Raw genomic sequence first — 442,076 nt, 5'->3', positions numbered from 1 at the left:
CGATCGGGGGATGCTTCAGACTTGAGTTCGGCTGGGTATTTCAGGTCGGTGTACTTCGCATCAACACCGCGGTCAGTCCCCTCTCCCTCTGGGCGGTCCGACGTTTCGGGAGGGCTAGGGTGAGGGGGCTTTTAGTTGCTGATCGCGAGAATGCTCGCCTGATACGACCCGACAAACACATCAAAATCCCCCACCTCGTTCTGCTCCAGCTCAGCCTGCGCTGCCAAAGAAGTACGCGCCAACTCCTCAAACTTCGCCTGCTCATCCGCCGCCAAAGGCTCGCTACGGAAAAACTCGGCATGCGCCTGGCTCTGACGCAGGGAGAACTGCGCAAAGCTTTCCTTGTGCTCGGCCATCGCCGCCAAAACTTGCGCAGACGGCGTCAGGGACGGGTCGCTGACCTTGGCCAGTTGCGCATCCAGCGCCTTGCTGTGGGCATCGCCGCCATGGCTCTGATCGAGCAGCGCTGCCAGTGGCGCGATTTGCTCCAGCAACTCGGCAGCCCAGGTCTTCATCTCCACCGATTCACCGTCACGCTGCAATTGCAGGCCCGGACGACGACCTTCCTTGACCACGCTGAGGAAGTTCGACGTCGCATTGCCGCACGAGGTGTTGGTCAGCAACGGGCTGTCGTTCAACGCGCAATACAGCAGGAACGCGTCGAGGAAGCGCGACTCGGTCAGGTCAATGCCCATCGGCAGGAACGGGTTGATGTCCAGGCAACGCACTTCAACGTACTGAATGCCACGCGCCACCAGCGCCTGAATCGGCCGTTCGCCGGTGTAGGTCACGCGTTTCGGGCGGATGTTGGAGTAGTACTCGTTTTCGATCTGCAGGATGTTGGTGTTGAGCTGCACCCACTCACCATCCTTGTGCGTGCCGACTTCGACGTACGGCGCGTACGGCGTGGCCACGGCTTTGCGCAGGCTGTCGGTGTAGCTCGCCAGATCGTTGTAGCACGGCGTCAGACCGGCCTGGGCGTTGCTCTGGTAACCGAGGTCGCTCATGCGCAGGCTGGTGGCGTACGGCAGATACAAGGTGTCCGGGTCGAGCTGTTCCAGCTGATGCGAACGACCACGCAGGAATCCGGCGTCGAGCGCTGGCGAGGCACCGAACAGGTACATCAGCAGCCAGCTGTAGCGACGGAAATTGCGGATCAGCGCGATGTAGGAAAACGACTGAAAATCGCGATCAGTGCCGACAAAGCCTTCGGTTTCGCGCAGCAACGGCCAGAGCTGTTCCGGCAGGGAGAAGTTGTAGTGAATTCCGGCAATGCACTGCATGGTTTTGCCGTAACGCAGGGCCAGGCCCTTGCGATAGACGTACTTGAGCTGACCGATGTTGGAGGTGCCGTAATAGGCGATCGGGATGTCTTCCTCGGCCGGCAACGGGCACGGCATTGATGGACTCCACAGGTACTCGTTGCCGAGTTTGCTGTAGGCAAAACGATGAATCTTGTCCAGGCTCGCCAGCGTATCGGCCGGATCCGGCAGGGCGGGCGTGATGAATTCCAGCAGCGACTCGGAGTAGTCGGTGGTGATTTGTTCGTTGGTCAGCGCGGAACCCAAGGCTTCGGGGTGCGGCGTTTGCGCCAGGCGACCTTCACTGGTCACGCGCAGGCATTCACGTTCGATACCGTGCAGGCACTGCTCGAGCAGAGAGAGGTTAGCGCGCTCGCCGAGCAGAGCCAGGCGGCGGTTGAGAAGTTCGCTCAATTTGGATTCCTTCACGCGTCAGTCGCCCCAATATGGGGGTGGGCAGGACGGTCTACAAGGGTGAAGTTGAAACTGGCGTTTTCGCCTGGTTTTTCTAGCCGGTCATCCACACACATACCCTGTAGGAGCTGCCGAAGGCTGCGATCTTTTGATTTTGTTTTTCAATAGCAAGATCAAAAGATCGCAGCCTTCGGCAGCTCCTACAGGATTCATTGCGCCGAAATTAACTCAAAATGATGACCGGTAGCTACAGGACAGCGAACGTGCCTTGTGCTTTTGCGACCAGTTTGTCGCCCTGCATCACGTCGGCTTCAACCACCAACGTGCGGCGGCCCGGGTGGATGACCCGCGCCGTGCACATGACCTCGCCGTCGGAAACGGCGCGGATATAGTTGATCTTGCACTCGATGGTCGCGCTCTGCTGATCGAAACCGTGGGTGCTGGAACAGGCCAGCCCCATGGCGATGTCGACCAGACTGAACAGCGCGCCACCGTGCAATTTGCCGCCGCGGTTGCGCAGTTCCGGTTCCAGCACCAGGGCGACTTGCGCCACCCCGGTTTCCAGGCTGTGCAGGCGGCAGCCCAACAGCTTGAAAAACGCGCTCTCGACGAGCCCGGCCGGAATCTCCATCAGCGTTTCTTCAACTGCTTGGCGTTGGCGAACAGCGAGGCCATCGCGTTGTTCACTGGCGCGGCGGTGGCGGTTTCCTTGCGTGGCGCGTTGTTCGAAGGCTGGCGTTGGGCCGAGCCCGGACGCGAGCCACGGGCACCGTCGATTTTCTCGCCCGGGGTGTCGCCCATGCGCATCGACAGGCCAACGCGTTTGCGCGGAATATCGACTTCCATGACCTTCACTTTCACCACGTCGCCGGCCTTCACCGCTTCACGTGGATCCTTGATGAATTTCTCCGAGAGCGCCGAGATGTGCACCAGACCGTCCTGATGCACACCGATGTCGACGAAGGCACCGAACGCAGTCACGTTGGTGACGACGCCTTCGAGGATCATCCCCAGTTGCAGGTCTTTCAGATCTTCGACGCCTTCCTGGAACTCGGCGGTCTTGAACTCCGGACGCGGGTCGCGGCCCGGTTTTTCCAGTTCCTGGATGATGTCGGTCACGGTCGGCAGACCGAAGGTCTCGTCGGTGAATTTCTTCGGATCCAGACGCTTGAGGAACCCGGCATCGCCGATCAGCGAGCGGATGTCGCGGTCGGTTTCAGCGGCAATGCGCTGTACCAGCGGATAGGCTTCCGGGTGAACGGCCGACGAATCCAGCGGGTTGTCGCCGTTCATCACGCGCAAGAAACCGGCAGCCTGTTCGAAGGTTTTTTCGCCCAGACGTGCGACTTTCTTCAGTGCTGCACGGGTTTTGAACGCGCCATGCTCGTCGCGGTGAGTAACGATGTTTTGCGCCAGGGTCGCGTTGAGGCCGGAGATGCGGGCCAGCAGCGCTACGGATGCTGTGTTCACATCAACGCCAACGGCGTTCACGCAGTCCTCGACCACAGCATCCAGACCACGCGCCAGTTTCAGCTGCGAAACGTCGTGCTGGTACTGGCCGACACCGATGGATTTCGGATCGATTTTCACCAGTTCAGCCAGGGGATCCTGCAAGCGGCGAGCGATGGACACCGCGCCCCGGATCGACACATCCAGATCCGGGAATTCCTTGGCCGCCAGTTCCGACGCCGAGTACACCGAAGCGCCGGCTTCAGAGACCATGACTTTGGTCATCTTCATCGCTGGATATTTTTTGATCAGTTCGATTGCCAGTTTGTCGGTCTCGCGGCTGGCGGTGCCGTTGCCGATGGCGATCAGGTCAACCGAATGCTTGGCGCACAGGGCGGCCAGAATGGCGATGGTCTGATCCCACTTGTTGTGCGGCACGTGCGGGTAAACCGTGGCGTGATCGAGCAGTTTGCCGGTCGAGTCGACCACAGCAACCTTGCAGCCAGTACGCAGGCCCGGGTCGAGACCCAGGGTTGCGCGCGGGCCAGCCGGGGCGGCCAGCAGCAAGTCGTGCAGGTTGTGGGCGAACACGTTGATTGCTTCGGTTTCGGCGCCGTCGCGCAGTTCGCCGAGCAGGTCGGTTTCCAGGTGCGTGTAGAGCTTGACCTTCCACGTCCAGCGCACCACTTCGCCGAGCCATTTGTCGGCCGGGCGGTTCTGGTTCTGGATGTTGAATTGCTGGCCGATCATGCCTTCGCATGGGTGCATGGTGCCCGGCAGCTCGTCGCCGACTTTCAGCGCGGAGCTGAGAATGCCTTCGTTGCGGCCACGGAAAATGGCAAGCGCGCGGTGCGACGGCATGCTTTTGAGCGGTTCGTCGTGTTCGAAGTAGTCGCGGAACTTGGCGCCTTCTTCTTCCTTGCCAGCGATGACGCGAGCACTGAGGGTCGCTTCCTGCTTCAGGTAGTTGCGCAGTTTTTCCAGCAGGCTGGCGTCTTCGGCGAAACGTTCCATGAGGATGTATTTCGCGCCTTCCAGCGCAGCTTTCACATCGGCCACGCCTTTTTCGGCGTCAACGAAGCGTGCGGCTTCGGTTTCCGGGGCCAGGTTCGGGTCGTTGAACAGGCCGTCGGCCAAGTCGCCGAGGCCGGCTTCCAGGGCGATCTGGCCCTTGGTGCGGCGCTTCTGCTTGTACGGCAGGTACAAGTCTTCGAGGCGGGTCTTGGTATCGGCAAGCTTGATGTCGCGCTCGAGAGCCGGGGTGAGTTTGCCTTGCTCTTCGATGCTGGCGAGGATGCTGATGCGCCGTTCGTCGAGTTCTCGCAGGTAGCGCAGACGTTCTTCCAGATGACGCAACTGGGTGTCATCGAGGCTGCCGGTGACTTCTTTCCGGTAACGGGCGATGAAGGGAACGGTAGAGCCTTCATCGAGTAGCGCGACGGCCGCTTCGACCTGTTGTGGGCGTACACCGAGTTCCTCGGCAATGCGGCTGTTGATGCTGTCCATAAAACCACCTGACATATTGTGAAAGCAGGCTCTCAGGCACGCAAATAAAGGCCCGGAGTCTGGTTGGGCGGCTAGAAAATTGCCGCTGCCTGGGTCAAAAGGCAGCCCATTGACCCGTGAAATCGAACAATTACTGCAAAATTCCGGGAAAAAGTGCCGGCCATTTACGGTAACGATTCAGACGTTGCCTGGCACAAAACGCCGCGCATTATAACCAGCGTTCTGTCATTCGGGGGCGTTGCAGTCTGTAGGCATAAACCCCGGTTTTCTGGCAGTGAAGGAAAAATCTGCTAACAATGCACACGGTGCGTATAACGGCAGCTACGCCATAATGCGCGCCGAGCTAAAAGGAGCATCCAATGAGCAGCACTGCACAAACTGCTGAAGGCGAAAAAATTCTCATCGTTGACGACGATCCGGGCCTTAGCAGCCTGCTGGAACGTTTTTTCGTCAGCAAGGGCTACCGCGCCCGTACCGTACCGAACACCGAACAGATGGATCGTCTGCTGTCGCGTGAAGTTTTCAATCTGGTCGTCCTCGACCTGATGCTGCCCGGCGAAGACGGTCTGACCGCTTGCCGCCGCTTGCGTGGCGCGAACAATCAGATCCCGATCATCATGCTCACCGCCAAAGGCGATGAGTTGAGCCGTATCAAGGGCCTGGAACTGGGCGCCGACGACTATCTGGCCAAGCCGTTCAACCCGGACGAGCTGATGGCCCGGGTCAAAGCCGTCCTGCGTCGTCAGGCTGCACCGGTGCCGGGCGCGCCGGGCAGCGAAGACGAAAACGTCACCTTTGGTGATTACGTGTTGTCGCTGGCCACTCGCGAACTGAAACGCGGCGACGAAGTGCACATGCTCACCACCGGTGAGTTTGCGGTACTCAAGGCCCTGGTGATGAACGCGCGTCAGCCGCTGACCCGCGACAAACTGATGAACCTGGCCCGTGGCCGCGAGTGGGATGCCCTCGAGCGTTCCATCGATGTGCAGATTTCCCGTCTGCGCCGCATGATCGAGCCGGATCCGTCAAAACCGCGCTATATCCAGACCGTCTGGGGCGTGGGCTACGTGTTCGTACCCGATGGTGCCGCCACCAAGTGATCGGTGATTTGTAGGAGCGGGTCTGCAGGTTTTGGTCGAATGGCCATGCCCGCAGACTCGCAATCCGCAATATGCGAGCATTGCTCGCTCCTGCAAGTGTGTAGCGGTTAAAGATGAAAACCCCCGTCTGGTTCCCCCAAAGCTTTTTCTCTCGCACCCTCTGGCTGGTGCTCATCGTCGTGCTGTTTTCCAAGGCGCTGACCCTGGTTTATCTGTTGATGAACGAAGACGTGCTGGTGGACCGCCAATACAGCCACGGCGTCGCCCTGACGCTGCGTGCCTATTGGGCGGCCGACGAAGAAAACCGCGCGAAGATCGCCGATGCTGCGACCCTGATCCGGGTGGTCGGTGCCGGTGTGCCGGAAGGCGAACAGCATTGGCCGTACAGCGAAATCTACCAGCGCCAGATGCAGGCGGAGCTTGGCGCCGACACCGAAGTGCGTTTGCGCATGCACTCACCGCCGGCGTTGTGGGTTCGTGCGCCGAGCCTGGGTGATGGCTGGCTGAAAGTGCCGCTGTATCCGCATCCGTTGCGTGGCCAGAAAATCTGGAACGTACTGGGTTGGTTCCTCGCCATCGGTTTGCTCTCGACCGCGTCGGCGTGGATTTTCGTCAGTCAGCTAAACCAGCCATTGAAGCGTCTGGTCTATGCCGCCCGGCAACTCGGCCAGGGCCGCAGTGTGCGTCTGCCGATCAGCGATACGCCGAGCGAGATGACCGAGGTTTACCGTGCCTTCAACCAGATGGCCGAAGACGTCGAGCAGGCCGGACGCGAGCGTGAGTTGATGCTGGCCGGCGTGTCCCATGACTTGCGCACACCGTTGACGCGCTTGCGATTATCGCTGGAGCTGATGGGCGACCACACCGATCTGACTGACGACATGGTGCGTGACATCGAGGACATGGACGCGATTCTCGACCAGTTCCTCGCGTTCATTCGTGATGGTCGTGACGAGTCGGTGGAAGAGGTCGATCTCAGCGATCTGGTGCGTGAAGTCGCCGCGCCGTACAACCAGAACGAAGAGAAAGTGCGCTTGCGCCTTGAGCCGATCCAGCCGTTTCCGCTGCGTCGGGTATCGATGAAACGCCTGCTCAACAACCTGATTGGCAACGCCTTGAACCATGCCGGCGGTAACGTTGAAGTCGCGGCGTATGTGTCCGGTGACGTCAGCGCGCCATATGTGGTGTTGAGCGTGATGGACCGGGGGGCGGGGATTGATCCTTCGGAGCTTGAGGCGATTTTCAACCCGTTTACCCGAGGCGATCGTGCGCGGGGCGGGAAGGGTACTGGCTTGGGTTTGGCGATCGTGAAGCGGATTGCTTCGATGCACGGCGGCAATGTTGAATTGCGTAACCGGTCCGGGGGAGGGCTGGAGGCGCGGGTGAGATTGCCGCTGGGGTTGATGTTACCAAGAGACGCCGTCTAACCCCCTAAAGCCCCTCATCGGAACGCCGCCCGCCCAGCCCTCTCCCGGAGGGAGAGGGAGCTGACCGAGGTGTCTGGGGTCATACGTCGACCTGAAAGACTGGGGCGATTGTGGATTCGGCACAGCAGGATCAGGTCGGCGTATCTCTTCTGCATCCCCCAATCAGTCCCCTCTCCCTTTGGGAGAGGGTTAGGGTGAGGGGTTTCTTGCTCTTCGCTCTAGCCCTTGCCTTTGGTGCGGGTCATATTCGGCCCGCCATTCTTCTCAAGATGCTCAATGATGATCCCCGCCACGTTCTTCCCTGTGGTGGTCTCGATCCCTTCCAGCCCCGGCGACGAGTTCACTTCCATCACCAACGGCCCGTGATTGGAGCGCAGGATATCCACACCCGCCACCGCCAAGCCCATGACTTTGGCGGCGCGCAATGCGGTCATGCGTTCTTCCGGGGTGATCTTGATCAGGCTGGCGCTGCCGCCGCGATGCAGATTTGAACGGAACTCGCCCGGTTTGGCCTGACGTTTCATGGCGGCGATGACTTTGTCGCCGACCACGAAGCAGCGAATATCCGCGCCGCCCGCTTCCTTGATGTATTCCTGAACCATGATGTTCTGCTTCAGGCCCATGAACGCCTCGATCACCGATTCGGCTGCCGTCGCGGTTTCGCACAACACCACACCGATGCCTTGGGTGCCTTCCAGCACTTTGATCACCAGCGGTGCGCCGTTGACCATGTCGATCAGGTCGGGAATGTCGTCGGGCGAGTGGGCAAACCCGGTCACCGGCAGACCAATGCCTCGACGCGACAGCAGTTGCAGCGAGCGCAATTTGTCTCGCGAACGGGCAATCGCCACCGATTCGTTGAGCGGGAACACCCCCATCATTTCGAACTGGCGCAACACCGCGCAGCCGTAGAACGTCACCGACGCGCCGATCCGCGGAATCACCGCATCAAAGCCTTCCAGCGGTTTGCCGCGATAGTGAATCTGCGGCTTGTGGCTGGCGATGTTCATGTAGGCGCGCAAAGTGTCGATCACTACCATTTCATGCCCGCGCTCGGTTCCGGCTTCGACCAGACGGCGGGTGGAATACAGACGCGGGTTCCGCGACAGCACAGCGATCTTCATGCAACACCTGTGGAGGAGGTAGATACCGGGAACACCGGCTTGTCTTGTACATATTTGATGCCCGGATTGACCACCAACTGGCCATCGATCAGGGCTTTGGAACCGAGCAACAGGCGATAACGCATGGACTTGCGGCAGGCGAGGGTGAACTCGACCGGCCAGACCCGATCACCGAGGGCCAGGGTGGTGCTGATCACGTAGCGCACCTGCGCATGACCGTTGGAGCTTTTAATGGTTTTGCGCGTCACCAGCGGTGCTTCACAACGCCGATGACGCAACTGCACCACCGTGCCCAGGTGCGCGGTGAAGCGCACCCACTTCTCGCCGTCGCGTTCGAACGGTTCGATGTCGGTGGCATGCAGGCTCGAGGTGCTGGCACCGGTGTCGATTTTCGCCCGCAGGCCCGCGACTCCCAAATCCGGAAGCGCCACCCACTCGCGCAGACCGACAACGGTCAAATGGTCAAATGTCTTCAATGGAAAAAACCAACGATTAACGCTTCCAGGCTTCAGGTGAAACCTGGGCCAACGCTTTGAATGCAGGTCTGGCGAACCAGTAGCCTTGCATCAGAAATATTCCACAGTCCGCCAGGAAGTCCCGTTCACCGGCGCTCTCGATGCCTTCGGCAATGACTGTAACGTCCAACTCCGCACAGATTGTGACAATCCCCCGGACGATCGCCTGACGAACACGGTCTTGATCGACATTGCGGATCAGCGCCATGTCGAGTTTGATCAGGTCCGGTTGGAAATCAGCCAGCAGATTGAGCCCCGAATAACCGGCACCGAAATCGTCGATGGCGGTCTTGAAGCCGAATTCGCGGTATTCACGCAGAATATTGGTCAAATGGCGATAGTTATCTACGTGCTCGCTTTCCAGCGTTTCGAAAATCAGTCGATTGATCGGGAAATTGTATTTTTTTGCCGCCTCCAACGTACTGCGAATGCATAACTCTGGACGATAGACGGCATTGGGCATGAAGTTGATCGACAAATGTGTCGGCATATTTAGATTAGCCGCGCCTTCGATGGCGCGGGTCCGGCAGAGCTGGTCGAAACGGTAGCGATTATCTTCTGTAACCTGATCCAACACGGTGAACGCGCCTTCACCGGCCACACCACGGACGAGCGCCTCGTGGGCAAAAACCGACTGATCGCGCAGATCGACGATCGGTTGGTAGGCGAAGGAAAACTCGAAGCCCAGCGGCTCGCTTTGCTGGCAGCCCTGGCAACCGGCCTTGGGTGAAGTTAATGAAGATGGGAATTTTGTCACTCGATCACTCCATGCCGATGAACCGGCCAAGATCACAGTTTATCTGGACGACCGAGTTCTTGCGCCCGACAGAATCGGTAGTACAGTTCCGACTACTGGCCGAACGAGGAATTCAAATGGCACAAAAAAGCGACGAGGACGACAAGGTCCGTCTCGACAAGTGGCTATGGGCTGCGCGTTTTTACAAAACCCGCGCGTTGGCCAAAGCGGCGATCGAGAGTGGCAAGGTGCATTGTCGAGGCGAGCGCTGCAAGCCTGGTAAAGAGCCACGTATTGGCGATGAGTTCGAAATTCGTATGGGGTTCGAAGTGCGTACGGTGAAGGTCGAGGCGTTGTCGATCGTGCGCCGCGGCGCACCGGAGGCGCAGACGTTGTACGCGGAGACCGAGGCGAGTATTGCCAAACGTGAAGCGGCTGCGGCAATGCGCAAGGCGGGCGCGCTGGGCGTTACCACGGATGGCAAACCGAGCAAAAAACAGCGGCGGGATTTGTTCAAGTTTCGAGGCGGCAGTAACGACGAATAATCGCGTTGTTGGTGCTGGCCTCTTCGCGAGCAAGCTCGCTCCCACAGGAGATTGCATTCCAATGTGGGAGCGAGCCTGCTCGCGAATCGAGGGCGCAGCCCTCGCCGAAGACAGCTCGGTATCAGGCGCTACGCACCACACTCATCCGCGCAACCAGCGGCAACTTGCCCAGTAACGCAAAGATCGGCGCCGTCACCTTCAGCCAGAAGTTCGAGGCGTGATAAGCAAACGGCGTGTAATAACCCCAGCCCAACGCCCACACCGCCAGCAACACGCCACCGATGTAATCGTCCTGACCCCAGTGCGCCCCCGCTACCAGCCGCGGCAACATGAACAACACTGCCAGGCCCCACACGGTCAAAAACTGTCCGACTGTGCGGCTGAACACGCCCATGAACAGTGCCCAGATCAGCAGCACCGAAGCATGGTCACCGGGAAAGCTCTGGCCGGAACGGTCCTTCAGCTCCCAGGTTTTTTCCAGATTCGGGAAGTAATCGCTGATGTGCACGGCGCCTTCCAGCACCATCGACGGACTGCTGTGCTGCCAATCCATGTAGTCGGCGAATTTGGAAAACAGTGCGCGAATCACCACCATCAACAACAGAATCGACAGAAACCCGAAAAAAGCCCGGCGCACATCAATCGCCTTGAACACCCAGTCGCCCTTGATCAGCAGCGTCAGCAGAATCAAGCCGACGACGATGTCGAACGGACGCAGACTTGCAATTGCCCAGATGTGGAGCCATATGGGGTTGCTGGCCAGTGGTGCATTGAGCGAGCGGAACAGCCACTCGTCGAAAATCACACACAGCGAGTTGCCCGTAGGCCATAACCAGAAAGCCAGTAGCGCTAATGGCACTACGTTGCACAGAACCAGCCGGCCGAGGTTCCACCTTGATTGGAACAAACCCGGATTGTTCATAAAATGCCTCCAATGGCTGAACAGTCAGCACCAAAAAGTGTGCCGAGAAGCGCAAATTTTCACGTCTTGTAACCATTTTGTCACCACATTCAGATACCCAGACCTATGACCGACCTACCGGATACCGATTTCACTCAACGCTTCATCTTCGATGACAGCGACACTCGCGGCGAACTGGTGGCGCTTGAGCGCAGCTACGCCGAGGTTCTTGCCAAGCACCCGTACCCGGAGCCGGTTGCGCAATTGCTGGGCGAGTTGATGGCGGCTGCCTCTTTGCTGGTTGGCACCCTGAAGTTCGACGGACTGCTGATTCTGCAGGCGCGTTCCGAAGGACCGATCCCGATGCTGATGATCGAGTGCTCCAGCGAGCGCGACATCCGTGGTCTGGCGCGTTATCACGCGGATCAGATCGCGCCGGACGCGACCCTCGCCGACCTTATGCCGAACGGCGTTCTGGCCTTGACCATCGACCCCACGGTTGGCCAGCGCTACCAGGGCATTGTCGATCTCGACGGCGAAACGTTGTCCGACTGTTTCACCAATTATTTCGTCATGTCGCAGCAGGTCGGCACGCGCTTCAAGCTCTACGCCGATGGCCGTCGCGCCCGTGGTCTGCTGCTCCAGCAATTGCCGGCGGACCGTTTGAAGGACGAAGAAGATCGCGCCGCCAGCTGGCAGCACATCACCGCACTGGCCAGCACGCTGACTGCCGATGAACTGCTCAGCCTGGACAACGAAACCGTCCTGCATCGCCTTTACCACGAAGAGCAGGTGCGTCTGTTCGATGTGCAGAATCTGCGCTTCCGTTGCAGTTGCTCGCGGGAACGCTCGGGCAATGCGCTGGTCAGTCTGGGTCTGGAAGATGCGCAAGCCTTGGTTGCCGAACAGGGTGGCACCGTCGAGATCGATTGCCAGTTCTGCAACGAGCGATACCTGTTCGATGCAGCCGATATCGCTCAATTATTCGCCGGTGCAGGTGTCGACACGCCATCCGATACCCGGCACTAAAACGGTTCAGCGCAGGTAAATTCACTGCTCAAACGCGCAATTACGCCGTTACGACGGGAGGGCCCTACTCTTTTTGGGCTTTTCTGGCATAATCCGGCCCACTTTTTTCGCGGTAGTAGTGCACGACTTTCTACTACAAAACGTTTGGAGCACACTCGGCCACTGGCCGACGGGGAACCTCATGACGCAAGCCAATAACGCCGTGTACACCGATCTGAGTGTTGATGATCTGGTAAAAGAAGCCCTGAATCGCGGTGAGGGCGAGCTTGCCGATACCGGCGCTCTGGTAGTCCGCACCGGTCATCGCACCGGCCGTTCGCCAGTCGATCGTTTCATCGTTGAAGAGCCTTCCACTCAGGCTGCTATCGCCTGGGGCCCGATCAACCGCAAGTTCCCGGCCGACAAGTTCGATGCCCTGTGGGACCGCGTAGAAGCATTCAACAACGCGCAAGAGCACTTCGTTTCCCACGTGCATGTAGGCGCGGCCGAAGATCACTACCTGGCCGTGAAAATGACCACCCAGACTGCCTGGCAGAATCTGTTCGGTCGTTGCCTGTTCATCAATCCGGCCCAGTACAACCCGGCTGGCCGTGAAGAGTGGCAAGTGCTCAATGTCGCCAACTTCGAGTGCGTGCCTGAGCGTGACGGCACCAACTCCGACGGTTGCGTGATCCTCAACTTCGCGCAGAAGAAAGTGCTGATCGCTGGCATGCGTTACGCCGGTGAAATGAAGAAAGCCATGTTCTCCGTGCAGAACTTCCTGCTGCCGGCTGCTGACGTGCTGCCAATGCACTGCGCTGCCAACATCGGCGAAGAAGGCGACGTGACCCTGTTCTTCGGTCTGTCTGGCACCGGTAAAACCACCCTGTCGGCCGACGAAAGCCGTTACCTGATCGGTGACGACGAACACGGCTGGGGCGAAGGCGTGGTGTTCAACATCGAAGGCGGTTGCTATGCCAAGTGCATCGATCTGTCCGAGAAGAACGAGCCGGTTATCTGGAAAGCCATCAAGCACGGCGCAGTACTGGAAAACGTCGTTATCGACGATGCCAAGCACGCCGACTACGCCGATGTCAGCCTTACCCAGAACAGCCGCGCCGCTTACCCGCTGGAGCACGTTGCCAAGCGTTCCGAGCACAACCTCGGTGGCGAGCCAAACGCGGTGATCTTCCTGACCTGCGACCTGACCGGCGTCCTGCCGCCAGTGTCGATCCTCAATGAAGAACAAGCGGCCTACCACTTCCTGTCCGGTTACACCGCTCTGGTGGGCTCGACTGAAATGGGTTCGGGCAGCGGCATCAAGTCGACCTTCTCCACCTGCTTCGGCGCACCGTTCTTCCCGCGCCCGGCCGGCGAATACGCAGAGCTGCTGATCAAGCGCATCCGCGGTTTCGGCTCCAAGGTTTACCTGGTCAACACAGGCTGGACTGGCGGCGGCTACGGCGTTGGCAAACGCTTCAACATCCCGACCACCCGTGCGGTGATCGCAGCGATCCAGAGCGGCGCGCTGATCGGTGCTGCCACCGAGCACCTCGACACCATCAACCTCGACGTGCCCCTGGCCGTACCGGGCGTTGAAACCAACCTGCTCAACCCACGCAACACCTGGGCTGACAAGGCTGCGTACGACGAGGCTGCCAAAGCATTGGCCGGTCTGTTCATCGAGAACTTCAAGAAGTTCGAAGTGAGCGACGCGATCAAGGCTGCTGGGCCGAAGTTATAAGATTGGTTTGGGGTGAATGAAAAAGCCGCCCTTTGGGGCGGCTTTTTTGTGGGCGTTTTTCCTGTTATGCGTCTTGTTTTAGCGTTTTCTTCAGTAACGAAGACAGTGAGTGAGTACAGTGGGAAGTTCTTGAGACGCTCTTCACTAACATTTGCGGCTTCGACAACATTTGTTTGTGACGTCGGAATTTTTCCTGCTTTTGGTACCCCGTGCGTTGGTTTACTCGCCGGACCTTTGCTAGCGGGATTCTTTGAATAGAGAAGACTTGCGTCTTGCTGGCGATAACCCGGTTCATCTGTTGCACCCAATCGAATCATGTCTTGCTCTAAAACTGCAGGCAATTAAGTGCCCGCAGCATACAGCGCATGCGTATATACGATCCAATCGGGTGACCAAGCCCGAGCCACTGATTGGTCAGCGACAGTCACGACTATAGGCTCACACCCTCAAGCCTCGATAGGCGACAAAGACTCTAATCCTGTAGGAACCGGACGAAGATTTTGCCGGACGTCGCTATCGTCTGATCATCACCTTTCAACGCAAATGCGCATACGCCGAAATATCCAGCACACTCGTCGCCAGCCCGGTCGCCGGCGAGTAAATCGCACCTTTCACCGTCGAGAACGGCACGCCTTTACTGCCCAGAGAAACATAGCGCTCACCTTTGTCCAGTTCGGTAAAGTAGGTGTAGGAAAGTTTGTGCATCAGTTTGTATTTCGCTTCGTCGCGAACGACGTTGGCGGTGAGCGTTTTCAGGTCGGCATCGCTCAGGTTAAGCGTTTTCGTCAGAGACACGCCCCAACGCTTGAGACATGTTTCGGCGAGATGGCGGACGATCCGGCCAGGATCGACGAGCGCTTTCATGTCGCTGCTGTTGGTCGGTACGCCGCCGCCGGCGGTAGCATTGCCGGCCAGGGTGGCGTGACGGCCGGCCATTGGATAGACAGAGGTTTTGGTGCCCGTGGCGGTTTGCGGGATCACGCAACTGAAGCCTTTGGAGCGCTCGTCGCGGGCGTAGAAACCGACGTATTCCTTGACGTTGCTGGCCAGCTTGACCCGCTCATCCTGAAAGTTGCCAATTCCCGGTACCGGATCAATGGCAAAAATGTTTACCGGGATGTTTTTCAGTGCGCTGTCCTTGAACATTGCGTTGGCCAACATATGGCAACTAATGCCGCCGCGGCTCCAGCCGACCAGATTAACCTTTGTCGGAATGATGCCGTCTTTACGGAAAGTCTTGATGATTTGTTCCTGTAACTTCTGCTGGGTAACGCTACGGTCGCCGTAGTTATATTTACGCCAGAACCAGGAACCTTTGATCTCTACATCTTCAATAGGAATACCGGCAGCCTTCAGGCGGTTGTATTCCGCCTCGGTCAGTTGCTGGCGCTGCCAGTCGCACTTGCCTTTGATGATGTTCATGGCGTGCATTACGTTTTCCTCCCAGCCTGTGCCAAACAGGGTGCCGGTCAGGCCGTATTCCTTGGTTTTGGTAAACAGGTCGTCGGCTTGCAAGTTGCCGCTGCCAGGGCCGTCGACCACGATAAACTCCGCAAACTCGTGGCCGGTATGATTCGAAGCGAGGGTCGAAACGATCTCGCCATCCCAGAAGTTCTCATGATTATTATCGAACTTGTTGGAGCCGGTGCCACAAAAAAAGATGGTTAAAACTGTCATGGTGTTGCCCTTGGTTAATGTAAGAGCAGCAACTTAGTGTTGATAAGGTTAATAAATAAAGCGATGTGTTGTTTCCAGGTTTGTAGTTTTGAAGTTTGTCTCGCTCAGGATGGTGTTTGTTTGGCAACTTCGAGCAAGTCGCAGCCATCTTTGATCAATAAATAAAGTGCGTTGACGATGTTGGGTATGTCTTTTACGTCAGATTGTTTGAAACACAAACAATAGAGCGTTTCCAGCAAATCACTGGCGGCGCGCAGACGCTGGTCTGCAGCATCGAGCAAGTCGCCGTGGCTGGCGTGCGTGTCGATGACCAATACAGGGTTTTCGCTGTAGCAAGTCTTGAGAGGGCGATAGCGGTTGATCATGGTGAGGCGGGTCCTTTGCAAAGGCGCTCGTTCGGGCCGACAGGGTATTTCAGCCGCGCCGGCCACTATAGGAGAGCGTTACGCAGCCGAACAAGACCGCCGAAGTGGACAGAATTCGTAGGGGTTTTTCCGTGGTGCGGGCATTTGCCCTACGCGTATTCAGGGGTTTTTTCAGGCAAAACCCCTACGCGAAAAATTTCCTACGGGTTTGTCAGGCGCTTCGCAGTAAACCTCTGTATGGTGCGCGCCAGAATCTGTGGGACGTTTCCAAACGTCCGATACACGCTTAAAGGGAATTAGGTATGCAATGGCTACGAATGGCCTCGATTGTGTTGCTGTGGGTCAGTGGTTGCCGCATGACGTTAGCGGCCGAAGCCGGCAACGTGCTGGTGCTCAATCATCTCGACCGCACCGGTTGGCCAGAAACGCTCGCCAGCCAGACGAATCTCGACACCGCCTCTCGCGCTGAAGTGTTGATGTTCGGCAAAGCCTTGCTGGCAAGCGAAGCGCTGGACGAGTCCGGGCTTGAGCAACGTTTGGGCGTCTCGCACGTTCAGCTCAAGTCAATCCGGCAAGTGCGCGACAATCTGTGGGATCGCTTGCTCGCGACCTATCGCCACGCCAGTCAGGACTGTGACGGGCAACCATTTTGTCCGCGGGTGCGCAGTGTTGCCGATCTGCGTCAGTTGTCGGCGGCATTTACCGGCGATATCAGTCCGGCGCATGCGTTGTGGGCGAGCAGAAGCCTGGATGTGCATGAGCGCGTGCTCGACGAGCAACTGCGGGTGGCCGTGCTGCAACCGTGAGTCTTGCGTCGGGTTGACCGGCCTCTTTGCGAGCAGGCTCGCTGCCACCAGGGTTAGTGGATCCGCTGTATCATTGCGAATCGATTTGGCCCTGACCTTTTCTCGACTCGCTGCGATCGCCCGCTAGGCTGTTGGCATTACAGCAGTCAACGGAGTGACAGCGAATGCACAACACCCTGGAACAGGTTTTTGGTTATCCACAGTTTCGGCCTGGGCAAGAGGCCGCGATCAGCGCTGTATTGGCCGGGCGTTCGGCGGCGGCGATTTTTCCAACAGGTTCCGGAAAATCGATTTGCTACCAATTGCCGGCGCTGTTGCTGCCGCACCTGACGCTGGTGGTTTCGCCATTGCTGGCGTTGATGCAGGACCAGTTGGCATTCCTGCAACGTCACGGAATCCCGGCGGGCAGCATCGATTCGGCACAGAGCCGCGAAGACGCCAATGACGCCATGGCTCGTGCCCGTTCGGGTGAGCTGAAGATCCTGATGATCTCTGTCGAGCGTTTGAAAAACGAGCGCTTCCGTAACTTTCTGCAGCAAGTACCGATCTCGTTGCTGGTGGTAGACGAGGCGCATTGCATCTCGGAGTGGGGCCACAATTTCCGCCCCGACTATCTCAAACTGCCGGACTATCAGCGCCAGTTCAACATCCCGCAGACCTTGCTGCTGACGGCCACCGCCACGCCGAAAGTGATCGCCGACATGCAGGCCAAATTCGCCATCGCCCCTGACGATGTGGTAACCACCGGTTTCTATCGGCCCAACCTCAATCTGCTGGTGGAACCGGTACGTGGCCAGGACAAGCGGCGGCGTCTGGTCGAGTGGATGACCGAGCGGCCGGGGCAACCAAGCATCGTCTACGTGACCTTGCAGAAAACCGCAGAGCATATCGCCGAACATCTCGAGCGCAACGGCATTCAGGCCGAGGCTTATCACGCAGGCCTTCCCCACGACAAACGCGAAGCGATCCAGAAACGCTTCATGGCCGGGCAATCCAATTGCATCGTCGCGACCATCGCTTTTGGCATGGGCATCGACAAAAGTGACATCCGCAATGTCGTGCACTTCGACCTGCCCAAATCCATCGAAAACTACAGCCAGGAAATCGGTCGCGCCGGGCGTGACGGGCAGCCGTCGGACTGTCTGGTGCTGGCCAATCGCGACAGCCTCAACGTGCTGGAAAACTTCGTTTACGGCGACACGCCGGAACGCGAAGGCATTCGCTATGTGCTCGACGAATTGAAAGCATCGGTGCCGGAAGGGCAGTGGGAGTTCTTGCTCGGACCGCTGGCGGATCAAAGCAATATTCGTTCGTTGCCGCTGAAGACATTGCTGGTGCAACTGGAACTGCACGGCTTGATTGCGCCGCGCTATGCGTATTACGCCGAGTACCGTTTCAAATACCTGCTGGAGCCTGAGGCAATCCTTGAGCGATTCGAGGGCGAGCGCAGGGCTTTCGTCGCGGCGCTCATCCAGACCTCGACCCGCGCACGCACCTGGGCCACGGTGAATTTCGACGCGATGTACGCGCAGTATTCGGCGGAGCGTAACCGGGTGGTGACGGCGCTGGATTACTTTCAGGAGAAGGGTTGGGTCGAGCTTGAAAGCAAGCAGATGACTGAGGTCTACAGCCTGCTCAATAGTGACTTTGACAGCGATGCCCTGAGCGCTGAGCTGCATGACTATTTCACCCGACATGAGCGGGCCGAAGTGGCGCGCATCCACGCGATGCTTGAAGTGTTCGCCAGCGAACGCTGTCTGGGTTATCGCCTGGCGGAGTATTTTGGTGATCACAATGCGCCCGAACAGTGTGGGCATTGTTCGGTGTGTCACGGGCAGGTTGCGCGGTTGCCGGCACCACCGGAGTTGCCAGCGCTTGTGGATAAAAACTTTGCGGCGTTGTGTGGCGATTTTATCCACAGGCATGAGCAGCACACCGGGGTCATCCCGACGGCGGAGCGGCTGACGCGGTTCTTGTGCGGCATCAGCGTGCCTTTGTTCACCAAACTCAAGGCGCGCGCTATTCCCGGGTTTGCTGCCTTGGAGGAATATCCCTACGCCGAAGTCCGCAGCTGGGCGCAAGAGCACCTCTGATCGCTGTAGGAGCTGCCGAAGGCTGCGATCTTTTGCTCTTGAAAAAATCACCATCAAAAGATCGCAGCCTTCGGCAGCTCCTACGTCAAGTGTCATCAAGGCGGGGGCTCCATCCATCCGCTGAATGTCGATCATCACGGTAATAAACTTCAAAAACCATGGCGGGCTGACTATGGTTGGGATCTGTCTTCGGATCGCCAACAAGAGAACAACATGAGCCAGACATCTTTCGATATTCAGCAGGCTGCCGTGATCGGTGCGGGCACCATGGGCCGTGGCATTGTCATGTGCCTGGCCAATGCCGGCGTGACGGTGCAGTGGGTAGATAACAACCCACAGATGCTTGAACAGGCACTCGCGACTGTCGCCGACACCTATGCACACAACGTGCGGCAGGGGCGGATTGATCAGGCCGAGGCTGATGCGCGCGTTGCCCGGGTCAGTGCGGCGGCGGATTACGCGGCGATTCGTAATGTCGATCTGGTGATCGAAGCGGTGTACGAGAATCTTGAGCTCAAGCAGAAAATCTTCCGCGAGCTGGATGGTTTGTTGAAGCCTGAAGCGCTGTTGGCGAGCAATACCTCAGCACTGGATATCGATGCGATTGCCGCGGCGACAAAGCGCCCGACTCAGGTGCTCGGCCTGCATTTCTTCAGCCCGGCGCACATCATGAAACTGCTGGAAATCGTCCGGGGTGCTCAGACTTCACCGGCCGCGCTGGAAGCGGCGCTGGCGCTGGGCAAACGCATGGGCAAAGTCAGCGTGGTATCCGGCAACTGCCACGGCTTTATCGGCAACCGCATGCTGCATCCGTATGTGCTGGAGGCGCGCAAGATGTTGCTTGAAGGCGCTTATCCACAGCAGGTCGATGCGGCGTTGCAGGGGTTCGGTTTCGCCATGGGGCCGTTCCGCATGTACGACGTGGTCGGCATCGATCTGGAATGGCGCGCGCGTGAGTTGGCCGGCAAGGGCCAGGATGCGCCAGAGGTGCAGGTGGATAACCGTCTGTGCGAAATGGGCCGTTTTGGGCAAAAGTCTGGCAACGGCTATTACCATTACGAGCCGGGCAGCCGTCAGGCTGAGCATGATCCTGAGGTCGATGCGCTGGTCTTGCAGGTCAGCGAAGGGTTGGGCTTCCAGCGTCGTGAGATCGGTGCGGAGGAGATTCTCGAGCGCTCCCTGCTGGCATTGGTCAACGAAGGCGCGAAGATTCTCCAGGAAGGCATTGCAGAGTCTGCGCATGACATTGATCTGGTATACCTGAACGGCTACGGCTTCCCGGCGGACAAGGGCGGGCCGATGGCCTGGGCGGATCAGCAAGGGCTGGTGGATATTCATCAGCGCTTGCTGGCGCTGGAGACGCGACAGGGCGATCAGTGGAAACCGGCGCGGTTGATTGGTGAGTTGGCGGCGCAAGGGAAGGGGTTTGCTCAAATGTGATGTCGCCGCCAGAATCGATCCCCCTCACCCCAGCCCTCCCGAAACGTCGGACCGCCCCCAAAGGGGGCGAGGGGAAAGGGAGCCGATCTGCGTAGGTTTCAACATTTGAGTCCGACTCGGAGGATCAGGTCGGTGTATTTCGAGAGAACACCTCGGTCAGTCCCCTCACCTCTGGGAGAGGGCTAGGGTGAGGGCAAGCGCCCTCACTGAAAAAACAAGAGAACCAGCCCAGCCATGTCCACCCCTCAACGCACCGACTACCCACACTTCCAGCCCATCACCACGCGCTGGCACGACAACGACGCCTACGGTCACGTCAACAACGTTACCTACTACAGCTTCTTCGACACGGCCGTGAACACTTACCTGATTCAGGTCGGTGGTCTGGATATTCATGACGGCGACGTGGTGGGTTTCGTGGTCAGTTCGGCCTGTGACTACTTCGCCTCGATCGCCTTTCCGGATCTGATCGAGATCGGTCTGCGGGTCGGCAAGCTGGGCAACAGTTCGGTGCAATACGAATTGGCGGTGTTCAAGGTCGGTGAAAACGAGGCCTGTGCGGCCGGGCGCTTCGTGCATGTATTCGTTGATCGGGCAAGCAATCAGCCGGTGCCGATCCCTGTCAGGTTACGCGAGGCGCTGGAACGCCTGGTGGTTTGAAAAAAACAAAAAAAATCGCAGCCCTCGGGCTGCGATTTTTATTCAAGCACTCGCCTTAGTGATGGCGATAGTACTTGTGGTGCTTGCGGTGGCCATAGGCATGACCGCGACCACGGTGATCATCGCGATAGTAGCGACGGTCACGACCGCGATCGTAATGACGATCGTCGTCATCGCTCTTGTTGCCCATGTAGTTACCCAGCGCGCCACCGGCGCCGCCACCTGCGGCGGAGCCGATCAGGCTGCCGGTGGTGCCGCCCATGCTGCGGCCAACCACGTTACCGCCGGCCGCGCCCAACGCACCACCGATGGCGGCTTCGCCACGGCTACGTTTGTCGGCGCCGACCGCACTACCACCCGCGCCGCCCAAGGCTGCGCCGATGGTGGAACCTGTATTGCCGCCTAAGGACTGACCGACGACCGAGCCAAGAACCCCGCCCAATGCGCCGCCCACACCTGCTTCGGTGGTGCCGCCTGCGGAAGCAAAACCACTGACCAGGCCAAGGGACAACAAGAGAATCGAGGAGAACTTCATAGATGAGCCTCAAAGGGATGACGGCGCCGATCCTGAGGCTGTGTAACAAGCGTGACAATCGAAATCCGACGAATAACACGACTTGTATACAATTTTGCAAGTTGCTGTTTTATCAGCGGAACTTAACCGTTTTTCGCCGGTCTTTAGCTACTTCGGACAGGCCGTTTTTGTGAAAAAACGGCCTTTTTTGTGGGCGTTGAAAAGAGACAAATGCAGAGAAGTTCGTTGCATCTAAAACCGCTATCGCGAGCAGGCTCACTCCTAAAGTGACTGCGTTCCTACAGGTAAAACACGATCAACTGTAGGATTGAGCCTGCTCGCGATGGCAATCGGACTGAAACCGAGTTAAGCCGACTTGGCCATGATCAACCCGGTTTCACTCGCCGCTTCCAGCCGAATCGCAATGAACTTCGACGTTGGCGTATGGCTGCCATCCCCGGTGCTCTCCAGCGGCACCAACGGATTCACTTCCGGGTAATAAGCCGCCGCTTGACCCGCTGGAATATCAAACGCCAGCAAGGTGAAGCCCTTCACCCGACGCTCACGACCATCGTCCCATATCGAAACAATGTCAGCCTTCTGCCCCGGACGGAAGCCCAGACGAATGATGTCGGCCTCATTGGCGAACAACACGTCACGCTGTCCCTTGACCCCGCGATAACGGTCGTCGAGACCATAAATCGTCGTGTTGTACTGATCGTGGGAACGCATCGATTGCAGGATCAGATCCGGCAGTTGTCCGGTCGCGCGGGTGCGTTCGTGCACCAGATCCTTGGGCAACATGTTCGCGCGGAAGTTGGCCCGGCCCGACGGCGTGTTCCACTTGCGTGCGCCGGCGCTGTTGCCGAGGTAGAAACCGCCCGGGTTTTTGATCTTCTCGTTGAACTCTTTGAAATTCGGAATGGTGTCGGCGATCAGTTCGCGAATGCGTCCGTAATCGGCCACCAGCCAGTTCCAGTCCACCGGTTTGCTGCCCAAAGTGGCGGCAGCGATGCCGGCGATGATCGACGGCTCCGAACGCATCTGGTTCGACAGTGGCTGCAACTGACCATTGGAGGCGTGAACCATGCTGAACGAGTCCTCGACGGTGACCGCTTGCGGGCCTTCGGTCTGGATGTCGATGTCGGTGCGACCGAGGCACGGCAGGATCAGCGCGTCTTTACCGTGGGCCAGGTGGCTGCGGTTGAGTTTGGTGCTGATCTGCACGGTCAGGTCGCAATTGCTCAGTGCGGCGAACGTACGCGGGCTGTCCGGCGTGGCTTGGGCGAAGTTGCCGCCCAGACCGATAAAGACTTTGGCGCGTCCCTCGGCCATCGCATGGATCGCCTCGACCACGTTATGGCCATTATGACGCGGTACTTTGAACTGGAAGCGTCGCTCCAGCGAATCGAGGAACGCCACCGGCGGACGCTCGTTGATGCCCATCGTGCGGTCGCCTTGCACGTTACTGTGGCCGCGCACCGGGCACAGACCTGCACCCGGTTTGCCGATGTTGCCGCGCAGCAGCATCAGGTTGGCGATTTCCTGAATGGTCGGCACCGAATGGCGATGCTGGGTGATGCCCATCGCCCAGCACATGATCACGTTCTTGCCTTTGGCGTACATGCGTGCGGCTTGTTCGATCTCGACCAGGGTCAGGCCCGATTGCGCGACGATCTGCTCCCACGGTGTGTCATCGACCACACCGAGATACTCCAGCACGTTGGCGCTGTGGGCATTGAGGAAGTCGTGATCGAACACGGCAGGTTCGCCGGCCTTCTGCGCGTCGCGCTCCCACTGCAGGAGAAACTTGGCCATGCCGCGCAGCAGCGCCATGTCGCCACCGAGGGCTGGACGGAAATACGCAGTGTTGGTCGGCTTGTCACCGTTGGTGAGCATTTCAATCGGGTGCTGCGGGTGCTGGAAACGTTCCAGGCCACGCTCTTTCAACGGGTTGATGCACACCACTTGCGCGCCGCGTTTCACCGCTTCACGCAGTGGTTCGAGCATGCGCGGGTGGTTGGTGCCCGGGTTCTGGCCCCAAACGAAGATCGCATCGGCATGTTCGAAATCGTCGAAGGTCACGGTGCCTTTGCCGACGCCGACACTTTGCGCCAATGCCACACCGCTGGCTTCGTGGCACATGTTCGAGCAGTCAGGAAAGTTGTTGGTGCCGTAAGCGCGCACGAACAGCTGATACAGGTACGCCGCCTCGTTGCTGGCGCGACCCGAGGTGTAGAACTCGGCCAGATCCGGGCTCGGCAGACTTTGCAGGTGCTTGGCGATCAGGGTGTAGGCGTCGTCCCAACTGATCGGCTTGTAGCGGTCGGTTTCGGCGTCGTAAACCATTGGCTCGGTCAGACGACCCTGATACTCCAGCCAGTAGTCGCTCTGCTCCAGCAACGAAGTGACGCTGTGCTTGGCGAAGAACTTGGCATCCACGCGGCGTTTGGTCGCTTCCCAGTTCACCGCTTTCGCGCCGTTCTCGCAGAACTTGACCATGCCGCTTTCCGGCGAATCACCCCACGCGCAGCCCGGGCAGTCGAATCCGCCGTTCTGGTTGGTCTTGAGCATCATGCGCAGGTTTTTCAGGGCGTTGTCGCTGGTCAACCAGGCCTGAGCCACACTGATCAGAGCACCCCAGCCGCCGGCGGCACCTTTGTAAGGCTTGTAACGCGGGACAGGTTTCTGGTCGGCTTGATGATGTTGGCTCACGCTTGATTCTCCATCGCGGGGCTGTACACCCGCGGCGCACTTTTCTGCGGCAGGTGGATGAGATTGAGGTTGTGTCGACGGGCCCATTGCACGGCAAGGCCGGTGGGTGCGGACAGGCTGACCAGGGTCTGGATGCCGGCACGCAAGACTTTCTGGATCAATTCGAGGCTGCAACGGCTGGTGACAATCGCCAGTCCGCCTGCTGTGGATATCTTTTGCCGGATGAGGCCGCCGATCAGTTTGTCGAGGGCGTTGTGTCGGCCGATGTCTTCGCGCCCAAGCAGCAATTCGCCGCTGGCATTCATGAACACCGCCGCGTGCACCGCGCCGCAGTGCTGACCTAAAGGTTGAAACGCGCCGATGCGCTGGCGCAAACCGTCCAGCCATTCAATCGGCGGCAACGGCGCGCCGGCCAAAACCTGGAGATCGGGCAGCGCCTGCTCAACGGCTTCAACGCCGCACAGTCCGCAACCACTGGTGCCCGCCAGTTGCCGGCGCTGTTGCTTGAGGTTCCAGAACGCGCGGTTGGCGATGGTCACTTGCGCGTATTGCGCAGACCCGGCGCCGGTCAGTTGCAGGTCGTAGATGTCTGTCGCGTCTTCGATGATGCCGCTGCCGAGGCTGAAGCCGACGATGAAGTCTTCAAGGTCGGTCGGTGTCACCAGCATCACTGCTTGGCTGATGCCGTTGTACGCGATCGCCAACGCGACTTCTTCGGCCAGCGCGGTGCTGGCCGATTCCTCACGGGGTAAATCGCTGTAACTGTAAGTCTGGCTGGCGGCTGGCGCGGGCGTTTCGAGTGCTGGCGCCGCGCAGGCTGGGCGCTTGGCGTTCATGGCATCACCGACGGATTGATCAACGTTAAGACTAGGCGCGGCAACTTGTCGCGTCTAATTGCTACTGTCGATCTATCGATAGATGCCGTCGATCAAGCGTCGCCTGGCGATTGCTGATACAGCGCAAAACAGGCCTCGGCCAGCGCCGAGCGTGGCGCTCCGCGACGCATGATCAGGCCCAGCGGGGCGAGGGTTTGAGCGTTTTCGATGGGTTGCAGGCGCAGGTGATCGGTGAGCTTTTCCAGGCCACCGTCGAGCGGCATGATCGCGCAGCAAAAACCGCCGTGCACGGCTTGTAACAATTGATGGACGGCATCGGTTTGCAGCAAGGGTTGCGGGGTCAGGCCGCGGCTGTGGAAGTTGTGGTCGATGGACTGGCGAAAGTGCATGCCGCTGGTGAGCATGCCCAGCGGCAGTTCGATCAGCGATTGCCAGCTCAACGGTGTGTCGCCAAACGTGAAAGTGCGCTGGTCGTAGAGCAGGCCCATGCGGGTTTCATTGAAGGCGAGGGATTCGAAGCGCTCGTTATCCAGACGATCCAGGTAGGACACGCCGAGATCGATGCGGTTGTTCGCCAAATGTTCGAGGATCTGTTCGGAACTCAGCGCCGACATTTCAAAGCGCAAATTCGGGTGGGCGCTGTGCAGGCGTTGCATCAACGGCAGTGGATCGAAACTCGACAGTGGTACCACGCCCAGTCGCAGCGTGCCGATCAGGTTGCCGCGACAGGCTGCCGCTTCTGCATGCAACCCGTCGTAAGCCGCCATCACCGAGCGTGCCCACGCCAGCACCCGCTCGCCCGGTGCGGTGAAGCCTTCGAAGCGCTGGCCACGGTTGACCAGCGGCAGGTCGAGTTCTTCTTCGAGGCTGCGCAGGCGCATCGACAGGGTTGGCTGGGTGATGTGGCAACGCGCGGCGGCCTGGCCGAAGTGGCGGGTTTCGTCGAGGGCGATGAGGAATTTCAGCTGCTTGATGTCCATCTTCGCTCCGGGTATTGGCGGGGTGGGCGATTCTAACTCGGCCGTGCCGGCAGGGTCATTGGTCGGCTTTGAACCGGGTTTGTCTGCGGTGGTCTAGGCTTGGACGACTGACCCTTTATTCCATGGAGAGAACCACGATGAGTCTTTTAAGTTTTGTAAAAGAAGCCGGTGAAAAGCTGCTCGATCTGCTGACCCCGGGTAACGCCAATGCCAGTGAGCAGTTGAAGGAACACATCAGCAAGGTCGGCCTGGGCAATCCGAATGTGCAGGCAACGGTAGACGGCGACAAAGTGACCGTTACCGGTGAAGTCGCGAGTCAGGAAGAGAAAGAAAAGATTTTGCTGGCGGTGGGCAATATTGCCGGGGTTGGCAGCGTGGATGATCAGATCACCGTGACCGGTCCGGTGGTGGCTGCAGCAAAATTTGTCGTGGTGAAAAAAGGCGACACCCTCAGCGCGATTTCCCTCGCTGTGTATGGCAACGCCAACCAGTACAACAAGATCTTCGAGGCCAACAAGCCGCTGCTGTCGCATCCGGACAAGATCTATCCGGGGCAGACGCTGCGTATTCCTGAGTAACACGTCGTAACGCCACTAGAAGCAGGCTCGCTCCCACATTGGATCGCATTCCAAATGTGGGAGCGAGCCTGCTCGCGAATGGGCCAACTCGGTATCAAAGCCCTGCAATCAAACTGCGGTAATCCTCAACCGCCGCAAACTCAGCCGTGTCCTTCGGCCCCTTGCGGCTGTCCGGCTCTTTCACCGCCAGCAAATGCGCGACCCCAAAATCCCGCGCACTGCGCAGAATCGGCAAGGTATCGTCGATGAACAGACTGCGCGCCGGATCAAAGCCGATGTCCGCCTGCAAGGCATCCCAAAACTGCGGGTTCTCCTTGGGATAACCATAATCGTGCGAGCTGATCAGCCGTTCGAAATACGGTGCCAGTTCAATCCGTTCAAGTTTCAGCGACAGTGAATCACGATGGGCATTGGTGATCATGATCACCCGTTTTCCTGCCCGTTTGATCGCCTCCAGAAACGTATCGGCATCCGGTCGCAGGGCGATCAGATGGGCGGTTTCCTGTTTCAGTTCGCGCACCGACAGCTTCAGTTCGGCACTCCAGAAATCCAGGCAGTACCACTGCAACTGGCCGGCGTGGCGCTCAAACAGCGGCTGCAATTCCATCTCCGCCATGGCTCGGCTGACCCCGTGCAGTTCCGCGTAGCGCTGGGGCAGGTGTTCCAGCCAGAAGTGGTTGTCGAAGTGCAGATCCAGCAGCGTGCCGTCCATGTCGAGCAGAACGGTATCGATGGCGGACCACGGTAATGAAGGCATGGCAACGTCTCGAACAGTAGAAAGATATCCGACATAAACAATCGGGAAAGCCGCGTTATAGTAGCGCGTTCACGCCAAGGAGCTTTGCATGCGCCAGAAACCCACCGTACTCGCCCGCGAGATCGTCGCCACCAGTCGCCTGTTCTGCGTTGAAGAACTCAAACTGCGGTTCTCCAATGGCGTGGAGCGCACATACGAGCGTTTGGTCGGCAAAGGTGCGGGCTATGGCGCGGTGATGATTGTGGCGATGCTGGACAGCGAGCACGCGGTGCTGGTCGAGGAATATTGCGGCGGCACTGATCAATATGAATTGTCCTTGCCCAAAGGTTTGATCGAGCCGGGCGAGGATGTATTGGCGGCGGCTGAGCGTGAGCTCAAGGAAGAAGCCGGTTTCGGTGCCCGACAACTGGAGCATCTGACCGAGCTGTCGCTGTCGCCCGGTTACATGAGCCAGAAGATCCAGGTGGTGCTGGCCACCGATCTGTACGAAGAGCGGCTGGAGGGTGACGAGCCTGAGCCGATGCGGGTCGACAAGGTCAACCTGCGTGATTTATCGGCGCTGGCGCAGAATCCGCAATTCTCCGAAGGGCGGGCGCTGGCGGCGTTGTACCTGACCCGTGACTTGCTGACGCAACGCGGATTCTTTCAGTCATGAGTGAGATGTCGATGAAGTTTCCCCATCCGTTGATGGCGCCAGTGGTCGAGCTGGCCTTGCAGGCGGGCGAAGCCATTTTGCCGTTCTGGCGTGCGGGCGTTGAAGTGATGGCCAAGTCCGATGACTCGCCGGTGACGGCAGCGGATCTGGCTGCACATCATCTGATCGTCGCCGGGCTGACGGCGTTGGATCCGAGCATTCCAGTGTTGTCCGAAGAGGACGCCAACATTGCGCAAAGCGTACGCGCCGGTTGGCAGCGCTGGTGGCTGGTGGACCCGCTGGACGGCACCAAGGAGTTCATCAGCGGCAGTGAAGAGTTCACGGTTAACATCGCGCTGATTGAAAACGGTCGGGTGGTGTTCGGTGTGGTGTCGATGCCGACCAACGGTCGTTACTACGTCGGAGGCGCCGGGCTCGGCGCCTGGCGTTGCGACCAGGGCGGCACGCCGATTGCGATTCAGGTGCGTGATGTACCGGGGCCGGGCGAAACGTTCACCGTTGTCGCCAGCCGTCGCCACTCCAGTCCTGAACAGGAGCGCTTGCTGGCCGGGTTGAGTGCGAGTCTGGGTGAACTGCAATTGGCGAATATCGGCAGTTCGTTGAAGTTTTGCCTGTTGGCTGAGGGGGCGGCGGATTGCTATCCGCGACTGGCGCCGACTTCGCAGTGGGACACGGCGGCGGCGCAGGGTGTGCTGGAAGGGGCGGGTGGTGAGGTGCTGGATCTGCGCGGGGAAGCGTTCTGTTATCCAGCGCGGGAATCGCTGTTGAACGAGTTCTTTTTGGCGCTGCCGGCGAAGGCGACCTGGCGTTCCAGATTGTTGGAGTTGGCTAGGGGTTAAGTGGGCTGATCCGTAATCCCCCTCACCCCAGCCCTCTCCCCCAGGAGAGGGCGCTGATCGAGTTGTCTTGCGTCATGCATCGACCTGAAAGATCGAGTCGATTATGGATTCAGCAAAGCGCTTTCAGGTCGATGCATTTCTGAAGCATCCCCCAATCAGTTCCCTCTTCCTCGGGGAGAGGGCTAGGGTGAGGGGGGTTGATCTTCAACGGTGCAAAACGTATTGCCCGGTAAATGTCACGGCGTCTTCTTCGCTGCCCTGATTGACGATGTGCGTGTGTAGCGTCAATCGCGCCCGTCCATAACGCTGATACATCGCCAGAAATTTCTTCCAGACCTTCGCATCAGGCACCGGGCAAATCGCTGTGGCATCGCCAGTAACTGGCAGCGGGTAACTGATCTGGCCCTCCTGAATCACGATGTGCCCGTCCTCGATCCCTTCTTCCTTCAGGCGCAAATGCAGCCAGCCCCAACCAGCGAGCACCGCGCCGCAGTAAAGACTGCCGCCGAACATGGTGCTCTTGTGATTGACGTTGCGATCCAGCGGCAAGTGCAGGCTTAGCTGTTGCTCACGCCAGTCGAGCACCTTGAGGCCCATGTCTCGGGTCAGGGGGATATCGTGATGCAGGACGGACTCCAGATAGCGACTGTCAGTGCTCATTCGTTTTCCTCGCCATGGCTGTTGTCGCCGAAGTTCAAGCCATGCTTGCGCAGTTTGTCGTGCAGGGTCTTGCGCGGGATGCCCAGGGCTTCGGCGAGGCTGCGCACCGAGCTGTGCGAGCGCGCCAGCTCTGCGGCGATCAGCGATTTTTCGAAATGTTCGACTTGCTCGCTGAGCCCGCCGTTGATGACCTCGACGGAGCTGACGCCGCTGCCTTCGACGCCACTGTTATCCAGCGCCAATTCCAGGCCAAGAGCGAAGCGCTCGGCGGCGTTTTGCAATTCGCGCACATTGCCTGGCCAGGCGTGGCGCAACAGCAGTGCGCGTTGTGCCGGTTGCAGCTCGTGTGGCGGCAAACCGTGGCGGGCACTGGCTTCGTCGGCGTAATGCTGGAACAGCATCAGCGCATCTTCGCCGCGTTCACGCAGCGGCGGAATGCGCAGTGGCGCGACGTTGAGACGGTAATACAAGTCGGCGCGGAAACGCCCCTGGTCGGCGGCCTGGCGCAGGTCTTCCTTGGTCGCGGCGATGACACGAATGTCCAGCGGGATCAGTTGATTGCCGCCCAGCCGTTCGACCACGCGCTCCTGCAGCATGCGCAGCAATTTCACCTGCACGTCCATGCTCATGCTTTCGATTTCATCGAGAAACAATGTGCCGCCATTGGCAAATTCGAATTTGCCGATCCGGCGTTTCTGCGCGCCGGTGAACGCACCGGGCTCGTGGCCGAACAGCTCGCTTTCCACCACTGACTCGGCCAGTGCACCGGCGTTGATCGCCACAAACGGACCGTTACGGCGACTGGATAAGTCGTGCAACGCGCGGGCGACCACTTCTTTGCCTGCGCCGGTCTCACCCAGGATCAGCACATCGGCCTTGGTTGCGGCCAGCGCGCCGATCTGTTCGCGCAGGCGCAGCATCGGTGTCGAATGGCCGACCAGCCGCGCGCTCAGTTCATTGCGGTCACTCAAGGCCAGACGCAGGCTGCGGTTATCCAAAACCAACCGACGCAGGGCCAGCGCACGACGCACGCTGTCGAGCAGTGCATCGCTGGCGAAGGGTTTTTCGAGAAAGTCATAAGCGCCGGCACGCATGGCCTGCACCGCCAGCGGCACGTCGCCGTGGCCGGTGATCAGCAGCACCGGTAACTCGGGATCCTGGGCATGCAACTCACTCAGCAACTCCAGGCCATCCATGCCCGGCATGCGGATGTCGCTGACCACTACACCTGGCCACTCACGCTCAAGTTGTGCGGCCAGACCCTTGGCCTCGGAGAGCGGCAATATTTTCAGGCCGGCCAGATCCAGTGTCTGGCCGAGGGCCTGACGCAGATGCGGATCGTCGTCGATCAACACCACCTGAATGCGATTGTCGATGGTCATGCACTTCGATCCTCGGACGGTTGCAAACTGACCCCGGGAGCACCGGCGCGCAGCCGCAGGGTAATCAGGGCGCCGCCTTGCTTGTGGTTGGCGAACGACAGTTCTCCCCCGAAGGCGCGCATCAGGGTTTCACAAATGGCCAGCCCCAGACCAAGGCCTTGCGTGCGCGTCTTGGTGGTGTAAAAGGGCTCGCTGGCGCGGCCGAGGGCTTCCATGCAGAACCCCGGGCCGTTATCGCGAATGTACAGATTGACGCCCTCGGTGGTGGATTCGGCACTCAGCCAGAGTTTGCGCGGCGGGCCTTTCTCGGTGAGCGCGTCGAGGGCATTGGCCAGCAGATTGCCGAGCACCTGGCGCAGGCGGGTTTCGCCAGCTTCGACCCACAGCGTGGCGGCAGGCAGGTCGCGAATCAGCTCGACTTCCATGCTGCGCCGACGTTTGGCCAGCAGCGCCAGGGCATCGTCCAGTGCCGGTTGCAGGGCAACGCTTTCCGGGGCGTGGCGATCGCGGCGGGCGAAGGCACGCAGGTGCGCGATGATCGAGGCCATGCGCCCGGTGAGTTCGCTGATCAACTTGAGATTGCCGCGCGCATCGTCGGTGCGCTGATGATCGAGCAATACTTCGGCGTTCTCGGCGTAACTGCGGATCGCGGCCAGCGGCTGATTGAGTTCGTGGCTGATGCTCGCGGACATGGTCCCCAGAGCCGACAGTTTGCCGGCCTGAACCAGATCATCCTGAGCGCGGACGAGTTCTTGCTGAGCCTGCTCGCGCTCCAGCACTTCCTGTTTCAGGCGGCGGTTGAGGCCTTCAAGATCGCTGGTGCGTTCGGCAACCCGGCCTTCCAGTTCGCGGCGCGCTTTGGCTTCAAACGCGATGCGTTCCAGATAATGGCGACGGCGCTGCATCATCAGGCCGAGTAACAGCATCACCACCAGCAACGCCGCGCCGCCAATGGCGACCACCGTGCGCACCGGGCGATCGATCAGAGTGCGCGGGGCGAGGATGCTGACGCTCCAACCGGTCTCGGCGATGTCGTGGGTCTGGATCAGCCACGCAGTGGGGCTGAGGTTCAGTGGCCGTGGTTCGCGGGTTGGATAAGGCTGGATCGCGGTGATGGCCGAGCGTTCGCTAGCGCTTAACACACGGGTCGAGCGAAAGCGCCATTCCGGGCGCGAGGTGAGAATGACCACACCGTTGTGGTCGGTCACCAGCAGTTGTTCCGGCGTTTTACCCCACAGGCTTTCGGTGTGGTCGAGGTCGACCTTGATCACCAGCACGCCAATGATCTTTTCGCCATTGCGCACGGCGGCGGCGAAGAAGTAACCGCGTTTGGCCGATGTGGTGCCGAGCCCGAAAAAGCGCCCGAGGCGTCCGGCCATGGCCTCACTGAAGTACGGACGGAAAGAGAAGTTACGGCCGACGAAACTGTCGTGTTTGTCCCAGTTCGATGCGGCCAGCGTTTGCCCGCTGGTGTCCATCAGGTACATGACTTCGGCGCCGGTCTGCGCGGCGATGTTCTTCAGCAGGCGATTGGCGTTGCCTTGGGTGACGCCGTCGTCTGGCGCGCCGAGTACTGCACGCAGGGCCGGCAGGTCGCCAAGGATCTGTGGCAGCACCTCGTAGCGGTGCAGGGTGCCCAGCAGGTTGGCAACGTAGAGGTCGAGGGTCTGGCGATTCTGCCCGGCCAGTTCGCTGCGGTAATAGCGCTCGGCCAGATGTTCCAGCGGCCATAGCAGCGGCGCCAGACACAGGGCCAGCAGGGCGAGACTGCGCCAGCGAGGCCTGCGAGGAAGGGATGGTTTCATAAGCATGCGCCTGTAGGGACAGGCGCATTATGCCTAGGCTCAGGCGAAGACGTCAGCGTCCTTGAACAGCGCAGCAGCCTGATCTTTGGCGGACAGCTTCGGTTCGTCGTCCAGTTGCCAGTCGATACCCAGATCCGGATCGTCCCAGCGAATGGCACGCTCGGCCGACGGCGTGTAGTAATCAGTGGTCTTGTAGAGGAATTCAGCGAATTCGCTCAGTACCACGAAACCGTGGGCGAAACCTTCCGGTACCCACAGTTGACGGTGGTTTTGCGCCGACAGGCGCACCGCCACCCATTTGCCGAAATGCGGCGAGCTGCGACGAATGTCCACGGCCACATCGAGCACTTCGCCGGCAGTCACGCGGACCAGTTTGCCCTGAGTGTTTTCGAGTTGGTAATGCAGGCCACGCAATACGCCTTTTTGCGAGCGCGAATGGTTGTCCTGCACGAACTGCGTATCCAGGCCGGTCGCGTCCTGGAACGCCTTGGCATTGAAACTCTCGTAGAAGAAACCGCGCTCGTCACCAAAAACCTTGGGTTCAATGATCAGAACACCGGGCAGATCGGTGGTGATTACATTCATGAGGATTTCCAGAGATAAGTGTGAATAGCCGACATTCTTGCGCAAAGTGCCGGAGGGCGCGAGTGTTCGAATGTAAATAGCGGCAACCCGTGCGAAGACGGTTAGGGGTTGCGCATCCTTTGAAGCAATGGCGATATAGGCGCCTAATAAAATTTCAGGGGTCGTTTCATGCCGCTCGCCACGTTGATTCATCGCGCCAGTTTGCCCAGCCCGCAGGTCTCCCCAGGGCAGGCGCTGCAATGGCTGGCAGAACATTACGGGCTCAGCGGCACGTTGCAGGCGCTTGGCAGCCAGCAGGACCTCAATTACCGCGTCGACACTGCCCGCGGGCGCTTTGTGCTGAAGATCTGCCGCGGCGATTACGCCCTGGTGGAACTGCAAGCGCAACACGCCGGGCTCCGATATCTGGCTGAGCACTCCGATGTGCCCGTGCCTGGGGTGATTGCGGCCAACAATGGTCAGGACCTGCTGTCGCTGGAAGCGGGCGGTGAAACAGTCCACGTACGCCTGCTCGATTACATCGAAGGCGAGCCGCTGACCGATCTCGATCATCTGGGCCAGGACGTGGTGGCCGGGTTTGGTCGTCTTTGCGGCGAGATGGATCTGGCACTGGCAGGTTTCGATCATCCGGGTCTTGAGCGCACGTTGCAGTGGGATGCTCGTCATGCCAGTGCGTTGATCAGCCATTTGTTGCCGGTGATCAAGGACGAACGGCAACGCTCGTTGATCGCCGATAGCGCCGAACAGGCCGAGCGTCGCTTGCGGCCATTGCTGGACAAGCTGCCGGTACAGGCGATTCACATGGACATAACCGACGACAACGCCGTTTGGGCACGTGATGCCCAACGCCATTGGCAACTGCAGGGTGTGATCGATTTCGGCGATCTGGTGCGCACCTGGCGTATCAGCGATCTGTCGGTCACCTGCGCGGCGTTGCTGCATCATGCCGGTGGCGATCCATTTGTCATCCTGCCGGCGGTGCAGGCTTATCACGCGGTCAACCCTCTGCAACACGAAGAATTGCAGGCTCTATGGCCATTGATCGTCGCACGGGCCGCGGTATTGGTGCTCAGTGGCGAGCAACAGGTCGGCATTGACCCGAACAATACGTACAGCCGCGACAACCTCAGCCATGAGTGGGAAATATTCCGCGTCGCTGCGTCGGTGCCCATGGCGCTGATGGAAGCGGCAATTCTCACTGCTGTCGGTCAGACCTTGCCTGCGATCAATGGCGAAGGTTTTGCGCCGCTGTTACCGAGTCTGGTCGGACGTGAGTTCGCGCTGATCGATCTCGGCGTACTGAGTCCGCATTTCGAGGCTGGCAACTGGGAGCAGGAGGGCATTGATCAGCGTCTGTTGACGGAAGCCGCAGCGGCACATGGTTTGGCGGCCAGTCGCTATGGTCAGTATCGGTTGTCACGTACCCGGCCCGACTGCGCCGATGAGCCGGAGACTTTTCCACTGCATGTCGAATTGCGCGTGCCTGGCGGCACCGCCGTGGAGGCGCCGTTTGCCGGTGTGCTGCATCTGGCGGCGGACGGCGCGTTGCAACTGGATGGGCCTGAGCTGAGCGTTTGTCTGCGCGGCGTGACGCCTTCGCTGCACAGTGGCGCAGCGCTGGTCAAAGGTCAGGTGCTGGGCGCAGTCAGCGGACCACTGATCATGCAATTGAGCCGAGGCGCGCAATTGCATGCGCCGCTGTTCTGCACGCCGTCCCGGGCGCCTGCGTGGCAGGCCTTGTGTCCTTCTCCGGCAGCTCTGCTGGGGCTGGCCTGTGATGCTGAACCGGAACTGGATGCGAAGGCCCTGCTGGAACGTCGCGACGCCAGCTTCGCCCGCACGCAAAAACATTATTACGTCGATCCGCCGCGCATCGAACGTGGCTGGCGCAATCACCTGATCGACATGCAGGGCCGTTCCTACCTCGACATGCTCAACAATGTCGCGGTGCTCGGTCACGGTCACCCGCGCATGGCCGCCGTCGCCGCCCGCCAATGGTCGTTGCTCAACACCAACTCGCGGTTCAACTATGCCGCCGTCGCCGAGTTCTCCGAGCGCTTGCTGAAGCTGGCGCCGGAGGGCATGGATCGGGTGTTCCTTGTCAACAGTGGCAGCGAGGCCAATGACTTGGCGATCCGCTTGGCCTGGGCTTATAGCGGTGGCCGCGACGTGGTCAGCGTGCTTGAGGCCTATCACGGCTGGACCGTCGGCGCCGATGCCGTCTCGACCTCGATTGCCGATAACCCGAAGGCGCTGGAAAGCCGCCCGGACTGGGTGCATCCAGTGACCGCGCCGAATATTTATCGCGGTCAATTCCGTGGCCTCGATTCCGCACCTGGCTACGTGCGCAGTGTTGAACATCAATTGCAAAAAATCGCCGAACAGCAACGCCAACTGGCGGGTTTCATCTGTGAACCGGTGTACGGCAATGCCGGTGGTATTTCCCTGCCACCGAATTATCTGAAACAGGTCTACGCGCTGGTGCGTGCACAGGGCGGCGTGTGCATTGCCGATGAAGTGCAGGTTGGCTACGGGCGCATGGGCAGGTTTTTCTGGGGATTCGAGGACCAGGGCGTGGTGCCGGACATCATCACCATGGCCAAAGGCATGGGCAACGGCCAACCGCTTGGCGCGGTGATCACGCGTCGGGAAATCGCCGAAGCGCTGGAGGCTGAAGGCTACTTCTTCTCCTCGGCGGGCGGCAGTCCGGTGAGCTGCCAGATCGGCATGGCGGTGCTCGACGTCATGGAGGAAGAAAAACTCTGGGAGAACGCGCAAGTGGTCGGTGGCCACTTCAAGGTGCGGCTCGAAGCGTTGATCGATAAACATCCGCTGGTGGGCGCGGTGCATGGTTCCGGCTTCTATCTGGGACTGGAATTGATCCGCAACCGCGAGACACTCGAACCGGCGAGCGAGGAAACCGCGCTGCTGTGTGATCGCCTGCGTGAACTGGGAATCTTCATGCAGCCGACCGGCGATGACCTGAACATACTGAAGATCAAGCCACCGATGGTGACGTCGCGGCGCAGCGTGGATTTCTTTGTCGATATGCTCGATCGAGTGCTGGAAGAAGGCCTGTAAATCCACCGGATCTTCTGTGGGAGCGAGCTTGCTCGCGAAAGCGGAGTGTCAGACCAGGATAGGCCGGTTGGTCTGACGCCTTCGCGAGCAAGCTCGCTCCCACACAGGATTTGTGCGCATAGTTCGATTTGTATCGGGTTAAATTAAGTCTTTTTAGACGGAATACATTTTTTACGATTTTAAATACGATATTTATCGGTTATAAAGTCGCCATCGCTTTGAAAGCCTTCGACGGTTCCCAGGAGTCCAGATCCCATGACCACTTTGAAAAGTACCCCACGCGATGACGGTTTCTACATGCCGGCCGAGTGGGCGCCGCAGACTCAAACCTGGATGATCTGGCCTGAACGCCCGGACAACTGGCGTCTGGGCGGCAAACCGGCGCAAGCCGCACACGCTGCCGTGGCCAAAGCCATCGCGCGTTTTGAACCGGTGACCGTGGCCGTGTCCGCCGGCCAATACGAAAACGCCCGCGCGCGCCTCGACGTGCCGAATATTCGCGTGGTCGAGATGTCCAGTGATGACGCCTGGGTACGCGACAGCGGCCCGACTTTCGTCATCAACAACAACGGTGAAGTGCGCGGTGTGAACTGGGACTTCAATGCCTGGGGCGGTTTTGACGGCGGTCTGTATTCGCCGTGGAACCGTGATTCGCAGGTTGGCGGCAAGATCCTCGAGGTCGAGCGCAGCCCGCGTTACCGCACTGAAGGTTTTGTGCTTGAGGGCGGTTCGATTCATGTCGATGGCGAAGGCACGCTGATCACCACCGAGGAATGCCTGCTCAACCGCAATCGCAACCCGCATCTGGGCCGCGAAGAAATCGAAGCGGTACTGAGCGCCAATCTGGCTGTGGATAAAATCATCTGGCTGCCCGATGGTTTATTCAACGACGAAACCGACGGTCATGTGGATAACTTCTGCTGCTACGTACGCCCGGGCGAAGTGCTGCTGGCGTGGACCGACGACCCGCAGGATCCGAACTACCCACGCTGCCAGGCCGCGATGAGCGTGCTGCAAAGCAGCACCGATGCCAAGGGGCGCCCGTTCACGGTGCACAAGATGCCGATTCCGGGGCCGCTGTACGCGACCGAAGAAGAGTGCGCCGGCGTCGATCCGGTCGACGGCACGCAGGAGCGTAATCCGTCCGTGCGTCTGGCCGGCTCCTACGTGAACTTTCTGATCGTCAACGGCGGCATCATCGCGCCAAGCTTCGACGATCCGATGGACGCCCCGGCCAAGGAAATTCTGCAGCAACTGTTCCCACAGCACGAAGTGGTGATGGTGCCGGGCCGCGAACTGTTACTGGGTGGCGGCAATATCCACTGCCTTACCCAGCAGCAACCCGCGCCGCACAAAGAGTGAGTTGAGTTGTAACAGCTTGAGTTGATTAACAAATCAGCCAGGCAATGATTAGCTCGCTATGCATCAGCTGAGGCCCGCAGTCCGACAGGACGGCGGGCTTCTTTGTATCCGCTTGTCGACAACTAAGAAATATTGGCATAGCTCTTGTATTCATCACCTGTGCACTAGGGAGGGGGAAGAACTACAACAGTTCTGTCATAAACCTTGGATAACGTAGCCGCTCAAGAACGGGGAGAGAGCGCTGAAATGAACGCCGAAGTGAACGTAGTCAGCGAGCGGACGTTGCATCCCATGGCCGTTAACGGCGAATCGCTCCAGATTGTCGCGCACTGGTTGAAGTCCAATGGAACGCGTCAGATCAGGGAACCTGATCCGCGCCGGATGATGATCGAGCGTTACCCCGCTGACCTGTTCAGCGAGGCCGAACTGGAAGCGTTATGGGCTGTGATGGAAGGATAAGAACAACAACAGGGATTGATGAAAGCGCTGCCGGAATGGCGGCGCTTTTTTATGCACGACTGTTTTGTGAACACCCATTCAATGTGGGAGCGAGCCTGCTCGCGAATGCGGTGGATCAGGTTACGACGATGTCGACTGACCTGACGATTTCGCGAGCAGGCTCGCTCCCACAGGGATTTGTGTGAAATCAGAAACTGTAGGTGCCGGTCATCACAACGCTGCGCGGCGCGCCTGGCTGGATCTGATATTGGCTGGTCGCCGACGCGAAGTACTCGCGATCGGTGATGTTGTTCAACGCTGCACGCAAATCCCAATCCTTCATGCGGTATCCCACCAGCGCATCCCAGCGGCCATAACCTGGCAACACGGTGGTGTTGGCATTGTCGGCATAACGCTGACCGACCAGGGTCAGACCGGTTTCGCCGTACCAGCCCATTTCCGGTTTCCAGGTCAGGAACAGGCTGCCGTTGCGTTTGGCGACGTTGTTGATGCGTTTGCCTTCCAGGCCGTTGTTGTCCTTCTCAATGGTTGCATCCTGTACGCCGATGCCACCGCGCATGTACCAGTTGCCGACGATGTTGCCGGTCGCGGTCAGCTCGATCCCGCGAGAGCGTTGCAGGCCCGACAATACGGTCAGGGTCGGGTCATTAGGATCGGTGGTGCGGCGGTTGTAGAGTTCCAGGTCATAGATCGCCAGCGTGGTGCTCAAGCGATCATCCAGCCAGTCGCTCTTCACGCCGATTTCTTTCTGCTTGGTCAACTCGGGGCTCAGGTCGTTGCTGTTGCCGGCCGCACCCGGAGTGATGCCGATCAGACCGCCGCCGACGGGTGAGAAGGTTTTCGACCACGAGGCGTAGAACGAGTGATTCTGCAGTGGCGTCCAGACCAGACCGACACGCGGGCTGGTGCTATGGCTGTCACGGTCTTCGGAGATGTTGCGCAGCTTGTTGGTCGATTCGATATCGAAGGTGTCGTAGCGCAGACCGCCGAGCAATTGCCATTGATCGTTCAGGCGCAGTTGATCCTGCACATACACCGCGCGGCTTTCGACTTCCGTGTGGCTGTTGCTGGAGACTTGCATGCTGCCGGTATGGCGCAGGTTGCGGTCGGGGCTGTAGAGGTCGAGCGACGGCACGGGACGTGCGCCAGGGGTTCTGCCGGTAGCGGCGTTATACAAGGTCGGATCGCGACGCTGGCTGCCGGTTTCAACGCCGGTGAGCAGGCGATGCTCAAGACCGAACGTATCGAAACTGCCTTCCAGTTCGAGGTTGTTGTAAATGTTGCGGGTGGTCAGATCCTGCTGCCAGTGCTGACGTGCGACCTTGTTGGTTTTGCTGTCGAAACCGGTCAGGTAAGTGTTATCGAAATCACTGTCGAGCTTGAACACACCGAGGGTCTGGCGCAGTTGCCAGTTGTCGTTGATTTCGTAAGTGAGTTTCGAGCGCAGCGACTGCGACTTGTCGTCGATAAAGTCGTGGTCGTTGCCATAAGTGGTGTCGCGACCGACATCCGCCGGACGCCCGTTGACGCCGGGAATGCCGCGATCCGGGGTGCGGTTGTAACGGCTGTATTCGTACTGCACCAGCCAGTTCAGATCCGGCGTCAATTGCCAGCTCATCGACGGTGCGAACAGTTGGCGATTGCCACTGACGCCGTCGCGAAAGCTGTTTTCATCCATGTTGCCCATGTTCAGGCGCAGGCTGAGGTTGTCGCTCGGGTCGGTGCTTAGGTCAGCGTAAAGGCTGCGCAAATCTTCGCTGCCACCTTGGGCCTCAATGGTCGAGCGGCGGCCGAATTCCGGCATCTTGCTGACGCGGTTAACGATCCCGCCCTGGCTGCCACGGCCATAAAGGACAGCTGCGGGGCCTTTGAGGACTTCGACGCGTTCGATGTTGTGCAAGTCGCGCTTGTATTGGCTGTCGTCGCGGATACCGTCCAGATAGAAATCGTTGCTCGCATCGAAGCCACGGATGCGCAGGCTGTCGAAGCGAGTGTCGGCGCTGCTGCTGACGTTGGGCATACCGCTCAAAGCGTCGCCGATATCGTTGGTGCCATAGCTGGCGACGTTCGAGGTTTTGATCGAGTCTATGGCTTGCGGCACGTAACGCACCGGGGTCGAGGTGCGGGTCGCGGTGTTGCTGACGTTTACGCGTGGATCATCGGCTTGCGCTTCGGCGCTGATCGCAGTGGCGGGAAGTTCGGTCGCGGAGTAGGCAAAACCGCTGGATAGAAAAGCAGAAAGCCCAAGAGTGACGGGCGTAAGACGGAACGGGGCAGGCATTGAAAAGCGCATCCGAAAGGGTAGGGGAATTCGAGCGCGCGAATGGTAATGCTTTGCATTTGCTTCCGTAATTTATTCTTGAGAAGTTCCCCAGGTTCATTGTTTCAATTTATGTCGAGATCGATACAAATCGCGTAGTCGGGCATTCGACCGGTTCAAGCAACAGACTGAAAGTCATTCTGGCGTTTTTCCGCAATGCCTCGGGGTTTAGTCTGCCGGCATCGAGTTTTTCAACTTTCTTGCCGGTATTTTTGATGATCCTTCACTACATTTACGATCCATTGTGCGGCTGGTGCTATGGCGCCAAACCGCTGGTTCAAGCGGCGCAGCAAGTAATGCCGGTCATCGCGCATGCGGGGGGCATGATGAGCGGTGCCAATCGCCAGAACGTTTCGGCGCAGCTGCGCAGTTATGTAATCCCGCATGATCGGCGCATCGCTGAATACACCGGGCAGCCTTTCGGCGAGGCCTACTTTGAAGGCTTGCTGCGCGATCACTCGGCGGTATTCGATTCGACGCCGCCGATTGCCGCCGTCATGGCGGCGGATCACATCGATGGGCGTGGTCTTGAATTGCTTGGGCATGTGCAGACGGCGCACTACCTGGAAGGGCGACGGATTGCTGATGAATCGGTATTGCAGGATCTCGCCGTGCGGATGGGTTACGCCGTCGAAAGCTTTCAGGCTGCGCTCAGTTCCGTGGATACCGAGCAGCATGTAAAAGCCAGTCGTGCGCTGTTGGCTCAACTGGGCGGACAAGGTTTCCCAACATTCGCGCTGGAAGACAACGGTCAGTTCACGCTGGTGGATATCAGTCCATGGCTGGGCAAACCGCAGGCGTTTGCCGACTGGTTGAACCAGGCGCTCACAGCCGAAGAAACCGGGGAAGGGGCTGTATTTTGTGGCACCGACGGCTGCGCTGATGTTCGCTGAAATCACTGGCTGACGGCATTTCCGGGCAAGCGGATATCGCAAAAATTACATTTCTTAGACGATTTTTACCTATTTAAAGACGATTCTTGAAATTGACACATTATTGAGGGCGCGGCTACGATTCGGCCCAACGCCTGTGGCCAACCGCCATGACTCAAAAAAATGAAAGGGCTCGCCAAAGTCTGGCTTTGGCGAGCCGTTTTATTTCGGGGTGAAAAGAAGAGTGCAAAAGCGCCGTTTCAGCCGTTCGACACAGCGCGTTTCAACCCGTAATAAGGAAAACAAAATGTTGAACAAGCGGATCAGTCTGATCGCATTGGGGATGTTGAGCGCCACTCAGGCCATGGCTAACGACCAGGCCGAATCCAAGGGTTTTGTTGAAGACAGCAGCCTCAAAGTGCTGCTGCGCAACGCCTACATCAATCGTGACTACAAAGACGGCAACGCCGACAAATCCGAATGGGGCCAAGCGGCCATCGGTACGTTCTCGTCCGGTTTCACTCAAGGCACCATCGGTGTCGGTGTTGACGCCTTCGGTCTGTACGCACTGAACCTGGAGCGTAGCGAAGATCGCAGCGGTGCTGGCGGTATCGACTTCTTCAAGCGTGGTGACAGCGGCAAGCCGGCCAACGACCTGTCCAAGGGCGGCGCGGCGGTCAAATTCCGTCTGTCCAGCACCACCCTGACTTACGGTGACCAGATGCCGGCGCTGCCGGTGCTGAACTACGACAATTCGCGACTGCTGCCGGAAAGCTACACCGGTACCTTGATCACTTCTAAAGAGATCAAAGGCCTGGAGCTGAACGCCGGTCGTTTCACCGCCGAGTCGCGCAAGAGCGCTGAAGGCCGTGACAGCGGTGGTCTGAAGTCGATCAACGTGTTGGGCGGTAGCTACCAGTTCACCGAACACTTCAAAGGCGCGCTGTACGCTTCCGACGTTGAAGACGTGTTGAAGAAGCAATACGTGAACGCCAACTACGTGTTCCCGATCGACAAGGATCAGTCCCTGACCCTGGACTTCAACGGCTACCGCACCAAGCTGGACAACTCCTATGTCCGCGAAAGCGGTGCTACCGGTGATGACAACAAGATCTGGAGCCTGGCAGCGACTTTCGCCACCGGCCCGCACTCGTTCACCGTGGCGCACCAGCGCTCTACCGGTGACAGCAACCTGGGCTATGCCTACGGCGGTTACCAGAAAGAACAAGGTCGTGTCGGCGACGGTGGCAACACCATCTACCTGGCCAACTCGTACTGGTCCGACTTCAACGCTGAAGACGAACGCAGCTGGCAGCTGGGCTACGGCCTGGACTTCGGCGCATTCGGCGTACCGGGCCTGAGCTACAACTTCGCTTACGTGCGTGGCGACAATATCACCACCTCCACCAGCGAAGGCGGTACCGAGCGCGAGATCTTCAACCAGTTCAAATACGTCGTGCAGTCTGGCCCGGCCAAAGACCTGAGCGTGAAACTGCGCAGCTCGATCCTGCGTGTTTCGCAGAAATCCAGCGAGTACAACGTCAGCGGTAACGAACTGCGTGTGTTCGTGGATTACCCGATCAACATCTTCTGATGATCGATCGAGTGTAAGAAACTTGAGAAAAACCCCGACTGGTTCGGGGTTTTTTTTCGACGGGTTTTCGATGAAAACCGGAAAAAACCCGTGTTTTTGTCATGTGAAAGTTGTTTTAAGGTGGCTGCAAACGCCGTTTCAAACAGGGCTTTAAATGCCTGAAATTCTTTCTCATGGACGCAAATTCTCCACCTAATAGATTAGGCCGCTCAATGCAGCGGAGAATTTGGTAATGATCGTTTTGAACAGAGAAGTGGGCGAATCGCTACGGCGCGACAAATATGTCAACGTCCAGGGTGGTGACTTCAATCTCTACGGTCATTTCGCCGACTTCGTCAGACTGACCAAAAGTTGGGAAAACATGGAGCCTGACAGTTACTACGGTCAGGCCGAAGCCGGCATGCGTTACCGTCGTTACAGCGACTTTGAGTACAACCCGAAAACCCGCGAGCTGACGCAACTTGAGCATCGCGCGTACGTACAATCGAAAGAGAACAACGCCTACGTTGGCGGCCTGGTACGACACTTCCAGGACTTCTCCGATGAAGTGATCACTTCACCGGTGATGCGCAGCCTGATCGACACCGATTTCGAAGTGTACAAAAGCGTGCTGCCGGAAGAGCTGCACGATGAAATCTGGCAATGCCAGATCCATCAGATCCGCATCGAGATCAAACCGGGCAAGCAACTGGAAATCACCCCGGAAGGGATTCACTGTGACGGTTACCCGTTCAGCGGTGTGCACTTCTGGGGCCGCAACAATGTCGAGGGTGCGGAGAGTCGTCTGTACGACATCCATGAGCATCAACTGGCGTCGACCACTTATCAGGAAATTCTCGACACCACCTACTTCCTTGATCGCGATATGCGCCACTACGTGACCCCGGCGCGTAATACGAACACCCATGCCATGGCGTACCGGCAGATTCTGGCGATTTCCTTCTCGCGGCCCGGGACCGCTTTCGACATTGTTCGCTAATCAGATCACCCCAATCGATGGCGTCGAGTGCTCGACGCCGGTGGTGCTGCGACGCGCCACGGCCAAGGACGCGCAGCGCATGGAGCGCTTCTTCCGCCAGTTCGACGAAGTGTCCTTCTGCGAATGGCAGGACGCCAAGTGCCTGCGCGGCGTGTTGATCCAGAAAACCACCACGTCGTATCTCGCCTTCGACATCGCTGGCGAAATCGTCGGTGCGGTACTGGGCGGCATGCTCGGCAGTCGCGGCACGATCAATCATCTGGCCGTCAGCCCGCGCTATCGCAGCCAGGGTGTCGGTCAACGACTGGTTGAAGCGGCGTCTTCCGACATGAAGCGGGTCGGTGTGTTACGGATGTTTCTGTTCGTCGACGATGCTAACCTCGCGGGCAAGCGTTTTTGGACTGCCCAGGGTTTTTGCGAGCCTCATGGCGAACGAACATTTGAGAGGGATCTATGAATGAAACGTCCGGCAGTGCGCCGTTGATGGTCAACCATCAGCCGTCGCGCACGTTTGCCGAAGCCAGCCCGGTGGTCGCCGGATATTTCACGGTGTCATTCGTGTTCGGGCTGATGGCCGTCAACGCGGGCCTGCCGATGTGGCTGCCGGTGGCGATGTGCTTGTTCGTGTATGCCGGCGCTTCGCAATTCGCCGCGTTGGCGCTGATCTCAAGTGGAGCGTCGCTGACCACCATCGTGTTGACCACGTTCCTGATCAACGCGCGACACATGCTGATGTCGGTGTACATGGCCAAAGCCCTGCGCGCGCTGGGTTTGAGCCGTATGGAGCGTTGGGCTTACGCCGGTGGCCTGACCGATGAATCCTTCGCTTTCCACAGTGTGAAACTCGGCACCGGCGCGCCGGTCAACGTGCGCTATCTGATCGGCTTCAACCTGTTCTGCCACACCTCATGGGTGCTCGGTGGTTTGCTCGGCGCGGTCTGCGCGCAATATGCCGCGCACCTGATCAAATATCAGCTTGATTACGCCCTCACCGCAATGATGCTCTACGTGCTGGTGTCGCTGTGCAACACCCGCAACAAGCTCATCGCTGCCGCCGCTGCCGTGCTGTGCATGGGCGCGTTGAGCCTGGTCGGCAGCTCGCCGTTCAATGTGTTTATCGCCACGTTTGTGGGCTGCGGAGTGGGTGTATGCCTGACCAAACGTTCCTGATTCTGGTGGTCGCGCTGATGATGGCCGTGACCTTCCTGCCGCGCGCCTTGCCCCTGCAAGTCAATACCGAGCACTGGCCGCCGTTTATCGCGCGGGCGCTGGAATACTTGCCGGTGGCGATCGTCGCTGCGATCAGCCTGACTCCCTTGTTGATCAAGGATCAGCACATACAGCTCGATCGCCCGGAATTCTATGCTGCGATTCCGACGTTGTTATGTGCGTATTTCAGCAAAAACCTCTTTCTCAGTGTGGCGGTTGGGACGGCTGCGTACATTGCGCTCGGCTCGTTCATGTAGTGGCAGATCGACGACATCATTCAACGCCTGGTTCGACAGCTCCGGATTGTTCACCGCCAGGCGCACTTCGAGGAAATCCTCGAAACCAGGGAAAATCGTCAGGCCGTTCTTCTGCGCGGCCTCACGCGAGACCATGCCGACCGCGTCCATCTGCGTGATCAACGACAACGTCAGCGTTTCACTGCACGAATAGACCATGCGCTGACCGTTCTCGTGATTGCCCAGCCCGGCGTCGAGAAAACGCAAAAAGCTGTGGGAATACGGACAATCTTCCGCAGGACGCACCTGAAACTTGTTGCCCAGCAACGTCAGCGGATCATTCTCCTGACCGCAATGTGCACCGACCACCTGCACCTGCACATCCGGCAAGACAATGCTCGGCAAACCCGGACGCTGCGGACCGATCAGCACCGCGAGGTCAAAGTCTTCGTTCTTCAGCTTGCTGAGATTTTCCATCGACTCGGCGTAGCTGAATTCCATCTGATAATCGGGAAACACCTCAATCAGGCGTCCGATCATTCGCCGGTTGAAGTCAGTCGACAACGTGTTGTTCAACGCAACCTTCAACGTGCGCTGCCCCGGCACTTTCAGCGCCTCGACCTTTTCTTCCATCTGTCGCGTGGCAATCAGCACTTTGTCCATATACGGCGTCAGCTCAGAGCCTTGCGGCGTCAGCGTCAGCCCTTTGTTGGAACGACGAAACAAGCGGAAACCGAACTGCTCTTCGACCTTGTTCAACTGCGCGGCCAACGCCTGCACAGTCAGGCACGAATGCTCGGCTGCGGCCGACAACGAGCCGGTCTGCACGATGCGCATGAGGTTGCGTAAGGTTCTGCTATCCATGGGTAATGCCCTCTAAAGTGGGCTGGGTATTGTTGGTTACGAGACTGCCGATCCGGCGGCCATATGCTGGGTATATTCCTGTACCTGAGCATAGTTGTCGCGGGTTTAGTAGCGAATCGATGTCCCCGCCGATGGCTGGAGGCTGACACAGGATCGGGGTTTTTGGTGACGTGGGGGTGATGAAGGTCAAAAAATACTGACTTCGAATAACAATTCCTGATGATTTTCGGCATCTGTTGTTCGAAACAATTTGCTTCATATCTGGATTAAAAGATCACAAGTATCCGTATCTGTACTAGGCTGAAACATGTCCTTTCATTAAGGGAGGCGAGCATGCCTACCTCATCCCCAGCCCTCACCCCACGCGAACAACTCGACGCCCCCGAAGCCGGCCGCGTCGCGCTGAAGTTCTTCTTCAACCTCATGGAGCGCTGGGGCTGCAGCGCCGAGCAGCAACGCACATTACTCGGCGGCGTTGGCAACACAACGTTCTACAAATACAAACACCTGCCGAACATACGTCTGCCTAACGACACCCTTGAGCGCATCTCTTATCTGATGGGCATTCACAAGGCGTTGAGCATCATCTTCAGCAACAGCCGCGAGCGTGCTTACACGTGGGTCAGTAGTCCGAACACGGCAGCGCCATTCAATGGCCAAACTGCGCTGGATTACATGCTGGCGGGTCGAGTGGTCGATATCGCCGATGTGCGTCGCTACCTCGACGGGGTGCGCGGTTGAAAGTACCCGAGATGGCTGATGTGGCGTGGCCGAGAGCCTATCGGATCGTCAACAGCAGCTTCCCGCCGATTGCGCTGTTCGAAGACGTGCTCGATCCCGAAGATCTGGAAATTGCCTACGCGATTGAAGCACTGACCAATGATCGCCTGATCGAACAGGCCGGCGTACTCGCCCGCGTGCGACCCGAAGATCGACTCTCCGGCCCCGGATCGACTCCGGTGATGGCTGCGTTTACTCATATTGGCAAACGCAGTCGTTTCTGCGATGGCACCTTCGGCGTTTACTACGCTGCGAGCAGCCAAGCCGCGGCCATCTCCGAAACCTGTTATCACCAGGAACGTTTTCTTGCGGCGACCCAGGAAGCGGACCTTGAATTGACCATGCGGACTTACGTTAATCGGGTGGTTAAACCGTTACACGACATTCGCCACGATCACCCCGAACTGCACAATCCGGATCCTGAGGCTTACGGGCCGTCTCAGCTATTCGCCCGGCAACTGCGCGAAACCGAGGCGTGGGGACTGCTCTACAACAGCGTTCGCCTGCCGGGCCATGAATGCGTTGCCGCGTTTCGACCTCCAGCGGTATCGATTCCGAAGCAGGGCAAGCATTTGCGGTATGTGTGGAGTGCGAGTCAGCAGAAAATTTCGTTTGTGCTTGAGATCAGTCAGGTCTGAAACGCAAAAGCCCTCGCATCGGCGAGGGCTTCACGTGGCTGATTACATCAACGGCTTGTCCGACGGCGCATCCATCACTTTCACTACATCATCGATCAGCGCTTTGCTTAACTCCTGCAGATACTGCGAGGCATAAGCGTGAAGATCAGGATCGCGCGAGACTGAAGTGTCCGCAGTGAGCAGTCGTGAAATGTGAAGCAAGTGCGAGGCGTGGGAAAGGGCGGCGATTACCGGTACACCACGGTTGGTGCGGAACATCGCTTGATTGGAGTGGAAGGAAAAGTGGGTGAGGCCGAGGGTTTTCAGATCTTGAGAATGGGTCATTTCGCTTCACCTGCAGTTCGAGAAGGGCTGCGTGAAGTGACGTGGCTTGCTGGCGGATCAATGACTTTCATTTGTGAACTCCCTGTATCAAATGAGAGCTGCCATTTCGTTCTCAGGCGAAAGGGTGGCAGCTATGCGCAGGCTGAGAAACCGGAGATACAGGAACCCGGCAGACCCGAAGGTCTCCCACGCACAGCCGCCATTGCACGTGAATGCGGGCAAAAAAAAACGCCGGCAATCGTGGGTTGGGGCGCTGTTGCGCCTGTATCTTACGCGGGTTCTCAGGCCCGGTCGCTGAATTGGCAGCGACGGGTTTGACGGTAGCTTGAGCTGGGTAGATGCGCAATCGTGGCCAGGTGGTGGCGGGGTGGATGCTCTAGGCTCTAAAACGTTAGATGCAACAGTTATGTTGCATATGCAGCAAATATGTTGCATGGTCGCTCTACCGAAACGGCGAGTGACGCACATGAAGTACAGCGAGTTTCGGCGATGGTTGAAAGCCCAAGGCGTTGAGTTTCAAAGCGGCAAGGGCAGTCACTTCAAGGTCTCTTTGAATGGCAAATCAACTGTGTTTCCCGACCACGGAGCCAAGGAAATGGGCGAAGGGCTGAGAAAATCGATAATCAAGCAGTTGGGCCTCAAGGATTGAGGCCTAGCTGTACCCGATGAGAGGAAGCGTAATGTTCGAATATGCGTTGGAAGTTCACGAAGAGCCTGGCTGCATCTGGTTATCCTGCGCAGAAATTCCAGAAATGCACGCCGCCGGCGATACCGTCGAGCAAGCGTTGGACAGCGCTATCGATGGGATCGAGACGGCACTTTCAATTTACGTTGATGATCGCCGGTTGATTCCGACCGGTCAGGCGGGAGAGCAGGAAAGTGGCGCTGTATTGCGTCTGCCTGCGCTGACTGCGGCGAAGATTGCGCTGTGGAATACGCTTTTGGAGTCTGGAGTGAGCAAAGCCGAACTGGCACGCCGGCTAGGTGTACAACGGCCGCAGGTGGATCGCTTGGTTGATTTTTTGCACCACTCGAAAATCGAGAATGTAGAGAGAGCACTGCAGCAGCTTGGGCGGCGAATCTCGATTTCGGTTGAAGCTGCCTGAGTCATTGCACGCTTAATCCCCCCCCCCCACAGCATTAACTGTGGGGAGGTTTTCGATAGTTCGTAAAAAGTGATATTAAGCGGAAATAATTAATCAAAATACCGGATTTCAGGGCAGTTAAGCGCGCTTCATTACTTGATGCTATTTGCAGTATTTTTCTTTGGATTGCAGAAAATAGTTTGTTGGGAGCTTATTGGTTGTAGTGAAAGTAGAAAAGCTTAAAGCTTATCCGGAGAGGCTAGTAAATAGGCATTCGGGGCGAGTTTTAAGTTTCATGGAAAATGTGTCGTGCACCTAGTTTTAGTTTGATGTTATTTTTATTTTCTGGTCTTTTAGTCTTGATAAAATCTTGGCGTAATCATTCTTGGTGCGCACAGGAATTGCCCCTAGATCTTCAACCATATGAATGGTTCCCTCTGAGTTAAGCCTAAGAGGGTTTTCTATTGTGTTTGGTACAACGGCAAAGAGTGGGCGATCTTGGCCTACGCAAAATCTAGCCTGAGAAAGCGAGCCGCTTTTTATCTTTGCTTCTACAATTATAGATCCAGCTGATAGACCGACTTGTATTCTGTTTCTAGGGACGAAATGGTGTTTTTTAGGAGGTGTCCCTACTGGATGCTCCGAAATCCAGGCGCCGCCAGATTCTAGTATATTAAAACCTAAATCTAAATTTGCGGCCGGATTAGCCTTTTCTAAACCGCCGGCTAGTACCGCAATAGTTTTTCCGCCGGCATCAAGTGCTCCTTGATGTGCAGCAGCATCAATACCTAAGGCGAGGCCACTTACGACAGTCCATCCGTTTTCACCCATGAATCTAGCGATACGTTTGGCGATTTCTTTTCCTGCGGGGGACGCTTCTCTAGCCCCAACGATCGCTACACCGGGTAGGTGTGAAAATATATCAAAGTTACCCCTTATAAATAATAAAGGAGGCGCATCAAGGATGGATTTTAGATATTTAGGATATTCATTTTCATTTATCGAGAGCATTTTTACATTGTGCGAAAGATTTTTATCGTATGTCCATTTGGCATCGTCCCAATCTTTTGCTGAGATGTTTAATAGATTGTTTGAATAGGAGCGGGCGAGGATAAAGTTAGCGTCGTTGTTATCAAGGCGGGAAGACAGTTCTTGAGTGGAAAAGCTGTCGAGTACTGCAGCTATTTTGCTTCCGGGGATACCGTTTTTTATTAGCGCTAATGCTAGAAGATGAGAGAATATATTGGTATGCATATTAATGATCCATATAGGTTTTGCCTAAGGCAATCATTACTACGCGCGCGGCTCCAGCTTCCAGTAGTAGTTGTTTGCAGGCCAATAAGCTGCTGCCTGTCGATGTGATGTCGTCAAATAAAAATACGGTTTCGCCTTGGACGATGGACGTGTCAGTAACAGCAATTGAATCTAGGTGGATCTGTTGGTTTCGGGGGCCACCAGTTGCTGCTTTAGCTACGGTTTTCGTGCGTCTTAATAAGTTTTCTGTTTTTTCGAAGCTACATTCATCCGAGATGTTCTTTATAATCTCTAATAAGCCAGGGGATACGTTGTTTTTCGAATGAGATGGAACAACGCTAGCTAAGCACGATTTTGAATCGATGAGGCGGGACAATCCAAAGGTTGGATTTGTCAATACTTTTGTAAAAAAGTTTACAGCAGGAGTGCGCCGATTTAGCTCAGAGTTTTTTAGATTGAGCAGCGTATTTGTGATTTTATCTATCCTCGGGTTATTTCCGCCGTCCCAAGGATGATAGTCATAAAGGGCCATGATCTCAGTAAAGCTGATTTCTTTATGTTTCTTCGTGTGTTGGCTAGGAAGCGCACTCATATCCATATGATGTCTCGGGAAGCATGGCGGGGAAAGTTCCTACGCCAACCATACCCGAATCCTACATCCTCAACCAACACCTGCGTTAGCTTCCACAGGTGCGTTGAACTGATACGTTTCCCACAAACAACAAAGCCCCTGCATTTCTGCAGGGGCTTCGTTTTGTATGGTGCCGGCACCAGGAGTCGAACCCGGGACCTACTGATTACAAGTCAGTTGCTCTACCAACTGAGCTATACCGGCGTGTGGGCGACGATTATAGCGACTGGATAATTTCTGTAAACCCCTGAATTCAGACTATTTTTGCATGTCTGCAAATCAGGCCCTGCGCAGCACATTTCGCAGCGTTTGCACGGCCTTCACAGTGCGGCTGTTTTGCAGGGCAAACAATTGCGCTTCGGCCTGTTCGGCGCGGTTCAGGGCGTCGGCGAGTTGTTGCGCGGTGTCGAGTTCGCCCGGGCTCAGTGGGTGGGCGAGGGCGTGGCCCTTGCAGAGCTGGAAGTTGTCGAGGTTGCACGGCGGGATGTCGAACGCGGGTTTGAGGTTGTGGTGTTCGTCGGCGAGGAACCAGGTGTTGAGGCCGTCGAACAGGATCGACTGGTAGCCGGCGTCGGTGACCAGGTATTCCCAGGTATGGTCGCGTTGCCATGGGGTTTCGATGACGATGATCCATGGGCGAAAGCGGCTGAAGTCCATGCCGCGCAGGACGGTTTCTTCGTGGCCTTCGACGTCGATTTTGAGGAAGTGGATCGGGCGGTCGGCGGCGTATTGCTCGCAGATCGAGGTCAGTGTGCGGGCTTCGACGGTGAGGCTGCGCACGTCCATGCCGAGGTCTTTGCGTTGTTGGGCGACGGCGGGGTCGGCGGTGGAGAGGCCGGTGCCGGGAATGCCGTAGAAGGTCATTTCGCCGGGCTGGTCGCTGGCGACGCACTGTACGGTCGCGTCGCGTGGTCGCGCTTGGCACAGTGCGTCGTAGTAATTTTGCATCGGTTCGACGTTGACGCCGTGCCAGCCGTGATCGTAGAAGGCTCTGGTGACCGAGTCGTGGCTCGGGTCGTTGGCGCCGACATCGATGTAGAAGCCGTGTTCGAACTGTTTGAGTGCGCGCCACAGGCGGACGTCTTCAAAATTCTGTGCGTAAGAAATGAACGTCACGGTCGCTTCCTGTCGGTCAGATTTTTCTTGTTTGAATGTGCGCTGCCGGCACGCTGTGACCCTGTATAGCAAGGGGGGCAAGCCGCTGCAATTATTCGCTGGGCGCTGCTGATTTTCGGCGGTTATGTCGTTTTGATTGGCGGCTTATGCACAACTGAGTGGCCCGACTACGCGCTTAGGCCGTTTTTTGTGGACGCGTTCTCATTTTGTTCGCAAATCCCTGTTTTATCGGTTTTTTCTTTATGTGAACAAAAAATGACCAGTGCTGTTTCAACGCCGAAACAGGCGTGGATATTGGATCCGAGTAAAAACCATCAACAGAGTTATCCACAGGCTGGCGGTGGTTTATTCGCGTTCGGCCAACAATAGGAAATTGCGTGGCGTCAGGGCTGATTCGCAAAAAGTGCCGAGACGTACGACGTATCCCTGTTCGGCGAGGAAAAGTGCCCGATCAAGGTTCAGCCAAAGCTCCACTGGTCGTCGGAATAATCCGCGCAGCAGTTCCAGGTTGCGCACTTCGGCCAATCGTTGCCATCCCGCCGCTTCCAGTGCCGTCCAATCCGGTGTGCCGACTGTGGATAACTCTTTGAGATCGGCCAGATCGCGGCAGTAATCGGCGAACGGTTTATCCAGCCAGGCGCTGGGCAACGAAGGTGTGGGCAAGTACTCATCGACGCCGCGCACTTGTCGTTGCAGCAGGTCGAAGGCGAGGCGACGGGCCATCGAGGCGTCGCGTTGGCGTCGGACGCGAGCACCGGCGGTGACGGTTTCGCTCATCGGTAACGCCAGATCTTCCAGCGAGAGCTGTAGGAGCGATTCTAATCCGACGCAGGACAAAGCCTGATATTCGCTTCTGCCAATACGGTTGTAGCAGCAAGGCGCGACCGCCATTTGCTGGCAACCTGTGGCGCTGGCCAGTTGCATTAACCGCACATGCAGATCGCCACACGCGTGGAGGGCGACGGGCGTGTGGTTCGCGCTCAATACCGCAGAGGCGTTCGTCGCCAGTACGTCCTGCTCCACATGCAAAGCATGCAAGTGATGACGCTGACTCAACGCCTGTCCGCTGGCGACCAACAGAGGATCGTATTCAACGCAAGTCAGTTGCTGCCCCGATCCCAACAAGCGCCGCCCCAAATGCCCCTTGCCCGAACACCAATCCAGCCAATGCGTCGGCTGCGAGGCAAAGGACAAGCGACGGGCAAACGCCTCGATCTGCTGCCACTTGCGCCCCGGTACATCGACATTCAACCGATGCCCCGCAGCTTCCAGCGTCTGCCCCGGCAACTCACCCACTGCGCTCAACTCAGCCGACAACGCCGCCAACGAAGCAAACGGCTCCGGCGCATCAGCAAGGTCAGCAGGTTGGTTGTGAGCGTTTTCCGCGTCTTCCAGCGACCGCCCGCGTAGCCACAAGGCCAGCTCCGGGTAGGACGCTTCCCAGGCAAGCGAAAGATGTGTGAACGGTCGAGGTTTCCACAGTGCCTGATGCTCAATCAAGAAAGCATCCAACGCCGTGAAGCGGGCGAGTAAGTCCTCGCCCGTCAGCACGTAGGAAGTATCAACGCCCTTGGCAGGCATCGACGCGCAGCCAGCGCTCCAACAGCTTGAAGCCGCGGACCAGCACGTAAGCCATCAGCAGATAGAACACACCTGCCGCGAAGAAGATCTCCACCGGCAGATAGGTGCGGGCGATGATCGTACGGGCCATCCCGGTCAGTTCCAGCAACGTCACGGTGCTGGCCAGCGCACTGGCCTTGAGCATCAGGATCACTTCGTTGCTGTAGGCCGGCAGACCGATGCGCGCGGCACGCGGCAGGATGATGTAGAACATCGCTTTCGGCTTGGACATGCCCAACGCACGCGCCGCTTCGATTTCCCCCGGCGGAATCGCCTGGATTGCGCCGCGCAGGATCTCGGCAATGTACGCCGCCGTGTGCAGGGTCATGGTCACCGTCGCGCACCAGAACGGATCGCGCAGGTACGGCCACAATGCGCTTTGACGCACAGCGTCGAATTGCGCGAGGCCGTAGTAAACCAGGAACAACTGAACCAGCAACGGCGTGCCACGGAAAAAGAAGATGTAGGCGTAAGGCAGCGAACGCACGTACCAGAGCTTGGAGGAGCGGGCGATGCCCAGCGGAATCGCCAGCAGCAGACCGGCAATCACGGCGATGGCGACCAGTTCCAGGGTCAGGGTCGCGCCCTGCGCCAGTTTCGGCAGCCACTTGATGATGACTTCCCAGTTCATTAAGCGCTCCTCGCAAAGCCGCGAGCGGCGCGTTTTTCCAGGAAGTGCATGCCGGTCATCGCCAGCACGGTCAGGCCCAGGTACATGATCGCGGCGACCATATAGAAGGTGAACGGTTGTTTCGATACGGTCACGCCGATCTGTGCGTGGCGCATGATTTCTTCCAGGCCAATCACCGAGACCAGCGCGGTGTCTTTCATCAGGATCATGAACAGATTGCCCAAGCCTGGCAGGGCAATACGCCACATCTGCGGCATGATCAACCGGGTGAAGATCCGCCATTTCGACAGGCCCAGGGCCTGGCCGGCCTCACGGTGGCCTTTGGGAATGGCGAGGATTGCACCACGGAACACTTCCGTGGCGTAGGCGCCGAAGCACAAGCCCAGGGCGATCACGCCAGCGGCGAAAGCGTTGAGTTGCAGGTCGGGGTTGCCGAAGAACTCACCGAGGGCGCGCATCAGGTTGACCGTACCGAAGTAGATCAACAGCACCCAGAGCAATTCCGGGACGCCACGCACCAGGGTCGAATAAGTGCCGCCAAGCCATTGCAGCGGCTTGTACGGGGAAGTCTTGGCCAAGGCGCCGAGCAGACCGAGCACCAGTCCCAGGCACAGGGCCGTGAGGGCCAGTTGGACGGTCATCAGCGCACCGGCAGCGAGCGCCGGGCCGAATCCGTAGAGGTCGATAATCATGGAATTCTGTTCAAATTGCGGCAGGCAAAGTCGGGAGCCGGCGCCGTTGCATCACGGCGCCAGTCCCACAGGTCAGGATCAGTAGATGCTGAACGGGAAGTACTTGTCGTTGATCTTCTTGTAGGTACCGTCAGCGACGATTTCCTTCAGGGCAGCGTTCAACTTCTCACGCAGGGGGTCGCCTTTACGCACAGCGATGCCGATCTTGTCGCTTTCGACAACCGGGTCGCCTTTGAACTCGTAGTTCTTGCCGGCGTCGCTTTTCAGCCAGTCATAGTTGGCGTACTTGTCGGCGAGGATCGCGTCGACACGACCGGAGGTCAGGTCGAGGTAGGCGTTTTCCTGGGTGTCGTAGAGGCTGACCTTGATGTCATCGGCGTAGGTGTCTTCCAGCCAGGTGCCGGCCAGGGTCGCACGCTGAGTACCGATGGTCTTGCCCTTGAGCGAGTCCTTGTCGGTTTTGAAGTCGACGTTTTTCGGGGCGATGAACTGCAGCTTGTTCGAGTAGTACGGGTCGGTGAAGTCGACCGCGCCTTTGCGCTCGTCGGTGATCGACAGCGAGGAGATCAGGAAGTCGAACTTCTTCGCGTTCAGGGCCGGAATGATGCCGTCCCAGTCGGAAGTGACCACGGTGCACTCGACCTTCATCTTCGCGCAGAGGGCGTCGCCGATGTCTTTGTCGAAGCCGACCACGTTGCCGCTGGCGTCTTTGTTGTTGAACGGCGGGTAGGCCGCTTCGATGCCCATCTTCAGGGTTTCAGCCATGGCACCGGCGCTGAACGCGAGGGTGACGGCGGCGGCCAGGAAGACCTTCTTGAAATTCTGCATGCATGTTGCTCCGTTAGCGGTTGCTGGACATGAATTGTTTGCAGCGCGCCGAAAGCGGGTTTTCGAACACCTGCTGAGGCGATCCTTGCTCTTCTATAAGGCCTTGGTGAAGGAACACCACTTCGCTGGAGACCTGACGGGCGAAGCCCATTTCGTGGGTCACGAGCAGCATGGTGCGGCCTTCTTCGGCCAGTGCGCGGATGACACTAAGTACTTCCTGAACCATTTCCGGGTCAAGCGCCGAGGTGGGCTCGTCGAACAGGATCACCTTCGGTTGCATCGCCAGCGTGCGGGCGATTGCCGCGCGTTGTTGCTGGCCACCGGACAATTGCGCCGGGTAAGCGTGGCGCTTGTCGGCGATACCGACCTTGGCCAGCAGCGCTTCGGCGACTTCGATCGCTTCAGCCTTGCTCTGGCCGAGCACGCGGCGCGGTGCCTCGATGATGTTGTCGAGGATGCTCATGTGCGGCCACAGATTAAAGTTTTGAAATACAAAACCAATCTCGGAGCGCAGGCGGTTGATCTGTTTGCCGTCGGCGGCAACCAGTTCGCCATTCTTGGCAGCCTTGAGCTTGAGTTCTTCACCGGCCACCAGGATCTGGCCCTGATGCGGGTTTTCCAGCAGGTTGATGCAACGCAGGAACGTGGACTTGCCGGAACCGGAGGAACCGAGGATCGAGATCACATCGCCGTCGCGGGCGGTCAGCGAGATGCCTTTGAGCACCTCAAGCTGTCCGTAGCGTTTGTGCAAGTTGCGGATTTCAAGCGCGGGCGTGGCCTCAGCCATGTGCGTTCCTCATATATGTTGCGCTCCAGCTGTTGGATGGCCGTCCTGGCGAGGCGGCCAAGCTAGCATAGCGTTTCAATGGCAGCCAACAGCGCTACGAGCGGTAAACGGGTGGCATGTGGCAGGTTGTCGCATCGGCGCAGCAGACTGTCGCCCCATCAACAACCGAACGGGTGTTTGATCATGTAAACCCGCGGGTGTCGCGTAAAAAAAGGCGCGATGTTGCCAGCTTTGGCGGGGTGTTGGAAGCGCTATCCGGCCGAACGTACACGATTCGCCCTTTTATTGTGCGCCCCACACTTTTTCAGTGTGTTTCTGGTGCGCGCATTCGTCCTGAAAGTGAGTCGCAGGGTAACGCTCTGGCGAATAGCCATTAATCTCAAGGACTTGCGATGACCGTCCGGTCGCGTGCAAGACCCCAGCCCAGAACGTTTTGAAATATTTTGGCGCAATTATTGCGTGCAGAATAAGGAACGCCCCGTTGGATTCTTTTTACGAGAAGGAAATACCAGACGGGCCGGACGCAATCGCTTTCCTCGCAAAGGTAGTTTCGATGAGCAGTACCCCAAGCTCCAATGGCCTCGAACAGGGGCTCAAACCGCGTCATGTGACCATGTTGTCGATCGCCGGTGTCATCGGCGCCGGTCTGTTCGTTGGCTCCGGCCACGCCATCGCTGCCGCCGGCCCTGCCGTGCTGTTGGCTTATGCCGCCGCCGGTACCCTGGTGGTGTTGGTGATGCGCATGCTCGGCGAAATGGCTGTTGCCTCGCCGGACACCGGTTCGTTCTCGACTTACGCCGACCGTGCCATCGGACACTGGGCTGGCTTCACCATTGGCTGGCTGTACTGGTGGTTCTGGGTATTGGTGATTCCACTGGAAGCCAATGCCGCCGCCACCATCCTGCACGCGTGGTTCCCGGGTGTGGATATCTGGGCCTTTGCCTTGGTCATCACCATGCTGCTGACCATCACCAATCTGTTCAGCGTAAAGAATTACGGCGAATTCGAATTCTGGTTTGCCCTGATCAAAGTGTTGGCGATCATTGGCTTCATCGCCCTCGGTCTGGCCGCGATTTTCGGCTTCCTGCCGAACAGCCAGGTCAGCGGCGTGTCGCACCTGTTCGACAGCGGCGGCTTCCTGCCAAACGGCATGGGCGCGGTGCTGGGTGCAATCCTGACCACCATGTTCTCCTTCATGGGTACCGAAATCGTCACTATTGCGGCTGCGGAATCGAAGAACCCGGGCAAGCAAATCTCCAAGGCCACCAACTCGGTGATCTGGCGGATCGGTTTGTTCTACCTCGTCTCGATCTTCATCGTTGTCGCCTTGGTGCCATGGAACGATCCTACGCTGGCCAACCTCGGTTCCTACCAGACCGTGCTTGAGCGCATGGGCATCCCGAATGCGAAAATGATTGTCGACATCGTGGTTCTGGTCGCGGTGACCAGCTGCCTGAACTCGGCGCTGTACACCTCGTCGCGCATGCTCTTTTCCCTCGGCAAGCGTGGCGATGCTCCGGCCATGTCGACCCGCACCAACAAAAGCGGCACGCCTTACTGGGCGGTCATGCTGTCGACTGGCGCGGCGTTCCTGTGCACCTTCGCCAACTACGTGGCACCGGCTGCGGTGTTCGAATTCCTCCTGGCGAGCTCCGGCGCCATCGCCCTGCTGGTGTACCTGGTGATCGCCTTTTCGCAACTGCGCATGCGTAAACAGCGTATGGCCCGTGGTGAGAAGATCGTCTTCAGCATGTGGCTGTTCCCGGGCCTGACCTACGCGGTGATCATTTTCATCATCGCGGCCCTGACCATCATGCTGTTCCAGGAAGCGCATCGCGTTGAGATCCTCGCGACTGGCCTGCTGAGTCTGATGGTGGTGGCGACCGGTCTGCTGGTGGCACGCCGACGTCGTCAGGAAAAGCTCAGTGTTGCCTTGGCACGGTAATTCAATCCGCTTTTCTGGACGTGAGGCCAGGCGACCGCGATCAGAGATGATCGCGGTCGTTTTCATTGGGCATTCCTCAAATCGATCCAGGCATGCTGTGATGGACACAGTGATGGCGAGATAGTAGCCTTCTCCGGAAATGTGTATCCCGGTGTTACGGGTGCATTGGAGTTTCAGGACACGGATTGTTCGTCACGCCCCCGCCTTGCAGCCAAAGCCGTCGACCCTTTCCAGCCTGCTCCTCATCGTGCGCGTCAGCCTCGGTGCATTTTCTGTTGCCGACTTTTCAAGAGCGGCACGCAGTAGAAGCTGAGTCGAATTAGCCCGGCCATTCAGCGACCCCCATCAGGGCATCAAGGAGAGACATGCATGGCGTTTACATCGGTTGTATTCAAAAACCCTAATACCGGTGCGATGAAAGAAGCGCCGATCGGCTTTTCGTGGACTGTGTTTTTCTTCAGTTTCCTGCCGCCGCTGTTCCGTGGTGACATCAAATGGGCCGCGATCATGTTTGTCCTGGCCTGCATGACCTTCGGCTTCAGCAATATCGTATTCATGTTCATCTACAACAAACTGTACGTACGTGACTTGATCGGCGCCGGTTACAAGGCTCAATCCATTGCCAGTGGCGACCTGAATTACGTCAGCTCGAAAATCGGTATGGAGATCCCGCGGCTGGAAGCAGCGGCAATCTGATAGCGAAAATCCGGCTTAAAAAAACGGGCGCAATCATCACTGATTGCGCCCGTTTTTTTTGCGCCCGGAATTAACGCCAGGCGTTATTCGGCTTTCGCTTCGCTGTCGTCTACCGATTTACTGTAAGTATCCAGCGCTATCCCGAAATCGGTGATGAACTGTGGCTCGCTCAGCCAGGCCTGGGCCTCTTCGATCGTTACGCCTTCGGCCCACATGCGGTAGTCGATCAACATGTCGGCGGCCAGGTGGGTGGCGGCCATGCCTTCGTTTTCAGCGTTTTCCATATCGAGCAGGTCAGGATGATCGACGATGATGAACGCCAGTTCCCGCAGTAGCGTCAGCAGCATTTCGTTGCGGCTGATGGCTTCGGCGTCGCGCATTTTGCTGAACATCGCCAGGGTGTATTCCGGGATCGGCTCGGCGAGGTGATCGAGGTCTTCGTCCTGCTCCAGCGGCTTGCGGCCGACCATACGGATTTGCTTGGCTTTGGCCTTGGCGCGCTTGGCGCGTTTCTGTTGCTTGTTCAGGGATGCCATGGGAACTCAGTTCTTCTGTTGGGTTTGCGCGGCGATCGCGTCGGACGCCGCCACATAGTCGGCCTGGAAGGCCGGGGATTCGATCCACGCCAGCGCGCCGGCCTCGTCGGTTTCCTGTGACCACTGACGATACTCGATCAGCGCGGCGAGGATGAAGTCCATCGCGCCCTCTTCGCCTTCCTGTTCATAGACCAGTTCCAGCAGCGGATCTTCGAGGAACGCAGTGCACAGGGCCTGCTGGCTGATCTTCTCGGCGTCGATCATCTTTTTGAACAGCTCGGTGAGGTCCACCGACTCAAAGTCGATACGATCATCGTTCGGGTCCAGCTCGACCGGGGCTTCGGCGCGTTTGGTGCGGTTCTGCTTGGCCTTGGCTTTGGCCCGGGTGGCGCGTTTTTGCTGCTTGTTGGCGGAGGCCATGATGTGTTCCGTCGTGCGTTGAGAGGCGCTCAGCTGCGCGGGACTTTCCGCCCGGGTGTGTCGGGGGCCAGTGTGCCGGTTTGCAGCCAGGTCAGAGCGATGGGCCATAGTGTGGCTTGGTATGCGCTGCGAAAAAAGCCGAAATGTCCGACTTGTTGTTCGCCAATGTCCTGTGGGGTGATGCGCAGGTGGGTTTTTCGCGCGATGCTGAAGTAGCCGAGCAGGCGTTCGATGGCGGCAATCGTGCCGTACGGATCATCACTGATGCTGATGGCCAGGGTCTGCGCGCTGACGTTGGCGAAGGGCAGGGCGCCGGCTCTTTTCAGCAATGCGCGACCGCTGGGGCGCCGTTCGTAACGCGCGGCAGGGGTGCTCCAGTCGCGCACGACGCCGATTGGCGTGTCCTCCAGCCAGCCGAAACGTTTGCCGGGAAAATAACCGCAGAGCAGCGTCATCAACGGCATCAGCAGATGCCATTTGCCGAACATCCGCCAGCGATGTTCGGGGGCGTAATCGCGCCAGTAGGCGAATTGTGCGCCGACAGTGACCAGCCGTCGGATATCTCGCCCGGACTCTGCCAACCCCGCCGCACAACCACCGAAACTGTGACCGACCACATCAATCGGCTGGCCGGGAAACGCCCGTTGCGCGCGTTTGAGCATCGCTTCGAAATCCAGGGCGCCCCAGTCTGTCCACGAAGCATCCAGCCCTCTGATTGAGCCGTGTCGTGATTCGCCAATGCCGCGATAGTCATAGGTGATCACGTCAAAGCCATTGGCGAACAGATATGCTGCGAATCGCGAGTAGTGACGGCAGCGCACAGATGTCGCCGCGTTGATGATGACCACCGGACGCTGGGTATCGTGCAGCGAATGGCACCAGGTGAAACCACCCAAGGCAAAACCGTCGGCGGCGGCTTCCTTGAAGGGTTTACCTTGCGCGTCCGTCAGAGTTGCTGATCTTGACGGCATATCCTGCATAGCGGGCGTGTCCTGACAACTCATCGCACTCGACCTTGACGGTTAAGCTGCCAACGATAGCCGCAGTGCCGCCCCGCAACAAACCGCAGAATTCATTCAGTGGATTCAGTCAGCAGGCGTTCCTCGATCAAGGCCTGTTCGCGATTGAGCTCTGCGCGTAATTCTTCCTCACTTGGCAAGATCGTTTTGTAGCTGCTGGCGAACAGTTGTTCGTTGCCCTTGAGCATCGAGTAGCGCGCCACCGACTCACTGCTCTCCGCGCAAAGAATGATCCCGACGGTCGGCTGGTCGCCCTCGCTGCGCTTGAGTTCGTCGTACATGCGCACATACATGTCCATTTGCCCGACATCGCGGGCGCTGAGCTTGCCGCGTTTAAGGTCAATGATCACAAAGCATTTGAGCAGGTAGTTGTAGAACACCAGATCGATGTACAGATCGACGCCGTCGGTACTGATGCGTTGTTGCCGAGCGACGAAGGAAAAGCCTTTACCCAGTTCAAGGAGAAAACCCTGCAGGTGGTCGATGAGGGCTTGTTCCAGACCACTTTCCCTGACCTTGCCCGCTGACGGCAGGCCGAGAAACTCGAGCATGACCGGGTCGCGAATGAACTCGCGCGGGCTGCATTTCAGCGCTTCGATATTGGTGGTGGCTTCTTCGATCACATCGGCTTTGTCTCGACTCATGAGCAGCCGCTCGTAGTAGAGCGTCAGAATCTGTTGATCGAGGGCGCGGCTTGACCAGTTCAGGTTGGCGCATTCATCCATATACCAATGGCGTGCTTTTTCGCTTTCGACCCGCAGTAGCCGGCGATAGTGGGTCCAGCTCAATTCAGGACGCAGTGCGTCTCGAATTGGAAATTTTTGATAAAACAGGCGCATCTTCCACAAATTGGTTTCATCAAAGCCTTTCCCGAACTGCCCAGTCAGATCCTTCGCCAGCAGGCCAATCAGCTGTTTGCCATAGCCAGCACGCTGGGCACCTTTCTGCTCAAATTCGACGATATGCCTGCCGATCTGCCAGCAGGTCTGCACTTGAATCGTATCAACCGCTCGCAGCACTTTTTGCCGCGCCTGACGAATCAATTCGCCTAGCTCCCCCAGCAATGAATCAATTTTCGGGTCTTGCGTATCAGCAGGTTTCAGCTGGTTCATCGGGACTTCCGCGTCATTGGGAACAGACGTAAAAGAATGCCAACCGTCGCCGTTTGCGTATGTCGGGACAGACGGCAAAGTTCGCAGGAAGCAGCGATGGGTGTTGCAGGACGTTGCCGATGAAAGACGCAGTTGACGGTATTGGTCTGTAGTCCATTTCGTACACCCTCCAACTTCCAATCAATCTAAAACCCGACCCGATATGCAAAATCTAACAGGCGTAACGGTTGGGCTCTGCCAGAGCCCGGGATGTTGGCAGCGGTGCGGCGCGCAATCTGGTATTTCATTGGGATGGCGAGCAATAGCGATATTGCAGTCACAGCGGTTCTGGACAGGGCCTTGCTGCCAGTCGATTACGCCAACACTCTCTGAATGCGGCCTTTGCTTATCGCTTTGTGCGCTTGCCTTTGGGTGTGGCCAATGGCTCCTGCACCTTGCAATAAATCCAAAGCCCGAACAGCCCCATCAGCACCATGAACACGGTGCCGATGCTTTGCTTGAGGAACTCTGCCTTGAACTGTCGAGGTTGCAGGGCCAGGGTGTAGGTGCTGCGAGGGCCGCGATTATTGGTGGTGATGGCGCCGGTGATCCAGCTGTCGACCAGCATCCAGATCGATGCGCCGATGGCGAAGGCAATCAGTACGGCAACGAGCAGGGTCAGCCAGTAAGTCACGCGGCTTGGCCGATACGGCGGCGGATGGGGCAGTGGCACGCGGGTTCGTTTCTGGTTCATTGCAGGATTAGCCCTCTTCCGCTAGGGAAGCACAGGTTCCTCGCGCGAGTCAGCCAGTTTCAACCGTACATTCGATGGTCCTGTGGCGAGGTGCGCGCATTCGGCTATCACTCGCAGTATCTGCATCACCGCCGGTGACAGGGTCGTACCCAGGCAGATGCGCAGGCCGGTGGATGGCTGCCCATCGGCGAAAAAGATCCCACTGCCGGCCACATGACAACCGCGCTCACCGGCCAGGCGTTCGAGTGCCGACATGTCCGTATGCGCGGGCAGCTTGATCCAGTGGATGAACCCTCCGCGCGGCGGCACGTAGACGGTTGCACAGGGGAAGTCGTTGCGTACAAGCGTTTCGACATGGTTCGTCAGCGACGACAATTGCGACCTCAGCCGTGCGCAATGCTCCTCCATGTAGCCGCGGCCTATGAATTCGTTCAGGACATTTTGCGCGAGGCTCGAAACTGCCAGATTGCGCGAGAACATTTGCGCAAGAATCGCCTCGCGGTATTTCCCGGCGACGCACCAGCCGACGCGGTAACCCGGCGCGACCGTTTTCGAAAATGATGAGCAGTAAATCGTCTGCCCGCTGCTGTCGTAGCTTTTGATCGCGCGCGGACGTTCTCCTTCAGGCACCAGATCAAAGAAAATATCATCTTCGATGATCGGCACATCCGCTTCGCGGGCAATCTGCGAAAGCCGTGCCCGGGTCTCATCGGGCATGATGAAGCCGCGGGGATTCTGCAGGGTGGGATTGAGAAAAATCACTGAGACTTTTTTCTGCTTCAGGGCTTCTTCGAGGTGATCGACGTCGATGCCCAGTGTGCCGTGGGTGCGAATCGGCAGGGCACGCATGCCCAGCCGTTCGATGGTCTGCAGGATGCCGTAGTAGGTTGGTGTTTCGATGGCCACTGTCGAGCCTTTCGTCGCGACGGCTTCGAGTGCCAGTTCAAGCGCGACGGTGTCGCCCGAGGTCACGAGGATATCGTCTGGCCCGCAAACGACACCGCGCGTCAGCATCAGCCCGGCAATGCGCCGACGTAAGGCTGGAAGGCCGGGCGGTGCCACCAGACCGGTCAGAGAGTTGTCGGCCTTGCCGGCCATCACCGAAAGGCATTTGTTCAATAGCACGTGCGGCGTCAGATCGCTGTGCAGCACCGCCGAACTCAATGACGCCGTGGTGCGCGAGGCTGCTTGGGAGAGCATCGCGACCACGGCATGGTTGACGTTGACAGTGACGCTGGAGAGGTCGAAACCGCTGGCCGGTTTGGCCCGACCGGCCGCGGAAACGAAATAGCCGACGCGCGCGATGGTGGAAACGTAGGCATCGGCTTCCAGGTCAGCCAACGCGCGCTGGACGGTGGTGATGCTGGTTTCGAACATTCGGGCCAGAGACCGGATCGACGGCAGCTTGGATTCGGCTGCCCATTCACCACTTTCGATCTGACGAATAATCCAGTCCTTGACGATTCGCCAGCGCTTGTCCGGTAGATCAAACCTGTCCATAAGTTCTCTTGGTCATTCCTGGAAACAATTCAGAGAAAATAGAGTAAAACCATCCCCGTTGCAGCAACAATGACGATGTTCAGCGCAACCAGGCCAAAAGCGAATCGAATCAGTCCGTTTTCTTCATGTCGGTTGGCACCTGCCAGCCCGGTGATCAGCGACAGAATCGATAAAGACCCAAGCGCACCATGCCCGGCCGCACTGTTGACCATCGCGGCCAGCCATGGGCCGTGCTCACTGGTCAATGCCGCAATCGACGGCATGACGAGGGTGTTGCCGCCCACGTTGGAGCCAGTGACATAACCGGCAATACCCGCCAGCAGTGCGATCGTCGGCGCCAGGGAAATTCCCGACAACGATTGCAGTGTGCGCTGTGCTTCGACCAGAAATCCGGCGTTGACCATCACCTGCGACAGCAGCAGAAACAGGAAAATCGTCGTGACCGGAAACTTTGCCCGGTTAAACAGTGCGCGCCATGGGAAGCCCGTCGCCGTGGCTTGCCTGACGGCCATCAGCAGAGTGACGATCAGCAGCGCCAGGCCAGGGGACGCCAAAGGCTTCCACGAAACATGCTCGCCTTTGACGATCCACAGTGCATCCCATCCCGACAGTACAAACAGCCCGCGCGAGGCGACAATAACGCCCAGCAAGGCCAGATACGGCCATGCCGCGCTCGGCCAGCGCACCAGCTTTTTGCGCTGCGCAAAGGAAATGCCCAGGCCGATGCAGGCAACGGCGAGGCCGGCCAGCACGCCGGAAACTTCCGGCCCGATCCACAGGTTGATGGAAAACAGCACGGCGATGAACAGCGCGGTGACCACCATCAGCCCGAGCCACGGTGCCACGGTGCGGATACCGGCTTGCCACAGAGCGATGGCGGCCAGGCAGAGGAACACCGGGGCGCTGATCAGAGCCGAATGGCTACCAAGTGTTTCCGCAGGCAAGTGCGCCAGCAACGCACCGATCACCGTCGCCAGGCCCAACGTGCCCCACGGCATGATGACCATCCCGGCGAGGGCGATTTTCATCCCCGACTGACGGGTGAACAGGCCCATCAACAGCGGCACTGTCGCAATCAGCGAGACGCCAAAACCGGTCATCGCTTCAAGCAGCGGCGCGAGGCCGAGGACGATGAAGATGACTTGTGCCGGCGGTGTCCAGCCGAGCTCCTTGACCCAGGCGCCGATGGCCTGAGGTGCACCGCCGCGTTCGACCAATATGACGAACGCCAGTCCCGGCACGATTACGCACGCGGTGCTGAGAAACAGGATCGTGGTGTCCTGGAAAATAGCCGTGGTGATTGCTGCCGACACCGGTCCGGCAGCCCCCAGTGCCCATAACAGGAACACCAGCGCCACGCCCGCCAGTGCGGCTTGTACCGGTGGCCGGCGGACGATGAGTATCAGCGCGATCACCAGACCGATCGGCGACAATTGCAACAAGAGCGAAGTCATACACAGTTTCCCTTAACTTAATCGTGAGTCTGCCCGCTGTACTCGGTCGCCCGCATGGACGCACGCTCACAAAAAGTCTGATACCACTCGGTCAGGCGCTGCTGCGCGGAAAAATCCGACAACTCGCGAAAGGCGATCCAGTCGAGTGCCGTCGCCAAGGCAATGTGGCCGATGGTGATCGGGCCATTGAGGTCGACGTGCTCTTCGATGAAGCGGTAGGCCTCTTTGAGTTTGTAGGCCTGGCCCTCGGCGTAGGCCGGATAGCGCAAGGCTTGCGGACGACGCTCGACTTCCCAGCGCAGCTTGATGCCGACATCGCACATGCCCTGCGCCAATGCCTGCAGACGCAACGCCTTGTAGCGCTCGGGGCCGTTTGGCGGGATGAATTTCGAACCTCGGCTCAGGTCGTCGAGGTATTCACAAATCACGATGGAGTCGAAGAGTGCCGTCTCGTCGGGGAGGATCAGCACCGGGACCTTGCCCAAGGGGTTGGCGTTGTAGATGACTGCGTTTGGCGAGGTCGGGCTGGTCTCGTGGTGAATTACCTCAAGGTCCGCAGCGATCCCGAGTTCATGAGCGAGCACCAGCACCTTGCGGGCGTAAGGCGAATGCGTCTGGTAGAAAAGTTTCATGCTGGGGTACCTGCCTCAAGGATTGCGGTGGCCGCGCGATGCGCGTCCATGAACAGACGCGAAGGCGCGCCGGCCGAGGTGACGTAGTGGTTGTAGTAGCAGGAGCCTTCGGCAAGCGGGCCGAGTACCCAGATGTTGCGTACCGGCTCACCCAGGCTCGACCTGGGATGGCAGGCAGCGTCGACATCAATGCCGTCGATGCCGGGTTCGTCGGTGCGCGGGCGGATGAAACCGAGGCGGGCCAGATCGCGTACCGGCGCACAATCGCTGTTGCTCACCCCGCTGCCCTGGACATAACCGGCGACCCGGCGGTAATGCGCAGTCGCAGGTTGCGTGCCTGGCTTGAGAAACGTCAGCAGACCGGCGTCACACAGTGCGAGCAGGTCTGCGTGACGCTCTTTCTGCGGGCCGGCGACGAGGCGGTTGATCGCCTTGTGCCAACGGCCATAGAACTGGCGGTGCGAGGCGTCGGTCAGCCCGTCGAAATCAACGGCTTGACGCAGCCGGTCACGCAGGTCGCGCCAGACTTCAATGGCTGCCTTGATTGCCGATTCACCGCGCCCGAGCCGCGCCTCGTGCAAGTCGGCTTCGAGCGCGTGATAGATCCACGAGTGATAGTTGTGCGGGGTCACGCTGTCGGGCAGCGCATGCCAGATCAGTGCTTGCGGATTGATCGACCCGACACTCTCTTCGTATTCACGCAGCCGCGCTTCGCAAGCGGCTATGCCCGCGCTTCCAGGGACGCTGACCTCCCTGAGGCGGTCGAGTAACTGGTGATGCTGTTCGGGTATTGCTTTGGCGTGCAGGACGGCGACAGCGGCGGCACGCATCTCCAGCAGCATGATCGGCAAAATGTCTTGCTCGAAATCCAGCTGGCGGTTCTTTGCATGCGCACGCAGGTCTTCGATGCGCGCACTCGTCAGCAGTACCGCCTGATGCCGGGCAAAATCGATCAGGCCGTTGGGTCGGGTGCGAAACGGCAGACCGTCGCGGGATTGAATGTAGATCACCGGCTCCTGGCCAGAAGGGTGATACACGTGACTGGCGTCTGCCATCGGCTTGTACTTGCCGCCCCTGCCAGCGGTCAGTGCCGCCAGTGTATCCATTGCGCCAAGCCCGAGGCCTTCGATCAGCACGGTTTCGCCGGGCTCGATGCTGGCGAGGCTGCCTGGCAACGGGTAGACGTCTTCGATGCGCTCAGGATCGGCCGGACGTACACGGCCTGTATGGCCGACTGTCAGGATCAGTCGATCGACGGTCGCCGACGTACCTGAGGCCGTGCGCAACACGTATTGATGGCCTTCAAGGGCCTCCACCGCCGTAACGGCCTGGTGATGCAAGTGCACAGTGACCCAGTGCGGCGCCGTCGCGAGAATTTGCTCGAAGGCGTCCGCCAGATAAGCGCCGAGCAAGTGCCTCGGCAGGAAATCCTGCGGCTCGACGTCTCGTCCCTCTTGGGCCAGCAGGCCACTCTCGGGATCGACCTTGATGCGCTGCTGCAGGCACCAGGCGAGGAAGTCCGGACCTGGCCGCTCTCGTGCATCCTGAAGATTTCCCAGCGCTGGCACATCGGGAAACACGCCCAGTTGTCCGGCAACGGTATTGAGCAGCAGGTAATCGGGTTGATCCGGCCAGTGCGCACCGCTGCCGAGTACATTGGGATCAAAAATGTCGATGATCAGCGGCTGATCCGGGCGCTCTTCGGCGAGGCTCAGCAGGCGTTCGAAAATCGACAGCCCGCGCGATCCACAGCCGACCAGGCCGATATGCAGAGGCGCCTTCACCATCTGCGCTCCTCCCCGAAAAAGGATGGAATCGCGACAGCCGAGCCTTCTTTGACCGCGATGTCATGAATCATCCGGCCAATCGCCAGATCGAGAATGCCCATGCCGAACGGCGAATAGATCAACGGTTTGTCACGAGCGACATGCAGGTCGCCGCGAATCAGCTGCGCAACGGTGCCGGTGACGAAATCACGGTGACCGTATTTCTGTTCAGCCAGGTGTGGCGAGGTGTTGGCTTTCAGGCAGTGGGTGATGTCATCGAAATAGTTGTAACTTTCCTCGATGATTTCCGCGCCGATATCCCGTAGCGAGATGTTCAGCACAATCTGGCCCGCGCGGAATGTGCCTTTGCCGTTGACGTAGGGTTCGCCGGCGCTGGTGGCGAAAACCACAACGTCAGCGCTCAGCGCCTCTTCCAGCGAAACCTGCTGTACATCCGGCAAACCGAGTTGTTCGCCGAATGTCGCCAGCGCCTGGGCTGATTCGGCGTTGAGATCGTGAATTTCCACGCGGTCGAACGACCAGTCATCGCTGAAGAACGTCTCGAGGATATTGCGTGCAATCACGCCGCCGCCAATGATCGAAAGCCGCGGCGCGCGCTTGTTCCGGCCGTTCAGCCACCAGGCTCCGAGCACTGCAGAAGCGGCGGTTCTGACGGCGCTGATCAGCGCACCTTCGAGCAGCGCGTACGGATATCCGGTGTCTGGATCATTGAGGATCAGCACCGCAGACGCGCGCGGGATACCTGACTTGATATTGTCCGGATAACTGGCGATCCACTTGATTCCGGAGACTGATTGATCGCCCTCGCCGTCGATGATTGCAGCCGGCAAGGCAATGATCCGGTTCGCCGGCTGCGCCGCAAAGCGCAGGAAATAACTGTCGGGGTTAACGGTTTCGCCACGTTCGTGGGTCAGGTACGTCTGGGCAACGATCTCGATGGCTTCCTGACGAAGCTCGTCGAGAATGTTTTTGATGGCTGCGCCAGGAATGACGTGGAATGGTCGAAGCGATGATTGTGTGGTCATGAGGGATTACGCCGAAAGTGCCAGAGCGATTTCTGGGAAGAGGGGGTGCAGTGCGGTAGCGCCGATGCGTTGGGTGACCCAGTCGTCGGAGTAGATGGTTTCGAGGTAGCGCTCACCCATGTCCGGTGAGATCGCCACCACCACATCGTCGGGGCGGATGTGGTGTGCCCATTGCTGAACACCGGCGAGGACCGTGCCGGTGGAGCCACCGAAAAGCAGGCCGTAACGTTGTGCCAGCCAACGGCAGACCTTGATCGTCTGCTCTTCCGGGATGGACAGGAAATCGTGGATGCCGGCAGGCTCGAAGATTTCCGGACGACGACTGGTGCCAAGCCCCGGAATATGGCGCGTACCGCCAGGCAAGCCGAATGTGACCGAGCCGACGGTGTCGACGGCGATGACTTTGGTGTGCGGGCGATGTTCGGCGAAGTAGTTCTTGCAGCCCATCAGCGTGCCGGTCGTGCCAGCGCCGACGAAGAGGTAGTCCACGTGGGGAAACTTGTGGGCAATCGACTTGGCTGTGGCCTGGTAGTGCGCCAGAGGGTTGATCGGGTTCTTGTATTGATTGAGCCAGATGTAGTCGGCGTTGTCGGCGACCAGTTGCTCGATCAGACGAATCCGCGAATTCAGGTACCCGCCGTTTTCGTCGCGCTGATCAACCATGAGCATCTCGGCACCGAGGGCGTGCATCAGCTTTCTGTTCGGCGCAGAAATATTCGGATCGATCACGCAGACGAACTTGTAGCCCTTGGCGGCGCACACCATGGCCAGCGCCACGCCGAGGTTGCCTGATGAAGATTCGATCAGACGGGTATTGCGGTTGATCAATCCGCGACCTTCCAGGTCGGTAATGATCGCATGAGCGGTTTTGAGCTTGATGGATCCGGCAGGATTCAGTCCTTCGATCTTCAATTGAATCCTTGCGCTGCAAAGATCCTCGATCTGCACATAACTATCTTCATTGATAAGTTGTTTGATCATACGTCGTCCGTTTCGCTCGTTTATGCCGGGCGCAATCAGTCGCCAGCATCAGTCCTGGGGTGTTTGAAAAGCAGTCGTTGCCGTTCGCCCGTTGGGGTGGTTTTTGGATTTTTTAGCTGGACGGGAGGTGACCTTGCGGTGGACGCCGATCTATTAAAAAAATCATGTTTTGCGTTCTGGTGTCGGGAAGACATCCAGAGGGTGGTGGCGCGCAAGGTAGAGCCAGAAATGGTTCGCCAGGGCTGAGCAAATACTGGCGATATTCCTGGCGCAGTGAGAGATACAGATTTTCGGTTTTTTCCAGTACACCCGATGGCGATGGGGTCTGAAGAGGAGAGGGCGTGGCGGGGGATTGGAGCGGATGATCAAATCGCAGGCATAAAAAAACCCTGAATCTTGCGATTCAGGGTTTTCGGTATTTGGTGCCCAGAGACGGAATCGAACCGCCGACACGGGGATTTTCAATCCCCTGCTCTACCGACTGAGCTATCTGGGCAACGGGGCGCATTAAAAGGGTTTTTCGGATTTACGTCAACGACTTTTTTAAAATTTCTTAAATTAATTCCGTCGCTTACGATCCGACCCCCGATTTTGCAGGGTTTACTCTGCAGGTGGAACGTAGCCTTCGGCTTGCGCGTATTCCTCGCCGGAGAAGTACTTGTCCATTTCGCCCTGAAGAAATTTGCGATCTTCGGCGTTCATCATGTTCAGACGCTTTTCGTTGATCAGCAGGGTCTGGTGTTTCTGCCAGTCGGCCCAGGCCTTGGCGGAGACGTGTTCGAAAATGTCCTGACCTTTGGCGCCCGGGTACGGAGGGCGTTCCAGGCCTGGCAGTTCTTCTTTGTACTTGCGGCACATTACGGTGCGGGTCATGGCGACTCTCCTGCATTCAAGACGGCGGCCGCGCGTTCGAGCAAGGTTTTGACCGGGGCGGCGAGGCCCAGGCGCGGCGGGGTGGCGAGGTTATACCAGAGCCAGTCGGCCTCGGCCACGTGATGGGCGGCCTCCTGTACCTGAACCAGCCAGGGTTCGATGGACAGCTGGAAATGGCTGAACGTGTGGACAAGACTCGGCAGCGCCTGCTGCTCGCCCATGGTCAGCGCGTGCTGATCGGCAAGATGCTGCAGGTCGCCGAGGTCGTCGAGTTCCGGCAGGCTCCACAAACCGCCCCACAAACCGCTGGAGGGGCGACGGTAAAGCAGAATCGCACCGTCGCCGTTGGCCAGCATCGGCATCAGCGTGCGTTTCTGCGGGATGGCTTTGCGCGGCTTGGGGATCGGGTAGCGCGTCTCCAGGCCGAGCATATGCGCCTCGCAACCACGCTCCAGCGGACACAGCAGGCAACTCGGCTTGCTGCGCGTGCAGAGCGTGGCGCCAAGATCCATCATCGCCTGGGTGTAGGCGTTGACCCGATCATGCGGCGTGAAGCGCTCTGCATTGGCCCACAGCTGTTTGGCGACCTTCGGCTCGCCGGGGTAGCCCTCTTGCGCAGTAAAGCGCGCCAAAACGCGTTTGACGTTGCCGTCGAGGATTGGCGCACGCAGGCCCATGCTGATGCTGGCGATGGCGCCGGCAGTGGACAGACCAATGCCCGGCAGATCCGTAAGCTTTTCGACGTCACGGGGAAACTCGCCGCCGTACTGGCTGACGACGATCTTCGCGGTCTTCTGCAAATTGCGCGCACGGGTGTAGTAACCCAGGCCGGTCCACAGGTGCAGCACTTCGTCTTCCGGCGCTTCGGCCAGCGCTTCGACCGTCGGCAGTGCGGCCATGAAGCGGTCGAAGTAATTGAGCACGGTGCTGACCTGAGTCTGCTGCAACATGATCTCCGACACCCACACCCGGTACGGGTTGATGTCCTGCTGCCAAGGCAAATCGTGGCGGCCGTGGCGGTCGAACCAATCCAGCACCGCCGTGGAAAACTGCTCCGCTCTCATCGCTTGAACAGCCCCTTCAATGCGTTTTTCAATTCCGGGCTGACCTTGTCACCGAGTTTCTCGTCGATTTTTTCACTGAGCTTGTCGCCGGCGAGTTTGGTCGCGACTTGACCGAGGCGATCATTGTCGACGCGGCAAGCCTTGGCGCCCAGCTCCAGTGGACCACGGCAGCGCAGCGGCCACTCGACGCCGACGAACTTATCGCCGACCTGACACGCCGGGTCGGGCATGGCGCTGGTGTCGCCTTCGACAATGATGCCGACGCGATAGTCCATGCCGAGCACGCGCAGGTCGATGTCGCCATCACCGTTGACGGTCATGCCGGGGATGCGCACTTTCAGGTCCGGGTTGCTGGCGATGCCGTTGCGGAAAGTCAGATTGCCTTTCAGCTCCTGGAACGGTGTGTCCTTGCCGCGAGGCTCGCCGCTGAGGGTTTTGCGGTTGAGCGTGGCGATGCCTTTGCACAGTTGCTGTTCAAGGTTGGCGTTGAGCAGCACGCCGTTGTTGATCACGAAACTGGCGTTGCCGTTGAGGGTGTCGATCAGCGCTTGCTGGCTATTGCCGCTGCTGGTCACGTTGCTGGTGAGGGTCACCAAGCCTTTGACCGGCGGGTTTTTGCCTTGGCTTTCGAGGATTTTTTCCGCAGGCACGCGGTTGAGCTTGGTCTGCAAATTCAGCACCGGTGCGCTTGGGCGCACGTCGAGGGTGCCTTTGGCCTCGAAACCGCCGTTGTACAGCTCACCGCTCAGGTTGGTCAGGGTCAGCAGGCCGCCCTGGCCGGTGGCTTTCAGTGCGGCGTTCTGGATCGGCAGCTTGTCGAGGGTCAACTGTCCGAAGGTCAGGTCGGCATCGACGTCAAGTTTGGCCAGGCGTTCAACCGGCAGCAGGCGTTCGGTGCTCCAGGCGGTTTTGCTCGGTTTGTCCGGCAGCGGTGTGGAGCCGGCGCCGGCCATCGCATCGGCTTCGGTGCTGGCCACTTCGGCCTGACGCACTTGCGTGGCATTCGCTGCTTTTTCCGACTTCGGCGGCAGGTAGCGGTCGACGTTGAACGTGTCAGCCTTGAGCACCGCACGCAGCGATTGTTTGGCGAAATCTTCGACGGCGATGCGACCGCTGAAGCTACTGTCGTCGAGTTTCAGGTTGATGTTGTCGAAGGCGATGCTGCTTGGCGTGGCGGCAACGCGGCTGACCAGTTCGACTTTGCTCAGGCTGCCTTCGCCCATGGCCGGGAGTTTCTGGCCGATGCTGTCGACGAACTTCGCCAGATCGAACTGGGCGATGGAGATGCCGCCGCTGATCTGCGGGGTTTTGTCGAGGTCGTTGGCTTTCAGTTCGCCCAAGGCACGCAACTGATTGGCAGAGATCTTGATACCGGTCCATTCGGCGATGTTTGCCGCTTTATCCAGCAATAATTGGCCTTGAGCCGAGAAGGTCATGGTCTTGCCTTGCAGCGGATCGCCTGCCAGTTCGCCGGAAAGCTTCATGTCTTCGAGCTTGTAGCGCTGCAGGGCGCGCTCGATGCGCAGCTCGCCTGTGAGCTCGGTGCGCACGCGCAGCACCGGCTGGTTGGTGCCGAGAAACGCGGTGGCTTTCACCGGAATATTGGTCGAATCGTGTACCGGGCCGGTGCTCAACTGGATGCTTTCGGCGCTGAACTGCTTGCCGGTCTGCTCGTCGTTGTATTCAACGCGGGCGTTGTTGACGGTCAGACTGTCGATGTCGAGGCGGATCGGCTGTGGCGGTTTTTCCACCGCAACAGGGGCTTCGCTGGCCGGTTGGCCCGGCGTAGCGGCTGGTGGCGTTGCACCCGCCGGGACGGGCACCTTGCCGATGTCTTCCCAGTTGCCATGACCGTCCTTGTCGCGGTTCAGGCGCAGGTTCAGGCCTTCGACGCGCACGTCGCTCATCTGCACCTCGCGGCGCAACAGCGGCAGCACGCGCACGGACAGGCCGAGCATCTGCAGATCGGCGAACGGTTCGGCAGGTTTGACCAGGGTGGCAACGCTGGCTTCGTGCAATTCCAGGCCGAGCCACGGGAACAGGCTCCAGCCGATATCGCCATTGAGCGTCAGCTCGATGTGGGCCTTGTCGCGGGCTATCTGGCGGATCTCGTCTTTGTAATCGTTGGGATCGAAGAGGTGGGTCAGGGCAAAACCTGCCGCCACAATGATCAGCAACAGCCCGAGAAGTACCAGACCCAGGATTTTGCCGAACGCTTTCATGGGCGAGTCCTTGTAGTTAGTCGAATTCGTAATTTAGCCGGGGAGTATAGCGCTGCAACGGCCCGGTTCGGTGTGGCGTCATGTCGTCAGGACTTCCAGCGGCACCTGTAACCGGGCGGCGATTGCCTGAGCTTCAAGGTGCCCGGCGGGTGCCCGCAGGCGCAGTTCTGCCCCCGCTTGCGACGCCATTTTCCTCGCTTGGTTCACCATCCGCTCGGCAACCCCACGGCGACGAGTAACTTTTCGTACACACAAATGGGACAGGTACCAGACGTCGCGGTGCCTTTGCAGGCGCGCGGCGCCGAGCAGACGGTCGTTGAAACGTCCGGCAATAAAACTCCCTTCCGCCAACGCACTTTCGATCAGATCGACGTCCCCGGAAAACGGCGAAAACAGCCATTCGGGTGCATCACGATAGATCTTCTGCAGATCCTGCTGATCCTGATAACTGGCGTCTTCAAGCGTTTGAACGATAACCGGCATGGTAACCCCGTAAAAAATGCACCCGGTGTAGGAGCTGCCGAAGGCTGCGATCTTTTGATCCTGTTTTTGCAAAACAACGTCAAAAGATCGCAGCCTTCGGCAGCTCCTACACAGGTGTAGAGATCAGATGACATGAAAAAGGTGATATCAGTTTGGTTTTTCTGTCACGTGCAAATGGTAACCTTCGCCCGTTCGTCCGTCCTTCTGCGACTTAACGTCGCGCCTTCAAGGAGCTTCACCTTAAAAAACGGTCATGCCTGCGTGCATAAGTCCGAGGGTGAACAGTGGCTGGCGAACCATACTAATAATTGGGGGATACACAATGAGCACGAGCATCACGGCGGACGGCCTCAAAGCCGATCAGCCCGCGTTCCTGTCCAAGGAACGCATCATCGCCAAACCCGGTTTCAACCGTTGGCTGGTTCCACCGGCCGCTCTGGCCATCCACCTGTGCATCGGCATGGCCTACGGCTTCTCGGTGTTCTGGTTGCCGCTGTCCAAGGCGCTGGGCGTTACTGCTCCAGTGGCTTGTGCACCGGACATGAGCTTCATCGCACAGGTATTTTCGTCGAACTGCGACTGGCCGATCTCGATGCTCGGCTGGATCTACACGCTGTTCTTCATCTTCCTCGGCTGCTCGGCAGCGATCTGGGGTGGCTGGCTGGAACACGCCGGGCCACGCAAGGCCGGCGTTGTATCAGCTCTGTGCTGGTGCGGCGGTCTGCTGATCTCGGCGCTGGGTATCTATACCCATCAGATCTGGCTGATGTGGATCGGCTCCGGCGTGATCGGTGGTATCGGTCTGGGGCTGGGCTATATCTCGCCCGTATCGACCCTGATCAAGTGGTTCCCGGACAAGCGCGGCATGGCCACCGGCATGGCAATCATGGGCTTCGGTGGCGGCGCAATGGTCGGTGCACCGCTGGCGACCGCACTGATGAGCCACTTCGGCTCGGCTGAAGGTGTTGGCGTCTGGCAGAGCTTCGTGGCCATGGCGGCGATCTACTTTGTGTTCATGATCGGTGGCGCACTGGCCTACCGCGTGCCGCCAACCGGCTGGAAACCGGAAGGCTGGACCGCTCCGGCGAAGAAAGCCGCGAACGCAATGATCACCAACCGCCACGTGCACGTGAATGTGGCGTGGAAAACCCCGCAATTCCGTCTGGTCTGGCTGGTGCTGTGCCTGAACGTTTCTGCCGGTATCGGCATCCTTGGCATGGCTTCGCCACTGCTGCAGGAAGTGTTCGGCGGCAAGCTGCTGGGTGTTGATGTGCCGTTCGGTCAACTGGACGCCGGGCAACTGGCTTCGATTGCCGCGATCGCTGCCGGTTTCACCGGTCTGCTGAGCCTGTTCAACATCGGTGGCCGCTTCTTCTGGGCCTCGTTCTCGGACTACCTGGGGCGCAAAAACACCTACTTCGTATTCTTCGCCCTGGGTTTTGCCTTGTACGCGCTGATTCCGAACATGGGTCATTTGGGCAACGTTGCACTGTTCGTGGCGGCGTTCTGCATCATTCTGTCGATGTACGGCGGCGGTTTTGCCACTGTTCCGGCGTACCTGGCTGACCTGTTCGGTACGCAGATGGTTGGTGCGATCCACGGTCGTCTGCTGACGGCTTGGGCTGCGGCTGGCGTGCTCGGCCCGGTGTTGGTGAACTACCTGCGTGAATATCAGCTGAGCATCGGCGTTGAACGCGCTGCCGCTTACGACATCACCTTGTACATCCTCGCCGGCCTGCTGGTGTTGGGCTTCCTGTGCAACCTGATGGTGCGTCCGGTGGCCGACAAGTACTTCATGACCGACGCTGAACTGGCGGCCGAACAGGCGCTGGGCCACGACAAGGGTGCTGACGCCAGCACCGTTCTGGAGTGGAAAGCCGCGCCGGGCAGCAAGCCGCTGGCGATCGCTGCGTGGCTAGTGGTGGGTATTCCGTTGGCATGGGGTGTGTGGGTGACCCTGCAGAAGACGGCAGTACTGTTTCACTAAGTTCGTTTCTGCCTGATCGTTCCCACGCTCTGCGTGGGAATGCCTCCCGTGACGCTCTGCGTCACATTCGAAGCGGACGCAGAGCGTCCGGGGCTGCACTCCCACGCAGAGCGTGGGAGCGATCATCGCCCTTTATGGCTTGTATGGACATGTCTACCCGCGACAGCCGGGGGTTCTATCCGTCAGCCATCTCACCTCTCGTGTTTCTGTTTCGGCCCCGCGTGCCTATAATGGCTGCCTTTTTCGCCCAATGATTTTGCGGAGCTGGTGATGGCCGAACGTAAGGCTTCTGTCGAGCGCGACACTCTGGAAACCCAGATCAAAGCCTCGATCAACCTTGATGGCACCGGAAAGGCCCGATTCGATATCGGTGTTCCTTTTCTTGAGCACATGCTGGATCAGATCGCCCGTCATGGGTTGATCGACCTGGATATTGAATGCAAGGGCGATCTGCATATCGACGACCACCATACGGTGGAAGACGTCGGTATCACCCTCGGCCAGGCATTTGCCAAAGCCATTGGCGACAAAAAAGGCATCCGTCGCTACGGTCATGCCTACGTGCCGCTCGATGAAGCGCTTTCGCGCGTGGTGATCGACTTCTCCGGTCGTCCAGGCCTGCAGATGCACGTGCCGTACACCCGCGCCACCGTCGGCGGCTTCGACGTTGACCTGTTCCAGGAATTCTTCCAGGGCTTCGTCAACCACGCACTGGTCAGCCTGCACATCGACAACCTGCGTGGCACCAACACCCACCACCAGATCGAAACCGTGTTCAAGGCTTTCGGCCGCGCGCTGCGCATGGCTGTCGAGCTGGATGAGCGCATGGCCGGACAGATGCCATCGACCAAAGGCGTTCTGTAATGCAGACGGTTGCAGTTATCGATTACGGCATGGGTAACCTGCACTCGGTGGCCAAGGCCCTTGAGCACGTCGGCGCCGGCAAGGTGCTGATCACCAGCGATGCTGCGGTGATTCGCGAAGCTGACCGCGTGGTGTTCCCCGGTGTTGGCGCGATTCGCGATTGCATGGCGGAGATCCGTCGCCTCGGTTTCGACTCGCTGGTGCGTGAAGTCAGTCAGGATCGTCCGTTTCTTGGCATCTGTGTCGGCATGCAAGCCTTGCTCGACACCAGCGAAGAGAACGATGGCGTCGATTGCATCGGCCTGTTCCCTGGCGCGGTGAAGTTCTTCGGCAAAGACCTGCATGAAGACGGCGAACACCTGAAAGTCCCGCACATGGGCTGGAACGAAGTGAAGCAGAAAGTCAGCCACCCGCTGTGGCATGACATTCCGGACATGGCGCGTTTCTACTTCGTGCACAGCTACTACATCGCTGCCGCCAACGCGCGGCAGGTGGTCGGTGGCGGTCATTACGGCGTCGATTTCGCTGCGGCGCTGGCCGATGGTTCGCGTTTCGCCGTGCAGTTCCATCCGGAGAAGAGCCATACCCATGGCCTGCAATTGCTGCAGAACTTCGCCGCGTGGGACGGTCGCTGGTAAATGGCTGCCAAGAAATCCAAACCGCCGATCCTGACCCTTACTCCCGAACAGGAGAACGAGGCCAATCGCAAGATTCAGCGGTTCATGGAAGACCGTTTCGAACTGGACCTGGGTTCGTTCGAAGCGGCGGAAATTCTTGAGCTGTTTACCCGCGAAATTGCTCCGCACTATTACAACAGGGCGATTTTCGATGTGCAGACCCACCTCAAAGAGCGGTTTGAAAGCATCGAAAGCGACCTGTGGGCGCTCGAGAAAAACTGATTTCCGAGCCAAGCTGAACATTCAAATTTGAAGGTTTGCCAGATGCTGATTATTCCCGCTATCGATCTTAAAGACGGTGCCTGTGTACGTCTGCGCCAGGGCCGCATGGAAGATTCCACAGTGTTCTCCGATGACCCGGTGAGCATGGCTGCCAAGTGGGTGGAGGGCGGTTGCCGCCGTCTGCATCTGGTCGATCTGAACGGTGCTTTCGAAGGCCAGCCAGTCAACGGCGAAGTGGTCACCGCGATCGCCAAGCGCTACCCGACCCTGCCGATCCAGATCGGTGGCGGCATCCGTTCGCTGGAAACCATCGAGCACTACGTCAAGGCTGGCGTGAGCTACGTGATCATCGGCACCAAAGCCGTGAAAGATCCTGCGTTCGTCGCTGAAGCCTGCCGCGCGTTCCCGGGCAAGATCATCGTCGGTCTGGACGCCAAAGACGGTTTCGTCGCCACCGATGGCTGGGCGGAAATCAGCACCGTGCAGGTCATCGACCTGGCCAAGCAGTTTGAAGCCGATGGCGTGTCCTCGATCGTTTATACCGACATCGCCAAAGACGGCATGATGCAGGGCTGCAACGTGCCGTTCACCGCTGCACTGGCTGCTGCCACGAAGATCCCGGTGATCGCGTCCGGCGGCATCCACAATCTGGGTGACATCAAATCGCTGCTCGACGCCAAGGCGCCGGGCATCATCGGCGCCATTACCGGCCGGGCGATCTACGAAGGCACCCTCGACGTCGCCGAAGCGCAAGCTTTCTGCGATTCGTACCAAGGCTGAGGACTGACCATGGCGCTGGCCAAACGCATCATCCCTTGCCTGGACGTGGACAACGGCCGGGTCGTCAAAGGTGTGAAGTTCGAAAACATCCGCGACGCCGGTGACCCGGTGGAAATCGCCCGTCGCTATGACGAGCAGGGTGCCGACGAGATTACCTTTCTCGACATCACCGCCAGCGTCGATGGCCGCGACACCACGCTGCATACCGTCGAGCGCATGGCCAGCCAGGTGTTCATCCCGCTGACCGTCGGCGGTGGCGTGCGTACCGTGCAGGACATTCGCAATCTGCTGAATGCGGGTGCGGACAAGGTGTCGATCAACACTGCGGCCGTGTTCAATCCGGAATTCGTTGGCGAAGCCGCGCAGCATTTCGGCTCGCAGTGCATCGTCGTCGCCATCGATGCCAAAAAGGTTTCCGGCCCGGGCGAAACCCCGCGCTGGGAAATCTTCACCCACGGCGGGCGCAAGCCAACCGGCCTCGACGCGGTCGAGTGGGCGAAGAAAATGGAAAGCCTCGGTGCCGGCGAGATCCTGCTGACCAGCATGGATCAGGACGGCATGAAAAACGGCTTCGACCTCGGCGTGACCCGCGCGATCAGTGATGCGCTGGGCATTCCGGTGATCGCTTCCGGTGGCGTTGGCAACTTGCAACACTTGGCTGACGGCATTCTCGAAGGCCACGCCAGTGCTGTATTGGCGGCGAGTATTTTCCACTTTGGCGAATACACCGTGCAGGAAGCCAAGGCCTATATGGCCAAACGCGGCATCGTGATGCGTTAAGCGTCAAAATCGATACAGGCCAGTGGACACCATGGCGCACCCAAGGCACTCTTGGGCACGCCATGGATTTCGGTAGCCCAACATGATCAAACGCCTGCTTCTAGTTCTCGCCAGCGCCTCGATGTTGCTCATCAACACGGCCCGAGCCGAAACCAGTCCCGACACCGATCTGGTGCTCCTCACCGAAAACTTCCCGCCGTACAACATGGCGAAGAACGGCAAAAATTTCGCCCAAGGCGAAAACATCAACGGCATCGCCACCGATATCGTTCGCGAGATGTTTCAGCGTGCCGGCATCACTTACAGCCTGACCCTGCGATTCCCTTGGGAGCGTGTCTACAAACTCGCACTGGAGAATCCCGGTTACGGCGCCTTCGTGATGGCGCGCCTGCCGGATCGCGAAAAACTCTTCAAATGGGTCGGCCCGATCGGCCCGGACGACTGGATCATGTTGGCCAGGGCCGACAGCAAGATCACTCTCGAAACCCTCAACGATGCACGCAAGTACAAGATCGGCGCCTACAAGGGCGATGCGATTGCCGAGACGTTGGCCAAGCAAGGCCTGAAGCCGCTGGTTGTCCTGCGTGATCAGGACAATGCGAAAAAGCTGGTCAACGGCCAGATCGAGCTGTGGGCCACCGGGGATCCTGCCGGGCGTTATCTGGCGCGGCAGGATGGAGTCACCGGTCTCAAGACCGTACTGCGTTTCAACAGCGCCGAGCTTTACCTGGCGCTGAACAAAGACGTATCTGACACCGTCGTTGCCAAGCTGCAGGCAGCGCTGGATCAGATGCGCAAGGACGGTGTTGTCGACGAAATCATGTCGCGCTATCTGTAGCGGTTGGTAGCTCCGACTCAGGGTATGCAGCGCCGACTGGCTCAGCTTTGCCATGGCCATCCTTGCGCTTCCGTTGGTACAGAAACACAAGGCCGGTGGGGCACATCAAGGGGCGTTATTTTTGAGCGCCTCCCATTCCCGGGTGTACTCCTTCAACTCTGAGCGCTGATGGTTGGTATCGACGGCGTAAACGCAGAGCTTTAAGGGGAAGTTGCTTTCCGGGCGTAGCCAATTGGATGTCACACGGCGATAACCCTGTGAATCTTCACAGCTGGTTGTTTCAACAGGGCCGGCTTTTACCTCATACCGGTCAATGCCCTCGTTCTTCCGTTCCGGCCACAGAATCATTGCTCTGTTTATTTCTGTATTGAAGGAAAAGTCCACTGTTGGGGAGGGGGTTGGGCCGGCAGCAATCAGATAGCTGGGGACAGTGACAGCGTTTCGATAAGTACCTTTGGGTAATATCTCGTTGGTACTGTCTGTGCCAAGAATACAAAGGTTATTAAGTCCGGTTTTCGGTCCCATTGGCACATTTAACTGAACAGGGGTGATGCCAGCGTTGATCGGTTGGCTGTAGTCTTTCGGATTTTCGCATTCGAGTGGGTCATAAGTGCGTTTGGTCCGGATAAAACGGGTGCTGGCGGTTACTTCAAAGTTCCATGTAGGGTAAACGTATTGATACTCTGGGGTTACTATGATTTTTGCATGCGTTGCCAGTTCGGAAGGTAGTTTGAAGGAGGCTACCGGGAATAACTCACACGCGTCCGGATTGGTATTGAGTTTTCCATCGCTAAAGCAATTGTTGAAAACCGAGGTTGGACTAGCGTAATTGCCACTCGGCATCTGGCCGTATCCCGGCAGCGGTGTCAGTTGCTTTGCCATCGTACCCAGCACGGCATAGACCTCGTTGCTCGTTCGGTCAATCACAGGGCTGCCCGAGCTTCCGGGTGCAGCATCTTTGCATTGGTTGCTGACACTATGTCGCCAAACCCAAGGCTTCTCGAAAATTGCCGAGGAAGGCCTGTGGGTGCAGGCAGAAATTCGTAATGGAACTCCGTTAGGGCCATGCACAATCAGAACGTCGCTATCTTCAGTCGGTGGTTGCTGGGCTAGTTTCAAGGGCTTGATGCCTTGTGTCAGGAGTTCGGCTTGTGACACGCCAAGCTCCAAAAGAGCCAGATCGACACCCTGAATGCTGCTCCAGGATACCTTTTTCAGAGGGAAGGTCTTGTGAGCATCAGGTGTGTCAATGAAATGGTTGAAGGTAATGGTGCCTTCGATGGGGTCGTCTGTTCGCATGACACCATTTTCTTTGGCCACGCAGTGTGCGCTAGTGAGTGCATAGGCGGGATCGGACGCTCGAGAGCTGTTTGTATCGATTAGGAAAGCGGTGCAAAAACCGTGAGCGGGGCTCTCGTACTTGCCGATTCCCGTCCAGTAGTTATAGGTGCCATCTTTGTTGTTCAGGTATTGCGAGGGTGAAAGGTTTTCAACCCCTCTGCCATAATCAATAGGATTGGAATTAGCAGGAAGTGAGAATGCAGCGAGTAATAAAAAGCTTGGATAGATGTTATTTAAATTCATGGCCAGTCCTTGGCTAATTACCTGAGTGTAGACTGGCGGAGAATAAATTAGTTTGGGTTTTTGTGGTTTTCTAAGGTGTTGCTATTTGTTGGGTGTGTAGGGGGTTTGTAAAGAAGTTCGTTCGTTAATAGACAGGTTAACGGTAAATGCCATTTGTCCCGTGTGCAGCCGTCGCCCTATTACTACGCACGCTGATCATCTGCTTGATGTCGATCCACTCGATGCCTTGAGCCTTCAGCTTCGGCAACTCTCGCTCCAGCACCGCCAACGTCTGCGGATACGGATGGCCGATCATCACCGCCGAGCCCTGCTTGTGCGCCAGGCTGATCGCCGTCTGCAACTGGGTGGAGATCGCCGCCTCGGTACGCTCGTCATCGAGAAAAACATCCCGCGAAACGCTCGCCAGATCGATCTTCTGCGCCTGCTGCGCCGCAACGGTTTGCGCACTGGTGCGGCTGTCGACGAAGAATTTGTGCCGGCGCTGCAATTCGCCCATCAACCACGCCATCGCCACCGGTTGCGCAGTCATGCGGCTGCCCATGTGGTTGTTGATGCCAGCGGTGTAGGGGACCATTTTGAACGCAGCGTCGAGGCGTTTTTGCAGCTCTTCGATCGGCAGTTCGGGGTGCCAGGCGTAGGGCCCGGTGGCCGGATCCATTGGCATGTGCAGGATGACGATCTTGCCGGCGCGATGCGCTTCGCGGGCAAATTCGGTAGCGTGCGGGGTGTCGGGCATGATCGCCGTGGTCACCGGGCCGGGCAGAGCCAGCACACGGCGATCCCGGGGCAGGTTCTGCCCCAGGTCATCGATGATCAGTGTCAGGTAGGCTTTGTGTGGCTTTGGGCTGACGGGCTCTGCGTGAGCAGCACCCGCCAGACAGCACAACAGAACGAAGACGAAACGCAAAGACATCCTCAACGGCCGGACGTGATGCTCAGGCCTTTGAGCAGGCTCAGGGCCTGGGCCAGTTGGTAATCGTCATCCTGCGGCATCGCTTTGGCCTTGGCGCTGGAACCGGTCGGTTTGTCTGCGCCGCCGTTGCCATTGCCCAAGTGACCTTGCAGATCGGCTTCCTTGAAGTAATCGCTGTCGGCCTCGCTGGTGATTTTGGCCTTGCGCACTTCGATGTCCGGGACGATGCCTTGCGCCTGAATCGAGCGGCCATTCGGCGTGAAGTACAGCGCGGTGGTGATCTTCAGCGCGCGGTCGTTGTTCAGCGGCAGAACGGTTTGCACCGAGCCTTTGCCGAAACTGGTGGTACCCATTACTACCGCGCGTTTCTGATCCTGCAGGGCACCGGCGACGATTTCCGACGCCGAGGCGCTGCCACCGTTGATCAGCACCACCATCGGCACCGCTTCGCTTTCGTCTTTGCCGGTGGCCGAGAAACGCAGCTCGGAGTTGGCGATCCGGCCTTTGGTGTAGACGATCAGGCCTTTGGTGATGAAGTGGTCAACCACTTCTACCGCTGCCTGCAGCACGCCACCCGGGTTGTTGCGCAGGTCGAGGATGATGCCGTTGAGTTTCTTGCCGTTGTCCTTGCGCAGCTTGGCCAGGGCTTTGGAAACTTCTTCGCCGGTCTTGACCTGGAACTGGGTGATGCGGATATACGCATAGCCGGTTTCCAGCAGTTGCGCCTTGACGCTCTTCACCTGAATCACGGCGCGTGCCAGGGTCACGTCGAACGGCGTGCCGCCGTCGCGCACCAGGGTCAGGGTGATTTTCTGGCCGATCTTGCCGCGCATCTTGTCGACGGCTTCGGTCATGGTCTGGCCGCGTGTTGGCGCACCGTTGATCTTGACGATGAAGTCGCCAGCCTGAATGCCGGCCTTCGACGCCGGGGTGTCATCGATTGGCGAGACCACTTTGATGAAGCCGTCTTCGGCGCCGACTTCGATACCCAGGCCGCCGAATTCACCGCTGGTACTTTCCTGCAGCTCGGTGAAGTCTTCCGGGCCGAGGTAGGCCGAGTGCGGGTCGAGGTTGCTGAGCATGCCCTTGATCGCGTTTTCCAGCAGGGTCTTGTCGTCCACCGGCTCGACGTAAGCGGCTTTGATCCGGTCCATGACCTCGGCAAAGGTGCGCAACTCTTCCAGCGGCAACGGCGCCTTGGAGGTCGCGGCAGTGCCTGCCGGAGCGACGGCCGGGGCCGGTTGAGCGGCAAACGCCAGAGGCGCGCCGATCACCAGGGCGATCGTCAGGGCCAGCGAGGTAAGGCGGGACAAATGCAGCATGTCGAACGAACTCCTGAATTAGGCGGTGCGCTTATCCTTGCGCACGGCACCATTGCGCCGGATCACTCGGGTGACCCTGCTGACGAATTGCGAAATACAGCGCTGATGTGTCTTGACCGCCACTGTTACCGACAGTGGAGATCGACTCACCGGCTTTAACCACGTCCCCAGCCGACTTGAGCAGCGTCTGGTTGTGACCGTAAAGACTCAAAAAACCGTTGCCGTGATCAAGGATCACCAACAGCCCGGCACCGCGCAACCAGTCGGCGAAGACCACGCGACCGCCGTGTACGGCGTGCACCTGGCTGCCGGCGGAGGCGCTGATCATCACCCCGTCCCACTTGGTGCGGGCGTCGTCACCACGGCTTTCGCCGAAGCGCGCCAGCAGTCGACCATCAACCGGCCAAGGAAGTTTTCCCCGCGTTGCAGCAAAAGGGCCACCGAAGGTCTCGCCGCTGCTGGAGACCAGCGCGCCGGGAGTGGATCTGGCGGGTTTTCGTGGGGCGTCGCTGTTTTCAGCCTGCGCCTCACGCAAGCGCTTTTTTTCCGCTTCCTGCTGGGCGATCAGCGCTTTCTGCCGCGCTTCTTCTGCCTCACGGGCCTGGCGGGCCAGGGTTTCCTCAATGGTTTTAAGGACTTTAGACAGGTCTGCCTGATCCTGCTCACGGGTGGCAAGTTTCTGGTCGCGGGCTTTCACATCATCGTTGAGTTTGGCGAGGACTTGCTGGCGTTCCTTGCGGACATTCTCCAGCTCGTCGCGCTGGGTATCGAGGTTGCTTTTCTGTACCAGCAACTGCGCCTGCTGGGCGGCAATGTCTTTTTCGACATTGGCCAATTGGCGCAGGGTTTCGTTGAAGTTCTTCAACTGCTCCAGGCGGGCCTGGCTCAGATAATCGTAATAAGTGAGGGTGCGGGCGAATTTCTCTGGATTCTGCTGGTTGAGCAGCAGCTTGAGGTATTCCTGCCGACCGTTCTGATAGGCCGCTCGGGCCTGAATGGCGATCAGTCGCTGCTGTTCAGTGCGCGCGCTCTGGAGTTTTTTTTTCTCTGCATCGAGTCGCTGTAGCTCGGATTCGCTCTTCTGCAGTTCTTTCTGCAGTGCATCGACCTGCTTCTGCAGCTTGCCCAGCTCGGTTTCAGTGCCCTTGAGCTGTTTCTGTACGCCGGATTTTTCTTCCTGGACTTTGCTCAACAGCTTTTTCAGCTCGGCAATGTCCTGACGCGTAGCGTCCAACTGCTGTTGGGTTTGCGCGCGCTCGTCAGCGAAGGCCGGTTGGAGCAGGCAGGTCAGAGCGAGGGCGATCAGGACGCGGAGCATAGAGGCGGGCGGCACCAGGGTAAGGGACGGCCTAGTATGCCCGCCCGAGGCTGCAAAAAAAACGCCCAATTGGGGCTGTGTGATAACTGGACCAAGCAATACACCGAATTCCATTTCGAAAACTCCATAAACCACTGTGGGAGCTGGCTTGCCAGCGATGACGTCTGCACATTCAACATAGATGTTGGCTGTCAGATTGCTATCGCTGGCAAGCCAGCTCCCACAGGGTTTTGCGGTGTTTTGGCGATTGGGGTCAGACCAGGATAGAGGTGCCGGTCATTTCCGCAGGTTTTTCCAGGCCCAGCAGTTTCAGCATGGTCGGCGCCACATCCGCCAGCACGCCGCCTTCACGGACCTTGAGGTCGCGCTTGCCGACATAAATGAACGGCACCGGCTCGGTGGTGTGCGCGGTGTGCGCTTGCCCGGTGGATTCATCGGCCATTTGCTCGACGTTGCCGTGGTCAGCGGTAATCAGCGCTTCACCGCCAACCTTTTCCAGTGCGTCAACAATGCGACCGACGCAGGTGTCGAGGCACTCAACGGCTTTCACCGCCGCGTCGAACACGCCGCTGTGGCCAACCATGTCACCGTTGGCGTAGTTGACCACGATCACGTCGTAACGCTGGTTTTCGATAGCCTCGACGATGCGGTCGGTTACCTCAGGCGCGCTCATTTCCGGCTGCAAGTCGTAGGTAGCGACTTTCGGCGACGGGATCAGGATGCGTTCTTCGCCCGGGAACGGTTCTTCGCGACCGCCGGAGAAAAAGAAGGTCACGTGCGCGTATTTCTCGGTTTCAGCGATGCGCAGCTGGGTTTTGCCGTTCTTCGCCAGATAGTCGCCGAGAACGTTTTCCAGGCTGCCCGCAGCGAATGCCGACGGAGCCGGAATGCTTGCGGCGTATTGGGTCAGCATGACGAAACCGGCCAGTTTCGGCTGGCGTGCGCGTTCGAAATCCTTGAAGTCGTCTTCGACGAACACGCGAGTCAGCTCGCGGGCACGGTCGGCGCGGAAGTTCATGAACACCACGGCGTCGCCGTCTTCGATTTTTACCGGCTCACCAATGGTCGTGGCTTTGACGAATTCGTCGCTCTCACCGCGCGCGTAAGCAGCGTCGAGACCTTCCTGAGCGGTGGCGGCGTTGAATTCGCTGTTGCCGTCGACGATCAGGTTGTACGCCTGAGCGACGCGATCCCAGCGGTTGTCACGGTCCATGGCGAAGTAACGGCCGATGATGCTGGCGATACGGCCCTTGCCGAGTGCCTGGAAAGTCGCGTCGAGAAGCTCGATCGACGACGCAGCGCTTTTCGGTGGGGTGTCGCGGCCATCGAGGAAGGCGTGCAGGTAGATTTTTTCGGCGCCACGCTTGAATGCCAGTTCGGCCATGGCGATCAGGTGATCCTGGTGGCTGTGCACGCCGCCATCGGAGAGCAGGCCCATGAAGTGCACGGCTTTGCCGGCAGCCACGGCTTTATCCACGGCAGCGCAGATGGTCGGGTTTTCGAAAAATTCGCCGTCGCGGATCGACTTGGTCACGCGGGTGAAGTCCTGATACACCACGCGACCGGCGCCGAGGTTCATGTGACCGACTTCGGAGTTGCCCATCTGGCCGTCCGGCAGGCCGACGTCCATGCCGCTGCCCGAGATCAAGCCGTTCGGCACGCTGGCCCAGAGGCGATCGAGAACAGGCTTCTTCGCCGCAAAAACGGCATTGGATTCAGGGCTGTCGCTGTGACCGAAGCCGTCGAGAATCATCAGGACCAAAGGTTTAGGCGTAGTCGTCATGGAATCCACTCGTGGCTAATAAAGAAGAGGGCGATGGAAAAGGGAGTTGGAGTTTAAAGCTAAGTTCCGACCGCGTCACCGCCGGACGGGGTTTGGCCGACCATAGTGGCTGTGTATACTGGCCGACATTTTAACGCCCTGGAACCTCCTTCGATGGTTGCTCACCTGATTGAATTTGCCACTAACCACTACATTCTTGTCGGTATCTTCGTCGTACTGCTGGCTCTGCTGCTGGCGCACACGATGCAGGGCGGCGGTAAAAGCCTGAGCACAGGCGAGCTGACCGCGTTGGTCAACAAAGATGCAGGCGTGGTGGTGGACATCCGTCCGGCCAAGGATTTCGCTGCTGGCCACATCGTTGGCGCGGTGAACATTCCCCAGGACAAACTGGCTGCGCGCACCGCCGAGCTGGAAAAGCACAAGGCCAAGACCATCATTCTGGTCGACGCCCTGGGCCAGACCGCCGGCACCCACGCCCGCGAACTGATGAAATCCGGCTTCACCGCCGCCAAGCTGTCCGGCGGGATCTCCAGCTGGAAAGGCGACAACCTGCCGCTGGTGAAGTGATATGAGCGAAGTCATCGTCTACTCCAGCGATTACTGCCCTTATTGCTCGCGAGCCAAGTACCTGCTCGAGAACAAAGGCGTGGCCTTCAAAGAGATCAAGGTCGATGGCAAGCCGCAGGTGCGCGCCGAAATGGCCCAGAAAGCCGGACGCACGTCCGTGCCGCAGATCTGGATCGGCAGCAAGCACATCGGCGGTTGTGATGATTTATTTGCCCTGGAGCGCGCCGGCAAGCTCGACGCGCTGCTCAAGGCCTGAACGGCTGCACCCACGTACAGCAATCCCTTAAAGACCCGAGATCAGAAAGGATCTGAGATGACTGACCAACAGAACACTGCAGCCAGCGAAGAAGAAACCGCACCGCAATTCTCCTTGCAGCGCATCTACGTACGCGACCTGTCCTTCGAAGCCCCGAAAAGCCCGGCGATCTTCCGCCAGCAGTGGGATCCGGCAGTCGCGCTGGATCTGAACACTCGTCAGAAAGCGCTGGAAGGCGATTTCTACGAAGTGGTGCTGACCCTGTCCGTTACCGTGAAAAACGGTGAAGAAGTGGCCTTCATCGCTGAAGTGCAGCAGGCCGGTATCTTCCTGATCAAGAACCTGGACGCGGCTTCGATGAGCCACACCCTGGGTGCGTTCTGCCCGAACATCCTGTTCCCGTACGCGCGCGAAACCCTGGACAGCCTGGTGACCCGTGGTTCGTTCCCGGCGCTGATGCTGGCTCCGGTGAACTTCGACGCCCTGTACGCGCAAGAGCTGCAGCGCATGCAGGAAAGCGGCGAGACGCCAACCGTTCAATAAACGGTCCTGGCTACAACGAAAAAAGCGCCGTAACAGGCGCTTTTTTCTTGGCTGATCGTTCCCACGCTCCGCGTGGGAATGCCTCTGGGGACGCTCCGCGTCCAGTGACGCGGAGCGTCACGGGCTGCATTCCCACGCAGAGCATGGGGAACGATCAGGTGTGTAGTTATTTGAAGTCGTTCTGGCGCCAGGCTTCGTAAACGGCGACCGCAACGGTGTTGGACAGGTTCAGGCTGCGGCAGCCTTCGCGCATCGGCAAACGCAGGCGCTGTTCCGCCGGCAGGGCATCGAGCACTTCTGGCGGCAGGCCACGACTTTCCGGGCCGAAGATGAACGCATCGCCCGGGACGAACGCGGCATCATGAAACGGTCGCGAGCCCTTGGTGGTGAACGCAAACACCCGAGGATTACCGATGCTCTCCAGGCAACTGGCCAAGTCGGCGTGACGTTGCAGCGTGGCATATTCGTGGTAGTCGAGACCGGCACGGCGCAAGCGCTTGTCGTCCATCTCGAAGCCCAGCGGTTCGATCAAATGCAGGTGGCAGCCGCTGTTGGCGCACAGCCTGATAACGTTGCCGGTATTCGGCGGAATTTCTGGTTGAAAAAGGATGACGTGAAACATGCACGGCTCCGAAGGTAAAGATGAGCGGCATTCTACGCCGCCTGTGGACAACCGTTCGAAACTATTGCCGCGAGTCATCGGTTCGCTGGCGATTGTCGGTTTGATGATCGGCTTGATGATCGGCCGCCTGACCACACCGGATCCGACCGTGCTGCAACAAGTCGAGGTGATGGATCAAGGGCTGGTGGTGTGGTTCAACAACGAACCCAAGCTGCACGGCGAAATTATTGACGGCACCGTGGCGCTGCTGTTTCAGGCCCAGGGATCGGCGCAGAAGGGCCAGCTCAAGCTCAATGGCAAAGACGTGAACTGGCGTACGCGAGCGAGTGATGGGGGGTTGTTGCTGACGGTGCTTGCAGCGCGACCGCTGCAAGGAGACTGGGCCGGCAGCAAAGTCGATGACCGCTGGCGGCTGGAGATCCATCTCCGTGAACAATAAAAGCGGGAGTCCCTGACCTGCCTGTATCAGGGTTCCCAAAACGGGGTGGACTTCGCGTATCGCGTCGGTCCGGTGTAAAGAGGGAACCCCCGGCCTGCCTGTACCAAGGATCCCAAAAGGGTGGACGCATCGCGTGGCGATCTGCGCCCGGTGTAAAGAGGGGAATCCCCGGCCTGCCTGTACCAAGGTCCCCGAAACGGGTGGTGAAACGAATCACCTGTGAGAGGTATTGCAGGGGGCGTGCCAGGTTTTATTTTTTTGAAACAAAAAAGCTGATGAGAAACGCGAAGGCCCCGGAATTCGGGGCTTTCATGTTTGTTGCAGGGTGAGCTTTTAATGTTTTGAGGCGATATTTGGAGAAACTCGCAGTGCCCGATCACGGGTCATCGTGCATTCATGCGGTGCACAGTGGCCTTAAAAACATCGCGAGGAGGCTCACTCCTACAGTAGGACGCATTCCAACTGTAGGAGTGAGCCTGCTCGCGATTGGATCTGACGTTCAGCGAAGAACTGGGGGCTTAACCCTCATCCCCCTCATCATCATCCCCACCATCAACCTTCATCCCCAATTCCTTGATCTTGCGCGTCAGGGTATTCCGCCCCCAGCCCAGCAACACCGCCGCATCACGCCGACGCCCGGCGGTGTGCTTCAACGCCGTCTCGATCATGATCCGCTCAAACGCCGGCACCGCACTGTCGAGCAAACTCGACTGACCACGCGCCAAGGCCTGGTCGGCCCACTGGCGCAGCGCCTGTTCCCAGTTGGTCACCGGTGCCGAATCTTGCGGCAGGTTGAGCAGTTCCGGTGGCAGGTCGCTGATGTGCACTTCGCGCCCGGACGCCATCACCGTGATCCAGCGGCAGGTGTTCTCCAACTGACGCACGTTGCCGCCCCACGGCAGGTTCTTCAGGTATTCCTCGGTCTCGCTTTTCAGCAGCTTCGGCTCCACCGCCAATTCCTGCGCGGCGCGGCTGAGGAAGTGCTTGGCCAGGGTCGGGATATCTTCACGACGATCCGACAGGCGCGGGATGTGGATGCGGATCACGTTGAGGCGGTGGAACAAGTCCTCACGGAATTTGCCGGCGTGCACCAGGGTTTCCAGATTCTGGTGCGTCGCGGCGATGATGCGCACGTCGACCTTGACCGGTACATGCCCGCCGACGCGATAGAACTCGCCATCCGCCAGAACCCGCAGCAGGCGCGTTTGCGTATCCGCCGGCATGTCGCCGATTTCATCGAGAAACAGCGTGCCGCCATCAGCCTGTTCGAAGCGGCCACGACGCAGGTTGGCTGCGCCGGTGAACGCACCTTTCTCATGGCCGAACAGCTCGGATTCCATCAGGTCCTTGGGAATCGCCGCCATGTTCAGCGCGATGAACGGCGAAGCCGCGCGCGGGCTGTGGCGGTGCAGGGCGTGGGCAACCAGCTCTTTACCGGTACCGGATTCGCCGTTGATCAGCACGGTGATGTTGGAGTGGCTCAAGCGGCCGATGGCGCGAAACACTTCCTGCATCGCCGGCGCTTCGCCGATGATTTCCGGGGTGCGGGTCAGGGCCGGTACGACTTCCAGGCCTTGCTGTTCTTGCGCGTGCTGATTGGCGCGCTTGACCAGCGACACCGCTTCATCAACGTCGAACGGCTTCGGCAAATACTCGAACGCACCGCCCTGATACGAGGCGACAGCGCTGTCCAGATCGGAGTGAGCGGTCATGATGATGACCGGCAACCTTGGATGCTGCTCGCGAATCCGCGCCAGAAGGTCCAGACCACTGGCACCCGGCATGCGGATATCGGAAATGATCACGTCAGGCTGCTGACGGGCCAGGCGACTCATCACGCCATCAGCGCTGTCGAAGCTCTGGGTGGTCATACCTTCCTGCTGCAAGGCCTTTTCCAGAACCCAACGGATAGAACGGTCGTCATCGACGATCCACACGGTTTCACTACGGCTCATGTCGATGTGGCTCCTTGTTCCAGTGGCAGAAAGATCGAGAAGGTGGTGTGGCCTGGATGGCTGTCACACTCGATCAGACCCTGGTGCTGGCTGATGATGTTCTGGGTAATGGCCAGACCGAGCCCGGTACCGTCCGGGCGTCCGCTGACCATGGGAAAGAAAATGGTTTCCTGAAGTTCCGCCGGGATCCCCGGGCCGTTGTCGATGATCTCGATCTTGGTCACCAGACGATGGCGGACGTGGCCGATGGTGAACTGGCGCATGGTCCGGGTGCGCAGGCTGATGCGGCCCAGACGCAGCTCGTTCTGGCTGCTGATCGCCTGCATCGCGTTGCGCACGATGTTCAACACCGCCTGAATCATTTGTTCGCGGTCGATCAAGACGTCGGGAATGCTCGGGTCGTAATCGCGCACCAAGGTGATGCAGCCCTGACTTTCGGCTTCGACCAGTTGGCAGACGCGCTCGAGCACTTCGTGGACGTTGCACATCGCCAGCGACGGCAGTTTGTTCGAACCGAGCATGCGGTCGACCAGATTGCGCAGGCGGTCGGCCTCTTCAATGATCACGTTGGTGTAATCGCGCAGGCTGTCTTCCGGAAGCTCGCGGGCCAGCAATTGCGCAGCGCCGCGGATGCCGCCCAGTGGATTCTTGATCTCGTGGGCGAGGCCGCGCACCAGCATTTTGCTGGTTTCCTGCTTGGACAGCTGCGCCTCTTCCTTGGTGATCCGCAGCAAGCGGTCACGCGGATGAACCTCAAGCAGGAGCATGGTCGCGCCATTGCTGAGGATTGGCGTCACCGCGTAATCCACGGTCAAGGTCTGGCCGGTGAGGGCGGTGAGCATCGCTTCGCGCTTGGTAAACGGATGCGCCTGTTCTACCGCCTGGCGCAGGGAATTCAGCGCCTCGGTGGATTCGGTGAACAGCTCGCTGATGAACTGCCCATGGCTACGCTGCCCGCTGATGGCGAGCAGCATCTCCGCCGCCGGGTTCATGTACTCAAGGCGCAATTCGGCGTCGAGCAGAATGGTGGCGGTGGTCAGATTGTCGAGCAGCAAACGGTGGATTGCGTCGCTAATAGTCATCGGAGCCTCTTTTGGGGGCGGAGCGTGCGCAAATAACAAGCGTCGGTATCGGGAAAATGCAAAAACCAAACCAAGGCTCTGAAAAGAAGCGTTCAACGCCTGAAACAGGCGTTTGACGCTCGTTTGAGTGGCAGGGTGCCAGCTCGAACGGGAAGTTTCGAACCAAAATGGGTTGTATTGTGGGTACGGTGCAATCTATTGCACCAATATAGTGCGCAAAGCTGAACGGCGTTAGAAGAAACGCAGGAAGGGGTTTTTCGGCTCAGGCGGTTTGTCTTTCAGTGGGCATTCCGGGCGTACGCCGTAATCGTCCTTGGTGCAGGGTTTGACCTGACGCTTCTGCGCAAGCGACATGCGCAGCATATGGAAGGGCTGGTTAGCCGTGCGTTCGACGGTACGGCCTTCGGTGTCAAGGATTTCCACGGAAAGGTTGTGGCTGCCACGATCGATATTGGTCAGCGGAAACACAGGACTGAGGCCGGGTTCGCCGGTGGCTTGGCCATCCAGCAACAGGCGATAACGGTGGCCGCGTTGCAGGCCGGGTTCGCTGGTAACGCTGACGATGATTTCGCCGGCGCTGCTGCGAATGGTTGCATCGGGTTCAGGCACCAGAATGCGCAGCATGTCGTAGTGGAAAGGCGGTTGTTCCACTGATTTTTTCGCCGTGGAGATCGGCGCAGCGGCGCTGGGATTGGCCGACATGCGATTGCTGGTCGCTATGGGAACGCGCTTGGCGTTGCTGCGCGGCTGATCGGTGTAGACGCGATTGCCCTGCGCATCGGTATAGGTGAAGACCTCGGCTGAAGCTTGCAGCGACATCAGCGCCGACAGGACGAACAACCACGCGCGGATCATGGCTTGTGCACCCGCTGCACGCTGAGGGCCACTGGCGGACTCTGCTGGATGATCGTCTGCCCGTCGATCACCTGCACCGCTAGACGATGTTCACCACGATCAACGTTCACCAGTTGCAGGATCGGCACGTTGCTCGGCTGACCGTAGGGTTCGTCATCCAGAACCAGTCTTAATTGATGCGGCGGCTGCAGGCGCGGCTTGATCAGCACTTGGACGGTGAAGGTGCCGTTATTGGCGCGCAGGGCTTCTTCGCTGGGCAGTCCGGCGAGTTCAAGAATGTCGTAGGCGTTGCGCGCAGGTTCACGGTTGTCGGTTTCGGGCGCAGGTGGTGCGCTGGGCGCCTGAGGCTCGACACGATTGAGCGGCGGCAATTCCACCGGTTGTGCCTGTACGCCCTCCGGCGAATGATCGCTGTAGACCGTGTTGCCATTGGCATCGGTGTACTTGTAGATCTGCGCGGCGGCGGGCAGGGCGATCAGCAGCAGAATGTAGAGAAAGGTGCGACCCATGAAATCGACCGGGATTGAAAGCGATGGGGTGCAGCATAGGACAGGTGCGGCGGTTGGCCCAACCCTGCACTCATCCAGAGATCATTCAGACACCACAATTCCCCTGTCGGAGTGAGCCTGCTCGCGATGGCGTCGTGTCAGTCAGTATTGCCTTCAATGATCCACCGCTATCGCGAGCGGGCTCACTCCTACAGGGGATCTCGGTCGGCCATAATCCAGGCAATAAAAAAGGCCTCCCGAAGGAGGCCTCTTTTTGTCACGCCGCGTAGCGCAGCGCTACCGGATCAGCAGCTGTAGTACAGCTCATATTCCAGTGGGTGTACGAAGGTGCGTACCTTGATTTCTTCTTCCGATTTCAGCGCGATGTAAGCGTCGATGAAGTCGTCGGAGAATACGCCGCCCTTGGTCAGGAACGCGCGGCCCTTGTCCAGCTCTTCCAGGGCTTCTTTCAGGCTGCCACAAACTTGTGGGATCTCTTTCGCCTCTTCCGGCGGCAGGTCGTACAGGTTTTTGTCAGCAGCGTCGCCTGGGTGGATCTTGTTCTGGATACCGTCCAGACCGGCCATCAGCAGTGCAGCGAAGGCCAGGTACGGGTTGGCAGCCGGATCCGGGAAGCGCGCTTCGATACGGCGGGCTTTCGGGCTCGACACGTAAGGAATACGGATCGAAGCGGAGCGGTTGCGAGCCGAGTAGGCCAGCATCACTGGAGCTTCGAAGCCTGGTACCAGACGCTTGTAGGAGTTGGTCGCCGGGTTGGTGAAGCCGTTCAGGGCCTTACCGTGTTTGATGATGCCGCCGATGAAGTACAGAGCGGTATCGGACAGACCGGCATAGCCTTCACCTGCGAAGGTGTTCTTGCCGTCTTTCCAGATCGACATGTGCACGTGCATGCCCGAACCGTTGTCGCCGTACAGTGGCTTCGGCATGAAGGTCGCGGTGCGGCCGTAAGCGTCAGCAACGTTGTGCACAACGTACTTCAGGGTTTGGGTTTCGTCGGCTTTCTTCACCAGGGTGTTGAACTTGACGCCGATTTCGTTCTGGCCGGCAGTCGCCACTTCGTGGTGGTGAACTTCGACGGTCAGGCCCATTTCTTCCAGTGCGTTGCACATGGAGGTACGGATTTCGTGGTCGTGGTCGAATGGTGGAACCGGGAAGTAGCCGCCTTTGACGCCTGGACGGTGACCCTTGTTGCCGCCTTCGATGTCCTGGTCGGACATCCACGAACCTTGCTCGGAGTAGATCTTGAACATCGAGCCGGAGATATCCGACTTGAATTTCACCGAGTCAAAGATGAAGAATTCTGGCTCTGGACCGGCGAACACAGTGTCACCGATACCGGTGGCTTTCAGGTGTTCTTCGGCGCGCTTGGCGATCGCACGTGGGTCGCGGTCGTAGCCTTGCATGCTCGAAGGTTCGATGATGTCGCACACCAGGATCAGGGTGGCGTCTTCGGTGAACGGGTCGAGAACGGCAGTTTCGTCAACCGGCATCAGGATCATGTCGGAGGCTTCGATGCCTTTCCAGCCAGCGATGGAGGAGCCGTCGAACATTTTGCCGACTTCGAAGAAGTCGTCGTCCAAAGCATCGCGAGCCGGCATGGTCACGTGGTGCTGAGTACCTTTGGTGTCCGTGAAGCGCAGATCAATCCACTTGACGTCATGATCTTTGATGAGTTGAACCGTCTTCGACATATGTCCTCCGGGTGGCTTCGGGCTTGGTAGTGGATGCCCTTGAATTTGGTTGATGCCGGCGCGAATACTCTGCCAAGGCAACCTGCCTCACAAGGGAGCAAATTGCATGCCAGTGCCCCAGCATGGGTTTTTTGCCCCAAATTCACGCTTATTAAGGTGCTACGCGTCTGAAAGCGGAAAATCTCGCCCTCTAATGTAGCGTTATAAATCGAAAATGACCCGTTTTGGTGCATGCAAAACCTTCTGCACATTAACTGGTTAAACCTTGAGCAATTTCCGCTATAATCCGCGCCCCCCTTTTTCGGCTGGCCGTTCGCGCGCTGTTTTCATGAAACTAATCGTAAAAGTCTTCCCCGAGATCACCATCAAAAGCCGACCTGTCCGGACGAAATTCATCCGCCAGTTGGCCAAGAACATCCGCACCGTGCTCCGCGACCTGGACCCGGCCGTGGTGGTGAACGGTGTGTGGGACAATCTCGAGCTGGAAACCCGCGTAACCGACGCCAAAGCCTTGAAAGAGATGGGCGAGCGCCTGACCTGCATGCCGGGCATCGCGCACTTCCTGCAGATCGACGAGTACCCGCTGGGTGACTTCGACGACATCACCGAGAAGTGCAAACAGCACTACGGCGATGCGCTGGCCGGGAAGATTTTTTCGGTGCGCTGCAAGCGTGCCGGCAAGCACACGTTCAGCTCGATGGACGTCGAAAAATACGTCGGCAGCAAGCTGCGCCGTGAGTGCGGTGCCGCCGGTATCGACCTGAAAGCGCCGCAAATCGAAGTTCGTATCGAAGTTCGCGACAAACGGTTGTTCGTGATCCACAGCCAGCACAACGGCATCGGCGGCTACCCGCTCGGCGCCCTGGAGCAGACGCTGGTATTGATGTCCGGCGGCTTTGACTCGACCGTTGCGGCCTACCAGATCATTCGTCGCGGCCTGATGACGCACTTCTGCTTTTTCAATCTGGGCGGTCGTGCCCACGAATTGGGCGTGATGGAAGTCGCGCATTTCATCTGGAAGAAGTACGGCAGCTCGCAACGCGTGCTATTTGTCAGTGTTCCGTTCGAAGAAGTGTTGGGCGAAATTCTCGGCAAAGTCGATAACAGTCATATGGGCGTCGTATTGAAGCGTATGATGTTGCGCGCGGCTTCCAACATCGCCGACCGCCTGCACATCGAGGCACTGGTCACCGGCGAGGCGATCTCCCAGGTGTCGAGCCAGACCCTGCCGAACCTGTCGGTGATCGACTGCGTGACCGACAAACTGGTCCTGCGTCCGCTGATCGTGGCGCACAAGCAGGACATCATCGACACGGCCAACGAGATCGGTACCGCCGATTTCGCCCGGCATATGCCGGAATACTGCGGGGTCATTTCGGTCAATCCGAAGACCGCCGCCAAACGCGGTCGCGTTGAGCACGAAGAGAAAGAATTCGACATGGCAGTCCTCGAGCGTGCGCTCGAAAACGCCAAACTGGTGCCGATCGATCGGGTAATCGACGAATTGGGCCAGGACGTACAGATTGAAGAAGTCAGCGAAGCACTGGCCGGCCAGATCGTGATCGACATCCGTCACCCGGATGCCGCCGAGGATGAGCCGCTGGAACTCGCTGGGGTAGAAGTACAGACGATGCCGTTCTACGCAGTGAACGCTCGTTTCAAGGAGCTGGATCCGACTCGCCAGTACCTGCTGTATTGCGACAAAGGCGTGATGAGTCGCCTGCATGCTCACCATTTGCTCAGTGAGGGGCATGCCAATGTGCGCGTTTATCGACCGAGCTAAGTGCCCGGGGCTGTTTGCCTGTGGCCTGCGTCACCGGCCCCCCGACACCGCCGTCAAGCTGTAACGGCCATGCCGGACACTACTGCTAATCGCTGCCAAGACTTGTCAGCAAACCGAATCCTCTGATCGAGATACACAAGTGATCGAAAATCTACGCAACATCGCCATCATTGCCCACGTTGACCATGGTAAAACCACCCTGGTAGACAAACTCCTGCGTCAATCCGGCACTCTGGAGCGCAACGAGCTCAACGACGAGCGCGTGATGGACTCCAACGACCAGGAAAAAGAGCGCGGTATTACCATTCTGGCGAAAAACACCGCCATCAACTGGAACGGCTACCACATCAACATCGTGGACACCCCGGGCCACGCCGACTTCGGCGGCGAAGTTGAACGCGTAATGTCGATGGTTGACTCCGTTCTGCTGCTGGTTGACGCTCAAGACGGCCCTATGCCGCAAACCCGTTTCGTGACCAAGAAGGCTTTCGAAGCCGGCCTGCGTCCAATCGTGGTGATCAACAAGGTTGACCGTCCAGGCGCGCGTCCGGACTGGGTTCTGGACCAGATCTTCGACCTGTTCGACAACCTCGGTGCTACCGAAGAACAACTGGACTTCCAGGTTGTTTACGCCTCGGCCCTGAACGGCATTGCCGGTCTGGATCACACCGCCATGGCGGAAGACATGACCCCGCTGTACCAAGCGGTAGTCGACCACGTTCCGCCTCCGGCTGTTGACCGTGATGGCGCGTTCCAGATGCAGATCTCCGCTCTGGACTACAACAGCTTCCTGGGTGTTATCGGCGTTGGCCGTATCGCTCGTGGCCGCGTCAAGCCGAACACTCCGGTTGTGGCGATCGGTGCCGACGGCAAGCGCCGTAACGGCCGTATCCTGAAACTGATGGGTCACCACGGTCTGCACCGCATCGACGTTGAAGAAGCTGCAGCAGGCGATATCGTTTGCATCAGCGGTATGGACTCGCTGTTCATCTCCGACACCCTGTGCCACCCGGACACTGTCGAGGCGATGAAGCCTCTGACCGTTGACGAGCCGACCGTTTCGATGACCTTCCAGGTAAACGACTCGCCATTCTGCGGTAAAGAAGGCAAGTTCGTGACGTCCCGTAACATCAAGGACCGTCTGGACAAAGAGCTTCTGTACAACGTTGCACTGCGCGTTGAAGAAGGCGACACCGCTGACAAGTTCAAGGTTTCCGGCCGTGGTGAGCTGCACCTCTCGGTACTGATCGAAACCATGCGTCGCGAAGGCTTCGAGCTGGCCCTGGGCCGTCCTGAAGTAATCATTCGTGAAGTGAACGGCGTTAAACAAGAACCGTTCGAAAACGTCACCATCGACATCCCTGAAGAAGCTCAGGGCAAGGTCATGGAAGAGATGGGTCTGCGTAAAGGCGACCTGAGCAACATGGTGCCGGATGGCAAGGGCCGTGTTCGTCTGGAATACAACATCCCTGCTCGCGGTCTGATCGGTTTCCGTAACCAGTTCCTGACCCTGACCAACGGTGCTGGCATCCTGACCTCGATCTTCGATCGTTACGACACCGTCAAGTCGGGCCACATGTCCGGCCGTCAGAACGGCGTTCTGGTTTCGGTTGAAACCGGCAAGGCACTGACCTACTCGCTGGAAACCCTGCAGGCTCGTGGCAAGCTGTTCGTAGAACACGGCCAGGAGATCTACAACGGTCAAATCGTTGGTCAGAACAGCCGCGACAACGACCTGGGTGTAAACCCGACCAAAGGCAAGAAGCTCGACAACATGCGTGCTTCGGGTAAAGACGAAACCATCGCTCTGGTACCACCTGTTCGCTTCACCCTGGAACAGGCTCTGGAATACATCCAGGAAGACGAGCTGTGCGAAGTCACTCCTAAGTCCATCCGTCTTCGCAAGAAGATTCTGGACGAAAGCGAGCGTACCCGCGCTGCCAAGAAAGCCAAGGCGTAATTTAGCCCGAGCTTGAAAAAACGCCCCCGGTCGCGAGACCGGGGGCGTTTTTGTTTGTCTGGGGGAAATGCAGGTTGGGTTTTGAAGATCAAAAGCCCCTCACCCTAGCCCTCTCCCAGAGGGAGAGGGGACCGAATGGGGGATATTCATGAGATGCACCGACTTGCAAGAATTCTACTGAATCCATAATCGACTGGGTGTTTCAGGTCGATGTATGGCGCCAGACACCTCGGTCGGCCCCCTCTCCCTCTGGGAGAGGGCTGGGGTGAGGGTTGGCTTTTAGAACTTCTCAATCGCGCGGAAATTCTGCTCGCGCACCACTTCCTTCGGCTTATAAGCGCAATACCCCGGACGCGGCCCGATCTTCGGGTGATTGCGGCAGGTATCCGGGCGCTTGTCATAAATGGTGCACAGGCGGCTCTTACGATCCAGGTAGTAGCAATCGTTGTTGCTCATGCGCTGCAGGGTGAAGATGCCGGACTTCTGATTGAAGCGCTCGACCAGGCCTTCCTTCTGCAAACGCTTGGCGATGTTCTTCGGCGGGTCACCCAGTTCGAACTCGTCGACCACACCGATGCGCACCAGATCCTTGATCTTCACCTCAACCGGCAGCGTGCAGCAGCTGGATATGCAGGAACCGCACATCGGGGCCGAATATTTCGCCCACGTATCGAGACGATCGATCTCGGCGGCGGCAATCAGGTTGGGCTTCATCATCGGGAGTTACCAGGCGTGTGTGCATCAGGGCGCGCGATCATACCGGGACTGGTGGATTTTTGAACAACCTTTCGCCAGATTTTTTCTTCATGCAGGCACATTGCCGGACAATTCGGCACGGCCCCTGCATTCATTAGCTCACTCGCCAAGGTAATGCCGGGCTATCTCACAGTCTCAGGAAATACTGCCGAACCAGAGCCCTCACCGTCGGTCAGACCGTCTAGGCTCAGACAATTCCCGCTCGCTCGAGGTCCTATTGATGACTCAAGAACCACTAGTTCGCGAAGCAGAGGTGGCCGCATTCCGCGACGCCGTCCTGACCAAACTCACCTACGCGGTGGGTAAAGACCCCGATCACGCGTTCGACCATGACTGGTTCGAAGCCATCGCCCTCGCGGCGCGTGATCACATGGTCGAGCACTGGATGGACCACACCCGGCAGATCTACCGCAAAGGTCAGAAACGGGTGTACTACCTCTCACTGGAATTTCTTATCGGCCGTTTGCTCTACGACAGCCTGAGCAATCTTGGCCTGCTCGATGTGGCCCGCGAAGCGCTGACTGAACTCGGTGTCGATCTGGAGCGCATCCGTCTGCTGGAACCTGACGCAGCGCTCGGCAACGGCGGCCTCGGGCGTCTGGCGGCGTGCTTCATGGAAAGCATGTCGACCCTCGGCATTGCAGGTCACGGCTACGGCATTCGTTATGAGCACGGCTTGTTCCGTCAGGCCATCGTCGACGGCTGGCAGCAGGAGCAGACCGAGCACTGGCTGGATTTCGGCAACCCGTGGGAATTCGAACGGCCAGAAGTGGTTTACACCATCGGCTTCGGCGGCAGCGTCGAGACGGTCACCGACGTTTCCGGCAAATCCAAACAAGTCTGGTCGCCGGCAGAAACCGTCCGCGCGATTGCCTACGACACGCCCGTGGTCGGCTGGCGCGGGGCGAGCGTCAACACTTTGCGCCTGTGGCGTGCCCGCGCCATGGAGGATTTGCATCTGGAACGCTTCAACGCCGGTGACCACTTGGGCGCCGTCGCCGAGGTTGCTCGCGCCGAAAGTATCTCCCGCGTGCTTTACCCGGCGGACAGCACCGAAGCAGGGCAAGAGCTGCGCCTGCGCCAGGAATACTTCTTTGTCGCTGCTTCCTTGCAGGATTTGCTGCGCCGTCACCGCAACATGCACACCTCGGTGCTGACGCTGGGCGATCACGCGGCGATCCAGCTCAACGACACCCACCCCTCGATTGCCGTGGCCGAGCTGATGCGCCAATTGGTCGATGTCTACGACGTGGCGTGGGATGCGGCTTGGCAAGTCACCGTCGACACGCTGTCGTACACCAACCACACGCTGCTGCCGGAAGCGCTGGAAACCTGGCCGGTGGGTTTGATGGAACGTATGTTGCCGCGCCACATGCAGATCATTTACCTGATCAACGCTCAGCACATCGATTCGCTGCGCGCCAAGGGCATTCACGATTTCGACGTGCTGCGCGCGGTGTCGCTGATCGAAGAAGACAACGGTCGCCGGGTGCGCATGGGCAACCTCGCTTTCCTCGGTTCGCACAGCGTCAATGGCGTGTCTGGCTTGCACACGCAACTGATGCGCAAAACCGTGTTCGCGGAGTTGCACAAGCTTTACCCCGAGCGGATCAATAACAAGACCAACGGGATTACTTTCCGCCGCTGGCTGTATCAGGCCAACTCTGAATTGACCTCGATGCTGGTCGACGCGCTCGGCCCGGATTTGCTCGATAACCCCGAAGAGCGTTTGCTCGATCTCGAGCCGTTCGCCGAGAAAGCCGCATTCCGCAAAGCTTTTGCCGAGCAACGGCTGCATAGCAAAAAAGCGCTGGCCTATCTGATTCATGAACGGTTGGGGATCGCGGTCAATCCGGCGGCGATGTTCGACGTGCAGGTCAAACGTATCCACGAATACAAACGCCAGTTGCTCAACCTGATGCACACCGTGGCGCTGTATCAGGCGATTCGCGCCGAGCCGGAAGTCGACTGGGTGCCACGGGTGAAAATCTTTGCCGGTAAAGCGGCGGCGAGTTATCACCAGGCCAAACTGATCATCAAACTGACCAACGATATCGCCCGGGTAGTGAACAACGACCCGACTGTTCGCGGCCTGCTGAAAGTGGTGTTCCTGCCCAACTACAACGTCAGTCTGGCGGAGAGCATCATTCCGGCAGCGGACTTGTCCGAGCAGATTTCCACCGCAGGTTTCGAGGCCTCAGGCACCAGTAACATGAAGTTCGGCCTCAACGGCGCACTGACCATCGGCACGCTGGATGGCGCCAACGTCGAGATGTGCGAACGCATCGGTGCCGAGCACATGTTCATTTTCGGCCTCAGCGCGCAGCAGGTGGAGGCGCGCAAACAGAACCACGAGTTCAGCGCGTTGCCGGATATCGCCGCGTCGCATCGTTTGAACGACGTGCTGCAAGCGATTCGCAGCGGGGTGTTCTCGCCGGATGACACCTCGCGCTACACCGGGTTGATCGATTCGCTGGTGGATTACGACCGCTTTCTGGTCTGCGCCGATTTCGACTCGTATTGGGAAGCGCAGAAACGCGTTGAAGCGCACTGGCATGACGCCAATAACTGGTGGCGTTCGGCGGTGCTCAACACGGCGCGGATGGGCTGGTTCTCCTCAGACCGGACGATTCGCGAGTACGCCACGGAGATCTGGAAAGCGCTGGAGTAACTTTCCACTCGGCTCGATATAATCGCGCGCCGGAAAAGATCGCAGCCTTCGGCAGCTCCTACACAGGTGTTCACATAACCCTGTAGGAGCTGCCGCAGGCTGCGATCTTTTTGGGTCAGGCTGCGCTAATCTTCCCGGATTAGCCTTCGCGCTTAGGGATATCGACCATGCAATGGATGTTCATGTTGATCGGGCTGGTGCTCGGCTGGCTGCTCGACGAGTCGTTCAGTGATGCGCTATTAGGCGCGTTGCTGGGGCTGGCAATCGGGCAGACGATCCGCATCGCGCGGCTCGGCTCGCAGGCGATGGAGCAGCAACGTCAACTTGAGCAGGCGAAGGTCGCTTTGCAGGGCGTCGAACAGCGTCTGTTTCTGCTCGAAGGCGCGCCCCTTCATGCTGCCCCTCCACCGAGTGCGGCGCCGGTTACCGACCCCGTCGTAGAACCAGTCAAAGCCGCCGAAGAAGCCCCGGCCCCCGAACTGGTCTGGGAACTGCCGCCCGAACTCGAACCGATTTCCGCCGTCGCCAGTGAAACCAGTCAACCGCTGCCCGCCGATGTCTGGCGCCTTGACGCCGTCACGCCCGAACCGCAAACACCTGCCGAACCTCGTGGCCCGAACCTCATCGAACGCGGCATCAGCGCCGCGCGTAACTGGCTGTTCGGCGGCAACACCGTGCTGCGCATTGGCGTGGTCTTGCTGTTTTTCGGTCTGGCGTTCCTGCTGCGCTACGCCACCGAAGGCATGGTCGTGCCGATCGAGGTACGTTACGCCGGTGTCGCGGCAGCCGCGTTGGGTCTGCTGGCGCTAGGCTGGTGGCTGCGCAAACGCAACAGCAATTACGCCTTGATGCTGCAAGGCACCGGGATTGCGGTGTTGTACCTGACGGTGTTTGCGGCGATGCGTTTGCATCCGTTGCTCGATCCGTCCGCCGCGTTGGGCTTGCTGGTCGCGGTGACGGTGTTTTCGGCGATTCTGGCGATCACCCAAGACTCGCTGGCGTTGGCTGCCGTCGCCGCACTGGGTGGATTCGCCGCACCGATCCTGACCTCGACCGGCGCCGGCAGCCACGTCGCACTGTTCAGTTATTTCGCTTTGCTCAATGCCGGCATTCTCGCTATCGCCTGGTTCAAGGCCTGGCGCTTGCTCAACCTGATCGGCTTTGTCGGCACCTTCGGCATCGGTTTCGCCTGGGGCCTGCGTTCGTATGCGCCGGAGCTGTTGTGGAGCACCGAGCCGTTCCTGATTCTGTTCTTCCTGATGTACCTCGCTATCGGCCTGTTGTTTGCCCGGCGCAAATTGCTCGATATGTCTGACGCGCCGGCAGACAGCGACCGTGATGCCTTGCTGCTCTGGTCGGCACGCAAGGGCGATTATGTCGACGGGACAATGCTGTTCGGTCCGCCAATCATTGGTTTCGGTTTGCAGTTTGCGCTGGTGCAGCATCTGGAGTTTGCCGCGGCGTTCAGTGCGCTGGCGCTGGGCATGATCTACATGGCGCTGGCCAAGGTGTTGATGGGCGGGCGCGCGGTGCTGCTGGGTGAAACCTGTCTGGCGCTCGGAGTGATTTTTGCCAGTCTGGCGATCCCGCTGGGGCTGGATGCGCGCTGGACATCGGCGGCATGGGCGGTGGAAGGCGCGGGGATTTTCTGGCTCGGCTTGCGTCAGCACCGACCGTTCGCCCGGGCGTTTGCATTGCTGCTACAACTGGGTTCCGCGTTGGCCTTTCTCAGTCAATTGCGCATTGGCGAAAGCAGTCTGCTCGACGGCGCCCCGCTGGGTGCGCTGATGCTCGGCATCGCGTTGCTGTTCAGTTTCTACCAATTGCGCAAGGCTTCGCCGCAACAGGCCTCGCCTTGGGAGCGTCAAGGCTTGCCGGTGCTGGCGTGTCTGGGCCTGACCTTCCTTTATCTGCTGGCGCCGCTGTTCTTCTTCGTTCAGGCCACGGCGATCAGTTGGGCACTGGCCGGGTTGGCGACGTTGTTTGTCGGCCTGCGAATTCAGTCGCGCACGTTCCTGTTCACCGCGTTTGCCGTGCAGTTACTCGGTGGCGCACTGTTCTTGTTGCGCCTGCAAGGCGCGGGGGAAGATTCGGCGGCGGTGTTCAGCGCCGGTTGGAGCGGCTTGCTGAGCGCTTCGCTGATCGGTCTGGCGTTGATCGCCGGCATGCTGTTGGCGGCACGCGATGAGATGGTGCGCGGTGATGTGCGTCTGCTGCGCGGGCTGTCGGTGGTGTTGCTGGCCGGGTTGGTGCTGATCAATCTGGCGGTGCTGTTCGTGCTGCCGTGGCAGACCGCGAGTGCGGTGTGGGCCGCGAGTGGTTTGCTGATTATCTGGCTGAGTCTGTACCTCAAGCAGCGTGTGAGTTTTGTTTTTGGTCTGCTATTGCAAGTGATTGGCGGCGCGGCATTCTTGCTGGCCGGTCCGGAACTGCTCGGGCCGCTGTCCAGCGAAGGGCTGAAGCCTTTGGCCCATGGCGGATTCTGGACGCCGCTAGTGCTGGGGCTGGCGGCAATGATCGGTGCGTGGCGCCTGCAACTGGGCAATCACGCCTCGGCATTCGATGCGTTGAGTTTGCAGCGCTTGTCCGAAGTATTGCTGGTGTGGGGCGCGGGTTGGTGGGCGCTGGCTTGGATTAGCGAAGTATTGCGTTTTGCTGCTCCGAATCTGCAAGGCACGTTGTTGCTCTTTGTTGCAGCCGTAAGCGTGGGGTTGTGGACTGTGTTGTCGCTACGTTTGAAATGGCCGGCGCTGGGCTTGCTTTGCACCTTGCTGATTCCGGCGGCGGCTCTTGTGCTGTTCGGCGCGTGGCATTCGCGTTATCACCCGGCAGCTGATTTTGGCTGGCTGGCATGGGCGGCGATATTCGCCGTGCATTTCTTCAGCTTGCGACGCTTGGCGCCGATGCTGCCTGCGCGCGCTTTGAGCACGGCGCACGTGCTCGGCTGCTGGTTGCTGATCGGCGTGCTGGCGCTGGAATTGCGCTACGGCTTGCTGCTGTTGTCCGAGCAATACAACGCCTGGCGTTGGCTGGGCTGGGCGATTCTGCCGAGCGTTTATCTGCTGCTGGCGGCAGCACCGCGCAATTGGCCGTGGCCGGTGGCGGCATTCCCTCGCGAATACCGCTTGTATGCCGCCGCGCCGTTGGCGGTGTTGATGCTCGCGTGGTTCTGGCTGGCGAATGGCGTCAGCGATGGCAATGCCGAGCCACTTCCTTACGTGCCGCTGATCAATCCATTAGAGCTGGGTTTGTTGTTCGCCTTGTTCGGCGTTTATGTGTGGTCGCGCAGTGCGGTGTCGCAACTGTCGATTCGTCAGGACTACGCCGATTACGCGACGCAGCTGATCGCCGGGGTTTCGCTGTTCGCCTTCTGCACCGCACTGGTCACCCGCGCGGCTCACCACTGGGCGGGGATCCCGTTCGAACTGGATACGCTGCTCGCCTCGATGCTGGTGCAGGCCGGGTTGTCCATTGTCTGGACGCTGATGGCGCTCGGCTTGATGATTGGCGGCCATCTGCGCCATCGTCGCGAAGTGTGGCTGATCGGCGCGGCGTTGATTGCGCTGGTGGTGGCCAAACTGATTTTTGTCGAACTGAGCAACCGTGGCGGCCTCGCCCGGATCGTCTCGTTTATCGGCGTCGGAGTGTTGCTGCTGGTGGTTGGCTATTTCGCGCCGCTGCCGCCCAAACGCGTCGACGCTGACCCGGCGGCGGACAAACCGGCCCCGGACACCGAAGGAGTTTCATCTTGAGTCGCATGCTTAATCTGGGTTGGTTGGCGCTGGGCGTGGTGATGGTGGCCGGTGCTCAGGAAAAACCGACGGACTTTGCCACGCAAGTGCCGCTGGCGGTGAGCGGCAACGGTCCGTGGTACCGCCTCGAATTGCCGCTGAGCGTGCAATTGCAGGCGCGCCAGACTGATCTCGGCGACTTGCGTGTGTTCAACGCCGCTGGCGAACCACAGGCCTATGCTCTGGCTCGTGAATCGGCGCAGACCCGCGACGACGGTCAGTTACATGAGGTGAAATGGTTCCCGCTGTACAACGCCGCTGACGCCAGCGAACGCGCGCCGAGTGTGCGTGTGCAAGCGACCACCAACGGCACATTGGTCGAGGTGCAGCCGTCCAGTCAGTTGGAGGCGGGAGAAGAGATTCTGCGCGGCTGGCTGTTGGATGCGAGTGCGATCAAGGCGCCGTTGCAGCAGTTGATCCTCGACTGGACCAGCGAGCGCGACGGTTTTCAGCGCTTCAGCATCGAGGCCAGTGACGACCTGCAACATTGGCAGCCATGGGGCGAAGGGCAGGTCGCACGGCTGACCTTTTCCGATGAGCGTATCGAGCAGCACGAAGTGACGTTGCCGGGGCAATCGGCGCGTTATGTACGGCTGTTGTGGGAGTCGCCGAACTCGGCACCGATCCTGACGGCGGCGCAACTGAAAAGCAGCGACCCGCGCGAATTGCCGCTGCCGTTGGTTTGGTCGCAGGCGCTGGCCGGCAGCAGCACCAAGGCCGGAGAATACACCTGGCAATTGCCGATGGGGCTGAATGTCGAGCGGGTGCAGGTTGAACTGAAACAGCCGAACAGTCTGGCGCCGGTGACGCTGGCCGGCCGTCGTGACAGCAGTTTGCCGTGGCAGGAGTTGAGCAGCGGTTTGCTCTATCGCCTGACGCAGAATGGCCAGGACGTGGTGCAGAACGAATTGCAGCTTTACGGGCAGACAGTGCAGCAGTTGAAGCTGACCGTGGATGAGCGCGGCGGTGGTCTCGGTGAGCAGGCGCCTAGCGTGAAGTACGCGGTGCGGGCGACGCAGGTGATTTTCCTTGCGCGGGGGGCGGGGCCGTACAGTTTGGCGTTGGGTAATCCGAGTGTGAAGACGGCGAATCTGCCGTTGGCGACGCTGATTCCGGATTTCAAACCGGAGAAACTGGCGGCGTTGGGTAAAGCTGTGGTGCAGGGTGAGGCGGTGGCTACGCAGACTTCGACGGCAACTATTGCTGCGGTGGCGGAGACCAATTGGAAGAAGATCGGGTTGTGGGCGGTGTTGTTGCTGAGTGTGGTTTTTCTCGGGGCGATGGCGTTTAGCTTGTTGCGCAAGCCGCCTGCCAATTCGTGAAAAGGCGGGTGCTGCGCACCCGATCGCGAGCAGGCTCACTCCTACAGGGGATCGCATTTCTTCAGTTGGAATACCGTCAACTGTAGGAGCGAGCCTGCTCGCGAAAGCGGCGTGTCAGCCAATACATATTCCGAACTGATCAATTAACCCCGAGCCACACCCGTCCGATTTCCAACTACGCTAAACCCGCTACCTGAACTCTCCACCCACATTCACGTCTCATGCAGGCAAATACACCCCAACGCACGTTACCGGGCGTCTTCGCTCGCTACGTTTTCAGACTCCCTGTAAACTGCGCGGGTTTTTAGCCCCCCATTCCACCGGAGCCGTCCATGTCCCGCGTTACCCTGAGTCGCTATTTGATTGAGCAGACCCGCAGCAACAACACTCCTGCCGATCTGCGTTTCCTGATCGAAGTGGTGGCGCGTGCCTGCAAGGAGATCAACCACGCCGTGTCCAAAGGCGCCCTGGGTGGTGTTCTGGGCAGCATGGGCACTGAAAACGTTCAGGGCGAAGTGCAGAAGAAGCTCGACGTGATCTCCAACGAGATCCTGCTCGAAGCCAACGAATGGGGCGGTCACCTGGCCGGCATGGCGTCCGAAGAAATGGACAATGCCTACCAGATCCCGGGCAAATACCCGAAAGGCGCGTACCTGCTGGTATTCGACCCACTGGACGGTTCGTCGAACATCGACATCAACGCCCCGGTCGGCACCATCTTCTCGGTCCTGCGTTGCCCGAACGAATACCTGAGCCAGAACGAGCCGCTGAACGAGAAAGCGTTCCTGCAGCCAGGCACCCAACAGGTTGCCGCCGGTTACGCGATCTACGGTCCACAGACCATGCTGATCCTGACCTTGGGCGACGGCGTCAAAGGCTTCACCCTCGACCGTGAAATGGGCAGCTTCGTGCTGACCCACGAAAACATCACCATTCCTGAATCGACCCAGGAATTCGCCATCAACATGTCCAACCAGCGTCACTGGGAAGCCCCGGTACAGCGCTACGTCGGCGAGCTGCTGGCCGGTGAAGAAGGTCCGCTGAAAAAGAACTACAACATGCGTTGGGTCGCGGCGATGGTTGCCGACGTGCACCGTATCCTGACCCGTGGCGGTCTGTTCATGTACCCGCGCGACAGCCGTGAGCCTTCCAAGCCAGGCAAACTGCGTCTGATGTACGAAGCCAACCCGATGTCGTTCCTGGTGGAACAAGCGGGCGGCGCGTCCACCGACGGTCACCAGCGCATCCTCGACATTCAGCCAGAAGGCCTGCACCAGCGTGTCGCGGTGTTCCTCGGCTCGAAAGAAGAAGTCGCCCGCGCGACGGCCTACCACAAGGAATAAACCATGACCGCGCCCTGGCAGCCGTTGCTCGATTGGTGGTTCGGACAAGCCGAATCCCCCGACGAGATAGCGGCTGACAAGGGCAAGTTGTGGTTCGGTAAGCGAGACAGTCAAGACCTCGAAGCGCGTGAGCGTTTCGGGGTCTTTGTCGATCAGGCCCTGGCCGGCGAATTGACCGAGTGGACGCAACGTCCCGAAGGTTGGCTGGCGGTAGTGCTACTGCTCGATCAACTGCCGCGAATGATCTTTCGCGATACCCCCAAAGCATTCTCCGGTGATCTGCGCGCGCAGAAACTCGTCGCCCAAGGCATTGCGGCGGATTTTGATCGGCAGTTGAAACCGATCCAGCGAGTGTTCATTTATCTGGTGTTCGAACACTGCGAAAACCTCGCGGTGCAGAATGAGGCAGTTTCCCGGTTTATCGAACTGGTGGCTGAACAGCCGGAAGCGCAGCGGGCGGTGTTTGCCGATAATCTGGATTATGCCGAGCGGCATCAGAAAGTGATTGCGCGATTTGGCCGGTTTCCGCATCGCAATGCGGTGTTGGGGCGGGAGTCTACGGCTGAAGAGTTGGTGTTTCTTTCTGAGCCGGGGTCGCGGTTTTAAGGGCTTGCCCTCACCCTAGCCCTCTCCCAGGGGGAGAGGGGACTGACCGAGTTGTCTGGTTTTGATACATCGACCTGAAATTTCTGAGTCGAACTCAGGTTTTGAAAGGCTTGAAGATCGGCTCCCTTTCCCCCCTCGCCCCCCTGGGGGAGAGGGCTGGGGTGAGGGGGTAAAGCCCTTGATCTTCAGATCCTGAAACTACCCACCAACTGCTTCAACCGCGCCGCCTGCTGCTCCAGATCCGAGCAAGCCCGCAACGTTGCCTGCAAGTTCTCCACACCTTCCTGGTTCAGCGTGTTGATCTCGTTGATATCGACATTGATCGACTCAACCACTGCCGTCTGCTCTTCGGTCGCAGTGGCCACCGACTGGTTCATCCCGTCGATCTCGCCGATACGCTGAGTCACGCTGCCCAGGCGCTCACCAGCCTGATTGGCGATGCCGACGCTGCTTTCGCTCTCGCGCTGGCTCTCGGTCATGATGCTGACCGCCTGACGCGCGCCGACTTGCAGCTCCTCGATCATCTTCTGCACTTGTTGCGCCGAATCCTGGGTGCGGTGCGCGAGGTTGCGCACTTCATCGGCTACCACGGCAAAACCACGACCGGCCTCACCGGCACGCGCCGCTTCGATCGCGGCGTTGAGCGCGAGCAGGTTGGTCTGTTGGGAAATGCTGGTGATCACTTCGAGAATCTGGCCGATGTTCACCGTGTTGCTGTTCAGGGTTTCGATGTTGCCGCACGAATCGCTGATCTTCGCCGACAGCTGCTGCATGGCCTGAATGGTTTTATCCACAACCTGCTGACCGTCGACCGCGAGGCTGCGCGCATCGCTTGAATGCTGCGAGGCGAGGGCGGCGTTCTGGGCGATTTCCTGCGCGGCGGCGCCGAGCTGGTTGATCGCGGCCGCGACGCTGTTGGTGCGCGAGGCTTGCTGATCGGAGTTGTACATCGACGAGTTCGACGCCGCAACGACGCGCAGGGCGACCTCGTTGACCTGGCCAGTAGCCGAAGACACTTCGCGGATCGAGGTGTGGATACGTTCGACGAAACGGTTGAACGAGGTGCCCAGCGCGCCGAACTCGTCGTTGCCGTGGATCACCAGACGTTTGGTCAGGTCGCCTTCGCCTTCGGCGATGTCGTGCATGGCGCGACCCATGGTCAGCAGCGGTTGCATCAACACGCGGATGAGCATGCCGAGCAGCGCGATGATGATCACCACGGCAATGACCATGGCGATCAGCGCCGAGGTGCGGAATTCGCTGAGCATTGCGAACGCGGTGTCCTTGTCCAGCACCAGCGCCACGTACCAGTCAGCCGAAGGCACGCCGTTGATGTGGGTGAAGGAGATCAACTGGGTCTTGCCGTCGAACTCGACTTCTTTCAGGCCGGAACTGACTTTCGGCGCGCCATTCGGGTAGGCCTCGGCGAGGGTCTTGAGTACCAGTTTGCTGTCCGGGTGAATCAGGATCTTGCCATCGGCGCTGACGATGAACGCGTGGCCATGGCCGCCGAAGTTCAGCGAGTTGATGATCGCGCTGACGCTGGTCAGGTCGATATCGGCACCTGCGACGCCGAGCATCTGCCCTTGGCGCTGCACCGGGGTGGCGACGGTGATCACCAGTTTGCCCGAGGACGCGGCGATGTACGGTTCGGTAACGATGGTTTGCTGTGCGCTGTTCGCTGCTTTGTACCAGCCGCGTGCGCGTGGGTCGTAGTCCGGCGCGCGGTTGCCGGCGGGCACCGAGAACATCACGCCGTCAGCACCGCCGAAATAGCTGAGCTGGAAATTGCCGGTGTAGGCGGGCAGGTCGATGATGCGTTTCAGGCTGGCCGGGGCGTTACCGTCGACGGCCACTTGCTGCGACAGCGATTGCAGTAATTGAATGCGGCTTTCCAGCCAGGTCTGGATGTTGCTGGTGGTCAGGCTGCCCAGCTCCTGCATCGAGGCTTCGGTGCTGCTGTTCAGGGCTTCGCGCTGTCGATAGTCGTTGAAGAAAATGAAACAGGCGAACGCAACGGCCACCACGAGGGCGGCAGCCAACAAGATCTTGTGGCTGAATTTCATGTTTCTGGTCATCGAATGAACTACCGCGAAGGGGCTGGTCAAGAAGGGGCGGCAATTTGCCACACTCGGGGGCTTTGCGCTGCTCTTATTTCGGCCGCGGAGCGCCAAAGATTAGGCGTCTTTGGCGAAAGGCGACGAAATGCGCAATAGCCGTACAAAGTGTCTGATTTACCGGCAAATGCCAGACGAGCGGAGTAACAAATAGCCATCCCAGCAGGGAACCAGACAGGGGTTTTCTCTTCTAAGCTTCTGGTTGGCGCCATGCCATCCCCCTTCCGTTCCAGGAGTTACACCATGTCGCTGCGATCTCTCGCCCTTCTGACGTTTTGCGTGCTGTTGGCCGCATGCAGCAAGGTCAATCAGGAAAACTACTCGAAGCTCTCGGCCGGCATGGCCAAGGCCGAGGTCGAGACTCTGCTCGGCAAACCGACCGATTGCTCGGGCGCGCTCGGTATGTCCAGTTGCACCTGGGGCGACAAGAACAGCTTTATCAGCGTGCAGTACGCCGGTGACAAAGTGCTGATGTTTTCCGGCCAAGGCCTGAAGTAAACCGGGGCTTCGCGCCCACGGAGAAGAAAAAATGAAGCGGTTATTGCTTGTCCTTTTTGCCGGCCTGGTACTGGCCGGCTGCGCCAGTTCCGGCGTCGACCCGTTGGCGCCGAAAACCGTCAGCAGCGTCAATCTCAAGCGTTATCAGGGCACCTGGTATGAACTGGCGCGCTTGCCGATGTACTTCCAGCGCAATTGCGCGCAGTCCGAAGCCCATTACACCCTCAAGCCTGACGGTAATGTCGCGGTGCTCAATCGCTGCCTGACCCCGGACTGGCAGTGGGAAGAAGTGAAGGGCACGGCTTCTCCACAGGTGCCGGGCAAGACCGATAAACTCTGGGTCGAGTTCGATACCTGGTTCTCGCGTCTGATTCCGGGTGTGGCGAAAGGCGAATACTGGGTGTTGTACGTCAGCGATGACTACAAGACTGCCATCGTCGGCGACCCGAGTCGCAAGTACATGTGGTTGCTGTCGCGCACGCCGACCGTCAACGGTGTGGTGCGTGAAGAGCTGCTGAGCAAGGCACGTCAGCAGGGCTATGACACGACGCGATTGATCTGGCGAGCGTCGGATCGGCAGATGGCCAAGACTTCAAACTAAAGACCACCACAAAACCAATGTAGGAGTGAGCCTGCTCGCGATAGCGTTGTGTCAGAACACAAATAAGTGACTGATACACCGCTATCGCGAGCAGGCTCACTCCTACATTTGGTTATGCGTCAGCCCAGGAGGTCACGCAGGACCTGGGTGAACGCGCGTGCACTGTCCTCTTCGCCTGCATGCCGACCATCGCGCACCACCCACTGACCATTGACCAGAACATCGCGCACTTGGCGATCGCCACCGGCAAACAACCAGCGATTCAAAATCCCGTCACCCGTGGCCGTCGCCAGATACGGATCGCTGCCATCGAGCACAATCCAGTCCGCACGCTTGCCAACCTGCAACGCACCAATCGGCTGGCCCAGCGCCTGCGCACCACCCTCCAGCGCCGCGTCATACAGCGTGCGCCCGACCATCGGCTGATCCGCGCCATACAAGCGATTGCGCCGCTGATCACGCAGACGCTGGCCGTATTCCAGCCAACGCAATTCTTCCACGACACTGAGCGACACATGGCTGTCGGAACCGATGCCCATACGTCCGCCCTGCGCGAGGAAATCCACCGCCGGAAAAATCCCGTCGCCCAGGTTCGCTTCGGTTGTAAGGCACAGGCCGGCGATGGCGCGACTCTTGGCCATCAACGTCACTTCTTCGGGATTGGCGTGAGTGGCGTGCACCAGACACCAGCGCTGATCGACTTCGGCGTTTTCATACAGCCATTGCAGCGGACGCCGACCGCTCCAGCTCAGGCAATCGTCGACTTCTTTCTGTTGCTCGGCGATGTGGATGTGAATCGGGCATTGCTTGTCGCTGGCTGCCAACACTTCGTTGATCTGCTGCGGCGTGACCGCGCGCAACGAGTGGAAACACAGTCCCAGCGACTGCGCCTTCTGCTGCGCCAGCATTGGTTGCAGGCGCGATTGCAGATTCAGGTAGTTTTCGGTGCTGTTGATAAAGCGGCGCTGGCCATCGTTCGGCGTCTGGCCGCCGAAGCCTGAGTGGCTGTAGAGCACCGGCAGCAGGGTCAGGCCGATGCCGCTTTCACTCGCGGCCTGACTGATGCGCAACGCCAGCTCAGCCGGATCGGCATACGGCTGGCCATTGCTGTCGTGGTGCACGTAGTGAAACTCTGCAACGGATGTGTAACCAGCCTTGAGCATTTCGATATACAGCTGACGGGCAATGACACCGAGCTGATCCGGGCTGATTTTTCCGACGAGCCGATACATCAGATCGCGCCACGTCCAGAAACTGTCGTTCGGATTGCCCGCCACTTCGGCCAGCCCTGCCATCGCTCGCTGGAACGCGTGGGAGTGCAGATTGGGCATCCCTGGCAGCAACGGGCCGCTCAGCCGTTCGGCGCCATCTGCGGTGGAATCGGCCTGGATTCGGGTCAGCAGGCCATCGGCGCTGACCTCAAGACGTACATTGTTGGCCCATCCGTTAGGCAGCAGCGCGCGTTCGGCAAAGAAGGCGGACATGGTTCAGCACCCCATCGTGTGTTATTTGTATATACATATACAGACGTTTGCCTGCCCGGTAAACTCCGGCAAGCTAGCCACTTTCATCCAAAGAACAGGGATCAACCGTGCCGACTCCGCCTCCAGTCTCCCCGTTGGCCGCGAACATGGGCGACAGTCCGGCGCCCTTGTACGCCCGCGTCAAACAGATGATCACCCAGCAGATCGACAGCGGAAACTGGCCGCCGCACTACCGCGTGCCGTCCGAGAGCGAGCTGGTCAATCAACTCGGTTTCAGCCGTATGACCATCAACCGTGCGTTGCGCGAAATGACTGCCGACGGCCTGTTGGTGCGCATGCAAGGTGTCGGCACGTTTGTCGCCGAACCGAAAAGCCAGTCCGCGCTGTTCGAAGTGCACAACATCGCCGACGAAATCGCTTCCCGTGGCCATCGCCACACCTGCCAGGTGATCACCCTCGAAGAAGAGGCCGCCGGTTCCGAGCGCGCACTGGCGCTGGACATGCGTGAAGGGCAGAAGGTCTTCCACTCGCTGATCGTGCATTACGAAAACGACATTCCGGTGCAAATCGAAGACCGTTTCGTCAACGCGCTGGTCGCGCCGGAATATCTCAAGCAGGACTTCACCCTGCAAACGCCTTACGCCTATCTCAATCAGGTCGCGCCGCTGACCGAGGGCGAGCACGTGGTTGAAGCGATTCTGGCCGAGCCGTCCGAATGCAAGTTGCTGCAGATTGAGAAGGGTGAGCCGTGCTTGTTGATTCGTCGCCGTACGTGGTCGGGGCGTCAGCCGGTGACCGCTGCACGTTTGATTCATCCGGGTTCTCGTCATCGTCTGGAAGGGCGGTTCCATAAATAGAGAGCATAAATGAGTGCACTTAAGGTTTTACGCGCTGAAGGCTACCCGCGCATGCCTTGGAAAAACGGCGGCGGCAGCACTGAAGAAATTACCCGTGATGCAGGTGCGGGGCTGGATGGTTTTGGCTGGCGCCTGTCGATTGCCGACATCGCCGAATCCGGTGGTTTTTCAACATTCGCCGGTTATCAGCGGGTGATCACCGTGTTGCAGGGTGATGGCATGACCCTGTGCGTTGATGGCGACGATACGCGGCCGCTGTTACCGCTCGACCCGTTTGCCTTCAGCGGTGAAAGCCAGGTGTCGTGCACGCTGCTCGGCAGTGCGATTCGCGACTTCAATCTGATCTATGCACCGCAGCGTTACAGCGCGCGGTTGCAGTGGTTTGAAGGTGAGCAGCGGTTTTTCAGCTCGGCGGGAACGGTGTTGGTGTTCAGTGTCAGTGAGTTGCTGCAAGTGCAGGTGGGTGACAGTGTTGCGCAGTTGGGGCGACATGATTGTCTGCAACTGGACGGTAACAATGGCTTGGTTGAAGTGTCCGTTGATGCGGGTTGCTGTGTCATTGAGCTGACTGCGCGCTGATTAAAAAATCTTAAAAGATCGCAGCCTCCGGCAGCTCCTACATTGGGATTGATGTACACCCTGTAGGAGCTGCCGAAGGCTGCGATCTTTTGCTTTTGGGGTGTTCCCAACCCACGCACCAACTTGTTACCGAACGCCCCAGCGTGGCGCAAAACCGCGCTCACCCAACCATGCCTCGACCGCACAAAATCTCTCCGCGAAAAATTTAATCCACGCCAGAACCCTCAATTCAGGCGCTCTCCAGCCCTGCCCGCAATTTTTCTTGAACGCCCCTCCCACAAGTTGGCCGCTCGATTGCATATGCTTGTATGTACAAGTAAAGACGTATGCGTATGAGTCGCTCGAGACTCTCCGCAGCGTCCACTGATTCGCTTGTCGCGCATCGAAGCGCACAGGCTGCTTGCCCACTGCCAGGGTTGGTTTGAATTGATCGCTGAGGAGTCTTTTTCGTGACTGACAATAAGCCTACAAAGTTTCGCAACGTTGAGATCCGCGCTGCCCGCGGCAACAAACTGACCGCCAAGAGCTGGCTGACCGAAGCACCGCTGCGCATGCTGATGAACAACCTCGACCCGGAAGTCGCCGAGAACCCGAAAGAGCTGGTGGTTTACGGTGGTATCGGTCGCGCCGCGCGTAACTGGGAGTGCTACGACAAGATCGTCGAAAGCCTGACCAACCTGAATGACGACGAGACCCTGCTGGTGCAATCCGGCAAGCCGGTCGGCGTGTTCAAGACGCACAGCAATGCCCCGCGTGTACTGATCGCCAACTCCAACCTCGTACCGCATTGGGCGAGCTGGGAGCACTTCAACGAACTCGACGCCAAAGGCCTGGCCATGTACGGCCAGATGACCGCCGGCAGCTGGATCTACATCGGCAGCCAGGGCATCGTCCAAGGTACTTACGAAACCTTCGTTGAAGCCGGTCGCCAGCACTACAACGACAACCTCACCGGCAAGTGGGTATTGACCGCTGGCCTCGGTGGCATGGGCGGCGCGCAACCTCTGGCCGCAACCCTGGCTGGCGCGTGCTCGCTGAACATCGAATGCCAACAAGTGAGCATCGATTTCCGCCTGAAAAGCCGCTACGTCGACGAGCAAGCCAAAGACCTCGACGACGCTCTGGCACGCATCGACAAGTACACCAAAGAAGGCAAAGCGATCTCCATCGCGCTGCTGGGTAACGCCGCAGAAATTCTGCCGGAACTGGTCAAGCGCGGCGTGCGCCCGGACATGGTCACTGACCAGACCAGCGCCCACGACCCGCTCAACGGTTACCTGCCGGCCGGCTGGACCTGGGACGAATACCGCGCCCGCGCCAAGACCGAGCCGGCTGCTGTGATCAAAGCCGCCAAGCAGTCGATGGCCGTACACGTCAAAGCCATGCTGGAATTCCAGAAGCAAGGCATTCCAACCTTCGACTACGGCAACAACATCCGCCAGATGGCCCAGGAAGAGGGCGTCGAAAACGCCTTCGATTTTCCCGGTTTCGTACCGGCTTACATCCGTCCGCTGTTCTGCCGTGGCATCGGCCCGTTCCGTTGGGCTGCACTGTCGGGTGATCCGCAAGACATCTACAAAACCGACGCCAAGGTCAAAGAACTGATCCCCGACGACGCGCACCTGCACAACTGGCTGGACATGGCCCGCGAGCGCATCAGCTTCCAGGGTCTGCCGGCGCGTATCTGCTGGGTCGGTCTGGGCCTGCGCGCCAAGCTCGGTCTGGCCTTCAACGAGATGGTTCGTAGCGGCGAGCTGTCGGCGCCGATCGTGATCGGTCGCGACCACCTCGACTCCGGCTCGGTCGCCAGCCCGAACCGTGAAACCGAATCGATGCAGGACGGCTCCGACGCCGTGTCCGACTGGCCACTGCTCAACGCACTGCTCAACACCGCGAGCGGCGCGACCTGGGTTTCCCTGCACCACGGCGGCGGTGTCGGCATGGGCTTCTCGCAGCACTCGGGCATGGTGATTGTCTGCGACGGTACCGACGAAGCGGCCGAGCGCATTGCGCGCGTGCTGCACAACGACCCGGCCACCGGTGTCATGCGTCACGCCGATGCCGGCTACCAGATCGCCATCGACTGCGCCAAGGAACAGGGCCTGAACCTGCCGATGATTACCGGAAAGTAATGCTTTCCCCTGTAGGAGTGAGCCTGCTCGCGATGAGGCCGGCACAATCAGCAAATGTGCTGACTGACACACCGCCATCGCGAGCAGGCTCACTCCTACAAAAGCAAAAGCCAAAAAAGAACAAAACCCGGAACAATCCACAGAGGTTGAATCATGGCTGTCAACACCGATCGTGCAAGCAACAAACCGTTGATCGAAAGGCGTTCGATCGACTACATCCCGGAAGCGGAAAGACACGGTCGTCTGTTTAGCCAGTTCACCCTGTGGATGGGTGCCAACCTGCAAATCACCGCGATTGTCACCGGGGCCTTGGCCGTGGTGCTCGGTGGTGATGTGTTCTGGTCGTTGATCGGTCTGTTGATCGGCCAATTGCTCGGCGGCGGGGTGATGGCGCTGCATGCCGCGCAAGGGCCGAAACTGGGCTTGCCGCAGATGATCTCCAGCCGTGTGCAGTTTGGCGTTTACGGCGCGGCAATCCCGATCGTGCTGGTGTGCCTGATGTACCTGGGCTTCACCGCGACGGGCACGGTACTTTCCGGCCAGGCGCTGGGTCAGTTGTTTAACGTCAGCGACAGCGTCGGCATCCTGATTTTTGCCAGCGTCATCGTGCTGGTCACGGTGCTCGGCTATCGGGTGATCCACTGGATCGGCCGTGTCGCCAGTGTGATTGGCGTGATCGCTTTCGTGTTCCTGTTCTGGCGGCTGATGAGCCAGACCGACGTCGGCGCACTCCTGCAAATCCGTCATTTCAGCTGGAGCAGCTTCCTGCTCGCGGTGTCGCTCGCGGCCTCCTGGCAGATCGCGTTCGGCCCTTACGTGGCTGACTATTCCCGTTATCTGCCGAGCAACACCTCGGCAGTCAAAACCTTCTTCGCCGCCGGTGCCGGTTCAGTGGTCGGCGCGCAAGTGGCGATGATTCTCGGCGTGTTCGCGGCGGCTTCGGCCAACGGCCAATTCGCCGGTCACGAAGTCGCCTACATCGTCGGTCTGGGCGGCACCGGTGCTACCGCAGCGCTGCTGTATTTCAGCATCGCATTCGGCAAGGTGACCATCTCGACGCTGAACTCCTACGGCAGCTTCATGTGCATCGCGACCATCATCAGTGGTTTCAAAGGCCATCTGACCGTTACGCGTATGCAGCGTCTGGTGTTCGTGCTGGTGATCGTCGGTGCGGCGACCTTGATCGCCTTGCTTGGTCAGCACTCGTTCCTCGGTGCGTTCAAGTCTTTCATCCTGTTCCTGCTCGCGTTTTTCACCCCGTGGAGTGCGATCAACCTGGTGGATTACTACTGCATCACCCGTGAGCGTTACGACGTGCCGGCGCTGGCCGATCCGAACGGTCGCTACGGTCGGTGGAACCTGCTCGGTATCAGCGTCTATGTGTTCGGTGTGCTGGTGCAGCTGCCGTTCATCTCCACCAAGTTCTACACCGGCCCGCTGGTGGCGGCCCTCGGTGATGTGGATATTTCCTGGATCATCGGCCTGCTGCTGCCAGCTGCCGTCTACTACGTGTGCGCAAAAAAATGGCACAGCGCGGTGCCCGATCAACTGATTCTGCCGGTCGAGCAGAACAGCGTTGTACAACCTAAAACAAGCGGGGCCGGTCGCGCTGCGGCGCAGGCCTGATTTGGACGTGGACAGGGCTGGATGCCTCTTGACTGCCGTAAGCCAATTCATGATTAGGAGCGTCACAACAATGAAATCGAACAAGACCCTGCTGACCACATTGCTGTCCATGGGCCTGCTGGCCAGTGCCGGTGCGACCCAAGCCGCCGGCTGGTGCGAATCGGGCAAACCGGTGAAATTCGCCGGGCTGAACTGGGAAAGCGGCATGCTCCTGACCGACGTGCTGCAAGTGGTGCTGGAGAAAGGTTACGACTGCAAGACTGACAGCCTGCCGGGCAATTCCATCACCATGGAAAACGCCCTGAGCAGCAACGATATTCAAGTGTTCGCCGAAGAGTGGGTTGGCCGCAGCGAGGTCTGGAACAAGGCCGAGAAGGCCGGCAAAGTCGTCGGTGTCGGCGCACCTGTGGTGGGCGCTGTCGAAGGCTGGTACGTGCCGCGTTACGTGATCGAAGGCGATGCCAAGCGCAAGCTGGAAGCCAAAGCCCCGGACCTGAAAAACATCGCTGACCTGGGCAAATACGCCGCCGTGTTCAAGGACGCCGAAGAGCCTTCCAAGGGCCGCTTCTACAACTGCCCGGCCGGCTGGACCTGCGAGCTCGATAACAGCGAAATGCTGAAAAGCTACGGCCTGGAAAGCAGCTACACCAACTTCCGTCCCGGCACCGGCCCGGCGCTGGATGCGGCGGTGCTGTCGAGCTACAAGCGTGGCGAGCCGATCCTGTTCTACTACTGGTCGCCAACCCCGCTGATGGGCCAGGTTGACCTGGTCAAACTGGAAGAAAAACCGGGCGTCGACAAGTCCGTGAGCATCAAGGTCGGCCTGTCGAAAACCTTCCACGACGAAGCCCCGGAACTGGTCGCCGTACTGGAAAAGGTCAATCTGCCGATCGACCTGCTGAACCAGAATCTGGGCCGCATGGCCAAGGAACGTATCGAGTCGCCAAAACTGGCGAAAATCTTCCTCAAGGAACATCCTGAGGTCTGGCATGCGTGGGTCAGTGCAGACGCAGCCAAGAAAATCGACGCGGCGCTGTAGGTCGATACCTCCCGGTCAACCGTGAGGCTGGCCGGGAGATATGCCGTAAACGCTTGATTGAGATTGCTGATTGAGAGCCGCTTATGTTTCCCGAAAGCTTTACCTTTTCCATCGCCGACTGGGTCAACGGTTGGGTCGATTCGCTGGTCACCAACTACGGTGATGTGTTCCGCCACATCTCCAACACGCTGCTGTGGGCCATCGTCAACCTTGAAGGCCTGCTGCGTGCGGCGCCGTGGTGGCTGATGCTGGCGATCGTCGGTGTGGTTGCCTGGCACGCCACGCGCAAAGTCGTGACCACGGCGGTCATCGTCGGTCTGCTGTTCCTCGTCGGCGCCGTTGGCTTGTGGGACAAGCTCATGCAGACGCTGGCGCTGATGATGGTCGCGACGATCATTTCGGTGCTGATCGGCATCCCGCTGGGGATTCTCTCGGCGCGCAGCAATCGCCTGCGTTCGGTGTTGATGCCGCTGCTCGACATCATGCAGACCATGCCGAGTTTCGTGTACCTGATCCCGGTGTTGATGCTGTTCGGTCTGGGCAAGGTCCCGGCGATTTTCGCCACGGTGATTTACGCTGCGCCACCGCTGATTCGCCTGACCGATCTGGGCATTCGCCAGGTTGACGGCGAAGTGATGGAAGCGATCAACGCGTTCGGCGCCAACCGCTGGCAGCAACTGTTCGGCGTGCAATTGCCGCTGGCCCTGCCGAGCATCATGGCCGGGATCAACCAGACCACCATGATGGCCCTGTCGATGGTAGTGATCGCCTCGATGATCGGCGCCCGTGGCCTCGGTGAAGATGTGCTGGTGGGGATTCAGACCCTCAACGTCGGACGTGGCCTCGAGGCTGGTCTGGCGATCGTGATTCTCGCAGTGGTCATCGACCGCATTACTCAGGCATACGGTCGGCCACGGCATGAGGTGAGCAAATGAGCAACGCAACCGTGAGCAAGATCGAAGTCAAAAACGTCTTCAAGATTTTCGGCAACCGCGCCAAGGATGCATTGGCCATGGTCGGTCAGGGCAAAACCAAGGATCAGGTGCTGAGCGAGACCGGTTGCGTGGTCGGCGTTAATGATCTGTCGCTGAGCATCGGCACTGGCGAGATCTTCGTGATCATGGGCCTGTCCGGCTCCGGCAAGTCGACGCTGGTGCGCCACTTCAACCGGCTAATCGACCCCACCAGCGGCGCGATCCTCGTCGACGGTGTGGACATCCTGCAATACGACATGGACGCCCTGCGCGAATTTCGCCGGCACAAGATCAGCATGGTGTTCCAGAGCTTCGGCCTGTTGCCGCACAAGACTGTGCTCGACAACGTCGCCTACGGCCTGAAAGTCCGTGGCGAGAGCAAGCAAATGTGCTCGGAACGCGCGCTGCACTGGATCAACACCGTCGGCCTCAAAGGCTACGAAAACAAGTACCCGCACCAACTCTCCGGCGGCATGCGTCAGCGTGTCGGTTTGGCCCGTGCTTTGGCGGCGGACACCGACATCATCCTCATGGATGAGGCGTTCAGTGCCCTGGATCCGTTGATCCGCGCCGAGATGCAGGACCAGTTGCTGGAGCTGCAAAAGACCTTGCACAAGACCATCGTCTTTATCACTCACGATCTTGATGAGGCGGTGCGTATTGGTAACCGGATTGCGATTCTCAAGGATGGGCGACTGATTCAGGTGGGCACGCCGAGAGAGATCCTGCATTCGCCGGCGGATGAGTATGTTGACCGGTTCGTGCAGCGGCGGGCGGCGGTGGTCTGACGCTCGTTCCCACGCTCTGCGTGGGAATGCATCCCGTGACGCTCCGCGTCACCCTGCACAGAGCAGAAGTCGGGACGCGGAGCGTCCCAGGCGGCATTCCCACGCAGAGCGTGGGAACGATCTTGTTCAAGAGGTTTTTTAGATGTCCCAGGCTGAAAAAATCGTTATCACCGGCGCCCCTCTGCGTTGGCAGGACGTGGTCGCTGTCGCCCGTCACGGCGCGCATCTCGAGCTGTCCAGCGACACCTGGGCGCGCATCGAAAATGCGCAAGCCATCGTCCAGCGCATCGTCGCAAGCGGCGAACGTGCCTATGGCGTCAACACCGGCCTGGGCGGTTTGTCCAACGTTTCCCTGAAAGACGAACAACTCAGCCAGCTCTCGCGCAACACCTTGCTCAGCCATGCCTGCGGCGTTGGCCCTGTACTCGCCGACGAGCAGACCCGGGCGATCATCTGCGCGGCAATCCACAACTACAGCCACGGCAAATCCGGCATTCATCGCCGGGTCGTCGAAGCGCTGCTGGCGCTGCTTAATCGCGGCATTACCCCGCAAGTACCGTCGCAAGGCTCGGTCGGCTACCTGACGCACATGGCACACATCGGCATCACGCTGCTCGGCGTCGGCAATGTCAGCTATCGCGGGCAGATCACCTCGGCGCAACAGGCGCTGGCCGAAGAAGGCCTGCAACCCGTGCAACTCGGCGCAAAAGACGGTTTGTGCCTGGTCAACGGCACGCCGTGCATGACCGGCCTCAGCTGTCTGGCGATTGCCGATGCGACGCGGCTGGTGCAGTGGGCCGACGTCATCGGTGCCATGAGTTTCGAAGCGCAGCGCGGCCAGATCGATGCGTTCGACGCCGAGATCATCGCGCTGAAACCGCACCCCGGCATGCAGCAGGTCGGCGTCAATCTGCGCGCCTTGCTCGATGGCAGTGAAGTGATTGCGTCAAGCAAAGGCATTCGCACTCAGGATGCGTTGAGCATCCGTTCGATTCCACAGGTGCACGGCGCCGCGCGGGATCAACTGGAACATGCGATCAAGCAGGTCGAAGCCGAACTCAACGGCTGCACTGATAACCCATTGTTGCTCGGCACGCCGGACAATTTCCGGGTGATGTCGCAAGCCAACCCGCACGGCCAATCGGTGGCGATGGCGGCCGATTTGCTGGCGATTGCCATGGCCGAAATCGGCTCGATCGCCGAGCGTCGCCTCGACCGGCTGGTGAACCCGCATGTCAGCGATCTGCCGGCATTTCTGGTGGCCAATCCGGGAGTGAACTCGGGGATGATGATCGTCCAATACGTCGCTGCGTCGCTGTGTGCGGAGAACCGCCAATTGGCGCAACCGGCGGTGCTCGATAACTACATCACCTCGGGCCTGCAGGAAGACCATCTGAGCATGGGCACCAACGCTGCGCTGAAGCTGCACCGCGCGTTGGAAAACTGCACGCAAATCCTCGCCATCGAGTATCTGTTGGCGGCGCAGGCGTTTGAATTCCTCAAGGAACAACGCTTTGGCATGGGCACTGACCGCGCGTGGCGACTGCTGCGCGAAACGGTTCCGGCCTACGATCAGGATCGCTGGCTGGCGCCGGATATTGCCGCCGCTGCGAGCGTGTTGAAAAAGCCGAATCTGCTGCACAGCGTTCTATCGAATTTGCATTGAAAAACTACCCTGCCAGCGTGCCAAGGCGCCGGATGCCCACAAGGCTGAAAGCGACGGATAACGGAATGCTCCGGAGCGAATGGCAAGTTAATAACAAACTCTCAAAAGGAGCATTTAAATGACTGCGCTGAACCTGATTCCCGGCCAACTGAGCCTGGCCCAACTGCGTGACGTCTACCAGAACCCGGTCGAGCTGACGCTCGACAACAGCGCATCGCAGCAGATCGAAGCCAGCGTTGCCTGCGTCGAGCAGATCCTCGCCGAGAACCGCACCGCGTACGGCATCAACACCGGTTTCGGCCTGCTGGCCTCGACACGCATCGCCAGCGAAGACCTGGAAAACCTCCAGCGTTCGCTGGTGTTGTCCCACGCTGCGGGCGTTGGCGTGCCGATCAGCGATGAGCTGGTAAGGCTGATCATGGTGCTCAAGGTCAACAGCCTCAGCCGTGGTTTCTCTGGCATCCGTCGCGTGGTGATCGATGCGCTGATCGCGCTGATCAATGCCGAGGTTTATCCGCATATTCCGCTGAAAGGTTCGGTGGGCGCTTCGGGTGATCTCGCGCCGTTGGCGCATATGTCGCTGGTGCTGCTGGGTGAGGGCAAGGCGCGCTACAAGGGTGAGTGGATGGAAGCCACTGAAGCGCTGAAGGTTGCGGGTCTGACGCCGCTGACTTTAGCGGCTAAAGAAGGTCTGGCGCTGCTCAACGGTACTCAGGTTTCCACGGCGTTCGCACTGCGTGGTTTGTTTGAGGGTGAAGATTTGTTTGCCGGTGCGCTCGCGCTGGGTGGTCTGACGGTTGAAGCGGTGCTGGGTTCGCGCTCGCCGTTCGATGCGCGCATTCACGCGGCGCGTGGCCAGAAAGGTCAGATCGATGCGGCTGCGGCTTATCGTGATCTGCTCGGTGAGCGCAGCGAAGTGTCCGACTCGCATCAGAATTGCGAGAAGGTTCAGGATCCGTACTCGCTGCGTTGCCAGCCGCAAGTCATGGGCGCCTGCCTGACCCAGTTCCGTCAGGCCGCTGAAGTGCTCGCGGTTGAAGCCAACGCCGTTTCTGATAACCCGCTGGTATTTGCCGCTGAAGGCGACGTGATTTCCGGCGGCAACTTCCACGCCGAACCGGTGGCCATGGCCGCTGACAATATGGCATTGGCCATCGCCGAAATTGGCTCGCTGAGCGAACGTCGTATCTCGCTGATGATGGACAAGCACATGTCGCAACTGCCGCCGTTCCTCGTCGCCAATGGCGGGGTGAACTCCGGCTTCATGATTGCTCAAGTAACCGCTGCGGCACTGGCCAGCGAAAACAAGGCGTTGTCGCATCCGCATTCGGTGGACAGTTTGCCGACTTCGGCTAACCAGGAAGATCACGTTTCCATGGCGCCGGCGGCGGGCAAGCGTTTGTGGGAAATGGCTGAAAACACCCGCGGGATTCTCGCGGTGGAGTGGCTGGCAGCGGTGCAGGGGCTGGACCTGCGTAACGGTCTGAAAACTTCGGCGAAGCTGGAACAGGCGCGGGCGATTTTGCGCAAGGAAGTGCCGTTTTATGAGAAGGACCGCTTCTTTGCGCCGGACATCAATGCGGCGACTGAATTGCTGGCTTCGCGGTGTTTGACTGAGCTTGTTTCGGCGAAATTGCTGCCTAGTTTGTAAGTGTGTTTTCAGGGGAAGTTTTGTTGTTAGTGAAATCGATCCCCCTCACCCCAGCCCTCTCCCCCAGGGGGGAGAGGGGGAAGGGAGCCGATCTTCATGGTTTTCAAAGCCTGAGTTCGGCTCAAGATTTTCAGGTCGATGTACCTCGACAGAACAACCCGGTCAGTTCTTCTTCTCCTGGGAGTGAGAGGGGGAAGGGAGTCGATCTTCATGGTTTTCAAAGCCTGAGTTCGGCTCGAGATTTTCAGGTCGCTGTACCTCGACAGAACAACCCGGTCAGTTCTTTTTCTTCCGTGTGAGAGAGATTGAAAGGGAGCCGGTCTCGGTGAGCTTCAAGGCCTGAGTTCGGCACAGAAATTCCAGGTCGGCGTACCTCGACAGAACAACCCGGTCAGTCCCCTCTCCCTCCGGGAGAGGGCTAGGGTGAGGGGCTTTTGAAGGTCACCCACCAAACCAACCCCAACGGAGGCCAACAGTGAAAACCCTCTGGCAACACTGCCACGTCGCAACCATGGCGCAAGGCGTCTACTCGATCATCGAGGATGCGGCCATCGTGACGTCCGGTGCGCTCATCGAGTGGATCGGCCCGCGCAATCAATTGCCCTCCGGTGAATACCCGGCGGTCAACGACCTGCAAGGCGCATGGGTCACCCCCGGCCTGATCGACTGCCACACCCACACCGTGTTCGGTGGCAACCGCAGCGGCGAATTTGAAAAGCGTCTGCAAGGCGTCAGCTATGCGGAAATCGCGGCATCCGGCGGTGGCATCGCCAGCACCGTGCGCGCGACACGCGAAGCGACCGAAGACGAACTGTTCGCCAGCGCCGCCAAACGCCTGAAGAGCCTGATGCGCGACGGTGTGACCACGGTCGAGATGAAGTCCGGCTACGGCCTCGATCTGGTCAACGAGCGCAAAATCCTTCGGGTCATCCGTCGTCTGCAGAAAGAGCTGCCGATCAGCGTGCGCAGCACCTGTCTGGCCGCCCACGCGCTGCCGCCTGAGTACAAGGATCGCGCCGACGATTACATCGATCTGGTCTGCAACGAAATGCTCCCCGCGCTCGCCGCCGAAGGTTTGGTCGACGCCGTGGACGCGTTCTGTGAATACCTGGCGTTCTCTCCCGAGCAAGTCGAACGCGTGTTCATCGCCGCGCAAAAACTCGGCCTGCCAGTGAAACTGCATGCCGAACAATTGTCCTCGCTGCACGGCTCCAGCCTCGCCGCGCGCTACAAGGCGTTGTCTGCCGATCACTTGGAGTTCATGGACGAAGCCGATGCCATCGCCATGGCCGAAGCCGATACCGTCGCGGTGCTGCTGCCGGGCGCGTTCTACTTCCTGCGCGAAACCCAGTTGCCGCCAATGGACGCTCTGCGCAAGCACAAGGTGAAGATCGCCATCGCCAGCGACCTCAACCCCGGCACCTCGCCGGCGCTGTCATTGCGGCTGATGTTGAACATGGCCTGCACCTGCTTCCGCATGACCCCGGAAGAAGCCCTGGCCGGGGCGACGATTCACGCTGCGCAAGCGCTGGGAATGGCCGATACCCACGGCTCGCTGGAAGTCGGCAAGGTCGCGGATTTCGTTGCCTGGCACATCGATCGCCCGGCGGATCTGGCCTATTGGCTCGGCGGTGATCTGGACAAACGCGTCGTGCGTCACGGCGTCGAATCAAGTCTGTAGGAGAGCGGTTGTGGATAAGGTTTTGAACTTCAAACAAGGTCGTGTGCCGTTGCTGATCAGCATGCCGCATGCCGGTGTGCGGTTGACCCCGGTGGTCGAGGCGGGACTGATCGCGGACGCGAAAAGCCTGCCGGACACCGACTGGCACATTCCGCAGCTCTACGACTTCGCTGAAGAATTTGGCGCCAGTACCCTGGCCGCTGAGTATTCGCGTTTTGTTATCGACCTGAATCGTCCGTCCGACGATAAGCCGTTGTACGTCGGCGCCACCACCGGGCTCTATCCGGCGACGCTGTTCGATGGCATTCCGTTGTTCAGGGAGGGGCTGGAACCGTCGAAAGAAGAGCGCGCGACTTACCTTGAGCAGATCTGGACGCCGTATCACCGCACCCTTCAGGAAGAGCTGGCGCGGCTGAAGGCCGAGTTCGGTTATGCACTGCTGTTCGATGCGCACTCGATCCGCTCGATCATCCCGCATCTGTTCGACGGCAAACTGCCGGACTTCAACCTCGGTACCTTCAACGGCGCCAGTTGCGATCCGCAGTTGGCGACACAGCTGGAAGCGATCTGCGCACGCCACGGCAATTACACACACGTGCTCAACGGCCGCTTCAAGGGCGGCCATATCACCCGTCATTACGGCAACCCGGCCGAGAACATTCACGCCGTGCAGCTGGAGTTGTGCCAGAGCACCTACATGGAAGAGTTCGAACCGTTCCGCTATCGCGCCGACTTGGCCGAGCCGACGCAAATAGTGCTCAAAGAATTGCTGCAAGGCTATCTGGCCTGGGCAAAGTCTCACTACACCGGCTGATCCACCCCTGTAGGAGCTGCCGAAGGCTGTGATCTTGATCGTTCCCACGCTCCGCGTGGGAATGCGGCCCGTGAAGCTCCGCGTCACTGGACGCGGAGCGTCCCAAGAGGCATTCCCACGCAGAGCGTGGGAACGATCAGGTTCTGGAGCATGCTCATTGACGTAAATCGGGTTTATGATGCCCAACGGCAGAATAATAGAAGTCCCCCCAGGGATGACCTCGACCCCTTACGGAGCGCGCAATGCAGACTTTGTTTCCGCAGATCAAACCTCACGCCCGGCACGATCTGGCTGTCGATGACACCCATACGCTGTACGTCGACGAAAGCGGTTCGCCGGAGGGTTTGCCGGTTGTGTTCATTCACGGCGGCCCCGGCGCCGGTTGCGACGCGCAGAGCCGTCGCTATTTCGATCCGAACCTCTATCGCATTGTCACCTTCGACCAGCGCGGCTGCGGACGCTCCACGCCGCACGCCAGCCTGGAAAACAACACCACCTGGGATCTGGTCGCCGACCTCGAGCGCATCCGCAAACACCTGGGCATCGACAAATGGGTGCTGTTCGGCGGCTCGTGGGGTTCGACCCTGGCGCTGGCCTATGCGCAGACACACCCTGAGCGTGTACATGGGCTGATCTTGCGAGGGATCTTTCTCTGCCGCCCGCAGGAAATCGAGTGGTTCTATCAGGCAGGTGCCAGCCGTCTGTTCCCCGATTACTGGCAGGACTACATCGCGCCGATTCCGCTGGACGAGCGCGACGACCTGCTCAGCGCTTTCCACAAGCGTCTGACCGGCAACGACCAGATCGCCCAGATGCACGCGGCCAAAGCCTGGTCGACCTGGGAAGGGCGCACCGCGACCCTGCGGCCGAACCCGCTGGTGGTCGATCGCTTCTCCGAGCCGCAGCGCGCACTGTCGATCGCGCGGATCGAATGCCATTACTTCACCAACAATGCCTTCCTTGAGCCGAACCAGTTGATTCGTGACATGGGCAAGATCGCTCATTTGCCGGGCGTGATCATTCACGGTCGCTACGACGTGATCTGCCCGCTCGACAACGCCTGGGAACTGCATCAAGCCTGGCCGAACAGCGAACTGCAGGTGATCCGCGACGCCGGCCACGCCGCGTCTGAACCGGGCATTACCGATGCACTGGTGCGTGCTGCGGGCAACATGGCGCAGCGCCTGCTCGATCTGCCGCCCGAAGAAGCATGAAGGGGCTTATACAGCGCGTTCGCGGTGCGCGTGTCGAAGTCGCGGGCGAGGTAGTCGGGGCGGTCGATCAAGGTTTGTTGGTGCTGGTGGCGGTAGAACCCGACGACACGCGTGTCAGCGCCGACAAACTTCTGCATAAGCTGCTTAACTATCGTGTATTCAGTGACGCGGAGGGCAAGATGAACTTGTCCCTCGCCGATGTTGGCGGTGGGTTGCTGCTGGTCTCTCAGTTCACCCTCGCGGCCGACACCAAAAGCGGGTTGCGCCCGAGCTTTTCGACGGCCGCGCCTCCGGCCTTGGGCGAGGAATTGTTCGACTATCTATTAAGCAGTGCGAAACAGGTGCATGGCACTGTGGCATCAGGTAGATTCGGCGCCGATATGCAGGTGCATTTGGTCAACGATGGCCCGGTTACCTTTTTGTTACAGACCTGAAAGCGCTTGAAACACCTTTTTGGGAAATTTCGACTGTTTTTAAGGTGTTTTCGCGATAAATACTTTGTTACCCCTGATGCGTTGTCATGCGGGCTACTAGATAATCGCGCGCACTGGGATCAGCGTTCGCTGATTCATTTTTGACTTAGGTAGAGACTTGTCTGGATCCGATTGGGGAATCATTTTGCCCCAGCGGAGTCGGAACAATGCTCGCCAACCTGGTATGAGCGGTCTGTACGGCCATTTTTGCCAGCATTATTTCGAGGGCCAGGGAGTCAGAGACAAGGCGCTGCGACGACTCATAGCTTGCTATGGGGAGGAGCAGCAACGCAGTATCTGGCTCCCTGGAACCGAAATAAGCTGACAAAAATGGCCACACAGACGGCTTGCTGGCCGTTGGTTTTTTGATCTGTTTTCGGCGAGGGTTGCTCGTGATTGTTAGTCCCTGTAATGCAGCAAAAATGTCTGCCAAACGCATGCGAAGTGCCCTGGTAGCGGGTTCGGCGCTCCTGTGCCTGCTCAGCGCCGGCCAGCTTTGGGCGTTCAATCTTGACGATGTATCGGCGAAGGCTAAAGAACTGGCCGGGCAGAAGTTCGAAGCCCCGCGCAGCAACCTGCCGAACGAATTCCGCGACATGAAGTTCGCGGACTATCAGAAAATCCGCTTCCTCACCGAAAAGGCTGAGTGGGCTGATCAGAAGACCCCGTTCAAACTGTCTTTCTATCACCAGGGTATGCACTTCGATACACCGGTGAAAATCAACGAAATCACGGCGAACACCGTCGAAGAGATCAAATATGATCCGACCCGCTTCGATTTCGGCGACCTGAAATTCGATCCGAAGGCCACCGAACAACTGGGTTACGCCGGTTTCCGTGTGCTGTACCCGATCAACAAGGCCGACAAGCAAGACGAAATCATGACCATGCTCGGCGCGAGTTACTTCCGCGTTGTCGGCAAGGGCCACACCTACGGCCTCTCGGCGCGTGGTCTGGCGATTGATACCGCGCTGCCGTCGGGCGAAGAATTTCCGCGTTTCCGCGAATTCTGGATTCAACAGCCGAAGCCGGGCGACAAGCACCTGGTGATCTTCGCCCTGCTGGATTCGCCGCGTGCCACCGGTGCCTACCGTCTGATCCTGCGTCCGGGCAGCGACACCATTGTCGACGTCAAAGCGCAGATGTTCCTGCGTGACAAGGTCGGCAAACTGGGCATCGCGCCGCTGACCAGCATGTTCCTGTTCGGCGCCAACCAGCCGTCGAAAGTCCTCAACTACCGTCGTGAACTGCACGACTCCAGCGGTCTGTCGATCCATGCCGGCAACGGCGAGTGGATCTGGCGCCCACTGAACAACCCGAAACACCTGGCCGTGAGCAACTTCAGCATCGAGAACCCGCGTGGTTTCGGTCTGCTGCAACGTGGCCGTGACTTCAGCCACTACGAAGACCTCGACGACCGTTACGACAAGCGTCCAAGCGCGTGGATCGAGCCGAAGGGCGAGTGGGGCAAGGGCACCGTTGATCTGGTAGAAATTCCGACCGCCGACGAAACCAACGACAACATCGTTGCGTTCTGGAGCCCGGAAAAAATGCCGGAGCCGGGTCAGCCGCTGGACTTCGCTTACCGCATGCACTGGACCATGGACGAAGCGGCGCTTCACGCGCCGGACAGCGCCTGGGTTTCGCAGACTCTGCGTTCGACCGGTGACGTCAAGCAATCGAACCTGATCCGTCAGCCGGACGGCAGCGTTGCGTATCTGGTCGACTTCGAAGGTCCATCGCTGGCCGCGCTGACCCCGGATGCCGACGTGCGCAGTCAGGTCAGTGTTGGCGACAACGCCGAACTGGTCGAAAACAGCGTGCGCTACAACCCGGAAACCAAAGGCTGGCGCTTGACCCTGCGGATGAAAATCAAGGACGCGAGTAAGTCGACCGAGATGCGTGCTGCCCTGGTTCAGCCGGTGGTAACTGCTGATCTGGCGAAATCGGTGCCGGCGTCCAACTCGTCCGTCGCCAAGGCCGACAAGGTTGCCGCCAAGCAACAAGAGAAACTCGACAAGGAAGCCAAGGCCGCCGAGGCCAAACAGGCCGACGCCAAGCCAGCTGCAGATGCCAAGGACAAGGCCAACAAAGACGCCAAGCAGCCAGTTGCTGCCGACGCGGCCCCAGCCACACCGGAATCGGCACCGACTGAAGAAGTCCTGACCGAGACCTGGAGCTATCAGTTGCCTGCCGATGAGTAACTCTCAAGTACAGCCAGAGACTCTGTCCGAGTATCTGGCGCATCTGCCGATGACCGACGAGCAGCGCGCGGAACTCGCGGGCTGCCAGTCGTTCAGCGAGCTGCATGAACGCCTGTCGTCCTCGACATTTGACGCTCCTGCCGAAGCCGCCCAGGCTTCGGTGGGCAAGCGCCTGACTCTGAGCACTGCCGAAGAACTGGAAGACGCGGAGATGCTGGTGCTCGACGCCAGCGGTCGCGTCAGCATGAAGGCGACGCCGCCGATCCGCCGCACCAAGGTCGTGCCGGAGCCATGGCGCACCAATATTCTGGTGCGTGGCTGGCGCCGTATGACCGGTCGCACCAACCCGCCGCAGCCGCCGAAGGACGAAAATGTCCTGCCGGCTGCGCGCTGGCGCACCGTCGGTTCGATTCGCCGCTACATTCTGTTGCTGCTGATGCTCGGCCAGACCATCGTCGCCGGCTGGTACATGAAAGGCATCATGCCGTATCAGGGCTGGTCCTTCGTTGATCTGGATGAAGTCCTGCACCAGCCGCTGCTGCAAACCGCCACGCAAGTGCTGCCGTATGCGCTGCAAACCAGCATCCTGATTCTGTTCGGGATTCTGTTCTGCTGGGTGTCGGCCGGTTTCTGGACGGCACTGATGGGCTTCCTCGAGTTGCTCACTGGTCACGATAAATACCGTATTTCCGGCAAAAGCGCCGGCAACGAGCCGATTGCCAAAGATGCGCGTACCGCGCTGGTGATGCCGATCTGCAACGAAGACGTACCGCGTGTTTTCGCCGGTCTGCGCGCTACGTTCGAATCGGTCGCTGCCACCGGTGATCTGGATCGCTTCGACTTCTTCGTCCTCAGCGACAGTAACGACACCGACATTTGTGTCGCCGAGCAGCAGGCCTGGCTGGACGTCTGCCGCGAAGCCAAGGGCTTTGGCAAGATCTTCTATCGCCGTCGTCGCCGTCGCGTAAAACGTAAAAGCGGCAACCTCGACGACTTCTGCCGTCGCTGGGGCGGTGACTACAAGTACATGGTCGTCCTCGACGCTGACTCGGTAATGAGCGGTGAGTGCCTGACCAGTCTGGTGCGCTTGATGGAAGCCACGCCGGACGCCGGGATCATCCAGACCGCGCCGCGTGCGTCGGGCATGGACACCCTGTATGCGCGCATGCAGCAGTTCGCCACCCGCGTGTACGGCCCGCTGTTCACCGCCGGTCTGCACTTCTGGCAGCTGGGTGAATCCCACTACTGGGGTCACAACGCGATCATCCGCATGAAGCCGTTTATCGACCACTGCGCCTTGGCGCCGTTGCCGGGTAAAGGTGCGTTTTCCGGTGCGATTCTGTCCCACGACTTCGTTGAAGCCGCGTTGATGCGCCGTGCCGGTTGGGGCGTGTGGATTGCCTACGACTTGCCGGGCAGCTACGAAGAACTGCCGCCGAACCTGCTCGACGAACTCAAGCGTGACCGTCGCTGGTGCCACGGCAACCTGATGAACTTCCGTCTGTTCCTGGTCAAAGGCATGCACCCGGTGCACCGTGCGGTGTTCCTCACCGGCGTGATGTCGTACCTGTCGGCGCCGTTGTGGTTCTTCTTCCTGGTGTTGTCGACCGCGCTGCTGGCGGTGAACACGTTGATGGAGCCGCAGTACTTCCTCGAACCGCGTCAGCTCTATCCGTTGTGGCCACAATGGCACCCGGACAAGGCGATCGCGCTGTTCTCAACGACCATCGTGCTGCTGTTCCTGCCGAAACTGTTGAGCATCATTCTGATCTGGGCCAAAGGCGCGAAAGAGTTCGGCGGCAAGTTCAAGGTGACCCTGTCGATGCTGCTGGAGATGCTGTTCTCCATGCTGCTGGCGCCGGTGCGGATGATTTTCCACACCCGTTTCGTTCTGGCCGCGTTCCTCGGCTGGGCGGCGACCTGGAACTCGCCGCAACGTGACGACGACTCGACGCCATGGAGCGAAGCGGTCAAACGTCACGGTCCGCAGACCCTGTTGGGTTTCTGCTGGGCGCTGCTGGTGATCTGGCTGAACCCGAGCTTCCTCTGGTGGCTGGTGCCGATCGTCGGTTCGCTGATGTTGTCGATTCCGGTGTCGGTTATTTCCAGCCGTGTCGGTCTGGGCCTGAAATCCCGTGACGAGAGCCTGTTCCTCATCCCTGAGGAATACAATCCGCCACAGGCGTTGCTGGCGACCGATCAGTACACCCACGAAAATCGTTACCACGCCCTCAACGACGGCTTCGTTCGTGCGGTGGTCGACCCTCAGCAGAACGCTTTGGCGTGCTCGCTGGCGACCTCGCGTCACGGTCAGGCCGAGCCGATCGAGTGGCTGCGTCAGGAACGTGTGCGCCACGCGATCAAGGTTGGCCCCGCCGGGCTGAACAACCATGATCGTCTGCAATTGCTGAGCGACCCTGTGGCCTTGGCCCGTCTGCATGAGCAGGTTTGGGCTGAAGGTCTCGCTGAGTGGCTGGATGCATGGCGCGCGTCGGTGAAAGCCGATCCGCATGCGCCGTTGCTGCCTTTGCGACCGGTGAGTATGCAGGCGCAACCGGCCTGATAGAGAAACCCCGCTAGCCAGCGGGGTTTTTTTTGGCCTGCTGAAAAGCCCCTCATCGGAACGCCGCCCGCCTATCCCTCTCCCAAAGGGAGAGGGGACCGACCGCGTTGAATATTCGAGATACGCCGACCTGAGATATCGAGTCGAACTCAAGTTTTGAATATTCCCCGATCGGCTCCCTTTCCCCCTCGCCCCCTTGGGGGAGAGGGCTGGGGTGAGGGGGTAGCTCTTGATTGTTAAACAAATCGTCCATTAAACCTTGTGCAAAAAAACGAGTGCGTTAGCATCCGTCCCCGAATTGGCGCACCCGGGCTTTTTTGCCCGTCTCTGTTGGTTTTCGCGCCGCACACGCAATGGTTTTGGGGACTTGAAGATGAAGAAGTATCTGTCGATGCTGCTGGTCGGCGTCACGGCACTGGTTGCAGTCAATGCGGCGCAGGCTGGCGCAATCGATGACGCGGTCAAGCGCGGCACATTGAAAGTCGGTATGGATCCGACCTACATGCCGTTCGAAATGACCAACAAGCGCGGCGAAATCATCGGCTTCGAAGTCGATATCCTCAAAGCCATGTCCAAGGCCATGGGCGTCAAGCTGGAGCTGGTTTCGACCGGTTACGACGGCATCATCCCGGCGCTGATGACCGACAAGTTCGACATGATCGGCAGCGGCATGACCCTGACTCAGGAACGCAATCTGCGCCTGAACTTCAGTGAACCGTTCATCGTGGTCGGCCAGACCCTGCTGATCCGCAAGGAGCTTGAAGGCACCATCAAGTCGTACAAAGACCTGAACACCGCCGACTACCGCATCACCTCCAAGCTCGGCACCACCGGTGAGATGGTCGCCAAGAAGCTGATCTCCAAAGCCAAATACCACGGCTACGACAACGAGCAGGAAGCCGTGCTCGACGTGGTCAACGGCAAGGCTGATGCCTTCATTTACGACGCCCCGTACAACGTTGTCGCGGTGACCAAGGTCGGCGCCGGCAAGCTGGTGTTCCTCGACAAGCCGTTCACCTACGAGCCACTGGCTTTCGGTCTGAAGAAGGGTGACTACGACAGCCTCAACTTCATCAACAACTTCCTGCACCAGATCCACGAAGACGGCACTTACGATCGCATCCATGACAAGTGGTTCAAGAGCACCGAGTGGCTCAAGGACATGGAATAAGCCCGGTCGCATAGACCGAGTCGCCCCATTCGCGAGCAGGCTCGCTCCCACATTGGAATGCATTCCCCTGTGGGAGCGAGCCTGCTCGCGAAGAGGCCCTCCAGAGCAACACAAAATCCGGAACCTGCAATGAAACAGAAAAAAGCCCAATGGCCCTGGCACGTCCTCACCGTGCTGGTGCTGGTCGGCCTGGCCGGCGCGTTGTATTACGCGACGTCGCTGATGTCCTACGAATGGCGCTGGAACCGCGTGCCGCAGTACTTCGCCTATCAGGCTGAAGAAACCCAGCGAGCCGCTGACATTTCCACCGTCACCGAACTCGTGCGCAAGGGCAGCAGCGCGCAAGTCACTCTGCGCAACGACGCCGGTGACGAGCAGCACTTGACCGTCGACGAGAACAGCCTGCAATTCGCTCAGGGCGACGATGTGGCCGAAGGTGACGTCGTGGGCGTGACTCGCCATTGGGCGGCAGGACCGCTGTTGTGGGGCCTTTGGACAACGCTTTGGCTGTCAGTGGTCTCTGGTGTACTCGGTCTGCTGATCGGTCTGGTCACCGGCCTGTGCCGTCTGTCGAACAACCCGACCCTGCGCGACCTCTCGACCATTTACGTCGAACTGGTGCGCGGCACGCCGCTGCTGGTACAGATCTTCATATTCTACTTCTTCATCGGCACGGTGATGAATCTGTCCCGCGAGTTCGCCGGGATCGCCGCGCTGTCGCTGTTCACCGGCGCCTACGTGGCTGAGATCATCCGTTCCGGCGTGCAGTCGATTGCCCGTGGCCAGAACGAAGCGGCGCGTTCGCTCGGCTTGAGCGCGGGTCAGTCGATGCGCCATGTGGTGCTGCCGCAAGCGCTGAAACGTGTGCTGCCGCCGTTGGCCGGGCAGTTCATCAGTCTGGTCAAGGACACCTCGCTGGTGTCGGTAATCGCCATCACCGAGCTGCTGAAAAGCGGCCGTGAAGTGATCACCACTTCGTTTTCGCCGTTCGAAATCCTGTTCTGCGTTGCCGGTCTGTACCTGTTGATCAACCTGCCGCTGTCGAAAATCGCCAGCCGGCTTGAGCGGAGGCTCGCGCAAAGTGATTGAAGTCCGCGATCTGGTAAAAGTCTTCGACACCCGTGGGCAAGTGGTGCGCGCGGTGGATAACGTCAGCACCACGGTGGCCAAGGGTGAAGTGCTGGTGGTGATCGGCCCGTCGGGTTCCGGCAAGTCGACCTTCCTGCGTTGCCTCAATGGCCTGGAGGAATTTGACTCGGGCTCGGTGAGCATCGACGGGCTGCAACTGGCCGACCCGAAAACCGACGTCAACGCCTACCGCCGCGAAGTCGGCATGGTCTTTCAGCATTTCAACCTGTTCCCGCACATGACCGTGCTGGAAAACCTCTGTCTGGCGCAGAAAGTCGTGCGCAAGCGCGGCAAGAAAGAGCGCGAAGCCAAGGCCATGGAATTGTTGAAAAAGGTTGGTATCGCACAGAAGGCCAACGAATTTCCGTCACGCCTGTCCGGCGGTCAGCAGCAGCGCGTGGCGATTGCCCGGGCGCTGGCGATGGAACCGAAGGTGATGTTGTTCGATGAGCCGACTTCGGCCCTCGACCCGGAAATGGTCGGCGAAGTGCTGGACGTGATGAAGAACCTGGCCGTGGAAGGCATGACCATGGTTTGCGTGACCCACGAGATGGGCTTTGCCCGGGAAGTGGCGGATCGGGTGTTGTTTTTCGATCACGGCAAACTGCTGGAAGATGCGGCGCCGGCAGAGTTCTTTGATGCGCCGAAAGATCCGCGTGCCCAGGCCTTCCTGCGTCAGGTTCTCTAGTTCTAATCAAACCCGATTGCAGTCTTCGCGAGTCTCTGAGGCATAGGCAAATAATCAAAGAGAGAAGCGAAGCTGCAGTTGCGGTTGCACAGATCTGGTTTGAGTATTTATTTTTTAAATAACGAAAAGCCTAAATCCTTGCTGCTCAGTCGCGTCCATTGAGGGCGTATCAAGAAGTTGCGCGTACCCTCAATAAACTAAAGTTGCTGAGTATTTAATCTTATGGAAAAGAAATCTCTGGGTCTTGTCGCATTGCTGGCGAGTGTGGCGGCCATGTCTGCAACTGTGCAAGCTGATGAAGTAAAACCTGCCAATCCGTTCGTGGCCGAGCACCAGATTCAACCCGGCAATAAGGTAGTGGCTTTTGGTCAACTTCCTTGTACTGCTCAAGAACTGGCTTACATGCGCAAGCATGGGTTCACACCACTGTGTAATTAAAGTTTAAATTTGCACTTTTAAAGTAATGGCCTCGTCCTTCGGGACGGGGTTCAAGCGTGGGTGGGATATGGAAAATCAGGACGATTTTTTTGCCGGCGAGGGTTACATGGGCGTCGTTGCTCCCTCAACGCTCTATGGCGTATATGAAGGTGGAATGTATATAAGTGGGCCTCGCGGCGTCGTGCAACTGGCAGGGCAGGGGGAAACCGCGATGTTCGAAGCGCTGCACGCCGCGGGGGCGTTGATACCAGGCAGTGATCAAGCCATGCAGGGCGTACGGCAGTTGCTTGAAAATCCACGCACAAGCCGGACAGTCAGTTATCTGCTCTGTGGCGCAAGTTCCTGTGAGGATGTCATGGAGGACGTGGCCGCATTGAAACGCGCCAGAGTCCTGCTCTTTGGTTGTGGCGGGATTGGCAGCACTGCCAGTCTGTTGCTGGCGGGTAGCGGCATTGGTCATCTCACCGTCACCGATGGCGATCGCATCGAAGAAAGTAATCTCAACCGGCAATTATTCTGGCGCAGAAGCGACGTCGGTGCGTTTAAGGTCGATGTGCTGCGGGAGATACTGGAAGAAAAATTTCCAGACGTCGACGTTACAGCGCTCAAGCGCAGCCTTGCTCTGGATGACGTTCGTGATCTGATCAAGCAAGGTTATGACGCGGTTGTCGTGACCGCTGACGAGCCGGCTACGCTGGCTGCGCAGTGCAAACAACTGGCCGATGAGTACAAGATTCCGGTCGTCAGCGCGGGCTATCTGCACCGCATGTGCATGACCAATTTCTACACGGGTGAAGCGTCGCAGGTCGCCGAATCAGAGAACCCTGACTGTGCTCCGTCAGTGCAGCGACCATTCGATTGGCAACGGTTACCCAAAGGCGTCATGCCCAGCTACGGCCCGAGCAATTTCAGTCTGGCGTCGATGCTGGCCTCGTCAGTCATCGCTGCACTGGCGTGCAGGACGCTAGGAGGTGTTGAGCAACATAGTATCGTCTGGGATGCAAACAGCTCGCCCTTGAAGTTCAATACATTGCTGGGCTAACAGGCCAGTCGGTATTCAATTGTTGCAGGTCCATCAGTTTGAACGGTGCATATTCATATGGATTGTATTTTTTGCAAAATGATCAGCGGCGATGCGCCTATGCATTTGATTTGGGAGGACGATGCCCACCTTGCGTTTTTGTCTATTTATCCCAATACGCCCGGCTTTTCAGTGGTTGTTCCGAAGCAGCACTACAGTAGTTATGCTTTTGCTCAATCAGATGAAGTGTTGTCCGCGCTGATTGTTGCAGCCAAGAAAGTGGCACTGCTAATCGACAAGACATTTGCTGATGTGGGTAGAACCGGACTTATATTGGAGGGGTATGGCATCGACCACTTACATGCCAAGCTCTTTCCCATGCACGGCACGGGTGACTCCAGTCACTTCAAACCGATCAGCTCGAACATGGGCAAGTTCTTCGATCATTACGAAGGCTATATATCGTCACATGATTACAAGGGCGATGTAGCTATGGATTTGGCAGAGATTGCGCGAAGGATTCGTCGCACTGCTGACCTCGAAGGGTAGCAATGGGGCCTGGTGACAGGCCCCACTTGCGTCTAAACCTTGAAGCGCCCCACCAGCATTTGCAGATGCGTCCCCAGACGTGCCAGCTCAACGCTCGACGCCGCGGTCTCTTCGCTCGCCGCCGAGGTCTGATCCGACACGTCCCGCACATTCAGCACGCTACGGTTGATCTCTTCAGCCACTGCGCTCTGCTGCTCGGCGGCCGCTGCGATCTGTTGGTTCATCGCCTGAATTGCCGACACGGTGCGGGTGATGCTCTCCAGCGAACCGCCGGCCCGACGGGTCAGCTCGACGCTGCTGTCGGTCAGGGTGCGGCTGTTGTCCATGATCGTCGCCACTTGCTGGGTGCCATTTTGCAGGCCGACGATCAGCTCTTCGATTTCTTCGGTGGATTTCTGCGTGCGCTGGGCGAGGCTGCGAACTTCATCGGCGACCACGGCAAAACCACGTCCGGCTTCACCGGCGCGCGCAGCTTCGATGGCGGCGTTGAGAGCGAGCAGGTTGGTTTGCTGGGCCACGGATTTGATCACGTCGAGGACGCTGCCGATCTTGTCGCTTTCGCGTTTGAGTTCGCCCATGGCCTCGGTGGAGTGGCCGACTTCAACGGCCAGACGCTCGATCTGTGCGATGGCTTCGCCGACGACCTTGTCGCCTTCGCGGGCCTGCTGGTCAGCGGCAACGGCAGCTTCGGAAGCTTCCTCGGCGTTGCGCGCGACTTCCTGCACGGTGGCGGCCATTTCGTTCATGGCGGTAGCGACCTGATCGGTCTCGATTTTCTGATTGTTGACTCCAGCGCTGGTCTGCTCGGTCACAGCCGAGAGTTCCTCGGCAGCGCTGGCGATCTGAGTAACGCCGTCGCTGATGCCGCCGACCAGTTCACGCAGGCCTTGGGTCATGCTCTGCATCGAGCGTTGCAGTTGGCCCAGTTCATCGCGGCGCAGGGACACCAGATTGTGGGTCAGGTCGCCAGCGGCCACGCGTTCGGCGACTTTCAGGGTCTGGTTGAGCGGGATGATGATCTGGCGAGTGATCGCCCAGGCGGCCAGCAAGCCGAACGCTACGGCCAGTGCGGTGGCGATCAGCAGCAGGTTTTTGGCGCGTGCGGCGTCAGTGTCCCGAACCACTGTCTGCGATTCAGTCAGTTTCTTGCTGACAGCGATCAAAATGTCGCCCTGAGCGGACATGTTGGCCAGTGCTGCAGCGTTTTTTACTTGCGAGTCACGGAATTGAGCCACGGCTGCACGGTAAGCCTTGAGCGAGTCGGTGGCTTGTTGCAGGTTGGCGATATGCTGCTCCGGAACACGGGACGGCAGGCTCTCGAGATTTTTCAGGGCATTGTCGATCGCGGTCAGGGCTGGTTGCTCGGCATCGGCCTTGCCGCTGTAGGTGTAACCGCGCACCTGATATCGCGCTTGCTGCAGCAGTTTGCTCAGTTCGATCACTGCGTTGTATTGCGCGACGCTGTCGCCTTGCAGCAGCGCGCTCTCGACTTCGCCGACCTTGGTCACGGCATTGTCGGCATTGGCGCCTAGCTTGCTGCGTGCGTCTTCACGTTGCACGGTAGCCTGTGTCATTTCGCCGAAGGCACGCTTGTATTCGGCCACGGCAGCCAATTGTTGATCGACCATCGTCACGTCGGACGGCTGCTCAATCATGCCGCGTGCCGATTGCAGGCCGCTTTCGAGTTTGCTCAGGAATTCGTTGACCGTGCCCGGGCCTTGTTCGCCGCGACGCATGTCGTAGTCCATGCGCGCCAGACGCAGGTCCTTGGTCAGCTCATTGAGGCTGGAAATAAAACCGAGTTTGTCGCCGCGGCTGATGATGCCGCTCATGCCGGTCCAGCCGGTGAAGGTGATCAACAGTGTCAGTAACAGCACCAGGCCGAAACCGATGCCCAACTTGCGTTTGACGCTGACGTTTCCAAGACTCTCGGCTAACCAACGGTACATGCGACCACTCCCTTCGGACCACTAATTGGACTTATGGAGAAGGTATCGGCCGAATGATGGCAATCTGTAACACCATTTATCCGCCGGACCCGCACGGTATCAATGTAGGAGCTGCCGCAGGCTGCGATCTTTTGATCGTGCTTCTAAAAACAACATCAAAAGATCGCAGCCTGCGGCAGCTCCTACATGGGAGCGGTGTTCGTTTAGAAAAGCCGGGCGAGCAGGGCGGTGACGGCGGTTTCGACGCGCAGGATGCGTTCGCCCAGTTGCACCGGTTGCAGGCCGGACCTGGCCAGCAGATCGATCTCGTAAGGAATCCAGCCACCTTCGGGGCCGATGGCCAGGGTGACGGGTTCGCTGAGCGCGCGTGGGCACGGCGGGTAGTTGCCGGGATGGCCAACCAGGCCGAGAGTGCCGTCGGTAATCGCCGGCAGTCGATCTTCAACAAACGGCTTGAAGCGCTTCTCGATGATGATCTCTGGCAGGACAGTGTCACGCGCCTGTTCGAGGCCGAGGATCAAATTTTCGCGAATCGCCTCGGGCTCAAGAAATGGCGTCTGCCAGAAACTCTTCTCGACACGGTAGCTGTTGACCAGAATTACCTTGGGCACGCCCATGGTTGCCACGGTCTGAAATACCCGGCGGAGCATTTTCGGACGGGGCAGCGCCAGCACCAGCGTCAGAGGCAGTTTGGCCGGTGGCGGCTGATCGAGGCTGACACGCAGCTCCGCTTCACCCGCTTCCAGACGCAGCAACTCAGCAGAACCCATCAGGCCGTTGATGCGCCCGACGCGCAGGCGGTCACCGACTTCCGAACGGTGAACCTCCTGCATATGGGTCAGGCGTCGATCACGCAGCACCACGCGGTCGGCCGCAATGAAATCGGCCTCTTCGAGCAACAGCAGGTTCATGCCTGGGTCGCTGGCGGCTGGTCGTTGTGGTCGTCGGCCGGGTTCTCGTCCGGGCGTTCGCGTTTGCTGATCAAGCCACCGAACAGAATGCCGATTTCAAACAGCATCCACATCGGCACGGCCAGCAGGGTTTGCGAGAAGATGTCCGGCGGCGTCAGGATCATGCCGACCACGAAGCAGCCGATGATCACGTACGGGCGGATTTTCTTCAGGTAGGCGACGTCGACTACGCCGATCCACACCAGCAGCACCACGGCCACCGGGATCTCGAACGCGACGCCGAAGGCGAAGAACAGCGTCATGACGAAATCGAGGTAACTGGCGATGTCGGTCATCATTTCCACGCCGGCCGGGGTGGCGGCGGCGAAGAACTTGAAGATCAGCGGGAACACGAAGTAATAGGCAAACGCCATGCCGGTGTAGAACAGCAAAATGCTCGACACCAGCAGCGGCACCGCGATGCGCTTCTCATGCTTGTACAGGCCCGGCGCAATAAAGCCCCAGATCTGATGCAGGATCACCGGAATCGCGAGGAACAGCGAGACCATCATGGTCAGCTTCAGCGGCGTCAGGAACGGCGACGACACGTCGGTGGCGATCATCGTCGCGCCGACCGGCAGGTACTGGCGCAGCGGCGTCGAGACGAAGGTGTAGATCTGCTGGGTGAACGCAAACAGCCCGGCGAAGATGATGAAGATCGCCGCCACACAACGCAGCAGACGGGTGCGCAACTCGGTGAGGTGCGAAACCAGCGGCATGTGCTGGTCGTTTTCGGGGAGATCGCTCATGGGGCTCGCGGCGGCAAAGTGGTGTCGTGAGGCGCAGGTGTGATCGGCGCGGCGGTTGGCGCAACGTGTTCAACAGATTGTTCCACAGCGGCTGGCGCCGGCTCTGTCGGTGCTACAACGGCAGCGGGTGCCGGTGCTGGCGTAACAGGCGCGGTTGGCGCATGAATCGTCTGCTGACCTACATGCTCAACTGGCGTCGGCTCTTGCTGAACCGGGTTGAAAATCTTCCGCGCCTCTTGCTCCAGCGACAGAATGTGCTCGTTGTGCAGTTGCCGACGAATCTCGTCGGCACCGATTTCACGTTCAACTTCCTGTTTGATCGCGTTGAAGCTGCGCTTCAGCCGACCGACCCACAGGCCGGCGGTGCGTGCAGCGCCCGGCAGACGCTCGGGGCCCAGCACCAGCAGAGCGACGAGGCCGACGAGCAGCAGTTCAGAGAAGCTGATACCAAACATTAGTCAGTGCTCACACGTCTTTGCGGATCGGCTCTTCGACTTTCTGCGCCTGCACGTCGATGGTGTGCGGCGGATTGGCCTGAGCGGTGGCTTGCGGCTGCACCGGTGGCACCGGCTGCGCAGGCGTCACGGTTGGATCAGCGGCAGGCTTCTCGTCGTCGTTCATGGCTTTACGGAAGCCCTTGATCGACTCGCCAACGTCGGTGCCGAGGTTTTTCAGTTTCTTGGTGCCGAACACCAGCACCACGACAACCAGAATGACGATCCAGTGTTTCCAGTCAAAAATGCCCATGTTGCTGTTCCTCTCGAAAAATTGTTCAGGCGGACGGACGCGAGGCTTTCTCGACGTGTCCGGACAGGCCGAAGCGGCGATCCAGTTCATCCAGCACAGCCTGTGGATGCTGCCCCAGTTGGGCGAGCATGACCATGCTGTGGAACCACAGGTCGGCGGTCTCGTAGATCACGTCGCTGCAGTCGCCGCTGATGGCGGCGTCCTTGGCGGCAATAATGGTTTCGACCGACTCTTCGCCGACTTTCTCCAGAATCTTGTTCAAACCCTTGTGATACAGACTAGCCACATACGAGCTGTCGGCGGCTGCGCCCTTGCGCTCTTCAAGTACCTGAGCGAGGCGGGTCAGGGTGTCACTCATGTTTGTGTCCTGCGGAATAAATGGCGTGCGGGTCTTTGAGAACCGGATCGACTGTTTTCCAGTCGCCGTTTTCGAAGACACGGTAAAAGCAGCTTTGACGGCCGGTATGGCAAGCGATGTCGCCGATCTGTTCAACCATCAGGATGATCACGTCGGCGTCACAGTCCAGACGCATTTCATGCAAGGTCTGTACATGGCCGGACTCTTCGCCCTTGCGCCACAGCTTGCCACGGGAACGTGACCAGTAGATTGCACGGTTTTCCGCAGCGGTCAGTTCGAGCGCTTCGCGGTTCATCCAGGCCATCATCAGCACGCGTCCGGTCTTGTGATCCTGGGCAATCGCCGGCACCAGGCCGTCAGCGTCCCACTTGATCTCGTCCAGCCAGTTTTTCATCTTCGACTCCGACAGCGAACCCCACACTTCAATAGTCGGGTTCAGGCATTGAAACAGTGTGCCAGCCGATCACGAAACTGGCTATCGGCGAACGACCAGATACAAGCCCACGGCCACCATGATTCCGGCCGGCCAATGCCCCAATTCGTGCAACGGACCACCGAGGGCGAGGATCACCCCGCCGGCCAGATGCGCGCAACCGAGCAGGCGCAGGAACCAGTCATCCTTGCGTTTATGCCACGGTGGCGGCGGATCGTAGGCGTGCGGCTGGGACATGCGTTCGAGCAGATCGCGGGCCATATTCGCCAGGTGCGGCAGTTGCTCGAACTGGCTCTGCACGTTGCCGAGCAAGGCTTTCGGGCTGACGCGTTCGCGCATCCAGCGTTCGAGAAACGGCTGCGCGGTGTTCCACAGATCCAGATCCGGGTACAGCTGACGGCCGAGGCCTTCGATGTTCAGCAGGGTCTTTTGCAGCAGCACCAGTTGCGGCTGCACTTCCATGTTGAAGCGCCGCGCAGTCTGGAACAGGCGCATCAGCACCTGGCCAAATGAAATATCTTTTAACGGTTTTTCGAAGATCGGTTCGCACACGGTGCGGATCGCCGCTTCGAATTCGTTGAGTTTGGTTTCCGCCGGCACCCAACCCGAATCGATGTGCAATTGCGCCACGCGGCGGTAGTCACGCTTGAAGAAGGCGAACAGGTTGCGGGCTAGATAATCCTGATCTTCCGGGGTCAGGCTGCCGACGATGCCGCAGTCGATCGCGATGTACTGCGGGCTCCACGGATTGACGGTACTGACGAAAATGTTGCCGGGGTGCATGTCGGCGTGGAAGAAACTGTCGCGGAACACTTGGGTGAAGAAAATCTCCACACCGCGTTCGGCGAGCATTTTCATGTCGGTGCGCTGGTCGGCGAGGGTCGCCAGATCCGTCACCTGAATGCCGTAGATGCGTTCCATCACCAGCACTTTCGGCCGGCACCAGTCCCAGTAGACCTGCGGCACGTAGAGCAGCGGCGAACCTTCGAAGTTGCGCTTCAACTGGCTGGCGTTGGCCGCCTCACGCAGCAAATCGAGTTCGTCATAGATGGTTTTTTCGTAGTCCTGGACCACATCGACCGGGTGCAGCAGACGCGCGTCGGCCGAGAGCTTTTCAGCGGCGCGGGCGAGGATGAACAGCCACGCCAGATCCTGAGCGATCACCGCTTTCAAACCAGGGCGGATCACCTTGACCACGACTTCTTCGCCGGTTTTCAGCTGCGCGGCGTGCACCTGCGCCACCGATGCCGAGGCCAGCGGTTCGACGTCGAAACGGCTGAACACTTCACTGATTTTTTTACCCAACTGTTCTTCGATCAGTTTGATCGACAGTTGCGAATCGAATGGCGGCACGCGGTCCTGCAACAACATCAGCTCATCGGCGATGTCTTCCGGCAGCAGGTCGCGGCGAGTCGAAAGAATCTGCCCGAACTTGATGAAGATCGGCCCGAGATCCTGCAACGCCAGACGCAAACGCGCACCCCGGCTCAGCTCCAGCGGCTTGCGCGGGAACCAGCGCCACGGCAGCACATAGCGCAGCGCCAGGAGAAACCAGGGCAGCGGCAGATCGAACAGCAGATCATCGAGGCGGTAGCGGATCACGACGCGCTGGATGCGCAACAAACGGCGGACGGCAAGCAGCTTCATGCGTTATCGCTTGGGTCGAGGGATCGGGAAAGGCGCTCGAAACGCGCCTCGAGACGTTCCAGATCAAGTTTGATCCGGTCCAGTTCGCTGAACCGTGCTTCGGCTTCGCGCTGCCCGACGAGGGTGCGCGATTCTTCGGCGAGGTATTCGGCGAGATTCTGGTTGAGGCTGGCAAATCCTTGTTGATACCAGCGTGCGCGACTGCGCAGATGGCCACCGACCAGCTGCGTGGCGACCGGACCGAGCCAGCGCGAGAGTTCGTACTCCCAGTCCAGCTCAAGATCCTGCAGCACGCCGGCCAGCTCCAGCAGCACGCCGCTGTCGCCATCAAGCTCGACTTCCGGGGCGTGCAGCACCGCAGTCTTGTCTTTGCTCACGGCCAGTTTGATCAGGCTGGAGGCCGGCGCGCGCAGGGTGCAGTCGACAGCGGTTTCCCAGTGCGAGGCCAGCATCAGACCTTCGTCGCTCGGCAAGATGAACAGTTGCAGCGCCGGGCTGCGGCAGTCGACGGCAATCACCTTGCCGGTCAAATGCGCCAGCCGCGGCAGCGCCGTGCTGTCGAGACGCAGCACCCGGTTGAGGCCGAGTTCAACGCTGGCGAGCAGCCCGGTGAGCAACATCAGGGCTTGATGCCACGGTGCAGGGCGACGATGCCTGCGGTCATGTTGTGATAAGTCACGCGGTCGAAACCGGCGTCGACCATCATCGACTTCAGGGTTTCCTGATTCGGGTGCATGCGGATCGATTCGGCCAGGTAGCGATAGCTTTCCGAGTCGTTGGTGATCAGCTTGCCCATCAGCGGCATGAAGGCGAACGAGTAAGCGTCGTAGGCTTTCGACATCAGCGCGTTGGTCGGCTTGGAGAATTCCAGCACCAGCAGACGCCCGCCCGGCTTGAGCACGCGCAGCATCGAACGCAGGGCGTCTTCTTTGTGCGTCACGTTGCGCAGGCCGAAGGCGATGGTCACGCAGTCGAAGTGGTTGTCCGGGAACGGCAGTTTTTCCGCGTCCGCCTGAACGAATTCGACGTTGCCGGCGACACCCAGATCCAGCAGGCGGTCACGGCCGACCTTGAGCATCGATTCGTTGATGTCGGCCAATACCACCTGACCGGTAGGGCCAACCAGATGCGAGAACTTTTTGGTCAGGTCACCGGTACCACCGGCAATGTCCAGCACGCGGTTACCGCTGCGCACGCCCGACAGTTCGATCGCGAAACGCTTCCACAGACGGTGCATGCCGCCCGACAGAAGGTCGTTCATCAGGTCGTACTTGGCGGCTACCGAGTGGAAAACCTCAGCGACTTTTTCCGCTTTCTGGCTTTCCGGAACGTTTTTGAAGCCGAAGTGAGTGGTGGGTTCGGCATCGCTGCCTTTGCGCTGATCAGTCATATCGCTGTCACCAAAAGAGAATGCGCGACATTCTAATCCCCAAGCCATGCTTTGTCTTGGAATGGCTAAAGGTAAGATGGGCAACCTTCGGGACGATTTGCCGCAGCGGCGGTCAAGATTTACCGACACATCTTTTTCGCCCCATTCAAAAAGCAGGAGTCAATCAATGGCCAAAATCACTGTTGAGCGTGCCCACAACCTGGGCAAGGAAGCCGCCCGCGAGAAGGCCGACAAGCTGGCGCAGAAACTCTCCGAGCAATATGGCCTGGAGCCGCAATGGTCGGGTGACACCCTGAATCTCAAGCGCTCGGGTGTGAAAGGTGCGGTGCATGTGGCGGACGATTCGATCAAGGTCGACGTTGAGCTGGGCATCATGATGTCGGCCATGAGCGGCATGATCAAAGCCGAAATCGAAAAAGCCCTCGACAAAGCTTTGGTCTGAAACACGATCCCCTGTAGGAGTGAGCCTGCTCGCGATAGCGGTCTGTCAGTCGACATCATTTTTTGACTGATACACCGCTATCGCGAGCAGGCTCACTCCTACATTTATTTTGTGGTGCACCCGAGCTTTTATGTCAGTTGTTAGGGTGCCGTTTCTAATTTTTCTGCCTACTTTGTGCCTGAGCCCGACACTTTCGCGGGCAGTTCCTCAAACCTTCTGCGCGTGAGGTGCACCATGGCCAAAGTTATTTTGAAGAAAAAAATCGACGCTTCGACAACTGCTCTGAGCGACGTCAAATCCTATGCCCGCAAGATCTGGCTGGCAGGCCTGGGTGCCTACGCCAAGGTTGGCCAAGAGGGCAGTGACTACTTTCAAGAGCTGATCAAAGCCGGTCAAACTGTTGAAAAGAAAGGCAAAAAAGTCGTCACCGAAAAACTCGAAGCGGCCAACGCCGAGATCGATGAAGCCAAGGGTGAAGTGAGTTCATTCAAAGGTCGCGTCGAGGTTCAGCTCGACAAGGTCGAGAAGGCGTTCGACTCCCGTGTAGCAAGCGCCTTGAATCGTATCGGCATTCCGTCTAAACATGACGTTGAGACACTCTCTGCTAAGCTCGATGAGCTGACGGCATTGCTCGAACGCGTCGCGCGTAAATCTTAAGGAGAACGGGATGGCTGGCAAAAAGACTACTGATAAAAAAGATAGCAGCTCGTGGGTCGGGAAGGTCGAATCCTACTCCCGCAAAATCTGGCTGGCTGGTTTAGGCGTGTACTCGAAGATCGACACTGACGGCAGCAAGCTCTTCGATACATTGGTCAAAGACGGCGAGAAAGCCGAGAAGCTCACCAAGTCTGCAGTCGGCAAAAAAGTCGATGCAGCGAAGGACTCCGCTTCCTCGGCGAAGTCGCGCATCAGCGGCGTGAAAGATCGTGCACTGGGCAAGTGGGATGAGCTGGAAGGGGCTTTCGACAAGCGCCTGAACAGCGCGATCTCGCGCCTGGGCGTACCGAGCCGCAATGAGGTCAAGGCACTTAACAGCAAGGTCGACACACTGACCAGGCAGATCGAAAAACTCACCGGTCTGAAGGCTCAGCCTGTGGCGGCGAAACCCGCGGCAGCAAAACCGGCAGCGAAAACCGCAGCGGCAAAATCCGCTGCCAAGCCATTGGCTAAAGCTGCCGCTAAACCCGCGGCAAAAGCAGCGGCCAAGCCTGCAGCCAAAACCGCTGCCGCCAAGCCAGCAGCCAAAGCAGCCGCCAAACCGGTTGCCGCCAAAGCCGCAGCCAAACCAGCTGCAAAACCTGCGGCCAAAACTGCAGCGAAACCAGCCGCCAAGCCAGCAGCGAAAACCGCTGCCGCCAAACCGGCTGCCAAGCCAGCAGCCAAACCGGCTGCGGCGAAAAAACCGGCAGTGAAAAAACCGGCCACGCCGAAAGCCGCAGCGCCGAAGCCAGCAGCACCTGCTGCAGCCAAGCCGGCCACCCCGACAGCTCCGGTGAGCGCGTCGAACTCCGCCGCCGCACCGACTCCGGCGGCAACCCCGACTGCTGCATCGACCCCGTCGACGCCAACCAGTCAGTCCTGATTTTTCAGGGCAAAATAAAACGCCCGGCCTGTGAAGGTCGGGCGTTTTTGTTTGAAGATCAAAAGATCGCAGCCTTCGGCAGCTCCTACAGAGGTACACATTCCCCCTGTAGGAGCTGCCGAAGGCTGCGATCTTTTGATTCCGGGTTACTCGTGGTCTTCGAGGTATTGCAGGGCCATGCGTTCGGTCGCGACCTTCACCGGCGGCAGCAAATGCGGCGCCACCAACATCATGATCTGATACACGACCAACCGCACCTCACCCTCACGATCCAGAATCCGCTGATAATCCAGCGAAAACAGCAACGTCATGGTGATCTGCTCCACCAACTGCCCCAACGCCTGCGTATCACTGACCAACTGCCCTCCTGCCTTCAACCGCGCCAACAACGACGCCAGCGTGCGCTTCAGCGCATTGAGCAGATGACGAATCCCCTTGGCCAGCTTCGGCAACCGCCCGGCGAGATTCGACAGGTCCTGGAACAGAAACCGGTACTGCGCCAACCGCTCGACAATCAAGTGCAAAAACAGCCAGTAATCCTCCGGCGCCAGTTCCACATCCGCCGGCGGATCGAGCAGTGGCGCCAGTTCATTCTGAAAGCGTTCGAACAACCCGAGTATCAACGGCTCCTTGCCGTGGAAGTGGTAGTAAAGGTTGCCGGGGCTGATCCCCATTTCGTTGGCCACCTCCATGGTGGAGACGTTCGGCTCGCCCTTTTCGTTGAACAGTTGCAAAGCACATTCGAGAATCCGGTCGCGGGTTTTCATCCAGTCTTCTTAGAAAGTTCGGTTAAGCGTCAGCGCACATGCACGTAAGTACCGGGCGCGGCCTCCATCGGTGGATAGTTCGGGTTGCCGAGGGTAAAGGTGGTTTCGTGTTGTGCGCCGGAGCGCTGCTGAATCCACTCCAGCCACTGCGGCCACCAGCTGCCGTCGACGTGTTTGGCGTCGTAGTACCAGGCGCGCGGGTCGCTGCTCATCTTGCCGTTCTCGACGTACGCGGCTTTCGGGTTGCTCGGCGGGTTGAGAATGCTCTGCACGTGACCGCTGTTGGACAGCACGAAGCGTCGGTCGCCGCCGAGCAGCAGGGTCGAGCGATACACCGCGTCCCACGGCGTGATGTGGTCGTTCATGCCGGCGACGCTGAAGCTGTCGACGGTGACTTTCTGCAAGTCGATCGGCGTGCCACAGACCTCAAGCCCACCCGGATGGGTCAGCGGGTTGTGCTTGAAGAAGTCCAGCAAATCACCGTGGAACGCGGCGGGCAGACGGGTGTTGTCGTTGTTCCAGTAGAGGATGTCGAAGGCCGGCGGCTCTTTGCCCAAGAGGTAGTTGTTGACGAAGTAGCTCCAGATCAAATCGTTGGGGCGCATCCAGGCGAAGACTTTGGCCATGTCGCGACCTTCGAGCACGCCTTTCTGATAGGAGCGACGCTTGGCGGCTTCGAGGGTTTGCTCATCGGCGAACAGCGTGGCCGAGGTTTCGATTTCGCTGTCGAGCAGGCTGACCAGATAGGTCGCGCTGGAGACCCGGCGCAGCTGCCGCTTGGCCTGCAGGTGGCCTTGCAGGGCGGCGATGGTCAGCCCTCCAGCGCAAGCCCCCATCAGATTGACCTCACGGGCGCCGGTGATCGCCCGGCAGATGTTCATCGCTTCTTCCACGGCTTCGACGTAGGTCGACAGGCCCCATTCGCGATGGCGCACATCGGGATTGCGCCAGCTGATCATGAAGGTCTGCAGGCCGTTCTTCAGTGCGTACTGGACGAAACTGTTCTGCGGGCTGAGGTCGAAAATGTAGTACTTGTTGATTTGCGGCGGCACCACCAGCAGCGGCTTGGCGTACTGCTTTTCGCTCATCGGCTTGTACTGGATCAGCTCAAGCAGCTCATTGCGAAACACCACCGAGCCGGTGGTGGTGGCGACGGTCTTGCCGACCTCGAAAGCCTGTTTGGTCACTTGGCGGGGCAAGCCGTCGTTGTGCAGCAGATCATCGAACAAATGACTGAGGCCGCGCACCAGACTGTGCCCGCCGGAGTTGAACAACTCTTTGACCGCCAGCGGATTGAGCAGCGTGTTTGAGGGCGCCACGGCGTCGTTGAGCAGGGTGAAGGCGAAGTGCGCCCGGGCGCGATCCTCCGGGTTCATGTTGCTTTCGTCGATCCAGCTTTTGACCTGTTTCTGCCAGGCCAGATAAGCCTGCAGGCTACGGCGATAAAACGGATTCAGGCTCCACGCCGGGTCAGCGAAACGACTGTCGTTCGGATTGGTCGGGTGCAGGGTTTCCCCGAGCAGCACGCGGCCCAACTGGCCGCCGAGCTTCAAGGCGTGTTTCGCGCTGTGCACCGGGTTACGCAAACCGTGTGCGGCGACGCTGCGCAGGGTCGAAAGCAAGTCGCGACCGCGCAATCCGGTGATCGCACTCTGTGCGTTGATGAACACGGCGGGGCTGGGCACTCCGCCCGTCGCTGGTTTGTCGCGCATGACTCAACACTCCTTCGTCTTCAGGCCAAAAACACACTCACCGAACCAGAACACCATAGACGCTGTTGCGGGTTGCTGCCTGCGCGGCGTCCTGCCGCGCACTCTTTGCCAAAGGCCTGCATAAAGCCTGCCGCCGGGGTTAACCGCCGAGCGGTGTCGGATGCGGGTGCATCACCGCGCGCTGACGTTCCTCCTGGAGGAATTTCATGATGATCGGCGCCACCGCTTCGGCGCGGGTAATCAGGAACAGATGACCGTCGTCGATGATGTGCAGTTGCGCGTTGGGAATACGCCAGGCGAGCATGCGCATGTTGATCAACGGGATCAGTGGATCGTCGTCGCCGGCGAGTACCAGCGTCGGCTGATGGATCTTGTGCAGCCAGTGAATGCTGGTCCAGCCGAGGCCAGCAAAGAGTTGCCAGTAGTAACCGAGCTTGCCTGCCGAACGCACTTTTGCGGCGTGACTGGCGGCCAGGGTCGGATCGCGGCGGAACGAGCCCCCATAGATCAGCGGCGCGATGCGGATCACGTGGGACGGCTGAATGTAGCGTCGCGGACTGGCCATCATCCACAGCACTTTCGGCTTGCCCGGCACCATTACCGCACCGGCAGCAGTCGCCGCCAGCACCAGTTTCTTGCAGCGCTCGGGGTAGTCGTAGGCGAACTGCTGCGCGAGTGCGCCGCCCCACGACACACCGATGACGTTGACCTGACCGTAGTCGAGGTAATCGAGCATGCGCGAGGTCAGCTTGGCCAGACCGGGAAAGCGGTATGGACGGTTCGGCGTCGAGGAGCCGCCGACACCAGGCACGTCGAACGCGATCACTTCCAGATCCGGGTCCAGCGCCGCGACAAACGGAAACACCAGCTCCAGGTTGGCGCCGATGCCGTTGAAAATCAGCAAGGGCGTCAAGTGAGGCTTGCCGGGGCGTACCGCCGTGCGGATGGTTTGACCATCCAGATCGACGGTACGGAATATGAACGGTTGCGGCATGCGTCAGGCCCTGTGGATTTCAAGTACACGCCCCCTGTAGGAGCTGCCGAAGGCTGCGATCTTTTGATTCTGTTTTTAGAATCAAGATCAACAGATCGCAGCCTTCGGCAGCTCCTACAGGGGAGGGGTGGTGTCAGTTACCGCTCGTGAACGTAAGTGCCCGGCGAAGCTTCACCCGCCGGATACGCCTTGTTGCCCAATTTCACCGGGGCCTTTTTCAGGTCGCCCGAGCGCTCGGCCAGCCAGGCCTGCCAGTACAGCCACCAGGAATCGGTGTGCTTGGTCGAGTTTTCTTGCCAGTCATCGGCGTTGGCCGCCATTTCTTCGCTGGTCATGTAACGGGATTTCGGGTTGCCCGGCGGGTTCAGAATGCTCTGGATATGCCCGCTGCTGGACAGCACGAATTCGACCTTGCCGCCAAACAGCTGCGCCGACTTGTAGCAGGACTTCCACGGGGTAATGTGGTCGTTGGTGCCGGCCAGCGAGAAGATGTCGGCCGTTACCTGCTTGAGGTCGATCGGCGTGCCGCACACTTCCAGTGCATTGGGGCGAATCAGTGGGTTGTTTTTGAACATCTCGATCAGGTCGCCATGGAACGCGGCGGGCAACCGTGTGGTGTCGTTGTTCCAGAACAGGATGTCGAACACCGGCGGCTCGTTGCCGAGCAGGTAGTTGTTGACCCAGTAGTTCCAGATCAGGTCGTTGGGGCGCATCCAGGCGAAGACCTTGGCCATGTCTTTGCCTTCGAGCACGCCGGCCTGGTACGAGTGACGCTTGGCGGTCTCCAGGGTCTGCTCGTCGACGAACAGGGCGACATCGCTGTCCAGTGTGGTGTCGAGCACGCTGACCAGCAGGGTGAGGGCATTGACCTTCTTCTCGCCGATCGCCGCGTAGTGGCCGAGCAGGGCGGTGCAGGTGATGCCGCCGGAGCAGGCGCCAAGCATGTTGACGTCTTTGCTGCCAGTGATCGCGGTGACCACGTCGACGGCCTCTTTCAGTGCGTCGATGTAGGTCGACAGTCCCCACTCGCGCTGCGCCTTGGTCGGGTTGCGCCAACTGATGATGAACGTCGGCACATTATTGCGCAGGCAGAAGCGCGCCAGACTCTTGTCCGGGCTCAAATCGAATACGTAGAACTTGTTGATCTGCGGCGGTACCACCAGCAACGGGCGCTCATGGACTTGCTCGGTGATCGGCTTGTACTGGATCAGCTCCAGCACGTCGTTGCGAAACACCACCGCGCCGTCGGTGACGCCGAGGCTCTTGCCGACTTCGAACGCGCCCATGTTGACCTGGCTCGGCATGCCGCCGTTGTGCACCAGATCCTTGGCCAAATGGGAGAGGCCATCGAGCAGGCTCTTGCCGCCGGTTTCGAAGAAGCGTTTCACCGCGGCCGGGTTGGCTGCAGTGTTGGTCGGGGCCATGGCTTCGGTCATCAGGTTGATGACGAAGTGGCCACGCGCGATGTCCTTGGGGGAGAGACTGCTGTCGTCAATCCAGGCATGGAGTTCCTTGCGCCACGCCAGATAGGTTTGCAGATAACGTTTGTAGAGCGGGTTCTGGCTCCACGCCGGATCAGCGAAGCGACGGTCATCGCCAGCCGGTTGCAGTTCGGATTTGCCAAACAGCACGTTCTTCAGTTCGAGGCCGAAATGGGTGACGTGCTTGACGCTATGGATCGGTTGTCTGATGGCCTGTTTCAGCACCATACGAGCAGAGGCCAGCAGATCCTTTCCGCGTAGCCCAACGACGGGATTAAGCCCCAGGGTGTTTTCCGAGGCTTGGTACTTCAGGTCATCGTTATTCTTGTTACTCATCTACGACGCTCCATTGTCCTGAGACGAGTACCCGGTTTTCTGCTGTGCAGTTCCACAGCCAATGCCAGGTACTACTGCTCGGGTGACCGTTAATTCTGCATAGCTGCTTTACAGTCGTAGAGCACTGCAGGGAACTTGCCAGCTCCATTGGTTACCCGAGTTTAATTTTTTTCGCAAGCGGGCCGATCCTCGGCCACACAGCGGAGCATTCAAACAGATGAATTTAGAAAATGCCCTCTAATGAGCGCAAGGTACGGGCTAGAGCATCAGCTTGACGACTGACTCGTTCGGATCGCGGGTCTTGCCCGCCGCTTTGAGCTCGGCCAGATAATCGGCCCAGAGTGCGTCATGACGTCGCCCCAGCTCGTAGAGATAATCCCAGGTGAACAAGCCGCTGTCGTGACCGTCGTCGAAGGTCAGTTTCAGTGCGTAGTGACCGGCTGGTTCCAGTTTGCTCAGACCGACGTTGATCTTGCCGAATTGCAGGATCGGTTTGCCGTGGCCCTGGACCTCGGCGGAGGGGGAATGCACGCGCAGGAATTCGGCGGGCAGGGTGTATTCCTCGCCGGACGCGTAGGTGAGCGTCAGGGTTTTCGAGGCTTTGTGCAGTTTGATGTCGGTAGGAATAGTAGTCATTGCAGGTCATCCGACTAGAGGAACACCCTGTAGGAGCTGCCGCAGGCTGCGATCTTTTGATCTTGCTTTTTAAAAACTCAAGGCAAAAGATCGCAGCCTGCGGCAGCTCCTACAGGGAAGGTGACCTACAGGATATAACGGGACAGGTCTTCGTTCTGTGCCAATTCGCCGAGGTGGCTGTTGACGTATTCGGCGTCGATCAGAATCGGCTTCTCATCGTGGGTGCTGGCCAGATCACCGGCACTGAACGATACCTCTTCGAGCAGACGCTCAAGCAGCGTGTGCAGGCGACGGGCACCGATGTTCTCGGTTTTCTCGTTGACCTGCCAGGCGATCTCCGCCAGACGCTTGATGCCTTCCGGCTGGAACTGGATGTTCAGGCCTTCGGTTTTCAGCAGCGCGCAATATTGCTCGGTCAGCGAGGCATGCGGTTCGCTGAGGATGCGCTCGAAGTCCGACGGGCTCAGGGCCTTGAGTTCGACGCGGATCGGCAGGCGACCTTGCAGCTCAGGCACCAGGTCGCTCGGCTTGCTCAGGTGGAACGCACCGGAGGCGATGAACAGGATGTGGTCGGTCTTGACCATGCCCAGCTTGGTGTTGACGGTGCAGCCTTCGATCAGCGGCAGCAGGTCGCGCTGCACGCCTTCACGGGAGACATCGGCGCCGCCGACGTTGCCACGCTTGGCGACTTTGTCGATCTCGTCGATGAACACGATGCCGTGCTGTTCAACCGCTTCCAGCGCCTTGGCTTTCAGCTCTTCTTCGTTGACCAGACGCCCGGCTTCTTCATCGCGCACCAGCTTCAACGCTTCTTTGACCTTGAGCTTGCGCGCCTTCTTCTTGCCCTTGCCCATGTTGGCAAACAGCGACTGCAACTGGTTGGTCATCTCTTCCATGCCGGGCGGCGTGGCGATTTCGATGCCTGCCACTTCGGCGACTTCGATCTCGATTTCCTTGTCATCCAGCTGACCTTCGCGCAGGCGTTTGCGGAACAGCTGACGGGTGTTGGAATCGGAGCTCGGCGCTTCTTCATTGCTGAAGCCCATGCGGGCCGGCGGCAGCAGCGCGTCGAGGATGCGATCCTCGGCAGCGTCTTCGGCGCGGTGGCGCACGCGAGTCATTTCCTGCTCGCGGAGCATCTTGATCGCGGCGTCGGCGAGATCACGGATGATCGATTCGACGTCACGGCCAACGTAGCCGACTTCGGTGAACTTGGTCGCTTCGACCTTGATGAACGGCGCGTTGGCCAGTTTCGCCAGACGACGGGCGATCTCGGTTTTACCGACACCGGTCGGGCCAATCATCAGAATGTTCTTCGGGGTCACTTCAACGCGCAGCTCTTCAGGCAGCTGCATGCGGCGCCAGCGGTTGCGCAGGGCAATCGCGACGGCGCGCTTGGCATCGTCCTGGCCGATGATGTGACGGTTGAGTTCGTGGACGATTTCGCGGGGAGTCATGGACATAATAATTGACGGTCCTCAAGCAAGAACAAGCCGTGGCACAGGGCCGCGTCAGGCTTATTCAGCGAGATCCTGCTCCTCAATGGTCTGAGTGTGGTTGGTGAATACACAGATATCGCCGGCGATACCGAGGGCGGTTTCGACGATTTCGCGAGCCGACAGGTCGGTCTTTTTCAGCAGGGCGCTGGCCGCAGCCTGCGCGTAACCGCCGCCGGAACCCATGGCGATCAGGCCGTCTTCGGGTTCGACCACGTCACCGTTGCCGGTAATGATCAGGGAAGCGTCTTTGTTGGCGACCGCGAGCATCGCTTCGAGGCGGCTCAGGGAGCGATCGGTGCGCCATTCTTTGGCGAGTTCGACAGCGGCGCGCACCAGGTGGCCCTGATGTTTTTCAAGCTGGCCTTCGAAACGCTCGAAGAGGGTAAAGGCGTCAGCGGTGGCACCGGCAAAACCGGCGATGACCTGGCCGTGGTACAGGCGACGAACTTTTTTCGCGTTGCCTTTCATCACGGTATTGCCGAGAGAAACCTGGCCGTCGCCGCCCATGACGACTTTGCCGTGACGGCGGACTGAAACGATGGTGGTCAAGGGAAGAGTCTCCACACAGCGGGGCGAAAGTGCCTTATGCCCATTCATATGGGGGTGCTGGAGAGGATTTCAACCGCGGAGAGTGCGCAGGGACGAACGGCGGGTGGTTGATTGATCGTTCCCACGCTCTGCGTGGGAATGCAGCCCGGGACGCTCCGCGTCCCTTAACCGCTGGGACGCAGAGCGTCCCTTGAGGCATTCCCACGCAGAGCGTGGGAATGATCGGCCACAGGTCAGCGGCTCTGGCGTTGTTGTAACAACAGGTTGCTGAAGCCGGCACCGGCCAGTTGTTTCTGTGCGGTGGTCAGTTGTTCACGGTTGCTGAACGGGCCGACCAGTACGCGATACCAGGTTTCATCCTTCACCGTGCCCGACTCAACCGCCACCGCCTGACCGAGCAGAATGATCTGCGCGCGGACCTTGTCTGCATCGGTTTCTTTGCGGAACGAACCGGCCTGCAAGAAGAACTTGGTTACTGGCGCCGCTTTGCTCACCGGTGGCGCTGGCGGCGGGGTAATCCCGGCCAGTGCGGCCTGTGCGCGCGCGGTGTCGATCTTCGCCGCTTCCGCCGGTGTCACTGGCGTGGTCGGAATGGCCGGCACTTGTGGCGTCGGCAAAGTCTTCTCCGGCACCGCGTCCGGCGGCACGATCACTTCCGATTCCGGCAGCAGGGTGTAGAAGTCGTACTTCGGCTTCACCGGTTGCGTCGGGCTCGGCGGGGTCTTGTTGGCCTCGGCGATCTTCGACGCTTTCTGCTGTTGTGCCTGTTCGACCTTCTCACGCTTGACCGTGTCGCTGCCCTTGCCCGGCTCGAGCTTCATCAGGAACACGATGAACGCGCCGACCGTGAGGCCGATGGCCATCCACAGCCAACCCGGGATCGGTTGCTTCGCAGGAGCTTGGTAACGGCTGGCGCCACGCTTGGGTGCAGGTTTTTTCTTGGCAGCCAACTTACATACGCTCCAGAGTTTCCAGACCCAACAGCTCCAGGCCTTGCTTGAGGGTGCGACCGGTCAGCGCGGCCAGGCGCAGACGGCTCTGCATCTGGGCCGGGGTTTCGGCAGCGAGGATCGGGCAGTTCTCGTAGAAGCTGGAGAACAGACCGGCAACGTCGTACAGATAAGTGCAGAGAATGTGCGGCGTGCCTTTGTCGGACACGTTGTTCAGCACTTCGCCGAACTGCGCCAGTTTCGCCGCCAGCTCCTGCTCATGTGCGGCTTCCAGCACGATCTGGCCATCGACTTCGCTGAAGTCCTTGCCCAGTTTGCGGAATACACCGGCCACACGGGTGTAGGCATACAGCAGGTACGGCGCGGTGTTGCCTTCGAAATTCAGCATCAGGTCGAAGTTGAAGCTGTAGTCGCTGGTGCGGTGCTTCGACAGGTCGGCGTACTTCACTGCGCCGATGCCGACGACTTTGGCGATGTTGCGCAGTTCGTCTTCGGCCAGCTCCGGGTTCTTCTCTTTCACCAGGCTGTAGGCGCGTTCCTGCGCTTCGTTCAGCAGATCGATCAGCTTCACGGTGCCGCCGTCACGGGTCTTGAACGGACGGCCATCGGCGCCGTTCATGGTGCCGAAGCCCATGTGTTCCATCTCCATCGGATGGGTCACAAAACCGGCCTTGCGCGCCACGGCGAACACTTGCTGGAAGTGCAGGGCCTGACGCTGGTCGACGAAGTACAGCGCGCGATCGGCTTTCAACTTGCCGCTGCGGTAGCGCACGGCAGCGAGGTCAGTGGTGGCGTACAGGTAACCGCCGTCAGCCTTGACGATGATCACCGGCAGCGGGTCGCCGTCGGCGTTCTTGAACTCGTCGAGGAACACGCACTGGGCGCCGTTGCTCTCGACCAGCATGCCGGCCGCTTTCAGATCGTTGACCACGTTGATCAGGTCGTCGTTGTAGGCACTTTCGCCCATCACGTCGGCCATGGTCAGTTTGACGTTGAGCAGTTCGTAGATCTTCTGGCAGTGCGACAGCGAGATGTCCTTGAACTTGGTCCACAGCGCCAGGCACTCGGCGTCACCGGCCTGCAGCTTGACCACCAGGCCACGGGCGCGGTCGGCAAAATCTGCGGATTCGTCAAAGCGCTGCTTGGCGGCGCGGTAGAAATTTTCCAGGTCGGACAGCTCGTCGCTGGTGATCGGGTTTTCCTGCAGATAGGCCATCAGCATGCCGAACTGAGTACCCCAGTCGCCGACGTGGTTCTGACGGATCACTTCGTCGCCGAGGAATTCGAGGACGCGGGCCACGCCGTCGCCGATGATGGTCGAGCGCAAGTGACCAACGTGCATCTCTTTGGCCAGGTTCGGTGCCGACAGGTCGACCACGGTGCGTTGTGCAGGACCTGCCTTGCGCACGCCAACATGGGTATCAGCCAAGGCAGCGTCGAGGCGCGAGGCCAAAGCCTGAGTGTTCTGGAAGAAGTTGATGAAGCCCGGGCCGGCGATTTCGGCCTTGGTGACGTTTTCGTCGGCCGGCAGCGCGGCGATGATTTTTTCCGCCAGATCACGCGGCTTCATGCCGGCAGGCTTGGCCAGCATCATCGCGATGTTGCTGGCGAAGTCGCCGTGGGTCTTGTCGCGGGCGTTCTCCACCTGGATCGCCGGCGTCAGGCCTTCAGGCAACACACCTTCGTTGACGAGTTGGGTGAGGGCTTGTTGGATCAGCTGGCGAATGGTGTCTTTCATGGTCTTCTCTTTCGACCGCAAGCGCGGCGGGCGCATCGATGCGCGGGTGGAAAAACTGGGCATTATCCGTTGCGAAGACGGGCTTGCCAACCTTAGCAGGCAGCTTATGGATATGTGGTGACATTCAGATCAAAAGATCGCAGCCTTCGGCAGCTCCTACACGGGGATACGCATTTTCCTGTAGGAGCCGCCGAAGGCTGCGATCTTTTGATCTTCAATACAAATCGACGGGATCGACATCCAGCGACCAGCGCACCGCCCGCCCGCTCGGCATCTGCTCCAGTACCAGCAACCAGCTCGCCAGCAACCGATGCAGCGGCGCCCGCGCCGTCGCCTGCAACAAAAGTTGCGCGCGATAACGGCCAGCACGGCGCTCCATCGGCGCAGGCACTGGCCCGAGCAATTCGATCCCGCTCAGATTCTGCTCAGCCAGCAAGCGCTCGGCTTCGCTACACGCCTCATCGAGAAAGCCTTCCGCTTGCCCCGGTTTGTGTGCTTCGGCACGCAACAACGCCAGATGCGCAAACGGTGGCAGTCCGGCGGCCCGGCGTTCGCTCAAAGCCTGCTCGGCAAAGGCGAAATAGCCTTGTTCGGTGAGCTGCACCAATAAAGGATGGTCGGCGAGGTGCGTCTGAATGATCACCTTGCCCGGCTCCTCAGCACGCCCGGCGCGCCCGGCCACCTGCACGATCAACTGCGCCATGCGCTCGCTGGCGCGGAAGTCGCCGGAGAACAGGCCACCGTCAGCATCGAGGATCGACACCAGCGTCACCCGCGGAAAGTGGTGACCCTTGGCCAGCATCTGCGTGCCGACCAGAATGCACGGCTGGCCTTTCTGAATCGTCGCGAACAGCTGATTCATCGCGTCTTTACGCGAAGTGCTGTCGCGGTCAACGCGCAGCACCGGATAGTCCGGGAACAGAATCGCCAAGCGTTCTTCGGCGCGCTCGGTGCCGGCGCCCACGGGCCGCAAGTCGACCTTGTTGCACTTCGGGCACTGGCGCGGCGTGCGCTCGACGTAACCGCAGTGGTGGCAGCGCAGCTCGCCGTAACGCTGGTGCACGGTCATCCGCGCATCGCAGCGCGAGCACTCGGACATCCAGCCGCAGTCGTGGCAGAGCAACGTTGGCGCGAAGCCGCGACGGTTGAGGAATACCAACACCTGCTGGCCGTTGGCGAGGGTCTGGCCGATGGCTTGTTGCATCGGCCCGGAAATCCCACTGTCCAGCGGACGACTTTTGACATCCAGGCGCAGGAACCGCGGTTGTTTGGCGCCGCCCGCTCGCTCATTCAGGCGTAGTAGGCCATAACGACCGGTGTAGGCGTTGTGCAGGCTTTCCAGCGATGGCGTGGCGGAACCGAGCACAATCGGGATGTTTTCCTGCCGCGCACGTACCAGCGCCAGATCGCGAGCGTGATAGCGCAAGCCTTCCTGCTGTTTGTAAGAACCGTCGTGCTCTTCATCGATGATGATCAGCCCGGGATTTTTCATCGGCGTGAACAGTGCCGAGCGGGTGCCGATAATAATGTCGGCCTCGCCATCGCGGGCGGCGAGCCAGGCGTCGAGGCGCTCGCGGTCATTGACCGCCGAGTGCAGCAGGGCGATGCGCGCATTGAAACGCTGCTCGAAGCGCGCCAGGGTCTGCGGGCCGAGGTTGATCTCCGGGATCAGTACCAGCGCCTGTTTACCCGCTGCGAGGGTTTCGCGGATCAACTGCAAATAAACTTCGGTCTTGCCGCTGCCAGTAACCCCGGCCAGCAGGAACGCGTGATAACTGTCGAAGCCGGCGCGGATCGCTTCATACGCGGCACGTTGTTCGCCATTGAGCGGCAGCTCCGGTTGCGCCAGCCAGTGTTCGTGGCGCACGCCCGGCGCGTGGCGGCGGATTTCCACTTGCACCAGACCTTTGGCCAGCAGCAGATCGAGACTGTCTTTGCTCAACATCAGTTTGCTCAGCAACTGATGGGCGACGCCGTGCGGGTGCTGGGCCAGGGTCGCCAATGCCTCGCGCTGGCGCGGTGCGCGGGCGATGCGCGGATCTTCGAGGCTGGCGCCAGGGGTGATTGACCAGAAACGTTCTTGCCGGGCCTCGGCCAGTTCGCCTTGGCGCAACAGCACCGGCAACGCCCAGCTCAGGGTGTCGCCGAGGCTGTGCTGGTAATACTGCGACGTCCACAGGCAAAGCTTGAACAGCGCGGGCGGCAGCGGCGGCGTGTCATCAAGCAGGGCCAGCGCCGGTTTGAGTTTTTCCGCCGGCACTTCGCTGGTGTCCGTGACTTCGACCAGAATCCCGATCATCTCGCGCCGGCCGAACGGCACCCGCAGGCGCATGCCCGGCTGCAATTGCTCGCGCAGCACGCCAGCCGGCGCTCGATAGTCGAACAGGCGGCGCAGGGGCGAAGGCAAAGCGAGGCGCAGAATGGCGTCGGGCACGCGGGGGATCTCGATCAACACAAGGGCTAGGCACATAACCCTGTAGGAGTGAGCCTGCTCGCGATAGCGGGGTATCAGACGACATAAATGTTGAATGACACACCGCGATCGCGAGCAGGCTCACTCCTACAAGGGAATCGCGTATTGGGCCGGGAGCCTAGCAGACGGTCGGTCTCGGTGACAGCTTGCGTGATTGAAAAGGTCTGGTAGAATCCGCGGCCTAATTACGTGCGGTATTCAACAATAGTGTTGGATGGCGGCACGCAGCCTGAGGAAGACACCATGAAAGCCGATATCCATCCAACATACGAAATCACCGCAGTTACCTGCAGCTGTGGCAACAAGTTCGAAACCCGTTCGAACCTGGCCAAGCCTCTGGCGATCGACGTATGCAACGAATGCCACCCGTTCTACACCGGTAAGCAGAAGACTCTGGACACCGGCGGCCGTGTGCAGAAGTTCGCAGACCGTTTCGGTGCTTTCGGCAAAAAAGCCTAAGGCTCCTCATTCTGGAAAACCTCTACGGCTTTTCCGGTCTGATGAAAAAGGCGTCCCTTGTGGGCGCCTTTTTTGTGTCCGCGATCTGGCTGTCCGGCGCGCAGGCCTTCTGCCCAGCGCCCGCTGGATTGACCAGCGTCACGGTGCAGCGCGTGATCGATGGCGATACCTTGCGCTTGGGCGACGGCCGCAGTGTGCGCATGATCGGCCTCAATACGCCTGAACTGGGCAAGCAGGGCCGCAGCGACGAACCGTTTGCAGTGGCGGCGCGCCAACGTTTGCAAGCCTTGGTCGAAGCCAGCGGCGGACGTGTCGGTTTGCGCCCAGGCAAGCAAGCCCAAGACCATTACGGGCGTACGCTCGCCCATATTTACAGTGCCAGCGGCGCCAATCTTGAGGCGCAAATGCTCGCCGATGGCCTGGGTTTTCAGGTCGCGGTGGCACCGAATGTCGATCTGGTCGCCTGTCAGCAAGCCGCCGAACGCAGCGCCCGGCAGGCAGGCCGAGGCCTCTGGCGGCAATCACCTGTAGTGAAATCGGGGCAGATCCAGCACTCGGGCTTCGCCGTGGTCAGTGGGCGTGTGAGCAAGGTTCAGCGCAATCGCGGTGGAATCTCGATCGAGTTGCATGACTCGCTTGTATTGCGCGTTGCACCCAATCTGGTCGGACAATTCGACAATGCCCGCTGGCCGGCGCTGAAGGGCAAGCAAATCGAGGCGCGCGGCTGGATCGTCGATCGCTCGCGGCGCGGTGGGCTTCAATCCGGTCAGTCGCGTTGGTTGCTTCCGCTGACGGATCCTTCAATGTTGCAAACGCCGCGCTGAAGAAAAATTGTAGACATTTTTTCTGTCGATTGTGAACAGTCCAGCCCTTGTGCGCCGTGGCTCTTGGCCCAAAGTCGTAGGGCAGGGCGCTTGACAGGGGTGACCGCTCAGTCTTGTGGGGACTTTGCGAGGCGCGTATCCTCGCTGACCAGTCTGTCCAACAGTAAAAAGCGGAATGCCAAAATGTCTGATCTGAAAACTGCCGCTCTCGAATATCATGCCAATCCTCGTCCAGGGAAGCTGAGTGTCGAGCTCACCAAGGCCACTGCTACCGCTCGCGACTTGTCGCTGGCCTACAGCCCCGGCGTAGCTGAACCAGTGCGTGAGATCGCTCGCGATCCTGAACTGGCCTACAAATACACCGGCAAGGGCAACCTGGTTGCAGTCATTTCCGATGGCACCGCGATTCTCGGTCTGGGTAACCTCGGCCCATTGGCGTCCAAGCCAGTGATGGAAGGTAAAGGCGTACTGTTCAAGCGCTTCGCCGGCATCGACGTGTTCGACATCGAAGTCGACTCCGAAAGCCCGCAAGCCTTCATCGACACCGTAAAACGCATCTCCATCACCTTCGGTGGTATCAACCTGGAAGACATCAAGGCGCCAGAGTGCTTTGAGATCGAACGTGCTCTTATCGAGCAATGCGACATTCCGGTATTCCACGATGACCAGCACGGCACCGCCATCGTGACCGCTGCCGGCATGATCAACGCCCTGGAAATCGCTGGTAAAACCCTGCCAGACGCCAAGATCGTCTGCCTGGGCGCCGGCGCTGCCGCCATCTCCTGCATGAAATTGCTGGTGAGCATGGGCGCACGCATCGAAAACATCTTCATGGTTGACCGTACCGGCGTGATCCACTCCGGCCGTGACGACCTGAACCAGTACAAAGCAGTATTTGCCCACGCTACCGAGAAGCGCAGCCTGGCTGACGCACTGGCAGGCGCTGACGTGTTCGTCGGTCTGTCCGGTCCGAACCTGCTGAGCGCTGAAGGCCTGCTGTCGATGGCGGCCAACCCGATCGTGTTCGCTTGCTCGAACCCGGATCCGGAAATCTCCCCGGAGCTGGCGCACGCTACCCGTAGCGACGTGATCATGGCCACCGGTCGTTCGGATTACCCGAACCAGGTCAATAACGTACTGGGCTTCCCGTTCATCTTCCGTGGTGCCCTGGACGTTCGCGCCAAGCGCATCAACGAAGAAATGAAAGTGGCTGCAGCCAACGCCCTGCGTGAATTGGCCAAGCTGCCTGTTCCTCAGGACGTGTGCGATGCCTACGGTGGCGCGCCGCTGGAATTCGGCCGTGAGTACATCATTCCGAAGCCAATGGACAAGCGTCTGATCACCCTGATCTCCGACGCTGTGGCCAAAGCCGCGATCGAGACCGGTGTAGCGACCCTGCCGTATCCGAAGAACTACCCGCTGAAAAGCGTGGATGACGTGTTCAACGGCTAAGCCGTTGTAGCGCTTCAACCGAAAGCCCCGGCTCGTGAGAGTCGGGGCTTTTTATTGCCTGAAGATCAAGAGCCCCCTCACCCTAACCCTCTCCCTGAGGGAGAGGGGATTGACCGTGGAAGATTCGCGAGATACACCGACCTGAAAGTGCGTTAGCGCCTATGGATTCAACACAGCACGTTCAGGTCGGCATCACTCACCAGCATCCCCCAATCAGTCCCCTCTCCCTCCGGTAGAGGGCTAGGGTGAGGGGCTCTTGATCTTCAGGCAATAAAAAGCCCCGCACTTCTCTCGAAGGCGGGGCTTTTCAATGCTGCTGGATCAGAACAGATCGATCGGTGCCTGCTCATCCGCCGGCAACGGGCTGCCCGGCACGGCGCCGTTACCCAGCTCATTCACCGACGGCGGCGTATCCTCAGCCTTGAACAGCTCAAAGTACGCACCCGGCGTGCTCGGCGTCGCCGCACGACCACTGACCGGATCCACGCGCAGGCTCAGCAAACCTTCCGGCTCAGGTTGCACGTGCGGCGGCTTGTCCTTCAACGCTGCCGACATGTAGTTCATCCAGATCGGCAGTGCCACCGTACCGCCGAACTCACGGCGACCGAGGCTTTCCGGCTGGTCGAAACCGGTCCACACCGTGGTCACGTAATCGGCGTTGTAACCGGAGAACCACGCGTCTTTCGATTCGTTGGTCGTGCCGGTCTTGCCAGCGATGTCGCTGCGGCCCATGGCCAATGCGCGACGACCGGTGCCAAGCTTGATCACGTCCTGCAGCATGCTGTTGAGGATGTAGGTAGTGCGGCCATCGACGATCCGCTCAGCCACCGCCGGCGCTTGCGCTACGGCAGCATTGCCCGGCGCTTCACCCGGAACCGGCGCGGCATTGACCGTGAACGATTGAGTCTCCGGCGCTGCAATACCGTCCGTCGCCGAACCGCCCTGAGGCACGGTCGGCGGGTTGGCGACGAACAGCGTGTCACCGTTACGGCTTTCGATCTTGTCGATGATGTACGGGGTGATCTTGTAACCGCCGTTGGCGAACGTACTCCAACCGGTCGCAATCTCCATCGGCGTCAGCGTTGCGGTGCCGAGCGCCAGCGACAGGTTTGGCGGCAGGTCCTGCTTGTTGAAGCCGAAGCGGGTGATGTAGTCGATGGTCTTGCCCACGCCCATCGCCTGCAGCAGGCGGATCGATACCAGGTTGCGCGACTTGTACAGCGCCTCACGCAAGCGGATAGGGCCGAGGAAGGTGTTGGTGTCGTTCTTCGGGCGCCAGACCTTGTCCAGGTACTCGTCGACGAACACGATCGGCGCGTCGTTGACCAGCGTGGCGGCGGTGTAGCCGCTGTCCAGCGCAGCGCTGTAGACGAACGGCTTGAAGCTCGAGCCCGGCTGACGCTTGGCCTGCATGGCGCGGTTGTAGTTGCTCTGCTCGAAGGCAAAACCGCCGACCAGCGAGCGGATCGCACCATTCTGCGGGTCCAGCGACACCAGCGCGCCTTGTGCCTGCGGAATCTGGCTGAACTTCAGCGAGTTGTCTTTCTGGCGCTGCACACGAACCAGGTCGCCGACCTGCGCAACATCCGACGGCTGACGCGGGTTGGCGCCCATGCTGTTGGTGTTGAGGAACGGCCGCGCCCATTTCATGGTGTCCCAGGCGACGTGCTCTTCGCCGGTGCGGGTCAGCACTTGCAGGCCATTCTTGTCGATCTGAATGACGATGGCCGGCTCGAGGCTGCTGATGGTGCGTTGCTTGGTCAGCTCGCTGGCCCAGGCTTCACGGGTTTTGCCCGGCAGACGCGACTCAGGCCCACGGTAGCCGTGACGCTGGTCGTAGGTCATCAAGCCTTCGTGCAGCGCGGTGTTGGCCATTTCCTGCAGATTGCTCGGCACCGTGGTGGTGACGCGGAAACCTTCGGTGTAAGCCTCGCTGCCATAGCGACCGACCATTTCGGCACGGGCCATTTCGGCGATGTACGGTGCGTTCACTTCCGGCGTCGGTACGTGATAGCTGGCGTTCAGTGGTTCGTTGATCGCGGCGGTGTAATCCGCTTCGGTGATCTTGCCGAGCTTGTACATGCGCCCGAGGATCCAGTCGCGACGTTCTTTACTGCGCGCCGGGTTGGCCAGCGGGTTGAAGCGCGACGGTGCTTTCGGCAGGCCGGCGATCATCGCCATCTGCGCCAGGCTGATGTCACGGATCGACTTGCCGTAATACACCTGCGCCGCCGCCTCGATGCCGTAGGCGCGGTTGCCCAGATAGATCTTGTTCACATACAGCTCAAGGATTTCATCCTTGGTCAGCTGCCGTTCGATCTGCAGGGCCAGGAGAATTTCGGTGGTTTTGCGCGAGAAGCTGCGTTCGCTGGTCAGGAAGAAGTTCTTCGCCACCTGCATGGTGATGGTGCTGCCGCCGGACTGGATGTGTCCGCTTTTGACCAATTGGGTCGCGGCACGCATCAGGCTGCTCGGATCAACGCCATAGTGGTTGGCGAAATTGTCGTCTTCAGCACTTAGTAACGCATTAATGAAATTGGGTGGAATGTCGGCGAAACGGATCGGTGTACGGCGCATTTCGCCAAATTCTGCGATCAACTTGTTGTCGCTGGAATAGACTCGCAGGGGAATCTGCAACTGAATGCTTCTCAGCGCCTCCACAGACGGCAAACCCGGACTAAGGTAAAGAAACGCGCCGCTGAGACCTAAAAGCAGTCCGCAGAAAACGGCGACGATGGACCAACCGAAAAATTTCAGCAGACGAATCAAGGCGTTTGAACATCCAGGGCAAAGAATGAATTTGGCGACGGGGTTCCGGCTACACACAGAACAGTCCGCGCTGGCAGTAAAAAGCGGAAAAAAACGCTGGGCATTATAAGCACTTTTCCGTCGGAGGCGTCATTTGCGCTTCTGTCAAGACGGGAGGAAGGAACGCAATGCGTATTACAGAGTCCGTAACTCACGGAAAGTCATAGGGAATTGGTAGTGCTGGGACTCTTCAATAAAAAGACCAATACGTTACTGGGGATCGACATCAGCTCCACGTCAGTGAAGCTGCTGGAGCTGAGCCGTCAGGGTGATCGCTACCGGGTCGAGGCGTACGCGGTGGAGCCATTGCCCGCGAACGCCGTGGTCGAGAAAAACATCGCCGAGCTCGAAGGCGTTGGCCAAGCCCTCAGTCGGGTGCTGGTCAAGGCACGCACCGGGCTGAAAAGCGTGGCGGTGGCGGTGGCTGGTTCTGCGGTGATCACCAAGATCATCGAAATGGACGCCGGACTGTCCGATGACGAGCTGGAAAACCAGCTTAAGATCGAAGCCGACCAATACATTCCCTATCCGCTGGACGAAGTCGCCATCGATTTCGAAGTCCAGGGCGTGTCGCCGCGCAACCCCGAGCGTGTCAGCGTTTTGCTGGCCGCCTGTCGCAAGGAAAACGTCGAAGTCCGTGAAGCGGCCCTGGCCTTGGCCGGCCTGACTGCGCGGGTGGTGGATGTGGAGGCTTATGCGCTGGAGCGCTCGTTCGGCCTGCTCGCGAAGCAGTTGGCGGCCTCGCAGGAGCGCTTGACCGTGGCAGTGGTCGACATCGGCGCCACCATGACCACCCTTAGCGTCCTGCACAACGGCAAGATCATCTACACCCGCGAGCAATTGTTTGGCGGTCGCCAGCTCACCGAGGAAATCCAGCGTCGCTATGGCCTGACTGTCGAGCAGGCCGGACTGGCGAAAAAACAGGGTGGCCTGCCCGACGATTACGTCAGTGAGGTCTTGCAGCCGTTTCGTGAGGCGCTGGTGCAGCAGGTATCACGTTCACTGCAGTTCTTCTTCGCTTCCGGCCAATACAACGCGGTCGACCACATTCTGCTGGCCGGCGGCACGGCGTCGGTGCCGGGGCTCGACCGCTTGATCGAGCAGCGCCTGGACACGCCAACCCAAGTGGCCAATCCGTTTACCGACATGGCCTTGAGCAGCAAGGTCAACGCCGGGGCACTGGCCAGTGATGCACCAGCCCTGATGATTGCCTGCGGGCTCGCGCTCAGGAGTTTCGACTGATGGCGCGGATCAATCTTTTACCCTGGCGCGAAGAGCGTCGCGAGGAGCGGCGCAAACGCTTCCTGCTGGCGCTGATCGGCGTAGTCGTAGGGTCGGTGGGTGCGGTATTTATTGCCGATCAGATCATCAGCGCGGCCATTGATCGGCAAATGGCGCGCAACGAATACATTGGCAAGCAGATCGCCGTGGTCGATGAGCGGATCAAGCAGATCAGCGATCTCAAGGCGCGCCGCCAGCAATTGGTCGAGCGCATGCGCATCATCCAGGACTTGCAGGGTAACCGGCAGATCAGCGGGCGGATCTTCGATCAACTGGCGCGCTCGCTGCCTGATGGCGTGTATTTCACCCAGGTGAAAATGCTCGGCAGAACCCTTTCCATCAGTGGCGCAGCGGAGTCGAACAATCGCGTTTCCGAGCTGATGCGCAATCTGGATGCTTCTGACTGGTTCGATGCGCCGAGCCTGAATGAGGTGAAAGCGATCACAGCCGATCAGGTGGAGCAATCCAGTACATTTCAGTTGACCGTTCGTCAGACGCAGCCGAAGAGCCTGGAGGACGATCAATGAAACCGTCCGAATGGCTTGAAAGCCTGCGCAACATCGATTTCAACGATCTCGACTCCAGCAACATCGGTTCCTGGCCCGCCGTCGTGAAGGCCATCGCCGGGGCGTTGTTGATGGTGCTGGTATTGGGTCTCGGCTATAACTTTTTCATCAGTGACATGGAAAACCAGCTCGAAACCAAACGGGAAGAAGAGGCCGCGCTCAAGGAACAGTTCGCCAGCAAAGCGCGTCTGTCGGCCAATCTCGAGCTGTACACCCAGCAGATGAAGGAGATGGAAAACTCCTTCGGCGTGTTGTTGCGGCAGTTGCCCAGCGACACCGAGGTGCCGGGGCTGCTGGAGGACATCACCCGCACCGGTCTGGGTAGCGGCCTGGAGTTTGAAGAAATCAAACTGTTGCCGGAGGTCACTCAGCAGTTTTACATCGAGCTGCCGATCCAGATCACCGTTACCGGTGCCTATCACGACCTGGCGACTTTCGTCAGTGGCGTCGCAGGGCTGCCGCGCATCGTCACCCTGCATGACTTCGAGCTGGCGCCGGCCAACCCCGAGGGCGGGTCGAAGCTGCGCATGAGCATCCTCGCCAAGACCTACCGCTATAACGACAAGGGGCTGCAAAAATGACCCCGACTCGTTATTTCGCCCTGTCGGTGGCCTTGCTGGCGCTGAGCGGTTGTGGAGGCAGTAGCGATTTCAGTGACCTCGACGCCTACCTGAATGAAGTACGCCTGCGTCCGGCCGGCAAGATTGAACCAACCCCGACATTCCGGTCTTACCCCACATTCACCTACAGCGCTGCCAATCTGCGCAGTCCGTTCTCGCGGCAGGTGCGCGCCGATCTGGCCGGGCGACAGCACGGCTCGCGCAACGTCAAACCCGACCCCAGCCGGGTCAAGCAATACCTCGAAGGTTTCAATATCGAGCAGTTCGAGATGGTCGGCACGATCTCCAATGTTTCCGGCTCCTTTGCGCTGTTGCGCGGGGCGGGCGGGGTGCATCGGCTGAAAGTCGGCGATTACCTGGGGCGCAACGATGGCCGCATCGTCGCCATCAGCGCCACCCAGGTCGATGTCGTCGAAATCGTTCCTGACGGCGAAGGCGCCTGGCTGGAGCGCCCGCGCACCATTCCTTTGAAAGAGCACTCATAGTGGAAGTCGAACAATGAACAGGATTTTCTCAACCTTCGGTTTTTCGCTATGGATAGCGCTGTTGTCGCCGATGGTACTCGCGGCCAACCTGAAAACGCTGGACGTGGCAGCGTTGCCGGGTGATCGCGTCGAGCTGAAACTATCGTTCGACGGCGCACCGCCCCAGCCCAAGGGTTACACCACCGAATCACCGGCGCGGATCGCTCTCGACTTGCCGGGTGTGTCCAGTCAGTTGGCCAGCAAGAACCTCGATCTGGGCAGCGGCAATGCGCGCACTGCCACGGTAGTCGAGGCCAGGGACAGGACGCGGCTGATCGTCAGCCTCACCCAGCTGGCGCCTTACAACACGCGAGTCGAGGGCAATAATCTGTTCGTGACGGTCGGGCAGGGTGCGCCAGTTGCCGCGCCACGACCTGCTGCCATTGCGCCACGCCCTGTGGCGGCACCGGCCAAGGCATTTGTGCCGAAAAGCCGGGCCATTCGCGGCGTGGATTTTCAGCGTGGTACGACAGGTGAGGGTAACGTGGTCATCGATCTGTCCGACCCGACCATCGCCCCGGATATCCAGGAACATGACGGCAAGATCATTCTCGGCTTTGCCCGTACGCAGTTGCCAGAAAAGTTGCGAGTGCGCCTCGACGTCAAGGATTTCGCCACACCGGTGCAGTTCGTCAATGCCGCCGTGACCGGTGATCGCACGGTTATTACTGTCGAGCCCAGCGGCACCTACGAATACTCAACCTTCCAGACCGACAACAAGCTGACCGTCAGCATCCGTCCGATGACGGTCGACGACCTGCAAAAGCGCAATGCCGACCGCAACAGCTATGTCGGCGAAAAGCTCTCGCTGAATTTCCAGGACATCGATGTTCGTTCGGTGCTGCAACTGATCGCCGACTTCACCAACCTCAATCTTGTCGCCAGCGATACGGTGCAGGGCGGCATTACCCTGCGTCTGCAGAACGTACCTTGGGATCAGGCGCTGGATCTGGTGCTGAAAACCAAGGGGCTGGATAAGCGCAAGGTCGGCAATGTACTGCTGGTCGCACCGGCCGATGAGATCGCCGCGCGCGAACGCCAGGAACTGGAATCGCAAAAGCAGATCGCCGAACTGGCGCCGTTGCGTCGTGAGCTGCTGCAGGTCAATTACGCCAAGGCGGCGGACATCGCCAAACTGTTCCAGTCGGTGACCAGTGCCGAAGCGAAAATCGACGAGCGTGGCTCGATTACTGTCGATGAGCGGACCAACAACATCATTGCCTACCAGACCCAGGATCGCCTCGACGAACTGCGGCGCATCGTGGCGCAACTGGATATTCCGGTGCGCCAGGTGATGATCGAGGCACGCATCGTCGAAGCCAACGTCGATTACGACAAGAGCCTGGGTGTGCGTTGGGGCGGGTCGGTGCAGAACAAGGGCAACTGGAATACCTCCGGGGTCAGCAACGGTTCTTCTACGACCATCGGCACGCCGGGCAGTACCAGTACCAACTCACCGTTCGTCGACATGGGCACCGTCAACAACACCTCGGGGATCGGCATCGCTTTCATTACCGACAACGTCTTGCTCGATCTGGAGCTGACAGCCATGGAGAAAACCGGCAACGGCGAAATTGTCTCGCAGCCAAAGGTCGTCACCTCCGACAAAGAAACCGCGAAGATCCTCAAGGGCACCGAGATACCGTATCAGGAAGCCAGCTCCAGCGGCGCCACTTCGGTGTCGTTCAAAGAGGCTTCGTTGTCTCTGGAAGTCACGCCGCAGATCACCCCCGATAACCGCATCATCATGGAGGTCAAGGTCACCAAGGACGAACCGGATTACCTGAACAAAGTGCAGGATGTGCCGCCGATCAAGAAAAACGAGGTCAATGCCAAAGTCTTGGTGAACGACGGCGAAACCATCGTGATTGGCGGTGTTTTCTCAAATACTCAAAGCAAGGTTGTAGATAAGGTGCCATTTCTTGGCGATGTGCCGTATCTTGGCCGCCTTTTCCGGCGTGATGTGGTTTCGGAGAAAAAATCCGAGCTGCTGGTGTTTCTCACTCCGCGTATCATGAACAATCAGGCGATTGCTGTGAGTCATTGATTCTGTGCGAAATTTGATTCTTGTAGGACCGATGGGCGCTGGAAAAAGCACCATCGGCCGGCTGCTGGCCAAAGAGCTGCGCCTGCCGTTCAAAGATTCCGACAAGGAAATTGAACTGCGCACGGGCGCCAATATTCCGTGGATCTTCGATAAAGAAGGTGAACCGGGCTTTCGTGACCGTGAGCAGGCGATGATCGCCGAGCTCTGCGCGTTTGACGGCGTGGTCCTGGCGACCGGCGGTGGCGCAGTCATGCGTGATGCCAACCGCAAGGCCCTGCATGAGGGCGGGCGAGTGGTGTATCTGCATGCCTCCGTCGAACAGCAGGTTGGCCGCACGTCGCGTGATCGCAACCGGCCGTTGCTGCGCACCGCCAATCCAGAAAAAACCCTGCGTGACCTGCTGGCGATCCGCGATCCGCTTTATCGGGAAATCGCCGATCTGGTGGTGGAAACCGACGAACGGCCGCCGCGCATGGTAGTGCTCGACATTCTCGATCGTCTGGCACAGCTTCCACCCCGTTAAAGCATCGCTCGAAATGCGCTATCCTCGGCGTCCTGTCACAGCCCTGCGAGGTTGTGGCGGCTAGCGTGCGAGCGACGTCATACCCGCTACAGGCCGCAGATAACCAATAATTCAGGGCAGGACGCCTGCTTCCATCTTCACTGTGGGGACACATGCAGACACTCAAGGTCGATTTAGGCGAGCGCAGCTACCCGATTCATATTGGCGAAGGTTTGTTGGATCAGCCTGAACTGCTGGCGCCGCATATCCATGGGCGGCAGGTGGCAATCATCTCCAACGAGACCGTTGCGCCGCTCTATCTTGAACGTCTGACCCGCAGCCTGGCGCAGTTCTCGGTGATCTCCGTGGTTTTGCCGGACGGCGAAGCCTTCAAGAACTGGGAAACCCTGCAACTGATCTTCGACGGTCTGCTGACCGCCCGGCATGACCGCCGCACCACCGTGATCGCCCTTGGCGGCGGTGTGATCGGCGACATGGCCGGCTTCGCCGCGGCCTGTTACCAGCGCGGTGTCGATTTCATCCAGATTCCTACGACATTGTTGTCCCAGGTCGATTCGTCGGTGGGCGGCAAGACCGGTATCAACCATCCGCTGGGCAAGAACATGGTCGGCGCGTTCTATCAGCCGAACGTGGTGCTGATCGATACCGCGTCCCTGAAAACCCTGCCAGAACGCGAGCTGTCCGCAGGCCTGGCAGAAGTCATCAAGTACGGGCTGATCTGTGACGAGCCGTTCCTGACCTGGCTCGAAGACAACGTCGACGCCCTGCGCGCACTGGATCAAAAAGCCCTGACCTATGCCATCGAGCGCTCCTGCGCGGCCAAGGCGGCGGTGGTCGGCGCCGATGAAAAGGAAACCGGCGTGCGCGCCACGCTCAACCTCGGCCACACCTTCGGCCACGCCATCGAAACCCACATGGGCTATGGTGTCTGGCTGCATGGTGAGGCGGTCGCGGCGGGCACCGTGATGGCGCTGGAAATGTCCGCGCGTCTGGGCTGGATCAGCTTTGAAGAACGTGATCGCGGCACCCGTCTGTTCCTGCGCGCCGGTCTGCCGGTGATTCCGCCTGAGGAAATGACCGAGGCCGACTTTCTCGAACATATGGCAATTGATAAAAAAGTGATCGACGGTCGTCTGCGCCTGGTGCTGCTGCGCCGGATGGGCGAAGCGGTGGTGACCGACGATTATCCGAAAGAGGTTCTACAGGCCACGCTGGGAGCGGATTACCGCGCCCTGGCTCAGCTTAAAGGTTAATAAGATTCCGATGACTAGTTTGCATGCCGACGAGGCGTTCCTCGGCCATTTCCAGTTAAGTCACGACCCGTTCGCGCCGCGCGTGCCGGGCTTCAAATTCTTCCCGGCCCAGCGCAAACCGGTGCTGGGGCAGTTGCATCACCTGGCGCGTTACAGCCAGTTGCTGTTGGTGGTTACCGGTCCGCAAGGCAGCGGCAAGACTCTGCTGCGTCAGGCCTTGGTGGCCAGTACCAACAAGCAGTCGGTGCAGAGCGTGGTGGTTTCCGCCCGCGGCGCTGGCGATGCCGCTGGCGTGCTGCGTCAGGTCGCTCAGGCGCTGGATGTGGCTCAGGCCGACGTCGGTGCGATTCTGGCGCAAGTGGTACAACTGGCGCTGACCGGCCAGGAGGTCTATCTGCTGGTGGATGATGCCGAGCAGCTCGACGAATCCGCGCTTGAAGCGCTGATGGCGCTGGGTGCCGGTGCACCGGAAGGTCGCCCGCACGTGTTCCTGTTCGGCGAGTCGTCGCTGATCGCGCAACTCGAGGCCTTGCACCTCGAGGAAGAGCGCTTCCACGTCATCGAATTGCAGCCGTACACCGAAGAAGAGACACGCGAGTATCTCGACCAGCGGCTCGAAGGTGCGGGCCGTGGTGTCGAACTTTTCACCGCGGATCAGATCTCTGATATTCACGAAAGCTCCGAGGGTTGGCCTGGCAACATCAACCAGGTTGCTCGCGATGCACTGATCGAAGTCATGATTGCCAGCCGCTCTGCGGTGAAGCGTCCAAGTATGGGGTTCAACATGCCGAAGAAACACGTATTGGCGATTTCCGCCGTCGTCGTGGTCGCGGTCGCCGCCGCCTGGTTGATGCCAGGTCGCAGCAAGGCGCCGACCACCGGTGCTCCGGCCAATGAACAGGCACAGTTGCCGTTGGGCCAGGGCGCTGCCAATGGCGCAAATCCATCCGTCGAATTCGCCGGTAACACGCAGCCGATGCCGTTGCCGCTGGTCGGTAACTCGCAACCGGTCATGCGTGGTCCGCTGGCTGAAGAGGCTGGTGGCATCACTGAAGGCGACGACGGCGTGCCGTTGGAAGGCTCCAGCGCTACACCGCCTACCGTAACCACTTCCGCGCCACCAGCAGGCGTTCCGGCCGGTCCTGCACCGACACCGGTGCCAGTCCCGGCGGCCAAACCCGCTCCAGCGCCAACTCAGGTTGCCACCGCCAAGCCTGCTCCGGCAGCGCCAGCGGCAAAACCTGCTCCAGCGCCAGCCAAGCCAGTTGCTGCGGCCAAACCGGCCGAGAAGCCGGTCACCGTTGCCAAGGCCGCCGGTGGCAGTTGGTACGCCGGTCAGCCGACCGGTAACTATGTGGTGCAGATCCTCGGCACCAGTTCGGAAACTGCCGCGCAAAACTTCGTCAAGGAGCAGGGCGGCGAGTACCGGTATTTCAAGAAAGTCCTCAACGGCAAGCCGCTTTACGTGATCACCTACGGCAACTTCGCCAATCGTGATGCAGCCGTTTCTGCCATCAAGGCCTTGCCAGCGAAGGTTCAGGCTGGTAAACCTTGGCCTCGCACTGTCGCCAGCGTCCAACAGGAACTGGCAACAACTCGCTGAAGATTCGGCGGCCTTACCCAGGCCGCCTCTCCAAGCACCTCAAAATTTCTACGAGTGCGCGCCGCCTTCACAGGCCGCGTGCCTTGTGGTGTCTGCGTCACAGTAGTCTTTGAGTCGTTGCGGTCAAAATTAAAAAAGTTTTGACTAGCACAGCAGATCGCTTTAAACCTTTCACAAATGCGACATGAATTTGCGACATTTCGTCGTCAAATTTGTGAGCCTCTGTGTCGCTGTGTACAATGACCACCCTTTTGCCCCTGCTAAGCTGGCGTACGTTCGGCGCGGGATGCAAGTGGTTGAATTGAAAAGAAATTTGCCTCGAAAAGAGGCAGCCTGGTGAGAAAGTGTCTATGAAAGCAGGTCTGTACCAACCAGATGAATTCAAGGATAACTGCGGTTTCGGCCTGATAGCCCATATGCAGGGCGAACCCAGTCATACCCTTTTGACAACGGCCATCGAGGCCCTGACCTGCATGACCCACCGCGGTGGGATTAATGCCGACGGCAAGACCGGTGACGGTTGCGGTCTGCTGATTCAGAAGCCTGATGCGTTCCTGCGTGCCATTGCCCAGGAAACCTTCAGCGTCGAGCTGCCCAAGCAATATGCGGTGGGCATGGTTTTCTTCAACCAGGACCCGGTCAAGGCCGAAGCCGCTCGCGAAAACATGAACCGCGAGATCCTCGCTGAAGGTCTGCAACTGATCGGCTGGCGCAAAGTGCCCATCGACACCAGCGTCCTCGGCCGCCTGGCCCTTGAGCGCCTGCCACAGATCGAGCAGGTGTACATCGGCGGCGAAGGCCTGAGTGATCAGGACATGGCCGTGAAGCTGTTCAGTGCGCGTCGTCGTTCGTCGGTGGCCAACGCCGTCGATTCCGACCACTACATCTGCAGCTTTTCGCACAAGACCATCATCTATAAAGGCCTGATGATGCCGGCCGATCTGGCCGCGTTTTATCCAGACCTGAGCGACGAGCGCCTGCAAACCGCAATCTGCGTGTTCCACCAGCGCTTCTCCACCAACACCCTGCCGAAATGGCCGCTGGCCCAGCCATTCCGCTTCCTCGCCCACAACGGCGAGATCAACACCATCACTGGTAACCGTAACTGGGCGCAGGCCCGTCGGACCAAGTTCAGCAATGATCTGATGGATCTGGAAGAGCTCGGCCCGCTGGTCAACCGTGTCGGTTCCGACTCCTCGAGCATGGACAACATGCTCGAGCTGATGGTCACCGGCGGCATCGACCTGTTCCGTGGCGTGCGGATGATCATTCCGCCAGCGTGGCAGAACGTCGAAACCATGGACCCGGATCTGCGTGCGTTCTACGAGTACAACTCGATGCACATGGAGCCGTGGGACGGCCCGGCCGGCGTGGTGATGACCGACGGTCGTTACGCGGTGTGCCTGCTCGACCGTAACGGTCTGCGCCCGGCGCGCTGGGTCACCACCACCAACGGCTTCATCACCCTCGCCTCGGAAATCGGCGTGTGGGACTACAAGCCTGAAGACGTGATTGCCAAAGGCCGTGTCGGCCCTGGCCAGATCTTCGCCGTGGACACCGAAACCGGGCAGATCCTCGACACCGATGCGATCGACAACCGTCTGAAATCCCGTCATCCGTACAAGCAATGGTTGCGCAAGAACGCCCTGCGCATTCAGGCGACCATGGAAGACAACGACCACGGTTCGGCTTTTTACGACGTCGATCAGCTCAAGCAATACATGAAGATGTACCAAGTCACGTTCGAAGAGCGCGACCAGGTCCTGCGTCCGCTCGGCGAACAAGGCTACGAAGCCGTTGGCTCGATGGGCGACGACACGCCGATGGCCGTGCTGTCCCAACGTGTGCGCACGCCGTACGACTATTTCCGCCAGCAGTTCGCGCAGGTCACCAACCCGCCGATCGACCCGCTGCGTGAAGCGATCGTGATGTCGCTGGAAATCTGCCTCGGTGCCGAGCGCAACATTTTCCAGGAGTCGCCGGAGCATGCCTCGCGCGTGATCCTCAGCTCGCCGGTGATTTCGCCGGCCAAGTGGCGCTCGCTGATGAACCTCGACCGTCCGGGTTTCGAACGGGCGATCATCGACCTCAACTACGACGAAAGCGTCGGCCTCGAAGCGGCAATCCGCAATGTCGCCGATCAGGCTGAAGAAGCCGTGCGCGCCGGGCGGACCCAGATCGTCCTGAGCGACCGCCATATCGCCCCGGGCAAGCTGCCGATCCACGCATCCCTGGCGACCGGTGCCGTGCACCACCGTCTGACCGAAAAAGGCCTGCGTTGCGATTCCAACATCCTCGTTGAAACCGCGACCGCTCGCGACCCGCATCACTTTGCGGTGCTGATCGGTTTCGGTGCCTCGGCGGTTTATCCGTTCCTCGCGTACGAAGTGCTGGGTGACCTGATCCGTACTGGTGAAGTGCTGGGCGACCTCTATGAGGTGTTCAAGAACTACCGCAAAGGCATCACCAAAGGTCTGCTGAAAATTCTGTCGAAGATGGGCATTTCGACCATCGCGTCGTACCGCGGTGCGCAGTTGTTCGAAGCCATCGGCCTGTCCGAAGAAGTCTGCGACCTGAGCTTCCGTGGCGTACCAAGCCGCATCAAGGGTGCGCGTTTCGTCGACATCGAAGCCGAGCAGAAAGCACTGGCCAGCGAAGCCTGGAGTCCGCGCAAGCCGATCCAGCAGGGCGGTCTGCTGAAGTTCGTCCACGGCGGCGAATATCACGCGTACAACCCGGACGTGGTCAACACCCTGCAAGCCGCCGTGCAGCAGGGCGACTACGCCAAGTTCAAGGAATACACCTCGCTGGTGGACAACCGTCCGGTGTCGATGATCCGCGACCTGTTCAAGGTCAAGACCCTCGACACGCCGCTGGACATCAGTGAAATCGAACCGCTGGAATCGGTGCTCAAGCGCTTCGACTCCGCCGGTATCTCGCTGGGCGCACTGTCGCCGGAAGCTCACGAAGCCCTGGCCGAAGCCATGAACCGCCTCGGTGCGCGTTCGAACTCCGGCGAAGGTGGTGAGGATCCAGCACGTTACGGCACCATCAAGAGCTCGAAAATCAAGCAGGTTGCGACTGGCCGTTTCGGGGTAACGCCGGAATACCTGGTCAACGCCGAAGTGCTGCAGATCAAGGTCGCGCAAGGCGCCAAGCCGGGCGAGGGCGGGCAACTGCCTGGCGGTAAAGTCAACGGTTTGATCGCCAAGCTGCGTTACGCAGTGCCGGGCGTAACCCTGATTTCGCCACCGCCGCATCACGATATCTACTCGATCGAAGACTTGTCGCAGCTGATTTTCGACCTGAAACAAGTCAACCCGAAAGCACTGGTTTCCGTGAAGCTGGTAGCTGAAGCGGGCGTCGGCACCATCGCCGCCGGTGTGGCCAAGGCCTATGCGGACTTGATCACCATCTCCGGCTACGACGGTGGCACCGGTGCATCGCCGCTGACCTCGATCAAATACGCCGGCGCACCGTGGGAACTCGGCCTCGCCGAAACTCACCAGACCCTGCGCGGCAACGACCTGCGCGGCAAAGTCCGGGTGCAGACCGACGGCGGCCTGAAAACCGGCCTCGACGTGATCAAGGCGGCGATCCTTGGCGCCGAAAGCTTCGGCTTTGGTACTGCGCCAATGATCGCGCTGGGCTGCAAATACCTGCGTATCTGCCACCTGAACAACTGCGCCACCGGCGTTGCGACGCAGAACGAGAAGCTGCGCAAGGACCACTACATCGGTACCGTCGACATGGTGGTGAACTTCTTCACCTACGTCGCCGAAGAAACCCGTGAGTGGCTGGCCAAGCTCGGCGTGCGCTCCCTCGAAGAGCTGATCGGTCGTACCGATCTGCTGGAAATCCTCGAAGGCCAGACCGCCAAGCAAAACCACCTGGACCTGACGCCGCTGTTGGGCAGCGATCACATTCCGGCGGACAAGCCACAGTTCTGCGGCGTTGAGCGCAACCCGCCGTTCGACAAAGGCCTGCTGGCCGAGAAAATGGTCGAGATGGCTTCGTCGGCGATCAACGACATGAGCGGCGCCGAGTTCGACCTGGACATCTGCAACTGCGACCGTTCGATCGGCGCGCGGATCTCCGGCGAAATCGCCCGCAAGCACGGCAACCAGGGGATGGCGAAAGCGCCGATCACCTTCCGCTTCAAGGGCACTGCCGGTCAGAGCTTCGGTGTGTGGAACGCCGGCGGTCTGAACATGTACCTTGAAGGCGACGCCAACGACTACGTCGGCAAAGGCATGACCGGTGGCAAACTGACCATCGTGCCGCCGAAGGGTAGCGTTTACAAAACTCAGGAAAGCGCCATCATCGGCAACACCTGCCTGTATGGCGCCACCGGCGGCAAGCTGTTTGCTGCTGGCACCGCAGGCGAGCGTTTCGCCGTGCGTAACTCCGGTGCCCACACGGTTGTGGAAGGCACTGGCGATCACTGCTGTGAGTACATGACCGGTGGTTTTGTCTGCGTTCTGGGCAAGACCGGTTACAACTTCGGCTCTGGCATGACCGGTGGTTTCGCCTACGTGCTCGATCAGGACAACACCTTCGTTGACCGGGTCAACCACGAACTGGTGGAAATCCAGCGGATCAGCGGCGAGGCGATGGAAGCCTATCGCAGCCACCTGCAAAACGTGCTGAACGAGTACGTCGCGGAAACCGACAGCGAGTGGGGTCGTGAACTCGCCGAAAACCTCGATGACTACCTGCGCCGTTTCTGGCTGGTCAAGCCCAAGGCTGCCAACCTGAAGTCGTTGCTTTCCAGCACTCGTGCCAACCCGCAGTGATATGCGCCTGAAGAGTTTGATGAGGTTTTAACAATGGCTGAACGTCTGAATAACGACTTCCAGTTCATCGATGTCGGGCGCAAAGATCCGAAGAAGAAACTGTTGCGTCAACGCAAGAAAGAGTTCGTCGAAATCTACGAACCGTTCAAACCCCAGCAGTCGGCCGATCAGGCCCACCGCTGCCTGGGTTGCGGCAACCCGTATTGCGAATGGAAGTGCCCGGTGCACAACTTCATTCCCAACTGGTTGAAGCTGGTGGCCGAGGGCAACATCCTTCAGGCCGCCGAGCTGTCGCACCAGACCAACACCCTGCCGGAAGTCTGCGGCCGGGTGTGTCCGCAGGATCGTCTGTGCGAGGGTGCCTGCACCCTTAACGACGGTTTCGGCGCGGTGACCATCGGTTCGGTCGAGAAGTACATCACCGACACCGCATTCGCCATGGGCTGGCGCCCGGACATGTCCAAGGTCAAGCCGACCGGCAAACGTGTCGCGATCATCGGTGCAGGTCCGGCGGGTCTCGGTTGTGCCGACGTGCTGGTGCGTGGTGGCGTGACCCCGGTGGTGTTCGACAAGAACCCGGAAATCGGTGGCTTGCTGACCTTTGGCATCCCCGAGTTCAAGCTGGAAAAGACCGTGCTGAGCAATCGTCGCGAAGTCTTCACCGGCATGGGCATCGAGTTCCGCCTGAACACCGAAGTCGGCAAAGACGTGACCATGGAGCAACTGCTCGCCGAATACGATGCAGTGTTCATGGGCATGGGCACCTACACCTACATGAAGGGCGGTTTTGCCGGTGAGGATCTGCCGGGCGTTTATGACGCACTGGACTTCCTGATCGCCAACGTCAATCGCAACCTGGGCTTTGAAAAGTCGCCGGAAGATTTCGTCGACATGAAAGGCAAGAAGGTTGTGGTGCTCGGCGGCGGCGACACGGCGATGGACTGCAACCGCACGTCGATCCGTCAGGGCGCCAAGTCGGTGACCTGCGCTTATCGTCGTGACGAAGCGAACATGCCCGGCTCGCGCAAAGAGGTGAAGAACGCCAAGGAAGAAGGCGTGAAATTCCTCTACAACCGCCAGCCGATCGCCATCGTCGGCGAAGACAAGGTTGAAGGCGTCAAAGTGGTCGAGACCCGTCTCGGCGAACCGGACGCCCGTGGCCGTCGCAGCCCCGAGCCGATCCCGGGCTCCGAAGAGATCATCCCGGCTGACGCCGTGGTCATCGCCTTCGGTTTCCGCCCGAGCCCGGCGCCGTGGTTCGAACAGTTCGAGATCCAGACCGACAGCCAGGGCCGCGTCGTTGCGCCTGAGCAAGGTCAGTACAAGCACCAGACCAGCAACCCGAAAATCTTCGCCGGTGGCGACATGGTGCGCGGTTCCGACCTGGTGGTGACGGCCATCTTCGAAGGCCGCAACGCCGCCGAAGGGATCCTTGATTACCTGGGCGTCTAAAAAACAACGCAATACTTTGTAGGAGTGAGCCTGCTCGCGATGGCGGTAGATCAGTCACCTGATGCATTGACTGATACTCCGCTATCGCGAGCAGGCTCACTCCTACAGTTGTTTTTGGGTGCTGCAAAATCTGCATTCCAACGCAATAAATTGACCCGATAGACAAAAGGCTGACCTGCATCCGTGCCTTTTGCGTCGCGCTCTGAGAAAATGCCCGCACTTTTTTTCCGGATGCCGACATGACTGCCCTGAAGAACGACCGTTTCCTCCGCGCCCTGCTCAAGCAACCCGTAGACGTCACCCCGGTGTGGATGATGCGTCAAGCCGGCCGCTACCTGCCGGAATACCGCGCCAGCCGCGCCCAGGCCGGTGATTTCATGAGCCTGTGCATGAATCCGGAATTCGCCTGCGAAGTCACGATGCAACCGCTCGACCGCTATCCACAACTGGACGCGGCGATCCTCTTTTCCGACATCCTCACCATCCCCGACGCCATGGGCCAAGGCCTGTACTTCGAGACCGGTGAAGGCCCGCGCTTCAAGAAAGTCGTCAGCACCCTTGCTGATATCGAAGCCCTGCCGATCCCTGATCCACACAAAGACCTCGGCTACGTGATGGACGCGGTGAGCACCATCCGTCGCGAGCTGAACGGTCGTGTGCCGCTGATCGGCTTCTCCGGCAGCCCGTGGACCTTGGCGACCTACATGGTCGAAGGCGGCTCGTCGAAAGACTTCCGCAAGACCAAAGCGATGCTCTACGACAACCCGCAGGCCATGCACCTGCTGCTGGATAAACTGGCGCAGTCGGTGACCTCATACCTCAACGGCCAGATCATGGCCGGCGCACAAGCGGTGCAGATCTTCGATACCTGGGGCGGCAACCTGTCGGCGGCGGCGTACCAGGAGTTCTCGCTGGCCTACATGAAGAAAATCGTCAGCGGCCTGATCCGCGAGCACGACGGTCGCAAAGTGCCGGTGATCCTCTTCACCAAGAACGGCGGCCTGTGGCTGGAAAGCATCGCCGAGGCTGGTGCCGACGCATTGGGCCTGGACTGGACCTGCGACATCGGCAACGCCCGCGCCCGTGTCGGCGACAAGGTTGCCCTGCAGGGCAACATGGATCCGACCGTGCTTTACGCAAAACCGGAAGCGATCCGCACCGAAGTCGGGCGCATTCTGGCAAGTTATGGCAAGGGCAGCGGTCACGTGTTCAACCTCGGCCATGGCATCACACCTGAGGTTGATCCGGAGCATGCGGGTGCGTTTTTGCGTGCGGTGCATGAGTTGTCGGCGCAGTATCACGAGTGATCGCCACACCATAAAAAACGCCCGGCTAAATGCCGGGCGTTTTTGTTTGCACGATTCAATGTCGGACACAGATCAATTGTAGGAGTGAGCCTGCTCGCGATAGCGGTGTGTCAGCCAGTACGTTCAGCGACTGACTCACCGCTATCGCGAGCAGGCTCACTCCTACAGGGTTTTTGTGTCAGGCTTTGACACTCTGCAGCGGCGGCAACTTCGCCAGCTTCAACGCCACCAGCAGCGCGATCAGCAACAGCGCACCAATAAACAGGCCTATGCCATTCCACCCGCCGAGATGCCAGAACACCCCGCCCGCCGTCCCGGCAATGCTCGACCCGGCGTAATAACTGAACAGATACAACGACGACGCCTGCCCCTTGGCCTTGGTCGCGCGACGACCGATCCAGCTACTCGCCACCGAATGCGCGCCAAAGAAGCCAAAGGTGAAAATCAGCATGCCGACAATCACCAGCAGCAGCGGCGTAAACATCGTCAGCGCAAGGCCGGCGAACATCAGCGCAATGGTCGCCCACAGCACTTTGCGTCGTCCCAGCTTGTCCGCCAGTGAACCAATCTTCGCCGAACTGTAGATACCCGACAGGTAAACCACCGACAGCAAGCCCACGAACACCTGATCGAGGTTGTACGGCGCCGCCAGCAAGCGATAACCGATGTAGTTGAACAACGTGACGAACGCGCCCATCAGCACGAACGCTTCAAGAAACAGCAGCGGTAAACCGGCATCGCGAAAGTGCATGGTGAAGCCGTCGAGCAAGCTACGCGGGTGCAGCGAACGCGAGCGGAAGTTGCGTGATTCCGGGAGGATCTTCCAGAACACCGCCGCGGCAATCATCGCCAGGCCACCGATCACCAGCATCGCCGTGTGCCAGCTGACGAAGTCGATCAACACACCGGTGATCAACCTCCCGCTCATCCCGCCAATCGCGTTGCCGCCGATGTACAAACCCATCGCCAGGCCGATGTGTTGCGGATGAATTTCTTCACTCAGATACGTCATTGCCACCGCCGCCAGTCCGCTCAGCGACAGCCCGATCAGCGCGCGCATGATCAGCACACCTTCCCAACTCGGCATCATTGCACTGGCCATGGTGCACAGCGCCGCCGCGAACAGCGCGGTCACCATCACCGGTTTGCGCCCGACCCGATCGGAAATCGGCCCGGTGATCAGCAGGCCGATGGCGAGCATGCCGGTGGCTACCGAGAGGATCAGGCTGCTTTGCGCCGCGTTGATTCCGTACTCGTGGGACAACAGCGGCATCATCGGCTGCACGCAGTACAGCAAGGCAAACGTCGCGAACCCGCCGCTGAACAGCGCCAGTACCGTGCGCATGAACATCGGTGTGCCTTTTTCGATGTAGATTTCTTGCAGCTCGGCGACGACATCGTCCGCCGCAGCGGGCGGGACTTCATGGGCAAGGGGCGCAACAGCAGTTTTCACTTCAGACCTCGGAGGGCACGGCCAGGCAGGCAATGAAAAAATCATATAGCTGGCTAATGTTTCTATCCAATATATTGTTCGACCTGTTTGATAGCTTTTACGACCTAATGGGATATCCATGGAATTTCGTCATCTGCGCTACTTCATCGCCGTCGCCGAAGAACTGCATTTCGGCCGCGCCGCACAGGTGCTGGGTATCTCCCAGCCGCCGCTGAGCCAGCAGATTCAGGCGCTGGAACAGGAAGTCGGCGCGCGACTGTTCGAGCGGACCAACCGTCGGGTCGAGCTGAGCGAGGCCGGTCGCTTGTTTCTCGAAGAAGCACGGCTGGTGCTGGCGCAGGTCGATAAAGCGGCGGACGTCGCGCGACGTGCGCAGTTGGGGGAATTGGGCGAGTTGAAGATTGGTTTTACCTCGTCAGCGCCGTTCAACTCGACGATTCCGCAGGCGATCTTTGCCTTTCGTCAGCGCTTCCCGGCGGTGCACCTCAACTTGCGCGAGATGAGCAGCACGATGGTCGCAGATGCGTTAGTGGATCAGTCGATCGAGGTGGGGATCATGCGCCCGCTGGGGTTGCCGGATTCGCTGAGCGTGGTCGAGTTGATGCGTGAGCCGCTGGTCGCGGTGCTCGGTTCCAAGCATCCGCTGGCGCAGGGCAGTGAAGAAGGGCTGTTCCTCTCGGCGCTGGCGCTGGAGCCGTTCGTGTTCTTTCCGCGCAGTTACGGCAGCGGGTTGTATGCGCAATTGCTCAGCCTGGCGCGGGATGCCGGGTTCAGCCCGCACTTCGCGCAAGAGGCTGGGGAGGCGATGACCATCATCGGTCTGGTCGCAGCGGGGCTGGGAGTATCGGTGCTGCCGGCGTCCTACCAGCGGATGCGCATCGATGGCGTGGTCTATCGACCGTTGCTCGATCCGGAGGCGGTGTCTGCAGTGTGGCTGGTACAGCGCAAGGATCAGAAATCGCCGATGGCAAAGGCGTTTGTTGACCTGCTCACGCGCAAGGTCGAGTCCGCCTAACAGATCGCAGCCTTCGGAAGCTCCTGCATTGATCCCTGTAGGAGCTGCCGCAGGCTGCGATCTTTTGATCTTGCCGTTATGGCAACCGCACCAGATCCCCCTTCAACGCCACCCGCGTGACAAAAATCCCTGCCCGGCACTCGTACGTATTCAAATCCTTGCGCACATGCTGGTCGTAGTAACTGACGATATTGACCACCGCATTCGCCCCGACCCGCTTGGCATCGGCCTGCAACTTGATCAGATTCGACTGCAGCACCCATTCGCAGGAATCGTGATCGCTCTTGTTGAAACCATTGGTGCTCAGATCACTGATCACACCACGGCGCAACAACTGCTGAGTGCCCTGCGGCCCGTTGCCGACCAGATAAAACCTCACACTGCCATCCAGCCGACCTGCGCGAATGGCATCCGACAGCACGGTTTCGAACGGCATATACATGAGGTTGGTGGCGTGGCTGGCGCTCGGCAGCAGAGTGAGAAGCGCGGCGGCAATCAGGGCTTTCACTTGCATGGTCATCTCCTTGACGGTGAAAGAGAAGCGCGGGCAGGCATGGTGCTGATGTGGTTTGAGGGAGTGTAGATGCTGCGTGTTCAGGTTGCAGGTTGAAGTCAGTAGCGAAACTTACATTTTCAGTAACGGAACAGCCTTAGTGAAAACTCCGTTTTTTGCGCAAAATCGGTTCTTTTCAGTGAGCGCAACGGATGCCACTTCGTTACCAGCCCAAGGAGGGCAGTGTGCTGATTTGTGATTTTAGGGGGTATGAAGTCCCTGAGATGGTCAAGATCAGACCCGTAGTTGTCATACGTAAACACAGGACTAACAGCTTGTTGGTAACCGTCGTGCCACTGAGTACTACGGCGCCCGATATCATGCTTGGTCACCACCTTGAACTCGCAAGTCATCTGCAGGGCGCCAGCCCCACATGCTGGGCAAAGTGCGACATGGTGGCGACAGTTAGCCTTTCTCGGCTTGACCGTATAAAAAGCAAGGATCGAGAAGGACGGCGCGTTTACCTGATTTCACATCTTGCAATAGACGAGTTTTCTGCGGTCAAAGCCGCCGTTAGACTCGCGCTTGGGCTGTAATGGCAGCAGGGGTGGCGCGGCAAGGCCAAACGCCAGCCGTTGTCCGGCAATCCAATTCAGGCAATACTGTGGGGGTTCCCGTAAGGGGCTTGTGAGACTCTGAGGATCCTGGGTAACCAGCCATCGCAGAGCCAGACAGGTAATCGGCCATGACAAGCCAACCTGTTTGTGAAAGGGCGCCCAAAGGCGCCCTTTGTCGTTTCTGGCGTTTACTGAACCTTCGCCAGGTCACCCTTCAACGCAACACCCGCCATGATCGCGCCGGCGTGGCATTCGTAGGTCTGCGCATCCTTGCGCTCGTTGCTCTTGTAGAAGCTGACGATGTTGGTCACGGCATTGGCGCCGGCGCTTTTCGCGGCCTGGTGCAGGCTGATGATGGCCGACTGTGCAACCCATTCGCAGGCTTCTGCATCGGACTTGTTGAAGGCGTTGGTCTTCTTGTTGGTCACGGCGCCGGGGCTGATGACGCTGACTTTGCCGGCCGGGGTGTTGCCGGCCAGATAGAACTTCACGCTGCCATCGATTTTGCCGGAGCGGGTGGCTTCGGCGACGGCTTTGTCGAATGGCAGGTAAACCGCCGTGTCACGGGCCTGGCTGACCGCAGGCAAGGCGCAGAGCAGCAGGGTGGTGATAGCAAGTTTCTTGAAGTGCATGGAGGTCTCCTTGACCTGGATTAATTCGGTTGTGACCAGCGGCGGAAAATCAACGAGGTGTTGACCCCACCAAAAGCGAAGTTGTTGTTCATCACGTAGTCATGGTGCATCTGACGGAATTCGCCGCGCAGATAGTCGAGCTTGCCGCAGTGCGGATCGACTTCCTCGAGGTTGAACGTGTGCACATACTGGTCGCGGTTCATCATCTCGATGCTGAACCACGACTCCAGCGCCCCGCAGGCGCCGAGGGTGTGGCCGAGGAAGCTCTTCTGCGAGCTGATCGGCATGCGTTCACCGAACAGGCTGCTGGTCGCCAGTGTTTCGGCAATGTCGCCCTGTTCTGTCGCAGTGCCGTGGCCGTTGACATAGCCGATGGCGTCCGGTGTCAGTCCGGCGTCTTCCAGCGCCAGTTCCATGGCGCGGCGCATGGTCACCTGCTCCGGGCGGGTGGTGTGCTGGCCGTCGGCGTTGCTGCCGAAACCGACGAGCTCGGCGTGGATGCGCGCGCCGCGCGCGAGGGCATGCTCCAGTTCTTCGAGGACCAGCATGCCGCCGCCTTCACCAATGACCAGGCCGTCGCGGCCCTTGTCGTAAGGGCGCGGACTGGTTTGCGGGGCATCGTTTTTCAGGCTGGTGGCGTACAGCGCGTCGAAGACCATGGCTTCGGTCGGGCAGAGTTCTTCGGCGCCGCCGGCGAGCATCAGCGGCAGGCGACCGAACTTGATTGCCTCGTAGGCGTAACCGATGCCCTGGCTGCCGCTGGTACAGGCGCTGGACGTCGGGATCAAACGCCCGGTGAGGCCGAAGAAGATGCTGATGTTGGCGGCGGTGGTGTGCGGCATCATCCGCACATAGGAGTTGGCGTTCAGCCCCTCGGCCACCGAATTGAGCAACATGTTGCCGAACGCTTTGATTTCGTCGGTGCTGCCGGTGGACGAGCCGCAGGCCACGCCCATGCGCCCGTCCTTGATCGATTCGTCGCCCAGCAGACCGGCGTCAGCCAAGGCTTTTTCTGCGGCACCGACCGCTAGCCGTGAAACCCGGCCCATGCTGCGCAGTTGTTTGCGTGTCCAGTGCGCGGGGACGACGAAATCATCTATAGGCCCAGCCAGGCGGGTGTTGAGTTCGCTAAAACGATCCCACTCGTCCATCCGGCGGATGCCGCTGCGGTTGGCCGCGAAGTTGCCGGCGATGGTTGCCCAGTCGCTGCCCAGCGAGGTGATGCCGGCCATGCCGGTGACGACGACGCGCTTCATCAGCACAAGCCTCCGTTGACCGCCAGAACCTGGCGGGTGATGTACGAGGCTTCCGCCGACATCAGGAAATTCACCGCACCGGCCACCTCTTCAGGGGTGCCCATGCGCTGCGCGGGGATCATTTTCATCAGTTCTTCCACCGGCACGTTGTCGTCGAGCATCGCCGTGTCGATCAGGCCCGGCGCGACGCAGTTCACGGTGATTTTGCGCTTGCCCAGTTCAATCGCCAATGCCTTCGCGGCGCCGATCACGCCGGCTTTCGAGGCGCTGTAGTTGACCTGGCCACGGTTGCCGATCAGCCCCGACACCGAAGTGATGCAAACAATGCGACCGGCGGCGCGGCGGCGGATCATCGGCATCATCACCGGGTGCAGGACGTTGTAGAAACCGTCGAGGTTGGTGCGCAAAACCACGTCCCAATCGTCGTCACTCAGGGCGGGGAATGCGCCGTCACGGGTCAGCCCGGCATTCAACACCACGCCGTAATAGGCACCGTGAGTTTCGACGTCGGCTTCGAGAATGGCTTTGCAGGTTTCGCGCTCGGCGACGTCGAATTGCAGAATCCGCGCCTTGCGGCCCAACGCTTCGATTTCAGCCTGCACGGCTTGTGCTTCGGCCATGCCGCTGCGGCAATGCAGGACGATATCGTGCCCGGCCTGCGCCAGACGCAGGGCAATAGCGCGGCCAATGCCACGGCTGGAGCCGGTGACCAATACGGATTCAGTCATCGTTCGACTCCTTTTTTTGTACAAGATAAGCAGCCGCTTGCGGCGGCCGAAACACATTCAATCGGGCAGTCGCTTCGATGCCGGGTGCGCTGATATGGCATTCGAAAACGCCCATGCCATTGTCATCTTCCAGCGAGCGAATGCCATGAATGGTCAATTCGCTCCCCGCTGGAAACGCGTCGACGTTGCACTCGAATTTGCGTGTGCCAAGCAGAAAACCCAATTCCACCGGATTGCCTTGCTGTCGCGCATGGCAACCGGCGAAGGCAGCGACGCTTTGCGCCATCAACTCGATGCCGACCCACGCCGGCAAGCTGCCGTCGGGCAAGTTGAACAAACCCTCAGGCCTGACCGTGAGCGTTGTATGGATCTGTTCCTCGTCGAAGCTTGTGATGCTGTCGATCAGGATCATGTCGCCCGCATGGGGCAGCAGCTCGGCGAGCGGCCAGTCAATCATGGGGCGTCTCCGATAATCAGGCTGACGTTGTTGCCGCCGAAGGCAAACGAGTTGCTCATCAGGTAGCGGGGTGCAATGGACGTCAGGCGTTCGTTTGCGGTCACCCACTTCAGAGGCGGCAGCGCCGGGTCGGCCTGGCCGTCCCAGACGTGCGGTGGCAAAACGTGAGCGGGATTGTCAGCGCTGAGGCTCAACCAGCAGAACGCGGCTTCCAGCGCGCCGGCAGCGCCGAGGGTATGGCCGCTCATCGGTTTGGTCGACGAACACGCCACGCCTTCGGGAAACAACGCCGCGACCGCCAGACTTTCCATGGCGTCGTTGTGTTGGGTGGCGGTGCCGTGCAGGTTCAGATAGTCGATTTGTGCAGCGTGCAGCTGGGCACGGCTCAAGGCTTTCTGCATCGCTTGCAGGGCGCCGCGACCGCTCGGTTCAGGCGCGGAAATATGGTGCGCGTCGGAGCTGGCCCCGGCACCGAGCAGGGCGATGGCCGGGCCGTCGCCCGGTTGTCTGCTCATCACGAACAGCACCGCGGCCTCGCCGATATTGATGCCGTTGCGATTAGCCGAAAACGGATTGCAGCGCTCGTCCGACACCGCTTCCAGCGATGAAAAACCGTTGAGAGTCAGTTTGCACAAACTGTCGACACCACCGCACAGCACCGCATCGCACAGGCCCAGATCCAACAGGCGTTGAGCGCTCATCAAGGCCCGGGCGCTGGAGGTGCAAGCGGTAGAAATCACATAGGTCGGGCCGCTGAGCTGCAGCCAGTCGGCGAGAAAATTCGCCGGCGCGCCGAGTTCCTGCTGGCGGTAGTCGTATTCGCTGGGGAATTGCTGCTCGCGGATGTAGTGCGCCAGCCCACGGCTGGCTTCGTCGATGCCCGAGGTGCTGGTGCCGAGCACCACGCCAATGCGCTCACGCCCGTAGGTGCGGATTGCCTGATCGATGTCATCGCGAATCTGCAGCGCGGCTTCGAGCAACAACTGATTGTTGCGGCTGCTCTGCTCGGCGAGTGCTGCTGGAATCGCTGCCAGTTCACCGTGCACGGCAGCCACCGGCAAATCACGCTCCACGACCCAGCCGGATTCGTGGCGCATGCCCGAGCAGTCGCCCGCGAACAGGTTACGGGCAACTTCAGACTTGTCGCGCCCCAGCGCACAAATGACGCCGAGGGCATTCAGATAAGCGGTCATGGCGTCGATTCACCGAGCGGAGAAACGCGATAGTGCGGGCCTTGGGGCAGGTTCAATTCGAAGCTCAACGGTTGTGCATAACGGATGTTCCAGCGCGCCGGCAGGGTACGTTGCCCAGCTTGTTGTTGCGCAGTGGGGTAATTGCGCAGCAATTCGCCGGACGGAGTCAGGGCGAACAACAGCGCAGCGAACAGTTCCCGGGCTTCCGGGTTCGGCGGCAGCAGACCATCGGCCTGCCAATGCCCATCGATCAGTTGCTGACGCGCCTGCGGGATACCCAGTGGATCCATCATCGACCAGCGGATGCCCGGGCCTTCGCGCTGGATCACCAGCAGCCAGTCCTGACGCTGATCCGCCTGATTACGTTCGATGTGCAGCTGCAGCGGTAGCGGCAGTGTTGGATTGCCCACCGGCAACGGGGCCTGGCTGGCGCAGGCACTCAGCAGAAAAAATACACCGATCATCACCAGTCGCAGCACTGCGGTCACTGTAGGAGTGAGCCTGCTCGCGATAGCGGTCATGGATTCACAATACAGGTTGGCTGACCCACCGCTATCGCGAGCAGGCTCACTCCTACAAGGATTTGTGTACATCAGGAAACCTCTGTCAGCGGCTTGCGCGCGACGACGTTGACCAACGTCTCTTCACGCTGCCCAAACGGCTTCGGCTTGCGTAACCCAAACCGCTCCAGCAAGCCAAAATCCTTCGACCGGCTCCACCACAGATACGGGTACGAGACGTTGCGCTCGGTAAAATCAAACCCTTGCCCGCGAATCATCTCCAGGTACTGCGCCGCACTCTTTTGCACGTGCATCGGATGGCGGAACAACCAGCGGATCACCCAGGTATCAATGTAGGCCTCGGTGGACTCGGCGAACAGCAGATACCCACCAGGCTTGAGCACACGATAAAACTCGGCCAGCGCTTTTTCCTGCTCGACCAGATGATGAAAGGTCTGGTGACAGAACAGCAGATCGACGCTGGCGTCCGGCACATTGAGCGTCGCGCAATCGCTGCCGATCAGTTCAACATCGAGACCCAGACGCGCCGCTTCTTCGCCGCTCAACTCAAGACTGTGCGGATCGGCGTCAATGCCGATCAAGCGCTGTGGCACGAAGGTCTGGCGCAGATGGGCGAACGACTTGCCCTGGCCGCAACCGGCATCGAGCAACACCGGGTTCTGTGGCAGCGATTCACTGAACAGCCCACGCAAATCGTTGATCGCCACGCGCAATACGTGATGCTGCCAGGTGTGGCTGCGCAGGAACCAGAAACCGAAGCGGGTTTCCTCGACGTAGCTGTCGCTCAAGTAGTTCATGTGGCGTCCTTTGCACAGAGTTCGGAGATCATTTTCAGACGACGCCGCGCTTCGCTGACGAACGGATTGCGCTCATCCCAGGCATAACCGGCGAGGATCGAGCAGATCATCCGGCGAATGTCTGCCTGACTGTCTTCGTAAAAAATCACGTCCTGAAAGGTGCCGGCGTACCAGCCCTCGACATAGCAGCGGAAGGTGTCGACGCCGCGCTTAAGCGGTTCGGCGAACTCGCTTTGCCAGTCGACCGTTTCGCCCTGCAACTGCCGATGCAGCACGGCAGCGGCCATGCTCGCCGAGCGCATGGCGATGGTCACGCCGGAAGAGAACACCGGGTCGAGAAATTCCGCGGCATTGCCGAGCAAGGCGAAGCCCGGCCCGTGCAAGGTTTTCACGTTGGCCGCGTAGCCACCGAGGGTGCGCGCCGGGGTGTCCCACACGGCGTTGTTCAGCACGCCGGCGAGGCTTGGCGTCTCGGCGATAAAGCTGCGCAGGCAGGCGTCGAGGTCGGCATCGCGACCGACGAAGTGTTCGGCGGCAGCGACCACGCCCACCGAACAACGACCGTTGCTGAACGGGATCGTCCAGAACCAGACATCGCGATGCTGCGGGTGGGTGGTGACGAGGATTTTTTCGCGGTCGAACCCCGGGTTGTCGATGTGATCTTCGACGTGGGTGAACACCGCTTGGCGCACCGGAAAATTCGACGGTGCTTCCAGATCGAGCAAGCGCGACAGCACCCGGCCATAGCCGCTGGCATCAAGGACGAAATCCGCTTCGACGCGGTATTCGCTACCGTCCTCGCGACGCACATCCAGCTGCGGTTTGGCCCGGTCGAAATCGACGCTGACGATGGCATCGCCATAGCGAATTTCGACGCCTTGCAGCGCCGCTTGATCGGCCAGCAGTTTGTCGAAATCGGCGCGCTGCACCTGGAACGTGGTCGGCTTGCCGTCGGTAAAGGTGTCGCTGAAATCGAACGCGCTGTAGCGCTCGCCCCAAGCGAAAGCCGCACCGGTCTTGCGCTGGAAGCCAGCGGCGTTGACGGCGTCAAGCATGCCGGCTTCTTCGACAAAGTCCAGGCAATGGCTGAGCAGGCTTTCACCGATGGAAAAGCGTGGAAAGTGCTGGCGCTCGATCACCAGGACATCGTGGCCCTTGCGCTTGAGCAACGCCGCAGCGATTGCGCCGGAAGGGCCGGCACCGATGATCACGACCTGACGGGATTCCATTTCAACGATTGGCACGCGAGCTCCGGGGCAAAGGGTTTTTCAGATTCATAGGCGCGCTGTGCAGGCCGATCAGGGCCGGTAGCAGCGTCGCGATCAGGCCCATCAGCATCAGCGCGAAATACAGCGCCGGGGTGATGAGCTGTTGTTGCAGCAGCAAATTGAGGAAGACGATTTCGCTCAGCCCACGGATGTTCAGCAGCACGCTCTCGCGCCAGCGGCTGGCGCCTGCGAACGAGGCGCCGGCCCAACCGAGGCCGAGCCAGTTGCCGAGCAGTTTACTGGCAATCGGCAAGAGCAGCAGCGTCGCCCATTGCGCCGCGCCGAGACTGGCCAAAGCGCTGTGCACATCGATTTGCACGATGCCGAAGGTGAGGATCAGCGGGATCGCGACCCACGTCTGCAAACGGCTCATCCAGCGCGCCGGCAACGGCAGCACCAGCGGCACTTTGAGTGCGGCCATGCACAGCAGATAGCCGATGCCGAAGATCAGCGCATTGAGTCTGTAATGCTCGGCCATCACCAACAGTGCGAAGAAGCCGAGGCTGTAGGTCAGCGGGCGGCGCACGCGGAACAGATGCAGCAACAACGGCACACAGGCGAGCCCCAGCGGTAGCAACAGGCTGCTCAGGTGCAGACTGCCTTGGGCGAGGCCGAACAGTGTCCAGCAGCTCAGATCGATGAGAATCGCGGTTTGCACCAGCCGCCGGGTGGCGGCGGGCGGGTAATCGATGTGACGCAGATACAGATACAGCACCGGGATCGCGGTAATCGCAAAGACCAGCCCGATTGCCAAAGAGCTGAGCCACGGTTGCGCAGGCAACAGCCAGTAAGCCGCTGCCAGACCGCAGACAAAGGGCACGACGAAGCTCGGTATGGCGATTTTCACACTCTGGCGATCCAGTTTCAGATCGATCACATCACTGAGGATATGCCCGAGGAGCAGGGCGAAACTCAGGCTGTAGAGGTTTTTCAGCCAGTCTGGAGCGATCAGTTGAGCGCCGCTGAGTTGCCAGCCCGGCTCGATCCAGAAATACATCAGCAGTGGCAAACCGAAGCTTGCGAGTAATAGTTGGCTGACAATCGGAATCAGACCGAAATGCCGACCGACACGGGTGGCCGTGACAAACAGCGCCAAGGCCAGCAGCCAAAAGGCAACGACCATCATGCTGCCGGCTCCCCGACAGTGGCACGGTGTTCGTGACGTCCGGCCCACGGTGCAAGCAGGAAGCTGAACGCCAGACCAAGGCTCACCGACAAACCGAAATTGCTGACGGCCGGCGTGCTCGACACTGCCAGCAGACCGAATGACAACCACGTCGTCACGGCGGCCAGCAACGTGCCGAGCAGGCTCACCGCCGCACCACCGACCTGCTCACGCATGAGGATCGCGTAGTCGACACTGATCGCCGTCACCAGCAGCAGACCGAACAGGCTGAACAGCGTCAGCGGCTGGCCGAGCCAGCCAAGACTGGCCAGGCTGCACAGCGCCGCCAGCAACGGCAGGGCAACGATGCGCAAGGCGCCGCCGAAGCCAAACGGCAGGATCAGCACCAGCACGATCAGCACGCAAGAGGCGAGCTTCAGTTCAGCCGCGCTGACCTGCGTGGCGGCGAACACTTCATTCAACTCACCGAGACGATCGACCAGCATCACCCCCGGCAAATCCAGGGCCTGTATTCGTAGCAGAGCAGGGTTGTTCAAGCCTTGCAGGCTGGTTATCGCCGCCACGCCGTCTTCGGTCGGCCCCAGCCAGAGCATGCGATAGGGTTCGCCGAGCGGGCCGGCGAGCGCGGTGTCGATGTCTTCGGCGGGCACGGTCTGCAACTGTTGCAACTCGGTTTGCAGCGCGGCGAGCGGCACGCCGAGTTCTAGCAGCGGCTGCCAGTATTGCGGCAACTTGTTCAGCGCTGCGCGCACCTCTTCTTGCTGGCTCGGCGGGCTGACCAGTTGATCGAGAGCCAGATAGCCTTGCAGCTTGTCGAGATTGACCAGTTGTTGCAGGCGATCGCTCAACGCGGCCTGACGTTCCAGCAGTTCTTGCTGATTGGCGCCGCGCACGAGGAAGAATTGACTGGTGGGCTGATAGCCGGTGATCCGCGCGATGGTCTGTGCTTCATCGGTCAGATGTTGCGGCGCACCGACCCACTGGCGGATGTCGTTCTTGCTTTGCAGTTGCACCAGACCGCCGACGCAGAAGGCGATCAGCAGCGCCAACAGCACCGGTGTGCGTACGCGCTCAAGGAGTTTTTCGCGCAGATCGACCAAGCGCTCGGCCAGATGCAGCGGCCATTGTGCGGGACGCAGTTCGACATTTTTCAGCAGTGCCGGCAGCAGGCACACCGCCGACAGATAAGCGCCGAGCAGCCCGGCGGCGGAGAACACCGCGATTTGCGTCAGCGCCGGGAACGGCGTCCACGCCAGCGCCAGATAGCCGATGGTGCTGGTGATCAGGCTCAGGGTCAGCCCGGGCAAGGTCAGACGCAAGGCCGGCCAACTGCGCCACGGCTTCAGGCTCCAGCTCTTCGACAGGTAGTGCAGCGGGTAATCCACTGCCACGCCGATCAGGCTGGAGCCGAGTACCAGCGTCATCACATGCATATGGCCGAACAGCGCTACACAGGCCACCGCGCCGAACAGCATGCCGACCAGCACCGGCACGAACGCCAGCAGCACGCGCCAGCGACGAAACGCCAACAGCAGCAACAGCAGAATGCCGACAGTGGCACCGCCGCCGACCCAGGTCATCTCGCGTGTCGCTTGCTGCTGACCGTTGGCCGCGTACAGCAGGCCACTGGCGGCAAGCAATTGCACGTCGGCTTTCGCCGCTTGTTCACGGCTGTGCTTGAGCAGATCGGCCACTTGCAGCGGCAGGTTCATGTCGAAGGCATTGCCGGTGGTGCGCGCACGCAGCATGACCCAGCTCTTGCCGTCAGCATCGGCAACCAGTGCGCCGCTGCCGATGTCGAGTTGCACCGAACCATGCTGTGGCTGGCTGTTCTGGATGCGTGTGGTCAGGCCCAGCCAATCATCCTGATTCGGCACCAGACTGAACCCTGTGAACGGGTCGAACAGCGCCTGCACTCGCTGATGGATGAACACATCGGGATGTTCGGTGAGCAGTTGCTGATCGTCCGTCGACAACATCGCCAGGCGCCCCAGCAGCAGTTGCGTGCGCAGGGCCGGCAGGTCCGCTTGCAGGTTCCACTGCACTTTTTCGAACAGGCCGCTGGCCTGCCACTGTTCACCCAGCGTCTGCGCCATGGCCACGGCTTGCTGGCGATCGGCGTGGCCGACCAGCACCAGCATTTCGCGGTTGAGCGGTTCCTGCATACGCTGTTCGGCACGCAGTTCGAGAGCGTCCGGATTAGTGCCGGGTACCAGTTCCATCAGGTTCGCCGACAGCGGCGCACCGTCGCGCCACTGCCAGCCCGCCAGTGCGACGACGGCCAGCAGCAGGATCAGAAACAGCCAGGGCAGCCTGCGTTCACTCGGCAAAGTCATGTTGCTCCGCGTCGCTCAATGGTTGCCCGGCGGTGCTGTCCTGCATGCGCAGCACGGTGCTGTCGCCTTGGGTTTCCAGCAGTTCGATGGTTTGCACCAGCGTGCTGCCGTCAATGTTGATCTGGTTGAACACTTGCTTGAGCAACACCGAACGCGGTGTCAGCGTGAGTTTCCACTGCTGCGCGTCGCCGCTCAGGGCCAGTTCGAAATCCCGTTGCAGGCCGCTGCTGTCACCTTGCAACACGGCAAGGAACAAGCGGTTCTGCTCGGCCCCGGCGCTCTTGTTTGGCAGCAGCTGCCAACCATTGCCGTCACGGCGGGCGATGCCTTTGGCGCTGATGCGATAGTCCTGTTGCAGCGGGGTTTTCAGCAGCCACAGCAGGCCGTGATTTTTCGCCAGGACGAAGCTGCCCTTGCTGATCAGCGGTTGCGGCAGGGCGCGCAGGTGTTTTTCCTGGATGAACTGGCCGTGGATCACCTCCGGTTTCGCCAGTTGCTCACTGAGCTGTTGCAGGTCGAAGGCGTTGGCCAGTGTCGACATCGCCAGCAGCGCCAGCGCGCTCAGGCTTTTAGCAAAAACATTCATCGCAGCATCCTTTCCACGGCATCGGTGAAGACTTTTGGCGACGCCAGCTGCATCTCGCGGCTGCTGACTTCGACGGCGACCTGCACCGAGCTGGCGCGGGTCAGGCGCTCGCCGCTGTGCAGGTCGGTGATCAGATAGTTGATCTTCAGGCGGTTTTCCCATTCGACCAGACTGGCGCGCACATTCAGGCGCTGGCCAAACACCGCGCCGCGTACGTAACGCAGTTGCAGGTCGATGATCGGCCAAGCGAACCCGGACTCGACCATGTGCGTGTAGTTGTGGCCGATCTTGTCCAGCAGCGCGCACCGCGCCACTTCGAGGTATTTGACGTAATGGCCATGCCAGACCACGTGCATGGTGTCGACGTCGAAAAACGGCACGAGGATTTCAGTGTCGGCGTGAAGCACTCCGGCGCTACGCATGCAGCCTCCAGTGTTGCGCGGCGATGCGTTGCAGACACAGGCGCAATTCGCCTTCCAGTGCGCGGTCTTCGATGACTGGCGGGAAGTCCTTGGCCAGTTCCTCGTGCATCGCCGCCAGCGACGGCGGCAACGGTCGCGCGTCTTCGGCCTGACCGCGCAGCCATACGCCTTGGTTGGCGGCGAGCAGGGTGGCGGCGGCGACCTGTTCGGTCAGCTCCAGCACACGAATCGCATCGCGGGCGGCGATGGTGCCCATGCTCACCTTGTCCTGGTTGTGGCACTCGGTGGAGCGCGAGAACACGCTGGCCGGCATGGTGTTTTTCAGCGCTTCGGCGGTCCAGGCGCTGGTGCCGATCTGCACGGCTTTGAAGCCGTGGTTGATCATCGCGCGATCCGCTGGCGCGCCAGACAGATTGCTCGGCAGACCATGGTTGTAACGCTCATCGACCAGCAAGGCGAGCTGTCGATCCAGCAGATCGGCGACGTTGGCCACCAGATTCTTCAGGCTGTCCATGGCGAACGCGATATGGCCGCCGTAGAAGTGCCCGCCGTGCAACACGCGCTCGGCTTCGGCATCGATGATCGGGTTGTCGTTGGCGCTGTTCAGTTCGGTTTCGATGAACGAGCGCAGCCAGTTCAGGCTGTCGGCCAACACGCCGAGTACGTGCGGGGCGCAGCGCAGCGAATAGCGATCCTGCAAACGATGCAGCGGCGCAGTCGGCGCGTCGATCGCCAGATCCTTGCGCAGCCACGCGGCGACCTGCATTTGCCCCGGGTGCGGTTTGGCGGCGAACAGGCGTTCGTCGAAGTGCTCCGGGTTGCCTTGCAGCGCGACCACGTTGAGCGCGGTGATGCGCGTGGCCAGTTGCAGCAGGTAGTCGGCGCGGGCAAAGGCCAGGCACGCGAGGCCAGTCATGACGGCAGTGCCGTTCATCAGCGCCAGCGCTTCTTTCGGGCGCAGCACCAACGGAGTCCAGCCGAGTTCGCGGTGCACATCGGCAGCCTGGCGGCGCTCGCCACGGAACATCACTTCACGTTCGCCGGAGAGGGTGGCGGCAACGTAGGACAGCGGCGTCAGATCGCCGCTGGCGCCGACCGAACCTTCTTCGGGAATCAGCGGCAGAATGTCGTATTCGAGGAACGCGTGCAGACGCTCCAGCAGTTCCACGCGCACCCCGGACACGCCGTGGCACAACGACTGCAACCGCGCCGCCAGCACCGCGCGGGTGGCTTGCGCGTCGAGCAGTTTGCCCAGGCCGCAACCGTGGAAGGTGTAGAGATGACGCGGCAACGCTTCGACGTGATGCAACGGCACTGCGACCACGCAGGAGTCGCCGTAACCGGTGGTCACGCCGTAGATCACGCCTTCCTTGTCCAGCAGCGAATCGAGGAACCGCGCGCCCTTGGCGATGCGCTCGCGATACTCGGCGTCGCTCTGCAGTTGCACGGGCGCCTGACGGTTGGCCAGGGCCAACACGTCTTCGATGCGCAAAGGGCGTTCGCCGAAGGTTACCGGCTCATGGGTTGGCGTCGTCATCGGTCTTCCAGAAAGGGTAAAAGTTGAACCATTGTTGCGGCGCTTCGAGGCAATAGTGACTCAGGCGCTGCGCATAGCGGGTGGCCCACTGATGAATGACCTGCTCGCGCTCGCTGCGCTTCCACACCACGGCGTCGGCGAAGGGCTCGAGGGTCAGGCGATAGTGACCGTCCGGTTGTTTCAGGCACATCAGCAGATTGACCGGGCATTTCAGCAGACCGGCCAGCAGCCACGGGCCCTGCGGAAATGGCGCCGGATGGCCGAGAAAGTCTACGGTGACACTGCGCCCGCCGTGCAGCGGCACGCGGTCGCCGGCAATCGCCAGCCACTCGCCGCGCTCCAGGCGTTCGTGCAGTTGCAGCATGATTACCGGGTCGAGTTCGCTGACCTGAATCAGGCGCAGATTGGTCGCCCCGGCTTCGCCGAGCAGGCGGTTGAATTGCTCGGCGTGCTTGGTGTGCACCAGCACATTCATGGTGACCTTTTCGCCGATCTCCGCCAGTGCGCGGCAGACTTCGAGATTGCCCAGGTGTGCGCCGACCAGCAGTTGCCCGCGACTGCCGCGCAATTGATTGCGTAACAATGCCGGGTCAATGATTTCGATCTGTTCGATGCTCAGCTTGCCGTTCCACACGTCGAGTTTGTCGAGCATCGAGTCGGCGAAGGCCATGAACTGGCCGAACACCCGCCAATGCGTCGGGCGCAAATCCTCGCGCTGATTCCAGTCGGCCAAGCGCTGCTGGTATTGCCAGGCACTGCGCCGGGCGGTGCGACCGAACAGGAAAAAGTACAGGACGATGCCGTACAGCAACGGGCTGAGCAGGCGTCTGCCCAGTACCTTGGCGGCGAACGCGGTGAATTTCATCAGCAGGAAGCTGCCGCGTTCTTCGCGGTCAGCCCAATGCTTCTTGTCGACCTCGTTGGTCATGCTCGCCACCGTCGCCAGAGGATCAGCGGAAAACGCAGCAACATGCCGAAGAACAGCCGCGTGTGCATGCTTGAAATCAGCGCGTTGTCGTGGAACAGGCGGAAGTGCGACACGCCGTCCAGCGGGTAATGCACGCTGGTCTGCAACCAGCGCATCGGCTGATTGCGCCACGACAGGCGCACGAGAATGTCCGAATCGAAATCCATGCGCTTGCCGATTTTTGCCGAATCAATCACCGCCAGCGTCGAGGCCAGTGGATAAACGCGGAAACCGCACATCGAGTCGCGGATCTGCAGCGACAGTGTGTTGATCCAGACCATCATGTGGGTCAGGTAGCGTGCGTACAAGCGGCCTTTTGGCACGCTTTCATCGAACAGCGGATAACCGCAGATCAGCGCCTCGGGATGGGCGCGGGATTCATCGACGAAACGGGCGACATCGTGCAAATCGTGCTGACCGTCGGCGTCGACCTGCAGTGCATGGGTGAAGCCCAGCAGCGCGGACTCGCGCAAACCGGTCATCACTGCACCGCCCTTACCCTGATTGGCGGTGAGGCGTACCAAATGCACCTTGTCGCGCTCGGCCAGAGTATCGAGCACCTTCGCGCAGGATTGTGTGCTGGCGTCGTCCACCAGAATGCACGGCAGGCCTTGGGCGAGCAGAGCGTCGACCACAGTGGTAATCGCGGTTTCGTGGTTGTAAACCGGGATAACGGCGCAGGGATTATGCATATCGACGATCCCTGTAGGAGTGAGCCTGCTCGCGATTGAGTGCGTAGCACTCACCAAGGTCAATCATGCTCTACACCCAAAAGAATCCGCCCACTGGAACAGGTCGCCGTGTCATTGCGATAAGCGAAATACAGTTTGCTGCGTTCGGGATCAAAGCGCAGGTGCAGCTGGATTTCATCGCCGGGGCGCACCAGTTGCTGGAATTTCAGCACTTCCATCCCGGCAAACGGGCCAGTCAGGTTGAGCAATTGGCGACCGAGGTTCAGCGCCCATTCCACCTGCACCACGCCTGGTAATACCGGGGCTTTAGGGAAGTGCCCACTGAAATAGGCCAGATCCGGCGGTACGCTGAGTTGCAGGCTCCACTCGCCATCGGTTTCGACCTGCTCCAAGACTTCCGGCGCTTTCGGACGTGGGGCTATCAGTAACGCTTCGACGTCGGCTTGAGGCAGTTTGCCTTGGCTGTTCAGCGGCAATTGCCGCACCAGCCGCCAGCGCCGCGGCAGGGCCAGCGCTTCACAGTGCTGGCTCAGATGCTTGCGCAGGCCTTCAGTCAGGCTGCGCCGGCCGTGTTCGCGCAAGGCAAACAGACCCGAGTCGCTGAGGACCAGCAAGGCGCCCAGCGACGCACGGTTTTCCTGCACCACACCCAGACGCGCTTCGGCGACCCAGTCATGAGCGACCAGGGCTTGTTCGAGCATCGGCAGGGAGATGCGTTTCTCTTCGAGTTTGACGATCCGGTCCAGCCGTCCGAGCAGTTCGAAGCGGCCATCGGCGGCGATTCGCGCGGCATCGGCGGTGTGCTCGATGTGTCCGGCGGGCAGGTAGGGCGAGGCGACCAGCAGCGCACCGTCGTTGTCCTGGCTCAGTTCGACACCGGCAAACGGTTGCCACAGCGGCTGGCCCTGACGCCAGGCGATACCACCTGTTTCCGAGCTGCCGAGGATTTCGGTCGGCCACTGTTGCAGGCGTTGCTGCAGGCTTTGCGCGGCGTCTGCCGGTAGCGCGCCGCCAGAGGAAAACACCCGGCGCACGGCGCTGAGGGCAGGCCAGTCAAGGTTATCGCCCATACGCTTGAGCAACGCCGGGCTGGCGACCCAGGCGAAGGCCGCATGCTCGCGGCTGGCGCGCTGCAAGTCTTCAGGGAATGCCAGTTGCTGGCGTACGAACGGGCGCCCGGCGCACAACGGCCACAACACCCGAAAGAGCAAACCGTAGATGTGTTGGGTGGCGACGCTGCCGATGATGCACGCTTCACCAATATCCGCGCCCCACAGCTGTTCCAGCGCTTCGACCTCGTTGGCCATTTGGCGCAGGGTCTTATCGATACGCTTGGGTTCGCCACTGGAACCGGAGGTGCACAGGCTCAGGCTGCACTGGTCGAGATCCAGTTCGGCAGCGAGCAATGCCGGCTGATAAAGGTCTTTGAGCTGTGCATCATCGGGGCGATCGGTCAGCCACAGATCGACCTCAGCCGACCAGCGCTGACGCGTTTGCGCCTGCAAGTCGGTCGGCAGCAACACGCTGGCACCTGCGCGCCAAGCACCGAGCAGTGCGACGGCCAGTTCGGCGGCATCTTCCAGGTGCACGGCGAGGCGCTTCACGCCCTGCGCTTGCAGGCCGGCGGCGACGCTCAACGCCTGCTCGCACAGTTGCGCGTGATCGAGTGCCGGCGCAGCGCAGATCGTTCGTGCCGGCACAGTCTTGAGCAACAGCTGCTCAAGTTTTATCCAGTTCATGTACGGCCTCTTACCCGTTGTCGTATCAGCCATTCAATGGCAAACATCAGGCCGATCAATCCATAGGAGATCAGGCCGGTGTACAACATCCACCAATTCAGCGGCGCCCACAGGGTCAGGAGGGCGGCGCACAAACCGTTGCAGAAGAAAAACACGCTCCAGGCCACGGTGACCTTGCGTGTGTAGCGAATTGCGATGTCCGGCAGTTCTGGCTCACGCAGGCGCGCCAGGCGTTCGACCATTGGTGGGCCGTATTTCAGGCTCAGGCTGAACAGCACCAGCATGAAGCCGCTGATCAGCACCGGATACCAGCGCAGCAACAGCGGGCTGTCGAACAGTGCCAGCAACAGGCAAAACACGATCGCCACGCAAGCCATCCACAGGCTGCCGGGCTTGCGCTCGCCGGTCAGCGCTCGCGCCAGCCACAGGCTGCCGAGCAACAGGCCGAACTGCCACGGAGCAAAATGCTCCATGCCGAAATACACCGCAAAGGGGTACAGCAGACCGGCCAGCAGCAGGCCGAGGCCGATCAATCGGCTCATGCGGCCGGTTGAACCAGACGGTAAACCGCCTCGACCACGTCACCGACCGTGCGCACTGATTTGAATTCTTCAGCGGCAATTTTCTTGCCGGTCTGACGCTTGATGTGGTCGATCAGATCGACCGCATCGATGCTGTCGATTTCCAGATCCTGATACAGGTTGGAATCCAGGCTCACACGGGCCGGATCCAGTTCGAACAGCTCGACCAGGGCATCGCGCAGGGTGTTGAAAATGTCGTCACGAGTTTGCATGGTCCGGTCTCAAGCTGCTTTTTTTGCCGTGACGAAGGCCGCAAGGCTCGCCACGTTAGTGAAATGGTTGCGGGTGTCTTTGGCGTCGGCGTCGATTTTGATGCCGTACTTTTTCTGGATCGCCAGACCCAGTTCCAGCGCGTCGACGGAATCCAGGCCCAGGCCTTCGCCGAACAGCGTTTGTTCATCGCCGATGTCGTCGACGCTGATGTCTTCGAGGCCGAGGGCGTCGATGATCAGCAGTTTGATGTCACGATTCAGATCGCTCATCTTCGGCGAGCTCCTTAATAAAGTAAGAGTGCAAATAATCGTTGAGCTTGCGCGAGGCTTGCGGTGCAGGCCCCTGCGCGGCGAAGGCTTGTGGGTCTATATCGGCCCCGACGCGAAAACTGAAGTGCACGCGGCGAGACGGGATCCGATACCACGGTTCGGCTTTGGTCAGCGTGGTCGGGTTGACCTTGATGATCACCGGGGTGAGGATTTTCGCACCGCGCAGGGCAATCGCCGCCGCCCCCCGATGAAAGGCCGGTGGCTGTCCCGGCTGGGTGCGCGTGCCTTCGGGGAAAATGATCAGCGTCTGGCCGTTTTGCAGGGATTGGGCGGCGGCATCGAGCATGTCCATGCTGCCGTCGTTGCTGATGTATTCGGTGCTGCGCAGCGGCCCGCGAGTGAAGGGGTTTTCCCACAGGCTTTTCTTCACCACGCAATTGGCCTGGCGAACCAGACCGATGAGGAATACCACGTCGATCAGTGACGGGTGATTGGCGATGATCATTTGTCCCGGACGACCGAGGCGTTCGGCACCTTGAATGTCGTAGGTCAGCACGCCGGTGCGAGCCATGAACCGCACGAAGAACCAGAACAGCCGACTGACGGTCTGCCGCGCACGCTGACGATGCCGGAGCGCGTCACCGGGCAGGCAGCCCAGCAGCGGGAACACCAACACGCGCAGGCACAGCCCGCCGAGCCCGAACAGGGCGAAGCTTGCGGCGGTGGCCAGCAGGCGCCAGTAATAGGCGTCGCGGTTTTTCTCGGTTACAGGCTGCGTTGCCAGGTCCATACGCGATTTTTCCAGGCATGTTGGCAAAGGGGTTGCTGGCCGAGCAGGGTTCGCAGCAGATTGAGCGCGTGGGGCCAGTGCGCGTTGGACAGTGCTTCTGTGGTGCTGTTCAGGGTCAGCCGCCAGTCGGTACCGGGGGTGAGCAGCAGGCCTACGGCGTACGGAAACGGCACGTCATCGATCCACTTCGAGTAGGCGACGGGCGGCTGTTCTTCGGTGATCACCAGCAGCACGGCGGGGGCGCCCTCATTCAACAGGGCAGCGGCTTCGAGCATGCCGTGTTCGAGGCCGTCGCCCGCCGCAGCGAGGGCGGTCATTTCGCTGGTCTCACCGCGCATGATCGACCACAGGCCGATGATCGCGTTGTGCACCGAGAGGCTGAACTGGGTCGGCGACAGCGGTTGCTCGGTCGCCAGATCGCTGAGGATCTCGTAAGTGCGCGGGGTTTCACCATGACGCGAAACGAACACCAGCGGCAGATTCTCCCGTCCGTCGGCCAGAGGCCAGCCAACGCTGAATGCCATGCGTGCCAGTCGGCTGAGGCGACGGCGCTGCATGGCCGGCAAAAACGACACATCGGGCGCGGCATCACTGCTCTGGAGCACCACCGGTTGTCGGCTCCAGGCCTGCCAGGCGTCCACGCTGTCGAGCCCGGGGGCCCACGCGCGCCATTGGGCGATGTTGAAGTTGATCACGGACATTCATCCCGCCCCTGCGGGCTTGTATTGACGCGTTGAATCACCAGAACCGCGACGGGCGTGGCGTGGCGCTTGGCGCCGAGTGGCGCGCATTATCCCGGTGCGACGAGTGTGTAGCAAATGCTGGTTACATTTTGTGCAACGAAATGTACCGATTGGTTCGCGGTAAAACTGTCATTTGGCCATTATCCAGATTGTCAGCGGCTTGTCTGTCGGGCATGGCGAAGATCAATGACAGTTTCTGCGTCGCGCATGCGGCGATATTTGCACCGGACTTTGTAGTCCGTGTCCGTGGAGGTAGCGAACCGAGGCCACGCGCATCTACACTCGGTCATTCTTTGATACACGGAGGTTTGGTCATGCGGCGCGTGGTGTTCAATCAGAAAGGTGGCGTAGGCAAATCCAGCATTGCCTGCAATCTGGCGGCGGTCAGCGCCAGCGAGGGTTATCGCACGTTGTTGGTGGATCTCGATGCCCAGGCCAACTCCACTCAGTATCTGACCGGGCTCACCGGCGATGACATTCCGATGGGCATTGCCGACTTCTTCAAGCAGACGCTGTCCTCGGGGCCGTTCTCGAAGAAGAATCAGGCGGATATCTACGAAACCCCGTTCGACAACCTCCATATCATCACCGCCACCGCCGAATTGGCCGACCTGCAGCCCAAGCTTGAGGCCAAGCACAAGATCAACAAGCTGCGTAAGTTGCTGGATGAGTTGTCCGAGGATTACGACCGGATCTACCTCGATACCCCGCCGGCGCTGAATTTCTATGCGGTATCGGCGCTGATAGCTGCTGATCGCGTGTTGATTCCCTTCGACTGCGACAGTTTTTCACGGCAGGCCCTGTACGGTCTGATCGCGGAAATCGAAGAGTTGAAGGACGACCACAACGAAGGTCTGGAAGTCGAAGGTATCGTGGTCAACCAGTTCCAGGCCCGGGCCAGCCTGCCTCAACAGATCCTGGATGAACTGATTGCCGAAGGTTTGCCGGTACTGCCGGTGTATCTGACCAGTTCGGTGCGCATGCGTGAATCGCACCAGGCCAGCATGCCGCTGATCCACCTCGATCCGCGCCACAAGCTGACCCAGCAATTCGTCGAGTTGCATAACCTGATCGAAGGGCACTGATCTCTTGAGCTACGCAGATCCCCTGTAGGAGTGAGCCTGCTCGCGATGGCGTCCGTCCAGCCAACATCTATTTGACTGACGCAGCGCCATCGCGAGCAGGCTCACTCCTACAATTGGTTCGGTGGTGGGTCAGATGCCCTGGCTACGCAGCCACGCCATCAATTGCGGCAGCGGGAATGCGCCACTCTGCCGCGCCACCTCGCGGCCGTTCTTGAACAGAATCAGGCTCGGAATCGAGCGAATCCCCAACTGCGCCGACAACTGCTGATTCGCCTCGCTGTCGAGCTTGGCCAACCGACACTTGCCCGCCAACTGTGCCGCCGCCTGCTCGAACACCGGCGCAAACGACTTGCACGGCCCGCACCACTCCGCCCAGACATCCACCAGCAACGGCAAATCACCCTTGATCTGGCTGGCGTAATCGCCTTGCTTGAGTTCGAACGGTTTGTTCAGCAGCACAGCGGATTTGCAGCGTCCGCACTTAGGCTGGTCCGCAAGGCGTTCGGCGGGGATGCGGTTGAGGCCATTGCAGGAAGGGCAGGGGATGAAGAGTGGGGTGGTCATGAGCGAAATCCGGAATTGAGCTGATAACACCTAGTTGGAGACGTTTGCTCATATTTTCAATCGTGCAGGCTCTCGCGTTGTGCCTAGTCTGAAGGCGACCAGGCGAGCCCGTTGGTCTGCTTAGCTGTATCGCAACTTGCGATATTTTTGGTTTGTGATTAACTCCCCATAGCAAAATGCGATAAGGATGTTGCATGCATGTCATCACTGGAAAACGGATACGAGAAGCTAAGAATAAATGGCCGGCAGCCGCTAGTGCGCTGGATCACTGGCTTGAAGTGGCAAAAGGATGCAAGCCAACAGACTTTGCAATGATGAAGGCACTGTTTCCCGCTATCGATAAGGTGGGAGATTTTCATGTTTTCGATATTGGCGGTAACAAACTGAGGCTGATTGCCTGCGTCAGATATCGACCTCAAAAGCTGTACATCAAGCACATATTGGATCATCGCGAATACGACCGCGGCAAATGGAAGGAGGGAAGGGCATGAGTGTTCTGATCAAAAAAGCTGCCGAGCACTGGGAGTTCGTTTCGCCGTTGCTGCGCAAGCCGAAAAACGAAGACGACTACGACGCGCTGGTTCAGGCACTTGACGAGTTGCTTGAAATGACTGGCGATGACGAGTCTCATCCGTTGATGAGCTTGGTGGATATCATTGGTGACTGGATTGAAGAATGGGATCAAACGCATCACCCGGTCCCAAAACCTCCGGGTTTTGAAGTATTGGGATATCTGATGCGTGAGCATGGTTTGACCCAGAGCGACTTGCCTGGAGTGGGCACTCAGTCAGTCGTCTCTGAGATCCTGAGCGGCAAGCGGCAACTAAACCTGCGACAGGTTCGATGGTTGGCTGAGTACTTCAAGCTGCCTGTAGACGTGTTTATCTAGGTCGCCTCAGGAAGAACAACTGATCTCCAAGTGCTTGCCCCACTCCGGCGGCCGCTCGGCATAACCGTCCATCCCCGGCTGCTCTTCAAATGGTTTGCTCAGCACCGCGTGCAGCCGGCGTACTTCTGAGTAATCCCCTTGCTCTGCCGCGTCGATGGCTTTTTGCGCCAGGTAATTGCGCAGGATGTACAGCGGATTGACCGCGTGCATGCGGGTGCGGCGCTTTACCTGATCGGCGTCGCCATCGCGGGCGACTCGGGCGACGTAGCGCTCGCCCCAGGCATCGAAGCCTTGGATGTCGACGAAGTCATCACGCAACCGGGCGACGGCCTGTTCGGCCGATTCTTCACCGAGACGGCGGAAGAACAGCGTGTAATCGACGCCGCTGTTCTGCATCAGTTGCAACAGGTCTTCCAGCAGCTTCTGGTCATCGTCCTCGGCCGTGGTGAAGCCGAAGCGGCGGCGCATCAGGTCGAGGTAGTGCGCCTGAAACAGCGGCAGATACAAGCCGAGGGTTTCGCGCAGGGCTTCAACGCTGATGAACGGCGTCAGTGCCTGCGCCAGCGCACTGAGGTTCCACTGGCCGACCGGCACCTGATTGCTGAACGAGTAGCGGCCCTGATCATCGGAGTGGTTGCAGATGAAATTGGCGTCGAAGTCGTCGAGGAAGGCGAACGGGCCGAAGTCGAAGGTGATGCCGAGGATCGACATGTTGTCGGTGTTCATCACACCGTGGCAGAAGCCGTAGGCCTGCCATTTGGCGATCAGTCCGGCGTTGCGTTCGACGATTTCGCGGAACATCGCCAGGTACGGTTCCGGCTGTTCCAGACATTCCGGGAAATGCATCGCCAGCACGTGTTCGCCGAGTTCTTTCTGCTGCTCGGGGCGCTTGGTGTAATAGAAGTATTCGAAGTGGCCGAAGCGGATGTGGCTCGGCGACAGACGCAGCACCATGGCCGCGCGTTCCTGCTTTTCGCGCCAGACCGGCGTATCGGAGCCGATCACGCAGGCTGCCCGTGAGGACGGAATGTTCAACGCGTAAAGCGCTTCGGAAGCCAAAAACTCACGGATCGACGAACGCAGCACCGCACGACCATCGCCCATGCGCGAAAACGGCGTCTGCCCGGCGCCCTTGAGGTGCAAGTCCCAATGCTCGCCGGCTGCGTTGTACACCTCGCCCAGCAGCAGCCCGCGACCATCACCCAGTTGCGGCGTGTAACCGCCGAACTGATGCCCGGAATAGACCATCGCTCGCGGCTCGGCATCGGCCCACAGCTTGTGGCCGCCGAACAGTTCGGCGAATTCGTTGGTTTCGGCGGTGGCCGGGTCGAGATCCAGCAAGGCCAGGGCCGCCGGGCTCGCCACGACCAGACGCGGATTGTCGATCGGCTCGGGCAGCACGTGGGCGGAGAACGCATCGCCCAGGCGGGCGAAGCGATTGTCGAAGGTCAGTTCGTCGAGGGCTTTCAAGGGCCGGCTCCAGCAGAATGTCCGAGCATTCTGCTGGGATCAGACCGGTTAGTCGAGTTTGGCCGGCGGCGGCTCTTGCAGCGGTTTCTGATCGTCGGCGATCGGCACGATGGTTTTGGTTTCCGGTTCGATCGGCACCATCTTGTATTCCTGGCCGTGCAGGTTCTTCAGGTAAACCTCCATCTGGCGGAACGAGATGTTGATGTGCTGCTTCTTGAACTCGCGATTGATGAAGCGGTTGACCTCATCGAGCACAGGGTTGCGGTCACCGAGGTCGCGCACGTGCATGCGCAATTCGTGATCCAGCGTGCTTTCGCCGAAGTTGAGGAAGTACACGTGTGGCTCGGGTTCCTTGAGTACGCGCGGGTTCTCGCGAGCGGCCTTGAGCAGCAGTTCCTTGACCAGATCCAGATCGGAACCGTAGTCGACGCCGAGTTTCAGCGTTACCCGAGTGATGGTGTCGGTCAGCGACCAGTTGATCAGTTGCCCGGTGATGAACGTCTTGTTCGGGACAATGATGTCCTTGCGGTCGAAGTCGGTGATGGTCGTGGCGCGGATGCGGATCTTGCTCACCGTGCCCGAGAGGTTGCCGATGGTGATGGTGTCACCGATCCGCACCGGACGTTCGAAGAGGATCATGATGCCGGAGATGAAGTTGGCGAAGATCTCCTGCATACCGAAGCCGAGGCCGACCGACAGCGCCGCCACCAGCCATTGCAACTTGTCCCAACTCACGCCGAGGGTCGACAGGGTCGAGACGAAGCCGACGCCGGCGATCACGTACGACAACAACGTGGTGGTCGCGTAGGCACTGCCCTGAGCCAGATTGAGCTTGGACAGCACGAACACTTCGAGCAGGCCGGGCAAGTTGCGCGCGAGGGCGAAGGTGATGCCGATGATGATCAGCGCACCAAGCATGTCGCCGATGCTGATCGGCACCATGCTCATGTTGGCGCCGGTGCCGCTGGTGTATTCGTACAGGGTGATGTTGTCGAGGTACGAGAACACCGAAATCAGGTCCGACCAGACCCAGTACAGCGCGGCGATGAAGCCGCCGAGCAGGGCCAGACGAATCAGACGCAGGGACTGTTCGTTGACCTTTTCGATGTCCAGCGTCGGCTCTTCGATCACCGCTTCGCCGTCGCCGGCCTCTTTCGCCGCCTGACGCTTGGCCAGCGCACGCTGGTAGGCCAGACGTCGCGCAGCAACACTCAGGCCGCGCACGAAAGTTGCCTCGATCACCAGCCAGAACATCAGCAGGTACAGGGTGTTGATCAGGCGATCACTGAGTTTCAGCGCGGTGTAGTAGTAGCCGAAGCACACCGCGACAAACAGGGCGATCGGCAGCAAGGTGAACATCACGCCGACGGCCTTGCGGAACAGCGAAGTGTTCTCGTGGGCCGGACTGCTGATCAGCAAGCGGCTGAGCAGCCATGCCATCAGGGCGTAGCAGGTCAGCACCACCGGCATGCCGAGCACGTCGTCGGCCAATGCCGCCGGTTGCAGTTCGGCCACGGCGACGATGGTCACCAGCGCCATGACCACCAACCCGAGTCGACGGATCCAGCCCTGAAGGAATTCGACCTGTGGCTTTTCCCAGCGGAAGTGCAGTTCGGCCACGCCGCCCGGCGCCAGAATCCGGTACGCGGTGTAGAACACCAGCCACGCTTGCCCCATCTGCAGCAGTGCCGCACCCATGTTGGCGTTCTGTCCACGGGCGTCGATCTGCAATGCCAGTCCGCATAGCGCCAAGCCCAATGCGACCGGCATCGCCAGCAGAATATTGATCAGGATCGCCTGCGGCGTGTGCCACTGGCTGTCGCGTTTAAAGTGGCCGATGTCCTGGTGAACCTTGTTTAGCCGCGCGTACAGATTCTTGCGTCGCCACAGCAGTGCACCGATCAACAGCGCCAGCGGCAGGAACAGCAGCGGTCGCTGGATCAGACCATCGGTCAGCTCGCTCAGACTGGAGGCCCACGGCAGCGTATCGATCTGACGCTTGAGGCGCTCCGGCACACTGCGCATCCACTCAAGGTCCAGCGGCTTGTTGCTGGGAATCCAGAACATTTGCTCATCGAGGGTCGCGCGCAGGCTCTGCGCGGTGCTCAGCAGCTGTTTCTGATTGAGTTGCAAGGTGATCGATTCGTTGAGCACTGCGCTCAATTCGCGGTTCAAGCGTTCGAGCAGATCGGCGCGGGTATTGGCCAGATCGAGCAGGCTTTTGCGCAGTTGCGGGGTGACTTGTTCAGGCGGTTGCGTCGCCAACAGGTTGTCGACGTAGGTCGACGGGTTGCTGAGCAACTCACGTTGCTGGCTGACTTCGAACTGGTACAGGCGAATGTCGGCGATCTGATCCGCCAGGTCACGGTCGACCTTCAAGCGCGGCAGTGCCTGCTTCTGCTTATAGAGAATCTTCGACAGCAGCAGGCTGCCCTTGAGCACGTTGATCTGCTCGTCGAGCGCCGAGTCGCTTTGGGTCAGGCTGTCGAGTTGCTGCTTGGTCTGCAGGTTCTGCTGGGTGACTTCGTTGAGGCGGTCGGTGCTTTTCAGCAGATAGTCCGAGAGCTTGAGGTTGGCGGTGCTCTCACTCGCGAGCAGGCTGCTGCCACCGGACTTTTGCGCCTCGATCGATTGCTGGGTGACCGTCTCCTGAGACTGCGCCAGACGTTTCTGGTTGATCAGGGTTTGCAGTTCCTGGATCTCGCGGTCGAGGCGGTCGGACTTCTCCGCGAGCAAGTCATGCTGGGCGTTGCCCAGATCCTGCAACTGGCTGTTGCCGGCCAGTTCCTGGCGGCGCAGCGGGATCAGCGCGTTCAGCGCCGCCAGCTCGGCGTTGAGCTGGTCACGCTGTTCGGCGCTGACGGTCTTGCCCGCGTCCTTGCCGGATTTGAGGATGTTATTGATCTGCTGGATGCGCGTCTGGCTGGCGGAGATTTCTGCCTGGGCACGTTCCGGACGCGTCTGTGCGGTGATGATCAGGCTGTTGGCGTCGGCCAGGGCTTTCTGCAGATCGCTTTGCTGAGTGGAGCGATCAGTGAGGATCTGCTCCAGTTGCTGGATCGATTCCCTGGGGAAGCGTTGCGCCACCGGTATCACTGCCGTGGCCTTGAGGCGCGTCAGCTCGCGGGTATTTTCAATCGTTTGCTTGGGCGCGGTCGCCAGTTGCTGCTTGAGATCGACCAGCTTCTGTTCGTAATCACGCTGATTGTTCAGCTGATTGAGCGTGCTCTGCAGGATCGTTTGCAGGCTCTTTTTATCGGCATCCGGCAGTTTGCTGTCGGCGAGCTTGTCGAGGCTGGCCTGCACGGCGTCGCTGGACGGTGGTTCGGCGGCGTACAGGGGGCCGACAGTAAGACTCAGGCCCAGCAGGGCCGCGACGAAAAAGGAGCGCAGGGTAGGCATAGAGACCGGTCGAGCAAGTGAGAGTGGACGCAGTTTAGAGGAAGAGCCCGGGGCCCGGGCGACTTCCTTCGGGGAATCTGACGCCCACTTTACCGATCTTGTTCCCGTCCATGACCGCGACGGTCCAGTGGGTGTTGTTCCACTCCACCTGGTCGCCGACGATGGGGGCACCACCGACCTTGTGGGCAATAAAGGCGCCCAGGGTCATGTCTGGATCGATGCCTTCGGCCGGCAGCCCATAAAGCGCTGCAACCGCTTTAAGCTGGGCGTCTCCTTCGAGCACGAAGTCGCCGAAGAAACGCAGATCGAGGCCGCGTTGCGGTGCCTGGCTGAACAGTTTGCCGAGGGCGCCGAGGTTGTGTTCATGGCCGATAACGCACAGCAAATCATCGACTTCCAGCACCGTACTACCCGACGGATGGAGCAGTTGCTGGCCACGAAACAGCGCCGCGATACGTGTGCCTTCGGGCATTTTCAGCTCGCGCAAGGGTGAACCGATGCACCATTTTTCCGCGCCGAGCTTGTAAACGAACAGTTCCCACTCGCTGGTGATGTGCACTTCCAGCGCTGATCGGGAGATCGGCGCTGGCTCCGGCGGCACCGTCACTTTCAGCAGCTTGGCGACCCACGGCAGGCTCGTGCCCTGCACCAGCAGCGATACCAGCACGATGAAAAACGCGAGGTTGAAGTACAGCTGTGCATTCGGCAGCCCGGCCATCAGCGGGAACACCGCGAGAATGATCGGTACCGCACCGCGCAGGCCAACCCAGGAAATAAACGCCTTCTCACGACCATGGAATGCCTTGAACGGCAGCAGGCCGACCATCACCGACAGCGGCCGCGCGAACAGAATCATCCACAGAGCCAGACCGAGTGCGGGCAGGGCGATTGGCAGCAAATCGTGCGGCGTCACCAGCAGCCCCAGCACGAGGAACATGCCGATCTGCGCCAGCCACGCCATGCCGTCGAGCATGTGCAGAATGCCGTGACGGCTGCGCACCGGACGGTTGCCGATGACCAGGCCGCACAGGTAAACGGCGAGGAAGCCGCTGCCGTGCAGGGCGTTGGTCAGGGCGAATACCAGCAGACCGCCGGCGATCACCAGAATCGGATACAGGCCGGCCGCCAGATTGATCCGGTTGACCAGTTGCAGCATCAGCCAGCCTCCGCCCAGACCGATCACGCCGCCGATGCCGAACTCGCGGATCAGGTGGGTCAACAGGCTCCAGTGCAGGCCGGTCTGGCCGCTGGCGAGCATGTCGATCAGAGTGACAGTGAGAAATACCGCCATCGGGTCGTTGCTGCCGGATTCGATTTCCAGGCTGGCGGTAACCCGTTCGTTCAGGCCTTTGCCGCCGAGCAGCGAGAACACCGCTGCGGCGTCAGTGGAGCCGACGATGGCGCCGATCAGCAGGCCTTGAATCAGATTGAGGTCGAACAACCAGGCGGCGGCCATGCCGGTCAGCCCGGTGGTAATCAACACCCCGACCGTGGCCAGCGATAGCGCCGGCCACAAGGCTACGCGGAAACTCGACACTCGCGTGCGCAAACCGCCGTCGAGGAGGATCACCGCCAGTGCGAGGTTGCCGACCAGATAGGCCGTCGGGTAGTTATCGAAAATGATTCCGCCGCCATCGACCCCGGCGGCCATGCCGACCGCGAGAATAATGACCAGAATCGGAATGCCGAGACGCGAAGACAATGAACTGACAAGAATGCTCGCACCTACCAGCAACGCGCCGATCAAGAACAGGCTGTTGATGGTCGTCGCATTCAAAGGCAGTACTCCAGAAGCGTAAATACGGGCACAAACTGACCATGCAGTCTGCGTGCCAGCGATTCTAACCTGTTGAAATGTGATGCTGTCAAAAAGGTTTTTACGCTGGCGTGTTCGGGATTTTGGTTCGGCTGAAGATTGCAGCCCTCACCCTAGTCCTCTCCCGAGGGTAGAGGGGACTGATCGAGGTGTTTGTGCGAGGTACATCGACCTGAAAATTCTGAGTCGAACTCAGGTTTTGAAAAACACGAAAATCTGCTCCCTTTCCCCCTCTCCCTCTGGGAGAGGGCTGGGGTGAGGGTGCTTTTGATCTTGATTTACTGAATTACAGGCTGAACCGCCCAACCATGTTGTTCAAATCCAGCGCCAGACGCGACAGCTCATTGCTCGCCGCACTGGTCTGATTCGCCCCGGTCGCCGATTGCACCGACAGGTCACGGATGTTCACCAGGTTGCGATCCACTTCCCGCGCCACTTGCGCCTGCTCTTCGGCGGCGCTGGCGATGACCAGGTTGCGCTCGTTGATCTCGACGATGGCGGTGTTGATGGTGTCCAGCGACATGCCGGCACCACGGGCGATGTTCAAGGTCGACTCGGCACGTTCGGTGCTGTTGCGCATCGAATCCACGGCGTGTTCGGTACCGCTTTGAATGCTGCCGATCATCCGCTCGATTTCACTGGTCGATTGCTGGGTGCGATGCGCCAGGGCGCGCACTTCGTCCGCTACAACCGCAAAACCACGACCCGCTTCACCGGCACGCGCCGCTTCAATCGCCGCGTTCAGGGCCAGCAGGTTGGTTTGATCGGCCAGACCACGGATCACATCCAGCACTTTGCCGATGTCACGGGATTCATTGGCCAGATCGCCGATCAGGCTGGCGGTGCTCTGTACATCGGCACTCATGCGCTCGATGGCGCTGACGGTTTCCTGTACGAGGTCTCGGCCGTCACCGGCAGAAGTGGTGGCATTCTTCGAAGCTTCCGAAGTGCTCACGGCATTGCGCGCGACTTCTTCCACAGCGCTGGTCATTTCATTGACCGCAGTCGCCGCCTGTTCAATTTCGTTGTTCTGCTGAGTCAGGCCGCGCGCACTTTCGTCGGTGACGCTGTTCAGTTCTTCCGCTGCCGAAGCCAGTTGTGTGGCCGAACCGGAAATGCGCTGCAAGGTGTCACGCAGCTTCGATTGCATTTTCGCCATGGCTGCCAACAAGCGCCCGGCTTCGTCGCTGCCATCGACGTGAATCGGTTGAGTCAGATTGCCTTCGGCGATGGTTTCCGCAGCGTCCAGTGCCTTGGCGATCGGTTTGGTGATGCTGGTGGTCAGCAGCCACGCGAACAGGAACGTCAGGCCGGTGGCGATCACCAACAGGGTCACTACCAGATCGAACGCCGAAGCGTACTGATCGGCCGCTTTCTGATTGGTCTCGCTGATCTGCTCGCCGTTGATCTGCATCAGACGGTTGAGCACGGTGTTGATCGCTTCGGAGTTGCTGAGCAATTCGGTGTTGAGCAGGTTACGCAGTTCATCCACCTGATTATTGCGCGACAGGCTCTTCATGCGGTCTTCGATCTGACGGTACTGGCCGAGCAACTGCACGTACTGGTCGTAAGCGGCGCGTTCCTCAGGGCTGCCGATCAGTGGCTCGTAGGCCGTTTGAGCTGCGCGGATCTGTTGGTTGCGCATGTCCAGCAACTCAACGGTTTTCTGCTGCACGTCCGCTTCGCGGTTGACCAGCAAGCGGTACGACAGCACACGCAAGCGCAGGGTCAACTGAGTGAATTCGTCGAGGTTCTTGATGCTCGGCACGCTGCTGGACGAAATGTCCTCGGCAGCGCCACGGATCTTACTCATCTGGTTCAAGGCAAACACGCCGAGAATCAGCATCAGGCCGCCGATCAAAGCGAAGCCGGTAAACGCCCGTGGGGCGATATTCATATTGCGGAGGGACATGGGCGGGTACCAAGAGAGGGCCGCATCCATGCGGGTTCAGACTGCTGTATGGATGACTTATCGGTCATGCGACTGAAGTCTTGAGGCAGTGTGCGTATTTGTCGCACAAGGACTTGGGCGACGAAGTGCAGGAACCAGATCGGCAGATCACAGTCTTTAAAACTCGCAAGAACGTTCGCCCGCCAGGAAAATCAAGGCCTTGCGCCGGTTTAACCCTGGCATCCGTGGTGACTTTTCTTTATCGTACGCGCCCTTTGAAAATGCCTGGAAGATCAAAATGTTGGAAGCATCCCTCAGCCAATTGGAACAGCTCGTCAGCGACCTGGTGCAACAGAACCAGACCCTCTCGGAAACCAACCGGAGCCTGTCCACTGAACTGGCCCAGGCCAAGGATGAAAACGAAAGCCTGCAACTGAGCCTGATGGAACAGGAAGAGAAGCACGGCGCCACCGCAGCGCGCATCCAGGCTCTGGTTGATCGCGTCAACGCAGGTCCTGTCAGCGCATGAACCACGGTACAGCAGGGGTAAAAGTCATCTCCATTCTCGGGGAGGACTATTCGATCAAGGCACCGGCCGGGGAAGAACAGACCCTGCTGGACGCTGCACTGATGCTCAAAGCGGCATTGGCTGACACCAAACGCAAATACCCGACGCTGATCGGTGACCGCTTGCTGGTGCTGGCAGCAATGAATCTGTGCTCGCAACAGATCGAAATGAAGAAGCAGCATCAGGAAGAACTCGACCGTTACCAAGAGCAAGTCAGCGCCACGGTCGAGACCATCGCCAAGACCATCAATCAGGGTTGATGGGGTTGCGCACAACCAAAGAATAGATTGTCGATTGGGTTGTATACAATCGGCACGGCTGTTGCATTGATTCGGCCACTTATTCTTTGGGGGTGCTCCATGCAGTTGTGGCGACGCAGTATTCAATGGCAGCTGATTCTCAGCATGGGCACCGCCCTGCTGGTCAGCATCCTGATCGTGGTTGGCATTTATACCTTGGTGGTCAACCGCCTCGCCCAGAGCTATCTGGTCGAACAAGCCCTGCCGTCGAGTATCGAAGCGACGCGCAACGACATCGAACGCATCCTCGTGCAACCGCTGACGGCGGCCAAGGATATTGCCAGTAACACCATGGTTCGCGACTGGCTGGCCTCCGGTGAAGACAGCAGCAAAACGGCGGACTTCGCGCAGTACCTGGAAGGCATCCGCGCCGAACACAAGGCTTTCACTGCTTTGATCATCGGCACCGAATCCAATCATTACATCACCGAAAAAGGCCTCGATCGCACCCTCAGCCGTGCCAAACCGGCCGATGCCTGGTTCTATTCCTTTCTCGACAGCAATCAGTCGCGCACCCTGAATATCGACAACGACGGAGCCACCGGAGAATTGGCGCTGTTCATTGACTTGAAGGTCGAGCAGGCTGGCAAAGTGGTCGGTGTGGCAGGGCTCGGGCTGAGCATGAAAGAGCTCTCGGAGCTGATTCACAACTTCAGCTTTGGTGAGCGCGGCAAGGTCTATCTCGTGCGTTCCGACGGTTTGATCCAGGTGCATCCGGAGGCGCAGTTCAGTGGCAAGCGCACCTTAAGCGAGCAGATCGGCAGCAATGCTGCACAGGCAGTCCTCGGTCAAAAAACTGCCGTCAGCAGCAACTTCCAGCGAGACGGCGAAGACTTCCTCGCCTTCAGCCTGCCTTTGCGCGATTTAGGCTGGACCCTGGTGGCCGAAGTGCCGCAGTCGCAGATCTACGCCGAAGCCCGCAAAGCGATGTGGATGAGTGGCGGTATTGGTCTGGTGGTGGCGCTGGTGTGCCTCGCTCTGGTGGTCTGGCTGGCACAAGGTCTGGTGCGACCGATTCGCCAAGTAACAGCGGCGCTGGTAGCAATCGGTAGCGGTGGTGGAGATTTGACCCATCGGTTAGATTCCAGCCGCGCCGATGAGCTGGGCGACCTCGCTCGCGGCTTCAACCGTTTCCTCGACAGCCAGCGCGGGATGATCGGTGAGGTGCTGACCACCAGCGAGCGTCTGCGCACTGCCGTGGGGCAAGTGGCGAAAGTGGTGGAGAACACCGCCGAGCGTTCAGGTCGTCAGCAGGAAATGACCGACATGGTCGCCACTGCCGTTCATGAAATGGGCCTGACTGTGCAAGAAATTGCGCAGAACGCCGGCAACGCCGCACTCGCCTCGCAAACCGCGCGGGATGAAGCGATGCAGGCGCGGGAAGTGGTCGGCGGCTCGATCCGCCATATTGAAAGCATGTCCGATGAAATTGGCGTGGCGGCTGGCGCGGTGGGTGAATTGGCGCACCAAGTGGCCTCGATCGATTCTGTATTGGCGGTGATTCGCGGGGTGTCCGAGCAGACCAATCTGTTGGCGCTCAATGCCGCCATCGAAGCGGCGCGCGCCGGTGATATGGGACGCGGCTTTGCGGTTGTTGCTGACGAAGTGCGCACTTTGGCGCGCAGGACGCAGGCCTCCACCGACGAAATCCAGCAGATGATCGGCAGCCTCAAGCAAGGCGCGGAAAACGCCGTGTCGTCGATGCGCACGGGGCAGGCGGCAACTGGCACCGGGGTTGAGTCGAGCCAGCGCACCGGGGCATCGTTGACGGCGATTACCGGGCAGGTCGAGCGCATCAGTGACATGAACCATCAGGTGGCAACGGCGACGGAGGAGCAGTCGGCGGTGACTGAGGAGATCAACCGCAATGTGCAGGGGATTTCCGATCTGGCGCGGGCGACGGCGGGGGAGGTTCGGGCCTGTCGTGAGGATTGTCAGATGTTGCAGAGGCTGGCGGATGATCTGGCGCGGCAGATGGGTGGGTTCAAGCTGAGCTGAGTGCTGAGTGCTGAGTGCTGAGTGCTGAGTGCTGAGCCTGTAAAGCCCCTCACCCTAACCCTCTCCCAGAGGGAGAGGGGACTAACCGTGGGATGCTTGAGAAATACGCCGACCTGAAAATGCTTTACCGAATCCATAATCGACGCGGTTTTTCAGGTCGATGTATAGCGCCAGACACCTCGGTCGTCCCCCTCTCCCTACGGGCGGTCCGACGTTTCGGGAGGGCTGGGGTGAGGGTCGGCTTTCAGAACCAGGCATCCTGCATCGCCAGGCACGTATCATCCCGTGCCTCCAGCAACGCTAATTCATGATGGCACCCCGGCACTTCCCACGTCAGAAAATACCGCGCTGCCTGCAACTTGCCCTTATAGAAGTCCGCATCCGCTGCATTCCCTTTGTCCAACCCTTCTTCGGCACGAATCGCCTGCTCCAGCCAACGCCAGCCAATCACCGTGTGCCCGAACACCTTCAGGTACAGCGCAGAGTTCGCCAGGCTGCTATTGACCTTGCCTTGCCCCAGATCAGTCAACAAACCGATGGTCACCGTTTGCAGGCGCGCCACCAGTTTTTCCAGCGGCTCACGCAGTACGGTCAGCGATTCATGCGTCATTGCGCGCTCTGCCGTAGTGGCGATCAGTCGAATCAGTTGCTTCAGTCCCGCGCCACCGTTCTGTGCCAGTTTACGTCCGAGCAAGTCCAGCGATTGAATGCCATGGGTGCCTTCATGAATCGGGTTCAAGCGGTTATCGCGGTAATACTGCTCCACCGGGTATTCGCGGGTGTAACCGTGACCGCCGAGAATCTGGATCGCCAGTTCGTTGGCCTTCAAACAGAACTCCGATGGCCAGGATTTGACGATCGGGGTCAGCAGATCCAGCAACTCGTGGGCCTGTTTGCGCTCGGCTTCGGTTTCCAGTGTGGTGGTGTCATCGAACAATCGCGCCGCGTACAAGCCGAGATCAAAGGCACCTTCGACGTAGGACTTTTGCGTCAACAGCATGCGTCGTACATCGGCGTGCTGAATGATCGCCACTGGCGCGGTGCTTGGATCCTTGCTGTCTGGCACGCGCCCCTGCGGGCGCTCGCGAGCGTACTCCAGCGAGTACAGGTAACCGGCGTAACCGAGCATCACCGCACCCATGCCGACGCCAATCCGCGCCTCGTTCATCATCTGGAACATGTAGCTCAAACCACGATGCGGCTCGCCGACCAGATAACCGACACACTCACCGTTATCGCCGAAGTTCAGCGCTGTGGAAGTAGTGCCGCGCCAACCCATCTTGTGGAACAGCCCGGCGAGCAGCACGTCATTACGTTGGCCGAGGCTGCCGTCATCGTTGACCAGAAATTTCGGCACGATGAACAACGAAATGCCTTTAACGCCCGCAGGCGCGTCCGGCAGTTTGGCCAGCACCATGTGCACGATGTTTTCCGAGAGCGGGTGATCGCCGCCGGAGATGAAGATCTTGTTGCCCTTGAGGCGATAGCTGCCGTCAGACGCCGGCTCGGCGCGTGTACGAATATCCGACAGCGACGAACCAGCGTGGGGTTCAGTCAGGGCCATGGTGCCGAAGAAGCGCCCGTCGATCATCGGTTGCAGGAAACGCTGTTTCTGCTCGTCCGTGCCAAAGCTTTCAATCAGATTTGCCGCGCCCATGGTCAGGAACGGGTAAGACGTCGAAGCCGCATTGGCCGACTGGAAATGCGCGAAGCAGGCTTGCGACAGCAATGTAGGAAGTTGCATGCCGCCGGCGTCGAAACTTCTCGCGGCGTTGAGGAATCCAGCCTCAAGGAAGGCATCCACCGCCGGTTTCACTTCAGGAATCAGAATCGCCTTGCCGTCCTCGTAGCGCGGCTCGTTCTCGTCGCCCTTGCGGTTGTGCGGCGCGAAGTATTTCTCGGCAATGTTGCGTGCGGTGCCGATGGCGGCGTCAAAGGTCTCGCGGTTGTGCTCGGCAAAGCGCTCACGCCGGGTCAGGCCCTCGGCATCAAGGACTTCATACAGCTCGAAAGCCAGATTGCGGGAACTGAGCAGCGTCTCGGACATGGCGGCCTACCTGAAATTGGGGTTGGGCCGAGTCTAAGGGGGGGAATAGAGGCTGGATAGGATGATTGATGAGAGTGATGCAGAGGTGAGGGCGACACTAATCAAATGTAGGAGTGAGCCTGCTCGCGATAGCGGTCTGTCAGACACATTTATTTTAACTGACAGACCGCTATCGCGAGCAGGCTCACTCCTACAGGGTTTACATTCCAGGCGACCGTTGCGGGCGCCTGGAGTTACAGCGGTTTAGCCGATGGTCATCAGGCTGGCATTACCACCCGCCGCAGCGGTGTTAACACTCAACGCCCGCTCAATCACCAGGCGCTCAAGGGCAATGTTGGTCTCGCCCTGGGACAAGCCCTGAACCCCAACGATCGCGCCGGCACGCTTGGCAATCTGCTGGCAAACGCCGCGCAACTGGTCGGAATGGCCGTGATGCAGAACCGCATCGAACACCACCTCATCCTTGTTCCAGTCAGCAACCAGCTTGATCCGCGCCTGAATCTCCTTCGGCAGGCGTGCGAACAAGGCCTTGCTGATGTCGGACTCCGGCCATACCGCCGAACCGCCTACGGCCAATACCGCAGCCAGTTGGGTCAACAGATCACCTTCAACCTCGGCCAGGCACAGCACATGCTCACGCGGCAGGATGGCGTAGCTGTTTTTTTCACCAGTCGGGCCGGCCAGCATGCGGGTAATGCCGCTCTGCGATTGCGCAGCGTACTGCACGCACAGAGTGCTCAAGTCGGCGTACTTGTTGCTTTCAGCCCAGGCTTTCAGGGCGTTCAGCGGTTTGCTCATGGCATCGCGCAGTCGAACGTCCGGGGCAACAACGGCGTCACCGCGAGCGAAGGATTGTTCGATGGCATCCGTAGGACGTGTCGCCAACAAGCGGTACAGGTACAGCGGACCACCAGCCTTCGGACCCGTACCCGACAGGCCTTCGCCGCCGAATGGCTGCACGCCGACCACGGCACCAACGATGTTGCGGTTAACGTAGACGTTGCCGGCGTTGACGTTGTCGATCACCTTGGCGATGGTCTCGTCGATCCGGGTGTGCACGCCCAGCGTCAGGCCATAGCCGGAAGCGTTGATCTGGCCGATCAGTTGATCGATCTCTTTGCGCTTGTAGCGCACCACGTGCAGCACCGGGCCGAAGATCTCGCGTTGCAGCTCGTCGAAGCTTTCCAGCTCGATCAGGGTCGGCATGACGAAGGTGCCGCGTTTGACTTCTTCGGTGTCGGCGATAGCCACCTGGTACACATTGCGACCTTTATCGCGCATGCCCTGGATGTGCTTGTCGATGCCAGCCTTGGCTTCGGCGTCGATCACCGGGCCGATGTCCACCGATAGGCGCTCAGGGTTGCCGAGACGGCTTTCGGCCATGGCACCTTTGAGCATTTCGATGACGCGATCGGCGGAATCTTCCTGCAGGCACAGTACGCGCAGCGCCGAGCAGCGCTGACCAGCGCTGTCGAAAGCCGAGGACACCACGTCGATCACGACTTGTTCGGTCAGTGCCGAGGAGTCGACGATCATGGCGTTCTGGCCACCGGTTTCGGCGATCAGCGGAATCGGACGGCCCTGGCTGTCGAGACGGCCAGCGATGTTGCGTTGCAGCAGGCGCGCGACTTCGGTGGAACCGGTGAACATCACGCCTTTGACGCGCTCATCGCCGACCAGACCGGCGCCGACGGTTTCACCGCGACCCGGCAGCAGTTGCAGCACGCCTTCCGGAATTCCGGCTTCAAGCAGCAAACGCACGGCTTGAGCGGCAACCAGCGGAGTTTGTTCAGCCGGTTTGGCCAATACCGGGTTACCGGCAGCCAGTGCCGCAGCGACTTGGCCACTGAAGATCGCCAATGGGAAGTTCCACGGGCTGATGCATACAACTGGGCCCAATGGACGGTGGGCGTCATTGCTGAAATCGTTGCGAGCCTGCACCGCGTAGTAACGCAGGAAGTCGACGGCTTCGCGGACTTCGGCGATGGCGTTAGCGTAGGTCTTGCCGGCTTCGCGAGCCAACAGGCCCATCAGCGGCTGGATCTCGCTTTCCATCAAATCAGCGGCACGTTCCAGAATCGCTGCGCGTTCGGCCGGCGGGGTGGCCTGCCAGATCGGTGCAGCGTTCAGCGCGCATTGAATGGCGTTGTCGACGTCTTCGACGGTGGCTTCCTGAACGTGACCGACCACATCACGGTGATCTGCCGGGTTCAGCACGGGCGCAGGGGTTTCAGTGCTGGACGCGCAACCGAGCATCGGCGCGGCTTTCCAGTCGGTGTGGGCAGTGGCGAGCAGGGCGCAGGACAGCGAAGCCAGACGATGTTCGTTGGCCATGTCGATGCCGCTGGAGTTGGCGCGCTCAGCACCGTACAGATCACGCGGCAGCGGAATGCGCGGGTGCGGCAGGCCGAAGCCACCTTCCACGGTCGCCATCTGCTCGATCTGCGCTACCGGATCGGCCACCAATTCCTGAATCGAAATCGACTGGTCGGCGATACGGTTGACGAACGAAGTGTTCGCGCCGTTTTCCAGCAAGCGACGTACGAGGTAGGCGAGCAGGGTTTCGTGAGTACCGACCGGCGCGTACACGCGGCACGGACGGTTCAGCTTGCCTTCGGAAACTTTGCCTACAACTTGTTCGTAAAGCGGTTCGCCCATGCCGTGCAGGCACTGGAATTCGTACTGGCCGGGGTAATAGTTCTGACCGGCAATGTGGTAAATGGCCGACAGGGTGTGGGCGTTGTGCGTGGCGAACTGCGGGTAGATGACTTCCGGCACCGACAGCAGTTTGCGTGCGCAAGCGATGTAGGAAACGTCGGTGTACACCTTGCGGGTGTAGACCGGATAGCCTTCCAGGCCTTCGACCTGGGCGCGCTTGATTTCGCTGTCCCAGTACGCGCCTTTCACCAGGCGGATCATCAGGCGATGACGGCTGCGACGGGCCAGATCGATCACGTAGTCGATCACGTACGGGCAACGCTTCTGGTAAGCCTGGATCACGAAACCTATGCCGTTCCAGCCAGTCAGTTGCGGCTCGAAACACAGGCGCTCAAGCAGATCCAGCGACAGTTCGAGACGGTCGGCTTCTTCGGCGTCGATGTTCAGGCCGATGTCGTATTGCTTGGCCAGCAGGGTCAGCGACAGCAGGCGCGGGTACAGCTCGTCCATCACACGCTCGTACTGCGCACGGCTGTAACGCGGGTGCAGTGCCGACAGTTTGATGGAAATGCCCGGGCCTTCATAAATCCCACGACCGTGGGACGCTTTGCCGATCGAGTGGATGGCTTGTTCGTACGACGCCAGGTATTTCTGCGCGTCGTGCTCGGTCAGCGCCGCTTCACCGAGCATGTCGTAGGAATAACGGAAGCCCTTGGCTTCGAACTTACTCGCGTTGGCCAGCGCTTCGGCGATGGTTTCGCCGGTGACGAACTGCTCGCCCATCAGGCGCATGGCCATGTCGACGCCCTTGCGGATCATCGGCTCGCCGCTCTTGCCGATGATGCGGCTCAAGGACGACGTCAGGCCGGCTTCGTTGTGCGTCGAGACCAGTTTGCCGGTCAACAGCAAGCCCCAGGTTGCGGCGTTGACAAACAGCGACGGGCTGTTGCCCAGGTGTGGGTGCCAGTTGCCGGTGCTGATCTTGTCGCGGATCAGCGCATCGCGAGTGCCCTTGTCCGGGATACGCAGCAGCGCTTCGGCCAGGCACATCAGCGCCACGCCTTCCTGGGACGACAGGGAAAATTCCTGCAGCAGACCCTGAACAATGCCTGCACGACCGCCGGCACTTTTCTGGTTACGCAGTTTTTCCGCGATAGATGCGGCGAGTTTGTTGGTGGCTTCGGCCATTGGCGCTGGCAGGCGAGCCTGCTCGATCAGCATTGGCACCACTTCCGGCTCAGGGCGGCGGTAAGCGGCAGTGATCGAAGCGCGCAGTACGGATTGCGGCAGGATGCTCTCGGCGAACTCCAGGAAGCACTGGTGTGCGTGATCGGCGTGGACTTCGCCCGCCTCATCGGCGTCCTTGGCGGTCAAACCGTTCAGCTCGGTCAGGGTTGCACCACCCTCGAGTTTTTCCAGGTAATTGAAAATTGCCTGCTTGATCAGCCAGTGCGGCGTGCGATCAATCGAGGTTGCGGCGGCCTTCAGGCGCTCGCGGGTCGGGTCATCGAGTTTGACCCCAAGGGTGGTGGTAGCCATATTTTTATCCTCATGGTTGCCACAGTTGCGTGGCATCAGCTGGCCGCAAGATTAGCCGTGCACTGAAAGAGGTGCAACCGGGTGCAACCCTTTTTTTGTCGGAATAATAGGCAGCTCGTCAGGAATTATTTTCTGGTACGAAAGTGCTGCTCCTGCTTGGTGCTTTTGCTTCTAGCAAAGGGCCATGACTGCCACAAAAGGGAGCAAAAACGGGGTGATTGTCGATAAATCCGACTAGGTGCAACTAATTCTCGCGAAACTGGTTGCACCTTATTTGATTTGTTGCATAGCATTCGCGCCCTAGGTGCAACCGGGAATAACCCGGTGTACCGGCTGATGGCTTTCCTGGGGAAACATCAGTCCTAAATGCGCGGGATCCCGGATCGTCTGCCAAACGTCGTCGTTTGCGTGCGGTTCACCACCGCCGCTACATAAAAACAAAGCCAGGGCGTAACTTAATGAGCGTTAGCAATCCAACCCTGATCACGTTCGTGATCTACATCGCAGCAATGGTGCTGATCGGCTTCATGGCCTATCGCTCCACCAACAACCTTTCTGACTATATTCTGGGCGGCCGTAGCCTGGGCAGCGTTGTTACGGCGCTATCTGCCGGTGCTTCCGACATGAGCGGCTGGTTGTTGATGGGCCTGCCGGGCGCCATCTACATGTCCGGTCTGTCCGAAAGCTGGATCGCCATCGGCCTGATCGTCGGTGCCTACCTGAACTGGTTGTTCGTTGCTGGCCGTCTGCGTGTGCAGACCGAGCACAATGGCGATGCTCTGACCCTGCCGGACTACTTCTCCAGCCGTTTCGAAGACAAAAGCGGCCTGCTGCGCATCATTTCGGCGATCGTGATTCTGGTGTTCTTCACCATTTACTGCGCTTCCGGCATCGTCGCTGGCGCCCGTCTGTTCGAAAGCACCTTCGGCATGTCCTACGAGACAGCGCTGTGGGCCGGTGCTGCGGCGACGATTGCCTACACCTTCGTTGGCGGTTTCCTCGCGGTGAGCTGGACTGACACCGTACAAGCCACGCTGATGATTTTCGCGCTGATCCTCACGCCGATCATCGTCCTGCTGGCCACCGGCGGCGTCGACACCACGTTCCTCGCTATCGAAGCCAACGATCCAAGCAACTTCGACATGCTCAAAGGCACCACTTTCATCGGCATCATCTCGCTGATGGGCTGGGGTCTGGGCTACTTCGGTCAGCCGCACATTCTGGCGCGCTTCATGGCCGCTGACTCGGTGAAGTCGATTGCCAACGCCCGTCGCATCTCCATGACCTGGATGATCCTGTGCCTGGGCGGCACCGTGGCGGTGGGCTTCTTCGGTATCGCTTACTTCTCGGCACACCCGGAAGTGGCCGGTCCCGTGACCGAGAACCACGAGCGTGTGTTCATCGAGCTGGCGAAAATCCTCTTCAATCCATGGATTGCCGGTGTGCTGCTGTCGGCCATTCTGGCTGCTGTGATGAGTACCCTGAGCTGCCAGTTGCTGGTGTGCTCGAGTGCCCTGACCGAAGACTTCTACAAAACCTTCCTGCGTAAATCCGCCTCCCAGGTTGAACTGGTCTGGGTCGGCCGCGCCATGGTGCTGTTGGTTGCACTGATCGCCATCGGCCTGGCTGCCAACCCGGAAAACCGCGTACTGGGCCTGGTGTCCTACGCTTGGGCTGGTTTCGGTGCTGCGTTCGGTCCGGTGGTGCTGATTTCGGTGATCTGGAAAGGCATGACCCGCGACGGCGCACTGGCCGGTATCCTGGTCGGCGCGATCACCGTGGTGGTCTGGAAGCATTTCGAACTGCTGGGTCTGTACGAAATCATTCCGGGCTTCATCTTCGCCAGCCTGGCCATCTTCATCGTCAGCAAACTCGGCGCGCCGACTGCTGGCATGGTGCAGCGCTTCGAAGCGGCGGAAAAAGATTTCCACCTGAACAAGTGATTGTTCTGAGCTAGCGCTCACGCGAAAACGGCCCGTTTCCTACAGGAGGCGGGCCGTTTTTTTGTGCCTGTGATTTATCTGATTCACCGCGCTCCCCTGTAGGAGTGAGCCTGCTCGCGATAGCGTTGTGTCAGTCGACATCAATGCTGAATGTCAGACCGCTATCGCGAGCAGGCTCACTCCTACAAGGGATGGTGGTGGGTTTGGGGGATTTGTCTGTAGTTGAAGGCGCTGCTTTTTGCAGGGTTTTTCAACAATAGAAGTAGGAGAAATCTGATTTTCCCGTCACCCATTCATCACCCCTTGCCCCTCATGCAGAATCGCCCGCCCTCACACTGCAGAGAGACATCGGATGTTCGCGCCTGCCAATCAACCGCGTTTCACGTTGACCCTCGAAGTCGCCCAGCATGACCTCGAAGTCCTTGAGTTCACGGGCAAGGAAGCCATCAGCCAACCGTTTCGTTTCGAGCTGGAACTGGTCAGTGAGCGGCCAGATCTGGACCTCGAAAGCCTGCTGCACTGTCAGGCGTTTCTGAGTTTTGATGCTCAGGGCTCCGGCGTTCACGGTCAGATTTATCAGGTCGGGCAGGGCGATTCCGGGAAACGTTTGACGCGTTATCACTTAAGCCTTGTCCCGCGTCTGGCGTACCTCGCGCACCGCATCAATCAGCGGATCTTTCAGCATCAAACAGTGCCGCAAATCGTCGCGCAGGTACTCAAGGATCACTCGATCCTGCGCGATGCTTTTGAATTCCGCCTCGGCAGTGAATACCCGCCGCGTGAATATTGCGTGCAGTACGCCGAGAGTGATCTGGCGTTCATTCAGCGGCTGTGTGCCGAAGTCGGCATTCATTACCACTTTCAGCACAGTCCTGAAGGACATGTTTTGGTGTTCGGCGATGATCAGACGGTGTTTCCACGCCTCGCCGAACCAACGTTGTATTTGCCGGGCAGCGGCATGGCCGGTGGCGCGCCGGCGATCAATCGTTTCAACGTTCGCGTGGAAACCCGCACCAGTGTGGTGACCCGACGCGATTACAACTTCATCAAGCCGCGGCTGCAGTTGCAAAGCCGTGTCGACGGCGAGCAGCGCCCGGTGCTCGAGGACTATCACTTCCCCGGCCAATTCAACGATCGTGAAACCGGCAAGCACCTCGCTCAGCGGGCACTTGAGCGACATGTCGCCGATTTCCGTCAGGCCGAGGGCATCAGCGACGAATCCGCGTTGGTTTGCGGACATTTCCTGCAATTGATCGGCCATCCGCGCCACGACTGGAATGACCTGTGGCTGCTGACCACGGTTGAACACCTTGGTCGCCAGCCGCAAGTGCTGGAGGAGTCGGTGACCAGCGATGGCGAAGCTTTCCAGGGTTACCGTAATACCTTTCTCGCGACGCCATGGGACGTGTTCTTCCGCCCGGCGCTGGGGCCGGAGAAGCCGCGCATGCTTGGCTATCAACCGGCGGTGGTAACCGGGCCGAGCGATACGGAAATCCACTGCGACGAGTACGGTCGGGTCAAGGTGCAACTAGCCTGGGATCGCGACGGCGAGTTGAACGAACATTCCAGTTGCTGGCTGCGCGTTGCCACTAACTGGGCCCATGACCGTTACGGCAGCGTGTTGATTCCGCGAGTCGGCATGGAAGTACTGGTCGGCTTCATCGATGCCGACGCCGACAAACCGCTGGTCGTGGGCTGCCTGCCCAACGCCGCGACGCCGATCCCGCTGGATCTGCCGGCGGACAAGACCCGCAGCATTTTCCGCAGCCAGAGCAGCCCCGGCGGGGGCGGCTACAACGAACTGCGCATCGAGGATCGCAAGGGCGCCGAAGAAATCTACCTGCGCGCCCAGCGCAACTGGACGCAGCATGTGTTGCACGACCAGCAAGTGCAGGTCGACAACCAGCGCAGCATTGTCGTCACCGGCACCGCCAAACATGAATTGAAGGCCGACGAACGACGCATCACCCACGGCCAGCGGCAGACCGAAGTGAAGCAGGACGATCATCTGACGGTGGCGGGCGATCGGCATATCCGCGTGAGCAATCAGGCGATCAGCGCCAGTGGGCAATTCCACGTCAGCGCCGGTCAGCAAGTGGTCATTGACGGTGGCGCGAGTGCGACGATTCAGGCCGGCGGGCAATGGATCAACATCGGCCCCGGCGGCATTTTCAGCAGCGTGCCGATTGTAGTGGGTGGTGCGCCGATGGCGGCGATGAGTGCCGCGCCGGTTGTACCGGGATTGCCGGAGAAACTCGCCGCCGCGCCGGCAGCCATGCTGACTGCCGCACAAATCATGAGCTTCAAGGGTGATGCGCCATTCTGCGAAGAGTGCGAGCGTTGCAAGGACGGTCTCTGTGCAGCCTGATTTTCTTTTGCCTGCTGATTGGTTGGCGCGGGAGCCGTTGAAAGTATCCGAGCAATTGTTCGCGGTGTTCAGCAATGCCTGCGAGGCGAAGCCGCTTGAGGGCTGGCCAGAAATGGCGAGTCCGATTTGGGCCGGTACGATCTATGCCGAGTGGGAAGCGGTGATGCCTTACGTGGGAATTGTCGCCGCCAACAGTGAGTTTCTGCATTGGGTCGCCACTACCGAGTCGCGGGATTGGGGATGGTTGGCGGTTTCTTCGGCGAGTCTAGAAGAGGTGGTGGCGCACTTTCGCAGCCTGACCCAAGTGCTGATGCCTGGCGGGAAAACGGTGTTTTTTCGTTTTTGGGACGGGCGCTTTCTGTTGCCGATTTTACGGGCCGATGAGGTGGGCGCGGCGCAACTGTTTCCGCTGATCGGGCGTTGTTTGATCAATGGGCAGGCGCTGGAAATTGGTGGCAAGGCGCAGGTTTCAATGCGTGAGTTTCCGTGGTGGCAGGTACCGCTATCGGTGCTGGCGCAGCAGGGTGATCAGGTTCGAACCGCCAATGCGTTGCAGTGGTTGAGCGAAGAACATCCGACCCTTTTCGAGACCTTTCCTGAGGTGGTTTTGCGTTGCAAGGTGAGGCGGTTTTTTCAGGTTTCAATGTCGGAAGATTCGTCGCAATCGGCGTTACTGGCGTTTTTGCTGGCAGAATCGGAGTGAGTTTTCGGGGCGAAGGTCTCGGACGATTCCTTCGAGTTGCGGCGGTTTTCATGAACTGGTGGGCGGTGGGTTGCAGGGATAGTCTTTTCGTTGTCACTGCGAGAGCGGTGACAGGGCGTAGGACCCCTGTGAAATTCACCGCGCACCAGCGTTGTCGTTTGATTGCGGCACTTAATATGTGTCCGTAGCATCGTTTGCGGCAGCTGTGCGCGGGAACGCTTCGGCGTGACTGAGTTTGGTGGGTTTCTCAGTTTCCTACTCTCGCGTACGGCTGCCACCTATACCCGTAGGAAGGTCACTTGGCAGCCTCTCTAAACCTATTGAGGTAAAACTGATATGACTATGCTTAAACCCGATCCACCCTACGAAAAAATCATCCCCCATCCCGACAACCGCTTCATGGCCCTCACCGGCAATTGCAGTGACATGCCGACTCTGTTCATCGACACCCACGTGCCCCTCGACATCCTCATGGACGCCGCCAACCACCGTTTGCGCGCCGTGATCCAGGTGCTGGAAAACATGTGCATGCGCGGCTCGGTCGAATGCGACTCCGTCATCCTCAGCGACTTCGCCCAGCTCTGCGTGATCCCCTTGCGCGACGGCTGTGATGTGCTCGATGTCATCGGCAGGCGCCTGCGCAGCATGACCGCCTGAAAAAGATCAAAAGATCGTCCGAAGGCTCGGGCCGCGTTCGGACGATCTTTTGACGTTAAAGGAAATCAGTTAGTCAGTCAGGGATGTACGCATCCTGAGTTTTGATAAAGCGGTTGAACGCTTCGGAGTTGTAGACCTTCAGGCACGCAAGGAACACTACTTTTTCATTCGAGTATTTGCTGTTTGAAGGTGTCTGCTCGTAAGCCGTCAACAGGTAGTTTCGGGTTTCTTTGTAGGGATCGTGCAGCACCTGCAGCGTGTCTTCATTTTGCAGAATGGTATGCATGCCTTTGCCCATGAACGAATAAGCATTGGCGGACAGTGCAATGTCTTTTTCCAGCGCGGAGCGTTCGTTGAATGGTTTCAGAATGCAGTGGCTCAGGCCGTAGTTCTTTAGTGTCTGGCGTGCCTGTTCAATGTGGGTTTCGTCGGCACGGGCGAGGTATGGGCTAAACAGGCTGAATAAGCAGATGATCAGATATCGCATGAGTTTTTGACTTCCTGTCGCTTATGTTTTGCCAGTGTAATGCCATAAAAGCAAAGCCCCTCACCCTAGCCCTCTCCCAGAGGGAGAGGGGACTGACCGAGTCGTCTGGGTGATGTACGCCGACCTGCGACTTCAGCGGTGAACTTGGTTTGGTCAAGCCTGGATGGTGGTGTTCTTTCGGGGGACTGACCGAGTTCTGGGTGATGTACGCCGACCTGCGACTTTAGTGGTGAACTTCGCTTCGCCAAGCCTTGATATGAGTTTTCTTCAGGGGGCTGACCGAGTTGTCTGGGTGATGTACGCCGACCCCGCGCGGATCTTCGCTTGGCCAAACCTGAGACCACGCTGATCTTTCAGGTCGATGTCACTCGCAAGATCACCACCGTCAGTCCCCTCTCCCTCCGGGAGAGGGTTAGGGTGAGGGCAGGCTTTTGTCCGCTCGGCCGCCAACCCCTGACTTGCCGCGCGGTAAAAGGTAAACTTTGCGCCCTTCGCAGGAGCAGCCATGAATTATCGTCACGCCTTCCATGCCGGCAATCACGCCGATGTGTTCAAACACCTGACCTTGACCCGCCTCATCGCCCTGATGTCGCGCAAGGAGCAGCCGTTTGCCTATCTCGACACGCACGCCGGCATCGGTCTGTATGACTTGCAGGGCGATCAGGCCAATCGCACCGGCGAATATCTGGAAGGCATCGCGCGCTTGTGGGATCAGCCGGATCTGCCGGCGCTGACCGCCGACTACATGAAGGTGCTGCACGAGATGAACCCGGATGGCCAGTTGCGCTATTACCCGGGTTCGCCGGAGCTGGCGCGGCGTCTGACCCGGCCGCAGGATCGGGTGATGCTCAATGAGAAGCACCCGGAAGACGGCGTGCTGTTGAAAGACAACATGGCCGGTGATCGTCGGGTCAAGGTTCATCTGGGCGAGGGCTGGCACGTGCCGCGGGCGATGTTGCCGGTGCAGGAGAAGCGTGCGGTGATGTTGATCGACCCGCCGTTCGAACAGCTCGATGAAATGCAGCGTTGCGCGGCGTCGTTGAAAGAGGCGATTGGTCGGATGCGTCAAACCGTGGCAGCGATCTGGTATCCGGTGAAGGATCAGCGTGCGTTGCGGCGCTTCTATCAGGATCTGGCTGGCACCGGTGCGCCGAAACTGCTGCGCGTGGAGCTGCTGGTGCATCCGCTGGATACGCCGAACAGCTTGAACGGTTCGGGGATGGCGATTGCCAATCCGCCGTGGGGGCTGGAGGAAGAATTGCGTGAGCTGCTGCCGTGGTTGTCCAAAAAATTGGGCCAGACCCAGGGTGGGTGGCAGATGGATTGGTTGATTGCCGAGAGCTGATCAACGGCAAGATCAAAAGATCGCAGCCTGCGGCAGCTCCTACAGTGATCGTTCCCATGCTCTGCGTGGGAACGCCTCAATGGGCGCTCTGCGTCCGCTTTGGGACGCAGAGCGTCCCGGGCTGCATTCCCACGCGGAGCGTGGGAACGATCAACCGGCGGAGTTAGTTACCCGCCAGGCTCGGTGGCATGCACACGCCGGTGCCGCCAATCCCGCAGTAGCCCTCAGGATTCTTCGCCAGATACTGCTGGTGATACGTCTCAGCGAAGTACACGGTCGGCGCCTGTTCGATCTCGGTGCTGATTTCGCCCAGGCCTGCCTTCGACAGCTCAGCCTGATAGGTCGCCTTGCTCTTCAGCGCTGCGTCCAGGTGCTCTGGTGAAGTCGCGTAGATCACCGAACGATACTGCGTGCCGATGTCGTTGCCTTGGCGCATGCCCTGCGTCGGGTTGTGCAGTTCCCAGAACATCGCCAGCAGCTCTTCGTAGCTGACTTTGGCCTTGTCATACACCACCAATACCACTTCAGCGTGGCCGGTCAGGCCCGAGCAGACTTCTTCGTAGGTCGGGTTCGGTGTGAAGCCGCCGGCATAACCGACGACCGTGCTGACCACGCCTTCACGCTGCCAGAAGCGGCGCTCGGCGCCCCAGAAGCAGCCCAGACCGAAGATCGCAAAATCGACGTCCTGGAAAAACGGGCCAAGCAACGGGGTTTCTTCGAAGACGAAGTGCTTTTCAGGCAGGGTCATCGCGGTTTCGCGGCCGGGCAGAGCTTGTTCTTTGGTCGGGAGCACGTTTTTGTTCACCAGAATTTCCGAGCGCAGAACCATGATCGTTCCTCTCAGTCAGGTTGGATGTAAAAAGTCAGACCGCCAGTGTGCCCAATGATGCCCGACTTCGCACTATCCAATGCAGGAGCTGCCGAAGGCTCGGGCCGCGATCGGACGATCTTTTGACCTTGTCTTTGAAAAACAGGATCAAAAGATCGCAGCCTGCGGCAGCACCTACATGAGGGGTGGCGGGGGTTAGAGGCAGAGCGGGCCGCGCGGGTAGCGCTTGAGCGCCTGGATCAGTTCGCCGCCGGGGATCGGTCGGTCGAACAGGTAGCCCTGGCCGACGTCGCAACGGTGGCGGCGCAGGAACGCCAGTTGCTCGGCAGTCTCGATACCTTCGGCCACAACCTTGAGCTTGAGGTTGTGCGCCATGGCGATCACCGCTGAAGTGATTTCCATGTCGTCCTGGTTGTCGGGGATTTCGTGGATGAAGCTGCGATCGATCTTGATGATGTCGATCGGGAATTTCTTCAGATAGCTGAGCGACGAGTAACCGGTGCCGAAGTCGTCCATGGCCAGCGTCAGCCCGAGACGCTTGAGCTGATCGAGCTGCAAGTGGGTGTCTTCGGTGGCTTCCAGCAGCAGGCCTTCGGTCAGTTCCAGTTCGAGCAGGTGGGCCGGCAGCGCTTCTTCCTTGAGGATGTTGGCGATGGACGCCACCAGATCAGGATCGGAGAACTGCTTCGGCGACAGGTTGATCGCCACTTGCAGATTGCCCATACCGGCGGCGGTGAGCGATTTGCTCATGCGACAGGCCTGACGCGCAATCCACTTGCCGATCGGAATGATCAGGCCGGTTTCTTCCGCCACGCTGATGAATTGATCCGGGCGAATCATCCCGCGCTCCGGGTGGTTCCAGCGCAACAGTGCTTCCATGCCCAGCAAACGACCGCTGCGCAGGCATAGCTTCGGCTGATAGAACACATCCAGCTCATTCTGCGTCAGCGCGCGGCGCAGATTGTTCTCGACGAACAGTTTGTAGCTGGCCTCGGCGTTCAGCGCCTCGGTGAAGACTTGTACTTGATGCTTGCCGTTGGCCTTGGCCTTGTGCAGCGCCAGACCGGCGTTACGCATCAGGGTTTGCGGATCACGACCGTGCAGCGGCGCGCAGGCCAGGCCCACGGAGCCGGTGACGCTGATCAACTGGTTGTCGACGAACATCGGCTTGTCGAGGGTCGCCAGCAACTGGTTGGCGATTTTCTGGCCAGTCGCAAGGTCGGTCTCGTCGAGTAGCACGGCAAATTCGTTACTGGCGAAACGTGCGAGGCTGCCACTCGGGCTCAGGCTGTTGCGCAGACGCCGGGCCAGACTGATCAGCAGCTTGTCGCCGGTCTGGTGGCCGAGGCTGTCGTTGATCCGCTTGAAGTTGTCGATGTCGACCAGCAACAGGCTGATCGGGGTATCGCTATCCCGGGCGAAGCGTTCGTCCAGGTTACGGATAAACGCCGGGCGGTTACCGAGGTTGGTCAGGTTGTCGGTGTACGCCAGACGCTCGATGCGCTGCTGCGCCAGTTTGGTCTGGGTGATGTCTTCGTAGATGCCGATGTAGTGCGTCAGCTCACGGTTGTCGCCGTAGACCTTGGAGATCGACAACTGGCCCCAGTACGGTTCGAGGTTCTTCCGGCGGCTTTTGAATTCGCCCTGCCAACTGTTGCTCTTGGCCAGCGCGGAAGGCGCGTCGAATAGCAGCTCGCTGAGGTTTTCCAGGGCCGGTAGCTCGGACAAGCGCTGGCCGTGGACTTCTTCGGTGGTGTACTGGGTGATGGCGGTGAAGCTTGGGTTGACGTATTCGACCACGCCGTCGCAATTGACCAGCAAAAACGCGTTGGCGCTTTGCTCGACCGCCCGCTGGAACAGGTGCAGGGCGCTGGTGGCAGTGCGGCGGTTGTGGTTGTTGATGACTTGCGCGAACTGGTCGGCGAGCTCACCGGCAAAGGCGATTTCATCCGACTGCCAGGCACGGGTCATGCCTGTCTGCTCCAGACACAGCACGCCGACGACCTGGCCGTCGACACGGATGCTGGCATCGAGCATTGCGTTGACGTCCCGCGGGCGCAGCGCCTCGGCCATCTCGCGGGTGCGCGGGTCACGCATGGCATTGTGTGCGTCGATGGCGCGGCTGCTGTGCAACGCTTCCATGTAGTCAGGGAAGGTACTGACGTCGATCACGTCCGGCAGGATGTATTCCTGCGTCGTGCGGTGATACGCGGAGATCGGTACCAGTTGCTGGCCTTCGAGGTTCCACAGGCTGGCGCAGTCGATTTCATAGATATCGCAGGCGCAGCGGGTAATCAGTTCGGCGGCTTCCTGCAACGAGTTGTGCGTGCTGTAGCGCTGACGCGCGAGCAACAGAATCAAGTCCTGTTGGGCACGTACGCGTTCGAGGTGTTGCAGTTGTTCCTGCTGGGCGCGCTGGTTCAGTTCGAGGGCGATTTGCAGGCGCGAGTTCTGGGTTTCCAGATCGACCGAAGGCTGTAGCGGCTCTTCGGCGAACACTTCATCGACCGCCAGCAGGTAGCCGCGCAGCAGATGACGGTTGTGTTGTTTGTAGGCTTCGCCAAGTTCGAGGATGCTTAGCGCCCCGGCCGCAGTGTGCAGGGTATAGCGCACCAGATAATGTGGGCTGGCGGCCAGTTGTTGCTGGATCGCGTCATGCAGTTGATAGCGCGCTTCGGGCTCCATCAGGCTGGCGTAGGGTGAACCGACCAGAGCGCACAGCTCGACAGCCGGTTGACCGAATTGGCGTTCGCAGTTGGGATCGAGGAACAACATTGCCCAACTGGCTTCATTCAAGCGCTCGAAACGCAGCATGCCGAGCCGCGAGGGCACAGGCAACTGCGTCACTACCTCGGCCGCCATACGGCTGGCAGCATCGGGTTGGCTCTTCATGAAGGGAACTCGCTTGAAATATGCTGAACGCGGGGGCTCTCGCCCTCTTTAACGTTGCCTGGGGCAAGGTTGCATCATTGCGGCACTGACTGACAAGAGAGATGAAGGCCAAGTGCTATAAGAATGTGTCGGCTGCGTTGATCATTTCTCCAGCATGGGGGTGAAAAGAGCCAAACTTCGCAGCCTGCGGCAGCCCCTGCAGGGCAACGCGAGCAATGCAGGAGCTGCCGAAGGCTGCGATCTTTATCGCTTAGCGCAGTTTTATGGTGACCGACTGAAGTGGCTTGCCATCGCGATCATGGTAATTGATCAAAATATGATCACTCTCGACCAGCATATGAGCGAAGTTGTCCTGGCTGATGACTTCACTGGTCAATTCATGCACATAGTCACCCGCCGCCGTGCGCGCAAGGGGCTGATCGAGGACAAACGTTGACGCCTTGGCATACGGCAGCAGCTTGCTGTTGCACAGCGGCGAAGACACCACGGTGTGGATTTCGAAATCGGCATCCTCGCGATGGCGCAGGCGCGCAGTCAGCGAGCCGTGCACATCGCCGGAAACGATCACTACATTGTTTATCTTGTGCGTGCGCACGGTTTCCAGCAGCCGCAGTCGCTGCTCGGCAAAGCCTTGCCAGGCATCGTCGCCATTCGCTTGGCGATCCGGGAAGAACATCACGCTGGTGACGACAAACTTGACCCGCGCCTTGCTGTTGATCAGCCATTGGCATAAGGCATGTTCCTGAGCTTCATCGAAGATGCGGCGCTCAGCGCTCGACAGATCGCGTCGGCTGCGAGTGTCGGTGACAAACCATTCGATATCGGCATCGCTGAATTGATACCAGTAATGCTTGAGTGAAGCATGATCAAGTTGTCCGTTAGTTGTCAGTGCATAAGCCGGACTATGGCTGGCCTGGTATAGCTCGTATGCCGCCATGGCGTTGCGATATAACTCTTCATCTGAAGTTTCGGCATTCGCCGGCCAGTTATCTTCGATTTCATGATCATCAAGTATCATGTAAGTCGATGTACCCGACATCAGTCGTTTTATGCCCGGCTGTGAAAAGGCTGCGCGGTATTTGATGAGGATGTCTTTATAACTTCGATCGGGGGCGATGCGGTTCAGGTCATCGACATAAATCTGGTCGCCGGTCATGACGGTAGCGCTGATTGGCGGTTGCTGGCCTTCGATCAACTGGTTGATCGACGTAAAGATCCGGTCCCCCAGTAATGGCAGTACCGGCACGCCTGCCGTCAGGCGCAGATAGCGGCAGGAGCCGAGAATATAAGCGTGTGGCCGCAAGGGCTGGCTGCTGCGGGTACGCAAGCGATAAATCTCCCGCGGCCATTGCAGTGGCAATTCTGCGACGCTGTCCACGGTGTGGACCGGGCTCATCGGGCTGAACCAGCCGGTTTGAAATTCATACTCGGTATCCTCCAGCAAGTCCTGCAGGATGAATACTTCACACATGTCGCGTAGTTCGCCAAGTCTGCTGAACAGGGTGTTTGACCATGCTTGTGAGTTGCTCGGCCGATAACGCAGTCCGGCAAATACTTGTAGATTCTTTTGATATTCACCACGGACGAATATGCGTGCGTGGTTAGTTGTGCTGTGGCCAATAATGGGGCCGATCGTAGGTTTTAACATATTCGAGTCCATTCGAATGAGTGAAGGAAAGCGCATGCACTGCGCAAAAGTTGATGCCCTGACTTTGTTGTCGCAAGACTAGTTGCCGACAGAATAAAAATATCGGTGTGAAGTGGATTCAGGTCGTAGCCGATCTCAACGGGCTTTGTAGGAAAAGTACCAGTTGATAAAACTCAGGCAAAAAAAGCCCCGCCAAATTGACGGGGTTGAGGTGCGAGCGTGTGGCGCTCGAAAACGTGAAACACAAGCGGCCCGCCGTTACCGGAGGGCCGCCTGGGATTACAGCAGGATGGTGCGGATGTCCGCCAGCAGGCTGCCCAGACGCTGGGTGAAGCGTGCGGCAGCAGCGCCGTTGATCACACGGTGATCGTAGGACAACGACAGCGGCAGCATCAGTTTCGGCTGGAAGGCTTTGCCGTCCCAGACTGGCTGGATGGTTGCCTTGGAAACACCGAGAATCGCCACTTCTGGCGCGTTGACGATCGGCGTGAAGCCGGTGCCGCCAATGTGGCCGAGGCTGGAAATGGTGAAGCAGGCGCCCTGCATGTCGTCAGCAGTGAGCTTCTTGTCGCGGGCTTTGGCGGCCAGCGCAGCGGCTTCGGCTGCCAGTTGCAGCAGGCTCTTCTGGTCGACGTTCTTGATGACCGGTACCAGCAGGCCATCCGGGGTGTCGACGGCGAAGCCGATGTTGACGTATTTCTTGCGGATGATCGCTTTGCCGCTTGGCGCCAGCGAACTGTTGAAGTCCGGCAGTTCCTTGAGCATGTGCGCGCACGACTTGAGCAGCAGCGGCAGGATGGTCAGCTTGACGCCAGCCTTCTCTGCAACAGCTTTCTGCGCAACGCGGAAGGCTTCCAGCTCGGTGATATCAGCCGAATCGAACTGAGTCACGTGCGGGATGTTCAGCCAGCTGCGGTGCAGGCTCGACGCGCCGATCTGCATCAGGCGAGTCATCGGCACTTCTTCGATTTCGCCGAAACGGCTGAAATCGACGACCGGAATCGGCGGGATGCCCGCGCCACCGGTTGCGCCAGCAGCAGCGGCCGGTGCTTCCTTGGCCTTCTGCATCATCGCTTTGACGTAAACCTGCACGTCTTCTTTCAGGATACGACCGTGCGGGCCGCTGGCGCCGACAGCGTTCAGCTCGACGCCGAACTCACGGGCCAGTTGACGCACGGCTGGGCCGGCGTGAACTTTAGCGCCCGGCTTGGCCGGGGCTGCGGCTGGAGCGGCAGCAGGTGCAGGCGCAGCGGCAGCCGGAGCAGCAGCGGCAGGAGCACTTGGAGCAGCGGCGGCGGCAGCTGGAGCCGGGGCAGCAGCAGGTGCCGCGCCTTTGACTTTCAGCTTCAGAATCAGGTCGCCGGTACCGACTTCGTCATCCAGCTTGATGGAAACGCTTTCCACCACGCCAGCGGCAGGCGATGGAATTTCCATGCTCGCCTTGTCGGATTCCAGAGTGATCAGCGACTGGTCGGCTTCAACGCTGTCGCCAGCCTTGACCAACACTTCGATGATCTTGGCTTTGCCCGACGAACCGATGTCCGGAACGTGGATGTCCTGGACGCTGTCGGCAACCGGAGCTGCTGGCGCGGCTGCCGGAGCAGGCGCAGCGGCAGCGGCCGGAGCAGCAGCCTGAGCCGGAGCGGCAGCAGCAGGGGCCGCAGCACCCGCCACTTCCAGATCCAGAATCAGGTCGCCAGTGCCGACTTCGTCGTTGAGCTTGACGCTGATGGCCTTGACCACGCCAGCGGCAGGCGACGGGATTTCCATGCTCGCCTTGTCGGATTCCAGAGTGATCAACGATTGATCAGCCTCGACGGTATCGCCGACCTTGACCTGGATTTCGATGATCTGTGCCTTGCCCGACGAACCGATGTCCGGCACGTGCACTTGCTGAACCGATGCGGCAGCAGGGGCGGCGGCGGGTGCAGCGGCAGCAGGCGCGGCAGCCGGTTTGGCCTCCGCTTTTGCAGCCGGAGCAGCAGCCGGAGCAGGGGCCGCTTCAGCGGCGCCCTCGACTTCCAGCTCAAGCAGTTCGTCGCCTTCTTTCAGACGGTCGCCCAGCTTCACTTTCAGGCTCTTGATGACGCCGGCTTTCGGGGCCGGCACTTCCATGCTGGCCTTGTCCGATTCCAGGGTCAGGATGCTCTGGTCGGCTTCGATACGGTCGCCGACCTTCACAAACAGTTCAATTACTTCACCTTCACCGCTGCCGATGTCAGGTACGCGAATGAGTTCGCTCACAAAATGTCTCCTCAGCAGTCCAGTGGGTTGCGTTTTTCCGGGTCGATGCCGAACTTGGTGATGGCTTCAGCCACAACCTTAGGTTCGATATCACCACGGTCAGCCAGTGCTTCCAGGGCTGCCAACACCACGAAATGACGGTCGACTTCGAAGAAATGACGCAGTTTCTTGCGGCTGTCGCTGCGGCCGAAACCGTCGGTGCCCAGGACTTTGAATTCCTTGGACGGTACCCACTGACGGATCTGCTCGGCGAACAGCTTCATGTAGTCGGTAGAGGCAATGACCGGACCCTTACGGCCGTTCAGGCACTCTTCGACGTAGCTCAGCTTAGGCTTCTGGCCAGGCTTCAGACGGTTGCTGCGCTCGACAGCGAGGCCGTCGCGACGCAGTTCGTTGAAGCTGGTAACGCTCCAGACGTCAGCGCCAACGTTGAACTCTTCACGCAGAATCTTCGCCGCTTCACGGACTTCACGCAGGATGGTGCCGGAGCCCATCAGCTGGACGTGGTGCGCCGCATCGCGGGTGTCTTCTTCGAGCAGGTACATGCCTTTCTTGATGCCTTCTTCGGCACCGGCCGGCATGGCTGGCTGCTGGTACGACTCGTTCATCACGGTGATGTAGTAGAAGATGTCCTGTTGCTCTTCGGTCATCTTCTTCATGCCGTCCTGAATGATCACCGCCAGCTCGTAGCCGTAGGTCGGATCGTAGGTGCGGCAGTTCGGGATGGTCGCGGCCAGCAGGTGGCTGTGACCGTCTTCGTGTTGCAGACCTTCACCGTTCAGGGTGGTCCGGCCGGCGGTGCCGCCGATCAGGAAGCCACGGGTACGGCTGTCGCCAGCGGCCCAGGCCAGGTCACCGATACGCTGGAAGCCGAACATCGAGTAGAAGATGTAGAACGGCAGCATCGGCTGGTTGTGGCTGGAGTACGAAGTACCGGCAGCGATGAACGAGCTCATGGCGCCTGCTTCGTTGATGCCTTCTTCAAGGATCTGACCTTTCTGGTCTTCCTTGTAGAACATCACCTGGTCTTTATCGACTGGCTCGTAGAGCTGGCCGACGGACGAGTAGATACCGAGCTGACGGAACATGCCTTCCATACCGAAGGTACGGGCTTCGTCCGGGATGATCGGAACGATGCGCGGGCCGATTTCCTTGTCCTTGACCAGTTGCGCGAGGATCCGCACGAAGGCCATGGTGGTGGAAATTTCACGGTCGCCGGAACCGTCAAGGATGGCCTTGAGGGTGTCCAGATCCGGCGTCGGCACGCTGAAGCTTTGTGCGCGGCGCTGTGGCACGAAACCGCCCAGTGCAGTACGACGCTCGCTGAGGTAGCGGGCTTCGGCGCTGTTTGGCTCTGGCTTGAAGAACGGCAGGTTCTCCAGCTCTTCGTCCTTGACCGGGATGTCGAAACGATCGCGGAACAACTTCAGGCTGTCGACGTCGACTTTCTTGGTGTTGTGCGCAGTGTTTTTCGCTTCGCCGGCACCGGTGCCATAACCCTTGATGGTCTTGGCGAGGATAACGGTTGGTTGTTCTTTGTGGTTGACCGCTTCGTGGTACGCCGCATAGACCTTGTACGGGTCGTGGCCGCCACGGTTGAGTTTCCAGATCTCGTCGTCGGACAGATCAGCAACCATCGCCTTGAGTTCTGGCGTGTTGAAGAAATGTTCACGGACGAACGCGCCGTCTTTGGCTTTGTAGTTCTGGTACTCGCCGTCGATGACTTCGTCCATGCGACGTTGCAGGATACCGTCGACGTCTTTGGCCAGCAGTGGGTCCCAGAAACGGCCCCAGATGACTTTGGTCACGTTCCACTGAGCGCCGCGGAACACGCCTTCGAGTTCCTGGATGATCTTGCCGTTGCCGCGAACCGGGCCGTCGAGGCGCTGCAGGTTGCAGTTGATGACGAAGATCAGGTTGTCCAGCTTCTCGCGGCCGGCCAGGGAGATCGCGCCCAGGGATTCCGGCTCGTCGCACTCGCCGTCGCCCAGGAAGCACCAGACTTTCTGTTTGCCCGGCTGGATGAAACCGCGGTGTTCCAGGTACTTCATGAAGCGTGCCTGGTAGATCGCTTGAATCGGGCCCAGACCCATCGATACGGTCGGGAACTGCCAGAAGTCAGGCATCAGCCAAGGGTGCGGGTAGGACGACAGGCCCTGACCGTCGACTTCCTGGCGGAAGTTGTTCATCTGGTCTTCGGTGATGCGGCCTTCCATGAACGCACGGGCGTAAACGCCTGGCGAGGTGTGGCCCTGGAAGTAGATCAGGTCGCCGCCGTGTTCGTCGGTCGGGGCCTGGAAGAAGTAGTTGAAGCCGATGTCATACAGGGTCGCACTGGAAGCGAAGCTGGAGATGTGACCACCCAGGTCAGAATCTTTCAGGTTCGTACGCATTACCATGGCCATCGCGTTCCAGCGTACCAGCGAGCGAATGCGGCGTTCCATGAACAGGTCGCCAGGCATGCGTGCTTCGTGGGTTACCGGGATGGTGTTGCGGTAAGGCGTGGTGATGGCGTAAGGGAGCTGCGAACCGCTGCGGGTTGCGAGTTCACCCATACGGGTCATCAGATAGTGAGCACGGTCTTCGCCTTCTTTGTCGAGAACCGATTCCAGGGCGTCCAGCCATTCCTGGGTTTCGACGGGATCGAGGTCTTGCATGGCTTGCTCCAGGGCGGAAAGGCTTCCAGAATCGGTTGCCTGAGTTTGCGACTGGCCTTGTGGGCAGACGATTTAAAATTCTTGGATTGCCGTCAGGTTGTTCCGGCGGCGTGTAGTTTTACTACAAATCTTCCGGCATTTCAGCCTTTCGGATGTATAGACGAGTAGTAAAACTACAGATGAAAGGCTTGTGGCCTCCGACTGCGTTGTGAGAATAATCGTTAAGGTTGGTCGATTACCATCCGTAAAAGGTGAAACTTTGATGCTGGATGCTAAAGAAGAAGAAATTTCAGCTATTTCTAACTTTTGTTCGACAGTCCTTCACGTAGCGGGTTTTCATCATTCACTACAAGCGGCCATTTACACGCCGATCAAGGATAGACCATGACCCTGCCCGTGCTTGCCGAACTGCCTGCCATTCTCCTGCCGTTGGTCACTCGATCCGAGCAGTCGTTCCGTACGGCCGTCGCCGCGCTTGAAGACGATCACGGCTTTGCCAACTGGACGCGAGAGCGCTGGGCGCAGTTCGCCCGCGTCACCGCCGCCAGCGAGTTTGTCATTGAACAGAGCGTTCGTGACCCTTTGATGTTGTTGGCGCTGGTGCAGTCCGGCGAGCTCGACCGGCCTTTTGCGCCGGGTGAATTGTGTGCGCAGATTTCTGCTGCCGTAAACGCGGCGCAAAGCGAAGACGAACTCGGTCGCGCCCTGCGCCGTCAGCGCGCCCGCCATCAGGTGCGGATCATCTGGCGTGACCTCACCCGTCAGGCCGATCTGGTGCAGACCTGCCGCGATCTCTCGGACATGGCCGACGCCACCATCGACCAGGCTTATCAATGGTTGTACAGCCGCCATTGCGAACAATTCGGTACGCCGACCGGGCGCCGCAGCGGTTTGCCGCAGCCGATGGTCATCCTCGGCATGGGCAAGCTCGGCGCCGTCGAGTTGAACCTGTCTTCCGACATCGACCTGATTTTCGCCTACCCCGAGGGCGGCGAAACGGTGGGCGTGAAACGCTCGCTGGATAATCAGGAATTCTTCATTCGTCTCGGCCAGCGCCTGATCAAAGCGCTGGATCCGATGACCGTCGACGGCTTCGTGTTCCGCGTCGACATGCGCTTGCGCCCATACGGTTCGTCCGGCGCGCTGGTGTTGAGTTTCAACGCGCTGGAGCAGTATTACCAGGATCAGGGCCGCGACTGGGAACGCTACGCGATGATCAAGGCGCGGGTGGTGGCTGGCGATCAGGTTGCGGGGGCGCAGTTGCTCGACATGCTGCGACCATTCGTCTATCGGCGTTACCTGGACTTCTCGGCGATCGAAGCGCTGCGCACCATGAAGCAGTTGATCCAGCAGGAAGTGCGGCGCAAAGGCATGGCCGACAACATCAAGCTCGGCTCCGGTGGCATCCGCGAAGTCGAGTTCATCGCTCAGGCCTTTCAGTTGATCCACGGTGGCCGCGACTTGAGCTTGCAACAGCGCCCTCTATTAAAGGTATTGAGTACGCTGGAGGGTCAGGGTTATCTGCCGCCGGCAGTGATCAGCGAGCTGCGCGAAGGCTACGAATTCCTTCGTTACACCGAACACGCGATTCAAGCGATTGCCGACCGCCAGACCCAGATGCTGCCGGATGGCGCGCAGGATCAGGCGCGCATCGCCTTCATGCTCGGTTTCGCCGATTGGGAGGCGTTCCACGAAAGACTGATGTTCTGGCGCGGCCGTGTCGCCTGGCACTTCGCGCAAGTGATCGCCGATCCCGACGAGGAAGACGGCACCGAAAGTGAAGTGGTGGTCGGCGGTGAATGGCTGCCGCTGTGGGAAGAAGAGCAGGACGAAGAGGCGGCTTGCCGACAGCTGGAAGAGGGCGGTTTCGCTGATGCGAGCAAAGCCCTGAAGGCGCTGGCCGGTTTGCGCAGCAGCCCGCAGTTGCGAGCGATGCAGCGACTGGGGCGTGAACGTCTCGATGCGTTTATTCCGCGTTTGCTGGCACAGGCAGTAGAGCACGCCAATCCCGATCTGGTGCTTGAGCGGGTGTTGCCGCTGGTGGAGGCGGTTGCCCGGCGTTCGGCTTATTTAGTCTTGCTCACGGAAAACCCCGGTGCGCTGCGGCGCTTGCTGACGTTGTGCGCGGCGAGCCCGTGGATTGCCGAGCAGATCACCCGCTTCCCGCTGCTGATGGATGAATTGCTTAACGAAGGGCGTTTGTTCAAGCCGCCATTGGCGCCAGAGTTGGCCGCCGAATTGCGCGAGCGTCTGACGCGAATCCCGGAAGACGATCTCGAACAACAAATGGAAGCCCTGCGCCATTTCAAACTGGCGCACCGCCTGCGCGTCGCCGCCTCGGAAATCGCCGGCAGTCTGCCGTTGATGAAAGTCAGCGATTACCTGACCTGGCTGGCCGAGGCGATTCTCGAGCAGGTGCTGGCCCTGGCCTGGCGCCAGACCGTGGCCAAACACGGCACTCCGCTGCGCACCGACGGCACTTTGTGCGATCCCGGTTTCATCATTGTCGGTTACGGGAAAGTCGGCGGTCTGGAACTGGGACATGGTTCGGACCTGGATCTGGTGTTCATCCACGACGGCGACCCGCAGGCGGAAACCGACGGTGCCAAGCCGATTGATGGCGCGCAATTCTTCACCCGACTGGGGCAGCGGATCATTCATTTGCTGACGGCGCAGACCAACTCGGGTCAGCTCTATGAAGTGGACATGCGTCTGCGTCCGTCCGGTGCTTCGGGGCTGCTGGTGAGTTCGCTCGGCGCGTTTGCCCGCTATCAGGAAAATGAAGCCTGGACGTGGGAACATCAGGCCTTGGTACGGGCGCGGGTGCTGGTCGGCAGTCAGGATGTCGGTCAGGCGTTCGAGAAGGTTCGTGCGCAGGTGTTGGGCAAATCCCGCGATCTGGCAAAGTTGCAACAGGAAGTAAGCGAGATGCGCGCGAAGATGCGCGACAACCTCGGCACCAAGAGCACCGCGGCCGGCACAGCGGCAAATGCCTTCGACGCCACGGCGCCGTTCGACCTCAAGCAGGACGCCGGAGGTATCGTCGATATTGAATTTATGGTGCAATACGCGGCCCTGGCGTGGTCGCACAGCCACCCGCCATTGCTGCGCTGGACCGATAACATCCGCATCACGGAAGAGCTGGAACGCGAAGGGCTGATGCCCGCCGAAGACGCCAGCCTGTTGCGTGAGGCCTACAAAGCCTACCGCTCCGCCGCCCACCGGCAGGCCTTGCAGAAGGACCCGGGGGTGATTGCCGGAGACCAGTTTGTCGAAGAACGGCGGCAGGTTTTGCGGATATGGAAAGAGATGGGGCTAAGCTGAAACGCAGATGTAAGAATGAATGCAAAACCCTGTGGGAGTGAGCCTGCTCGCGATAGCGGAGTATCAGACGACAACAATGTTGAATGTAACGACCCCATCGCGAGCAGGCTCACTCCTACAATGGATCTGCGGTGAGTCGCAGATGTGTGAATAGATGCAAAACCATGTAGGAGCGAGCCTGCTCGCGATAGCGGAGTAACAGTCGACAGAAATGTTGAAGGTAATGACCCATCGCAAGCCGCCGGTGTTCCCACAGTGATTATCGAGGCGGGGAGGCGTAAATGCCTCCCCGGTTCGTTTTTGGAAACCACATGAATATTCTGATCGTTGGGCCCAGTTGGGTCGGTGACATGGTGATGGCGCAGACACTGTTTCAGTGTCTCAAACAGCGCCACCCGCAATGCGAAATCGACGTGCTGGCCCCCGAGTGGAGCCGGCCGATCCTTGAGCGCATGCCCGAAGTGCGCAAGGCCTTGAGCTTTCCGCTCGGCCACGGCGCGCTGGAATTGGCGACGCGTCGACGCATCGGCAAATCCCTGCGCGGTCAGTACGATCAGGCGATTCTGCTGCCCAACTCGCTGAAATCGGCGCTGGTGCCGTTCTTCGCCGGCATCCCGAAGCGCACCGGTTGGCGCGGCGAATTCCGCTACGGTCTGCTCAACGATGTGCGCACCCTCGATAAAGAACGCTATCCGCTGATGATCGAGCGTTTCATGGCCCTGGCCTATGAGCCGAACGCCGAACTGCCGAAACCGTATCCACGCCCAAGCCTGCAAATCGATCCGGTCACCCGCGAAGCAGCGCTGGCCAAATTCGGCCTGAGCCTCGATCGTCCGGTGTTGGCCCTGTGCCCCGGCGCCGAGTTCGGCGAATCCAAGCGCTGGCCGTCCGAGCATTACGCCAAAGTCGCCGAAGCGCGTATTCGCGAAGGCTGGCAGGTGTGGCTGTTCGGCTCGAAAAACGATCACGCGGTCGGCGAAGACATCCGCGCGCGGCTGATCCCGGGCCTGCGCGAAGAATCGGTCAATCTCAGTGGCGGCACCTCGCTGGCCGAGGCCATTGATTTGATGTCCTGCGCCGACTCGGTGGTGTCCAACGACTCCGGTCTGATGCACGTCGCCGCTGCGCTGAACCGCCCATTGGTGGCGGTCTACGGCTCGACGTCGCCGGGCTTTACCCCGCCGTTGGCCGAGCACGTCGAAGTGGTCCGGCTGGGGCTCGATTGCAGTCCGTGTTTCGACCGTACCTGCCGCTTCGGCCATTACAACTGCCTGCGCCAACTGATGCCGGACGCAGTCAACGATGCCTTGCAGAAACTGCAGGGCTCCGTGGTCGAGGTTCATTAAGTTGCGGGTACTGCTGATCAAGACTTCATCGCTGGGCGACGTGATTCACGCGTTGCCGGCGCTGACCGACGCCGCCCGGGCGATCCCCGGGATCAAGTTCGACTGGGTTGTTGAAGAAGGCTTCGCCGAGATTCCGACCTGGCACCCGGCCGTCGATAAAGTGATTCCGGTGGCGATCCGCCGCTGGCGTAAAAACATCTGGAAGACCATTACCAGCGGCGAGTGGAAACGCTTCAAGCAAAGCGTGCGCGCGAACAAATACGACTTGGTCATCGACGCTCAGGGTCTGCTGAAAAGCGCCTGGCTGACCCGTTACGTCAAAGCGCCGGTGGCCGGTCTCGACAAAGGCTCGGCCCGTGAGCCGATGGCTGCGCGTTTCTATGACCGCAAACTGGCCGTGGCCCGTGGGCAACACGCCGTTGAGCGTGTGCGGCAGTTGTTCGCCATCGCCCTTGGCTACGACTTGCCGAAAGGCTTGGGCGATTACGGCCTCAACGTCGAGCGTCTGGTCGAGCTGCCGCGCAAAAACGCCTTTGTGGTGTTTCTTCACGGCACGACTTGGGACACCAAACACTGGCCGGAAAGCTACTGGCGCGAACTGACCGAACGCGTCGGCTATCTTGGCGTCGGCGTCAAACTGCCGTGGGGCAACCCGCAGGAAAAGGCCCGTGCCGAGCGTATTGCCGCCGGTTTCAAGCACGCCGAAGTGCTGCCGAAGCTCAATCTGGCCGGCGTCGGCAAAGTCCTTGCCGGGGCGCAAGCCTGTGTAGCGGTGGACACCGGTCTCGGCCATTTGGCCGCTGCGCTGGACGTGCCGACAATCTCGCTGTTCGGCCCGACCAATCCGGGTCTGACCGGCGCCTACGGCAAATTGCAGATTCACCAGGCCAGCGACTTCCCGTGCGCGCCGTGCCTGCAAAAGAAATGTACCTATCAACCGACCGCGCAGGATGCCCGTCAGTTTGACCTGAAGCGTGAGCAGCCGCTGTGCTTCACGCGTCTGAACCCCGAGCGTGTCGCCAGCCGACTGAGCACGTTGTTAATGGCTGAGGAGCTGCGCTGATGCAATTGGCATTCGTCCTGTACAAATATTTCCCGTTCGGTGGCTTGCAGCGCGACTTCATGCGCATCGCTCTCGAATGCCAGCAACGCGGTCATCAGATCCGCGTTTATACGTTGATCTGGGAAGGCGAGGTGCCGCCCGGTTTCGAAGTGCTGGTGGCGCCGGTCAAGGCGTTCTTCAACCATCGTCGCAATGAAAAGCTCAGCGCGTGGATGGCAGCGGATCTGGCCAAACGCCCGGTGGATCGTCTGATCGGCTTCAACAAGATGCCCGGTCTGGACGTCTATTACGCCGCCGACGGCTGCTTCGAAGACAAGGCGCAGAACCTGCGCAACTCGCTGTACCGCCGCTGGGGCCGTTATCGCCACTTCGCCGAGTACGAGCGCGCGGTGTTCGCCAAAGACGCGAAGACCGAAGTGCTGATGATTTCCGAAGTGCAGCAGCCGTTGTTCATCAAGCATTACGACACGCCGCTTGAGCGCTTCCACCTGCTGCCGCCGGGCATCGCCCAGGATCGCCGCCGCCCAGCGGATGCTGACGAAATCCGTGCCGGTTTCCGCGCCGAATTCAATCTGAAGAACGACGAATTGCTGCTGGTGCAGATCGGTTCTGGCTTCAAGACCAAGGGCGTCGATCGCAGCCTGAAAGCGCTGGCCGCATTGCCCGCGGAACTGAGAAAGCGCACCCGGCTGTTTGTAATCGGCCAGGATGACCCCAAATTGTTCCAGATGCAGAGCGCGACTTTGGGCCTGGGCGATAACGTGACGTTCCTCAAGGGGCGCAGCGATATCCCGCGTTTCCTGCTTGGCGCCGATCTGTTGATCCATCCGGCGTACAACGAAAACACCGGCACGGTATTGCTTGAAGCGCTGGTCGCCGGGTTGCCGGTGCTGGTCAGCGCGGTCTGCGGTTATGCCCATTACATCGCTGAGGCCGACGCCGGGCGAGTGCTGGACGAACCGTTCGATCAGGCGCAGCTGGCGCAATACCTGACTGACATGTTGAAAGACGACGCTGCACGCGCGGCCTGGAGCCGCAATGGTCTGGCCTTCGCCGAGACGGCCGACCTCTACAGCATGCCGCAGCACGCGGCCGATGTGATTCTGGCGGAGCACGCTTAATGAAGTTGATGCTGGCTGAACCGTTCAAAAGCCTTTGGGCCGGACGCGACCCGTTCGCCGAAGTCGAAGGCTTGCAGGGCGAGGTATACCGCGAGCTGGAAGCACGTCGGACACTGCGTACGGAAGTCGACGGCAACGGATTTTTCGTCAAGATCCACCGTGGCATCGGTTGGGGCGAGATTTTCAAGAATCTGCTGACCGCCAAGCTGCCGGTACTCGGCGCGGGTCAGGAGTGGAAAGCCATCCAGCGCCTGCAGGAAGTCGGCGTGCCAACCATGACCGCCGTCGCTTACGGTGAGAAGGGCAGCAACCCGGCGGATCAGCATTCGTTCATCGTCACCGAAGAACTGGCGCCGACCATCAGCCTTGAAGACTTCAGCATCGACTGGGTCAAGCAGCCGCCCGAGCCGAAACTCAAGCGCGCACTGATCGCCGAAGTTGCGCGCATGACCGGCATGATGCACCGCGCCGGCGTCAATCACCGCGACTGCTACATCTGTCACTTCCTGCTGCACACCGATAAACCGGTGACGGCAGAAGATTTCAAACTCTCGGTGATCGACCTGCACCGTGCCCAGACCCGCGCGAAAATCACGCAGCGCTGGCGCAACAAGGATCTGGCGGCGCTGTATTTCTCGGCGCTGGACATCGGCCTGACCCGCCGCGACAAGCTGCGTTTCCTCAAGGGCTATTTCCAGCAGCCGCTGCGGCAGATTCTAGCGGAAGAAGCGCCGTTGCTGAGTTGGCTGGAAGGCAAGGCCAACAAGCTCTATGCGCGCAAGCAGCGTTACGGGGATGCGCTCTGATGGCGGGTTGGATCCTTGAACCTGAATACAGCGATCTCGCCGACGACTTCGGCAGCCTCGAAGCGGTGTTCGCCCTGCAAGGCGAGCGCCTGACCCGCGACCCACTGTCGGAAGTCATCCGCGTCGAGCGCAATGGCGTCAACTACTACGTCAAACGCTACGTCGGCGCCGGTAAGGGCTTGCGCCGTTACCTCGGCAAGCCGCGGGTCAAGATGGAGTGGCAGAACCTCAAGCGCTTTGCCAAGTGGGGCATTCCCACCGCTGAAGTGGTGGCCTGGGGCCTGGAGCGACGTGGCGCGGCGTACGACCGTGGCGCGATGATCACCCGCGAACTGCCGCGTACCGAAGACCTCTCGGCGCTGGCTGAGCGCAACGATCCCAAGCTCAAGGATCGCGCCTGGGTCGATGGCGTGAGTCGGCAGTTGGCCGCTTATACGCGGATCATGCATGACCATCGCTTCACCCATAACGATCTGAAGTGGCGCAACCTGCTGATCGACGATCAGGCGCAGTTGTTTTTGATCGACTGCCCGAACGGCGATTTCTGGCGCGGTTTCTGGCTCAAGTACCGGATTACCAAGGATCTGGCCTGCCTCGACAAGGTCGCCAAATATCACCTGTCGAATACCCAGCGCCTGCGCTTTTACCTGCAATACCGTGGGCGTGATCGCTTGAATGGCGCTGACAAGAAGCGCATTCGCCACGTGGTGAGATTTTTCGAGGGACGCGAATGACTGATTTTCTGGCCGCTGAAGACCGTGCGCTGCTCGAGCGTAATGGCCTCGGCACTTTTGACGCCCTGTGGGCCAAGCAGCTCGAAGCGGTGGACGAACCGAACACCGACGGTGGCGGCTGGAGCAGCGTGTTTCGCCTTGAACTGGAAGGTCATGCCTATTACCTCAAGCGCCAGAGCAATTACCTGACCCGCACCTTGCACGCACCCTTTGGCGAGCCAAGTTTCGCCCGTGAGTTTCGCAATATCAGTCGTTACAACACGCTGGGGGTTCCGGCGCTGCAAGCGGCGTTCTTTGGGCAGCGCAAGGTCGACGGTGAAGTTCGCGCGATCCTGCTGACCCGGGCGTTGGACGGCTGGGATGACCTCGATTCGTTGTTGCAGCGCTGGTCAGAACTGACCGCCACGCAGCAATCGGCGATCCTCAAAGCCTGCGGGCAACTGGCGCGGCTGCTGCACGGTCTGCGTCAGGTGCACGGTTGTTTTTACCCGAAACATATTTTCTTGCAGGCCGACGGCGCGCAATATCGGGCGCAGTTGATTGATCTGGAGAAAACACGGCCACTGCTGTGGGGGATGCGCGATCGGGTCAAGGATCTGGAGCCGCTGCTGCGCCGCGCGCCACAATGGAACGAGGCGCAACTGCGCGAGCTGCTGGCGGCCTATGTCGATCAGTCGGTCGACAGCTCGCTGGTCAACGCGTGGGTTACGCGTCTGACCGCACGACGCAGTCGCAAGGAGACTCGCTGATGCACCTGTCCGACCTGAAAAATGCCGGGCGCACGCCAGGTCTGCCGCTGACGATTGCCCTGGCCGATGCCGCCGGGCCTGCCGATCTGCAGTTGCTGAGTCTGCTGCGGGTGTTGCCGGGGCAGCGTTATGTCGGTGCCGGTGTCTGGCGCGGTCGGCCAGTGCTGGCGAAGTTGCTGGTCGGCAGCAAGGCTGCGCGGCATTTTCAGCGTGAGCTCAATGGCGTGAAACTGCTGGCAGCGCAAGGCCTGACCACGCCGTTGCTGCTGGCCGATGGCTTGAAGGAAGGCGAGGGCGGCTGGCTGCTGTTCGAATTCCTCGAAGACGCTGAAAGCCTTGGCGATGCCTGGGCGCAGGTCGAGGCGTTGCCGGTATTGGCGGATGAACAATCGGCAGTGCTGGCCGAAGCGCTCGGTGCGATCGCGCAACTGCACGGCAAAGGCCTGTGGCAGCAAGACCTGCACCTCGACAATCTGCTGCGCCACGACGGCCAGTTGTACTTGATCGATGGCGCCGGGATCTGCGCGGAAACCGCCGGTCAGCCGCTGTCACGGCAAAAGGTGCTGGAAAACCTCGGCGTATTTTTCGCCCAGTTGCCCAAATCGCTGGAGCCGTTTACCGAAGAGTTGCTGGTGTATTACCTGCTGAGCAACGCTGAGCACGCGCTGCCGCTGGAAGCGTTGCAGAAGCAGATCGACAAGGTGCGCGCCTGGCGTCTGCGCGATTATCTGATCAAGGTCGGTCGTGAGTGCACACTGTTTGCGGTGCAGCGTGGTGCATTCGCTCTGCGCGCCATTCGTCGCGAGGAAGAAGCGGCGATGGTGCCGGTGCTGGAGCAGGCCGATGCGCTGCTCGATCAGGGGCATCTGTACAAGACCGGCGGTGCGGCGAGTGTCGGCAAGGTCGACGTGGCCGGGCGCACGCTGGTGATCAAACGCTACAACATTAAGAATTTTGCCCATTGGCTCAAGCGTTTCTGGCGCCCGAGCCGTGCGTGGCACTCGTGGCGTGAAGGCAATCGTCTGGCGTTCCTCGGCATCGCCACGCCGAAACCGCTGGCAGTGCTGGAAAAGCGTTTCTTGTGGCTGCGCAGCCGCGCTTATCTGATTACCGAATACCTGTCGGGGCCGGACATCATCGAGCGTTTTGCGCCATATGTTGAAAGTGGCGATGCACCGGAAACCGAGTTGCAGGCACTGGATCAGCTGTTCGCGCGATTGATTGCCGAGCGCATCAGCCACGGCGATTTCAAAGGCCATAACCTGTTCTGGCAGGAAGATCGCTGGGCGCTGATCGATCTTGATTCGATGTGCCAGCATGGTTCGCTGGGGAGTTTCGCCCCGGCCTATGCCCGTGACCGGGCGCGTTTCATGCGCAACTGGCCGCAGAGCAGCGCGTTGTATCAAGTGATCGATCAGCGGTTGCCTAAAGATATCTCCGGCGCTGCCTGAGCCGCCTTCGCGAGCAAGCTCGCTCCCACATTAAATGCGTTCAGGATGTGGGAGCGAGCTTGCTCGCGAAGAGATCGGCCGAAACACTACAAATCCCCACGGGGAAACGGTGCACAACACCCACTGACTTCTCCTACAGCTTCTACAGAAGCCATGAACTGTGCGGCCTCCAGCCCCGATGCTAGTTTGCCTGACGACTTCGGAGGGCAACGCTTGATGATCAACAAGGCTGCAACACTGGCTGTTTTTTCATGGGTTTTATCGGGCTGCGGCAGTGCCCTGACCGTGCTGCAGGACGACGCCGACGTCGCCCGCGACATGCGCAAACAGAAAACCTACTGCCAATCCATTCCGCGGATCTACAGCGGTCTGGCCTTCGATTTCTGCGTATTGAACGCACCTCCCGATCCCACGGGCTTCCTGGTGCCCTTCGTGTTGCTGGACCTGCCGCTGTCCGGGGTCTTCGACACGGTCTCGCTGCCGTACACGCTTTATCGGCAGATCGAAGATGGCAATCTGAATATTTACTGGCGTTCAGGTGGCGGGTAACTGGTTTGCCTTCGATAGCCAGGTACAGCGATGTCATCGTCTATGTCGATGAGAGCGGTGACCATGGGATGCAAACACTGGATCCCAAATATCCCGTTTTTGTGCTCGCGTTTTGCGCCTTCGACAAGCGGCATTACTGCGAAAAAGTCATTCCTGCCCTGCAGAAATTCAAGTTCACCCATATGGCCACGACCTGATTGGTCTGCATGAACTTGAAATTCGCAAAGAGAAAGGCGCGTTCTCAGGAGTTTTCATTTCCCGGGAGCACAAGAATGCTTTTCCTGAGGAACTGACGTGCATCATTGAAGCCAGCAACTTCGTTCTGATCAGCTGCGTCATAGACAAGGCTGCTCTGCGCGAAAGGCAAGGCCCCAGCCATAAACCATACCACCTCGCTCTCGGCTTTTGTCTGGAAACGCTCTATGAGTTCTTGCAGGAAAAGAATCAGCAAGGGGCAACGACGCATGTGATTTTCGAGCGCCGAGGGAGGCGGGAAGATAACGAGTTTGAGTTGGAGTTTCGCAGGATGTGCGGTGGTGCGAATCGTTTGGGAATTCAACTGCCATTTGACATCGTCTTTGCCACAAAACAAGTGAATTCCACCGGTCTGCAGCTCGCTGATCTCGTTGCGAGACCCATCGGCATGAGCGTTCTGAAGGCTGGTCAGGAAAATCGTGCATTTGAAGTACTCAAGCGCAAATTTTACTGCAGCGGCGGGCGGAACAAAGTCGGACAGGGTTTCGAGAACTGGGGCTTGAAGATTTTCCCCTCCCCAGAAAGCGAAAAGCCCCGGTGATCTCACCGAGGCATTAGCGCCGACCGGGATCCCCCAGTCCATTTGCGTACGAGCATATGACGAGAGGTACAGAGTGTCAACGCGCAGGCGCGGCAGTTCGGCTAGAGGCTTGTGGGCGCTTTTACGCTATAATCCCGCCCTTTAGCTGTCTCTCGCCCGGTGCGAGGGCACATCAATTTTCAAGGCGCATCGCGCCTGCATGCAGACTAAAGAGGCTAGACCCCTGTGGCATTGACGATTCTTGGCCTGTCCGGCGCCCTTAGCCATGATCCTTCAGCAGCCTTGTACATTGACGGCAAGCTGGTGGCGGCGGCTGAAGAAGAGCGCTTCGTACGCGATAAACATGCAAAGAACCGCATGCCCTACGAATCGGCGAAGTTCTGCCTGGAGCAGGCCGGTATCAAGCCGTCCGACGTTGACGTGGTGGCGATTCCGTTCGCGCCGATCAGCCTGTTCGGCGAGGCTCGCTGGCACTACGCCAAGCGCTACTGGTACGCGCCGGATCGCGCCCTCGATGCGATCCTGATGGGCAATCGTCGCTACAAGCGCTATCGCAACAAGATCGTCTGGTGCCTGGAACAGCTGGGTTTTGATCCGAAAAAGATCAAGATCGAGCCGGTCGAGCACCACTTGGCTCACGCCTCCAGCGCTTACCACTGTTCCGGTTTCCAAGAGAAAACCGCGATCCTCGGTATCGACGGCAAAGGCGAGTACGCCACGACCTTCTTCGGTTACGGCGAAAACGGCAAGATCCACAAGATCAAGGAATTCTTCGATCCGGACTCCCTCGGCGGCCTGTACGGCGCGATCACCGAGTTCCTCGGTTTCGAGATGCTCGACGGTGAGTTCAAGGTCATGGGCATGGCGCCTTACGGCGACGCCAGCAAATACGACTTCTCGCGTCTGGCCTCGTTCGAGAACGGCGAGCTGGTGATCAACACCGACTACGCCAACGTGATCGGCCTGCGTCGCTATAAAGAGAAGGGCAAAGGCTTCTACTTCTCGCCGAAGCTGATCGAATGGCTGGGTCCCAAGCGCGAAGGCGATATCGCTGACGAACCGTACATCCATTACGCCGCAAGCATGCAAGCGCTGTTCGAAAAGATCTCGCTGCAGATGATCGACTACTACCTGGGCGACGTGCTCAAGGAAACCGGCAAGCTGGCGTTTGCCGGAGGCTGTGCGTTGAACGTCAAGCTGAACCAGAAAATCATCGCGCGCAATGACGTCAAAGAGCTGTTCGTCCAGCCGGCCTCCGGCGATGCCGGCACTGCTGTCGGCGCTGCCGCTTACGTGTCGCACGCCCGTGGCGTACCGGTCGAGAAGATGGAACACGTCTACCTCGGCCCGTCGTACAGCAACGAAGACGTGATTGCCGCGTGCGCCCGTCACGAAAACAAGCCGACCTGGCGCAAGCTCGACAACATGCCGGAGCAGATCGCCAGGATCATGGTCGATGGCAACCCGGTGGCCTGGTTCCAGGGCCGCATGGAATTCGGTCCGCGTGCATTGGGTGGTCGTTCGATCATCGGTTGCCCGAGCATTCCCGGTGTGGCTGACCGCATCAACCACCAGATCAAGTTCCGCGAGCGCTGGAGGCCTTTCTGCCCGTCGATGCTCGACACCGTTGCACCGCAGATGATCAAGATCGATCACCCGGCGCCGTTCATGACCTTCACCTTCGAAGTGGCGGATGAGTGGAAAACCCGCGTGCCGGAAGTCGTCCACGAAGACGGTACCTCCCGTGCCCAGGTGCTCAAGCGCGAATACAACCCGCGCTACTACGACATGATGAAGGCGCTGGAAGTCCTGACCGGCAACGGCGTGTCGCTGAACACCTCGCTCAATCGTCGTGGCGAACCGATGATCTGCTCGCCGACCGACGCGCTGAACATGTTCTTCGGCTCTGATCTGCAGTACCTGATCATGGAAGACATTCTGGTGGTCAAAGAGGGCGCAAACGCTTATGACTCGCTCGGCTGAACGCCATGTGCTGCAGTTCTGTCACGGCTATGACGGGCCGTTCCTCGACTGCGCACGGCAGTATGCCAGCCTGTTCGCGGGCACCGGTTATCGGGTGACCACGGTCTTTCTGACCGGGGTCGCCGATAGCGAGGTGGCCGCAGCGTGTGCTTCCGATGAAGTGTTGTTCATGGAATACAGCTCCAAGGCCATTCGTGGCCTGAAGCTGGGCGCCATCGGCGATCTGCGCAAGATCGCCGCTTCACGCAATTTCAGTTTCTGCATCGCCCATCGCTTCAAGCCGATCTATATCGCCTTGCTCGGCACTTCGTTGCCGGTGATTGGCGTGCACCACGCGTTTGACGATTACAAACGCGGTACGCGCAAGCTGTTTGCGCACATTTTCCGTAAGCGTCTGAGCCTGCTCGGCGTGTCCGATGCGGTGCGCGACGACATGCGTCGTTGCCTGCCGAAGTGGCCGCAAGAACGTATTCAGACGCTGTATAACCGTATTGATGTGCCTGCGCTGCAATTCAGTCAGGTGTCCGTCCGCGAAGCCCGCGAGACCCTTGGCCTTGCACCGGATGCGTGGATTGTCGGCAACGTTGGCCGGCTGCATCCGGACAAGGATCAGGCAACTTTGCTGCACGGCTTTGCTGCGGCTTTGCCGGGTTTGCCGGGCAACAGCCAGTTGGTGATTCTCGGCAAGGGCCGTCTGGAGCAGGACCTCAAGGAACTGGCGCGCGAACTGGGTATCGGTGATCGCGTGCTGTTCCTCGGTCAGGTGCCGGATGCGCGCAATTACTTCCGTGCCTTCGATGTATTTGCCTTGAGTTCCGATCACGAACCGTTCGGCATGGTGCTGCTGGAGGCCATGGCCGCCGGCGTGCCGCTGCTCGCCACTGCGTGCGGTGGCGCGAAGGAAGTGGTGGAAGGCGTGGGCATTCTGTTTCCGCTAGGCGATGCCGAACACTTGGCGCAAGGCCTGCAACATCTGGCTGGTATGGATGATCAACAGCGTCTTCAGTGCGCCGAGATGATGCTCGATCGTCTGCGTGAGCGTTTCTCCGACCGTGCGGTGCGTGACACCTTTTGGCGTCTGCCGCAAGTTACCGATCTGGCACCGAGGGGCTGATGCTCAACCGATTTCAAGGCTGGCGCGAACGTGGCTGGTCGCCCGTTGACGCCTCCACCTATGCAACCACCTGGCGGCGTTTCGGTGGCAGCGTTGCGACTCACCCATTGGTGGTGGAGCGTCTGGCTGATCTCGCCGGCATCCCGGTGCGTTACCTGGCCTGGGAGCAACAAGGCGAAATCAAAGCGGCGATCCCGACCTGGGGACGCGATCTGGCGTTGTCCAAGGACGTGCTCAAGCGCAATGGCAAAAAAGGCTTGTTCGACCTCGGCAATGCCGAGCTGATCCTGCCGGCCGCCGTTGAGGCTCAAGCCCCGCTGCGCCATCGCGCACGCTACCTGTCGGCCCTCAATGAAAGCCGCTTCAGCGGCCTGAAGTTGCAGACCGAACAACTGGCCATGGCCCGCACCCCGGAAGATCTGTCGAAGAAATTCCGCTACAACCAGCGCCGCGAACTGCGTTTGCTGGAAGAGGCGGGCGGCGTGGTGCGTGCGGTCAGTGAGTTCTCCAGCGCCGAACTGGCGGCGATCTACTGCGATCTGTTTCAGCGTCGCTGGGGCTTCCCGGCCACAGGCGCGGCACGCATGGGCGAAGTGATCGAGCTGTTGCGCGAGCTGTTGATCGGCTCGGTGATCTTCCTCAACGATGCGCCGATTGCGATTCAATTGGTGTACCGCGTCGAAGCGCCAGAGTGGATCAGCGTCGAATACATCAACGGCGGTGTCGATCCGCAAACCCGCGATTTCAGCCCCGGCAGCGTGTTGAGCTTTCTCAATACGCAAAGCGCCTGGGAGCACGCGCGAGCGCTGGACAAGCCGCTGCGCTTTTCCTTTGGTCGCGCCGACCGTGAATACAAGGATCGCTGGTGCAATCCTGTGCCGGTGTTCACCGTATGAGCCCGCCCATGAGTCGCAAACAACAATTGCTCAAGCGTCACCGGCGCAACAAACGCATCGGTCTGTTGATTGCGCTGGCCGTGTTGATCGCGGTCGGTGTACTGGTTGTTTGGTGGTTGCCGCTGGTGCTTGCAGTGATCGGCTGGATCACCCATGAGGCGTGGTTCGCCGATCATTTGTTCTATTCGCCGAAAGACGATTACCAGTACAGCTTTCCGCCGTTCACACCGCAGCCAAAAGTGCACCTTAACGGTGAACAATTGCGCCTCGATGAAGGCGTGATGCTGGTGGATGACGCCACGCTGATTCTCGCGGTGCACGTCAAAAGCACATGGCTGGGACGCTTCTTCGATCCGCGCATTGAGCTGGCAGGCGGTACGAATCCCGACGCGCAAACCTTTGAGCGCGGCGTCAACGGCCTGCGTTATCTGAACCTCAGCGGTCAGGCGCAAGCCTTGTCCCAAGGCGTGCTGCGCTTGCGCGGACGCTTCTGTCGCGTCTGGGGTGAGCCGCTGCTGTGGGCGCTGGAGCAAGCGGATTACCGCCGTTCGCGGGTGATGGTGATTGCTCCGCACGCCGACGATGCGGAACTGGCCGCCTACGGTTTGTACAGTCAGGCCGATGAAGCCTGGATCGTCACCCTGACTGCCGGCGAAATTGAAGCCGAACACTATCAGCAGATGGGCCTGAGCAAAGTCGAAGCCGCGCGGCTCAAGGGCCGATTGCGTGCCTGGGACAGCCTCGCCGTGCCGCGCTGGGCTGGCGTGCCACAGGAAAACTGCGTGCAGCTCGGTTATTTCTGTCTGCAACTGGCAGCGATGCAGGCTGCGCCGAGTCAACCGGTCGCTTCGCGCGAAGCTGATTTGAGCGATACCCGATTATTCCGTCAGTTGAATCCGTTCAGTTTGCCGAGTGACGTCGACGGCGCGCCGACCTGGAACAATCTGCTGGCCGACCTGCGCGAAGTGCTGCTGCGAGCGCGCCCTGACGTGATCGTCCTGCCGCATCCGACGCTTGATCCGCATCCCGACCATCTCTGCAGTCAGCAAGCCGTGATGCAGGTGCTGAACAGCCTCGACTGGCAGCCGACCCTGCTCGGTTACGCCAACCATTTGCACGATAACGATCGCTGGCCGATGGGCAATGCCGGTGAAGGCGTTGCGTTGCCTCCGGCCTTCGATGGCGCCGTACCGATGCAGCCGCTGTGCTTGCCGCTAACCCTTGAGCAGCAACGCGACAAGGCCATGGCGCTGGGCATGATGCATGACTTGCAGCCGCCAGCACCGTTCAAGCGTCGTTTGCGCCGCTTGATTCAGCGCGTGCTGGCCGGGCGTGCGCCGTCGATATACGGCGAGAACGAGTTTTTTCGAAAAGCGGTCCGACGCCAGGAATTACTCTGGCTGCTGAAACCGGGTGAATCAGGCGTGAATCGGGGAGATTTATGAGTCAACGGTCAAAGGTTCTGCAGTTGCAACCTGACTACAACGTCAAAGCCCATGATTTCGCCGACCTTGCCGAGCAGATCGTCAAGGCGTTGCCGTCGGAGCGCTATGAGATCACGGCGGCTTTCCTGCGCGGTAAACCTGCGGCCGGTGAGCCAGTGAGTCGTGCTGACCGCTCGGTGTATTTCGAGTTTTCCGACAAGTCGCTCAAGGGCATGCGCCTGCGGGCGATGTGGCAGCTATACAAGTTCTGCCGCCGGGAAAAGTTTGACGTGGTGATCTGCAACCGCTTCAAACCGGTGAACATGATGCTCACGCTCAACCGCTGGTTGAAGGTGCCGTTGTGTATTGGCATCTCCCACGGTTTCGGCGAATACGACCGTTTCTATCGTCGTCGTCAGACCCAGCGCCTGATCGATCGGCACTGGCGTTTCGTCGGTGTTTCGCCAGCGGTCAAACAGTACCTGCTGGACTGCGATTGCGGGTTCACCGACCAGAATACCTACGCTATTACCAACGCCATCGACATCGAACAGGCCGAAGGCTTGCAACACAGCCGTGAAAGGGCTCGCGAACTGCTCGGTATCGATCCGGATGTGCGCCTGATCGGCGCGCTGGGGCGATTGGTTTCGGTCAAGGGCCATACCTATCTGTTGCAGGCGTTTGCCGCGCTCAAGGACAAATACCCGAACACGCAATTGGCAATCATCGGTGCCGGCCGCCTGCAAGCGCCGCTGGCTGCCGAAATTGAGCAGTTGGGCCTGGGCGGACGCGCACACTTGCTGGGCTTCAAGGAAAACGCCCTGCAATATGTGCGTGCCTTTGATATCTGGACCATGCCGTCGCTGGCTGAAGGCCTAGGCCTGGCTTTGCTCGAAGGCATGAGCGGGCACCTGCCGGTGATCGCCTCGAACGTGCCGGCCATGCTGCCGCTGATCGAAGGCGCAGGCGGGTTGTCGATTACCCCGAAAGATGTGCCGAGCCTGGTCGCGGCGCTGGATAATTATCTCGCGCTGTCCGATGACGAGCTCAAGGCCAAGGGCGAGCAGGCTTACCGCTATCTACAGGACCAGCATGATATCGAGGTGTTCCGTCAGGAATATCTGGACTTGATTGACTCTGGCCTGGGACAGGCTCGCAGGGAGCAGCCATGAGTGAACAAACAGCAACGAGCGAAGCGAACGCCCTCGTCACCGTCATCATCGCATCGTACAACCACGGGCCGTACATTGAGGAAAGCATCCTCAGTGTCATCAACCAGACTTACAAGAACATCGAACTGCTGGTGATCGATGACGGCTCGAACGACGACAGCGTCGAGCGCATCAGTGCTTTGCAGGCGCAGCACGGTTTCGATTTCCGTGTGCAGCAGAACCAGGGCCTGACCAATACGCTCAATGGCGCCATTGCGCGCGCCAAGGGCAGCCTGATCGTGCCGTTCGGCTCTGACGACATCATGTATCCGGAGCGTATTGCCACGCAGGTGGCCTACATGGCCGGCAAACCCGAAGTCGGGATCTGCGCCGGCAACATCGAACTGATGGACGCCGATGGCAATCTCTACCCGGAAAAACGTCAGCGCCGCGACGTACCGTTCCGCCGCCTCGATTTCGACGACATGTTCCTTGAGCGCAAACCGTATCCGCCGGCGCCGACGCTGATGATCCGGCGCGAAGCGCTGGACAAGGTCGGCGGGTTCGATCCAGCGATTCGTCTTGAAGATCTGTATATCGAGTTGAAGGTGACGCGTGCCGGTTATTTCATCGACGGCTTGAACATGGTCATGGCGCGCTACCGCAAGCACGCCACCAACTCGTACAAGAATCACCGTTTCATGATCGAAAGCATCCTGCGTATCTACGCATTGTTCAGCGATCATCCGCTGTATGACGAAGTGCGTTACAAGGCGCTCAACTCGATGTTCCTCAAGACCGCCAACCGCAATCGCAAGCTGGCGCGGGAACTGCTGGCGCAGATCCCGTTCAAGGCGTGGAACAAAAAGACCTGGCGCGGTCTTGGACGGTTACTGTTTTCGCCGCGGGAAAAGAGTTGAAACAGCGGTCGCCCGCGCTTAGCGGGCGACTTTCTCCGAGAGCTGCTTATCGCCTTTCTGGCGCGAGCGAATCCACAGCAGGACTTTTTTGCCGGCGGCCATGCCCGGCAACTCGATGTACAGAAAGCTCAGGCTGCTGATCAGAATCAGCAGGCACGTGCAGATCGCGATCAGCGGCAGATAGACATCCGCCTCCCGCGCGTCGAGATTCAGCAGCAGCGGCAGACGCTGCACCATCAGCCACAACACGAAACCGTGCAGCAGATAGGTGCTGTAGCTGATCTCGCCGAGCCAGCGGATGCTGCGTGGCTTGAGCGCACCGAACAGGCTGTTGCCCGACGCCACGATCACGAAAAACAGTGACAGCAGGAACAGCGGCCCGGTCTTGAAGGCACGGTTGAACGCGGTGAACGCAATCACCAGCGCCAGCAACGCAATGATTCCCGCCAGAGGTGTACGACTCCACGCCACCAACGCCGGTCGGCGAATCCAGTACGCCGCCGCGATGCCGCCGAGAAAACTGGCGATGAAGTGCTTCTTCAGCGAATGCTCCCAACCGACCACTTGATACAGCGCATAGATGCCGATCAGGCACAGCACCACTTGTACCCAGTTGCCGCGGTAGATGAAGACCATTGCGGCCAGCGGCAGCGCCAGATAGAAGAATACTTCATAGGCCAGCGTCCAGGTGACGTTGGAGATCAGCATGCCGGTTTGCGGATATTGGTTGATGTCGGGGCGGTCAAAAGTCAGCCACGCCAGAATCTGTTTGAACAGGGCGCTGCCAGGCTCCTTCAGCTCCCAGTTCTGCAAATGGAACACGGTGACAAAGACAATCAGCATCAGCGGAAGGTACAGCGGATAAAGTCGAAACACCCGCGAAATGCCAAACGCCAACCAATCGTGCTGACGCCCTTGGGTCAGCAGACGGTTCCAGAACAGAAATCCGGTGATCATGAAAAACAGCGCAACGCTGCCCTGACCGATCATCGAGTAAAAGTTGCTGGGCGGAAATCCGAACTCTCCAGTGCGCAGAAAAATCCAGGTAATGACCGTGTGGTGCACGAAAACACCAAACGCCAGATAGCCGCGCAAGCCATCAATGCTGGCATAGCGGCTTTCACCGGAATGCTGCAGATGGCGGGCGATTTTCGGCACGACGCGCAGCAATAGTGCGGCGGATACGATGGCCAGCGCATAGGCGCCCAGCGCAATCAGGGGGTTAGTCTCGATCATCAGTGAACTCGGGCCGGAGTGTTGCCGGCCAGCACTTGCCTGTGCAGATTATCCACCGCAGATTGCGACGCCGTGACGGCGTAGCCCTGAAGCAGTGCTTCGAAGTGTTCTTCGAACAGCCAGCGTTTGTCGACGGTGTAACGCTGCATATGGCGCAAATTTCGCTGGCGCAGGGCCAGACTGAGCGGGCTAGGGTAAACGCGCAGGTCAGCCAGATCAATCAAGCCGAACTCGCCATCCTCCAGCACCAACACGTTGCCCAAGTGCAGAGAGCGGAAATAGATACCTTTCTCATGCAGTTGCGCCATGAACTTGCCAAAGCGTTCCACCAGCGCCTGGCGAACGGCCGGTGCGGTAATGCTCTGCAATACCTGACGCAGAGTGTGGCCGGGCAGGGGGGCGTAGTGCACGGCGCTGCTGCCATCGTTGAGGCGATACAGGTTGAGCACTTGCGGGGTTGGAATGCCCATCAGGCGCAACTGTTCACTGTTGACGGCAAAGCGTTCGGAGTACGGATTGAAGTTGCCCGAGGTGTACCAGCGACGACGGCGGAACAGCTTGAGGAAGCTGCCATCGGTCAGGCGCAGGACTTTCGGGCCCAAACCATCCTCTTCGATCACCTGAGCGGCGTTGCTCAGATTTTGCAGGCCGGTGACGGTGAGTTTTTGCACCGGCATTGTCAGCAGGCGCCGCGCACGTTGATTGATGCTCAGTGCCGCGATCAGTGCCAGCGGAATCCACAACAGGAACCAGTGCTCCTTGGGCCGTGAAATGATTCCGCCACCTTCGGTCAGTCCGGCGCCGATGCCAAAGATCAGCAGCGTCGAGGCAACAATCAACAGTGGTTGTACGCGCTGGCGCCAACTGCTCAGCAGGCCCCAGAAAATGAAGAACAACCACGGCAACAGGCCGAAGATGCCGACGTAATAGAGAACGCCCAGCACGAAACTGTGCGGCTCCTGGAAGTTGATGCCGACACCGGGGTCGACAGACAGCGTGGCGCTGTAGCCGTGACCGATCCAGGGATGGTCGGCAATCATGTGCAGCACCTGTTTCCAGATTTCCAGTCGATACGAATCGCCACGTTCGATGATCATTTGTGCAAACAGGACGGCGACCGTTACACCGCTGAGCGCCAGGCCGATCAACAAGCCTATCGAGCGACGGTTCCAGCAAATGAAGCACAGCCACAACGCGGCCATGGTCAGCGCCACCAGCGGCGTTCTGGACCCGGTGCCGATTACCGCCATAAACATGATTGCCATTGCCGGCACACTCAGCCACATCATCTGGCGGCGTTTGCAGGTCATGGTCACGCTCAGCCAATAGGCGCTGAAGAAACCGAACAGGTGCGAGCTGAGCAGTGGGTTGTCAAAAGCGCCACCGCCGATCAGACGCATGCCCGGTTCGTAAATACGGGCGAATCTGAACAAGAACCACGTCGTTGCGACCAACGCCACCAACGCGGCGCCGAACAGCAGAGGTTGCAGGATCTCACTGCGATAACGCACCAGCAGATAGGTGCCGGCAAACAACAGCAAGGTGTGCAGTGACGGTTTGAACATCCCGGCGATACCTTCGTCGCGCGGTCCCCAACTGAGGCTGAGCAAGGCCCAGGCGACAAACACCAGCAGCGCGACGAACACCGGCTCGCGTAGCAACTCCTTGAGTTCACGCGGACGCAGGCACAAAGCGACCAATGTCGGAATGCTGAACAAGCCGTAAAAAAGCTTGTGATGCAGACTTCGGCCCGGCAGAAAAAACAGCGCGCACAAGAGCAGGAAGTAGCCGGCGGGAAGAATCCACAGGCTAATGAAATCGAATACTCGATTGGACGTACTGTTGAAGCCGCGAAGTTGCATGCTGTGAGATTCAATCCTGAAGTTGATCGACCATTCGGGTGATGGCTATTTGATGCTGAAAAACGTGCCTAACAATAACAGCCTTTCGCTGTTTGCCAGAACCCTGAAGAAGCTGTGCTAAAGTCACCGTCCTTTTTATCGACTTTCGCGTGATATGACCGATTCCAGTACCGCCGCAAGCCCTTCGAGCTTGAAAATCTACTTCCGCCTGCTCGGCTATGTTCGGCCGTACATCAGTCTGTTTCTGATCAGCATCGTCGGGTTCCTGATTTTCGCTTCGACCCAGCCGATGCTTGGCTACATCCTCAAGTATTTCGTCGACGGCCTGTCCAACCCGGAAGCGGTGCTGTTTCCAAGCGTACCTTACCTGCGTGATCTGCAACTGTTGCAGGCCGTTCCGCTGCTGATCATCCTGATCGCCGCGTGGCAGGGGCTGGGATCTTATCTGGGCAACTACTTTCTGGCCAAGGTTTCCCTCGGCCTGGTGCACGATCTGCGGGTGCAGTTGTTCAACAACCTGCTGGTGCTGCCGAATCGTTATTTCGACAAGCATAACTCCGGTCATCTGATTTCGCGTATCACCTTCAACGTGACCATGGTCACGGGGGCGGCAACGGATGCGATCAAGGTCGTAATCCGTGAAGGCATGACGGTGATCTTCCTGTTTGCTTCCCTCCTGTTCATGAACTGGAAGCTGACGCTGGTGATGGTTGCCATCCTGCCGCTGATTGCCGTAATGGTGCGCACGGCGAGCAAGAAATTCCGCAAACAGAGCAAGAAAATCCAGCTTGCCATGGGCGATGTCACGCACGTGGCTTCGGAAACCATTCAGGGCTATCGCGTGGTGCGCAGCTTCGGTGGCGAGGCTTACGAAGAAAAACGCTTCCTCGCTGCCAGCCAGAGCAACACCGACAAACAACTGCGCATGACCCGTACCGGCGCCATCTACACGCCGATGCTGCAACTGGTGATCTACAGCGCCATGGCGGTGTTGATGTTCCTCGTGCTGTTCCTGCGCGGCGATGCCTCCGCAGGAGATATGGTCGCCTACATCACCCTGGCCGGCCTGCTGCCGAAGCCGATTCGCCAACTGTCCGAAGTCAGCTCGACCATCCAGAAAGGCGTGGCGGGTGCCGAAAGCATTTTCGAACAACTGGACGTCGAACCTGAAGTCGATACCGGTACGGTCACGCGTGACTCGGTGACCGGTCGTCTGGATGTGCGCAACCTGAGCTTCACCTACCCGGGCACCGAACGTCAGGTGCTCGACGGCATCAGTTTCTCCGCCGAACCGGGGCAGATGGTTGCGCTGGTGGGGCGTTCGGGCAGTGGCAAGTCGACCCTGGCCAACCTGATTCCGCGTTTCTATCACCACGACAAGGGTGAAATTCTCATCGACGGTGTGGAAGTCGAACAGTACAAACTGCTCAACCTGCGTCGTCATATTGCCCAGGTTACCCAGCACGTCACCCTGTTCAGCGACACCGTGGCCAATAACATTGCCTACGGCGATCTGGCCGGTGCGCCGCGTGAGGATATCGAGAAAGCTGCGCGGGACGCCTACGCGATGGACTTCATCGAGCAGTTGCCGGAAGGCCTTGACACTCAGGTCGGCGAAAACGGCGTCCTGCTTTCCGGTGGCCAGCGCCAGCGCCTGGCAATTGCCCGTGCCTTGCTCAAGAATGCGCCGCTGCTGATTCTCGATGAGGCCACTTCGGCACTCGACACCGAATCCGAGCGGCACATCCAGGCCGCACTGGATCAAGTGATGAAAGGCCGCACTACGCTGGTGATTGCGCACCGTCTGTCGACCATCGAGAAAGCCGATCTGATCCTGGTCATGGATCAGGGCCGTATCGTCGAGCGCGGCACGCATGATCAATTGCTCGCGCAAAATGGCTATTACGCCCGTCTCAACGCCATGGGCCTCGATGCCCCGACTGAAGACATCGCCTGATAACCGGCAAAATCCCGTGGGAGCGAGCTTGCTTGCTCCCGCGTTTGTATCCAGTCCTTTACCCATCTTGACCAAACGGGAATAAATCCCGCTGCCGCGCTTGTTAAGGTTCCTCCACGAACTCTGAACTTGATTGAGGGGCTATCCCCTTCGCGCGGTGATCTGCATGTTGCAACGATATCTCTGGAAACTGCTGCCCAAGGCGCAGCGAGCCTTTTTGCTTGGGCGGCTGTCGGTGGTTGACCGTCAGGTCGTCAACAAATCGATGTCGGCCAGTCTGAATTTTCCGCAAGCGTTCAAGCAACATGCCTGCCTGTTTATCCATGTGCCCAAATGCGCTGGCAGCAGCGTGTGCACGGCCATGTTCGACGGCTGGCGCCCAGGGCATTTGCCCCTGTATTGGTACGAAGAGCAGTTTCCCGAGCAGTTTGCGACGATGTACAAGTTCGCCTTTGTCCGTGATCCGCTGGAGCGTGCTTACTCCGCTTATGCCTTTCTGCACGGAAACGAACTCAGTGGTCGCGATCAAGCCGCACAGCGACTGGTTCGGCAGTACCGTGATTTCGATGATTTCGTCGCGCGCTGGCTGCACCCGGAAAACATTCCGCGACAATTGCATTTTGCAGCGCAAACCGACTTTCTGACCGACTCGCTGGGCCATCTGGCGCTGGACTTCATTGGCTATCAGGAGCATCTGCAACGCGATTTTCGGTTGGTTTGCGAGCGTTTGGGGGTGACCAGCCGGCTACCTCACGTCAACGTTTCTCGACAACGCCAACAGTTGCCCGCGCGTGAGTTCTGTTCTCTGCGTACACGGCGCCTGGTGCGACGGGTTTATCAGCGCGACTATGAGCTGCTCGGTTATGAATGAGTGCTTGTCTTTGCCGGCACGGACGCTGGATATCCATCCCTATGGCCTGGCGTTGTCGAGTCAGGCGCGTGCCGCGCTCAAGGCGCAACGCCCGAGCTGTGTGTGGCTGACCGGATTTTCCGGTGCTGGCAAGTCTACGTTGGCCAATGCTCTGGAGATGCATCTGCATCAATCCGGCCTGCACACGTTTCTGCTCGATGGCGACAATGTGCGCAACGGGCTGTGTCGGGATCTGGGCATGGGCGATGCTTGCCGCCGCGAGAATACCCGCCGTATGGCTGAAGTGGCGCGGTTGATGGTCGACGCCGGACTGATCGTGATTGTCGCCGCCATTTCGCCGTTTCGTGCCGAGCGCGAAGCGGCGCGGCAACTGTTTGCCCACGGCGACTTTATTGAAGTGCATGTCAGTACGTCACTCGAGGTCTGTGCCCGGCGTGACCCGAAAGGGTTGTATCAAGCCGTGAGGGAAGGGCGAATCAAGCATTTCACCGGCGTCGACAGTCCTTACGAGGCGCCGTTGGCAGCCGATTGGCAAATTGATACCGAGGATCTGCACTTGTCCGAAGCGTGCCGCCAACTGACTGCTCTGGTGCTCAAAAAATGAGCAAAAAAGCCAGCTGTTTCATCCTGTTGCAGCCCGCGCACAAGCCTTCGCCAACCCTGTGTTAATATCGCGCCCCTGTTCATTTTGTATGTGGGTTGCTCCATGAAGTTGTCCATGCCGCGATTCGATCAAGCCCCTGTCTTGGTGGTCGGCGATGTCATGCTCGACCGTTACTGGCATGGTGGTACCTCACGGATTTCCCCTGAGGCGCCGGTTCCGGTCGTTAAAGTCGAGCAAATCGAAGATCGTCCGGGCGGCGCTGCCAACGTTGCCTTGAACATCGCCGCGCTGGGTGCGCCGGCGTCGCTGGTCGGTGTGACCGGCGATGACGAAGCCGCCGACAGCCTGAGCAACAGTCTCAAGGGTGCGGGCGTACGCGCGTTGTTCCAGCGCATTGCGCATCAGCCGACCATCGTCAAGTTGCGGGTCATGAGCCGGCACCAGCAATTGCTGCGTATCGACTTTGAAGAACCGTTCGCCACTGATGCCCTGGCCCTGGCCTCGCAGGTCGATGACCTGCTCGAAGGCATCAAGGTGCTGGTGCTGTCGGACTACGGCAAAGGCGCGTTGAAAAATCATCAGGCCTTGATCCAGGCCGCGCGTGCCAAGGGTATTCCGGTTTTGGCCGATCCCAAGGGCAAGGATTTCTCGATCTATCGCGGTGCGAGCCTGATCACGCCGAATCTCAGTGAATTCGAAACCATCGTCGGCGGTTGCGCCGACGAACACGAGTTGGTGAGCAAGGGCGCAGCCCTGATGCACGACCTCGACCTCGGTGCGCTGCTGGTCACTCGCGGCGAGCACGGCATGACCCTGTTGCGCCCGGATCATCCGGCGTTGCACTTGCCGGCCCGCGCCCGTGAAGTGTTCGACGTGACGGGTGCTGGTGATACGGTGATTTCGACGCTGGCGGCGGCGATTGCGGCCGGTGAAGAATTGCCTCACGCCGTGGCTCTGGCCAATCTGGCGGCGGGCATCGTCGTCGGCAAACTGGGTACGGCGGCAATCAGCGCGCCGGAACTGCGTCGTGCCATCCAGCGCGAAGAAGGCTCCGAGCGTGGTGTGTTGGGCCTGGAGCAACTGATTCTGGCGGTGGCCGATGCCCGTGCGCATAACGAGCGCATCGTCTTCACCAATGGCTGCTTCGATATTCTCCATGCCGGCCATGTCACCTACCTCGAACAGGCGCGCGCACAGGGCGACCGTCTGATCGTGGCGATCAACGATGACGCGTCCGTCAGCCGTCTTAAAGGTCCTGGCCGTCCGATCAACAGCGTCGACCGGCGCATGGCGGTGCTCGCCGGCCTCGGTGCGGTGGACTGGGTGATCAGCTTCCCGGAAGGCACCCCGGAAAACCTCCTGCGCGAGGTCAAGCCGGATGTGCTGGTCAAGGGCGGGGATTACGGCATTGATCAGGTGGTCGGCGCCGATATCGTCACGGCCTATGGCGGTACGGTAAAAGTGCTGGGGCTGGTTGAAAACAGCTCGACCACGGCGATTGTGGAAAAAATCCGCGGTCATTAAGGTCAAAAGATCGCAGCCTGCGGCAGCTCCTACAGGGAAATACATTCCAATGTAGGCGCTGCCGCAGGCTGCGATCTTTTTGCTTTCAGGAATTCACTTTCTTGCGCGGTACGATTTTTTTCAGCAGTTGCCTGGCCTTGCCGCGCAACCGCGCCAGACCAGTCGCCTTCTCCGGCGGCGTGAGCCCCTGTTGGCGCAGCCAGTCCTTCCAGCGAATCCGCTCCTCACGCACCAGCCAGCCATCCTGTTTGGCGAAGCTCTCGGCCAGATACAGACCGCGAGTGCCTGCCGGGTACAACTGACCCTTTTTCAACGTATACAACTCAGGCAGCGGTTCGCCGTCCTGCAATGGCATCAGGTACAGATCCGGCCGTTTACGATCCAGCCGCGCCACCAGTTGATCACCTTCCAGCCGCTCATCGACATGAAACAGGCTCAAGGATTTGGCTTCCTTGGGCACTTCCAGTCGCAGGTCGTAGATCAATTGCAGTGAAGCAGTGGGCAGATGCACATACGCCCGTGGGCGTTCCTGCAGTTGCAGATTGGCGCAGCGCACCGGGCGCGCCGAACCGGATAGTGGCGTCAGGCGAAAAGGCAGGGCTTCGCGATAATGCAGGGCCGTCGCATAAGGCGCTGGCAGCCAGGTGTCATTGAAACGCCCGCCAAGCCAGCCTTCCGGAGTTTCCAGCAGGCACTCTTCAGCAATTTCCTGAATGGCGGTGTGCAGGGGAATGTTCAGCTCGTGGGCCGGCACATAACCGGAAATCAGCTTGAGCACCACGTCGCCGCGATCCTGCCGACGCTGGCGTACCAGAACCCAATAGTCGCGATTCTGCCAGTGCAGGGTCAGGCGCACCGACACCCCAAGGTTGGCCAGCTCCAGCGCAAAGCGCTCGGCGTCCGCTACGCTGACCGGTTTGCGCCGTTGCAGGGTCTGGGTGAAATTCAGCGGCATGCCAACGCTCTGGTAGGTCAGGCCTTCGGGCGTGGCTTCGACGAACAATGGCAGGGTCTTGAAGTTGCTCGGGTTCTTTCTGATGAGCGTGCGCGGCATATCGGCTCCTGCTTAAGGCCGCGAAGCGGCGTCAGTGACCACGAAGGACCTGGGCAACGGTCGCAACGTTGTGGGCGAGGTGCAGCGGATTGATCGTGCCGACAATAGCACTGGCCACGCCAGGCTGGGCGAACAGCAATTCAAAACTGGCGCGCACCGGGTCCACGCCCGGGCTCAGGCAAACATGACCGCTGGCCAAGGCTTTTTTCACCAGAATGGCTTTGCCGTGCGCAGCAGCATAGTCAATGACAGTCTTCTCGTTTTGTTCGTTCAGATTGTAGGTGACCATCGCGCAGTCGCCTTGCTCCAATGCTTTCAAGCCGCCTTCGACGGTTTTGCCGGAGAAGCCGAAGCCACGAATCTTGCCCTCGGCCTTGAGCGCCGCGAGGGTGGCGTACACCTCTTCGTGCTCGAGGATCGCCATGTCATTGCCGTCAGAGTGCACCAGCACCAGATCGATAAAATCGGTTTCAAGACGTTGCAGGCTGCGCTCGACCGACATTCGCGTGTGCGTCGCGCTGAAATCGTGGTGCGACAGACCATCGGCAAACTCTTCGCCGACCTTGCTGACGATCACCCAGTCCTGACGCTGGCCGCGCAATAGCGGGCCGAGGCGTTCTTCGCTGCGACCGTACGCCGGGGCGGTGTCGATCAGGTTGATCCCCAGTTCGCGGGCTTGCCGGAGCAGCATCCGCGCTTCGTCGTCGCCGGGAATCTGGAAACCGTTGGGGTATTTCACCCCTTGGTCGCGGCCCAGTTTCACGGTGCCCAGGCCCAGTGGCGAAACCATCAGGCCAGTGCTGCCCAGCGGACGGTGCAAGTCATGCAGGTTGGCGATACTCATGGCAGCAATTGCTCCCAGGCTGGAACGCCCATCGGGGGCTGCGGCAAGGCCGGCAACGGTTGGTGGGCCTGCGGCTGTATGCCGTCGCGTTGCAGGGCGGTGATCACGCGGTCGGCGAAATCTGGCGCCAGCGCCAGTTTGGTCGGCCAACCCACCAGCAGGCGACCTTCTTCGGCAAGGAAAGCGTGGTCCGGGCGAGTCAGCCCGGTTTGCAGTGGTTCGGCGCGATCCACCCGCAGGGTCGCCCATTGCGTGGTGCTGAGGTCGATCCACGGCAGCAACTGGGCGATTTCTTTTTGCGCGGTGGCGATTTGCTCGGCGGGCTCGCGATGGACACCTTCGCTCTCGGCGATGTCGCCGCCCATGTACCAGACCCAGTTGCCATCCGCCGCCGGGTGCGTGGTCACGGTGATGCGCGGTTTGGTGCCGCCGCCCAGGCAGTGTGCGTACAGCGGCTTCAGCCCAGGGCCTTTGGCGATGATCATGTGCAGCGGGCGGCGTTGCATGGCCGGCCGGCTGAGGTTCAGGGTTTCGAGCAATTGCGCGGTGCCGGCGCCCGCGCTGAGAACGATACGTTGTGCGCGAATCTCGCGGCCATCGACTCTGAGGCCGACCAGCACACCGGCTTCCAGCAGCGGCTCGATGATTTGTCCGGCAAGCAAGCCATCGCCGGCCAGATCGGCCAGGCGCTGAACCAGGCTCGGCACATCCACCACCAGCTCGGCCAGGCGGTAGACCTTGCCTTTGAAGCGCTTGTCTTGCAGGGCTGGCGGCAGTTGCTCGCCCTTGACCTGATCAACCCGGCCACGCACGGCTTTACTGGCGAAGAAACTGGTGAGGTTGCCCGCCAGTGTGCCCGGCGACCACAGGTAGTGAGCCTCGGAAAGCAGGCGCACCCCGGACAGGTCCAATTCGCCGTCGCCGGCCAACGCTTCACGCCAGCGGCGCGGCATGTCGGCGATGGCTTCCGAAGCACCCGTCAACGCACCGTGCAGCGCGTATTTGGCACCGCCGTGGATGATCCCTTGCGACTTCACAGTCTGCCCGCCGCCGAGGCTGGCGCTTTCCACCAGCACGGTCGAAAAACCCTGACGGCGCAGACGCGCATTCAGCCAGAGGCCGGCGACACCAGCGCCGACAATCAGAACGTCGGTGGAAATAACGGATGGCATGCAGCGACCTCAGTGTTCAAGACGAGGGCGCAGTATACAGACTCGGGAAAGAGGCGGATTTGTCGATGATCAACAGAGGGAATGCAAACCTGTAGGAGTGAGCCTGCTCGCGATAGCGATCTGTCATTCAACATTTATGTCGTCTGACAGACCGCTATCGCGAGCAGGCTCACTCCTACAGGGGGATGCGTCTTGGCTTTAGTGGCCGGCAGTTTTCGAGAACAGCTGGATCACGACGACGCCGAGCACGATCAACGCCATCCCGAGCATCGCCGGCACATCCAGTTTTTGCCCGTAGATGAACAGCGCCGCGACGCTGACCATGACGATGCCCATCCCGGCCCACACCGCGTAGGCCACGCCGACCGGAACGGTGCGCACCACCAGGATCAACATCCAGAACGCGATGGCGTAGCCCACGATCACCACCAGCAAAGGCAGCGGCGTGCTGAAGCCTTTGACCGCTTTCATCGAGACGGTGGCCATGACTTCGGCACAAATGGCGATGGCAAGGTAGGCGTAGGCGTTCATGTGTATTCCTCAAGTGGAGCGTTACTGTCTGAGGTCGGCATTCTAGTGATTCTCCAGATGCGGTAAAGTCATTACCTATCTGTTGGAAAGATGGGTGGGGCGCGCAGCATGCAGTGGAATCTAGATCAATTACGCACATTTATCGCGGTCGCCGATCAACGCTCGTTCTCCGCCGTGGCGCGTCAGCAGCGCAAAGCGCAGTCCGCGGTCAGCAGCGCGATTGCCATGCTCGAGGACGATCTGGGCGTCAGTCTGTTCGAGCGCAGCAGCGGCCGCCAGCCAACCCTCACCGAAGCAGGTGAAGCGCTGCTCGAAGAAGCACGGGAAGTGCTGCGCCAGTGCGAACGCCTTAACGGGCGTGCCATGGCGATGATGCGTGGCCAGGAAGCGCAACTGCGCGTCGCCCAGGACGAGGCGATGCCGTATCAGGCGCTGGTGGAAAGTTTCGGCGCCCTCGCCGAGCAATTCCCCAGTCTCGAAGTGCAACTGACCAGCGCCGCCCAAGGTGAAGTCGCGCGCAAACTGGTGGAGCGGCGCGCCGATCTCGGCCTGCTGTTCTATCACGATGAAATCCCTGAGGCGCTGGAGCGGCGCGTGCTCGGCAGCGTGGAAATGGTCACGGTCTGCGGGATCAATCATCCGCTGGCCAAACAGTCCTACGTGACCTGCGAGCAACTGGCGCAACACCGGCAGTTGTTGATGTCGACACAAACCAGCGTCTATCCGGGCAACGAGCCGGCCAGCCCGCAGGTGTGGCGCGCCGACAGTTTCTATGTGATGGCTGAGTGGCTGGTGCGCGACCTTGGCTGGGCCTGGCTGCCCCGGCATGTGGTGCAATACTCGGCGTATCACGGCCTGATGGTCGAACTCGACAGTGAATGGACGCCGCCGGCGCTGGTGGTCGAATTGGTCTGGCGCCGCGACGAGCCCCTTGGCCCGGCCGCGAGGTGGCTGGCCGAACGTTTTGCCGTGCACTTGCGCGCGATCGGCGACAAAAGTCGATAAACTCCGCCGCCATGAATAGAACTCTCTACACCGCGCTGTTTTATCTGGGGCTGCCATTGGTGGCGATTCGGCTGTGGCTGCGGGCGCGCAAGGCGCCGGCGTACGCCAAGCGTATCGGCGAACGTTTCTCTTACGGGATGCCGGCGCTGCAACCGGGTGGCATCTGGGTACATGCGGTATCTGTTGGCGAGAGCATCGCCGCCGCGCCAATGATTCGCGCTTTGCTGCAGCGTTACCCACAACTGCCGATCACCGTGACCTGCATGACCCCGACCGGTTCGGAACGGATTCAGGCGTTGTTCACCAACGAGCCGCGTATCCAGCATTGCTACCTGCCGTATGACTTGCCATGTGCAGCGGCGCGCTTTCTGGATCGCGCGCAACCGAAGCTTGCGGTGATCATGGAAACCGAGTTGTGGCCCAACCACATTCACCAGTGCGCCAAGCGCGGCATTCCGGTGGCGCTGGCCAACGGGCGTTTGTCCGAGCGCTCCGCCAGAGGCTATGGCCGTTTCAGCAAACTCACCGCGCCGATGCTTGCCGAGATGAGCCTGTTCGCCGTGCAGACCGAAGCCGAAGCCCAGCGTTTCCGCGATCTCGGCGCGCGTCCGGAAACAGTCGATGTCACCGGTTCGATCAAATTCGACCTGACCATCGACCCGCAATTGCTGCAGCGCGCCGCTGATTTGCGCGGCCAATGGCAAGCGCAAGAGCGCCCAGTCTGGATCGCCGCCAGCACTCACGAAGGCGAAGACGAGGTGGTACTCAATGCCCATCGTCGCTTGCTGGCCAATCACCCGGACGCGCTGCTGATTCTGGTGCCGCGCCATCCAGAACGCTTCAATTCGGTGTTCGAGCTGTGCCAGCGCGAAGGCTTCGCCACGGTGCGGCGTTCGACCGGGGTCGATGTCGATGCGCAAACGTCAGTGCTGCTCGGCGACACCATGGGCGAATTGCTGTTTCTCTACGCACTGGCCGACAGCGCATTTGTCGGCGGCAGCCTGGTGGCGAACGGCGGGCACAACCTGTTGGAGCCGGCCGCGCTGGCCAAACCGGTGATCTGCGGCCCGCACTTGTTCAACTTCCTCGACATTGCGGCGCAGCTGCGTGAAGCCGGGGCGTTGGCGGAAGTGGATGATGCCGAAGGGTTGGCAGTGGAGGTGCAGCGACTGTTCGAGCTGCCGCGTGATGCACAGCGCATGGCCGAGGCCGGGCTGGCAGTGATGCGCCGTAATCAGGGCGCGTTGCAGCGGTTGCTGGATGGCTTGGGCCGACTGATCAAATAAAGCAAAAAGATCGTCCGATCGCGGCCCGAGCCTGCGGCAGCTCCTACATTGGAATGCATTTTCCTGTAGGAGCTGCCGCAGGCTCGGGCCGCGATCGGACGATCTTTTGCTTTTAAGGGCGGGCCTTGAGCTGCGCTTCGGCTGCCTTGGCCAGATCCGGCGGGAGGAAATCCTTGTCCGGGTTGTAGTCGGCCTTCAGATAACGCCGCAGATCTTCCAGATCCCCCGGATTCAACGTCCCCGCTGCCTGTTTCAAGCGCAGGTTGTCGAGAATGTAGTCGTAACGCGTGTTGTTGTAGTTGCGCACCGAGGTGTACAGCTGACGTTGCGCATCGAGCACGTCAACGATATTGCGCGTACCCACCTGATAACCGATTTCCGTGGCTTCCACCGCGCTCTGGTTGGAAATGATTGATTGCTTGCGCGCCTGGACCTGCTCGACGTCGGTGTTCACCGCGCGATGCAGGTTGCGGGTGTTCTCGACGATCTGCCGACGCAGGGATTCGCGCTGCTGCTCGCTCTGATCCAGTTGCGCGTAAGACTGGCGCACCTGCGAACTGGTCAGCCCGCCGCTGTAGATCGGGATGTTCAGTTGCAAGCCGACCGTGCTCTGTTCGACGTTGCCCCCGTAAGGCGCGCCGAATGAATTCGGGTTGCCGAAACCGAGGGCGTCGTTGTCACCTTTTTCATATTTGGCCACGGCGTCGAGGGTCGGCAAGTGGCCGGCCTTGCGCTGCTTCAGGGTTTGTTCGGCCGAGCTGACGGCAAAATTGCTCGCCAGCAGATTGAGGTTCTGTTTCGCTGCGGTATCGACCCAGGCCTTGGCGTCATTCGGCGCCGGCGGCAGGATCGGCAGCGAATGGACGATGCCTTGAATCGAGTTGTACTGACGGTTGGTCAGGGTGATCAGCGCTTCAAACGCATCATCGACCTGACGCTGGGCGACGATACGGTTGGCGCGTGCGGTGTCGTAACTGGCTTGCGATTGCAGTACGTCGGTCTTGTCCGACAGACCGACATCGAAGCGCTCGTTGGACTGATCGAGCTGGCGCTTGAACGCGGCTTCTTCAGCCTTGGTCGAGGCCAGGTTGTCCTGGCTGCGCAGCACGTTGAAATAGCTTTCGGCCGATTGCAGGATCAGATTCTGCTCGGTCGCCGACAGTTGCAGTGCCGCTTGCTCATTGACGTCCTTGGCCGCTTGGTACTGGAACCAGCGATCGGCGCGGAACAACGGTTGCGCAAGGGTCGCCTGATACGAGTGCGCGCTGCGATTGGCAATGGCCGAGGGCTGATCGATCGAGGTGCGCACGTTGGCGGTCTCGGCACCGCCGGAAAGATTCGGCAGCAACCCGGCGCGGGCCTGCGGCACCACTTCTTTCTGCGCGCCGTACTGGGCGCGCGCAGCGGCCAGATCGGCATTGTTGTCGACCGCTTCCTGATAGACGCTGACCAGATCGGTTTTGGTTGACAAGGGCGCTTCTGCTGCCCAGGCCATTGCGTTGGACGCACAAGACACGGCAACAGCCAGTGAGAGTTTGCGCAGCATGAGGCGATCCCTAGCATTAATATTATGGAAGTAATCCGGGCGCCAAAGGTACGGCGCAGGCCCCGCAGCGTCAAGGCGTGGCGGGGCAAGGCGAGTGTAGTTGCGCAATCGGTTCACAACAATCGGCCAAGCCCCTGTATTTGCGCCATTCATCATGGTGATTGCTGCGGTGTTGGCGTTCTTTGCCAGTTGTGTCTAGACTGGCCGGGTTCTTGTCGGGGTGCCTTGCTATGAGGCTGAGATCGAATAATTTCGGATCCCGTTGAACCTGATCAGGTTAGCGCCTGCGTAGGGAACAAGATTTCTCGTCACCCGGCGAGTCCTCTTGTGCTTCGTCCGGGAAATTGTTCGACAATCGAACGCTCGACGACGATGCACAGCACCGGTCCTGGTGCGTCCGTGCCTTTCAGGTTCTGCTCCGACAATCCACTGCCTGGATGCTGTCTGGAGAGCCCGTGATGACTACAAAATCAAAAAACGCGATCAACCTGAGTGACTCGGCCAAGGTCGACGAACAATCGGTCAAGCCGTTCACCCGTTCGCAAAAAGTCTACGTTCAGGGCTCGCGCCCGGACATCCGCGTACCGATGCGCGAAATCACCCTCGATGTGACCCCGACCGACTTCGGCGGCGAAATCAACGCGCCAGTCACCGTCTACGATACCTCGGGCCCGTACACCGATCCGAACGTGGTGATCGATGTGCGCAAAGGCTTGGGCGACGTGCGTTCGGCGTGGATCGATGACCGTGGCGACACCGAGCGCCTGGCAGGCCTGAGCTCCAACTTCGGTCAAGAACGTCTGGCCGATGCCGAGCTGACCAAGCTGCGTTTCGCCCACGTCAACAACCCGCGCCGCGCCAAGGCCGGTGCCAACGTCAGCCAGATGCATTACGCCCGTAAAGGCATCATCACCGCCGAGATGGAATACGTCGCCATCCGCGAAAACATGAAGCTGCAAGAGGCCCGCGCCGCCGGCCTGTTGACGCAACAACACGCCGGCCACAGCTTCGGCGCGAGCATCCCGAAAGAAATCACTGCCGAATTCGTCCGCGAAGAAATCGCCCGTGGTCGCGCGATCATTCCGGCCAACATCAACCACGTTGAACTGGAACCGATGATCATTGGCCGTAACTTCCTGGTGAAGATCAACGGCAACATCGGCAACAGCGCCTTGGGTTCTTCGATCGAAGAAGAAGTGGCGAAACTGACCTGGGGCATTCGCTGGGGTTCGGACACCGTGATGGACTTGTCCACCGGTAAACACATCCACGAAACCCGCGAATGGATCATCCGCAACTCGCCAGTGCCGATCGGTACCGTGCCGATCTATCAGGCGCTGGAAAAAGTGAACGGCGTCGCCGAAGACCTGACCTGGGAGCTGTTTCGCGACACGCTGATCGAGCAGGCGGAGCAGGGCGTCGACTACTTCACCATCCACGCCGGCGTGTTGCTGCGCTACGTGCCGTTGACCGCCAAGCGCGTGACCGGCATCGTTTCCCGTGGCGGCTCGATCATGGCCAAGTGGTGCCTGGCGCACCACAAAGAGAACTTCCTCTACACCCACTTCGACGAAATCTGCGAAATCATGAAGGCCTACGACGTCAGCTTCTCGCTGGGCGATGGTCTGCGTCCGGGCTCGATTGCCGATGCCAACGATGAAGCGCAGTTCGGTGAACTGGAGACCCTTGGCGAGCTGACCAAGATTGCCTGGAAGCACGACGTGCAGTGCATGATCGAAGGCCCGGGTCACGTGCCGATGCAGTTGATCAAAGAGAACATGGACAAGCAGCTGGAGTGCTGCGACGAGGCGCCGTTCTACACCCTCGGCCCGCTGACCACCGACATCGCGCCGGGCTATGACCACATCACCTCGGGTATCGGTGCGGCGATGATCGGCTGGTTCGGTTGCGCGATGCTTTGCTACGTGACGCCGAAGGAACACTTGGGCCTGCCGAACAAGGATGACGTGAAGACCGGGATCATCACCTACAAGATCGCGGCGCATGCGGCGGACTTGGCCAAAGGGCATCCGGGCGCGCAGATTCGCGACAACGCCTTGAGCAAGGCGCGTTTCGAGTTCCGTTGGGAAGACCAGTTCAACCTCGGTCTCGACCCCGACACCGCCCGTTCGTATCACGATGAAACCCTGCCGAAGGATTCGGCCAAGGTCGCGCATTTCTGTTCGATGTGCGGGCCGAAATTCTGCTCGATGAAGATCACCCAGGAAGTTCGCGAGTACGCGGCCAACCAGCGCATCGATGCGGTCGACGTGGACGTCGCCCAAGGCCTGGCGGAACAGGCCGAGCGGTTCAAGAAGGAAGGCAGTCAGCTGTACAAGAAGGTTTGACCCCTTACTGATCGTTCCCACGCTCCGCGTGGGAATGCAGCCCGTGACGCTCCGCGTCACTGGACGCAGAGCGTCCCTAGAGGCATTCCCACGCAGAGCGTGGGAACGATCACAACACAACAACAAATGTCCCTCTGAGATAACACCCTTGAGCATTCAACCCAGCACCTATTCCCCCGACCTCGCCGTGCCCGCCGACAAGCGTGTGTTCGGCGGTCGTGATCTGTTTTCCCTGTGGTTCTCCCTCGGCATCGGCCTGATGGTTTTGCAGACCGGCGCACTGCTCGCGCCAGGCTTGGGCCTGTCCGGTTCGCTGCTGGCGATTTTCCTCGGCACGCTGGTCGGCGTGCTGCTGTTGGCCGCCGTCGGCGTGATCGGCAGCGATACCGGTCTGTCTTCGATGGCCGCGCTGAAACTCAGCCTCGGCAGCAAAGGCGCGAGCCTGCCGGCGCTGCTCAACTTGCTGCAACTGATCGGTTGGGGCTCGTTCGAAATCATCGTCATGCGCGACGCTGCGAGCCTGCTCGGCACCCGCGCGTTCAGCGAAGGTTCGCTGTGGTCGAACCCAGTGTTGTGGACGTTGTTTTTCGGCGCCCTCGCGACGTTGCTGGCGGTCAGCGGGCCGCTGACTTTCGTCCGGCAGATTCTACGCAAGTGGGGCATCTGGTTGCTGCTGGCAGCGTGCATCTGGCTGACCTGGAACCTGTTTGCCAAAGCCGATCTGGCCGATCTCTGGTCGCGTGCCGGTGACGGTTCGATGCCGTTCGCCGTGGGCTTCGACATTGCTATCGCGATGCCGCTGTCGTGGCTGCCGCTGATCGCCGACTACTCACGTTTCGGCAAGCGTGCGAAGAATGTTTTCGGCGGTACCGCCGTCGGTTTCTTCATCGGCAACTTCTGGCTGATGAGCCTCGGCGTCGCCTACACCCTGGCCTTCGCGCCGAGCGGTGAAGTCAACGCGCTGCTGCTGGCGCTGGCCGGTGCCGGACTGGGTATTCCGCTGTTGCTGATTCTGTTGGACGAGTCGGAAAACGCCTTCGCCGACATTCACTCGGCTGCGGTTTCGAGCGGGATTCTGTTGCGCCTGAAAGTCGAGCATCTGGCCTTGGCCATCGGCGTGATCTGCACGCTGATCGCCCTGCTGGCGCCGTTGGCGCAGTACCAGAATTTCCTGCTGCTGATCGGCTCGGTGTTTGCGCCGCTGTTCGGCGTGGTGCTGGTCGATCACTTCATCCTGCGCAAGCGCAGTGCTCAGGTCGCGTCAGCCGCGTTGCGCTGGCCGGCGTTGTTGGCGTGGCTGGGTGGCGTGAGCACCTACCACTTGCTGGCGAATCTGTATCCGGATGTCGGCGCAACCCTGCCGGCGCTGGTGCTGGCAGGGCTGTTGCAGCTAGTACTCGGTCGGGCCTTCAGTTACGGCCGGGAAACAGCTCGGGCTTGAGAATGCCGTTCAGACGCGGATAAGGAATCTTCAGTTCGACGTGGCCCAGCGCGTAAGGCGCGATGGTGGTCACGTCGTACTTGAGGATCACGCCGCCATAGGTCAGCGCCACGTTCGGGGTTTTCACGAACGGCCAGTTCGCCACGAACTCCGGCTCCTGATCGAGCTTGGTGCTGATCAACCAGCTGTTGTGCGCCACCTGCGCCGCTTTCCAGAATGCGTCTTCCTGACCTGGCAGCAACATGTCGGACAGGTTCAGCACCTTGTGCTGCTGGCGCGAATAGTTGATGAAACCGCGACCCGGTGTGCCATGCGCGCCGCCGGTGTCGAGGTAGCTCGACACCTCGATGATCACCAAGCCGTCATGCTGTTCGCGTACTTTTGCTTGCAGGTAGCTGCTGTTGCGCGGGCCGGCGCTGGCCAGAAACTGCTCGCGATAGGCCGCCAGGGTGGGCGCCACCGGCGCGTTTTTCTCGGTGCGGGTCATTTGCAGCAGACGTTTTTCGATGATGCCGTTCAGCGCAGGTTCGGCCGGGAAGCGCAGGGTGTCGATGTTCACCAGTGGGCAGTCAGGGTTGGAACAACCGGGTTTCAGTTGTTCCGACGCATCGCGGGTGGTTTCCAGCGGCGTGCGGTAGTTGGGCTGGAACAGGCTGGCGCAAGCGCCCAGGGTCAGGGCGATGGCGGCCACGGAGGCAATTTTGAAAAGCGACATGGGCGTCCTTTCGAAAGCAAGGGAAGGCAAAAAGTTACCGCTTCGACTCTCCACGAAGCAGTCAGTTCGCCACTAAGCTAATTAGAGTGCGTTTCGCCGCCACCGTCCATCCCGCTGACGGTAAAGGGGCTGCATCAAACCGTGCGGGCGCGTTAGGATGGCGCGAAGTCGAGGTTGCCAGTCACATACAGCAACCTCGTAATGGATCTGCAGTAAAGAGGATGCTCATGACTGATTTTGCCAACGCCATTCCGACCGCCGTCGATATCGTGCGGCGCGAAAAATGCTTCGAGGGCTTTTACAAGCTCGACCGTGTTCACCTGCGCCATGAATTGTTCGCCGGTGGCATGAGCCGCGAAATCAACCGTGAAATATTTGTCCGCCACGATGCCGTGTGCATGCTGCCCTACGATCCGCAGCGCGACGAAGTGGTGTTGATCGAGCAGTTTCGCATCGGCGCCATGGGCAAGACCGACAATCCGTGGCTGGTCGAGCTGGTCGCCGGTCTGATCGACAAGGACGAGCAACCGGAAGAAGTTGCTCATCGCGAAGCTCAGGAGGAAGCTGGGCTGGACATCAAGGCCCTGTGGCCGATGACCAAGTATTTCCCGTCGCCGGGCGGTAGCAACGAATTCGTGCACTTGTATCTGGGGCGTTGCAACACCGAAGGCGTTGGCGGCCTGCATGGCCTGGAAGAAGAGGCAGAAGATATCCGCGTCACGGTCTGGGCCTTTGAAGATGCCTTGCAGGCCGTCCGTGACGGACGCATTGCCAATGCGGCGAGCATCATCGCCTTGCAGTGGCTGGCGCTGAACCGCGCCGAAGTGAGGGGGTTATGGTCGTAAACAAGTTGCGCGATCGCTATCGAGTCGACCTCGCGGGGCTGCAAGCCGCCTGCGAGGCCAACTACGCGCGTCTGATGCGACTGGTTCCGGACATGCGCAACGAGCCCGAGGCGCGGCGCATCGCCGTGACTCAAGGCGAGCAGATGCTCGGCGTGCTGGCCCTCGAAGTGCTGCAAACCTGCCCATACACCACGACGTTGCAAGTGCGCCAGGAACACAGCCTGCCCTGGTTGCCGGTGCCGCAACTGGAAGTGCAGGTCTATCACGACGCACGCATGGCCGAAGTGGTCAGCGCCGAACATGCACGACGCTTTCGCGGCATCTATCCTTATCCGAACGCGGCCATGCATCAACCGGATGAAAAAGCCCAGCTCAATCTGTTCCTGGGGGAATGGCTGAGTCATTGCCTGGCGTTGGGGCATGAGTACGAAGTCGTACGCTAGTTGTGAACTGCGTCCGGTTCGACGGTTTCCTCTTTTACTGATCCCCCAGCATAATTGCGGCACTCGATCGATTCCGTGCTTTTGCCTTGGGAGAACGCCTTGCCGAGCGTATCCACGTTGACCACCGCCGATCCGGCGTTGCTGGTGCAGTTGTCCGACAGCCATTTGTTCGCTGACGCGGACGGTACGCTGCTGGGCATGAATACCCGCGAGAGCCTGCAAAAAGTCATTGAGCTGGTACTGGGGCAGCAGCCGCAGATCGACCTGGTTCTGGCCACCGGGGATATCTCGCAGGACGGCACGCTGGAGTCGTATCAGCAGTTTCGCCAGATGAGCGCGCAGATCGACGCACCGGCGCGGTGGATTCCCGGTAATCACGACGAACCGATGATAATGGCCCAGGCCGCCGTGCAGAGCACGCTGCTGGAGCCGGTGGTCGATATCGGCAACTGGCGGGTGACGCTGCTGGATTCGGCAGTGCCGGGCTCGGTGCCGGGGTATCTGCAGGACGATCAACTGCAACTACTGGCGCGCTCTTTGAGCGAAGCGCCGGAACGCCATCATCTGGTGTGCTTTCACCATCATCCGGTGCCGATCGGGTGTGCGTGGGCAGAGCCTATCGGCCTGCGCAATCCAGACGCGTTTTTCGAAGTGCTGGATCGTTTTCCACAGGCTCGTGCGGTGTTGTGGGGGCATGTGCATCAGGCGTTTGATCGCGAGCGCAACGGCGTGCGCCTGATGGCATCGCCGTCGACCTGCATTCAGTTCGAGCCGGGCAGTGAGGACTTCAAGGTGGGGGAGCAGGCGCCTGGGTATCGGTGGTTGCGGTTGTTACCGGATGGTCGCTTGGAAACCGGCGTCGAACGCGTCAGCGGTTTTGCCTTCACGGTTGATTACGGTTCCAACGGCTACTGATCGAATCAAAAGCCCCTCACCCCAGCCCTCTCCCGGAGGGAGAGGGGGCCGACCGAGGTGTCTTTCGCTATCCATCGACCTGAAGCAGCGTTGTCGATTATGGATTCACAGCAAGGCGTTCAGGTCGATGTAGTTCGTAAATATCCCCCATTCGGTCCCCTCTCCCTCCGGGAGAGGGCTAGGGTGAGGGCCGCTCCTGCTGAATGACCAATTTCTCGAAACCACCCCCCAATCCAATCTTCTCTCCCTGTAAACTCCGCAAACCCAAACCGACACTCAGGGAGCTCAAATGTCCGGTTCGATCCTCTATATCCACGGTTTCAACAGCGCCCCGGCCTCGAAAAAGGCCTGTCAGCTGGTAACGGTGATGGAGCAACTGGGTTTGAGCGAGCAACTGCGTGTTCCGGCCCTGCATCACCATCCGCGCGAAGCCATCGGTCAGTTGGAGCGAGCAATCGCCGAGCTGGGCAGCCCGCTGCTGGTGGGAAGCTCCCTCGGCGGCTACTATGCGACTCACCTGGCCGAGCGCCATGGTCTGAAAGCCCTGCTGGTCAACCCGGCGGTCAGCCCGCACCGGATGTTCGACGGCTATCTGGGCACGCAGAAAAACCTGTATACCGATGAAACCTGGGAATTGACCCACGACCACGTCACGGCCCTGGCCGAACTGGAAGTGCCTGCGCCGCAGGATGGCCAGCGCTATCAGGTATGGTTGCAGACTGGCGATGAAACACTGGATTATCGCCTCGCCCAGCAGTATTACCGCGCCTGTGCCTTGCGCATTCAGGCCGGCGGCGACCACAGTTTTCAGGGTTTTGCCGGGCAATTGCCGGCGCTGCTGAGTTTTGCCGGCATTGGCGCCGATGTGTATTCGGCAATCGATTTCACCGCACTGTGAAGTCTTGCCCCTATTTCATGAATGACTGACGACGAGACCCTATGGCCACTCCCAGCGCTAGCTCTTATAACGCCGACGCCATCGAAGTCCTCTCGGGCCTCGACCCGGTGCGCAAACGCCCCGGCATGTACACCGACACCAGTCGGCCGAACCACCTCGCCCAGGAAGTCATCGACAACAGCGTCGACGAAGCCTTGGCCGGCCACGCCAAATCGGTGCAGGTCATCCTGCACGCCGACCACTCGCTGGAAGTCAGCGACGACGGCCGTGGCATGCCGGTCGACATCCATCCGGAAGAGGGTGTGTCGGGCGTCGAACTGATCCTCACCAAACTCCATGCGGGCGGCAAGTTTTCCAACAAGAACTACCAGTTCTCCGGCGGTCTGCACGGTGTGGGTATTTCCGTGGTCAACGCCTTGTCGACCGAAGTCCGCGTACGTGTAAAACGTGATGGCAACGAATACCAGATGACTTTCGCCGATGGCTACAAGGCCACCGAGCTGGAAATCGTCGGTACTGTCGGCAAGCGCAACACCGGTACCAGCGTGTACTTCGCGCCGGACCCGAAATACTTCGATTCACCGAAATTCTCCATCAGCCGCCTCAAGCACGTGCTCAAGGCCAAGGCTGTGCTGTGCCCGGGGCTGCTGGTCAGCTTCGAAGACAAAGGCACCGGCGAGAAAGTCGAATGGCATTACGAAGACGGCCTGCGCTCCTATCTGGTCGATGCCGTCAGCGAATTCGAACGCCTGCCGAACGAGCCGTTCTGCGGCGCTTTCGCGGGTAACAAAGAAGCGGTCGACTGGGCGCTGCTGTGGTTGCCGGAAGGTGGCGATGCGGTACAGGAAAGCTACGTCAACCTGATCCCGACGGCGCAGGGCGGTACCCACGTCAACGGTTTGCGTCAGGGCTTGCTCGATGCCATGCGCGAATTCTGCGAATTCCGCAGCTTGCTGCCGCGCGGCGTGAAGCTGGCGCCGGAAGACGTCTGGGAACGTATCGCGTTCGTCCTGTCGATGAAAATGCAGGAGCCGCAATTCTCCGGCCAGACCAAAGAGCGTCTGTCGTCGCGTGAAGCGGCGGCGTTCGTCTCCGGTGTGGTCAAGGATGCCTTCAGCCTGTGGCTCAACGCCAACCCGGAAACCGGTCTGGCGCTGGCTGAACTGGCGATCAACAACGCCGGCCGCCGCCTCAAGGCAAGCAAGAAAGTCGAGCGTAAGCGCGTCACCCAGGGCCCGGCGTTGCCGGGCAAACTGGCGGATTGCGCCGGGCAGGACCCGATGCGTTCCGAGCTGTTCCTGGTCGAAGGTGATTCCGCCGGCGGTTCCGCCAAGCAAGCGCGGGACAAGGAGTTCCAGGCGATCCTGCCGTTGCGCGGCAAGATTCTCAACACCTGGGAAGTCGACGGCAGCGAAGTGCTCGCCAGCCAGGAAGTGCACAACATCGCCGTGGCCATCGGTGTCGATCCGGGCGCGGCGGACATGAGCCAGCTGCGCTACGGCAAGATCTGCATCCTCGCCGACGCCGACTCCGACGGTCTGCACATTGCGACATTGCTCTGCGCCTTGTTCGTCCAGCATTTCCGCCCGCTGGTGGATGCCGGTCACGTCTACGTCGCCATGCCGCCGCTGTACCGCATCGACCTGGGCAAAGAGATCTACTACGCCCTCGACGAAGCCGAGCGCGATGGCATTCTCGACCGCCTGGTCGCCGAGAAGAAACGCGGTAAGCCGCAAGTCACCCGATTCAAGGGGCTGGGTGAAATGAACCCGCCGCAGCTGCGCGAAACCACCATGGACCCGAACACTCGGCGTCTGGTGCAATTGACGCTGGGCGAAGACTACGCACAAACCTCGGAAATGATGGACATGCTGCTGGCGAAGAAACGCGCCGGCGACCGCAAGACCTGGCTCGAATCCAAAGGCAACCTCGCCGAGGTGCTGACCTGATGCAGTTTGGCTGGGCCTTGGCGGGAGCCTTGCTGCTGAGTTCAATGAGCGTGTCGGCCGAGCCGATACAGGAACTGCGCCTGCTCGCCGAGCATCCGGTCGACGGCATGCGCGGCGGCAACCTGTCGGGGCTGGCGTTGTGCGGCAATGAGTTGTGGACGGTGTCTGATCGCGATGACGATCAGATTTACCGTCTCGATACCCGCGATCAGGTCTGGCAGGCCGAAACCGTGCACATCGACGTCCCGCCGGTGCCTGAAAGCGGCTTGCCGTGGGGCCTCAGCTCGCGTACCTGGGCGGCGTCGTTTATCCGTGGTGGCGAGCTGGACTTCGAAGGCATCACCTGCGACAGCGCCGGCAACCGCTACATCGTCAGCGAGGCACATGCAGCCGTGTTGCAAGTGCCACCTCAAGGCCCGGCGTCGTGGCTGAAAATCTCGCCGATGCTGGTGAAAGAAGCCCGGGCCAGTGGCATGTTGCTGCACTTCAATGCGTTGTTCGAGGGCTTGGCGATCAATCCGGCGGGCGATCAGTTGTGGTTGGCGGCCGAGCGCGAGCGTCGCGGCCTGCTGAAGATCAAGCGCCAGCAAACGGTTTGGGATTGCGACGGTGCTTGCGTGCTGCTCAGCGAAGCCGGGGTCGAAATGCAGCCGTCGCAGTTTCCCAAGGCGCGCGCCGTGACTCGCGATTTTGCTGACCTGTCGCTGTTCAATGGCAAGCTGTTTACCCTTGAGCGTAATGCCTTTCAGATCTGCCGCCGCGATGCAGTAACCGCTAAGGTCGAGCAATGCTGGTCGTACGCCGAAGACGCTTTGCAGCCGCAACGCCGCTATTCCCAGGCCTATGGCCTGGCGGAAGCGCTGGTGGTGGATGCGCAGGGCGCATGGATCGGCCTCGACAATAATGACGGCGTCCGTGCCGACGGCGAAAAACGTCCGATCGTCTGGCGTTTCGCCGCACCTGACGGTGGCTGGAGCGCCAAGCCGTGAGCCAGCAACCGCCGGGCAAGCGCGCCGGTCGCGCGCTGATGATTCTGGCGTGGTGCGCGGCGCTGTTTCTGGCTACGCGGTTCTTTGGCCAGTGGGAGCAGCGTCAGCAGAATCCGAATGTGGTGGTCAGTTCGCAGCAAGGCGAAGGTTTTATCGAAGTGAAACTGGCGGGCAACGCCCAAGGGCATTTTGTCGCCAGCGGTCAGATCAACGGCGAACCGGTCGAGTTCATGCTCGACACCGGCGCAACCGATGTAGCGATCCCGGCGGATCTGGCCAAGCGATTGAAGCTGGAAGAAGGTTTCGGTGTGACCCTGAGCACGGCCAATGGCCTGAGCCAGGGCTACCGGACAAAAATTGCCCGCCTGCAACTGGGCGACATCGTGCTGCGGGATGTTCGCGCACTGGTGGCGCCGGGGCTGCATGGCGATCAGGTGCTGCTTGGCATGAGCGCCCTGAACAAACTTGAATTTACTCAGCGCGGTGGCACCATGCTGCTGCGCCAGACAACGAACCGATGAGGCCTGCATGAGCAACCCCCTTGATCTCAGCCTGGACGGTGTAGAACGCCGCTCGCTGGCCGACTTCACCGAAAGTGCCTACCTCAACTACTCCATGTACGTGATCATGGACCGTGCTCTGCCGCATATCGGCGACGGCCTGAAACCGGTACAGCGTCGCATCATTTATGCGATGAGCGAGTTGGGGCTGGACGCCGATTCCAAGCACAAGAAATCGGCGCGTACCGTCGGTGACGTACTCGGTAAATTCCACCCGCACGGCGACTCGGCGTGCTACGAAGCGATGGTGCTGATGGCCCAGCCGTTCAGCTATCGCTACACGCTGGTCGACGGTCAGGGTAACTGGGGTGCGCCGGACGATCCGAAGTCCTTCGCCGCCATGCGTTACACCGAAGCGCGTTTGTCGCGTTATTCCGAAGTGCTGCTCAGCGAGCTGGGTCAAGGCACTGCCGATTGGGGCCCGAACTTCGACGGCACCCTGCAGGAACCGCTGGTGTTGCCGGCGCGTCTGCCGAACATTCTGCTCAACGGCACCACCGGCATCGCCGTGGGCATGGCCACCGACGTGCCGCCGCATAACCTGCGTGAAGTGGCGACCGCTTGCGTGCGTTTGCTCGATGAGCCGAAAGCCACGGTCGAGCAGCTCTGCGAGCACATTCAGGGCCCGGACTATCCGACCGAAGCGGAAATCATCACGCCGCGCGCCGACCTGCTGAAAATGTACGAAACCGGCAAGGGCTCGGTGCGCATGCGTGCCGTGTACCACGTCGAGGACGGCGACATCATCGTCACCGCGCTGCCGCACCAGGTCTCCGGTGCGAAAGTGCTGGAGCAGATCGCCGCGCTGATGCAGGCGAAACCGTCGAAAGCCCCGCAGATCGCTGATCTGCGCGATGAATCCGACCACGAAAACCCGTGCCGCATCGTGATCATTCCGGTCAACAGCCGCGTTGATCACGACGCGCTGATGCAGCACCTGTTCGCCAGCACCGAGCTGGAGTCGACCTACCGGGTCAACGTCAACATCATCGGTCTGGACGGCAAGCCACAGCTGAAAAACCTCCGCGCCTTGCTGGTTGAATGGCTGGAATTCCGCGTGCAGACCGTGCGTCGCCGCCTGCAATTCCGCCTCGACAAGGTCGAGCGTCGCCTGCACCTGTTGGACGGTTTGTTGATCGCTTACCTCAACCTGGATGAAGTGATCCACATCATTCGTACCGAGGAACACCCGAAAGCCAAGCTGATCGAGCGTTTCGCCCTCAGCGAGATTCAGGCCGACTACATCCTCGACACCCGTCTGCGTCAGTTGGCGCGACTGGAAGAGATGAAGCTGCGCGACGAGCAGGACGAACTGCTTAAAGAACAAGCCAAGCTGCAAGCGCTGCTGGGCAGCGAAGCCAAGCTGAAGAAGCTGGTGCGCACCGAACTGCTGAAAGACGCCGAAACCTATGGCGATGATCGCCGTTCGCCGATCGTCGAACGTACCGAAGCGAAAGCGCTGACCGAGCACGATCTGCTGCCGAACGAGAAAGTTACCGTCGTGCTGTCGGAAAAAGGCTGGATCCGTTCGGCCAAGGGCCACGACATCGACGCAACCGGCCTGTCGTACAAGGCTGGCGACGGCTTCAAAACTTCGGCGGCGGGGCGTTCCAACCAGTCTGCCGTGGTGATTGACTCCACTGGCCGCAGCTATTCGGTCGCCGCGCACACGTTACCGTCGGCCCGTGGCCAGGGCGAACCGTTGACCGGTCGTCTGACGCCACCGCCGGGTGCGACGTTTGAATGCGTGCTGATGCCGGAAGACGATGCGTTGTACGTGATCGCGTCCGACGCCGGTTACGGTTTCGTCGTCAAAGGTGAAGACCTGCAAGCCAAGAACAAGGCCGGCAAGGCTTTGTTGAGTCTGCCGAACAACGCCAAGGTGATTGCGCCGCGTCCGGTGGCTGATCGCGAGCAGAACTGGCTGGCCTCGGTGACGACCGAAGGTCGCCTGCTGATCTTCAAAATCAGCGATCTGCCACAATTAGGGAAGGGCAAAGGCAACAAGATCATCGGTATTTCCGGTGAGCGGGTGGCCAGTCGCGAAGAATATGTTACGGACATCGCCGTCATTCCGGAAGGCGCCACCCTGGTGCTGCAGGCCGGAAAACGGACCCTGTCGCTGAAGGCTGAAGACCTCGAACACTACAAAGGTGAGCGCGGTCGACGTGGTAACAAGCTTCCGCGTGGCTTCCAACGGGTCGATGCGCTGCTCGTCGAAAACCTCAATTAGGCGTCCTAGAGGCGTCGATCCACGATTTAACGCGTAGATCGACGCTTTGGCGCTGGAGTCGGAACGCATATTCACGGATGATATGCCCTTTCCAAGCGCCGGCGTGGCCGAGCGTTCTTCATATTTATTGAGTATTTTCACTGTGGTCAGCCTTGTGGCGGCCACCTGGACGGGATGATGACTGCTCTGCGCCCCCTTATTTTTCTGCTCGCCGGCGTTTTGGGCCTGGCGGGTTGCAGCGTTCACCAGCCGGTGTCGCTGTATCAACTGGACAGCGGAAGTCCGGTTCAGCCTGCGCAAAGCGCAGGCATGGCGATTTTGTTAGGGCCGGTGGTCTTGGCCGACTACCTGCAACGTGAAACATTGCTGCAACGTCAGCCGGACGGCAGTCTGCAGGCGGCGACCGACGGTCGTTGGGCCGGTAGTCTTTCGTCGGATATTGACCAGCTGTTGATGCGTCAGGTTGCAGGTCATCTCGACAGCCAGCGTGTGGTGCTGGCACCGGCCACCAGTGGGTTTACCCCGGATGTGCAGGTGTTGCTGACCATCACGCGTCTGGACTCCGGCGAGAAACAACCGGCGATCCTTGATGCGCAATGGCGCTTGATCGATCGTCGTGGTCAGGTGCGCGATAACCGTATCGTCCATCTGCAAGAGCTGCATGCCGGCAGCACGGCTTCGCAGGTGCAGGCGCAGGGCATTTTGCTGCAGCGTCTGGCCGAGCAATTGTCCGTGGCACTCAAGCCACTGGCCAATCAGCCTCCGGTGGCTGAGGCACCGCGTAAATCGGCACCAAAACCGGCCGCGCCGGCGGCGGAAGCCGAGAAGCAGCCGAAGATTCCGATGGCTTCGCCGATTCGTACGGATATGGAAGTGTTCCGCTTCTAACGCCGGATCGAATCAAACAGAGCCCGCCTTGTGCGGGCTTTGTTGTGTCTGGGGTTCTGCGTGAAAGATCAAAAGCCCCTCACCCCAGCCCTCTCCCCGAGGGAGAGGGAGCTGACCGAGGTGTCTGGCGCTATGCATCGACCTGAAAGAGCTTGGCGATTATGGATTCCGTAGGACAGGGGCAGGTCGGTGTGGCTCTGGAATATCCCCGGGTCAGTCCCCTCTTCCGGAAGGAAAGGGGACTGACCGAGGTGTCTGGCGCTATGCATCGACCTGCAAGCGCTTGGCGGTTATGGATTCAAAGCAGGACGTGCAGGTCGGTGTATTCCGGCAATATCCCCGGATCGGTTCCCTCTCCCTCTGGGAGAGGGCTAGGGTGAGGGGCCCTTCAGTCACCCACAAAAAAACCCGCAGACAATCGCTTGTCTGCGGGCTTCTTCACATCAGGCCTGGAACTTAAGCCCGGCGCTCATGCATCCGCGCCAGTTGCCGTTCCAGCATCGACGGATAAGGCTCCATCAACCGCTCCACGCAGCAAGCACCCTCAGGGCTGGCAATCGGGCGGATTCGCGCACGTTGGCGAATCAGCGTGTCATCGCTGATCTTGCGCTCCACCAGCAGCAGGTTGCGGCTGTGTTGCGACAGGGCCAGTGCGTCCTGCGCCGAGTCGGTCAGCAGCAGATCAATCTGGCTCAGGCCAAACAGTTCGTCACCCAAAGTCAGGCCCAACTGCAATTGCAGGGTGATGCCGCTGTCTGCGACTTCGATCTGCAATTGATGGCCCAGCGCCCGCAGCAGCTCGCCGCAGCAGATCGCATTGGTCAGGTAGTCGTCGCCGCTGTCTTCGGTGTGGAACAGCATCAGTGTGCTGCCATCGTTCAGCGTTTCGATTTCGCCCTGATACAACGACGCGGCCTGATCGAGGCAGTCGCGATAACGCTCCAGCAATTCTTCCAGGCGCGCGCGTGGCAGGCGACGCAATTGCTCTTGCGAACCCAGTTGCACCGCCAGCACCGCGCTGTGTTGTGGCACGCTTGGCGTGGCCTTGCGGGTTACCGGTTGCGGTGCGGTATCGAGTGACTCGTCGCGCAGATCGGCAAAGGCGTCGTCGTCGTCATCGTCTTCAACAGTGCTGACCACGTGGCGCGGCGCCGGTTTCTGTGCGGCCAGCGGACGGCTTTCGTCAAAGCTCGGATCACGCAGGTTGCGCACCTCGAACTCCGGTTCGTCGTCCTCTTCCTCTTCGAACTCGGGTTCCGGCTCAGGCTTGGGCGCGGGTTCCGGGGCGAAGTCGGCGTGCAACTGCCGCGCCAGATCGCCGATCTCGTCCTGACGATCAGTGCCCGGTGTATGTTCATCGATATGGCGCAGCCAGACGCGCAATTGCAGCAGCGGCGTCGACAAGTAGCGGCCCATACGCAGGCTCAGGGCCAGCGACAGTGCCAGCAGAATGCCGCTGAGAATGCCCATGCTTTGCAGGCTGATGGTCATCGGCTGCTGGAACTGATCCATGTCCAGGCTGATGCGCAGTTGCCCGGCAGTCACGTCCTGGAAAGTGATCTTGCTCTCGTACATGCCTTCGGCTTCGCCCAGCAGGCTGTGCTTGGGGCGCTGACCGGACTCGGCGAGGATGCGGTTATCCACGCTGTAGATCGCCGCGTGGGCGACCAGTTTGTTCTTGGTCAGGTTGTTGAGCAGCACGTTGAGGCTGAGGATGTCATTGGACACCAACAGCTCCGTGGCCGAGGTCGCGGTCTGCGTGGTCAGGCTTTCGCCCAGCGCATCGGCCTGCTGGTGCATGGCCTGCTTGAATTGCAGGCCCATCACGCAGGCATAGATCACCAGGGCCAGAGCGACCAGGATCACGTTATGGCTGGCAATGCGCAATGCAATCGGTACACGGCGGTGGCGCAGTGCACGGAAGATCAGCAGGAAGAAGTTATCGGTTTTAACTGGCGTGGGCCGGTTCACTGAGCTCGGCTCTTTTGTCCGTGAAGTTGACGCGCAGTATAGCGACAGGCCCTAGACCGGCAAAGCGCTCGCGGTGCCCGATGGTCACTGAAAGTGGGTAGAATGCGGTTTTTTTCCAGTTGCGGGGGTGCGCGTTGCGCGAAATCGTCCTGATTAACATCACGGGAGTCGACCGTCCGGGTCTGACGGCAGCCATTACCGGTGTTCTGGCACAAGGTGGTGTGAACATTCTCGACATCGGTCAGGCGGTGATCCACGACACCCTGTCGTTCGGCATCCTGGTTGAAATTCCCGATTCGGAGCAGGGTAAATCCGTGCTCAAGGACATCCTGTTCAAGGGCTACGAGCTCGACCAACAGGTGCGCTTCACTCCGGTGTCCGAAGAGGATTACCAGCAGTGGGTGGGCAATCAGGGCAAGAAACGCCATATCGTTACCCTGCTGACCCGCAAAGTGACCGCCGGCCAATTGCAGGCCGTCAGCTCGATCACCGCCAAATACGGTCTGAACATCGACCACATCGACCGTCTGTCGGGTCGCATGCCGCTGGACACCCCGGCCGACAAGGGCAAGGGCTGCATCGAGTTTTCCGTGCGTGGCGAAGCGGCCGATCCGCAGGCGCTGCGTGCCGAATTCCTCAGCGTTGCCCAGGAACTGAACGTCGACATCGCCTTCCAGGAAGATTCGCTGTTCCGTCGCAACCGTCGTCTGGCGGTGTTCGACATGGATTCGACCTTGATCGAAGCCGAAGTCATCGACGAACTGGCCAAGGCTGCCGGCGTGGGTGAGCAGGTGTCCGCAATCACTGAGCGGGCGATGGCCGGCGAACTGGACTTCCGCGCCAGCTTCAAAGAGCGTCTGGCCTTGCTCAAAGGCCTGGACGTCAGCGTGCTGGATTCGATTGGCGCCTCGCTGCGTCTGACCGAAGGCGCCGAAACGCTATTTGCCGAGCTCAAGCGTCTGGGCTACAAGACCGCGATTTTGTCTGGTGGCTTCACCTATTTCGCCAAGCAATTGCAGGCCAAACTCGGCATCGACTACGTGTTCGCCAACGAACTGGAAGTGGTCGATGGCAAGTGCACTGGCGTGGCAATCGAGCCGATTGTCGATGCGCAGCGCAAGGCTGACCTGTTGAAAGAATTGGCGCACAAGGAAGGTTTGCGTCTGGAGCAGACCATTGCCGTGGGCGATGGCGCGAACGATCTGCCGATGCTGGCGATTGCCGGTTTGGGTGTGGCGTTCCGTGCCAAGCCGCTGGTCAAGCAATCGGCGAAGCAGGCGATTTCGACGTTGGGTCTGGATGGTGTGCTGTATCTGCTGGGCTTTCGCGATCGTGATGGGCAGTTGTAATTAAAGAGCAAAAGATCGCAGCCTTCGGCAGCTCCTACATAGGTTTCCTGTAGGAGCTGCCGCAGGCTGCGATCTTTTGCTTTAGAGTGATTTCCACAACGAATCAAAATCCTCCTCGCTCGCGCCATTCTGCGCGGCCTCCAGCGAGCGATAAGCAAACTGATTGAAACTGTGCGTACTCGCCACCCGACGATCCAGGCCGGCGCGGTGTTCTTCGCCCTGGGTGTTGATCAGTACTTTATTGCCTTCCTGAAACGGCAATCGCGGCGCCAGCAAGGTTGCCGGTAAGTCGATCGAACTGATCTCCGGTAACAAGAGTCCGCGCAGATACTGACTGTGATCGTCCCTCGAACGCACCAATTGCAAGCCGCACGGCTGCGCATGCGGTGCCACCAGTTCGATGCCCATTTGCGTGCCGCCACCGCGCACCTGACGAATCCAGCGGATCACCGCAATGCTCCAGCCCAGACTGACGCTGTCCTGAATGCCGAGCATTTCCCCGGCCTGCAGTTCGGCGGGCACCTCATTTGGCCACGCCAGGCAATAACCGCCGGGGCTGTGATTGATCACCGGCAGGGCATAGGTTGGATAGTGCGGCACCGCGTCGGCACTGCTTTCGTCTTCGACGAGGTGGTCGTACTGGATTTCTTCGTAGGGCAAAAACTGCTCATTGTTTTGCGGTGCGGCATCGAACGCCTGGCTCCAGCTGTCTTTTTCGCCTTGGGCCACCGCTCGACTGAAATTCGCCGCTCGGGCGCCGGGGTGTTTGAGCAGGTCGCTGAACGTGCGCTCGCCACCCAGATAAAAGTGCAGGGCGCTCATGCCGACGCACACGGTCAGATTGCCCTGGCCCACGGTGCGCTGAAAACTGCGCTCAGCGGCCTGGCCCCAAGTGGCATGCAAGTGTTGCAGGGTGTCGAAGCTGAGCCCGGTCGGGATCGCTAAGGGCGTCGACGTGTCCTGATGCAGCAAGTGCGCTTCGAGGGTGTTTACCAGCGGTTGCGGATCGAAACCGAGTAGTCCCGCTTGTTGCTCGCTGCGGAACATGCTGCGGTAACGCGGCCCGGCATCGATTTCGGCGCTGACCGCGAACAAGCCGGCATCTGCGCGCGCAGGCTGCAGTTTGAGCAAGGCACTCCACGGTTCAAGCACTTCGGCGAGGCGGGCGATCTGATTTTGCCGCAGTTGATTGCAACGAGCGCTGCCCAGCAGCAGGGCGGCGATGTAGGCCTGTTCCAGGCTCAACTCTGTGGTCAGGCTGGCCAGGTCGTCATGCACCCGGTGCTGTTGCAGTTGCAACTCACACGCTGTGCGATATAGCTGATGCAGTTCGAACCACAGGTGTTCCGGCGGTGGACTGTACAGTTGCGTGGCGCGCACAAGTTGGCCCTTCAAAGCATGTGCCGCGCGTTGCAGGGCCGTGCTGACCAGTACTGCGCGATCTTTGCCGTATTTCGGCGTAATACGCAGGACGATCTGTTTGTAGCCGATGGCCAGTTGACTTTGCAGGGCCTGACACAGGTTGCTGATCTTGCGCGAGCGTTCGTCGAGCATGATCGCCTGATGCAGAAAATGCCGCTCCAGATGCTGGCAGACGAAATAAACTTCCGGTCGCAGCAATTCGAGCAATTGCAGGCGATTGCCGCTGGGGGTGAGCAATTGATTGAGTTCGCCCAGGCTTTGATACAGCAGGCGGGCGGTTTCGCCGATGTTGGCCTTGGGCAGGCCGGCGATCCAGCGCTTAAGGTCGCGCGGAGTGGCTTCGCAAAATGACAGGCGCGGCTGACTTGGGGTCGGGGCGCGCAACTGTGGGGAGGATATGGTCTGGCTCATGCCAAAAACCATAGCAGCAAATAAGCGAACTGGTGTTCAACCTGTAGGAGCTGCCGAAGGCTGCGATCTTTTGATTTCGATTTTAAAAACCAGAATCAAGAGATCGCAGCCTTCGGCAGCTCCTACAGGGATTGTGTGTTTCTAGAATCAGGCTTTCGGCAGCGCCAGGCCTTGGCCCATCTGCACTGGCGAACCAGCGGCCAGCTCTTCAGCCCATTTCACTTGATCCGGGCCAAACAGCACGATAGCGGTCGAACCCAGCTTGAAGCGACCCAGTTCGGCACCTTTTTCCAGATGGATTGGCGCACGCGCAGCTTCGTCGTAACGGAAGGTTTTCAGCTCGCGTTTCGGCGGCGTGACCAGACCGGCCCACACGGTTTCGATCGAAGCGACGATCATCGCGCCGACCAGCACCACCGCCATCGGGCCGCGCTCGGTGTCGAAAATGCACGCCACGCGCTCGTTGCGGGCGAACAGTTCTGGCACGTTTTCAGCGGTGGTCTGGTTGACCGAAAAGATCCGGCCCGGGATGTAGACCATTTCGCGCAGGGTGCCGGCCAGCGGCATGTGCACGCGGTGGTAGTCCTTCGGCGACAGGTAAATGGTGGCGAAGTCGCCACCCATGAACGGCGCGGCATTGGCCGCGTCACCGCCGAGCAATTCCAGCACGCTGAAGCTGTGGCCCTTGGCCTGGAACACGCGACCGTGTTCGATCGGGCCGAGCTGGCTGACAGCACCGTCGGCCGGGCTGAGGATCGCGCCCGGAGTCTGGTCCAGAGGACGCGCGCCGTCTTTCAGGGCGCGGGTGAAGAAGGCGTTGAAGTGTTCGTAAGCGGTCAGGTCTTCGACCAGCGCTTGCGACATGTCCACCTGATAGCGCTTGGCGAACCACTGGGTGAAGGCATTCTTGAACCAGCGCACGCGGCACTCGGCAATGCAGCCGGCCAAGCGCGACAGCAGGTGATGAGGTAGCAGGTACTGGCTGAGGATAAACAGACGCTCTTTCATTGGTTGTCCTTAAAAAACCTTAAATCTCGACAGGCGTGTCAGGGTGGTTGCCCCATTCGCCCCAGGAACCGGCGTAGCCCTTGACCCGCGGATAACCGAGGGACTTGGCCACCAGATAAGTGAAGCCCGACCGGTGATGGGTCTGGCAGTGGGTAATGATTTCTTTGTCCTTGGTGATCCCGAGGTCTTCGAGGATCTGCGGCATGTCCGTGCGGATGCGCAGCTGACGGGCCTTGTCCATGCCTGCGGTCCATTCGAAGTTGACCGCGCCGGGGATGTGCCCGGCCTTGGCGGCCAGCACTTTCTCGCCGGAATATTCCAGCGGCCCGCGCGCGTCCCAGATCGCCAGATCTTCGGCGCCGAGGCGGCTTTGCAGGTATTCGCGGGTCGCCGTCGGCTCGTCGTGCAAGGTCAGCGCAACCGGGCCGCCAACTGCCGCTGGCACTTGTATCGACATCGGCATGCCATCCGCCAGCCATGCCGGCAGACCACCGTCTATATAGTGGTACTTGTCGTGACCGATCACGTCGAGCAGCCAGATAAAGCGTCCGGCCCAGCCGCCGCCCTCATCATCGTAAACCACGTAGACCGCATCCTTGCGATGGCCCAATTCACCGAACAGCGCCTCCAGATCAGCTTTCGCCGGCAGCAGCCCCGGCGCTGGCGGCTGGCCGAGCTGGGTGCGTTTCGGATCGACAAAGCGTGCGCCGGGGATATGTCCCTCGGTGTAGCGGGCGGCACTGGTCAGGTCCACCAGAATCAGTTCGCCAGACTCCAGGCGCGGGAGCAGGTCGCTCGGCTCAATGACGAGCGGCAAGCCAGAGAAGTCAGACATGTGAGGTCTCCAGAGCACAAAGGGGAGGATTGTAGCGCAGCCTCATCGGCCACGGCTGCTAAAGCTGTGCAGGGCTTTTTCGATGCACTGCGCGGTTTTGCCAAAGGCTTGCACGCTGATGTCGGCGAACGGCCCGCCACCCTGATCGGCGACGACGATCATGATTACCCGGCCGTTATTGACCAGTGAGCGCAGGAACAGATGCTCACCGCGAAACAGCGTACGCAGGCTCGGCGGCAGCAGGGCGGAGAACTGGGCGTTGTTGTCCGGGTTGATGCGCACCTGTGCCTGTTGCGCGAGCAAGCGTTGCAGCACGCTGCTTTGGCTGACGGCGAACGTCAGCGCCGCAGCTTCTTTTGGCAAACCATAGGTTTGCTGCACGCGCAGACTTGACTGCGTGCGGTCGGCCATCAGGATCATCACCCGGCGCATGCCGCTGGCGGCCAACGCATCGCGGGCGGCGACGGTCAGGCTCATCGCATTGGTGAAGCGGCTTGGCTCGGCGAGCAGCTCGGCGCACTGTTTGCGCCATTGACCGAGGTCTTCAGCGGTGGGCGCAGCGGCGGGCAACATCCCGGCCGGCAAGCGCCGCGTGCCCCACGGCCACAGCAGCGAAACCGCCGGGTGCCAAAGATCCGGCATCGCATGATAACGGGCGCTGTTGGCGGCCTGCTGGTGCAGTTGTTGCTGCACTTCATCCATCGAAATCTGCAAGTAAAGGCTGGTCAGGTACTGCCAGCGCTCGCTGTGCGGACTGTCCCAGGCCTGTTGCGCCGACAGCGCCAGACCGTTGGCCAGCAGCACGGTATTGGCCGGTTGATTGAGCCAGCGGCGCAGAGTCGGGTCGTCATCGAGACGGTTTTGCTGGCGCAGGGGGTGTGCGCTGTCGCGAGCGATGCGCAGCACTTTCACCAGTTCGCGCTGTTCGCTGAGCAGCAGTTTGTAACCCTGTTGCACCCAGATCGGCAGGTGCCAGGCCTCGACCAGCGCTTCAGCGATTTTCAGCAGGCGTACGCCGAACAATTGCTTTTCGACCGTGCGCGCCGATTCGCCCTTGTGGATAACCCGCAACTCCCATTCTTCGAGCAATTGCGGATAGGTTAGCGCCAATGGCCACAGCGGCGAAAGAAACAACAGGCTGCCCCAATGAATGTCCTGCCACAGTCGCGCCAGGCGACTGGCGAAAAAGCCATTGGCCTGTTGTGTCGCGTGCTGGCTGATCATTTGTAGCTGGCGCAGGGCCTTGGGGATTTGCATCTGCGGTTCGGCCGGCAGTCGCGCGAGCAATTCTTCCGTGCGCGCCAGGCCGAGACGGTTGATCGCCACCTCGAGATTTTCCGCCGGCGCGGCCATCGTGCCGTGGGTGTGACGATTCGCCTCACGGATGATGCTCAAGGCCAGTGCCGGGCTGTCCTGCATCAGGTCGGCGATGTCGCGCAGCGAGCTGCGATTGTCGCGGATCGCCCGACACACTTTGTCGTGAGCCTCCTGCGGTACGGGCAGTCGCACGCCATCGAGCAGCTTTACCCAGCCGTCGAGGGTGGTCGGGTTTGCGTGTGGGACGTTCGTTTCATTAGCCATGTCTGGACGGGATCTTCACTGACTGTAGACGCGCCCGGCATGGGCTAAATTGGCTTTTCGCCTGAACTGGCTATAGTCTGGCGCAGTTTTGCCGATAAGTAGAAGAAGAGATTTTTTAACTTCCGAATATGACCTTGAACCCGACTCAGTAAGTACTTTCCTACCTATGGCTAAAATTATCGGCATCATCGTCGTATTCGCGAGCGTGCTCGGCGGATACGTGCTTTCCCACGGCAAGATTGCCGCCCTGATCCAGCCTTTCGAGGTGTTGATTATCGGTGGCGCGGCACTCGGTGCGTTTCTGCAGGCCAACCCCGGCTACATGACCATGCACGTGCTCAAGAAATCTCTGAGCATGTTCAGTTCGCGCTTCAGCCACACCTTCTATCTGGAAGTGCTCGGCCTGATTTACGAGATCCTCAACAAGAGCCGCCGCGAAGGCATGATGGCCATCGAAGGCGACATTGAAGACGCCGCCGCGAGCCCGATCTTCGCCAAGTACCCGGCGGTGCTCAAAGACGAACGCATGACCGCGTTCATCTGTGATTACCTGCGCATCATGTCGTCCGGCAACATGGCCCCGCACGAGCTGGAAGGCTTGTTCGACATGGAACTGTACAGCCTCAAAGAAGACCTCGAGCATCCATCTCACGCAGTGAACGGCATCGCCGACGCCATGCCCGGTTTCGGTATCGTCGCGGCGGTACTCGGCATCGTGGTGACCATGGCCTCGCTGGGTGAAGGTGATCAGAAGTCCATCGGTCTGCACGTGGGTGCGGCACTGGTAGGTACTTTCTTCGGTATTCTCGCGGCGTACGGTTTCTTCGGTCCGCTGGCGCATTCCCTGGCGCACGATGCCAAGGAAGAACTGAACGTCTACGAAGCCATCAAGGCCTCGCTGGTCGCTTCGGCTTCCGGCATGCCGCCATCGCTGGCGGTCGAGTTCGGCCGCAAGGTGCTGTACCCAGCCCACCGTCCAAGCTTTGCCGAGCTGGAACAAGCCGTTCGCGGTCGCTAAGCCATGGAAAATAATCAGCCGATTATCATCAAGCGCGTCAAGCGCATAGCCGGCGGGCATCACGGTGGGGCGTGGAAAATCGCCTTCGCCGACTTCGCCACGGCGATGATGGCGTTCTTCCTGGTGTTGTGGCTGCTGTCCACCGCGACGCCTGAGCAGAAGATCGCCATCGCCGGCTACTTCAAAGACCCGGTCGGCTTTTCCGAAAGCGGCACGCCGTACATCATTGACCTGGGCGGTACGCCGACCCTGGCGCCGGAAAACACCCTCAACCCTGAGGTGAAATCCCAGCCGCAACCGGACAAGGTCACCGTCGATACTGAACAGGTCGAAGGCATGGCCGAGCAGGTCGAGAAGGAACGTCTGGAACTGCTTCTGCAAGAACTGCAGAACAAGGTCGACGAGAACCCGCAACTGCAGAAGTTCAAGGATCAGATCCTCTTCGAGATCACCCCGAACGGCTTGCGTATCCAGATCATGGACGCGGAAAACCGGCCGATGTTCGACTCCGGTTCCGCACGCCTGAAGCCGTACTTCGAAGACATCCTGCTGGCCATGGCCGACACCATCAAAGCGGTGCCGAACAAGATCAGCATCAGCGGCCACACCGACGCCAAGCCGTACACCGGCACCGGCGATTTTGGTAACTGGGAACTGTCGGCCAACCGTGCCAACGCCGCGCGTCGTGCACTGATCGCCGGTAGCTATCCGGATGCGCAAGTGGCGCGGGTGGTCGGTTACGCCTCGTCGGCGCTGTTCGACCGGGAAAACCCGTTCAACCCGGTCAACCGTCGTATCGACATCGTGGTGCTGACCAAAAAGGCCCAGGCCGCGATCGAAGGCGCGCAAGGTGCGGACGCAGCGAAACCGGCCGATGAAAGCCACAACGGCGCCGCTCCGGCAGCGCCGGTTGATCCGAACGCGTTGCCGGCGGATCAGCAACCGGTGCCAGCGCATGAGTTGCGTGAGCGGCTGAACTTGTTTGATGACGCCGCGCCGAAACCGGCGGAGCCGGGGAGTGCGGCGCCTGCGCCGTCTACTCCGCCAACCACTGCCCCGGCCCCCGCGCCGAAGCAGTGACCCACAAAAAAGCCGACAGCGATGTCGGCTTTTTTGTGTCTGGAATTTCACCTCGCCGCTCATTTGCGTGGTGCTACGAAATTGATCGGGCGCCAGGCAAGTGAGGTCTTAGAACCCTCGTCGAATCCTGCTCTTCAACTGATCATGAAACTGCTCGGCATTCCTCTTGTAAGTCCCCTTCATCGACTCACTCATCGAATCCAGCATCACCGACCGCTTGTTCGTCACTTCCTCTCGATAAGCATCGATAAAGAAATCCAGATCTCTGTCCGTACTCAACTTCGGCCATTTATCCAGATACAACGGCAACTGCGCCGGTCCGGTCTTGAACGAGCAGATTCGCCGGTTGCTGATCGTCGCCTCACCAATCTCGAACGGCACCCACCACGACAAAGCAGTCCTCTCCGACACCACCGCGAGCAAGTGCGTGCATTCGGTGATGTTGCGGGTGATGACGCCGGTGATGTCATCGGTGGTCTGCGATTCCGGGTCGAGCACATCCAGGTAGGTTTTGATGTTGGCCTGTTTCAGGCGACTGTTGATTGCCATGGCCTGCATGCGATCCATATGGCGGTAGCTGATGAAGACAGGCATCAGAAATGTCCTTTGAGCGCGAGTTCGCGGTAGTAGGCGCCGAGCGCGGTGAGGCGGCAGCCGGTGGAGTGGAGGGCGGCGTAGTACATGTGCTCGGCGTCGACCGGCTCGATCAGGCTGTGGCGATTGCACTTTTGTAACTGGGCGAAAACCTCGCCATGCTCGGGGTTGAACGTCGCTTCGGTCGGCTCGTAGCTGGGGTCGAGCGGGTAGGTCGATTCGGCCTCGGCAAACCACTCGGGCAGTTTGCGCAGGATCTCTTTGGGGATCAGCGGCGAGACTTCGCGCAGGGAAATGAACTGCGACACGTTGGTCTTGAATACCGGGCGTTGTTCCCAGGCGTCGAGCGCGTTGTCGACGAAGGAATACAGGCTGCCGGGAGTGATCTTGCCGAGAATGTTTGCCGCACCGCCGTGCAGGGCCTGGAGCAGCAACCCGGTAAACACACCGTGTTGCGCACCTTCCATGGCCGGTTCTTCCTTTTTGCACGCGGTGAGAATGGTCATGCCTTCACCGACCACGCTGCTTTCACTGCGCAAGGCACGCACCTCGCCGGCGGCGCCGCTTTGACAGCAATCGAGGATGATCACTTTGTTCTTGATGCGCGTGGCTTTGCTCGCCCAGTTGAGGATGTCGCTGATGCGGATACCGTCCTTGGCGCTGCGATAATCCTGGGGCAGCAACATGCCTTCATCATTGTCGGTGTCGAAACCGCCATGCCCGGCGAAGTACAGCAGGGCGACATTGCAGTCGCCGGAAAACAGCTCGCGGATCTGATCTTCGAGCATCTCCCGGCCCAGGTAATCCTCAGCCGAGGTCAGTACGACGTTCTTGAAATTCGGATCGCCATTGGCGTCGGTTTTCAACACCGAAGCCATGGCCATGGCGTCGTTGCTGCAACCGCTCAGGCGCGAAATATGGGTGTAGTCGTTGATGCCGATAAACAATCCCTTGCGCATGATCAGGCCGCCGTGTGCAGGCGGATCGCGCCGACGATGCTGTTGGTGTTCCACGCGCATTCGGCGTGTGCGGCGTTACGCACCACCGTGGAAATACGTTCGGCACCGAACGGTTTGATCGCGATGATCACCTTGCCCATGCGCTTGGCGATCTCGATTTCCTTGTTGATCCACTTGCTGTAGGTCGAATACATGCCGGCCATGATCAGCACCGCCGAGCAGGGGCGGATCTTGTTTTCGATGGCTTCTTCAAGCTGCTGGTCGGTCTGCGCGCCCATGATCGGGTTGTGCGTCGGCACCGAAAAATTCTTGTAAGTGAAGTCGGGGTGGGCACTGAGCAGGCGCACCAGATTGTCGTGGGCGTGGGAGTAGTTCCACGAGTGGCTGATGAACAAATGGTAGGTTTGCATGGGGGTTCCTCTGGGGCGCGAACGTGCGACGAGGAACTCAATGTAGGCCCATGAAATGAGCCTACAAGGCTTGGACGCAGAAAGAGAAAGGTCCTGCAAGCAGCCGTGCAGAAGTCCTACAGAAAGGCCTGATGTTTAAAAACGCGAGGGAGGTGTCAGGGGAAAACCGACATCCGGCAGCCCTTGGGCAAAGGGCTGCCGGTACGACTGTTTAATAGCCGTTTTCAGGCAGGCTGGCGATGATCGAGCGGTAGCTGTTCATTCGTTGCTGCTGCACGCGGCCATCTTCCAGTGCCTTGAGCAAGGCGCAACCCGGTTCACGGTCGTGTTTGCAGTCGCGGAAGCGGCAGGTGCCGAGCAAATCGTCGAACTCGATGAAACCGGCTTCAACGTCGGCGCGGCTGACGTGACCGAGGCCGAATTCACGGATGCCCGGGGAGTCGATCAACTCGCCGCCGCCGGGGAAGTGGAACAGGCGCGCGGTGGTCGTCGTGTGCGTGCCCTGACCGGACAGCTCGGACAGCGGCCCGACGCGGGTTTCCACTTCCGGCAGCAGGCTGTTGACCAGCGACGACTTGCCGACGCCGGACTGACCGACGAACACGCTGATGCGGCCGTCGAGCTGCTTTTGCAGCTGTTCCATGCCGTCACCGTGGTGCGCCGACACTTCCAGCACCGGATAACCCAGCGTGCGGTACACCGCCAGCAGCGCGTTGAGCGCCGGGGCGTTCTGCTCGTCGATGAGGTCGAATTTGTTCAGCAGTAGCAACGGACGGATGCCGGCGTGTTCGGCCGCGACCAGATAACGGTCGATCAGGTTGGCATGCGGCTCGGGCAGCGGGGCGAAAACGATGACGATCATGTCGACGTTGGCCGCCACCGGCTTCAGTTGGCCACGGCTGTCCGGACGGCACAGTTCGGTGGTGCGCGGCAATTGCGCGACGATCACCCCGATGCCCTGATTGCCGGCGCGCCAGACGACCGTGTCGCCGGTCACCAGCGCTGGCAGGTTGGCGCGCAAGTGGCAACGAAATACCTGGCCGGCCTGATCGCCATCAGTGGCCTCGACCTCGACCTGCACACCGAAGTGAGCGATCACCAGGCCGGTCTGTTCCGGGCCCAGGTCGCCACCTTCCAGGGCTTCGACGGCCGAGGACTCGCGTTTGGCGGCGCGTGCTGCGCGCTCGCCCTGAATCTTTTCGATGCGCCAGTTTTGACGACGATTGAGTTGGCGTTTGGCCATGGGTGTTCCGTCTGAAGAATGCAGCGATTAGGTAAAACGGCCGCGAGTTTAGCACGCCCGGCCACCGGCCTAGGCTAAACTGCGCAGCATTGCCTAGGAGCCGAAATATGCAAAACCCGCAGAACCTGATCTGGATCGACCTGGAAATGACCGGTCTGGATCCGGATAACGACGTCATCATTGAGATGGCCACCATCGTCACCGACAGTGACCTCAACACGTTGGCCGAAGGTCCGGTGATCGCCATCCACCACAGCGATGCAGTGCTCGCGCGCATGGACGAGTGGAACACCCGCACCCACGGCAACTCCGGCCTGACCCAGCGCGTGCGCGACAGCCGCATCAGCATGGCCGAAGCCGAAGCTGAAACCATCGCGTTCCTGGAGAAATGGGTACCGAAAGGCAAGTCGCCGATCTGCGGCAACAGCATCTGCCAGGATCGTCGCTTCCTTTATACCCACATGAAAGGGCTGGAAAGCTACTTCCACTACCGCAACCTCGACGTCTCGACGCTCAAGGAACTGGCCGCGCGCTGGGCACCGGACGTGCGTGACAGCTTCAAGAAGGGCAGCACGCACCTGGCGCTGGACGACATTCGCGAATCCATCGCCGAGCTGCAGCATTACCGCAAGCACTTCATCAAGTTCTGATGTGATCCCTGTAGGAGCTGCCGAAGGCTCCTGCACGGATTTGTGTTTGCTGTGGCGCCCCCTTTTGGTGCCGCCGCGAAATGGCTAGACTGCGCGCCTTCTTGCCTGGATCGCCACCATGTTGCTGATGCTCTATCTCGTCGCCATCACCGCTGAAGCCATGACTGGCGCGCTGTCTGCCGGGCGTCGCGGCATGGACTGGTTTGGCGTGGTGCTGATCGCCTGCGTCACGGCGTTGGGCGGTGGTTCGGTGCGTGACGTGTTGCTCGGGCACTACCCGCTGACATGGGTCAAACACCCGGAATACCTGGTGCTGACCTCGGTCGCAGCGATGTTCACTGTGTTCACTGCGCGCTGGATGCGTCACCTTCGCTCGCTGTTTCTGGTGCTCGACGCCGTCGGCCTGGTGGCCTTCACCCTGATCGGCTGCATGACTGCACTGGAGATGGGCCACGGCATGCTGGTGGCCTCGGTCAGCGGCGTCATCACCGGGGTCTTCGGCGGCATCCTCCGCGATATCTTCTGCAACGACATCCCGCTGATCTTCCGCCGAGAGCTGTACGCCAGCGTCTCGTTCGCGGCGGCGTGGTGCTACATGCTCTGCCTGTACCTGAATGTGCCGAGCGAGCAGGCGATTTTGATCACGCTGTTTGGTGGCTTCCTGCTGCGCTTGCTGGCGATCCGTTTCCACTGGGAAATGCCCAAGTTCGTCTATAACGATCAGCCGTAACGCGATATCCCATGTAGGAACTGCCGAAGGCTGCGATCTTTTGACGTTCAAGATCAAAAGATCGCAGCCTGCGGCAGCTCCTACAGGGGGTTATGCGATTCCGTGTTGTTTCAGAGCCCATTCGACGTGTTCTTGTACCAGCTCTGACGGATAGTCCCGTCGCGCCTTCAACGCTTCCAGCACCGGAATGCTCGACGGCGCGTTACCGAGTCCCACCGCCAGATTGCGCAACCAACGCTCATAACCGGCACGGCGCAGCGGTGAGCCTTCAGTGCTGCTGAGAAACTTGTCTTCATCCCACAGAAATAGCTCGGCCAGTTCAGCGTTGTCGAGATTGTGCCGTGGCTTGAAGTCGCTTTCCCCGGACGGTTTGGCGAAACGGTTCCACGGGCAGACGATCTGGCAGTCGTCGCAGCCGAACACACGGTTGCCGATCAGCGGGCGCAGGTCTTCGGGGATCGCGTTTTTCAGTTCGATCGTCAGGTAGGAAATGCAGCGGCGCGCGTCCAGCACGTACGGACCGACGAAGGCGTTGGTCGGACAGATATCCAGGCACGCGGTGCAGCGCCCGCAATGTTCGGTGCTGTGCGGCTCATCGACCGGCAGCGGCAGATCGACGAACAACTCGCTCAAGAAGAAATAACTACCGGCCTTGCGGTTCAGCACCAAGGTGTTTTTGCCGATCCAGCCCAATCCAGCCTGCTCGGCGATGGCTTTTTCCAGCACGGGCGCGCTGTCGACAAACGCACGAAAACCGAATGGGCCGATCTCCGACTGGATCTTGTCGGCTAATTGTTGCACGCGTTTACGGATCAATTTGTGGTAATCGCGGCCCAACGCATAACGCGACACGTAAGCTTGTTCCGGTTGCGCCAGTCGCTTGGCCATTTCGGTATCGCCCGGCAGGTAGTCCATGCGCAGCGAGACCACGCGCAACGTACCCGGCACCAGCTCTTCGGGGTGCGAGCGTTTGCTGCCGTGGGCGCCCATGTAGTCCATTTCGCCGTGGTAGCCGGCCTCGAGCCAGCGCGCGAGGTGCTGCTCATGCTCGGCCAGATCCAGACCGCTGATGCCGACTTGCTGAAAGCCCAGCTCGCGGCCCCAATCCTTGATCGATTGGGCGAGGGCGGGCAGGTCTGTGGTGATGGCGGACATGAGACGAGAGAAACCGGAGCTGAGGTGCGTATAATTCTGCCAGACATCGGAGCCCGAAGACGCATGCCGCACACGAAAGATCAATTACCCGACGCGCTGTATGGTGCCGCACAGGTGCGCGAACTCGATTCACGGCTGATTGCCGGGGGCACGCCGGGCTTCGAATTGATGCAGCGCGCCGCTCACGCAACCTGGCGCGCACTGGTTCGGCAATGGCCTTCGGCGACCGAGCTGACGGTGCTGGCCGGGCATGGCAACAACGCCGGCGACGGTTATCTGGTCGCTGCGATGGCGCAGCGAGCGGGCTGGCAGGTGCGGGTGTTGGCCGTCGGCGATCCGCAACGTTTGCAGGGCGATGGCGCGCAGGCCCATGCCGAGGCGCTGGCTGAAAATGTTCTGGTGCAAGGCTGGCAGGCTCAAAGCGAACTGCGCGGCGTCCTTCTTGATGCCTTGCTCGGCACGGGGCTGAACGGTGAGGTGCGCGAGCCTTACCTCTCGGCGATCAACGCGATCAACGCCAGTGGTTTGCCGGTGACAGCCGTCGATATCCCTTCCGGGCTAAGCGCTGACACTGGGCAAGTGCTGGGCGCCGCTGTGCAGGCCGATCTGACGGTGAGCTTTATCGGGCTGAAAGTCGGCCTGTTTACCGGGGACGCGGCGGATCACGTCGGCCAACTGCTGTTTAACGATTTGCAGGCCGGCGCCGACATCTATCGTGACATTCCCGTTATCGCCCGACGGCTGAACACGGCTAATCTTCCGGGGCTGGCGGCGCGTGCCCCGGCTTCGCACAAGGGCCGCTTCGGCCACGTGCTGCTGATCGGGGGCGATCACGGTTTTGGCGGGGCGATCCTGCTCAGCACCGAAACCGCTTTGCGCAGCGGCGCGGGCATGGTCTCTCTGGCGACCCGCCCTGAACATGTCCCGGCAGCGTTGACGCGAGTCCCGGAAGCCATGGCGCTAGGTACATCGTCTGCCAATCAATTGATGGGGTTGCTGGAAAAAGTCTCGGTGCTGGTTGTCGGCCCGGGGTTGGGGCAGGCCGCTTGGGGGCGAGCGCTGTTGTCCGCTGCCGCGAACGCGGCATTGCCGCAAGTGTGGGACGCCGATGCACTGAACCTGCTGGCGAGCGGTTTCGTTGGGTTGCCCAAGGATTGCGTGATCACGCCGCATCCGGGGGAAGCGGCCCGGTTGCTCGGAATCAGCACTGCCCAGGTTCAGGCGGATCGCCCGGCAGCGGCGCTGGCATTGAGCAAAAAATACTCGGCGGTTGTCGTGCTCAAAGGTGCCGGCAGCCTGATCGCCCACCCCGATGGCCGATTGGCTGTGTGTCATCAAGGTCATCCGGCCATGGCCACTGCCGGCCTCGGTGATGTGCTGGCCGGTTTGACCGGTGCGCTGTTGGCGCAAGGCATGGACAGTTTCGAAGCCGCTTGCCTGGCGGTCTGGCTGCACGCCAATGCGGGAATGCAGCAAGGAAAATTGGGCCGTGGGCTGGCGGCCAGTGATCTGATTCCAGCCATTCGTCAGTTGTTGGAGGAGCAAGTACCGTGTCTGAAGTAACCCTGTACCTGGCCGATGAACAGGCCATGAGCGACTTTGGTGCACGGATCGCCCGCGTGACCCAGGGCCATGGCCTGATTTTTCTTGAAGGCAACCTGGGGATGGGCAAAACCACGCTGTCGCGCGGGATCATTCGCGGGCTGGGCCATGTCGGCGCGGTAAAAAGTCCGACCTTCACCTTGGTCGAACCTTACGAGATCGGTGACCTCCGCGCCTTCCACTTTGACCTGTATCGACTGGTCGATCCGGAAGAACTGGAGTTCCTCGGCATCCGCGACTATTTCGACGACGATGCGATGTGCCTGATCGAGTGGCCCGATAAAGGTGCAGGCTTTTTGCCAAAGCCTGACCTGACCATTACCATTAGCCCGCAAGACAGCGGGCGTTCGCTGAAAATTTTATCCCAGGGCTCGCGTGGCGAGGCCTGGTGTGCCGCTTTGGCGTTGGAATCCAATTAAATGATGGGGTTAGGTATGCGCTTTCGCGCGATGGTGGCTGCCGCTGGACTGATGTTGATGGCAGTAACCGTCAACGCTGTGGCCGATTCAAAGGTCAACAGCGTGCGCCTGTGGCGGGCGCCGGACAACACGCGACTGGTCTTCGACCTGAGCGGCCCGGTGCAGCACAGCGTGTTCACCCTGACCGCGCCGGACCGGCTGGTGATCGACATCAACGGCGCGACCCTCGGTGCGCCGCTGAATGTGCAGACCGCTAACACGCCGATAACCGCAATGCGTTCGGCCCAACGCACGCCGACCGATCTGCGGGTAGTCATTGACCTGAAGAAAGCCGTCACGCCGAAAAGCTTCTCGCTGGCGCCGAACGCGCAGTACGGCAACCGCTTGGTGGTCGATCTGTTCGACAACCCGGCCGACGCCGCGCCGCCGCCCGCGCCAAGCCCGAAAGTCGCGACCGTGCCAGCGGTGCCGGTAACGCCAACTGAGCCTTCGATCAAATTGCCGCCCGCCCCGGCGGGCAAACGCGACATTATTGTGGTGATCGACGCCGGCCACGGTGGCGAAGACCCTGGTGCGTCCGGCTCGCGCGGCCAGCGTGAAAAAGACGTGGTGCTGCAGATCGCCCGCGAACTGCAGCGTCAGGTCAACGGCATGAAAGGCTTCCGTGCTGAACTGACCCGTACTGGCGACTACTTCATCCCGTTGCGTGGCCGTACCGAAATCGCTCGCAAGAAGGGCGCCGACCTGTTCGTCTCGATCCACGCCGATGCTGCGCCGTCTGCCGCCGCTTTCGGTGCCTCGGTGTTTGCCCTGTCTGATCGCGGTGCGACTTCGGAGACTGCCCGTTGGCTGGCCGACAGCGAAAACCGTTCCGACTTGATCGGTGGTGCCGGCAACGTCAGCCTCGACGACAAGGACCGCATGCTCGCGGGCGTTCTGCTCGACCTGTCGATGACCGCCTCGCTGACCTCCAGCCTCAACGTCGGCCAGAAAGTCCTGACCAACATCGGCCGCGTCACGCCGCTGCACAAACAACGCGTGGAGCAGGCCGGGTTCATGGTGCTGAAATCGCCGGACATCCCGTCGATCCTGGTCGAAACCGGTTTCATCTCCAACGCCAACGAGGCGAACAAGCTCTCGGCGTCGAGCCACCAGCAAGCGCTGGCGCGTTCGATCAGCAGCGGCGTGCGTCAGTTCTTCCAGCAAAATCCACCGCCGGGCACCTACATCGCCTGGCTGCGTGATTCCGGCAAGATCGCCCAAGGCCCGCGCGACCACCGTGTCGGCCCGGGTGAGACGCTGGCGATGATCGGCGTGCGCTATCAGGTGTCGCCGGCCACGTTGCGCAGCGCAAACAACCTGAAAAGCGATGAGCTGAAAGTCGGCCAGCATCTGACCATTCCTGGCACCGAACTGGCGTCCAAAGAATGAGCGAAGTGCTGAACGCTGCCGCGCGCATCGAACTGCTCAGCCCTCGGCTGGCGAACCAGATTGCCGCCGGTGAGGTGGTTGAACGCCCGGCCTCGGTGATCAAGGAGTTGCTGGAGAACAGCCTCGATTCCGGCGCCAAACGCATCGATGTCGATGTCGAGCAGGGCGGCGTCAAGCTGCTGCGCGTACGCGACGATGGCAGTGGTATTTCCGCCGATGACCTGCCGCTGGCGCTAGCGCGTCACGCCACCAGCAAGATCCGTAACCTGGAAGACCTCGAACAAGTGATGAGCCTGGGCTTTCGGGGTGAGGCGCTGGCATCGATCAGCTCCGTGGCACGTCTGACCCTGACCTCGCGCACCCGTGGTGCCGAGCAGGCCTGGCAGGTCGAAACCGAAGGCCGCGACATGGCGCCTCGGGTGCAACCGGCGGCGCACCCGGTCGGCACCTCGGTGGAAGTTCGCGACCTGTTCTTCAACACCCCGGCACGACGTAAATTCCTCAAGACGGAAAAAACCGAATTCGATCACCTGCAAGAAGTGATCAAACGTCTGGCGCTGGCGCGTTTCGACGTGGCGTTCCACCTGCGTCACAACGGCAAGACCATCCTTAGCCTGCATGAGGCCCATGATGATGCGGCGCGTGCCCGGCGTGTGGCGGCGATTTGCGGTTCGGGGTTTCTTGAGCAAGCCTTGCCGATCGAGATCGAACGCAATGGCCTGCATTTGTGGGGCTGGGTTGGATTGCCGACCTTCAACCGCAGTCAGGCGGATTTGCAGTATTTCTTTGTGAATGGCCGGGCGGTGCGCGACAAACTGGTTGCCCACGCGGTGCGTCAGGCCTATCGCGACGTGCTGTTCAATGGCCGGCACCCGACGTTTGCGCTGTTTTTCGAGGTCGATCCGGCGGCGGTCGACGTCAACGTGCACCCGACCAAGCACGAAGTGCGCTTCCGTGACGGGCGCATGGTGCATGACTTCCTTTACGGCACGCTGCACCGCGCATTGGGCGATGTGCGACCGGAAGATCAACTGGCCGGTTCGGTGACCACCGCCATCGTCCGCCCGACCGGCCTCGATGCTGGTGAATTCGGCCCGCAAGGCGAAATGCGTCTGGCTGCCAATGCGCTGCTGGAGCAACCGCAAGCGCAACCGGCGTTCAACACCTCGTCCGGTGCCAGTGCCGGCGGCGCTTACCAGTACCAATACACACCGCGTCCGCAATCGGCAGTGCCGCCGGCCGCTGAAGCTCAAGCGGCGTACCGCGAGTTCTTCGCGCCGCTGCCTGAGGCCAATGCCAACGCATTGCCGGCCGGGCAGGAAGACATTCCACCGCTCGGATATGCACTGGCGCAGCTCAAGGGCATCTACATTCTGTCCGAGAACGCCCAAGGCCTGGTGCTGGTGGACATGCACGCCGCCCACGAACGGATCATGTACGAACGTCTGAAAATCGCCATGGCCAGCGAAGGTCTCAGTGGCCAGCCTTTGCTGGTTCCAGAGTCGCTGGCGGTCAGTCAGCGCGAGGCCGATTGCGCCGAAGAACACGCAGCATGGTTTCAGCGCCTGGGCTTTGAATTGCAACGGCTGGGCCCGGAAACCCTGGCGATCCGCCAGATTCCGGCCTTGTTGAAGCAGGCCGAAGCCAATCGTCTGGTCGGCGACGTGCTGTCGGACCTGATGGAGTACGGCACCAGCGACCGGATTCAGGCGCACCTCAACGAATTGCTCGGCACCATGGCCTGCCACGGCGCGATCCGCGCCAACCGGCGCCTGGCCTTGCCGGAAATGAACGGCCTGCTGCGTGACATGGAAAACACCGAACGCAGTGGTCAATGCAACCATGGCCGACCGACCTGGACCCAACTGGGCCTGGACGATCTGGACAAACTGTTCCTGCGCGGTCGTTGATGAACCAGCTCCCTCCAGCGATTTTCCTGATGGGCCCGACCGCTGCGGGCAAGACCGATCTGGCCATCGAGCTGACCAAGGTGCTGCCGTGCGAGCTGATCAGTGTCGATTCGGCGCTGGTCTATCGCGGCATGGACATCGGCACTGCCAAGCCCTCGAAAGAGTTGCTGGCCGAATATCCGCACCGTTTGATCGATATTCTCGATCCGGCGCAGGCCTATTCAGCTGCGGATTTCCGTCGCGATGCCTTGCAAGCCATGGCCGAAATCACCGCGCGCGGAAAAATTCCGTTGCTGGTGGGCGGCACGATGCTCTACTACAAGGCGTTGGTCGACGGTCTGGCGGACATGCCGGCAGCTGATCCCGCCGTGCGTGCGCAGATCGAAGAAGAGGCTGCACGCCTTGGCTGGCAAGCCCTGCACGACCAATTGGCAGTCATCGACCCGGTGTCCGCTGCGCGGATTCACCCGAACGATCCGCAGCGCTTGAGTCGCGCGCTGGAAGTCTATCGCGTCAGCGGTCAGAGCATGACTGCCCTGCGCCAGCAACAATCTGCGCAAAGTACTGAAGCAGCCGCTTCGGGACTGCAACAATTGCCCTATACTGTCGCGAACTTGGCCATTGCTCCGGCAAATCGTCAGGTACTGCACGAGCGCATTAAACAAAGATTCACAAATATGCTGGAACAGGGGTTCATCGACGAGGTCGTAGCCCTGCGTAAAAGAAGTGACCTGCATTCCGGGTTGCCGTCTATACGTGCGGTAGGCTACCGCCAAGTCTGGGATTATCTGGATGGCACGCTGTCGTTGGCTGAAATGCAGGAGCGCGGCATCATTGCCACGCGTCAATTGGCCAAACGCCAGTTCACCTGGCTGCGCAGCTGGGAAGATATACACTGGCTGGACAGTCTTGATTGCGACAATCTGCCACGCGCCTTGAAATACCTTGGGACCATCTCCATATTGAGCTGAGTCCTTGCAATTGCCGTCTATCCTTGGGGGTGTGACGGCCAAAGCCATCTGAATTACCTATTTTTTATTATTGAATCCTTAAAGGAGTGCGGCACATGTCAAAAGGGCATTCGCTACAAGACCCTTACTTGAATACTTTACGTAAAGAGAAAGTTGGGGTTTCCATCTACCTGGTCAACGGTATCAAACTGCAAGGCACGATCGAGTCGTTCGACCAGTTCGTGATCCTGCTGAAAAACACCGTGAGCCAAATGGTTTACAAACACGCTATCTCGACAGTCGTGCCGGTTCGTCCAATTCGTCTGCCTAGCGCAACCGAATCCGAAGCAGGTGACGCTGAGCCAGGTAACGCCTGATAGGAGTCTCCTTTGTTCTTTGAGCGCCACGGTGGTGGTGAACGAGTCATCCTCGTTCACTTGGATGGACAGGACCCTGAGGCGCGCGAAGATCCGCAGGAGTTTCAGGAATTGGCTAATTCGGCGGGCGCCGAGACCGTTGCGTTTTTTAACGTGCCGCGTCATCGGCCAACCGCCAAATTCCTGATCGGCAGCGGCAAGGTCGAGGAACTGCGCGACCTGGTCAAGGCTGAAGAAGCCGATCTGGTGATTTTCAATCACATCCTCACGCCCAGTCAGGAACGTAACCTCGAACGTGTTTTCGAGTGTCGCGTGATCGACCGTACCGGTCTGATTCTCGATATTTTCGCCCAGCGCGCCCGTACCCATGAAGGCAAGCTCCAGGTCGAACTGGCCCAGCTTGATCACATGAGCACGCGGCTGGTTCGCGGTTGGACTCACCTTGAGCGTCAAGGTGGCGGTATCGGCATGCGCGGTCCGGGTGAAACCCAGCTCGAAACCGACCGCCGTTTGCTGCGGGTTCGCCTGCGCCAGATCAAGGGCCGGCTCGAGAAGGTGCGCAGCCAGCGCGAGCAATCGCGTCGCGGCCGCTCCCGTGCGGACATCCCTACCGTTTCTCTGGTGGGATACACCAACGCCGGCAAGTCCACACTCTTCAATAATGTGACGAAATCCGACGTCTACGCGGCCGACCAATTGTTCGCCACGCTGGACCCGACCCTGCGCCGTCTCGACATTGACGACCTGGGGCCGATCGTTCTGGCGGACACGGTGGGCTTCATTCGCCACTTGCCGCACAAGCTGGTCGAAGCATTTCGGTCTACCCTCGAAGAGTCGAGCAATTCCGATCTGCTGTTGCACGTGATCGATGCGGCCGAACCGGATCGCATGTTGCAGATCGAGCAGGTGATGGTGGTGCTGGGCGAGATTGGTGCCCAGGACTTGCCGATCCTCGAGGTCTATAACAAACTCGATTTGCTTGAAGGCGTTGAACCGCAAATCCAGCGCGACGAAAACGGCAAGCCCCAACGGGTCTGGCTTTCGGCGCGTGATGGCAGTGGTCTGGAATTGCTTGAACAAGCCATCGCCGAATTACTCGGCAGTGATTTGTTTGTCGGTACCCTGCGCTTGCCGCAACGATTCGCGCGACTGCGTGCGCAGTTTTTCGAACTCGGTGCGGTGCAGAAAGAAGAGCATGACGAAGAAGGCATCAGTCTGCTGGCCGTTCGTTTGCCCCGTGTCGAGCTGAATCGACTGGTAAGCCGCGAAGGATTGCAGCCGATGGAATTCATCGAGCAACACACTTTGCAATAAAAGCCTGAAGAAGCGGTTGTGCCGTGACGGCAGGCATTCTGTAGCATTGGTCGGCGCGCCGTGGGTGCGTCTTTGCTTTATCAGATGGAGAGCGCTATGGCTTGGAATGAGCCGGGTGGCAACTCGAATAATCAGGATCCTTGGGGTGGCAAGCGCCGCAATAACGGCGACCGCAAGGGGCCACCGGATCTCGACGAGGCCTTCCGAAAGCTGCAGGAAAGCCTGAACGGGTTGTTCGGTGGTGGTAAGAAACGTGGTGATGACGGCGGTGGTTCGGGCAAGAGCGGTGGCGGCTTCGGCGGTCTGCTCGGCATCGGCCTCGTCGTGCTGGCGGCTGTCTGGCTGTACAGCGCGGTTTACGTAGTGGACGAGCAGGAGCAAGCCGTGGTGCTGCGCTTCGGCAAGTACTACGAGACTGTCGGCCCGGGCCTGAACATCTACTTCCCGCCGATCGACAAGAAGTACATGGAAAACGTCACGCGTGAGCGTGCGTACACCAAGCAGGGCCAGATGCTGACCGAAGACGAGAACATCGTCGAAGTCCCACTGACCGTGCAGTACAAGATCAGCAACCTGCAGGATTTCGTGCTGAACGTTGATCAGCCGGAAATCAGCCTGCAGCACGCGACCGACAGTGCCCTGCGCCACGTGGTGGGTTCCACTGCCATGGATCAGGTGCTGACTGAAGGTCGTGAACTGATGGCCAGCGAAATCAAGGAGCGGCTGCAACGCTTCCTCGATACCTATCGCACCGGTATCACCGTCACTCAGGTCAACGTACAGAGCGCAGCGGCACCGCGTGAAGTGCAGGAAGCCTTCGATGACGTGATCCGCGCCCGTGAAGACGAGCAGCGTTCGCGCAACCAGGCGGAAACCTACGCCAACGGCGTCGTGCCGGAAGCCCGTGGTCAGGCCCAGCGCATCCTCGAAGATGCCAACGGTTACCGCGACGAAACGGTCTCGCGTGCCAAGGGTGAGGCTGACCGCTTTACCAAACTGGTCGCCGAGTATCGCAAGGCACCTGAAGTGACCCGCCAGCGTCTGTACCTGGACACCATGCAGGAAGTCTTCAGCAACACCAGCAAGGTTCTCGTGACCGGCAACAAGAACGGCCAGAGCAACCTGTTGTACCTGCCGTTGGACAAGATGATCCAGAACAATCCGGGCAGCAGCGGGCCAGTGACCGGTTCGGCCGCCGCCAGCAACAACACGGATGTCACGCCGCACGTCACTGACCTGCCGCAGTCGCGCACAAGGGAGACCCGCTGATGAGCAATAAATCGCTGATCGCCCTGATCGTTGGCGTCGTGGTGGTACTGGTTGGCTGGAACTGCTTCTACATCGTCGCTCAGACCGAGCGTGCGGTGCTGCTGCAATTCGGTCGCGTGGTTCAGGCTGATGTTCAGCCGGGTCTGCATGTGAAAGTGCCTTACGTTAACCAGGTGCGTAAATTCGACGCACGTCTGATGACGCTGGACGCACCGACACAACGCTTCCTGACCCTGGAAAAGAAAGCCGTGATGGTCGATGCCTACGCCAAGTGGCGCGTGAAAGATGCCGAGCGCTTCTACACCGCGACTTCCGGTCTCAAGCAAATCGCCGACGAGCGTCTGTCCCGTCGTCTGGAATCCGGTCTGCGTGACCAGTTCGGTAAGCGAACTCTGCACGAAGTGGTGTCGGGTGAGCGTGACGCGTTGATGGCTGACATCACCGCATCGCTGAACAAAATGGCGGAAAAAGAGCTGGGTATCGAAGTGGTCGATGTCCGGGTCAAGACCATCGATCTGCCGAAAGAAGTGAACCGCAGTGTGTTCGAGCGTATGAGCACCGAGCGTGAGCGTGAAGCTCGCGAGCACCGCGCCAAGGGTAACGAGCTGGCCGAAGGCATCCGTGCCGACGCCGATCGCCAACGCCGCGTGCTGCTGGCTGAAGCCTATCGTGAATCCGAAGAGGTTCGCGGTGACGGTGATGCCCAGGCCGCTGCGATCTACTCCAAGGCCTATGGTCAGGATCAGGAGTTCTACAGTTTCTACCGTAGCCTGCGTGCCTACCGTGAAAGCTTCGCGAACAAATCCGACGTATTGGTCCTCGACCCAAGCAGCGACTTTTTCCACTACCTGGAAAAGGCCAAGCCTTGATACGCCGTTGACCTGAATCATTCCGCCCGGCGGCTAAAACCTCGGGCGGGGTGATCCTTTGGGAAAACGTGTGTATGATGCGGCAGCCGGGAAATTCCCGGCTTTTTTGCGTCTGCACGTTTGATTGCTGTTTTTTGTTGCAGGCATCGGGTTGAATGGCCCGAGAGTATTTCGAGGAAAGTGATGGGCGAAGCCGGTAACAGGCCTTTCGCCGCGTCGTTCATGCGCGTGCGTTTTGAACGGACCGATCATTTTCTGCTTCACTCAAGGCTCGCCCGCAGGCTGGCCGCCCGGATCAAAGGGGAATGGCGTAATGGCAACGGTAGACCGCTGGCTGCTGCCAGATGGCATCGAAGAAGTACTGCCACCGGAAGCGGCGCGCATTGAAGTCGCGCGTCGTCAGGTGTTGGATCTGTTCCAGAGCTGGGGTTACGAGTTTGTCGTGACTCCCCATATCGAGTACCTGGAATCCCTGCTGACCGGCGCGGGCCAGGACCTGGATCTGCGTACCTTCAAGGTCATCGACCCGCAGTCGGGCCGGCAGATGGGTTTCCGTGCCGACATCACGCCGCAAGTGGCGCGCATCGATGCGCACACCCTGCGTCGCGAAGGTCCGAGCCGTCTGTGCTACGCCGGCAGCGTGTTGCACGCGCAGCCGCGTGCACTGTCGTCCTCGCGCAGCCCGATCCAGTTGGGCGCCGAGTTGTACGGCGACGCCAGCCCGAGCAGCGACGTTGAAGTGATCAGCCTGATGCTGGCCATGCTGCAACTGGCCGATGTGCCGGATGTGCACATGGACCTCGGTCATGTCGGCATCTACCGTGGTCTGGCGCGTGCCGCCGGTCTGTCCGGTGAAGTCGAGCAGCAGTTGTTCGATGCGTTGCAACGCAAGGCCATCGACGAGGTCATTACCTTGACCGAAGGCCTGCCGGCCGATCTGTCCGGCATGCTGCGTGCGCTGGTTGATCTGTGCGGCGGCCGTGAAGTGTTGAGCGCTGCCCGCGAGCGTCTGGCCAATGCGCCGGCTCCGGTATTGGCGGCACTGGAAGATTTGCTGGCAATAGCCGAGCGTCTGTCGGCACGCTTCCCGGAGCTGCCGTTGTACTTCGATCTGGGCGAGTTGCGTGGCTACCACTACCACACCGGTGTGGTGTTCGCGGTGTTCGTACCGGGTGTTGGCCAGTCCATCGCTCAGGGCGGTCGCTACGACGACATCGGCGCGGATTTTGGCCGCGCGCGTCCGGCGACTGGCTTTTCCACCGATTTGAAAACCCTGGTGACCCTGGGGCGTGCTGAGATCGAGCTACCGTCTGGCGGTATCTGGATGCCTGACAGTACGGATGCGGCACTCTGGCAGCAGGTTTGCCAGTTGCGCAGTGAGGGTCAGCGTGTCGTTCAGGCTTTGCCTGGGCAACCTTTGGCCGCCGCCCGTGATGCGGACTGCGACCGGCAATTGATTCAGCAGAACGGGCTTTGGCAAGTATCGCCACTGGCTTCTTGAGTTTTCCTGCCGGCCATCGCCGGCACCAAGTTTGCGCGAATGAGGACAAGTGTTATGGGTAAGAATGTCGTAGTCCTGGGCACCCAATGGGGTGATGAGGGCAAAGGCAAGATCGTTGATCTGCTGACCGAACATGCTGCAGCCGTAGTGCGCTACCAAGGTGGCCACAACGCTGGCCACACACTGGTGATCGACGGCGAAAAAACCGTCCTGCACCTGATCCCGTCGGGCGTGCTGCGCGAAGGCGTGCAGTGCCTGATCGGCAACGGCGTGGTGGTTGCACCTGACGCCCTGCTGCGCGAGATCACCAAGCTGGAAGAGAAAGGCGTACCGGTGCGCGAGCGTCTGCGTATCAGCCCGTCCTGCCCGCTGATCCTGTCCTTCCACGTGGCGCTGGATCAGGCCCGTGAAAAGGCCCGTGGCGAGCTGAAGATCGGTACTACCGGTCGCGGCATCGGCCCGGCCTACGAAGACAAGGTCGCGCGTCGTGGCCTGCGTGTTGGCGACCTGCTGAACATGCCGCGCTTCGAAGACAAGCTGCGTGAACTGGTGGATTACCACAACTTCATGCTGGTCGGTTACTACAAAGAGCCGGCCATCGAGTTCGAAAAAACCCTCGCCGAGTGCAAGGAATACGCTGAGCTGCTGAAGCCGCTGATGCTCGACGTGACCGCTGAGCTGCACGACCTGCGTCGCGCCGGCAAAGACATCATGTTCGAAGGCGCCCAGGGTTCGTTGCTCGACATCGACCACGGTACCTACCCGTACGTGACCAGCTCCAACACCACCGCCGGTGGCGTAGCGACCGGTTCGGGCGTTGGTCCGATGTTCCTCGATTACATCCTGGGCATCACCAAGGCTTACACCACTCGCGTTGGTTCGGGCCCGTTCCCGACTGAGCTGTTCGACGATGTAGGTGCACACCTGGCCAAGCAAGGTCACGAATTCGGTGCGACCACCGGCCGTGCCCGTCGTTGCGGCTGGTTCGACGCCGTTATCCTGCGTCGCGCTATCGATGTGAACAGCATCTCGGGCATCTGCCTGACCAAGCTGGACGTACTCGACGGCCTGGAAACCATCAACATCTGCGTCGGCTACAAAGACGCCGAAGGCAACGCTGTTGCTCCGACCGACGCTGACAGCTACGTAGGCCTGCAGCCTGTGTACGAAGAAGTGCCGGGCTGGACCGAATCGACCGTGGGCGCCAAGACCCTGGAAGAGCTGCCGGCGAACGCTCGTGCCTACATCAAGCGCGTTGAAGCGTTGATCGGTGCACCGATCGACATTATTTCGACGGGCCCGGACCGCAACGAAACCATCGTTCTGCGTCATCCGTTTGCTTGATAAGTCGTTGATGTAAAAAAACAAAGGCCCCTTAATCGGGGCCTTTGTCGTTTATGCCTGTTGGACGGCATGACCTTTGCTGTGAATCTGCTTACAAGAGTGCCATCAAATTAATGGCGTCAGAAGTAGAGGTATTCACAGTGTCGGCCGTTCTCTCACTGTTACAAAGCCGTTTGTTGCGACCTGTATTCGTTACCCTTGGTATCGCCCTTTTGGTGCAGGTGCTGGTGGCCGTTGCCCTGACGCGGAGCACCGTCACGGCGCTGGAAGCTGATCTGGCGGTGCGCCTTGGTGCCGACAGCCAGAAACTCTCCGGCGAACTGGAGCAGGCCGGGCGTGAAGTCACGTCGAGTCTCGATAACCTTTCTTCCAGTACTCGTCAGCGTTTGACCGCTGGTTTGTCTGCGCGTCTGAAGGATGAGCAGGCGCAACTGCGGGCGACCCTGGAAAAGGATCTGAAGGATTCGGCCAATGACATGGCACAGTTGCTCGCTTCGGTGGCGCCGCGCGCCATGTGGGACAGCGACGTGCCGACCCTGTCCGAATTCGCTCGCCGGGCCCAGCGCAATCCCAACGTGCTGTTCGTGGTGTACGACGATGCCACCGGTCAGCATCTGACCCGTTATCTCAACCGTGAAAACCCGATCAACAAGGCCTTGCTGGAAAAAGGCCAGGGTGAGCGTGCGCTGGATAAAGTGCTGGATGCGGCGAAGAACGATCCGTCGGTCTATTACCTCGAGGCCTCGATCAATCCCAATGGCGTGGAAATCGGCAAGGTGCTGATGGGGGTGTCCACGGCCTCGGTGGAAACCGATCTGGCAGCGCTGGACAAGCGCTTCACGGCGCTGATTGCCAGCAGTGATCAGTTGGTCGGCGACAGTCTCAAGGGCGCTGCCGCAGACAGTGCCAAAGCCATGCAGTCGCGCCTGCAGTCGGCGCAGTCCACTGCGACCGAGATGAAATCCAATACCGCCAATACCGTTCAGGAAGCAGCGGCAACCTTGCGCTGGCGCATTGGCCTGGGTCTGGCGCTGGTCGGTTGCGGTGTGCTGTTGTTGCTGGCGGTAGTGTTGGGCCATCGCGTGGTCAATCGGCTGAAGATGCTCAATGCAGCGATGGACGATCTGGCTGCGGGCGAGGGCGACCTGACCAAGCGAGTACAGATCAACAGCAAAGACGAAATCGGCGACATGGCTTCGGCGGTCAATCGCTTTGTGGATAAGTTGCAGCCGATCGTGCGCGAGGCGGGCGATGTTGCGCAGCGCACCGGCGTCGAGATTGGCGCGATGACCCTGCGCAATGCCGGTGCAGATGCGGCGGCGGGCATGCAGCGTGATGAGGTAGCGGAGAGTCTGCGCGCACTGTCGCAAATGGCTGATGAGGCGCAGTCGGAAAGCCATGCCATGCAGGCCGCATTGAAGCAGGTTGTGGATATTCGCCAGGCGACTGACGAAAACACTCGTACGTCCGCCAAGGTCGGCAGTCTGATCGAAGCGCTGGCGGGGCAGGTCGATACCGGGGCGAAAGTGATTGAGCGACTGGCGCAGCAAAGCGAGCAGATTGAAGTGGTGCTGACGGTGATTCACGGGATCGCCGAGCAGACAAACCTGCTGGCGCTCAACGCTGCCATCGAAGCGGCGCGTGCTGGCGAAACCGGGCGCGGCTTTGCGGTGGTGGCCGACGAAGTTCGAGCGCTGGCGAGCAAGACACAAAGCTCTACCGGCGATATTCAGGCGCACATCGTCGCGTTGCAGCAGGGCGCGCGGGAGGCGGTCGAGGCGATCGGCCAGGCCGGGCGTCAGGCCAGCGAAGGGTTACTGGTGTTGCGTGACAGTGCGCGGTTGCAGCAATCGGTGCAGACGTCGGTTGAGCAGGTGCACGCGGCGATTGGCCTGGCGACGCAGGCGGCTGCACATCAGGCGCAGGGTGCGCAGGCTGTGCGTGGGCGCGTCGAGACGATTCATGCGCAGGCCGAGAAAGCGGCGCAGGCGGTGGTGGAGACCACGGCGAGTGGCAAGGTGCTGGATGGTCTGGCGGCGCAGCTGAAGGAGAGTCTGGGGCAGTTCAGGGCTTAGTGTTGGCTGGGAGGGCCTCTTCGCGAGCAGGCTCGCTTCTACAGGGGGAACGCATTCCAATGTAGGAGCGAGCCTGCTCGCGAAAGCTTTTTCAGCGGCTTAGATACATCCGCGTCGTCAGCAGATAGACCGGCAGCCCCGATACCAAAATCAACAGCGCTGCATAAGGCGCCGCCGCCGCAAACTCAACATTCGCGGTATGCGCCCAAACCTCAGTCGCCAGTGTATTAAGCCCGGTCGGACTCAGCAGCAACGTCGCCGTTAGCTCTTTCATCGCATCCAGAAACACCAGCGCAAACGCCGCACCCAATGCCGGGAAGATGATCGGCAACGTCACCCGGCAAAACGCCGTGAACGACGAAGCGCCCAGCGTGCGTGCAGCCTCTTCCAGCTGCGGTGCCGCCTTGTTCAGGGCTGTGCGGATCGGCGCCTGTGCCAGCGGCAAAAACAGCAGCGCATAAGCGATCAGCAACAGCCCCGACGTTTGATAAAGCGCCGGGACGTAGTGCAGCGCGAAGTACACCAGCGTCAACGCAATCACCAATCCTGGCAGCGCATGCAGCAGATACGGCAGGCGCTCAGCCCAGATCGCCAGTTGGCCTTTGTAGCGCACCACCAGCAAACCGACCGGCACCGCCAGTGCCAGACACAACGCCGCGCCGCCGAGCGACAACGCCAGCGACGACAGCAGTGCTTCGGTAATCGCTGCCACCGGGAATGCCGCCGAAGAGCCCACCGCCAGCCAATACGCCAACATCCCCAACGGAATGCCGCTGCCAACGACGGCCAGCATCAGGCAATACAACTGACCGACTGCGCCCCAAGGCCCAAGCCGAACCTGTTCAGCACGACGCGCCGCACCTTGACCTGTACGCACATGCCGGCCTTTACCGCGTACGCGCAACTCCAGCCACAACAGCACCAGACACAACGCCAGCAGCACGGCAGACAGCATCGCCGCGTTGGCATTGCTGAATTCCAGTTCGAATTGCTGGTAGATCGCCGTGGTGAAGGTCTGCAGACCAATAATCGACAGTGCGCCGAACTCCACCAGCATGTGCAAGGCAATCAGCAGCGACCCCGCCAGCAGTGACGGCCAGAGCAGCGGCAGGGTTACGCGGAAAAAAACGCCCCAGCGATTCTGTCCCAGCGTGCGCGCCGACTCTTCGAGGGATGGATCAAGATTGCGCAACGTCGCCGCCACCGGTAAGAAGATCAGCGGGTATTTAGACAGGCTCATCACCAGAATCGCCCCGCCAAGGCCTTCGAACTGCGAACTCAGCGAGACCCAAGTGAAGCTGCTGACAAATGCCGGTACCGCGAACGGCAGGCACAAAATCACTCCCCACAGGCGCCGTCCCGGCAGATTGCTGCGTTCCAGCAGCCAGGCCAGCGACAGGCCGATGACGCCGCACGTGAGGGTTACGCCAACCATCAGCGCCAGAGTATTGCGCAGCAGGCCGAATACATACGGGCGCCACAACAAGTGCAGCGCCTCGGCCCAGCCGGCCTGCCAGGCTTTGAGCCCGACATAAGCAAGCGGCAACAGGCTTAGCACTACCAGCAGCAACACCGGCAACACCAGCCAGATCGATGGCCGCTTGCGCTTTGGTACGTAACCCCCGCGCGGGGCGGGGGCGGATAACGATGCGGCCATCAGTTCAAGCCAACTTCACGTTCCAGCTCCAGCGCTTCTTCGGCATTGCCCAGATCGGCCGGCGTTACATTCGGCGCTTCCAGTTCGCTGAACGGCTTGAGCCCGCGATCCGATTCCATGCCTTTGTGCAGCGGGTATTCGGCGGTGGTCTGAGTGATCACGCGCTGGCCTTCTTCGCTGGCCATGTAGGCGAGGAATTGCTGTGCTTCTTTTGGATGTTTGCTGGATTTCAGCACGGCAGCGCTCGATACAGTGATCAAGCCGCCCGCATCGCCGCCAGTGAAATAATGCAATTTCGAATCAAGTTTGCCTTTCTCGCGTTGCAGGGCAAACCAGTAGTAGTTGTTGACCAGCACTGTGGCGACTTCGCCGTTTTCCACTGCTTTGAGGGCGACCATATTGTTGCTGTAGGTCTTGCCGAAAGCGCGCAGGCCGGTCAGCCATTCTTCTGCGGCGTCACGACCGTGCATCTTGATGATTGCGACAGCCTGTTCCTGAAACGCGCCGCTGGTCGGGACGAAGCCGACCTTGCCTTGCCATTGCGGATCGGAAAACTCCATCACCGATTTCGGCAGGTCTTTTTCATCGACCAGTTTCGGGTTGTAGGCGACAACGCGAACCCGCGCTGTCACACCGATCCAGGTGCCGTTACCGGCGACATATTTTTCCGGCAGAACGGCCAGCGTGGCGTCATCGGTCTTGGCCAGCAGGCCCAGTTCGCCGAGATTGTTCAGCGGTGGCGACTCCTCGGTGTAGATCACGTCGGCGGGGGAGCGGTCGCCTTCTTCGATGATCTGGCTGGCGAGTTGATTGCTGCTGCCCTTGCGCACGTTGACGTGAATACCGGTCTTGGCTTCAAAGGCTTTGGCGATCGCGTCGCCGACTTCTTTATGCTGGCCGTTATAGAGAGTCAGGGAAACCGGATCGGCAGCCTGGGTGAGGGGAGTGGCGAGCGCCAGGCCGAGGAGGGTGAAGGTCAGGCCTCGGCGCAGGGTATTTCGAAACGTCATTCGCAGGGTTCCTCACTGTCGCATTGCAAAAACTTGCAACAATGATAAACGATATTGTTTCTCAAGTGCGCGTTGCGAGTGGCCGCCAGCTCTGATACGGCGGGCTACGCTGAAATGTAGGAACTGCCGAAGGCTGCGATCTCTTGATCTTGCTCTTTGAAAAAACAGGATCAAGAGATCGCAGCCTTCGGCAGCTCCTACAGTGGGATTCTGGTTTTCTGGAAGGCAGAAACGCAAAAACCCGCTTTCGCGGGTTTCTGTGAAATCCAAGGCAGTAACCTCGAATTTGAATTGGTGCCCAGAAGAAGACTCGAACTTCCACGACCGTAAGGTCACCAGCACCTGAAGCTGGCGTGTCTACCAATTTCACCATCTGGGCAATCATCGCGAGCGTTGCCGCTGTTGATGTGGCGCACTATACGGAGCGCCTTTTGATCTGTAAACCCCTGATTTGATTTTAATAAATCAGTTTTAAGAAAACCCGGGCTTAGAATGCAAAAAACCCGCTTTCGCGGGTTTTGTGTGAGTCTTGAAACTGATCTAGTCTCAAACTCGAAATTGGTGCCCAGAAGAAGACTCGAACTTCCACGACCGTAAGGTCACCAGCACCTGAAGCTGGCGTGTCTACCAATTTCACCATCTGGGCAGTATCGGCAACGCTGTGCGTCGTCGATGGCGCGCACTATACGGAGCGTCTTTTTAACTGTAAACCCCTCTCAGCAAAAAACATGATTTTTTTTACCGGCGGTGTGCAAAACGGCTTCCAAGTGACGCTGCAGGCCCTGATATGGGCCTTATAGAGTCGGAAATTTCCCGTTTCATGGCGCCTATGCCAAACTAACCCGCATATAGACAAGGTGAAAACTCTCTAATGGCCGATTGGCAGTCCCTCGATCCCGAGGCCGCTCGTGAAGCGGAAAAATATGAAAACCCTATTCCTAGCCGCGAACTGATCCTGGCGCACCTCGCCGATCGGGGTTCGCCTGCTGCCCGCGAGCAACTGGTCGAAGAGTTCGGTCTGACCACCGAAGACCAGATCGAAGCCCTGCGCCGCCGTCTGCGCGCCATGGAGCGCGACGCACAACTGATCTACACCCGTCGTGGCACCTACGCGCCGGTCGACAAGCTTGACCTGATCCTCGGTCGCATCAGCGGTCACCGTGACGGTTTCGGCTTCCTGGTGCCGGACGACGGCAGCGATGACCTGTTCATGAGCCCGGCGCAAATGCGTCTGGTGTTTGACGGTGACCGTGCGCTGGCCCGCGTTTCCGGCCTCGACCGTCGCGGTCGCCGCGAAGGCGTGATCGTCGAAGTGGTCTCGCGTGCTCACGAAACCATCGTCGGTCGCTACTTTGAAGAAGGCGGCATCGGTTTTGTCGTTGCCGACAACCCGAAGATCCAGCAGGAAGTGCTGGTGACGCCGGGCCGCAACGCCAACGCGCAGATCGGTCAGTTCGTCGAGGTGAAAATCACCCACTGGCCGACGCCGCGTTTCCAGCCGCAAGGCGATGTGGTCGAAGTGGTCGGCAACTACATGGCGCCGGGCATGGAAATCGACGTTGCGTTGCGCACCTACGATATCCCGCACGTCTGGCCTGAAGCGGTTCTGAAAGAAGCCGCCAAGCTCAAGCCGGAAGTCGAAGAGAAAGACAAAGAGAAGCGCGTCGACCTGCGCCATCTGCCGTTCGTCACCATCGACGGCGAAGATGCCCGCGACTTCGACGACGCTGTTTATTGCGAAGCCAAGCCGGGCAAGCTGCGCCTGTTCTCCGGCGGCTGGAAGTTGTACGTGGCGATTGCCGACGTTTCCAGCTACGTGAAAATCGGTTCGGCGCTGGACAATGAAGCGCAAGTGCGCGGCAACTCGGTGTACTTCCCCGAGCGCGTCGTGCCGATGCTGCCTGAGCAGCTGTCCAACGGCCTGTGCTCGCTGAACCCGCACGTTGATCGTCTGGCCATGGTTTGCGAGATGACCATCTCCAAGTCCGGCGAAATGACCGACTACTGCTTCTATGAAGCGGTGATCCATTCCCACGCTCGTCTGACCTACAACAAAGTCAGCGCGATGCTGGAAACGCCGAAAATCACCGAGGCGCGTCAGCTTCGCGGTGAGTACAACGACGTTCTGCCGCACCTCAAGCAGCTTTATGCACTGTACAAGGTGCTGCTGGCTGCCCGTCACGTCCGTGGCGCGATCGATTTCGAAACGCAGGAAACCCGAATCATCTTCGGTACCGAGCGCAAGATTGCCGAAATCCGTCCGACCACCCGTAACGATGCGCACAAGCTGATCGAAGAATGCATGCTGGCGGCCAACGTGGCCACCGCCGAATTCCTCAAGAAGCATGAAATTCCTGCGTTGTATCGCGTCCACGATGGTCCGCCGCCGGAGCGTCTGGAAAAACTTCGTGCGTTCCTCGGCGAGCTCGGCCTGTCCCTGCACAAAGGCAAGGACGGTCCATCGCCGAAGGACTACCAGGCACTGCTGGCGAGCATCAAGGATCGTCCGGATTTCCACCTGATCCAGACCGTAATGCTGCGTTCGCTGAGCCAGGCGGTGTACAGCGCTGACAATCAGGGCCACTTCGGCCTGAATTACGAAGCCTATACCCACTTCACTTCGCCGATCCGTCGTTACCCGGACCTGCTGACGCACCGCGCAATCCGCAGCGTGATCCATTCGAAGCAGGACACCCCGCACGTTCGTCGTGCCGGTGCGATGACCATTCCGAAGGCGCGCATCTATCCGTACGACGAAGCGGCACTGGAACAACTCGGCGAGCAATGCTCGATGAGCGAACGCCGTGCCGATGAAGCGACCCGCGACGTCGTGAACTGGCTCAAGTGCGAGTTCATGAAAGATCGTGTGGGCGAGTCTTTCCCGGGCGTGATCACTGCGGTGACCGGTTTTGGCCTGTTCGTCGAGCTGACCGATATCTACGTCGAAGGCCTGGTGCACGTCACCGCGCTGCCGGGCGATTACTACCACTTCGATCCTGTGCATCACCGCTTGGCGGGCGAGCGCACCGGTCGTAGCTTCCGTCTCGGCGATACCGTTGAAGTGCGCGTCATGCGCGTTGACCTCGACGAGCGCAAGATCGACTTCGAGATGGCCGAAAAAACCATCAGTGCGCCGATCGGCCGCAAGAAGCGTGGTGCTGAAACTGCCGCACCAGCCGCGAAGGAAAAAGCCGAAGCTGCGCCAGCGAAAACCGCTGGTCGCCGTCCGGCCAAAGAGAAAGCTGCCGAAGCCTATCGCCCAAGCGACGCCGTGGCGAAAAACGCCGAGCTGCGCAAAAGCCGTGAAATGAAGAAGGCTCTGCTTTCCGACGCCAAAAACGGTGGTAAAGCGGCGCCTGGGGGAAAGACCGGGCGGTCGGCGCCTGAAAAGGCCTCCGGCAGCAAGCCAGCAAAACCGAGCAAACACCGTAAAGGCCCGCCAAAAGCGGGTTCTGCTCCAGCCAAAAGTGGCGGGGCACGTAAACCGAAGGCGAAGTCATGAGTCAGTTGGAAAAAATCTACGGCGTTCACGCGGTAGAAGCGTTGCTGCGTCACCACCCGAAGCGCGTCAAGCAGATATGGCTGGCGGAAAGCCGCAACGATCCGCGCGTGCAGACGCTGGTTGAACTGGCCAACGAAAATCGTGTGCAGGTCGGTCAGGCCGAGCGCCGCGAAATGGATGCCTGGGTTGAAGGCGTTCACCAAGGCGTAGTCGCGGAAGTGAGTCCAAGCCAGGTCTGGGGCGAGGCGATGCTCGACGAGTTGCTCGACCGCACCGAAGGCGCGCCACTGCTGCTGGTGCTCGACGGCGTGACCGATCCGCACAACCTCGGTGCCTGCCTGCGCTCGGCCGATGCGGCCGGTGCGCTGGCGGTGATCGTGCCGAAAGACAAATCGGCAACCTTGACGCCGGTCGTGCGTAAAGTCGCTTGCGGTGCGGCAGAAGTGATTCCGTTGGTTGCGGTGACTAACCTTGCGCGCACCCTGGAAAAACTTCAGCAGCGCGGTCTGTGGATTGTCGGCACAGCAGGCGAAGCCGAGGTCAGCATTTATGACCAGGACCTGACCGGCCCGACCATCCTGATCATGGGCGCCGAAGGCAAAGGCATGCGTCGCCTGACCCGCGAACACTGCGACTATCTGGTGAAATTGCCGATGGCCGGCAGCGTCAGCAGTCTCAACGTCTCGGTCGCCACCGGCGTGTGCCTGTTCGAAGCGCAGCGTCAGCGCGGTGCAAAAGCCAAGGCTGCTACCAAGAAGTCTTGATCTGCTGCAAATCCCCTGTAGGAGTGAGCCTGCTCGCGATAGCGGTGCAACATTCAGCATCAAAGTTGAATGTTACCCCCTCATCGCGAGCAGGCTTACTCCTACATTGTTTTGTGGGAAGGCGAAGATCGGTAGTTGTTCAAATAATCACCAATTGCCTTGCACCTCTTCTGTCCCTTCTCTACAATTGCGCCCCTTGCTGTGACGGCAGGCACGCATGTGCCCCGCGCCGGCAAGTCCATAAGTGTCATTCACTCCTTGTCTGACCGTTTTTGAGCGGCAGGCTACAACCCGTAAGGAGCATTCATGCGTCATTACGAAATCATCTTTTTGGTCCACCCGGATCAAAGCGAGCAAGTCGGCGGCATGGTTGAGCGTTACACCAAGCTGATCGAAGAAGACGGCGGCAAAATCCACCGTCTGGAAGATTGGGGCCGTCGTCAACTGGCCTACGCAATCAACAATGTTCACAAGGCTCACTACGTGATGCTGAACGTTGAGTGCACTGGCAAGGCCCTGGCCGAGCTGGAAGACAACTTCCGCTACAACGATGCAGTGATCCGTAACCTGGTCATCCGTCGCGAAGAAGCCGTTACCGGCCAATCCGAGATGCTCAAGGCTGAAGAAAACCGCAGTGAGCGCCGTGAGCGTCGCGACCGTCCTGAGCACGAAGGCGCTGATAGCGCTGATAGTGATGACAGCGACAACAGCGATAACGCTGACGAGTAATCCACGGACCTTTTAAGGAGCCTATCAAATGGCACGTTTCTTCCGTCGTCGTAAATTCTGCCGCTTCACCGCTGAAGACGTGAAGGAGATCGACTACAAAGATCTCAACACTCTGAAAGCCTACGTATCCGAGACCGGCAAAATCGTTCCAAGCCGCATCACCGGTACCAAAGCTCGTTATCAGCGTCAGCTGGCCACCGCTATCAAGCGCGCCCGCTTCCTGGCCCTGCTGGCCTACACCGACAGCCACGGCCGCTGAGACCGGGCAGTCGACAAGTAGCAAAGGATTGAATGCATGCGTGCCTTAGCTGAGTTCATCATGCGCGGCCGTATGCAGGCCACTCTCGTGGTGGCCGGATGTGCAACATTGCCGTTGTTGTATTGGTTGGGCGCTGCCGCCGGGAGCCTTGTGCTGCTGCGGCGCGGACTGACGGACGCCTTGGGTGTTCTGTCTCTGGGGCTGCTGCCGGCGTTGATCTGGTGGCTGTATGCCGATGACCCACGCGCACTTCTGGTGCTGCTGGGGTCTTCGGGACTTGCGTTGGTTTTGCGCGCAAGTGAATCCTGGGTTCGCACGCTGCTGGTCAGCGTGGCGGTAGGGGTGGTGTTTTCGGTGGTGCTCGGGGCTGCGTTTGCGGCCCAGATCGAGATGCTCGCGCAGGCCTTGATAAAGGTCATGCCGGCGCTACTCGGTGAGACTTACAAGCAATTGTCGGTCGATGAGCAAGCGCGTTTCGCGTCCCTGATCGCACCAGTCCTGACCGGACTGATTGCGGCTTTGTTGCAAATCGTCAGCGTGCTGAGCCTGATTGTCGGGCGGCATTGGCAGGCGTTGTTGTACAACCCGGGTGGTTTTGGTCGCGAGTTTCGCGCCATCCGGATCCCGCTGGGGCCGGCGATGTTACTGCTGGCGTTGATGCTTCTGGGCCCGAATCTCGGTGCACAGATGGCCATGTTGACGCCGTTGTGCAGTGTACCGTTGGTGTTCGCCGGACTTGCCCTGATTCACGGGCTGGTCGGGCAGAAGCGACTGGCCGGTTTCTGGCTGGTGGGGTTGTACGTCACGCTGCTGTTGTTCATGCAGCTGATCTATCCGTTGCTCGTGGTCCTGGCCATTGTCGACAGCCTGATTGATTTTCGCGGTCGTCACGTGTCGAAAGACACCGACAGCGCGAACGGTGAAGGTTAAAAGTTAGAGGATTTTCACATGCAACTGATCCTTCTGGAAAAAATCGCCAACCTGGGCAACCTGGGCGACAAAGTAAACGTTAAGGCTGGTTACGGCCGTAACTACCTGCTGCCTTTCGGCAAAGCTACCGCTGCGACCGCTGCCAACCTGGCTGCGTTCGAAGAGCGTCGTGCTGAGCTGGAAAAAGCTGCCGCAGACCGTAAAGCATCGGCTGAAAGCCGTGCTGCCCAACTGGCCGAGCTGGAAGTGACCATCACTGCCACCGCTGGCGACGAAGGCAAGCTGTTCGGTTCGATCGGTACTCACGACATCGCTGACGCACTGACCGCCTCCGGCGTTGAAGTTGCGAAAAGCGAAGTTCGTCTGCCGAACGGCACCATCCGCAACGTAGGTGAATTCGACGTGGCTGTGCACCTGCACGCCGAAGTTGAAGCCACCGTACGCGTTGTCGTGGTAGCAGCTTAAGCAACACCTGATCGGCTGGCGGCTTGTCCGTCAGACGGTTAACATCGGGCACGATCCTGTTTACAGGTCGTGCCCTTTGTCTTTCTGAACTCCCCGTTTTTCCAAACAACACAAGTGGCCATGAACGATATCTCCGCTCCCGAGCAATACGATCTGCAAACCGCTGCCCTGAAGGTGCCGCCGCATTCCATCGAGGCCGAACAGGCTGTGCTCGGTGGTCTGATGCTGGACAACAACGCCTGGGAGCGCGTGCTCGATCAAGTCTCCGACGGCGATTTCTATCGACATGACCACCGCCTGATCTTCCGTGCGATCGCCAAGCTGGCCGATCAGAACTCGCCGATCGACGTCGTGACCCTTGCCGAGCAATTGGACAAGGAAGGTCAGACCTCGCAAGTCGGCGGTCTCGGTTACCTCGGCGAACTGGCGAAAAACACGCCATCCGTCGCCAACATCAAGGCCTATGCGCAGATCGTCCGCCAGCGTGCGACGTTGCGCCAACTGATCGGTATCAGCACCGAGATTGCCGACAGCGCTTTCAACCCGGAAGGCCGCACTGCCGAGGAAATCCTCGACGAAGCCGAGCGTCAGATCTTCGCGATTGCCGAGGCCCGGCCGAAAACCGGTGGCCCGGTAGGTGTGAACGATTTGCTGACCAAGGCCATTGATCGCATCGACACGCTGTTCAACACTGACAACGCGATTACCGGCCTGTCCACGGGCTACACCGACCTCGACGAGAAAACCAGCGGCCTGCAGCCGGCTGACTTGATCATTGTCGCCGGTCGTCCGTCGATGGGTAAAACCACCTTTGCGATGAACCTGGTGGAAAACGCCGTACTGCGCAGCGACAAGGCCGTGCTGGTGTATTCCCTCGAGATGCCAGGTGAATCGCTGGTCATGCGTATGCTTTCTTCGCTGGGCCGCATCGACCAGACCAAGGTGCGTTCCGGCCAACTGGAAGACGATGACTGGCCGCGCCTGACCTCGGCGGTCAACCTGCTCAATGACCGCAAGCTGTTCATCGACGATACCGCCGGCATCAGCCCGTCGGAAATGCGTGCGCGTACCCGGCGCCTGGCGCGTGAGCACGGTGAGATCGGTCTGATCATGATCGACTACCTGCAGTTGATGCAGATTCCAGGTTCCGGCGGCGACAACCGGACCAACGAGATTTCGGAAATCTCGCGTTCCTTGAAGGCCCTGGCCAAGGAATTCAACTGCCCGGTGGTGGCGCTGTCGCAGCTCAACCGTTCCCTGGAGCAGCGGCCGAACAAGCGCCCGATCAACTCCGACCTCCGGGAATCCGGAGCGATCGAGCAGGACGCCGACGTCATCATGTTCGTGTACCGGGACGAGGTGTATCACCCGGAAACCGAGCACAAGGGCATTGCCGAGATCATCATCGGCAAGCAGCGGAACGGGCCAATCGGCTTTATTCGCCTGGCGTTTATCGGTAAGTACACCCGCTTCGAAAACCTGGCGCCGGGCAGCTATAACTTCGACGACGACGAGTAATTTAACGTCCTGAAGTGCCCCATCGCTGGCAAGCCAGCTCCCACTGGGATCGCATCGGTCCTGTGGAACCTGGCTTGCCAGCGATAGGGTCGCCACCAATTTCCGACCACAGCCGTCGGAATTGGTCAAAATTTGTGCTATATTCCGCGCCCGCGAAATTCAATGAAAGCCAACACCGGTTATCGACATGCAAGCAGCCAAGCCGTTATTTGACTATCCAAAGTACTGGGCCGAATGTTTCGGGCCAGCGCCATTCCTGCCAATGAGCAGGGAGGAGATGGATCAGCTTGGCTGGGATTCCTGCGACATCATCATCGTCACCGGTGATGCCTACGTCGATCACCCGTCGTTCGGCATGGCGATCATCGGCCGGCTGCTGGAGTCGCAAGGCTTCCGCGTCGGGATCATCGCCCAGCCAAACTGGCAGTCCAAAGACGACTTCATGAAGCTCGGCGAGCCGAACCTGTTCTTCGGCGTCGCGGCCGGTAACATGGACTCGATGATCAACCGCTACACCGCCGACAAGAAAATCCGTTCCGACGACGCCTACACCCCGGGCGGTATGGCCGGCAAGCGTCCGGATCGCGCGAGCCTGGTTTACAGCCAGCGCTGCAAGGAAGCTTACAAGCATGTGCCGATCGTCCTCGGTGGCATCGAAGCTTCCCTGCGCCGCATCGCGCACTACGATTACTGGCAGGATCGCGTGCGCAACTCGATCCTGATCGACGCCAGCGCCGACATTCTGCTGTACGGCAATGCCGAACGCGCGATTGTCGAAGTCGCCCAGCGTTTGTCTTACGGCCACAAGATCGAAGACATCACCGACGTGCGCGGCACCGCGTTCATTCGTCGCGATACGCCGAAAGACTGGTACGAAGTCGACTCGACACGTATCGACCGTCCGGGCAAGGTCGACAAGATCATCAACCCGTACGTGAACACCCAGGACACCCAGGCCTGTGCCATCGAGCAGGAAAAAGGTCCGGTTGAAGATCCGCAGGAAGCCAAGGTTGTACAGATTCTGGCCAGCCCGCGCATGACCCGCGACAAGACCGTGATCCGCCTGCCATCGGTTGAAAAGGTGCGTGGCGACGCCGTTCTGTATGCTCACGCCAACCGCGTGCTGCACCTGGAAACCAACCCGGGCAACGCCCGCGCGCTGGTGCAGAAGCACGGCGAAGTCGACGTCTGGTTCAATCCGCCGCCGATTCCGATGACCACTGAAGAAATGGACTACGTGTTCGGCATGCCCTACGCGCGCGTTCCGCACCCGGCGTATGGCAAGGAGAAGATCCCGGCCTACGACATGATCCGTTTCTCGGTGAACATCATGCGTGGCTGCTTCGGCGGCTGCACTTTCTGCTCGATTACCGAGCACGAAGGCCGGATCATCCAGAACCGTTCCGAAGAGTCGATCATTCGCGAAATCGAAGAGATCCGCGACAAGGTGCCAGGCTTCACCGGCGTCATTTCCGACCTCGGCGGCCCGACCGCGAACATGTACCGCATCGCCTGCAAAACGCCGGAAATCGAATCGGCGTGCCGCAAGCCGTCCTGCGTGTTCCCGGGCATCTGCCCGAACCTGAACACCGATCACTCGTCGCTGATTCAGCTGTACCGCAGCGCCCGTGCATTGCCGGGTGTGAAGAAGATTCTGATCGCCTCCGGCCTGCGTTACGACCTCGCGGTCGAATCGCCGGAGTACGTCAAAGAGCTGGTGACCCACCACGTCGGTGGTTACCTGAAGATCGCCCCGGAACACACCGAGGAAGGTCCGCTCAACCAGATGATGAAGCCGGGCATTGGCAGCTATGACAAGTTCAAGCGCATGTTCGAGAAGTACACCAAGGAAGCGGGCAAAGAGCAGTACCTGATTCCGTACTTCATCGCCGCGCACCCGGGCACCACCGACGAAGACATGATGAACCTGGCCTTGTGGCTCAAGGGCAATGGCTTCCGCGCTGACCAGGTGCAGGCGTTCTATCCGTCGCCGATGGCCACCGCCACCGCGATGTACCACTCGGGCAAGAACCCGCTGCGCAAGGTGACGTACAAGAGCGATGGCGTGACTATCGTCAAGAGCGAAGAGCAGCGTCGTCTGCACAAGGCGTTCTTGCGTTATCACGACCCGAAAGGCTGGCCGATGCTGCGCGAAGCGCTGATCCGCATGGGCCGCGGCGACCTGATCGGTCCGGGCAAGGACCAGTTGATCCCGACGCATCAACCGGCCACCGACAGCTACCAGAGCGCTCGTCGCAAGAACTCGACGCCGGCCGGCAGCCATAAAGTGGCGAAGGAAGGCAAAGAGAAGACCACCAAGATCCTCACTCAGCACACCGGTCTGCCGCCGCGTGCCAGTGACGGCGGTAACCCTTGGGACAAGCGTGAACAGGCCAAGGCGGCGGCGTTTGCCCGTAACCAGCAGGCGGCCAAGGAACGCAAGGACGCTGCGAAAGGCAAAGGGCCGAAGCCGACCCGTAAGCCGGTCGTGCCGCGCTAAGTTGCTTTTTAGCTGAACAGAACGCCAACCTTCGGGTTGGCGTTTTGCATTTCTGCCGTTGGATATATGTAGGCCGCAAGATCCATCCCCCTCACCCCAGCCCTCTCCCCCAAGGGGGGCGAGGGGGAAAGGGAGCAGATCTTCATGCCTTTCAAAACCTGAGTTCGACTCAGGACTTTCAAGTCGGCGTATCTCTTAAATGCACCTCGGTCAATCCCCTCTCCCTCCGGGAGAGGGCTAGGGTGAGGGGGCTCTTCGCAACAGATCTCCATGCTTTTCAAACCTGAGTTCGACTCAGAACTTTCAAGTCGGCGTATCTCTTATATCCACCTCGGTCAGTCCCCTCTCCCTCGGGGAGAGGGTTAGGGTGAGGGGCTCTTCGCAACATTTACGTGCAATCAGCCCAAACCATTTCCCCGCATCGCCCGATTTTGGTGCTGTACTGCCCTGAGCATTCCGGGAAAGCGCCCAAGCCTGTGCATGGCATAAGTCTTGCGCGCTTTCGAATACGCTTAGGCTCGCAGGAGGCACGCCGTGTCGATTCATGTCGCATTGCATCACGTCACGCATTACCGCTATGACCGCGCTGTCGAACTCGGCCCGCAGATCGTACGCCTGCGCCCGGCTGCCCACAGCCGCACGCGGATTCTGTCGTATGCGCTGAAAGTCTCGCCCGAGCAGCATTTCATCAATTGGCAGCAAGACCCGCAGGGTAACTATCTTGCGCGACTGGTGTTCCCCGAGAAGACTAGTGAGCTACGCATCGAAGTCGATCTGCTTGCCGAGATGGCGGTGTTCAATCCATTCGACTTCTTCCTTGAACCTTATGCCGAAAAAATCCCCTTCACCTATGCCGCCGATGAGCGCAAGGAGCTGGCGCCGTACCTCGAAACCCTGCCGCTGACGCCGAAATTCAAAGCCTATCTGGACGCCATCGACCGCACGCCGCTGCCTGCTGTGGATTTCCTCGTGGCGCTCAATCAACGCCTGAGCGAAGACATCGGTTACCTGATCCGCATGGAACCGGGCGTGCAAACCCCGGAGCACACCCTCGAACACGCCTCCGGTTCCTGCCGCGACTCGGCGTGGCTGCTGGTGCAACTGCTGCGTAACCTCGGCCTGGCTGCACGATTCGTCTCCGGCTACCTGATTCAACTGACCGCCGATGTGAAGAGCCTCGATGGTCCGTCCGGCACCGAAGTGGATTTCACCGACCTGCACGCCTGGTGCGAGGTGTATCTGCCGGGCGCTGGCTGGATTGGTCTGGATGCCACGTCCGGGCTGTTTGCTGGTGAAGGGCATATCCCGTTGGCCTGTAGTCCCGATCCGTCCTCGGCGGCACCGATCAGCGGCTTGGTCGAGCCATGCGAATGTGTGTTCAGTCATGAAATGTCAGTGGAACGGATTTGGGAGGCGCCGCGCGTCACCAAGCCTTACACCGATGAGCAGTGGCTGGCGATCCAGGCGCTCGGTCGCCAGATAGACGCCGATCTGCTGGCGGATGACGTGCGCCTGACCATGGGCGGCGAACCGACCTTTGTTTCCATCGATGATCCTGACGGCGCCGAGTGGAACACCGCCGCATTGGGTGATGATAAGCGTCGACTGTCCGCCGAACTGTTCCAGCGCATGCGCAAGCATTACGCGCCGAAAGGCCTGGTGCATTTTGGCCAGGGCAAGTGGTATCCCGGCGAGCAACTGCCGCGCTGGTCGCTCAATTGCTACTGGCGCCGTGACGGCGTGCCGATCTGGCACAACGATGCTTTGATCGCAGACGAGCAACAGGATTACGGCGCCAATGGCGAATTGGCCGGACGCTTCCTCGCCAGTGTCGCCGAGCGACTGAAGTTGCCTACGCGTTTTGTGTTTCCGGCCTACGAGGACAATTTCTATTACCTCTGGCGCGAGGGCACGTTGCCAAGCAATGTCAGCGCCGAAGATTCGCGTCTGCAGGAGCCGCTGGAGCGTGCGCGACTGCGCAAGGTCTTCAGTCAGGGGTTGAACAAGGTGATCGGCCAAGTGCTGCCGCTGGCACGTACGGCCAAGGGCGATCAATGGCAGAGCGGGCGCTGGTACCTGCGAGACGAGCATTGCCGACTCGTCCCGGGGGATTCGCCGCTGGGCTATCGCCTGCCGTTGGGGTCGCAGCCGTGGGTGAAGGCCGCCGAATACCCGTTTGTTCATCCGCAGGATCAAAATCAGGACTTCCCTGAGCTGCCGGAAACGGCACAGCTCAATAGTCCGGGTGAAGCGGCGACGGCTGACGAACGCGTGCCGAAAATCGACGAATCCGCCGACTGGCTGACCCGCACCGCATTCTGCGCTGAGGCCCGCGAAGGGCGTTTGTACTTGTTCATGCCGCCGCTGGAGCGGGTCGAGGATTATCTGGAGCTGGTGGCCGCCATCGAAGCCACCGCCGAAGAACTGCATTGCCCGGTATTGCTGGAAGGCTACGAGCCGCCAAGCGATCAACGCCTGAGTAATTTCCGAATTACCCCCGACCCTGGCGTGATCGAGGTCAATGTGCAGCCCTCGGCGACTTGGGACGAATTGGTCGAGCGCACTGAGTTTCTTTATGAAGAGGCGCGCCAGACCCGCCTGACCACCGAAAAATTCATGATCGACGGCCGCCACACCGGCACCGGCGGCGGCAATCATTTCGTGCTCGGCGGAGCGACACCGGCGGACTCGCCGTTTCTGCGTCGCCCGGACCTGCTGCGCAGCCTGATCAGTTACTGGCACAACCATCCGTCGTTGTCGTATCTGTTTTCCGGATTGTTCATCGGCCCGACGTCACAGGCGCCGCGGGTCGACGAGGCGCGCAATGATTCGCTGTACGAACTGGAAATCGCCTTTGCGCAGATGCCCGAACCCGGCGAGGAATGCGCACCATGGCTGGTCGATCGACTGCTGCGCAACTTGCTGATCGACGTCACCGGCAACACTCACCGTGCCGAATTCTGTATCGACAAACTGTACTCGCCGGACGGCGCCACTGGCCGTCTCGGTCTGCTGGAGCTGCGTGCTTTTGAAATGCCGCCGCATGCGCGTATGAGCCTCGCTCAACAGTTGTTGTTACGGGCGCTGGTCGCACGATTCTGGCGTGAACCTTATGCTCCGCCGAAACTGGCGCGCTGGGGCACTGAGTTGCACGATCGCTTTTTGCTGCCGCACTTTATCGAGCAGGACTTCGCTGACGTCATCGTCGAACTCAACAATGCTGGTTATCCATTGCGGGCTGAATGGTTCGCCGCGCACCTGGAGTTTCGTTTCCCCAAGGTTGGCGATTACGCCGTCAATGGCATCGAACTGGAACTGCGTCAGGCGCTGGAGCCTTGGCATGTGCTGGGTGAGGAGGGCGCGGCAGGCGGCACGGTGCGTTACGTCGACTCATCTCTGGAGCGTCTGCAGGTCAAGCTCAAAGGGCTGCCGCCGCAGCGTTATTTGCTGACCTGTAATGGCATCGCGGTGCCGTTGCACCCGACCGGGCGCGTGGGCGAGTTCGTCGCGGGTGTGCGTTACCGTGCGTGGCAACCGGCCAACTGCCTGCAGCCGACGATTCCGGTGCACGCCCCATTGGTGTTCGACTTGCTCGACACCTGGATGGGCCGTTCGCTGGGCGGCTGCCAATACCACGTCGCCCATCCCGGCGGGCGCAATTATGAAACACTGCCGGTCAACGCCAATGAAGCCGAGAGCCGGCGTATGGCGCGATTCTTCCGCGTCGGACACACGCCGGGGAAACTTCCTGTACCCAACGTGGAAATCAGTGACGAGCTGCCGATGACAATCGATTTGCGACGTTTCTAAGTCCTGCGCGACACGCGGATTTTTCGTATATCCGCGTGTCATGTGCCTGCGTTAGTCTGACCGTTCCTTGCTGTCTGCCGAGCTTTCCATGCCTGACCTGCTAGACCGCTACCCGCTGACGGCGGGCACTTATCATGAACTGCTCGACAGCAGTGGCGCGGTGCGCCCGCATTGGCAGCGACTGTTCGATCAGTTGCAGCGCAGCACTCCGGCGCAACTGGTGCAGCGCCAGGCGTTGCTGGCGCGGCAGATTCAGGAAAACGGTGTCACCTATAACGTTTACGCCGATCCGAAAGGCGCCGATCGGCCGTGGGAACTGGATCTGCTGCCGCATGTGATTGCAGCTGATGAATGGCAACAGCTGTCGGCCGGGATCGCTCAGCGTGCGCGACTGCTCAACGCGGTGTTGGCGGATTTGTACGGCTCGCAGCGCTTGATCAGCGAAGGTCTGCTGCCGGCAGAACTGGTATTCGGCCACAACAATTTTCTCTGGCCATGTCAGGGCATTGCGCCGCCCGAAGGCGCTTTCCTGCACCTTTACGCGGTGGATCTGGCGCGTACGCCGGACGGCCGCTGGTGGGTCACAGCCGACCGAACCCAGGCGCCTTCGGGCGCCGGGTATGCGCTGGAAAACCGCACCATCGTCTCCCGTGCCTTCCCCGAGCTGTACCGCGATCTGAAAGTGCAACATCTGGCCGGCTTCTTCCGCACGTTGCAAGAAACCCTCGCGCGCCAAGCGCCAAGTGACGGCGAAACGCCGCTGGTGGTGTTGCTCACGCCGGGGCGCTTCAACGAAAGCTACTTCGAACATTTGTATCTGGCCCGTCAGCTCGGTTATCCGCTGGTCGAGGGCGGCGACCTGACGGTGCGCGATGCTACGGTGTATCTGAAAACCCTCAGTGGCCTGCGTCGGGTGCACGCGATCATGCGCCGGCTCGACGACGATTTCTGCGATCCGTTGGAGCTGCGCACGGACTCGGCGCTCGGCGTGCCCGGTCTGCTTGAAGCGGTGCGCCAAGGGCGGGTGCTGGTCGCCAATGCTCTGGGCAGTGGCGTGCTGGAGTCGCCGGGGCTGCTAGGCTTTTTGCCGAAGATCAATCGATACCTGTTCGGCGAAGACCTGATCCTGCCGTCCATCGCGACATGGTGGTGCGGCGAGGCGCCAGTATTGGCGCAGGCGCTGGAAAAACTGCCGGAGCTGTTGATCAAACCGGCCTTTCCCTCGCAAACCTTCGCCCCTGTGTTTGGTCGTAATCTGAGTGAAAAACAGCGTCAGAATCTAGCTGAGCGCATGCAGGCGCGGCCTTATGCCTATGTTGCGCAAGAATTGGCGCAACTCTCTCATGCGCCGATCTGGCAGGCCGAAAACGGCCTGCTTCAACCGCGGGCGATTGGCATGCGCATGTATGCCGTTGCCAGTGCTGACGGTTATCGAGTATTGCCCGGCGGTCTGACCCGCGTGGCCGCCGAGGCCGATGCCGAAGTGGTGTCGATGCAACGCGGCGGCGCGAGCAAGGACACCTGGGTGCTGGGTGATCGCCCGCCAAGCGGCGAACAGTGGAAAACCCAACGCAATGTCGGCGTGCATGATCTCGTCCGCCGCGATCCTTATCTGCCCTCGCGGGTGGTGGAAAACCTGTTCTGGTTTGGCCGCTACTGCGAACGCTGCGATGACAGTGCACGGCTGCTGCGGATCATGCTCGCGCGCTATGTCGATGGCGATGACCCTCAAGCCTTGCAAGCGGCGGTCGACCTTGGCGAGCGACTGACGCTGTTGCCGGATGAAGGTGAGTTGCCAGAGCGCTTGCTGGCCGCGCTGCTCGGCGATGACTGGTCGTTCAGCCTGCGCTCCAACCTGCAACGTCTGCAGTGGGCAGCCTCGCAGGTGCGCGGCAAGCTTTCACGGGAAAACTGGCAGGCGCTGGTCGAATTGCAGCGTGAAGCAACGGAACTGGACACCGATGAACCGGATTTCGGCGAGTTGCTGGATTTCCTCAATCGCCTGGTGATGTCGCTGGCGGCGCTGTCCGGTTTTGCCCTCGACGACATGACCCGTGATGAGGGCTGGCGTTTTCTGATGATTGGCCGGCGTATCGAGCGTCTGCAGTTTCTCAGCAGCAGTCTGGCAGCGTTTCTGCGCGGTGCCGGGGCGTTTGATCAGGCCGGTCTGGAGTGGCTGCTGGAACTGGGCAACAGCAGCATCACCTACCGCTCACGTTATCTGGCGGTGGCGCAATTGATTCCGGTCCTCGACCTGTTGTTGCTCGACGAGCAGAACCCCCACGCGGTGTTGTTCCAGTTGAAACTGGTGACTCGTACGTTGAAGCGTTTGAACGATGATTTCGGCGTCCCGCGGGAGGCCGGGTTGCCACGATTGGTCGAACGTCTGGCGCAGTTCGATCTGGGGTGTCTGGAGAATCCGCTGTTCGGCGAATCCAGCGTACGCGCGGCGCTCAATGGTCTGGCGGATTTGCTTCAGGAAATCGCCGAGGCCAGCGGTCAGGTCTCGGATCGTCTGGCCCTGCGCCATTTCGCTCACGTCGATGATGTCAGCCAGCGTACGGTGTCCGTCTGATGAGCGCGCATTACCAGATCCTTCACGACACCTGTTATCACTACGACAGCCCGGTGTCTTTGGCGCAGCAACTGGCGCATCTCTGGCCCCGCGAGTGCACGTGGCAGCGCTGCACCGAGCAGCAATTGCTGATCAGCCCGGAGCCGACCGCGCGCCGCGATGAGCTGGACGTATTCGGCAATCCGCTGACCCGCTTGGCCTTCGAGCGCCCGCATGATGAGTTGCAGGTCAATGCGCGGCTCACTATTGAGGTGCTCGCGCGCCCGACGCTGGATTTCAACCAGTCCCCGGCCTGGGAGCTGACACGGGATGCGCTGACCTACAGCAGTCAGCCGCTGTCCGCCGATCTGCTGGAAGCCTGTCGGTATCGGTTCCAGTCACCCTATGTGCATTTGAAGCGCAGCTTCGTCGAGTTTTCCGATAGCTGTTTTCCAGCGGGCCAGTCGCTACTGCTGTGCGTACAGGACTTGATGCAGAAGATCTTCAGCGAATTCACCTTCGATGCCGAGGCGACCCAGGTGGCGACACCGCTGGTGGAGGTGCTGGAGCGGCGGCGCGGGGTGTGTCAGGACTTTGCCCATCTGATGCTCGCTTGCGTACGCTCACGGGGATTGGCTGCGCGTTACATCAGCGGTTATCTGCTGACTCAGCCGCCACCGGGGCAGCCGCGTTTGATCGGCGCCGATGCGTCGCATGCCTGGGTATCGGTGTTTTGCCCGGTGCTGGGTTGGGTGGATTTTGATCCGACCAACAATGTGCAGCCGGCGCTGGAGCACATCACTCTGGCGTGGGGGCGGGATTTTTCCGATGTGTCACCGCTACGCGGGGTGATCCTCGGCGGCGGCAATCACGATCCGGAAGTGCGGGTCACCGTGATGCCATTGGACTGACGCCGATCAAACTGTAGGAGTGAGCCTGCTCGCGATAGCGGTGAGTCAGCAGCAAATATTTCAACTGACACACCGCTATCGCGAGCAGGCTCACTCCTACAAGGGATTTGGGGTGTACTCGAGGGGAAAGGCTGTGAGGGCCGGCAGTGAAACTGCCAGCCCCGTCACAAATCCGCAGGGTCTGATTCGATCATCAAACCCGGTGGGGCTCAGGCGTCGGGCGCCTGATCTTTCGGTGCTTCAGTTGCATCGATTGCATCAACATCATCTTCCGTTGCCACTTCACCCTCAGGGTTCAGTGCTGCTTCTTCAGCGGTTTGTTTCTTGCGCTGAAGCTTTTCCTCTTTCTTCTGTTCCTTTGCCAGGTCTCGTTGACGTTTGGCGAAGGAGTAATTGGGTTTGGCCATGGGCGTTCCTCTTGGTCGAAGGTGAGGTTGAGCGGCGCGTATTCTGCCCTGTATCGGTGCCCGGTGGTTAGCCGGGTTTTTGATCGACCCACTTTGGCGTAACAGTCGGCTTCCAGTTATCCAGGGCATCGAGCAGCGTTTGCGGTGATTCGCTCACTTGCAGCATGTCACGGTGTGGCGCGCGAACGAAGCCTTCGCCGACGATGTGGTCAAGAAATGCAGTGAGTTTGCTGTAAAAACCGTTCACTTCCAGCAATCCCAAGGGTTTGCCGTGGTAACCGAGCTGACCCCAGGTCCAGACTTCGAACAGCTCTTCCAGCGTACCGAGGCCGCCGGGCAAGGCGATGAACGCATCGCTCAGTTCAGCCATACGCGCCTTGCGCGCGTGCATGCCGTCGACCACTTCCAGCCGCGTCAGGCTTTTGTGGCCGATTTCCTTGTCCATCAGGCTTTGCGGGATGATGCCGATGACTTCACCGCCAGCGGCCAGTGCCGCATCGGCAACGATGCCCATCAAACCCACGGCGCCACCGCCGTAGACCAGGGTCAGTTTGCGCTCGGCCAAAGCACGGCCAAGGGCAATGGCGGCTTCGGTGTAAGCCGGATCAGTGCCAGCATTGGCGCCACAAAATACACACACGGATTTCAGAGACATGCCTTCCTCCTGGGTCAATCCGTCACAGGGTAATGGCTGGCACGCCTCGATCCAAGGCCTAAACTTCGCGTTCAGGCGATTCAAAGGTACCGCTGGCGCCACAGGCGTAGGCGGCGAGCAAACTGCACAACAGACCGTTAAAGAACATGACAGGCACTCCGTCTCAGTAGATGCGCCGATCATAGGGCGGGCCGGGGAATCTGGCCGTTAGATTGTCTCGATGAGTGTCATAGCCTGAAAGTTGTATACAATTTTTGACTCAAGTCATAGGAACTTGCGAAGATTTCAGGCAGTCTTTCCACCATTAGTGTTTTTGTTAACCCTGCCTTGGAGATTCACCATGTTTTCCAAAGTTGTTGCGGTATCCCTGCTGGCGCTGGCCAGCAGCCAATTGATGGCTGCCGAGTGCAAAACCACCGTTGACTCCACCGATCAGATGTCCTTCAACACCAAGGAAATCGTGATCGACAAGAGCTGCAAGACCTTCACCGTTGAGCTGACCCACTCCGGCAACCTGCCGAAGAACGTCATGGGCCATAACCTGGTGATCAGTAAAGAAGCTGACATGCAGCCGATCGCTACCGCTGGCTTGGCTGCTGGTATCGACAAGAACTACCTGCCGGAAGGTGACGCACGCATCATCGCTCACACCAAGATCATTGGCGCGAAGGAAACTGATTCGCTGACCTTTGACGTGGCGAAGATTGCAGACGGCGGCTACGGCTTCTTCTGCTCGTTCCCTGGCCACATCTCGATGATGAAAGGCACGATTACCGTCAAGTAATTGAGTCAGGCATAAAAAAAGCGTCCCTCGGGACGCTTTTTTGTTTTCTGTAGGAGCTGCCGAAGGCTGCGATCTTTTGATTTTGTTTTTGAAGATCAAAAGATCGCAGCCTCGTTTCACTCGACAGCTCCTACTGGGGCTTGCAACTTACGGGGCAAACGGCATCACGCGTTTGTGATGGGTCTTGTTGTAAGTCGCGACGATGATGTCGAACGCTTCCTGACGCACCGGTTCGCCATGCAGGAACGCATCGATCTCGGCATACGTCACGCCATGGGACGCTTCGTCCGGTTTGCCCGGCGACAGATCCTCAAGGTCCGCCGTTGGCACTTTCTCCACCAGCGACTCCGGCGCACCAAAGCTGCGGGCAATCGCCCGAACCTGGTTTTTCACCAGACCGCTGAGCGGCGCCAGATCGCAGGCGCCGTCGCCAAACTTGGTGAAGAAGCCCATCACCGCTTCCGCCGCGTGATCGGTGCCGATCACCAGACCGTGCGCCGCGCCGGCGATAGTGTATTGGGCGACCATGCGCATGCGTGCCTTGGTATTGCCGAGCACAAAGTCCACCGACACCGCGTGCTTGCCTTCAAACGCCGCCACTTCACTGGCCAGTGATTTCACCGCCGGGCCGATGTTGACCGTGTGGCGCTCGTCCGGAGCAATGAAGTCCACCGAAGCCTGGGCGTCGTGTTCGTCGAACTGGGTTTCGTATGGCAGGCGCACGGCGATGAATTTGTAGCTGTTGTCGCCGGTTTGATCGCGCAGCTCACGCATTGCGCGCTGGGCCAGAAGACCTGCGGTCAGCGAATCGACGCCACCGCTGATACCCAGCACCAGCGTCTTGAGCCCGGAATTGACCAGGCAATCCTGAATGAAGGTAATGCGCCGGGCGACTTCGGCCTGCAGGGCCTGGTAGTCGATGAACGGCGGTTGCACCTTGAGCTGCTGCGCAATCTCACGCTGTACGGCTTGCATGAATTCACTCCTTGCTAGATAGACTGGAATCGGCAGGAACCTGGAACACGTGTCGCAAGTAGGCGACGAAATTCGGGTCTTTGCAGTGGGACTTGCCTGGCTCGTCGGAAATCTTCGCCACCGGTTGGCCGTTGCAGGCAGTCATTTTAAGCACGATGCTCATCGGTTCGACACCCGGAATGTCACAGGTGAGGTTGGTGCCGATGCCGAAGCTGACGTTGATCCGACCGTGCAGCGCGCGGAAGATCTCCAGCGATTTGGGCAGGGTCAGGCTGTCGGAGAACACCAGGGTCTTGCTCATCGGGTCGATGCCGAGCTTGTGATAGTGCGCGATGCATTTTTCGCCCCACACCACAGGATCGCCGGAGTCGTGGCGCAGACCGTCGAACAGCTTGGCGAAGAACAGATCGAAATCGCCGAGGAAAGCATCGGTGGTGATGCAGTCGGTGAGGGCGATCCCCAGCAAGCCCCGGTATTCACGCACCCAGCAATCAAGCGCAGCAATCTGGCTGTCGATCAGCCGTGGGCCGAGTTGCTGGTGCGCCATGATCCACTCGTGGGCCATGGTGCCCAATGGCTTCATGTCGAGTTCGCGCGACAGATGCACGTTGCTGGTGCCGACGAAGCGCCCCGGGAAATCGTGCTTGAGCACGTTCACCACTTCAGCCTGCACGCCGTACGAAAAACGCCGACGCGTGCCGAAATCGGCGACTTGCAGTTGCGATAGCTCATCGGCCGAGGCGTTGGCGGTCAGCCAGTCGAATTTTCGATAGAGCTGCTCGCGCGCCTGTTCAAGCACAGTTTCGCGGTAGCGATAGCGGTTGCGCACTTCGCTGACGATCGCCAGCAGCGGCACTTCGTAAAGGATTACATGCAGCCATGGCCCGCGCAGACGGATGAACAGCTCGCCGTTCTCGATGCCGGTATGCACGTAGCGCAGGTTGAAGCGGAACAGCCCGAGGAAACGCAGGAAGTCCGGTTTCAGGAAGCTGATGCGCTCAAGAAAACTCAGTTGATCGGCACTCAGGCTCAGCTCGGCCAGACGTTCGATCTGATAGCGGATCTCGGCCAGATACGGGCGCAGATCCTCGCTGTTACGGCAACGAAACTCCCATTCGACTTCGACGTTGGGGTAGTTGTGCAGCACCGCCTGCATCATCGTCAATTTGTAGAAGTCGGTGTCGAGCAGGTTCTGCACGATGCGATCGGCAAACACGCTCTCGCTCATAACGGGGTCTCCAGGTGCGCCGCGCTGTGGCGCGGTCTCAATCAATGGCGCTAGTGGCGCATATCAGGGACGAAGATTGCCAGCAATTTTTTAGATCAGCGCAGAACCCTGGTGGGAGCGAGCCTGCTCGCGAAGGCGTCATTTCAGTCGGAATGGTTATTGAATGTGCCGGCCTCTTCGCGAGCAAGCTCACTCCCACAGGGGGGCAAGGCAGCTCATGCTGGGCTGTCGATCTGTTCGAGCATCCACTTCACAAAGTCCCGCACCTTCGGCACTTCCGCCGCATGCTCCGGGTACGCCAGGTAATAAGCGTCGGTGCTGGGCATGGCATGCTCAAAGGGAATGACCAGTTTGCCGTCGGCCAATTCCTCCTCCACAAGAAACCGTGGCAATAGCGCCACACCACAGCCGACCTGCGCGGCACGAATGCACATATAGAAGGTTTCAAACCGTGGCCCGTGATAGCTGTGTTCGGTCTGGTAGCCCTGGCTGTCGAACCAGTCGTGCCAGGCCTGCGGGCGCGAGGCATTTTGCAGCAGAACCAGATCGCTGAGTTGCGTCGGATCAGTAAACGGCTTCTCCGGCAGGCTGCCCGGCGCACACACCGGCACCAGCTCTTCGCCGAACAACTTCAGGCATTCCGTGCCGGGCCGCGAACCCTGGCCGAAATAGAACGCCAGATCGCTGCGCCCCTGCAGCAGATCATCCGCTTCCTGCTCGTTGCACAAGTCCAGATGAATCGACGGATGACGTAGCCGCCAGCCTTTCAGGCGCGGCACCAGCCAGCGCGCGCCGAAGGTCGATGGAGTAGATACGCGCAGGACTTCAGTTTCGCCGCCGTAGGAACGCAGGTAATGCGTCGACATCTCCACTTGCGTGAGGATTTTTCGCACCTCAACCAAGTACAAATCCCCGGCCGGGGTCATCTGCAAACGTCGGCGCACGCGGAGGAACAATAAGTGTTGTAACAATTCCTCAAGCTGCGCGACCTGCTTGCTCACCGCACTCTGGGTCAGGTTCAGTTCCTCGGCGGCGCGGGTGAAACTCAAGTGCCGTGTCACGGCCTCGAAGCACTGCAACGCGGTGATCGAGGGCAAGTGGCGTTTGTTCAGCATGGCCGATCCTTTTCTTGTCTTTCTGTGCTCAGCATGAATAAACGGAATGATATCTCGCGTAAAGGTCGTTTGTTGCCTTGCCAATGTGACGCTACAACTAAAGGCCTGCCCGGTCGTGCAAACAGCGGCCGCACACATTCAGTTTTTTGCTTGAGGAGTGACCCATGGTTGCCGCATTGCTTGATCGTCTAGGTGTGAATCCGGCCCTGTATCAGAACGGCAAAGTGCCGGTGCATTCGCCGATCGACGGCAGCCGCATCGCCGCTGTGAACTGGGAAGGTCCGGCCGAAGTCGAGCAGCACATCAGTCGCGCAGATCATGCGTTCGAGCAATGGCGCAAGATTCCGGCCCCGCGTCGCGGCGAATTGGTGCGTCAGTTCGGTGAAGTGTTGCGTGAATACAAAGCCGACCTCGGCGAACTGGTTTCGTGGGAGGCGGGCAAAATCACCCAGGAAGGTCTGGGTGAAGTGCAGGAGATGATCGACATCTGCGACTTCGCTGTCGGTCTGTCTCGCCAACTCTACGGCTTGACCATCGCCTCCGAGCGTCCTGGCCACCACATGCGTGAAACCTGGCATCCGCTGGGCGTGGTCGGGGTGATCAGCGCGTTCAACTTCCCGGTCGCGGTGTGGGCGTGGAACACCACGCTGGCGCTGGTCTGCGGTAACCCGGTGGTGTGGAAACCGTCGGAAAAAACTCCGCTGACCGCGCTGGCCTGCCAGGCGCTGTTTGATCGTGTGGTGAAGAATTTTACCGATGCGCCGGCGAATCTTTGCCAAGTGATCATCGGTGGTCGCGACGCGGGTGAAGCGCTGGTTGATGATCCGCGTGTAGCGCTGATCAGCGCCACCGGCAGCACGCGCATGGGCCGCGAAGTAGCGCCGAAAGTCGCCGCGCGTTTTGCCCGCAGCATTCTGGAACTGGGCGGCAACAACGCGATGATCCTCGGCCCAAGCGCCGACCTCGACATGGCCGTGCGCGCGATTCTGTTCAGCGCCGTCGGTACCGCCGGTCAGCGCTGCACCACGTTGCGTCGTCTGATCGCCCATGAATCGGTAAAGGAAGAAATCGTCACCCGCCTCAAGGCCGCTTATTCGAAAGTACGCATCGGCAACCCACTGGAAGGCAATCTGGTCGGCCCGCTGATCGACAAGCACAGCTTTGAAAACATGCAGGATGCGCTGGAGCAGGCATTGAGCGAGGGTGGTCGGGTGTTTGGCGGCAAGCGTCAGCTCGAAGACCAATTCCCTAACGCCTATTACGTTTCCCCGGCCATCGTTGAAATGCCGGAGCAGAGCGACGTGGTCTGCAGCGAAACCTTCGCACCGATTCTGTACGTGGTCGGTTACAGCGATTTTCAGGAAGCGCTGCGCCTGAATAACGCCGTGCCACAAGGCTTGTCGTCGTGCATCTTCACCACGGACGTGCGCGAGGCTGAGCAGTTCATGTCGGCGGTCGGCAGTGATTGCGGCATTGCCAACGTCAACATCGGCCCGAGCGGCGCGGAGATTGGTGGTGCGTTTGGTGGTGAGAAGGAAACGGGTGGTGGGCGTGAATCGGGTTCCGATGCATGGCGCGGATACATGCGCCGTCAGACCAACACCGTGAACTACTCGCTGGAGTTGCCGCTGGCGCAGGGCATCACCTTCGACTGAGGATGGAGGAAAAGCTGAAAAGGTCGCAGCCTTCGGCAGCTCCTACATAGGTGGCGCCAGGCTGCGGTTTTGTAGGAGCTGCCGAAGGCTGCGATCTTTTGGCGGCCCCACAAGCGCATTTGGTTAGGTTTCTGTTGGAGTCTGGCAATGCCGTTACGCGAAGAATGTCTGTGGGAAAAACTCACGCCACAAAGGCCGGATAACACCGCGCTCAAGGGCGAAGTCAAAGTCGATGTCTGCGTGATCGGCGCCGGGTTCACCGGGTTGTCGGCGGCGCTGCACCTGTTGGAAAAAGGCAAAAGCGTCTGCGTGCTGGAAGCCCATCGCGCCGGTCACGGCGGTTCCGGGCGCAACGTCGGGCTGGTCAACGCCGGCATGTGGATCCCGCCGGACGAGATCGAGGCCGGTTTCGGTGAAGCGGTCGGCAGTCAGCTCAACCGCATGCTCGGGGCCGCGCCGGCGCTGGTGTTCAGCCTTGTGGATAAATACAACATCGATTGCCAGTTACGCCGCGAAGGCACGCTGCATATGGCGCATAACGCCAAGGGCGAGGCGGATCTGCGCAGTCGCGAGCAACAATGGAAACGTCGTGGTGCACCGGTCGAGCTGTTGACCGGCAAGGCCTGCGAACAGGCCACCGGCACGCAAAAGATCGCTGCGGCTTTGCTCGATCGTCGCGCCGGTACGCTCAATCCGATGGCGTATGTCACCGGGTTGGCCAACGCAGTGATCCGTCTTGGCGGAAAAATGTTCGATCATTCGCCGGTCACTCGCCTCGAGCGTCAGGGCGCTAACTGGTCGGTGCAGACCGAGCACGGTTCGGTACTGGCCGGGCAAGTGGTCATCGCCTCCAATGCCTACACCGAAGGCGACTGGACCGAACTCAAGCGCAACTTCTTCCCCGGTTACTACTATCAGGTCGCTTCGGTGCCGCTGACCGAAGATGCCGCGCAGGAAATTCTCCCGGGCGGCCAGGGTTCATGGGATACCCGTCAGGTCTTGAGCAGCATCCGCCGCGACAAAGAGGGACGCTTGTTGCTCGGCAGCCTGGGTAACGGCAATCAGAAACCTGCATGGTTTCTCAAGGCCTGGGCCGACCGCGTGCAGCAGCATTATTTCCCCAATTTGAAACCGGTTGAATGGGAATGCACCTGGACCGGGCGCATTGCGTTTACGCCCGACCACCTTATGCGTTTGTTTGAACCTGCTCCCGGACTGGTTGCCGTTACGGGCTACAACGGTCGGGGCGTCACTACCGGCACGGTGGTCGGCAAAGCCTTCGCCGATTACCTGTGTAACGGTAATCCCGGGGCGCTGCCGATTCCTTTCGCACCGATGCAGCCCTTGACCGGCGTGGGCTTGCGCAGTTGCCTGTACGAGGCCGGGTTCTCGCTGTATCACGCGGGCCAGTGCCTGCGCATCGTCATTTGAGTGTTGAAATATGTTGCCGGAAGCAGCGCTTTTCGATGCAGCGACTAGCCTGTAATGGTGCGGGTTGTAGCAGTCCCGCACCAGCAGTGTGCAGTTCGGTGACGCGGGCTGTTACAGGCTGGTTGCACGTTGTTTGGCGCCGCGGTTGCAATGATGGCGCGTGCGGGTTGCGCCTGAAAAAATAAATGGTTTCACCTTCCGCGGTTTAGACGGTTGCACGCCCAATGAAAATGGGAACGAAACAGTCGAAATAACAAGAAAGCAGCGACTTTTTGAAGAATAAAAAACCGATGGCACGGCCCTTGCTCTGAGCATTCAGTGAAGTGAAGTCGCAGTGCCAACTAAAAAAAACCTTGGAGCACCACCTCATGTCCCAGACGTTTTACAAGAAAGGCTTTCTGGCCCTCGCAGTGGCTACTGCGTTGGGTGTTTCTGCGTTTGCTCAAGCTGATGTGAAAATCGGTGTAGCGGGTCCGATGACGGGCGCCAACGCGGCATTTGGCGAGCAGTACATGAAGGGTGCACAGGCGGCAGCTGACGCAGTCAACGCGGCAGGTGGCGTCAACGGGGAGAAAATCGTTCTGGTCAAAGGCGATGACGCCTGCGAACCGAAGCAGGCCGTGACGGTCGCCAAGGACCTCACCAACCAGAAAGTCGCCGGCGTGGTCGGTCACTTCTGCTCCTCTTCGACCATTCCAGCGTCGGAAATCTACGACGAAGCCGGGATCATCGCGATCACCCCGGGTTCGACCAACCCGCAAGTCACCGAGCGCGGTCTCAGCGCCATGTTCCGTATGTGCGGGCGTGACGACCAACAGGGCATCGTTGCCGGCGACTACATCGTTGATGTGCTCAAGGGCAAGAAAGTCGTCGTGCTGCATGACAAGGACACCTACGGCCAAGGCCTGGCGGATGCCACCAAGGCACAACTGGTCAAGCGCGGCGTAACGCCCGTGTTGTACGAAGGCCTGACCCGTGGTGAAAAAGACTTCAGCACCATCGTCACCAAGATCCGTGGCGCCGGCGCCGACGTCGTCTACTTCGGCGGTCTGCACCCGGAGGCCGGCCCGCTGGTTCGCCAACTGCGTGAACAAGGCCTGAAAGACGTCAAGTTCATGTCCGATGACGGCATCGTGACTGACGAACTGGTGACCACCGCCGGTGGCCCGCAATTCGTCGACGGCGTACTGATGACCTTCGGCGCCGACCCACGCCTGCTGCCAGACAGCAAGACCGTGGTAGATGCTTTCCGCAAGGCCGGTACCGAACCTGAGGGCTACACCCTGTACGCCTACGCTTCGGTGCAGACCCTGGCTGCTGCCTTCAATGGCGCGAAGTCCAACAAGGGTGAAGAGGCTGCGGCCTGGCTGAAGAAAAATCCGGTGAAAACCGTCATGGGTGAAAAAACCTGGGACTCCAAGGGCGACCTGAAAGTCTCCGACTACGTGGTTTACCAGTGGGACAAGGACGGCAAATATCACCAGCTGGAAAAACAGAAGTAAGGGCTGACGCGATCAGTTGATCCCACGGTTCCTTTGTAGGAGTGAGCCTGCTCGCGATGACGGAGTTACAGGCAACACATGTGTTGAGTGTTAATCCGCTATCGCGAGCAGGCTCACTCCTACAGGGGGCGGTGGTGACGGGTGAATCGTGGCTGACATTGCTCCGACGTAAATCTGTATTTTCCTTAGAAGAGCCGCACGTCCACAGGCGTGCAGGTTCTCACTGCGTGAGATTGCGTTATGGATGGTATTTTCCTGCAGCAACTGGTCAACGGCCTGACCCTCGGGTCGGTCTATGGCCTGATCGCCATCGGCTACACAATGGTCTATGGCATCATCGGCATGATCAACTTCGCCCACGGCGAGGTTTACATGATTTCCGCTTACCTGGCGGCAATCAGTCTGGCTCTGCTGGCTTACTTCGGTATTGAATCCTTCCCGCTGCTGATGCTCGGCACCCTGATCTTCACCATCGTCGTTACGGCGGTGTATGGCTGGGTCATCGAGCGAGTCGCTTACAAACCCCTGCGCAACTCCACCCGACTGGCACCGCTGATCAGCGCCATCGGTATTTCCCTGATCCTGCAAAACTATGCACAGATCGCCCAAGGCGCCAAACAACAGGGCGTACCCACCCTGCTGACCGGTGCATGGCGTGTCGAAATCGGTACCGGTTTCGTGCAACTGACCTACACCAAAGTCTTTATTCTGGTGGCCGCGTTTGTCGGCATGGGGCTGCTGACCTACATCATCAAGTACACAAAGCTCGGTCGTATGTGTCGCGCGACCCAGCAAGACCGCAAGATGGCATCGATCCTCGGCATCAACACCGACCGGGTCATTTCCTACGTGTTCATCATCGGTGCAGCCATGGCGGCGCTGGCCGGTGTGCTGATCACCATGAACTACGGCACTTTCGACTTCTATGCCGGCTTCATCATTGGCATCAAGGCATTTACCGCAGCGGTATTGGGCGGAATCGGTTCGCTGCCTGGCGCGATGCTCGGCGGAATCATCCTCGGCATTTCCGAGTCGCTGTTCTCCGGTCTGGTCAACTCCGACTACAAAGACGTGTTCAGCTTCTCGCTGCTCGTACTTGTTCTGGTCTTCCGACCACAAGGTCTGTTGGGCCGTCCTCTTGTGTCGAAGGTGTAAGCGATGTCTTCAACCACTCAAAAATCCATCGATATCAAAAAAAGCCTGGTTGAGGCGATTCTTGCCGGCCTGATTGCCCTGATTGTTTTCGGCCCGATTGTCGGCGTCGTGCTCGAGGGTTACAGCTTCAACCTCGAACCGACCCGCGTGGCCTGGATCATTGGCGTTGTCATGCTCGGTCGCTTTGCCCTCAGCCTGTTCCTGCAAACGCCCAAAGGCCTGAAAATTCTCGACGGATTCGAGAGCACCGGTTCCGGTGTGCATGTGTTGCCTGCCGATCATAAATCCTCGCTGCGCTGGATCATCCCGCTGCTGATTGTGCTGGCCGTCATTGTTCCGTTTGTCTCCAACTCCTATCTGCTGGGCGTGGTCATCCTCGGGTTGATCTACGTGTTGCTGGGGCTGGGGCTGAACATCGTGGTCGGTCTGGCCGGTCTGCTCGACCTTGGTTACGTGGCGTTCTACGCCATCGGCGCCTACGGTCTGGCGCTCGGTTATCAATACCTCGGTCTGGGTTTCTGGACAGTGCTGCCGCTGGCAGCCATCACGGCCGGGCTGGCCGGTTGCATCCTCGGTTTCCCGGTGTTGCGTCTGCACGGCGACTACCTGGCGATCGTGACCCTGGGCTTCGGTGAAATCATTCGCCTGATCCTCAACAACTGGTTGTCGCTGACGGGCGGCCCGAACGGTATGCCGGCACCGCTGCCGACGTTTTTCGGTCTGGAGTTCGGCAAACGGGCAAAGGACGGCGGGGTGCCGTTCCATGAGTTCTTCGGTATCGCCTACAACCCGGATGTGAAGTACTACTTCATCTACGCAGTGTTGTTCCTGGTGGTATTGGCCGTGCTGTACATCAAGCATCGTCTGGTGAAAATGCCGGTGGGCCGCGCCTGGGAAGCCTTGCGGGAAGATGAAATTGCCTGCCGCTCGATGGGCCTTAACCACGTGCTGGTCAAGCTTTCGGCGTTCACCATCGGTGCGTCGACCGCAGGCCTCGCCGGTGTGTTTTTTGCGACCTACCAAGGCTTCGTCAACCCGACCTCGTTCACCTTCTTCGAATCGGCGCTGATCCTCGCCATCGTTGTGCTTGGCGGTATGGGCTCGACCATCGGTGTGGTAATCGCCGCGTTCGTGCTTACCGTCGCTCCGGAACTGCTGCGCGGCTTCGCCGAATATCGCGTATTGCTGTTCGGCATCCTGATGGTCTTGATGATGATCTGGCGACCACGCGGGCTGATCCGCATCAGCCGTACCGGGGTCACTCCACGCAAAGGTGCCATTCACTATGAGAGGACTGCGCCATGAGTGAAGTCGTACTCTCTGTTGAAAAACTGATGATGCATTTCGGTGGCATCAAGGCCTTGAGCGACGTCAGCCTGAAGGTCAAACGCAACTCGATCTTCGCCCTGATCGGCCCCAACGGCGCCGGCAAGACCACGGTGTTCAATTGCCTGACCGGTTTCTATAAAGCTTCCGGCGGCAAGATCGAACTCAACGTGCGCGGCCAGCAGACCAACGTCATCCAGTTGCTCGGCGAGTCGTTCAAACCGACCGACTTCGTCTCGCCGAAATCTTTCCTCAGCCGCATGTACTACAAGATGTTCGGCGGTACGCACCTGGTAAACCGTGCTGGCCTGGCGCGGACCTTCCAGAACATTCGCCTGTTCAAGGAAATGTCGGTGCTGGAAAACCTGCTGGTGGCCCAGCACATGTGGGTCAACCGCAACATGCTCGCCGGCATCCTCAACACCAAGGGCTATCGCAAGGCCGAAAGCGATGCGCTGGACTGCGCGTTCTACTGGCTGGAAGTGGTCGATCTGGTCGACTGCGCCAACCGTCTCGCCGGTGAGCTCTCGTACGGCCAGCAACGCCGTCTGGAGATCGCCCGGGCCATGTGCACGCGGCCGCAGATCATCTGCCTCGACGAACCGGCCGCCGGCCTCAATCCTCAGGAAACCGAAGCGCTGAGCGCGATGATCCGGCTGCTGCGCGACGAGCACGATCTGACCGTGGTGCTGATCGAACACGACATGGGCATGGTTATGAGTATTTCCGACCACATCGTGGTGCTGGACCACGGCATCGTCATCGCCGAAGGCGGGCCTGAAGCCATTCGCAACGACCCGAAAGTGATTGCCGCCTACCTGGGCGCCGACGAAGAGGAGCTGGTATGACGCAACCGATCCTCGAACTCAAAGACCTCGACGTGTTCTACGGCCCGATCCAGGCGCTCAAAGGTGTTTCGCTGCAAATCAATGAAGGGGAAACCGTCAGCCTGATCGGCTCCAACGGCGCCGGCAAATCGACGTTGCTGATGTCGATCTTCGGCCAGCCACGGGCGGCGGGCGGGCAGATCCTTTATCAAGGCGTCGACATCACCCACAAGTCCTCGCACTACATCGCCTCCAACGGCATTGCGCAGTCGCCGGAAGGGCGGCGGGTGTTCCCTGACATGACCGTCGAGGAAAACCTGCTGATGGGCACCATCCCGATTGGCGACAAGTACGCCAAAGAGGATATGCAGCGTATGTTCGAGCTGTTTCCACGGCTTGAAGAGCGACGTAACCAGCGGGCGATGACCATGTCTGGCGGTGAGCAGCAAATGCTCGCCATTGCCCGCGCATTGATGAGCCGGCCGAAGCTGTTGCTGCTTGATGAGCCGAGCCTCGGGTTGGCGCCGATTGTGGTGAAGCAGATCTTCGCGACCCTGCGGGAGCTGGCGAAAACCGGCATGACCATCTTCCTGGTCGAGCAGAACGCCAACCATGCGCTGAAACTGTCGGATCGGGCGTATGTGATGGTTAACGGCGAGATTCGCCTGACTGGCACCGGCAAAGAACTGCTGGTGAACGAGGAGGTGCGTAACGCCTATCTGGGCGGGCACTGATTCTTCCACGTTATGCACAGCCCCGGCGACGCAAGTCCCGGGGCTTTTTTATATCCAAAATTCACCGCAAACCCCTGTAGGAGTGAGCCTGCTCGCGATCGCGGTTTCCCATTCGCCATCACCGGTGACTGATACACCGCTATCGCGAGCAGGCTCACTCCTACAGTTGATCTGCGCCGAATTCCAGAATTGTGGAAAACAAATTCCCGAAGCTGCCAAAGCGCGACATATAGACGCTGCAAATGGCTGTTTTTCCACAGTTTTGACTTGTCCCCGGTTACTGTGGAGCTGGCTGTGAATAACGTGGGTGTATCTGGCTGGGCGCCTTGTAAACCGTGGCCTGCAAGTGTGTGGTTGTTTTTTGATCAGGAGGTTTTGCGGGAGCTGAAGACGTCGTTGTCAACCTTTTTCTGGGTATCGCCACTCAGCCAGTTCCAGATGGTCAAGGCTGTGGATAAGTCTGTGATTAAACTCTGGAAAGACCGCGCTGAGCGCCGTAATTACTGGCCTCGCGCAATCACTGTGCTGAACGTCCCTTCGTGCAAAATGCCATGTCCGGCACATCCGCCACTTCAGGGTCAAGCAAAAAACTTTCTATTTCGCCCGCAAAGCCTTGTGTGGCGCGGCTTTGCGCGTTTGCACTTGCCCCCGAAAACTGTGGAAGGGACTGTGGATAACATGCGCGCACATGGCTACAGGCCACGGGGGCTGTGGCGTCGACAGAGTTGGTTATTTTTTGTACCGCTTGTGGGTGTTGCCCGTGAATGCGCGGGCGGGCATGCTGCCTGCTGATTTTCTATTCCAAGGGCTGCTGCGGTGGCCGAAGCAAGGAGAACACGATGTCCAACACCCTGTTTATCACCGGCGCGACGTCCGGATTTGGTGAAGCCTGCGCCCGCCGTTTTGCCGAGGCTGGCTGGAAACTGGTGCTGACCGGCCGTCGTGAAGAACGCCTCAATGCGTTGTGCGCCGAGTTGTCAAAGCAGACCGAAGTGCACGGCCTGGTGCTCGACGTGCGTGATCGCAAGGCGATGGAAGAGGCGATTGCCAACCTGCCGCCGTCGTTCGCCAAGCTGCGCGGACTGATCAACAACGCAGGTTTAGCACTGGGCGTTGATCCTGCGCCGAAATGCGACCTGGACGATTGGGACACCATGGTCGACACCAACGTCAAAGGCCTGATGTACGCCACGCGCTTGCTGTTGCCGCGCCTGATCGCCCATGGTCGTGGCGCAGGCATCGTCAACCTCGGCTCCATCGCCGGTAACTATCCGTATCCAGGCAGCCATGTGTATGGCGCGACCAAAGCGTTCGTTAAACAGTTCTCGCTGAACCTGCGCTGCGACTTGCAGGGCACCGGTGTACGCGTGAGCAACATCGAGCCGGGCCTGTGCGAAAGCGAATTCTCGCTGGTGCGTTTCGCTGGCGATCAGGAGCGCTACAACGCGACTTACGCCGGTGCCGAGCCGATCCAGCCGCAGGACATCGCCGAGACGATTTTCTGGGTGATGAATGCGCCGGCGCACATCAACATCAACAGCCTGGAGTTGATGCCGGTGAGCCAGACCTGGGCGGGTTTTGCCATTGAGCGTAACAAGGCCTGACACCGCGTCATCGTTCTTCGCGAGCAGGCTCGCTCCCACATTGGAATGCATTTCAAAGTGGGAGCGAGCCTGCTCGCGAAGGAGGCAAATCGGCCAAAACAGGGCGATAAGGTAAACTCCCCTCGCAACAACCCAACCGCACCCCGCGGTTTTCAGGGTTTTCGAGGAGTCAAAGTGAGTAACCGAGGTGAGCAGGCACTGCTCAAACAATCGACCATTCTGATGTTGGCTGTGGCGATTGCCGGGATTGTCACCGGTTTTGTTTCAGGTTCCCAATCCATCCTTTTCGATGGTTTTTTCTCGCTGATCGCAACGTTCATCAAAGTCCTGATGCTGATCACTGCCAAGCTGATCGCCAAGGAAAGCAACCACCGTTTCCAGTTCGGTTTCTGGCACCTGGAGCCGATGGTGCTGCTGATCGAAGGCAGCTTCCTGATGTTGATCGCGATCTACGCGTTTCTCAACGGAGTGTTCGGCATCATCAACGGTGGTCGCGACATCGAGTTGGGGCTGGTGATCATTTATGCAGCGGTGTTTACCGTGGTCGAATTCGCCTACTTCTTCTACGTACGGCACCGTAACCGCACGCTCAAATCCAGCCTGATCCAGTTCGACAACATCAGCTGGCTGGTGGACGCGATGCTATCCGTGGGCCTGTTGATAAGCTTCCTCGCGGCGCTGCTGTTGAAATCGCAGGGTTATGGCCAGTGGGCAGTGTATGTCGACCCGCTGATCCTGATTGTACTGGCGCTGACCATGCTGCCACCGGCGTTCAAGATCCTTGGCCCGGCCTTACGCGATGTGCTGGGGATCGCGCCGGACACACTGGATGATCAGGTGCGCCAAGTGATGGATGCGGCGAAAACCGAGCATGGTTTTGACGACTATGTGTCGTACGTGCAGAAGCACGGTCGCGCGCGGTTTATCGAGATTCATGTGGTGTTGCCGGCGGATTATGCGTTGAGCAATGTCGGACAGCTGGATGCGTTACGCGAAAAGATTTCGGCGAAGCTGGGCAAGCCGGATGCGGCGCGCTGGTTGACGATCAGCTTTACCGGTGACAAGAAGTGGATCGCCTAGAGACCTTATAACGGCCATTCGCGAGCAGGCTCGCTCCCACATTGAATTGCGTTGAACACACTATTTGTGAGCAGCACAAATCAACTGTGGGAGCGAGCCTGCTCGCGAAAGCGATCTATAAATCAGCGAAGATATTCAGCCAGACCGTGGTAACAAGTCGCCAAGTGATACGGCGTGGTAGAAGGCATGTCCTTGCGACTCACCTCGCCCAATTCATCCCGGCACTCATGCCAGCCACCGGCATGCAGAAACCGCTGCTGCAACGCCTGCAACTGGTGCAGCACTACGGCTTCACTGCCCTGACGCAACGTCAGCGCCCGCAGGTATTCTGCCTGCGCCCAGATCCGCTGAGTCGAATCTCGCGGGCGTCCGTTCGTTTCCAGATCGAGCATCGCGCGCACCGCGCCGGATGGCTGCACCACACCGTATTGCTCGGTGAAGGCAAACGCCCGGTCGAGCGCCGCGTGCAGTTTCGAACCCCGCAGCAACGCTGACGATTCCAGCAGGAAATACCATTCGAACTGATGCCCCGGCTCATACCAGTTATCCACAGCCCCGAGCGGCTTCTCCATCAACACGCCATATTGCGGATCGACGAACTGCTTGTGCATGGCTGTGCATAACTCCAGCAATGCCTTCTGCGTCTGGGCATCTTCGCGAACCGCCAGGGTGGCGAGGAACGCTTCGGCCAGATGCATCAACGGATTCTGCAGCGGCCCGGTTTGCAGGGTGAGCCAGTCGCGCTCCAGGCAGGCTTCGTACAATCCATCGCCGGTCGCAAAGCGTCGGCCGATGATTTCCAGCGCCGCATTCAAAGTCGACTCGACCAGTGGATCGCCGGACTTCGCCCAGTAATGCGCGCAAGCGAACAGGATAAAGGCGTGGGTGTAGAGATCCTTGCGCTGATCCAGCGGCTTGCCTTGGGCATCGATGCTGTAGAACCAGCCGCCGTGCTCGGCGTCATGAAAGTGCCGTTGCAAGGAGCGGAACAGCACCGCCGCACGCACTTCAGCGTTATCCACAACCCCGATCAGGCTGGAAAACAGATACAGCTGGCGTGCGCAGGCCATCGCCCGATAGCGTTGCGGGGGCAGGGGCTGATGCGCGGCGTCCAGCGCCTCGTAGGGCAGCGCCATGTCAGCGTTCCAGCCCGGGCCTTGCCAGAGCGGCACTATGACGTTGACGAAGTGCTGTTGCACCGCGCCGAACGTGGCGGTCAATTCGGGCAGGGAGGTGGAGCGGGAAGCGTGGGGCATGGGCGGACGTCGTCACGGCTGGGGCGATTGCGCGACATGTTAGCAGAGAGACCGGCCTGAGCGATGTGGTGTCTGTCAGACCGCCTTCGCGAGCAGGCTCGCTCCCACAGTGGATTTGCAGCGTACATAAAACCTGTGGGAGCGAGCCTGCTCGCGAAGAGGCCAGTGCAGGCGCTAAAAGATCAGCCGGCCAGCAACCAGGCCCCGGTCACTGCCGAAGCCGCTCCGGCCAAGCGCACCAGCGGCGCCGCCGCCTGAGGCAGGAAACGCACCACGGCATAACCCGCCGCATGCAGCGCAGCTGTCGCGGCCACAAAACCCGCCGCATACGCCCAAGGACTGCTCATGTCCGGCAGTTCCAAGCCATGCGCCACACCATGGAACAACGCAAACACCGCCGTCGCCACCACCGCCATGACCAACGGCGGACGCACCGCCAGCGCTACCGCCAGACCCAACGCCAGCACCGACGCAGCGATCCCGCTTTCCAGCGCCGGCAATTGCAGCCCTTCAAACCCGAGCAGGCCGCCCATCAGCATGGTGCCGACAAACGTGCACGGTAGCGCCCAGCGCGCCGCACCTTGCTGCTGCGCGGCCCACAAGCCAACAGCCACCATCGCCAGCAAATGGTCGAGGCCGCCGATCGGGTGGCTGATGCCTGCGATCAAACCACTGTCGCCATGCCCCGGGTGAGCGAATGCCAGCGCTGGCGTCAGCAGCAGCGCCACGGCGCCAAGAATACGTTTGAGTGTCATGGATAAGCTTCCTTGTTGAAAAGTGAATCAGGCTGCAGTCAGCAGGCCCTGGCGTTCGATGAAGGCGATGATTTGCTCAAGGCCCTGACCGGTTTTCTGGTTGCTGAAGACGAACGGCTTGCCGTTGCGCATGCGCTTTGTGTCGCTGTCCATCATTTCCAGCGAAGCGCCAACCAGCGGCGCGAGGTCGATCTTGTTGATCACCAGCAGGTCGGACTTGCAGATCCCCGGCCCGCCCTTGCGTGGCAGCTTGTCGCCGGCCGAAACGTCAATCACGTAGATGGTCAGGTCGGACAGTTCGGGGCTGAAGGTCGCTGAGAGGTTGTCGCCACCGGACTCCACCAGAATCAAATCCAGCCCCGGAAAACGCCGGTTCAGTTGATCGACCGCTTCCAGGTTGATCGAGGCGTCTTCGCGGATCGCCGTGTGCGGGCAGCCGCCGGTTTCCACGCCGATGATCCGCTCCGGTGCGAGGGCTTCGTTGCGCACGAGGAAATCGGCGTCTTCGCGGGTGTAGATGTCGTTGGTCACCACGGCAAGGTTGTAGCGCTCGCGCAAGGCCAGGCACAGGGCCAGGGTCAAAGCGGTTTTGCCGGAACCGACCGGGCCGCCGATGCCGACGCGCAGAGGTTGTGTGTTCATGGTTGTTTCTCCTAAGAACGGAAGAGGCGGCTGTACTGGCGCTCGTGGGCCATGCACGCCAGGGACAGGCCGAACGCGGCGCTGCCCATGTGGTCGGGATTGATTCGGCTGGCGTCCTGCTGTGCTTGTTGCAGCAGCGGCAGCAATTCGCTGGTCAGGCGCTGGGCGGCTTGCTGGCCCAGCGGCAGGGTTTTCATCAAGACGGCGAGCTGGTTTTCCAGCCAGCTCCACAGCCACGCGGCGAGGGCGTCCTGCGGGCTGATGCCCCAGGCGCGCGCGGCCAGCGCCCAGCACAAGGCCAAATGCGGTTCGCGGCATTGATCGAGAAAATCGCGGGCGGGCGCGTCGAGTTCCGGTAGGCCGTTGAGCAGTTGCTGCAACGAATAGCCCATCTGCCGGCTCTCCAGATGCAACTCGCGGGTCTCGCGACTGGCGCGATGGCTTTCGCAGAGGCTCAGCAACTCCGCCCATTGTTCATCCGCCGCCGCTTGGCAATGCGCGAGCAGCAGCGGCGCCTCGAAGCGGGCGAGGTTGAGCAGCAATTGATCGCTGATCCAGCGCCGGGCGCTTTGCGGGTTATCGACGCGGCCATTATCCACAGCCATTTCCAGGCCTTGCGAATAGCTGTAGCCGCCAATCGGCAATTGCGGACTGGCCAGGCGCAGTAGCGCCCAGGCCGGATTCACAGGCGTACGCCGAACTGATGGAGTTTCGGCGCGTAGTTGAAGTCTTCGTCGCCGTGGCGTGAGTGGTGATGGCCGCCGCCATAGGCGCCGTGTTCCGGCTGGAACGGTGCCTCGATGGCTACGACCTGTGCGCCGAGCTGTTCGAGCATGGCTTTGAGCACGTAATCGTCGAGCAGACGCAGCCAGCCATCGCCGACTTGCAGGGCGACGTGGCGATTACCCAAGTGATAAGCCGCACGAGTCAGCTCGAAAGCATTGGCGCAGGTGACGTGCAGCAATTGCTCAGGGCGGGCGCAGACGCGGACAATTCGGCCGTCTTCAGCCTGTAGGCATTCGCCGTCATACAGCGGCGGCTGACCGCGCTCCAAAAACAACCCGACGTCTTCGCCTTCGGCACTGAAACAGCGCAGACGGCTTTTGCTCCGCGCTTCGAAGGTCAGGTGCAACTCGGCGGCCCAGACGGGTTGAGGGTCGGTTCTGCGGTGAATCACCAGCATCGGAAAGCTTCCAGCTATGGACAATACTCTGGCTAGAGCAAGGGCCTTGCCAATCGGACGAGATGTAGGAAATCCCTGTCGGAGCGTAGTGGATGTTTCAAGATGTTGCGGGATTATGGAAGGTTTTGGTGCGTGAAGATTTTTTAATGCACCAAATGGAGGCTGTGACGCCGCACCTTTGTAGGAGTGAGCCTGCTCGCGATAGCGGAGTGTCAGTCAGCAAATATGTAGCTGATAAACCGCAATCGCGAGCAGGCGAAGGCCTACAGGGGACCGGATGTATCAGTAAGGAAGAGGGGTGTTACTCGGTACTGCCCAGCCCTTGCCAGTGCTTGAGCCCGATAAAGATGAAGCGCAACTGCTGGGTGATCTTCGCCTGTGGCGTCAGATGCTCCGGCAGGGCTTCGGCGGGCGGATCGATGATGTCGGGGAGGGTGGCGAATACCGATTTGACGATCAGGTCAGCCATTACGCTCAGGCCTGCGGCATCCAGATGCTGCAGCTTGGGCATCATCGTCAGGTCAGAAGCCAGGTCGGAGCTGATGTTCTCGCGCAGGCGACCAATGGCCTGACGCACCGGCAGCGAACCGCCGTATTGCTCGCGAGCGAGAAACAGGAATTGCGAACGGTTGGCGCTGACCACGTCGAGGAAGATCCGCACGGACGCATCGATGATGCCGCCCATGACGAATTCGTTGTGCCGCACCAGACGGATGGTTTCGCGGAAGGTCTGGCCGACTTCACTGACCAGCACCAGGCCCAGTTCGTCCATATCGGCAAAGTGCCGGTAGAAACCGGTCGGCACGATGCCGGCGGTTTTCGTCACTTCACGCAGGCTCAGGCTGCCGAATCCTCGGCCGCTTTCCATCAAGTGGCGGGCAGCGTCCATGAGGGCGTTGCGGGTCTGTTGTTTCTGTTCGGCGCGGGGCAGCATCGCAGGGTGTGTCTTTCGGCAGGACAAGCGCGGCACTCTAGCAAATCGGCTTTGTCGGCGTCGAACGGGAGGAGATACGGGGGAGGATTTCAGCGGGGTTGAAAAGTCAAAAGCCCAATCGGGTGATTGGGCTTTTTTTCGAGGCCGCCATGGGCTTAGCTCAAAGCGCTGTTGCGTTCGATCACACGATCACCGCCGCCTTCAGCGAGGGTCTGGCCTTGGGGAGTGCGGTCGCTACCATCGGAAGCCAGGGTTTGGCCTTGTGGTGTACGGTCGCTGCCATCGGAAGCCAGGGTTTGACCTTGTGGTGTACGGTCGCTGCCATCAGACGCGAGGGTTTGACCCTGTGGAGTGCGATCGGAACCGTCTTGCACCAGACCTTTCTCTTCGAGGCGATCACGGCCACCTTCGGCTACGGTCTGACCTTGTGGAGTCTTGTCATAGCCATCTTGCACCAGGCCTTTTTCTTCCAGGCGGTTGCGGCCGTTTTCAGCCAGGGTCTGGCCCTGTGGAGTGCGGTCGCCGCCGTCAGCAGCTACGGTTTGGCTGAATACCGAGTGGCTGGATTTCACTTGCGGAGTGGCTTGGTCGGCAGCGGGCAGGGCGAAAGCAGTGCTGGCTAGCATCGACAGGGTAAGGCTGAGCAGTAATTGGCGTTTCATGATGGGTTGCTCCTTGGGAGGGCGATAAAGTGGGTACGAGGGCAATGCTACTCTCGATAAGTCGATATAAAAGTTCATAAACGCAATGGTAATAATCAACAGAATTGATTGTTCTGCCCGGAGGCTCTAGATCGGGCTTTTCCGGACGACGGTTTTGCACCGGGGTGGGTATTTCCGACTCACTCGCGCCTCGCAAAAGTGCGGGTCGCGGTAACACTGTTCGACTGATCGGTCAGAATTCGCGCGACTTTTTGCGCCTTAATCGACCTTTCGATTAAACCTGCGGCTGGTTTGCCAGTCGTAGATTTCATGAGGGCCGCTTTGGCCCGCCGTTTCAGCCGTGCGCCGCAGTCTTTGCGTGCGGTCGTGATCAGGAGCTTTGTGCATGACGCGCACTGGAAAAATCTTCAGCTGGACCTTCGCCATCCTCGTGCTGCTACTGGCCGTGCTGGTGTTGATCATCGTGTTCTTCGACTGGAACCGGATCAAACCGCCGCTCAACGCCAAAGTCTCGGAAGAACTGCACCGACCGTTTGCCATCAATGGCAACCTCGCGGTGATCTGGCAGCGCGAGCCGGACGAGGGCGGCTGGCGCGCGTGGGTGCCGTGGCCGCACGTGGTCGCTGAGGATTTGAGCCTGGGCAACCCGGACTGGTCGAAGCAACCGCAGATGGTCACACTCAAACGCGTTGAACTGCGCATCTCGCCTCTGGCGCTGCTGGCGCAACGCGTGGTGATCCCGCGTATTGACCTGACCGAACCCAACGCCGAGTTGCAGCGTCTGGCCGACGGCCGTGCCAACTGGACGTTCAAGTTCGATCCGAAGGATCCGAACGCCGAGCCGTCGAACTGGGTGGTCGACATCGGCGCCATCGGGTTCGATAAGGGCCACGTTACCCTTGACGATCAGACGCTCAAGACCAACCTTGATGTCTTGATCGATCCACTGGGCAAGCCGATTCCGTACAGCGACATCGTCGGTGCCAAAGCGGCGAAAACCGCGCAGGACAAGGGCGGTGCACCGCAGGATTATGCGTTTGCGCTGAAGGTCAAAGGCCAATACCACGCTCAGAACCTCACCGGCCAAGGCAAGATCGGCGGGCTGCTGGCATTGCAGGACGCGAGCAAGCCGTTCCCGTTGCAGGCCCAGGCGAAGATTGGCGACACCAGCATCAAACTGGCCGGCACGCTGACCGACCCGCTTAACCTTGGCGCCCTCGATCTGCGCCTGAAACTGGCCGGCGCCAGCCTCGGCAATCTCTATCCGCTAACCGGTGTGACCCTGCCCGATACACCGCCGTACTCCACCGACGGCCATTTGATCGCCAAGCTGCATGACGCGGCCGGCGCGAAATTCACCTATGAGCAGTTCAACGGCAAGATCGGCAGCAGTGATATCCATGGCGACCTGACCTACGTCGCCAGTCAGCCACGGCCAAAGCTCAGCGGCGCGCTGCTCTCCAATCAACTGCTGTTCGCCGACCTCGCGCCACTGATCGGCGCCGACTCCAATGACAAGCAAAAGGCCCGCGGCGGCGAGAGCAAACAGCCGGCCGATAAAGTGCTGCCAGTGGAGGAGTTCAAGACCGACCGCTGGCGCGCAATGGACGCTGATGTCGAGTTCACCGGCAAGCGCATCGTCCACAGCGAGAAGCTGCCGTTCAACGACCTCTATACCCATCTGAAACTCAACGACGGCGAACTTAGCCTCGAGCCACTGCGTTTCGGCGTGGCGGGCGGCAATCTCGATGCGCAGATCCGCCTCAACGGCCGCACCGAACCGCTGGAAGGCCGGGCCAAATTGACGGCGCGCCGCTTCAAACTCAAGGAGCTGTTCCCGACCTTCGAACCGATGAAAACCAGTTTCGGCGAGCTTAATGGCGACGCCGATATCACTGGGCGTGGCAACTCGGTCGCCAAGCTGCTGGGCGGCGCCAATGGCAAATTGAAGATGTTGATCAACGACGGCGCGATCAGCCGTGAGCTGATGGAACTGGCCGGGCTCAACGTCGGCAATTACGTGGTCGGCAAGATCTTTGGCGACAAGGAAGTGAAGATCAACTGCGCGGCGGCGGACTTCGACATCAAAACCGGTCTGGCGACCACGCAGCTGTTTGTCTTCGATACCGAGAACGCGATCATCTATATCGACGGCACGGCGAACATGGCCACTGAGCAGCTGGATCTGACCGTGACGCCGGAATCCAAGGGCTGGCGTTTGATTTCCCTGCGCTCGCCGCTGTACGTGCGCGGCAAGTTCATCAAGCCGGACGCGGGTGTGAAGGCTGTGCCGCTGATGTTGCGCGGGGCGGGGATGGTGGCGTTGGGCGTGATTGCGGCGCCAGCGGCGGGGCTGTTGGCGCTGGTGGCGCCGAGTGGCGGTGAGCCGAATCAGTGTGCGCCGTTGCTGGAGCAGATGAAGGCGGGCAAGGCGCCGGTTACCGTTAAACCTACCAAGTAATCTTCAGCGCTTATAAAGACGCCATCGCGAGCAGGCTCACTCCTACATGGGAACGCATTCCAAATGTAGGAGTGAGCCTGCTCGCGATAGGGGTTAGAGGTCGTTCAGGATGTCAGCCATGTCATCGGCATGCTCTTCTTCCTGCGCGAGGATATCTTCAAAGATACGCCGCGTAGTCGGGTCTTTCTCGCCGATGTACTGAATGATCTCGCGATAGCTGTCGATGGCGATGCGCTCGGCCACCAAGTCCTCGTAGACCATCTCTTTCAGGGTATTGCCGGCCACGTATTGCGCGTGGGACATCTTCGACAGCAGGTCGGGGTTGAACTCAGGCTCGCCGCCCAATTGCACAATGCGCTCGGCCAGGCGGTCGGCGTGCTGGGCTTCCTGGGTAGCATGCTCGAGAAACTCTTCGGCGGCCACATGGGCTTTCACGCCATTGGCCATGAAGTAGTGGCGTTTGTAGCGCAGCACGCAGACCAGTTCAGTGGCCAGCGATTCATTGAGCAAGCGCAGCACCTCTTCACGGTCGGCGCTGTAGCCCTCGGTGACGGCGCCGTTCTCGACGTGTTGGCGCGCACGGTCGCGCAGGGTTTGAACATCTGACAGATGCAGGTCGTCGCTCATTTCGATCTCCTGGAGGCTAATCCGATTGTCGCCACGTTCTGCGGACGCGGTCGGTACCTAAGCTGTGAGTCATGAGCGTTGCAAAAAGTTTTATCGGTTTACGCAACCCCTGTAGGAGCTGCCGAAGGCTGCGATCTTGGCGCCAGCCCGGACAAAACTGCTTCCTCGCGCAACCAGGCAAAAAACGCCCGCACCGGCGGATGCCGTTCGCGCCCCGGTACACACAACGCGCTGTACCCGGCGCCATCGACTTGTACCTGACCCATGAACGGCACCAGCAAGCCACTGGCAACGCTCTGTGACACCAGAATATTGCTCGCCAGTACCAGCCCTTGCCCGGCAATCGCCGCTTGCAGGGCGTAATGCTCTTCATCGTATTCGCGGATGGCCGGTTGCTGGTTCAGCCAGTGTGCGCTGGCCTTCGCGCACCACGCTTCCCAGCCATGGGCGTAGAGCTTCGAGTTGTGCCAACGCACGCTGATCAACGTCGGTGTGCGTCTCGCGGCCAGCGCCACTTGCTCGGGTGAGCCGTAAACCCCGAACGACTCATCGAACAGGCACAGGCCATAAAGGTTCGGGTAGTCGTCGAGGCTGTAGCGCAACACCAGATCGACGCTGGCGTCCTGATGCAGATCGATGACTTCACAGTGAGTATCGAGGCGTACGTTGATGTTCGGGTGCCGGGCATAAAAGCGCCCGAGGCGCGGTACCAGCCACAGCGCGGCGAAGGCGGCGGTGGTCGATAGCGTCAGCGTGCTGGCGTTGCGCTGCGGGCGCAGGGTGTCGACGCTTTGCGCCACCTCCAGCAAGGCACCGTGCAGACTGCGGAACAGGCGCTCGCCGCCCTCGGTCAGGCGCACCTGGCGCGGCAGGCGTTCGAACAATGCAACGCCAAGCCAGTCTTCCAGCGAGCGAATTTGATGCGAAATCGCCGTGGGCGTGACTGACAGCTCTTCGGCGGCAGCCTTGAAACTGAGCAGTCGTGATGCCGATTCAAAGGCGCGCAGGGCGGTGAGTGGCAGCGAGGCAAACATTAAAAACTCCATGGATGAAATGAATTCATCCCGACTGATTTTTGCTCATTTGAGGCAATGGTGTGCTGCCTGCAATCTGCAGCGACACAGCAATCAAAGTCTAGCCTCAAGGAGTTTCAGATGAGCAAAATTCTTGCGATCCACGCCAGTCCCCGTGGCGACCGTTCGCACTCGCGGCGCTTGGCGGAACATTTTCTCAGTGCCTGGCAGGTGCGTCATCCGCAGGCGCAAGTGACTCGCCGCGAGGTCGGGCGGGCGCTGATTCCGGCGGTCAACGAAGCCTTTGTCGCTGCCGCGTTTCATCCACAGCCTGAGGCCCGACCACTGTCGATGCAGGCCGATCTGGCCCTGAGCGATCAACTGGTCGGCGAGTTGTTCGATCACGACCTGCTGCTGATTTCCACGCCGATGTACAACTTCAGCGTGCCCAGCGGTCTCAAGGCCTGGGTCGATCAGATCGTACGCCTGGGCCTGACCTTCGATCACACGCTGGACAATGGCGTTGCTCAATACACGTCTTTGCTGCAGGGCAAGAAAGCCTTGATCGTGACCAGTCGCGGCGGCTTCGGTTTTGGTCCGGGCGGCGAGCTGGAGGCTTTGAATCATGCCGATCCATGGCTGCGCACGGCGCTGGGTTTCATCGGCATCAACGACGTCAGCGTGGTCGCGGCCGAAGGCGAAGAGTCCGCCGAACGCACCTTCGCGGTGTCGGTGGCCGAGGCCGAGCAGCGTTTGCTCGATCTCGCCCGGGTGTTCTAAATGGCCTGGATGTTCCTGCTGATCGCCGCCGGTTTTGAAGTGACCTTCGCCATGGGCATGAAGTACGCCGAAGGTTTCACCCGACTGTGGCCGTCGTTGATCACCGTGGTCGCGGCGGTCGGCGGGATTTATTTTCTGACCCTGGCGATGCGTGAATTGCCGGTGAGCATTGCCTACCCGATCTGGACGGCGATTGGCTCTCTGGGCACGGTGTTTCTCGGTTTTGCCCTGCTCGGCGAGAGCCTGACCCTGGTCAAACTGGTTTCGGTCGGGCTGATTGTGGCGGGGGTGGTGGGCCTGAAGTAGGCTGATGGTCGAGTTGTCATGATCATGGAGGAGGCTTGGCGGGCGTTTTGCACGCCTTGCATCCACTCACCGAACACAAGGATGTTTGCCCATGTCGACGCGTTATCCATTGGTGCTGGTGCCCGGCATGCTCGGGTTTATCCGGCTGGTTCTTTATCCGTACTGGTACGGCATCATCGGCGCGTTGCGCCGTGGTGGTGCGACAGTGATTGCGGTGCAGGTATCGCCGCTCAACTCGACTGAGGTGCGCGGCGAACAGTTGCTCGCACGCATCGATGAGATATTGCGTGAGACCGGGGCGCAAAAGGTCAACCTGTTCGGCCACAGTCAGGGCTCGCTGACGGCGCGCTATGCGGCGGCGAAACGGCCGGATCTGGTGGCGTCCGTCACGTCGGTGGCCGGGCCCAATCATGGCTCCGAGCTGGCCGATTATCTGGAAAAAAATTATCCGGCCAACAGCGCCAAGGGACGGCTGCTTGAGGTGTTGCTAAGGTTGGTCGGGTGGTTGATGGCTGTTTTGGAGACCGGTTATCGCGGGCCGAAATTGCCGGTGGATATCCACGCCTCGCACCAATCGCTGACGACAGAGGGCGTGGCCCTGTTCAATCAGCGTTATCCACAGGGCCTGCCCGAGACGTGGGGCGGGCACGGGCCGGAAGAGGTTAACGGCGTGCGTTATTACTCGTGGTCGGGGACGTTGCAGCCGGGCAAGACTGATCGCGGCGGGAATTTGTTTGATGGGACCAATCGCAGTTGTCGCTTGTTTGCGAAAACCTTCGTGCGTGAGCCGGGGCAGTGCGATGGGATGGTCGGGCGGTATAGCTCGCATCTGGGCACGGTGATTGGCGATGACTATCCGCTGGATCACTTCGACATCGTCAACCAGTCGCTGGGGCTGGTTGGCAAGGGTGCGGATCCGGTGCGGCTGTTTGTCGAGCATGCCGCGCGGCTTGCGGCTGCAGGCCTTTAGGATCAAAAGATCGCAGCCTTCGGCAGCTCCTACAGGTTCGGTGTCGAACACAAATTTTGTGAACGCCCCGAACTCATGTAGGAGCTGCCGCAGGCTACGATCTTTTCCATCAGGCAACGCTGATCCGGCGACCCAACACGGTGGTCCAGCGCTCGGAAAGAATCACCCCACCCAACGTCAACAACCCGCCCACCAGGTGATACATCGCCAACTGCTCTTTCAACACCACCGCCGCAATCAGCGCAGTAATCAACGGCAGCAGATTGAAAAACAACGTCGTGCGGCTCGGCCCCAGACGCTGCACAGCCTGCATCCACGCCAGCGGCGCGACCATCGACGCCAACAGACACGCATACAACACCAGCGGAATGTTCTGCAGGGTCAGCCCGGTCTTCGGCGAAGCGGCATACAGCGGAAACAACACGACAATCGCCACCAGCACCTGCAAGTACAGCAATACCAGCGGCGGCAGGCGCAGCTGCCATTTTTTCAGCAGCGTGCTGTAGATCGCATAAGCGAGCGTGGCGATCAGCATCATCGCATCACCCATGTTCACGCCGTGCTGCAGCAACGCGCCGAGGCTGCCGGACGACACCACCACCAGTACGCCGGCAAACGACAGCACCGCGCCCACCAATGCGCCGGCAGTCAGGCGCTGCCCAAGGCTGATGATCGCCATGGCCAGCGACATCAGCGGCATCAGCGACAGAATGATGCCCATGTTGGTCGCGGTGGTCAGGGTTGCGGCGAAGTAGGCGAGGCTCTGATACACCGCCATGCCCAACACGCCCAGTACGAAGATTTTGCCCAGGTTCGGACGGATCTGCGGCCAGTGCGCGATCACCGCTTTGAGCATGAAAGGCGTGAACAACAAGCCGGCCAGCAGCCAGCGGTAGAAACCGATCTCGGCGGGGAAAATCGCCCCGACCGCCAGTTTGTTGATCACGGTATTGCCGGCCCAGATAAAAATCGCCAGCAGCGGAAACGCGTATTGCATGAGTTGAAACCAGTACGTTAATGAAAGGCAATTATCCGTTGTCTGGATGCAAGCCTATACTTCGAACCGGACAACCTGCCTCTGAAACCGGACAGCATGAACAGTAAACACATCGATCTGCTGGATTTCAGCGAACTGCCATCGGCGGTGTACTTCCGCTACGCCGATTTCAACGCCCATGAATTCGCCGCACCGCACCGTCATCCGTGGGGCACGCTGGAATACGCGGCGCACGGCGTGCTGCACATGGACGTCGACGGCAGCCGCTTCATGTCACCGCCACAATACGCGGTGTGGGTGCCGCCGCAGGTCGAGCACAGTTTTTACAGCCATCAACCGGTCAACTATCGCGCGGTGTGTCTTGATCCCAAGGTCTGCGCCGATTTGCCCCGGCGCGCGTGCACCTTGGCCATCAGCGACATTCTCAAGGCGATTCTCAAAGATTTCGCCGCCCGCGACGTGAAGATTCCCGAACTTGATGCCGATCAACGGCTGGCGCAGGTTCTGGTCGATCAATTGCAGCAGGCACCGGTGCATGAGTGTTATCTGCCGTACGCGAGCAGCTCCGGATTGCTGGCAATCCTTGAAACCTTGCAGGCCGAGCCGGGCAACAATCAGCCGCTGGCGCATTGGGCGCTGCAGGTGCACGTCAGTGAGCGCACATTGGCGCGGCAATTCGTCCGTGAGTTGGGGATGAGTTTCGGCGAATGGCGCCAGCGTCTGCGCTATCTCGCCGCGATCGAGGCGCTGGAAACTACCCGCAGCGTGCAGGAAATTGCCTTCGACCTCGGTTACAGCAGCGGTTCGGCATTTATCGCCATGTTCGCCCGGCAGGCGGGGTGTACGCCGGAGCAGTATCGCCGTAGCCATCTCGAAGGCAGGAAGGTGTAACAAGATTTGGCTACACTCCTGCAGAGGCCGCCCCCATCGGTGCGGCGACAAGGAGAAAACTCCATGAAGATGTTGCGTGTGCCGTTGTTGATGATTGGTTTGCTCCTGTGTTCCCAGGGTTTCGCCGCCACGGCGCAACAGAACAAAATGACCACTTGCAATGCCGATGCGACCGCCAAGAGTCTGAAAGGCGATGAGCGCAAAACCTTCATGAGCACCTGCCTCAAGGCAGCGCCAGCGGCCAACGATGCCAAGGCCCTGACCCCGCAGCAGCAGAAAATGACCACCTGCAACGCCGATGCGAAAACCAAGGCGCTGACCGGCGATGCGCGCAAGGCGTTCATGAGTGATTGCCTGAAGAAAAAATAACCTGGTTCTGTGGGTTGACTGGGTCTAGGCGTTCGCTTGAGATTTGCCCTCACCCTAACCCTCTCCCGGAGGGAGAGGGGACTGACCGCGTTGTTTTCAGATATCCATCGACCTGAACTATCCGGCCGATTCTGGATTCAATACAGCACTGGCAGGTCACCGGATTTCTTCGCCATTCCTCGATCGGTTCCCTCTCCCTCTGGGAGAGGGCTAGGGTGAGGGCTGGATCTCAAGCCGTGCAGCAAAACCCGAAACACCGCATATACCTAGTGCTCCCCCGGGAACGCTGGCAGACTGCCAATCCTTTTACGCCGTTCGTTTTGAGGCTGTATGCCAACGTTTTCTGAGCGTCATGTAGTGTTCTGGGTCAGTTGCATCATCATTTTCGGCGGTTTGCTGCTGGTGCTGCCGCTGCGCTTGTTGCCCAGTCTGTTGGCCGGTCTGTTGGTCTATGAGCTGGTCAATATGCTCACCCCGCAGTTGCAACGGCTGATCGAAGGCCGCCGCGCGCGTTGGCTGGCGGTGGCCTTGCTCGGCACGCTGGTGGTGAGTGTGCTGGCGCTGATCTTCGCCGGCGCGATCAGCTTTCTCCTGCACGAAGCAGAAAATCCCGGTGCTTCCCTCGATAAATTCATGGGTGTGGTCGACCGCGCGCGCGGGCAATTGCCGCCGTTCATCGATGCTTATCTGCCGGCCAGTGCTGCGGAATTTCGCGTGGCGATCGGCGAGTGGATGAGCAAACATCTGTCCGACCTGCAACTGGTCGGCAAGGACGCGGCGCACATGTTCGTGACGCTGCTGATCGGCATGGTCCTCGGTGCAATTATCGCCTTGCAGCGCATCCCCGACGTGACCAAACGCAAACCGCTGGCCGCCGCGTTGTTCGACCGTTTGCACCTGCTGGTGCAGGCGTTTCGCAACATCGTTTTCGCGCAGATCAAGATTTCCCTGCTCAACACCTTCTTCACCGGGATCTTCCTCGCGGTGATCCTGCCGATGTTCGGCATCAAGCTGCCGCTGACCAAAACCCTGATTGTGCTGACCTTCCTGCTCGGCCTGCTGCCAGTAATCGGCAACCTGATGTCGAACACGCTGATCACCATCGTCGGCCTGTCACTGTCGATCTGGGTGGCGATTGCCGCGCTGGGTTATCTGATCTTTATCCACAAGCTCGAGTACTTCCTCAACGCGCGGATTGTCGGCGGGCAGATCAGTGCCAAGTCGTGGGAGTTGCTGCTGGCGATGCTGGTGTTCGAGGCCGCATTCGGCTTGCCTGGAGTGGTGGCGGGGCCGATTTATTATGCGTACCTGAAGAGTGAGTTGAAACTGGGCGGGATGGTTTGATCCAAGCGCTTGTAGCGCTTGAATGGGCCTCTTCGCGAGCAGGCTCGCTCCCACATTTTGAGCGCATTCCTTCAGTTGAAATGCAATCCAGTGTGGGAGCGAGCCTGCTCGCGAATGGCGCGACGCCGATTTCAGGTCAGGCCATGGCGCCATAGCGTTTCATGGCTTCAATCGCCAATCCGCTGCCAATGCTGCCAAAGATATTCCCTTCGACATGCCGAGCATTCGGCAGCATCGCCGAGACGCTGTTGCGCAGCGCCGGAATACCGCTCGAACCACCGGTGAAGAACACGGTATCAACCTGATCCACCGCCACACCGGCATCGTTCAGCAACTGCGTAACACTGCCACGCACTCGCTCCAGCAACGCATCGATCGCCGATTCAAACAGCGCGCGGGTCAGTTCAACACTCAGCCCGGGTTCAATGCGATCCAGCGGCACATGGCGGCTGTCGGTGTGGGTCAACTGGATCTTGGTTTCTTCCACTTCCATCGCCAACCAGTGCCCGGCGCGCTGTTCGATCAACTTGAATAGGCGATCGATGCCGCCGGTGTCTTCGATGTCGTAGCGCATGCTGCCCAGCGCCAGGCTGGATTTCTGCGAGTACACCGAGTTGATGGTGTGCCAGGTTGCCAGATTCATGTGGTGGCTGGTCGGCATGTAGGCGCCGCTCTTCATGCGGCTGCCGTAGCCGAACAGCGGCATCAGGCCTTGCAGGCTCAGCTGTTTGTCGAAGTCGGTACCGCCGATGTGCACGCCGCCAGTGGCGAGAATGTCATCGTGACGGTTATCGAAACCGCGACGCTCCGGCGACAGGCGCACCAGCGAGAAGTCGGAGGTACCACCGCCGATGTCGACGATCAGCACCAGCTCTTCTTTCTCGATGGTCGACTCGTAGTCGAAGGCCGCTGCAATCGGCTCGTACTGGAAGGAGACTTCCTTGAAACCGATCTTCCTGGCCACGTCGACCAGGGTGTCTTCGGCTTCCTGGTCGGCCAGCGGATCGTCATCGACGAAGAACACCGGACGGCCGAGCACCACTTGTTCGAATTCCCGACCGGCGGCGGTTTCCGCACGGCTCTTCAACTGGCCGATGAACAGGCCGAGCAAGTCCTTGAACGGCATCGCCGTGCCGAGCACGCTGGTGTCGTGCTTGATCAGCTTGGAACCGAGCAGGCTCTTCAACGAGCGCATCAGCCGGCCTTCATAACCTTCCAGGTACTCGTGCAGCGCCAGACGACCGTAAACCGGGCGGCGTTCCTCGATGTTGAAGAAGACCACCGACGGCAGGGTGATCTTGTCGTCTTCCAGCGCGATCATCGTTTCCATGCCGGGGCGCAGCCAGCCGACGGTGGAGTTGGACGTGCCGAAGTCGATACCGCAGGCACGGGCTGGAGAGGCGTCTTTCATGTCTTTCGGTTCCGGTCAAAAAAACGGCCGCGCAGTGTATGTCAGTGCGCGCCAGATTCGAAGGCCGGTCATCTGCTATTTCACGACTAAACTGCTTGAAACTCGCAGCTTTGCCCCAAACTTGCTGGCATGGGCCGGCAGAACCACCGGCGGTCGCAAGAACCGCCGTCCACTGCCGATAAACTTCTGTTGCGCCACCCGGTCACAACCTTGAGATCGGTCAACCTGGCACGCGCGAATCGGCGCATGCTGGCATCGGCGCGAAATCGATAACGGATGGTGATTCCTTCAATGGACTTCAAAGACTATTACAAGATACTCGGCGTGGAGCCGACAGCAGACGACAAGGCAATCAAGGCTGCCTATCGCAAGCTGGCGCGCAAATACCACCCCGATGTCAGCAAGGAAAAGGACGCCGAGGCCAAATTCAAAGACGCCTCGGAAGCCTATGAAGCGCTGAAAAGCGCCGACAAACGCGCCGAGTACGACGAGCTGCGCCGCTATGGCCAGCACGGTCAGCCGTTCCAGGGGCCACCGGGCTGGCAGAGCCGAGGCGGCTTTGGCGGTGGCGGTGGCGACACCGGCGACTTCTCGGACTTCTTCAGTTCGATCTTCGGCAATCGCGGCCCCGGTTTCGGTGGCGGCGAAGGTCGGCAACAACGCAGTGCAGGGCGCCGAGGGCAAGACGTGGAAATGGAACTGCCGATCTTCCTCGAGGAGACGCTCGCTAACGAATCGAAGAAAGTCACCTTCCAGGTGCCGCAATACAACGCCAACGGCCAGCACGTCAGCAACACCAGCAAGAGCCTGAACGTGAAGATCCCGGCGGGCGTGACCGACGGCGAGCGCATTCGCCTCAAGGGTCAGGGCGCGCCGGGTATCGGTGGCGGGGCCAATGGTGACCTGTACCTGACCATTCGTTTTGCGCCGCACCCGAAATTCGATGTCGAAGGTGAAAACCTCATCATCACCTTGCCGCTGGCGCCTTGGGAATTGGCATTGGGCACGGAAGTAGCCGTGCCGACCCTGACCGGCAAGATCAACCTCAAGGTGCCGGCCGGTAGCCAGAATGGCCAGCGCATGCGCGCCAAGGGGCATGGCTTGAAAAACAAGGCTGGTGAGCGCGGTTACTTGTTTGTGCAGCTCAAAGCGGTGATGCCGAAAGCGGCCGACGACGAGGTAAAGGCGCTGTGGCAGGAACTGGCGAAGAAAGCCGCTTTCAATCCGCGAGAGAACTTCTGAAACCGACGACGGAGTAGCCCATCATGAGCAGCCCCCTGATCGTTCAACTGGACCTGGCAGAATTCTGTGAGGCGGCCGATTTGTCGGACGTCTACGTGATCGAAATCGTCGAACACGGCATCCTCGAACCTCAGGGCGCACAGCCCCGGGAATGGCGCTTCACCGATTACGAATTGGCCCTGGCCAAGCGTGCGGCGAAGTTGCGCCGTGATCTGGAGCTGGAGTGGGAAGGGGTTGCGCTGGCGCTGGATCTGCTGGAAGAGGTGCGCGAATTGCGCGCCGAGAACCGTATGCTCAAACAACGCCTGGCACGCTTGGTAATCGAATAACCCATGTAGGAGCTGCCGAAGGCTGCGATCTTTTGATCTTGATCTTAAAAAACAAGATTAAAAGATCGCAGCCTTCGGCAGCTCCTACAGGGATCGGTATACGCAGGCCCTTGTACTCGCGGGTCTCGAAGGGCCTTTTTTGGTTAGAACAGGAAGTACCGCTGTGCCATCGGCAATGTTTCCGCCGGCTCACACCACAGCAGCACACCATCAGCCTTGACCTGATACGTCTGCGGATCAACATCGATGTTCGGCAGATAGTCGTTGTGAATCAGATCGGTTTTCTGCACATCCCGGCATCCCTTCACCACGCCGATTTTTTTCTTCAACCCCAACGCTTCCGGCAACCCGGCCTCCTGCGCCGCCTGGCTGATGAAGGTCAGGCTGGTGGCGTGCAACGAGCCACCGTAACTGGCGAACATCGGGCGGTAGTGCACCGGTTGCGGGGTCGGGATCGACGCGTTGGCGTCGCCCATCAGACTCGCGGCAATCGCGCCACCCTTGAGGATCAGTGTCGGTTTCACGCCGAAAAACGCCGGACGCCAGAGCACCAGATCCGCCCACTTGCCGACTTCGATCGAACCGACTTCATGGCTGATGCCGTGGGTGATCGCCGGGTTGATGGTGTATTTGGCGATGTAGCGCTTGGCGCGGAAATTGTCGTTGCCTTCGCCATCCTGAGGTAGCGGGCCGCGCTGTTTTTTCATCTTGTCGGCGGTCTGCCAGGTGCGCGTGATGACTTCGCCGACGCGGCCCATGGCCTGGCTGTCGGAGCTGATCATCGAGAACGCGCCGAGGTCGTGGAGGATGTCTTCGGCGGCAATCGTTTCGCGGCGGATGCGGCTTTCGGCGAACGCGACGTCTTCGGCAATGCTCGGGTCGAGGTGGTGGCAGACCATCAGCATGTCGAGGTGTTCGTCGATGGTGTTGCGCGTGAACGGCCGGGTCGGGTTGGTCGAACTTGGCAGCACGTTAGGAAAGCCGCAGGCCTTGATGATGTCTGGCGCGTGACCGCCGCCGGCACCTTCGGTGTGATAGGTGTGAATGGTGCGGCCCTTGAACGCGCCGAGGGTGGTTTCGACGAAACCGGATTCGTTGAGGGTGTCGGTATGGATCGCCACCTGCACGTCGAACTGATCAGCGACGCTCAGGCAATTGTCGATGCTCGCCGGCGTGGTGCCCCAGTCTTCGTGCAGCTTGAGGCCGATGGCGCCGGCCTTGACCTGTTCGATCAATGGCTCCGGCAGGCTGGCGTTGCCTTTGCCGGTGAGGCCGATGTTCATCGGGAACGCATCGGCCGCCTGGAGCATGCGCGCCAAGTGCCACGGCCCGGAGGTGCAAGTGGTGGCGTTGGTGCCGGTGGCAGGTCCCGTGCCACCACCGATCATGGTGGTGACGCCGCTCATCAGCGCTTCTTCGATCTGCTGCGGGCAGATGAAATGGATGTGCGTGTCGATGCCGCCGGCGGTGAGGATCATGCCCTCGCCGGCAATCACTTCGGTGCCGGCGCCGATGGCGATGGTGACGTTGGGCTGCACGTCCGGGTTGCCGGCCTTGCCGATGGCGGCGATGCGGCCGTCCTTGAGGCCGACGTCGGCTTTGACGATGCCCCAGTGGTCGATGATCAGCGCGTTGGTGATCAGCGTGTCGACCACTTCGGCGGCCAATAGTTGGCTTTGGCCCTGGCCGTCGCGGATGACTTTGCCGCCTCCGAATTTGACTTCTTCGCCGTAGGTGGTGAAGTCTTTTTCGACCTCGATCCACAGCTCGGTGTCGGCCAGGCGCACCTTGTCGCCGACGGTGGGGCCGAACATGTCGGCGTAGGCTTGTCTGGAAATTTTCATGCAGCGTCCTTCAGGAAAATAGTGGTGAGCCATCGACCCTCACCCTAGCCCTCTCCCAGAGGGAGAGGGGACTGATCGCGGGTTTCTTTCGACAGACATCGACCTGAAATATCGAGTCGAACTCAGGATCGGAAAAGCCCCCATTCGGCTCCCTCTCCCTCGGGAGAGGGCTGGGGTGAGGGGCAGCGGTGCACGCAGATGTCAGAGGTCACCCATGACCCGTCCTGCAAACCCGAACACCCGCCGATGCCCGGCGTAATCGACCAGCTCAACCTCACGACTCTGCCCCGGCTCAAAACGCACCGCCGTGCCCGCCGGAATATTCAGGCGCATGCCACGGCTCGCTGCGCGATCAAAGGTCAGCGCGTCGTTGGTTTCAAAAAAGTGATAGTGCGAACCGACCTGAATCGGCCGGTCGCCGCTGTTGGCGACTTTCAGGCTGAGGGTGCGGCGGCCGACGTTGAGTTCGATGTCGCCGGGCTGGATCTGGTACTCGCCAGGAATCATCACTGGGCTCCTTGCAGAATCTTGTAATAGAGGGCGGTTGGTCGATAGGTGCCGTGCGGGTCGCAGGCGTAATCGGGAATCTGACCCGCGCGGGTGTAACCCAGCGCCTTGTAGAAATCTTCGGCGGGGGAACCGGCCTCGGTGTCGAGGTAAAGCATGCCGCGCTTGTGCTTGGGCGCTTCGAGTTCCAGCGCACTCATCAATTGCTGACCGAGACCGCGCCGCCGCGCGTGTTCGCGCACCAGCAGTTTCTGCACCTCGGCACGATTCAGGCCGTTGGCTTTCTGGCACAACCCCAATTGCACACTGGCCAACACCTGCTCGTCCTTGACCACCACCCAGAGCAGCACGCTGCCCTTGTTCACATTGTCCTGGACGTCATCGAAATAGGCGTGAGCCTGCGCCGCATCGAGATCGGCCATGAAGCCGACACTGGCGCCGTAACCCACGGCATCGAGCAGCAAATCGATCAGGCCCTGACGGTAGTGGGCAAAACTTTCAGCATTGACGCGGCGCAGTTGGGCGGCGTTCATCGGTGTCACTCCTTGATGGCTTCAGGCGGCTCCGCGCCAGGATTGAGGGTCAGTTGCATGAAGGTCAGGTCCAGCCAGCGGCCGAACTTGGTGCCGACTTGCGGCATTTGCCCGGTGGTGATGAAACCGGCGCGTTCGTGCAGACGAATCGAAGCAGCATTGCCGCTTTCGATGGCGGCGACCATCACGTGTTTGTCGCAGGTCCTTGCCCGTTCGATCAGCGCAGCCATCAGTTTCGGGCCGAGGCCGTTGCCGCGTTGGTCGCTGCGCACATACACCGAGTGCTCGACGGTGTGGCGAAAGCCATCGAACGGCCGCCAGTCACCAAACGAAGCGTAGCCGAGCACAGTGTTGTCGCCGTCAACGATCACCAGAATCGGATAGGCCTGGGCCTGACGCGCGCTGAACCACGCCTGACGGTTGCCGAGGTCGACGGCTTGTTCATTCCAGATCGCCGTGGTGTTGAGCACGGCGTCGTTGTAGATGTCGCGGATCGCCGGCAGGTCGGAGTGAATGGCATCGCGAATGGAGTAAGTCATGGCGCAGCCTCAAACGATCGGTTGGTGGACGGTGACCAGTTTGGTGCCGTCGGGGAACGTCGCTTCGACCTGAATCTCCGGGATCATTTCCGCGATGCCTTCCATCACTTGTTCGCGGCTGAGCAGGGTGGTGCCGAAGTGCATCAGCTCGGCCACCGTCTGGCCGTCACGGGCGCCTTCGAGCAGGGCTGCGGAGATGTAGGCCATGGCTTCCGGGTAATTGAGTTTCACACCGCGTGCCAACCGCCGCTCGGCGACGAGGCCGGCGGTGAAGATCAGCAGCTTGTCTTTTTCGCGTGGGGTCAGGTCCATTGTGGAAATCCAATATCGGCAGTTAAAAATGATGTCGTACACCTGTAGGAGCTGCCGAAGGCTGCGATCTTTTGATCTTGATCTTTAAAAACAAAATCAAAAGATCGCAGCCTTCGGCAGCTCCTACAGGGCAATGCATTTCAGGTGTTCCAGATTCGGGGCGGCTGAGCTTCGCGGCCCAGCAGCACCGGCCGCAGCAAGCGCCATAAATCGATGAGCCAGGCGCGGGCGAGCAGTGCCTCACTGGCCAGACAACGAGCCACCAGAAGCCCCGGCAATTGAGTCAGATCCCCGCGTACTTCGTGCCCCAGCGAGCGGCAACGCTCAAGCAACTCGGCATCAATCTCACCGGTGACCAACAACGTCGCAAACACCGGATGACCATCCAGCCCGATCGGCGAATCAAGCAAACCGTCGTCACCGACAATGCGCTGGCGCTCATGCCAGAGCAATCGACCATCGCGACGAATATCCAGGTGCGCCTGAAAATGCCCACGGTCAAAACGCTCGCCACTGGCCGGGCGACCCAGCGCCACGACGTCCCAGTAGAAAAGCCGCGCATCGCCTTCAAGTTCGATCGAGGTCGTCAATTCGGCCTGCGCTGCGCTGTAGACAATGGTTTCCTGCGGCAGCCATTCCAGCGTCGCCCCGGCCGCCACTTTCAAGTCGAGCTTCTGATAAGCCGGCCCCCCGGCGCGATACCACTTGGCCGCGCCGGGGCTGGTGATCTGCGCCCAAGCGCCGGGTTCGACGCGGGCGCTGATGTCCAGCCGATCACCGCCAGCAATCCCGCCCGGTGGGTGGACGATGATGTGCTGGCAGACCTCGGGGCCTTCGGCGTACAGGTGCTTTTGCACCCGCAGCGGGCCGAGGTGGCGGCGCATGACCGGGCGCGTGCAATCGCCGAAACGGGCGTAAGCGAGTTCCAGCTCGGCGTGCCAGCTGGGGGTAAACAGGGCAGGTGCAACAGTCGAATTCATGGTGTGTAATTATCGTTAGGAAGCTACAGATTAGTTCGTTGTACTAGATCGTTACCAGCCCGCGTACACCCTCGGCCTCCATATTTTCACCGCGCCCCTGTTGCACGATCTCGCCCCGCGACATCACCAGGTATTGATCGGCCAGTTCCGCGGCGAAATCGTAGAACTGCTCGACCAGCAGAATCGCCATGTCACCGCGTTCCGCGAGTTTCTTGATCACCGCGCCGATCTCTTTGATCACCGACGGTTGAATGCCTTCGGTGGGTTCATCAAGGATCAGCAAACGGGGGCGGCTGGCCAATGCGCGGCCAATCGCCAACTGCTGTTGCTGACCGCCAGACAGATCGCCGCCGCGACGCTGCTTCATTTGTAGCAGCACCGGGAACAATTCATAAATGAAACCTGGGACTTCTTTGGCTTCGCTGCCGGGAAAACGCGACAGGCCCATCAACAGATTCTCTTCCACGGTCAGGCGTCCGAAGATCTCGCGGCCCTGCGGCACATAGGCGATCCCGGCGTGAACCCGCTGATGCGGCTTGAACGTGGTGATCGGTTTGCCTTCCCAGTTCACCGTGCCTTCTTTGGCCGGCAACAGGCCCATCAGGCATTTGAGCAGAGTGGTTTTTCCCACACCGTTACGTCCGAGCAGGCAGGTGACTTCGCCGACCTTCACGTCGAAAGACAGGCCACGCAGGATGTGGCTACCGCCGTAGTACTGGTGCAGCTTGTCGACTTGCAGCATTTCCAAATTCTCCCCCGGTGATCGTTCCCACGCTCTGCGTGGGAACGCATCCCGTGACGCTCCGCGTCACATAACGGCGGACGCAGAGCGTCCATGGCGGCATTCCCACGCAGAGCGTGGGAACGATCTATTCGCAAACCTTAGCGGCCGAGGTAGACCTCGATCACGCGCTCGTTTTCCTGCACCTGCTCCAGCGAGCCTTCGGCCAGCACGCTGCCCTGGTGCAACACGGTCACATGGTCGGCAATCGAGCCAACAAAACCCATGTCATGCTCCACTACCATCAGCGAATGCTTGCCCGCCAGGCTCTTGAACAGTTCAGCGGTGAACTCGGTTTCCGCATCGGTCATGCCCGCCACCGGTTCATCGAGCAACAGCAATTGCGGGTCCTGCATGAGCAACATGCCGATCTCGAGAAACTGCTTTTGCCCGTGGGACAACAACCCGGCCTGACGATTGACCGAGGTGGTCAGGCGAATCGTTTCGAGTACTTCGCTGATCCGATCCTTCTGCTCGCCACTCAGCCGCGCGCGCAAACTGGCCCACACCGACTTGTCGGTCTTTTGCGCCAGTTCGAGGTTTTCAAACACGCTCAACGCTTCGAACACCGTCGGTTTCTGGAACTTGCGACCGATGCCGGCCTGAGCGATTTGCACTTCGCTCATCTGCGTCAGGTCCAGCGTTTCGCCGAACCACGCCTTGCCGTGACTCGGGCGAGTCTTGCCGGTGATCACGTCCATCAACGTGGTTTTGCCCGCACCGTTGGGGCCGATGATGCAGCGCAACTCGCCGACGCCGATGTACAGATTGAGATTGTTCAGCGCGCGAAAGCCATCGAAGCTGACGCTGATGTCTTCCAGTGTGAGGATCGTGCCGTGACGGGTATCGAGACCCGGGCCGACGCGTTGGCCGAGACCGATCGAGTCGCGGCTGGTGCCGGCGTCCTTGTTCGGTTCGACGGGAAAGAAGGCCGGTTCCAGCATGAATTCAGCGCTCGCCGTGACTCTCATTGTTCACCTCGTTTCTTCAGCAGACCGATCACGCCTTTGGGCAAGTAAAGCGTCACGACGATGAACAACGCGCCGAGGAAGAACAGCCAGTATTCCGGGAAGGCCACGGTGAACCAGCTCTTCATGCCGTTGACCACACCGGCGCCGAGCAACGGGCCGATCAGTGTGCCGCGCCCGCCAAGGGCCACCCAGACCGCCGCTTCAATCGAATTGGTCGGCGACATTTCGCTCGGGTTGATGATCCCGACTTGCGGCACATACAACGCGCCGGCCAATCCACACAGAACAGCGCTCAACACCCACACGAACAACTTGAAACCGCGCGGGTCGTAGCCGCAGAACATCAAGCGGTTTTCCGCATCACGCAACGCGGTCAGCACGCGACCGAACTTGCTCTGCGCCAAGCGCCAGCCGATAAACAGGCTCGCCACCAGCAACAACACCGTGGCCAGAAACAGCACCGCGCGGGTGCCCGGTTCAGTGATGCCGAAACCGAGAATCGTACGGAAATTGGTGAAGCCGTTATTGCCGCCAAACCCGGTCTCGTTGCGGAAAAACAAGAGCATGCCGGCGAAGGTCAGAGCCTGGGTCATGATCGAGAAATACACGCCTTTGATCCGCGAACGGAAGGCGAAGAAACCGAACACCAGCGCCAGCAACCCCGGCGCCAAGACCACCAGACACATGGCCCAGACAAAGCTGCTGGTGCCGGTCCAGTACCACGGCAATTCGCTCCACGACAGGAAGGTCATGAACGCCGGTAGACCATCGCCGGCAGCCTGACGCATCAGGTACATGCCCATCGCATAACCGCCGAGGGCGAAGAACAGTCCGTGGCCCAGCGACAGCAGACCGGCGTAACCCCAGACCAGATCCAGCGCCAGGGCGACGATGGCGTAGCAGAGGATTTTGCCAACCAGCGTCAGTGTGTACGCCGAGACCGACAGGGCATTGTCCGCTGGCAGCAGTGACAGCAGCGGCAGGGCGATCAGCAGGGCGAGGATCACTGCGCCGACGGCGATCGTGACTTTCGGCCCGGCCTTTTGTGTAGCGGTAACAAGCAGAGGCTGGTTCATCAGTCGATCACCCGTCCTTTCAGTGCGAAGAGGCCTTGCGGACGTTTCTGAATAAACAGAATGATCAGCGCGAGGATCAGGATCTTGCCGAGCACCGCACCGATCTGCGGTTCGAGAATCTTGTTGGCGATGCCCAGGCCGAATGCCGCGAGCACGCTGCCGGCGAGTTGCCCGACGCCGCCGAGCACCACCACCAGGAACGAGTCGATGATGTAGCTCTGACCGAGGTCCGGGCCGACGTTGCCGATCTGGCTGAGCGCCACACCGCCGAGGCCGGCGATGCCCGAACCGAGGCCGAAGGCGAGCATGTCCACACGACCGGTCGGCACGCCGCAGCAAGCGGCCATGTTGCGGTTCTGGGTGACGGCACGAACGTTGAGGCCGAGGCGGGTTTTATTCAGCAGCAGCCACGTCAGCACCACCACGAACAAGGCGAAAGCAATGATGACGATGCGGTTGTACGGCAGCACAAGATTGGGCAGCACTTGAATACCGCCGGACAGCCACGCCGGGTTGGCCACTTCAACGTTCTGCGCGCCGAACAACAAACGCACCAGCTGGATCAACATCAAGCTGATGCCCCACGTCGCGAGCAAGGTTTCCAGCGGGCGGCCGTAGAGGTGACGAATCACCGTGCGCTCCAGCGCCATGCCGATTGCGGCCGTGACAAAGAACGCCACCGGCAGCGCGATCAGCGGGTAGAACTCAATCGCTTGTGGCGCATAGCGCTGGAACATCAACTGCACCACATACGTCGAGTAGGCGCCGAGCATCAACATCTCGCCGTGGGCCATGTTGATCACGCCGAGCAGGCCGAATGTGATCGCCAGACCGAGGGCCGCCAACAGCAGAATCGAACCGAGGGACATGCCGCTGAAGGCCTGACCGAGGATCTCGCCGATCAGCAGTTTGCGTTTGACTTGAGCCAGGCTGGTTTCGGCGGCGGTGCGCACGTTGGCATCGGCTTCGACGCCGGGTTGGAGCAAACCTTCGAGACGCGTACGGGCGAGTGGATCGCCGGTTTCGCCGAGCAGTCGCACCGCGGCGAGGCGCACCGCCGGGTCAGTGTCGACCAGTTGCAGATTGGCCAGCGCCAGGCTCAGGGCGGCGTGAACGCTTTCATCTTTTTCGCCAACGAGTTGCTGGTCGAGGAATTTCAGCTGCGCGGGTTTCGCGCTTTTCTGCAATTGCTGCGCGGCGCTCAGACGGATTTTGGCGTCGGCGGCGAGCAATTGGTGGCTGGCCATGGCGGTGTCGATCAGACCCCGCAGGCGATTGTTCAGGCGCAGGGTTTTCGCTTGGCCGTCGATGGTCAGTTCGCCTTGTTGCAGGGCGTTGATCAATTCGATACGTGCCGGGTCGGGCTGCGCGGCCCAGGTTTCGAGGAATTTGGCCTGTTGCACCGGATTGGCCGCGACGAAGTCTTCGGCATCGCCGGCATGGGCCAGCATTGGCAGCAACAGCGTGATGGCTAGAAGCAAGCGGTAGAGGGCAGTGCGCATATGCGTGGCCTTGCGTAGTGATCGTTCCCACGCTCCGCGTGGGAATGCAGCCCGGGACGCTCCGCGTCCCCAAAGCGGACGCAGAGCGTCCGTTGAGGCATTCCCACGCAGAGCGTGGGAACGATCAGGTTGAGCGGGATAACTCAGTTGCTCTTCACCGCATAATCCGGCTTCTTGTCGTTGCCCTGAATGAACGGGCTCCACGGTTGCGCACGGACCGGACCTTCGGTCTGCCACACGACGTTGAACTGACCGTCCGCCTGAATCTCGCCGATCATCACCGGTTTGTGCAGGTGGTGATTGGTCTTGTCCATGGTCAGCGTGTAGCCCGACGGTGCAGCAAAGGTCTGCCCGGCCAGCGCTTCGCGGACTTTGTCGACATCGGTGGACTTGGCTTTCTCAGCCGCTTGCGCCCACATGTGGATGCCGACGTAAGTGGCTTCCATCGGGTCGTTGGTCACCGCTTTGTCGGCGCCCGGCAAGTTGTGTTTCTTCGCGTAGGCCTTCCAGTCAGCGACGAATTTCTTGTTCACCGGGTTCTCGACGGATTCGAAGTAGTTCCACGCCGCGAGGTTGCCCACCAGCGGTTTGGTGTCGATCCCGCGCAATTCTTCTTCGCCGACCGAGAACGCCACGACCGGTACGTCGGTCGCCTTCAGGCCCTGGTTGGCCAGCTCTTTGTAGAACGGCACGTTGGAGTCGCCGTTAACGGTCGAGATCACCGCTGTTTTACCGCCAGCAGAGAACTTCTTGATGTTGGCAACGATGGTTTGATAGTCGCTGTGACCGAACGGCGTGTAGACCTCTTCGATGTCCTTGTCGGCCACGCCTTTGGAGTGCAGGAACGAGCGCAGGATCTTGTTGGTGGTGCGCGGGTAGACGTAGTCGGTGCCGAGCAGGAAGTAGCGCTTGGCGCTGCCGCCTTCTTCGCTCATCAAATATTCAACCGCCGGGATCGCTTGCTGGTTCGGCGCGGCACCGGTGTAGAAAACGTTTGGCGACATCTCTTCGCCTTCGTATTGCACCGGGTAGAACAGCAGACCGTTGAGCTCTTCGAACACCGGCAGCACCGATTTACGCGACACCGACGTCCAGCAGCCGAACACCACGGCAACCTTGTCCTGAGTCAGCAACTGCCGGCCCTTTTCAGCGAACAGCGGCCAGTTCGACGCCGGGTCGACCACCACCGGCTCAAGCATCTTGCCGTTGACGCCGCCCTTGGCGTTGATCTCGTCGATGGTCATCAGCGCCATGTCTTTGAGCGACGTTTCGGAGATCGCCATGGTGCCGGACAACGAATGCAGAATCCCGACCTTGATGGTCTCGGCGGCCTGGACAGTCCAGGTCATGCCCATCGCGGCAATGGATGCCGTGAGTGTGAAAGCCTTGATCAAACTGCGACGCTTCATTGTGCGATCTCCATGAACATTTGAAGTTTTTTTTGGTTGGCAGATGCGGACGACTGAAGGTGTGTTTTGCAAAGGCTGTGCCCGGTCGGGTTTTGGCAAGAAAATGTCGTGTTAGAGCGGTTGGCTGCTTGGCGCATGCACCACGAAGGAACGCTCATGGCGCATTGGTGCAGGCCACCGCGCCAGATTGGGGCGCAAAAAAAATCCCGTGTGGGACAGCCCGCACGGGATTGGTTTTGAAGAAGAGCGGGGCGCTATCAGGTAGAGGTCGAGGCCGACTCGGTTTGCCCACCCAGTCGCGACAGCAACAGTCGATCCAACAACCACACCACTACAAGTGAAGCCCCCACCAGCGGAAACACCACCGCCAGTGCCAACATGATCACCACGCCGGTTTTCCATTTCGGCAAGTCATGGCGCAGCGGCGGTACGCCGAATTTGCCCTGTGGCCGACGCTTCCACCAGATCACCACACCGCTGACGGCGCTGAGCAGAATCATCAGACAGATCAGCAGCACGACGATCTGGTTGAAGGTGCCGAACATCTTGCCCTCGTGGAGCATCACACCGATCTCAGTGGCGCGGGCGACGGTGCCGTATTGTTCGAAACGCACATCGGCGAGGACTTTGCCGGTGTACTGATCGACATGCAGGGTGGCATCGTTGCGCGGGTCATCGGCGAACACGGCGATGGTGAACACACCGGTAGCGGTGGTCGGCAGGGTGATGCTGTAGCCCGGTTCGACTTTGCGCTGGGTGGCAATGTTCTGCACGTCTTGCAGGCTGATGGTGGGTGCTGCGGGGCCGGCGTTGGCTGCACCGTGCGCCATGTGTTCGGCGTGGTCGCCGGACATCGGCATCGGCGTGTTTTCCATCGCCCATGGCACGGTCTGCCGCGTGGCGGTGTTGAGGCTGCGCGCTTCGACGTCGGAGGTCGGTACGTTGTCCCACATCGCCGCCGGGAACACGTTCCACACTTGCGCATATTGCTTGCCCCAGAAACCGGTCCAGGTCATGCCGCTGAGCAGCATCACCAGCAGCAATGTCGCGCCCCAGAACCCGGTGACCGCGTGCAGATCACGCCACAATACGCGACCGCGACTGTTCAGCCGGGGCCACAAAATGCCCGCAGCCTGGCCGCGCGGCCACCACAGGAACAGGCCGGACACCACCAGCACCACGCCCCAGCCGGCGGCCATTTCGATGAGACGGTCACCGACAGTGCCGATCATCAATTCACCGTGAATCGCCCGGGCGATGGCTTGCAGATTTTGCTTGGCATCCTGCTCGCCGAGGATGTCACCGTGGTACGGGTCGACGAAGATGTTGAGTTCCTGCCCCGCATTCTTCACCACAAACTGTGCGCTGCGTTCGGCGTTGACCGGCGGCAGGTATTGGGTGACCTGGCCTTGTGGATAAGCGCTTTTTACCCGTTGCAGCAAGTCATCGGCCGGGACGCTGTGATGGCCGACAGGGACGTTGAGCAGGCTGCTGTACATCAGTGAATCGAGTTGCGGTTTGAACAGGTAAATGATGCCGGTCAGGGCCAGCATCACCATGAACGGGGCGACGAACAGGCCGGCGTAAAAATGCCAACGCCAGGCCAGGTTGTAGAAATTCGGTTTGGGCTGTTTCATCACGTGTGCTCCGCTGGGCGAATTTTTTAGATCAAGAGATCGCAGCCTTCGGCAGCTCCTACAGGGGTACATGCGGGCTGCGATCTTTTGACTTTTCTTGTTAGAAACTCATGTCGACCTTGGTCCAGAGCGTGCGCCCCGGTTCATTGATCGCTTGCGGGTCGTTGGCCGGGTAGCCGAATCCGGCGTTGCCCGCCAGGTTCAGGTGTTCGGCGTAAGCCTTGCCGAACAGGTTGTCGACGCCGCTGCTGACCTTCCAGTGTTTGTTGATCCGATAGGCACCGTTGAGTGAGAACACGCCGAAGCCCGAACTCTTGTCGTAATCCTTGCCGACCACGTTGCCCTTGTTCTGGTCGATGCGGTTTTGCGCGGCAACCACCCTCCACAGTGCGCCAGCGCTCCAGTTGTCTTCGGTATAGGTCAGACCGAAGCGTGCATCCAGTGGCGGCATTTGCGGCAGGGCCGTGCCGTCGCTGCTGTTCTTGCCCCAGGCGTAGGCCAGGGTCGCATCGGCTTTCCAGTGGTCGGTGAGTCTGTACGCGGCACCGAGTTCACCGCCCATGATTCGCGCGTCGATGTTCTCGGCGCGCGAGGTGCTCATGCCCATCATTGCGGGCGTGTAGTCGAAGAGGATGTAATCGCGTACCACGCCGATGTAACCCGAGGCCCAGGCTTCGAGTTCAGCACTCTTGTAGTTCACGCCAAAATCGAACTGGGTGGTCTTTTCCGGTTTGATCGAATCGAACGCATTGAGCGATCCGGCCGGGCCGGACTTGGGCGAAAACAGCTCCCAGTAATCCGGGAAGCGTTGTGCATGGCCGAGGCCTGCATAAAGCGTGGTCGGGCTGTCGGCCAGGTCATGCTCGTAGCGGATGAAACCGCTGGGCAGGGTGTCGGCACGGCTATCGTCGGCGGTCGGGTTGGGGCGGGACATCATTCCGGAACCGGTGGTTTGCCGATAATCCTTGGCCGAAGCGCGGTCGGCGCGGGCGCCAGTGATCAGGCGATCACGGTCGGCGGCGTACCAGGTCATTTCGCCAAACACGCCGTAGTTATGGAAGTCGGCGTCCTTGCTGTACGGCTGATTCTTGTAGGTGTCGATGCCCATGCCGCTGCGTTGGCGGTGTTCATTGGTCTGCGCGTCGAGGCCGGTGATCAGTTGAATATCGGCCCAGCGCCAGGTGGCTTTGATTCTCGCGCCAAGGGTGCGGCGGTCGACGTTGGACGCCATTGGTCCCGCCATCATGCCGGTGCCGGACGGCGTGCGCAGGGTGTAGTTGTCCATCACGTGGTCGGCGTAGTTGTAGTAGACCTGCGCTTCGAGTTTCTCCAGCACGTCGGTGATGTTGGATTTCTCGAAACGCAGGCCGAGGCTTTCACGCAGGAACTGCGAGCCATCCATGCCGCGCCCGGCGTAGCGTGCTTCACCATCGCCCTTACCGGCGGTGAGTTCGATCAGGGTGTCGGCATCCGGCGTCCAGCCGACCGCGACGTCGCCGTTCCACTTGTCGTAGCGTGAGGCGACGATGTCGTTGTTGCCGTCGCGGTAATCGTCGGAATGCGCGGTGTTGCCGATCACGCGCACGTAACCCAACGGGCCACCGGCAGCGGCGTCGACGACCTTATCGAAGCGGCCGTGGGAACCGGCCAGAATGCTCGCGTTCACGCGGGTACCGAGTTCGCCGAAGCTTTCCGGCTCGCGATCAAACAGCACCGTGCCCGCTGATGCGCCCGGACCGTAAAGCACGGTTTGCGGGCCTTTGATCACGGTGAGTTTGTCGTAGGTTTCCGGCGAGATGTACGAGGTCGGCGCGTCCATCCGCCCCGGGCAGGCACCAAGCATCATGCTGCCGTTGGTGAGTATATTCAGACGCGAGCCGAACATGCCGCGCAGTACCGGATCGCCGTTGGTGCCGCCATTGCGAACCAGCGCAAAGCCCGGAATGGTCTTCAAATAATCACCGCCGTCACTGGCCGGCACCGGTTGGCGCGGATCTTTTGGATTGGTGACGATGGTCAGTGGCGAGCTCGGCGCAATTGCGGTGATCACCGTTGGACTGAGTTCTTCGTTGTGGCCGGCGTGATCATCGGCCAGTACCAGCGGTGACAGCAGGACGCCGCAAAGGACGGCGGTAGCGTGCCTGAAACGAACCCGCGATTCGTTCAGAGCGAAGGACGCCGGGGCAGAACCCAAGCGTGGAACAGCAGTAAACCTGGACATGACAATTTCCATCAAACAGTCGTAAACGACACGGCCGGCAGCCTGAAGCTGTCTTCTCAACCGTGTGCAATCAGAGGTGCGGTGTTTACGCTGCGACGGGCGGGGCGCGGGTGCGGGCGCCGGGGAAGAAGGTCTGCCGGGCATGGCCCAGGCGCGGGGAGGGTGAGGTGAAGGTGTTCAGCGGCGGGATGTTGAAGGCGACGAAATCGCCGCCGCCGGTCAGTGCCGGGCAATTGAACAGCAGGCTGCAATAGCCGCACTTTTCCCACAGCACGTGGTGCGAGGATTGTGGCGGGCAGTGTTCGGCTGAGGGCTTGGCGTCGTGGCCGCTGTGATCCATGCCCGGCATGTCCATCGACATGTCCATGCTCATCGGCATCGGTATCGATGTCGAGGCGTGTTGATCCATCGGCATCGACTGAGAAATCAGTGGGCCGATGAAGATCATCAACATGGCGAACAGGGCGATCCAGCTGCCGCGGGTCAGGTGTTGAGTCTGACGGCGTTGCCGGGAGGGCCTGGCGCTCAGCGGGCGCATGGGCGGAGTCTGCCGGAAGGCTTACTGGGCGTGCGTGTGGGCCTGCGTGGTTTCCGGTGGTTTCTTCTGCACCGAGACTTCGACGGTGACGTCACCGGCCTTCTCGAAATGCAGCGTCAGCGGGAAGCGTTTGCCATCGCTGAGCAGGCTGCGATCGGTCGGGTTGAGCAGCATCACGTGCCAGGCCATCGGCGCGAATGTCACGTTGCCGCCGGCCGGGATTTCCACACTCGGCACTTGCTGCATCTTCATCAGATCGCCCTGCATGACGTGCTCGTGCAGTTGCGCTTCGGGGGCAATGGGCGAGTCGACGCTGAGCAGGCGATCGTCCGTCTTGCCGGCGTTGTGAATGATGAAATAGGCGGCGACCGTCGGCGCATTCGGCGGCAGCTCTTGCGACCACGGATGGGCGATTTCAAGCTCGCCCGTCTTGTATTCGTGAGCATGGGCAAAGCACGCCGGCAACAGCAGCGCAGCGACGACGATGAGTTTGTTCAACATGGCAGTTCTCCAGAACGATTTGAAACGCAGGCAATTGCGCGAACAAATCAAACCAGAGGGGAGGCGCGGGGATTGAGACTCGGCCATTGCTGGCGCGGCGTGGGTGCTTGCAGCAAGGCGGGTGCGACGCTGCGATTGCTTTCGTAGCGGGCGAAATACAGCTGCGGCGAATGCCCCGGCAGCGCCACCAGTGGCGCCGAGCCTGAGCAGCACCAGCAATGCTGCATGTTCGAATGATTGTCGTTGCTCGGGGCCTTTTGATCGGTGGTGCCGATGTTGATCGCCACCATCTTGGTTCCGCTGCCGGTGCAGAAACTGCTCCAGAGCAATTGTTCTGCCGGTGAATTGGCCGCCTGCGCCATCGCCCCGGTCATCGGCATGGCGAGCATGTTGAACAGCACTGCAAAGCAGGCGATCCAGGCAATTGCTAGCCGGTGTCGGTTCATGGGACAGATCCATTGGGTTGGCGATCAGGCGCGGCTATTTAGCCTGATCAGGGCCGATAAGTAAAAAAGCGTCGTGCGGTTTGGTGTCGCAGCGCTTCCTGCAAGAGCTTGAGAAGCCTGCGCCCCAGCTCGATTTCGCCGTTATAAATGAGTGTAGCGGCTTCGATTCGCATTGCCTGGGCGAAATTCGAGTCGCTTTCTATTCGTGCACGAATGGTCTGCTTGACGTCTCGAAGTGCTACTCGGTTGAGCTGCCCATCGCCTGAGTCTTCGATCTCACAGCCCTTGATGTATTCGCTAAGATCGACAGGTGTTTTTAGGTAATCCTTGACGTCGAAACGGGAGAATTTTTCTGACATTGGATGTGTAAGCCCTCGGAATCAAAGACGTTGAGCGTAGAGGTGGACGCTGGCTGCCGATAGTCATTGATTCGTTAAGTTGTTGTGGGCAGTGTCCGGCGCGTTTGTAGGATTAACGTCAGATATCCGGCCGAGCCCGTGACATTGTGGGAGCGAGCCTGCTCGCGAAAGCGGTGGGTCAGGCAATGATGTGCAGACTTTGCCGACGTCTTCGCGAGCAGGCTCGCTCCCACACTGGTCGGTGGTAACCACATAGCCTGTTTACCCCGCGAACCCAGTGGGAGCGGCGGTGCGACGATTCGACTTGCCGGCGCAGGCGGCCGTGATATCTGTGCTTATTTTCAGATACGGTTAAAGGTCGCGAGGGCAGCGAGAATTTCGTCGACCGAGGCAAACTCCCGATCAACCCCCGGCAACCCCGGCCGCTTCAACACCAGCACCGGCACCCCACGCTCACGCGCCACTTCCAGCTTCGGCTCGGTCGCGGCGCTGCCACTGTTCTTGCTGATCAGCACATCGATCTGCCGCCGCTCGAACAGTGCGCGCTCATCCTCAAGCAGAAACGGCCCCCGCGCACCGATCACTTCGCAGCGTTCATTGCCCGGGTAGACGTCGAGGGCGCGCAGGGTCCAGAACTGGTCGGCGGGGATTTCATCGAGGTGTTGCAGCGGTTCGCGGCCGAGGGTGAACAGCGGTCGGCGAAACGGCTTGAGGGCAGCGATCAACTCGGCCCAGTCGCTGACTTCGCGCCAGTCATCACCGGGCTGCGGTTGCCATGCCGGACGGCGCAAAGCCCAGCAGGGGATGTCGGCCAGTCGCGCGGAGGTCGCGGCGTTCTGGCTGATCTGTGCGGCATAGGGATGCGTGGCGTCGAGCAGCAGATCGATGCCTTCGTCACGAATGAATTGCGCCAGACCTTCAGCGCCCCCGTAGCCACCAACGCGCACCTGACAAGTCAGATCAGTTGGCACCCGGCCAACGCCGGCGAGGCTGTAGACATGTTGCGGCCCCAGCGTGCGAGCAATCGCCAGCGCTTCCGTGACGCCGCCGAGCAGCAAAATCCGCTTCATGCAAAACCTCCGGCATGCCCGACAATCCCGCCCTGACGATCGATCGCAAACACCTCGACCTGCACCTGCGCGGGCACCACGCTGCGAGCAAACTTCAGGGCGTGACGACACACCTCATCACCGAGGGCGATCCCCGCCGCACTGGCCATCGCCAACGCCTGCTGACTGGTATTGGCCTCGCGAATGCTTTGCTGCAACGCCTCATCGGCGCCAATCGCAGCGGCCCACTCCGCCAGTTGCGGCAAGTCGATACTCGAATGCCGCGAGTGCAGATCCATGTGCCCGGCGGCCAGTTTGCTGATCTTGCCGAAGCCGCCGCACAGGCTGAGTTTATCCACAGGCACTTTGCGCAGATGCTTGAGCACTGCACCGACAAAATCGCCCATTTCGATCAGGGCGATTTCCGGCAGATCGTAGACCCGGCGCATGGTGTCTTCGCTGGCGTTGCCGGTGCACGCGGCGATGTGCAGATAACCGTTGGTTTTCGCCACGTCGATGCCTTGATGAATCGAAGCGATGTAAGCCGCACAGGAAAACGGCCGGACGATGCCGCTGGTGCCGAGGATAGATAATCCACCGAGAATGCCCAGCCGTGGGTTCATGGTTTTCAGCGCCAGTGCTTCGCCGCCCTCGACGTTGACCGTGACGTCGAAGCCGCCGCCGTAACCGGTCTCGGCGGCGAGCAGCGTCAGGTGATCGCTGATCATTTTGCGTGGCACCGGGTTGATCGCCGGTTCCCCGACACCCAGCACCAAGCCCGGCCGAGTCACGGTGCCTACGCCGGCACCAGCATTGAAGCGAATCCCCGGCTCGCTTAGTAGTCGCACCCTCGAGTAGAGCAGGGCACCGTGGGTGACGTCGGGATCGTCACCGGCATCCTTGATCGTCCCGGCCTCGGCGCCGTCATCGGTTAAACGACAGAATTCCAGGCGCATCTGCACCTGCTTGCCTTTGGGTAACACGATCTGCACCGCATCGGCTGAAATCCCGCCGAGCAACAGGCGCGCAGCGGCGAGGCTGGTGGCGGTGGCGCAGCTGCCGGTGGTCAGGCCGCTGCGCAGGGGCGCAGGTTGTTCGGCGGTTTCGTCACGCATCGAGGGGTTTGACCAGATCGAGCAGAGTGATTGGCAACGCTTGGCGCCAGGTATCGAACTCGCCGAGCGGCTGCGCCTGGGCGACATGGATGCGCGTCAGCTCGCCGCCGTAACGTTCGCGCCAGTTCATCAGGGCCACTTCGCTTTGCAGGGTCACTGCGTTGGCGACCAGTCGGCCACCGGGTTTGAGCTGTTCCCAGCAGGTTTCGATCACGCCCTCACGGGTGACGCCGCCACCGATGAAAATCGCATCCGGGCGCTCCAGTCCGGCGAGAGCCTGCGGAGCCTTGCCGCGAATCAATTGCAGACCGGGTACACCCAGCGCATCGCGGTTGTGTTCGATCAGTTGCTGGCGACCTTCGTCGGCCTCGATGGCCAAGGCGCGGCAGCTCGGGTGCGCGCGCATCCACTCGATGCCGATCGAGCCGCTGCCGGCGCCGACGTCCCAGAGCAGTTCGCCGGGGGTCGGGGCGAGGCGGGCGAGGGTGATGGCGCGCACATCGCGTTTGGTCAACTGGCCGTCGTGCTGGAATGCCGAATCCGGCAGTCCGGCCAAACGTGACAGGCGCGGGGCGTCGACGTCGGCCAGACATTCGATAGCGATGACATTGAGGTCGGCCACCGACGTCGCATTCCAGGCATTGGCGGTGCTGTCGATGCGCCGTTCGGCGTCACCGCCAAGATGCTCAAGCACGCTCATGCGACTCGAGCCAAATCCGCGCTCACGGAGCAATTGCGCAACAGCCGCCGGACTCTGGCCGTCGTTGCTCAACAGCAAAAGGCGTACACCGCTGAACAACTGCGCATTGAGCGCGGCCAGTGGTCGGGCTACCAACGATAGCGTCACCACCTCCTGCAACGGCCAGCCGAGGCGGGCAGCGGCCAGCGAACAGGACGACGGCGCCGGCAGGATCAGCATCTCGTCGCTCGGCACCTGACGGGCGAGGCTGGCACCGACGCCGTAGAACATCGGGTCACCACTGGCCAATACGCAGACCGCTTCGCCCCGCTGTTCGAGCACGGGCGCGAGGGAAAACGGGCTCGGCCACAATTGCCGTTCACCGCAAATACACACCGGCAGCAAATCCAGTTGGCGCTGACCACCGACGATCCGCGAGGCGCCCAGCAGGGCACGCCGGGCGTTTTTGCCCAGGCCCTTGAAGCCGTCTTCACCGATTCCCACTACCGTCAGCCAGGGTGACATCTATATTCCTCTAAACACGCCGTTCCGACGGGCAGACTTTTCATGCCAGCGGACAAAGCAGGCATAATACCGCGCCTTCGCCCGCGAAGCGCCTTTCCCACGCAGCCGGTCAGCCCCTTGAACGAACGCCCGATGTCCACCGCTTTACGCCCCTCGGCCTGCCCGGGGTTGCTGCGTATCGTCCAGGCACTGGACGGCGGCATCTGCCGGATCAAGCTCAATGGCGGTTCGATCAGCGCCGATCAGGCCGAGGCGGTGGCTGATGCCGCCGAACAGTTTGCTGGCGGGGCCATTGAAGCGACCAACCGGGCCAATCTGCAGATTCGCGGGATCGGTGAGCAATCTGCAGCGCTGATCGAGCGTTTGCTCGCTGCCGGCCTCGGCCCGCGCACGGCTGCCGGTGACGATGTACGCAACCTGATGCTCAGCCCCGCTGCCGGGATTGATCGGCAGATGCAGATCGACACGCGCGTCCTCGCCGGGCAGATCCTCGACACCTTGCAAAGCCATCCACGCTTTCATGAGTTGAGCGCCAAGTTCGCCGTGCAGCTCGATGGCGGTGAAGCGCTTGCGATGCTCGAACATCCCCACGACCTGTGGTTGTCGGCGTTCGAGCGTGACGGTGAAACCTTGCTGGCGTTCGGTCTGGCCGGATGCCCGACGGATCGGGCACTGGGCGCGGTGTCGCCGGAACACGGACATGCGCTGGTGGTTGCGGTGCTGGAATTGTTTCTTGAGTCGGCACGTCCCGAACAGACGCGCATGCGCCATTTGCTCGACGAGTTGCCGCTGTCGGCATTTATCGAACAACTGGGCAGGCGTTTGCCGATCAAGGCGCTCAGCCACTGGCAGCGCACAGCCGTGGCGGACGATCTGCACATCGGCGTTCATCGGCAAAATACACCGGGCCGGCTGTACATCGGTGCAGTGCCGGCGCTGGGCCGTCTAGATCCGGCAATGCTGCGCGGGGCCGCGCAACTGGCCCGCCAGTTCGGCAATGGCAGCCTGCGTTTCACACCCTGGCAAAGCCTGCTGGTGCCGGATGTCAAAGCAAGCGACGCGGCTAAGGTGCTGGAAGGTCTTGAGCAACTGAACCTGTTGACCCGCGCTGCCGAACCCCTTGCACGCCTGATCGCCTGCACCGGCTCCAATGGCTGTGGCAAAGGCCTGGCCGACACCAAGCAGGACGCCCGCCATCTGGCGACCTTGCTGCCCTCGACCCTCAACGTCCACCTCAGCGGCTGCCCGCGCTCGTGCGCCGCCGCGCACTGTGCCCCGGTGACGTTGCTGGCCGTCAGTCCCGGTCATTACGACCTCTATTTTCGCGATGCCACGCTGCCGGGTTTCGGCGCGCTGCACGCACGCAACCTTACTATTGAAGTGGCCGCGACCCTGCTCGACGCCCGCTCACGGAGCCCCCTTGATGCTTGATTACATTCGCGACGGTCAGGAGATCTATCGCAATTCCTTCGCGATCATTCGCAGCGAGGCCAATCTGGCGCGCATCCCGGCCGACCTGGAAAAACTCGCGGTGCGGGTAATCCACGCCTGCGGCATGGTCGAGGCGGTCGACGGTCTGCAGTTTTCCGCAGGCGCGGGCAAGGCCGGGCGCGATGCGCTGGCCGCCGGTGCGCCGATTCTCTGTGATGCGCGGATGGTCTCCGAGGGCGTGACGCGTGCGCGTCTGCCGGCCAACAACGAGGTGATCTGCACCCTGCGCGACGACAGCGTGCCGGAACTGGCGCGGGAGTTGGGCAATACCCGCTCGGCGGCGGCGCTGGAACTGTGGCGTCCACACCTGGAAGGCAGCGTGGTGGTGATCGGCAACGCGCCGACCGCGCTGTTCTATCTGCTGGAAATGCTCGATGCCGGCGCACCGAAACCAGCGCTGATCCTCGGTTTTCCGGTGGGCTTTGTCGGTGCTGCGGAGTCGAAAGCGGCGCTGGCGGCGGACAGTCGTGGCGTGCCGTTTGTGATCATGCAAGGCCGTCTTGGCGGTAGTGCCATGGCCGCCGCTGCAGTGAATGCTCTCGCCACGGAGATCGAATGATGCAGGTAAAAGGACGTTTGATCGGTCTTGGTGTCGGCCCTGGTGATCCAGAGCTGATTACCGTGAAGGCCCTGCGCCTGCTGCGCGAATCGCCGGTGGTGGCGTACTTCGTCGCCAAGGGCAAGAAGGGCAACGCCTTCGGCATCATCGAGGCGCACTTGCAGGATGCGCAGAATCTGCTGCCGCTGGTGTACCCGGTGACCACTGAAGTGCTGCCGGCACCGCTGTCCTACGAGCAGGTGATCAGTGACTTCTACGACGACGCGGCCGAAGAGGTCGCGACCCATCTGGACGCCGGGCGCGATGTCGCGGTGATCTGCGAGGGCGATCCGTTCTTCTACGGCTCCTACATGTATTTGCATGACCGCCTCGCCACGCGTTACGAAGCGCAAGTGGTGCCGGGCGTGTGCTCGATGCTGGGTGGTGCATCGGTGCTCGGTGCGCCGCTGGTGTATCGCAATCAGAGCCTGTCAGTGCTCTCCGGTGTGTTGCCGCATGACGATCTGAAGCGGCGTCTGGCCGATGCCGACGCGGCGGTGATCATGAAGCTTGGACGCAACTTTCCCAAGGTCCGTGCGGTACTGGAAGAACTTGGCCTCGCTGAACGCGCGCTGTATGTCGAGCGCGCGACGATGGCCAATCAGAAGATTGTGCCGCTGGATCAGGTCGAGCCGATGTCTTCGCCGTACTTCTCGCTGATTATCGTCCCGGGCGAACGGTGGCAAGGCTGATGACTCAATCGACACCGGCCATTGTCATCCTCGGACAGGGCGCGCTGGCCACTGCGCGCAATATTCGACAGCTGTATCCGACGGCGCTGATCCATGGTCTCGCCGGGCGCGTTGAAGGTGCCGACCGCACGTATCAGGAGTTCGGCGCAACCCTGCGTGAGTTGTATCAACAGGACACGCCGATCATCGCCCTGTGCGCGGCAGGCATTATCATTCGAACCCTGGCGCCGTTGCTGCTGGAGAAGGGCGCCGAACCTGCAGTACTCGCGGTTGCTGAAGACGGCAGCGCGGTGGTGCCGCTGCTCGGTGGCCTCGGTGGCGTGAACACCATGGCCCGCAAGATCGCTGCCGGGCTGAATGTGGCGGCGGCGATTACCACCAGTGGTGAACTGCGCTTCGGCACGTGCCTGCTCAATCCTCCCGAAGGTTACGCGCTGGGCGATCTGGAACTGGGCAAGCGCTTTGTCTCGGATCTGCTGGCCGGGCATAGCGTGCGCATTGAAGGCGCGGCGCCGTGGCTGGATCAGGCGCAGTTGGCGGAAGATCCGCAGGCGCAGCGCTCGATCCATGTCGGCAGTGCCGAGCGTGCAGCGAGTGCTGATGAGTTGCTGATCTATCCGCGCAGTGTTGCGGTAGCGGTAGTTGCCGAGGTGGCGGATCTGCCAAACGCCGTTCGTACGGCGTTGCAACAGGCCAAAGTCGCCGTGCAATCGTTGGCGTGCCTGGTGGCGGCCGACAGCGAAATGGCTTCGGCGCATTTGCGTGAAGCGGCGCTTGAACTCGGTGTGCCGCTGCGCTTTGTCGCGGCGCCAGCTGACGTTGTTGCGCTGGCGCAGACTGCGCTGCCTCAGGCCCGGGTCGTCAACGCCAACCACCTGGCGATGGTGATTGGCGAACAGCCCTTGGATGTTTCGAGCATCGGCCACCCGCGCGGTCGTCTGGCCGTCATCGGCCTCGGCCCGGGCGCTGCCGAATTGATGGTGCCAGCGGTAAAAGCCGAACTGGCGCGAGCCACCGATGTGCTCGGCTACGAAACCTATGTGCGTATGGCTGGCCCGTTCCGCGACGATCAGGTGCAACACTGCACCGACAACCGCGAAGAGATGCAGCGCGCGCGACATGCCTTCCGGCTGGCGGCCGAGGGCCGTTCAGTGATCGTGGTGTCTTCGGGTGATCCCGGCGTGTTCGCCATGGCCGCTGCAGTGCTTGAGGCTCTGCACGAGTCGGACGACCCGGCGTGGCACCGCGTCGATCTGGAAATCCTCCCGGGTGTCTCGGCCTCGCTCGCGACGGCGGCGCAGGCGGGTGCACCGCTGGGGCATGACTTCTGCGTGATGTCGCTGTCGGACAACCTCAAACCGTGGTCGATCATCGAAAAGCGCCTGGACCTCGCCGCCGAGGCCGATCTGGCGCTGGCCTTCTACAATCCGATTTCGCGAGCGCGTCCATGGCAACTGGGGCGCGCCCTGGAAATTGTCGCGCGACATCGTGTCGCCGCAACACCGGTAGTGCTAGGACGCGACATCGGTCGACCGGGGCAAACCCTGCGGGTTACGACGCTCGGGCAATTGACCCCGGACCAGGTGGACATGCGCACCATGGTGCTGATTGGCTCCTCGACCACTTGTACCTTCCCCAAGGCTGAAGGTGGCGAGTGGGTGTACACACCGCGCTGGTACGGCGAAAAACCGCTGTCCTGAGCAGTTGGCGAGGGAGTTGGCTCCCTCGCCACGCCCGCGTCCCGTGAGCATTGCTGCCGGTTTTTCCCGTGTCGTATTCATCGACAGTCCCTGTACGATTTGCTCCGCCTGGTTGTGGGAGCTTTCCTGTTACTTATATTTTGCCCGACTTATCTTGTATCCAGATAGATAGACACAAAGAGTCAGGCTAGTTGGTTTTATGTCTCGGTTGATTGTGTTGGGTTATATCTGGGTTTTGGGTAATGCCTGGTTACTTTTGCAAATGTAATTGGTTGTTTTAAAGTTACCTGTCTTGACATGTATTGAAAGTCTTGGAGTTTGAGTGTTTGTTCTCCAGTCGTTAGTTTGACCGATATGCAAGTGCCAGCGGGCACTCATGAAATCGGTCAGGGTAAAGAAGGAACTTTCATGCAGGATCAACGACCGCAAGATGCTAGTGGCTATGTCAACTTTATCAACTTGTTCAAACAGGCGGATCTGGAACAGGCAATGCTGTCGCACAAAGACAGTGACTCTTATCAGTCTGTGTGGCGTTATTACTTTGCCTGTGTCGGCTTGCTCGATTCCCCGCGCTTGCTCGAACCCCTGGCATTGCTCAAGCAGTCGCTGGGCCAGTTGATCGGAATGCCCCGCGTACGTCGATCTATCGAGGGTCAGATTGCACAACCGGCCGAAGCACACGCTAAGGGCTCATTGCCGCGTATCTACGACAATATTCAGGCCTTCGAGACCCGGCTGAAGAACACCCTTGCCTATGAGGCAAGTGCTGCAACGGCGATTGCGAAGAATATGCACTTTGTCTGGCTTGGTGGCGGTCTCGGCGCGATCCAGCATGACTATCTCAACCTGTGGAGACAGGTGTTGAGCGGACACGGCTACAGTCTCCATCTCTGGTATGACAGTGACGCACTACTGGCCTGGCAAACCAATAAGCTGATCGTCGAGGCTGCCAAGGCTGATGCGATGCAGCACGGCGGCAGCGCAAAGGTTTCCGAAGCCGAGCTGGGCACGCTGTACGAGGAACGGGTCATCGCCCTGAAGCAGCAGATGTTCATGCACATCAACGCGGCGCGGGAACAGGGGATGTCTGCTGATGAAGCGCGGGCCGACCTGTTGACTCGCGCCTATGGTCAGGATGCCGCGCATCTGGAAGGGCTGATCGAACAAAACCGGCGCAGCCTGCTGGATCTGGCGGGAAACGATCTGCAGTTGCGCGATCTGCATGACCTCGACACGCCGCTGCAATTGCAGGATATCTACGATCGCGAGACCCGGCTTCGGGGGAATCTGGCTGCCGCCTCCGATGTGGTCCGTGCCGAAGCTTTGTACAACGAGGGGGGCGGATATGCCGATGTCGATAACCTGCCGCCGCTGGTCAAAAAACTGGGTGGCGTCGACATAAGCACGTTCGGCGGTGATGCGCGCCTTGGCGTCCTGCAACTGCTGCTCGACCACAACCCGCACTGGATGCCGGGACGCCAGGCACGGCGTGATGGTTACAGTGATTATCTGGGGCGAATTCCCGAGGAACACCGCTCCGCGCTGGATGCCTTTGCCCGGAAAAACCCGGTACTGAGCGAGGTATTTCAAGCTCCGGCCGAACTGCTCGCACGCCCACAGGCATTGCGTGCCGTTGCCGTGCAGAGCACGTTGAGCAACTCCTTCCTGGCGGCTCATGCGGGAGCGCCGATGCTCAAAAGTGTGATTGAGCGGTTTCGCTTTAATTACCAACTCATCGACCAGACGGCCCGCCTGGCAGAGAAACGCGGCGTTGCCTTGAGCGATTTCGACAACATGTCAGTGCTGTCGCGTGAGGTGCTCGAGCAGGCCTACGGCTCTTTCGCCGAGCTGTCGATGAGCGAAGATGTGGCGGCCAGCTATCTGGCTCTGGCAGTGGCGGGTTACTACAGCGACGGTATACGTGCGCAGAGCGAATGGACCATCTATCTGACCGGTCCGGCCGCAATGCGCGATGGCATGGCCGATTACCACCGGCACAACTTCGTCCCGCGAGAGGAAGAGCAACTGCGTCTGGAGGCGGCGATCGAGCCGCTCTGGATGATAAACGACAAGACCGAGGAGGAGCAGGACCATTCCTGGAAAGACAATGCCAGCGATGTTGAGCAATGGGTGCTCGACGAGCAGCAGCGCTGGCGGGAAGGGCAATTCAGCGCGCGTTACAATGGTGATATTGACGCGTTGCTCACGCAGCAGACTGTCATGTTCGAGGAAGGCTGGCCGGTTATCGAGGGTCGGCCAGTGTTGTTGGTGGATGTCCTGCAACGGATGATGGACAGGCTCGGAGAGCCTTTTGTGGCTGCGATGCGGCGAGGCCATAACGGCCCGCTGGTTTTTCCGTCAGGTCCCGGGCTCGGTTTCGATGATCGCGAGGCTATAAAGGCTCAGCCCATTGACCTGCGAGCACCTGCGTCGCTCGGTGATGCGCAGACTCAGGGGCTGGCGCTGGATGAAGTACTGAGCGCTATTGCCGAGGGAACACTGGAGTTTTTCCAGGTCAGTGCCTTGCAGCGGGCGCTGCTGGGCCAGCTGTTGGATGTGCGTTCACTGGATAATCAAAGCTTGAAGTCGGTCGTTGCCGACCTCGATAACCTCGCCAACAACGTCGCTGAAGTTGGGGCTTCAGTGCGTTATGCGGCTATTGAGCGCCATCTTTACCAGCAACGTGCAGCGGCGTTCATGGCCGGCCTCGCCAGTCATGCCGATCAGCCGCCAGTATCCTCGGGCAGCGCGCTGACGTTGAAACGAGCGGCGCTGTCACAGGCGCACACGCTGTTTCAATGGGGGCGTCATGTCGCCCATATTCAAGAGGTGGCGACGCGAGAGCATCGTGATCAGGTGATCCTGCAGCTCGGTCAGGTGCTGGGTCAGATCGAGGCCAGTGAAGTCAAGCTTGTGCCTCAGGATCTGTTGCTTGCTGGGCCGGGTGACCCCGGTGCTCGCTGTTATCCGCTGGCATTGATCATGAGTGCGGCTCTTGAGCAGGGCGTAGCGGCGTCGCGAAGATTGCGCGAGCGCTTCTTCCTGGCGACCGCCGAGCCGCAACAAAATGAATCAGCGATGTTTCTGCGAGCGCTTGAGGAGTTGCGTGGCGTGCAGTTGCACGAAGTCGGCAGTCCCTTGGGGCGCGTTGATCTACAGCAGCTCGGCGCCACGCTTGAAGCGTACGAGAGCACTCGGACGCTGATGCTCAACTCCGACAACCACGCCATGCTGGTGGCGAAAACCTTTGATGGCGATCAGGCGACTTATCATTTCTACGATCCCAATTTCGGCGTGTTCGAGTTCAATCACCCTGCCCTGTTCCAGCAGGCGTTGATCGACTTTTTCCAGGCGCAGGGCCTGGCGAAATATTATGTGGCCTATGGTGATGCAGCGCGCCCGACGTTTGATCTGATTGAGCTGCAAGGGCAGAAGATATCGGCCCAAGAGCTGTCCGACGGGTTTCGTGTCAGGCAGTTGCTGGAGTCCGACAATGTACTGCCGGAGTATGCGGGACGCCCGATTCGCCAGCGCCTGAACAGTGCGCGCGGTCAATCGCTGGTCAGCAATCCACATCTGGGACGCAGTCTGCGCGACCTCGACAGCCACTGGTGGGGGCAGCAGATCGCCCACGCGACTGACGCGTTGCAGGCATTGCACACCTCGGTGACACCGCTGGTGCCGTTGTTCGAAACCCTCACGATAACCCCCGACGGGAAGAACCGGATCTGGCTGATCGATCCTTTGCAAACAGAGCATGCAGTCGAGGTGACCAGCACGGATCATCGTCTGTTGAGAATCAAGAACTATCTGTCAGAGCTGTTTTCGACCCTTGGCACCAAGCCCGCGCCGGGGTTGGTTGAGGCTGACGCCGTTCACACCCTCAATACCGGGTTCACGATTCAGGCATTGATGAATGCCTTGCGCGGGCGGGAAGGTGACGACCGCACATTGACCACCGCCGTGCGGCTGCATGCCTACGTCAATTACGCACAGCTGGCGCACGGCAATATCACGGACGTTGCCGGCCTGATCAGCCTGATGAAAACAGCGCTGAATGAAGAGAAGGTCATCGCCCGCACTTGTGCGCCGGTGGTTGGCGAGGCGCTGGGACATGTTCTCAACGAAGGTGTGGGAATAATCCTCGGGCTGGCGAATGTCGGTTTCGACATTTATCAATTGACGATGGCGGACAACGAAATCGAGCGGGCGCAGTACGGCACGCAACTGGCCTTTGACTACACCAGCCTGGCATTGACTGCCGGTGGCATCGGTGCGGCAGCTGCGGGCGCCGCGACTGCAGCGGCAGTACTCGGTGGCGCCGGTGTGATTCTCGGCGGTCTGGCTGTCGGTGTCGCTGCACTGGCCCAGGGGTTCGCCAACATCGCGCAACAGGCTCAGGCGGTTGGGCTGTTTTTCGACAATCTGGAGACTGCCTATCGGGGTGTGGGTTATCGCTACGATGATGCTTTGGGTGGCTGGACTGCAAATCCGGCGATGATCGTGAAAACCTTGGATTTCAACCGCGCAACCCTGACGCTGGATAGCCCGAAACTGTATCGACTGCGTGATCATTTCGGGGTGCCGGATTTTAATCCGGACTACCAGAAAGCGCTCAATCTTCAACGCGAACTGGGATTACCTGGCACCATCAAGCTGGCGCTACCTGTGGGGCAACTCGTGGTGCTGCCATGCACGCCGCAAACGTGTTACGGCTATATATACAAGGCGTTGCCTTTCTCTACCTTGCGCCACGACACCGGTTTCGACACAGCGCGGCGTCTGGAAAAAAAGGATCGGGAGGGGCAGTGGCAGTTTCTGTTTTCTTTCTACTCGTTTCCCACTCACTACATCGTTAATCGCCTGACGCCGGCGTATCGGCCAACTGTGATCGAGATTCTTCTGGACGCAAACGAGCGTGCGCTGGCAGTGCCGTTGGCGCCTGCGGACTGGCATGCGTTCCTGTCTTACCGGATTAAAGGTGGGGGTGCATCCTGCTCACTGATCCTCAATCGCGGAATCAATGTTGAGCTCGAGTCGCCCAGCTTGCAGTTATGTAGCTGGACGCTGGTGGCGACCTGGGCCACCGAGCGTGATGTCCAGGTATTGGTCGGCGGGGAAATCATTATTGGCGGCGTCAAGGTAATGTTGTCCGGCAAGGGGCGGCATGAAGTGCTGATCCGGCTGACCGACCGGCAGCTGTTCAGGGTCGATCGCGCTCGTGGCCAGTTGCTGATTCTCGAACAGACCGCACCAGCCGGTGAGGACGAACAGAGCTTGCTCAAACACTATCAATCACTGGTAAGCGAACATCGGCTGGTCCTGCCTTACACACCGCTGCACAACTACCTGATCCCGTTCGAGTCCGCACACCAACCGCGTCACACCACCGCCTGGTACGACGCGGCCGGGGAGCGGTTTCTGTATATCCGCAATGAGCAAGTGTTGCAGGCCGATGAAGCATTACTGGCAGCTGTTGTCGACGGTTCGGCGTTCTTTTACGAACCTCAGAACTATGTGATCTGGCAGGTCGATGCCGTCAGCGGCCTGCTGCAATTCTGTTATCGGATGCTGGTGATGCACGGACAGTGCAGCATCCGCCGAATCGACGTCGACGACCAAGGTGTGATTCATATCGAGCAACAGTGGACGGGCCCTGATCAGAGCACCACGCAATTCAACTACCTGTTGCATGACGGTCAACTGCAGCTCACTTCGGTCACCCGTGACATGGACCGCGATTTGGGTAAAAGGGTCTTCGCCCAGCAGGCGCTAAAGGACTGGTCGCAGGTGCTCGGTAACTATGTGCCGTTGTCGACGGTGCCCGAGCGCGATGGGGTCGCCACGCTTGACTGGCAACCGGCTACTTACGTTTCAGTCTGCTGGGCGTTCGACCCGGACAAACGCGATCTGGTCTGGATCCGCAGCCGTGATCGCCTGTGCATTCATCCGTTTATTGCGGCCGGGTACGTTCGTGGCTGGAAAGACTCGATCAGCAAATTGGCCGATCTGCTGTTGTTACCGGCAAATGATCAACAGAACCTGTATTTCATTTACGACAGGGCGGCGCAGAAGCTTTGTCGGGTACAGCGAAGTTTGTCCGGCGCCGATCAGCGCTGGCCGTCGCAGTGGAGTCATCAGTGGGTAGAGCCGGCCGGACTCAAAGACGTGGTGGCAGTCGAGGGCGGCTATCTGGCGCTGACCGACGAAGGGCTGTTCTTCAATCTGACCGCAGAAGGTGAAGTGCAGCTGGGTGGGCTGAGTGAGGGCTGGCTCAAAGGACGGACACAGTGGTGGTCGGCGCTGGAGGAGCTGGCGCAGAAGTATCCGGTCAACAGCTTCGCCATTCTCGGCGTGCGCAACACAAGCGGTGAGCGCAACCTGTGCGCCTGGTACCTGGACAATCGCTTGTTGCTGTGCGATCTGGGCCACGACAAAGAAGTGCGTTTGCTCGGCGTTACGCCGGACAACAAGGCAGCGTGGCTGCTGGACGTTACCAGCGGTGAAATCTGGAACCAGACGTTCTTCGATAGCCGACAACTCGAGCAAGCATTTGGCAAGGGTCAACAATTATTGGCGGGCGACTGGTTGCCGGCACCGCAGGCCGAGTGGGACGACTGGCGGTTCGGTGGTGTGACCAATGAAGGCTCCGGCTTGCGCGGCATGTCGGTGGAAGGTGTATCACTCCAATTGCGCTATCAGGAGACGGAGCGGGTCATTGGCGTCGACCAGCGCTGGGCAAGGGCACACGCGGAGCATTTGCTCGAGTCGCTGCAAGCATTGCTGGAGATCGCCGAGCATGGTGAGTTCATCGCTGTGGAATCAGGGGCGGACGTTCTGCAATGGTATGACGTGGCCAACGCACGGATGATTCGAGTGGCCAGTCATGACCTGCCCGGCGACTGCGAACTGCTCGGCACCTGCTATGGCAACGTGCTGTTGCATGAACCCCGGGCACATCGCGTTTCTGTCTATCCCGGTCGCGACAGCATCGGTCCTTTTGACTATGTGCAGCGCAACGCCGAAGTGCTCGTGGTTGAGGGGCAGAACAAGGTCAACGACCTGCTGCCGCTGATCGCCGATGACGTAAGGCGTCTGGTTTTGCGCATGGGACAGGGCGGTGTGAGCTATCACCTGTCAAAAGCCAGCTGGTTGCGACTGGACTCTGTAATTGTCGATTGTCGGCCAGGCCCCGGCGAAAGTCCGGCGATTCCCGGCAAGTTGATCTGGGCCGTGGATGCGCCGGGGAAACTGCAACTGTCGGAGGTCGGCGAGCATTTGCTCATCGTTGATCCGGATCGCCAGCACAGCCTCATCCTGCGCGATGTGTGTTCGATCGATCCAGCGTTGCGTGGCAACGTCTTCCTCGGGTTCGAAGGGCAAAATTCCTATCCGGTTTTCAGACTGGTGCAGTGGTTGCGGGGTGTTCCAAATGCCCAAACCGGGGCGACGCTCGAGCAGTTACTGCCTGTAGTTACAGCCTGAGGCGCAAGTGTAAGTTTGTTGATGGTTTCTGTTCGTTTTTAAACTGTTGCAATTGAATGGCGCTTGAAAGTAGCGCGATTAATTGTGATTTTTTAGATATGTAATTTTTTCTGAATGTCGTGATGATAAAGACCGTCTCGATATATATTCGCGTGAGAAAAGGATACTCAGTTGAATAGCAAGGATTATGGGTTGTTACCTGGCAGTGAGTTTTCAGCCGCTTTTAAACGGGCTGATCTGGAGTCCATTGCGGGGAATCTGCGCGATGACTTGGCGAGAGAACAGCTGCTGCGTTATTACAATGGCGCGGTTGCGGCTGCGGATTGGTCAGAACAACTGACAGCAATCAGATTGCTCAAGGAATTCGTCGAGTCGAATCTTTTTGATATTTCCGATGCTCATCTCAAAAAGCTCAGTGGAAACCTTACGGATTACCACGCCCGGTTAGCCACTACCGTGCACCTTCTGTCTTCAGGCAAACCGGTTGCGCGAAAGTTACACTTTGTCTGGGTAGGCGGAGGCATCGGAGCTATACAGGGGGATTACATCAATGTCTGGAAACAGATGACCGACACTGATGGATATCGTCTGAATCTCTGGTACGACAGCGATGGACTGCTTGCGCATGAAACCAACAAGATCATCGTCGAATCGGCCAAGGCTCAAGTCGCGAAGCTGGTTTCTGAAGATGCAGCGATGAAGTCAGCGAGGCTTGGCAAGCTATACGTTGAGCGCGCCCGCGTGCTTCGTCAGCAGATGTTCGAACATATCCAGAAAGCCACCGCGACAGGTGGCAGTGCCGACCAGGCAAGAATCAATCTGTTGGTCAGTGCGTATGGTCAGGATGAGGCCAGGCTCAATACGCTGAAGGCGCGCAATCTACAGTCGCTTGAAACTGTTGCAGCGAATGGCATTGCACTTCGGGATATCCGTAGCGAATTGTCCAATCAACCATTGTTCGAAATTTACGAACGAGAGCTGTCTTGTCGCGGCAATCTGGCGGCAGCGTCGGATATCACTCGACTGCAGGCGGTGCATTTCGAAAGCGGCACTTATCTGGATGCGGATTTGTTGCCGTCGTTACATAAAAATATCGCTGGCATGGATCTTTCCGGTTTTGACATCGAAACCCGGATGGGAATAACGCAGATTCTGCTCGACTCTAACCCGCAGATACTTCCGAATCGAAGCGCGCCGTATGCGGATTTACGCTTTAAGGTGCCGGAACACGTAAAGAACGCATTGATAGAGTTTGCCGGGACCGCACCTTCACTCAAGGATATTTTTGCACCGTTCAATGATGTCGTTGTTTCACAACACGGAGTGCGTGTAGGCAATAAAAATAGCGCCGATTTAAAAAGTAGCCCTTTCAATGGTCTTTCCAATGCAATGGTGAGTGGTCATGCCGGGTCTGCGGCAATTGTCGGAATCATCGATAAAATCCGCAGTAATTACACATTTCTGGATCGAGTGGAGGTGCTGGCTCGTCAGGGCAACATCTCACTGACAGATTCCGCAGCATTCTCCAATCTGATCATTAGCGAGATGGAGAAAATATATGGCTCGCTATCAACCTGGGGTGACGAGTTAATTGTTCGAAACAGGTTTTTGCAGGCTGTCGCTGAGTACGATGCCGACGGCATCAAATTTGGTGCCCAATCGGCTATTACCATGAGTGGCCCGACGGCCGTTTCGCAAGGTTTGAGTGATTACGTCAACGAAAAAGCGCTTGCTGAAGCTCGTCAACAAATCAGTGACCGAGTCGATCTGCGTGACGGTTTCAATCTGGCCACCGAAGAGGAGACCCACCATAGCTGGAAGGACAACGCCAAGACCGAGTCCGCCTGGTTCGAATTGGAAACAAGCAGAATTGCCGATGGTGCCTACAAAAACCGTTACCTGGGCAATGTGGATGAGCTGCTCAAAGGTCAGACTCTGACTTTCAAGCAAGGCTGGCCGGTCATGGAAGGCAAGCCCGTGTTGCTGACGTCAGTGCTGCAGCAACTGCTGGATAGCCTGGGTGAACCGTTCGTTCGTGCGATGAATGACCGATTGACTGGCGATATTGCGTTCAATGCTCCGTTCTCTGTCGATTTCGAAACACGTCAGCAGATTCTGCAGCAACCCACCGTCGAACTGCCGCCATCGACAGGCGCCGAGTCGCTGGGCAATTTGAACGAAGCGTTGGCGCGGATCGCGGCAGGCAAATTACCTGTGGATCAGTTGAGTCCGTTGCACCGTGTGATGTTCGGCGGCCTGTTTGGCGCTACGACACTGGATCAGAACGGGTTCGCCGACACCTGGAAAACCACCGTGGATTTTGCCGAAAAAACCCGTGATCGTGGGCTGTTCGCACGCTATGACGTCATCGAACAAACGCTGCTCAAACGTTATACCGCGCCAACGGAGTTCAGCACTTCGAGAGTCGGCACGGGTGAGAGTAACTCTCGGGTTCTCAAGGCGCAGGCATTTGCCAAGCCAATGAGCGTACGGCAATGGCGCGAACATTTGAGCCAGGTAGAAGCCGTGGCTAAAAAAGAACAACGGGCATCGATTCTCACGCGAGGCAATGCAGTACGCGAGCTGTTTTTCCAGGCCGGGGCCAGCTCGGCCAAACAGTTTCCGCAAGGGTTACTGGTGCAGGGCGCGGGGGACCCGGGGCGGCGCTGTTATCCGTTGGCGTTAGCCATGGCAGCGGCATTGGAAAAAGGCACCGCTGCAGAGCGCGCCCTGATCGGTAAACTGGCGCTTGCCAACATCGCCCCTGATTCCGCTGAAACCCATGCGCTGCTGCATGTGCTGGATGAGTTGCGTGGCATCCCGATGGCGCAGTTCGGCGAGAAAAGGCCGGCGGTGAATCTAGACGCAGTGATACAGGCGCTGGATGCAAAAACCAGCGGCGGCAGCTTGCTGCTCAATACCGAAAATCATTCGATGCTGGTGAGCAAAGTCGCGGGGGCCGATGAAACATCTTATCGGTTCTACGATCCCAACTTCGGCCTGTATGCGTTCAGTCGAATAGATGAACTGCACAAGGCTATCCAGGGCTTTCTGCAGGATGAGGTGGTATCCAGTCTCTATGGAGTCGCAGATGGCTCCGGTGCCACTTTCGATGTGGTGGACCTCAACGGTGTGAACATTGCCGATACGGCATTGCCGTCCAAAGTCAGCGTCGGAAACCTGCTGAGCAACGACCCCGTTGCCGGCGTGACGCCTGTCGAACCCTGGCGCCATCATGCGCAGTTGCGACTGCGATCGCTGTCGGAGAACGCGCGTCTTGGTCAGGCGTTCGCCATTGCGGACGCCGGCAAGTGGACACGGATCATCAAAGGTGCCACCGATCAGTTGCATGAGAAACATCAACTGAGCCGTGACTTCGTTCCGGTGTTCGAATCTCTGAAACCCGCCGCGCAAGGGCGCAGTGAAATCACCCTGGTCAACGCGAAAGACCCGCAGCAGACGCGCACGGTGTTGACCGATGACAAGCGCTTGTCCGGGATCAAATCCTATCTGAGCGATTCCTTTGAAGAGTTGTCCGGTAGAGGTGCGGGTTCATCCGTAGTCGATCCGACCGATGTTGGTGCGGTGCACACACTCAATGCCGGTTTTGCCATTCAGGCGTTGTTGCTAGGGCTCAAGGAGGCGGAAAGCGCCGAGGGTTCGACGGCGTTGACGTCTGCGGTGCGCATTCATGGTTATCTCTCCTACGCGCAACTCGCTCACGGACTTGTGGCGGATGCGGTGCAATTGCTGGGACTGGTTCGTCATGCATTCACCGACAGTGTGCGTGTGGCCAACACCACCTCTGCAATTGTGGGCAATGCGCTGGGCAACGTATTGAACGAAGGTGTGGGGAATGCACTGCAACTGGCGAGTATCGGTTTCGACATCTATTTGTTGATCAACGCTGAAAATGATATCCAGCGCGCGGTGTTCGCCACCCAACTGGCTTTCGATACCGCCGGTCTGGCGCTGGGCGCCGGAGCGTTTGGCGCAAGTGCTGCCGGAGCGGCCACGGCGGCTGCATTTCTTGGCGGGGCCAGTGTCATTCTGGGTGGACTGGCTATCGGTATCGGTGCATTGGTCGAAGGTTTCAGCGCCAGAACAGAGCGTGGGAAGCAGATCGGCAGGTATTTGAATCGGGTCAACGAGGCCTATCGTGCCAAGGGCTACTCGGTAAGGGGAGATACCCTTTTTGCCAACCCTCACGCCGTTTATTCACAACTGAATCTGCGCAAAGGAACGATTACCTTTGGCAGCCAGAAAATCTTCGCGGCAGACGACTACTCCGATTTGCATCCACCCAAAATCGACCCGGACCGCGAGCATGCATTCAGCATTCGAGAAGCGCTCGATCTGCCGGAAAAGTTTGCCATCAGTGACAAAATAAACGTTGAAAGCGTTGTGTTGCCGAGCCTCCCGGATTGCTTCCTGGCCTATGAGTTTGGCGGGTTGCCTTTCTCGACAACCCTGCGCGAGGACCTGGAGACGGCACTGGCTCTTGAGCATGACCGTTACGGCAAGCGGCAATTCTGGTTCTCCTTTTACAAAGTGCCCACCGAATACATCATTGAAAAAATGGTGCCGAACTACGTGGCAACTACGGTCAGCGTAGTACTGGGCACGCAACACCGTTTTCTGCATGTACCCACCTTGCCGGGAGAAGTGCACGGTTACCTTTCTTACGACATCGATGCATTGGGCGGGCACTGTTCGGTCACGTTGGCCGAGGGCGTCAAGTCTTTGCGTTTGCGAGTCTCGACTGGTGAAGCGATGACCTGGTCATTACGCGCAGCCTGGTTGAATAAAAGTGGCGTGAAAATCGAGGGCGACGTCCTGCAACTGGGCACGATAAATGTGCAGGTGCCAGACAAAAGCGTTGTGTTTGTGCAACTCGACGGACATTCGTACCAGGTGGACTGGGCAACTGGAACCCTGTTGCTCACTGAGCTGGAGGCCGGCCCGGATGAAGACGGCCCGATGACACGCCAGCGGGTGCGCGAACTTGCACGTTCCAGCCATCTGGCGGATGGCCCCACGGTCATTCGCAATTACCTGGATGCTCTGACCGGCGTGCGCACCAGCGCCTGGTATGACCGAGGTGAAGATTCTTTCCTGTTGGTTCGCGGGCTGGACCCGAAACATGCCGCGGATATTTGCATGGGCCCCAGGATTGGCCAGAACATTTACTACTACTGCCCCGCTGATGCATTGATCTGGCGCGTTGATGTAGTCACCGGGAACATCAGAAGTGTTTTCCAGCTGGTGCGTACGGAATTGAAAGCCTGGATTACCTCGATCCAGGAGATGCCGGGCGGTTTGTTGCAGGTGGTCCGGCGCATCGAACTCGACGAAGACGAGTTCGTGAAAATGACTTACCTGATCGAAGAAGATGAACTCTCGATTACTGGTGTGTCCGGTCATCTCAGCTATCACGAAGGTCGGGAGATTCGAAGTGGGACGGTCTTCCTGGACGATTTCCTCTCGTGGTACCGGTTGATTCCGGCAGCGTCAGGCGTTAACGACGAACACGTGACAAGTGCCGGTTGGTCCAGGTTCATTACCGTTGATTACATGGACTACAGCTCGAATGCGTTCAGCCGGGTCTGGGTGCGTAGCGACGACGGACGGGTTTTTAGGCCGATGCTCAAAGAGGGGAACAGCAACGCCGACGCCTTCGATTGGGCTCTTCTGGATCCACAGCAGCCAGAACGCGATACGGTTCTGTTCCATCACTTGCGTCATCGCCTCCTTTATCGACAGCGCATCAGTGCACAAGATCAGTCCTCGGTAATTTTTGCCCAATCCATCTTGTCGCTCGAGGTGCAGCAAATTCATCGCCGAGGCCGGCGATACATTGCATTGACTGACGAGGGCATGGTGTTTCGCCTGAATGGCGCGGGTGAACGACATTTGGCAGGCCTCGGTAATGATTGGCTATTCGCCCGCCAAGAGCGCTCAGGCAGCAATTTTCGTTGGTGGGATTCGGTCCTTGGCACTGCCGCAATGTGGTCCGCCGGGGCTGTGGAGGTCGGTGGCATCAGCGCTGCTTCGAATCACTCGCCGCTCTATGTCGTGTGTCTCGATCAGCAACTGCTTATCGCCGACACAGCGGGGAAAAGCTTTGGGCTTTTGCGGCAGACCGTGGACAAGAAAGCCGTGTTAATGATCGATTGGACGACTGGGCGGATCTACCGACAAGCGTTCATGACTCCCGAAAGCTTGTTCGCAGCATTTGGTGCGGGAACACGTCTGTTACGGGCTGACTTGATCCCGCCAATGCAGAGGGTGCTGCCGCAGCGCACGTTTGCCTGGGCTGTGCCCCATGCATCCGGTCTGCGCGCCAGGGCACATGACCACGTATTGTTCGACCTGTTCGAAGGTGAGCCTGCGCGCATTGTCGGTGTGGAAAAGGAGTTCTTTGACGGCGTGGATTCGCTACAGGCGCGGGAGCGCAAGCTGGCGCAACTGGTGGCGGGTCAGCATTGTGCCCCGTATCTGACGGCAGGCAGGGTCGATGATCTTTGCAGTTGGTATGACGTCGACGCCGGCCGCTTGCTCAGTGCAACGGCGCCAGGTGAAGACTTGCCTGGCTATGTGGGCGTCGCCAACGGTCAAACCCTGGTGTTGCATGACCCGCAGAGCCGGCAGCTGTTCAGCAATCGCAGTGAAGATGGCAAGCTCAGTGACGTATGGATGACTGCGCAAACAGTCAGCCGGATAGCCAATACGCTAGTCATCGAAAGCGGTCAGTCATTGGGTCGAATTGCGCCGATTCCGGACGGCGTTGATACGTTGATCCTGAGATATGCGGTGGATGGAGCCGACTTTTTTATCGACCAGAGGACCTGGGCACGACTTGATTGCCTTATTGTCGATTTCGATTTTCCGAACGCGTTAAGAAGTTATCTGTCGTTCAAGTTGGGGTCGATGGAGCATTGGCTGGTCACGCAGCAGGATGGGCACTTGCTGCTGACGGACGCAGACACAGGGCGCAGTATCGTCTTGCGCAATGTCGCGGCTATCGGCGCAGAGTCTCGAAAGAAGGTGGCATTCAGTATCCCCTTGGCCGGAGAGCTCGCGCTGACGATCGATCTGGATCAGTTGATGACAGCATTACAGGAGGAAACGCCGAGTGAGCTCGGTGAGCTGTTCTCTGGGTCCATCAATGTGTAAAGCGGTAGTTCAGCGTCGGCGGGATTAGTTGTAAGGGCTGCGGATCAGATCATCCGCAGCCCTTTATCGCTTTCAGGAAACCAGGTAGCCCTTCACCCCGGTAAAGATGATCTGCGCCGCCAAGGCGCAGACAAACAACCCCATCAACCGACTGACGATCTGCAAGCCCTGGTCGCCGAGAATCCGTTCGATGTGATTGGACAGGTACAGCACCACCCCAACGGTGAAACTGGCCAGGGCGATACTCATGATCGCGGTCAGTTTGTCATCCCAATGCGGTTGGCTGATACCCATCACCAGCAGTGCACCGATAGTCCCCGGGCCAACGGTCAAGGGGATGGTCAGCGGCACGATTGTCACATCCTGCTGCACGTTGTCACTTTGCACCACAGGCTTGCCTTGGGCCATGCCCAGCGCCGAGATGAACAGCACGCTGCCGGCACCGATGCGGAATGCGTCTGCGGTAATCCCGAACACGTCGAAAATCACCCGGCCAAACAGATACAGCAGAACGCTGGAGACCAGTGTGGCGATGGCCACTTTCCAGGCCAGGCGCCGCTGTTCCTTGCGCGAGTAGCCACGGGTCAGGCTGATAAAGCAGGACAACACGAAGAACGGGCTGTAGAGCACCAGCATCTTCAGGTAAACGCTGAACAACACGTGGAGCATGGTCATGTCTCGCCGGGAAGGAGAATGGGGATGGAGTCTATCAGCGCTTTACGGGTTGGGGTATCGACTTTTAAAGGCCGGTTGTTGTTGGTTTAGTTGTTTGTTAGATGTGGGGTTTGTTGGTTTGGTAATTGATGTTACATGTTTTGATTTGTGGAGTGCTGGTGTCTTTGGTTATGGTTGTTTTCGCAAGTTAATGAAGGCTTGCTTAAATGATGTTAAGGAATTCAAAGTGAAAGATCCCGTAATGCAGAAACTCTATGTCGCCAATTGCATTAATGCTCTGCATCAATATGAAATTGATGAGGCTCCAACTATTCAACGTCGCGCTGCTGCCTTGAGCTTTAATTCGAGTGACGCCGTGGAAGCACCGACAAAGGCGGCGGTTGTCGGCGAAGGACTTTTGGCTTTTTCTGCTCATCTGACGGATGACAATCGGACCGACGCACAAAATGCCTTTCTTTTCGCAACACTGGTAGCCAACAAGAAATTCCCGCTCGAAAGCCAGGGCCTGGAGTGGTATCTGTTGTTCCGCGAGGTCATGACCAACTCGGGCTGGACGCCTGTTTCCAAGTACTTCACCGATCTGGAGGTTGCGGGCACCAGCGTGCGGATGGATAAGCTGGTCCTGGAAATTCTCAGCTCGGTGGTAGCGGGTCTTGCGGTGCCTGGCCCTGCAACTGCGTTGATGCTGAAGGCAGCGGGCGACGCCATCGCCGCTCTGGAAAAACGTGACACCGCATTGACTCTGTATGAGCGCAATCTGCTGAACCACGGCGTTGGTGGCATCACCGCTGGCGTCTGTACCGAAGTGAACGGCGAAGCCATCATGGCCGTCGGTGCTGTACGTTTTCTGCGTCGCAATACGTCCACTAAAGTTATGTTTATCGATGTAGACGTTCGCAATGTCAAGTTGTACAAAGGTGAAACGATATTTGCCAAGAATACCGAACTTGCTAATGCGTCTCGTCAGTCGATCAGGACCAAACTGGGCCTGAATGTTGTATCGAAAATCGAAGAGTATGAGATCTGATTGACAAAGAAGGGCAGTCGTCGCGACTGCCCTTTTTGTTAGGGGGGATAATATGGATGATGATTATTTGGTTTTGGTTGTCGGGGTTTGCGTACTGATTATTCCCGATGGTAAACAGCGGGAAACTTATAACGATCTAGTCAATTCAATTCTATTGGCGCAACTGGTTGCCAATAAAAAAAGTGAAAAATCGCTGTCCCTGGATTGGTACGATACGTACGTGAGTGTCCTCGATGATTTCTGGTTGCGCCATCAGAAGTCGAAGCAGGAATGGCAGGTCAGCAACCCGGAAAACAGATCCGCGCTGGAGTTTTTTAATGCAGCGTTGAGCAGTGATGCAATGCCTGAAACGCGGATAATGGGTGCGGTTCTGCAGCGAATTGCAAGAATGCCCGGCGACGAACCCGCCATCCAGCGATTGCGCAGTTTCATGAACATATCGTCTGCGGCCGGGGCGGACAGCGTGCCGGCGTCGTTGGCAAAGGTGCAGTTAATGGTGACTGTCGCGAATGCTGTCGATTCGTTCGCAAGCGCGTTTGTTGAGTTCAAGACGTCACTTGAGTTAAACCCGAATCCATTTCAACAGGTGTATCAATCCGCAGATGTTCGAGGCTTGGTCCAAGCGCACCACGCCTGGGCAAGTCTGTCCGAAATTCGCTACAGCGGCGCGCGCGAAGCCATTGCCAGGAAAGTCAGGGACAAGCTTGCGGACAGCGTGGCAGTGCTGAATCTGCCCAGGGAAATTGCGCTATGAAGGACTTGATTGCACCGCAGGCTGCGGTAGTGGGCGGCAGCGTCGTGGCTTTTGCCAGTGGCTTGCCAGCGACCCATCGAGACGATATCTATATGAGCACAGCCTATGCGCAAAAAGCGACGCGCGCGGCGTTCGATGACGGGCTATCGGGGGACTGGTTCGAGTACTACAGGAATGTCCTGAAATTTGTTGGATGGGACGTGCCGAAACCGCAAACCTTGACACAGTCGCGCAACAGTCTGATGGCTGGTCAGGCAACGCAGCGTATCGCGACGGCATGGGGTGAGCAGTTCAGCGAACCTATGCGGCGTGCGCTGCGGGTGATGGAACATAATGCATTGGCGCTCAAGCTGTTCGAGTCCACTTGCCTGCGCGCCAATGTCGGTTCTTTTCAAATGATCCCCTGCGTGATGAGCGGCCCGAACAAAGTGGAAATGGGCATCTATCATCGTCAGTTCCAGATCGAGAGACAGGCCAGCGGGTTTCTGTTCAGCAAGGATGAAACACTTATCCACAACAGTGTTGAACAGATTGCTGCCATCACCTTCAACACGCTGCATTACGCCCAGTTTCGCGAGAAAGTGAAAAAAACCGTCATCACCGGCTCGCTCAAATACATTGATGGCCTGGAAATCTGATCGAATAACAATACGACCTTGTTCAGAAGGTCGATGCCGTCCGGTTCTGCTGATCGCGCTGGGCCACCCAGTGTTCGATCAGCTCGCGCAGTTGCGACAGCTCCACCGGTTTCGCCATGTGGCCGTCCATGCCCGCCTGACGTGCACGCTCTTTATGCTCGGCGAGGATGTGCGCGGTCAACGCTACGATCGGTGTGCGGATGCGCTGATTGCTGACTTCCCACGCGCGCAATTGCTGGGTCGCCGAGAAACCGTCGAGGATCGGCATTTCGCAGTCCATCAGCACCAGATCGTAACGCTGCGCCTTCATCGCCTGCAGGGCCTCTTCGCCGTTGCTGGCGGTGTCGGGTTGCAGGTTGAGCTTGCCGAGCATGCCGCGAATCACTTTGGTCGAAATTGTGTTGTCTTCGGCGACGAGGATGCGGAAGTCGCTCGGTACTTTGGCTGCCGTGGCCGGGGTGACCACTTGCGGCTGGAACACCACCTGGCCTTTGTTGCGCTGGTTCAGTTCATCCGCCAGCGTGGTCTTGAGCGTGTAGCCGGCGACCGGTTTGGCGAGGATGCGCTTGATGCCCGAGTTGCGCGCGATGATCTTGCTCGGCGCGTTGCTGATACCGGTGAGCATGATCAGCAGAATGTCGTGGTTCAGGCTTGGATCTTCCTTGATCTTGGCCGCCAGTTGCATGCCGGTCATGCCCGGCATGTTCTGGTCCAGCAACACCACATCGAAGTAATCGCGCAGGTGTGCCTTGGTACGCAGCAGTGCCAGCGCTTCCTTGCCGGATGGCACGGCGCTGACGTTCAGGCCCCACGCACTGCATTGCTGGACCAGGACTTTGCGGCAGGTGTCGTTGTCATCGACTACCAGCACGCGCGCACCTTGCAGCGGACTGTCGAGATCGGAGGTCGGGTGTTCGAGGCGATCCGGATCCAGCGGCAGGGTCAGCCACAGCGTGCTGCCCTGACTGGCACCACTCTTGATGCCGAATTCGCCCTGCATCAAACGAATCAGTTGTCGCGCGATGACCAGCCCGAGATTGCCGCCCAGGCGATTCGCCGAGAGAAAGTGTTTGCTGTGCAGTTCGGCGTGCATCAGCGCGTCGCGTTCTTCCTGCTCCATCGGCGCACCACTGTCCTGCACGGCGATGCGCAGGCGCGGTTTGCTGCTGCGTTCGTCAAGCGCGACAACAATCAGCACTTCGCCTTCAGCGGTTTTCTTCAGGGCATTTTCCAGCAGACTCAGCAGGGTCTGGCGCAGGCGTGTCGGGTCGCCACTGATTACGCGCGGCACTTGCGGCTGGATAAAGCTGATCAGCTCGACGTTCTGTTGTTCGGCCTTGGCGCGGTAGATGCTCAGGCAGTCATCGATCAAGGCATTGAGGTCGAACTGCACGTCGTCCAGTTCGATCTGCCCGGATTCGAGCTTGGAGATGTCGAGGATCTCGTTGATCAGCGTCAGCAGTTCGTTGCCGGCGCTGTGGATGGTCTGCACGTAGTCGCGTTGCTTGACCGACAGCGGCGTACCCAGCAGCAGTTCGGTCATGCCCAGTACGCCGTTCATCGGCGTGCGGATTTCGTGGCTGATCTTGGCGAGGAACTCGGCTTTGGCGTTGATCTCGGCATTGCTTGCGGCGAGATCGCGGCTGACGCTGAAACGGCTTTCGGTGATGCTGCGCTGACGCTCGCCGAGGGCGATGCTCATCAGCAGGCCGCTGATGCAGATGAATGCCATCAGGGTCATGATCAAGCCTTGCGGAGAGACCAGTGTCAGCCCCAGCAAGGCAGGAAGAATGATCAACGTGCCGATGTTGAACACCACCATCGCCGCGACGAACAGACGCGCCGGACGATAACCCTTCTGCCAGTGATAGAACGCGACAACCAGCATGCTCAGGCCGGCCAGTGCCACCAGTGCATAAGTGATGATGTTCAGCGGCAGGGTGTTGACGAACAGCAACAACAGGCTGCAGGTCACGATAAACAGAATGTCACCCAGCAACAGTTTGTTCAGCGGGTGCGGGCCGAGCGGGGCGAAAAAGCGATAGGCGAACATCAACCCGGCTGGGGCGGTCAGCAACAGTGCCAGATAGGCGCCCGGCGTCTGCACCGCGTGCCAGTTCGGCAGCCAGGGGCCGGCGAGGTTGAGCAGCAGCAACAGACTGAGGCCCAACAGGCCTTCGCAGACCGCCAGCCACAGGCTACTGCGCGACCGCGAGTAGGCGTAGCGCACAAGATTGTGCAACAGCAGCATGGCGAGACAGCCGAACAGCAAACCGAAGACCAGCGTCTGATTGTGGTTGGCTGCGCTCATCACCGCCGATTGCAAGGTGACGTGCGGGCGCAATTGATGGTCAGACACCAGACGCAGATAGACATCGAGGGGTTTGTCGCTCTGCGGCAGTGGCAGCATGAAGTCGCTGCTCGGCAACGGTCGTTCGGCCTGTGGCTGATCGGTACCGGTGTTGAGTTGCTCGATCAGCTTGTCGCCGTCCAGCACGTAAAGATTGAGCTGTGACAGATCGGGAGCAAAGATGCGCAGCACTTGTTCGTGCTTGCCCGGCGCCAGTTTGAAGCGCAGCCACAGGGCGCCGTCGGGCTCGGACGCGGTGAGGCGGTCAAGGTCGATGGGGCTGAATTGATTGGTGTAGCGAGCGGAGCGGATGTCGCTCAGTTGCAGATTGCCCTGATCGTCGAGCAATACCGACCAGCCACTGCCTTGCGCGGCCTGGGCCGGGAGCATGCAGAGCAAGGTCAGCATCGTGACGGTGAAGCTTATGGCAATCCTGAGCCAGCGCACGGCGAAATCCCTTCGTAGGTTGATGCCAGAATATAACGATGCGCGGCGGCGGAACAGCCCGGCGAGGAGCGGTATCCCTCGCCGGGCTTGATCGACAGCTTATTCCTGGGTTTCGCCACGTTCACGGGCAATGGCGCGGTAGCCAATGTCCTTGCGGTAGAAGCAGCCTTCCCAGTCGATGGCCGCTGCCAGCTTGTAGGCTTGCTGCTGAGCTTCACTCACGCTTGCGCCCATTGCCGTGGCGCAGAGTACGCGACCACCGGCAGTGACGACCTGGCCATCTTGCAGCGCAGTACCAGCGTGGAAGACTTTGCCTTCCAGCTTCGCTGCCGCGTCCAGACCATTGATCGCTGCACCCTTGGCGTAATCGCCAGGGTAGCCGCCAGCGGCTAGCACGATGCCCACGCTCGGACGTGGATCCCACTGTGCTTCGACCTTGTCCAGCGCTTGCGCCAGCGCGGCTTCGACCAGCAGCACCAGGCTCGATTGCAGGCGCAGCATCACCGGTTGGGTTTCCGGATCGCCGAAGCGGCAGTTGAACTCGATGACTTTCGGGTTACCGGCCTTGTCGATCATCAGACCGGCATAGAGGAAACCGGTGTAGACGTTGCCTTCTTCGGCCATGCCGCGCACGGTCGGCCAGATGACCAGATCCATCACGCGCTTGTGCACGTCGGCGGTGACCACCGGGGCAGGGGAGTAGGCACCCATGCCGCCAGTGTTCGGGCCGCTGTCGCCGTCGCCAACACGTTTGTGGTCCTGGCTGGTAGCCATCGGCAGCACATTCTTGCCATCGACCATGACGATGAACGAAGCTTCTTCGCCGTCGAGGAACTCTTCGATCACCACGCGCGAACCAGCGTCACCGAAAGCGTTGCCGGCGAGCATGTCGCGCACAGCGTCTTCGGCTTCGGCCAGGGTCATGGCGACGATCACGCCTTTACCGGCGGCCAGGCCATCGGCCTTGATCACGATCGGTGCGCCTTTTTCACGCAGATAAGCCAGCGCTGGCTCGATCTCGGTGAAGTTCTGGTAGTCGGCGGTCGGGATCTTGTGGCGTGCGAGGAAGTCCTTGGTGAAGGCTTTCGAGCCTTCCAGCTGTGCAGCGCCGGCGGTCGGACCAAAGCAGTCCAGGCCACGCGAGCGGAACAGGTCAACGACGCCAGCCACCAAAGGCACTTCCGGGCCGACGATGGTCAGGGAAACGTTTTTCTCGGCGAAGTCGGCCAGTTGCTCAAGGGCCAGCACGTCGATGGCGACGTTCTCGCACTTGGCTTCGATGGCGGTGCCAGCGTTGCCCGGTGCAACGAACACCTTCTGCACGCGTGGATCCTGAGCCACTTTCCAGGCCAGGGCGTGTTCACGGCCACCGCTGCCAATGATCAAAACATTCATTTCAAAAACCTCGGATGACGCTAATTCTGTGGGGGCTGATCGTTCCCACGCTCTGCGTGGGAATGCCTCTACGGACGCTCTGCGTCCAAGGGACGCGGAGCGTCCCGGGCTGCGTGCCCACGCAGAGCGTGGGTACGATCAAGCAATAATCAGTGACGGAAGTGGCGCATGCCGGTGAATACCATCGCGATGCCGGCTTCGTCAGCGGCGGCAATCACTTCAGCATCACGCATCGAACCACCCGGCTGGATCACCGCAGTGATACCGACCTTGGCCGCGTTGTCCAGGCCGTCGCGGAACGGGAAGAACGCGTCGGAGGCCATCACCGAACCAGCAACTTGCAGGCCTGCGTGCTCAGCCTTGATCGCGGCAATACGCGCCGAGTTTACGCGGCTCATCTGGCCAGCGCCGACACCGATGGTCTGACGGTTTTTGGCGTAGACGATGGCGTTGGACTTAACGTACTTGGCAACTTTCCAGGCGAAGATCAGGTCGTGGATTTCCTGTTCGGTCGGCGCGCGCTTGGTCACGACTTTCAGGTCATCGGCGCTGATCATGCCAATGTCGCGGCTCTGTACCAGCAGACCACCGTTGACGCGCTTGTAATCCCACGCCGCAGCGCGGTCAGCTGACCACTCGCCGCAGGCCAGCAGGCGCACGTTGGCTTTGGCCGCGACGATGGCGCGGGCTTCTTCGCTGACGCTTGGAGCGATGATCACTTCAACGAACTGACGCTCGACGATCGCTTTGGCGGTCTCGGCATCCAGTTCACGGTTGAAGGCGATGATGCCGCCGAATGCCGACTCGGTGTCGGTGGCGTAAGCCAGTTCGTAGGCCTGACGAATGCCGCCTTCGGCGTCCGGGCTCACTGCCACGCCGCACGGGTTGGCGTGCTTGACGATGACGCAGGCTGGCTTGACGAAGCTCTTCACGCATTCCAGCGCGGCGTCGGTATCGGCCACGTTGTTGTACGACAGCTCTTTGCCTTGCAGTTGGGTCGCGGTGGCGATGCCGACTTCGGCAGGCTTGGCTTCCACGTAGAACGCCGCGCTCTGGTGCGGGTTCTCGCCGTAGCGCATTTCCTGGGCCTTGATGAACTGGCTGTTGAAGGTGCGCGGGAATTCGCTGCGGCCTTCAGTGCTCAGGGTTTCAGCCGCTTGATTCACGGTGCCCATGTAGTTGGCGATCATGCCGTCGTAGGCCGCAGTGTGTTCGAACGCCTTGAGCATCAGGTCGAAACGCTGAGCGTAGGTCAGGCCGCCGGCCTTCAGGCCTTCGAGCACGCTGGCGTAATCGCTGGCATTCACCACGATCGCTACGTCTTTATGGTTTTTCGCTGCCGAACGAACCATGGTCGGGCCGCCAATATCGATGTTTTCGATGGCGGTCGGCAGGTCGCAGCCTGGCTTGTTGATGGTGGCTTCGAACGGGTAGAGGTTGACTGCAACCAGATCGATTGGCTTGATGCCGTGCTCGCTCATGATCGCGTCGTCAATACCGCGACGACCGAGGATGCCGCCGTGGATTTTCGGGTGCAGGGTTTTCACCCGACCGTCCATCATTTCGGCGAAACCGGTGTAATCCGCGACTTCCACTGCGGCAACACCGTTGTCGCGCAGCAGCTTGAACGTCCCGCCGGTGGAGAGGATCTCGACGCCCAGAGCTTCGAGCTCCTTGGCGAATTCGAGGATCCCGGTCTTGTCGGAAACGCTGATCAAGGCGCGGCGGATCGGCAGGCGGGTAGTCTGGTCGGTCATCTCAATTTCCATCAAAAGCAAAGGAAGTCAGCAAAAAAGGCGACCGTTTTTTACGCGGGCGCCTTTCTGGTTTGATTGAATGCTTACAGCAGATCGTACTGCTTGAGTTTCTTGCGCAGCGTGCCGCGGTTAAGTCCCAGCAGCTCACTGGCCTTGGTCTGGTTGCCCTTGACGTAGTTCATCACGCTTTCGAGCAGGGGAGCCTCGACTTCGGAGAGCACCAGGTTGTACACATCCGTGACGGACGCGCCCTCAAGGTGGGCGAAATAATTGTGCAGCGCCTTCTCGACACTCCCGCGAAGGGTCTGACCTTCTTCGCTCGGGGTATTGAGGTGCTGTTTCAAATTCACGTTGTCGCTCACGGGTGTTGTTCCACTCACTAAAGTCTCGGTCATCATCGTCATGCGGCCACCCCTTCTTCGTCCCCTGTCAGGCTCTTGTAATGCTCGGCGAAGAACTCCCGAACATTGGCGCATTGTGTTTCCGTACCATCCAAACGATTGAAGTGGGCGCGAAACTCCCTGGCGCCCGGCAAGGTTGCGAGATACCAGCCCACATGCTTGCGTGCAATGCGCACGCCCATCACATCCCCATAGAAAGCGTGAAGTGCGGCCAGATGCTCCAGCAGTATGTGTTCCACTTCGATCAGCTCCGGTGCCGGCAATTTCTCGCCCGTGCGCAGGTAATGATCGATCTCGCGAAAAATCCATGGCCGCCCTTGGGCGGCGCGGCCTACCAACAGGCCATCGGCACCGGTCGCGTCGAGCACGTAACGGGCCTTCTCTGGCGAATCGATGTCGCCATTGGCAAACACCGGAATCGACACCGCTTGCTTGATCGCGGCAATCGTGTCGTATTCGGCTTCACCCTTGTACAGATCGGCGCGCGTGCGGCCATGCACTGCCAGCGCGGTGATCCCGGCCTGCTCGGCGATCTTCGCCACGGTCAGGCCGTTCTTGTTGTCGCGATCCCAACCGGTGCGGATCTTCAGGGTCACCGGCACATCAACTGCCGCCACGACAGCGTGCAGGATCTCGGTGACCAGTGCTTCGTCCTTCAACAACGCGGAGCCGGCAGCCTTGTTACAGACCTTCTTCGCCGGGCAACCCATGTTGATATCAATAATCTGTGCGCCGAACTCAACGTTGGCCCGGGCCGCATCCGCGAGCATCTGCGCATCGCCACCGGCAATCTGTACCGAGCGCGGCTCGGGATCGCCTTCGTGGATCATGCGCAGGCGCGACTTGCGGGTGTTCCACAAGCTCATGTCGCTGGTGACCATTTCCGAGACAACAAGCCCTGCGCCCAAACGCTTGCACAGCTGACGAAAGGGCTGATCGGTAACTCCCGCCATCGGGGCGAGAATCAAGCCGTTCTGCAATGTGTATGGGCCGATGCGTACCGCCGACATAGGACTTCCCTGAAGTGGGGCCGGATCATGAGAGTTCGAAAAAGGGTTGGCATGATACCCGCTCTCGATGACTGGATAAAGGCTGAATTGAACAAAATCTGAACAGTTATTCTGTTATTGCCAGCGGTTTGGTTGTGCAGGGCAAAGTCAGAAAAACGTTGTCAATTCGCAAACGATGAAGCGTTTCACTCGGGGGAGTGAAAGTTCAGGCTGTAATTCACCGCTTTCGGGCCCGGATCGAGAATGTCCAGCGCGATATGGATTGGCGTCTGCGGCGGCATTTCCGCCAGGCCTTCGAGATCACCGCTCAGGTATTCGCCAGGTTTGAACCGACGACTGGCGATCAAGTGGCCATTGAGGTCGGCGAAACGCAGCTCGAGCAGCGGAAACGGCTGGGAGAAGGTCGCGCGGTTATAGATGATCGCGTCGACTACCAGCGCACCGCTGAATTCCGGATGGCTGCGCACCACCAGATTGCTGCTCTTGATCCGCGCGATGTCGACTTTCGACGGCACGGTGCAGCCGATCTGCGGGCAGATTTGCTGGAACCACGGCCGGTATTGGTCCTGGCGCGCCAGTTCCTCGAAATGATAGGCAACGTATTGGCCACCCAGACCACCTGCGGCGAGGAGCACCAACAACAGCCAAAGCAGGCGTCGGCCCCACGGCGAACGGCGCTTTTGCCAATCAAGCTGCAGTGGATCGTCAGTCAGATCCTGAAGCGCTTCGGCCCTTACGCTGGTTTCTGCGCGTTCGCGTTTTTTGCGCGCCGGCGCGATCACCGGGAGAACGTCGTCATCACTTTCGTCGCTGGCCGAAAAGCGTTCGCGGCGCGCGTTCGGGTCAATCGGGTCGTGCAGACGCAGTTGCGGAATCGCCGGCTCGTCATCCAGATCCACCGGTTCCAGCGACAGCGAGGGTTCGGTGCGCTCGGATCTGACCGGTTCGATGTCGGCGACTTCTGGCTCGTCTGCCTCGGGCTCGGCCGTGTGCTCATCGGCGCGCTCGCTGAACAGGCTGTCGCGCCAGACGGTTTCGTCCGGCTCCGGGCTGTCGCGGCGTGCGCTCAGGGAGTCTTCGCGTTGACGACCGAATTCGGTGGTTGGCTGGATTTCCCGTTGTTCGAGGCGAGCGAGTTCTTCGTCCAGATCGAGGCTGTCGAGGTCCAGTTCCGAGGCGCTCCACTGCTTTTGACTGATGGCGCGCGGCACTGGTGGTTCGACGACGGGCGGCGGCTCGATAACGGGAGCTGCCTCGATGATCGGGAGTGGCTCGACAATCGATGGCGCAACCGGCGTCACCGCGTCCTTGCCGGCGTGTTGTTCCAGCAGCTGTTTGGCCGCGTTGAACACTTGCAGGCAGGAGCCGCAGCGAACCACCCCGCGGGCCACGCTCAATTGAGCATGGCTGACACGGAAACTGGTTTGGCAATGCGGGCACTGGGTGACGAAGCTGTCGGTCATGCGGCGATCCGGATTATGCAGGCGGTCATTCTAGCGCCGACGGCCGGTGATGCGCACCCAGCCATCGCGATTGGCGATCGGATCGAGATCGAAGTCCTGCGCGTAAGCGGCGGCGACTTCGTCACCTTGTTCGGCAAGAATGCCCGATAGCGCCAGACGACCACCGGGCTTGACCAGTCCGGACAGCTGCGGCGCCAGCGAAACCAGCGGGCCGGCCAGGATGTTGGCGACCAGCACATCGGCTTGAACCTGCGGCAGATCTTCCGGCAGGTACAGCGGGAACAGTTCGTCGGCAATGTTATTGCGACCGGCGTTGTCGCGCGAGGCTTCCAGCGCCTGCACGTCAATGTCGGTGCCGACGGCTTGTTTGGCGCCGAGCAACAGGGCGGCGATCGCCAGAATCCCCGAGCCGCAGCCGAAATCCAGCACGTTGCAGTCTTTCAGGTCTTGGCCGTCGAGCCATTCCAGGCACAGCGCGGTAGTCGGGTGCGTACCGGTGCCGAAGGCCAGGCCCGGATCCAGCAGCAAATTGACTGCATCAGGCTCGGGCGCGGCGTGCCAGCTCGGCACGATCCACAGGCGCTGGCCGAAACGCATCGGCTCAAAACCGTCCATCCAGCTGCGTTCCCAATCCTGATCTTCGATGACTTCGCTGTGATGCTCGGGCAGCGGGCTGCCGGTCAGCAGTTCCAGATGGGCCAGAACCGGTGCAGGTTCGGTGCCGCCTTCGAACAGCGCCAGCAGATGCGTGTGCGCCCACAGCGGGGTGGTGTTGAGTTCCGGTTCAAAGATCGGCTGATCTTCGGCGTCCATGAAGGTCACCGACACGGCGCCGACTTCAAGGAAAGCGTCTTCGTAGGTTTCGGCTTGTTCCGGGCTGATGGCGAGACGTACTTGCAGCCAAGGCATGGCGGGCACCTTTGAAAAAATATTGATTGCAGCCTAGCGGCCTGCGAGAAGCGCGCAAGTTTACGCGAGCGCGGCGCAGAACACGAACATGGTTGAAGATCAAAAGATCGCAGCCTGCGGCAGCTCCTACGCTGAAATGCGACCCCCTGTAGGAGCTGCCGCAGGCTGCGATCTTTTGACTTTGCTGCAGAAACAACAAAGCCGCCCGAAGGCGGCTTTGTCTGGTGCGGGCTGAAGCTTAGTGCTTCTCGCCAGCCAGCTTGTGCTCGAGGTAGTGAATGTTCACACCGCCCTTGCAGAAGCCTTCGTCACGAACCAGATCACGGTGCAGCGGGATGTTGGTCTTGATCCCGTCAACCACGATTTCGTCCAGGGCATTGCGCATGCGTGCCATGGCTTCGTCGCGGGTCGCGCCGTAAGTGATCAGCTTGCCGATCAGCGAGTCGTAGTTCGGTGGGACCGCATAACCGCTGTACAGGTGCGAATCGACGCGAACGCCGTTGCCGCCTGGCGCGTGGAAATGCTTGACCGTACCCGGGCTCGGCATGAAGGTTTTCGGGTCTTCAGCGTTGATCCGGCATTCCAGCGAGTGACCGCGGATCACCACGTCATCCTGAGTGAACGACAGCTTGTTGCCAGCGGCGATGCTGAGCATCTCCTTGACGATGTCGATACCGGTGACCATTTCCGAAACCGGGTGCTCCACCTGAACACGGGTGTTCATTTCGATGAAGTAGAAACGACCGTTCTCGTACAGGAACTCGAAAGTGCCGGCGCCGCGGTAACCGATGTCGATGCACGCCTTGACGCAGCGAGCCAGAACTTCCTGACGCGCTTTCTCGTCGATGCCCGGTGCCGGCGCTTCTTCGAGAACCTTCTGGTGACGACGTTGCAGCGAGCAATCGCGGTCGCCCAGATGGATGGCGTGGCCCTGGCCGTCGGACAGAACCTGCACTTCGACGTGACGCGGGTTGGTGAGGAATTTTTCCAGATACACCATCGGATTGCCGAACGCCGCGCCTGCTTCGGTACGGGTCAGTTTGGCGAAGGCGATCAGGTCTTCTTCCTTGTGTACCACGCGCATACCGCGACCACCACCGCCACCAGCGGCTTTGATGATCACCGGATAGCCGACTTCACGACCGATGCGCAACGCCGTTTCTTCGTCTTCCGGCAATGGGCCGTCGGAACCTGGAACGGTCGGTACGCCCGCTTCGATCATCGCGTGCTTGGCCGAAACCTTGTCGCCCATCAGGCGAATGGTGTCAGCTTTCGGGCCGATGAAAGCGAAGCCGGAGTTCTCGACCTGCTCGGCAAAATCGGCGTTTTCCGCGAGGAAGCCGTAGCCTGGGTGAATGGCGGTAGCGCCAGTCACTTCAGCGGCAGCGATGATGGCCGGAATGTGCAGGTAGGACTGAGCGGCAGATGCCGGGCCGATGCAGACGGATTCGTCTGCCAGACCCAGGTGCATCAGCTCTTTGTCGGCCTTGGAGTAAACGGCGACGGTCTTGATGCCCATCTCTTTGCAGGCACGCAGAATCCGCAGGGCGATCTCACCGCGGTTAGCGATCAGAACTTTTTCCAACTTCGCAGTCATCAAAGGCTCTCCGCAGTTCAAACGATGGTGAACAGCGGTTGGTCGTACTCAACCGGCTGGCCGTCTTCGACGAGGATGGACTCGATCACACCGCTGGTTTCAGCTTCGATGTGGTTCATCATCTTCATGGCTTCGACGATGCACAGAGTGTCGCCTTTCTTCACGGTCTGGCCGACTTCAACGAAGGCTGGCGAGGCTGGCGAAGATTTACGGTAGAAAGTGCCGACCATCGGCGAACGGGCAACAGTGCCGTTCAGCGCTGGAGCAGCAGCGGCAGCCGGGGCTGCAGCAGCCACCGGAGCAGCAGCAACAGGCGCGGCGGCCGGTGCTTGCATCGGAGCCGGCGCGTAGTACTGCTGAGCCGGGGTCTTGCTGTGACGGCTGATGCGTACGGACTCTTCGCCTTCCTTGATCTCGAGCTCGTCGATGCCGGACTCTTCCAGCAATTCGATCAATTTCTTAACTTTACGGATATCCATGAATCATCAACTCCCAAGGGTCGGTCAGGGGCGCTTAACGCTTGTAGTTCAAGTCGTTGCCGGTGTTTCAAGCTGTTCTAGTGCAGCCTCCAGGGCCAGTCGGTAACCGCTGGCGCCAAGGCCGCAGATCACTCCCACCGCTACGTCGGAGAAGTAAGAGTGATGGCGGAAAGGTTCGCGTTTGTGCACGTTGGACAAATGCACTTCGATGAATGGGATGCTCACTCCCAGCAACGCGTCACGTAATGCGACACTTGTATGCGTAAAAGCTGCTGGATTGATCAGAATGAAATCGACACCTTCGCCGCGTGCGGCGTGGATGCGGTCGATCAATTCGTACTCGGCATTGCTTTGCAGATACAGCAGATGATGGCCGGCTTCACGGGCGCGGCGCTCCAGATCCTGATTGATCTGCGCCAGGGTCGTTGAACCGTAAGTGCCGGGTTCGCGGGTGCCGAGCAGGTTCAGGTTGGGGCCGTGCAGCACCAGGAGGGTTGCCATCTGCGTAGTCCTTGTTATCAATGAGCATTCGTCAGAACCCGGCGACTATGCCGCAAAGACTTTGTGACTGTCCAGTTCTATGCAATAGCCAGCACGATGGCCGATGTTTGCGCGAAATATGTGACCAAGTGATTTGATCCGGTCATTTCTGCAAGATAGGCGGTGATACAAATGACGCTATCGCGAGCAGGCTCACTCCTACAGTTGGAATGCGTTCCCTTGTAGGAGTGAGCCTGCTCGCGATAGCGGTCTATCAGACACGAAAGGCCTGAACGGCTGTATGTAGTTGCCCGCCAAGTACCAGCAAGTTCTCGCCTTGTTCGCGCCCCCGGCCGATACGCACCAGATTATCCCCACCCAATTGATGAATCCGCTCGCTGTGATCGCGAATCTCGCTGACTGCACCGCTTTGCTGCGCGGTGATATCGGCAATGCGGATCGCCGTGTCGGAAATGGTCTGGATCGCACCGACGATTTTATCCAGCGCACCGTCCGCCGCTTGTGCCTGATTGGCCGTGGCTTCAGCGTGTTCGACTTGTGCGCGCATGCCTTCGACCGATTGGCGGGCGGCGGTTTGCAGGCCGGCGATCAGCGTTTGAATCTCAGCGGTTGCGCCAGCCGTGCGTTGTGCCAGCGAACGCACCTCTTCCGCTACCACAGCAAAGCCGCGGCCCATTTCACCGGCACGCGCCGCTTCAATCGCCGCGTTCAGCGCCAGCAGATTAGTCTGGTCAGCAATCGAGCGAATCACCGTCAACACGCCGCCGATGGTGGCCGACTCTTCGGCCAGATGTTCGATCATCTGCGCGTTGCCTTGCACTTCACCGACCAGTGCGTGCAGGCCGGTCAGGCTCTGGCCGATCACAGTCTGGCCATGTTCGACCGCCAGTCCGGCGTGACGGCTGGCATCCGCCGCCTGCTGTGCATCGCCGGCAACTTGCTGAATGGTCGCTTCCAGTTCGCCGAGGGAATCGCGGATCAGCGCGGTGTCGCCGGCCTGATGTTCGGCGCCGCTGTGTAAGTCGTTGCTCAGTTCGGCGAGGGTGCGACTGCTGCCCGCCACTTGTTCGGCATTGCCGCGAATGGTCCCGACCAGGTCGACCAGATAGGCGCGCAGGCGGTTCAGCGACGCTTCGATGTCGTGCAGTTCACGGTTGGTTTTGCCCAGATGAATGTCGCGGCTGAAGTCGCCCTCGGCCCAAGTCGACAACGCCGGCGCGAGGCTGGTCAGCGTGTGCGCCAGGCGCCGTTGCAAGGTGTCGATCAGTAAAGCGATGAGCAGAATCAGACCGATCATCATGCCTTGGATCAGACGTACTTCGCCCTGGATCTGCCCGTGCTGGGCACGTACCACCGGCTCAAGACCGGCGATGGCCTGCTGCACGGCGGCGATTTTCTGGTGAGTAGCGTTGCTGAGGTCGGTGCGTTTCTGGATCTGATCACGGGTACGCGTCAGCTCAGCCGGGTAGCGCCCGAGCAGGCTGTTGAGTTCGCGTTTGAAGCCTACACCGGCATCTTCGGCAACGGTTTTTTCGGTGTTTTCGATACCCATCATCGCGGCGAAATCATCACTGCCCGACTCGCTGCTGGCAACCACGCCGAGCAAGGGCAGGGCATCGATCAACTGCGCCTGTGCGCGGATGTTGCTGACCTCGCGCTCAACGTCAGCGGCCAGTTCACTGCGCCCGCTGCTGACCAGTTTGTCTCGCGCCAGCGACAGTTTGCCCACGTGCTGAGAGGCGACGAGCAGCGGTGTCATATAAGCCGCGTTGCCACTGGCATAGGTGCTGAGTTGATCGAGGCTGGCACTCAATTCGCGCTCGGCCTGCAACAACAAGGCTTGCGGGTCACCGGCCAGTTTGCCGGCAGCGAGCAGGTCGGTTTTGCTGAATTCTTCCAGGCCGGTCAGGCTCGGGCGCAGGGTGTCGGCCAGCGGCGGCGGTAATTCATTCAGTTCTGTCTGCAGGCCGGCGATGGCCTGGCTGGCGCTGCTCAGGCGCAGGGCATCGCCACTGGCGAGGTAATCCTCGACGTTGCGCGCCACTTCATTTTGAAATTGCTGAGACAAGCCCAAATACCGTTCCATCAACAGATATGGACGTTCGAGGGCTTTTTGCGACCACCACAGCGTGGCGCCGAGTGCGAGGCACACGGCGACCAGCAGCAGCGTATTGAGATTGGTGAGCAACTTCAGGCGCATGACGGCTACCAACGGCAGAAATGGTAAGCGCCTGAATTTATTGCGGTTCTGTTACAGGGTTATGACCGAATCAGTGGATTCCGATGAAAAAGTGGCACTTTGCTTTGAGTCGCGCGCAGTCTGCACGCGATTGCGCCCGGCACCCTTGGCGCGGTACAGCGCTTCGTCGGCCTGACTGGCCATCATCAGGCTGTCGCAGTCGTCGTGCATTTCCACCACGCCGGCACTGAAGGTGCACCACAAGTCCTGCGGCTGCGCGGGATAATGAATTTCGGCGAAGCGCTGGCGAATTTCGTCGAGCACTTTGTGCGCGGCGTCTATATCGGTGTCGGGCATGACGATGGCGAATTCTTCGCCGCCGTAGCGGCCGATGAAGTCGGTTTTGCGCAAACGCTGTTTGAGAAACAACGCGAGGCTCTTGATCACGCGGTCGCCCATCGGGTGGCCGTGGCTGTCGTTGACCCGTTTGAAGTGGTCGATGTCGAGCATGGCAAAGCTCAGCGGCTTGTTCTCGCGGCGGGCGCGGAACGAGCAGTCTTCGAGCAATTGCAGAATGTGCGTGTGGTTGTACAAACCGGTGAGGCTGTCGCGCACCATTCGCGCTTTCAGATTGCGTGCGCGGGCGGCGCGGTTACGCACGGTGGTGATCAGGTGGCGCGGCTTGATCGGTTTGGTCAGGAAGTCATCGCCGCCCTCGCTCATGGCGTCGAGTTGCTTGTCCAGATCGTCTTCGGCCGACAGGTAGATGATCGGCACGCTGACATAGCGATCGTTGTGGCGAATCACCTTGGCCAGCTCAGTGCCGGTGCAGGCCGGCATGTACATGTCGAGAATGATCAGATCCGGCTGGAAATCCGCCAGCTCGGCCATTGCCTGAATCGGTTCGATCAAGGTGCGCGTGACGATCCCGGCGCTGTTGAGCAGGCGCTCGGTGTGCAGGGCCTGTGCGCGCGAATCGTCGATGATCAGCACTTTGTACGGTTCGTACTGGGCGACGCAGGTGAGCACTTCGATCTTCTCCAGCAGGCTCGACGCTTCGAGGGTGCCGGTGAGGAACTCCTGGCCACCGGCGCGCACGGCGGCGAGACGGGTCGGGGTATCGGTTTCGTGCAGGCTGAAAAACAGCAGTGGCAGCGGTTCGTCCAGACCGACCTGGGCTTCAGCGGCGAGTTTCAGGCCGACGCCGGCACCGCTGAAATCCACGTCCATGACGATCGCCGCTGGCAGGCGCTCGACCATCGAGGAGCGAAACGCCGACACGCTGTCCAGCGCCTGCGCGGTGAGGCCGAAGAATTCCAGTTGCTTGGCCAGTCGTTCGGCGCGGTCGTGATCCTGCAGCATCACGTAGATCGGTTTGCGCAGCGGCGGCAGGAAGGTCTGATCGAGTTGATCGCCATGCCGCAGGCCGGTGCGCGACAGACGCTGCATCAAACGATTGAGGTCGGTGATCAGCCCGCTGCTGAGACGGCCGCGATTGGCGTCCACCGCTTCCAGCGACTGACTGATGTGGCGCGCGAGTTGAGTGTGTTCCGGCTGTTCGAAGCGCTCGGCAAAACGCAGCAGGCGCAGGTTGGCCTCGCTCAGTTCGGCGAGGTCGACGGTGGACCACTCACTGCGTTGCAGGCGCTGCCATATCTCAAGAATCTGACGTGCCTGATGAATTACCCGCTGGGCAAAGTGGTGCTTGAGACGCTCACGGCTGGGGTCTTCTGGCTCGGTCATATCCTGACTACTAGTTAGGCTGCATGCTGAGATCGACTGGTGGCTCTATGCTAGCACCTCTTTTCCCTTAGACGAGTGTCGTACGTCAATAATCTGCAATGCGTCACCATTCAGTTTCTGACCGATTGGTTTTGATTTTGACCTTGTCGTCGGCGATGCGCCGGATTTACAGGTGCCAAGGGACGTTTCCTATCGTGTGCGAGGAAGCTTCGTGGCCTCGGATGGTCATCGTCTGACAGGGCTTTCTGATTTTACGTCGAAGTGATTTCACAGCGTTTTTTGCTTGGTAGGGTTCAGGGATTCCCCTAGAAGCTGTCCGCCCGACATGAGCCAGTGTTTCAACGAACATGCCAGCGATGAACAACGCCTGAACCACAACACCGTGCCCGTGGCCGATTGTGAATGCAGTGAAGAATGGCTGTATGGCGAAAAGGTGCGCGTGACCGAGGTGCCGGTGCTCACGTGCCACTGCCTGTGGCGCGAGTATCAGCGCCAGGCCGAGGACATCGTTGCGCCCGAGGGCGTCTTTATCGCTGACCCGGTCAAGCGCAACCGCGCGATCAACGCGGCGTACGCCCGACTCTGGCAACACGACAAGCGATTCCAGTGGGCCGGTTTGGCAGCGTTCGCGTCGAAGCAGGTGGGCTGTGGCTTGCTGCACGCCGCTGAAAGTATCGAACGTATCCGCGAAGAACACGAAGCGCGCCAGCGAGTGCGGGAAGGGCGGCGTCAGTCCGGATTGCTGACGCCGGGAAAAATGCCGGAGCAGACCGAAGACCTGCGGGAATACGAAAAGGCGCAGGCGCGTAATCCTGTGCCGTCCGTGGATTTTCGCGCCAGCGGCGAACAGCTGTCACTGGTGCAGCAACAGTTCCAGCATGTGTACGAGATGATGGCGATGGGTAATACCACGCTGTTTCTGGATGTTTATCCGTTGCATCAGTTTTATGCGGTGCGTGGGTTGGGGGAGTTGAAGAGGTGTTTGGAAACGAGAAAACAGATTCATGGGCACGCTAAGTTTCCAGTGCTTTGGCCGGTGGGGCAGGCAGTACTTGGTTTCGGTAAGGATTACGAAGAGATTCGGAAAGCATTCGAAGCCATAGACGCAGGAAGTATTGCCGAAAGCGTGGAGCATCTAGCCTGGCACGAGCAGCGAAATATTCTTCAGCCAACCATTTATGAAAACGGCCACTTGGTCTCATTGCTTCGCGGTAATCATTTTTCCTACGTTACTGGCTTCCCTTCTGGTGTCGCTCAGGCCATCGAGTTGACCCTGACCAGCCAATGTCAGCGTGTCGATGATGGTCGTACCATCGATTTTGCTCGCAATCCGCTAGCAGACCTCTCCGATATCAAGCAGCGAATGGAATTTGTACTTCGGGCCGCATCTCGTTTTGACCAGATGCTCAATGACGAAAATAGAAATTCAATGGCGCAATCCATAGGTGAAATCGCTGCCATGGAGGGCGCTTGATGACCTCGCGCATTTCTCCGTTGAACTGCCGTCGCTGGGCACGGCTGGCGCTTTGCGTAATTTTGGCAATGGTCGCTGGACATCAACTCATGCAGCCGTTGTGGGGCGATCCCGTGATTGCTATTCAGATGGGCGGACCGTATGAATATATGGAGGCGCATTCAACGGCGCCTTTCAGTGCATGGGGGCGAGGCAGTAAAAGCGTTTCGGGTGGTATTCCGAAAGTCGACGCCCGTCTACGTTTTGTCGATCCGCAGTATGGATTCGAGACGCCACTGGCCCGTTTTTTTACGGTGACGTTCGTCCGCAATCTGGTCGATGACATCCGCATGTCCCCGCAAATCGAGCCGTTGCTGATCGACGATGCCATGAAAGTGGTTCTCGACCTGCAAGCTCAATGGTGTGCAAAAGGCTGGAGGCCGGTGGGAACCCGGCGCTATCCCACCATTGCTGATACGCCCGAATGGCGAGCCTATCTCAGCCCCGGCGTACTCCAAGGACATGCTTATTGGCAGGCCGGTGACAAGTACCAGGTGATGTTGATATTGGCGCGATTCAGAGACTCCCGGCATCCCGATCAGGAACGCTATCTCATCACTCTTGATATCGGCGAAGCGTGGCGGCTTTTTGAGGAAGAGGAGGGTCGCTTCGAACCCCACCATTCCCCCC

Annotated in this window: 372 protein-coding genes, 4 tRNA genes, 5 pseudogenes and 1 riboswitch; of the genes and pseudogenes, 190 read left to right on the top strand and 191 right to left on the bottom strand. The window is 59.7% G+C overall.

Going from position 1 to position 442,076, the window contains the following annotated elements:
- Positions 1–131 precede the first annotated feature (131 nt).
- From gshA to CQ009_RS11390, 3 genes are all read right to left on the bottom strand, one after another.
- Complete coding sequence (gshA, locus tag CQ009_RS11405; RefSeq protein ID WP_064388987.1) at positions 132–1,715, bottom strand: glutamate--cysteine ligase; 1,584 nt, start codon at positions 1,713–1,715, stop codon at positions 132–134.
- 247 nt (positions 1,716–1,962) lie between these two features.
- Positions 1,963–2,346 (bottom strand): PaaI family thioesterase, encoded by a 384-nt coding sequence (locus CQ009_RS11395; protein ID WP_053116527.1) that lies wholly within the window; start codon positions 2,344–2,346, stop codon positions 1,963–1,965.
- Positions 2,346–4,670, bottom strand: a complete 2,325-nt coding sequence (locus CQ009_RS11390; protein ID WP_105706172.1) for a Tex family protein — start codon at positions 4,668–4,670, stop codon at positions 2,346–2,348. The genes CQ009_RS11395 and CQ009_RS11390 overlap by 1 nt, the downstream gene beginning before the upstream one ends.
- Before the next feature lie 359 nt (positions 4,671–5,029).
- On the opposite strand from CQ009_RS11390, the gene ompR reads away from it, so the two are divergent.
- A complete protein-coding gene (gene ompR / locus CQ009_RS11385) occupies positions 5,030–5,770 on the top strand; it encodes a two-component system response regulator OmpR (RefSeq protein ID WP_064388985.1) in 741 nt (246 codons plus the stop codon).
- 113 nt (positions 5,771–5,883) lie between these two features.
- A complete protein-coding gene (locus tag CQ009_RS11380) occupies positions 5,884–7,197 on the top strand; it encodes an ATP-binding protein (RefSeq protein WP_064388984.1) in 1,314 nt (437 codons plus the stop codon).
- Positions 7,198–7,415: 218 nt separating this feature from the next.
- On the opposite strand, the gene rimK is transcribed toward CQ009_RS11380, so the two are convergent.
- Genes rimK through CQ009_RS11365 form a run of 3 tightly spaced genes read right to left on the bottom strand, consistent with a single transcriptional unit; the run spans position 7,416 to position 9,593 of the window.
- Positions 7,416–8,321, bottom strand: a complete 906-nt coding sequence (gene rimK, locus CQ009_RS11375; protein WP_007949201.1) for a 30S ribosomal protein S6--L-glutamate ligase — start codon at positions 8,319–8,321, stop codon at positions 7,416–7,418.
- The gene (locus CQ009_RS11370) at positions 8,318–8,779 is read right to left on the bottom strand and encodes an ATP-dependent zinc protease (protein ID WP_171057267.1); all 462 of its coding nucleotides are present in this window, start codon (positions 8,777–8,779) and stop codon (positions 8,318–8,320) included. Before CQ009_RS11370 ends, rimK begins: the two co-directional genes overlap by 4 nt.
- 34 nt (positions 8,780–8,813) lie before the next feature.
- On the bottom strand, positions 8,814–9,593 hold the full coding sequence (locus CQ009_RS11365; protein ID WP_105706170.1) for an EAL domain-containing protein: 780 nt from the start codon (positions 9,591–9,593) through the stop codon (positions 8,814–8,816).
- 116 nt (positions 9,594–9,709) lie between these two features.
- Here CQ009_RS11365 and CQ009_RS11360 point away from each other — a divergent pair, with 116 nt between their 5' ends.
- A complete protein-coding gene (locus CQ009_RS11360) occupies positions 9,710–10,117 on the top strand; it encodes an RNA-binding S4 domain-containing protein (protein WP_105706168.1) in 408 nt (135 codons plus the stop codon).
- A 121-nt stretch (positions 10,118–10,238) separates the two neighbouring features.
- Here the strand turns inward: CQ009_RS11360 and CQ009_RS11355 are convergent, their stop codons facing one another.
- Positions 10,239–11,039 carry a phosphatase PAP2 family protein gene (locus CQ009_RS11355; RefSeq protein ID WP_064388981.1) on the bottom strand — a complete coding sequence of 267 codons (801 nt, stop codon included), beginning with the start codon at positions 11,037–11,039 and terminating at the stop codon, positions 10,239–10,241.
- A gap of 105 nt (positions 11,040–11,144) precedes the next feature.
- Between CQ009_RS11355 and hslO the strand changes: the two genes are divergently transcribed.
- Entirely contained in the window at positions 11,145–12,047 is a 903-nt protein-coding gene (gene hslO, locus CQ009_RS11350; protein ID WP_064388980.1) for an Hsp33 family molecular chaperone HslO, read from the top strand.
- A 181-nt stretch (positions 12,048–12,228) separates the two neighbouring features.
- Positions 12,229–13,770 (top strand): phosphoenolpyruvate carboxykinase, encoded by a 1,542-nt coding sequence (locus CQ009_RS11345; RefSeq protein WP_064388979.1) that lies wholly within the window; start codon positions 12,229–12,231, stop codon positions 13,768–13,770.
- A 534-nt stretch (positions 13,771–14,304) separates the two neighbouring features.
- Here the strand turns inward: CQ009_RS11345 and CQ009_RS11340 are convergent.
- Together CQ009_RS11340 and CQ009_RS11335 are read right to left on the bottom strand one after the other, a co-directional pair.
- A complete protein-coding gene (locus tag CQ009_RS11340; RefSeq protein ID WP_064388976.1) occupies positions 14,305–15,447 on the bottom strand; it encodes a hypothetical protein in 1,143 nt (380 codons plus the stop codon).
- Between the two features lie 104 nt (positions 15,448–15,551).
- On the bottom strand, positions 15,552–15,812 hold the full coding sequence (locus CQ009_RS11335; protein WP_064388975.1) for a hypothetical protein: 261 nt from the start codon (positions 15,810–15,812) through the stop codon (positions 15,552–15,554).
- A gap of 302 nt (positions 15,813–16,114) precedes the next feature.
- Between CQ009_RS11335 and CQ009_RS11330 the strand changes: the two genes are divergently transcribed.
- The 4 genes from CQ009_RS11330 to CQ009_RS11315 all read left to right on the top strand — a co-directional run bounded on the left by CQ009_RS11330 (position 16,115) and on the right by CQ009_RS11315 (position 20,811).
- Positions 16,115–16,618 carry a hypothetical protein gene (locus tag CQ009_RS11330; RefSeq protein WP_064388974.1) on the top strand — a complete coding sequence of 168 codons (504 nt, stop codon included), beginning with the start codon at positions 16,115–16,117 and terminating at the stop codon, positions 16,616–16,618.
- Between the two features lie 164 nt (positions 16,619–16,782).
- Positions 16,783–18,711, top strand: coding sequence for an ATP-dependent DNA helicase RecQ (locus CQ009_RS11325; protein WP_105706165.1), 1,929 nt, complete (start codon positions 16,783–16,785; stop codon positions 18,709–18,711).
- Positions 18,712–18,924: 213 nt separating this feature from the next.
- The gene (locus tag CQ009_RS11320; RefSeq protein WP_105706162.1) at positions 18,925–20,151 is read left to right on the top strand and encodes a 3-hydroxyacyl-CoA dehydrogenase; all 1,227 of its coding nucleotides are present in this window, start codon (positions 18,925–18,927) and stop codon (positions 20,149–20,151) included.
- A 234-nt stretch (positions 20,152–20,385) separates the two neighbouring features.
- A complete protein-coding gene (locus CQ009_RS11315; protein WP_064388971.1) occupies positions 20,386–20,811 on the top strand; it encodes a thioesterase family protein in 426 nt (141 codons plus the stop codon).
- Between the two features lie 55 nt (positions 20,812–20,866).
- Here the strand turns inward: CQ009_RS11315 and CQ009_RS11310 are convergent, their stop codons facing one another.
- The 4 genes from CQ009_RS11310 to CQ009_RS11295 form a co-directional block, all read right to left on the bottom strand.
- The gene (locus tag CQ009_RS11310) at positions 20,867–21,346 is read right to left on the bottom strand and encodes a glycine zipper domain-containing protein (protein WP_064388970.1); all 480 of its coding nucleotides are present in this window, start codon (positions 21,344–21,346) and stop codon (positions 20,867–20,869) included.
- Between the two features lie 345 nt (positions 21,347–21,691).
- A complete protein-coding gene (locus CQ009_RS11305; RefSeq protein ID WP_105706160.1) occupies positions 21,692–24,040 on the bottom strand; it encodes an FdhF/YdeP family oxidoreductase in 2,349 nt (782 codons plus the stop codon).
- Positions 24,037–24,876, bottom strand: coding sequence for a formate dehydrogenase accessory sulfurtransferase FdhD (gene fdhD, locus CQ009_RS11300; RefSeq protein ID WP_064388968.1), 840 nt, complete (start codon positions 24,874–24,876; stop codon positions 24,037–24,039). The genes CQ009_RS11305 and fdhD overlap by 4 nt, the downstream gene beginning before the upstream one ends.
- 92 nt (positions 24,877–24,968) lie before the next feature.
- Positions 24,969–25,856 carry a LysR family transcriptional regulator gene (locus tag CQ009_RS11295; RefSeq protein ID WP_105706158.1) on the bottom strand — a complete coding sequence of 296 codons (888 nt, stop codon included), beginning with the start codon at positions 25,854–25,856 and terminating at the stop codon, positions 24,969–24,971.
- A gap of 137 nt (positions 25,857–25,993) precedes the next feature.
- On the opposite strand from CQ009_RS11295, the gene lysM reads away from it, so the two are divergent.
- Positions 25,994–26,434 (top strand): peptidoglycan-binding protein LysM, encoded by a 441-nt coding sequence (gene lysM, locus CQ009_RS11290; protein ID WP_105706156.1) that lies wholly within the window; start codon positions 25,994–25,996, stop codon positions 26,432–26,434.
- Positions 26,435–26,528: 94 nt separating this feature from the next.
- On the opposite strand, the gene yrfG is transcribed toward lysM, so the two are convergent.
- Positions 26,529–27,191, bottom strand: coding sequence for a GMP/IMP nucleotidase (gene yrfG / locus CQ009_RS11285; protein WP_105706154.1), 663 nt, complete (start codon positions 27,189–27,191; stop codon positions 26,529–26,531).
- Positions 27,192–27,279: 88 nt separating this feature from the next.
- Here yrfG and nudE point away from each other — a divergent pair, with 88 nt between their 5' ends.
- The gene (nudE, locus tag CQ009_RS11280; protein WP_064388964.1) at positions 27,280–27,846 is read left to right on the top strand and encodes an ADP compounds hydrolase NudE; all 567 of its coding nucleotides are present in this window, start codon (positions 27,280–27,282) and stop codon (positions 27,844–27,846) included.
- Between the two features lie 11 nt (positions 27,847–27,857).
- On the top strand, positions 27,858–28,685 hold the full coding sequence (gene cysQ / locus CQ009_RS11275) for a 3'(2'),5'-bisphosphate nucleotidase CysQ (protein ID WP_105706186.1): 828 nt from the start codon (positions 27,858–27,860) through the stop codon (positions 28,683–28,685).
- Between the two features lie 204 nt (positions 28,686–28,889).
- Here cysQ and CQ009_RS11270 read toward each other — a convergent pair whose 3' ends face one another.
- Genes CQ009_RS11270 through rfbC form a run of 4 tightly spaced genes read right to left on the bottom strand, consistent with a single transcriptional unit; the run spans position 28,890 to position 33,117 of the window.
- A complete protein-coding gene (locus CQ009_RS11270; RefSeq protein ID WP_064388963.1) occupies positions 28,890–29,345 on the bottom strand; it encodes a thioesterase domain-containing protein in 456 nt (151 codons plus the stop codon).
- Positions 29,342–30,727, bottom strand: coding sequence for a sigma-54 dependent transcriptional regulator (locus CQ009_RS11265; protein ID WP_105706152.1), 1,386 nt, complete (start codon positions 30,725–30,727; stop codon positions 29,342–29,344). The genes CQ009_RS11270 and CQ009_RS11265 overlap by 4 nt, the downstream gene beginning before the upstream one ends.
- The gene (locus tag CQ009_RS11260; protein WP_105706149.1) at positions 30,724–32,532 is read right to left on the bottom strand and encodes an ATP-binding protein; all 1,809 of its coding nucleotides are present in this window, start codon (positions 32,530–32,532) and stop codon (positions 30,724–30,726) included. Before CQ009_RS11260 ends, CQ009_RS11265 begins: the two co-directional genes overlap by 4 nt.
- A gap of 39 nt (positions 32,533–32,571) precedes the next feature.
- Positions 32,572–33,117: a dTDP-4-dehydrorhamnose 3,5-epimerase gene (gene rfbC / locus CQ009_RS11255; RefSeq protein ID WP_105706147.1), complete on the bottom strand. Its 546-nt coding sequence runs from the start codon at positions 33,115–33,117 to the stop codon at positions 32,572–32,574.
- A gap of 168 nt (positions 33,118–33,285) precedes the next feature.
- Between rfbC and CQ009_RS11250 the strand changes: the two genes are divergently transcribed.
- The 3 genes from CQ009_RS11250 to CQ009_RS11240 all read left to right on the top strand — a co-directional run bounded on the left by CQ009_RS11250 (position 33,286) and on the right by CQ009_RS11240 (position 38,019).
- Positions 33,286–36,198, top strand: coding sequence for an aminotransferase (locus CQ009_RS11250; RefSeq protein ID WP_105706145.1), 2,913 nt, complete (start codon positions 33,286–33,288; stop codon positions 36,196–36,198).
- A 255-nt stretch (positions 36,199–36,453) separates the two neighbouring features.
- Complete coding sequence (aguA, locus tag CQ009_RS11245) at positions 36,454–37,560, top strand: agmatine deiminase (protein WP_105706143.1); 1,107 nt, start codon at positions 36,454–36,456, stop codon at positions 37,558–37,560.
- Between the two features lie 246 nt (positions 37,561–37,806).
- Entirely contained in the window at positions 37,807–38,019 is a 213-nt protein-coding gene (locus CQ009_RS11240) for a hypothetical protein (RefSeq protein ID WP_064388957.1), read from the top strand.
- Positions 38,020–38,206: 187 nt separating this feature from the next.
- Here the strand turns inward: CQ009_RS11240 and CQ009_RS11235 are convergent, their stop codons facing one another.
- The gene (locus CQ009_RS11235) at positions 38,207–40,300 is read right to left on the bottom strand and encodes a TonB-dependent siderophore receptor (protein ID WP_105706140.1); all 2,094 of its coding nucleotides are present in this window, start codon (positions 40,298–40,300) and stop codon (positions 38,207–38,209) included.
- 254 nt (positions 40,301–40,554) lie between these two features.
- On the opposite strand from CQ009_RS11235, the gene CQ009_RS11230 reads away from it, so the two are divergent.
- The 6 genes from CQ009_RS11230 (at position 40,555) to CQ009_RS11205 (ending at position 45,250) form a co-directional block, all read left to right on the top strand.
- Complete coding sequence (locus CQ009_RS11230) at positions 40,555–41,232, top strand: DsbA family protein (RefSeq protein WP_105706138.1); 678 nt, start codon at positions 40,555–40,557, stop codon at positions 41,230–41,232.
- A gap of 286 nt (positions 41,233–41,518) precedes the next feature.
- Entirely contained in the window at positions 41,519–42,805 is a 1,287-nt protein-coding gene (locus CQ009_RS11225) for an OprD family porin (RefSeq protein ID WP_064388954.1), read from the top strand.
- A 232-nt stretch (positions 42,806–43,037) separates the two neighbouring features.
- Entirely contained in the window at positions 43,038–43,784 is a 747-nt protein-coding gene (locus tag CQ009_RS11220) for a 2OG-Fe dioxygenase family protein (RefSeq protein ID WP_105706135.1), read from the top strand.
- Between the two features lie 79 nt (positions 43,785–43,863).
- A complete protein-coding gene (locus CQ009_RS11215; protein ID WP_064388952.1) occupies positions 43,864–44,241 on the top strand; it encodes a GNAT family N-acetyltransferase in 378 nt (125 codons plus the stop codon).
- Positions 44,238–44,954 carry an AzlC family ABC transporter permease gene (locus CQ009_RS11210; protein WP_038359884.1) on the top strand — a complete coding sequence of 239 codons (717 nt, stop codon included), beginning with the start codon at positions 44,238–44,240 and terminating at the stop codon, positions 44,952–44,954. Before CQ009_RS11215 ends, CQ009_RS11210 begins: the two co-directional genes overlap by 4 nt.
- Entirely contained in the window at positions 44,933–45,250 is a 318-nt protein-coding gene (locus tag CQ009_RS11205) for an AzlD domain-containing protein (RefSeq protein WP_007909127.1), read from the top strand. The genes CQ009_RS11210 and CQ009_RS11205 overlap by 22 nt, the downstream gene beginning before the upstream one ends.
- Here CQ009_RS11205 and CQ009_RS11200 read toward each other — a convergent pair.
- Complete coding sequence (locus CQ009_RS11200) at positions 45,167–46,093, bottom strand: LysR family transcriptional regulator (protein WP_064388950.1); 927 nt, start codon at positions 46,091–46,093, stop codon at positions 45,167–45,169. The genes CQ009_RS11205 and CQ009_RS11200 overlap by 84 nt on opposite strands.
- 333 nt (positions 46,094–46,426) lie before the next feature.
- Here CQ009_RS11200 and CQ009_RS11195 point away from each other — a divergent pair, with 333 nt between their 5' ends.
- Positions 46,427–46,834, top strand: coding sequence for an MbcA/ParS/Xre antitoxin family protein (locus tag CQ009_RS11195; protein WP_008080521.1), 408 nt, complete (start codon positions 46,427–46,429; stop codon positions 46,832–46,834).
- Positions 46,835–46,845: 11 nt separating this feature from the next.
- Positions 46,846–47,511 (top strand): RES family NAD+ phosphorylase, encoded by a 666-nt coding sequence (locus CQ009_RS11190; RefSeq protein WP_105706132.1) that lies wholly within the window; start codon positions 46,846–46,848, stop codon positions 47,509–47,511.
- A gap of 42 nt (positions 47,512–47,553) precedes the next feature.
- Here CQ009_RS11190 and CQ009_RS11185 read toward each other — a convergent pair whose 3' ends face one another.
- Positions 47,554–47,835: a DUF3077 domain-containing protein gene (locus tag CQ009_RS11185; protein WP_105706130.1), complete on the bottom strand. Its 282-nt coding sequence runs from the start codon at positions 47,833–47,835 to the stop codon at positions 47,554–47,556.
- Positions 47,836–48,301: 466 nt separating this feature from the next.
- Between CQ009_RS11185 and CQ009_RS11175 the strand changes: the two genes are divergently transcribed.
- Together CQ009_RS11175 and CQ009_RS11170 are read left to right on the top strand one after the other, a co-directional pair.
- Complete coding sequence (locus CQ009_RS11175) at positions 48,302–48,484, top strand: type II toxin-antitoxin system HicA family toxin (protein ID WP_008080524.1); 183 nt, start codon at positions 48,302–48,304, stop codon at positions 48,482–48,484.
- 31 nt (positions 48,485–48,515) lie between these two features.
- Positions 48,516–48,941 (top strand): type II toxin-antitoxin system HicB family antitoxin, encoded by a 426-nt coding sequence (locus tag CQ009_RS11170; protein ID WP_105706124.1) that lies wholly within the window; start codon positions 48,516–48,518, stop codon positions 48,939–48,941.
- 300 nt (positions 48,942–49,241) lie between these two features.
- Here the strand turns inward: CQ009_RS11170 and CQ009_RS11165 are convergent, their stop codons facing one another.
- The 9 genes from CQ009_RS11165 to CQ009_RS11125 all read right to left on the bottom strand — a co-directional run bounded on the left by CQ009_RS11165 (position 49,242) and on the right by CQ009_RS11125 (position 56,479).
- Positions 49,242–50,174 carry a DNA-processing protein DprA gene (locus CQ009_RS11165; protein ID WP_105706121.1) on the bottom strand — a complete coding sequence of 311 codons (933 nt, stop codon included), beginning with the start codon at positions 50,172–50,174 and terminating at the stop codon, positions 49,242–49,244.
- A 1-nt stretch (position 50,175) separates the two neighbouring features.
- Complete coding sequence (locus tag CQ009_RS11160; RefSeq protein ID WP_105706119.1) at positions 50,176–50,772, bottom strand: phosphoribosyltransferase; 597 nt, start codon at positions 50,770–50,772, stop codon at positions 50,176–50,178.
- Between the two features lie 161 nt (positions 50,773–50,933).
- Positions 50,934–51,009, bottom strand: a tRNA-Thr gene (locus CQ009_RS11155).
- A gap of 75 nt (positions 51,010–51,084) precedes the next feature.
- The gene (locus tag CQ009_RS11150) at positions 51,085–51,921 is read right to left on the bottom strand and encodes an FkbM family methyltransferase (protein ID WP_105706117.1); all 837 of its coding nucleotides are present in this window, start codon (positions 51,919–51,921) and stop codon (positions 51,085–51,087) included.
- Positions 51,922–52,266: 345 nt separating this feature from the next.
- The gene (locus CQ009_RS11145) at positions 52,267–53,502 is read right to left on the bottom strand and encodes a methyltransferase (protein WP_105706115.1); all 1,236 of its coding nucleotides are present in this window, start codon (positions 53,500–53,502) and stop codon (positions 52,267–52,269) included.
- Positions 53,483–54,172 (bottom strand): ABC transporter permease, encoded by a 690-nt coding sequence (locus CQ009_RS11140; protein ID WP_064388941.1) that lies wholly within the window; start codon positions 54,170–54,172, stop codon positions 53,483–53,485. The genes CQ009_RS11145 and CQ009_RS11140 overlap by 20 nt, the downstream gene beginning before the upstream one ends.
- Positions 54,172–54,864: an ABC transporter permease gene (locus tag CQ009_RS11135; RefSeq protein ID WP_007909165.1), complete on the bottom strand. Its 693-nt coding sequence runs from the start codon at positions 54,862–54,864 to the stop codon at positions 54,172–54,174. Before CQ009_RS11135 ends, CQ009_RS11140 begins: the two co-directional genes overlap by 1 nt.
- Positions 54,865–54,942: 78 nt before the next feature.
- Positions 54,943–55,692: an ABC transporter substrate-binding protein gene (locus CQ009_RS11130; RefSeq protein WP_008080539.1), complete on the bottom strand. Its 750-nt coding sequence runs from the start codon at positions 55,690–55,692 to the stop codon at positions 54,943–54,945.
- Positions 55,693–55,705: 13 nt separating this feature from the next.
- Positions 55,706–56,479: an ABC transporter ATP-binding protein gene (locus CQ009_RS11125; protein WP_007909167.1), complete on the bottom strand. Its 774-nt coding sequence runs from the start codon at positions 56,477–56,479 to the stop codon at positions 55,706–55,708.
- A 553-nt stretch (positions 56,480–57,032) separates the two neighbouring features.
- Between CQ009_RS11125 and gabP the strand changes: the two genes are divergently transcribed.
- Together gabP and CQ009_RS11115 are read left to right on the top strand one after the other, a co-directional pair.
- Complete coding sequence (gene gabP, locus CQ009_RS11120) at positions 57,033–58,424, top strand: GABA permease (RefSeq protein ID WP_064388940.1); 1,392 nt, start codon at positions 57,033–57,035, stop codon at positions 58,422–58,424.
- 369 nt (positions 58,425–58,793) lie between these two features.
- On the top strand, positions 58,794–59,120 hold the full coding sequence (locus tag CQ009_RS11115) for a hypothetical protein (protein WP_064388939.1): 327 nt from the start codon (positions 58,794–58,796) through the stop codon (positions 59,118–59,120).
- Positions 59,121–59,203: 83 nt separating this feature from the next.
- On the opposite strand, the gene CQ009_RS11110 is transcribed toward CQ009_RS11115, so the two are convergent.
- The 16 genes from CQ009_RS11110 to CQ009_RS11040 all read right to left on the bottom strand — a co-directional run bounded on the left by CQ009_RS11110 (position 59,204) and on the right by CQ009_RS11040 (position 74,961).
- Positions 59,204–59,656, bottom strand: a complete 453-nt coding sequence (locus tag CQ009_RS11110) for a hypothetical protein (RefSeq protein ID WP_064388938.1) — start codon at positions 59,654–59,656, stop codon at positions 59,204–59,206.
- 6 nt (positions 59,657–59,662) lie between these two features.
- On the bottom strand, positions 59,663–60,076 hold the full coding sequence (locus CQ009_RS11105; protein ID WP_008080543.1) for a hypothetical protein: 414 nt from the start codon (positions 60,074–60,076) through the stop codon (positions 59,663–59,665).
- A gap of 29 nt (positions 60,077–60,105) precedes the next feature.
- Positions 60,106–61,080 (bottom strand): alpha/beta fold hydrolase, encoded by a 975-nt coding sequence (locus CQ009_RS11100; RefSeq protein ID WP_105706113.1) that lies wholly within the window; start codon positions 61,078–61,080, stop codon positions 60,106–60,108.
- Positions 61,081–61,148: 68 nt separating this feature from the next.
- The gene (locus tag CQ009_RS11095; protein WP_105706110.1) at positions 61,149–62,207 is read right to left on the bottom strand and encodes a YhcG family protein; all 1,059 of its coding nucleotides are present in this window, start codon (positions 62,205–62,207) and stop codon (positions 61,149–61,151) included.
- Positions 62,208–62,592: 385 nt separating this feature from the next.
- Positions 62,593–62,940, bottom strand: coding sequence for a hypothetical protein (locus CQ009_RS11090; protein WP_105706107.1), 348 nt, complete (start codon positions 62,938–62,940; stop codon positions 62,593–62,595).
- A 21-nt stretch (positions 62,941–62,961) separates the two neighbouring features.
- Entirely contained in the window at positions 62,962–64,440 is a 1,479-nt protein-coding gene (locus tag CQ009_RS11085; protein ID WP_064388933.1) for a PLP-dependent aminotransferase family protein, read from the bottom strand.
- 29 nt (positions 64,441–64,469) lie between these two features.
- On the bottom strand, positions 64,470–65,894 hold the full coding sequence (locus tag CQ009_RS11080; RefSeq protein ID WP_064388932.1) for an L-lactate permease: 1,425 nt from the start codon (positions 65,892–65,894) through the stop codon (positions 64,470–64,472).
- A gap of 17 nt (positions 65,895–65,911) precedes the next feature.
- Entirely contained in the window at positions 65,912–66,526 is a 615-nt protein-coding gene (locus tag CQ009_RS11075) for a glutathione S-transferase family protein (protein WP_105706104.1), read from the bottom strand.
- Positions 66,523–68,313 carry an FAD/NAD(P)-binding protein gene (locus CQ009_RS11070; protein ID WP_105706101.1) on the bottom strand — a complete coding sequence of 597 codons (1,791 nt, stop codon included), beginning with the start codon at positions 68,311–68,313 and terminating at the stop codon, positions 66,523–66,525. The genes CQ009_RS11075 and CQ009_RS11070 overlap by 4 nt, the downstream gene beginning before the upstream one ends.
- Entirely contained in the window at positions 68,307–69,338 is a 1,032-nt protein-coding gene (gene sbnB / locus CQ009_RS30390) for a 2,3-diaminopropionate biosynthesis protein SbnB (protein WP_371920131.1), read from the bottom strand. Before sbnB ends, CQ009_RS11070 begins: the two co-directional genes overlap by 7 nt.
- Positions 69,339–69,344: 6 nt before the next feature.
- The gene (gene sbnA, locus CQ009_RS30385) at positions 69,345–70,319 is read right to left on the bottom strand and encodes a 2,3-diaminopropionate biosynthesis protein SbnA (protein WP_371920130.1); all 975 of its coding nucleotides are present in this window, start codon (positions 70,317–70,319) and stop codon (positions 69,345–69,347) included.
- Between the two features lie 420 nt (positions 70,320–70,739).
- A tRNA-Phe gene (locus CQ009_RS11060) sits at positions 70,740–70,815 on the bottom strand.
- A gap of 104 nt (positions 70,816–70,919) precedes the next feature.
- On the bottom strand, positions 70,920–71,192 hold the full coding sequence (locus tag CQ009_RS11055) for an oxidative damage protection protein (RefSeq protein WP_064388926.1): 273 nt from the start codon (positions 71,190–71,192) through the stop codon (positions 70,920–70,922).
- Positions 71,189–72,256: an A/G-specific adenine glycosylase gene (mutY, locus tag CQ009_RS11050; RefSeq protein ID WP_105706098.1), complete on the bottom strand. Its 1,068-nt coding sequence runs from the start codon at positions 72,254–72,256 to the stop codon at positions 71,189–71,191. The genes CQ009_RS11055 and mutY overlap by 4 nt, the downstream gene beginning before the upstream one ends.
- Positions 72,253–74,478, bottom strand: coding sequence for an AsmA family protein (locus tag CQ009_RS11045; RefSeq protein ID WP_105706094.1), 2,226 nt, complete (start codon positions 74,476–74,478; stop codon positions 72,253–72,255). Before CQ009_RS11045 ends, mutY begins: the two co-directional genes overlap by 4 nt.
- 78 nt (positions 74,479–74,556) lie before the next feature.
- Positions 74,557–74,961 (bottom strand): acetyl-CoA sensor PanZ family protein, encoded by a 405-nt coding sequence (locus CQ009_RS11040; protein WP_105706183.1) that lies wholly within the window; start codon positions 74,959–74,961, stop codon positions 74,557–74,559.
- A gap of 322 nt (positions 74,962–75,283) precedes the next feature.
- On the opposite strand from CQ009_RS11040, the gene CQ009_RS11030 reads away from it, so the two are divergent.
- From CQ009_RS11030 to CQ009_RS10995, 7 genes are all read left to right on the top strand, one after another.
- The gene (locus CQ009_RS11030) at positions 75,284–76,948 is read left to right on the top strand and encodes an OFA family MFS transporter (protein ID WP_105706091.1); all 1,665 of its coding nucleotides are present in this window, start codon (positions 75,284–75,286) and stop codon (positions 76,946–76,948) included.
- Positions 76,949–77,218: 270 nt separating this feature from the next.
- Positions 77,219–77,812: an imidazoleglycerol-phosphate dehydratase HisB gene (hisB, locus tag CQ009_RS11020; protein ID WP_007909204.1), complete on the top strand. Its 594-nt coding sequence runs from the start codon at positions 77,219–77,221 to the stop codon at positions 77,810–77,812.
- A complete protein-coding gene (hisH, locus tag CQ009_RS11015; protein WP_007909206.1) occupies positions 77,812–78,450 on the top strand; it encodes an imidazole glycerol phosphate synthase subunit HisH in 639 nt (212 codons plus the stop codon). Before hisB ends, hisH begins: the two co-directional genes overlap by 1 nt.
- Positions 78,451–78,711, top strand: a complete 261-nt coding sequence (locus CQ009_RS11010; protein ID WP_003220751.1) for a DUF2164 domain-containing protein — start codon at positions 78,451–78,453, stop codon at positions 78,709–78,711.
- Between the two features lie 42 nt (positions 78,712–78,753).
- A complete protein-coding gene (hisA, locus tag CQ009_RS11005) occupies positions 78,754–79,491 on the top strand; it encodes a 1-(5-phosphoribosyl)-5-[(5-phosphoribosylamino)methylideneamino]imidazole-4-carboxamide isomerase (RefSeq protein ID WP_003220753.1) in 738 nt (245 codons plus the stop codon).
- Positions 79,492–79,500: 9 nt separating this feature from the next.
- Positions 79,501–80,271 carry an imidazole glycerol phosphate synthase subunit HisF gene (gene hisF / locus CQ009_RS11000; RefSeq protein ID WP_064388922.1) on the top strand — a complete coding sequence of 257 codons (771 nt, stop codon included), beginning with the start codon at positions 79,501–79,503 and terminating at the stop codon, positions 80,269–80,271.
- 82 nt (positions 80,272–80,353) lie between these two features.
- The gene (locus CQ009_RS10995) at positions 80,354–81,109 is read left to right on the top strand and encodes an ABC transporter substrate-binding protein (RefSeq protein ID WP_064388921.1); all 756 of its coding nucleotides are present in this window, start codon (positions 80,354–80,356) and stop codon (positions 81,107–81,109) included.
- Between the two features lie 105 nt (positions 81,110–81,214).
- Here the strand turns inward: CQ009_RS10995 and CQ009_RS10990 are convergent, their stop codons facing one another.
- The 5 genes from CQ009_RS10990 to gpmI form a co-directional block, all read right to left on the bottom strand.
- Positions 81,215–82,693 (bottom strand): serine protease, encoded by a 1,479-nt coding sequence (locus CQ009_RS10990; RefSeq protein ID WP_105706085.1) that lies wholly within the window; start codon positions 82,691–82,693, stop codon positions 81,215–81,217.
- Between the two features lie 136 nt (positions 82,694–82,829).
- Complete coding sequence (locus CQ009_RS10985) at positions 82,830–83,606, bottom strand: divergent polysaccharide deacetylase family protein (protein ID WP_064388919.1); 777 nt, start codon at positions 83,604–83,606, stop codon at positions 82,830–82,832.
- Positions 83,607–83,608: 2 nt separating this feature from the next.
- Positions 83,609–84,928, bottom strand: a complete 1,320-nt coding sequence (locus CQ009_RS10980; protein WP_064388918.1) for a S41 family peptidase — start codon at positions 84,926–84,928, stop codon at positions 83,609–83,611.
- 31 nt (positions 84,929–84,959) lie between these two features.
- Positions 84,960–86,246 carry a murein hydrolase activator EnvC gene (locus tag CQ009_RS10975; RefSeq protein ID WP_105706082.1) on the bottom strand — a complete coding sequence of 429 codons (1,287 nt, stop codon included), beginning with the start codon at positions 86,244–86,246 and terminating at the stop codon, positions 84,960–84,962.
- A 253-nt stretch (positions 86,247–86,499) separates the two neighbouring features.
- Positions 86,500–88,029 carry a 2,3-bisphosphoglycerate-independent phosphoglycerate mutase gene (gene gpmI / locus CQ009_RS10965; protein WP_064388916.1) on the bottom strand — a complete coding sequence of 510 codons (1,530 nt, stop codon included), beginning with the start codon at positions 88,027–88,029 and terminating at the stop codon, positions 86,500–86,502.
- Positions 88,030–88,182: 153 nt separating this feature from the next.
- Between gpmI and CQ009_RS10960 the strand changes: the two genes are divergently transcribed.
- Genes CQ009_RS10960 through secB form a run of 3 tightly spaced genes read left to right on the top strand, consistent with a single transcriptional unit; the run spans position 88,183 to position 89,395 of the window.
- Positions 88,183–88,596 carry a rhodanese-like domain-containing protein gene (locus CQ009_RS10960; RefSeq protein WP_064388915.1) on the top strand — a complete coding sequence of 138 codons (414 nt, stop codon included), beginning with the start codon at positions 88,183–88,185 and terminating at the stop codon, positions 88,594–88,596.
- A 1-nt stretch (position 88,597) separates the two neighbouring features.
- Positions 88,598–88,852, top strand: a complete 255-nt coding sequence (grxC, locus tag CQ009_RS10955; RefSeq protein ID WP_007909231.1) for a glutaredoxin 3 — start codon at positions 88,598–88,600, stop codon at positions 88,850–88,852.
- Positions 88,853–88,909: 57 nt separating this feature from the next.
- Entirely contained in the window at positions 88,910–89,395 is a 486-nt protein-coding gene (gene secB, locus CQ009_RS10950) for a protein-export chaperone SecB (RefSeq protein ID WP_007909233.1), read from the top strand.
- A 166-nt stretch (positions 89,396–89,561) separates the two neighbouring features.
- Here the strand turns inward: secB and CQ009_RS10945 are convergent, their stop codons facing one another.
- Entirely contained in the window at positions 89,562–90,017 is a 456-nt protein-coding gene (locus CQ009_RS10945; protein ID WP_064388914.1) for a tRNA (cytidine(34)-2'-O)-methyltransferase, read from the bottom strand.
- Here CQ009_RS10945 and CQ009_RS10940 point away from each other — a divergent pair.
- A complete protein-coding gene (locus tag CQ009_RS10940) occupies positions 90,016–90,456 on the top strand; it encodes a hypothetical protein (RefSeq protein WP_105706076.1) in 441 nt (146 codons plus the stop codon). The genes CQ009_RS10945 and CQ009_RS10940 overlap by 2 nt on opposite strands.
- Before the next feature lie 518 nt (positions 90,457–90,974).
- Here CQ009_RS10940 and ntrC read toward each other — a convergent pair.
- The 5 genes from ntrC to glnA form a co-directional block, all read right to left on the bottom strand.
- Positions 90,975–92,411, bottom strand: a complete 1,437-nt coding sequence (ntrC, locus tag CQ009_RS10935; RefSeq protein WP_007909238.1) for a nitrogen regulation protein NR(I) — start codon at positions 92,409–92,411, stop codon at positions 90,975–90,977.
- On the bottom strand, positions 92,408–93,493 hold the full coding sequence (gene glnL / locus CQ009_RS10930; RefSeq protein ID WP_007909240.1) for a nitrogen regulation protein NR(II): 1,086 nt from the start codon (positions 93,491–93,493) through the stop codon (positions 92,408–92,410). The genes ntrC and glnL overlap by 4 nt, the downstream gene beginning before the upstream one ends.
- A gap of 231 nt (positions 93,494–93,724) precedes the next feature.
- On the bottom strand, positions 93,725–94,348 hold the full coding sequence (locus CQ009_RS10925) for a DUF4124 domain-containing protein (protein ID WP_064388912.1): 624 nt from the start codon (positions 94,346–94,348) through the stop codon (positions 93,725–93,727).
- Positions 94,345–94,857 (bottom strand): DUF4124 domain-containing protein, encoded by a 513-nt coding sequence (locus CQ009_RS10920; RefSeq protein WP_105706074.1) that lies wholly within the window; start codon positions 94,855–94,857, stop codon positions 94,345–94,347. The genes CQ009_RS10925 and CQ009_RS10920 overlap by 4 nt, the downstream gene beginning before the upstream one ends.
- A 284-nt stretch (positions 94,858–95,141) precedes the next feature.
- Positions 95,142–96,548: a type I glutamate--ammonia ligase gene (gene glnA, locus CQ009_RS10915; RefSeq protein ID WP_008080570.1), complete on the bottom strand. Its 1,407-nt coding sequence runs from the start codon at positions 96,546–96,548 to the stop codon at positions 95,142–95,144.
- Positions 96,549–96,876: 328 nt separating this feature from the next.
- On the opposite strand from glnA, the gene thiI reads away from it, so the two are divergent.
- Together thiI and typA are read left to right on the top strand one after the other, a co-directional pair.
- Complete coding sequence (gene thiI, locus CQ009_RS10905) at positions 96,877–98,331, top strand: tRNA uracil 4-sulfurtransferase ThiI (protein ID WP_105706072.1); 1,455 nt, start codon at positions 96,877–96,879, stop codon at positions 98,329–98,331.
- A 139-nt stretch (positions 98,332–98,470) separates the two neighbouring features.
- The gene (gene typA / locus CQ009_RS10900) at positions 98,471–100,291 is read left to right on the top strand and encodes a translational GTPase TypA (RefSeq protein WP_034153003.1); all 1,821 of its coding nucleotides are present in this window, start codon (positions 98,471–98,473) and stop codon (positions 100,289–100,291) included.
- A gap of 279 nt (positions 100,292–100,570) precedes the next feature.
- Here the strand turns inward: typA and CQ009_RS10895 are convergent, their stop codons facing one another.
- Positions 100,571–101,008 (bottom strand): YkgJ family cysteine cluster protein, encoded by a 438-nt coding sequence (locus tag CQ009_RS10895; RefSeq protein ID WP_008080573.1) that lies wholly within the window; start codon positions 101,006–101,008, stop codon positions 100,571–100,573.
- 259 nt (positions 101,009–101,267) lie between these two features.
- Between CQ009_RS10895 and CQ009_RS10890 the strand changes: the two genes are divergently transcribed.
- The 5 genes from CQ009_RS10890 (at position 101,268) to CQ009_RS10865 (ending at position 110,780) form a co-directional block, all read left to right on the top strand.
- On the top strand, positions 101,268–103,718 hold the full coding sequence (locus CQ009_RS10890) for a glycogen/starch/alpha-glucan phosphorylase (RefSeq protein ID WP_105706071.1): 2,451 nt from the start codon (positions 101,268–101,270) through the stop codon (positions 103,716–103,718).
- Positions 103,719–103,885: 167 nt separating this feature from the next.
- Positions 103,886–107,470 carry a DUF2339 domain-containing protein gene (locus tag CQ009_RS10885; RefSeq protein ID WP_105706070.1) on the top strand — a complete coding sequence of 1,195 codons (3,585 nt, stop codon included), beginning with the start codon at positions 103,886–103,888 and terminating at the stop codon, positions 107,468–107,470.
- Positions 107,467–108,831, top strand: coding sequence for a DUF3999 domain-containing protein (locus CQ009_RS10880; RefSeq protein WP_105706068.1), 1,365 nt, complete (start codon positions 107,467–107,469; stop codon positions 108,829–108,831). The genes CQ009_RS10885 and CQ009_RS10880 overlap by 4 nt, the downstream gene beginning before the upstream one ends.
- A 332-nt stretch (positions 108,832–109,163) precedes the next feature.
- The gene (locus tag CQ009_RS10870; RefSeq protein ID WP_008080580.1) at positions 109,164–110,174 is read left to right on the top strand and encodes a class 1 fructose-bisphosphatase; all 1,011 of its coding nucleotides are present in this window, start codon (positions 109,164–109,166) and stop codon (positions 110,172–110,174) included.
- Between the two features lie 3 nt (positions 110,175–110,177).
- Positions 110,178–110,780 (top strand): DUF924 family protein, encoded by a 603-nt coding sequence (locus CQ009_RS10865; RefSeq protein WP_105706064.1) that lies wholly within the window; start codon positions 110,178–110,180, stop codon positions 110,778–110,780.
- A gap of 185 nt (positions 110,781–110,965) precedes the next feature.
- Here CQ009_RS10865 and CQ009_RS30380 read toward each other — a convergent pair whose 3' ends face one another.
- Together CQ009_RS30380 and CQ009_RS30375 are read right to left on the bottom strand one after the other, a co-directional pair.
- Complete coding sequence (locus tag CQ009_RS30380) at positions 110,966–111,730, bottom strand: methyl-accepting chemotaxis protein (RefSeq protein WP_371920137.1); 765 nt, start codon at positions 111,728–111,730, stop codon at positions 110,966–110,968.
- Positions 111,731–111,823: 93 nt separating this feature from the next.
- A pseudogene (locus CQ009_RS30375) lies at positions 111,824–112,723 on the bottom strand (cache domain-containing protein); the annotation flags it as partial.
- Between the two features lie 417 nt (positions 112,724–113,140).
- On the opposite strand from CQ009_RS30375, the gene CQ009_RS10855 reads away from it, so the two are divergent.
- A complete protein-coding gene (locus CQ009_RS10855; protein WP_064388903.1) occupies positions 113,141–113,395 on the top strand; it encodes a hypothetical protein in 255 nt (84 codons plus the stop codon).
- A 31-nt stretch (positions 113,396–113,426) separates the two neighbouring features.
- Positions 113,427–113,996: a lipocalin family protein gene (locus CQ009_RS10850; RefSeq protein ID WP_064388902.1), complete on the top strand. Its 570-nt coding sequence runs from the start codon at positions 113,427–113,429 to the stop codon at positions 113,994–113,996.
- A gap of 119 nt (positions 113,997–114,115) precedes the next feature.
- Here the strand turns inward: CQ009_RS10850 and CQ009_RS10840 are convergent, their stop codons facing one another.
- Entirely contained in the window at positions 114,116–115,480 is a 1,365-nt protein-coding gene (locus tag CQ009_RS10840) for a formimidoylglutamate deiminase (protein ID WP_064388901.1), read from the bottom strand.
- Positions 115,481–115,626: 146 nt separating this feature from the next.
- Here CQ009_RS10840 and hutC point away from each other — a divergent pair, with 146 nt between their 5' ends.
- From hutC to CQ009_RS10735, 21 genes are all read left to right on the top strand, one after another.
- Positions 115,627–116,337, top strand: coding sequence for a histidine utilization repressor (gene hutC, locus CQ009_RS10835; RefSeq protein ID WP_163013658.1), 711 nt, complete (start codon positions 115,627–115,629; stop codon positions 116,335–116,337).
- Between the two features lie 9 nt (positions 116,338–116,346).
- The gene (locus CQ009_RS10830) at positions 116,347–116,916 is read left to right on the top strand and encodes a HutD family protein (RefSeq protein ID WP_105706060.1); all 570 of its coding nucleotides are present in this window, start codon (positions 116,347–116,349) and stop codon (positions 116,914–116,916) included.
- A gap of 449 nt (positions 116,917–117,365) precedes the next feature.
- Positions 117,366–119,048 carry a urocanate hydratase gene (hutU, locus tag CQ009_RS10825; protein WP_095047181.1) on the top strand — a complete coding sequence of 561 codons (1,683 nt, stop codon included), beginning with the start codon at positions 117,366–117,368 and terminating at the stop codon, positions 119,046–119,048.
- Between the two features lie 153 nt (positions 119,049–119,201).
- The gene (locus tag CQ009_RS10820; protein ID WP_105706058.1) at positions 119,202–120,674 is read left to right on the top strand and encodes a cytosine permease; all 1,473 of its coding nucleotides are present in this window, start codon (positions 119,202–119,204) and stop codon (positions 120,672–120,674) included.
- A 70-nt stretch (positions 120,675–120,744) separates the two neighbouring features.
- Positions 120,745–121,713, top strand: a complete 969-nt coding sequence (locus CQ009_RS10815; protein WP_034152988.1) for an ABC transporter substrate-binding protein — start codon at positions 120,745–120,747, stop codon at positions 121,711–121,713.
- An 83-nt stretch (positions 121,714–121,796) separates the two neighbouring features.
- Positions 121,797–122,648 (top strand): proline/glycine betaine ABC transporter permease, encoded by an 852-nt coding sequence (locus CQ009_RS10810; protein WP_105706056.1) that lies wholly within the window; start codon positions 121,797–121,799, stop codon positions 122,646–122,648.
- Entirely contained in the window at positions 122,645–123,475 is an 831-nt protein-coding gene (locus CQ009_RS10805) for a glycine betaine/L-proline ABC transporter ATP-binding protein (protein ID WP_007909304.1), read from the top strand. The genes CQ009_RS10810 and CQ009_RS10805 overlap by 4 nt, the downstream gene beginning before the upstream one ends.
- Before the next feature lie 142 nt (positions 123,476–123,617).
- A complete protein-coding gene (gene hutH, locus CQ009_RS10800; RefSeq protein WP_105706054.1) occupies positions 123,618–125,141 on the top strand; it encodes a histidine ammonia-lyase in 1,524 nt (507 codons plus the stop codon).
- Between the two features lie 118 nt (positions 125,142–125,259).
- Positions 125,260–126,792, top strand: a complete 1,533-nt coding sequence (gene hutH / locus CQ009_RS10795; protein WP_105706051.1) for a histidine ammonia-lyase — start codon at positions 125,260–125,262, stop codon at positions 126,790–126,792.
- A 475-nt stretch (positions 126,793–127,267) separates the two neighbouring features.
- A complete protein-coding gene (hutI, locus tag CQ009_RS10790) occupies positions 127,268–128,473 on the top strand; it encodes an imidazolonepropionase (RefSeq protein WP_105706049.1) in 1,206 nt (401 codons plus the stop codon).
- A 10-nt stretch (positions 128,474–128,483) separates the two neighbouring features.
- A complete protein-coding gene (gene hutG / locus CQ009_RS10785; protein ID WP_105706047.1) occupies positions 128,484–129,287 on the top strand; it encodes an N-formylglutamate deformylase in 804 nt (267 codons plus the stop codon).
- Positions 129,288–129,529: 242 nt separating this feature from the next.
- Positions 129,530–130,501 (top strand): prolyl aminopeptidase, encoded by a 972-nt coding sequence (pip, locus tag CQ009_RS10780; protein WP_105706045.1) that lies wholly within the window; start codon positions 129,530–129,532, stop codon positions 130,499–130,501.
- Positions 130,498–130,935: a D-aminoacyl-tRNA deacylase gene (dtd, locus tag CQ009_RS10775; RefSeq protein WP_064388892.1), complete on the top strand. Its 438-nt coding sequence runs from the start codon at positions 130,498–130,500 to the stop codon at positions 130,933–130,935. The genes pip and dtd overlap by 4 nt, the downstream gene beginning before the upstream one ends.
- 461 nt (positions 130,936–131,396) lie before the next feature.
- Entirely contained in the window at positions 131,397–133,178 is a 1,782-nt protein-coding gene (locus CQ009_RS10770; RefSeq protein WP_177430977.1) for a glucan biosynthesis protein G, read from the top strand.
- Positions 133,171–135,741 carry a glucans biosynthesis glucosyltransferase MdoH gene (mdoH, locus tag CQ009_RS10765; RefSeq protein ID WP_064388891.1) on the top strand — a complete coding sequence of 857 codons (2,571 nt, stop codon included), beginning with the start codon at positions 133,171–133,173 and terminating at the stop codon, positions 135,739–135,741. Before CQ009_RS10770 ends, mdoH begins: the two co-directional genes overlap by 8 nt.
- A gap of 373 nt (positions 135,742–136,114) precedes the next feature.
- A complete protein-coding gene (locus tag CQ009_RS10755) occupies positions 136,115–136,912 on the top strand; it encodes a transporter substrate-binding domain-containing protein (RefSeq protein ID WP_034152980.1) in 798 nt (265 codons plus the stop codon).
- A 129-nt stretch (positions 136,913–137,041) separates the two neighbouring features.
- Positions 137,042–138,001 carry an amino acid ABC transporter permease gene (locus tag CQ009_RS10750; RefSeq protein WP_038360021.1) on the top strand — a complete coding sequence of 320 codons (960 nt, stop codon included), beginning with the start codon at positions 137,042–137,044 and terminating at the stop codon, positions 137,999–138,001.
- Positions 137,994–138,728, top strand: a complete 735-nt coding sequence (locus CQ009_RS10745; protein ID WP_064388890.1) for an amino acid ABC transporter ATP-binding protein — start codon at positions 137,994–137,996, stop codon at positions 138,726–138,728. Before CQ009_RS10750 ends, CQ009_RS10745 begins: the two co-directional genes overlap by 8 nt.
- A gap of 222 nt (positions 138,729–138,950) precedes the next feature.
- Complete coding sequence (locus tag CQ009_RS29805) at positions 138,951–139,166, top strand: hypothetical protein (RefSeq protein ID WP_146117533.1); 216 nt, start codon at positions 138,951–138,953, stop codon at positions 139,164–139,166.
- 67 nt (positions 139,167–139,233) lie between these two features.
- Entirely contained in the window at positions 139,234–140,208 is a 975-nt protein-coding gene (locus tag CQ009_RS10740; protein ID WP_158260935.1) for a ThiF family adenylyltransferase, read from the top strand.
- Positions 140,209–140,265: 57 nt separating this feature from the next.
- Positions 140,266–140,736, top strand: a complete 471-nt coding sequence (locus CQ009_RS10735; protein WP_105706039.1) for an HIT family protein — start codon at positions 140,266–140,268, stop codon at positions 140,734–140,736.
- 32 nt (positions 140,737–140,768) lie between these two features.
- On the opposite strand, the gene CQ009_RS30370 is transcribed toward CQ009_RS10735, so the two are convergent.
- The 11 genes and pseudogenes from CQ009_RS30370 to ubiE all read right to left on the bottom strand — a co-directional run bounded on the left by CQ009_RS30370 (position 140,769) and on the right by ubiE (position 148,959).
- The gene (locus tag CQ009_RS30370; RefSeq protein ID WP_371850961.1) at positions 140,769–141,482 is read right to left on the bottom strand and encodes a methyl-accepting chemotaxis protein; all 714 of its coding nucleotides are present in this window, start codon (positions 141,480–141,482) and stop codon (positions 140,769–140,771) included.
- Positions 141,483–141,623: 141 nt separating this feature from the next.
- Positions 141,624–142,568, bottom strand: a pseudogene (locus CQ009_RS30365) (methyl-accepting chemotaxis protein); the annotation flags it as partial.
- A 320-nt stretch (positions 142,569–142,888) separates the two neighbouring features.
- Positions 142,889–143,596, bottom strand: a complete 708-nt coding sequence (locus CQ009_RS10725; RefSeq protein ID WP_105706037.1) for a 16S rRNA (uracil(1498)-N(3))-methyltransferase — start codon at positions 143,594–143,596, stop codon at positions 142,889–142,891.
- Entirely contained in the window at positions 143,593–144,384 is a 792-nt protein-coding gene (gene tatC, locus CQ009_RS10720) for a twin-arginine translocase subunit TatC (RefSeq protein WP_007909342.1), read from the bottom strand. Before tatC ends, CQ009_RS10725 begins: the two co-directional genes overlap by 4 nt.
- On the bottom strand, positions 144,381–144,839 hold the full coding sequence (tatB, locus tag CQ009_RS10715) for a Sec-independent protein translocase protein TatB (RefSeq protein ID WP_064388885.1): 459 nt from the start codon (positions 144,837–144,839) through the stop codon (positions 144,381–144,383). Before tatB ends, tatC begins: the two co-directional genes overlap by 4 nt.
- Before the next feature lie 10 nt (positions 144,840–144,849).
- Positions 144,850–145,131 carry a twin-arginine translocase TatA/TatE family subunit gene (locus CQ009_RS10710; RefSeq protein WP_003220847.1) on the bottom strand — a complete coding sequence of 94 codons (282 nt, stop codon included), beginning with the start codon at positions 145,129–145,131 and terminating at the stop codon, positions 144,850–144,852.
- A gap of 25 nt (positions 145,132–145,156) precedes the next feature.
- Positions 145,157–145,489, bottom strand: a complete 333-nt coding sequence (locus CQ009_RS10705) for a phosphoribosyl-ATP diphosphatase (protein ID WP_003220849.1) — start codon at positions 145,487–145,489, stop codon at positions 145,157–145,159.
- Entirely contained in the window at positions 145,482–145,883 is a 402-nt protein-coding gene (gene hisI, locus CQ009_RS10700; protein WP_007909357.1) for a phosphoribosyl-AMP cyclohydrolase, read from the bottom strand. The genes CQ009_RS10705 and hisI overlap by 8 nt, the downstream gene beginning before the upstream one ends.
- A gap of 81 nt (positions 145,884–145,964) precedes the next feature.
- Positions 145,965–147,569, bottom strand: coding sequence for a ubiquinone biosynthesis regulatory protein kinase UbiB (gene ubiB / locus CQ009_RS10695; protein ID WP_105706035.1), 1,605 nt, complete (start codon positions 147,567–147,569; stop codon positions 145,965–145,967).
- Positions 147,566–148,189, bottom strand: a complete 624-nt coding sequence (locus CQ009_RS10690) for an SCP2 domain-containing protein (protein WP_034152973.1) — start codon at positions 148,187–148,189, stop codon at positions 147,566–147,568. The genes ubiB and CQ009_RS10690 overlap by 4 nt, the downstream gene beginning before the upstream one ends.
- The gene (ubiE, locus tag CQ009_RS10685; protein WP_008080626.1) at positions 148,189–148,959 is read right to left on the bottom strand and encodes a bifunctional demethylmenaquinone methyltransferase/2-methoxy-6-polyprenyl-1,4-benzoquinol methylase UbiE; all 771 of its coding nucleotides are present in this window, start codon (positions 148,957–148,959) and stop codon (positions 148,189–148,191) included. Before ubiE ends, CQ009_RS10690 begins: the two co-directional genes overlap by 1 nt.
- A 166-nt stretch (positions 148,960–149,125) precedes the next feature.
- Between ubiE and CQ009_RS10680 the strand changes: the two genes are divergently transcribed.
- From CQ009_RS10680 to CQ009_RS10670, 3 genes are all read left to right on the top strand, one after another.
- Positions 149,126–149,401, top strand: coding sequence for a polyhydroxyalkanoic acid system family protein (locus CQ009_RS10680; RefSeq protein ID WP_077570393.1), 276 nt, complete (start codon positions 149,126–149,128; stop codon positions 149,399–149,401).
- A gap of 234 nt (positions 149,402–149,635) precedes the next feature.
- A complete protein-coding gene (locus CQ009_RS10675; protein WP_053116633.1) occupies positions 149,636–150,058 on the top strand; it encodes a phasin family protein in 423 nt (140 codons plus the stop codon).
- Between the two features lie 10 nt (positions 150,059–150,068).
- The gene (locus tag CQ009_RS10670; RefSeq protein WP_105706033.1) at positions 150,069–150,983 is read left to right on the top strand and encodes a phasin family protein; all 915 of its coding nucleotides are present in this window, start codon (positions 150,069–150,071) and stop codon (positions 150,981–150,983) included.
- 146 nt (positions 150,984–151,129) lie between these two features.
- Here the strand turns inward: CQ009_RS10670 and CQ009_RS10665 are convergent, their stop codons facing one another.
- From CQ009_RS10665 to argS, 9 genes are all read right to left on the bottom strand, one after another.
- Positions 151,130–151,750, bottom strand: coding sequence for a TetR/AcrR family transcriptional regulator (locus CQ009_RS10665; protein WP_064388882.1), 621 nt, complete (start codon positions 151,748–151,750; stop codon positions 151,130–151,132).
- A 29-nt stretch (positions 151,751–151,779) separates the two neighbouring features.
- Entirely contained in the window at positions 151,780–153,462 is a 1,683-nt protein-coding gene (gene phaC / locus CQ009_RS10660; RefSeq protein WP_064388881.1) for a class II poly(R)-hydroxyalkanoic acid synthase, read from the bottom strand.
- Between the two features lie 139 nt (positions 153,463–153,601).
- Positions 153,602–154,456: a poly(3-hydroxyalkanoate) depolymerase gene (gene phaZ, locus CQ009_RS10655; protein ID WP_016984597.1), complete on the bottom strand. Its 855-nt coding sequence runs from the start codon at positions 154,454–154,456 to the stop codon at positions 153,602–153,604.
- Positions 154,457–154,593: 137 nt separating this feature from the next.
- Positions 154,594–156,273 carry a class II poly(R)-hydroxyalkanoic acid synthase gene (gene phaC, locus CQ009_RS10650; protein ID WP_105706031.1) on the bottom strand — a complete coding sequence of 560 codons (1,680 nt, stop codon included), beginning with the start codon at positions 156,271–156,273 and terminating at the stop codon, positions 154,594–154,596.
- A gap of 258 nt (positions 156,274–156,531) precedes the next feature.
- The gene (locus CQ009_RS10645; protein WP_105706029.1) at positions 156,532–156,909 is read right to left on the bottom strand and encodes a gamma-butyrobetaine hydroxylase-like domain-containing protein; all 378 of its coding nucleotides are present in this window, start codon (positions 156,907–156,909) and stop codon (positions 156,532–156,534) included.
- Positions 156,910–157,034: 125 nt separating this feature from the next.
- A complete protein-coding gene (gene hslU / locus CQ009_RS10640; protein ID WP_064388878.1) occupies positions 157,035–158,372 on the bottom strand; it encodes an ATP-dependent protease ATPase subunit HslU in 1,338 nt (445 codons plus the stop codon).
- 54 nt (positions 158,373–158,426) lie between these two features.
- Positions 158,427–158,957: an ATP-dependent protease subunit HslV gene (hslV, locus tag CQ009_RS10635; RefSeq protein WP_016984593.1), complete on the bottom strand. Its 531-nt coding sequence runs from the start codon at positions 158,955–158,957 to the stop codon at positions 158,427–158,429.
- 233 nt (positions 158,958–159,190) lie between these two features.
- Entirely contained in the window at positions 159,191–159,907 is a 717-nt protein-coding gene (locus tag CQ009_RS10630) for an SPOR domain-containing protein (protein ID WP_007909385.1), read from the bottom strand.
- 1 nt (position 159,908) lies between these two features.
- A complete protein-coding gene (argS, locus tag CQ009_RS10625) occupies positions 159,909–161,645 on the bottom strand; it encodes an arginine--tRNA ligase (protein ID WP_105706027.1) in 1,737 nt (578 codons plus the stop codon).
- On the opposite strand from argS, the gene CQ009_RS30180 reads away from it, so the two are divergent.
- Positions 161,644–161,766, top strand: coding sequence for a hypothetical protein (locus tag CQ009_RS30180; RefSeq protein WP_256579857.1), 123 nt, complete (start codon positions 161,644–161,646; stop codon positions 161,764–161,766). The two genes, argS and CQ009_RS30180, sit on opposite strands and share 2 nt — an antisense overlap.
- A 93-nt stretch (positions 161,767–161,859) precedes the next feature.
- On the opposite strand, the gene CQ009_RS10620 is transcribed toward CQ009_RS30180, so the two are convergent.
- Positions 161,860–164,079, bottom strand: coding sequence for a primosomal protein N' (locus CQ009_RS10620; RefSeq protein WP_105706179.1), 2,220 nt, complete (start codon positions 164,077–164,079; stop codon positions 161,860–161,862).
- A 282-nt stretch (positions 164,080–164,361) separates the two neighbouring features.
- On the opposite strand from CQ009_RS10620, the gene rpmE reads away from it, so the two are divergent.
- The 3 genes from rpmE (at position 164,362) to CQ009_RS10605 (ending at position 166,853) form a co-directional block, all read left to right on the top strand.
- Positions 164,362–164,577 (top strand): 50S ribosomal protein L31, encoded by a 216-nt coding sequence (gene rpmE / locus CQ009_RS10615; protein WP_054595223.1) that lies wholly within the window; start codon positions 164,362–164,364, stop codon positions 164,575–164,577.
- A 41-nt stretch (positions 164,578–164,618) separates the two neighbouring features.
- Positions 164,619–165,401, top strand: coding sequence for a thermonuclease family protein (locus CQ009_RS10610; protein WP_105706025.1), 783 nt, complete (start codon positions 164,619–164,621; stop codon positions 165,399–165,401).
- A gap of 183 nt (positions 165,402–165,584) precedes the next feature.
- Positions 165,585–166,853: a malic enzyme-like NAD(P)-binding protein gene (locus CQ009_RS10605; protein ID WP_064388873.1), complete on the top strand. Its 1,269-nt coding sequence runs from the start codon at positions 165,585–165,587 to the stop codon at positions 166,851–166,853.
- A gap of 321 nt (positions 166,854–167,174) precedes the next feature.
- On the opposite strand, the gene CQ009_RS10600 is transcribed toward CQ009_RS10605, so the two are convergent.
- The gene (locus tag CQ009_RS10600; protein ID WP_371920136.1) at positions 167,175–169,619 is read right to left on the bottom strand and encodes a penicillin-binding protein 1A; all 2,445 of its coding nucleotides are present in this window, start codon (positions 169,617–169,619) and stop codon (positions 167,175–167,177) included.
- 219 nt (positions 169,620–169,838) lie between these two features.
- Here CQ009_RS10600 and CQ009_RS10595 point away from each other — a divergent pair, with 219 nt between their 5' ends.
- The 11 genes from CQ009_RS10595 to hemE all read left to right on the top strand — a co-directional run bounded on the left by CQ009_RS10595 (position 169,839) and on the right by hemE (position 185,633).
- The gene (locus CQ009_RS10595; protein WP_064388871.1) at positions 169,839–170,903 is read left to right on the top strand and encodes a pilus assembly protein PilM; all 1,065 of its coding nucleotides are present in this window, start codon (positions 169,839–169,841) and stop codon (positions 170,901–170,903) included.
- Positions 170,903–171,469, top strand: a complete 567-nt coding sequence (locus tag CQ009_RS10590) for a PilN domain-containing protein (RefSeq protein ID WP_064388870.1) — start codon at positions 170,903–170,905, stop codon at positions 171,467–171,469. The genes CQ009_RS10595 and CQ009_RS10590 overlap by 1 nt, the downstream gene beginning before the upstream one ends.
- Positions 171,466–172,089 (top strand): type 4a pilus biogenesis protein PilO, encoded by a 624-nt coding sequence (gene pilO / locus CQ009_RS10585; protein ID WP_064388869.1) that lies wholly within the window; start codon positions 171,466–171,468, stop codon positions 172,087–172,089. Before CQ009_RS10590 ends, pilO begins: the two co-directional genes overlap by 4 nt.
- Positions 172,086–172,613, top strand: coding sequence for a pilus assembly protein PilP (locus CQ009_RS10580; RefSeq protein ID WP_064388868.1), 528 nt, complete (start codon positions 172,086–172,088; stop codon positions 172,611–172,613). Before pilO ends, CQ009_RS10580 begins: the two co-directional genes overlap by 4 nt.
- Before the next feature lie 13 nt (positions 172,614–172,626).
- Positions 172,627–174,699: a type IV pilus secretin PilQ gene (gene pilQ / locus CQ009_RS10575; RefSeq protein WP_105706020.1), complete on the top strand. Its 2,073-nt coding sequence runs from the start codon at positions 172,627–172,629 to the stop codon at positions 174,697–174,699.
- Positions 174,700–174,703: 4 nt separating this feature from the next.
- Positions 174,704–175,222: a shikimate kinase AroK gene (gene aroK, locus CQ009_RS10570; RefSeq protein WP_011332081.1), complete on the top strand. Its 519-nt coding sequence runs from the start codon at positions 174,704–174,706 to the stop codon at positions 175,220–175,222.
- A 152-nt stretch (positions 175,223–175,374) separates the two neighbouring features.
- On the top strand, positions 175,375–176,475 hold the full coding sequence (aroB, locus tag CQ009_RS10565; protein WP_105706018.1) for a 3-dehydroquinate synthase: 1,101 nt from the start codon (positions 175,375–175,377) through the stop codon (positions 176,473–176,475).
- A gap of 10 nt (positions 176,476–176,485) precedes the next feature.
- Positions 176,486–178,078, top strand: coding sequence for an AAA family ATPase (locus CQ009_RS10560; RefSeq protein ID WP_064388865.1), 1,593 nt, complete (start codon positions 176,486–176,488; stop codon positions 178,076–178,078).
- A gap of 350 nt (positions 178,079–178,428) precedes the next feature.
- Positions 178,429–182,874, top strand: coding sequence for a glutamate synthase large subunit (gltB, locus tag CQ009_RS10550; RefSeq protein WP_064388864.1), 4,446 nt, complete (start codon positions 178,429–178,431; stop codon positions 182,872–182,874).
- A gap of 33 nt (positions 182,875–182,907) precedes the next feature.
- Positions 182,908–184,326: an FAD-dependent oxidoreductase gene (locus tag CQ009_RS10545; RefSeq protein WP_007909438.1), complete on the top strand. Its 1,419-nt coding sequence runs from the start codon at positions 182,908–182,910 to the stop codon at positions 184,324–184,326.
- 239 nt (positions 184,327–184,565) lie between these two features.
- Positions 184,566–185,633: a uroporphyrinogen decarboxylase gene (hemE, locus tag CQ009_RS10535; protein ID WP_008077242.1), complete on the top strand. Its 1,068-nt coding sequence runs from the start codon at positions 184,566–184,568 to the stop codon at positions 185,631–185,633.
- A 178-nt stretch (positions 185,634–185,811) separates the two neighbouring features.
- Here hemE and CQ009_RS10530 read toward each other — a convergent pair whose 3' ends face one another.
- Entirely contained in the window at positions 185,812–187,086 is a 1,275-nt protein-coding gene (locus CQ009_RS10530) for an MFS transporter (RefSeq protein WP_064388863.1), read from the bottom strand.
- A 118-nt stretch (positions 187,087–187,204) separates the two neighbouring features.
- Between CQ009_RS10530 and CQ009_RS10525 the strand changes: the two genes are divergently transcribed.
- Entirely contained in the window at positions 187,205–188,101 is an 897-nt protein-coding gene (locus CQ009_RS10525) for a LysR family transcriptional regulator (RefSeq protein WP_064388862.1), read from the top strand.
- A 76-nt stretch (positions 188,102–188,177) separates the two neighbouring features.
- Here CQ009_RS10525 and CQ009_RS10520 read toward each other — a convergent pair whose 3' ends face one another.
- Positions 188,178–188,615 carry an excinuclease gene (locus CQ009_RS10520; RefSeq protein ID WP_105706016.1) on the bottom strand — a complete coding sequence of 146 codons (438 nt, stop codon included), beginning with the start codon at positions 188,613–188,615 and terminating at the stop codon, positions 188,178–188,180.
- A gap of 191 nt (positions 188,616–188,806) precedes the next feature.
- Here CQ009_RS10520 and CQ009_RS10515 point away from each other — a divergent pair, with 191 nt between their 5' ends.
- Entirely contained in the window at positions 188,807–189,190 is a 384-nt protein-coding gene (locus CQ009_RS10515) for a type II toxin-antitoxin system PemK/MazF family toxin (protein WP_105706014.1), read from the top strand.
- A gap of 209 nt (positions 189,191–189,399) precedes the next feature.
- Here the strand turns inward: CQ009_RS10515 and CQ009_RS10510 are convergent, their stop codons facing one another.
- The 21 genes from CQ009_RS10510 to CQ009_RS10410 all read right to left on the bottom strand — a co-directional run bounded on the left by CQ009_RS10510 (position 189,400) and on the right by CQ009_RS10410 (position 208,022).
- A complete protein-coding gene (locus CQ009_RS10510; RefSeq protein ID WP_105706012.1) occupies positions 189,400–189,843 on the bottom strand; it encodes an excinuclease in 444 nt (147 codons plus the stop codon).
- A gap of 20 nt (positions 189,844–189,863) precedes the next feature.
- A complete protein-coding gene (locus CQ009_RS10505) occupies positions 189,864–191,099 on the bottom strand; it encodes a beta-ketoacyl-ACP synthase (RefSeq protein ID WP_105706010.1) in 1,236 nt (411 codons plus the stop codon).
- A complete protein-coding gene (fabG, locus tag CQ009_RS10500; protein ID WP_064388857.1) occupies positions 191,099–191,827 on the bottom strand; it encodes a 3-oxoacyl-ACP reductase FabG in 729 nt (242 codons plus the stop codon). Before fabG ends, CQ009_RS10505 begins: the two co-directional genes overlap by 1 nt.
- The gene (locus CQ009_RS10495) at positions 191,820–192,284 is read right to left on the bottom strand and encodes a hotdog family protein (protein ID WP_105706008.1); all 465 of its coding nucleotides are present in this window, start codon (positions 192,282–192,284) and stop codon (positions 191,820–191,822) included. The genes fabG and CQ009_RS10495 overlap by 8 nt, the downstream gene beginning before the upstream one ends.
- Complete coding sequence (locus CQ009_RS10490; protein ID WP_105706006.1) at positions 192,281–193,477, bottom strand: beta-ketoacyl-[acyl-carrier-protein] synthase family protein; 1,197 nt, start codon at positions 193,475–193,477, stop codon at positions 192,281–192,283. The genes CQ009_RS10495 and CQ009_RS10490 overlap by 4 nt, the downstream gene beginning before the upstream one ends.
- On the bottom strand, positions 193,474–193,941 hold the full coding sequence (locus tag CQ009_RS10485) for a hypothetical protein (RefSeq protein WP_371920135.1): 468 nt from the start codon (positions 193,939–193,941) through the stop codon (positions 193,474–193,476). The genes CQ009_RS10490 and CQ009_RS10485 overlap by 4 nt, the downstream gene beginning before the upstream one ends.
- A 128-nt stretch (positions 193,942–194,069) precedes the next feature.
- Positions 194,070–194,795, bottom strand: a complete 726-nt coding sequence (locus tag CQ009_RS10480; protein ID WP_064388854.1) for a class I SAM-dependent methyltransferase — start codon at positions 194,793–194,795, stop codon at positions 194,070–194,072.
- Entirely contained in the window at positions 194,792–196,039 is a 1,248-nt protein-coding gene (locus CQ009_RS10475; RefSeq protein WP_064388853.1) for an NAD(P)/FAD-dependent oxidoreductase, read from the bottom strand. Before CQ009_RS10475 ends, CQ009_RS10480 begins: the two co-directional genes overlap by 4 nt.
- Positions 196,026–197,189, bottom strand: coding sequence for a sodium:proton antiporter (locus CQ009_RS10470; protein WP_105706004.1), 1,164 nt, complete (start codon positions 197,187–197,189; stop codon positions 196,026–196,028). Before CQ009_RS10470 ends, CQ009_RS10475 begins: the two co-directional genes overlap by 14 nt.
- Positions 197,186–199,525, bottom strand: a complete 2,340-nt coding sequence (locus CQ009_RS10465) for an MMPL family transporter (RefSeq protein ID WP_105706002.1) — start codon at positions 199,523–199,525, stop codon at positions 197,186–197,188. The genes CQ009_RS10470 and CQ009_RS10465 overlap by 4 nt, the downstream gene beginning before the upstream one ends.
- Positions 199,509–200,111 (bottom strand): outer membrane lipoprotein carrier protein LolA, encoded by a 603-nt coding sequence (locus tag CQ009_RS10460; protein ID WP_064388850.1) that lies wholly within the window; start codon positions 200,109–200,111, stop codon positions 199,509–199,511. Before CQ009_RS10460 ends, CQ009_RS10465 begins: the two co-directional genes overlap by 17 nt.
- On the bottom strand, positions 200,108–200,533 hold the full coding sequence (locus CQ009_RS10455) for a thioesterase family protein (protein WP_016983876.1): 426 nt from the start codon (positions 200,531–200,533) through the stop codon (positions 200,108–200,110). Before CQ009_RS10455 ends, CQ009_RS10460 begins: the two co-directional genes overlap by 4 nt.
- Positions 200,526–202,070 (bottom strand): histidine ammonia-lyase, encoded by a 1,545-nt coding sequence (gene hutH, locus CQ009_RS10450; protein ID WP_064388848.1) that lies wholly within the window; start codon positions 202,068–202,070, stop codon positions 200,526–200,528. Before hutH (CQ009_RS10450) ends, CQ009_RS10455 begins: the two co-directional genes overlap by 8 nt.
- Positions 202,051–202,998, bottom strand: a complete 948-nt coding sequence (locus CQ009_RS10445; protein ID WP_105706000.1) for a glycosyl transferase — start codon at positions 202,996–202,998, stop codon at positions 202,051–202,053. Before CQ009_RS10445 ends, hutH (CQ009_RS10450) begins: the two co-directional genes overlap by 20 nt.
- A complete protein-coding gene (locus CQ009_RS10440; RefSeq protein WP_105705998.1) occupies positions 202,995–203,729 on the bottom strand; it encodes a glycosyltransferase family 2 protein in 735 nt (244 codons plus the stop codon). Before CQ009_RS10440 ends, CQ009_RS10445 begins: the two co-directional genes overlap by 4 nt.
- Before the next feature lie 59 nt (positions 203,730–203,788).
- A complete protein-coding gene (locus CQ009_RS10435) occupies positions 203,789–205,468 on the bottom strand; it encodes an acyl-CoA synthetase family protein (RefSeq protein ID WP_105705996.1) in 1,680 nt (559 codons plus the stop codon).
- Positions 205,465–206,010 (bottom strand): hypothetical protein, encoded by a 546-nt coding sequence (locus CQ009_RS10430; RefSeq protein WP_064388844.1) that lies wholly within the window; start codon positions 206,008–206,010, stop codon positions 205,465–205,467. The genes CQ009_RS10435 and CQ009_RS10430 overlap by 4 nt, the downstream gene beginning before the upstream one ends.
- Positions 206,007–206,261: an acyl carrier protein gene (locus CQ009_RS10425; protein WP_064388843.1), complete on the bottom strand. Its 255-nt coding sequence runs from the start codon at positions 206,259–206,261 to the stop codon at positions 206,007–206,009. The genes CQ009_RS10430 and CQ009_RS10425 overlap by 4 nt, the downstream gene beginning before the upstream one ends.
- 9 nt (positions 206,262–206,270) lie before the next feature.
- Positions 206,271–206,531, bottom strand: coding sequence for a phosphopantetheine-binding protein (locus tag CQ009_RS10420; RefSeq protein ID WP_064388842.1), 261 nt, complete (start codon positions 206,529–206,531; stop codon positions 206,271–206,273).
- Positions 206,512–207,321, bottom strand: coding sequence for a 1-acyl-sn-glycerol-3-phosphate acyltransferase (locus CQ009_RS10415; protein ID WP_064388841.1), 810 nt, complete (start codon positions 207,319–207,321; stop codon positions 206,512–206,514). Before CQ009_RS10415 ends, CQ009_RS10420 begins: the two co-directional genes overlap by 20 nt.
- The gene (locus tag CQ009_RS10410; RefSeq protein ID WP_064388840.1) at positions 207,297–208,022 is read right to left on the bottom strand and encodes a beta-ketoacyl synthase chain length factor; all 726 of its coding nucleotides are present in this window, start codon (positions 208,020–208,022) and stop codon (positions 207,297–207,299) included. The genes CQ009_RS10415 and CQ009_RS10410 overlap by 25 nt, the downstream gene beginning before the upstream one ends.
- A gap of 356 nt (positions 208,023–208,378) precedes the next feature.
- Between CQ009_RS10410 and CQ009_RS10405 the strand changes: the two genes are divergently transcribed.
- Positions 208,379–209,149, top strand: a complete 771-nt coding sequence (locus tag CQ009_RS10405; protein ID WP_064388839.1) for a ParA family protein — start codon at positions 208,379–208,381, stop codon at positions 209,147–209,149.
- A 129-nt stretch (positions 209,150–209,278) separates the two neighbouring features.
- Here CQ009_RS10405 and trxC read toward each other — a convergent pair whose 3' ends face one another.
- Positions 209,279–209,713, bottom strand: a complete 435-nt coding sequence (gene trxC, locus CQ009_RS10400; protein WP_105705992.1) for a thioredoxin TrxC — start codon at positions 209,711–209,713, stop codon at positions 209,279–209,281.
- Positions 209,714–209,907: 194 nt separating this feature from the next.
- Here trxC and CQ009_RS10395 point away from each other — a divergent pair, with 194 nt between their 5' ends.
- A complete protein-coding gene (locus tag CQ009_RS10395) occupies positions 209,908–210,204 on the top strand; it encodes a type II toxin-antitoxin system HigB family toxin (protein WP_105705990.1) in 297 nt (98 codons plus the stop codon).
- Positions 210,201–210,602, top strand: a complete 402-nt coding sequence (locus CQ009_RS10390; RefSeq protein ID WP_064388836.1) for a type II toxin-antitoxin system HigA family antitoxin — start codon at positions 210,201–210,203, stop codon at positions 210,600–210,602. Before CQ009_RS10395 ends, CQ009_RS10390 begins: the two co-directional genes overlap by 4 nt.
- 6 nt (positions 210,603–210,608) lie before the next feature.
- Here CQ009_RS10390 and selO read toward each other — a convergent pair whose 3' ends face one another.
- The 5 genes and pseudogenes from selO to CQ009_RS30355 all read right to left on the bottom strand — a co-directional run.
- Positions 210,609–212,072: a protein adenylyltransferase SelO gene (selO, locus tag CQ009_RS10385; protein ID WP_105705988.1), complete on the bottom strand. Its 1,464-nt coding sequence runs from the start codon at positions 212,070–212,072 to the stop codon at positions 210,609–210,611.
- A gap of 48 nt (positions 212,073–212,120) precedes the next feature.
- Entirely contained in the window at positions 212,121–215,474 is a 3,354-nt protein-coding gene (mscK, locus tag CQ009_RS10380) for a mechanosensitive channel MscK (protein WP_064388834.1), read from the bottom strand.
- A 34-nt stretch (positions 215,475–215,508) separates the two neighbouring features.
- Complete coding sequence (locus CQ009_RS10375; RefSeq protein ID WP_105705986.1) at positions 215,509–217,251, bottom strand: potassium/proton antiporter; 1,743 nt, start codon at positions 217,249–217,251, stop codon at positions 215,509–215,511.
- 325 nt (positions 217,252–217,576) lie between these two features.
- Positions 217,577–218,176 (bottom strand): annotated as a pseudogene (locus CQ009_RS30360) (methyl-accepting chemotaxis protein); the annotation flags it as partial.
- Positions 218,177–218,479: 303 nt separating this feature from the next.
- Positions 218,480–219,136 (bottom strand): annotated as a pseudogene (locus CQ009_RS30355) (MCP four helix bundle domain-containing protein); the annotation flags it as partial.
- Between the two features lie 343 nt (positions 219,137–219,479).
- On the opposite strand from CQ009_RS30355, the gene CQ009_RS10365 reads away from it, so the two are divergent.
- From CQ009_RS10365 to CQ009_RS10355, 3 genes are all read left to right on the top strand, one after another.
- Positions 219,480–219,710 (top strand): cell division protein ZapB, encoded by a 231-nt coding sequence (locus CQ009_RS10365; RefSeq protein WP_064387766.1) that lies wholly within the window; start codon positions 219,480–219,482, stop codon positions 219,708–219,710.
- A complete protein-coding gene (locus tag CQ009_RS10360; RefSeq protein ID WP_003220971.1) occupies positions 219,707–220,009 on the top strand; it encodes a cell division protein ZapA in 303 nt (100 codons plus the stop codon). The genes CQ009_RS10365 and CQ009_RS10360 overlap by 4 nt, the downstream gene beginning before the upstream one ends.
- Positions 220,010–220,108: 99 nt before the next feature.
- A complete protein-coding gene (locus CQ009_RS10355; protein WP_105705983.1) occupies positions 220,109–222,046 on the top strand; it encodes a methyl-accepting chemotaxis protein in 1,938 nt (645 codons plus the stop codon).
- Positions 222,047–222,290: 244 nt separating this feature from the next.
- Here CQ009_RS10355 and CQ009_RS10345 read toward each other — a convergent pair whose 3' ends face one another.
- Entirely contained in the window at positions 222,291–224,093 is a 1,803-nt protein-coding gene (locus CQ009_RS10345; RefSeq protein WP_105705977.1) for an acyl-CoA dehydrogenase, read from the bottom strand.
- Between the two features lie 243 nt (positions 224,094–224,336).
- A complete protein-coding gene (gene putA, locus CQ009_RS10340) occupies positions 224,337–228,290 on the bottom strand; it encodes a trifunctional transcriptional regulator/proline dehydrogenase/L-glutamate gamma-semialdehyde dehydrogenase (protein ID WP_105705973.1) in 3,954 nt (1,317 codons plus the stop codon).
- Between the two features lie 458 nt (positions 228,291–228,748).
- Here putA and putP point away from each other — a divergent pair, with 458 nt between their 5' ends.
- From putP to CQ009_RS10320, 4 genes are all read left to right on the top strand, one after another.
- Positions 228,749–230,233, top strand: a complete 1,485-nt coding sequence (putP, locus tag CQ009_RS10335; protein ID WP_064387770.1) for a sodium/proline symporter PutP — start codon at positions 228,749–228,751, stop codon at positions 230,231–230,233.
- Between the two features lie 352 nt (positions 230,234–230,585).
- Positions 230,586–232,601: a type VI secretion system tip protein VgrG gene (gene tssI / locus CQ009_RS10330; protein WP_105705971.1), complete on the top strand. Its 2,016-nt coding sequence runs from the start codon at positions 230,586–230,588 to the stop codon at positions 232,599–232,601.
- Positions 232,591–233,304, top strand: coding sequence for a DUF4123 domain-containing protein (locus tag CQ009_RS10325; RefSeq protein WP_105705967.1), 714 nt, complete (start codon positions 232,591–232,593; stop codon positions 233,302–233,304). The genes tssI and CQ009_RS10325 overlap by 11 nt, the downstream gene beginning before the upstream one ends.
- A gap of 336 nt (positions 233,305–233,640) precedes the next feature.
- A complete protein-coding gene (locus tag CQ009_RS10320) occupies positions 233,641–233,961 on the top strand; it encodes a hypothetical protein (protein WP_064387773.1) in 321 nt (106 codons plus the stop codon).
- Positions 233,962–234,034: 73 nt separating this feature from the next.
- Here the strand turns inward: CQ009_RS10320 and CQ009_RS10315 are convergent, their stop codons facing one another.
- Positions 234,035–234,448: a hypothetical protein gene (locus CQ009_RS10315; RefSeq protein WP_105705964.1), complete on the bottom strand. Its 414-nt coding sequence runs from the start codon at positions 234,446–234,448 to the stop codon at positions 234,035–234,037.
- Between the two features lie 505 nt (positions 234,449–234,953).
- On the opposite strand from CQ009_RS10315, the gene CQ009_RS10305 reads away from it, so the two are divergent.
- Positions 234,954–235,793, top strand: a complete 840-nt coding sequence (locus CQ009_RS10305; RefSeq protein ID WP_064387776.1) for a 23S rRNA (adenine(2030)-N(6))-methyltransferase RlmJ — start codon at positions 234,954–234,956, stop codon at positions 235,791–235,793.
- Between the two features lie 163 nt (positions 235,794–235,956).
- Here the strand turns inward: CQ009_RS10305 and msrA are convergent, their stop codons facing one another.
- From msrA to aceE, 5 genes are all read right to left on the bottom strand, one after another.
- Positions 235,957–236,622, bottom strand: coding sequence for a peptide-methionine (S)-S-oxide reductase MsrA (gene msrA, locus CQ009_RS10300; protein ID WP_105705958.1), 666 nt, complete (start codon positions 236,620–236,622; stop codon positions 235,957–235,959).
- A gap of 195 nt (positions 236,623–236,817) precedes the next feature.
- Positions 236,818–239,514, bottom strand: coding sequence for a bifunctional diguanylate cyclase/phosphodiesterase (locus CQ009_RS10295; protein ID WP_064387778.1), 2,697 nt, complete (start codon positions 239,512–239,514; stop codon positions 236,818–236,820).
- Between the two features lie 250 nt (positions 239,515–239,764).
- Positions 239,765–241,162, bottom strand: coding sequence for an alkaline phosphatase D family protein (locus CQ009_RS10290; protein WP_105705956.1), 1,398 nt, complete (start codon positions 241,160–241,162; stop codon positions 239,765–239,767).
- Positions 241,163–241,441: 279 nt separating this feature from the next.
- Positions 241,442–243,406, bottom strand: coding sequence for a dihydrolipoyllysine-residue acetyltransferase (gene aceF / locus CQ009_RS10285; protein ID WP_105705954.1), 1,965 nt, complete (start codon positions 243,404–243,406; stop codon positions 241,442–241,444).
- A gap of 11 nt (positions 243,407–243,417) precedes the next feature.
- Positions 243,418–246,063 (bottom strand): pyruvate dehydrogenase (acetyl-transferring), homodimeric type, encoded by a 2,646-nt coding sequence (aceE, locus tag CQ009_RS10280; RefSeq protein ID WP_008081364.1) that lies wholly within the window; start codon positions 246,061–246,063, stop codon positions 243,418–243,420.
- Between the two features lie 384 nt (positions 246,064–246,447).
- Here aceE and glnE point away from each other — a divergent pair, with 384 nt between their 5' ends.
- The 16 genes and pseudogenes from glnE to CQ009_RS10200 all read left to right on the top strand — a co-directional run bounded on the left by glnE (position 246,448) and on the right by CQ009_RS10200 (position 265,490).
- Entirely contained in the window at positions 246,448–249,387 is a 2,940-nt protein-coding gene (glnE, locus tag CQ009_RS10275) for a bifunctional [glutamate--ammonia ligase]-adenylyl-L-tyrosine phosphorylase/[glutamate--ammonia-ligase] adenylyltransferase (RefSeq protein WP_105705951.1), read from the top strand.
- Between the two features lie 311 nt (positions 249,388–249,698).
- Positions 249,699–250,733 (top strand): lipopolysaccharide heptosyltransferase II, encoded by a 1,035-nt coding sequence (waaF, locus tag CQ009_RS10270; protein WP_064387782.1) that lies wholly within the window; start codon positions 249,699–249,701, stop codon positions 250,731–250,733.
- Position 250,734: 1 nt separating this feature from the next.
- Entirely contained in the window at positions 250,735–251,796 is a 1,062-nt protein-coding gene (gene waaC, locus CQ009_RS10265; RefSeq protein ID WP_064387783.1) for a lipopolysaccharide heptosyltransferase I, read from the top strand.
- Positions 251,796–252,917: a glycosyltransferase family 4 protein gene (locus CQ009_RS10260; RefSeq protein ID WP_105705948.1), complete on the top strand. Its 1,122-nt coding sequence runs from the start codon at positions 251,796–251,798 to the stop codon at positions 252,915–252,917. The genes waaC and CQ009_RS10260 overlap by 1 nt, the downstream gene beginning before the upstream one ends.
- Positions 252,917–253,723, top strand: a complete 807-nt coding sequence (gene rfaP / locus CQ009_RS10255; protein WP_064387785.1) for a lipopolysaccharide core heptose(I) kinase RfaP — start codon at positions 252,917–252,919, stop codon at positions 253,721–253,723. The genes CQ009_RS10260 and rfaP overlap by 1 nt, the downstream gene beginning before the upstream one ends.
- On the top strand, positions 253,723–254,457 hold the full coding sequence (locus CQ009_RS10250; RefSeq protein ID WP_105705946.1) for a lipopolysaccharide kinase InaA family protein: 735 nt from the start codon (positions 253,723–253,725) through the stop codon (positions 254,455–254,457). Before rfaP ends, CQ009_RS10250 begins: the two co-directional genes overlap by 1 nt.
- The gene (locus CQ009_RS10245) at positions 254,454–255,206 is read left to right on the top strand and encodes a lipopolysaccharide kinase InaA family protein (protein WP_105705944.1); all 753 of its coding nucleotides are present in this window, start codon (positions 254,454–254,456) and stop codon (positions 255,204–255,206) included. The genes CQ009_RS10250 and CQ009_RS10245 overlap by 4 nt, the downstream gene beginning before the upstream one ends.
- Positions 255,206–256,657 carry a lipopolysaccharide kinase InaA family protein gene (locus CQ009_RS10240; RefSeq protein ID WP_105705942.1) on the top strand — a complete coding sequence of 484 codons (1,452 nt, stop codon included), beginning with the start codon at positions 255,206–255,208 and terminating at the stop codon, positions 256,655–256,657. Before CQ009_RS10245 ends, CQ009_RS10240 begins: the two co-directional genes overlap by 1 nt.
- A gap of 216 nt (positions 256,658–256,873) precedes the next feature.
- On the top strand, positions 256,874–257,206 hold the full coding sequence (locus CQ009_RS10235; protein WP_177430978.1) for a YceK/YidQ family lipoprotein: 333 nt from the start codon (positions 256,874–256,876) through the stop codon (positions 257,204–257,206).
- Positions 257,207–257,226: 20 nt separating this feature from the next.
- Positions 257,227–258,002: pseudogene (locus CQ009_RS10230) on the top strand (DUF3800 domain-containing protein); the annotation flags it as partial.
- Positions 258,003–258,227: 225 nt separating this feature from the next.
- Positions 258,228–259,985: a carbamoyltransferase gene (locus CQ009_RS10225; protein ID WP_064387790.1), complete on the top strand. Its 1,758-nt coding sequence runs from the start codon at positions 258,228–258,230 to the stop codon at positions 259,983–259,985.
- Entirely contained in the window at positions 259,969–261,099 is a 1,131-nt protein-coding gene (locus tag CQ009_RS10220; RefSeq protein ID WP_105705938.1) for a glycosyltransferase, read from the top strand. Before CQ009_RS10225 ends, CQ009_RS10220 begins: the two co-directional genes overlap by 17 nt.
- The gene (locus CQ009_RS10215; RefSeq protein WP_064387792.1) at positions 261,099–261,995 is read left to right on the top strand and encodes an antimicrobial resistance protein Mig-14; all 897 of its coding nucleotides are present in this window, start codon (positions 261,099–261,101) and stop codon (positions 261,993–261,995) included. Before CQ009_RS10220 ends, CQ009_RS10215 begins: the two co-directional genes overlap by 1 nt.
- An 8-nt stretch (positions 261,996–262,003) precedes the next feature.
- Positions 262,004–263,440, top strand: coding sequence for a PIG-L family deacetylase (locus CQ009_RS10210; RefSeq protein ID WP_105705936.1), 1,437 nt, complete (start codon positions 262,004–262,006; stop codon positions 263,438–263,440).
- The gene (locus CQ009_RS10205; protein ID WP_105705934.1) at positions 263,437–264,591 is read left to right on the top strand and encodes a glycosyltransferase family 4 protein; all 1,155 of its coding nucleotides are present in this window, start codon (positions 263,437–263,439) and stop codon (positions 264,589–264,591) included. The genes CQ009_RS10210 and CQ009_RS10205 overlap by 4 nt, the downstream gene beginning before the upstream one ends.
- Entirely contained in the window at positions 264,588–265,490 is a 903-nt protein-coding gene (locus CQ009_RS10200; protein ID WP_064387795.1) for a glycosyltransferase, read from the top strand. Before CQ009_RS10205 ends, CQ009_RS10200 begins: the two co-directional genes overlap by 4 nt.
- A gap of 18 nt (positions 265,491–265,508) precedes the next feature.
- Here CQ009_RS10200 and CQ009_RS10195 read toward each other — a convergent pair whose 3' ends face one another.
- Both CQ009_RS10195 and CQ009_RS10190 read right to left on the bottom strand, forming a co-directional pair.
- On the bottom strand, positions 265,509–266,726 hold the full coding sequence (locus CQ009_RS10195; RefSeq protein WP_064387796.1) for an acyltransferase: 1,218 nt from the start codon (positions 266,724–266,726) through the stop codon (positions 265,509–265,511).
- Positions 266,726–268,588 carry a bifunctional O-antigen ligase/aminoglycoside phosphotransferase family protein gene (locus tag CQ009_RS10190; RefSeq protein ID WP_105705932.1) on the bottom strand — a complete coding sequence of 621 codons (1,863 nt, stop codon included), beginning with the start codon at positions 268,586–268,588 and terminating at the stop codon, positions 266,726–266,728. Before CQ009_RS10190 ends, CQ009_RS10195 begins: the two co-directional genes overlap by 1 nt.
- A gap of 154 nt (positions 268,589–268,742) precedes the next feature.
- Between CQ009_RS10190 and msbA the strand changes: the two genes are divergently transcribed.
- From msbA to hldE, 4 genes are all read left to right on the top strand, one after another.
- Positions 268,743–270,545 carry a lipid A export permease/ATP-binding protein MsbA gene (gene msbA / locus CQ009_RS10185; protein ID WP_105705930.1) on the top strand — a complete coding sequence of 601 codons (1,803 nt, stop codon included), beginning with the start codon at positions 268,743–268,745 and terminating at the stop codon, positions 270,543–270,545.
- A 166-nt stretch (positions 270,546–270,711) separates the two neighbouring features.
- The gene (locus tag CQ009_RS10180) at positions 270,712–271,416 is read left to right on the top strand and encodes a sulfotransferase family 2 domain-containing protein (RefSeq protein WP_064387799.1); all 705 of its coding nucleotides are present in this window, start codon (positions 270,712–270,714) and stop codon (positions 271,414–271,416) included.
- Complete coding sequence (cysC, locus tag CQ009_RS10175) at positions 271,409–272,020, top strand: adenylyl-sulfate kinase (protein ID WP_105705928.1); 612 nt, start codon at positions 271,409–271,411, stop codon at positions 272,018–272,020. The genes CQ009_RS10180 and cysC overlap by 8 nt, the downstream gene beginning before the upstream one ends.
- 102 nt (positions 272,021–272,122) lie before the next feature.
- A complete protein-coding gene (gene hldE, locus CQ009_RS10170; protein WP_064387801.1) occupies positions 272,123–273,544 on the top strand; it encodes a bifunctional D-glycero-beta-D-manno-heptose-7-phosphate kinase/D-glycero-beta-D-manno-heptose 1-phosphate adenylyltransferase HldE in 1,422 nt (473 codons plus the stop codon).
- Positions 273,545–273,629: 85 nt separating this feature from the next.
- Here the strand turns inward: hldE and CQ009_RS10165 are convergent, their stop codons facing one another.
- The 4 genes from CQ009_RS10165 to CQ009_RS10145 all read right to left on the bottom strand — a co-directional run bounded on the left by CQ009_RS10165 (position 273,630) and on the right by CQ009_RS10145 (position 277,145).
- The gene (locus CQ009_RS10165) at positions 273,630–274,598 is read right to left on the bottom strand and encodes a hypothetical protein (protein ID WP_064387802.1); all 969 of its coding nucleotides are present in this window, start codon (positions 274,596–274,598) and stop codon (positions 273,630–273,632) included.
- Between the two features lie 31 nt (positions 274,599–274,629).
- Positions 274,630–275,442, bottom strand: a complete 813-nt coding sequence (locus tag CQ009_RS10160; RefSeq protein ID WP_064387803.1) for an aldo/keto reductase — start codon at positions 275,440–275,442, stop codon at positions 274,630–274,632.
- Positions 275,439–276,614, bottom strand: coding sequence for an FAD-binding oxidoreductase (locus CQ009_RS10155; RefSeq protein ID WP_105705925.1), 1,176 nt, complete (start codon positions 276,612–276,614; stop codon positions 275,439–275,441). Before CQ009_RS10155 ends, CQ009_RS10160 begins: the two co-directional genes overlap by 4 nt.
- A 198-nt stretch (positions 276,615–276,812) precedes the next feature.
- Complete coding sequence (locus tag CQ009_RS10145; protein WP_105705923.1) at positions 276,813–277,145, bottom strand: multidrug efflux SMR transporter; 333 nt, start codon at positions 277,143–277,145, stop codon at positions 276,813–276,815.
- A 108-nt stretch (positions 277,146–277,253) separates the two neighbouring features.
- Here CQ009_RS10145 and CQ009_RS10140 point away from each other — a divergent pair, with 108 nt between their 5' ends.
- Both CQ009_RS10140 and waaA read left to right on the top strand, forming a co-directional pair.
- The gene (locus CQ009_RS10140; RefSeq protein WP_064387813.1) at positions 277,254–278,150 is read left to right on the top strand and encodes a LysR family transcriptional regulator; all 897 of its coding nucleotides are present in this window, start codon (positions 277,254–277,256) and stop codon (positions 278,148–278,150) included.
- Positions 278,151–278,161: 11 nt separating this feature from the next.
- Complete coding sequence (waaA, locus tag CQ009_RS10135; RefSeq protein WP_105705921.1) at positions 278,162–279,436, top strand: lipid IV(A) 3-deoxy-D-manno-octulosonic acid transferase; 1,275 nt, start codon at positions 278,162–278,164, stop codon at positions 279,434–279,436.
- Positions 279,437–279,548: 112 nt separating this feature from the next.
- On the opposite strand, the gene CQ009_RS10130 is transcribed toward waaA, so the two are convergent.
- The gene (locus CQ009_RS10130; protein ID WP_064387806.1) at positions 279,549–280,982 is read right to left on the bottom strand and encodes a TolC family outer membrane protein; all 1,434 of its coding nucleotides are present in this window, start codon (positions 280,980–280,982) and stop codon (positions 279,549–279,551) included.
- Between the two features lie 206 nt (positions 280,983–281,188).
- A riboswitch (TPP riboswitch) is annotated at positions 281,189–281,294 on the top strand.
- Between the two features lie 146 nt (positions 281,295–281,440).
- Between CQ009_RS10130 and thiC the strand changes: the two genes are divergently transcribed.
- Positions 281,441–283,330 (top strand): phosphomethylpyrimidine synthase ThiC, encoded by a 1,890-nt coding sequence (gene thiC / locus CQ009_RS10125; protein WP_064387807.1) that lies wholly within the window; start codon positions 281,441–281,443, stop codon positions 283,328–283,330.
- 148 nt (positions 283,331–283,478) lie between these two features.
- The gene (gene cytX, locus CQ009_RS10120; RefSeq protein ID WP_008079251.1) at positions 283,479–284,771 is read left to right on the top strand and encodes a putative hydroxymethylpyrimidine transporter CytX; all 1,293 of its coding nucleotides are present in this window, start codon (positions 283,479–283,481) and stop codon (positions 284,769–284,771) included.
- On the opposite strand, the gene CQ009_RS10115 is transcribed toward cytX, so the two are convergent.
- A complete protein-coding gene (locus tag CQ009_RS10115) occupies positions 284,740–285,486 on the bottom strand; it encodes an RsiV family protein (protein ID WP_105705919.1) in 747 nt (248 codons plus the stop codon). The two genes, cytX and CQ009_RS10115, sit on opposite strands and share 32 nt — an antisense overlap.
- 227 nt (positions 285,487–285,713) lie before the next feature.
- Here CQ009_RS10115 and CQ009_RS10110 point away from each other — a divergent pair, with 227 nt between their 5' ends.
- The 9 genes from CQ009_RS10110 to CQ009_RS10070 all read left to right on the top strand — a co-directional run bounded on the left by CQ009_RS10110 (position 285,714) and on the right by CQ009_RS10070 (position 295,206).
- Positions 285,714–286,331: an NUDIX domain-containing protein gene (locus tag CQ009_RS10110; RefSeq protein ID WP_105705916.1), complete on the top strand. Its 618-nt coding sequence runs from the start codon at positions 285,714–285,716 to the stop codon at positions 286,329–286,331.
- Positions 286,322–286,774, top strand: coding sequence for a DUF1249 domain-containing protein (locus CQ009_RS10105; RefSeq protein WP_064117171.1), 453 nt, complete (start codon positions 286,322–286,324; stop codon positions 286,772–286,774). The genes CQ009_RS10110 and CQ009_RS10105 overlap by 10 nt, the downstream gene beginning before the upstream one ends.
- A gap of 99 nt (positions 286,775–286,873) precedes the next feature.
- A complete protein-coding gene (gene cpdA, locus CQ009_RS10100; protein WP_105705914.1) occupies positions 286,874–287,689 on the top strand; it encodes a 3',5'-cyclic-AMP phosphodiesterase in 816 nt (271 codons plus the stop codon).
- A 289-nt stretch (positions 287,690–287,978) separates the two neighbouring features.
- Positions 287,979–288,587, top strand: coding sequence for a YqiA/YcfP family alpha/beta fold hydrolase (locus tag CQ009_RS10095; RefSeq protein ID WP_064388584.1), 609 nt, complete (start codon positions 287,979–287,981; stop codon positions 288,585–288,587).
- A gap of 41 nt (positions 288,588–288,628) precedes the next feature.
- Entirely contained in the window at positions 288,629–290,536 is a 1,908-nt protein-coding gene (gene parE / locus CQ009_RS10090) for a DNA topoisomerase IV subunit B (RefSeq protein ID WP_105705912.1), read from the top strand.
- Positions 290,536–291,525 (top strand): esterase-like activity of phytase family protein, encoded by a 990-nt coding sequence (locus tag CQ009_RS10085; protein ID WP_064388586.1) that lies wholly within the window; start codon positions 290,536–290,538, stop codon positions 291,523–291,525. The genes parE and CQ009_RS10085 overlap by 1 nt, the downstream gene beginning before the upstream one ends.
- Positions 291,522–292,046 (top strand): TIGR02281 family clan AA aspartic protease, encoded by a 525-nt coding sequence (locus CQ009_RS10080; RefSeq protein WP_105705910.1) that lies wholly within the window; start codon positions 291,522–291,524, stop codon positions 292,044–292,046. Before CQ009_RS10085 ends, CQ009_RS10080 begins: the two co-directional genes overlap by 4 nt.
- Positions 292,047–292,053: 7 nt before the next feature.
- Complete coding sequence (gene parC / locus CQ009_RS10075) at positions 292,054–294,318, top strand: DNA topoisomerase IV subunit A (RefSeq protein WP_064388591.1); 2,265 nt, start codon at positions 292,054–292,056, stop codon at positions 294,316–294,318.
- Positions 294,319–294,495: 177 nt separating this feature from the next.
- Positions 294,496–295,206: a membrane integrity-associated transporter subunit PqiC gene (locus tag CQ009_RS10070; RefSeq protein WP_105705907.1), complete on the top strand. Its 711-nt coding sequence runs from the start codon at positions 294,496–294,498 to the stop codon at positions 295,204–295,206.
- 456 nt (positions 295,207–295,662) lie between these two features.
- Here CQ009_RS10070 and CQ009_RS10065 read toward each other — a convergent pair whose 3' ends face one another.
- The gene (locus CQ009_RS10065; RefSeq protein WP_105705904.1) at positions 295,663–297,177 is read right to left on the bottom strand and encodes an AhpA/YtjB family protein; all 1,515 of its coding nucleotides are present in this window, start codon (positions 297,175–297,177) and stop codon (positions 295,663–295,665) included.
- 134 nt (positions 297,178–297,311) lie between these two features.
- On the opposite strand from CQ009_RS10065, the gene serB reads away from it, so the two are divergent.
- Positions 297,312–298,526, top strand: coding sequence for a phosphoserine phosphatase SerB (gene serB / locus CQ009_RS10060; RefSeq protein ID WP_064388597.1), 1,215 nt, complete (start codon positions 297,312–297,314; stop codon positions 298,524–298,526).
- A gap of 81 nt (positions 298,527–298,607) precedes the next feature.
- Here the strand turns inward: serB and CQ009_RS10055 are convergent, their stop codons facing one another.
- The 4 genes from CQ009_RS10055 to CQ009_RS10035 all read right to left on the bottom strand — a co-directional run bounded on the left by CQ009_RS10055 (position 298,608) and on the right by CQ009_RS10035 (position 303,783).
- Positions 298,608–300,359 (bottom strand): molecular chaperone, encoded by a 1,752-nt coding sequence (locus tag CQ009_RS10055; protein WP_105705902.1) that lies wholly within the window; start codon positions 300,357–300,359, stop codon positions 298,608–298,610.
- Between the two features lie 147 nt (positions 300,360–300,506).
- Positions 300,507–301,367, bottom strand: coding sequence for an archaetidylserine decarboxylase (asd, locus tag CQ009_RS10045; RefSeq protein ID WP_105705899.1), 861 nt, complete (start codon positions 301,365–301,367; stop codon positions 300,507–300,509).
- A gap of 19 nt (positions 301,368–301,386) precedes the next feature.
- Positions 301,387–302,202 carry a thiosulfate sulfurtransferase gene (gene rhdA / locus CQ009_RS10040; RefSeq protein WP_105705897.1) on the bottom strand — a complete coding sequence of 272 codons (816 nt, stop codon included), beginning with the start codon at positions 302,200–302,202 and terminating at the stop codon, positions 301,387–301,389.
- Positions 302,203–302,244: 42 nt separating this feature from the next.
- Positions 302,245–303,783, bottom strand: a complete 1,539-nt coding sequence (locus CQ009_RS10035) for an HDOD domain-containing protein (protein ID WP_105705895.1) — start codon at positions 303,781–303,783, stop codon at positions 302,245–302,247.
- Between the two features lie 166 nt (positions 303,784–303,949).
- Here CQ009_RS10035 and motA point away from each other — a divergent pair, with 166 nt between their 5' ends.
- Positions 303,950–304,801 (top strand): flagellar motor stator protein MotA, encoded by an 852-nt coding sequence (gene motA / locus CQ009_RS10030; RefSeq protein WP_007915795.1) that lies wholly within the window; start codon positions 303,950–303,952, stop codon positions 304,799–304,801.
- Positions 304,802–304,804: 3 nt separating this feature from the next.
- A complete protein-coding gene (gene motB / locus CQ009_RS10025) occupies positions 304,805–305,881 on the top strand; it encodes a flagellar motor protein MotB (RefSeq protein WP_064388605.1) in 1,077 nt (358 codons plus the stop codon).
- A 108-nt stretch (positions 305,882–305,989) separates the two neighbouring features.
- On the opposite strand, the gene CQ009_RS10020 is transcribed toward motB, so the two are convergent.
- The 4 genes from CQ009_RS10020 to rsgA all read right to left on the bottom strand — a co-directional run bounded on the left by CQ009_RS10020 (position 305,990) and on the right by rsgA (position 309,087).
- A complete protein-coding gene (locus CQ009_RS10020) occupies positions 305,990–306,475 on the bottom strand; it encodes a toll/interleukin-1 receptor domain-containing protein (RefSeq protein ID WP_008078345.1) in 486 nt (161 codons plus the stop codon).
- Positions 306,475–307,434 carry a caspase family protein gene (locus tag CQ009_RS10015; RefSeq protein WP_105705893.1) on the bottom strand — a complete coding sequence of 320 codons (960 nt, stop codon included), beginning with the start codon at positions 307,432–307,434 and terminating at the stop codon, positions 306,475–306,477. Before CQ009_RS10015 ends, CQ009_RS10020 begins: the two co-directional genes overlap by 1 nt.
- A gap of 2 nt (positions 307,435–307,436) precedes the next feature.
- Positions 307,437–307,844, bottom strand: a complete 408-nt coding sequence (locus tag CQ009_RS10010; RefSeq protein WP_105705891.1) for a TIR domain-containing protein — start codon at positions 307,842–307,844, stop codon at positions 307,437–307,439.
- A 211-nt stretch (positions 307,845–308,055) separates the two neighbouring features.
- The gene (gene rsgA, locus CQ009_RS10005; protein WP_064388611.1) at positions 308,056–309,087 is read right to left on the bottom strand and encodes a small ribosomal subunit biogenesis GTPase RsgA; all 1,032 of its coding nucleotides are present in this window, start codon (positions 309,085–309,087) and stop codon (positions 308,056–308,058) included.
- 107 nt (positions 309,088–309,194) lie between these two features.
- Between rsgA and orn the strand changes: the two genes are divergently transcribed.
- Positions 309,195–309,737 (top strand): oligoribonuclease, encoded by a 543-nt coding sequence (orn, locus tag CQ009_RS10000; RefSeq protein WP_064388614.1) that lies wholly within the window; start codon positions 309,195–309,197, stop codon positions 309,735–309,737.
- Between the two features lie 118 nt (positions 309,738–309,855).
- Positions 309,856–310,467, top strand: coding sequence for a trimeric intracellular cation channel family protein (locus CQ009_RS09995; RefSeq protein ID WP_064388618.1), 612 nt, complete (start codon positions 309,856–309,858; stop codon positions 310,465–310,467).
- Positions 310,468–310,557: 90 nt separating this feature from the next.
- Here the strand turns inward: CQ009_RS09995 and queG are convergent, their stop codons facing one another.
- Positions 310,558–311,622: a tRNA epoxyqueuosine(34) reductase QueG gene (queG, locus tag CQ009_RS09985; RefSeq protein WP_105705887.1), complete on the bottom strand. Its 1,065-nt coding sequence runs from the start codon at positions 311,620–311,622 to the stop codon at positions 310,558–310,560.
- Positions 311,623–311,685: 63 nt separating this feature from the next.
- Here queG and CQ009_RS09980 point away from each other — a divergent pair, with 63 nt between their 5' ends.
- The 12 genes from CQ009_RS09980 to CQ009_RS09925 all read left to right on the top strand — a co-directional run bounded on the left by CQ009_RS09980 (position 311,686) and on the right by CQ009_RS09925 (position 326,683).
- Positions 311,686–313,185 carry an NAD(P)H-hydrate dehydratase gene (locus CQ009_RS09980; RefSeq protein ID WP_105705885.1) on the top strand — a complete coding sequence of 500 codons (1,500 nt, stop codon included), beginning with the start codon at positions 311,686–311,688 and terminating at the stop codon, positions 313,183–313,185.
- The gene (gene tsaE, locus CQ009_RS09975) at positions 313,173–313,643 is read left to right on the top strand and encodes a tRNA (adenosine(37)-N6)-threonylcarbamoyltransferase complex ATPase subunit type 1 TsaE (RefSeq protein WP_105705883.1); all 471 of its coding nucleotides are present in this window, start codon (positions 313,173–313,175) and stop codon (positions 313,641–313,643) included. The genes CQ009_RS09980 and tsaE overlap by 13 nt, the downstream gene beginning before the upstream one ends.
- Positions 313,644–315,074: an N-acetylmuramoyl-L-alanine amidase gene (locus CQ009_RS09970; RefSeq protein WP_064388625.1), complete on the top strand. Its 1,431-nt coding sequence runs from the start codon at positions 313,644–313,646 to the stop codon at positions 315,072–315,074. It abuts the gene before it with no gap.
- 8 nt (positions 315,075–315,082) lie between these two features.
- The gene (mutL, locus tag CQ009_RS09965; RefSeq protein ID WP_177330939.1) at positions 315,083–316,984 is read left to right on the top strand and encodes a DNA mismatch repair endonuclease MutL; all 1,902 of its coding nucleotides are present in this window, start codon (positions 315,083–315,085) and stop codon (positions 316,982–316,984) included.
- Positions 316,984–317,955 (top strand): tRNA (adenosine(37)-N6)-dimethylallyltransferase MiaA, encoded by a 972-nt coding sequence (gene miaA, locus CQ009_RS09960; protein WP_105705881.1) that lies wholly within the window; start codon positions 316,984–316,986, stop codon positions 317,953–317,955. The genes mutL and miaA overlap by 1 nt, the downstream gene beginning before the upstream one ends.
- Positions 317,956–318,050: 95 nt before the next feature.
- Positions 318,051–318,311 carry an RNA chaperone Hfq gene (gene hfq, locus CQ009_RS09955; protein ID WP_007902656.1) on the top strand — a complete coding sequence of 87 codons (261 nt, stop codon included), beginning with the start codon at positions 318,051–318,053 and terminating at the stop codon, positions 318,309–318,311.
- A 12-nt stretch (positions 318,312–318,323) separates the two neighbouring features.
- Complete coding sequence (gene hflX, locus CQ009_RS09950; protein WP_038360359.1) at positions 318,324–319,625, top strand: ribosome rescue GTPase HflX; 1,302 nt, start codon at positions 318,324–318,326, stop codon at positions 319,623–319,625.
- Positions 319,626–319,721: 96 nt separating this feature from the next.
- Entirely contained in the window at positions 319,722–320,894 is a 1,173-nt protein-coding gene (gene hflK, locus CQ009_RS09945; protein ID WP_064388632.1) for an FtsH protease activity modulator HflK, read from the top strand.
- The gene (gene hflC, locus CQ009_RS09940) at positions 320,894–321,763 is read left to right on the top strand and encodes a protease modulator HflC (protein WP_007915830.1); all 870 of its coding nucleotides are present in this window, start codon (positions 320,894–320,896) and stop codon (positions 321,761–321,763) included. Before hflK ends, hflC begins: the two co-directional genes overlap by 1 nt.
- Before the next feature lie 313 nt (positions 321,764–322,076).
- The gene (locus tag CQ009_RS09935) at positions 322,077–323,264 is read left to right on the top strand and encodes an ATP phosphoribosyltransferase regulatory subunit (RefSeq protein ID WP_007915833.1); all 1,188 of its coding nucleotides are present in this window, start codon (positions 322,077–322,079) and stop codon (positions 323,262–323,264) included.
- Positions 323,265–323,318: 54 nt separating this feature from the next.
- Positions 323,319–324,608 (top strand): adenylosuccinate synthase, encoded by a 1,290-nt coding sequence (locus CQ009_RS09930; protein ID WP_105705879.1) that lies wholly within the window; start codon positions 323,319–323,321, stop codon positions 324,606–324,608.
- 140 nt (positions 324,609–324,748) lie between these two features.
- Complete coding sequence (locus CQ009_RS09925; RefSeq protein WP_105706177.1) at positions 324,749–326,683, top strand: methyl-accepting chemotaxis protein; 1,935 nt, start codon at positions 324,749–324,751, stop codon at positions 326,681–326,683.
- A 91-nt stretch (positions 326,684–326,774) separates the two neighbouring features.
- Here the strand turns inward: CQ009_RS09925 and CQ009_RS09920 are convergent, their stop codons facing one another.
- The 4 genes from CQ009_RS09920 to CQ009_RS09905 all read right to left on the bottom strand — a co-directional run bounded on the left by CQ009_RS09920 (position 326,775) and on the right by CQ009_RS09905 (position 329,996).
- Positions 326,775–328,340, bottom strand: a complete 1,566-nt coding sequence (locus CQ009_RS09920; RefSeq protein ID WP_064388636.1) for an iron ABC transporter permease — start codon at positions 328,338–328,340, stop codon at positions 326,775–326,777.
- Positions 328,340–329,350, bottom strand: coding sequence for an extracellular solute-binding protein (locus CQ009_RS09915; protein ID WP_105705877.1), 1,011 nt, complete (start codon positions 329,348–329,350; stop codon positions 328,340–328,342). The genes CQ009_RS09920 and CQ009_RS09915 overlap by 1 nt, the downstream gene beginning before the upstream one ends.
- Before the next feature lie 292 nt (positions 329,351–329,642).
- A tRNA-Leu gene (locus CQ009_RS09910) sits at positions 329,643–329,729 on the bottom strand.
- 180 nt (positions 329,730–329,909) lie between these two features.
- Positions 329,910–329,996, bottom strand: a tRNA-Leu gene (locus tag CQ009_RS09905).
- A 225-nt stretch (positions 329,997–330,221) separates the two neighbouring features.
- On the opposite strand from CQ009_RS09905, the gene rnr reads away from it, so the two are divergent.
- The 11 genes from rnr (at position 330,222) to CQ009_RS09840 (ending at position 347,292) form a co-directional block, all read left to right on the top strand.
- The gene (gene rnr / locus CQ009_RS09900) at positions 330,222–332,852 is read left to right on the top strand and encodes a ribonuclease R (RefSeq protein ID WP_064388637.1); all 2,631 of its coding nucleotides are present in this window, start codon (positions 330,222–330,224) and stop codon (positions 332,850–332,852) included.
- Complete coding sequence (rlmB, locus tag CQ009_RS09895; protein WP_007915843.1) at positions 332,849–333,616, top strand: 23S rRNA (guanosine(2251)-2'-O)-methyltransferase RlmB; 768 nt, start codon at positions 332,849–332,851, stop codon at positions 333,614–333,616. Before rnr ends, rlmB begins: the two co-directional genes overlap by 4 nt.
- Before the next feature lie 306 nt (positions 333,617–333,922).
- Positions 333,923–334,345, top strand: coding sequence for a 30S ribosomal protein S6 (rpsF, locus tag CQ009_RS09885; protein ID WP_003236224.1), 423 nt, complete (start codon positions 333,923–333,925; stop codon positions 334,343–334,345).
- 28 nt (positions 334,346–334,373) lie between these two features.
- Positions 334,374–334,604: a 30S ribosomal protein S18 gene (rpsR, locus tag CQ009_RS09880; RefSeq protein WP_002551829.1), complete on the top strand. Its 231-nt coding sequence runs from the start codon at positions 334,374–334,376 to the stop codon at positions 334,602–334,604.
- Positions 334,605–334,640: 36 nt separating this feature from the next.
- A complete protein-coding gene (locus CQ009_RS09875) occupies positions 334,641–335,534 on the top strand; it encodes a hypothetical protein (protein WP_064388639.1) in 894 nt (297 codons plus the stop codon).
- Positions 335,535–335,552: 18 nt separating this feature from the next.
- Positions 335,553–335,999: a 50S ribosomal protein L9 gene (gene rplI / locus CQ009_RS09870; RefSeq protein WP_003186385.1), complete on the top strand. Its 447-nt coding sequence runs from the start codon at positions 335,553–335,555 to the stop codon at positions 335,997–335,999.
- 120 nt (positions 336,000–336,119) lie between these two features.
- The gene (gene dnaB / locus CQ009_RS09865; RefSeq protein WP_008078305.1) at positions 336,120–337,517 is read left to right on the top strand and encodes a replicative DNA helicase; all 1,398 of its coding nucleotides are present in this window, start codon (positions 336,120–336,122) and stop codon (positions 337,515–337,517) included.
- Between the two features lie 187 nt (positions 337,518–337,704).
- Entirely contained in the window at positions 337,705–340,017 is a 2,313-nt protein-coding gene (locus tag CQ009_RS09860) for a YgiQ family radical SAM protein (protein ID WP_064388640.1), read from the top strand.
- Between the two features lie 534 nt (positions 340,018–340,551).
- Positions 340,552–343,827: a DUF2126 domain-containing protein gene (locus CQ009_RS09850; protein ID WP_105705871.1), complete on the top strand. Its 3,276-nt coding sequence runs from the start codon at positions 340,552–340,554 to the stop codon at positions 343,825–343,827.
- Positions 343,828–343,915: 88 nt separating this feature from the next.
- The gene (locus CQ009_RS09845; RefSeq protein WP_105705869.1) at positions 343,916–346,402 is read left to right on the top strand and encodes a circularly permuted type 2 ATP-grasp protein; all 2,487 of its coding nucleotides are present in this window, start codon (positions 343,916–343,918) and stop codon (positions 346,400–346,402) included.
- Positions 346,402–347,292, top strand: a complete 891-nt coding sequence (locus tag CQ009_RS09840; protein WP_064388647.1) for a transglutaminase family protein — start codon at positions 346,402–346,404, stop codon at positions 347,290–347,292. The genes CQ009_RS09845 and CQ009_RS09840 overlap by 1 nt, the downstream gene beginning before the upstream one ends.
- A gap of 209 nt (positions 347,293–347,501) precedes the next feature.
- On the opposite strand, the gene CQ009_RS09830 is transcribed toward CQ009_RS09840, so the two are convergent.
- A complete protein-coding gene (locus tag CQ009_RS09830; protein ID WP_064388648.1) occupies positions 347,502–347,699 on the bottom strand; it encodes a hypothetical protein in 198 nt (65 codons plus the stop codon).
- Positions 347,700–347,766: 67 nt separating this feature from the next.
- Positions 347,767–348,354, bottom strand: a complete 588-nt coding sequence (locus CQ009_RS09825) for a TIGR00730 family Rossman fold protein (protein WP_064117208.1) — start codon at positions 348,352–348,354, stop codon at positions 347,767–347,769.
- A 340-nt stretch (positions 348,355–348,694) separates the two neighbouring features.
- Here CQ009_RS09825 and azu point away from each other — a divergent pair, with 340 nt between their 5' ends.
- Entirely contained in the window at positions 348,695–349,138 is a 444-nt protein-coding gene (azu, locus tag CQ009_RS09820) for an azurin (protein WP_095138131.1), read from the top strand.
- Positions 349,139–349,285: 147 nt separating this feature from the next.
- Here the strand turns inward: azu and nadE are convergent, their stop codons facing one another.
- The 3 genes from nadE to CQ009_RS09800 form a co-directional block, all read right to left on the bottom strand.
- Positions 349,286–350,113: an ammonia-dependent NAD(+) synthetase gene (nadE, locus tag CQ009_RS09815; RefSeq protein ID WP_105705867.1), complete on the bottom strand. Its 828-nt coding sequence runs from the start codon at positions 350,111–350,113 to the stop codon at positions 349,286–349,288.
- A 4-nt stretch (positions 350,114–350,117) separates the two neighbouring features.
- Positions 350,118–351,341, bottom strand: coding sequence for a nicotinate phosphoribosyltransferase (pncB, locus tag CQ009_RS09810; RefSeq protein ID WP_064388655.1), 1,224 nt, complete (start codon positions 351,339–351,341; stop codon positions 350,118–350,120).
- A 215-nt stretch (positions 351,342–351,556) separates the two neighbouring features.
- A complete protein-coding gene (locus CQ009_RS09800; protein WP_105705863.1) occupies positions 351,557–352,456 on the bottom strand; it encodes a LysR family transcriptional regulator in 900 nt (299 codons plus the stop codon).
- Between the two features lie 164 nt (positions 352,457–352,620).
- Between CQ009_RS09800 and CQ009_RS09795 the strand changes: the two genes are divergently transcribed.
- From CQ009_RS09795 to CQ009_RS09750, 9 genes are all read left to right on the top strand, one after another.
- Positions 352,621–354,111, top strand: coding sequence for an aldehyde dehydrogenase family protein (locus tag CQ009_RS09795; protein ID WP_105705861.1), 1,491 nt, complete (start codon positions 352,621–352,623; stop codon positions 354,109–354,111).
- A 147-nt stretch (positions 354,112–354,258) separates the two neighbouring features.
- The gene (locus CQ009_RS09790; protein ID WP_064388658.1) at positions 354,259–355,542 is read left to right on the top strand and encodes an FAD-binding oxidoreductase; all 1,284 of its coding nucleotides are present in this window, start codon (positions 354,259–354,261) and stop codon (positions 355,540–355,542) included.
- A 368-nt stretch (positions 355,543–355,910) separates the two neighbouring features.
- A complete protein-coding gene (locus tag CQ009_RS09785; protein ID WP_007915892.1) occupies positions 355,911–357,044 on the top strand; it encodes an ABC transporter substrate-binding protein in 1,134 nt (377 codons plus the stop codon).
- A gap of 240 nt (positions 357,045–357,284) precedes the next feature.
- Positions 357,285–358,199 carry a branched-chain amino acid ABC transporter permease gene (locus CQ009_RS09780; RefSeq protein WP_064388660.1) on the top strand — a complete coding sequence of 305 codons (915 nt, stop codon included), beginning with the start codon at positions 357,285–357,287 and terminating at the stop codon, positions 358,197–358,199.
- Between the two features lie 3 nt (positions 358,200–358,202).
- Positions 358,203–359,504 carry a high-affinity branched-chain amino acid ABC transporter permease LivM gene (gene livM, locus CQ009_RS09775; protein ID WP_064388662.1) on the top strand — a complete coding sequence of 434 codons (1,302 nt, stop codon included), beginning with the start codon at positions 358,203–358,205 and terminating at the stop codon, positions 359,502–359,504.
- The gene (locus CQ009_RS09770) at positions 359,501–360,373 is read left to right on the top strand and encodes an ABC transporter ATP-binding protein (RefSeq protein WP_016985385.1); all 873 of its coding nucleotides are present in this window, start codon (positions 359,501–359,503) and stop codon (positions 360,371–360,373) included. The genes livM and CQ009_RS09770 overlap by 4 nt, the downstream gene beginning before the upstream one ends.
- The gene (locus tag CQ009_RS09765) at positions 360,370–361,086 is read left to right on the top strand and encodes an ABC transporter ATP-binding protein (protein WP_064388664.1); all 717 of its coding nucleotides are present in this window, start codon (positions 360,370–360,372) and stop codon (positions 361,084–361,086) included. Before CQ009_RS09770 ends, CQ009_RS09765 begins: the two co-directional genes overlap by 4 nt.
- A gap of 839 nt (positions 361,087–361,925) precedes the next feature.
- Positions 361,926–362,690: an SDR family oxidoreductase gene (locus tag CQ009_RS09755; RefSeq protein ID WP_007915905.1), complete on the top strand. Its 765-nt coding sequence runs from the start codon at positions 361,926–361,928 to the stop codon at positions 362,688–362,690.
- Between the two features lie 174 nt (positions 362,691–362,864).
- Positions 362,865–363,770: a cation diffusion facilitator family transporter gene (locus CQ009_RS09750; RefSeq protein ID WP_105705859.1), complete on the top strand. Its 906-nt coding sequence runs from the start codon at positions 362,865–362,867 to the stop codon at positions 363,768–363,770.
- 122 nt (positions 363,771–363,892) lie between these two features.
- Here the strand turns inward: CQ009_RS09750 and CQ009_RS09745 are convergent, their stop codons facing one another.
- From CQ009_RS09745 to CQ009_RS09715, 7 genes are all read right to left on the bottom strand, one after another.
- Positions 363,893–365,026, bottom strand: coding sequence for an AGE family epimerase/isomerase (locus CQ009_RS09745; protein WP_105705857.1), 1,134 nt, complete (start codon positions 365,024–365,026; stop codon positions 363,893–363,895).
- Positions 365,027–365,208: 182 nt separating this feature from the next.
- The gene (locus tag CQ009_RS09740) at positions 365,209–365,781 is read right to left on the bottom strand and encodes a HupE/UreJ family protein (RefSeq protein ID WP_105705855.1); all 573 of its coding nucleotides are present in this window, start codon (positions 365,779–365,781) and stop codon (positions 365,209–365,211) included.
- A 27-nt stretch (positions 365,782–365,808) separates the two neighbouring features.
- Positions 365,809–366,423: an urease accessory protein UreG gene (ureG, locus tag CQ009_RS09735; protein WP_007915910.1), complete on the bottom strand. Its 615-nt coding sequence runs from the start codon at positions 366,421–366,423 to the stop codon at positions 365,809–365,811.
- 11 nt (positions 366,424–366,434) lie between these two features.
- On the bottom strand, positions 366,435–367,109 hold the full coding sequence (locus tag CQ009_RS09730) for an urease accessory protein UreF (protein ID WP_105705853.1): 675 nt from the start codon (positions 367,107–367,109) through the stop codon (positions 366,435–366,437).
- Positions 367,106–367,606 carry an urease accessory protein UreE gene (gene ureE, locus CQ009_RS09725; RefSeq protein WP_064388675.1) on the bottom strand — a complete coding sequence of 167 codons (501 nt, stop codon included), beginning with the start codon at positions 367,604–367,606 and terminating at the stop codon, positions 367,106–367,108. Before ureE ends, CQ009_RS09730 begins: the two co-directional genes overlap by 4 nt.
- A 301-nt stretch (positions 367,607–367,907) precedes the next feature.
- Positions 367,908–368,540 (bottom strand): TetR family transcriptional regulator, encoded by a 633-nt coding sequence (locus CQ009_RS09720; RefSeq protein WP_064117221.1) that lies wholly within the window; start codon positions 368,538–368,540, stop codon positions 367,908–367,910.
- Positions 368,541–368,695: 155 nt separating this feature from the next.
- The gene (locus tag CQ009_RS09715; protein ID WP_105705851.1) at positions 368,696–369,202 is read right to left on the bottom strand and encodes a hypothetical protein; all 507 of its coding nucleotides are present in this window, start codon (positions 369,200–369,202) and stop codon (positions 368,696–368,698) included.
- Between the two features lie 385 nt (positions 369,203–369,587).
- Between CQ009_RS09715 and CQ009_RS09710 the strand changes: the two genes are divergently transcribed.
- Positions 369,588–371,663, top strand: coding sequence for an AsmA family protein (locus CQ009_RS09710; RefSeq protein WP_105705849.1), 2,076 nt, complete (start codon positions 369,588–369,590; stop codon positions 371,661–371,663).
- A 93-nt stretch (positions 371,664–371,756) separates the two neighbouring features.
- Here CQ009_RS09710 and CQ009_RS09705 read toward each other — a convergent pair whose 3' ends face one another.
- Together CQ009_RS09705 and CQ009_RS09700 are read right to left on the bottom strand one after the other, a co-directional pair.
- Entirely contained in the window at positions 371,757–372,290 is a 534-nt protein-coding gene (locus CQ009_RS09705) for a bacterioferritin (protein WP_034151608.1), read from the bottom strand.
- A 98-nt stretch (positions 372,291–372,388) separates the two neighbouring features.
- A complete protein-coding gene (locus CQ009_RS09700) occupies positions 372,389–373,336 on the bottom strand; it encodes a LysR substrate-binding domain-containing protein (protein ID WP_177430976.1) in 948 nt (315 codons plus the stop codon).
- A 108-nt stretch (positions 373,337–373,444) separates the two neighbouring features.
- Between CQ009_RS09700 and CQ009_RS09695 the strand changes: the two genes are divergently transcribed.
- The 3 genes from CQ009_RS09695 (at position 373,445) to CQ009_RS09685 (ending at position 375,359) form a co-directional block, all read left to right on the top strand.
- On the top strand, positions 373,445–374,083 hold the full coding sequence (locus tag CQ009_RS09695; RefSeq protein ID WP_105705842.1) for an FMN-dependent NADH-azoreductase: 639 nt from the start codon (positions 373,445–373,447) through the stop codon (positions 374,081–374,083).
- Positions 374,084–374,389: a multidrug efflux SMR transporter gene (locus CQ009_RS09690; protein ID WP_064388685.1), complete on the top strand. Its 306-nt coding sequence runs from the start codon at positions 374,084–374,086 to the stop codon at positions 374,387–374,389.
- A 91-nt stretch (positions 374,390–374,480) separates the two neighbouring features.
- Positions 374,481–375,359 carry a triacylglycerol lipase gene (locus tag CQ009_RS09685; protein WP_105705838.1) on the top strand — a complete coding sequence of 293 codons (879 nt, stop codon included), beginning with the start codon at positions 374,481–374,483 and terminating at the stop codon, positions 375,357–375,359.
- Between the two features lie 109 nt (positions 375,360–375,468).
- On the opposite strand, the gene CQ009_RS09680 is transcribed toward CQ009_RS09685, so the two are convergent.
- On the bottom strand, positions 375,469–376,356 hold the full coding sequence (locus CQ009_RS09680) for a DMT family transporter (RefSeq protein WP_105705835.1): 888 nt from the start codon (positions 376,354–376,356) through the stop codon (positions 375,469–375,471).
- A 96-nt stretch (positions 376,357–376,452) separates the two neighbouring features.
- On the opposite strand from CQ009_RS09680, the gene CQ009_RS09675 reads away from it, so the two are divergent.
- The 3 genes from CQ009_RS09675 (at position 376,453) to CQ009_RS09665 (ending at position 378,960) form a co-directional block, all read left to right on the top strand.
- Complete coding sequence (locus tag CQ009_RS09675) at positions 376,453–377,247, top strand: helix-turn-helix transcriptional regulator (RefSeq protein WP_105705832.1); 795 nt, start codon at positions 376,453–376,455, stop codon at positions 377,245–377,247.
- A gap of 63 nt (positions 377,248–377,310) precedes the next feature.
- Complete coding sequence (locus tag CQ009_RS09670; RefSeq protein WP_064388692.1) at positions 377,311–377,616, top strand: PsiF family protein; 306 nt, start codon at positions 377,311–377,313, stop codon at positions 377,614–377,616.
- 330 nt (positions 377,617–377,946) lie between these two features.
- A complete protein-coding gene (locus tag CQ009_RS09665) occupies positions 377,947–378,960 on the top strand; it encodes an AI-2E family transporter (RefSeq protein ID WP_064388695.1) in 1,014 nt (337 codons plus the stop codon).
- Between the two features lie 136 nt (positions 378,961–379,096).
- On the opposite strand, the gene CQ009_RS09660 is transcribed toward CQ009_RS09665, so the two are convergent.
- Positions 379,097–380,371, bottom strand: a complete 1,275-nt coding sequence (locus CQ009_RS09660; protein WP_105705829.1) for an Hsp70 family protein — start codon at positions 380,369–380,371, stop codon at positions 379,097–379,099.
- 291 nt (positions 380,372–380,662) lie between these two features.
- Here CQ009_RS09660 and CQ009_RS09655 point away from each other — a divergent pair, with 291 nt between their 5' ends.
- Entirely contained in the window at positions 380,663–381,613 is a 951-nt protein-coding gene (locus tag CQ009_RS09655) for a DnaJ C-terminal domain-containing protein (RefSeq protein ID WP_064388699.1), read from the top strand.
- Between the two features lie 23 nt (positions 381,614–381,636).
- On the top strand, positions 381,637–381,942 hold the full coding sequence (locus CQ009_RS09650) for a chaperone modulator CbpM (RefSeq protein WP_053116834.1): 306 nt from the start codon (positions 381,637–381,639) through the stop codon (positions 381,940–381,942).
- A 143-nt stretch (positions 381,943–382,085) separates the two neighbouring features.
- Here CQ009_RS09650 and ureC read toward each other — a convergent pair whose 3' ends face one another.
- The 20 genes from ureC to cbiE all read right to left on the bottom strand — a co-directional run bounded on the left by ureC (position 382,086) and on the right by cbiE (position 401,466).
- Entirely contained in the window at positions 382,086–383,786 is a 1,701-nt protein-coding gene (ureC, locus tag CQ009_RS09645; RefSeq protein ID WP_064388701.1) for an urease subunit alpha, read from the bottom strand.
- 201 nt (positions 383,787–383,987) lie between these two features.
- Entirely contained in the window at positions 383,988–384,293 is a 306-nt protein-coding gene (locus CQ009_RS09640) for an urease subunit beta (protein ID WP_034151594.1), read from the bottom strand.
- Positions 384,293–384,826, bottom strand: a complete 534-nt coding sequence (locus CQ009_RS09635) for a GNAT family N-acetyltransferase (protein ID WP_105705825.1) — start codon at positions 384,824–384,826, stop codon at positions 384,293–384,295. Before CQ009_RS09635 ends, CQ009_RS09640 begins: the two co-directional genes overlap by 1 nt.
- Positions 384,827–384,831: 5 nt before the next feature.
- Positions 384,832–385,365: a GNAT family N-acetyltransferase gene (locus CQ009_RS09630; RefSeq protein ID WP_105705822.1), complete on the bottom strand. Its 534-nt coding sequence runs from the start codon at positions 385,363–385,365 to the stop codon at positions 384,832–384,834.
- Between the two features lie 9 nt (positions 385,366–385,374).
- Positions 385,375–385,677, bottom strand: a complete 303-nt coding sequence (gene ureA / locus CQ009_RS09625) for an urease subunit gamma (protein WP_016984788.1) — start codon at positions 385,675–385,677, stop codon at positions 385,375–385,377.
- Positions 385,678–385,817: 140 nt separating this feature from the next.
- Positions 385,818–386,657: an urease accessory protein UreD gene (locus tag CQ009_RS09615; protein WP_105705819.1), complete on the bottom strand. Its 840-nt coding sequence runs from the start codon at positions 386,655–386,657 to the stop codon at positions 385,818–385,820.
- Positions 386,658–386,700: 43 nt separating this feature from the next.
- A complete protein-coding gene (urtE, locus tag CQ009_RS09610) occupies positions 386,701–387,399 on the bottom strand; it encodes an urea ABC transporter ATP-binding subunit UrtE (RefSeq protein ID WP_064388710.1) in 699 nt (232 codons plus the stop codon).
- Between the two features lie 140 nt (positions 387,400–387,539).
- A complete protein-coding gene (gene urtD, locus CQ009_RS09605) occupies positions 387,540–388,409 on the bottom strand; it encodes an urea ABC transporter ATP-binding protein UrtD (protein WP_007918913.1) in 870 nt (289 codons plus the stop codon).
- The gene (urtC, locus tag CQ009_RS09600; protein ID WP_064388712.1) at positions 388,406–389,485 is read right to left on the bottom strand and encodes an urea ABC transporter permease subunit UrtC; all 1,080 of its coding nucleotides are present in this window, start codon (positions 389,483–389,485) and stop codon (positions 388,406–388,408) included. Before urtC ends, urtD begins: the two co-directional genes overlap by 4 nt.
- Positions 389,485–390,987 (bottom strand): urea ABC transporter permease subunit UrtB, encoded by a 1,503-nt coding sequence (gene urtB, locus CQ009_RS09595; protein ID WP_105705815.1) that lies wholly within the window; start codon positions 390,985–390,987, stop codon positions 389,485–389,487. The genes urtC and urtB overlap by 1 nt, the downstream gene beginning before the upstream one ends.
- A 143-nt stretch (positions 390,988–391,130) precedes the next feature.
- Positions 391,131–392,396 (bottom strand): urea ABC transporter substrate-binding protein, encoded by a 1,266-nt coding sequence (gene urtA, locus CQ009_RS09590; RefSeq protein ID WP_064388716.1) that lies wholly within the window; start codon positions 392,394–392,396, stop codon positions 391,131–391,133.
- Between the two features lie 257 nt (positions 392,397–392,653).
- A complete protein-coding gene (locus CQ009_RS09585; protein WP_105705813.1) occupies positions 392,654–394,033 on the bottom strand; it encodes a PepSY domain-containing protein in 1,380 nt (459 codons plus the stop codon).
- A gap of 100 nt (positions 394,034–394,133) precedes the next feature.
- A complete protein-coding gene (locus CQ009_RS09580) occupies positions 394,134–396,254 on the bottom strand; it encodes a TonB-dependent copper receptor (RefSeq protein WP_105705811.1) in 2,121 nt (706 codons plus the stop codon).
- Between the two features lie 85 nt (positions 396,255–396,339).
- Positions 396,340–396,792 (bottom strand): DUF2946 domain-containing protein, encoded by a 453-nt coding sequence (locus CQ009_RS09575; RefSeq protein WP_105705809.1) that lies wholly within the window; start codon positions 396,790–396,792, stop codon positions 396,340–396,342.
- A 21-nt stretch (positions 396,793–396,813) separates the two neighbouring features.
- Complete coding sequence (locus CQ009_RS09570) at positions 396,814–397,293, bottom strand: copper chaperone PCu(A)C (RefSeq protein WP_105705807.1); 480 nt, start codon at positions 397,291–397,293, stop codon at positions 396,814–396,816.
- A gap of 47 nt (positions 397,294–397,340) precedes the next feature.
- Positions 397,341–397,739 (bottom strand): DUF2946 domain-containing protein, encoded by a 399-nt coding sequence (locus tag CQ009_RS09565; protein WP_105705804.1) that lies wholly within the window; start codon positions 397,737–397,739, stop codon positions 397,341–397,343.
- A 47-nt stretch (positions 397,740–397,786) separates the two neighbouring features.
- Positions 397,787–398,098 carry a hypothetical protein gene (locus CQ009_RS09560; protein WP_064388729.1) on the bottom strand — a complete coding sequence of 104 codons (312 nt, stop codon included), beginning with the start codon at positions 398,096–398,098 and terminating at the stop codon, positions 397,787–397,789.
- A gap of 341 nt (positions 398,099–398,439) precedes the next feature.
- Positions 398,440–399,168, bottom strand: coding sequence for a cobalt-precorrin-6A reductase (locus tag CQ009_RS09555; protein ID WP_105705802.1), 729 nt, complete (start codon positions 399,166–399,168; stop codon positions 398,440–398,442).
- A complete protein-coding gene (locus tag CQ009_RS09550) occupies positions 399,165–400,262 on the bottom strand; it encodes a cobalt-precorrin-5B (C(1))-methyltransferase (protein WP_105705800.1) in 1,098 nt (365 codons plus the stop codon). Before CQ009_RS09550 ends, CQ009_RS09555 begins: the two co-directional genes overlap by 4 nt.
- Positions 400,255–401,466, bottom strand: coding sequence for a precorrin-6y C5,15-methyltransferase (decarboxylating) subunit CbiE (gene cbiE, locus CQ009_RS09545; RefSeq protein WP_105705798.1), 1,212 nt, complete (start codon positions 401,464–401,466; stop codon positions 400,255–400,257). The genes CQ009_RS09550 and cbiE overlap by 8 nt, the downstream gene beginning before the upstream one ends.
- A 132-nt stretch (positions 401,467–401,598) precedes the next feature.
- Between cbiE and cobG the strand changes: the two genes are divergently transcribed.
- The 6 genes from cobG (at position 401,599) to CQ009_RS09515 (ending at position 420,608) form a co-directional block, all read left to right on the top strand.
- Entirely contained in the window at positions 401,599–402,897 is a 1,299-nt protein-coding gene (gene cobG / locus CQ009_RS09540; protein ID WP_305889163.1) for a precorrin-3B synthase, read from the top strand.
- Complete coding sequence (locus CQ009_RS09535) at positions 402,890–403,516, top strand: precorrin-8X methylmutase (protein WP_064388739.1); 627 nt, start codon at positions 402,890–402,892, stop codon at positions 403,514–403,516. Before cobG ends, CQ009_RS09535 begins: the two co-directional genes overlap by 8 nt.
- Entirely contained in the window at positions 403,513–404,247 is a 735-nt protein-coding gene (locus CQ009_RS09530; RefSeq protein WP_371920125.1) for a precorrin-2 C(20)-methyltransferase, read from the top strand. The genes CQ009_RS09535 and CQ009_RS09530 overlap by 4 nt, the downstream gene beginning before the upstream one ends.
- Positions 404,247–405,947, top strand: a complete 1,701-nt coding sequence (gene cobJ, locus CQ009_RS09525) for a precorrin-3B C(17)-methyltransferase (RefSeq protein WP_105705794.1) — start codon at positions 404,247–404,249, stop codon at positions 405,945–405,947. The genes CQ009_RS09530 and cobJ overlap by 1 nt, the downstream gene beginning before the upstream one ends.
- Positions 405,948–406,355: 408 nt before the next feature.
- Positions 406,356–413,432, top strand: a complete 7,077-nt coding sequence (locus CQ009_RS09520; RefSeq protein ID WP_105705792.1) for a TcdA/TcdB pore-forming domain-containing protein — start codon at positions 406,356–406,358, stop codon at positions 413,430–413,432.
- A 171-nt stretch (positions 413,433–413,603) separates the two neighbouring features.
- The gene (locus CQ009_RS09515) at positions 413,604–420,608 is read left to right on the top strand and encodes a TcdA/TcdB pore-forming domain-containing protein (RefSeq protein ID WP_105705790.1); all 7,005 of its coding nucleotides are present in this window, start codon (positions 413,604–413,606) and stop codon (positions 420,606–420,608) included.
- A 72-nt stretch (positions 420,609–420,680) separates the two neighbouring features.
- On the opposite strand, the gene CQ009_RS09510 is transcribed toward CQ009_RS09515, so the two are convergent.
- On the bottom strand, positions 420,681–421,277 hold the full coding sequence (locus CQ009_RS09510; RefSeq protein WP_064388829.1) for a MarC family protein: 597 nt from the start codon (positions 421,275–421,277) through the stop codon (positions 420,681–420,683).
- Between the two features lie 4 nt (positions 421,278–421,281).
- Between CQ009_RS09510 and CQ009_RS09505 the strand changes: the two genes are divergently transcribed.
- From CQ009_RS09505 to CQ009_RS09495, 3 genes are read left to right on the top strand one after another with little or no spacing between them, the layout of a single operon-like run.
- A complete protein-coding gene (locus tag CQ009_RS09505) occupies positions 421,282–422,310 on the top strand; it encodes a hypothetical protein (RefSeq protein WP_256585402.1) in 1,029 nt (342 codons plus the stop codon).
- Between the two features lie 52 nt (positions 422,311–422,362).
- A complete protein-coding gene (locus CQ009_RS09500) occupies positions 422,363–423,064 on the top strand; it encodes a hypothetical protein (protein WP_064388748.1) in 702 nt (233 codons plus the stop codon).
- Complete coding sequence (locus tag CQ009_RS09495; protein WP_105705786.1) at positions 423,061–423,702, top strand: hypothetical protein; 642 nt, start codon at positions 423,061–423,063, stop codon at positions 423,700–423,702. Before CQ009_RS09500 ends, CQ009_RS09495 begins: the two co-directional genes overlap by 4 nt.
- Positions 423,703–423,724: 22 nt before the next feature.
- Here the strand turns inward: CQ009_RS09495 and CQ009_RS09490 are convergent, their stop codons facing one another.
- The 12 genes from CQ009_RS09490 to gcbA form a co-directional block, all read right to left on the bottom strand.
- Positions 423,725–426,499 (bottom strand): hybrid sensor histidine kinase/response regulator, encoded by a 2,775-nt coding sequence (locus CQ009_RS09490; RefSeq protein ID WP_064388751.1) that lies wholly within the window; start codon positions 426,497–426,499, stop codon positions 423,725–423,727.
- A gap of 99 nt (positions 426,500–426,598) precedes the next feature.
- Positions 426,599–427,894 carry a phosphoribosylamine--glycine ligase gene (gene purD / locus CQ009_RS09485; protein ID WP_064388753.1) on the bottom strand — a complete coding sequence of 432 codons (1,296 nt, stop codon included), beginning with the start codon at positions 427,892–427,894 and terminating at the stop codon, positions 426,599–426,601.
- Positions 427,895–428,043: 149 nt separating this feature from the next.
- The gene (gene purH / locus CQ009_RS09480) at positions 428,044–429,651 is read right to left on the bottom strand and encodes a bifunctional phosphoribosylaminoimidazolecarboxamide formyltransferase/IMP cyclohydrolase (RefSeq protein ID WP_007914589.1); all 1,608 of its coding nucleotides are present in this window, start codon (positions 429,649–429,651) and stop codon (positions 428,044–428,046) included.
- Between the two features lie 83 nt (positions 429,652–429,734).
- Positions 429,735–430,055: a DNA-binding transcriptional regulator Fis gene (gene fis / locus CQ009_RS09475; protein WP_002555375.1), complete on the bottom strand. Its 321-nt coding sequence runs from the start codon at positions 430,053–430,055 to the stop codon at positions 429,735–429,737.
- Entirely contained in the window at positions 430,052–431,062 is a 1,011-nt protein-coding gene (gene dusB, locus CQ009_RS09470; RefSeq protein WP_064388755.1) for a tRNA dihydrouridine synthase DusB, read from the bottom strand. Before dusB ends, fis begins: the two co-directional genes overlap by 4 nt.
- Positions 431,063–431,247: 185 nt before the next feature.
- Complete coding sequence (locus CQ009_RS09460) at positions 431,248–432,525, bottom strand: DUF3426 domain-containing protein (protein ID WP_105705782.1); 1,278 nt, start codon at positions 432,523–432,525, stop codon at positions 431,248–431,250.
- Between the two features lie 30 nt (positions 432,526–432,555).
- Positions 432,556–433,434, bottom strand: coding sequence for a 50S ribosomal protein L11 methyltransferase (gene prmA / locus CQ009_RS09455; protein ID WP_064388759.1), 879 nt, complete (start codon positions 433,432–433,434; stop codon positions 432,556–432,558).
- A 238-nt stretch (positions 433,435–433,672) separates the two neighbouring features.
- Positions 433,673–435,031 carry an acetyl-CoA carboxylase biotin carboxylase subunit gene (accC, locus tag CQ009_RS09450; RefSeq protein WP_064388761.1) on the bottom strand — a complete coding sequence of 453 codons (1,359 nt, stop codon included), beginning with the start codon at positions 435,029–435,031 and terminating at the stop codon, positions 433,673–433,675.
- Between the two features lie 17 nt (positions 435,032–435,048).
- Positions 435,049–435,510, bottom strand: a complete 462-nt coding sequence (gene accB, locus CQ009_RS09445; RefSeq protein WP_064388763.1) for an acetyl-CoA carboxylase biotin carboxyl carrier protein — start codon at positions 435,508–435,510, stop codon at positions 435,049–435,051.
- Between the two features lie 48 nt (positions 435,511–435,558).
- The gene (gene aroQ / locus CQ009_RS09440) at positions 435,559–436,011 is read right to left on the bottom strand and encodes a type II 3-dehydroquinate dehydratase (RefSeq protein WP_008078187.1); all 453 of its coding nucleotides are present in this window, start codon (positions 436,009–436,011) and stop codon (positions 435,559–435,561) included.
- Between the two features lie 253 nt (positions 436,012–436,264).
- The gene (locus CQ009_RS30350) at positions 436,265–437,308 is read right to left on the bottom strand and encodes a methyl-accepting chemotaxis protein (RefSeq protein WP_371920134.1); all 1,044 of its coding nucleotides are present in this window, start codon (positions 437,306–437,308) and stop codon (positions 436,265–436,267) included.
- Positions 437,309–438,262: 954 nt separating this feature from the next.
- Positions 438,263–439,933, bottom strand: a complete 1,671-nt coding sequence (gene gcbA / locus CQ009_RS09430; protein WP_105705778.1) for a diguanylate cyclase GcbA — start codon at positions 439,931–439,933, stop codon at positions 438,263–438,265.
- A 325-nt stretch (positions 439,934–440,258) separates the two neighbouring features.
- Here gcbA and CQ009_RS09425 point away from each other — a divergent pair, with 325 nt between their 5' ends.
- Together CQ009_RS09425 and CQ009_RS09420 are read left to right on the top strand one after the other, a co-directional pair.
- Positions 440,259–441,407 (top strand): DUF2515 family protein, encoded by a 1,149-nt coding sequence (locus tag CQ009_RS09425; protein WP_105705776.1) that lies wholly within the window; start codon positions 440,259–440,261, stop codon positions 441,405–441,407.
- Positions 441,407–442,076 (top strand): hypothetical protein (locus CQ009_RS09420; RefSeq protein ID WP_105705774.1); only part of this gene is annotated, 670 nt, incomplete at its 3' end. The genes CQ009_RS09425 and CQ009_RS09420, both read left to right, overlap by 1 nt.

It is taken from the genome of Pseudomonas sp. MYb2 (assembly GCF_002979955.1).
Taxonomy (GTDB): domain Bacteria; phylum Pseudomonadota; class Gammaproteobacteria; order Pseudomonadales; family Pseudomonadaceae; genus Aquipseudomonas.
Note: the sequence above shows the minus strand (reverse complement) of the source record. Positions and strands in the feature narration are given on the sequence as shown.

What these genes read in the sequence shown, in the direction of transcription:
- CQ009_RS09790 (WP_064388658.1), top strand. Translation starts at nt 354,259, where the DNA reads ATGCCGTTACGCGAAGAATGTCTGTGGGAAAAACTCACGCCACAAAGG.
- rpsR (WP_002551829.1), top strand. Translation starts at nt 334,374, where the DNA reads ATGGCACGTTTCTTCCGTCGTCGTAAATTCTGCCGCTTCACCGCTGAA.
- CQ009_RS10250 (WP_105705946.1), top strand. Translation starts at nt 253,723, where the DNA reads ATGGCGGGTTGGATCCTTGAACCTGAATACAGCGATCTCGCCGACGAC.
- CQ009_RS10590 (WP_064388870.1), top strand. Translation starts at nt 170,903, where the DNA reads ATGGCGCGGATCAATCTTTTACCCTGGCGCGAAGAGCGTCGCGAGGAG.
- CQ009_RS10355 (WP_105705983.1), top strand. Translation starts at nt 220,109, where the DNA reads ATGCAGTTGTGGCGACGCAGTATTCAATGGCAGCTGATTCTCAGCATG.
- CQ009_RS10260 (WP_105705948.1), top strand. Translation starts at nt 251,796, where the DNA reads ATGCAATTGGCATTCGTCCTGTACAAATATTTCCCGTTCGGTGGCTTG.
- CQ009_RS09665 (WP_064388695.1), top strand. Translation starts at nt 377,947, where the DNA reads ATGCCAACGTTTTCTGAGCGTCATGTAGTGTTCTGGGTCAGTTGCATC.
- CQ009_RS10690 (WP_034152973.1), bottom strand. Translation starts at nt 148,189, where the DNA reads ATGTTGCTCACCGGGCTGCTCGCCAGCGTTGAACTCGGCCTCAACCGG.
- pncB (WP_064388655.1), bottom strand. Translation starts at nt 351,341, where the DNA reads ATGAGCGAGAGCGTGTTTGCCGATCGCATCGTGCAGAACCTGCTCGAC.
- CQ009_RS10160 (WP_064387803.1), bottom strand. Translation starts at nt 275,442, where the DNA reads ATGAGTATCGCCAACCTGCATGACTTGCACCGTCCGCTGGGCAGCACT.
- ureE (WP_064388675.1), bottom strand. Translation starts at nt 367,606, where the DNA reads ATGCTGGTGATTCACCGCAGAACCGACCCTCAACCCGTCTGGGCCGCC.
- CQ009_RS10055 (WP_105705902.1), bottom strand. Translation starts at nt 300,359, where the DNA reads ATGAGCCAGACCATATCCTCCCCACAGTTGCGCGCCCCGACCCCAAGT.
- CQ009_RS10710 (WP_003220847.1), bottom strand. Translation starts at nt 145,131, where the DNA reads ATGGGCATTTTTGACTGGAAACACTGGATCGTCATTCTGGTTGTCGTG.
- rfaP (WP_064387785.1), top strand. Translation starts at nt 252,917, where the DNA reads ATGAAGTTGATGCTGGCTGAACCGTTCAAAAGCCTTTGGGCCGGACGC.
- CQ009_RS10985 (WP_064388919.1), bottom strand. Translation starts at nt 83,606, where the DNA reads ATGTCTTTGCGTTTCGTCTTCGTTCTGTTGTGCTGTCTGGCGGGTGCT.
- CQ009_RS10830 (WP_105706060.1), top strand. Translation starts at nt 116,347, where the DNA reads ATGAGTGCACTTAAGGTTTTACGCGCTGAAGGCTACCCGCGCATGCCT.
- CQ009_RS09555 (WP_105705802.1), bottom strand. Translation starts at nt 399,168, where the DNA reads ATGAAGCGGATTTTGCTGCTCGGCGGCGTCACGGAAGCGCTGGCGATT.
- CQ009_RS11030 (WP_105706091.1), top strand. Translation starts at nt 75,284, where the DNA reads ATGAGCACGAGCATCACGGCGGACGGCCTCAAAGCCGATCAGCCCGCG.
- CQ009_RS11010 (WP_003220751.1), top strand. Translation starts at nt 78,451, where the DNA reads ATGGCTGCCAAGAAATCCAAACCGCCGATCCTGACCCTTACTCCCGAA.
- CQ009_RS11165 (WP_105706121.1), bottom strand. Translation starts at nt 50,174, where the DNA reads ATGCATACCAATATATTCTCTCATCTTCTAGCATTAGCGCTAATAAAA.
- CQ009_RS10435 (WP_105705996.1), bottom strand. Translation starts at nt 205,468, where the DNA reads ATGAACTGGATAAAACTTGAGCAGCTGTTGCTCAAGACTGTGCCGGCA.
- hisB (WP_007909204.1), top strand. Translation starts at nt 77,219, where the DNA reads ATGGCCGAACGTAAGGCTTCTGTCGAGCGCGACACTCTGGAAACCCAG.
- CQ009_RS10240 (WP_105705942.1), top strand. Translation starts at nt 255,206, where the DNA reads ATGCACCTGTCCGACCTGAAAAATGCCGGGCGCACGCCAGGTCTGCCG.
- urtC (WP_064388712.1), bottom strand. Translation starts at nt 389,485, where the DNA reads ATGAACCAGCCTCTGCTTGTTACCGCTACACAAAAGGCCGGGCCGAAA.
- CQ009_RS10105 (WP_064117171.1), top strand. Translation starts at nt 286,322, where the DNA reads ATGGTCGTAAACAAGTTGCGCGATCGCTATCGAGTCGACCTCGCGGGG.
- CQ009_RS10165 (WP_064387802.1), bottom strand. Translation starts at nt 274,598, where the DNA reads ATGCCGCGCACGCTCATCAGAAAGAACCCGAGCAACTTCAAGACCCTG.
- CQ009_RS10480 (WP_064388854.1), bottom strand. Translation starts at nt 194,795, where the DNA reads ATGAACTACTTGAGCGACAGCTACGTCGAGGAAACCCGCTTCGGTTTC.
- CQ009_RS11055 (WP_064388926.1), bottom strand. Translation starts at nt 71,192, where the DNA reads ATGACCCGCACCGTAATGTGCCGCAAGTACAAAGAAGAACTGCCAGGC.
- CQ009_RS29805 (WP_146117533.1), top strand. Translation starts at nt 138,951, where the DNA reads ATGGAAAAGAAATCTCTGGGTCTTGTCGCATTGCTGGCGAGTGTGGCG.
- CQ009_RS11040 (WP_105706183.1), bottom strand. Translation starts at nt 74,961, where the DNA reads ATGCCGGTTATCGTTCAAACGCTTGAAGACGCCAGTTATCAGGATCAG.
- CQ009_RS11250 (WP_105706145.1), top strand. Translation starts at nt 33,286, where the DNA reads ATGCCGCTCGCCACGTTGATTCATCGCGCCAGTTTGCCCAGCCCGCAG.
- CQ009_RS09495 (WP_105705786.1), top strand. Translation starts at nt 423,061, where the DNA reads ATGAAGGACTTGATTGCACCGCAGGCTGCGGTAGTGGGCGGCAGCGTC.
- purD (WP_064388753.1), bottom strand. Translation starts at nt 427,894, where the DNA reads ATGAATGTTTTGATCATTGGCAGCGGTGGCCGTGAACACGCCCTGGCC.
- CQ009_RS10515 (WP_105706014.1), top strand. Translation starts at nt 188,807, where the DNA reads ATGCCACTTCGTTACCAGCCCAAGGAGGGCAGTGTGCTGATTTGTGAT.
- CQ009_RS10840 (WP_064388901.1), bottom strand. Translation starts at nt 115,480, where the DNA reads ATGTCCGCCTTCTTTGCCGAACGCGCGCTGCTGCCTAACGGATGGGCC.
- CQ009_RS11355 (WP_064388981.1), bottom strand. Translation starts at nt 11,039, where the DNA reads ATGAACAATCCGGGTTTGTTCCAATCAAGGTGGAACCTCGGCCGGCTG.
- CQ009_RS10465 (WP_105706002.1), bottom strand. Translation starts at nt 199,525, where the DNA reads ATGACTTTGCCGAGTGAACGCAGGCTGCCCTGGCTGTTTCTGATCCTG.
- CQ009_RS11195 (WP_008080521.1), top strand. Translation starts at nt 46,427, where the DNA reads ATGCCTACCTCATCCCCAGCCCTCACCCCACGCGAACAACTCGACGCC.
- CQ009_RS10430 (WP_064388844.1), bottom strand. Translation starts at nt 206,010, where the DNA reads ATGAGCCGATTGATCGGCCTCGGCCTGCTGCTGGCCGGTCTGCTGTAC.
- mdoH (WP_064388891.1), top strand. Translation starts at nt 133,171, where the DNA reads ATGAGTAACTCTCAAGTACAGCCAGAGACTCTGTCCGAGTATCTGGCG.
- CQ009_RS10095 (WP_064388584.1), top strand. Translation starts at nt 287,979, where the DNA reads ATGTCCGGTTCGATCCTCTATATCCACGGTTTCAACAGCGCCCCGGCC.
- hisH (WP_007909206.1), top strand. Translation starts at nt 77,812, where the DNA reads ATGCAGACGGTTGCAGTTATCGATTACGGCATGGGTAACCTGCACTCG.
- CQ009_RS09615 (WP_105705819.1), bottom strand. Translation starts at nt 386,657, where the DNA reads ATGAATTCGACTGTTGCACCTGCCCTGTTTACCCCCAGCTGGCACGCC.
- CQ009_RS10410 (WP_064388840.1), bottom strand. Translation starts at nt 208,022, where the DNA reads ATGTCCGTGATCAACTTCAACATCGCCCAATGGCGCGCGTGGGCCCCC.
- CQ009_RS09765 (WP_064388664.1), top strand. Translation starts at nt 360,370, where the DNA reads ATGACGCAACCGATCCTCGAACTCAAAGACCTCGACGTGTTCTACGGC.
- CQ009_RS10675 (WP_053116633.1), top strand. Translation starts at nt 149,636, where the DNA reads ATGGCCAAAGTTATTTTGAAGAAAAAAATCGACGCTTCGACAACTGCT.
- prmA (WP_064388759.1), bottom strand. Translation starts at nt 433,434, where the DNA reads ATGCCTTGGCTGCAAGTACGTCTCGCCATCAGCCCGGAACAAGCCGAA.
- CQ009_RS10850 (WP_064388902.1), top strand. Translation starts at nt 113,427, where the DNA reads ATGAAGCGGTTATTGCTTGTCCTTTTTGCCGGCCTGGTACTGGCCGGC.
- hutH (WP_105706054.1), top strand. Translation starts at nt 123,618, where the DNA reads ATGTCCCAGGCTGAAAAAATCGTTATCACCGGCGCCCCTCTGCGTTGG.
- CQ009_RS11175 (WP_008080524.1), top strand. Translation starts at nt 48,302, where the DNA reads ATGAAGTACAGCGAGTTTCGGCGATGGTTGAAAGCCCAAGGCGTTGAG.
- CQ009_RS11395 (WP_053116527.1), bottom strand. Translation starts at nt 2,346, where the DNA reads ATGGAGATTCCGGCCGGGCTCGTCGAGAGCGCGTTTTTCAAGCTGTTG.
- CQ009_RS11160 (WP_105706119.1), bottom strand. Translation starts at nt 50,772, where the DNA reads ATGGATATGAGTGCGCTTCCTAGCCAACACACGAAGAAACATAAAGAA.
- ubiB (WP_105706035.1), bottom strand. Translation starts at nt 147,569, where the DNA reads ATGAAGCTGCTTGCCGTCCGCCGTTTGTTGCGCATCCAGCGCGTCGTG.
- CQ009_RS09660 (WP_105705829.1), bottom strand. Translation starts at nt 380,371, where the DNA reads ATGAAAGACGCCTCTCCAGCCCGTGCCTGCGGTATCGACTTCGGCACG.
- CQ009_RS10010 (WP_105705891.1), bottom strand. Translation starts at nt 307,844, where the DNA reads ATGCAAACCTACCATTTGTTCATCAGCCACTCGTGGAACTACTCCCAC.
- CQ009_RS11325 (WP_105706165.1), top strand. Translation starts at nt 16,783, where the DNA reads ATGCACAACACCCTGGAACAGGTTTTTGGTTATCCACAGTTTCGGCCT.
- CQ009_RS10415 (WP_064388841.1), bottom strand. Translation starts at nt 207,321, where the DNA reads ATGGACCTGGCAACGCAGCCTGTAACCGAGAAAAACCGCGACGCCTAT.
- CQ009_RS09535 (WP_064388739.1), top strand. Translation starts at nt 402,890, where the DNA reads ATGCTTGATTACATTCGCGACGGTCAGGAGATCTATCGCAATTCCTTC.
- CQ009_RS10740 (WP_158260935.1), top strand. Translation starts at nt 139,234, where the DNA reads ATGGAAAATCAGGACGATTTTTTTGCCGGCGAGGGTTACATGGGCGTC.
- rsgA (WP_064388611.1), bottom strand. Translation starts at nt 309,087, where the DNA reads ATGGCCAAACGCCAACTCAATCGTCGTCAAAACTGGCGCATCGAAAAG.
- CQ009_RS09720 (WP_064117221.1), bottom strand. Translation starts at nt 368,540, where the DNA reads ATGCTGCCCCGCGCCGAACAGAAACAACAGACCCGCAACGCCCTCATG.
- CQ009_RS10140 (WP_064387813.1), top strand. Translation starts at nt 277,254, where the DNA reads ATGCAGTGGAATCTAGATCAATTACGCACATTTATCGCGGTCGCCGAT.
- CQ009_RS09650 (WP_053116834.1), top strand. Translation starts at nt 381,637, where the DNA reads ATGAGCAGCCCCCTGATCGTTCAACTGGACCTGGCAGAATTCTGTGAG.
- CQ009_RS10645 (WP_105706029.1), bottom strand. Translation starts at nt 156,909, where the DNA reads ATGACTACTATTCCTACCGACATCAAACTGCACAAAGCCTCGAAAACC.
- putP (WP_064387770.1), top strand. Translation starts at nt 228,749, where the DNA reads ATGAGCGTTAGCAATCCAACCCTGATCACGTTCGTGATCTACATCGCA.
- CQ009_RS09705 (WP_034151608.1), bottom strand. Translation starts at nt 372,290, where the DNA reads ATGAGCGACGACCTGCATCTGTCAGATGTTCAAACCCTGCGCGACCGT.
- CQ009_RS09785 (WP_007915892.1), top strand. Translation starts at nt 355,911, where the DNA reads ATGTCCCAGACGTTTTACAAGAAAGGCTTTCTGGCCCTCGCAGTGGCT.
- ureA (WP_016984788.1), bottom strand. Translation starts at nt 385,677, where the DNA reads ATGGACCTGACCCCACGCGAAAAAGACAAGCTGCTGATCTTCACCGCC.
- CQ009_RS10395 (WP_105705990.1), top strand. Translation starts at nt 209,908, where the DNA reads ATGCATGTCATCACTGGAAAACGGATACGAGAAGCTAAGAATAAATGG.
- mscK (WP_064388834.1), bottom strand. Translation starts at nt 215,474, where the DNA reads ATGCCTACCCTGCGCTCCTTTTTCGTCGCGGCCCTGCTGGGCCTGAGT.
- hutC (WP_163013658.1), top strand. Translation starts at nt 115,627, where the DNA reads ATGGGCGACAGTCCGGCGCCCTTGTACGCCCGCGTCAAACAGATGATC.
- CQ009_RS11100 (WP_105706113.1), bottom strand. Translation starts at nt 61,080, where the DNA reads ATGAGTTGTCAGGACACGCCCGCTATGCAGGATATGCCGTCAAGATCA.
- CQ009_RS10895 (WP_008080573.1), bottom strand. Translation starts at nt 101,008, where the DNA reads ATGATGAAGCCCAACCTGATTGCCGCCGCCGAGATCGATCGTCTCGAT.
- nudE (WP_064388964.1), top strand. Translation starts at nt 27,280, where the DNA reads ATGCGCCAGAAACCCACCGTACTCGCCCGCGAGATCGTCGCCACCAGT.
- CQ009_RS10215 (WP_064387792.1), top strand. Translation starts at nt 261,099, where the DNA reads ATGCTCAACCGATTTCAAGGCTGGCGCGAACGTGGCTGGTCGCCCGTT.
- CQ009_RS09655 (WP_064388699.1), top strand. Translation starts at nt 380,663, where the DNA reads ATGGACTTCAAAGACTATTACAAGATACTCGGCGTGGAGCCGACAGCA.
- secB (WP_007909233.1), top strand. Translation starts at nt 88,910, where the DNA reads ATGACTGACCAACAGAACACTGCAGCCAGCGAAGAAGAAACCGCACCG.
- pilO (WP_064388869.1), top strand. Translation starts at nt 171,466, where the DNA reads ATGAAACCGTCCGAATGGCTTGAAAGCCTGCGCAACATCGATTTCAAC.
- cbiE (WP_105705798.1), bottom strand. Translation starts at nt 401,466, where the DNA reads ATGTCACCCTGGCTGACGGTAGTGGGAATCGGTGAAGACGGCTTCAAG.
- CQ009_RS10735 (WP_105706039.1), top strand. Translation starts at nt 140,266, where the DNA reads ATGGATTGTATTTTTTGCAAAATGATCAGCGGCGATGCGCCTATGCAT.
- CQ009_RS09920 (WP_064388636.1), bottom strand. Translation starts at nt 328,340, where the DNA reads ATGGCCGCATCGTTATCCGCCCCCGCCCCGCGCGGGGGTTACGTACCA.
- rplI (WP_003186385.1), top strand. Translation starts at nt 335,553, where the DNA reads ATGCAACTGATCCTTCTGGAAAAAATCGCCAACCTGGGCAACCTGGGC.
- CQ009_RS10345 (WP_105705977.1), bottom strand. Translation starts at nt 224,093, where the DNA reads ATGTCCGAGACGCTGCTCAGTTCCCGCAATCTGGCTTTCGAGCTGTAT.
- CQ009_RS10940 (WP_105706076.1), top strand. Translation starts at nt 90,016, where the DNA reads ATGCACGGCTCCGAAGGTAAAGATGAGCGGCATTCTACGCCGCCTGTG.
- CQ009_RS09980 (WP_105705885.1), top strand. Translation starts at nt 311,686, where the DNA reads ATGCCGCACACGAAAGATCAATTACCCGACGCGCTGTATGGTGCCGCA.
- queG (WP_105705887.1), bottom strand. Translation starts at nt 311,622, where the DNA reads ATGTCCGCCATCACCACAGACCTGCCCGCCCTCGCCCAATCGATCAAG.
- CQ009_RS10320 (WP_064387773.1), top strand. Translation starts at nt 233,641, where the DNA reads ATGACTATGCTTAAACCCGATCCACCCTACGAAAAAATCATCCCCCAT.
- CQ009_RS11360 (WP_105706168.1), top strand. Translation starts at nt 9,710, where the DNA reads ATGGCACAAAAAAGCGACGAGGACGACAAGGTCCGTCTCGACAAGTGG.
- CQ009_RS11140 (WP_064388941.1), bottom strand. Translation starts at nt 54,172, where the DNA reads ATGAACTGGGAAGTCATCATCAAGTGGCTGCCGAAACTGGCGCAGGGC.
- argS (WP_105706027.1), bottom strand. Translation starts at nt 161,645, where the DNA reads ATGAAAGACACCATTCGCCAGCTGATCCAACAAGCCCTCACCCAACTC.
- CQ009_RS11135 (WP_007909165.1), bottom strand. Translation starts at nt 54,864, where the DNA reads ATGATTATCGACCTCTACGGATTCGGCCCGGCGCTCGCTGCCGGTGCG.
- urtA (WP_064388716.1), bottom strand. Translation starts at nt 392,396, where the DNA reads ATGAAGCGTCGCAGTTTGATCAAGGCTTTCACACTCACGGCATCCATT.
- livM (WP_064388662.1), top strand. Translation starts at nt 358,203, where the DNA reads ATGTCTTCAACCACTCAAAAATCCATCGATATCAAAAAAAGCCTGGTT.
- CQ009_RS09585 (WP_105705813.1), bottom strand. Translation starts at nt 394,033, where the DNA reads ATGAAACAGCCCAAACCGAATTTCTACAACCTGGCCTGGCGTTGGCAT.
- CQ009_RS09425 (WP_105705776.1), top strand. Translation starts at nt 440,259, where the DNA reads ATGAGCCAGTGTTTCAACGAACATGCCAGCGATGAACAACGCCTGAAC.
- hldE (WP_064387801.1), top strand. Translation starts at nt 272,123, where the DNA reads ATGAAGTTGTCCATGCCGCGATTCGATCAAGCCCCTGTCTTGGTGGTC.
- CQ009_RS10945 (WP_064388914.1), bottom strand. Translation starts at nt 90,017, where the DNA reads ATGTTTCACGTCATCCTTTTTCAACCAGAAATTCCGCCGAATACCGGC.
- CQ009_RS09825 (WP_064117208.1), bottom strand. Translation starts at nt 348,354, where the DNA reads ATGTCTCTGAAATCCGTGTGTGTATTTTGTGGCGCCAATGCTGGCACT.
- putA (WP_105705973.1), bottom strand. Translation starts at nt 228,290, where the DNA reads ATGGCTACCACCACCCTTGGGGTCAAACTCGATGACCCGACCCGCGAG.
- CQ009_RS30370 (WP_371850961.1), bottom strand. Translation starts at nt 141,482, where the DNA reads ATGAACGAAATGGCCGCCACCGTGCAGGAAGTCGCGCGCAACGCCGAG.
- purH (WP_007914589.1), bottom strand. Translation starts at nt 429,651, where the DNA reads ATGACCGACCAGACTACCCGCCTGCCGATCCGCCGCGCCTTGATCAGC.
- ntrC (WP_007909238.1), bottom strand. Translation starts at nt 92,411, where the DNA reads ATGAGCCGTAGTGAAACCGTGTGGATCGTCGATGACGACCGTTCTATC.
- CQ009_RS09460 (WP_105705782.1), bottom strand. Translation starts at nt 432,525, where the DNA reads ATGACCGACAGCTTCGTCACCCAGTGCCCGCATTGCCAAACCAGTTTC.
- CQ009_RS10725 (WP_105706037.1), bottom strand. Translation starts at nt 143,596, where the DNA reads ATGAACCTGCTGTTGCTCGAAGAGGCCGATTTCATTGCGGCCGACCGC.
- CQ009_RS11115 (WP_064388939.1), top strand. Translation starts at nt 58,794, where the DNA reads ATGGCGTTTACATCGGTTGTATTCAAAAACCCTAATACCGGTGCGATG.
- CQ009_RS10365 (WP_064387766.1), top strand. Translation starts at nt 219,480, where the DNA reads ATGTTGGAAGCATCCCTCAGCCAATTGGAACAGCTCGTCAGCGACCTG.
- grxC (WP_007909231.1), top strand. Translation starts at nt 88,598, where the DNA reads ATGAGCGAAGTCATCGTCTACTCCAGCGATTACTGCCCTTATTGCTCG.
- urtE (WP_064388710.1), bottom strand. Translation starts at nt 387,399, where the DNA reads ATGCTGCAAGTCGACAAGCTGCACCAGTACTACGGCGGTAGCCACATC.
- CQ009_RS09740 (WP_105705855.1), bottom strand. Translation starts at nt 365,781, where the DNA reads ATGACACTCAAACGTATTCTTGGCGCCGTGGCGCTGCTGCTGACGCCA.
- CQ009_RS10485 (WP_371920135.1), bottom strand. Translation starts at nt 193,941, where the DNA reads ATGATCGGTGTATTTTTTCTGCTGAGTGCCTGCGCCAGCCAGGCCCCG.
- waaA (WP_105705921.1), top strand. Translation starts at nt 278,162, where the DNA reads ATGAATAGAACTCTCTACACCGCGCTGTTTTATCTGGGGCTGCCATTG.
- CQ009_RS11090 (WP_105706107.1), bottom strand. Translation starts at nt 62,940, where the DNA reads ATGAACCAGAAACGAACCCGCGTGCCACTGCCCCATCCGCCGCCGTAT.
- CQ009_RS11080 (WP_064388932.1), bottom strand. Translation starts at nt 65,894, where the DNA reads ATGACTTCGCTCTTGTTGCAATTGTCGCCGATCGGTCTGGTGATCGCG.
- cobJ (WP_105705794.1), top strand. Translation starts at nt 404,247, where the DNA reads ATGACTCAATCGACACCGGCCATTGTCATCCTCGGACAGGGCGCGCTG.
- CQ009_RS09565 (WP_105705804.1), bottom strand. Translation starts at nt 397,739, where the DNA reads ATGAACCGACACCGGCTAGCAATTGCCTGGATCGCCTGCTTTGCAGTG.
- lysM (WP_105706156.1), top strand. Translation starts at nt 25,994, where the DNA reads ATGAGTCTTTTAAGTTTTGTAAAAGAAGCCGGTGAAAAGCTGCTCGAT.
- CQ009_RS10190 (WP_105705932.1), bottom strand. Translation starts at nt 268,588, where the DNA reads ATGCAACTTCGCGGCTTCAACAGTACGTCCAATCGAGTATTCGATTTC.
- CQ009_RS09695 (WP_105705842.1), top strand. Translation starts at nt 373,445, where the DNA reads ATGAGCAAAATTCTTGCGATCCACGCCAGTCCCCGTGGCGACCGTTCG.
- CQ009_RS11075 (WP_105706104.1), bottom strand. Translation starts at nt 66,526, where the DNA reads ATGAAACTTTTCTACCAGACGCATTCGCCTTACGCCCGCAAGGTGCTG.
- CQ009_RS09530 (WP_371920125.1), top strand. Translation starts at nt 403,513, where the DNA reads ATGATGCAGGTAAAAGGACGTTTGATCGGTCTTGGTGTCGGCCCTGGT.
- CQ009_RS10180 (WP_064387799.1), top strand. Translation starts at nt 270,712, where the DNA reads ATGTTGCAACGATATCTCTGGAAACTGCTGCCCAAGGCGCAGCGAGCC.
- CQ009_RS11125 (WP_007909167.1), bottom strand. Translation starts at nt 56,479, where the DNA reads ATGGCTGAGGCCACGCCCGCGCTTGAAATCCGCAACTTGCACAAACGC.
- rimK (WP_007949201.1), bottom strand. Translation starts at nt 8,321, where the DNA reads ATGAAGATCGCTGTGCTGTCGCGGAACCCGCGTCTGTATTCCACCCGC.
- sbnA (WP_371920130.1), bottom strand. Translation starts at nt 70,319, where the DNA reads ATGATCAAACAACTTATCAATGAAGATAGTTATGTGCAGATCGAGGAT.
- dusB (WP_064388755.1), bottom strand. Translation starts at nt 431,062, where the DNA reads ATGTCGGCGGTACGCATCGGCCCATACACATTGCAGAACGGCTTGATT.
- hisF (WP_064388922.1), top strand. Translation starts at nt 79,501, where the DNA reads ATGGCGCTGGCCAAACGCATCATCCCTTGCCTGGACGTGGACAACGGC.
- CQ009_RS10195 (WP_064387796.1), bottom strand. Translation starts at nt 266,726, where the DNA reads ATGATCGAGACTAACCCCCTGATTGCGCTGGGCGCCTATGCGCTGGCC.
- CQ009_RS11105 (WP_008080543.1), bottom strand. Translation starts at nt 60,076, where the DNA reads ATGGCCTCCGCCAACAAGCAGCAAAAACGCGCCACCCGGGCCAAAGCC.
- urtB (WP_105705815.1), bottom strand. Translation starts at nt 390,987, where the DNA reads ATGCGCACTGCCCTCTACCGCTTGCTTCTAGCCATCACGCTGTTGCTG.
- CQ009_RS30350 (WP_371920134.1), bottom strand. Translation starts at nt 437,308, where the DNA reads ATGATCGGTCTGATTCTGCTCATCGCTTTACTGATCGACACCTTGCAA.
- CQ009_RS10470 (WP_105706004.1), bottom strand. Translation starts at nt 197,189, where the DNA reads ATGATGGTCGTTGCCTTTTGGCTGCTGGCCTTGGCGCTGTTTGTCACG.
- CQ009_RS09510 (WP_064388829.1), bottom strand. Translation starts at nt 421,277, where the DNA reads ATGCTCCACGTGTTGTTCAGCGTTTACCTGAAGATGCTGGTGCTCTAC.
- CQ009_RS11345 (WP_064388979.1), top strand. Translation starts at nt 12,229, where the DNA reads ATGACGCAAGCCAATAACGCCGTGTACACCGATCTGAGTGTTGATGAT.
- CQ009_RS11225 (WP_064388954.1), top strand. Translation starts at nt 41,519, where the DNA reads ATGTTGAACAAGCGGATCAGTCTGATCGCATTGGGGATGTTGAGCGCC.
- cysC (WP_105705928.1), top strand. Translation starts at nt 271,409, where the DNA reads ATGAATGAGTGCTTGTCTTTGCCGGCACGGACGCTGGATATCCATCCC.
- rhdA (WP_105705897.1), bottom strand. Translation starts at nt 302,202, where the DNA reads ATGTCTGACTTCTCTGGCTTGCCGCTCGTCATTGAGCCGAGCGACCTG.
- CQ009_RS11335 (WP_064388975.1), bottom strand. Translation starts at nt 15,812, where the DNA reads ATGATCAACCGCTATCGCCCTCTCAAGACTTGCTACAGCGAAAACCCT.
- ureG (WP_007915910.1), bottom strand. Translation starts at nt 366,423, where the DNA reads ATGAACACACAACCTCTGCGCGTCGGCATCGGCGGCCCGGTCGGTTCC.
- CQ009_RS10035 (WP_105705895.1), bottom strand. Translation starts at nt 303,783, where the DNA reads ATGGCTAATGAAACGAACGTCCCACACGCAAACCCGACCACCCTCGAC.
- asd (WP_105705899.1), bottom strand. Translation starts at nt 301,367, where the DNA reads ATGAAAGAGCGTCTGTTTATCCTCAGCCAGTACCTGCTACCTCATCAC.
- thiI (WP_105706072.1), top strand. Translation starts at nt 96,877, where the DNA reads ATGAAACTAATCGTAAAAGTCTTCCCCGAGATCACCATCAAAAGCCGA.
- CQ009_RS11170 (WP_105706124.1), top strand. Translation starts at nt 48,516, where the DNA reads ATGTTCGAATATGCGTTGGAAGTTCACGAAGAGCCTGGCTGCATCTGG.
- accB (WP_064388763.1), bottom strand. Translation starts at nt 435,510, where the DNA reads ATGGATATCCGTAAAGTTAAGAAATTGATCGAATTGCTGGAAGAGTCC.
- CQ009_RS11210 (WP_038359884.1), top strand. Translation starts at nt 44,238, where the DNA reads ATGAATGAAACGTCCGGCAGTGCGCCGTTGATGGTCAACCATCAGCCG.
- CQ009_RS10305 (WP_064387776.1), top strand. Translation starts at nt 234,954, where the DNA reads ATGAATTATCGTCACGCCTTCCATGCCGGCAATCACGCCGATGTGTTC.
- hfq (WP_007902656.1), top strand. Translation starts at nt 318,051, where the DNA reads ATGTCAAAAGGGCATTCGCTACAAGACCCTTACTTGAATACTTTACGT.
- hslU (WP_064388878.1), bottom strand. Translation starts at nt 158,372, where the DNA reads ATGTCCATGACTCCCCGCGAAATCGTCCACGAACTCAACCGTCACATC.
- CQ009_RS10990 (WP_105706085.1), bottom strand. Translation starts at nt 82,693, where the DNA reads ATGAATTTAAATAACATCTATCCAAGCTTTTTATTACTCGCTGCATTC.
- gltB (WP_064388864.1), top strand. Translation starts at nt 178,429, where the DNA reads ATGAAAGCAGGTCTGTACCAACCAGATGAATTCAAGGATAACTGCGGT.
- CQ009_RS09795 (WP_105705861.1), top strand. Translation starts at nt 352,621, where the DNA reads ATGGTTGCCGCATTGCTTGATCGTCTAGGTGTGAATCCGGCCCTGTAT.
- CQ009_RS10405 (WP_064388839.1), top strand. Translation starts at nt 208,379, where the DNA reads ATGCGGCGCGTGGTGTTCAATCAGAAAGGTGGCGTAGGCAAATCCAGC.
- CQ009_RS10920 (WP_105706074.1), bottom strand. Translation starts at nt 94,857, where the DNA reads ATGGGTCGCACCTTTCTCTACATTCTGCTGCTGATCGCCCTGCCCGCC.
- CQ009_RS11085 (WP_064388933.1), bottom strand. Translation starts at nt 64,440, where the DNA reads ATGGACAGGTTTGATCTACCGGACAAGCGCTGGCGAATCGTCAAGGAC.
- CQ009_RS10755 (WP_034152980.1), top strand. Translation starts at nt 136,115, where the DNA reads ATGAAGAAGTATCTGTCGATGCTGCTGGTCGGCGTCACGGCACTGGTT.
- CQ009_RS10155 (WP_105705925.1), bottom strand. Translation starts at nt 276,614, where the DNA reads ATGCCATCCGTTATTTCCACCGACGTTCTGATTGTCGGCGCTGGTGTC.
- CQ009_RS10995 (WP_064388921.1), top strand. Translation starts at nt 80,354, where the DNA reads ATGATCAAACGCCTGCTTCTAGTTCTCGCCAGCGCCTCGATGTTGCTC.
- CQ009_RS09520 (WP_105705792.1), top strand. Translation starts at nt 406,356, where the DNA reads ATGCAGGATCAACGACCGCAAGATGCTAGTGGCTATGTCAACTTTATC.
- CQ009_RS10670 (WP_105706033.1), top strand. Translation starts at nt 150,069, where the DNA reads ATGGCTGGCAAAAAGACTACTGATAAAAAAGATAGCAGCTCGTGGGTC.
- CQ009_RS10070 (WP_105705907.1), top strand. Translation starts at nt 294,496, where the DNA reads ATGACTGCTCTGCGCCCCCTTATTTTTCTGCTCGCCGGCGTTTTGGGC.
- phaC (WP_064388881.1), bottom strand. Translation starts at nt 153,462, where the DNA reads ATGCGCGACAAACCAGCGACGGGCGGAGTGCCCAGCCCCGCCGTGTTC.
- glnE (WP_105705951.1), top strand. Translation starts at nt 246,448, where the DNA reads ATGACCCTGCCCGTGCTTGCCGAACTGCCTGCCATTCTCCTGCCGTTG.
- gpmI (WP_064388916.1), bottom strand. Translation starts at nt 88,029, where the DNA reads ATGACGACTACGCCTAAACCTTTGGTCCTGATGATTCTCGACGGCTTC.
- CQ009_RS10855 (WP_064388903.1), top strand. Translation starts at nt 113,141, where the DNA reads ATGTCGCTGCGATCTCTCGCCCTTCTGACGTTTTGCGTGCTGTTGGCC.
- CQ009_RS11205 (WP_007909127.1), top strand. Translation starts at nt 44,933, where the DNA reads ATGCCTGACCAAACGTTCCTGATTCTGGTGGTCGCGCTGATGATGGCC.
- thiC (WP_064387807.1), top strand. Translation starts at nt 281,441, where the DNA reads ATGACTACAAAATCAAAAAACGCGATCAACCTGAGTGACTCGGCCAAG.
- CQ009_RS11220 (WP_105706135.1), top strand. Translation starts at nt 43,038, where the DNA reads ATGATCGTTTTGAACAGAGAAGTGGGCGAATCGCTACGGCGCGACAAA.
- CQ009_RS09860 (WP_064388640.1), top strand. Translation starts at nt 337,705, where the DNA reads ATGCAAGCAGCCAAGCCGTTATTTGACTATCCAAAGTACTGGGCCGAA.
- miaA (WP_105705881.1), top strand. Translation starts at nt 316,984, where the DNA reads ATGAACCAGCTCCCTCCAGCGATTTTCCTGATGGGCCCGACCGCTGCG.
- CQ009_RS10680 (WP_077570393.1), top strand. Translation starts at nt 149,126, where the DNA reads ATGGCCAAAATCACTGTTGAGCGTGCCCACAACCTGGGCAAGGAAGCC.
- CQ009_RS10425 (WP_064388843.1), bottom strand. Translation starts at nt 206,261, where the DNA reads ATGCAAACTCGTGACGACATTTTCAACACCCTGCGCGATGCCCTGGTC.
- CQ009_RS30380 (WP_371920137.1), bottom strand. Translation starts at nt 111,730, where the DNA reads ATGTACAACTCCGATCAGCAAGCCTCGCGCACCAACAGCGTCGCGGCC.
- CQ009_RS11240 (WP_064388957.1), top strand. Translation starts at nt 37,807, where the DNA reads ATGAACGCCGAAGTGAACGTAGTCAGCGAGCGGACGTTGCATCCCATG.
- parE (WP_105705912.1), top strand. Translation starts at nt 288,629, where the DNA reads ATGGCCACTCCCAGCGCTAGCTCTTATAACGCCGACGCCATCGAAGTC.
- CQ009_RS10015 (WP_105705893.1), bottom strand. Translation starts at nt 307,434, where the DNA reads ATGCGCAAGGGATTGTTTATCGGCATCAACGACTACACCCATATTTCG.
- glnL (WP_007909240.1), bottom strand. Translation starts at nt 93,493, where the DNA reads ATGACTATTAGCGACGCAATCCACCGTTTGCTGCTCGACAATCTGACC.
- CQ009_RS10815 (WP_034152988.1), top strand. Translation starts at nt 120,745, where the DNA reads ATGAAATCGAACAAGACCCTGCTGACCACATTGCTGTCCATGGGCCTG.
- fis (WP_002555375.1), bottom strand. Translation starts at nt 430,055, where the DNA reads ATGACGATGATGACCGAGACTTTAGTGAGTGGAACAACACCCGTGAGC.
- CQ009_RS10610 (WP_105706025.1), top strand. Translation starts at nt 164,619, where the DNA reads ATGAAAAAGGCGTCCCTTGTGGGCGCCTTTTTTGTGTCCGCGATCTGG.
- CQ009_RS11295 (WP_105706158.1), bottom strand. Translation starts at nt 25,856, where the DNA reads ATGGACATCAAGCAGCTGAAATTCCTCATCGCCCTCGACGAAACCCGC.
- CQ009_RS11380 (WP_064388984.1), top strand. Translation starts at nt 5,884, where the DNA reads ATGAAAACCCCCGTCTGGTTCCCCCAAAGCTTTTTCTCTCGCACCCTC.
- CQ009_RS09800 (WP_105705863.1), bottom strand. Translation starts at nt 352,456, where the DNA reads ATGCTGAACAAACGCCACTTGCCCTCGATCACCGCGTTGCAGTGCTTC.
- cobG (WP_305889163.1), top strand. Translation starts at nt 401,599, where the DNA reads ATGTCCACCGCTTTACGCCCCTCGGCCTGCCCGGGGTTGCTGCGTATC.
- CQ009_RS10750 (WP_038360021.1), top strand. Translation starts at nt 137,042, where the DNA reads ATGAAACAGAAAAAAGCCCAATGGCCCTGGCACGTCCTCACCGTGCTG.
- CQ009_RS09630 (WP_105705822.1), bottom strand. Translation starts at nt 385,365, where the DNA reads ATGACTTACTCCATTCGCGATGCCATTCACTCCGACCTGCCGGCGATC.
- cysQ (WP_105706186.1), top strand. Translation starts at nt 27,858, where the DNA reads ATGAAGTTTCCCCATCCGTTGATGGCGCCAGTGGTCGAGCTGGCCTTG.
- CQ009_RS10665 (WP_064388882.1), bottom strand. Translation starts at nt 151,750, where the DNA reads ATGAAAACCCGCGACCGGATTCTCGAATGTGCTTTGCAACTGTTCAAC.
- CQ009_RS09575 (WP_105705809.1), bottom strand. Translation starts at nt 396,792, where the DNA reads ATGCGCCCGCTGAGCGCCAGGCCCTCCCGGCAACGCCGTCAGACTCAA.
- accC (WP_064388761.1), bottom strand. Translation starts at nt 435,031, where the DNA reads ATGACTGCGAAGTTGGAAAAAGTTCTGATCGCTAACCGCGGTGAGATC.
- CQ009_RS11190 (WP_105706132.1), top strand. Translation starts at nt 46,846, where the DNA reads ATGGCTGATGTGGCGTGGCCGAGAGCCTATCGGATCGTCAACAGCAGC.
- CQ009_RS10865 (WP_105706064.1), top strand. Translation starts at nt 110,178, where the DNA reads ATGACCGCGCCCTGGCAGCCGTTGCTCGATTGGTGGTTCGGACAAGCC.
- hutH (WP_064388848.1), bottom strand. Translation starts at nt 202,070, where the DNA reads ATGACGACGCCAACCCATGAGCCGGTAACCTTCGGCGAACGCCCTTTG.
- CQ009_RS10460 (WP_064388850.1), bottom strand. Translation starts at nt 200,111, where the DNA reads ATGAATGTTTTTGCTAAAAGCCTGAGCGCGCTGGCGCTGCTGGCGATG.
- CQ009_RS11045 (WP_105706094.1), bottom strand. Translation starts at nt 74,478, where the DNA reads ATGAAAGCGTTCGGCAAAATCCTGGGTCTGGTACTTCTCGGGCTGTTG.
- hemE (WP_008077242.1), top strand. Translation starts at nt 184,566, where the DNA reads ATGACTGCCCTGAAGAACGACCGTTTCCTCCGCGCCCTGCTCAAGCAA.
- nadE (WP_105705867.1), bottom strand. Translation starts at nt 350,113, where the DNA reads ATGCAAGCCGTACAGCGTGAGATTGCGCAGCAGCTCAAGGTGCAACCG.
- CQ009_RS10810 (WP_105706056.1), top strand. Translation starts at nt 121,797, where the DNA reads ATGTTTCCCGAAAGCTTTACCTTTTCCATCGCCGACTGGGTCAACGGT.
- CQ009_RS10510 (WP_105706012.1), bottom strand. Translation starts at nt 189,843, where the DNA reads ATGCACTTCAAGAAACTTGCTATCACCACCCTGCTGCTCTGCGCCTTG.
- CQ009_RS10290 (WP_105705956.1), bottom strand. Translation starts at nt 241,162, where the DNA reads ATGTTAAAACCTACGATCGGCCCCATTATTGGCCACAGCACAACTAAC.
- CQ009_RS11230 (WP_105706138.1), top strand. Translation starts at nt 40,555, where the DNA reads ATGATCCTTCACTACATTTACGATCCATTGTGCGGCTGGTGCTATGGC.
- CQ009_RS10975 (WP_105706082.1), bottom strand. Translation starts at nt 86,246, where the DNA reads ATGCTCCGCGTCCTGATCGCCCTCGCTCTGACCTGCCTGCTCCAACCG.
- CQ009_RS09875 (WP_064388639.1), top strand. Translation starts at nt 334,641, where the DNA reads ATGCGTGCCTTAGCTGAGTTCATCATGCGCGGCCGTATGCAGGCCACT.
- waaF (WP_064387782.1), top strand. Translation starts at nt 249,699, where the DNA reads ATGAATATTCTGATCGTTGGGCCCAGTTGGGTCGGTGACATGGTGATG.
- ubiE (WP_008080626.1), bottom strand. Translation starts at nt 148,959, where the DNA reads ATGACTGATCAGCGCAAAGGCAGCGATGCCGAACCCACCACTCACTTC.
- glnA (WP_008080570.1), bottom strand. Translation starts at nt 96,548, where the DNA reads ATGTCGAAGACGGTTCAACTCATCAAAGATCATGACGTCAAGTGGATT.
- CQ009_RS09580 (WP_105705811.1), bottom strand. Translation starts at nt 396,254, where the DNA reads ATGTCCAGGTTTACTGCTGTTCCACGCTTGGGTTCTGCCCCGGCGTCC.
- CQ009_RS11110 (WP_064388938.1), bottom strand. Translation starts at nt 59,656, where the DNA reads ATGGCATCCCTGAACAAGCAACAGAAACGCGCCAAGCGCGCCAAGGCC.
- CQ009_RS10580 (WP_064388868.1), top strand. Translation starts at nt 172,086, where the DNA reads ATGACCCCGACTCGTTATTTCGCCCTGTCGGTGGCCTTGCTGGCGCTG.
- hutH (WP_105706051.1), top strand. Translation starts at nt 125,260, where the DNA reads ATGACTGCGCTGAACCTGATTCCCGGCCAACTGAGCCTGGCCCAACTG.
- CQ009_RS09755 (WP_007915905.1), top strand. Translation starts at nt 361,926, where the DNA reads ATGTCCAACACCCTGTTTATCACCGGCGCGACGTCCGGATTTGGTGAA.
- dnaB (WP_008078305.1), top strand. Translation starts at nt 336,120, where the DNA reads ATGAACGATATCTCCGCTCCCGAGCAATACGATCTGCAAACCGCTGCC.
- CQ009_RS09995 (WP_064388618.1), top strand. Translation starts at nt 309,856, where the DNA reads ATGTTGCTGATGCTCTATCTCGTCGCCATCACCGCTGAAGCCATGACT.
- CQ009_RS09780 (WP_064388660.1), top strand. Translation starts at nt 357,285, where the DNA reads ATGGATGGTATTTTCCTGCAGCAACTGGTCAACGGCCTGACCCTCGGG.
- pip (WP_105706045.1), top strand. Translation starts at nt 129,530, where the DNA reads ATGCAGACTTTGTTTCCGCAGATCAAACCTCACGCCCGGCACGATCTG.
- pilQ (WP_105706020.1), top strand. Translation starts at nt 172,627, where the DNA reads ATGAACAGGATTTTCTCAACCTTCGGTTTTTCGCTATGGATAGCGCTG.
- CQ009_RS09745 (WP_105705857.1), bottom strand. Translation starts at nt 365,026, where the DNA reads ATGCCCCACGCTTCCCGCTCCACCTCCCTGCCCGAATTGACCGCCACG.
- CQ009_RS10890 (WP_105706071.1), top strand. Translation starts at nt 101,268, where the DNA reads ATGACTCAAGAACCACTAGTTCGCGAAGCAGAGGTGGCCGCATTCCGC.
- CQ009_RS10705 (WP_003220849.1), bottom strand. Translation starts at nt 145,489, where the DNA reads ATGAGTGACACCCTGACCCGCCTCGCTCAGGTACTTGAAGAGCGCAAG.
- CQ009_RS10980 (WP_064388918.1), bottom strand. Translation starts at nt 84,928, where the DNA reads ATGCTGCATTTGTCCCGCCTTACCTCGCTGGCCCTGACGATCGCCCTG.
- CQ009_RS10085 (WP_064388586.1), top strand. Translation starts at nt 290,536, where the DNA reads ATGCAGTTTGGCTGGGCCTTGGCGGGAGCCTTGCTGCTGAGTTCAATG.
- CQ009_RS11070 (WP_105706101.1), bottom strand. Translation starts at nt 68,313, where the DNA reads ATGGTGAAGGCGCCTCTGCATATCGGCCTGGTCGGCTGTGGATCGCGC.
- CQ009_RS10115 (WP_105705919.1), bottom strand. Translation starts at nt 285,486, where the DNA reads ATGTCGCTTTTCAAAATTGCCTCCGTGGCCGCCATCGCCCTGACCCTG.
- trxC (WP_105705992.1), bottom strand. Translation starts at nt 209,713, where the DNA reads ATGACCACCCCACTCTTCATCCCCTGCCCTTCCTGCAATGGCCTCAAC.
- tatB (WP_064388885.1), bottom strand. Translation starts at nt 144,839, where the DNA reads ATGTTTGGTATCAGCTTCTCTGAACTGCTGCTCGTCGGCCTCGTCGCT.
- yrfG (WP_105706154.1), bottom strand. Translation starts at nt 27,191, where the DNA reads ATGCCTTCATTACCGTGGTCCGCCATCGATACCGTTCTGCTCGACATG.
- CQ009_RS10805 (WP_007909304.1), top strand. Translation starts at nt 122,645, where the DNA reads ATGAGCAACGCAACCGTGAGCAAGATCGAAGTCAAAAACGTCTTCAAG.
- CQ009_RS09690 (WP_064388685.1), top strand. Translation starts at nt 374,084, where the DNA reads ATGGCCTGGATGTTCCTGCTGATCGCCGCCGGTTTTGAAGTGACCTTC.
- CQ009_RS10020 (WP_008078345.1), bottom strand. Translation starts at nt 306,475, where the DNA reads ATGCCTGTCTTCATCAGCTACCGCCATATGGATCGCATGCAGGCCATG.
- CQ009_RS09840 (WP_064388647.1), top strand. Translation starts at nt 346,402, where the DNA reads ATGAGCGCGCATTACCAGATCCTTCACGACACCTGTTATCACTACGAC.
- CQ009_RS11310 (WP_064388970.1), bottom strand. Translation starts at nt 21,346, where the DNA reads ATGAAGTTCTCCTCGATTCTCTTGTTGTCCCTTGGCCTGGTCAGTGGT.
- CQ009_RS10495 (WP_105706008.1), bottom strand. Translation starts at nt 192,284, where the DNA reads ATGATTGACTGGCCGCTCGCCGAGCTGCTGCCCCATGCGGGCGACATG.
- CQ009_RS10455 (WP_016983876.1), bottom strand. Translation starts at nt 200,533, where the DNA reads ATGCGTAGCGCCGGAGTGCTTCACGCCGACACTGAAATCCTCGTGCCG.
- gabP (WP_064388940.1), top strand. Translation starts at nt 57,033, where the DNA reads ATGAGCAGTACCCCAAGCTCCAATGGCCTCGAACAGGGGCTCAAACCG.
- CQ009_RS10315 (WP_105705964.1), bottom strand. Translation starts at nt 234,448, where the DNA reads ATGCGATATCTGATCATCTGCTTATTCAGCCTGTTTAGCCCATACCTC.
- fdhD (WP_064388968.1), bottom strand. Translation starts at nt 24,876, where the DNA reads ATGAACGCCAAGCGCCCAGCCTGCGCGGCGCCAGCACTCGAAACGCCC.
- azu (WP_095138131.1), top strand. Translation starts at nt 348,695, where the DNA reads ATGTTTTCCAAAGTTGTTGCGGTATCCCTGCTGGCGCTGGCCAGCAGC.
- urtD (WP_007918913.1), bottom strand. Translation starts at nt 388,409, where the DNA reads ATGAGAGTCACGGCGAGCGCTGAATTCATGCTGGAACCGGCCTTCTTT.
- tatC (WP_007909342.1), bottom strand. Translation starts at nt 144,384, where the DNA reads ATGAGCGATCTCCCCGAAAACGACCAGCACATGCCGCTGGTTTCGCAC.
- fabG (WP_064388857.1), bottom strand. Translation starts at nt 191,827, where the DNA reads ATGACTGAATCCGTATTGGTCACCGGCTCCAGCCGTGGCATTGGCCGC.
- CQ009_RS09675 (WP_105705832.1), top strand. Translation starts at nt 376,453, where the DNA reads ATGAACAGTAAACACATCGATCTGCTGGATTTCAGCGAACTGCCATCG.
- CQ009_RS09685 (WP_105705838.1), top strand. Translation starts at nt 374,481, where the DNA reads ATGTCGACGCGTTATCCATTGGTGCTGGTGCCCGGCATGCTCGGGTTT.
- CQ009_RS11265 (WP_105706152.1), bottom strand. Translation starts at nt 30,727, where the DNA reads ATGACCATCGACAATCGCATTCAGGTGGTGTTGATCGACGACGATCCG.
- rfbC (WP_105706147.1), bottom strand. Translation starts at nt 33,117, where the DNA reads ATGAATGTAATCACCACCGATCTGCCCGGTGTTCTGATCATTGAACCC.
- CQ009_RS11200 (WP_064388950.1), bottom strand. Translation starts at nt 46,093, where the DNA reads ATGGATAGCAGAACCTTACGCAACCTCATGCGCATCGTGCAGACCGGC.
- CQ009_RS09505 (WP_256585402.1), top strand. Translation starts at nt 421,282, where the DNA reads ATGTCTCGCCGGGAAGGAGAATGGGGATGGAGTCTATCAGCGCTTTAC.
- CQ009_RS10360 (WP_003220971.1), top strand. Translation starts at nt 219,707, where the DNA reads ATGAACCACGGTACAGCAGGGGTAAAAGTCATCTCCATTCTCGGGGAG.
- gcbA (WP_105705778.1), bottom strand. Translation starts at nt 439,933, where the DNA reads ATGACCGAGCCAGAAGACCCCAGCCGTGAGCGTCTCAAGCACCACTTT.
- CQ009_RS10925 (WP_064388912.1), bottom strand. Translation starts at nt 94,348, where the DNA reads ATGATCCGCGCGTGGTTGTTCGTCCTGTCGGCGCTGATGTCGCTGCAA.
- CQ009_RS10440 (WP_105705998.1), bottom strand. Translation starts at nt 203,729, where the DNA reads ATGCATAATCCCTGCGCCGTTATCCCGGTTTACAACCACGAAACCGCG.
- CQ009_RS11390 (WP_105706172.1), bottom strand. Translation starts at nt 4,670, where the DNA reads ATGGACAGCATCAACAGCCGCATTGCCGAGGAACTCGGTGTACGCCCA.
- CQ009_RS10490 (WP_105706006.1), bottom strand. Translation starts at nt 193,477, where the DNA reads ATGACCGCTTATCTGAATGCCCTCGGCGTCATTTGTGCGCTGGGGCGC.
- CQ009_RS10200 (WP_064387795.1), top strand. Translation starts at nt 264,588, where the DNA reads ATGAGTGAACAAACAGCAACGAGCGAAGCGAACGCCCTCGTCACCGTC.
- orn (WP_064388614.1), top strand. Translation starts at nt 309,195, where the DNA reads ATGCAAAACCCGCAGAACCTGATCTGGATCGACCTGGAAATGACCGGT.
- hisA (WP_003220753.1), top strand. Translation starts at nt 78,754, where the DNA reads ATGCTGATTATTCCCGCTATCGATCTTAAAGACGGTGCCTGTGTACGT.
- CQ009_RS09770 (WP_016985385.1), top strand. Translation starts at nt 359,501, where the DNA reads ATGAGTGAAGTCGTACTCTCTGTTGAAAAACTGATGATGCATTTCGGT.
- rpmE (WP_054595223.1), top strand. Translation starts at nt 164,362, where the DNA reads ATGAAAGCCGATATCCATCCAACATACGAAATCACCGCAGTTACCTGC.
- CQ009_RS11320 (WP_105706162.1), top strand. Translation starts at nt 18,925, where the DNA reads ATGAGCCAGACATCTTTCGATATTCAGCAGGCTGCCGTGATCGGTGCG.
- sbnB (WP_371920131.1), bottom strand. Translation starts at nt 69,338, where the DNA reads ATGACCACACAATCATCGCTTCGACCATTCCACGTCATTCCTGGCGCA.
- CQ009_RS09640 (WP_034151594.1), bottom strand. Translation starts at nt 384,293, where the DNA reads ATGATTCCTGGCGAGTACCAGATCCAGCCCGGCGACATCGAACTCAAC.
- aroB (WP_105706018.1), top strand. Translation starts at nt 175,375, where the DNA reads ATGCAGACACTCAAGGTCGATTTAGGCGAGCGCAGCTACCCGATTCAT.
- parC (WP_064388591.1), top strand. Translation starts at nt 292,054, where the DNA reads ATGAGCAACCCCCTTGATCTCAGCCTGGACGGTGTAGAACGCCGCTCG.
- CQ009_RS10220 (WP_105705938.1), top strand. Translation starts at nt 259,969, where the DNA reads ATGACTCGCTCGGCTGAACGCCATGTGCTGCAGTTCTGTCACGGCTAT.
- CQ009_RS09570 (WP_105705807.1), bottom strand. Translation starts at nt 397,293, where the DNA reads ATGTTGAACAAACTCATCGTCGTCGCTGCGCTGCTGTTGCCGGCGTGC.
- CQ009_RS10235 (WP_177430978.1), top strand. Translation starts at nt 256,874, where the DNA reads ATGATCAACAAGGCTGCAACACTGGCTGTTTTTTCATGGGTTTTATCG.
- CQ009_RS09550 (WP_105705800.1), bottom strand. Translation starts at nt 400,262, where the DNA reads ATGCGTGACGAAACCGCCGAACAACCTGCGCCCCTGCGCAGCGGCCTG.
- CQ009_RS10110 (WP_105705916.1), top strand. Translation starts at nt 285,714, where the DNA reads ATGACTGATTTTGCCAACGCCATTCCGACCGCCGTCGATATCGTGCGG.
- CQ009_RS11315 (WP_064388971.1), top strand. Translation starts at nt 20,386, where the DNA reads ATGTCCACCCCTCAACGCACCGACTACCCACACTTCCAGCCCATCACC.
- CQ009_RS11260 (WP_105706149.1), bottom strand. Translation starts at nt 32,532, where the DNA reads ATGAAACCATCCCTTCCTCGCAGGCCTCGCTGGCGCAGTCTCGCCCTG.
- hslO (WP_064388980.1), top strand. Translation starts at nt 11,145, where the DNA reads ATGACCGACCTACCGGATACCGATTTCACTCAACGCTTCATCTTCGAT.
- CQ009_RS09930 (WP_105705879.1), top strand. Translation starts at nt 323,319, where the DNA reads ATGGGTAAGAATGTCGTAGTCCTGGGCACCCAATGGGGTGATGAGGGC.
- hisI (WP_007909357.1), bottom strand. Translation starts at nt 145,883, where the DNA reads ATGAAAAACTGGCTGGACGAGATCAAGTGGGACGCTGACGGCCTGGTG.
- CQ009_RS09830 (WP_064388648.1), bottom strand. Translation starts at nt 347,699, where the DNA reads ATGGCCAAACCCAATTACTCCTTCGCCAAACGTCAACGAGACCTGGCA.
- CQ009_RS10210 (WP_105705936.1), top strand. Translation starts at nt 262,004, where the DNA reads ATGAGTCGCAAACAACAATTGCTCAAGCGTCACCGGCGCAACAAACGC.
- tssI (WP_105705971.1), top strand. Translation starts at nt 230,586, where the DNA reads ATGTTCGCGCCTGCCAATCAACCGCGTTTCACGTTGACCCTCGAAGTC.
- CQ009_RS10545 (WP_007909438.1), top strand. Translation starts at nt 182,908, where the DNA reads ATGGCTGAACGTCTGAATAACGACTTCCAGTTCATCGATGTCGGGCGC.
- CQ009_RS10870 (WP_008080580.1), top strand. Translation starts at nt 109,164, where the DNA reads ATGTCCCGCGTTACCCTGAGTCGCTATTTGATTGAGCAGACCCGCAGC.
- ureC (WP_064388701.1), bottom strand. Translation starts at nt 383,786, where the DNA reads ATGAAAATTTCCAGACAAGCCTACGCCGACATGTTCGGCCCCACCGTC.
- CQ009_RS11330 (WP_064388974.1), top strand. Translation starts at nt 16,115, where the DNA reads ATGCAATGGCTACGAATGGCCTCGATTGTGTTGCTGTGGGTCAGTGGT.
- CQ009_RS10885 (WP_105706070.1), top strand. Translation starts at nt 103,886, where the DNA reads ATGCAATGGATGTTCATGTTGATCGGGCTGGTGCTCGGCTGGCTGCTC.
- CQ009_RS11340 (WP_064388976.1), bottom strand. Translation starts at nt 15,447, where the DNA reads ATGACAGTTTTAACCATCTTTTTTTGTGGCACCGGCTCCAACAAGTTC.
- rnr (WP_064388637.1), top strand. Translation starts at nt 330,222, where the DNA reads ATGGCCGATTGGCAGTCCCTCGATCCCGAGGCCGCTCGTGAAGCGGAA.
- phaC (WP_105706031.1), bottom strand. Translation starts at nt 156,273, where the DNA reads ATGAGTAACAAGAATAACGATGACCTGAAGTACCAAGCCTCGGAAAAC.
- CQ009_RS10130 (WP_064387806.1), bottom strand. Translation starts at nt 280,982, where the DNA reads ATGCTGCGCAAACTCTCACTGGCTGTTGCCGTGTCTTGTGCGTCCAAC.
- CQ009_RS09700 (WP_177430976.1), bottom strand. Translation starts at nt 373,336, where the DNA reads ATGGAGTTTTTAATGTTTGCCTCGCTGCCACTCACCGCCCTGCGCGCC.
- CQ009_RS10420 (WP_064388842.1), bottom strand. Translation starts at nt 206,531, where the DNA reads ATGAGCGATCTGAATCGTGACATCAAACTGCTGATCATCGACGCCCTC.
- msbA (WP_105705930.1), top strand. Translation starts at nt 268,743, where the DNA reads ATGACCGATTCCAGTACCGCCGCAAGCCCTTCGAGCTTGAAAATCTAC.
- msrA (WP_105705958.1), bottom strand. Translation starts at nt 236,622, where the DNA reads ATGGTTCTGCGCTCGGAAATTCTGGTGAACAAAAACGTGCTCCCGACC.
- CQ009_RS09915 (WP_105705877.1), bottom strand. Translation starts at nt 329,350, where the DNA reads ATGACGTTTCGAAATACCCTGCGCCGAGGCCTGACCTTCACCCTCCTC.
- CQ009_RS10205 (WP_105705934.1), top strand. Translation starts at nt 263,437, where the DNA reads ATGAGTCAACGGTCAAAGGTTCTGCAGTTGCAACCTGACTACAACGTC.
- CQ009_RS09845 (WP_105705869.1), top strand. Translation starts at nt 343,916, where the DNA reads ATGCCTGACCTGCTAGACCGCTACCCGCTGACGGCGGGCACTTATCAT.
- CQ009_RS10505 (WP_105706010.1), bottom strand. Translation starts at nt 191,099, where the DNA reads ATGAAGCGCGTCGTCGTCACCGGCATGGCCGGCATCACCTCGCTGGGC.
- CQ009_RS10605 (WP_064388873.1), top strand. Translation starts at nt 165,585, where the DNA reads ATGTCTGATCTGAAAACTGCCGCTCTCGAATATCATGCCAATCCTCGT.
- mutY (WP_105706098.1), bottom strand. Translation starts at nt 72,256, where the DNA reads ATGAGAGCGGAGCAGTTTTCCACGGCGGTGCTGGATTGGTTCGACCGC.
- CQ009_RS10445 (WP_105706000.1), bottom strand. Translation starts at nt 202,998, where the DNA reads ATGACCAACGAGGTCGACAAGAAGCATTGGGCTGACCGCGAAGAACGC.
- CQ009_RS30180 (WP_256579857.1), top strand. Translation starts at nt 161,644, where the DNA reads ATGGTCTTCTCTTTCGACCGCAAGCGCGGCGGGCGCATCGATGCGCGG.
- CQ009_RS09710 (WP_105705849.1), top strand. Translation starts at nt 369,588, where the DNA reads ATGACGCGCACTGGAAAAATCTTCAGCTGGACCTTCGCCATCCTCGTG.
- CQ009_RS09680 (WP_105705835.1), bottom strand. Translation starts at nt 376,356, where the DNA reads ATGCAATACGCGTTTCCGCTGCTGGCGATTTTTATCTGGGCCGGCAAT.
- rlmB (WP_007915843.1), top strand. Translation starts at nt 332,849, where the DNA reads ATGAGTCAGTTGGAAAAAATCTACGGCGTTCACGCGGTAGAAGCGTTG.
- aceE (WP_008081364.1), bottom strand. Translation starts at nt 246,063, where the DNA reads ATGCAAGACCTCGATCCCGTCGAAACCCAGGAATGGCTGGACGCCCTG.
- CQ009_RS10520 (WP_105706016.1), bottom strand. Translation starts at nt 188,615, where the DNA reads ATGCAAGTGAAAGCCCTGATTGCCGCCGCGCTTCTCACTCTGCTGCCG.
- phaZ (WP_016984597.1), bottom strand. Translation starts at nt 154,456, where the DNA reads ATGCCGCAACCGTTCATATTCCGTACCGTCGATCTGGATGGTCAAACC.
- CQ009_RS11185 (WP_105706130.1), bottom strand. Translation starts at nt 47,835, where the DNA reads ATGACCCATTCTCAAGATCTGAAAACCCTCGGCCTCACCCACTTTTCC.
- aguA (WP_105706143.1), top strand. Translation starts at nt 36,454, where the DNA reads ATGACCACTTTGAAAAGTACCCCACGCGATGACGGTTTCTACATGCCG.
- CQ009_RS10525 (WP_064388862.1), top strand. Translation starts at nt 187,205, where the DNA reads ATGGAATTTCGTCATCTGCGCTACTTCATCGCCGTCGCCGAAGAACTG.
- CQ009_RS11130 (WP_008080539.1), bottom strand. Translation starts at nt 55,692, where the DNA reads ATGCAGAATTTCAAGAAGGTCTTCCTGGCCGCCGCCGTCACCCTCGCG.
- CQ009_RS10770 (WP_177430977.1), top strand. Translation starts at nt 131,397, where the DNA reads ATGTCTGCCAAACGCATGCGAAGTGCCCTGGTAGCGGGTTCGGCGCTC.
- CQ009_RS09670 (WP_064388692.1), top strand. Translation starts at nt 377,311, where the DNA reads ATGAAGATGTTGCGTGTGCCGTTGTTGATGATTGGTTTGCTCCTGTGT.
- CQ009_RS10145 (WP_105705923.1), bottom strand. Translation starts at nt 277,145, where the DNA reads ATGAACGCCTACGCCTACCTTGCCATCGCCATTTGTGCCGAAGTCATG.
- CQ009_RS11270 (WP_064388963.1), bottom strand. Translation starts at nt 29,345, where the DNA reads ATGAGCACTGACAGTCGCTATCTGGAGTCCGTCCTGCATCACGATATC.
- hflK (WP_064388632.1), top strand. Translation starts at nt 319,722, where the DNA reads ATGGCTTGGAATGAGCCGGGTGGCAACTCGAATAATCAGGATCCTTGG.
- CQ009_RS10820 (WP_105706058.1), top strand. Translation starts at nt 119,202, where the DNA reads ATGGCTGTCAACACCGATCGTGCAAGCAACAAACCGTTGATCGAAAGG.
- CQ009_RS10390 (WP_064388836.1), top strand. Translation starts at nt 210,201, where the DNA reads ATGAGTGTTCTGATCAAAAAAGCTGCCGAGCACTGGGAGTTCGTTTCG.
- CQ009_RS09560 (WP_064388729.1), bottom strand. Translation starts at nt 398,098, where the DNA reads ATGTCAGAAAAATTCTCCCGTTTCGACGTCAAGGATTACCTAAAAACA.
- CQ009_RS10295 (WP_064387778.1), bottom strand. Translation starts at nt 239,514, where the DNA reads ATGAAGAGCCAACCCGATGCTGCCAGCCGTATGGCGGCCGAGGTAGTG.
- hflC (WP_007915830.1), top strand. Translation starts at nt 320,894, where the DNA reads ATGAGCAATAAATCGCTGATCGCCCTGATCGTTGGCGTCGTGGTGGTA.
- CQ009_RS09635 (WP_105705825.1), bottom strand. Translation starts at nt 384,826, where the DNA reads ATGAACGCCGCCCAACTGCGCCGCGTCAATGCTGAAAGTTTTGCCCAC.
- CQ009_RS10560 (WP_064388865.1), top strand. Translation starts at nt 176,486, where the DNA reads ATGACTAGTTTGCATGCCGACGAGGCGTTCCTCGGCCATTTCCAGTTA.
- CQ009_RS09970 (WP_064388625.1), top strand. Translation starts at nt 313,644, where the DNA reads ATGATGGGGTTAGGTATGCGCTTTCGCGCGATGGTGGCTGCCGCTGGA.
- ompR (WP_064388985.1), top strand. Translation starts at nt 5,030, where the DNA reads ATGAGCAGCACTGCACAAACTGCTGAAGGCGAAAAAATTCTCATCGTT.
- motA (WP_007915795.1), top strand. Translation starts at nt 303,950, where the DNA reads ATGGCTAAAATTATCGGCATCATCGTCGTATTCGCGAGCGTGCTCGGC.
- CQ009_RS11235 (WP_105706140.1), bottom strand. Translation starts at nt 40,300, where the DNA reads ATGCCTGCCCCGTTCCGTCTTACGCCCGTCACTCTTGGGCTTTCTGCT.
- CQ009_RS11145 (WP_105706115.1), bottom strand. Translation starts at nt 53,502, where the DNA reads ATGCCTGCCAAGGGCGTTGATACTTCCTACGTGCTGACGGGCGAGGAC.
- CQ009_RS09500 (WP_064388748.1), top strand. Translation starts at nt 422,363, where the DNA reads ATGGATGATGATTATTTGGTTTTGGTTGTCGGGGTTTGCGTACTGATT.
- aroQ (WP_008078187.1), bottom strand. Translation starts at nt 436,011, where the DNA reads ATGGCAACCCTCCTGGTGCTGCACGGCCCCAACCTGAACCTGCTCGGC.
- CQ009_RS09715 (WP_105705851.1), bottom strand. Translation starts at nt 369,202, where the DNA reads ATGAAACGCCAATTACTGCTCAGCCTTACCCTGTCGATGCTAGCCAGC.
- motB (WP_064388605.1), top strand. Translation starts at nt 304,805, where the DNA reads ATGGAAAATAATCAGCCGATTATCATCAAGCGCGTCAAGCGCATAGCC.
- rpsF (WP_003236224.1), top strand. Translation starts at nt 333,923, where the DNA reads ATGCGTCATTACGAAATCATCTTTTTGGTCCACCCGGATCAAAGCGAG.
- CQ009_RS10245 (WP_105705944.1), top strand. Translation starts at nt 254,454, where the DNA reads ATGACTGATTTTCTGGCCGCTGAAGACCGTGCGCTGCTCGAGCGTAAT.
- CQ009_RS11095 (WP_105706110.1), bottom strand. Translation starts at nt 62,207, where the DNA reads ATGAACCAGCTGAAACCTGCTGATACGCAAGACCCGAAAATTGATTCA.
- CQ009_RS09935 (WP_007915833.1), top strand. Translation starts at nt 322,077, where the DNA reads ATGGCAACGGTAGACCGCTGGCTGCTGCCAGATGGCATCGAAGAAGTA.
- dtd (WP_064388892.1), top strand. Translation starts at nt 130,498, where the DNA reads ATGAAGGGGCTTATACAGCGCGTTCGCGGTGCGCGTGTCGAAGTCGCG.
- CQ009_RS10960 (WP_064388915.1), top strand. Translation starts at nt 88,183, where the DNA reads ATGGTTGCTCACCTGATTGAATTTGCCACTAACCACTACATTCTTGTC.
- CQ009_RS11215 (WP_064388952.1), top strand. Translation starts at nt 43,864, where the DNA reads ATGGAGCGCTTCTTCCGCCAGTTCGACGAAGTGTCCTTCTGCGAATGG.